Below are 441,617 nucleotides of genomic sequence, written 5' to 3' on the forward strand. Positions count from 1 at the left end.
AGCCGCCAAAGGTCGCGGTCGCCAGGCTGTAGGCCAGGGAGAAGCCGGTAGTGCGCACCTCCACCGGCATGATTTCGGTCAGGGCCACCACCATGGCGCCGTTGTACGAGCCATAGAGGAAGGACAGCCACAGTTCGACGATCAGCAGATGACTGAAGCTCGGGTTGGCCACCAGCCAGGACAGCGCAGGATAGGCCGTGAGAATCGCCAGCGTGGTTGCCGCCAGCAGCAGGGGCTTGCGCCCGATCTTGTCCGAGACCGCGCCCATCACCGGCAGCCAGAAGAAGTTCGACAGGCCGATGCACACGGTGACCAGCAGCGCGTCGAGGTCCGACAGCTGCAACTCGGCCTTGCCGAAGGTCGGGGTGTAGGCGGTGATCAGGTAGAAGGACACGGTGGTCATGACCACCAAAGCCATGCCTGCGAGGACGATGCCGAAATTCTGGCCGATGGAACGGATGATTTCCTGCAGGGTAGGGCGATGCTTGCGGGCCTGGAATTCCGGGGTTTCCTCCAGCGAGCGACGGATCATGAAGATCGCCGGCACTATCATGCAGCCCACCAGGAAAGGCACGCGCCAGCCCCAGTCGCTCATCTGTTCCGGGTTCAGCCAATGGTTCAGGCCCACGCCCAGCAGGCCGGCGAAGACCACGGCGGCCTGCTGGCTCGCCGATTGCCAGCTGACGAAAAAGCCCTTGCGTCCGGGCGTGGAGATTTCCGCCAGGTAGACCGAGACGCCGCCCAGTTCCACGCCGGCGGAGAAGCCTTGCAGCAGGCGGCCAAGCAATACCAGCAGCGGTGCGGCGACCCCGAGGGTGGCATAGCCCGGGACGCAGGCGATCAGCACGGTGCCGGCGGCCATGAGTGCCAGGGTGATGATCAGGCCCTGGCGACGGCCGTGGCGGTCGATGTAGGCACCCAGAAAGATCGCCCCCAGGGGGCGCATCAGGAAGCCGGCGCCAAAGGTCGCCAGTGACAGCATCAGGGATGCGAAAGCACTGTCGGCAGGAAAGAAGGTCTTGGCGATGGCCGTGGCGTAGAAGCCGTAGACCATGAAGTCGAACATTTCCAGAAAGTTGCCGCTGACAACGCGAAAGATCGCTTTGCCTTTGCCCGTGGTCGTGGACATTTTATTCACTCACTTTGGCTATGTTTTGTTAGCAATCCCTGGTCGTTACCCGTCCTGGCTGCGTAACCCGGGCGGCAAAGCCGCAGGCCAGGCAGTTTGTAACAATATGTGTATGGGGCTGTGTAGGCAACAAAAACTCTTAGCTTGCTTGCTAAATAGCCGTTTGGCCTGGGGGTTATCGCGATCAGGCTGGTGTGCGGCGGGCGCGGGCGGTTGGCGCATAATGGCGCCCCTGTTTGTTCGCGATCGAAGGGTGGTCGATGTTCTGGAGACGCTGTTGTGCTGGGTAATACCGTGATGCGCCTGTGCGCGTCCCTGGCCGTCGTGGCGGCCCTGGCCGGATGCGATCGGGGCGACCCGCTGGAAAGCTTCGGCGGCCCGACCATGGGCAGCACCTATTCGATCAAGTACGTGAGGCGCGCCGCGCTCGCCGCGCCGGATGAGGTGCAGGCAGAGGTCGAGGGCATGCTCGCGCAGATCGACCGGCAGATGTCGACCTACCGCAGCGATTCGGACATCGAGCGCTTCAACGATCTGCCGGCCGATCGCTGCCAGGCGATGCCGGCGGCGGTCCTGCAACTGGTTCGGGTAGGGCAGCAATTATCCCGTGCCAGCCAGGGTTCCTTCGACCTGACGGTCGAGCCATTGCTCGATCTGTGGGGCTTCGGTCCCCAGGGGCGGGGAGAGCGGGTGCCGAGCGACGAGGCGCTGACCCAGGCGCGGCAGCGGGTCGGCTACCACCACCTGCGTATCGAGGGCGACAGGCTGTGCAAGGACGCCGCAGTGGAGGTGGACTTCAACAGCATCGCCGCCGGTTACGCGGTGGATCGGATTGCCGCCAGGTTCGAGGCGATGGGCATCGACGATTACCTGGTCGAAGTCACCGGCGAACTCAAGGCCGCCGGCCGCAAGCCTGATGGCTCGGCGTGGCGCATCGCGCTGGAGGAGCCGCGGGACGATCGGCAGGTCGCCGAGCGGATCATCGAGATCGATGGTTACGGGGTCTCGACTTCCGGCGACTACCGCAATTATTTCCAGCACGACGGGCAGCGCTATTCCCACACCTTCGATGCGCGTACCGGCAAACCCGTCGAGCATGGCCTGGCGTCGGTCACGGTGGTTCATCCGGCGGCGCTGATGGCCGATGGGCTGTCGACCCTGTTGCTGATTCTCGGCCCCGAGCGCGGCTGGGACTACGCGGAAAAACACGATATCGCCGCATTTTTTGTGATTCGTGCCGATACAGGCTTCGTCACACGCAGCAATCGTGCGTTTGATCGCCTGCTGGCCGGACAAAAGCAGTAATCTTGCGCGGTGCCGCGGCGCCTTGTCGCAGGCAAAAGTAGCCGGCGACGCGACCAAGGGTTAATGTGCGCGGCGTTGACGCTTCTATAGACTGTGCCCGGGTTCGTAACCGAGCCAAATTGATCCTTCATGCCGCTGGCCGCGACATGATTTAGCCGTAGGCGCCACACCGGGTGCCACGGCCTGTTCTGAGGAGTACGCATGGCTGTCTACAACTACGACGTAGTGGTGCTGGGTTCCGGCCCCGCTGGAGAAGGTGCGGCAATGAACGCCGCGAAAGCAGGACGCAAGGTCGCGATGGTCGATAGCCGTCGCCAGGTCGGCGGCAACTGCACCCACCTGGGCACCATCCCGTCCAAGGCCTTGCGTCACTCGGTCCGGCAGATCATGCAGTTCAACACCAACCCGATGTTCCGGGCCATCGGCGAGCCACGCTGGTTTTCCTTCCCCGATGTGCTGAAAAGCGCCGAGAAGGTCATCTCCAAGCAAGTGGCCTCGCGCACCGGTTACTACGCCCGCAACCGGGTCGACGTATTCTTCGGCACCGGCAGCTTCGCCGACGAGCAGACCATCGAAGTGGTCTGCGCCAACGGCGTGGTCGAGAAACTGGTCGCCAAGCACATCATCATCGCCACCGGCTCGCGTCCTTATCGCCCGGCCGATATCGATTTCAACCACCCGCGGATCTACGATAGCGACACCATCCTCAGCCTCGGCCATACCCCGCGCAAGCTCATCGTCTACGGTGCCGGGGTGATCGGTTGCGAATACGCCTCGATCTTCAGTGGCCTGGGGGTGCTGGTCGAACTGGTCGACAACCGCGGCCAGCTGCTGAGCTTCCTGGATTCCGAAATCTCCCAGGCGTTGAGCTACCACTTCAGCAACAACAACATCACCGTGCGCCACAACGAGGAATACGACCGTGTCGAAGGCCTCGACAATGGCGTGATCCTGCACCTCAAGTCGGGCAAGAAGATCAAGGCCGATGCCTTGCTCTGGTGCAACGGCCGGACCGGCAACACCGATCGCCTGGGCATGGAAAACATCGGGGTCAAGGTCAACAGCCGTGGCCAGATCGAGGTGGACGAGAACTATCGCACCTGCGTGCCGAACATCTATGGCGCCGGCGACGTGATCGGCTGGCCGAGCCTGGCCAGTGCCGCCCATGACCAGGGCCGTTCGGCCGCCGGCAGCATCGTCGACAACGGCAGCTGGCGCTTCGTCAACGATGTCCCGACCGGGATCTACACCATTCCGGAGATCAGCTCGATCGGCAAGAACGAGCAGGAGCTGACCCAGGCCAAGGTGCCTTACGAAGTGGGCAAGGCCTTCTTCAAGAGCATGGCGCGCGCGCAGATCGCCGGTGAGCCGCAAGGCATGCTGAAGATCCTGTTCCACCGCGAGACCCTGGAGGTCCTCGGCGTGCACTGCTTCGGCTACCAGGCTTCGGAGATCGTGCACATCGGCCAGGCGATCATGAACCAGCCGGGCGAACTCAATACCCTGAAGTATTTCGTCAACACCACGTTCAACTACCCGACCATGGCCGAGGCCTATCGAGTAGCCGCTTACGACGGCCTCAACCGGCTTTTTTGAGCAACTCCGGCCGGTGGCCTGAGCCGGCCGGGGAGACCGATTTCAGTAATTCTCGAGCGTGGCGCTGGCCAAACCGGGAAAGTCTGTAATCAGGCTGTCTACGCCGAAGTCGGCGAGCCTGCGCATCAGCGCAGGTTCGTTGACTGTCCACACCGATACATGCAAACCCTGGCGCTGCGCCCGTTGCAGCCGTTCCGGGGTGCAGAGCGTCCAGTTCAACGCCAGAATCTCGCAGCCATAGCTTTGCGCGACCTTCAACGGGTCGAGCCAGGCGTATTCGGCGACCAGCCCACGCGACAGGTCCGGGGTCAGCTCGACCGCCGCCTTGAGTACTTCCCGGGAGCTGGAGGTGACGGTGACCTTGTCCAGCAAGCCAAAACGCTGCGCCATCTCGCGAATCGCCAATACCGTGGTGGCGGCGCGGGTGCGCGAGGCGCTCTTGACTTCCAGCTGCCAGTGCTCGAAATCGCATTTCTCGAACAGTTCTTCCAGGCGCGGGATCGGGCAGGGGGTGACCCACCCCGGGCCACCCTTGCGGGCGTCGTAGGTCACCAGTTCGGCGGCGCTGTGTTCGACCACCTTGCCGCGGCGGTCGGTGGTGCGCTTGAGCGTCGGGTCGTGGATCACCATCAGCTCGCCGTCCATGGACAGGTGCAGGTCCAGCTCGCAGCGGCGCACGCCATGCTTGAGGCACTGCTGGAAGCTGGTCAGGGTGTTTTCCGGGGCTTCGCCTTTAGCGCCGCGGTGGCCATAAATCAGGGTCACGATTGCTCCTTCACGGAAATTTTTCCATTAGATGATCGGTGCTGTGCGATGAGCCGCAGGTCAATCGGCCGCCGGGTCGTTCTGTTCTCGCGCCTGGCGACGTTCCTGGGCCTGTTTCTGCAGGATATAGCGGGCCAGCAACTGGCGTTGGGCATCGGTCAACGATTCGAACTCGGTACCGATTTCGAAGGTGCCGAAACTGCGGGGTTCGCAATGCGTGACCTTGGCTTGCAGCAACAGGCCAAGGGCCTGGGGCATCAGCAGCAGCTTGATGGCCAGGTGGCTGCCGGCAGGGTAGGACAGGTGGTGTTCGAACTCGATGCCGCCTTCGGAAAGAATGACCCGCTGCGGTTCGCCGAACTTGCCGAGCACGGTCTGCGCCACCACCTGGCTGAGCAGGTCGATGCGCTTGTTCATGGTCTTCAGGTAATTGGCCAAGGTCCGGTCGCGCTCGCTGACCTGGCGCAGCAGGTGCTGCGATTCGAATTCGCTCAGGTGCAGTTCGCTGAGCAGATTGAACAGCGGCGACGCATCCTGCAACACTTCCTTGGTCGCCGCGTCATGGGCGGACAAGGGGCTAATTTCCAGTGCGATCATGTCCTCGATACGGTAGTATTCGCGGCGATCTTCTTCATCTAATGTCGACATGGCGAACCCATGGTAGCGGCGGTGGTCTGAGTGTAAAGCTGCTTACCAGGACCCGCCACAAGGACGTCTTCTTTTCCTCCGAACAAGCCCCGACATGTTCAGACCTCTCTTCGTATTTATTGGCACGCGTTATACCCGTGCAAAGCGTCGCAATCATTTCGTGTCATTCATCTCCCTGACCTCGATGATCGGGCTCGCCCTTGGCGTGGTCGTGATGATCGTCGTGCTGTCGGTGATGAATGGCTTCGACCATGAAATGCGCACCCGCGTGCTGGGCATGGTGCCTCACGCGACCATCGAATCCGGCGAACCGATCGGCGACTGGCAAAGCCTGGCCGACAAGGTCAAGCAGAATCCCAAGGTGCTGGCGGTGGCGCCGTTCACCCAGATGCAGGGGCTGCTGACCAATAATGGACAGGTGCAGAAAGTCCTGCTCAACGCCATCGATCCGGCCAAAGAGCGTCAGGTCTCGATCATCGATAACTTCATGAAGCAGGGCAAACTGGACGACCTGGCGCCCGGCAGCTTCGGCATCGTCATCGGCGATAAGGCGGCGACCAAGCTGGGTGTGGGCCTGGGCGACAAGCTGACCTTCGTTGCACCCGAGGTCACGGTGACCCCCGCCGGGATGTTCCCGCGCATGAAGCGTTTCACCGTGGTCGGCATCTTCCATGTCGGCGCCGGCGAACTGGACGGCTACCTGGGGCTGACCAACCTTGACGACCTGGGCCGGCTGCACCGCTGGAAGCCGGATCAGGTGCAGGGCCTGCGCCTGAAGTTCGACGACCTGTTCCAGGCGCCGCGCACTGCCTGGGAAATCGCCCAGCAACTGGGTGAGAACCAGTACTTCGCCCGCGACTGGACCCGTACCCACGGCAACCTGTACCAGGCCATCCGCATGGAGAAAGCCATGATCGGCCTGCTGTTGCTGCTGATCGTCGCGGTGGCCGCGTTCAACATCATTTCCACCCTGGTCATGGTGGTGAACGACAAGAAGGGCGATATCGCCATCTTGCGTACCCTTGGCGCGACGCCGGCCACTATCATGCTGACCTTCATGGTCCAGGGCACGGTGATCGGCGTGATCGGTACGCTGATCGGTGCGGTGGTCGGGATATTTGCGGCGTTGAATGTGAGCGCCGCGATCTCCGCCCTCGAAGGCCTGATCGGGCACAAATTCCTCAATGCCGACGTGTATTTCATCGACTACCTGCCGTCGCAACTGATGGCCGAGGACGTGTTGATGGTCTGCGGTGCGGCACTGGTCCTGAGTTTCCTCGCCACCCTGTATCCAGCCTGGCGTGCGGCGCGCACCCAGCCTGCGGAGGCGCTACGTTATGAGTGAGTTGGGCATGAGTGAAAAAGCAATTCTGAGCTGCCGCGACCTGGGCAAGTCCTACGAGGAAGGTCCGGAGTCGGTGGTGGTGTTGTCCGGCCTGCAACTGGAACTGCACCCCGGTGAGCGCGTGGCGATCGTCGGCACCTCCGGCTCGGGCAAAAGTACCTTGCTCAACCTGCTGGGCGGCCTCGATACGCCGACCAAGGGCAGCGTCTGGCTCGATGGCGAAGAGCTGTCGGCGCTGAGCGAAAAAGGCCGTGGCCTGCTGCGCAACCGCTCCTTGGGCTTCGTTTACCAGTTCCACCACCTGCTGCCGGAATTCACCGCGTTGGAAAACGTCTGCATGCCGCTGCTGATCGGCAAGACGGCCATCCCGGAGGCGCGCCAGCGGGCCACCGCGTTGCTGGAGCGGGTAGGGCTGGCGCATCGCCTGGAGCACAAGCCGGCCGAGCTGTCCGGCGGTGAACGCCAGCGTGTGGCCATCGCCCGCGCACTGGTCAACAAGCCTGGGCTGGTGATGCTCGACGAGCCGACCGGCAACCTCGACTCCCACACCGCCCAAGGTATCCAGGACTTGATGCTGGAGCTCAGTACCTCGATGCGCACCGCGTTCCTGGTGGTGACCCACGACATGAACCTGGCTCGGCAGATGGACCGCGTCCTGCACTTGCAGGAAGGTTGCCTGACGCCTATCTGATCGGCTGTAGCCCGGCGCCTGGAGCAGGCGCCGGGCCTTTAATTTCCATACGGTGCCCCAGCGAATGTTCAGACCGTTATCGATCTTTATCGGCACGCGCTATACCCGCGCCAAGCGCCGCAATCGCTTCGTTTCCTTCATCTCCATGACCTCGATGATCGGCCTCGCCCTGGGCGTGCTGGCAATGATCGTGGTGTTGTCGGTGATGAACGGTTTCCAGCGCGAAATGAGTTCGCGCATCCTCGGCATGGTGCCCCACGCGACCCTCGTCGGCGTCAAGCCGATCGACGATTGGCAGCCCGTGGCCGCCGCGGCGATGAAGAACCCCGAGGTGACGGCGGCGGTGCCGTTCACCGAAATGGAAGGCATGCTCTCCTACAAGGGGGCGATGCAGCCGATCCAGATCAGCGGCATCGATCCGGCCCAGGAGGGCAAGGTGTCCATCGTTGCCCAGCATATCGTGCAGGGCCGCCTGGATGCCCTGAAGCCCGGTGAGTTCGGGGTGGTGATCGGCGAGATCACGGCGCGCCGTTTCCGCCTGAATGTCGGCGACAAGTTGACGCTGATCGTGCCGGAAGTCAGCTCCGCGCCGGGCGGTATTACCCCGCGCATGCAGCGCTTGAATGTGGTTGGGGTGTTCAAGGTCGGTGCCGAGCTGGACGGCTCCATGGGCCTGATCCACGTGGCCGATGCGGCCGAAATGCAGCATTGGCAGCCCAACCAGGTGCAGAGCGTGCGCCTGGCGGTCAAGGACCTGTATGCGGCGCCCAAGGTCGCCGGCGACATTGCGACCAGCCTGGGCGCGGACTTCAAGGCCGATGACTGGACCCACACCCAGGGCAGTCTGTTCAGTGCGATGAAAATGGAAAAGACCATGATCGGCCTGTTGTTGCTGATGATCGTCGCGGTGGCCGCGTTCAACATCATCGCCACGCTGATCATGGTGGTGAACGACAAGGGTGCGGACATCGCGATCCTGCGGACCATCGGCGCCACGCCGCGGCAGATCATGGCGATCTTCATGGTCCAGGGGACGGTGATCGGTATCGTCGGCACCCTGATCGGTGGCGTGCTGGGAGTGATCGCGGCGTTGAATGTCAGCGCGCTGGTGGGGTGGCTGGAGCGGGTCAGCGGCCAGCATATCTTCAGTTCCGATGTGTACTTCGTCAGCAACCTGCCTTCCGAACTGCAGGGCGGCGACGTGGCCCTGATCTGCACCGCGGGGTTTGTCCTGAGCTTCCTGGCCACCCTGTACCCGGCGTGGCGCGCGGCGAAGGTCGAGCCGGCGACGGCGCTGCGTTACTCGTAAGGCCAGCACCGCTACCGCGAGCAAGCTCGCCCCTGCAGGGGAGCTTGCTCGCTGATCCTTCCTTAGTCCTGTCTCGGCAACTCGATCACGAAACTCGTCCGCCCTTGCGCCGATTCGCAATGAATCCGCCCGCCATGGGCGCGGATGATCGATTGAGTGATGGCCAGGCCCAGCCCCGCATGTTCACTGCTGCCTTCACGGCGCGCCGGATCGGCACGGTAGAAGCGATCGAACAGGCGTGGCAGGCGTTCGGGCGGAATGCCTTCGCCGGTGTTTTCCACCCGCAGGCATGAGCCCTTGGTGGTTTCGTCGATGCGAACCCGCACTTCACCGCCGGCCGGGGTAAAGCGCAGGGCATTGTCCAGCAGGTTGGAGAGCGCACGCCGCAGCATGTTGCGGTCACCCTGGACTCGCGCTTTGCCTTCGCGGCCCAGAGCAATGCCAGCGTCTTCGGCCAGCAGCGTATAGAACTCCAGCAGTGCGTCGGTTTCGTCGCCCAGTTCCAGGATTTCACGTTGCGGCGTCAGCAGGCCGTGGTCGGCCTTGGCCAGGTAGAGCATGTCGTTGACCAGCTGGGCCATCCACTGCAGCTCTTCGAGGTTGCTGTGCAAGGCCTCGCGATAGTCTTCCAGTCCGCGCGGACGGGTAAGCGTGACCTGAGTGTGGGTCAACAGGTTCGATAGCGGTGTGCGCAGTTCATGGGCGATATCGGCCGAGAAGGCGGACAGGCGCTGGAAGGAGTCATCCAGGCGTCCGAGCATGGCGTTGAAGGCATGGGCCAGTTCGGCCAGTTCGCCGGGCATCTGCTGTTCGGGCAGGCGTTGGGTCAATGAGCTGGCCGAGACGTTGGCCGCCACTTCGCTCATGCGGCGTAGCGGCCGCAGCCCGCTGCGTGCGGCCCAGGCGCCGAGCAGGGCGGTAGCCAGCGCCGAGAGGCCGACGGTCAACCAGATCAGGTGCTGCATGCGTTGCAGGAAATGCTGGTGGTGGGTGATGTCGAGCATCAGGGTCAATTGCGGCGAGCCGGCCTGGTCGGGCAGCAGCGCGGCGCTATAGACGCGGTAGGCGGTGCCGTCATGTTGCAGGCTATGCAGCCCGGGCGGCTGGGGCGGCGCATCGGGCAGCGCCCTGGCGCTGTCGAACCAGACCGCGCCATCGGCCCCTGTGATGCGCAGTGCCAGGTCCGGCTGGTGGCTGAGTTCGTCCTGCAACTGCGCCTGGTGTTCGGCGAAATGCTGTGGGGTGTCGGCACCTTGCAAGGCGCTGCGCATGGCGATCAGCTTGCCTTCGAGCAATTGCTGGTCGAGCTCGATGAAGTGAGCCTCGCTGGCCCGGCTGAACAGCACGCCGGCCAGTAGCGAAACCACCGCGGTACAGGCGGCGAACAGCAGGGCCAGGCGTCCGCTCAGGGTCAAGCGGCGCATCAGGCTTGCCGCTCTTCGAGCACGTAGCCCATGCCGCGCACGGTGTGGATCAGCTTGTTCGGGTAGTCGTCGTCGATCTTCAGGCGCAAGCGGCGGATCGCTACTTCGATGACATTGGTGTCGCTGTCGAAATTCATGTCCCAGACCTGCGAGGCGATCAGCGTCTTGGGCAGCACTTCACCCTGGCGCCGCAGCAGCATCTCCAGCAGCGAGAACTCCTTGGCGGTGAGGTCGATGCGCTGGCCGTTGCGTTCGACCCGGCGGCGAATCAGGTCCAGGCGCAGATCCGCCAGCTGCAGGGTGGTTTCCTGCGGCGTGCTGCTGCCGCGACGCAACAGGCTGCGGACCCGGGCCAACAGTTCGGAGAAGGCGAAGGGCTTGACCAGATAGTCGTCGGCGCCCAATTCCAGGCCGTGTACCCGGTCTTCCACGGCATCGCGCGCAGTCAGGAACAGCACCGGTATCTCCAGCCCGGCGTTGCGCACCGCTTGCAGGATCTGCCAGCCATCGCGGCCGGGCAGCATCACGTCGAGAATCAGCAGGGCGTAGTCGCCGGTCAGGGCCAGGTGCTGGCCGGTGGTGCCATCGGCCACCAGTTCGGCGTTGAAGCCGGCTTCACTCAGGCCCTGGCGCAGGTAGTGGCCGGTTTTCGGTTGGTCTTCGACGATCAGCAGTTTCATGGGCGACTCATGGCAAATGGAACGCGGGCTTTATACCGTGGGTGGCGGCTGCACGGCACAAGCTGACAAAGTTGTAATCTAGCAGTCAGCTAGCTGGCAGCGGTACGGCGGTAGAGTTTCACCCAAGCTGAATTTCATCCTGTTGGAGTGCCACTATGTTTTTGCCCAAGCGTGTTCTATCTCGTTCGCTGACGCTGGCGGCGTGCCTGCTGGTATTGAACTCACCGACCTGGGCATCGCCGGCGCAGACTTATGATTTCGGCCAGGCGGCCCCGGCGGCCAAGGCCACGCGCACGGTCGAAGTGGTCATGGGCGATATGTCCTTCGATCCCAAGAGCCTGGACATCAAGGCCGGCGAGACCGTGCGTTTCGTCCTGATCAACAAGGGCCAGTTGTTGCACGAGTTCAGCCTCGGTAACGCGGCCATGCATGCCGAGCACCAGCAGGAAATGCTGAAAATGCAGCAGAGCGGAATGCTCACGCCCACGGCCATGAAGGCGATGCCTGCTGGCGCGATGGATCATGCGGCCATGGGGCATGGCGCGATGCCCGGCATGCAGCACGACGACCCGAACAGCGTGCTGGTGGAGCCGGGCAAGACCGCGGAATTGACCTGGACCTTCAACCAGGCCGGCAGCCTGGAGTTCGCCTGCAATATCCCGGGGCACTACCAGGCGGGCATGGTCGGCAAGCTGACCGTCAGCCAGTAAGCGCCTGGGGCTCAAAGGCGGAGGCAAAGGCTGGTAGAATCGCCTGATTCTTCAGTCAGGTTTCCGCCATGCATCCCGCAGCCGAACATTCGCCGCTGGGCAAGTCCAGTGAATACGTCTCTACTTACACCCCGTCCTTGCTGTTCCCGATTCCGCGGGCGGCGAAATGGGCCGAGCTGGGCCTGAGCGCCGAGACCCTGCCTTACAAGGGAGTGGATTTCTGGAACTGCTTCGAGCTGTCCTGGCTGTTGCCTTCCGGCAAGCCGGTGGTGGCCATCGCCGAGTTCAGCATCCCGGCGGATTCGCCGAACATCATCGAGTCGAAATCGTTCAAGCTGTACCTCAACTCGCTGAACCAGACTGCTTTCGCGGACCGCCAGAGCCTGGAAGAAACCTTGCGCGGCGACCTTTCGGCCGCTGCTGGCAAGCCGGTGGGTGTGCGGATCCGCAGCCTGGGCGAGGTGGAGGCGGAAGGTGTGGTGGCGTTGCCGGGTACCTGCATCGATGAGCTGGATATCAGCGTCAGCAGTTATGAGCATCCACGTCCGGAGCTGCTGCAATGCGACCGGTCGCGGGTCGTGGAGGAGAGCGTGCACAGCCATCTGCTCAAGTCCAATTGCCCGGTCACCAGCCAGCCGGACTGGGGCAGCGTGGTGGTGGAGTACCGTGGCCCGGCGCTGGATCACGCCAGCCTGCTGGCCTACCTGGTGAGCTTCCGCCAGCACTCGGATTTCCACGAGCAGTGCGTGGAGCGGATTTTCCTCGACCTGCAGCGTTTACTGCAGCCGGAAAAACTGACGGTATATGCGCGTTATGTGCGTCGTGGCGGCCTGGACATCAACCCGTACCGCAGCACCGAAACCGCGGACTTCGACAATGTTCGGCTGGTACGCCAGTAATGAAAAGCCCCGCTCTGGTAGCGGGGCTTTTTTTGTCTGTAGGGGTCAGATCCCCATGTTGCCGAGGGTTTGCACGATGTTGCGCAACGTGCCGGCAATGGCGGGATGTTCAAGCTCGAAGCGTTCCACGGCGAGGTTGACTCCGTCGGCCAGGCTAGTGTCCTGGCTAGCGTTTTCCAGTTGCAGTTCGAGTTCGATCTGTTGCATCAAGTCCTGCAGATTGGCGCGTTCTGCTTCCGAAAGCGGCGGGTTCTGCTCCAATTGCTCGCGCAGGGTGTTGAGCTGTTCTTGCAGGTCGCGGGCAGGCATGGCGTTCTCCCTTCATTGATAGGCACAGCCATGGACCGCGCCGATTCGCTAAAGGTCCATGTCCGAACCTTAGCGTAATCCACTCACGGGCAATGTGCATGATCTTGATCAAGTCAGGGTTTTTCGCCCTTCAGACGACGCTGTCCGATGTCCGCCAGGCAGGTCGGCAACTCGCCCAGGTGGTCGATCACCGAATGCACGCCAAGGCTGAACAGGTGCAGGGTAGCCTTGCCGCGCTTGCGTTCCCGCTCCTGTTGTTCCAGGGCCTGCCATTCCGTGGAACTCATGCCGCAGAGCGAGCCGCAGGAAGCCAGGCCGATGGTCCAGAGACCCGCATTGAGGCCCGACTGCAGCAGGCGCGGTTCGCCACTGACTAGTACACAGCCATCCAGCCGGCTGACATTCAGGGCCATCAGCGCCTGCCAGCAGGCATCGGGGGCCGGCCAACGGGCACCGGTGTTGGAGGAGGAGGTGATCCAGGCCGGCAATGACCCGGCCAGGCGCTGGCTGAGGCTGTCGGGGAGTTCGTCGAGCCAGGCGCAGGGTACGCCCTGATGTTGCAGGCTGTGCAGGATGTCCAGGGCGCCATGGGTGGCATGGGCCTGTTCGAGTACCGGGTGATCGGCGCTGTGCAGGCGCATGCGGGCGCCGAAGTCCACGAGGCAGCCGCTGAGGCCAAAGAGCACAGCTGTCAAAGTGGGGGCGTTGAGGGGCAAGGCTTCGGCGTGAGGCATCGGGACGTCCCTGAAATACCTCGCAAGAGTATCGACGGCAGATGACCGTTGGATGACGCGCTTTGGGCAAGGCGCAAGGCATGCAGGCCGGTGCTGCCTAAATCGAGTTCATCCGCCTATACTAGGCAGCTAACCGCCAGGGCATAGCGCCCGCGACAGTACAATCCAAGGAGTTTTGCTATGCGCTGGAGCAATCGTCTCGCTCAGCTTATGTGTGTCAGCATGCTGGTGCCTGTTTTGGCCCAGGCCGCGGAAGACGATCCGTGGGAAAGCATCAACCGTCCGATCTTCACCTTCAACGACACCATCGACACCTATGCGTTGAAGCCCCTGGCGCAGGGTTACCAGGCAGTAACGCCACAGTTTCTCGAAGACGGCATCCACAACTTCTTCCGCAATATCGGCGATGTCGGCAACCTCGCCAACGATATCCTACAGGCCAAGCCTCACGCGGCGGCTGTCGACACCGCGCGGCTGCTGATGAACACCACCATCGGCCTGGCCGGCTTCTTCGATGTGAGTACCAAGATGGGCTTGCAGCGTAACGACGAAGACTTCGGCCAGACGCTCGGTTACTGGGGCGTTGGCAGCGGTCCTTACGTGATGCTGCCGTTCTTCGGTCCCAGCACCCTGCGCGATGCGCCGTCCAAGTATGTGGACAGCTTCACCGAACCCTATCGCTATGTGAACGACGTGCCGGTACGCAACAGTGCTTTCGCGCTGGATGTCATCGATACCCGTGCCAGCCTGCTGTCGAGCGAGAAGCTGATCAGCGGCGACAAGTACACCTTCATTCGCAATGCCTATCTGCAGAACCGCGAATTCAAGGTCAAGGATGGCCAGGTCGAAGACGATTTTTAAGCCCTGATCTGTGCATGAAAAAGGCGGCCCCCAGGGCCGCCTTTTTTGCGGCTGTCCGGTTCAGTTCATCTTCAAGATTGTAAGGCCAAGTTTCTGGCCGTTGCCTTCCAGTTCGGTGACCCAGACCACTTCGGTATCCGCTTCCAATCCCCTCAGGGCGGCATGCTCGGAATCGATGCGCACGCTGAGCCGGTCGCCGACCTTGAACGAGCGTCTGGCCTGAACCTGCATGCCACTGCTGGACAGGTCGATGCAGATGGCTGGAATCACCTGGCCCTGATGGATCAGGGTGACCTCGGCATCCACCCGCATACGGATGTAATCGCGCTTTTCGCTGTAGTCACGATCGTTGGCGTTCATCGGGTCCATCCTGCGTTTAGGTTGCGGATTTGCCTGTTCTTATAACTCCCGGTGATTTGAGGTGTAAAGACGCCCGGCGACCATCGGCATGAGCTTGAAACGCCCCGCGGATGGGAGTACCGTCTGCGCCTTAGAAGGGCACCTCTGATGGTCGAGCGTGCAGGGCCGTGGGCCCTGGCTCCGTTTCCAGAGTGGCTAGAAAGCGAATCCAGTAGTGTGCGCCAGGCCTGTGCCCAGCCACCTACGCCAACCTAATTCTGGCGCCGTTTGCCCACATGCCAAAAACCAGTGCCACGCTGCTGATAATCGATGACGACGAAGTAGTGCGCGCGAGCCTCGCGGCCTATTTGGAAGACAGTGGCTTCAGCGTCCTGCAGGCCGGCAACGGTCAGCAGGGACTTCAGGTATTCGAGCAGGAAAAGCCCGACTTGGTGATCTGCGATCTGCGCATGCCGCAGATGGGCGGTCTCGAGCTTATCCGTCAGGTCACCGACATCGAGCCGCAGACCCCGGTCATCGTGGTGTCGGGCGCCGGTGTGATGAACGATGCCGTCGAGGCACTGCGTCTGGGCGCTGCCGACTACCTGATCAAGCCGCTGGAAGACCTGGCGGTACTGGAACACTCGGTACGCCGCGCCCTGGACCGCGCACGCCTGCTGCTGGAAAACCAGCGCTACCGGGAGAAGCTGGAAGCGGCCAATCGTGAGCTCGAAGCCAGCCTGAGCCTGTTGCAGGAAGACCAGAACGCCGGGCGCCAGGTGCAGATGAACATGCTGCCGGTGAGCCCCTGGACGATCGATGCGTTCAAGTTTGCCCACCAGATCATTCCGTCGCTGTACCTGTCCGGCGATTTCGTCGATTACTTTCGTGTCGACGAGCGTCGCGTAGCCTTCTACCTGGCGGACGTGTCCGGACATGGCGCCTCATCGGCCTTCGTCACGGTGCTGCTCAAGTTCATGACCACGCGCCTGCTGTTCGAATCCAAGCGCAACGGCACGTTGCCGGAGTTCAAGCCGTCGGAAGTCCTGGGCCATATCAACCGTGGCCTGATCAGCTGTAAGCTGGGCAAACACGTGACAATGGTCGGTGGCGTCATCGACGAGGAGACAGGCTTGTTGACCTATAGCATTGGCGGACACCTGCCATTGCCTGTGTTGTACACGCCAGACAGCGTGCGTTATCTGGAAGGGCGTGGCCTGCCGGTCGGCTTGTTCAATGAAGCGACCTACGAGGACCACATTCTGGAACTGCCGCCGAGCTTCAGCCTGACGCTGATGTCTGATGGCATTCTGGACCTTTTGCCGGAACCCACACTCAAAGAGAAAGAAGCCGCCTTGCCCGAACGGGTGAGAACGGCAGGCGGCAGCCTGGATGGTCTGCGGCAGGTTTTTGGATTGGCCACGCTAGGGGAGATGCCGGATGATATCGCCCTGTTGGTGTTGAGCAGGAATCTTTAATGAGTACCGGTAGAATCCAGTTCGCCGAGCAGGACGGCACCTTTGTCCTGAAGTTTGTCGGTGAAGTGCGTCTGACTCTGTGTTCGGCACTGGATGCGACTATTGAGCGGATCTTCACGGCGCTGAATTTCTCGGCGATCGTGATCGACCTGACCGAGACCCGCAGCATCGACAGCACCACCCTGGGCCTGCTGGCCAAGCTGTCGATCCTGTCGCGGCAGAAGGTCGGCCTGCTGCCGACCGTGGTCACCACCCATGAAGACATCACGCGCCTGTTGCAGTCCATGGGTTTCGACCAGGTGTTCAACATCGTCGATCGCCCGATCCCCTGCCCGGAGTGCCTGACCGACCTGCCTTCCCAGGATCAGTCGGAAGAAGTGGTGCGGCTCAAGGTGCTGGAAGCGCACAAGATCCTCATGGGCTTGAACGACTCCAATCGCGAGGCTTTCCACGATCTGGTGAATGCCCTGGAGCGTCACTGATCCACTAAAGTTTCAGCGCACAAAAAAAGGGCGACCCCGCGAGGGGCCGCCCTTTTTGCGTTGGCGTGCGTTCGATCAGAGCTTGGCAGCCAGCAGCGCCTCGAGTTTTTCCTGGTCGCGGGCGAACTGGCGGATACCTTCGGCCAGCTTCTCGGTGGCCATGGCGTCTTCGTTGGAGGCCCAGCGGAACTGCGCTTCGTTCAGGCTCTGGCGAGCTTCGCCCGCGTGGCCCGGCGTCAGTTTGCGTTCCAGCTTGCCGGTATCGGCGGCCAGTTTCTCGATCAGGTCCGGGCTGATGGTCAGGCGATCGCAGCCTGCCAGTTGCTCGATCTGGTTCAGGTTGCGGAAGCTGGCGCCCATGACCACGGTCTTGTAGTCGTTGACCTTGTAGTAGTTGTAGATGCGGGTTACCGACTGCACGCCCGGATCGTCGGCGCCGGTGTAGTCGTTGCCATTGGCCTTCTTGTACCAGTCATAGATACGGCCCACGAACGGCGAGATCAGGAACACGCCGGCTTCGGCGCAGGCGATCGCCTGGGCGAAGGAGAACAGCAGGGTCAGGTTGGTCTGGATGCCTTCACGCTCCAGTTGCTCGGCCGCGCGGATGCCTTCCCAGGTGGAGGCGATCTTGATCAGTACGCGCTCACGGCCAATGCCTGCCTTGTCGTACAGCTCGATCAGGCGATGGGCGCGCTTGAGCATGGCGTCGGTATCGAACGACAGGCGGGCATCCACCTCAGTGGAAATACGCCCTGGAATCACTTTCAGGATTTCTTTGCCCACCGCGACGCCAAAGCGGTCGCTGGCCAGGCCGATGTCGCCCTTGACGTCGCTGACAGCGGCATTCAGCAGGTCGGCATAACCGGGAATGGCCGCCGCCTTGAGCAGCAGGGAAGGGTTGGTGGTGGCGTCTACCGGCTTGACCCGGGCGATGGCGTCGAAGTCGCCGGTGTCGGCAACCACGGTAGTGAATTGCTTGAGTTGTTCCAGCTTGGAAGTCATGAGAGTGCTCTGTCCTGTGGGTCTGTTGACATTACCCGAGCGCTGACAGCCGCTCAAGGGCGCGAATACGCTGAACCCGCCCCAAGGGCTGCAACCTGAAAACGGCTGTTTGAATGCTGGGGCGCTATCCGTCTATTACGATGCCAAAAGACCCTTCAGGTTCAACCCGGGCGACCGTCAGCGGCCTTCGAGCAACTGTCCTGCCTGATCCAGCAGCGCCAGCGGATCCTGGGCCTTGTGGATGTCCACCGAGAGCAGTTGGCGGAATTTGCGCGCCCCGGGAAAGCCGGTGCCCAGCCCCAGGATATGGCGCGTGATGTGGTGCATGGCGCCGCCCGCGGCCAGATGGCGAGCGATGTAAGGCCGCAGCTGCGCCAGCGCTTCGGCCCGGGAAATCACGGGTGCCGTGCTGCCGAACAGCTGCTGATCCACCTCGGCGAGCAGATAGGGGTTGTGATAGGCCTCGCGTCCCAGCATCACGCCATCGAAGGTCTGCAGGTGCTCATGGCAGGCCTCCAGGGTCTTGATGCCGCCGTTGAGGATGATTTCCAGCTCGGGGAAATCTGCCTTCAACCGTGCCGCCACGTCATAGCGCAGCGGAGGAATGTCGCGGTTCTCCTTCGGCGACAACCCTTCGAGAATCGCGATCCGTGCATGCACGGTAAAACTGGTACAGCCAGCCTCGCGTACCTGGCCGACGAAATCGCTCAGCTCTTCATAACTGTCGCGGCCATTGATGCCGATCCGATGCTTGACGGTCACCGGAATGCTCACCGCATCGCGCATCGCCTTCACGCAATCGGCCACCAGCCCCGGGTGCCCCATCAGGCACGCGCCGATCATATTGTTCTGCACCCGATCGCTCGGACAGCCGACGTTAAGGTTCACCTCATCGTAACCATGCTCCTGCGCCATCCGCGCACACGCCGCCAGGTCCGCCGGCGTACTGCCGCCCAGCTGCAACGCCAAGGGATGCTCGGACTCGTCATGCCGCAGAAAGCGCTCATGATCGCCATTGAGCAACGCCCCGGTGGTGACCATTTCGGTGTAGAGCAGGGCGTGCCTGGACAGCAGGCGCAGGAAGAAGCGGCAGTGCCTGTCGGTCCAATCCATCATGGGGGCAACACTAAAGCGCCGAGACAGCGTGGGCCTTGCGTTTACGGGGCTAAAGGTCTGTTTATCTAGCATTTTACTCAACGTGTTCTTGGCGTGTTTTCGGGCGTTTTCCGGCGTTTTTAAAGGCTCGGTGGTACGATGTACCACTTCAAAACTGACGCGTACCACTTTCAATATGGCGACTATCAGGGCAAGAAAACTGGCGGATGGGACTGTGAGCTACACGGCACAGATCCGCATCAAGCGCGACGGAGTGCAAGTCTACCAAGAGAGCCAGACCTTCGCCCGAAAACAGGCTGCTCAGGCTTGGGCACGCAAGCGCGGGTCGGAGCTGGATGAACCGGGTGCAATCGAGCGCGCAAACCGCAAGGGCGTCACGCTGAAAGATATGACCGATCGCTACCTGGTCGAAGTTGAGAAAGCCAAGCCGCTCGGCAAGACCAAGCGCGCCACACTTAATGCAATTGGCGAGACTTACCTGGGCAAGTTGACCGATACGGATATCAACACCCAGTGCCTGGTCGATTATGCACTTTGGCGAATGAGCGGGGAGGGCGGTGGCGTTCAGCCACAAACCGCTGGCAATGACCTGGCGCACCTCGGTGCAGTGCTGGCGATAGCCAAAGATGCATGGGGCTACCAAGTCGACCCGCTCGCCATGGGCGGTGCGCGGCGTGTATTACGCAAGCTGGGCTACAACCTGAAAAGCCGTGAGCGTGACCGCCGACCGACATTGGATGAGCTGGGACGGGTGCTGACGCACTACCAGGCCATGCAGGTGAGGCGCCCGACCGTCATAAATATGCTGAAGGTCGTGGGCTTCGCCCTGTTCTCCACGCGCCGGCTCGATGAAATAACCCGAATTCGCTGGGCAGACGTCGACGAGGCCGGCCACCGGGTGCTGGTGCGCGACATGAAAAACCCCGGGCAGAAGATCGGCAACGATGTTTGGTGCTACCTGCCGGACGAGGCGTGGCACATTCTCCAGTCGATGCCGAAGGCCGGCGAAGACATCTTCCCCTACAGCCCTGAGTCGATCTCCACGTCCTGGACGAAAGCCTGCAAGTTTTTGACCATCGCGGACCTGCACTTCCACGACCTCCGGCATGAAGGTGTCAGCCGCCTGTTCGAAATGGACTGGGATATTCCGCGTGTGGCGAGCGTTTCCGGCCACAGGGATTGGAATTCAATGAGGCGTTACACCCACCTTCGCGGTCGGGGCGACCGCTACGTGGGCTGGGAGTGGCACGAAAAGATTCTGAGGGCGCCCGTCCAACTGGGCGCCGCATCGCAGAAGTGGCTCAAACGGCGTGTTTTATCCCGTTGAGCTGGTTGTGCTCTTTAACCGCGGCTGCGCGCTGTAGGTCCAGGTACGCGGCCAGGTCGGTGAGGTGGATGCCCTTCGCCGACTTCTGGCTCGGCTCCAGGCGAGTGATGGGCAACTTGATCTGGCCGGTCATCACCTTGCGCTGGAACATGTCCGGCGTCAGATGCGTGAAGTAGTCCCGGCAAACCAGTTCCAACGAGATGACCGCCTGCCCGTCGTATTGGGCCATAAGAATGAAGGCTGTATTCATGGTCTGTCCTCAATCGCCGCAGAAGCAGGCAATAGCCTCGTCGTAATCGGCAAACATGTCGAATTGGGTATCGGAGTAGTCGAGCATCTGCTGGTAGCTGGGCCTGTCACTGCGGAAGCGGTCGCCGTCGCCGGTGAACTTGCCGCCGGACACCACCGAGCTTTCCATGCGCGCCCACCACTCGGCCTTGGGCCGGTCGCTGGCGATGATCGAATAGACCTGCTTGGCACCCTTCAGGAAACAAAGGTCGCAGTTGCCTTCCAGCGTCCTACCGTTCATCGTCGGTAGCATCAGGTCGAATGTTTGACTGGCCCAGAAGTCAGTCACGTCCTGCACGCCGACACCAGCGTCAGCCAGCGGCATCACCATGGTTGCCCACTTGCTTTCGCTGGTGCTTTTGCGGTGCCGGATCTTCACGACACGCCGCGGCTCATCCGCACGGATGCCTGTCATCATGTCCAACGGTGCTTCCTCGGTCGAAAGGCCCAGGCTGCGCAGGTACTTGTGAATGATGCGGATTTTCAGGTCGATGGTGCAGAACCGGGTGACCGGGTTGGGCAGGTATTTGCGTTTGCGGATCAAGGCTTCGAACGGCTCGCCTAAGCGGCTTGCGGAGACGTAATCCACCACCACAAAACCTGCCTCATCGTCCCGAAACTCCAGCCAGACAATCGGCACTGCCCAGCGCTCGGCACATTCCCGGACGAACTCCAGGGTGGCCGGGTGTTCTTTCCCTGTATTGGCAAAGGTAACGATCAGATCGCTCAGGTCCTCGTTGTTGTCCAGCACCAGGCGCAGCATGTAGGCACTGGTACGACCGCCGGAAAAGCTCACCACTGTCGGCCCGGATAATTTGTAGGGAGAAATTGAGTGCATAGCGGTTCTCCTTTTCACATCCGATACGATTGATGAGTGAACACTGACCTAGCCTTATGCTCTGCGGGTTCCGCATCATCGCCTTGGATCTCGCAAACGAACCGATGCCGCTTTCGGTTGGGCGCAGTCAGGGCCTTGGTCAGGCGAGGAATGACTAAGGCGCATTGCTCGTAGGCGTGAGGCCCGCTCCAGCTATCAGTTCTCACTACCTGGCAGTCCGCCCGGGACGCATCCGCGCACAGGTAAAGCAGGAGAAATACGGTCATACCGCCTCCTGCAGCTCGAGGCGGGGATTAACCGGCGTTGGGCTGATGACGGACGCCATACCCATGACTCGCATATCGCGATCATTCAGAGCCGGAAGCTGGTGCTCGGCCGGAGTCGATGGGAACAAATGGTTGGCTTGTACGAACGCCGAGAAGGCATCGTCGAAGTGAGCGGCGAGTACTTTGCGCAACGTGTCGTAGTGAAGCTCAAATTCAATAGCTTCTGACGGCGAGACTTCCACGCCAATTTTCTTGACCCTTCCCTTGCTGATATAGAGGCCGGGGGAGTCGGAGTTGCAGACCTTTGACATGATTTGCGCGGCCAGCTTTCGGTCGTACTTGGTTGAAATGGGAAACCAACGAATCTCGCGGCGGTCGTCGACCAGGTCGTCAATGCTCATTCCGTGACGCGCTAGGAGCTTTTCAAGCATTCGTTGGGCGTTGTCCTTTTCGCCACCTTCGCCTCGCTGTGCGAGGGCAAGCAACTTGCGTAGCTTGGCCTCAACTTTCGCATTGTCGCCGTGGGTTTTTGGTGCTTGCATGGTGCTTCTCCTTTCAGGCAGTGGGGAGTTGCAGCTCCCAGTGTCCCGCCTGTGTTGGGTATCAGTGCGCGTATCGACGCGGTTTGTTTTGTTTGGCAGCCTCACGCTCGGCCATGAAAGCCGCCCACTCCGCCGTTTTGGTCTGCTGGCGGATACGGCTACAGAGCTGGTGTTTGCGTGTGGAGCGGGCATTGCCGCAGATATCGCAACGACTGGGCAGGTCAAGCCGATGGCTTGCCATGGTTGGGCGCTCGCGTTCAGGGCTGGCGTGCTCAGGCATTTGCCACCTCAATCGCCTTCAATTTTGCAAGGCGCGCGGTCTCGTATTCGCTGGCCAGGATCTCTACTGCACCGTCGATCCACCCGCTTGTTGGTTGGCCCGCCGCGACCAGGGCGTCGTGCTCGGCTTTGTTGATTTGAAAGCCCAGGTGGAAATAAGCGACGTCGTTGAGTTCAAACTTGATACCGCCACACAACCAGAGGTTACCGGTATTAATGCCAAGCCGATCCCAGTAGTCGCTTCCGCTCAGGCGTCCGGGGCAATGCTCATTCCACTGAGCGATAAGGCGCTCGTGTTCCGCTCGAATCGCCGCTCGAACCTCTTTTGAAATGCCTTTGCCAGGCTTCGCAGCCGCACGCAGTGAGCGATAGCCGTGGTCATCAGGACGACACCAGTGCACATCCAGATCCGTACCGCCGCTGAGTTTCACGCCGCCGGCGTAGTTGGAGTCAACGTCGCGCATTGGAGCGACCTTGCCGCCGAACATCGAACCGAGAACAGTCAATTGGGCGAGGAAAATCGCTTTCTTAGCATAGAAGTCGCGGACAATTGCAACGGTCGCGGACTCGTTGGACTTATAGAAGAAGTCGGACATGATCACCGACCTCCCAAAAGCATGCGGGTCAGCTCGTTGGGTTGGCCCTCCGGGGTGAGCTTCGTAAGCGGCAGGGTGATCCGGTGGCCGTTCCCAGCCCGGACTACAGCGAGCAGGCCGTTGATCTCGACTATTACTCCCTTGCGGGCACTGAGGCTGTAGCCGTTGCCCTGGGCTTTGATTGTTGTGTAGCTGACCTTGCCGCCGACAGCCAGCGATGTTGTGGTAGCCTCTGCGATGCCGCCTTGGGGTTGATTCACTTGCATGGTGCTTCTCCTTTGGGTGGTCGGTGTCGAGGGGTTGCAGCCCCTCGACACCACCTTCTTACTGGCTTTCGCCGGTTGGGTTTTGCTTCCGCACCAGGTGCAGCAGCAGGTTTTCATACTCGGTAAAATCATCCGTTTGCGACTGCCATTCCAGCACTGCCTGGATCTGCTCCCGGCTGCACTCCAGTACCAGTAACTCTCTTTCAGTCTCCGCACGGACCTCCAGAATGGCGATCAGGCCGGCTGGGTCGTAGGCTTCGGCATGAACGATTTTCGCGGGCCCGGTGAACCAGGCCTTCAGCTCTTTTATGTGCCGCAGGCGATTGTTTTCGCCATCTGGGCCGTCACCGGTGATGACTTGTACGTGCATGGTGCTTCTCCTTTGGGAGGTGTCAGACGTTGCAGCGCCTGGCGGGTATTGCCGTTGATGAATCAGGCCTGGAAGTGCCAGCACTTCACGATGGGTTGCTTCGTGACGACGGCGTTGGTCTTACTCGCCTGGTGTGCCCGAACCGCGCTGTCGGTCGCCTTGTTGACGTCGAGCAGCTTCCGCGAGCGGGAGTCCTTCAGGCGCTCGCGTAGCTCGCTGACGTCAGCGATTTTTTGCCGGTTTTCTGCGGCGCATTTCACGAAGTCGTTGAGGTTGATGGCGATGATGTGGTCTTTCTTGCTGTGGTTGACCACCGGGCCTTCGGCGTCCAGGCCTTCCAGGTATTCGTAAACCTCCCAGAATTCAGCAACCACCGGATGGTCGGAGCTGATCGAGGCCTGGCGCTCAATTGCCATGCGGATGATCTGCGAGCGGGTATGCTCGACCTGTGCGTCGGTGAGCGGTACCACCATGCACAGGCAGTCCAGCAGGGCGAGCATTTGGGCGTGGTTCTTGTTGATCCGCTCCACGCGGATGTAGCCGCGCAGCTTGTTGCCGCAATGGCTACATTCGCTGTGCTCGTCTTTGAATGGGGTGTCGCAGGCAAAGCAGTGGGAGTGCAAATTGCGCAACTTCGCTTCGTAGCCCGCTATCCGCTGGCCGAACAGCTCCATCACCTCCAGCTCTTTACGTACTGCCCGCAACACAAAGTTGCTGAGTCTCGAACCTTCGAGCGCATTGAGCCGATCTGCCGCCGCGCGGCTTTCAGCGGTGACGTTCGGTCGTACAAAGTGCAGTTTGACGATCCGGGTCATGATCGCCTCGGAAGCCACTACGGGGGCGTTTTGGCTGATAGCGATGGTGCCGCGAAACGGTGGTTCGTAGGTTTCGTTACCGGCGGTTTTCACACCCTTGGTCGCCAGGGTGCCGCCGCCGTAGTAATCCTTGAGTTCGTCCCATTCGAAGGTTTTGGCGTGGGCCTTATCGTCGCCGCTGCGGTCTGATTCCAGCAGCACAATGGGCATGCCGGATACTTGGCCCATCAAGCGGCTGCGGCCGGCCTTGGTGGATTTGGACGGGTCGAAACCTTCGTATCCGTCGCGGCCCGCGAGTTTCCACAGCAGCGTGAGCAACGTGGTCTTGCCGGCGCCGGCCTCGCCAGTGGCCTCAAGGAAAGGAAACGACTGATACCGGCCGCGGATCTGTTCGGCGAACAGCGAGCCAAACCAGAAGGTCAACGCCACGATGCCCTGGGCTCCAAAGCACTGCCACAGAAGCCCTAGCCACTGGTCATCGTATTTTTTGCCGTCCTTTTCCAAATCGATCTTCACACCCTTTTGCAGAGTTTTGAGCTTCAACTTGCCCATCTCAAAAAACTCTTCCTCGTTGATGTGGATCACCTGGCCTTCGCGGATGGCGACGTCGTTGAACACGTAGCAGTGGTATTCCTTGCTGTAGCCCACGTAGTCGATGGTCTGAACGGTCTTGATGCCAAAAAGCTGGTCTTTCATGAGCTTGTCCAATTGCTGACCACTGCCGGTGAACACGGCTCCGGCACCCATACCGAGAAGTCTTTTCTTGAATTCGCTGGCAGCGGCGACCTGACCACCCGTAAAGGTGTTTTTCACTGAGCCGCCGTCGTGCGGGAAGTCGACGCGGAAGAAGTACCAGGACTCGTCGGTAATCTCGTTGCGCTGGAAATAGAGGGCTTTGGGGTAGCAGTTGGCGATCTCGACGACGCAGCCGGCGACGTTCAGTGCCTTTTCCCGCAGCTGCTTTTCATTGAGTGTTTGGGCTTCGTGGCCATCGCTCTTTTCGAGGGCCTGCTTGGCGTTGTTGTATTTCGCCAGGTCCAACTTCCACCAGTACAGGCGGGAGTCGAAACAGAAGTGGAATTCCTCCCGTTCACGCCACTGGTACATGAGCAATGCCTTGTCGCTGGCACTTTCTGCGATCAGCAGGGCGCCCTGGTGGCGGGCTTCTTTCAAGTCATTTTCGATGCGATCAGCGCGGGCTTTTTCGTCGTCGATAAACGCCCAGCGTTGATGCAAATCGTTCCAGTCAACCTTGCGGGCGTCAGGCTGTGACAGCTGAGCAGCCTCGCAGGTAAAACCGAGTTCGCGGGCACGGTTGACCCACATACGGGTGTACTTGTGAGCGCCTGGCTCATTATCCAGAGCCCAAACCAGCTTCGGGGTTTTACCGCCGCGAGCGGTGATCAGGGCCTTGAGCGATTCCTCTGGAAAGGCGTTTGAGGACAGCGCCGCAACCGCAGAGATACCGTTTTGAATGAGCGCTATGGCGTCGAAGATGCCTTCAACGATCCACAGCTCATTTACTTCCAGCAGATCCACGCACGGTGGGCACCACCAGTGCCCCCTGTAGCTCTTGAGGGGTTGGAAGCGGGCCTTCTTCTTACCGAACCGTGACGGTTGGTCAATCAAGCGCTCCCAGTACCCGCCGTGTTCCAGGGGGAAGCGCACGGTGGCAGAACCAATATTCAGGTCGCGATCAAAGTAGCTTTCCTGGGTGTACCAGCCCTCGATCAGCTCAACGCGGAAACCTCGGGCAAACGTCAGGTAGGCCTTTGCGCTGGCAGCAGGCTCGTCTCGGGTGGCCGGTGCACGCTTGCTCCAATCGTCGAACAGGTCCGGGTAAAGCTCTTTGGTGGGAGCCATGTACCGGCAATTTTTCTCGCGGCCACAGCGGATGAACCAGGGTTCATCGTGGCGCGAAAACAACCGTTTCTGATTGCACTGCGGGCAGGTGCCCTTACGCATGTAATGCGTGCCTTTCATGTGCTGAAGGCCGTAATCAGATTCCAGGCGCTGAAGAACATCAGCGCGGATCTTGTCTTCCATGGGCTTGCGAATCACTGCACATGCTCCGCGACCTTGACGACGAGCTGTTTTTTCAGCTCGCTGCGCGTCTTGCAGATGCCTGCCAGGTAGGGCAAGTCCTCAAGCACCTTCGGCGCCCGCTGACCACTTGGCACATTCCGGTAGCGGTCGGAGTACCAAATATCAGCCATGGTGACTTCGTACTGACTGGTCAACCACAACAGGTAGTGCTGCGCCTGTTGTTCCTCCAGCTCCAGTTTTATGGTGATTTTGCTCATTTCGGCCACCAGTAAGTTGCAAATTTCCCCTACCCACGCGGTGCGGGCATCTAACAGGGAGGGTTTTGGATTAGTGCGGGAGGTTGCGAGTCAGCAGCAGGCGTGTGGGGAGCAAGCGTGCTGAGACGGGATGTCGCTGCTGGGTGCAGTTGTCGAGCAGCAAGATCACCGGGCGGAAGGGGCCGCTGGTGGGATGAATACCCAGCCAGGCCACACGCTTGCAGGTCATGCTTTCGAACTCGGCCACGGCTAGTTCAGCGATGCGCTGCACCAGGTGCGTGGGCACTTCAAGCGACTGGGTCAAGTACCGTGTGCAGTTCTCCAAAAGCTGGCTGTCGCCGGCAAGATGCTCGCAACGGTGACGGTACAGATAGGCCACGGCCGCTTGTTGCATCGCGGCACGGTAGTCACTGGTGGGGTTGGTAGTCAGGGTGATGGTGTTCATACAGGTGCGGCCTCCGTTTCCAGTTGATCAAGCAGATCAGGTTGATCATTGGCGGTTTTCATTGCCTGGCGACGAATGACCACATCTGCAACTGGCAGCTTTACAGCGGGGTTGGGCATGCCGCTGGGGCTCAGTTCGTGGGTCATTTGAAATTCAGCACGCACCGCCCAGCCGCAGGCTTCGTTGGTGCATTGCATGTAGGTGATGCGCAAAAAAATATGCTGGCCTTCGCTGGTGCGGATGCGCATGCGTCCGTGGCAGTGAGGGCAGACGAGCTTGTAGGTGCTCAATGTTTTGGCCCCCGGCTATGCAGCAGAATCGTTGCCAGGACTTCGGAGTGACGAGCCGCCATGTAGTGGCTGTGAGCGCGCAAAATCGCCTCAGCTTCGTCCCGCTCGATGACGCCGTCGTCCAGTGCCTTCGCAATGATCTGGTCGACCACACCGCGCTTGGCTGCAGCACGTACTGAGCGGTTGTAGAGGTCTACGTTGTCCAGTGTTTCAGGTTTGGCGAGGGGGACGAACATGCCGCCGTACATCGCCGCGATGTATTCCGGCAGGTAGGTGGTGCCCATGTCCTGCTCTAACAGATGGATCTGTTCATCGCTCAAGGGCCGACTGCCGGCGTTTTCGTAAATGTGGTTGTCGAACTTCTTGAGTTCGTATCCAAGGCGGGCTGCAGCGCATTCCCGGCCACCTTCGTAGTCGTTGATCACTGCGCTCATTACTTGGCGCTTGGTCGCTAGAACTGGGCGTTTCATCTTCTGGTTTCTCCCTGGAGTCATCGCCCCTACAGTCGTTTCATACAGCCGGTGCTGAGATTTGCTCAGTGCGTTCCGAAAGTATTCCTGGCAACACTTCTTTGCCGATCACCCGGGACAGGTCTCGCAGGATTTGGAACGTCAACCGTCCGCGTGGCAGCTTGTTGTGCCCCGCCCAGCGCTGAACCACCTGCGTCACTGTGCGCACCTCGTAGCCATGACTGAGGGCAAACTGGCGGAAATTGCTGCCACGCTCAATTAGCCGTGCTTGGATCTGGCGCTTTTCCATGGCTTGGCTCATGGTTGATGTGTTCCTAGTTGGTTAAGATGTACTCATTGCGCATAAGCCTATTTATTCTATCTAAATAAATCAAGCGGTATTTATTCAAAATGCAGAAAAAGTCTCTGGACGCCGTGCTTGAACGCTTGATGACGGTCTTTGCCGTTGAAAGTGATAGCGAACTCGCCCGCAAGCTGGACGTAAATCGGCAGACGCTGGGAAGCTGGCGCAGCCGGCGATCCATTCCTTATGCGTTATGCGTAAGCGTAAGCGAGGCTGAAGGCGTATCTCTTGATTGGTTGCTAACGGGAGAGGGGTCAATGTTGCGAGGTATGTCAGCTGGGAAAGCTGAATCACCAGCTACTAGCCCGCAGGAAGAGGCAATCCTGGCTCTATTCCGGTCGTTAGAAGAGAACGACAGGCGGGAGATACAGAGCGCTGCTGAAGAAAAGAAACGCATAAGGGACATCGAGCAGCGCCTAAAGGATTTAACGGAAGCCCTTGCGGCCAGCAAACGGCCAGCATAGTCTGTACCCATTAGGAATGGATTGGCGAGATATGGATGGCCGAGCCTGCTTCTCATATTGATGCTCAAGCTGTTGGCCAACTGCCCACGGCGCCCTCTACTACATAAGGACGTGTTTATGCTTAAAAAATTGAGATCTTCAAAAAATTCGCATTCACTCTTGATTGTTGAAGTGCGGAATAATCAAGTGTGCGGCGTAAAACCTTAGATTGAAAATATAAATAATTATTGGGCGATTAGCGTCCCAAATTTTACCGTAAGTAATGGGGAAGATTTATGGCGGGGCTTGAAGAGTTTTTAGCTGGGTTGGAAGGAAGACTTAATATTCATACAGTCCAGCAGATTCTACGAGTCAATAACTTATTGTCTGCTCGGAGTTGGTCTGAGCTTCACATGATAATTAAAGGAGCTGTCGCTAAAAATCCTCTTATCTTAGAGAAGCTAAAAGACGCGTTGCAAATGCAGCAGATTTGTGACTTGAAAGCGGTATCGTACTTTTTAGTGGCGCCGGCTCACGCGGACAATATTTTAAAAAGTGTTCGCTCCGTCGAGGTAGTACCATCGCCTATGAGTGCAGCTTTTCCGTTAGTTGTAAGTGCAGACATTCTTGAAAAGGATGATGGTGCCTTAAAAATAGTAAAAGTATTTAGTGATGATAATGGTGCTGGGTTAATACTTTCAAGGGTTCGCCGCTTTACACTTAGTAATGATATTTTGCGCGATAATTTCTCTCAAGAGCTACGAGATCAGTTTCCGCAAGCAGAAAAAATTATTGAAGTAAAAGCTTATGATAGACAAACTTTTGATGTTGTCTATTTTAATCGAGTTAAGTCGATAATTGAGTTGCGTGCAGACATGACGCGTGATACTGGAATGCCTCAAACTAGTGGTCAATTGAAAAAGTCGGTTGATGATTTGAAGTTTTTTTCACAAAAGCTGCTTGCGACTTTTTCAAATGGGTTTGTACTGGGTCCACCTATAAACTTGCTACCGGTTGCTAAAGGCTTATACACAGATATGTCAGGTGCTATAAAACGCATTGGGTTTGCTACCGAGACGGAGTCTGTCAAACGTGAGACAATGAAAGCAGGTGTTGACCTGAGGAGTGAGTTGTTTCACAAAACTGGGGCTCAGGCGATTGATCACAAAATGTCAATCTTTGAGGTGGCGATTCAATGGCATCGCATGGATATAGATAAAGTTGATAGTAAGCCAGAGCTGCATATTCCAGGAAGTTATAGAGATTATGTGCAGATTGGTGCACGAACCGACTATGCTATTGTCAAAGGAATGCGTACCTATGATGATTCTAACTTTGTACTAAATAAGATAATGTCATATAAGCCATGATTTCTAAAACTCTACTATTTCAAAAAATCGAGTCTGAGGTTGCGCACCTCAGAATAGATTATTGCTGTAAGGAAATAGTAGAGCATATTCTTTCCTCCCAGGAAAAGAGACCGGTATTCAGCTATTCAGATTTTATCAATGTTCTGGGTGGTGAGTGCTCAATTGAGCAGGTTCAACTGTGCTTGAATTTTCTAAAGTCGACGCCGATTAACCTTATCGAGCAGTGTTATCGGTACGTTGATGAGGACGTGATTTATGATGTTTCTGTGGAGGAACTTCAAGCAGCATTTATGAACGGATCCCTTAATATTGAGGATAGGGGGTATCCGGATCGAGATTATCAGTCAAAAGTTTATGTTGTTTTTGTAGCGGATAAAGCGGTGGTCGAGGGATGAATCCAACTATCGCCGATATTTTGAGTCTACCTGATGAGAACCCGGTTAAACAGGCTCTTCTGAGCGCAGGAATTGGCTGCTTATATGATGATTTTTGTAACAGAGTGGAATCAGCTATTTTAGAGGGGATTATTCATTTTGAAGATAACAAGCCTTATTTTAAAGGGCTGGGTGAGGATGCATTAACTGTTACCTTGGCATTTGGTCTAAAAATGAAAGGTTTTACCGCTGATCATGATAATTACAGAAATGGGCATTGTGACCTGGTTGTGAAGGAAGGTTTTTATGAGTGGCATGGAGAGGCTAAGTTGGATACCGGGCCAGGCTATGTAATGGAAGGATTTCGTCAGCTATGCGACAGATATTCGCCAGGTGGACCTAATAGTCATCGTGGTGGTTTGATAATTTATACAAAAAAACGTGATAAGCTAAAAATATTAAAGACGTGGGCTGCTCGGATTGTGAAAGATTATGAAGTTGCTGTGAGTTTTTCAGATATTTGTAAGCATACGCTAACAACTAAAAGTGTTCATAAGCATACTGCTAGTGGTCTCGATTATAAAATTAGGCATCTCCCTATTAGTTTTTATCATAAGCCTTCAGATAAGAGTGCAAGAAATAGGAAGTCCTGAAAATTAGAAATCAATTATCGTGTTAATGATAAATGCTTTTTAGTCTTTGCCATTCTCGGTCAACAGCTCGTTTCGCTGTTTTCTCACTGGCATAAAGCCACTTCAGCCGTCTCGGCTCTGCCTGATCCCCCGCAGTAACAGTCTTTTCTTTACCGGTTTTCTGGTCGCGGTAATACGCGATGATCCCCGTGTAATCGCCCTTGCTCTCTTCCGCCAGATCTTCAACGTTGTCCTCCGGCAATTTGCTCTCCAGCTCTAGGCTGACGGTATAGCCGCCGTCCGGGCTCAGGTTATGCTGCACGTTGCCGCCGTACCAGATGATCTCGTCGATTTCCGCTTTAACGCCCTGGAGCGTGTAGGTCAGTTCTGGGATTAGATCCGGCCGGCCCATCGCGAGCGTGTAGCTGAGCGTGGCACTGCCGCGTTGCAGGCGTCGAAACTCGGCCCTTGCAGCCCTCAGCGCTGACTGCTGGTCGCTGTAGGTATGACGCAGGTCTTTGAGGTTCTCGCCGCCGCCGGCAATCGCTTCCTGTTTCTTGGCGCTGTGCACGTCGTAGAAATACGCGCGCACGCCGTCGTAGCTGTCGCGATCCGCCTGCAGGTAGCGGTGTTGATCGCCGTCGGCGCGTGTGAGGGTAATGTGGGGCAGGGGAAGCCCACTGGCGGTCTTGCCGCCGCCTGCAGGGATGCACAGCAAACACCCTGCCTTCACGCTGGCCACCGCATCGAATTCTTCGCCCAGGCGCGTGATCAGGTTGGCGTCCGATTCGTTGGCCTGGTCGAGCTGCAGGATCGGCAACGCACCGAGCGCGCCGGCCACGGTCGAGGTGAGGTTGTTTCCCATGGCGATATCGCCCATGACTTTACCCAGTGTGGTGTTGCTCCAGCTGCGCTCGCGCTTGGTCTTCAGCCCTTTGCGCAGGTCTGCTGATCGAGCGCGGATGCTGAGTACATCTGGCGCGCCGCTGTGCTCTGTCTCGTCGACGGTGTAGGTGCCCTTGTCCACCAGGCCGGTGTCGCTCCAGCCCAACCACAAGCGAAGTATTGCGCCCTTTGGCGGTATCGACAGCATGCCGTCATGGTCGCTCAATGTGATCGTGAGCTGGTCTGCCTCGACGCCACGGTTGTCGGTTAGATCCAGGTTCATCAGCCGCGGGCTCACCTTCATGGCGATATCGTTGCCGTCCACCGTGAGACGGAAGGCCGGAACAGGATAGGCGGCATCCCGAACGAAGCGTTCCGCCGTATCCACGAGGTAACCGGTGACGTTGGACAGCGCGGCCTCTATCACAGCAGCCCCCGGAGAATATTGAGCCCGGTGCTGGTAGCCGCGCCGAGCAGGTCGATACGGTCGTCATCGGTACGCTTGAGCGTAAGGGTGAACTCAATGCGCCGTGGCGTGCCGTCTCTAAAGAACACAGTTTTGGTCTCGCTCAGGCTCTCGATCACCCACAGCCCGTATATCCGACCGGTGCCCTCGACCATCGGCCAGGCCTTGCCGGTGTTCGCCATAAGCCGCAATGCATCCAGGCTGAGCACGCTGCCGGCCAGCTCGGGCAGGATGATGCCGGGGAGGGTAATAGTATCGTCGCCACGGCCGACAAATTGCAGCGCGGGTGGTGCACCGACGCGGCTGTTGCTGGCATGGCGCCAATTGGTTTGGCGCTGCAGCTTTTGGTAAGCGAGGGTCGATAGGCTGAACACGAACATGCCGAGGCTGAGCATCATGGTGATTAATCCCGGTCCGATAACTTGCTGCGCTGACGGGCGCGTTTCTCGTTTTCAATCTTGTTGAGCATGGCGCGCAAGCTTTTCTCCATGGTTTGCATGTCCATGCCAGGCGCAGCAGCGATAGTGATTTGGTAGGTGTCGTGACTGTCGTAAACCGTCGATGTGCCCGCGCTGCTGATCGGTGGGCGATCATCGACAGCCAACGCCGGCATGGCTGTTGCGCTTAGCGCCAGAGTGCCGGCGGCGGTCAATTGTTTGCTCATGCTCGACAAGGCGTTGAGCGGCCCTTTCTGCCCGCCCTCCAGGCCCTTTGTCAGCCCTTCCATGGTAAAGCCGCCCAGTTCCGCAAACACGCGGGACGGGCTGTGGATGCCTAGTTTTTCCTTGAACCAACCGATGCTGGAGTCACCGATGGAGCTGATAGCACCCTTCACGGCGCCGAGCCCTGCGGTCAAACCGTTGACCAGGCCGTTAACGATCATGCCGCCGAACTCGGTGAATTTCCCAGGCAGCTCTACGCCGAAGTAATTCATCACTCCGGCGAACGCCTGGTAGAACAAGCCGAGCGGACTAAAGTTGGTGATCAATTGCAGGATGCCGGCCAGGCCCTGGTCGAAGCTGGCTTTGATGGTGGTCCACACGTTGACTGCGCCGGTTGCGATAGAGCTGATGCTCTGCAGCAGGGTCATGATCATGTTGCCGATGGCCGCGCCAAATCGCTGGCCCATCGACTGCGCTGCACCGCCGACGTCTTCCACCGGTTTCAGCAGGTCGGTGAACCAACCGATCAATCCACTGATGCCGGAGGAGATCATGCTGAACAACGGGCGGACAATGCTGCCAAGCAGGCGCAACGCGAAACCGATAACCGGAATGGAGTAGGCGGCTTTCGCCAGGCTGATCAGCAGCCCGCCGAACTTGCCAAACCCGGCAAGGACCGGCTGCAGGGCGTCAGTGAGCCCCTGCCAGAAGCCGAGGAAGAACCCTTTAATCGGCTTCCAGTATTTGTAAATCAGCGCTGCAATGGCGACCAGGCCAGCGACAGCGGCGATCAGCCACCCGACCGGTGTAGCAAGTATGGCTGCGCCTACCGCGCTAATTGCGCCGCCGAGCATTGGCAATACGCTGACCGCAGCAATCCGCGCGGAGCTGACTAGCGTCGGGATAACGCTCATCATGCCGCCAGCGGCACGACTGGCTGTGACCGTCTTCCAGATTCGGCCCATCCGGCCGACCTCGGTACCGGCGCCGGCGGCAGCAATACGGGTGCCGATCAACTGAGCTTTGATGCTGCCCAAGCGAATGCCAAACAGCGCCATTCCGTACCGCAGCACTGCGAAGGGGCCGAGCATGCTTGCCATGGTCAACGCCAACGTACCGAACACCAGAGCCGCCGCTGCTACGGCGGCGACAACTTTGACCAAGCCCGCGGCCAGCTTCGGATTTTCCCGTGCCCAGGTGCCTACCCTGTTTGCGATTTCACCGGCTGTATTGATCAGGTCTTTCAAGTCGGGGGCAACTGCTGCACCGAATTCAGCCATGGCGTTGGTGAAGCTACCCTCAGCGGCTTCCATGACGTTGGTGAGGGTGCCGAGCTGTTCGTTAACGCGGGTGCGCAGATCCGCCTGGACTCTCAGCTTTTCTTGAATTTCCTGATAGCCGGCCAGCCCCTTGTTCATCATGGTGTTCAAGGTGGTCATTGTTTCAGCGTCGTCGCCAAAGAGCTTACTGATGACGGCTGTACGGTCGGTATCGTTCAGAACCTTCAGCTTTTCGACTTGCGCGTACAGGTTCTCCAGGCCAGCAAAGTTGCCTTTGTCATCCGTGAATTTGAGAGAGACGCCCTTGTTCGCGCCTGCTGCGATGCTGTTGGCTTTATCGACTTTGTCTTGATTCAACCCTGCCTGGAAAATTTTACGAAAAGCGTTACCCGCTGAGCTGCCGTCCATGCTGGCCTGGTCCATCATGATGAGCAGTGGTGCGAGTTCTTTAGCTGCATCAATGCCCGACTTCTTGATGACATCCATGACAGGTGAGATTTTGCTGAAGCCCTGAATCATGTTGCTTGGATCCATACCTGCATAGAAGCCGCGCTGGATGGTGTCCATGAGCCCCATCATGTCTTTTTCAGTGGTCCGCGTGGCGTCCTGCATTTTGGCTGCAAACTCAGCCGCCTGAGTGGCTTCCATCTTCATTTGCACGCCGAGATATGCTGCTGCCTCCCCGGTGCCGCCCAGGATGCTTTGGGCACTGATGCCCTGCCGTCGAAGCATCGTCATCATGTTCTGGAAGTCGGCCGTGGTACCTGGCAGCCGGTCGCCGAGCTTGGTGGCCAGGTCCGTGATCTTCTGGAAGTCGACGGAAACCTTGCCGGTGTCGTCCATCATCGACACCTTGAGCTGCGTGGCAGAGTCCTCATTCGGTGCAAAGGCTTTGATTGCCGACACCACGGGCCGGCTGGCGGCGTACCCCACGCCAAGACCGGCAGCACCAGACACAGCAACACTACCGGCCAAACTCTGGGTTTTATCGTAGGTGGCACGCGCTTTCGCAAGGTTGTCCTGCTTGCGCTTCAACGCATCCAGGTGGTCCATCTGCAATTTCATGGCTTGGGTGGCGGTGTCGATATCGCGCTTGAGCTTCAGCTCGTGTGCACCCAGGGCATTGGTGCTGATGCCGGCGTTTTTGAGCTGCATGCCGAGGTTGCCGAGTTTTACTTGCTGCTGGCCGTACTGCTCGCCCAAGCGTTTCGACTCGGCGGTGTGCTGTTTCAGCAGCGCGAGCTGGTCCTTGAACGGAGTTTCCAGGCGGCGGATCTCATCGCGCAGACTGGCATGGCCCGCACGACTGGTGCGCAACTGCGCGTTGTTCAGGGTGAACCGTTCAGCCAGGGTCTTTTCCTTGGCTGCGAGCTGGTCCAGCTGGGTTTTGCGCTCCCGCTGGGCGGCTGTGAGGCGCGTGTATTCGTCATGCTGCGCTCGGGTCAGGGCATTGCCCTTCTGCATCACGGCATTGAGCGCGGCGATCTGGCTGGCGGATTGGCGGTGTTCGTCGCTCATCAACCCCAGGGCATTGCGCGTCCCGGTGAGTTCGCGCTTGAGGTCGGTCTGACTGGTTTTGAGCGCGTCAACCTTCTGCCGGGACTTGTCGAACAGCGCCTGGGTCGGTGCGAGCTGCTGCCGGACTTTGGCCGTCTCGCGGGCGAGTTCGCCTACCTTGGTGTTGTTGGCGGCGAGCGCCTCGGATGTTGCGCGAGTTGCGGCCTGCAGTTCACGCCAGGCGCTGACGTCGCGTTGCTGGGTGTTGAGTTCTTTCAGGCGGTCACGAGCGGCTTTGAGGGCGCGGGCTGTTTCCTTGCTGCCGCCCGTGATTTTGTTCAGGGGACCTGTGGCCTTATCAATGGCGCTGAGCAGCACCTGAAGTCTCAGATCATTCCCCATCGTTGGAACTCCGCACCCTGGCGCGCTCGCGCCAGTCCATCAGGTCTTGCAGGCCCAACCGATCCATATCAGCCGGTGCCCAGTGAAAAACCACAGCCAGATCGGCCATAGCGTCCTCTACGCGACGAGGGATGCATCCGTCATCGCCGACTTCTGCAACAAAAAACCAGAGATCTTGCTGCTCAGGGCCAGCAGGTCGGCCGGGTCCATGCCGGCGACTTCCACGGCGGTGATGCTCGGCGAGCTGATGCGGGGCAGAACCTTGATGAGACTGCCGACGTCCATTTGCAGCAGCTCCACCAGACTCACGCCGCGCAACTCGCCGGAGTTCGGCTTGCGCAGGGTGATGCTGTCAACGCTGGTGGTGCCGCGACGGATTGGCGTGTCGAGGTTGACGGTGTTGTTGTCAGCCAGCTGCTGCACGTCGGGCTGTTCGGTGGTTTCGTTCTTCATGGGAGTTGCTCCTGGTGATTAAAGGGTGAGGCTCGATTGAGGGGTAGCTCAGATGCCCATGGCAGTGCGGTGTTTCTCCAGCATGTCCACGCCGTTGACCTTCTCGACGAAGTTGAGCAGGTCGATTTCGATGATTTCTTCGCCGTCCACGGTCAGCTTGTAGTAGCTGCAGGTGGTGGTCATGGAGTGCTCGGTGTCCTCACCGGGCTGGGCGTCACCCATCTCGATGGTTTCGTGTCGGCCACGGACGACCACTTCCACGTTGCTGACTTCGTTGGTGTCGTCTTGCTGGTAAGGGCCAGAGAAGCGCAGGGCTACGCTGTTAGCACTGACGGCGCCGAACTGGCGCAGAGAGATCAGATCGAGGCCGCCTGTCTTCCATTCGAACTGGATGCCGTCGTCGGACATGCCCAGGTCAGCTTTGACCGGGCCATTCATGCCGCCGCCGCGATAGGCTTCCATCTTTCGACCGAGGGAGGGCAGGGTGAGGGACTTCACCAAGCCGAGGTAGCTGTTGCCGTCATTGAACAGGTTGAGGTTTTTGAGCTTGCGAGGCATTGCCATGGCGGTGATCTCCGGGATACGGGTTCAGGGTGAACTCCCCTCGCGGGGAGGCCCGGTTTAGCTGTTGATGCCCTTGGCGAAGTCGATCAGGTAACGGTCGGTGATTCGCTGGCGGAAGGTGAGGTCTTCAAGCGGTGGCACGGGGGTGTAGTCGTAATCCACCCAGAGCTTGCCGGCCTTGAGGGTGTCTTTGGTGTTGATGTCGTCCGGGTACCAGCAGCTGCCGCCGATCAGGTAGCCCTGTGACTTCATCTCGCGCATCTTGGCGCTTACGCCTTCGACCAGGTCGCGTACCAGGGAGGCGTGCATAGGGCGGTCAACTGCCCACATGTGCGCTTCGCCCATGGTGTCCGCGAGGATCTGCGCGGTGCGGGTGTAGTTTTCGAAGGCGAACAACGGGTCGTCGCTGCAGGTGCGGCTACCCCAGAAGCGGAAGCCGTTGGAGTTGATCAGGGTGGTGACGTCGTTACTGTTGAGGTAGTTGGCATCGGTGGCCGGGTTTTGCAGATCCCAGAACACGTCGGCGCTGATACCGGTGACGCCGCTGACGGCCACGTTGGACAGGGTCTTGTGCCAGCCTGTCTCCTGATCGATCTTGGCGCGCAGGCCCAGCGCACGGGCTACTGCCGAGGCGGTGGTGGTCTTGTTGGTGACGGTGTCCCAGTTCTGGAAGTCCGGCCAGATCACCATCATCTCGCGGGCGCCGAAGTTCTCGCGGTAGGCGACTACCTCTTCCTTGGTTTTGCAGCCCCAGGCGCTGACGTAGGCAAAGGCGCGAAGGTCTTTGGCAATGGCACCGAGGGCGGTGGCCACCGGCAAACTGTCCAGGCCAGGCACGCCGAGAATGCGCGGTGCCATGCCCACGCGGGACTTGGCGGCGAGCAGGGCTTTCATGCCGGTGTACTGGCCGGTCGGTGTGGTGCCGCCGATCAGGGCGCTGGTGGTGGCCGCTTCGTCGGCGCCTTCCTTGACCCGTACCACGATGACGTAGGGCTTGGTCTGGTCGGCGATGCCTTGCAGGCTTGCTGCCAGGGTGCCCTTTACGCCGGCCTTGCCGACGGCGGTTTGCACGTTGGTGAGCAGGACGGGCGTGTCCAGAGGGAAAACGAGTGGGTCCGCATCTTCAGCCGTGCAAACCATGCCGATAACTGCGGTGGGAATAGTGCGAATGGGGCGGGTGCCGTCGTTGAGTTCGATGACCCGCACGCCGTGGAGATAATCGGCCATGGGTTATGCCTGCGCTGTGATGGAATGACAGTGCAGAGGTTGCCGCGCGCGCGCCGCATCGGCGAGCGCATGAGGTTGTAGGGGAAGGAGCTACAGGGCACAGATAGAAAAAAGCGCCCCGAAGGACGCTATTGAGTTTGCTCAGCCAGCCACGGTGGTGCTGCCGGCCTGTGATCAATGAGGGGAAACTCCCCGGATTCGGGCCAGTTGCGGAGCGCGCGGCGGTACGCCTGAAGTTCGCTGTACTGCCTGGCAGCCAATGTGGCTTCTGAGCCTTCTTCCTGTTCGTCGCGATGGCGTGCCACGACACCATCCGTTTCAGATAGGCGCTGATCCCGCCAAGCGCGTTCAACAGCAGCCAATACCTCATCACTGGGCGGCGGTGGGTCAACCAGCACTGGGAGACCGTCATCACGCCAGGTAATAATCTTGCCTTCCGACTCCCCCGCGAGCAGCTCTGCGTGATACTCAGCAGAGATCTCTATCGCATCGTCAGGAATCAGGCTGACCCCGTGGATCTCGGCATCGTAAAAGCCGCGAGTAGATTTTGATGCAAACATAGATTTTCTCCTTAGCAGCCGAGGGCGAACCAACTGAACGGTTGCCCAGCGAAGGGCGAACCACTGCCCGCCCTGATAGTCATTGAGGACCGGGGCGTATCTGTCGCTTCAAGCGTGAAGGAAAGCCAGCTGGCTGCTGCGCCCGAACCAAATGACCCGCCCCTGGATAAGATCGCTGTGGGAAATACAATTGGGAAAGTTACGGCGTCGGCTGTGTAATTGGTTGATAGCGCGCTGGTAGTTCTGTAGCCCCATTGAAGAATCAGGCCGCTTGGGAGTTTCTGATAGCCGTTGCCCCCCAAAGAAGCGGCAAAAATTGATGCAGTTCGTAGCGTTTCGCTGCCGAAGTGACAACGCCATACGCCGGATTCACGTATAGCGATGAAGTCTCCGCCGGGAGAAAGCGTGTAAGGAACTGTCACCGCCAAGTTGCTCATTGCCAACTGGTCACCAGCGGCAACAGTTACGCGGGAAGTGGTGGACTGTGGCCCCGCAGATATCAACACCGCCGCGCCATTGGGAACGGATTCCGTCGCCGGCAGTGTCACGGTTACGCCGGTCGCTAACTCCAGGCGCTTACCGATATCGCTGACAGTCAGCACCCTACTGGCTGCAATGCTGATAGATCCGCCAAAGCTACCTGCCGAACGTGCAACAAACTCAGTCGTCGCGAGCGATTTAGAACTGTCGAACAGTGGTGGTGTGTTGGCTGAGGGATCAACGAGCGCTGGCGAGTTGATCGGTGCAAACCCTTGCGTCACGTTCTGGAAAGTCAGTAGGGTGGTGCCCAGAACAATGGCCCCGTCGGTGATCAACTGCCAGCGTGTGTCCGCCAATGTGGCGCCCTGCTCAACAGAGACCAGCATCGCCGACGTGACCTCTGCGTTCGAGTCCGCATCCGCGGTGCGCGCCCAAGCACCAGCGGAGACAATATACAAACCGTTGTCCTTTGCGCCCGCCTGGTTTTTCACGAGTACACGATCACCCGCTACCAGGGCGACGCCATCGACAGCCTGCAGGCCGGCGAGCGCAATGTTCGCTGTGGTCGCGGCGCGTACAGATTGCTTGCTGTCGAGCTTGTTGATTTCTTCAAGCACCTTGCCGTCAACATAGACCCGGGTCGCCAAGACGACACTGGGGTCGATTTTCAGCTCAATGTTTGCCGTGTTGCTGACAATCAGGTTCATCCTGATGACTTGCGTTCGGGCAGAACCCTGACTCATCAGAGGCTTGAAACTGGGGGCGCAATTCGCCACAGCGACCAAGTCGCCGGCAGCGTCATAAAGTCCTATTTCACGTATCCACCAGCCGCCTACATCTTCAGGAATAACCTGCTCGGCGATGATGATGTTGGCGTTGTTTGGGTCAACCTTCACTTGATTCAGCGGGGCGCGCCTGCGCTCACGGATCAACTGTATCTGGTGCTCGCTTGGGACCGGTAAGGTGTCGTTAGCATCGCCAACACCCATTTGCGAAAAGGTCCAGGGAATGCCCAAGGCGTCAGCATTGGCCTGCTTGGCCTTGCCTACAGCGGTGAGAATGGCGAAGAACTGGCTGTTTTGGTCTGTCATGGGTAGATATCCATGGTGTCGATGTGGTGTTCACGACCGCCCAGGCGAACGTATCCGCTGACCTCGATGTCGCGTTGCATTGGGGGGTACACGTCAATTTCGTCGCCATCGGTGATGCAGACGCCGATATGTACCGGGCCGGTGGTTTCCAGACTGATCGCCAAGCCTGTCAGATAGCGGGTGAGGGGTTTGGCGTCGTCGATCAGCCAAGTCAGTTCCTGGTACATCTCTTCGGTGATGCCGGTTTCCAACACGCCGACCTTCAAGGCGAAAGTGCCGGGTACGCCTTCGGGAGTGGTTTGCCACCACTCCAGGACTTCAATCAAGTAACCGAGCGGCTCCACTACGCGGCGCAGAGCGCCGATGGTGCCTTTGCGCGAATGGACGTAGTGCGATGAGCGAATGGCTGCGCGCTTCGCCGCTTCAGTCCACCTACTGTCCCAGCGATCAACCGAGAAAGCCCAAGCCAGATAGGGCAACAGGTCGACGGGGCAGGTGTTCGGGTTGCAGAGCTGTCGCAAGGGTATGGGCACGCGCTCGATCTGTGCGAGCGCCTGCGCAGCCTGGCGCTCAAGCGGCGTAGCGTTTCCTGGTAGCAGCTGCTGCACACCCATCACTCAACGCCTCGGCTCAATGTAATACCGGTGCAATACGGCGCCTGAGCTTTGGTTGCGACGATGTCCGCCCAGCCCTCAAGCTCGACCTTGCGCACACCTTCGACGTGGAGCGCGGCATGTAGGGCAGATTCCGAAACTTCCATCCCCAAGCGGCGCCGTTGATGAACGTAGGCCAGCAGGCGCTGGTGTGCGGCAGCCAGGATAGGTTCCGACTCCGGACCGCTCGACAGCAAATAGAGCTTGGCCTTGACCTGGTAATTCAGGATCTGCGCGCCCTGGACGGTGAGACGGTCAGCCACCGGCCGGCGATCATCGTCGCTCAGGTAAGCGTTGACGACGGCAAGCAGCTCGGGGGGCGCCGTGCCATCGCCCAGCAATGACTGAACCGTGACCACGGCGACGGCAGGCGAGGGGCTTTCGGCTGTGGCGTCGGCTACGCGACCGTCCGCTGCCCTGGCGTGGAAGATGTAGCTGTTGCGCGGGCCGGCAGTGCTCAACCCTTCCCAAGCCATCTGCGCCCGTTCGCGCAGGCTGTCGTCGCTTTCCATCAACGTAGGGATAGGCGGCACGGCATTGGCTTTGCCTTGCTGAATCACGAGGCGCTTGACGTTGAAGTTGCCGGCCAGTTGTTCCAGGTCAGTGCCACGCGCGGTGGCGAGCAGGTTGGCAAGCGATGCTTCGTTGACTCGCTGACGCCATACGGTCTCGCGGTAGGTGTTTTCCTGCAGCAGCTTGGTGAGCGGCTCCGACTCTATCTCCAGGCGTGCCGCGATCTGGGCCTGCTCGTCGGCCGGCCAGAGGCTGATCATGTACGTCTTTCGCTCGGCCAGGATCTGTTCGAAGTCGATCTGCTCGACGATCTGCGGCGGCGGCAGCTGGCTGAGGTCGATGGCGGCGAAACTATTCATACACTGCCTCCCAGCTGCAGGGGCACGCTGAGGCTCAGCGGCTCATTGGTGTCCACCACAGTGCCCTCCAGGTCAATCGAGGCCTGGCCCTGCATGTTCGCTCCCGCGAACTGCACACGGCTCAGGCTGATGCGGGTTTCCCAGCGCATTAGGGCCATGACCGTGGCGGCGTAAACGCGCAGACGGTTGACGTCGTTGAAGGGGTGATCCACCAGCTCGGGCACCAAGCTGCCGTATTCGCGGCGCATTACACGCGTGCCAATGCGGGTGGTGAGAATGTCGGTGATCGCCTGACTGATGTGCTCGCGCTCGCTGATGGCGCCGCCGGTATGTCGGTTCATGATGGGATGGGCACCCCGGATTGGTCGCCGCCAGCCCTGACGCCGGTGTGCGGGTGTTTGACCAAGCTGACGCCGGCTGCGATCACGTCAATAGAGGTCTGAATCTGGCCGGTGACGGTTTGATTCCCGGTTTGGATGTAGTCGCCCTGGTGAGTGATATCGCCGACCAGGTTGATACCGCCAGTGCTGATCAGGTTGGTGGTGCCGCCGTCGACCAGCGTGGCGTTGAGGTGGTGGGCAACGCTGTCGTACTCGATCACCGTGCCGTCGGAGTAGGTACGACGGTGGAGGCCTGGGCGGTTGCCGTTGGCCGTGACGAGGTCACTGAATACGCCAGTCACGGCGATCCCGTTGGCGAGCTGGCCCGATGGGCTGAGCAGGATCACCTGTTCGCCGATAGTGGGAGGGTCCCATTCGCGGTCAGCTCCGGCGCGCAATGCGAGCCAGGGAAGCCAGGCCGTGGTCAGCTTTCCGGTTGTTACTTGCACGCGCGGGGGCTCCATCTGCACGGCGACGATAACGCCGAAGCGGATGAGGTTTTCGAGCAGGCGGGCGAGGGCGGCTAAGTCGTTCATGGCGCCGATGGTGGCGCCACGCGTGCGTGAGCGCAGCCGCGCTGGGTTGTAGTGATGCTTCTTACAAGTCGGCTATTTTCTCAACGAAGATAACGTATAGACCTATACTCGAAACCAATTGTTTATCTCACCCAAAAGGAGCAGGTATGACTGACGAGAAGAAAGGGAAAATTGCAAGAGCGAAAGATGCAGTTAAAAATCTACCGCTGGCAGATTATGCGGAAACCTTATTGGACTCATGTGTTGAAAGTGAAGTATTAAAGCAAATTCCTGTGATATCGACAGGGGTGGCGACTATAAAAACCTATCTGCAATTCAAAGAGGGCAAATTTAAAAAGAAGGTAGAGGCTTTTGTTGAGTCAGCTGGTAGCTTTTCAAGTGAAGAGTGGGAGGCTTTTTCAGAGACTCTTGAAAAGGAAGGGAAGAAGAAGGAATTTATTAACGTTTTGCTTGATATTCTTGAGAAGGCCGATTCAGAAGAAAAATCTAAAATTCTAGGTGGGATATTTCGGCGTTTAGTTAAAGAGGAAATTGGCTATCCGCAGTTTGATGATCAGGTTAGGTTTACGAATGATATGCAAACTATAAATATTCATATTTTTATGCATGGTTATCATAATGAGCATGTCCTTGAAAACTCGTTGGGTGATATTTTAGTCAGTCAAAGACTTGCTAGGCGTAAGATCGAGTTTGCTACAAAAACTATAAATATCGCAGCTCAAAAACAAGAGCAATACATAAAGGTTAGCTATGAGATTACTCCGATAGGTTTCGCCTATCTGGTTTCGCTGCATCAAGTCTATAAAGATAAAATTGATGCCGGACACTTATATTTCGGGTGAGCTTTTAGGCGCGTATCAGCTATGAGCTTAAATGATTTATAAGCGTGTCTCGGATCAAGTCAAGGTCTTCGTCCGTAAAGCCCAATACTTCACGTTGTTCGTAGCGAACTTCGGGCGCGCCGCGTTCCGCGCGGTCTTTCAATCCGAACTGGTGAACCCTGGCGATACGGGAGATCCGCCCAGTGAAACCCACGGTCACGGCGTTGCTGTCGCCTCGGGCTTTCATGTAGGTCGCGGTACGCAGCTTTTTGAACATCTCAACCTTGCGCCGGATGCGGCCTTGCTTGCCGCGCAAGTCCCGCTTTTTCCGTGGCGCGAACTTGCTGCCATCCGGGTTTTGCTGTGTCAGTACCCGCTTTTGCTGGCTGCGCCGCAGTTCCTGGCCGATGGAGCGGGCGAGTTGATTACGGGCGCCTGGCTGGAGTTGCTCCAGCAGGCCGGACGCCCAGGTCTCCAGGGCTTCCAGCTTACTTGTCATCAGGCACTACCCATTCACTGGCGTTGCCCTGGGAACCTGGTACCCAATTCGGATCGAGGTAACCCGCCACGCGCTGTGGCTCGCCGGCATGCTTCACGGTCGTGTTGCCTTGAGCATCCGTGCCTACCACTACCCGCTCTGTCAGGCGCAATGTAAGGCCGAGATCTACCTTGTCTTTGTCGAGGATGTCGGCCTCGAACTGAATACCGTTCTGCATTTTTTCGTAGTTTTCGAGCAGCTCCGGTTGGTTGATGCTGATCCACCCCAGCACGGGCAGCATCACGCTGTCAGGGTGCCCCGCGAAGGCGGTAAAGATGATCTGCAGATCGTAGCTGTACTCAAAAGAAAGAGTCGCCGCAGCGGTGCAGCGGACCTTGCCGTTGTCGATGAAGATCAACAACAGGTCGGGGTTGTGCTGCAGCTCGGCAACGGTGGTCAACAGGTGAGCGCGCAGGCTCTCGGGCTTGTTCATGGGTGGGCCTGCTGGTGTTTGTAGACCATGTCGACCTGAGCGGCGCAATCGGCCCAGGCGGCTTCGGCGCGGTCTTCGTCGGTGAGTATGTCGCCGTTATTGGCTGGGCTTGTCGCCGGCAGCTGGCACGGCACCACGGCCGGACAGCCAGTCACGGTAAGCTGCGGCGCCGGTGAGGGCGGGGCGCTCGCGCAGCCGGCGAGCAGCGTCAGGCAGAGGCTGAGCAGCCCAGTTACGTAGTTCGTCATTTTCAAGTTTCAGCTCCTCTATGGTTCGTGCGCGCTTTGCCAGGTCGAGGCGCAGTTGATCCTGCTGGGCGCGCAGAGTTGACTGGTTTTCGCGCTCTTGCTTCAGGGTGGCGGTGAGCGTGGTGGCGGTCGCCAGATTGCGGTCGGCGTCGTCGCGGGCCGTCTTGGCTGCACTCTTTGCCAGGTCTGCTTGGCTTTGGGCGGTGTCAATGCGCTGTTGCTGGCCCCAGATCAGCAGCGCCAAGGCACCGAGCAGGGCAATGCCGTACAGGGCCTGGCGCAGGGTGCTCACGCGCGGTACCAGCCGAGTTTGTTCATGGCAGCGGCGTCGAGCTGCTTGATCGGGCCACGTACGATTACGGCCCTGGCGTTGTTCATCAACTGGATGCACTCGGCCAGCCGTAGCATGTCGTCTTGTTCGGTCGATTCCGGGACCACCAGCAGATCCCCGTCCCGCACGCGGAGCTTCTCCACTGCTTCGAAGTCAATCATGCCGCCACCCCTTGTCCGCACTCACAGCCAGCGTGCCGCTCGTAGGCGCGCTGCAGCTTGGTGTCGTAAAGATTCCGCAGGTAATCCGGCCCGTTGTAGAGCCGCGCAAACTCGGCCCATTTGCGGGCTTTCAGCGCCTTATGCAGCACCGGGTCGGTTTCAATGAAACGGGTGAAAGCGTCGAACTGCTGCGATTCGCCGGCACTCATCGCCGCCACGAAGGCCTGCACGCTCGCGTAGCCAAGGCGCTCCCAGTGATAACCCATGATCTGGAAAGCGCCCCAGGATGCGGATTCAAGTGCGGCCGTGTCGTCGATCTGACGGGCCATGGCTAGGCGTTGGTGCTCGGCGGTACCGCCGATATAACCACCGGCCTTCGGGTTGATCAGGGCGGGGTTGGTCGCGGCGAGTTCGTCGGCATGGCGCTTGATCTCTGCGGGGTCATCGCCCGTGTGTCGAACCTTGGCGAGCTGGCGGTACATAACGTGCCGTTCGAACAGGATGACCGGCTTGCCATTGTCGAGGAAGCCTTTGCCCTTGGACTCGACCTCGTTGACCGCGTAGATGCTTGCCAGCGGCACGTCCAGGCGTTCGGCTGCGACGACGAGGTCGTTGTTGCGAAGCAACTGGGCGCGGTCACCGCCGGCTAGGCTGGCCTGAGTCTTGGTGCCGGCGACGCCATCGGCTACCAGACCAACTTTCACCTGGTACGCACGGACGGCCGTCTCTGTAGCGTCACCATAGTGGCCGTCGGGCACCAGTTTGGCGCCGTGTCTGTTGAGGTTCTTTTGCAGGATAAGCACCGCCTGCGAGCGGTCGCCATGGCGAAGGGTGGTGGTCATGCGCTGGGCCTCAGCAGGGCGGCAACGTTGCCGCGTGAACGGAAAATCAGGGTGCAGAGCAATACGATGGAGACGGCTTGCCAGAGGCTGGTGGGCTGGCGGTACAGCAGAATTTCCAGACCGCAGATGCACAGCGCGGAGCCGAACAGGCTGGCGAGTAGTGAGATGCTGCGCCGGTAGCGGGATGCGCCCCGGGTGTAGCAGGCCAACCGGAAGGCGCTCAGCAAGTAGGCGATTGCCGTGATCAGTTGCACGGCCAGTTCGATGTTTGGCATGTCAGCTGCCCCCTCGGATGCGACGCCAGATGTCCCAGATGTCCGCTTTTTCCACCCACACCATCAGCTTGATGCTGATCGGGATGACCACCAGGGCGCAGAGGAACGCGCCGCCGCCACTGGTGATGAACGGGATAGCCTGCAAGGCCATCGGCGCGAACAGATAGCCAACGCCGGCCGACAGAAACAGCGAGCCCAACCGCTGCCATACCTTGAGGTCGTGCTTGGTACTGGTCACCAGCCACGCGCCGAGGATTGCGCCAAACAGCGCTTCGCCGTCGATAATCGGCGTCACGGTTGCCAGGCCCAGGCCCATAAGCAGGCCGGTCACAGCGCTGGAAGTCGGATCAGCCATGGTGTGGGTTTCCTTGGTTGCAGGGAGTCAGTCCCATAGGTTCACCATCTGCCGCTGGGGCGCGCTGGTTTGGGCTTCGGGCATGTTGACGGGGAGGCCGTGCGGCAAGACGGGGCCGTTGTCAGCCAAGCCGGGGTTCGCCTGTAGCACCGCTTCGGTGACGCCCGCGGTTCGGCCGTAATACCGCCAACACAGCGCGTCGACGGTTTCGTTTTGATTGGCGCGGATGTTGACGGGCATCAGATCAGCTCCACGGTGGTGCGGTTTTTTCCGAGAAAATCACGGACTGCCCAGCGCAGGTCGCGGCGGTAGTCGTCGATGGTGGGTGCAGTTTCTTCGGCCTTGGCATTGCCGGAGTTGGTGGCGCTGTAGTCGCGGTAACGCTCGCACACCTCGGCACCGGTACCGGCTTCGATGGCACGACGGTAGAGGTGGGCCTTTACCGATACGTCCTTGATCCGATCACTTGGGACGTCTGCCAGCGTGGCGTAGCCAGCCGCCTGTTGAGCATTGCGCCAGTCACTCAGTTCGCGGTTGAGGTTTATGGCAGCGGCAATCACGGCTGTTTCCAGGCGGGCCGGGGTGACACTGGAGTCGATGCGCAGGGTGGCCCGCAGGTTGTCCAAATCAATCGACGGCCAGAACGGGTCGGTGTTGATGTGACCGCTGGAAACGGTGCCGCTGGCAACAAATGCGCTCATTGGGAAATGCCCCGGCTGTCCGTGCGGGAGATCTCACGCCGGATCTGTTGCCTGATGAATTCAGGGTGTTGCGTGCAGAGGTAGTCAAACGCCCGCACCGCGTTGCGATTCGCAAGGCCCCGTTCGTGCGAATTGGCCGGCATGATGGCGCCGCGTATGACAGGGCCAGTGCAGACGGTGCGGTCGTATGCTTCTGTTTCGGCGACGTACTGTTCAGCCGCTGCAGACATGCGCCGTTCGGATTCCGTAGGAGTGAAAACACTCTGGTAGAGGTTGGCAAAGGCGGTGTTCATGGCTGCTCCGATAGATCGCCGGTGGTCGGGGCTTCACGTTCAGGAGGAGCGGCCTGGTCGATCCGCCCCGAGCCGGCGGGGTGCGTGGGGACGCTCGGTTAGCTGCCAGTGGCAGCGTGTTTTTTCAGGAGGCGTTCGGCGCCGTCCAAATCTTTCTTGCCGCCGCAGCCGTCGTGTAGCTCGATGGCGCGCTTGAGCAGGTCGATACCGGCCTGAATCTGTCCAGGCTGACCAGGCTCTTCGGCGCTGATGCCGTGCAAGGTGGCGCGGCCAGTTGCCAGGAACAGCTTGGCGCGGGCTTGGTCGGGCATGTCCTCGGCTTCGGTCAGTTCAACCGTGCGGTGCAGGATCGCTAAGTCAAAACTGCCGTTGGCCTTCTGCGCTTTCAGCGCGGCTGTAGCGATTTCTTCCGCGACCAGGCAACCGGGGGTGCGCTCGAAGCGGTCCGGCATGATCAGCTTGTGCTTGAGGACGTAGTCGGCGATGTCCAGCGCGCCGCTGTAGTCCTCAACATCGACGCGCCAGACCATGACAGTGGTCATAACGTCGTCCTGAGCGCCGTTGCCAGCTTGGAGCACGCCCTCGACATACGGGATGTACTCAGGCAGCAGCTGCAGCTTGAGCGCTGCCTTGCCTTCGTTGGACTGGATGGCCTTCAAGCGCAAGCGGTCTTGCAGCAGCTGATTCACCTGATGCTCGTAGGCTGTGGCACCGGCCATGGATTGCTGCGGTGCTGTTTTTGCCGCCTCCATGGCCGCGCGTGCGCGGCGTTGGTGGGCTTGGGCGATGCTGAGTGCCATGGGGTTAACCCTCGCTGCCGGCTTCTTCGACTGGGGTGATGTTTTCCAGCAGGCAACCCAAGCCGTATTCCTCAACCACGTAAGCCTCGTTCGACGATTCGAAGTTGCTGACACGGTTCCACTCCGGCTCTTCCTTGAGGTAGCGGCGGCGCCCACCGATCTGCCAGTACACCGACAGGTTGGCGAACGTGGTGATGAGGATGGTGCCTTCAGGGATGTAAGGAACCTCGTACAGCGGTAGGCCACCGACGCGGCGCTGCGAGATGATCAGGTCGCTCGCCAGGGTATTGGTCGCGTCTTGGTCCTTGTTGACCAAGGCCAGGAACTTGTCGTGCACCAACTCTCGGCCTGTCAGTACCACCAAACCGGGGTTACGGCGATACCAAGGGTCGAGCAACTGAATGGCGTCATAGACCAGGGCGTCGATGTTTTTGAAGTCGCCGGTTTTACCGATGGTGATCTTGCCTGCGACGGCGCCTTCTTTCAGCACGCGGTCAGGCGCGTGAGTGCGGTATTGCTGGAGCCAACCGATGTTGACGTCCTCCAGCAACGGGTGCGCGGTGCGGTCGGTTTGTTCAGCGGCCGAAGTACCGTAGAAACCGATTTGGATACGGTCGAGCGCCTGACGTTGGGCAATTGCGCTGGCCAGACGAGTCTGGAAGTCCGGGAACTTCGCCCAAGCGTCGAGCTGCTTGTAACTGACGTAGGTGTCAAAGTCGGTCTGCTCAGCTCGGTACTTGTCGCTGGACAGGGTGCCAATACTGCTTGGCTCACGCTTCTTGACCTTGGTGTTGGTGCGGCTGGCAACGGTGCCGCCGACGCCTAAGCCGACCTTTTCGCCTTCCTGTTCGTCGACGCCGATGACGTTGACTTTGGTCAGGAACTCGCTGGATTCCTGAATCTTGGTTTCCAGGCGCTGCTGGATAGTCGGGTCCACGCTGAACGTGGCGGTAGCCGATTCCACGCCGTTGATCTGTGCCACCTGGGCGAGGTAGCCAGTGAAGAGTTTTCGAGTGTCGTTACGCATGGGTGTCTCCGATAAAGGGCTGGGCGGTTGAGGCCGCAGGTCAGAATTCAGCCAGGGCTTGTTTGCCGCCGCCGGTTACCGGTGGGCGCTGGGTTTGGGAGTGGTCTTGTGTGTTGCCGAGGGTCGTTTTCAGCTCGACCAGGTCTTTGCTGAGCTGCTCGACCTTAGTGTTCAGTTCGGCGGAAAATTTCTTCTCGGCGGCGAGTTGATCTGGCAGGTCTTTGACGTGGTCGGCAATCGCTTCAACGGCCTGGCCGATCTGGGCGAACTCTGCATCGTCCTTTGCCTGTTTGCCGCCCAGCAACGCCTGGACCTTGCTGAAAAGCTGGGCGCCGAGGCCGGGCTTGTCTTCGACTTCTTCAAACTGCAGCTCGGTTTCCACTGCCTCGGTGAACATCGACGTCGCCGAGTAGTGGCGGTCTTTGAAGGGGCTGGATTCGGGCTTCTGCGCAGAGAAAGACAGTACGTCGGTGCCCAGGCTGGCAGGAGAGTCGGTCACCGCCAGGCCGACGATGTACGCCTCGCCGGTATCCGAGAAGCTGTCGTCAATTTCAATCGAGGTGTAGATCTTCTGCTTGGCCTTGTTCATGGCGATCAGGTCGGGTGTTGGCTCGACCTGGGCAAACAGGGCCAGCTTCTTCTGACCGTTGATTTCTACTTCTTCGGTCTTGACCGCGAGCACGTCGCCGTAGGCTTTGAACGGGCTGTCTGGCAGCAAGCTGCGGAAGTGCTCTAGCCAGATTCGGGCGCCGTATGTGGAAGGGTTGAAGTTTTTCGCCGCTTGTTCCAGCCAACTGCGTTTGATGGTGCGCTTGTCCGAGGTAGCGCCCTCGACGGCGACACGGAACCAATTACTGCGAAATTTCTTCATGCCGGGAATCCTCAATGCGTTGGGCGCTAAGTGCGTTGCAATGAGGGGCATGGTCGTGACGCGCGCGAGTTGCGGCAACGGGACGGGATTGTAGAGGGCGGGGCTACAAGTGGCGGCGCTACTGAGTCGCAGGCCAGAGCGGCAGCATCGCGGCCATGACTACGACCGAACTGCTTCCCATCGATCCCAGACGCCAATCCAAGTTCCTCTATTGGATGGGTTGGCGTATCTGCGAGATTGCCGAGGCTACGGGCGAAAAGGAAAAAACGCTACACAGCTGGAAGGCCCGTGACGAGTGGGACCGGGCTGACAACGTTGAGCGGATTGGAGGCGCACTGGAAGCACGCCTGGTGCAATTGATCCTCAAGGAAGGCAAGAGCGGCGGTGACCTCAAAGAAATTGACCTTTTGCACCGGCAGTTGGAACGCCAGGCGCGCATTCAGCGTTTCCAGGGCGGCGGTACCGAAACCGAACTCAACCCCAACCTTGCCAAGCGCAACGAAGGGCCGAAGAAAAAGACGCCGAAAAACGACATCAGCGAAGATCAGGTCGAGCTGCTGCGCGAAGCGTTTATCGATGGGTGTTTCGACTACCAGAAGGATTGGCACCGGGCGGGAAACCAGCGCACTCGCGTCATCCTCAAAAGCCGGCAGATCGGCGCTACTTACTACTTTGCCCGCGAGGCGTTCATTGATGCGCTGGAGACCGGGCGTAACCAGATTTTCCTGTCGGCTTCGAAAAACCAGGCGTACCTGTTTCGTGGGTACATCCAAGCATTTGCCCGCGAAGTCATCGGCGTTGAACTAACCGGTGACCCTATCGTCTTGCCGAATGGCGCCGAACTGTTTTTTCTCGGTACCAACGCACGCACGGCTCAGGGCTACCACGGTAATTTCTACTTCGATGAGTTCTTCTGGACGTTCAAATTTGAGGAGCTGAACAAGGTCGCCTCCGGCATGGCGATGCACAAGAAGTGGCGCAAAACCTACTTCTCGACGCCGTCGACCATGGCCCACGAAGCCTATACGTTCTGGACTGGCGAACGCTTCAACAAAGGCAAACCAGCGGCGCAACACACCAAGGTCGATGTTTCCCACGGCGCGCTCCAGCAAGGGCGATTCTGCGAGGACCGGTTGTGGCGCCAAATCGTCACCATTCTCGACGCGGAGCAAGGCGGTTGCGACCTGTTCGACATTGAGGAACTGCGCCGCGAGTACAGCCCCGAGGCGTTCGCCAACCTGCTGATGTGCGAGTTCGTTGACGACGGCGCAAGCATCTTTCCGCTGACGGTACTGCAGCCGTGCATGGTCGACAGTTGGGTTGAGTGGGCCGAGGACTACAAGCCGTTTGCCATGCGCCCGTTTGGTGATCGCCAGGTGTGGGTGGGCTACGACCCTGCTGAGACCGGTGACTGCTCGGGCCTGGTGGTGGTCGCGCCACCGCTGGTACCGGGCGGAAAGTTCCGGGTGCTGGAACGCCACCAGTTCCGTGGGATGGACTTCGCGGCGCAAGCCAGCGTGATTAAAGCCGTCTGCGACCGCTACTGGGTGACGTACATCGGGATCGACGTCACCGGCCTGGGCAGCGGCGTGGCACAGCTGGTGCGCCAATTCTTCCCCAATGTCACCACGTTCAGCTATTCGCCCGAGGTCAAGACGCGCCTGGTGCTGAAGGCTTACGACGTGATCCACCGGGGCCGGCTGGAGTTCGACGCCGGCTGGACCGACATGGCGCAGTCGCTGATGGCGATCCGCAAGACCATCACCGCAGGCGGTCGCCAATTCACCTACACCGCCGGCCGCAACGACAACACCGGCCACGCCGATCTGGCATGGGCGCTCTTTCACGCATTGCACAACGAACCGCTGGAGGGGCAGACCTCTGCCAACACCGGACGGATGGAGATTTTTTGATGTCGAACCGCCGCAGAAATAACAAGCAACTGGCTCAGGCACCCGGCGTGGTAACGCAAGAGTTTATTCCGCGCAGTGAGAGCAAGATGGAGGCGTTCAGCTTCGGCGATCCGTCACCCGTGCTGAGCGGGCGGGAGGTGTTCGATTATCTGGAGTGCTGGTTTAACGGGCGTTGGTACGAGCCCCCGCTGTCTTTGGATGGGCTGGCACGGTCGGTGGGCTCCAGCGTGCATCTGCATTCCGGGTTGATGTTCAAGCGCAACCTGTTGAGCAAGACCTTTATCCCGCACCGGCTGTTGTCGCGCGCGGCGTTCGAACAGTTTTCACTGGATTTCCTTTGCCTGGGCAACGGTTATCTGGAAGGGCGGCGCTCGATGCTCGGCCCGGTGCGCGAGCTGGTGCCGCCGCTGGCGAAGTACATGCGCTCGGGCAAGGATGGTCGGCAGTTCATGGTCCAGGGCTGGAAGGAAGAGCACGAATTTGAGTCGGGCACCGTTTTCCATCTGCGGGAGGCGGATCTGCACCAGGAAGTGTACGGCCTGCCCGAGTGGATCAGCGCCTTGCAGTCGGCGTTGCTGAATGAGTCGGCCACCCTATTTCGGCGCAAGTACTACGAGAACGGCAGTCATGCCGGCTTCATCCTCTACATGACCGACGCCGCGCAGAACGAAGCGGACGTCGACTCACTGCGCAAAGCGCTGAAGGACTCCAAGGGGCCGGGCAACTTCCGCAACCTGTTTGTGTACTCGCCGAACGGCAAAAAGGACGGATTGCAGATCATCCCGGTCAGCGAGGTGACGGCCAAGGACGAATTCAACTCGATCAAAAACCAGACCCGCGACGACGTGCTGGCCAGTTTGCGTATTCCGCCGCAACTGATGGGCATCGTGCCGCAGAACGCGGGTGGGTTTGGATCGATCAGGGAAGCGGCGCAGATCTACGCGGCCAACGAGCTGGAGCCGATCCAGGCGCGTATGGCGCAGGTGAATGACTGGCTCGGGGAGGATGTGATGCGATTTAAACCGTATGAATTGGCCTCAACTCAATGAGTGCAAGGCCAATTATATTTTTGATTCGCTGTCAGTCGTCGAAAGCTATTTCACGGTCTGTAAGATCAAAACCTGAAATAGCTATGGCGAAGCGTTTGAACAGTCCGAAAAACTCATTCAAGTGCATTTCGAGTCTGATTTTGCGCACATGAACAGGCTGACCCGAAATCACTTCCTCATGAATTGTGTCGTACCTCCCACCTGACGACACAAACACGCTCACATAAACGGGGGCATTCTGAACATTTTCGTGAACTTCTCCAGACCACATCTCGATGCCTATTACGAGTTCATCCTCTTTAAGAAGTCCTTTTTCTTCCAAATAGTGGGAGATGTTACGATTGTCATGACGATCAGCTGCCGCTGTTCCCTTGAAGTCATCGTACTGGACGTGCGCTCGAAATCTTTCCGTGTTCATAATGCTGCTCCCATTTATAATTTAAGTCGGGATGGTTTAAATCCTGAATAATAATTTAGCTATCTCTTTTTTCCTGGTGGGGCATGGTTTAGGACGAATTCGATTTTTGGTCTCTGAGCGTCAGGATTTGGTTTAGGTTTTTGGTCTTCTTTCTGCGGTTCTTTTTTGTCGCTCATGGTTTACGCTCCTTTGGTTGATAAAATTAGGAAGTAATTAACTAAGGATGCCGATAGCAGGAAACCAGAAAAGTTTATTTCTTTGTATGCGCTCAGTAGTAGATTGGTCTTCTTGTCTAACTGTCTACTTGAGATTTTTTGAGCTTCCTGACAAGCCATTGCCATTTGGTAGTAAGAGGTTAGCAGGTCTTCATTTTCAATAATTTTATTAGTGTGTTCGTCTATTGCGACGCGCGGGCTCTTAGAAAGTTTGATACTGGCGAATAGTCGAGCGCTTGCGGAAAATAGCGTTAAATAAGTCAATATAGAGAGAGCTATAAATGTATAGCTTGGTGTTCCGCATATTGGGAAAATTTTAGATGATGCGGCATTGTTTAATGCGGTATAGCCAACTATGCCAATGCTCAAAATGCTTAAAAATCTTCCGGCCTTTTCCTCTAGTTTTTTGAATCTCTCCAAGTCCTCATTCAGGGCTTGGCGTGATAATTCATATAAAAATTTATATCTTTCCATTGTTTGGCTCTAGTTAAAAACTCTTGGTTGTTTAATCCATGAGTCCATGGATGCGAGCACTTATGGCATTTTGATACTCATATTGCCCTTCTGTCGCCTGCCCGACAATCCCTTCAGATCGTCTTTCCTCACCACGTGCGGCCAATGTGCCGGCGAACCGCGACTGGGGGGGAATGCGGCGCGAGATGATGAGTCAGAGCTACACCATAAAGCTGGACCAGTTGTGCCGTATCGCCTGCCGATAGCAGAGTAGACCTTGAATGACCGCCTATCCCGCGGTTTTTTTATGCCCAAGACTCAAGGTTTTCGCTCATTGAGCATGCGAGAGGAAGCCAGATCTGCATAGCATTCAGATCATGTCACGACGACAGTGAGCGGGTGGCGGGCTAATAACCGCTGGCGTTTGGTGCACCTATGAGGATACGGATCGTCAGTATGTGCAGAGCCGCAGGGGAGCTGAAGCATGGCGCGGGAAGCAATGTGCTACAAAACGGGGGGTTGGCGTGCTACAGATGCCCGCTAGGACTGCCTTTACCTGGCGCGCGCCGTCGTCCCCCCACCTCGCCTGCGGGCTAAATGGGTCGTTTTTTCTGCACACCTGCGGACCCCTCTCGGCGGCTCAGGCTGGGCGCCTGCTTGGTGTTTTGGAGGGGGGAGAAACCTGCGGAACCCTGCGAGGGTGGATGTTTTACGCAACGCTTATAAGCACGCACGAGCGGCTGAAATCAGTAGGTGCCTCGGGAAAAAGGTTAGTTTTTTTTTGAAGGGGGGCGTTGGGCTTGGAAGGCCCGTGTTTGTTGGGCTTGAGACCTAACTTTGATGGGTTAGGTTGGGTTAGGTTAAAGGTTAGCAATTCGTAAGTGACTGTTTTTAAAGGAATTAACATATTGAATATTTAACACTAATAAAGGTTAGGAAATAACCAGACATAACCCAAAAGCTAACCTTGCCAACCCTTCGAAAAGCCATAGCAGACAAGGCTTTCAGGGCACCCGGCAAAAAACTAACCCTCCTAACCTATTTCCCGTGGGTCAACATGAAAACGCAAGATGTGCCTAGGGCGGGGCACTTTTGAAGCTGCATGCTGCAATGCGCAGTACTCAAGACCTTTACGTTCACGCGCCCGCTCTCTCACCCACACAGGGGAGCCGGCAGATTTCGGAAATGTCGTACGGAAAGCAATGCCGATGGTAGGGACTGCGGCTCTGGGCTTCTACCGAGCTTTTACTTGCGATAGATGCCTTTGATGTTGCACTCGGGGACGAACGGAGTGCAGCCGCTGATGTTGTACACATGGCTTGCAAATGACGGCTTGGGATCGCCTTTGACCCTTGCCTTGTCCACTGTGAATACGCTGCTATAGCGCCTGGACTGCGGATATTCAATGCCGCGACTGTTGTACGAGAAGATGTCCTTGACGCCCAGCAGGCTTACTTCCGTGCCTACCGACTTTGACCCCAAAAACTGACCAAGCTTGTCTCTGATGTTGCAGTAGTTGCTGCCCATATGCCCATTGCAGTTGTGGGTGCCCACGGTGATCTTGGACTCGTACAGCGTCGTAAGAAAGTACTTGCCCAGCGTGTCACGCATCTCTTCGAGCACGGACTCTGGGACATGCCATGTGTAGGTGACCTTGATATCGACAGTCTTCGATGTGCTCGACAGGATTTCGAGCACTGGATCATCGATCTGAAGGCTATCGCGGTACTTCACCAACACGTTGTCAGTGATGTCCTGGACGGCTTCTCGGTATAGCTGTTCGACCGTTTTGTGGGCCTTGACCTGGTCTTCGAGCGTCGCAGCACCTGCAGTTGAGGAAAGCGCTGAGATGAAGAGAATGAGGGGCTTCATAGGCATCCTAGCGTGAGTGGCTTCCATGCCACCATCGTACCAGCTTAGGTCTCACGGCCTGCAATCGAAATGGCCTCGACCTACAAACCGGCAGTGATTTTTCAGGAGGTGAGTGGTAAAAAAGTGGTACGGGGTTTTCTGCGGTGCGCTACAAGGCACGTATTACAAGGCCCGTGGAATCAGTCGCTCCAATCCATCATCGGCGCCACGGAGAAGCGGCGGGACAGGGCTGGCGAAGCGGTTGGAGCAGAGGATAGGAGCATGGGCAATCTGGATGGGTGAGGCGAAGGAGGGGCAGTTTATCAGGAATGGGGTTTGGGAGTGGTGGGGGCGTGTGGCGCTAGACAGTGCGACTGCCCCTGGAGGCAGTCGCTTGAGCGGCGATCAGAGGTCCAGGCCTTCCTGGATCACCGACAGCAGGGTGTCTTCATTGAGTTTGAGCGGGTCCGGCCGGGATTTGCCGGGGCCTGGAACCGTCTGGATCAACCAGTGCCCCTCGCCATGCTCGCTGCCGCTGCGCAGCATATAGCGCTCCGGGCCTTTGCCGTGGATTTCGACCCGCCCGGCGCCACCGACGGTGAAGCGGGCGATGGGGTCGAGCAGGATGCTCTTGTGGTTGCCCTCGATCAGCAGTTGGTCGATGGCGTAGTTGAAGGTGGCGCCGGAGGAATGGCTCTCGAACACCCGGGTGGGAACGCGCCGGATGTTCAGGCCGGCCTCCGACAGGGGCGTCAGCCAGCTCTCGATCTGGTGGTACATCTCATAGACCTGCGCGGGCCACAGCTCGATGGCCTTGTCTGCCGAGAGGTCTTCCTTGGCCCAGCGGTCCTGCTTTTGTTTCAGCCTTGCGGCGAGTTCATCGACCTTACTCATTCCGACGTCCTATCGTGATGTGAGGGGTAAGTGCAGTATCAGAAGGTACTTTACCTTGGCGGGCGGTGACCAGCGATTCATGACCGCTGGCAATGCTGATGGCGGTTGTATTGTGCAGGGGGATTTTTTATATATCACTGATGGGCATCAGAAAAATGCTCTACATTTTCAGAAGATCCCACTCTGATTTCCTCTTAGGATTGGCCACTAACCGCATTCGGCTGCATCGCATGCCTACCCCTGCCAGGATGATGCCTTGCCTATCCCGATCTACGATCCGCACCCGTCACTCGATCGTTCCTTGAAACGGCTTCCCCTGCTCAAGGCTGCAGTGGTGTTCATTTCCATGGTCTGCCTGTGCCTGTGTGGCCTGCTTTACCTGCAGTTGGAACAGTCCTATCACTACGATATGGAACGGGCGCGGATCGCTTCGTCGAACCTGACCCGGTCCATGGCCCAGCAGGCCGAAGACACCTTCGTCGAGGCCGACCTGGTGCTGGCCAGCCTGGGCGACTGGATTCAGAAAGATGGCTATGGCCCGGCGCAGAAGCCTTTCCTGGAGAAAATCTTCGCGCAGCGGGCCCTGGCGTTGAAACAGCTGCATGGCCTGTTTCTATTCGACCGGGAGGGGCACTGGGTGGTGACCTCGCTCGAGCGGTTGCCACATAACGAAGGCGTCGCCGATCGGGACTATTTCCGTTTCCACCAGCAGAACGCTTCCTTGCTGGCCCATGTTGGCCCCGCGATCCGTAGCCAGGACAGCGGCGAATGGATTATTCCGCTGTCGCGACGCTTGAACGACAAGCAGGGCAACTTCGTAGGCGTGCTGCTGGCCGGCATCAAGCTGGCCTATTTCGACCAGTTCTTCAAAAGTTTCGATATCGGCACCAACGGCACCATGTTCCTCGCGCTCTCCGATGGCACCTTATTGGCACGACGTCCCTGGGAGGAGCGGCAGATCGGCGCGTCGCTGGCGCGTGGGGAGATTTTCAGCAAGTACTTGCCCCAGGCCCCTTCCGGCACGGCGATGATCCGCTCGCTGATTGACAGGAAAATGCGCCTCTACGGCTACCGCCAACTGGAGGCCTATCCGCTGGTGGTGGGCGTGGCGAGTTCGAAGGATGCGATCCTCAAGGACTGGTACGCCAGCGCCTACCAGTCCAGCGCCATCGTTGCCCTGGTGGTGCTCGGCATCGGCCTGTTCGGCTGGGTCTTCGTGCATCAGGTGCGCAATGGCGAACGGATCGAGGCTGACCTGCGCACCGCGCAGGAGGCGCTGGAAGTGATCGCGACCCATGACAGCCTGACCGGCCTGGCCAATCGCCGGTTGTTCGAGCGGGCCCTGCAGACCGAATTCGGACGCGGAGGGCGGCAGGCGAGCCCGCTGAGCCTGATCATGCTCGATATCGATTTCTTCAAGCGCTACAACGACACCTATGGGCATGTCGCCGGGGATCAATGCCTGGCCCAGGTGGCCGAGGTGCTGAGGGATTGCTGCCAGCGCACCGCCGACCTGGCGGTGCGCTACGGCGGCGAGGAGTTCGTGGTCCTGCTGCCCGATACCGAGATGCAGGGCGCCCTGGTCATCGCCGAGCAGATCCGGCGCAGTGTCATGGAGAAAAACATTCCCCACACCGGTTCGCCCTTCGGCTGCGTGACGCTCAGCCTGGGCTGCTACAGTTTCGTTCCGAGTGGCCGCGACAGTGCGGCGGCCTTTCTCGAACACGCCGATGCTGCGCTGTATCAGGCCAAGAAATCAGGACGTAACCAGGTGGCGGTGGAATGCGCGAGCGAACCGCAGGTGCGCTCGGAACACTGATCGTCTGGCGGTAGACCAGGCCCGCGCGTTCAGTTTGGAGCGCAATAACCCAGCTTCTGTTCGAGGCGTTGCCTCACGTCCGGCCACTCATCGTCGATGATGCTGAAACGGACGGAGTTACGCTTGCGACCATCGGGCATGATCCGTTCGTGGCGCACGATGCCTTCCTGTTTTGCGCCCAGGCGCAGGATCGCCTGGCGCGACTTCTCGTTGATCTCGTCGGTGGTGAACTGCACCCGCACGCAGTCGAGCACCTCGAAGGCATGGCGCAGCATCAGGTACTTGGCTTCGGTGTTGACGAAGCTTTGCTGCCAGCGCGCGGCGATCCAGGTGCTGCCGATCTCGAGCTTGCGGTTCTGTCGATCGATCTTCCAGAAACGGGTACAACCTATCACTTCGTCGTGGCTCTTGAGCACGGTCACGAACGGCAGGACGGTGCCGGCGTCGCGGCCGCGCAGGGCGATCTGCAAATAGTCGCCGACCGTCGCGCTGGACGGCACCACGGTAAAGGGCAGGTTCCATAGTTCGCCGTCCCCGGCGGCCGCGACCAGGGCCTCGGCGTCGGAGAGTTGCAAGGGGCGCAGGCGGATGCGCGGGCCTTCCAGTGGGTCCATGGCGGGTTTCCGGCGTGAAGGGAGAGGGCGTTCATTACAAGAGCGCGCCGGCGGCTTGGCAAGGTCCATTAGCGCGTTGTTTCGAATCAGGATATTGGCCAAATCAATTGTCGGCAGCAGGCGTTTATGGCTTATACATAGCGCCGATAGGCGATACCCCACGCATAAGGACGTCCCCCATGAGCCAGCCCCACCTGATGAACTTCGCGCTTTACCTGCACCGGCTCGGTTATGACAGCCCGCCACCGCCGACCCTGGCGACCCTGCGCGAACTGCAGTTGCGCCACACCAGTACCTTTGCCTTCGAAAGCCTTTCGACCCTGATGCGGATGCCGGTGCCGATCGACCTGCCCTCGGTGGAGCACAAGGTCTTGCATGAGGGGCGCGGTGGCTACTGCTATGAACTCAACCAGATGTATCTGGTGCTGTTGCAGTACCTGGGTTACGAGGCGCGGGGGATCACCGGGCGGGTGGTGATGGGTGGCCCGGAAGATGCCTGGCCAGCACGAACCCATCGCCTGGTGCTGCTGAGCCTGGAGGGTGTGCCGTATGTCTCGGATGTCGGCTTCGGCGGCATGGTGCCCACGGCGCCGCTGCGGCTCGATACCGAGGAGGAGCAGGCCACGCCCCACGAGCCCTATCGCATCACCGCGCGTGACGGCAGCTACACCTTGCGCGCCAAGGTCGCGGGCGAGTGGCGGGCGATGTACGTATTCGACCTGCAGCGCCAGGAGGCGGCGGATTACGAAATGGGCAACTGGTTCGTCTCGACCCACCCGGGCTCGCCGTTTCTGGGCCAGCTGAAAGTCGCGCTGATGGGGCAGGGCCTGCGCCGAACCCTCAATAACGGCAGCTACGCCGTGCATCGCCTGGGCCAGGACAGCGAGCGGCGGCAGATCAGCGATCCCGACGAATTGATCGCGCTGCTGCAAAATGAGTTCGCCATCCGGGTGCCGCAGACTCCGCGGTTGCGAGAAGTCCTGGGCGAACTGCTCGCGGTGCCGCAATCGGCCTGAGCGGCCCGCGCTTCAGGGTTCCTCGGTATCGAGGTCGACCGTCAGGTAGAAATAATCGATCTCCATCCAGGCGTCGCGGCGATCGACGAAGGTTTCCCCCGAGCTCATGAACATCGTGTAGCCCTGCTGGTTATGCGGATCGCGATAGAAGCCCGGCGGCGCATCCCAGATGCAGCAGGAGCGCCGCAGGGGTTGCATGTGGAATTGCCGGGCGAGATAGCGTTCGGCCGCCTGGGCCTCGGCTCCTTTGAGTCGATAGGTGGCCCGCAGCGGCTTGGTCTGCAGCTCGGGTTCCGCGTGGCATTCGAGAAACTCGATAAAGGCGGGCTTGTCGCCGATCCGGGCCAGGAAGTCGCCGCAGGTCGGTGTGGCTTGCGCGCTGCCAGCCAGCATCGATAACGCCGCGCTGGCCAGGAGGGCGAAACCTCTGTTCCAGGACGGCTGCCGGATCGCTCGATCAGGATCGGTGCGTGACGGTAGGCCGATATTGGGAGGGCTCATGAGCGGGCGTCCTCCCACCCCATCTCATTCCGCTCCCTTGGCCCGCGGCGATAGGCCCAATGGGTCAGCAGCGCCACCAGCGCGCTGTCCAGCAGCCAGAGCGGCATCAGCCAGCGCAACCATGGATGAAGGCAGAGCAGGCCGGCGATCGCCAGCCCCAACAGCAGGCTGCTGAGCCAGTTGGCGTGACCTTTGCTGCACAGCCAGGCGTACAAGGGTGTGAAAACCAGCGCCATGGGCAGAAACCCCAGCACCGCACCGCCGGCGACGAACAGGGCGAATGTCCCCAGTCCGGCCCAGAGCCCTTGCCACAAGTTGTCGGCGAAGCAGGCGCTGAACAGGGCCAGGACAAAGGCTTGCACAACGACGACCGTGCGGAAACTGGCGTAGGCAAGGTGAAAGGTGTATCCAAAATGGTTCATTCGATCGCTTCCCTGCGCTGATCAAGGGCGTTGCCTGGGCGGCGATTCTAGCAGCGCCAGCTACCAAAGGGCGTTTTCGCAAAGGGCGGGAATGAACAACGGGCGGTGATAGCCGTGAAGGATGGCGAGACTGAAAGTGTATACAAACATATGGACATTTGTCTTGAGTGTTGAATACAGTGTGTCCATAACAAAAACCAGGGAATCCCCCAACCATGAAGACGCCCTCTGTTTCACCGCAACGGCCCGAAGATGAAAACCTGGGTCTTGGCGCGAATATGGCTTACGGCCTGCAACATGTTCTGACCATGTATGGCGGCATCGTCGCGGTGCCGCTGATCGTAGGCCAGGCGGCCGGCCTGGCGCCGGCGGACATCGGCCTGTTGATCGCGGCGTCGCTGTTTGCCGGCGGTCTGGCGACTCTTCTGCAAACCCTTGGCCTACCGTTTTTCGGCTGCCAGTTGCCGCTGGTCCAGGGCGTGTCCTTTTCGGGCGTGGCGACCATGGTGGCGATTGTCAGCAGTGGTGGCGAAGGGGGCTTCCAGTCGATTCTCGGCGCGGTGATCGCCGCCTCGTTGATAGGCCTGCTGATCACCCCGGTGTTTTCCCGCATCACCAAGTTCTTTCCGCCACTGGTCACGGGCATCGTGATTACCACCATCGGCCTGACCCTGATGCCGGTCGCCGCACGCTGGGCGATGGGCGGCAACAGCCATGCGGAAAACTTCGGCAGCATGGCCAATATCGGCCTGGCGGCGATCACTCTGGTCCTGGTGCTGCTGCTGAGCAAGATCGGCAGCGCGACCATATCTCGCCTGTCGATCCTGCTGGCCATGGTGGTGGGGACGATCATTGCGGTGTTCCTGGGCATGGCCGATTTCTCCATGGTCACCCAGGGGCCGATGTTCGGTTTCCCGACGCCGTTTCATTTCGGCATGCCGACCTTCCATTTCGCCGCCATCTTGTCGATGTGCATCGTGGTCATGGTGACCCTGGTGGAAACCTCGGCCGACATCCTGGCGGTGGGCGAGATCATCGACACCAAGGTCGATTCCAAGCGCCTGGGCAACGGGCTGCGCGCCGACATGCTGTCGAGCATGATCGCGCCGATCTTCGGCTCCTTCACCCAGAGCGCCTTTGCCCAGAACGTCGGCCTGGTGGCGGTGACCGGGATCAAGAGCCGCTACGTGGTGGCCACCGGCGGGGTATTCCTGGTGATCCTCGGCCTGCTGCCCTTCATGGGGCGGGTGATCGCCGCGGTGCCGACCTCGGTGCTCGGCGGCGCCGGTATCGTGCTGTTCGGCACCGTGGCGGCCAGCGGCATCCGTACCCTGTCCAAGGTCGACTACCGCAACAACGTCAACCTGATCATCGTCGCCACCTCGATCGGCTTCGGCATGATCCCCATCGCCGCGCCGAACTTCTACGACCATTTCCCGAGCTGGTTCGCCACTATCTTCCATTCCGGCATCAGTTCGTCGGCGATCATGGCCATCGTGCTGAACCTGACTTTCAACCACTTCACCCTGGGCAACTCGGACCAGCAGTCGGTGTTTGCCGTGGCGTCCGAGCGCACACTGCGCTTCCAGGACCTGGCGGCGCTGCGCGAAGGCGACTATTTCAGTGGCGGCAAGCTGCACGACGCCGAGGGGAATGAAGTCCCGGTACTGGACACCGCGCATGGCGAGCACTCTGTACCTGCCCCCCAGGCGGCGTCCCATGCCAGTGGCGCGGCCGAAACCAGCAAGGCCTAGCCCGGCCTCGCGCAATCGCCAGGGCGGGGCGTTCGCTCCGGGCCTGGCGACTAGGGCGTCGCCTTGGCTGGCAGCCCTTGCCGGACCAGCGACCAGGCGAACAGCACCACCACGGCGGCCGCGGCCGACAGCGTCAGCGGCAGGCCGTGGGCGCCGCCACTCATGGCCGCGCCGCTGAGCAGCGGTCCCAGCAGGCTGCCGACTCCCCATAACAACCCCGCGCTGGCATTGGCCGTGACCAGGTCGGGGCCGCTGAACTCCTGGCCGATCAGGATGATTGCCAGGGTGTACACCCCGCCGGCCGCCGCGCCGAGGATCACCAGGCTCGGCCAGAGCAGCGCCGGGTAGTCCATCAGCAACGGCAGTCCTGAACCGATCACCAGCGATACCACGCCGCAACCCAGGTAGATGGCGGCGCGCCCGGCCTTGTCCGAGAGCCAGCCCAGGGGGAACTGGAAGGCGGCGTCCCCCAGCAGAATGATGCTGACCATCAACGCCGCCAGTTTGATGGCGTAGCCATGGGTCGCGGCGTAGACCGGAAACAGCGAGAGAATCACCGTATCGAAGAAGGCGAAGAACAGGATGCCCACGCACAGGGCCGGCGCCACGCGGATGAAGCCCAGTACCGAAAAGTTCCTGCCCTGGGCATGCGCGGCCAGCGGGCGCTGGCGCGGCAGGGTCAGCCAGACCACGGCGATGGCCAGTAGGTAACCCAGGCTGACGGTGGCGATCACGGCCGGGCCTTCCGGACCGAGCAGTGCCACCAGGCCGGGGCCGATCAGCTGGAAGACGGTGAAACAGGTGGTGTAGACCGCGATGACCCGGCCGCGCATGGCATCGCTGGCCATTTCGTTGACCCAGGTTTCCCCCAGGATAATGATCAGCCCGGCGCCGAAGCCCATGACGATCCGCGCCAGCCCCAGGCCGGCCAGGCCGATGTCGGGAATCTCCAGGGCGCCGATGCTCAGCGCGCACAGGCTGAAGCACAGCAGGTAGATCTGTCGGCGGCTGAGTCTCTGGCACAGGCCATTCACCAGGAATGCCGAGAGCATCATGCCGGCGGCGGGAAGGGCCGACATGATGCCGATCTGGGTGTTCGAGGCCCCGGCCTGATACAGGCGCAAGGCAATGATCGGCACAGTGGAGCCGATGCCCAGGCCGACGATCGAAATGCCGAGGATCAGCGCGGCCAGCAGGGTTTTGTTCATGGAGGACACCTGCGCCCGATGGATCGGGCGCTCAAGACGATTTGCCAGGGCGCGGGGCTTGGGCTCAGGCAGGATCGCGGGCCGGCCCGCGCTGGCGCAGGTCGGGGATGCTTGCGATGAGAAGCCGTTGTCGGCCCGATGCCCGGCGGATCGAAGCCGGTGCTGCATCAGGCCCGCGCCGGGTTCGGGCGCAGCTAGGCGTGGCTGGCGTGGGGCGAGAAGGTAAAGGCGAACAGCACGCTGCGACGGCGACGGTTGATCGCGCAATCGGATTGCGACACCGCGAAGGCCTGCGATGGGCTCATCGAGAGTGAGAGGCGGGCGGGGCGTACGGGCAAAAACATGGGTCGTGACGGCTGGCGTGGGAAGGCGCACAGCCTACTTCAGGGAGGGGCGCCAGGCAATCGGAGGCAGACAGTCGCCGGGGGAGGGAGAGCGCTGGCTGCCATCCCTCCCGAAAGCGATCGGGTCAAGGCCGTTTCGAGGCAACGCGCGCCTCGGCGGCGTCCCGCTGCCAACCGCCGCCCAATGCCTTGAACGTGGCCACAGCCGCGCGCGCCGATTCGGTTTGCGCCTGGACCCTGCCATCGGCTGCCGCTAAAAGGTGCTCATCGGCATCCAGTACTTCGATCAGGCTGACCACGCCTTTTTCATAGGCGACCAACGACGTCGCCCGTGCTTTCGCATACGCCGCCTCGCCCTGGGCGAGCCGTGTCGATTGCTGCTCGCGGTTGATCAGCGCCGAAAAAGCGTTTTCAACGTCTTCGCAGGCCCGCAGCACGGACTGGCGGTAGGCCGCCAAGGCTTCGGCTTCCTGGCCCTTGGCCAAATCGATTTGCGCGTTGATGCGACCAAAATCGAACAGCCGCCAACGTAATCCCAGCCCCGCCGAAGCCTGGCTGGCGCCGTTACTGAACAGGTTGGCACCGGATACCGCGGTCGCGCTGCCGAGCAGCGCCGCCACAGACAGTTTGGGGTAGTACTCGGACATGGCTTCGCCGATGCGAGCGTTGGAGGCCGCAAGCCGGCGCTCGGCGACGATCAAGTCTGGACGCCGACGCAGCAGGTCTTTCGGCGTCCCCATGTCTGAGAGACCTGGCACCTCGGGGATGGGCGCCGGCTTCGTCAGCCGCGCGCTATCGGTGCCCGGCGCCTCGCCCAGCATGACATCCAGTGCATTCATCGCCGTGTCGAGGCCTGCCTGCAGCACCGGAACGGTGGCCTGCGCTTGATTCAGCGAGCCTTGGGTCTGGTTCAACTGCAGTTCGGCCGCCAGGCCTTTTGCGTAGAGGTGGCCGATGGTGGTGAGCAGTTGTTGCCGTGTGTCTACCTGGTGCCGGGCAATGTCCAGGCGTGCCTGAAGACCCCGGATGCTGAGGTAAAGATCGGCTGTCTGGGCGACCACCGCCAGGCGTGTGGCAATCGCCCCGGCTTGCGAGGCTTGATAATCGGCCAGGGCGGCTTCTTTGCCTCGGCGTAGCCCGCCGAAGACATCCAGCTCCCAGCCGGCATTCAGGTTCGCCTCATAGGCACTGCCGTTGCGGTTATAGGAAGGGGCTGAATTCAGCACCTGGCCCAGCGGCGTCTCCAGTGACTGACGGGCGCGGGCCGCTTGAGCGCTGACGGTGGCCGACGGCAGGAGGGCGGCGTTGGCTGCGCCCAGGGCGGCGCGAGCCTGCTCGATCCTTGCGCTTGCCTGGGCTAGATCGAGGTTCTGTCCAAGCGCCCGATTGATCAGCTGGCTGAGAATCGGGTCATTGAATGCGTTCCACCACGTGGCGAGATCGGCTTCTACGGCGGCCACTTGGGGTGCCTTGGACGTTTGCGCCGAGAAATGTTCGGGCAATGCCACGTTGGGTTCCGAGTAGTCGGGGCCCACCGTGCAACCCGCAACCACACCCAGGCACAGCAAGACGGCGAAACGAGGAGGAGGGTGCATGCGATACCTGCGAAAGGGTCGGTTTGTGACGATATTACAATTTGGTCACAAGTTGTCAACCACCCATGGGATGAGTAAGCTGCTCGCATGAATCAGCCCTCAGTTTCTTCGCCCAGCACCCGTGGCCCAGCCGATCACGACATTCGAGACCAGATCGTTGCGGCGGCCAACGCGCATTTCAGTCAGTACGGTTATGGCAAGACGACGGTTTCCGACCTGGCCAAGGCCATCGGCTTTTCCAAGGCCTACATCTACAAATTCTTCGAATCCAAGCAGGCGATTGGTGAAGCCATCTGCACCCATTGCCTGACTGAAATCGTGGTGGCCGTGGAACAGGCCATCAATGTGGACGGCATCTCGGCGACCGAACGTTTTCGACGCCTGGTCAAAACCCTGATCGCTACCGGTGTCAGCCTGTTCTTCAACGACCGCAAGCTCTACGACATTGCGGCGTTCTCCGCGTCGGAGCGCTGGCCCAGCTCGCAGGTCTATGACGCTCGGCTCAAGGGCTTCGTCCTGCAAATCGTGCGTGAAGGGCGAGAGCTCGGCGAGTTCGAGCGCAAGACGCCACTGGACGAGACGGTCGAGGCGATTCATCTCGCCCTGCGGCCTTTCACCAATCCTCTGCTGTTGCAGTACAACCTCGATTTTGTCGAAGACGCTCCCTCTCTCGTCACCAATCTCGTTCTGCGCAGCCTGATGCCTTGAACCTCTGCCGAGGGATGCGCAGCGCATCCCTCGGCAGCGTGTGTGCCCGGAAAAACTAGACATCAGGCCTCTTTGCGCTGCTCTGATCGAGTGGGCGGCATTCATGCGCCTTGCTTGTGACTATTGACAGAAATAGTCACTTGAATAAGCATGATGCATCCGCTACCGAGAGGTCTTTATGATCCAGTGCCACCGCCTGCCACTTCTTTTCATTGCCGTGTTGCCGCTTGCCCTGGCGGCCTGCAGCGAGGCCACGCCTGACGATCCTCGCCTTCAAGTGCCCTTGGTGCGCGTCGGCGTGGTCCAGCCTTCCGCGTCTGCGACGCGGGTATTCACCGGTATCGTCGCGGCCCGGGTGCAGAGCGATCTGGGGTTCCGGGTGCCGGGGAAAGTCCTGGAGCGCCTGGTGGACGTTGGGCAGAGCGTCAAGCGTGGGCAGCCACTTATGCGCATCGATGCCAACGACCTGATGCTGAACGCGAGGGCGCAGCAGGAAGCGGTGCTGGCCGCTATGGCCCGCGCCCGCCAGGCCTCCGAGGATGAGCTGCGCTACCGTGATCTGGTGGCCGTCGGTGCGGTCTCTGCCTCGGCTTACGCAGGGATCAAGGCGGCGGCCGATTCGGCGAAAGCCCAGCTGAACGCTGCCCGGGCCCAGGCCGATGTGGCGAAGAACGCGACCGGTTATTCGACGTTGCTGGCGGATGCGGACGGGGTAGTGGTGGACACCTTGGCGGAGCCGGGGCAGGTGGTCGGTGCCGGGCAGGTGGTGGTCAGCGTTGCCCATTCGGGGCAGCGCGAGGCGGTGATCCAGTTACCCGAGACCCTGCGTCCTGCGCTGGGCTCGGTGGCGACGGTCGAGCTCTACGGGCAGAACCAGCGCGCAGGCAGCGCACGGTTGCGTCAGCTGTCCGACTCCGCGGACCGGCAGACCCGCACGTTCGAAGCCCGTTATGTGCTGGAGGGGGCGCTCTCCGGCGCCACCCTGGGTTCGACGATATCCGTGGTTATCGCCGACCCGGAGGGGGCCGCTGCCCAGGAATTGCAGGTGCCCATGGGGGCCCTCTACGACGCGGGTAAAGGCCCGGGTGTCTGGGTGGTGGGGGGAGAGCCGGAGCAGGTGGCATGGCGCCCGATCACGGTTCGCGGCCTGAACGACGAGGCCAGCGTGCGCGTGACGGGCGATCTGCGGGTGGGCGAGCGTGTCGTCGCCTTGGGCGCGCATCTATTGAATGAAGGAGAGAGGGTCAGGACCGAAGGGGCCGATGCCACGCCAAAAACGGTGGTTGAGGTGAGTCGATGAGCGGCTTCAATCTGTCGGCGTTGGCCGTGCGCGAGCGTTCCATCACCCTGTTTTTGATCCTGCTGATTTCTGTGGGCGGTCTGTACGCCTTCTTCAAGCTGGGGCGGGCGGAGGATCCCGCCTTCACCATCAAGCAAATGACGGTGGTCACCGCGTGGCCTGGGGCGACGGCCCAGGAGATGCAGGACCAGGTGGTCGAAAAGCTGGAAAAGCGCATGCAGGAATTGCGCTGGTACGACAGGACCGAGACCTTTACCCGGCCCGGCCTGGCATTCACCACGGTTTATCTGCTCGATAGCACGCCACCCTCGGCCGTCCAGGAAGAGTTTTACCAGGCGCGCAAGAAAATCCTGGATGAGCAGAAGGGGCTGCCGTCCGGGGTGATCGGCCCGATGGTCAACGATGAGTATGCCGATGTCACCTTCGCGCTCTATGCGCTCAAGGCCAGGGGCGAGCCGCAGCGTCTGTTGGTGCGCGAAGCCGAGAGCTTGCGCCAGCGCCTGTTGCATGTGGCGGGTGTGAAGAAGGTCAACATCATCGGCGAACAGGCCGAGCGTATTTTTGTCGAGCTGTCCTACGAGCGCCTGGCGACGCTGGGCATCTCCGCGCGAGACATCTTCAGCGCGTTGAGCGCGCAGAACCTGATAACGCCGGCCGGCTCGGTCGAAGCCAGGGGGCCGCAGGTTTTCGTTCGCCTGGACGGCGCGTTCGACGACTTGCAGAAGATTCGTGACACCCCTCTGACGGTGCAGGGCAGGACCCTCAAGTTGTCCGATGTGGCCGAGGTCAAGCGAGGTCATGAGGACCCTGCGACGTTCCTGGTACGCAACAATGGCGAGCCGGCATTGTTGCTCGGCGTGGTCATGCGCGACGGCTGGAACGGCCTGGATCTGGGGAAGTCGCTGGAGGTCGAGGCGACAGCGATCAACGAACAGATGCCTTTGGGCATGAGCCTGACCAAGGTCACGGATCAGGCGGTGAATATCGGCGCATCCGTCAACGAGTTCATGGTGAAGTTCTTTGCCGCCCTGGGCGTGGTGCTGCTGGTGTGTTTTCTCAGCATGGGCTGGCGTGTCGGCGTTGTGGTCGCCGCGGCGGTACCGCTGACCCTGGCCGCCGTGTTCATTGTCATGGCGGCCACGGGCAAGGACTTCGATCGCATTACCCTGGGCTCGTTGATTCTGGCGCTGGGGCTGCTGGTGGACGACGCAATCATCGCCATTGAAATGATGGTGGTGAAGATGGAGGAGGGCTACGACCGGATCAAGGCCTCCGCTTACGCCTGGAGCCACACGGCCGCGCCGATGTTGTCGGGCACGCTGGTGACGGCGATTGGTTTCATGCCCAACGGTTTTGCCAAGTCGACCGCCGGTGAGTACACCGCCAACATGTTCTGGATCGTCGGCATTGCGCTGATCGCTTCCTGGGTGGTGGCCGTGGCGTTTACCCCTTACCTGGGCGTCAAGCTGCTGCCGCGGATCGAGGTGCCGGAAGGCGGCCATGCGGCGATTTATGGCACACCGAACTACCAGCGTTTCCGGCATCTGCTGGGCCATGTGATCCGCCGCAAAGGCCTGGTGGCGACCTCCGTCGTGGGCTTGTTCGTTGTGGCGATTCTGGGCATGGGCGTGGTCAACAAGCAGTTTTTCCCAACGTCCGACCGGCCTGAGGTGCTGGTCGAGGTGCAGATGCCTTACGGCACGTCTATCGAGCAGACTGACGCAGCGGCGGCCAAGGTCGAGGCGTGGCTGGCTCAGCAGCCGGAGGCCCAGATCGTCACCGCTTACATTGGCCAGGGGGCGCCGCGCTTCTACTTGGCGATGGCCCCTGAACTGCCCGATCCGTCTTTCGCCAAAATCGTCGTCCTGACCGCGAATCAGCAAGAGCGCGAGGCGCTCAAGCTCCGCCTCAGGCAAGTCGTGGCCGATGGCCTGGCGCCTGAAGCCCGGGTGCGAGTGGCGCAGTTGGTGTTTGGTCCTTACTCGCCCTATCCCGTGGCTTTTCGGGTGATGGGCGCCGACCTCGCGGTGCTGCGCAATATCGCCGCGCAGGTGCGCACGGTCATGGCTGCCAGCCCCATGATGAGGACCGTCAACACCGACCTGGGCGAGCGCACGCCGGCGCTTCATCTCACGCTGGACCAGGATCGCCTGCAAGCATTCGGCCTGACCTCGACGGATGTCGCGCAACAGTTGCAATTCCTGCTGACGGGGGTGCCGGTCACCGAAGTGCGGGAAGACATTCGTGCGGTTCAGGTGGTGGCGCGTTCCGCGGGGGAGACGCGTCTGGATCCATCGAAAATCGCCGCCTTCACCCTGACCGGTGCCCAGGGCCAGCGCGTGTCGCTGTCCCAGGTCGGGGCGGTGGATGTGCGCATGGAGGAGCCTATCCTGCGGCGTCGTGATCGGACGCCGACCATCACCGTGCGCGGTGACGTGGCCGAAGGTCTGCAACCCCCCGATGTCTCCAATGCCTTGACGGCGCAGTTGCAGCCCATCATCGAAACGCTGCCGAGGGGCTACCGCATCGAGGTCGCCGGCGCGATCGAGGAGTCGGGTAAGGCGAACAAGGCATTGCTGCCGTTGTTCCCGATCATGATCGCGCTGATGTTGCTGACCATCGTCATCCAGGTGCGCTCGATGTCGGCAATGATGATGGTGTTCGCCACCGCGCCCCTGGGCCTGATTGGCGTGGTGCCGATTCTTCTGCTGTTCCAGCAGCCGTTCGGGATCAATGCCTTGGTGGGGTTGATTGCCTTGTCCGGGATCCTGATGCGCAACACGCTGATCCTCATCGGCCAGATTCACGCCAACAAGCAAGCCGGCCTGTCGCCTTACAACGCCGTGGTCGAAGCCACTGTGCAGCGCGCGCGACCCGTGATCCTCACCGCGTTGGCGGCAATGCTGGCGTTCATTCCACTGACCCATTCGGTGTTCTGGGGGACGCTGGCCTACACCCTGATTGGCGGTACGTTTGCCGGCACCGTATTGACCCTGGTGTTCCTGCCCGCGATGTACGCCCTCTGGTTCAAGATCAGGCCCGAGCCCGCCCAGGCTGCGCCTTGAGGCGGTTCGAATCCGGCGCAACGCGAAAACGAAAAAACCCGCCAGAAGGCGGGTTTTTGGGGGGGTATCAGAGATTTTGCAAGCTTTCTCTGGAACCTTGTCTGGCTCCACGACCTGGACTCGAACCAGGGACCCAGTGATTAACAGTCACTTGCTCTACCAACTGAGCTATCGCGGAATGCGCCGTATCTTACTGATTAAAAAGGAGAAGTCAAGCATGGGCAGCAATTTTGCCTCAGCGCGGGCTCTTTGACCTGTTCGCCGCCCCCATCCCTGGGGCCTGTCGAGAAGGGTCAGCCGCCGAAGGTAAAGGTGCCCAGCATGAATTTCGCCGCCAGCGAGGTGGCGGCCAGTTGCACCAGCCACAGCGCCAGGCCGCCGAGAAATACCCCCAGGGCGATTTGCAGGACCAGGTTCTTTTCGCGTTTCTGCGGGCGGGGGAAATGATCGAGTTCGTCGCGGTCGGCTCGCAGGTCGTCGTGTCTCATGGGCGGTTCTCGTCAGGGAAGAAGGGCACGCCATTCAGTGTAGGAGCGAGCTCGCGATAAAGCCGGCCCGACATTGCACTCGAAGGCGCACAAAAAAGGGGAAGCCCGCAGGCTTCCCCTTTGCATTGACTGCGTGCGGCTTAGATCACCTGGATGATGGCCTTGGTCACGACGTCGATGTTGCTCTGGTTCAGCGCGGCCACGCAGATGCGGCCGGTGTCCAGGGCGTAGATCCCGAACTCGTTGCGCAGGCGCGTCACTTGTTCGACGCTCAGGCCGGAGTAGGAGAACATGCCGCGCTGACGGGCCACGAAGCTGAAGTCGCGCTGCGGCGCGCCCTTGGCCAGCAGGTCGACCATCTGCAGGCGCATGCCGCGGATGCGCAGGCGCATCTCGGCCAGTTCGGCTTCCCACTGGGCGCGCAGTTCCGGGCTGTTGAGCACGGCGGCGACGATGCTTGCACCGTGGGTCGGCGGGTTGGAGTAGTTGGTGCGGATCACGCGCTTGACCTGCGACAGCACGCGGGCGCTTTCTTCTTTCGATTCGCTGACGATCGACAGGGCGCCCACGCGCTCGCCGTACAGCGAGAACGATTTGGAGAACGAGCTGGAGACGAAGAAGGTCAGGCCCGATTCGGCGAACAGGCGCACCGCGGCGGCGTCTTCGGCGATACCGTCGCCAAACCCCTGGTAGGCCATGTCGAGGAACGGCACGAGGTTTTTCGCCTTGATCACCTGCAGCACGTTGTTCCAGTCTTCAGGGCTCAGGTCGACACCGGTCGGGTTGTGGCAGCACGCGTGCAGGACCACGATCGAGCGGGCTGGCAGCGCATTCAGGTCTTCCAGCAGGCCGGCGCGGTTCACGTCGTGGGTGGCGGCATCGTAGTAGCGGTAGTTCTGCACCGGGAAGCCCGCGGTTTCGAACAGCGCACGATGGTTTTCCCAGCTTGGATCGCTGATGGCCACGACAGCGTCGGGCAGCAGTTGCTTGAGGAAGTCGGCACCGATCTTCAGTGCGCCGGTACCGCCGACGGCCTGGGTGGTCACCACGCGACCGGCGGTCAGCAGCGGCGAGTCGTTGCCGAACAGCAGCTTTTGCACGGCCTGGTCGTAGGCGGCGATACCGTCGATCGGCAGGTAGCCACGGGAGGCGTGTTGAGCGGCGCGAATCGTCTCGGCTTCGACAACGGCGCGCAGGAGTGGAATGCGTCCCTCCTCGTTGCAGTACACGCCCACCCCAAGGTTGACCTTGTTGGTACGGGTGTCGGCGTTGAATGCTTCGTTGAGGCCCAGGATTGGATCGCGTGGTGCCATTTCGACAGCGGAGAACAGGCTCATTTTTACGGCGGCTCTGAATGGAGTGTGGGGGGACGTGTCACGCTCCAGCCGAATGCACTAGAGCGGTGCACAAACGGGGAGCTAGTATAGAGGCCATCACTGTGCGGAGCGACAGCTGAAAGGGCTTTTCCGGCAAGTTTTTCGGTTTATTTTTCGACCGTTAGTCTTATTGCAACGTCAAAGGCGTAGAGGGGCATAGGACCTTTACCTTGAAAGCGGCGGAATTTGCCTCCACATCTCGCACAATCCAGTATTTTTCCCGGCGGCATCCGTCGTCCGCGGTCTTTCCCGTTCCTGTTGCGACGGTGTCGCACGGCAGTGAACCCAGAGGTAGGTTATGTCTGAATTCCAGCTAGTCACCCGCTTCCAGCCTGCCGGCGACCAGCCGGAGGCCATTCGCCTGATGGTCGAAGGCATCGAGGCCGGCCTGGCGCACCAGACGCTGCTCGGTGTGACCGGTTCGGGCAAGACCTTCAGCATCGCCAACGTCATCCAGCAAGTGCAGCGACCGACCCTGGTGCTGGCGCCGAACAAGACCCTGGCCGCGCAGCTGTATGGCGAATTCAAGGCATTCTTCCCGAACAACGCGGTGGAGTACTTCGTTTCCTACTACGACTACTACCAGCCAGAGGCCTATGTGCCGTCCTCCGACACCTTTATCGAGAAGGACGCCTCGATCAACGACCATATCGAGCAGATGCGCCTGTCGGCGACCAAGGCGCTGCTGGAGCGCAAGGACGCGATCATCGTCACCACGGTGTCCTGCATCTACGGCCTGGGCAGCCCGGAAACCTATCTGAAGATGGTGTTGCACGTCGATCGCGGCGACAAGCTCGACCAGCGTGCCTTGCTGCGCCGTCTCGCCGACCTGCAATACACCCGCAACGACATGGATTTCGCCCGGGCCACCTTCCGTGTGCGCGGCGACGTGATCGATATCTATCCGGCGGAATCCGACCTGGAGGCGATCCGCATCGAGCTGTTCGACGACGAGGTGGAAAGCATTTCCGCCTTCGACCCGCTGACCGGCGAAGTCATTCGCAAGCTGCCGCGCTTCACCTTCTACCCCAAGAGCCACTACGTGACGCCGCGGGAAACCCTGCTGGACGCCATCGAGGGGATCAAGGTCGAGTTGCAGGAGCGCCTGGAATACTTGCGCAGCAACAATAAGCTGGTGGAAGCCCAGCGCCTAGAGCAGCGCACCCGTTTCGACCTGGAGATGATCCTCGAGCTGGGATACTGCAACGGCATCGAGAACTACTCGCGCTACCTGTCCGGGCGTCCCGCCGGGGCGGCGCCGCCAACCCTCTACGACTACCTGCCGGCGGATGCCTTGCTGGTGATCGACGAATCCCACGTCAGCGTGCCGCAGGTCGGCGCCATGTACAAAGGCGACCGTTCGCGCAAGGAGACCCTGGTGGAACACGGTTTCCGCCTGCCTTCGGCGCTGGACAACCGGCCGATGCGCTTCGACGAATGGGAAGGGGTCAGCCCGCAGACCATCTTCGTCTCGGCCACGCCCGGCAACTATGAGGCCGAACATGCCGGCCGTGTGGTCGAGCAGGTGGTGCGGCCTACCGGTCTGGTCGACCCGCAGGTGGAGGTGCGTCCGGCGCTGACCCAGGTCGACGACCTGCTGTCGGAAATCACCAAGCGCGTGGCCCAGGAAGAGCGGGTGCTGGTGACCACCCTGACCAAGCGCATGGCCGAGGACCTGACCGATTACCTGGGCGACCACGGCGTGCGGGTGCGTTACCTGCACTCGGACATCGACACCGTGGAGCGGGTCGAGATCATCCGCGACCTGCGCCTGGGCACCTTCGATGTGCTGGTGGGGATCAACCTGCTGCGCGAAGGCCTGGACATGCCGGAAGTGTCGCTGGTGGCGATTCTCGATGCGGACAAGGAAGGTTTCCTGCGCTCCGAGCGTTCGTTGATCCAGACCATCGGGCGTGCCGCGCGTAACCTCAACGGCCGGGCGATTCTGTACGCCGACCGCATCACCGGCTCCATGGAGCGGGCGATCGGCGAGACCGAGCGTCGGCGCGAAAAGCAGATTGCCTTCAACCTGGCCAACGGCATCACCCCCAAGGGTGTGGTCAAGGACATCACCGACATCATGGAAGGCGCCACCGTTCCGGGCTCGCGGAGCAAGAAGCGCAAAGGCATGGCCAAGGCCGCCGAGGAAAACGCCCGCTACGAAAACGAATTGCGCTCGCCCAGCGAGATCGCCAAGCGCATTCGCCAACTGGAAGAAAAAATGTACCAGTTGGCCCGCGACCTGGAGTTCGAAGCCGCGGCGCAGACCCGCGACGAGATCGCCAAGCTGCGCGAGCGTTTGCTGACGGTCTGAACCTGGCGGGGCGCTCCTACGTCCGAACCTCTGTCGCGTAGCCGCTGCCGAGCCGGGGCGAGGCTGCGATCGGGGCGTAGCCCCGTAAACCCTAACGACGCGGTGCACCTGACCTACACGGTCGCCTGGTTTGGCGCCCGCTACGCGGTCGATCGCAGCCTCGCCCAGGCTCGGCAGCGGCTACACGCGCTGTGTTAGCCGATGGCCGCTGTGCCATCTAGTGCGCTTCGCCCGCCTTGAGCCCGGCCGGCAGCGCCTTGGTCAGCAGAATCGCCAGCATGCTGATGCCCAGCGCGATGCCGACCCAATGAAAGGCATCGTTGTAGGCCATGATCAGCGCCTGCTGGTGGGTGATCTCGCTGAGCTTGCCGAGGGCGGCGGTGTCGCTGCCGAACTTCTCGGTCAGGGCCGCGATGCGTTCAGCCACTTGCGGGTTGCTGGGCACCACCGATTCGCGCAGGTAATCGAAGTAGACCTTGGTCCGGGCATCCAGCAGCGTCGCCAGCAGGGCGATGCCGATGGCGCCGCCGAGGTTGCGCAGGATGTTGAACAGGCTCGAGGCCGAGCCGGCGTCCTGGGGCAGGATATAGGCGGTGGCGATCAGCGAGATGGTGACCATGATCAGCGGTTGCCCCAGGGCGCGAATGATCTGGATCTGGTTGAACTGCGGCCCGGCGAAGTCCGGGTTGAGCACTCCCGAAGAAAAACTGGCCAGGCCGAACAGGCCGAAGCCCAGGGTGCATAGCCATTTGGGCGAGATGAACTGCATCAGCTTGGGCACCAGCGGAATCAGGAACAACTGCGGCACCCCCATCCACATGATCACTTCACCGATCTGCAGGGCGTTGTAATTCTGGATCTGCGCCAGGTACAGCGGCAGCAGATAGATGGAGCCATACAGCCCGACGCCCATGCCCAGGCTGGAAATGCTCGACAGGCCGAAATTGCGGTTGCGCAGGATGCCGAGGTTGATCAGTGGATTGGACCTGGACACCTGGATGATGACGAAGGTGATCAGGCTCAGCAGGGCGACGCTGCCGAGGCTGACGATCAGGCTCGACTCCAGCCAGTCCTTGCGATGGCCTTCTTCGAGAAACACCTGCAGGCAGCCCAGGCCGATGCCCAGGGTGAGGATGCCGGCGTAGTCGGTGCTTTTCAGCAGTTCCCAATGGGCTTGCTTCTTCTCCAGGCCGTAGAGCAGGCCGGCGATCATGATCAGGCCGGGCGGGATATTGATGTAGAAGATGTATTCCCAGCCCCAGTTCTCCGTGAGCCAGCCACCCAGGGTCGGGCCGATGGACGGGGCGAAGGTGGCGGTCATGGCGAACATGGCCATGCCTTTGGCGCGATGGTGCTCGGGCAGCTTGATCAGGGTCAGGGTGAACGCCAGCGGGATCAGCGCGCCGCCGGTAAAACCCTGCAGGGCACGGAACACGATCATGCTTTCCAGGCTCCAGGCCATGGAGCAGAGCAGCGAGGCGATCAGGAACCCGGCCGAGACCCAGACCGCCAGGCGCCGCGCCGACAGCAACTGCACCAGCCAGGCGGTGAGGGGGATCATGATGATCTCGGCCACCAGGTAGGAGGTGGAGATCCACGAGCCTTCCTCGAGGGTGGCCGAGAGGGCGCCCTGGATGTCCTTGAGCGAGGAGTTGGTGATCTGGATGTCCAGCACGGCCATGAAAGCGCCGAGCATCACGCTCATCACGGCGATCCAGTCGCGCCGGGTCGGTTCGCCGACCGGGCGCAACAACTGGTCACCGGCCATCGGCTGGTGGCTCTTGGTTCAAGGGCCGGATGTTCACTTTGACGGTCACGGACATGCCCGGACGAATCTTGCCCTGCAGCGGGTTGTCGGCGGCGAAGGTCAGCTTCACCGGGATACGCTGCACCACCTTGGTGAAGTTGCCGGTGGCGTTATCCGGCGGCAGCAGGCTGAACTGCGCGCCCGAGGCGGCGAACAGGCTGTCGACGCGGCCTTCGATGGGCGTATCGCCATAGGCGTCGAAGCGCAGCTCGGCGGTCTGGCCCGGCTGCATATGGCCGATCTGGGTTTCCTTGAAGTTGGCCTGCACCCAGATGTCCTGGTCCGGCACGATCGACAGCAGATAGGCGCCGGCCTGCACATACTGGCCGTTACGCGCGGCGCGCTGACCGATCAGGCCACTGATCGGCGCGTGGATTTCACTGCGGGTCAGGTTCAGCTCGGCCTGGGCCAGCTCGGTGCGGGCATTGGCGATCAGCGCGTCGAGGCGCTTGATCTCGGCGTTCAGGGCATTGACCTGCTGGCGCTGGCCTTGCAGGTCGGCCTGGGCCTTGGCCACCTGCGAGCGGGCGATATGGTTGTCGGCGGACAGGGTCGTGACCCGCTCCTCGGAGACATAACCCGGCTTGCGCAGGGTTTGCGCGCGGGACAGGTCGATCTGCGAACGCCCGAGGCTGGCCTGGCTGGAAGCCACCTGGGCCTCGCCGGCGGCGATCAGGCTGGCCTGCTGCGTGAGCTTGCTCTGGGCCTGCAGGCGCTCGGCTTCGCGGGTCGCGAGGGCAGCCTTGGCCCGTTCCACGGCGAGATGGAAATCATCGCCTTCGAGGCGGACCAGCAACTGGCCTTTTTCGACGTGCTGGTTGTCCTGCACCAGCACCTCGTCGATACGCGCGCCGAGCTGACTGGAGACCCGGGTGATCTCACCCTGGACATAGGCGTTATCGGTGCTTTCATAAAAACGTCCGTGGAAAAACCACTGCGCCAGGAAGCCCAGGACGATCAGCAGGACCAGGAACAGGAAGATAAACAGGCGACGCTTGAGTTGAGCTGGCATGAGGCGGGCAGGCTGTGGTCAGGTAAATGTAAGGAAATTTTTCGCCAGGAGAATCTGGCATACGCCCGACCGGTGGTAAATGCCACCCGTGGAGAATCGACGGCTCGGCGGCCCGAGAGGCTCCCATAGCCTCAACCTTGGCTTAAATGCCCTGCTTACTGGAGCGGGGCCGGCATCGCCTGTTACCATTCGCCTCTTGTTTGATCTTCGCTTTTCATATTCTTTCCGAGACATGCCATGACCACCGTCCGCACGCGCATCGCGCCATCGCCTACCGGGGATCCCCACGTAGGTACCGCTTACATCGCCCTGTTCAACTACTGCTTCGCCAAGCAGCATGGCGGTGAGTTCATCCTGCGCATCGAAGACACCGATCAACTGCGTTCGACCCGTGAGTCCGAGCAGCAGATTTTCGACGCCTTGCGCTGGCTGGGCATCAACTGGAGCGAAGGCCCGGACGTGGGTGGCCCGCACGGCCCTTACCGGCAGAGCGAGCGTAGCGAGATCTACAAGCAGTACACCCAGCAACTGGTCGACATGGGGCACGCCTTCCCGTGCTTCTGCACCGCCGAAGAACTGGACCAGATGCGCGCCGAGCAGATGGCCCGTGGCGAGACCCCGCGCTACGACGGCCGCGCGCTGCTGCTGTCCAAGGAAGAAGTGGCGCGCCGCCTGGCCGCAGGCGAGCCGCACGTGATCCGCATGAAGGTGCCGAGCGAAGGCGTCTGCGTGGTGCCGGACATGCTGCGTGGCGATGTCGAGATCCCGTGGGATCGCATGGACATGCAGGTGCTGATGAAGACCGACGGCCTGCCGACCTACTTCCTGGCCAACGTGGTCGACGACCACCTGATGGGCATCACCCACGTCCTGCGGGGCGAGGAGTGGCTGCCTTCGGCGCCGAAACTGATCCTGCTCTATGAGTATTTCGGTTGGGAACAGCCGCAGCTGTGCTACATGCCGCTGCTGCGCAACCCGGACAAGAGCAAGCTGTCCAAGCGCAAGAACCCGACGTCCGTGACCTTCTACGAGCGCATGGGCTTCATGCCGGAAGCCATGCTCAACTACCTGGGACGCATGGGCTGGTCGATGCCGGACGAGCGCGAGAAGTTCTCGCTGCAGGAAATGGTCGAAAATTTCGACCTGTCGCGCGTCTCCCTGGGTGGGCCGATCTTCGATATCGAGAAGCTGTCCTGGCTCAACGGCCAGTGGCTGCGCGATCTGCCGGTGGAGGAGTTCGCCCGGCGTGTGCAGACCTGGGCGCTGAACCCCGAATACCTGATGAAGATTGCGCCGCACGTGCAGGGCCGGGTGGAAACCTTCAGCCAGATCGCACCGCTGGCCGGTTTCTTCTTTGCCGGTGGCGTCACCCCGGATGCCAAGCTGTTCGAGTCGAAGAAGCTGTCGGGCGATCAGGTGCGGCAGTTGATGCAACTGATCCTGTGGAAGCTGGAAAGCCTGCGGCAGTGGGAGAAGGACAGCATCACCGCGACCATCCAGGCGGTAGTCGAATCGTTGCAATTGAAGCTGCGTGACGCCATGCCGCTGATGTTCGCCGCGATCACCGGCCAGGCCAGCTCGGTTTCGGTGCTCGACGCCATGGAGATTCTGGGGCCGGACCTGACCCGCTTCCGCCTGCGCCAGGCCATCGACCTGCTCGGCGGCGTGTCGAAGAAAGAAAACAAGGAGTGGGAAAAGCTGCTGGGCGCGATCGCCTGATTCCGCGCGCCGATTCGCGGGAGCCGCTTTGCCGGCTCCCGCGGACCTGGACAGCAGTGAGATTGCGGCCGTTGGCGCAGGGCCCGACGGTCCGCAAAAGCCCCGGATTTACGGGGGAGGGCGGTAAGTGATTGTTATGCCGACAAATTTTTTTAAAAAAAGCTGAAAAAAAATTTGACAGCTTTCCGATACGCCCTTAAGATTCGCCCCGTCCTCAGCGATGACATCAACGATGAGGGGCTATAGCTCAGCTGGGAGAGCGCTTGCATGGCATGCAAGAGGTCGACGGTTCGATCCCGTCTAGCTCCACCAATTTACAGTTCAAGGCCTGGCCACACCGGCCTTGAATCGATCAGGTCTCAGCTCTGATCAGTTGTATAGAAGGGTTTGCGTCCCCTTCGTCTAGTGGCCTAGGACACCGCCCTTTCACGGCGGTAACAGGGGTTCGAGTCCCCTAGGGGACGCCAGTTTCACAGAAGCGATGTTGCAAGATGTCGCTCCGCCGCGAGGCGAAAAATCCGGGGCTATAGCTCAGCTGGGAGAGCGCTTGCATGGCATGCAAGAGGTCGACGGTTCGATCCCGTCTAGCTCCACCAATTTACAGTTCAAGGCCTGGCCACACCGGCCTTGAATCGATCAGATCTCAGCACTGATCAGTTGTATAGAAGGGTTTGTGTCCCCTTCGTCTAGTGGCCTAGGACACCGCCCTTTCACGGCGGTAACAGGGGTTCGAGTCCCCTAGGGGACGCCACGATTACCCGCTCTGCGGGATTTATAAGGGTCATTCAATTATTGAATGGCCCTTTTGTTTTTCTGGCGTTTGGCCAATTCTCCCTTTCTCTCCTGACTGTTCTTCTGACCGGTGGTCACACTAACGACTTGCGAAAATTTATTATGAGAATAATATTTTGATCGTAATATTCGGAGGCAACGATGAACGATAAAAAAGCTCAAACCCGCGAACGTATTCTCCAGGCTGCCAGTTCCGCGCTGGTGCAACGTGGCCCGGCCGAGCCGAGTGTGGGCGAGGTGATGGGGGCTGCCGGCCTGACGGTCGGTGGTTTCTATGCTCACTTCGAAAGCAAGGATGCCTTGATGCTGGAAGCGTTCAGCCAGTTGCTGGCGCAGCGGCGCGGCCTGATCGCCGATATGGACGCTTCGCTGACCGGCGAAGAGCGGCGCGCCCTGGTGGCAGCCTTCTATCTGTCGCGCAAGCACCGCGATTCCACCGAGCAGGCCTGTCCGATCCCGGCCTCGGTCGGGGAGATGGGCCGGCTGCCGGAAGATTTTCGCAAGGTCCTGAATGAACACATCGAACTGATGCTGGCGCAGTTGGCCAGCACCCCTGAAGACACCGACAAGGCGCTGGCCGACCTGGCCCTGATGGTGGGCGGCCTGTCCCTTGCCCGGGCGTTGGGAGCGGGGGAGCTGTCGGATCGTTTACTGCGCGCCGCCAAGTCGGCGGTGCTATGACCTGAGGCGCTGGCCTGAGGAGAGAGCGATGAGCACGTTGAGTTGGATTCGTGGCGTTAATGGCACCTTGGGCTGGATTGCACCGAAGCTGGTCGCGAGCAAGATGCGCCTGCTTTTCATGACGCCGCGCGAGCGGCTGCCGCGGGACTGGGAGTTGCCGCTGCTGGCGCGTTCCGAGCGCATTACCCTGCGTTTCGGGCTCTCGGCATTGCGTTGGGGCCAGGGCCCCGCGGTATTGCTGATGCACGGTTGGGAAGGGCGGCCCACGCAGTTCGCCAGCCTGATCAACGCGCTGGTCGGCGCGGGTTACAGCGTCGTGGCGCTGGACGGCCCCGCTCACGGGCGCTCTCCGGGGCGCGAGGCGAATATAGTGCTGTTTGCCCGGGCTTTGCTCGAGGCCGCCGCGGAGTTGCCGCCGCTGCGCGCGGTCATCGGTCACTCCATGGGTGGCGCCAGTGCCATGCTGGCGGTGCAGTTGGGCCTGCGCACCGAGACCCTGGTGAGTATTGCCGCCCCGGCGCGAATACTCGGGGTATTGCGTGGTTTTGCCCGTTATATGCGCTTGCCGCCCCGGGCGCGCTCGGCCTTTATCCGCCAGGTGGAGCAGGATGTCGGCATGCGCGCCGCGGCCCTGGATGTTGCGCGCTACCAGCTGGATGTGCCCGGGTTGATCGTGCATGCCGAAGACGACAACTTTGTCCCGGTCAAGGAATCCGAGCTGATCCACGACGCCTGGTTCGACAGCCGTTTGTTGCGCCTTAAGGAAGGTGGCCATCAGCGGGTGCTGGCCGACCCGCGGGTGATCGACGGCGTCCTGGCGCTGTTGGCTGGCCGTCGAAGTCTGCTGGCGCGCCAATCCGCCTGAGCATCCGTTACACTGCGCCGGTCGAATAATCTGACCGGGAGTGGGGCATGGGCTGGGATCTGGCAACGCCGTTTATCATCGACCTGCAGGTGGGCGCCGAAGACATCGACGGCTTGGGGCACGCCAACAATGCGGTCTATGTCACCTGGCTCGAGCGCTGCGCCTGGCGGCATTCCCAGCGCCTGGGCCTGGACCTGAGCGAGTACCGCCGCCTGGACCGGGCCATGGCGGTGGTCCGGCACGAGATCGACTACCTGGCATCGGCCTATGAAGGCGACGAGTTGCAGCTGGCGACCTGGATCGTCGACTGGGACCAGCGCCTGAAGATGACGCGGCGTTTCCAGCTGATGCGTCCGAGCGACGGCGCGACCCTGCTGCGGGCCCAGACCACGTTCGTCTGCATCGAGCTGTCCAGCGGCAAGCCCAAGCGCATGCCGACGGAGTTTCTCGAGGGTTACGGGCCGGCACTGCAAGGCGCGAACTGATTCGCCTGGTGGTCTTCGCGGGCGGCAACTGTCTGCCCGTCGAAATACCTGCTCCCCTCGAAACCCAGTAAACTGCCGCACGTTTTTTTTGCGTTCTACGTTGAGTGTGATTCATGCAAATTGCTTTGGCGCCCATGGAGGGGTTGGTCGACGACATCCTGCGGGACGTGCTGACCCGGGTGGGTGGTATCGACTGGTGCGTGACCGAGTTCATCCGGGTCAACGATCAGTTGCTCACGCCGGCCTATTTCCACAAGTTCGGCCCCGAATTGTTGAACGGCGCCCGAACGGCGTCCGGCGTACCGCTGCGGGTGCAACTGCTGGGTTCCGATCCGGCGTGCCTGGCGGAAAACGCGGCGCTGGCCTGTGAACTGGGTTCCGAGGTCATCGACCTGAACTTCGGCTGCCCGGCCAAGACCGTCAACAAATCCCGTGGCGGCGCGGTGCTGCTCAAGGAGCCGGAACTGCTCAACCGGATCGTCGAGCATGTGCGGCGCGCGGTGCCGGCACATATTCCGGTGACGGCCAAGATGCGCCTGGGGTTCGACAGTCCGGACGGCTCGCTGGTGTGTGCCACGGCGCTGGCCGAAGGGGGCGCCGAGCATATCGTGGTGCATGCGCGGACCAAGGTGGATGGCTACAAGCCGCCGGCGCACTGGGAGTGGATTCCCCGGGTGCAGGACGTGGTCAAGGTGCCGGTGTTCGCCAACGGCGATATCTGGAGCGTCGAGGATTGGCGTCGCTGCCGTGAAATCAGTGGCGTGGAAGACATCATGCTCGGTCGCGGCCTGGTGTCGCGTCCGGACCTGGCCCGGCAGATCGCCGCCGCGCAGGCCGGGGAAGAGGTGGTCGAGATGACCTGGGCCGAGCTGATGCCGCTGATCCAGGACTTCTGGCTGCAAGCCAAGGCGCAGATGACGGCGCGCCAATCGCCCGGTCGGCTGAAGCAGTGGCTGGCGATGCTGACCCGCAATTATCCCGAGGCGGTGGCGCTGTTCACCGTCCTGCGTCGTGAAACCGAGCCGGACCAGGTGTCGCGCCTGCTGGGGTTGCCGGTGGCCGAGGCGGCCTGAAAAAAATCTGCGAAAAGTCTCTTGAAATGCAATCGGCGGTCCCTATCTAAGGGTTACGCGATGCCGAATTCGGGTCGCGGAGATAAAAAACTTGCTGATTGTTTTCAGGAGATTTGAACCATGAGTACTGCATTTTCCCTCGCGCCACTGTTCCGTTCCTCGGTGGGTTTCGACCGTTTCAACGACCTGTTCGAAACCGCCCTGCGCAACGAGCCAGGCAGCACCTACCCGCCCTACAACGTTGAAAAACACGGTGATGACCAATACCGCATCGTCGTGGCCGCCGCTGGCTTCCAGGAAGAAGACCTGGAGCTGCAGGTGGAGAAGGGCGTGCTGACCATCAGTGGCGGCAAGCGTGACGCCAACGAAGGCGTGACCTTCCTGCACCAGGGCATCGCCCAGCGTGCGTTCAAGCTGTCCTTCCGCCTGGCCGATCATATCGAGATCAAGGCCGCCGGCCTGAGCAACGGTCTGCTGAGCATCGACCTGTTGCGCGTGATCCCGGAAGAGGCCAAGGCCAAGCGCATCCCGATCAACGGGGCGCAGCCCGCTCTGCAACACTGATGCACCGGCCGCGCGTCTGAACGGACGATAAGCCGCTGGATGAAGGCCCCGACCCGTCGGGGCCTTTTTGTGTGCGCAAGAAAACCTGCGCGCGACTTTGCCGCGGGGTGACGTTTCTCTACAATCCGCCGCAGTTTTGCCGACCCCCATTTCTCTGCGGTCGGCCTGGAGCCTTTTCATGGATGAGATTCAACAGCGCTGGCTGTACGGCCTCTCTGCGCCGATGGTGGCGCTTAATCCTCCCGCCGAATACGCCGAGCCGGCGTTCTTTGCCAACCCGCAAGCCATCGACTTGCAAGGCAGTTGGGGTCTCAATGACCGGCCGCAATTGCTGGACATGCTCAAGCGCATGACCGATGGGGGGCATGCCAGGCACCTCGACGGGGCCTATCGCGCCTGGCAGCGCTGTTTGCCCAGTGAATGGCAGGCGCTGCTCGAAACCCTCGAGCCCCGGGAGCGCGTCCTCCATGAGTTCGCCAGCCGCACCTTTGGCAGTTGCGGGCCGGGCGGGATCCTGTCCTGGGACTACGGGCGCATGGGTTTTCTCTTGCGTTGTGGCGTGCGCAACCGCTGGATCGACCAGGCCGAGAGCCTTTGGCTGCACAGTCGGCTGGCCGTCAGGGCGCAATATCACTACGGCAGCTGGCTGGCCTATTTCAACGGGTTCCTGATCGGTCGATCGTTCTGGGGTTGCCTGGGTAACAGTGACGACGAGCTCGCTTTCGAACTGGACCGCCAGGGGCAATTCCCCACGACGCTGCTTGTCGGCCGGGAGCTTCATCGACACATGCCCACCTTCCTTGCGGACCTGCCCTGGCACCTGGATCTGGAATTGCCGCAATGCCCGGCATCGCTTGAGGAGTTCGACTGGTCATGAGTTGCTGGATACGCCTGGGCATCGAACCCACCACCGATGAAACATTGATTCGCGATGCCTATCGGGCACGTCTGCCGGAGCATCATCCGGAGACGGACCCCGAAGGTTTCCAGGCGCTGCGCCAGGCCTACGAAAGTGCTATCCGGCTGGCGCGCGACGACGAGGAAGAGGATGAGGCCGAAGACGAAGAGCATTCGCCAGAGCCTTACGAGTCGCCGGCGCAGCAGACCTTTATCGAGCTGGACGCGTTACTGAAAGACCCTGCGCGACGCTTCAACCTGGAGGCCTGGCAGGCCTTTGTCAAAAGCCTGGACCGGTTGCCGCTCGGCGAGCTGGATGACATGCGTTGGGGCCTGTTCAGGAAAATGCTCGAAGCCGGGCCGTTCTCCCACGACGGAGCGGGGCTGCTGGCCGCGCGCGTGGGCTGGGAGCGGCAACTGCTGGAGCTGGGCTTCGATCAGGCCCGGCACGTCGAGGCTTTCCTCAACCGGCTCAAGGAGCCGGAACCTTTCGACACCACAGGAATGAACAACTGGTCGGCCGCTGCACAGGTGGAAAGCCTGTGGTACGCGCGCAGTCTCGATTTCATTTTCACCCAGCGTCCGCTCCATGAGTTCGAGGACTTCGCCAGCCAGCCCACCTGCCTGCCGCTGCCGAACGATCCGCGGTTTATCAAGCGCCTGCTGGTGCGTTTCACTCAGGCCGGCATCGGCGGCCAGGGGTTGTTGCAGCTGTGTATCGAGCAGCAGCGCGAAGCGCCGGACGATCTGGACTGGCTGTATTTGCTGGCGAGCCAGAGCAGCCTGCTGGGGCTGGACGATCAGGCACTGCCCTGCTGGATCCGTCTTTGGCAGGAGCAGCGCCACCCCAAGGCCGAAAGCCAGTTGCTGGCCTTGTGCGCCAAGCGCCAACCGGACTGTCTGCCGCTGTTGATCCAGGCCTTCGATCGTCTGGCGGATGTCAGCGACTGGCCAGCCGATTTTGGCCTCGCCACTCAGAAATACGGCAGCCCGTCCCAACGTCCCGAGACCCTGGCGCGCTGGATGGGCATTGGGCAACTCGACCTGCACCTGCAAGGCCTGGCGCAAAGCTTTATCGACTGGCGGATGCGCGGCGATGAACTTCCACTGCTGGCGCTGTTGTTGGGCGAGCACGGCGACAGCCGATTGTTGCGCCTGTACCGGCATGCCTGGGCCTTGCACCGCGGCGATGCGCAGCTGTTGCAGCAGGTGCTGGATGAGCCGATGCCCGTGGATGCGCTCGAAGGGTTGGTGCTGAGCGGGTTCAAGTACCAGGCTGGGCAGCATCTGCGCTGGTTGCGCCAGGCGCCGATCCCGCTGGCGATGACGGCGTTCGTCGACGAAGGGGCGGCGTTCGAGCCGCTGGCCGGGGCGCTTGAGCAAGGTGAGCCGCACAAGATTTGCCGGTTGTGGCTGCGCCGATTGCGCCCCTACGGCCAGGCTGCGCTGGAGCGTATCGGCGAAGTCTTTGCGTTGAGCGATCAGGACGCCGACAGCGACCTGACGTTACTGAACCTGCTGTTGCAGTTGAGCCAGCGTGGCGTCGTCTTGCCGTCGCCAGGGCAGGCCGGGGCTGTGTGGCAGTGGCATGCCCAGACGATGTTCCTGCTGGCCTTGCTGGATCAGCCGGAACGCTGGCTGCAAGCGATCGACGGGCAATGCCTGGAACGCCTGGAGTTCAATCCCGCGCATCCGCTCAGTCGAGTACAACCGCTGTTGTGCCGATTGAGTCGCGAACAGGGCGACCTCAGCGGTCTGCTCGGCTGGCTGCAGGTGGAGGATCCGGTGCACGCCATGCTCGCCCGGCAGTTGCTCGGCGTTCAAGAGGCGCTCGACAGCGCGCGGCTGCTGAGCAACGACCGCTTGCTCGAGTGCATGCGCGGCGACCTGCATGCCTTCGGCGACGATCTGCTCGGGCGCATGCTCCTGAGCGGCGTGCTCTATCACGATCCGCTGGTCGATGCGCAGCAGCGTCGCTATCTGCTGGACAGGATCACCGAGATCACCAACCCCCAGGACTGGTTCGACGGCTTTCGCCACGGCTTGATCAAGGGCGAGCCGCCACACCCGCCCCGGCAGACGCTGATCGAAGACGAAGGGATCGACAGCGATGCCTTTTACCTGGCCCTCGATGTGCTCAAGGGGCTGGTGCGTTACGGCAGTGCCGGTGTGCCGCGACAGAAAGTGCTGCTGCGCATGCAGCGGGCCAAGGACAACCCCGCCCATGGGCTCGGCCTGCGGTTTGCCTTCAGTGCGCTGCTGTCCTGGAGCGAACGTCTGCTGCTGGCCAAGGCCGACAGCCGCCCTGTGCCGGCCGGGGCGTTCTGGCGCCTGGGCAGCCGGCTGGGGCGTGGGGCGTTTATCTGGCAGGTGCTGGGCACACTGCTGGCTGCCCCGGTGCTGGCGTTGTTCAGCGGTGAGTCGACATCCGGGATCGCCGTGCTGTTGCTGGGCATCGTGTTCTTGCTCGGCGCCACGCTGCGCCGACTGCATGACATCGGCCGTGGCATCCCGACCTTGCTGGTGCTGGGTTGCCTGTCGCCGTTCTTTCCGTTTCTGCCGCTGGTGTTGTTCGCCTTCCCCGGCGACAAGCTGCCCAACCGCTATGGCGTGGTGCCGGACAGTGCTGCAGAAGAGGCACTGCCCGGAGGCTTGCAGGCGGCGTTGCGACGGCTCGAGGGTTAGAGGTGCAGTTGATCCAGCGCCTGGTTCAACTGGGTACGGTGGCTGGCGATCTCTGACGGTCGCTGGCCGCCGAGCACGCTGGTGAAGGTGTCCAGCCAGTCGGCGATCCGTTCGCGTTCTTCCCCCAGGCTTTGCATCCACGCCCGTTCCAGGCGAGCCAGCAGGGTGCGGTTGGGCAGGGCGTCGCGGGGGTGGATTTTCAGCGCGGTCAGCCGTTCATGGCTGGCTTGCCGGGCTTGTTCGTCGAGCCCGGTGGGGCTGCGGTCGATGCTGTGGCTATGGCGTTCGCCGCTGGCGAGCAGCGTCACGTCGACCTCGAGCAGGCCGTTGATGTCATAGCTGAAGCGCACGTCGAGATCCTGGATCTGTTCGCTGGGCGTCAACGGCACGGTGAAGGCGTCGATGAAAATATTGTCCCGCACCCAGGGCCGCTCCCCCTGGTACACCTCGATGCTGATCAGATCCTGGTTCGGGTAGGTGGTGTGAAACTGCTTCACTCGTGACGTCGGGATTACCGTGTTGCGTTCGATGATCGGCGAAAAGACCCCGTTGACTTCGCCACGGCGGGTCAGGATTCCCAGGGTGTAGGGACAGACGTCGGTCAGGATCAGTTCTTCGATGGCCCCATCCCGGGCCTTGCAGGCCGCCTGGGTGGCGGCGCCCAGGGCGACGATGGTGTCCGGGTCGAGGTGGCGGTAAGGCAGGCGTCCGAACAGCGTGGCGACCATTTGCTGCACCGCCGGCATCCGGGTCGCGCCGCCCACCAGCACCAGGCTGTCGAGGTCGCGGGGCTTGAGGCGGGCGTCGCGCAGGGCCTGCTCGATGGGCGCCCGCAGCCGGCCCAGCAGCGGCTCCCAGATCTTCAGCGCCAGGCCTTCGTCCAGGGCCCATTCATGAGTCTGGTCGCCATGACGCCAGCTCAGCGCCTGCGGACCTTCGCCGAGCTTGCGCTTGAGCTGCTCCAGGGCGTCGCCCAGGCTGGCCATGCCGTGGGCGTCGAGCTGCTCCGGGGTCAATTGCCAGTCCTTGAGGCAGGCCTGCAACAAGGCATCGGTGAAGTCTTCGCCGCCCAGAAAGTTGTCGCCGGTGGAGGCGTGGACCTCGATCAACGGCAGCGCATATTCCAGCACCGTGACGTCGAAGGTGCCGCCGCCCAGGTCGAAGATCAGCGTGCGTTCGAACTTCTGTTCATGCAGGCCGTAGGCCATGGCGGCGGCGGTGGGCTCGTTGATCAGCCGAGACACCGTCAGGCCCGCCAGTTCGGCGGCGAACAGCGTGCGTTTGCGCTGCTCGTCGCTGAAGTAGGCGGGCACCGAAACCACCGCCTCCTGCACCGGATGGCCGAGAAAGGCTTCGGCGTCCTGCTTGAGCGAACCGATCACTAGCGCCGAGAGTTCCTCCGGGCTGAACGAGCGGTCGCCCAGTTCCAGACGCTTGTCGCTGCCCATGAAGCGCTTGAAGGCGGCGGCTGTGCGTTGCGGGTGGGTAGTCAGGCGGGCCCGCGCCGCCTGGCCGACCAGAATGCTGTCGTCGTCATCGACGCTGACCACCGATGGGGTGAGGACATCGCCGAGGGCATTGGGGATCAACTGGGCGCGGCCGTCCTGCCAGACGGCGATCAGGCTGTTGGTGGTGCCAAGGTCAATGCCCAGCAGGGCCGGGCGGGGGAGGGTTGCATCCTGCATGATCGATCTCGTGGGGCTGTCGCAAAGAAGGCGACCCTACAGGTTGCGCGAAACACTGGCAATTGCCCGGCCGCTGCCTGCCGGGCCGGCGCTTGGCGCGCTGGTGATTCACGCCAGCAGCGCCTTCAGCTCCTCCAGCGGCAGCGGCCGGCTGTGCAGATAACCCTGGTACAGGTGGCAGCCCAGGCCCTGGAGAAATTCCAGTTGTTTGACGGTTTCCACCCCTTCGGCGATCACCTCCAGGTTCAGGCTGCGCGCCATGGCGACGATGGCGCGCACGATCTCGGCGTCGTTGGGATCGTGCGTGGCGTCGCGGACGAAGGATTGATCGATTTTCAGCGTGTCCACCGGCAGGCGCTTGAGGTAGGTCAGCGACGAGTAGCCTGTGCCGAAGTCGTCCATGGCGAAACTGACGCCGAGTTTTTTCAGCCGGCGCATCTTGCTGATGGTGTCTTCCAGGTTCTGGATCACGATGCCTTCGGTGATTTCCAGCTTCAGCAGCGCAGGCGGGATCTGATAATGGCTCAGGCTGCGCTCGATACGTTCGACGAAGTCGTTCTGGCGAAATTGCCGCGGGCTGATGTTCACGCACAGGCGGAAGTCGAGCGGGTCCACCAGCCCCTCGGCGATCAGGCGGCTGAAGGCCTGGCAGGCCTCGTCGAGAATCCAGGTGCCGACTTCGAGGATCAGGCCGCTTTCTTCCAGGACCTTGATGAATTCGTTGGGTGGCTGGGCCCCCAGTTCGGGGTGATGCCACCGCACCAGGGTCTCGGCACCGACGATCCGGTTGCCACGGGCATCCACTTGCGGCTGGAAGTGCACGCTGAATTCGCCCCGGGACAAGGCCAGGCGCAGGTCGGTTTCCATGCGCAGGCGCTCGCTGGCGGCTTTCTGCATGGTGTTGTGGAACATCTGGGTGGTGTTGCGCCCGGAGTCCTTGGCCCGGTACAGCGCGATATCGGCGCGCTTGAGCAGGTCGGTGGGGGTCGAGCCATGATCGGGAATCAGGGCGACGCCGATGCTCGGCGTCACCTGCAGGCGCTGGCCGTCGAGGAACATCGGCTCGGAGAGCAGTTCGCGCAGGGTGTCGGCCAGCTCCCGGACCTGATCGTTGACCTCGTTGCGCGTGCCTTCCAGGCCGCTGAGCAGGACCACGAACTCGTCGCCGCCCAGGCGCGCGACCGTGTCTTCCATGCGCACGCTGGCCTCGAGCCGCGCGGTGACGATCTTCAGCACGGTGTCGCCCACCGGGTGACCGAGGGAGTCGTTGATGTGCTTGAAATGATCCAGGTCGAGGAACAGCAGGGCGCCGCGCAGATTGTGGCGCTTGAGCAGGGCGATCTGCTGGCTCAGGCGATCCATCAGCAGGGCGCGGTTGGGCAGGTTGGTCAGCGGGTCGTGGTAGGCCAGGTGGCGAATCTGCGCCTGGGCATTCTTCAGCAGGCTGACATCCCGCGCGGTGAGCAGCAGGCAGTCGGTTTCATTGAGGGTAATGGGCTCGACCGAGACTTCGACCGTCAGCAGGTCGCCGTGCTTGTTGCGCCCGAGCATTTCCAGGTGATGGACCCGGCCCTTGAGCTGCAGCTCGGCGAGCAGGAGCGCGCGCTGTTTTTCCTCGGCCCAGATGCCGACCTGATACACGGTGCGGCCGATCACTTCTTCGGCGCGGTAGCCGGTCAGGCGGCAGAAGCCGTCGTTGACTTCCAGGTAACGCCCGGTGTCGCGCTCGGTGATGGTGATGGCGTCGGGGCTGGAGTGGAAGGCCTTGGCGAACTTCTCTTCGCTGGCCTTCAGGGCGGCCTCGGCGCGTTGCTGCTGGGTGATGTCGCGCAGCGTGGTGACGATGCAGGGCTGTTTGTCGACGGTGATCTGCCGGCTGGAAATGATGCAGGTCAGGAGTTGCCCGTCCTTGTGCCGGACCACCACCGCGACGTTGTTCAGCGCCTGTTCGCGGATCACCTGCTCGACCCGTTGCAGGCGCTGGGCGGAGTCGTCCCACAGGCCGATCTGGTCGGCGCTGCGGTTGAGTACTTCGTCGACGGTCCAGCCGAACGTCTGGGTAAAGCTGGAGTTGATCTCGATGAACTGCCCGGTTTCCTGGAGCGTGACGCAGATCGGGTCCGGGCTGACCTGGAACAGGCTGGCGAATTTCTCTTCCGAGGTCGCCAGGCGTTGCTCGCGCTCGACCTGTTCGGTGATGTCCAGCAAGGTCCCGGCCATGCGCAGCGGGTTGCCCTGCTCGTCGCGATAGAGGCGGGCACGGCTTTCCAGGAAGCGTGACGAGCCGTCGGCCAGTTGTACGCGGTAGGTCAGTTGATAACTGCCGGCCGGCCCCTCGCGCAGGCTGCGATAGGCGTCGCGCATGGTGCTGCGCTCTTCGTCGGGCACGCCTTCGAAAAAGGCATCGAACGACTCGTGGAACGGCTGTGGTTCCAGGCCGTGCAATTGCGCGGCGCGGGCCGAGCCGTAGAGCATGCCGCTGGGAATGTGCCAGTCCCAGGTGCCGAGCTGGGCCGAGTCCAGGGCCAGGTCGAGGCGTTCCTGGCTGTCTTTGAGGGCTTGTTCGGCAAGCTTGCGTTCGCTGGTATCGAGGAAGGTGCTGAGCAGGTAGGCCTGGCCTTCCAGCTCGACCTTCTGGGCGCTGAGGATGCCGTCGTGAATCTGCCCGTTGCTGGCGCGCAACTGCACTTCGAGGCTGGCGGCCTGGCCCCTTTTCTGCACGGCCTTGATCAGTTGTGCGCGTTGTTCCACGTCGACCCACAGGCCCAGTTCGAGGGTGGTACGGCCGATGACGTGTTGGACCGGCCAGCCGAACAGGCTTTCGAAGTACTGGTTGGCTTCGCTGATCAGGCCATCCTCCAGGCGGGTCAGCAGCACCATGTTGGGGCACAGGTGAAATAGCGTGGCGAAGCGTTTTTCCGAACTGCTGAGCGCCTGTTCCCGTTGGCGCTGCTGGGTGATCTCGCGGATCACCCCGATCATTCGGGGCTTGCCGTTTTTGTCCGGCAGGACGCTGCCGTTGATTTCCAGCCAGTGCAGGCTGCCGTCCGGCCAGCGGATGCGGTGGTGCATCGCCTGTTCCAGCGGCGCGCCGGCCAGCACCGAATGAAAGGCGCGGATGGTCCTGGCCCGATCCTCTTCCGGCAGCAGGTCGAGGTATTCCAGGTCCTTGGGCAGCGGTTGGCGCGGATCGAAGCCGAACAGCGCCTGGGTCCCCCGCGACCAACTGATTTGCCCGCTCTCGATGTCCCAGTACCAGGCACCCAGGCGTGCGCCGTTGAGGGCCGCCAGCAGCTGCGGGGCGCTCTCCCAGCTTTGCTCGGACTCCTTGGGGTCGAGCGCGTGAATGCGTGGCATGGGCGGTGTGCGGTCAGCGGGTTTGGGCATGAGCAGCGGGCCTTGGGCTGAAAAGAGCGTTGGCGCGGGATTCGGGGGATCAATGGCTGGCACAAGTCATGCCCGGGCTCTTATGCCTTGATCCCTGGCCAGTCGACTTGTGCATCCAGTAAAGCCATGAAGGCCCGCGCGGCATTCGACAGCGTCCGTTCGGTATGCAGGATATAGCCTAGCTGGCGAGTGAGCTGTATGCCCGGCAATGGAATGCGGGCTACCTGCTCGTCGAGCATGGTGCGGGGCAGGACGCTCCAGGCCAGGCCGATGGAAACCATCATCTTGATGGTTTCCAGGTAGTTGGTGCTCATGGCGATGTTCGGGGTCAGCCCCTGGGCCTCGAACAGGCGCTGGACAATATGGTGGGTAAAGGTATTGCCGCCGGGAAATACCGCCGGATGCAGGGCGATATCGGCCAGGCTGACCGTGCCGTTGCTCACCAGCGGATGCTCGGGGGCGGCGACGAAGTCCAGCGGGTCGTCCCAGACCGGCGTGGCCTTGACCAGGGCATGCGGTTCGGGGGCCAGGGTGATCACCGCCAGTTCGGCGCGGCCGTGCAGGATCTCTTCGTAGGCCACTTCCGAGTCGAGGAACTGGATGTCCAGGGCCACTTCCGGATAACGGCGGGTGAAAGCGCGCAACAAGGGCGGCAAGCGGTGCAGGCCGATATGGTGGCTGGTGGCCAGGGTCAGGCGGCCACTGACTTCGCCGGTGAGGTTGGTCAGCGCCCGGCGGGTGTCGTCCAGCACGTTGAGAATCTGGTAGGCCCGCGGCAGCAGGGCCCGGCCGGCCTCGGTCAGGCCCACTTCGCGACCCAGGCGATCGAACAGGCGCACGTTGAGTTGCTGCTCAAGACCGGCGATGCGCTTGCTGATGGCGGGCTGGGTCAGGTGCAGGCGCTCACCGGCCCCGGAGAAGCTGCCGGTCTCGGCGATCGCGATAAAGGCATTGAGGTTGGCCAGGTCCATATTTGTATTCCAGTTGGTTATCCAAAGTATAAAAAATATGAATTTGAGTTATTTAATGTAACGCCATAGCATCAGCCTCACAAGCCAAGGGGTTATTGACCGGTGTCAGAGACCCGCGGCATAGAAAATGATGAGGAACCGTCTGATGGCCGGCAAAACGCTCTACGACAAGCTCTGGGATTCGCATTTGGTCAAGCAGCGCGACGATGGTTCGGCGCTGATCTACATCGATCGTCACATCATCCATGAAGTGACCTCGCCGCAAGCCTTCGAAGGCCTGCGCCTGGCCGGGCGCAAGCCTTGGCGGATCGACGCCAACATCGCGACCCCGGATCACAACGTGCCGACCACGCCGGAGCGCAAGGGCGGCATCGCTGCCATCGCCGATCAGGTTTCGCGCCTGCAGGTGCAGACCCTCGATGACAACTGCGACGAATACGGCATCGTCGAATTCAAGATGAACGACGTGCGCCAGGGCATCGTCCACGTCATCGGCCCGGAGCAGGGTGCCACCTTGCCTGGCATGACCGTGGTCTGCGGCGACTCGCACACCTCGACCCACGGTGCCTTCGGCGCCCTGGCCCACGGGATCGGCACCTCCGAGGTCGAGCACGTGCTCGCCACCCAGTGCCTGGTCGCCAAGAAAATGAAGAACATGCTGGTGCGGGTCGAGGGCAAATTGCCCTTTGGCGTGACCGCTAAGGACATCGTCCTGGCCGTGATCGGCAAGATCGGCACCGCCGGCGGTAACGGCCATGCCATCGAGTTCGCCGGCAGCGCGATTCGCGACCTGTCCATCGAAGGCCGCATGACCATCTGCAACATGTCCATCGAGGCCGGTGCCCGGGTGGGCCTGGTGGCGGCGGACGAAAAGACCGTGGAATACGTCAAGGGCCGTCCGTTCGCGCCGAAAGGCGCAGAGTGGGACCTCGCCGTCGCCGCCTGGAAAGACCTGGTGTCCGACGCCGATGCGGTTTTCGACACCGTGGTCGAGCTGGACGCCGCGCAGATCAAGCCGCAGGTCAGCTGGGGCACCTCCCCGGAAATGGTGCTGGCCGTCGACCAGAACGTGCCGGACCCGGCCAGGGAAACGGACCTGGTCAAGCGCGACTCGATCGTCCGTGCCTTGAAATACATGGGCTTGACCGCCAACCAGGCGATCACCGACATCCAGCTGGACCGGGTATTCATCGGTTCCTGCACCAACTCGCGGATCGAGGACCTGCGCGCCGCGGCCGTCATCGCCAAGGGCCGCAAGGTCGCCTCGACCATCAAGCAGGCCATCGTGGTGCCGGGCTCGGGCCTGGTGAAGGCCCAGGCGGAGGCGGAAGGCCTGGACAAGATCTTCCTCGAGGCCGGCTTCGAATGGCGCGAGCCGGGCTGCTCGATGTGCCTGGCGATGAACCCGGACCGCCTGGAATCCGGCGAGCATTGCGCGTCGACCTCGAACCGCAACTTCGAAGGTCGCCAGGGCGCCGGTGGCCGTACTCACCTGGTCAGCCCAGCCATGGCCGCCGCGGCAGCCGTCAGCGGGCGTTTCGTCGATGTCCGTGAATTGATCTAAGGAGCGCAGCATGAAAGCTTTCACCCAGCACACCGGTCTTGTCGCGCCTTTGGATCGTGCCAACGTCGACACCGACCAGATCATCCCCAAGCAATTCCTCAAGTCGATCAAGCGCACCGGCTTCGGCCCGAACCTGTTCGACGAATGGCGTTACCTGGATGTCGGCCAGCCGTACCAGGACAACTCCAAGCGCCCGCTGAACAAGGACTTCGTGCTCAATGCCGAGCGCTACCAGGGCGCCAGCGTGTTGCTGGCCCGGGAAAACTTCGGTTGCGGCTCCAGCCGCGAGCACGCACCCTGGGCGCTGGAGGAGTATGGTTTTCGCAGCATCATCGCCCCGAGCTACGCCGACATCTTCTTCAACAACAGCTTCAAGAACGGCTTGCTGCCGATCATCCTGAGCGACGCGGAAGTCGACGAACTGTTCCAGCAGGTCGAGACAACTCCCGGCTACCAGCTGCAGATCGATCTGCAGGCCCAGACCGTGACCCGTCCCGATGGCAAGGTGCTGAAGTTCGAGATCGACGCGTTCCGCAAGCATTGCCTGCTCAACGGCCTGGACGATATCGGCCTGACCTTGCAGGACAGCGACGCGATCGCGGCCTTCGAGACCAAGCATCGGGCCAGCCAGCCCTGGTTGTTCCGCGACGCTTGATTGGCATTTGTCGGCGCGGGCGTGCTCGCGCTAGGCTCCGAAGCCATTTTGCAAAAACACGACGGGCTTGAGATTCAGGCCCGTGCTTCGTTCTCTACAAGAGCAACGGACGCAGCAGGTAGCATTTTTCCGGGCGTGCCCAGCACACCGACAGAGCAAATGAGGAAAGCATGAGCAAGCAGATTCTGATTCTCCCGGGTGACGGTATCGGTCCGGAAATCATGGCCGAGGCGGTCAAGGTGCTGGAACTGGCCAACGCCAAGTACAGCCTGGGCTTCGAGTTGAATCACGATGTGATCGGTGGCGCCGCCATCGACAAGCACGGCGTGCCGCTGGCCGATGAAACCCTGGACCGCGCGCGCGCGGCCGATGCCGTGCTGCTGGGCGCGGTGGGCGGCCCGAAATGGGACAAGATCGAGCGCGATATCCGCCCTGAGCGCGGCCTGTTGAAGATTCGTGCGCAACTGGGCCTGTTCGGCAACCTGCGTCCGGCGATTCTCTACCCGCAACTGGCCGACGCTTCCAGCCTCAAGCCGGAGATCGTGTCTGGCCTGGATATCCTCATCGTTCGCGAGCTGACCGGCGGCATCTACTTCGGCGCCCCGCGCGGCACCCGCACGCTGGAAAACGGCGAGCGCCAGTCCTATGACACCCTGCCGTACAGCGAGAGCGAAATCCGCCGTATCGCCCGCGTCGGTTTCGACATGGCCCGCGTGCGCGGCAAGAAGCTGTGCTCGGTGGACAAGGCCAACGTCCTGGCGTCCAGCCAGCTGTGGCGCGAAGTGGTCGAGCAAGTGGCCAAGGATTACCCGGATGTCGAGCTGAGCCACATGTACGTCGACAACGCCGCCATGCAACTGGTGCGGGCGCCCAAGCAGTTCGACGTGATCGTCACCGACAACATGTTCGGCGACATCCTTTCCGACGAAGCGTCGATGCTTACCGGTTCCATCGGCATGCTGCCGTCGGCCTCGCTGGATGCCAACAACAAGGGCATGTACGAGCCCTGCCACGGTTCGGCCCCGGACATTGCCGGGCAGGGCATCGCCAACCCGCTGGCGACCATCCTGTCGGTGTCGATGATGCTGCGTTACAGCTTCAACCTGAACGACGCGGCGGATGCCATCGAGCAGGCCGTAAGCCGCGTGCTGGACCAGGGCCTGCGCACGGGCGACATCTGGTCGGCCGGTTGCACCCGGGTGGGGACGCAGGAAATGGGCGATGCAGTAGTCGCCGCGCTGCGGAATCTGTAATCTTTCGGGCCCACCGCTCAGACGGTGGCCCACTTTTGTATAGGTGTAGTTGCGATGAAACGTGTAGGTCTGATCGGTTGGCGCGGTATGGTCGGTTCCGTGCTCATGCAGCGGATGCTTGAAGAGCAGGACTTCGATCTTATCGAGCCGGTGTTTTTCACCACGTCCAATGTCGGTGGCCAAGGCCCGTCCGTGGGCAAGGACATTGCTCCGCTCAAGGACGCTTACAGCATTGAAGAGCTGAAGACCCTCGATGTGATTCTGACCTGCCAGGGCGGCGACTACACCAGCGAAGTCTTCCCCAAGCTGCGCGAAGCCGGCTGGCAGGGCTACTGGATCGATGCCGCGTCCAGTCTGCGCATGCAGGACGACGCGGTGATCATCCTCGATCCGGTGAACCGCAAGGTCATCGACCAGCAACTGGACTCCGGCACCAAGAACTACATCGGCGGCAATTGCACCGTCAGCCTGATGCTGATGGGCCTGGGTGGCCTGTTCGAGGCGGGCCTGGTGGAATGGATGAGCGCCATGACCTATCAGGCGGCCTCCGGCGCCGGCGCGCAGAACATGCGTGAACTGATCAAGCAGATGGGCGCGACCCACGCCGCCGTGGCGGATGACCTGGCCAACCCGGCCAGCGCCATTCTCGACATCGACCGCAAGGTCGCCGAAGCCATGCGCAGCGATGCCTATCCGACCGAGAACTTCGGCGTGCCGCTGGCCGGCAGCCTGATCCCGTGGATCGACAAGGAACTGCCGAACGGCCAGAGCCGCGAAGAGTGGAAGGCCCAGGCCGAAACCAACAAGATCCTCGGCCGGTTCAAGAGCCCGATCCCGGTCGATGGCATCTGCGTGCGCATCGGCGCCATGCGCTGCCACAGCCAGGCGTTGACCATCAAGCTGAACAAGGACGTGCCGATCGCCGATATCGAAGGGCTGATCAGCCAGCACAATCCCTGGGTCAAGCTGGTGCCGAACCAGCGCGACATCAGCATGCAGGAGCTGAGCCCGACCAAGGTCACCGGCACCCTGAACATCCCGGTGGGGCGTCTGCGCAAGCTCAACATGGGCTCGCAGTTCCTCGGCGCGTTCACCGTGGGCGACCAGCTGTTGTGGGGCGCTGCCGAGCCGCTGCGCCGCATGCTGCGGATCCTGCTCGAGCGTTGATCGCCTGAAGCATCGACGAAGCCCGTGCCTTGCAAGAGGTGCGGGCTTTTTCATATCCGGGCGGGGGGCTGATGGCCGGTCGCGACACTATTTACGAAAAGTCTGATGCCAAACAGCGAGTCGAGAAATTGCCTCGCTTCCAAGCGCCGGGTAAAGTGCCGCTCCCCCCGTTTCGCCAGAGGTAGCACCATGAACCAGTCCTTTGATATCGCCGTGATCGGTGCCACCGGAACGGTTGGCGAAACCCTCGTCCAGATTCTCGAAGAGCGCGACTTTCCGGTCGCCAGCCTGCACCTGCTGGCCAGCAGCGAGTCGGCGGGGCATTCGGTGCTGTTCCGCGGGAAGAACCTGCGGGTGCGCGAGGTCGACGAATTCGATTTCGCCAAGGTACGGCTGGCCTTTTTCGCCGCGGGCCCGGCGGTGACCCTGAGTTTTGCGCCCCGGGCCACGGCGGCCGGCTGTGCGGTGATCGACCTGTCGGGCGCGCTGCCTTCGGCGCAGGCGCCGAACCTGGTGCCAGAGGCCAATGGCGCGCTGTTGAGCGGCCTGAGCAAGCCTGTGCAACTGAGCAGCCCAAGCGCTGCGGCCACCTCGCTGGCCGTGGTCCTGGCCCCCTTGCAGGCCCTGTTCGATATTCAGCGGGTCAGCCTGGTCGCCAGCCTGGCAGTGTCGACCCAGGGGCGCGAGGCCGTGACCGAACTGGCGCGGCAGACCGCCGAACTGCTCAACGCCCGGCCGCTGGAGCCACGTTTCTTCGATCGGCAGATGGCGTTCAATCTGCTGGCGCAGGTCGGAACGCCGGACGCCCAGGGTCATACCTTGTTGGAAAAACGCCTGGTCCGCGAGTTGCGCGAAGTGCTGGCACAGCCTTTATTAAAGATTTCTGTCAGTTGCATTCAAGCCCCGGTGTTTTTTGGCGATAGCTATAGCGTGACTCTGCAGTCAGGCGGCGCCATCGATCTGGAGGCGGTGAATGCCGCGCTGGAAGCGGCACCAGGCGTGGAACTGGTGGAGGCGGGCGACTATCCGACCGCGGTCGGCGATGCGGTCGGGCAGGATGTGGTCTACGTTGGTCGAGTGCGTGCGGGGATCGACGACCCGGCGGAACTTAATCTGTGGCTGACGTCAGATAACGTACGCAAAGGGGCCGCGCTCAATGCCGTGCAACTGGCTGAGTTGTTGATAAAAGACCTTCTGTAAAAGATACTTGGCAACAATTTGCAGAATGATTCTAGCCGGGCGCTAAGCTTGGCTGGTGCTGGAGGCGAGCTGCCGTCAGGGGCTTCCAAGGCATGCAGACACAATCGAGCGAAGCGGTCTCCCAGGCCGCGCGCAATGCCTCAGGGCAGCAGCTACAACACCTTCTCGCTGGCCGAGGAATGTTCAAACAAAGGATGAGGCTATGGTTCAAGTTCGCAAACTGGTGTTAGCAATAGCGGCCGCGTCGGCGCTGTCCTCCGGTATGGCGCAGGCGCTTGGGCTCGGGGAGCTGACCCTGAAGTCGACGCTGAACCAGCCGCTGGTTGCAGAAATCGAGTTGCTGGACGTCAAGGATCTCACTGCCGCCGAAGTGGTGCCGAGCCTGGCCTCGCCCGAAGATTTCGCCAAGGCCGGGGTCGACCGCCAGGCGTTTCTCAATGACCTGAGCTTCACGCCGGTACTCAATGCCAGTGGCAAGAGTGTCCTGCGGGTTACCTCGAGCCAGCCGCTCTCCGAACCGATGGTCAAGTTCCTGGTGCAGGTGATGTGGCCCAATGGCCGCCTGCTGCGCGATTACAGTGTATTGCTCGACCCCTCCAAGTTTTCCCCGCAGACCGCCGAAGCTGCCGCGCAATCCACGGCAGCCCGGGCCCCGGCGGTTTCGGCACCGGTTACCGGCGCCAACCAGCCTACCCAATACACCACCTCGCCCCGCGACACGCTGTGGGAAATCGCCGCCAAGGCGCGCAATGGCGGCTCGGTGCAGCAAACCATGCTGGCCATCCAGGCGCTGAACCCGGACGCCTTCATCGATGGCAATATCAACCGCCTGAAAACCGGCCAAGTGTTGCGCCTGCCCGACGCGGTGCAGAGCACCAGCCTGCCTCAGCCGCAAGCGATTGCCGAGGTGGCGGCACAGAATGCGGCCTGGCGCCAGGGGCGTCGCCTGGCGCCGCGCGGTGCCCAGCAGCAACTGGACGGCACCCGGCGCGCGGGTGCGGACAAGGCGCCTGCGCAGGGCGCGGCCAAGGACAATCTGAGCCTGGTGTCTGCCGAGTCCGGCAAGGCGCGGGGCAAGGGGGCCGCCGGCGACAGCCAGGCCCTGAGCAACAAGCTGGCGGTGACCCAGGAAAGCCTCGACTCGACCCGGCGCGATAACGCCGAGCTGAAAAGCCGGATGGCTGACCTGCAGAGCCAGCTCGACAAGTTGCAGCGCCTGATCGAGTTGAAGAACGATCAATTGGCCAAGTTGCAGGCCGAAGGCGCGTCGGCGCCGGCGCAGCCATCGGCCGCGATGCCGGCGCAACTGGCCGAGCAGCCTGCTGCTCCAGCCGCGCCGGTGACTGATCCGGCGGCCACCGCGGCTCCAGCCGAAGAGCCGTCTACCCAGGCGCCCGCGCCGGCGTCCGATGAAGACAAGTACAACGAGCTGCTGACCAACCCGATCCTCCTGGGTCTGGCGGGCGGCGGTGCGGTGCTGGTGCTCTTGTTGCTGCTGTTGCTGGCGCGTCGTCGCAAGGCTCAGCAGGAAGCGGAAAAGCACCTGCGCATGGCGCGTGCCCTGTCTGAAGAGGCTGAGCTGTCCAAGGACCTGGATCTGCCGGAAAGCAGCTTCGAGGGCCTTGAAGTTCCTGCTCCGAGCGTCAAGCTCGCTCCAGCTCCAGCTCCAGCTCCAGCTCCAGCTCCAGCTCCAGCTCCAGCTCCAGCTCCAGCTCCAGCTCCAGTCGTGGCGCCCGTGGCCGTTGCGCCTGTGGTCGCCGCGAACGAGCATCCGGTCGATGTCCTGGACCAGGCTCAGTCCCATATCGATGCAGGGCGTCTGAACCAGGCTGCGGCCATCCTGGAGGAGGCCGTCAAGCTGGAGCCTCAGCGTAGCGAACTGCGTCTGAAGCTGATGGAGGTCTATGGTCATCAGGGTGATCGCAGCGCCTTTGTGGCCCAAGAGCGTCAGTTGGTGGCCAATGGCAAGAACCACGCTGAAGTCGAACAACTGAAAAGCCGCTTCCCGGCGATGGTGGCGGTCGCTGCCGCCGCCGGGCTTGGGGCGGCCGCCGCCGCGGCAGAGCTGGATGCTCAATACGTCAAGGAACTGTTGCTCGATGAGCCGCAGGAGCCTGCTGCGGCGCCAGTCGTCGATGACCTGGACACCGATTTCGATCTGAGCCTGGATGATCTGGAGGCGGCTTCGCCGGCGTCCTTGGCTCCAGCCGCGTCGGAACCCGAACTCGAGCTGGACGAATTCCCGCTGGATGATGACCTGAGTTTCGAGTCGGTACTGCAGCAGCAAACCGAAGCCAAGGAAAGTCTGGACGATCTGTCGGATTTCGATCTGGATCTGGGGGAGGATCTTCCTGCTGCGGCGCAAGCAGACGAAGATTTCCTGCTCGGCCTGGACGACGATCTGAAGGATCTGCCGGCGGCCGAGGTGCCAACGGTTACCGAAGCGCCACTCGACGATCTTGAACTGCCAGCGGACTTCGATCTGTCCCTGGCTGACGAGATGGATGCGCAGCCCGATGCCAAGGACGCATTCGCGTCCGAGCTCGATGATGTCAACGCCGAGCTGGACCGCTTTTCCCAGAGCCTCGAACAGCCAGCGCTGGACGAACCGACCTTTACCGCGGATGACGCGGCGGGCAGTGCCGGCGAAGAGGATTTCGATTTCCTTTCTGGCGCCGACGAGGTGGCGACCAAGCTCGATCTGGCCCAGGCCTATATCGACATGGGCGATAACGATGGTGCGCGGGATATTCTCGGGGAAGTCATCAGCGAAGGTAACGACGGTCAGAAAAGCGAAGCCAAGGAAATGCTCGCGCGTCTGGTCTGATCCCGCTGTAGGGCTCAGCAACGGCAGCCATCGAGGCTGCCGTTTTTATTTGCGCGGCCGTGGCCAGCGCTTGACGATCAGGCCAGCAGGTCTTCGTAAAATGCCCCGAACGGCCGGGTAGGGTGGGCGATCTGGATTTCCAGGATCCATAGTCCGACGTTGGGGCATTGCTCGAAGTTGCCCAGGTCGCCGGCTCGGTAGATGGCGTGGGGGAAGTCGCTGACCCTGTGTCCCTTGATCTCCAGGTTCAGCACCCAGCCCATGGCGCTGGCTTGCTCCTGGGCATAGCGATACAGCGCGGGGCCGGCCACTTTGTGTTCGCCCCAATAATCACGAACCTGTTCAAACAGCGTCTTGGCTGCTGCAGCGCAAGCATGCATCTCGGGGTCGTCGCCGGTGACGAAGGTTGCGCCGCAATCGCCTTCATGGCGGTCCCAGACGACTCCCAGGTCGATAAAGAAGATGTCGTTTTCGCCTAGCGCCGGATCGCCTTCGGAGCGCTGCTTGAAGGTCTTCAGGGTGTTTTCGCCAAAGCGGATCAGCGCCGGGTGCCAGATTCTGTCCATGCCCAGCTCGGCAAGAACTTCCAGCCCCAGTGCGCGAGCCTGGGATTCGAGCATGCCTGGTCGGATGCGACCGGCGATCGCGGTGATGGCTTCCCAGGTCTTGTGCTTGGCATGGAGCATGCCCTGCAGGCTGTAGGCGGCACCTACGGCTTCTTTATCGATGGCGGTCATGGATCAGGTTCCGGTCGGGGGATGGGTTTCGTTATATAGATCGATATATAGCGTTTGCTGGGGGCGTCATGCAATCCCGTTTGCTCAGTCGCTGATTCATCCGTCATCCCAACTAAAAACAGGCGGTGCATGGCGTCTGCTGGCGCGCGCTTTATAATGGCCGCCTTTGCGCATATCAGCAGGCTGTAAGTTCTTGGCAAATATAGATAACGCGGCCGCCGAAATGGCGGCCGCAGGCTTTTTCAGAATCGCGTTGGGTGTCGAATACAAGGGTTCGCGTTATCGCGGCTGGCAGCGTCAGGCTTCCGGCGTGCCGAGCGTCCAGGAAACTCTTGAGACGGCCCTGTCCAGAGTGGCGGATTCGCCGGTGCTGCTGTCCTGCGCCGGACGTACCGACGCGGGGGTGCATGCCTGTGGTCAGGTGGTGCATTTCGATACCCAGGCCGAGCGGTCGATGAAGGCGTGGGTAATGGGGGCCAATATCAACCTGCCCCATGACATCAGCGTGAGTTGGGCCAAGGTCATGCCGGCGCACTTTCACGCGCGGTTCAAGGCGATTGCCCGCCGTTATCGCTATGTGATCTACAACGACCAGATTCGTCCGGCGCACCTGAACGAAGAGGTCACCTGGAACCACCGTCCGCTGGATGTCGAACGCATGGCAGAAGCGGCCGGCTATCTGGTGGGCACCCATGATTTCAGTGCCTTTCGTGCCGGCCAATGCCAGGCCAAATCGCCGATCAAGGAGATCCATCATCTGCGGGTGACCCGGCACGGCAAGATGATCGTCCTGGATATCCGTGCCAGCGCGTTCCTGCACCACATGGTGCGCAACATCGCCGGGGTATTGATGACCATCGGCGCAGGGGAGCGTCCGGTCGAGTGGGCCAGGGAGGTGCTGGAAAGCCGGATCCGCCGTACGGGTGGGGTGACCGCGCATCCTTTTGGCCTGTATCTGGTGCAGGTCGAATACCGTGATGAGTTCGAATTGCCGGAGCGATACATCGGGCCACATTTCCTCACCGGCTTCACGGAACTTGACGGCTGACGCCCGGAAAAGCATTTGCTACCATCCGGGACTTTCCCGGATTTGCCTTGAGGTTCAAACGACATGCCAGCCGTTCGCAGCAAAATTTGTGGGATTACCCGCATTGAAGATGCGTTGGCGGCAGTCGAGGCCGGGGCCGATGCCATTGGGCTGGTGTTCTACGCCAGGAGCCCGCGGGCAGTGAACGTGCAGCAGGCGCGAGCGATCATTGCCGCGCTGCCGCCGTTCGTGACCACCGTGGGACTGTTCGTCAATGCCAGCCGTTGTGAGCTGGGTGAAATCCTCGACGCGGTGCCACTGGATCTATTGCAGTTCCATGGCGACGAGACGCCGGCGGACTGCGAGGGTTATCACCGCCCCTACATCAAGGCGCTGCGGGTCAAGGCCGGCGACGATATTGCCGGTGCCTGCGCGGCTTATGCACGAGCCAGCGGCATCCTGCTCGATACCTATGTCGAGGGCGTGCCGGGGGGAACCGGCGAGGCCTTCGACTGGTCATTGGTGCCGCAGGGCCTGAGCAAGCCGATCATTCTTGCGGGTGGCCTGTCGGCGGAAAACGTCGGTCAGGCGATTGCCCGGGTTCGCCCCTATGCCGTGGATGTAAGCGGTGGGGTAGAGCAGAGCAAGGGCATCAAGGACCACGCAAGGATTCGTGCTTTCATGCAGGCCGTTCGCGGTAGTTGTCAGCCGATGTGACGGCTGGCAGTCTGCCGCCGTCCATAACACCACTGTACAAAACAGGCCGGCACCGCCGCTGGGGCGGGCCGAAATCGAAGTGACAACCGCTCTATCCTGGGGTTGTCGGGATGGCTGAGGAGCTGTTCGGCACAGGCAGGTCAAGCTCGCGCTGACCGCGGTAGCGAACAGGTCATCGCCGCATACATGAATTTAGCTCAAGGGCATACGCGGGGCTGCGAACCAGAGTGTTCGGGCCACCGGTACTGGAGAAAGAAAGCATGAGCAACTGGTTAGTAGACAAACTGATCCCTTCGATCATGCGTTCCGAGGTGAAGAAAAGCTCGGTGCCTGAAGGTCTGTGGCACAAGTGCCCATCCTGCGAGGCGGTGCTGTATCGTCCGGAGCTGGAAAAGACCCTGGACGTTTGCCCCAAGTGCAACCATCACATGCGCATCGGCGCTCGCGCCCGCATCGATATTTTTCTCGACGCTGAAGGCCGTGCCGAGCTGGGCGCGGACCTGGAGCCGGTAGACCGCCTGAAGTTCCGTGACGGCAAGAAGTACAAGGACCGCCTGAGCGCGGCCCAGAAGCAGACCGGCGAGAAAGATGCGCTGATTTCCATGAGCGGTACCCTGTTGGGAATGCCGGTGGTGGTGTCGGCATTCGAGTTCTCCTTCATGGGCGGCTCCATGGGGGCCATCGTCGGCGAGCGTTTTGTTCGTGCTGCGAACTATGCCCTGGAAAACCGTTGCCCCATGGTCTGCTTCTCCGCCTCCGGCGGTGCGCGGATGCAAGAGGCGCTGATTTCCCTGATGCAGATGGCCAAGACCTCAGCGGTGCTGGCGCGCCTGCGTGAAGAAGGTCTGCCATTCATCTCCGTATTGACCGACCCGGTCTACGGTGGTGTGTCCGCCAGCCTGGCGATGCTGGGTGACGTGATCGTTGCCGAGCCGAAGGCGCTGGTCGGTTTCGCAGGGCCTCGCGTGATCGAGCAGACCGTGCGCGAGAAACTGCCGGAAGGTTTCCAGCGCAGTGAGTTCCTGCTGGAGCACGGCGCCATCGACATGATCATCCCGCGCCAGGAGCTGCGTCCGCGCCTGGGTAACCTGCTGGCGCAACTGATGGGCCTGCCGACGCCTGAGTTCGTGGTCGCGCCTGTCGAGCCGATCGTCGTGCCGCCGGTGCCAGCAAACATATGACCGAACGTACCCTTGGCGACTGGCTTGCCTACCTCGAGCAGTTGCATCCGTCAGCCATCGACATGGGGCTGGAGCGCTCGCAGGAAGTAGCGTCCCGCATGGGATTGGGCAGGCTGGCGCCTCGGGTCATCACGGTGACCGGTACCAACGGCAAGGGTTCTACCTGCGCATTCGTGGCGTCCTTGCTGCGGGCCCAGGGGCTGAAAGTCGGGGTCTACAACTCGCCCCACCTGCTGCGTTACAACGAGCGTGTGCAGATCGATGGCGTCGAAGCCACGGATGCCGAGCTGTGCGACGCCTTTGTCGCCGTCGAGGCCGGGCGCGGCGAAATTTCCCTGACCTACTTCGAGATGGGGACATTGGCTGCCTTCTGGCTGTTCCAGCGCTCCGGCCTGGATGCCGTGGTGCTGGAAGTGGGCCTGGGCGGGCGTCTGGATGCGGTCAATCTGGCGGATGCCGACCTGGCCCTGGTGACCAGTATCGGCGTCGACCATACCGAGTACCTGGGGGATAGCCGCGAATCCGTCGCATTCGAGAAGGCCGGCATCTTCCGCCAGGGTGCCCCGGCGCTCTGCGGTGACTTGAACCCGCCACAGCCCTTGCTGGATAAGGCTCGTGAGTTGAGCTGTCCGTTCTTCCTGCGGGGTCGGGATTTCGATCTGGGAATTACCGAGCACAATTGGCAGTGGCGTGGTCTCGATGCGCAGGGCAATGCCATCGAATTGCGTGATCTGCCGCTGCTCGACTTGCCCATGGAGAATGCGGCGCTGGCCTTGCAAGCCTATTCGTTGCTGGGGCTGCCCTGGGACGCTGAAACCCTCGCCGACGCCTTGCAGCGCACGCGAGTGGTCGGGCGCCTGGACCGCCGTCAGTTCGAGTGGCAGGGCAAGCGCCTGAATCTGTTGCTGGATGTCGGCCATAACCCTCATGCCGCCGAGTATCTGGCCGAGCGCCTGGCGCGTCGGCCGCTGTCGGGCAAGCGTCTGGCGGTGTTCGGCCTGTTGGCGGACAAGGACCTGGAGGGCGTGGTGGCTCGCCTGGATGCTTGTGTCGAGCATTGGGCGGTGGCGCCGCTGGATTCTTCGCGCGCGCGTCCTGTCGCGGATCTGCGGGCGGCACTGGAGAACCTTGGGGCTTCGGTAGCGTCCTATGAAAGCGTCGCCGCTGCGTTGGATGGGCAGTGTGCGCGGGCTACGGCCGACGACGAGATTCTGCTGTTCGGATCTTTTTATTGTGTTGCCGAGGCGCTCGAGTGGCTTGCCCGGCGCTCCACGGAGGAAGCTGCACATGGCTATGCTGGATAACGTCTACAAGCAGCGAATGGTGGGGGCCCTGGTCCTGGTGGCGTTGGCGGTGATTTTCCTGCCGATGCTGTTTTCCCGCGAAGATGAGCAGCGCCAAGTCGTTGTCGAAGCGCCGGCGGTGCCTCAGGCGCCGGCTGTCGCCCAGGTGCAGGTCGAGCCTGTAGTGGTGCCTGAACCGCAAGTGCTGCCGCAGGATCAGGTTTCTCCTGCAGAAGAGGTGGTCCAGCAGGCCGCGCCTTCGACGCCGATTGCCCCAAGCGCCCCGACGGCTCCGGTAGCGCCGCCTGTCGCTGCGAGCAAGCCAGTCGCCCCGACGCCAGTGCCGAAACCGACTCCTGCTCCCGCTCCGGCGCAGCCGATTGCGGCCGCGCCAGCCAAGCCCGACACCACTACCAGCCGTGTCGACGCGAATGGCCTTTCGATCAGTTGGTCGGTGCAGTTGGCCAGCCTGTCCAGTCGGGAAAGTGCTGAAAACCTGCAGAAAACCCTGCGCAGCCAGGGCTACAACGCCTATATCCGCTCCGCCGAGGGCAAGAATCGGGTGTTCGTCGGTCCATTGATCGAGCGGGCCGAGGCAGATCGCCTGCGTGACTTGCTGGGCCGTCAGCAGAACCTCAAGGGTTTTGTCGTGCGCTTCCAGCCTGAGCGCGGTTGAAGGCTATTTCCTTGATTTGCAAAGCACAGTGAATCGCAGCTTACCGACGGGCATGGGCTCTGTTAAAATGCGCCGCCTTATCCGTCTGTAGGCTGCACTGTGCCATTTACCTGGGTTGACTGGGCGATCGTTGCAATCATCGCCATCTCCGCTTTGATCAGTTTGAGTCGCGGCTTCGTCAAAGAAGCGCTATCGCTGCTTACCTGGATCGTCGCAGGAGTCGTCGCCTGGATGTTTGGCGGTTCCCTGTCCGAATACCTCAGCGGATACATCGAAACTCCCTCGGCTCGCGTGATCGCGGGCTGTGCCATCATGTTTGTCGCCACCTTGCTGGTAGGCGCGATGATCAACTTTCTCATCGGCGAATTGATTCGTGTGACCGGCCTTTCCGGAACCGATCGATTCCTGGGCATGGCCTTCGGCGCGGCGCGTGGCGCATTGCTGGTGGTCGTGGCAGTCGGGCTGTTGAGCCTGGGGCCGGTGCAACAGGATTCCTGGTGGCAGCAGTCGCGGCTGGTGCCACAATTTCTATTGGTTGCAGACTGGTCAAAAAACCTCATATTGGGGTGGAGCAGTCAGTGGCTGGCCAGCGGTATCAGCGTACCCGCTGAAATACCGTTCAAGGAACAACTCTTACCGGCCAAAACGCCTCAGTAAGATGTGTTCAGTTCAGTTTCATTAAGTAGGGGTTGCGTCGCATGTGTGGCATCGTCGGTATCGTCGGTAAGTCGAACGTCAATCAGGCGCTGTATGACGCGCTAACCGTGCTCCAGCACCGCGGCCAGGACGCTGCCGGTATCGTGACCAGCCATGATGGCCGGTTATTCCTGCGCAAGGACAACGGTCTGGTCCGTGATGTGTTCCAGCAGCGCCACATGCAGCGCCTGGTGGGCCACATGGGGATCGGCCATGTGCGTTATCCGACCGCGGGTAGCTCGACTTCGGCCGAAGCTCAGCCGTTCTACGTCAACTCGCCTTACGGCATCACCCTGGCGCATAACGGCAACCTGACCAATGTTGAACAGCTGGCCAAGGAGATCTACGAATCTGACTTGCGCCACGTCAACACCAGTTCCGATTCTGAGGTGCTGCTCAACGTCTTCGCTCACGAGCTGGCCCAGCGCGGCAAGCTGCAGCCGACCGAAGAGGATGTGTTTGCCGCCGTTACCGACGTGCACAACCGTTGTGTCGGTGGTTACGCGGTCGTGGCCATGATCACCGGTTATGGCATCGTCGGCTTCCGCGATCCCCATGGTATCCGCCCGATCGTGTTCGGCCAGCGTCACACCGATGAAGGCGTTGAATACATGATCGCCTCCGAAAGCGTTTCCCTGGATGTCCTGGGCTTCACCCTGATCCGCGACCTGGCGCCGGGCGAAGCGGTCTACATCACTGAAGACGGCAAGCTGCACACCCGTCAGTGCGCGACCAACCCGAAACTCACTCCTTGCATCTTCGAGCACGTCTACCTGGCGCGTCCGGATTCGATCATCGACGGCGTATCGGTCTACAAGGCACGCCTGCGCATGGGCGAGAAGCTGGCCGAGAAGATCCAGCGCGAGCGTCCGGACCACGATATCGATGTGGTCATCCCGATTCCGGATACCAGCCGTACTGCCGCGCTGGAGCTGGCGAACCACCTGGGCGTCAAGTTCCGCGAAGGCTTCGTCAAGAACCGCTATATCGGCCGCACCTTCATCATGCCGGGCCAGGCGGCGCGGAAAAAATCCGTACGCCAGAAGCTCAATGCGATCGAGCTGGAGTTCCGCGGCAAGAACGTGATGCTGGTGGACGACTCGATCGTTCGCGGCACCACCTGCAAGCAGATCATCCAGATGGCCCGCGAAGCCGGCGCGAAGAATGTCTACTTCTGCTCTGCGGCTCCGGCGGTGCGCTTCCCGAACGTGTACGGCATCGACATGCCGAGCGCTCACGAGCTGATCGCCCACAATCGCTCGACGCAGGACGTGGCCGACCTGATCGGCGCCGACTGGCTGATCTATCAGGACCTGCCGGACCTGATCGAGGCCGTGGGCGGCGGCAAGATCAAGATCGAGAGCTTCGACTGTGCGGTGTTCGATGGCAAATACGTCACCGGTGACGTCGACGAGGCGTACCTGGACAAGATCGAAAACGCCCGCAACGATGCCTCCAAGGCCAAGACTCAAGCGGTCAGCGCGATCATCGATCTGTACAACAACTGATTTGAAGACATAAGGAGTAGGCGGCATGAGTCAGGATTGGGATGCCGGTCGGCTGGACAGCGACCTTGATGGCGTAGCTTTCGATACCCTGGCCGTGCGCGCCGGCCAACACCGTACTCCGGAAGGGGAGCACGGTGATCCGATGTTCTTTACCTCCAGTTACGTATTCCGCACGGCCGCCGACGCGGCCGCGCGATTTGCCGGCGAAGTGCCGGGCAATGTCTATTCCCGCTACACCAACCCGACCGTGCGTGCGTTCGAAGAGCGTATCGCCGCTCTGGAAGGCGCCAAGCAGGCCGTGGCCACGGCCACCGGCATGGCGGCCATTCTCTCGGTGGTCATGAGTTTGTGCAGCGCGGGCGATCATGTGCTGGTTTCGCGCAGCGTGTTCGGCTCGACCATCAGTCTGTTCGAGAAGTATTTCAAGCGCTTCGGTATCGAGGTCGACTACGTGCCGCTGGCGGATCTGTCCGGCTGGGATGCGGCGATCAAGGCCAATACCAGGCTGCTGTTCGTCGAGTCGCCATCCAACCCGCTCGCCGAGTTGGTGGATATCGCGGCCTTGGCCGAAATCGCCCATGCCAAGGGCGCAATGCTGGTGGTCGACAACTGCTTCTGTACTCCGGCGCTGCAGCAGCCGCTGAAGCTCGGGGCGGACGTGGTGGTGCATTCGGCTACCAAGTTCATCGACGGCCAGGGCCGTTGCATGGGCGGTGTGGTGGCGGGTCGCAGCGAGCAAATGAAAGAAGTGGTGGGCTTCCTGCGTACCGCTGGCCCGACCTTGAGCCCGTTCAATGCCTGGATCTTCCTCAAGGGGCTCGAAACTCTCAACCTGCGCATGCGCGCCCATTGCGCCAATGCCCAGGCCCTGGCCGAATGGCTGGAGCAGCAGGACGGCGTCGAGAAGGTGCACTACGCCGGTCTGCCAAGCCATCCGCAATACGAGTTGGCCAAGCGTCAGCAGCGCGGCTTCGGTGCGGTGGTGAGTTTCGAGGTCAAGGGGGGCAAGGAAGGGGCCTGGCGCTTCATCGATGCCACTCGCCTGATTTCCATCACCGCGAACCTGGGTGACAGCAAGACCACCATCACGCATCCGAGCACCACTTCTCATGGCCGCCTGGCGCCGCAAGAGCGCGAAGCGGCGGGGATTCGTGACAGCCTGATTCGTATCGCTGTCGGTCTTGAGGATGTCGTGGATCTGCAGGCTGACCTGGCGCGCGGACTGGCCGCCTTGTGATCGAGTTGTCCGAGCAGCAGAGCATTGCCAATGGTCGTGTCGCGCTGGTAACCGGTGCGGCACGCGGTATTGGCCTCGGTATTGCCGCCTGGCTGATCAGCGAGGGATGGCAGGTGGTGCTGACTGATCTGGATCGTGCGCGTGGTTCGCAAGTGGCCAAGGTGCTGGGCGAGAGCGCCTGGTTCATTGGCATGGACGTGGCGGACGAAGCCCAGGTCGCCTTGGGGGTCGCCGAGGTGCTGGGGCAATTCGGGCGGCTCGACGCCCTGGTGTGCAATGCGGCGGTCGCCGATCCACGCAATATCACCCTGGAGAGTCTTGATCTAGCGCATTGGAATCGCGTGCTGGCAGTCAATCTCAGTGGTCCGATGCTGCTGGCCAAGCACTGTGCGCCGTATCTGCGTGCCCATGGTGGCGCTATCGTCAATCTGGCCTCTACGCGCGCCAGGCAATCGGAGCCTGATACCGAAGCTTATGCTGCGAGCAAGGGCGGGTTACTGGCCCTGACCCATGCCCTGGCCATGAGCCTGGGGCCGGAAATTCGGGTCAATGCCGTCAGTCCTGGCTGGATCGACGCTCGTGACCCGGCAGCCCGTCGGGCCGAGCCCCTGAGCGATGCCGATCATGCCCAGCACCCGGCAGGCAGGGTGGGGACGGTCGAGGATGTGGCGGCAATGGTGGCGTGGCTGTTGTCGAAAAATTCTGGTTTCGTCACCGGCCAGGAGTTCGTGGTCGACGGCGGCATGAGCAAGAAAATGATTTATTGCGATTGAAGATGTGTGGCGGACGCAACCAGGATGCTGAGGGTTGCCGTTCTCTGCCATCGACTTTGTCGCGATTTGGTCTTTTTCAGAAAAACTTCAAGCAGGGTATTGACTTAGCATCGGTATCTGCGTAAATTTCGCGGCCTCAACGAAGCAAAGGGTGATTAGCTCAGCCGGGAGAGCATCTGCCTTACAAGCAGAGGGTCGGCGGTTCGATCCCGTCATCACCCACCACTTCTTGAGTGTCTTTCGCGAGAAAGACGGAGGCCTCATAGAGGCATCCAACCGACGCGCAGCGGTAGTTCAGTCGGTTAGAATACCGGCCTGTCACGCCGGGGGTCGCGGGTTCGAGTCCCGTCCGCTGCGCCATATTTTCCAGATCAGGTTCGCCTGTTCTGAGATTGCAAAGCACCGAAGCTTTTCAATCAGACGATTTAACGGACGCAAGTCCAAGCGATACGCAGCGGTAGTTCAGTCGGTTAGAATACCGGCCTGTCACGCCGGGGGTCGCGGGTTCGAGTCCCGTCCGCTGCGCCATATCTACTTGAGGGAATACTGAACGCCTTCAAGTGACGAAGAAGCCACAGGCTCTTCGGATCGATAGCAAAGACCCCGGTCGAAAGACCGGGGTTTTTTGTTTTCGGAATCCGCCTTTTTCTCTGTCGCTCAGGCGGTCGATAATTTCCTCCGCACAATTTAAAAAAACCGCCTTATGGGCGGTTTTTTATGTGGAGAGGTGCAGGTTTATCAGAACCCCAGCTTGTCCCGCAGGCTGTAATACCAGGCGCCTATTGCCGTGAATGGGGTACGCAGGAGCTGGCCGCCGGGGAAGGGGTAGTGCGGCAGCTCGGCAAAGGCGTCAAAACGCTCTGCCTGGCCGCGCAGGGCTTCTGCCAGCACCTTGCCTGCCAGGTGGGTGTAGGTGACGCCATGGCCGCTGCAGCCCTGCGAGTAGTAGATGTTGTCGCCCAGGCGTCCGACCTGTGGCAGGCGCGACAGGGTCAGCAGGAAATTTCCGGTCCAGGCGTAGTCGATCTTTACGTCCTTGAGCTGCGGGAAAGCCTTGAGCATTTTCGGACGAATGATCGCCTCGATATTGGCCGGGTCGCGGGCGCCATACACCACGCCACCGCCGAAGATCAGGCGCTTGTCGGCGGAAAGGCGGTAGTAATCCAGCAGGTAATTGCAATCCTCGACGCAGTAATCCTGAGGGAGCAGGCTGTTTGCCAGTTCATCGCTCAGTGGTTCGGTGGTAATGACCTGGGTGCCGCAGGGCATCGATTTGGCGGCTAGTTCTGGCACCAGGTTGCCCAGATAGGCGTTGCCCGCAACGATGATGAACTTGGCCCTGACCTTACCTTGTGGGGTGTGCACCACCGGGTTGGCGCCGCGTTCGATGCGCAACGCCGGAGACTGTTCGTAGATGGTGCCACCCAGGGACTCCACGGCTGCCGCTTCACCCAGGGCCAGGTTGAGGGGGTGAATGTGTCCGCCGCTCATGTCGAGCATGCCGCCCTGATAGAGGTCACAGGCGACGACATCGCGAATGCGGCGTTGATCCAGCAATTCCAGTTGAGTGTGGCCGTAGCGCTCCCACAGGCGCTTCTGCGACTCCAGATGGCCCATCTGCTTCTTGGTGATGGCGGCGAATACTCCGCCGTTCTTCAGGTCGCACTGGATCTGGTACTTGGCGACCCGCTCACGAATGATCTTGCCGCCTTCGAAGGCCATCTGGCCGAGCAATTGGGCTTGCCTCGGGCCGACGCTGCGTTCAATCACATCGATGTCGCGGCTATAGCTGTTAACGATCTGTCCACCGTTGCGCCCGGAGGCTCCAAAGCCGACCTTGGCGGCTTCCAGGACAGTGACTCGAAAACCGTTTTCAAGCAGAAACAGGGCGCTGGAGAGACCGGTGTAGCCGGCACCGATGATGCAGACATCGGTTTCCACGTCATCTTGCAATGAGGGGCGATCCGGGGCGCTGTTGGCTGATGCAGCGTAATACGACTGTGGGTAGGGAGTGTTCGCCATCCTGCAACCTCTGTTTAATATTCTTGACGATTGCGCCGATCCTACCTGAGTTGAAAAACGCCTGCCAGCCATCGAAAAATCTTCTGGTCGAACTCGAAATTAAAAAATTCGCATATTCAGAGGGTTAGCTGCAAAAAAGGTGTTGACACCCCTCCGGAATTCCGTAGAATGCCGCCTCACAGCAGGCACGTAGCTCAGTTGGTTAGAGCACCACCTTGACATGGTGGGGGTCGTTGGTTCGAGTCCAATCGCGCCTACCAAACAAAATCCGCTCTGCTGGGCGGTGTGAAGGGGAATCCGAAAGGGTTCCCCTTTTTCTTTGCCTAAGAAAACGTTCACAAGCTATAGGCTTCGTTCACACAAGGCAATGTGAACGTAGATTCATGTCTTGCCTCTGTTCACATAAACCATTGTGAACGACTCTACCTAACCTATTGATACATATGGCCTGAGCACTTTCTTGTCTAGGTGGTGGTACGTTCGCAAGCTCACTCCCTAGCCCGTTGTTCGTGCCTCACAAGGACAGGCTTTCTAACCAACTGAGCTACGTGCCTGCTGTGAGGCGATGTACGCCTATCGGCCACGCTCCCGACTCCAACGCTATGTGTTGAATCGTGCACGCCTTGAGTGACGCCGTAGGGGGCTGTACGCGTTTCTTTAACGGGGGGGGGGGGGCGGGGGGGTATGGGTGGGCTTCCTTCCTATGCAATGTATCTTCTAAATTTCTGCTAGAAATTAACTGGTGTTCAGTGCGGTTGGGGTAGGAAGGATGCGGATGCTCAAGGGAATGTACTGGGTTTGGCAGGGTAAGAAATTTGGTAATCAGATTGCTGACTTTATCGGTATGCACCGAGACCTGTATCACGGGGCTATGGAGGAGGGTGGCTGCAAGGTACATATGCTCAAGCTATATCAATTAAAGGCGGAGGGGTATTCGGTTGAGCTAGCAGCATACGACTCGTGTAAGTTTTTAATTCCAGGTCTTAGGACCATTGAAGATAAGTTTGGGAGTCAAGAGCAGATCGAACATGCTAGGTCTTGTGTCATGAAGTTAGTTGCAAGTCAGTGTGCTTGACCTGTTTTCCTGTAATCGTATAAAATATATTTAGGCAAACGGGCCTGGCAGATGCTGAACTGTACGTCTTAGGGAGTGAGGCGCTTCAATGTTAGTAGCATCATAGCGAACCTTCGATGGTGTAGTGGTGGTGTGAGCGCTGAGAGGACCGCGCCGGTGGTTTGTAAACAGGCCCGCTATACACCAGCGAATAGGTGTAGGCTTATCCCCTCTGGCTTGGTTAGAAGGGCAGGTTACTGATAGCTGAACTATCAGGCGCAGTAGGCGTTAGCCCCTGTGAAGAACGGCCAATGTGGCGACGCATTGAGCACCCCAGAGGGGCATCTAGGAACCTCCTAGAAACTGAGCGTGACGCTAACTATGCCCTAATTATGTCTAATGCCCATAATTTTAAATGTGGTCAATGGCGCTAGAAGTCAATGCCTCGCCCTTCTATAAATAAATAATTCTATTTAACAGCATTCATTCTACGAATATCTGTGGCCCATTCTTCAGAAATCTTAGCTTCAACCGCAATGTGATGTTCTACATCTAGCTTGCGAGGCCTGCCTACTGGTCTGTTTACACCAGTTAGCTTCAGCATCTCCTTGACAGCTGACACGTTTCCATTGATTAACTCTTGTTTCAGTATCTCCACTGACTTGTCAAACCAATAGAGTCGATGTTCTTCTTTCCAGCCTAATAATTCAGCTTGTGAGTCTAGCGCCGTAAGGCTGACTCCTAGCTTATTTGCTAAGTCAGCATGGGAAAAGGTTTCTATATAGTCTTTCTTTTGTTTGTCTGTAATGTCCATTATGTTCTTTTGTATCAGGAAGGGGGAGTAGAGGGCTTTCAGCAGGAGTCACTGCGTGACAGCAGAAGCAAAAGCACGCCACGTAGTGGCATACGCAATAAAGAAAGATCAAGAGCAAATATACTGGTAGGTAGTCCGCTTTTGATTCTCTCTTTTAATGCGTGCTCTTTGTCGGCTGTGCCGACGTTGCTTTTGCTTTTAAACTCATGATTGGTGATCTAGAGTTTTAGGTGCTTGCTAGTTAAATCTTGGTGAGAATACCTAGTAAGCTATACAAATTGTGCAATTTCTCTTAAGGAGTCTTTAAGGAAAAGTGCACAAAATAATGACGACGTTGCACAATTTAAGCCGTACGTTGTAGCTTTGCGGTCCAGCGTCTAACCTGATGGTAGGGAACGTTTAGCTTTGCAGCTATTGTCTTTCTATCAGTACCTTCAGATTGAAACATACTCACTGCTTCTGCTTGAATGATGGCTTTAGCTTTCTTCTTTTCAGATTGCTGTTTCTCCCAAGGGGTCATTAGCAATTCGGTGCTGATTATTGCTAAACGGCCAAGCATTCCTTGGAGGTATTTAGCCATATCCATATTCTGAACGAATAAGGTGACAGGCTCTAGATTGTTTCTATCTCTCAAAGAGGTGCGAGCAATAGCCTGTAGTGTGCTTTCATAGAAGCGTTCAAACTCAATTGCTTTTCTAATTTCTGCTACAGGTACACCTAGCATATCGCTTAGCGTATGTAAGCTAAGCGCAATATCAGGACTCACATTGCCATGCTGAAGACAGATAGCAATTCGTCGATCTTGGTAGCCATTTATACCTCTGCTATCGATAGGAAGCGTGGTTATATTAGCGTCAAATTTGAACTTAACCCATTCGTGCATAAAGGCTAAGCTTTCCTCATCTCCAATCATTGCTATAACACCGCGTAGCCATGCTGCTAGCTGTACTCCATCATCCCAGGCTTCTGCACAATCGCCATTACGTTGCATCATGCTTTGGGTCTTGGAGTAGCGACCAGTTAGAAATGGATGTAACTCAACACGCTTTCCGTACCCATCAAACTCAGGAGTGAATTCAGATGGTTCAAACTCCCAGCCTTGATACTTGGCATGCACACCTAGCAGGGTGTTCTGTACGTTGTTAGCAAGGACATGAACGCTGTTGGCGTATGAGAAGGCTGGTAGGAAATCTCTATAGCTTACGATGCGTACCAAACGCTTACCCTTGGTGCTCTGGGGTTCTACCTCAATGCTACACTTAGGTGTGAGCATAGATTGAAGCACTTCAAGGGCGGGCTTGCTGAGAGCGCTGGTGTCCTTAGCCCTAATCATGGTTTCAGCCAAGGCAATGTGTTCAGGGTTCAGTGAGGCTTTCTTATCAGATCCAATGGTCAGGTAGTTAGCAAGACTCCCTAGATAGCTAGTGCTATCAAATGAATGTGTCTTACAGTCGCTGACCGTTGGCACCTCATCCACTACAAGCTCCCAACCTTCAAGGAGACGAGGGTCTACACGTCTTAGCGCCTCATGAGTAACCATAATCAATGGATGTGCATTTGCAGCTAAGACTTTCTCTAGGTGGGCCGTAACATTTCCCATCGTCTCAGATGTAATGACGATAGGCGAGATGCCAGCGTTGATTTTGATATTCACTTCAAGCTCTCTGATAAGAGCGTTCGTAGGCATCGCATACACAATCTTGCTGGTGTGTATAAGTGTAGGTAGTGCCTCAATGAACTTTGTAGATTTTCCACTGCCGGGAAGGGACTCTGCTATAAATATTGTCTTAGGGTTCATGATGTACTTATTTGTATTTGGTTGATCGTTCTATCTCTGCTAGCTTCAAGTTGGAGATGTAGCTAGCGGCTTGGAGAGGAACCCTGTGTTGTAGTGAGAGTTTATAGACAGCCTGGCTGTCGCCTTTTGCTGCTACCAGTTCTTTTGCTATCCCTCGTTTGATAGCTATAGGTCTAAAAAAGCGTGTATTGGGGATGAGGTTGGGCACTAGAATAAAGTCTTCATCTGAAGCCATAATTATTCCTTGTTAGAAGGTGTAAGAGATTGTGCTAATGGCTAGTTTGGCGAGTGTCAGTAAGCTTAGATATAGTACGTACACAATAAAGGCTGTAGTCAGCCAGCTAGTTAGTAGCTACACTTGCCGGATTTAGGAAGCTTCTTCAGTCTTTCCATGTCGTCGATGATCTTATGTAGAGCAAAGGCAGAAGTGAATGAGCCTTCTAGCCCGCTAAGGGGAGGAAGATTAAGGCAGACGTATGTGCCCCTTGGCTCCATTTGATAGTTAATTCCCTTGTAAGTCTTAATGTCTCCTACCAATTTACTGTTCTTGGCTTCAATAAGTAGAGTCAGAGCTGCTGATTCAGCTTTACGCTTCTCAAGATATTGACGCTCTCCGTCAGACATGTAGTGTGCAGTCATTCGTTCACTCCAAGTCGTTTGTAAATGTCCGCCTTGATTGCTTTCATGGCGTCGGTCTGATGCTTCCCTGTGGCGTGTATACCATCGATGACGCTTTTCTTAAGTCCTTTAAAATTCCCATGTTCGTCATAGATGAGGTTGGTGGGTTTGTTTGTTTCTTGACTAGAGTGTACTTTTTCAATTGCTGAGTGAGCATTGATGCTTTCACGAATCAACGGATCATTCTGATACAGGTTGGATATAGTTTGTTCCTTGACCTGTTTCATCATGATGTAAGCGTCAGCAGCGTTATCAAGGCCACGCAAACGCTTGGCAGGGTCTGTAGTTTCTGAATAGCTCCATCCTGATCTCCCAGCAATCTGCATTACTTCCTCAATGGAGCGGCCAGTCGCTTGTGATAGTTCTACAAGGTCATTGCGGTTTAGACTTTTCATTGCTTTTGTCCTCAGGGTTATAGATTGATTGCGCGGTATTGATATGGAGAGGAGTGCTGAGTGCCTGACTTACGACGCTCTACCATTGCTGTGTTTACCAAGTGCTTGATGATGTAATCAACAGAGCGTCTAGGTAGTGCTGTGGCTTTGGCGAAGTCGTTTCCTGAGATGGTGGACCAGCCGTATTCATTGGTGCTGTCCCGTATCATGAGATAAATCAGTTTCCTAGAGAGGGTGTTTAATTGGTCGTGTTGAAGTGTAACAATATCGTCTAGTGTAATTGTCATTGTATATGCCTGTGTTGTATATTGGGCGCGCCAAGGGTGCTGGCTTTCTATTCATAGATTTTGCGCGTATGGATTGGTCAAATAATTTTCACAGAGAAACGTTAGAGTTGGCCTATCGCATAACTCTAATGTGATTGTTATTTGTATGGAGGTGCTAAGTTAGTAGTGAGTGGGAGTGAAGCTTTGAAAATTATTAGTAGGTATACTTACAATACCTGCTGGCAGGAATATAGTCTACAAAGCTCGATGAATAATCTCAGGTAGGTATTATGCCTTGGTTGCTTCGGTGACTAGTTTCATATGCTGTAGTGTTCCGCATTGTGAACCTCGAATAGTAGTGCGCGCCAATGAGGATGAAGTAAAATTTCCCCATCAGCGAGCCTCTAAAGTTCACGCCTGTATGACTGTGGTCTCAATCTATTAGGTGGAGTACGTCCTTAGCATTTAGGTGTGAGTATCTGGCGACAGACCTAGTATCCCTATGTCCCGACACAATCATTATCTGAGCATTGTTAAACCCTTTCTTGGCTACGTTCGTAATGCGTGTATGTCTTAACTGATGAAGCCTAACGCTATTGTCCAAGCCTGCTTTGTTTCTTGCCAATCTGACAGCCTGTGAGACGCTATGAGGTGTCACAGTGAATAGCCTTCCCTTGTTTGCTCGGTCTGCTAGCGACAGTCGCTTAGCTTCTTTCAGTAGCTCTATGGCACGTAATGTCAGAGGTACAGACCTAGTGCCGTTCTTCCCATCAATCACATCCGCAATACGTTCATCCAGGTGAAGGCAGTGAGTAGTGAGCTTGAGTATTTCTGAGCGTCTCATAGCGGTTTCATAGGCAAGCTCTACGATGAGCGCCATGGTGGGGGAGAGCTTGTTGAGCAATTGTCTTAGCTCGCCAGCACTGATTACTTTGTCGCTCGATTTGTCTGGCTTGGGTAGGGCTATGTCACTTACGGGATTGGGTATGTCGATTAGCAGGCCACGTTTAGCGAACCTGAAGAAACGGGACATGAACGCTAGCTGTATTCGACAGGTAGCAGGCTTGACCGTCTGTAGACGCTTTAGCTTGAAGTCATTAACTAGCTGAGGGGTGATGTCATGGATTGACTGAGGGAACGCAGCAAAGAGCTGGTTAACGATCTTGATTGCATGGTCATAGCTGCCCTTACCCTTGAGCAAGGTTTCACAGTAGGTCATACCCAATGTGTAAATCGTATGGGCTTGGTGGTCCTTGGTGACGGCTTCAAGCTGGTTAGCCCATGCTTGAGCCAATGCTTGAGTCGGAAAGGTTTTAGATTGGGCAGGTTTTCCTTTCAAGCGTACCTGCGCGTTCCAGTTCCCTGATGGAAGTGAGCGGATGTTAGCCATTGTTGACGCCTCATAATGTGAATGGGCGTTCTCTTAGGGCCTTGAGTTACGTGGCTCAGTGCTCGGCATGGTGGCTCTTGACATGGTGGGGGTCGTTGGTTCGAGTCCAATCGCGCCTACCAAACAAAATCCGCTCTGCTGGGCGGTCTGAAAGGGTCCACCGAAAGGTGGGCCCTTTTTTGTTGTCTGCGGTTTTTAATACTTTTGCAAAACCCCGCTCCAAAACGCTGATTCGGCGCCTGCCTCAGCGTATCGATTGTCTGCCGCCGTGCCCCGCCTGGTGGTGCTTCGCCATCTTCACGCCCGTATCCGTAAATCAGCCCTCCTATCGTCCTGGCCAGTATCTCCCTCATCTGGGGCAGCAAATGCCTCTCAGGGGGCTCAGCGTCCGCTGGTTGTTATTTTCGAATGCCGGCTTCTGATGGGGCGGGGTAGTTGAAGTAGACTTCGATGAATTTGACCGAAGGGACACGATCATGAATTGGCAAATAAGGCAGGCTGCTCTGAGCGATCTCGAGGGGTTGTTGCATATCGATCCTCTCGCGGCGAAAGACAATGCTCGCCGAGTACAAATCGAAAGGTGGGTAAGGGCGGGCGAATGCTGGGCTGCCTATGAACCGGGCGATGCCCGTGTGCCGATCGGTTATGGCTGCCTGGATAAAAGCTTTTTCGGGGAGTGGTTCATCTCACTCGTGGTTGTTTCAAGTGCCTATAGGCGTTGCGGTGTGGGCAAGCAGATGGTTGTTCACTTGGAGCGGTGCTCTTCTGCAAAGAAGATCTTCACTTCGACCAATGCGTCCAATATGCCCATGCGGAAATTGCTGGCGCAGTTGGGATATCAAGACAGCGGCACAATAAAGAATCTGGACCCCGGCGATCCAGAGCTGATTCTTGTGAAGTTCCTGGGCGATTGAAGCTTCCTGCATTTCGGTTTTCCAGGATCTGGTACTGCTTGTTGGCCCTTTTTGCTTTCACCATCGCTTCTTGAGGGCGGGCTTCAGGTTTATTCAGAATTGTCTTCGGGACAGGTGGCGTGGCTCTGGATAGAGTGGCTCCGCTCGACCGGTCGGTGTGTTTACGATGGATTGCTGAACGGCCTACGCCGGCCGGGACGAGCGCCAATTCAGATTCCAGGTTCGGCCTCCATTCGTGCGAAAGGCCTGCACCCTTCGATTGTTATCCCGCATCCAGAATGACGGCTGTTTGTTGCCGTTCTTCTGTCTCTATTCTGAATAGAGAATGAGTGTTTTAGGAATCGTCCTACAGCCTCGGATCACTCTTGCTGATAGAACCCTTCTCCTGAAATTCACAAGGGGGAAGGACATGTTCAGATGGCTTGGCTGGGGTTTGCTGTGCTCGCAATTGTTTATCTATGTGCACGCTGCGCCTAGCAGTTACTTCGAGATTCCGGACTGGTCGGGCGACCAGGAGTCATGTCCTTTGCCGCGGGACATCAAGAGCGCTATGGGTGTCTTTACTGCGCCAGCTAAAAGTGAAGGTGCCGAGTGGGTGGGCGTTTTGCTTAACGGGGCCATGGATGCCGTTACCCGCTTTGAGAAAAGCTATTTTGTAGTGACTCGCCAAGGTGTCGACAAAGTGGGCTTTATCAATGACTGCATCTATATGACTTCTGGCGGCAGGTATCTGAACATGCGGCTCGATCTCGGGGGAAACTACAAACAGGTCATGTGGGTACGGAGCTCCTTGTCATGGAAGGAGTCCGGTGATTTTTCCTCATCGACGGTTTTGGAGTGCAGTGATACTTATCGAGACGCATGCAGTTTTTACTTGAGATAAGCACTGCTTCTTATCGTATGGGGTTGCTGTTCTTTGTATCGGCAACCTGGACAGGGATCGTTGACCTTCTTCGTATGCTTGCTGCCTATGTATTTCATGACGTTTTTATGACATTTTTAAGACATCTTCCGGTCGTACACCGCAGTCTGTGTGATGTGGCCGAAGATGCAGTCGAATAGGGTGTAATCATGAAAAGCAGGGCGACGGTCATTTGTGCACATGGAGGGCACATTCTTTTTGTTCGCAAGGATCGCTCCAAATGGGCTCTGCCAGGTGGCAAGATCGAACCCGGCGAATCTCCCGCTGCGGCCGCCATACGTGAATTGCATGAAGAGACGGGGTTAGAGGCCAGCGAACCGCTCTACATCCTGGAGTTCGAGGCCGGCAGTGTACGGCATCATGTCTTCGAGGTGTCTGTCATCAATATCGAGGACGCCCGGCCGCTGAATGAAATTGCCGCCATCGCCTGGCACGCTTACGACGCGGCCAGGGAGTTGGATACAACGATCGCCACCAAAAGTATCGTGAACTCGTTCTTGCGCCGCCTGTAATTGAAACCACGATCAGAGACTTCGACTCATGAGAAAGCCCGCCTTGTGCGGGCTTTTGATTTGCCGGGCAAACGCGAAGTGGATTGCATTGCATGCAGTTTCTCGAGAGCAAGTGCTATCGCAGGCGAGGCGAGTGCTACAGTCGCGTTTTTTCGGCGAGGTAGCATGATGCGGATGTTGATGGCGGTAATGGTTGCAGCGTTGCTGGCGGGGTGTGCCGGTTCGGTGATGAATGAGGCGCGCTTGAAAAGCCCCTACAAGGCGCTCTCATCGGCCAAGGCCGAGCAGGTTGTGGCGCAATGCGTGCAGTTCGCCTGGCAGGATGAGGCGGTATTCGGGGTGGACGCAGCAGCCTATCTGGAGTCGGCGGGTGGCGGGGGATACACGGTCTATACCCGCTCGGCAGAGTCCTTCGCCGACATTCGCGGGCAGGTCTCGGGCACTAGTGTCAATTACTATGCCGTGCGGGACGATTGGGTTGCCAAGCGCAGGTTGGCAGCGCTGGCCACCTGCCTATAGTTGTGTTTCGGGCGTTATCTTGCGCAATGATATTTATGAACCCGGCTTTGCCGGGTTTGTTTATTTCAGAATTTATTAAAATTTTTTAGTTGATGAGTGTTGGGTGGTGAGAGTTTTTTCTTGTGTAAGCTATTTGCTTTTATCTTTGTAGGTTTGCGCTGTAATTGTATGCGGATAAAGGTGTTTCATTGGTGGTGCGACAATTTGCTCGGTCTTTTCAAAGGTAAGGCGGTAGACAAAGAAATGATCTGAACTAGTTTGAAAGTTCTCCTGAGGGAGAATCTTGTTTTATCAAAGGAGTGAAGATCATGAATAAGCCACTGGTTCAACCGAAGCACGGTCGCGTTGTTTCCCCGTCCAGTCGTGGCGCGGTCGCCGTCGAGCTGGGGTTGCTCGGCACCTGGCAGGTCAATGAGATGGAAGGTGGAAAAAACTTCCCTGCCACGGTTGGCGGGCCTTTTCCGAAACCCTATGAAAGCGATGTCGCGAGTGTCGTGCCACCGGCCGATGGGCATATCCTCAGTGGCGGCAAGACCGACGAGCGCGACTGCCTCAATTTCACCAACGAGGAAATGTCGAAAAAGCTCGGGCGTTCGTTTTCCTGGCCGTTGCTCAATGTCGACCCGGGGCAGGTATTCCAGGTCAAGTGGGAATACACCGCGCCTCATGTGACCCGCGGTTACAGCTGGTTCATCACCCGGGATGGCTGGGACCCGAAACAGCGTATCAGTCGTGCGCAGCTGGAGCCGCAGGCCTTTTTCAACGACTTCTACACGCAAGTGCCCTATGACAAGTACGGCGATGAAATGAAGGCCAAGGTCGAACATCAGGTATCCCTGCCCAAGAACAAGAAAGGTCATCACGTTATTGTCCTGGCGTGGATTGTCGCCAATACCGGCAATGCGTTTTATCAAGCATTCGACGTCGACTTCAAATAACCACGGAAGTTGCCATTCTCTTTGAAAAGTTCTGAAGGATTAGAACGTGAACAAGATCAACTTTGCATCGGTTAAGACCCAGGCGAATGACTCGGCATCGTTGATGCCTTCGATCGCGGGCAAGAAAATCCTCATGGGCTTCTGGCACAACTGGCCGGCAGGCTCCAGCGATGGTTACCAGCAGGGGCAGTTCGCCAACCTCGATCTGGTGGATGTACCCAAGGAATACAACGTAGTGGCCGTGGCGTTCATGAAGGGGAATGGCATTCCGACCTTCAAGCCTTACAACCTGTCGGATGCAGAGTTTCGGCGCCAGGTCGGCGTGCTCAACAGCCAGGGTCGCGCGGTATTGATTTCCCTGGGGGGCGCAGACGCCCATATCGAATTGCACAAAGGCAACGAACAAGCGCTGGCCAATGAAATCATCCGTCTGGTGGAGGTGTATGGTTTCGACGGGCTGGACATCGACCTCGAACAGAGCGCCATCGACTTCGCCGATAACAGGACTGTGCTGCCGGCGGCGCTCAAGTTGGTGAAGGACCACTACGCAGGCGAGGGCAAGCATTTCATTATCAGCATGGCGCCGGAGTTTCCTTATCTCACCACTGGCGGCAAGTATGTCGGTTATATCCAGGCGCTGGAGGGTTACTACGATTTCATCGCGCCGCAATACTACAACCAGGGTGGAGATGGCTTGTGGGTTGAAGGAAGCAACGGCCAGGAAGGCGTCTGGCTTGCCCAGAACAACGATGAAAGGAAAGAAGACTTCCTGTTTTATCTGACGGAGAGCCTGGTCACCGGGACTCGTGGCTATATCGCCATCCCCGCCGACAAGTTCGTCATCGGCCTGCCGACCAACGTCGATGCGGCGGCGACCGGTTACGTCATCGATCCCGCGGCGGTGAGCAATGCCTTCAAGCGCCTGGATCGTGCGGGGCTGTCGATCAAGGGCCTGATGACTTGGTCGGTCAACTGGGACGACGGTCTGAACAAGTACGGCATGCGTTACAACTGGGAGTTCCGTGATCGCTATGCGCCGCTGATCCATGGTGGCAGCGGTGGGGAGCGGCCCTCGGCACCGGGCAACCTGATTTCTACAGCGCAGACGGAAAGCAGCGTGACCTTGAGCTGGAGTGCCGCCCACGGTGTTCGTCCGATCGAGTTCTATACCCTGTACCGCGATGGCAGGCCGGTGGCGCAGACGCATTTACTGACCTTGCAGGACGAGGGCCTGAAAGCCGATACGCTGTATGGCTACTTTGTCAGTGCTACTGATGCCCAGGGCAATCAATCGCTGCCAAGCACCAGCCTGAACGTCAAGACGGCTGGTGGTATGCCGGACCCGCAATATCCGGAATGGCAGTTGAACCATCACTACCGAAAAGACGACGGCGTGACGTACGAGGGGCACCTGTATCTGTGTTTTCAGGAGCACACCTCGAATGCCGGCTGGACGCCGGATGTCGCCTTTACGTTATGGGCCCGGGTGGCCATTCAGCGGCGTGCGTGAGCCGCGCTCGATGTAGAACGGCCCTTGATGGGCGCCTTTTTTCTGGGCTGACAAGGCGAAGCGGCGGGTTGTGAGCTAATACTGACAGGCTGTTTTCTGTCATCCATCAAGGGAGTGGAGCGATGCTCGCGCACTGGTTTCTCGCTGCCGTACACCTGTTGGCCTTTGCTGTTGCGTTCGCGGCGGTGCTCAATCGTGGTACGGCGCTACGTCGCGTGATTACCGAGGGGGCGGACGTCCGTAGGGTGCTGCTGGCCGATAATGGCTGGGGGCTGGCAGCGGCGGTGCTGCTGATCAGCGGCTTGTTGCGAGCCTTCGCGGGCTATGAGAAGGGCACGGATTACTATCTGCACCAGCCGCTGTTTCACCTGAAAATGACCCTGTTCGTCATCATCCTGCTGCTTGAGGCATGGCCAATGGTGACGCTGATCAAGTGGCGAGTTGCCCTGGGGCGTGGGGCGCCGGTCGATACCGGTCGCGCCACGTTGTTCGCGCGTATCAGTCACCTGCAGGCGTTGCTGATTGTGCTGATGGTGGTGGCGGCCAGTGGCATGGCGCGGGGCGTCATGCTCGATCGGCTCTGAGGGGCAGGAAAAAGGGGCGGGGCTGGTGGCTCGATGTGGCGTCGCTAGCAGAGCTGGCTGAACGCTTTGCTGATGGTGGCTCGACTGGTTTTGAACTCGGCCTGCTGCACAGGAATGATGCCGAATTCGTCGCTGACGATAGCCAGCGCTCGGTGAAGAAAGTCGACATTAGCCTGGGAGCGGAAGGTGAAGATGCCACGTTTGACTTCGTAGAGCCCTTCTGTCGAACAGGCGGCAACGGTCCGCATGGCATTCAGGTCGTTGGTGATCAGAAGGTAAGCGAACTCTTGCATAAGACCTCTCCTTGTTCATAGAGCGTCTGCCAGTGGCAAGGGGGAGCCTCGGCAGGTTCGCGGAGGCGGAGGTTTGAAATTACTCCTCCTGCTCGTTGCCACGCTACTGAGTATTTATACAAAGGCAGAAGCGGGCGTTCTCCCGGCCGTGTCAGGTTGACGAGCCGCCGGGATGGAGCGCTATGGGGAAAGGGAGGGAGTGTTGGCGGTGGCGGCCTGGGCTGGACCGCTGCCATTTGAGAAGGAAGTGCAAGGCGGGGGAATCAATCAGCGACAACGCTGTGCCAGCCAATGTGGTGAGACAAAGGGCTGGCCGCTCATGCTGCTTTCAAGGTGTTTCGCGTTTGTCCGGAGCGGTAAGGCCTGCCTGGATGCGTTGATAGATTTCTTCGCGATGGACTGCGACGTCTTTCGGAGCGTTGATGCCAATACGGACTTGCTGGCCGCTAACGCCCAGAATGGTGATCGTGATGTCGTCACCGATATTTATGCTTTCACCGACCTTGCGGGTGAGTATCAGCATGATCTTCTCCTTGATTGCTTTGTAGGGCACCTGATTCAGACAGTGCAGATGTCGGTAGTGCGTATAGATTACTGCGAAGTTCCACTGCGTGGGTGCCTCTTTCTGACGCGCAGACGATGTATTAATTCCCGAGGTGCAACTATACAGAGGCGATAAATATCATTCTCCTTGTTTTGCGCTGATTTTGTGGCGCTTGTGCAAGGCGATGGGGTGCTAAAATCGCCGCCTCAGACTTTCAGGGGGTAAGTTGTGCGCACAGTAGCGATGATGATGGCGGTTCTGGCTCTGGCCGGATGCGGCGAGGGCAAGCAGGTCGAGGCTGACAAGAAGGTGGCGCCAGTTGCCCAGGTACAGGCGCCTCAAGCTGCCGCGACGCCACAGTGGGATGTGCTGGTGGCCGGTACCCTGCCTCAGGCGACGAGCGACCTGGCGGGCTGGCTGATCGAGCACGGGATCATGTCCTATGTCGCCGTTGAAGATGGCAAGGATCGGGTGCTGGTTGGCCCATTCGATTCCCAGGCCGAAGCCGAAGCGAAAAAAGCCGAGCTGGTCGAGAAGTTGACCAAGGCCAAGAAGCGCAATATCGAGCCTCAGGTGATCGAGCATCGCGCCGCACAATAAATTTTTGTGGATCAATGCCGGGGGAGTATCGAGCGATCAGCCTGGCTGGCGCTCGAAACTGCTCCTGTTGGCGCCGGGCTGTCCATTCGGACGTCCACCGCCTGAGCGGCGCATTCAGCCGCAGGCGTTCAGGTTGACCGGGCCGACGAATTCATTGCCGCGCCCCATTACACAGGCCACGCTCTGGTTGCGTTGGCGCTCCCAGGGTTGCACGGGGTAGGTCTTGTTCCAGGCTTCGTAGAGCTGGCGATCCTGCTTCGACAGGCGCAACCCGTATTGCTTGCTCATATAAAAGTAGGTCCGGGCGATCATCCCGCGAATGGATGGGCGCGGCATGACTTTCTTGGCCTTGAAGTCGACCTGGGTCAGGCACGAGCCATATTGGCCGGATTGCGTCGGCAGCCAACCGAAGCTGAAGTTGTTACGGTCGCCGTTGACCTCGCCGATGCTCGGCACCAGGTTGTGCAGGTCGGCTTCGGCGCGTTGATAGACCGGGTCATGGCGTGTGCAGTTCTTGCGCCCGCCCTGTTGCCAGCACTGGCGTTGATGGCCGATCTGCCAGGCAGGAACGATATGTTCCCATTCGATGCGTGCGGCGCGATTGGCATTCTTGCGTGGCACATAACCGCAGGCGGCGAGATTGACCCGGTTGCCACTGTATTTGCAGCCACAGTAGAACTCGGTGGATTGCGGTGCATACAGCTTCCAGGCGATTTTTTTCGCTTCGTTGAAGGTGCGTGGGGCATCGGCTTGGGCGGTCAGGGCAACGAACAACAGCAGTGCAGCAAAACAGCGGGCAATCATCGACTCAGTCTTCCTTCGGCACGACCCAGAAAACCTGCACGCCGCCATCATCGCGATAGGCGAGGGTGACATTGTCGTTTTCGGCGATTTCTTCGAGCAGGCGTTCCCACTCGTCGGGCATCTCGTCAGGCTGGCGAAAGATCAGTGCCGCCTTGGCTTTCTGCGCGGCAGGCGAGTTGATGATTTTCTGAACGCGCAGGCCGAGGCGTTCATAAGAGCTTGGTGGTGCTGCGGCTGGCACGGGAAACTCCTTATTAAGCTGTATGCGCGTACAGTATTTTACTGTAGGAAATTTCGCAACCGCTTAAAATTCAAGAAGTTCTTCTGACACCGATATCAGCGGATTACTGCAAGCTGAGTGAATTTTTATCGGGGGGCACGAAAGGGACGATCGGAGGGGAGAGCACTCACCCCAGGGCGAGTGCAGGAGAGGAGTGCCCGGCCAGGCTGGCCGGGCGGGTCCATCAGTATTCCCAGAACATCCGCTGCAGTTCCTTGCTGTCCTGGGTCTTGGTCAGGGCGACCATGGCCAGGATGCGGGCTTTCTGCGGGTTCAGGTCATTGGCCACGACCCAGTCGTACTTGTCGTCAGGCTGTTCTGCGTTGCGCAGTACGAAGCCGCCGGCATTGACGTGGGACGAGCGGATGATCTGCACGCCATTCTTGCGCAGCTCTTGCAGGGCTGGCACGACGCGAGAGGACACCGAGCCATTGCCGGTACCGGCATGGATGATGGCTTTGGCGCCGGATTGGGCCAGGGCTTTGTAGGCGGTGTCGCTGACGTTGCCATAGCCGTAGGCGATTTCTACGTCAGGCAGGCTCTTGATGGTCTTGATGTCGAATTCCGAATCCAGGGTATGGCGCTTGGCTGGCAGGCGGAACCAGTAGGATTTGCCTTCCACGACCATGCCCAGCGGGCCCCACGGGCTCTTGAAGGCTTCGGTCTTGATGTTGATCATTTTGCTGACGTCGCGACCCGACTGGATCTCGTCGTTCATGGTGACCAGCACGCCCTTGCCATGGGCTTCCTTGCTACCCGCTACCGCCACGGCGTTGTACAGGTTGAGCATGCCGTCGGCGGACATGGCGGTGCCGGGACGCATGGAGCCGACCACGACGATTGGCTTGTCGGTTTTTTCCACCAGGTTCAGGAAGTAGGCGGTTTCTTCCAGGGTGTCGGTACCGTGGGTGATGACGATGCCATCGACATCCTTGCTGTCTGCCAGCTCGGCGACGCGCCGGCCCAGTTGCAACAGGTTTTCGTTGGTGATGCTTTCAGAGGCGATCTGCATGACCTGCTCGCCGCGCACATTGGCGACCTGGCTCAGCTCGGGGATTCCCGCGATCAATTGTTCGATGCCGACTTTGGCGGCCTGGTAAGTGGCGCTGTTGGCGGCGCTGGCACCGGCGCCGGCAATGGTGCCGCCGGTCGCGAGCACAACCACGTTGGCCAGTTTCTGTTTGGTTTCGACTTCTTTGGCCTGCAGTGCAGTCGGAAGAAGCAAGAGGAGGGCCAAGGCGCCCGGGACAAGGGTGTTGAAGGCAGATTTCATTATTTTCTCTCTAGTAGTGAGACGGTGCGGATGCAGGTTCATCTAGAAACACCCGAGACAGATCTGAATGCCGCGGGCGAACAAGCAACAGCAGGATTTGTACCACCCGGACTTTGGTCGCAAAGCTCCATTAACTTAATGATTTATATCAACTTATTTTTATTTCGCAGACGCTCTGGGTGTTTCGCTGTCCGGTTTTCCGAATGCTCGGCGCTTTAGTGTTCGGTTGTCCGACAGTTCCGATTTTTATCGGGAAAATACTGAATTAAAGAGCTGGCCCTCGCAGCCGATGCCCTTCAAGGATCTTTTTCTTTCTGGAGCTCACATGTCTATGTCTGTCGGTTTTCCTGCTGCCGGGGCTATTACCATCAACGGCAAATCGCTGGCCACCCTCGAGGCCCTGAGCAAAGGCGCCGCCGACAATGCCGAGCAGGCGTTGGGGATCGACGAAGACGGCAAGATGCGCACGGGAGGTGGTACCGAGCCCGAGAAGGCCGCTGCCAAGGCGGAGGACTCGGAAGGGGACACCCAGAGCCTGGTGGTGAAGATATTGCTCAAGCGCATGAAAGAATTGCAGGAGCAATTGAAGGAGCAGCAAGAACAGCTGGCGGCTGCTCAGGCAGCGAGTTACCCAACTCCCGAAGCCAAGGAAACCGTGCTGATGGCGTTGCAGGGCCAGATCGCCGATACCAGCGGTGCGTTGCAGGAGGTGGTGGCGAACCTGGTCAAGGAGCTGAACAAGGACTCCGCGTCGGGCGGGCTGGTCAATACCAGCGTGTGATCGGGTGGCCTCGACGGGCGAAAACGGAGCACTTGCGGTAGTGCTTCACAATACGGCCGGTCTCCCGGTGCCCGTTGACAAACTCCAGCGAGGTTCGCATAGTTCGGTCTACGCAAACGTTTGCGCAGGCCGTGAGCTATTAGTCCCGACTATTGCCCAGGTTTGCTTCAAGTCGCAATCCGTCGGGCTCTGAAGGTTGTCGAGCGTACTCCGGCGCAAGCGTTGCCCACAATAATCATAAGATCGGAGTGAACCCATGAAGCTGCCATTCGCTGGACGTCTTCTTGCTGTCGCTGTTCTGGCTGCCGCATCCGCTACGCTTCCCCTCTCTTCGGCATTCGCCGAGACCCCCGAAAAACCCAAGGTCGCCCTGGTCATGAAATCCCTGGCCAACGAATTCTTCCTCACCATGGAAGACGGCGCCAAGGCTTATCAGAAGGACCATGCCGCCGATTTCGACCTGGTCTCCAACGGCATCAAGGACGAAACCGACACCGCCAACCAGATCCGGATCGTCGAGCAGATGATCGTGTCGAAGGTCAATGCGCTGGTGATCGCCCCGGCGGACTCCAAGGCCATGGTGCCGGTGATCAAGAAGGCGGTGGACGCCGGTATCACGGTGATCAACATCGATAACCAGCTGGACCCTGCGGTACTCAAGAGCAAAAACATCAGCGTACCTTTTGTCGGTCCCGACAATCGCAAGGGCGCGCGGCTGGTGGGAGAGTACCTGGCCAAGCAACTGCAAGCCGGGGATGAGGTCGGCATCATCGAGGGCGTGTCCACCACCACCAATGCCCAGCAACGGACCGCGGGCTTCAAGGATGCAATGGAGGCCGCGCAGATCAAGGTGGTCTCGCTGCAATCCGGCGATTGGGAAATCGACGCGGGCAACCGTGTCGCCGCAGCCATGCTCAGCGAATACCCGAACCTCAAGGCGCTGCTGGCGGGTAACGACAGCATGGCCGTCGGCGCCGTGTCGGCGGTGCGTGCGGCGGGCAAGGCCGGCAAGGTTAAGGTCGTTGGCTACGACAACATCAATGCCATCAAGCCGATGCTCAAGGACGGTCGAGTGCTGGCCACGGCCGACCAGTACGCCGCCAAGCAGGCGGTGTTCGGTATCGAGACGGCGCTGAAGATTCTCAAGGGCGAAAAAGTGGACGGCGGCGCCAACGGCGTGATCGAAACTCCGGTCGAGCTGGTCACCCAGTAATCGTTCTGGCGGCACGACGGCGCCCGTCCGAGCGGGCGGGCGCATGGAGAGTTTTCTTATGTCAGTTTCCGTGGCGAACGCTGTCCTTTCGGTCAGCGGTATCGGCAAGACCTACGCGCAACCGGTATTGACCGGCATCGACCTGACGCTCAAGCGCGGGGAAGTGCTGGCGCTGACCGGGGAGAATGGCGCGGGCAAGAGCACCTTGTCGAAAATTATCGGCGGCCTGGTGGCGCCGACCACCGGCCAGATGCAATTCAATGGGCAGGCCTATGCTCCCGGCAGCCGTACCCAGGCCGAAGAGCTGGGCGTGCGCATGGTCATGCAGGAACTCAATCTGTTGCCGACCCTGTCGGTGGCCGAAAACCTGTTCCTCGATAATCTGCCCAGCCTCGGTGGTTGGATCAATCGCAAGCAGTTGCGCAAGGCGGCGGTCGAAGCCATGGCCCAGGTCGGCCTGGAGGCGATCGACCCCGATACCCTGGTGGGCGACCTGGGCATCGGTCACCAGCAGATGGTAGAAATCGCCCGCAACCTGATCGGCGACTGCCATGTGCTGATTCTCGACGAGCCGACGGCGATGCTCACGGCCCGCGAGGTCGAGCTGCTCTTCGAACAGATCACTCGCCTGCAGGCCCGTGGCGTGGCGATCATTTATATCTCCCATCGCCTGGAAGAGCTGGCCCGGGTCGCTCAACGCATTGCCGTACTGCGCGACGGCTGCCTAGTTTGCGTCGAGCCGATGGCCAATTACAACAGCGAGCAATTGGTCAACCTGATGGTGGGACGCGAGCTGGGCGAACATATCGATCTCGGTCCGCGCAAGATTGGCGCGCCGGCGTTGACGGTCAGCGGCCTGAGCCGTTCCGACAAGGTGCGCGACGTGTCTTTCGAGGTGCGCAGCGGCGAGATTTTCGGGATTTCCGGATTGATCGGGGCAGGGCGCACCGAGTTGTTGCGGTTGATTTTCGGGGCCGACAAGGCCGATAGCGGCACCATCGCCCTGGGCACTCCGGCGCAGGTGGCGACTATCCGCTCGCCGGTGGATGCCGTGAGTCACGGTATCGCCCTGATCACCGAGGATCGCAAGGGCGAAGGCCTGCTGCTGACGCAATCCATCGGCGCCAACATTGCCCTGGGCAACATGCCGGAGATTTCCAGTGGCGGCCTGGTCAATGCTCGGGACGAATCGGCGCTGGCGCAGCGGCAGATCGACGCCATGCGCATTCGCAGTTCGGGGCCGGCACAACTGGTGTCCGAGTTGTCCGGTGGCAACCAGCAGAAAGTGGTGATCGGCCGCTGGCTGGAGCGCGATTGCGCAGTGCTGCTGTTCGACGAGCCCACCCGGGGTATCGATGTCGGCGCCAAGTTCGACATCTACGGCCTGCTCGGCGAGCTGACCCGCCAGGGCAAGGCGCTGGTGGTGGTCTCCAGTGACTTGCGCGAACTGATGCTGATTTGCGACCGCATCGGCGTGCTATCGGCCGGGCGCCTGATCGACACCTTCGAGCGTGACAGCTGGACCCAGGATGAACTGCTGGCCGCGGCTTTTGCCGGCTATCAAAAACGTGATGCGTTGCTCAGCGAAGCGGCGCCTAGGGATCTCCCATGAAAACTGCATCTTCGGCCGGCAAGCGTGGCGGCAACTATTACGGCCTGGGCACTTACCTGGGGCTGGCCGGCGCCTTGCTGGCAATGATCGCGCTGTTCTCGGTGCTGAGCAGCCACTTTCTGTCCTACGACACTTTCAGCACGCTGGCCAACCAGATCCCCGACCTGATGGTGCTGGCGGTGGGCATGACCTTTGTCCTGATCATCGGTGGCATCGACCTGTCCGTCGGTTCGGTGCTGGCGCTGGCCGCCTCGACCGTGAGCGTGGCGATTCTCGGCTGGGGCTGGAGCGTGCTGCCGGCGGCGCTCCTGGGGATGGGCTGCGCGGCGTTGGCCGGGACCATTACCGGTTCGATTACCGTGGCCTGGCGTATTCCCTCGTTCATCGTCTCGTTGGGCGTGCTGGAGATGGCGCGCGGCGTGGCTTACCAGATGACGGGGTCGCGTACCGCCTATATCGGCGATGCCTTCGCCTGGCTGTCGAACCCGATCGCCTTTGGCATCTCGCCCTCGTTCATCATCGCCTTGCTGATCATCTTCATCGCCCAGGCGGTGTTGACGCGTACCGTGTTCGGTCGTTACCTGATTGGCATCGGTACCAACGAGGAAGCCGTGCGCCTGGCGGGTATCAATCCCAAGCCCTACAAGATCCTGGTGTTCAGCCTGATGGGGCTGCTGGCGGGCGTCGCCGCGTTGTTCCAGATCTCCCGCCTGGAGGCCGCGGACCCGAATGCCGGCTCCGGCCTGGAGCTGCAAGTCATCGCGGCGGTGGTGATCGGCGGTACCAGCCTGATGGGCGGGCGAGGGTCGGTGATCAGCACCTTTTTCGGCGTGCTGATCATTTCGGTGCTGGCCGCGGGGTTGGCCCAGATCGGCGCGACCGAGCCGACCAAGCGCATCATCACTGGCGCGGTCATCGTGATTGCGGTGGTGCTCGATACCTATCGCAGCCAGCGCGCAAGCCGACGGAGCTGAGTCATGGCGACGATCAAAGATGTGGCTGCCCTGGCAGGGATTTCCTACACCACGGTGTCTCATGTGCTGAACAAGACACGCCCGGTCAGCGAGGAAGTGCGAATCAAGGTCGAGGCGGCAATCCAGCAGCTCGACTATGTGCCCAGCGCAGTGGCTCGTTCGTTGAAAGCCAAGACCACGGCGACTATCGGCCTCCTGGTGCCCAACAGCCTCAACCCGTATTTCGCCGAGCTGGCCCGGGGGATCGAGGATTACTGCGAGCGCAACGGCTACTGCGTGATTCTCTGCAACTCCGACGACAATCCGGAAAAACAGCGCAGCTACCTGCGGGTGTTGCTGGAGAAACGCATCGACGGCCTGATCGTGACCTCGGCCGGTGGCGATGGCGGGCTGGCCGAGGGCCTGGCCGCGGTGCGCACGCCCATGGTGATAGTCGACCGCGGGCTGGAAGGCGTGGATGCGGACCTGGTGCGCATCGATCACGAATACGGTGCGTACCTGGCGACCCGGCATCTGCTTGAGCTGGGCCACCGTGATATCGCCTGCATCGGCGGCCCGGACTACACCAGCGTGGCGCAGTTGCGCCTGGCGGGGTTCCAGCGGGCGCTGCTGGAAGCCGGTGTGGCGGTGCCAGCCGAACGCATCCTGCAGAGCGACTTCACCAGTACCGGCGGCTATCAGGCGGCGGCCCGGTTGTTGGCGAGCAATCCGCCCAGTGCGATTTTCGCCGGCAACGACATGATGGGCATCGGCGTGCTGCGCGCTGCGGCGGAACGCAATATCCGCGTGCCCGGCGAGCTCTCGGTGATCGGCTTCGACGACATCCAGATGAGTCGTTATGTCTACCCGGCGCTGACCACGGTCGGCCAGTCGATCCTGCAGTTGGGCGAGCAGGCGGCGGAACTGTTGCTGCGCCGCATCGCCACCCCGGGGCTGGCGACCGACCAGCGGATCGTCACCCCCAACATTGTCTTGCGCGAGTCCACAGCGCCCGTAGCCGGCACTTTCGCCGAGCACCGTTGAATTGAAGAGTATTGATGTATGCCAGCAAAAGTAGTGGTAGTGGGCAGCCTGAACATGGACCTGGTCACCCGGGCCGAACGGCTGCCACGTGCCGGTGAAACCCTGGTCGGCCAGTCGTTCGCCACGGTTTCCGGTGGCAAGGGGGCGAACCAGGCGGTGGCGGCGGCCCGGCTGGGCGCCGAGGTATCGATGGTCGGCTGCGTCGGAGACGATGCGTACGGTGAGCAATTGCGTTCGGCGCTGCTTGCCGAGCAGATCGATTGCCAGGCCGTCACGGCTGTCGCGGGTTCCAGCGGCGTTGCCTTGATCGTGGTGGACGACAGCAGCCAGAACGCGATCGTGATCGTCGCGGGCGGTAACGGCCAGCTCACACCAGAGGTGGTCGGCGGTTTCGATCCAGTGCTGCAGGCGGCCGATGTGATCATTTGTCAGCTCGAGGTGCCGCTGGCGACGGTGGAGCACACCCTCAAGCGAGGGCGGGCGTTGGGCAAGACCGTGATTCTCAATCCTGCGCCTGCCAGCGGTCCGCTGCCGGCGGACTGGTACTCGTCCATCGACTACCTGATCCCCAATGAAAGCGAAGCCGCGGCCCTCAGCGGCCTGCCGGTGGACTCCCTGGCGAGCGCCGAGGCTGCCGCCAGCCAACTGCTGGCGGCCGGGGCCGGCAAGGTCATCATCACGCTCGGGGGCCAGGGTTCGCTGTTCGCCAGCGGAACAGGCTTCGAGCATTTCCCGGCGCCCAGGGTCAAGGCGGTCGATACCACGGCCGCCGGCGATACCTTCGTCGGTGGCTTTGCCGCGGCCCTGGCAGCCGGCAAGAGCGAGGCCGAGGCGATTCGTTTCGGCCAGGTCGCGGCGGCCCTGTCGGTGACCCGGTCGGGCGCCCAACCCTCCATTCCCACGCTGTCCGACGTACAGGCATTTTCCCCGGTATGAAAAAGACACCTTTGCTCAATGTCGCCCTGTCGCGACTGATCGCCTCCCTTGGGCATGGCGATATCGTGGTTATCGGCGATGCCGGCTTGCCCGTGCCGCCGGGCGTCGAACTGATCGACCTGGCCCTGACCCAGGGCATCCCGGATTTTCTCAGCACCCTGCAAGTGGTGCTTTGCGAGATGCAGGTGGAGAGCCATGTACTGGCGCAGGAGATTCTGGAGCGACAATCCTCGACCCTGCAGGCGCTCGAGGCATTGAGTGCCGAGGGGGCGCTGGGCAAGCGCGAGCTGCTGAGCCATGACGGGTTCAAGGTCCTCAGCCGGCAAGCCCGGGCGATTGTTCGCACCGGGGAGTGCCAGCCTTATTGCAACATCGCGCTGATCGCCGGGGTGACGTTCTGAACGCCTTTCCCTTCTAGTCAAACCATGCAAAGGAGTGCGCCATGCGCCGCTATGCTCAGCTACTGCAACATCTGATCCGGAGTGTTCTGCTCGTGTCTCTGTTTACCGCTGCAAGTGCCCATGCGGCAGAAAAGATCGACCTGATCATCGATACCGATCCGGGGGCCGACGATGTGGTGGCGTTGCTGTTCGCCCTGGCATCGCCCGAGGAACTGCATATTCGCGCGCTGACCACGGTCGCCGGCAACGTGCGCCTGGACAAGACCTCGCGCAATGCGCGCCTGGCCCGTGAGTGGGCGGGGCGCGAAGACGTGCCGGTATACGCCGGTGCGCCGAAGCCGCTGCTGCGCACGCCGATCTATGCCGAGAATATCCATGGCAAGGAGGGCATTTCCGGAGTCACCGTGCACGAGCCCAAAAAAGGCCTGGCCGAAGGGAGTGCGATCAACTACCTGATCGACACCTTGCGCGCCGCCAAGCCCCACAGCATCACCATCGCCATGCTGGGGCCGCAGACCAACCTGGCGCTGGCGTTGATCCAGGCGCCGGATATCACCCAGGGCATCAAGGAAGTGGTGGTCATGGGCGGTGCGCATTTCAACGGCGGCAATATCACTCCGGTGGCGGAGTTCAATCTCTTCGCCGATCCGCAGGCTGCCGAAGTGGTGCTCAAGAGCGGCGTCAAGCTGACCTACCTGCCGCTGGACGTCACTCACAAGGTGCTGACCAGCGAGGCGCGCCTGCAGAAGATCGCGGCCCTGAACAACAATGCCAGCAAGGTGGTGGGGGATATCCTCAACGAGTACGTCAAGGGTGACATGGAGCACTACGGTATTCCGGGTGGCCCGGTGCATGACGCGACCGTCATTGCTTACCTGCTCAAGCCTGAGCTGTTCAGCGGACGCCAGGCCAACATGGTCGTCGACAGCCGTGAGGGGCCGACATTCGGTCAGACCATCGTCGATTGGTACGACGGCCTGAAGCTCGAGAAGAACGTGTTCTGGGTGGAAAATGGCGATGCCCAGGGCTTCTTCGATTTGCTGACCGAGCGCCTTGCTCGCCTGAAATAAGTGCGGTTCCGGCAGGTGCCAGCCTGCCGGTCGTTACGCCTTCTCGATCTGCGGCGGGTCAGAGTGCTCGCCGGGATACTTTTCGAAGATCTGTTCGATGAACGCCTGGGCCGCCTCGGTGCCCAGTTCTCTGATCAATAGATCGATACCGATGATCGCCAGTTCTTCGGGGCTTCCAGGGCTATAGGAACAATGGCCTTCGGGCCATTTTGCTTTGATGTCGGCGTCGATCGTCACGGTGGCCATGGAAGTCTCGCAAGGTCGGAAAGAGTCATGCCGGACGGGCGCTTGTCGAGGGCTTCCGGTCTCGTAGAGTTAAACACCTTGGTGGGCTTTTCGCACTCCGACTTAGGCATGGGGGGAGGGCTGTGCGACACTTGGTCATTGTCTGTTTTCGATGGAGGCCAGTGTGCAGATCGATTTGAACAACCCCGATGCCTTGACCTTCGAGGCGGTGCGCCAGTTGCTGGCATCGGCCAGTGACGATGTGCATACCCAGCTGCGTGTGACCAGGGCGGGCATCGCCTATATCTCGTCGGGAGTGGTCGGTGGCGCGGACATCGATGGCCTGCTGTTCAGGTTGGAAACCTGGGCGGCCGGTTCCGGTTATGTCGGACGGGTGGCAGCCAGCGATGAGGTCTGGGTCACGCAGATTCTCAATGCCTTGAGGCAGAACTGGCCCAAGCCGTCGTTCGATTACATCGATATCTATTGAGGGTGTACATATCCGGTCATGATTGTTGCCTGAAAGCATGGCCGTGCTTGATGCAGACTTGTCTGCTGTCCGGCCAAGAGGCTTTTGGCCAGTTCGTTTGTGAAACCAATAGCCGGAGTGGTTGTCGCACTATCTCTGCTTATTTTTGAAAAGGAGGCTTCATGCCTTGGAAGCTCGCGTCGTTCGGTGCCTTGTTGGCTGCAGTGGTTTTGACCGGGTGCAGTACTTCTTCACCGGATAAGGAGCCGGTAGTGACCGAGGGCGGCCATAGCCGCTGTGAGGCGAAGGCGGCCGAATTCGCGATTGGCAAAAAAGCCTCGCCTGAGCTGCTGGAGCAAGCGCGCACCCGCGCCGGGGCGCAGAACGCTCGTATCCTCAAGCCGAATGACATGATTACGCTGGAGTACCGCTCCGATCGGTTGAACCTCAACACCGATAACAATCTGGTGATTACCCGGGTCAATTGCGGCTGATTGCATCGGCACTTTTGCAACCGGCATAAAAAACCCCGTCACATGGACGGGGTTTTTTTAGCTCGCTGAGAAATTACTCAGGGCGAACTTGTGCAGCTTGCATACCCTTTTGGCCTTTCTCAGCCACGAAGGAAACGGTCTGGCCTTCTTTCAGGCTTTTGAAACCGTCGCTTTCAATAGCTTTGAAGTGTACGAACAGGTCGTCACCGCCACCTTGAGGAGTGATGAAGCCGAAGCCTTTTTCATCGTTGAACCATTTTACGGTGCCGGTTTGGCGATTAGACATGGTGTATCTCCAAGAAACATATATTTTCAGTAGTACTGTGCTGCTCAGGCCAACTGGGCACACCGGGCTATCATAGTCGAAATGTTCGACTTGGGAGCCCCCCGGACATGCCGATTCCCAGGTGGTTGAGCCTGTTTTGTTGCTCTGGTTGGCTGAAGGCCCCGGTTTAAGGGGCTTTCGCTGAAAACAATCAGTGATAAAAAAAGCCGTAAAAGCTGCGTAAATTGTGAAAAACGCCCTGTTTTCCAGGCATGGCGAGCCTGGATAAGAGGTGCAGGGCGGGCCTTAAAGCCTTATTTCACCACCCGGCAGGCGGCAATGGCGTCCAGCGCCTTGGTTCTCAGCGCGGGATCCGGTTGCGTCTGCTTGCTCATGAGCTGCTTGATTTCATCGGTAGTGAATTTTTCGTTGAGCTTGTCCGCGCCACAGGCACAGTGCTTTTCTGCGCTCTTCGCGTCGATGCTCTGGCTGGCGGCAGCCGTGCAATCCTTCATGTACTCGGCACGTACCCCGGCTGGCCAGGCGGCGTGTGCACTCAATGGCAGCAGCAAAGCCAGAGGGGCGGCGAGGGCGAACAGTTGGGTGAGGCGCATGAGTCGAGCTCTCCTGGGATGGAAATACAAGAATGGTCATTCTCGGTGCATTTGAGACCTTGAGTACATATCAAGTTCACTTTCTTGCATAGAAAGCCCTGATACGCTTCTCCTGGCCGGAAGTACGGCGCGATGACCGTTCATCTGTGCTAGGATGCCCGGCTCGGGCATTTCAGGTGTTTGGATGAGTTCTCATCCTCGCGCGGTCCATGCCTCTATTTTTTCCGATTTGAACTCCAGTCACTCTGGTTCGTTTTGCCGGTTGGCCGCAAGGCTCCTGCCACTGTGAGGCAGGCGTTCATCAAGAACGGCCTGGATCGAACCGCGTACTGGCTCATCCCAACCCACGTGACCTTTGGTAGGGGTCACCACTAGGAGAGGAGGCGCCATGCCCACTATTACTCTTCCCGACGGCAGTCAGCGTTCATTCGATCATCCGGTTTCCGTAGCCGAGGTCGCCGCATCCATCGGTGCTGGTCTGGCCAAGGCCACCGTGGCCGGCAAGGTCAATGGCAAGCTGGTCGATGCCTGCGATCTGATCGACAGCGACGCGACCCTGCAAATCATCACGCCAAAGGATGAAGAAGGGCTGGAGATCATTCGCCACTCTTGCGCTCACCTGGTGGGTCATGCGGTCAAGCAGCTGTATCCGACCGCGAAGATGGTCATCGGTCCGGTGATCGATGAAGGCTTTTATTACGATATCGCCTACGAGCGTCCCTTCACGCCTGACGATCTGGCGGCCATCGAGCAGCGCATGCAGCAGCTGATCGAGAAGGATTACGACGTCATCAAGAAAGTCACTCCGCGTGCCGAAGTGATCGAAGTGTTCAAGGCTCGCGGCGAAGACTACAAGCTGCGTCTGGTCGAGGACATGCCGAACGAACAGGCGATGGGCCTGTATTACCACGAAGAATACGTCGACATGTGCCGCGGTCCGCACGTGCCGAACACGCGTTTTCTCAAGTCTTTCAAACTGACCAAGCTGTCCGGCGCCTACTGGCGTGGTGATGCCAAGAACGAGCAGTTGCAGCGCGTCTACGGCACCGCCTGGGCCGACAAGAAGCAGCTGGCGGCTTACATCCAGCGGATCGAAGAGGCCGAGAAGCGCGATCATCGCAAGATCGGCAAGCGCCTTGGCCTGTTCCATACCCAGGAAGAAGCGCCGGGCATGGTCTTCTGGCACCCGAACGGCTGGACCCTGTACCAGGTACTCGAGCAGTACATGCGCAAGGTCCAGCGTGAAAACGGCTACCTGGAGATCAAGACCCCGCAAGTGGTCGATCGCAGCCTGTGGGAGAAATCCGGGCACTGGGCCAACTACGCCGAGAATATGTTCACCACTGAGTCGGAAAGTCGCGACTACGCCATCAAGCCGATGAACTGCCCTTGCCACGTGCAGGTATTCAATCAAGGCCTGAAGAGCTACCGCGAACTGCCGATGCGCCTGGCAGAGTTCGGTGCTTGTCACCGTAACGAGCCGTCCGGTGCATTGCACGGCATCATGCGTGTGCGTGCTTTCACTCAGGACGATGCGCACATCTTCTGTACCGAAGAGCAGATGCAGGCTGAATCCGCCGCGTTCATCAAGCTGACCATGGATGTCTATGCCGACTTCGGCTTCAAGGACATCGAAATGAAGCTTTCCACTCGTCCTGAAAAGCGTGTGGGTTCCGACGAGCTGTGGGATCGCGCTGAAAACGCGCTGGCCGCTGCGCTGGACAGCGCTGGGTTGCCTTACGACCTGCAGCCGGGTGAAGGGGCGTTCTACGGTCCGAAAATCGAGTTCTCCCTGAAAGACTGCCTCGGTCGCGTCTGGCAGTGCGGTACCTTGCAGCTCGATTTCAACCTGCCGATTCGTCTGGGTGCCGAGTACGTTTCCGAAGATAACAGCCGTAAGCATCCAGTGATGCTGCACCGGGCGATCCTCGGCTCCTTTGAGCGTTTTGTCGGTATCCTGATCGAACATTACGAAGGGGCGTTCCCTGCGTGGCTGGCTCCGACCCAGGCCGTGGTGATGAATATCACTGATAAACAGGCAGATTTTGCCCTCGAAGTGGAAAAAACCCTCAACCAAAGCGGATTTCGTGCCAAGTCTGACTTGAGAAATGAAAAGATCGGCTTTAAAATCCGCGAGCATACTTTGCTCAAGGTTCCCTATCTCTTGGTTATTGGAGATCGGGAAGTCGAGACGCAGACTGTCGCTGTGCGTACCCGTGAAGGGGCTGACCTGGGCTCGATGCCTGTCGCTCAGTTCTCGGAGTTCCTCGCACAAGCGGTTTCCCGGCGTGGTCGCCCAGATTCGGAGTAATTATTATTAAGCGTGAAATGAGACAAGATAAACGAGCTGCACCGAAAGCCCCGATCAACGAGAATATCTCGGCACGCGAGGTTCGGTTAATTGGCGCTGACGGCGAGCAGATTGGCATCGTCTCGATTGATGAAGCGCTTCGTATTGCTGAAGAAGCCAAGCTTGATCTGGTGGAAATCTCCGCCGACGCAGTCCCACCGGTTTGCCGTGTGATGGACTACGGCAAATCGATCTTCGAGAAAAAGAAGCAGATTGCCGCGGCGAAGAAAAACCAGAAGCAGATTCAGGTAAAAGAAATCAAGTTTCGTCCAGGGACGGAGGAAGGGGATTACCAGGTAAAACTACGCAACCTGGTACGTTTCCTGAGTGACGGGGACAGGGCCAAGGTATCCTTGCGATTCCGCGGCCGTGAGATGGCCCACCAGGAGCTGGGGATGGAACTCCTCAAGCGGGTTGAAGCTGACCTGCAAGAGTACGGTTCGGTCGAACAGCATCCTAAGATGGAAGGACGCCAGCTGATCATGGTCATCGCCCCGAAAAAGAAGAAGTAATCAACAGGGCACGGCAGGCCTTCTGATTATGTTTATCAACTGAATGCGGAGTATCCGAACATGCCAAAGATGAAAACCAAAAGTGGTGCTGCTAAGCGGTTTCTGAAAACTGCTAACGGCATCAAGCACAAGCACGCTTTCAAGAGCCACATCCTGACCAAAATGTCGACCAAGCGTAAGCGTCAACTGCGCGGTAGCAGCTTGCTGCATCCGTCTGACGTGGCAAAAGTCGAGCGCATGCTGCGCCTTCGTTAATTTTTGGATCAAGAATAGAGGAAGTAACTCATGGCTCGTGTAAAGCGTGGCGTCATTGCCCGTAAGCGTCACAAAAAAATTCTGAAACTTGCTAAAGGCTACTACGGCGCGCGTTCCCGCGTATTCCGTGTTGCCAAGCAAGCGGTAATCAAGGCAGGCCAATACGCCTACCGTGACCGTCGTCAGAAAAAACGTCAGTTCCGCGCTCTGTGGATCGCTCGTATCAACGCTGGTGCTCGTATCAACGGTCTGTCCTACAGCCGTTTCATCGCCGGCCTGAAAAAAGCTTCCATCGAGATCGACCGTAAGGTTCTGGCTGATCTGGCAGTGAACGAAAAAGCGGCGTTTGCTGCGATTGTCGAGAAGGCTAAAGCCACTCTGGCTTAAGTACCCTCGACAGTCACCCAGGCTCACCTTTGTGGGTTCTGGTGTTAAACGTCATAAATAGGGGAAGAGCCTACAAGCTCTTCCCCTATTTCGTATCTGGAGTCTGTACATGGAAAACCTGGATGCGCTGGTCTCTCAAGCACTAGAGGCTGTGCAAAGCGCTGAAGATATCAATGCCCTGGAGCAAATCCGGGTTCAGTACCTTGGCAAGAAGGGTGAATTGACTCAGGTGATGAAGACCCTGGGGAATTTGCCAGCAGAGGAGCGCCCGCAAGTCGGCGCCCTGATCAACGTTGCCAAGGAGCGTGTCACAGAGGCTCTCAATACGCGCAAGGCTCTGTTTGAAGAAGCCGAACTGGCTGCCAAACTGTCCGCCGAGTCCATCGATGTGACCCTGCCTGGCCGCGGCCAGATTTCCGGTGGTCTGCATCCTGTGACCCGGACTCTGGAACGTATTGAACAGTTCTTCACCTACATCGGCTATGGCATCGCCGAAGGCCCTGAGGTCGAAGACGACTACCACAACTTCGAGGCGCTCAACATCCCAGGCCATCACCCGGCCCGTTCGATGCATGACACCTTCTATTTCAATGCGAACATGCTGTTGCGCACCCATACCTCGCCGGTACAGGTCCGCACCATGGAATCGCAGCAACCGCCGATCCGCATCGTCTGTCCTGGCCGTGTGTATCGAAGCGACTCCGATATCACTCACTCGCCAATGTTCCACCAGGTCGAAGGCCTGCTGGTCGATCGCGACATCAATTTCGCCGACCTCAAAGGCACCATCGAAGAGTTCCTGCGTGTGTTCTTCGAGAAAGAGTTGGCAGTGCGCTTCCGTCCCTCGTACTTCCCATTCACCGAGCCCTCCGCCGAAGTCGACATGGAGTGCGTGATGTGCAGCGGTAAAGGCTGTCGGGTTTGCAAGCAGACCGGGTGGCTGGAAGTCATGGGGTGCGGCATGGTTCACCCGAATGTGCTGCGTATGTCCGGGATCGATCCGGAAGAATTCCAGGGCTTTGCCTTTGGCATGGGCGCCGAGCGCCTGGCCATGCTGCGTTACGGCGTGAATGACTTACGCCTGTTCTTCGACAACGACTTGCGGTTCCTCGCGCAATTTCGCTAGGTCGCACGCCCGTAACGAATCTTTCAGGAGAGCAGGATGAAATTCAGTGAACAATGGCTGCGCGGCTGGGTAAGCCCGCAGGTAAGTCGCGACGAGCTGGTGGCTCGTCTGTCGATGGCCGGTCTTGAGGTCGATAGCGTAACGCCGGTTGCCGGTGTTTTCAGTGGTGTGGTGGTGGGCGAGGTGCTGAGCACCGAGCAACATCCTGATGCCGATAAGCTGCGTGTTTGCCAGGTCAGCAACGGTACGGAAACTTTCCAGGTCGTGTGCGGTGCGCCCAATGTGCGTCCGGGCCTGAAGATTCCTTTCGCCATGATCGGTGCGGAGTTGCCTGGTGACTTCAAAATCAAGAAGGCCAAGCTGCGTGGCGTCGAGTCGAACGGCATGCTGTGTTCCCAGGCAGAGCTGCAAGTGGGCGAGGGCAACGACGGCCTGATGGAGCTGCCGGTGGATGCGCCGGTGGGCCAGGATTTTCGCGAATATATGGAGCTGGATGATGCCAGCATCGAAGTCGACCTGACTCCGAACCGTGGCGATTGCCTCTCGCTGGCGGGTCTCGCTCGTGAAGTGGGCGCACTCTATGCCACGCCAGTCACTCGTCCGGCGGTGATATCTGTTGCGCCTGCGCACGACGAAGTACGGCCGGTGGAAGTGCTGGCCCCTGCGGCTTGCCCTCGTTATCTGGGCCGGGTTATTCGCAATGTCGATCTGTCCAAGCCGACTCCGTTGTGGATGGTCGAGCGTCTGCGACGTGCTGAAGTACGCAGTATCGACGCCGCGGTGGACATCACCAACTACGTAATGTTGGAGTTGGGGCAACCGCTGCATGCTTTCGATCTCGCTGAGATCAATGGTGGTATCCGTGTACGGATGGCCGAGGAGGGCGAGAAACTGGTCCTGCTCGACGGCCAGGAAGTCACTCTGCGCAGCGATACTCTGGTCATCGCCGACCATACTCGTGCCCTGGCGATTGCCGGTGTCATGGGGGGCGAACACAGCGGCGTCACTGCTGGTACCCGCGATGTGTTCCTGGAAAGCGCGTTCTTCGATCAGATCGCTGTAGCGGGTAAAGCTCGCTCATACGGCCTGCACACTGATGCTTCGCACCGCTATGAGCGCGGTGTGGACTGGCAACTGGCCCGTGAGGCCATGGAGCGCGCCACAGGCTTGCTGCTGGAAATCACCGGAGGCGAAGCCGGTCCGATCATCGAAGCGGTCAGCGAACAGCACTTGCCGTCGATTGCTCCGATCATTCTGCGCGCCGAGCGCATCAATCAGATGCTGGGCATGGAATTCGACGCAGCGGAAGTCGAGCGTCTGCTCGGTGCTCTGGGTCTGAAAATTTCTGCTGACGGTGTCGGCCAGTGGCGTGTCGAAGTGCCAAGCCACCGCTTCGATATCAGCCTGGAAGTGGATCTGATCGAAGAGCTGGCCCGCTTGTACGGTTACAACCGCCTGCCGGTTCGTTATCCGCAAGCCCGCCTGGCGCCTCAGGCCAAGGCTGAAGCTCGTAGCGACCTACCAGAGTTGCGCCGTCTGTTGGTAGCCCGTGGTTATCAGGAAGCTATTACTTACAGCTTCATCGATCCGAAACAATTCGAGCTGTTCAATCCAGGTGTAGAGCCGCTGTTGCTGGCCAATCCGATTTCCAACGATATGGCCGCCATGCGCTCGTCGCTGTGGCCTGGACTGGTCAAGGTACTGCAGCACAACCTGAACCGTCAGCAGGATCGTGTCCGGCTGTTCGAGAGCGGTTTGCGCTTCGTCGGCCAATTGGAAGGCCTGAAGCAGGAAGCGATGCTGGCGGGTGTGGTCTGCGGAAGCCGCATGCCGGAAGGTTGGGCGCAAGGCCGCGATGGCGTGGATTTCTTCGACGTCAAGGCGGATGTGGAAGCGGTATTGGGCTTTGCCGGTGCGCTGGATGCATTCACTTTCGTGCCAGGCAAGCATCCGGCGTTGCACCCGGGGCAAACCGCACGCATTGAGCGCGAAGGGCGTTTGGTCGGCTATATCGGCGCTATCCACCCTGAGTTGTCGAAAGCTCTCGGTCTCGACCGTCCGGTCTTCGTTTTCGAGTTGGTCCTGGCCGAAGTTGCGTCGGGTAAAATGCCGAAATTCCGTGAGTTGTCGCGCTTTCCTGAAGTGCGTCGTGACCTGGCCTTGCTGGCTGATCGCGAAGTTGCCGCCAGCGCGGTGCTGGATGTAATCCGTGAAAATGCAGGCGAATGGCTGACGGACCTCAGGTTGTTTGACGTGTACCAAGGTAAAGGCATTGATCCTCATAGAAAAAGCCTTGCGGTTGGCTTGACCTGGCAGCATCCATCGCGCACTCTTAACGACGATGAGGTGAACTCCACGACGCAAAATATCCTCACCTCGCTTGAACAAAGGTTGAACGCCACGTTAAGGAAGTGACGTATGGGGGCTCTGACGAAAGCTGAAATGGCCGAACGTCTCTACGAAGAGCTAGGCCTGAACAAACGCGAGGCCAAGGAATTGGTCGAGCTGTTTTTTGAGGAAATCAGGCACGCTCTCGAAGATAACGAACAGGTCAAATTGTCCGGTTTCGGTAACTTCGATCTTCGCGATAAACGCCAGCGTCCTGGCCGTAATCCGAAGACGGGTGAGGAAATCCCGATCACGGCACGCCGTGTGGTCACCTTTCGTCCAGGGCAGAAGTTGAAGGCCCGAGTTGAGGCTTATGCTGGAACCAAGTCATAACGACGAGCTCCCGGTCATCCCGGGCAAGCGCTACTTCACCATCGGCGAAGTCAGCGAGCTCTGTGCGGTCAAACCGCATGTGCTGCGTTATTGGGAGCAGGAGTTTCCTCAGCTCAACCCCGTCAAGCGCCGCGGAAATCGCCGGTATTATCAGCGCCAGGATGTGCTGATGATCCGGCAGATCCGCGCGCTGCTTTATGATCAGGGGTTCACCATTGGTGGCGCGCGCCTGCGTCTTTCCGGGGATGAGGCCAAAGACGACACCACCCAGTACAAGCAATTGATCCGTCAGATGATCTCCGAATTGGAGGATGTCCTGATGGTTCTCAAGAAATAATTTCGGCTTTTAAAATACTTCCAAATTTCAAAAGCTTGCGATATATTCTTGATCGCTTCGTTAAGAAGCGAACCCAGTAACACGCCTAGTCGGGGCGTAGCGCAGTCCGGTAGCGCACTAGCATGGGGTGCTAGGGGTCGAGTGTTCGAATCACTCCGTCCCGACCATATTCCTGAGTAAAATCAGACACTTAAGCCGATCAGCCTGATCGGCTTTTTTGTGCCCGCGCAAAACCTGCGCAAAGAATGCGCAAAACTACCCGGTGATTTCGCTGATATTCAGGTCGGGGATTGCCTCCGACCAGACGATTTCAGCGTGGTCTCGTTGGTAGTTTTTGGTCATTGCTTCGCTTGCGTGACCGGCAATTTTCTGCCCATCTTTTCCGGCCTTCTGATACAGGTGCAGCGACAGCGCCCTGACCTCGTGAAAGCCCGGCATCTCTTCTTCCTTCCACCCTGCGTAGCACCCGGCGGCCTCACGGGCCTCCTTGAACGCACGCGTCAAATACCGCTCTTCAACCTTTGTCCAGTGATCCTTGGTCTGCGCCTGCTTCTGCTTCAGGCGATCAGGCTTACGATGCACCAGGTAGGGGGAGGCGATGTTGTCCCGGCATCGAGCGATAACGGCCTGCAGCTCATCGGTGATCAGAAAGCGAATCCAAGCTGCGTCAGTGGCCTTGGCCGTCTTCTTTTGCACCAGGTACAGGTATCCATCGCGAGCCCCGTCGAACCGCATGTCCAGGATGTCAGTCCGCCTCTGTGCTGTGATCAGGGCCAGGTCGATCGCATTCTTCAGCCAGTTGGGCGCCTTCTCGCGGATGGCCTTCAGGCCCTCTACGGTGTGGCGCTTGCGCTGCTTCTTCTCGATCCGGTTGATCGTGTTGGCGGCCGGGTTGTCAGGGCAAAGCCCCTTGGATGCGGCATGATTGAAGATGTCCACCAGCAAGGCTCGGCATTGATTCGCCGTGCGTGGGGTCAACTCGTCCAGCTGAGTGGCGATCATGCGGGTGGTGACCTGGTCTACAGTCTTGCCTGCAAACCACTTCCTGAACCGGCGGAAGTGCACTGCGTACAGCCCGAGGGTGCCTTTCGCTAGCTCCCTCGGCGGCAGCACATCCGCTTCGTACTTGTCGAGGAAACCCTCGAAGCTATCGCCTGGGCTGCCAATTACAGCGCTAATCAGGTCTGCGCCCCGCATAAATTCGAGGTTCAACTGTTTCGCGGCGTCAATGGCCTTCAGGCGATCCGAGCCGAAGGGGAAAAACTTCCCGTCGGAGGGCCGCCGGTAGCGATATGTGCCGCGCCGCGCGTCGAAGTACAGGTTCTGCGGAAGGCTCTTATTCGCGGCTTTGCGCGGCCGTGGCGCCATTACGCAGCTCCTTTCAATACCATCGAGACGAGATCATTGCCGCCCGACTTTGTGAGCGCGGCCCAATCAACGTACCAAAGCTTGCCAATCTGCTCGCCTGGGATTTTGCCGTTGCGGATGTAGTTGCGGATTGCCTGGGGGCAGGGTGGTGTTCCATTCTCCCCCCAGCGCCGGCGCTGAAACTCGCTGATCTTGATCAGTTCTTTACTCATTGGATATTTCCTCGCGGCTCAGGGCCTGGCCCGCTGGATGATGTAAACGACGCAGCTGGCGACTGCGGCAAGCCACAGCATCGAACCAGCGAACGCGGCGATGAGGGCGGCATCGGTCCCGCTTTCCCACATTGCCGGGACTGCGTAGAAGAACCAGAGCAGGGTGATCAGCAAGTAAGCCAGCAGGCCGACCAGGATCTCGAATAGCTTTTTTGCAGACATGGGGATTCCTCGGCCGCCATCTCCGGCAGGCCTTCAGGTTTATTCAGAATTGTCTTCGGGACAGGCGGCTCGGCTCTGGATAGAGTTGGTATCGCTCGCCCGGCCAGGTGTGTTTACGATGGATTGCTGAACGGCCAACAGCTGGTCAGGGTGGGCGCCAGTTCAGATTTAGGGCTAGGGCGCTTCGGAAATGTCTCGCAGACATTAGCGCTACAGGCCTTTATTGTTTCTGTGTTCGCCCAGTCCGTTGTCCTGGCTATCCGTCGACTGCAACGCGGGCTGTGGCGAACTCCTCAGGCTCTAGCCTTCGCCCAGCGACGCACATACAGTTCGCAACCGCTCGTTAGGCATACGCCATTGGCCATGCCAAGATGCGTTTTCGGCGTACTGCAGCCGCAGTGACATTGCGGTTTGCGCCCTGGTCGACTTGGCCGCAACTCTATGTACCGGATGTGCTCTGGAAGGCCACCAACCTGGCCCCAGCCATCCATGCCGCCGCGCATTGCAGCGGACCGAGCAGCTGGAGACATCGAGTTGAGATCGCTCATCGCTTCGGCCCCCTGTAGATGAGCCAGGCCATGTAGGCGAGGGCGATCATGGCTGCACCCTGCCGATCTCGGCGGCGGCCCGAACAATTGCCCGTCGAACCCCGAATTCATCCAGGGCCTCAACGGTAACGGTTGAGTCGGGGTTTCCTTTGGGTTCGCACATGACACTGTCGGTGGCGGGGCATGGGCTGATTTCGATGGCCAGCTTCACTGCCAAGCGCAACGCATCGCCATCGTCTTCCAGCGGATTCCATTGCGTGTATTCGAATCCGCCATCAAAGGTTATGGACTCAGTCGGCAGATCGAAAACACCACAGATGGCCTTTGCGGCCAGAAAGAGCAGGTCGTTGTCGGTCAGTTTCACATCGAATACCTCTCGTCGTTCCAGGCCGGAGCGCCGGCCGCGGGTGTTGGTCCGTCTTCTTGTTCGTGGGGTGACAGCTGTCGGCGGGTGTCGGCGCTGAGTTGGCTGTCGGGGATGCAGAAGATCGATGCGCCCTGGTAGACCTTGTAGAGATAGCAAGTCACCCCGCGCATGTCGTCATGCACTACGCGGACGCTACTATCGATCAGTTCTTCGGCGCCGGCGCCGGTGGCCAGCAGCAGGAGGCAGAGGGCGAGGCGGGTCATAGTTGGCTCACCTTTTCGAAGTGGAAGACGACCTCGGCCCCCGTTTCGGCGATCAAGCCGTAGGCCTTGGCCAGGCGGTAGATGGGGTGGTACTGGTTGAGGCTGTTGACGTGGCCGGCCAGCCAGCGGCGCCAGTCTTCAAGCTGCATACGGTGCTTGCTCAGGTTGCACGGCACGCAGGCGGGCATCATGTTGGCCAGGTTGTGGTTCTGCAGCTGCTCAGCCACCCGCTCATCAGGCAGGCGAATCACCGGCTCGAAGTGGTCGGCGTGCCAGACTTGGCCCAGGTCGTTGCCGCAGTATGCGCAGCGGCCGCCGTATTTCAGGCGGACCAGCTCGCGCTCGGTTTTCTTCAGGCGCACAGGTGCTCCTTGGCCGCCATATCGCGGCAGCAGGCAAAAAAGTTAAGGTTCTGGTGACTTTAATTGGTGGCGGGGTGTCCACCGGTCACGAGGAGTGCTTCGCTCCTCATTAGTGGCGGTGGATCACATGAGCTCAATTAGCAGAGATCAACAGTTTCTGGCGTACGAACTGCTTCGAAACCTCGATACCTACACTTCTCAAACTATGAGTAAGGTTGTGTATGGTGTGACGTCCTCCTCCACCTGGCGCTCGGATTGCGACAAGCACCGACGCGTCTTTGAAGAATGGATGGATTTTGCTGCAACGATGCATCTGCCCAAGCCGTCGGACGCAGACTGATCGCCGCTTGCCCGATTCAGTACTCAACCTCTCCCGCATCCCGTTCGGCCAGCTTGGCGCGCAGGGTGTCGCGCTCTTGCTCCAGCTCGTCGATCCGGTCCATGGCCTGATCGACGACCTTCTGCGCTTCGTGCACGTCGATCCATCTGCCCAGGGCCTTGTCCTCGAACTTCTGGATAGAGTTGCCCGAGGGGGAAAGGAGGAAGGCGTACCGCGGAATTGCGTTCAGTTTGTCCCAGAATTCACGCCCTGGGCGCTGCGTGCTGCTGGTTTTATTTTCTGTGGGCATGGTGAGTCCTTGCCGGGCTGGCCCTGGCGGTTAGGTGCTACGATTGCGCCTTTCCTGGTGGGGTAGGCAGATGACGCGGCACGATATTTACGATGAAATCGATGGTTTTCAGGTCTGGAACTACATGGAGTGCGACAGGGACGAGGATGGCCGGGAGACGGCCTGGCGCATCAATGTCGAGATCAAGCGCAGCGGCGAGGTCGTGGTGCCGGTTGTTGCGGGTGATCGAACCTACGCTGACCGCGGCCTGGCTCAGGTTGCCGGGCGCGAGCTGGGAGCGAAGCTGATTGCTGAGCGGTTAGCGTGACATCTCCTTGGCTCGCTTCTTCGACCAAGCCAGCACGTCAAGCACAACGCTTTTGCTGAACATGCTGCGCTGGCGGTAGTAGTCGACAGCATCGCGACTCACGATGAAGCAGACCGATTCCTTGAATTTCAGCTTGCGCAGCTCGTCGTGGACATTCTTCACGATGAACTCATGAGGGGTCATAAGGCCACCCATTCGTTCTTGGCGTTGTAGTGGCCGTGCCAGTTGCCGAGCTTGAATGTCAGGGTTCCGGGCGTACACAACCAGGCCCTGCTGATGGGGCCGCTAGTAAGCTGGTAGCTCCTTTTCAGCGCTCGAAGAACGCGCCGGCGAATGCGAGGGCGAGACAGATCAATCCGCTTGATGCGGAGGGGGGGGGGGTAGACATGGCATTGCCTCCGGGGCAGATGGGTTACGACTTTTTGAAGGTTTTGGTCAGCGCTGCGTTGACACTGTTGCCGCGCTTCAGCACGACCCGGGCCAGTGCGGCCCGGTCCTTTTGGCTATGGCTGGCCTGGCCAAGCAGGCCGAAGTAGCTGTTTGCCGTTTCGCGCAGATCTTCGGCCGGCGCCGCCGCGGTTCGCTTCAGCGCCTGGGCGACTGATCGTTTCCGTGTTGTTCGTCGCCATGGCTTGATGACGTGCCCGACAAAGTCCACGCCGCGATCGATGGGCTGGAGAATGGTCTTGCTAGGGTTGAGCTTGGCGCCAAGGCTTGGCAGGAATGCTTCGACCCGGGCCAGCCACTCGTTCAACTTCTGCGGCGATTCGTGCAGGAAGACGAAGTCGTCGACGTAGCGGATGTAGTGTCGAGCCTTCAGCGTGTGTTTGGCGAACTGGTCCAGGGCGTCCAGGTACACGTTCGCGAAGAACTGCGACGATAGGTTGCCGATCGGTAGCCCCAGGTACGCTGGCTGCGCAGTGAGCCGCTTGTGCTGCGGCACCCGGTTGAACAAGTGGGCCGGGCTGCGCGTCTCGTAGTTATCCCTGGGATCGTGCATCAGCACCTGGAGGGCCAGTTGCAGCCACCAGGGCTCGCTGATCCGGTCGGTCAGCTGTCGAGCCAGAACGCGCTTGTCGATGGCGACGAAGAAGTTTGCGAGGTCGCACTTCAGGTAAAAGCCCGGTCGTAACCAGTTCTGCGTCTGGCTACGAATCTTCGATTCAAGACGCTTTGCGGCGTACAGCGTGCCGCGGCCTGGGATGCAAGCGCAGCTGTCCGCAATGAAAGTGCGCTCGATGGCCGGCCCGATGTGGTTGTACAGCAGGTGATGAACTATGCGGTCGCGGAAGTCGGCGGCCCATACTTCCCGGGCCTTTGGTCTTGTCACGACGAAGCAGATAGAGCGGCCTGGCCGGTAAGTGCCGGCGATCAGGTCGTCGTAAAGTTCCAGTAAGTTGATCTCCATGTCCTGCTCGTATCGCCGAGCGCTTGCGGTGTTCCGCTTGCGTCGTCGGCAATCGTAGTAGGCCTGGACGAGATCCTCGAACTGGAAGGGAGCAACACTCGAATCTGCGGACAGGACGCACGAGCCGCTCGTTGTTCTTGTCGTTGTTGTTGAGCCAGCCATTCTCAAAGTCCATGTTGTAGGCGTTGTTGGCTGAGTACTGCGACCTGCCGTGCTATCTACGTCGCTCTGCCGAAGGCGATGCCGATCAGCAGAGAAACTGCGCGAGACCAGCCCGAACGCTTTAGATCGGCGGTATCTCTGATGCGCATGGCGGTGTCCAACTGGACAGCGGCACGACCAGATTCAGCGCACAGGCAGGAGGGCCGTGACCCTCATGCAACGGGCGCGGTTGCGATTGCGGATTTCTTCCAGGCATTGGCCTGTCGGCCGACGGAGGCCGTGAGCTTCATTGCTTTGGCGTGCTGCCCTTTGCTGATCAAGCCCTTGTTCGTCAGGACGCGGAGCAGGTAGTTGAGCACCCAAACGCTTTCCAGAAGGAGGTTCAGGTGAGGCAGCTTCTCCCGCGCCATGTTGGCCCGGCCAATCAGCACCAGGACCTGTAGGCATTCGTCCCGGATTTTTGACCCGACAACCTGTTTCAGATCGCGAGGGATGTTCCTGACTAGGTCGAGCGCAAGTCCGAGCAGTTCTTCTGCCGTTCCGTGGATTTCCAGTTCCGTGTGCAGGGCCATCCTGGCCTCCTCGAAAAGCGAGGGCGCCAAGGCGCCCAGGAATGAATCATTGAATGATCAGAAGTACTTTCTGCGGACAGGACGCACGAGCCGCTCGAGGCCCTTGCCGCCGTGGCTGAGCCAGCCATGCTCAAAGTCCATGATGCAGGCGCCGTAGGCTGAGTACTGCGAACTGGTCCAGTGCCAGGGCTTGCTGAACAGGTGCGGCACCGTGATTTCGAGATGGGTCGCCTCACGCCTGGCCATTAGATAGAAGTCACTGTGTCCATCGCGTTCGAAGTTGGCGCAGAACTGGGCGGCAGGGTGGTCATGCTCTCGGTTGCTGCTTGCCAGGTAAGCGGTGTTGGCCTGCCCATCCCAGGGGGATTTTGCGCCATCGAGTTCTTGGCCGTAGCCGCCCCACTCAAGGTCTGCCTCGACATCTTCGCCCGTTGGCACGATCAGGTAATAGGGGCGGTCGCCGCCCTGGAACAGGCCGCCGTTGACGCCGCCTTCGCCGGGCCAGTATTCGCCGATTGCCGGGATGCCAGATGGCGCCGCTGCCGGCTTCGCGGAAACGCTCAGTTCGGTCAGCACTTGCAGCGCTAGTGCGGCATCCGGAGTGGTCAACATGGTTTCGCCTTTGCTTACGGTGATCAGTTGCATGGGATGCTCCTACGCGTGGAATAGGGTGCAGGCGGCCGGCGCTTCCCGGCGCGCTTCTGGTCTGATCGTCATCCTGACGAACCCGGAATCGCCTGCAAAAAAAGGATTGAAGAAGCGAATTACTGGATGGGAAGGCTGCGGACAGGACGCACGAGCCGCTCGGTGCTCTTGGCGTAGAGGCTGAGCCAGCCATGCTCAAAGTCCATGAGGTAGGCGCCGTGGGCTGAGGACTGCGTGCTGAGCCAGTGGAAGCGATCATCGCGCAGGGTGACCAGGCCGTCGGCCTTAGCCGCCATCAGCAGTTGGCCTTCCAGGCAGGAAGGGATATGCGCTCCCAGCCCCAGGGCCTTGATAGCGATCTCGCTGCCAGCTTCGGCCATGGCGCGGGTGTTCGCCTCGCCGTCGCTGTAGCTGTCCGCCCCGGCGATCTTCGCGCCGTACTTACCCCATTCTCCGTTCAACTCGTTGTCGAGCAGCACCAGGGCGCGCTCCTCGCCGTTGAGCCAGTAGCGCGTGACGAAGGTGCCGCCGGCCAGTGGCTGGCCTCGCTCGGGAAGATCCGCGGCGGCGATTACTTGCTGGGTCGTTTGAGTCATTGTGTTTCTCCAGGGTATGCGCCGCCCTCCGGTGACCGGATGCGCAGCGTTGGGTAGGGGTTATGCGTGGTTGATGGTGATGCTGTTTTCCTGGGCGATCATCTGCACCCGCTTCGGCCTCATCGACATCGCTGCGCCGATCTGCTTGGCGTTGAGGCCGTTCTCGGCATGCCTTCGAACTTCTGGGGCAAGTCGCGCCCGCTCGATCCGCAGGCGCTCCTGATGCCCTTTCGCGCCGTAGTCCATCGTTTCACCGCTGACGCCTTGGGTTATCTGCTGTGCCACGCCGCCGCGGCTGAAGAACTGGTCCAGCTTGCGGTTCAGGTCGTCGATGATGCTGTCCCGCGGATGCGGCATTGGTTCCCCAATCATTTCACCCGGCCCTCGATATCGACCTTTGCGCCGTCGGCGCGCGACTCCAGCTCCTGGGCCAGGTTGATCGCCGCCTTCCAGCTGAAGCGGAACCCCTTCACTTTTCCGGTTGACCGCTCGATCACGTGGTAGGCATTCGAGCCCTTGGTCACGACCTGGAAGCGGACTTTGCTGGCCGGCGCCTCCTTGCCGATCATGGCGTAGAACTCGGCAGTGGCCGCGGTGGCGCGAATGTGAAGTGCGATATTGCCGTCGATACGAGCTTGCATTGCAGGGTGCATGGCTTATCCCTCGGTAGTGGGGTTGCGTTCACTCGTCAGCACTCTGGCTGCCTGCCGGTTGCCGTTGGGCGCAGGGGAGAGTGCTGGCGAGTAAAGGCAGGCGTAAAAAAGCCCGATCGCTGACCGGGCTTTTCTGTTGCTCACGGGTACCACCCTACGCGAGCGTTGATGCCTTCATTGGGAAGGGCTTTCAGGCTGGGCTACTTCATCATGGTGACTTCCTCTTGGGTGCGCCGCTGGAAGTGGCGGGCGCTCGCCGATCGCAAGGTGATGCAGGGGGCCGGCTCTGCCGGTGTGTGCTCATCCGCATCCCAAAGCCCGCTCCACGAACGGGCAGAGGTGATGCTCAGGCGACTTCAAGCAGGGCGATGGCGGTGCGGTAGCGCGCGGCGTTTTTGCGGTTGTTTTCGGCGCCTTCCAGGTCGCCCTCGGCCTCTTGGATCGGCGCGTTGGTTTCGGCGGTGGTGGCGAACCGGTCCAGATCGGCAATTGCGGCTTCGTGTTCCATGGAGTGTTCCTCTGGGTTGTGAATCAAGAAAGAAGATCGGGCGCCTCGGCGCGCCGGACGATGCGCACTTGTGCTGTTCGGCGCTCCGGCACACGACGATCACGCCGCATTGAGTTGTCGTCGAACATCGAGTGCATGGCGATCAGCGCCGCCAGGAAGACGCACATCGGCGAAATGATCTGGCGGCGCATGGCCTCGGCCACCAGTGCGGTGCGCCGCGTCACGCCGAGCTTGAACATCGCATTGGAGATACGCTTGACCACCGTGCCCGGCGCGATGCCAGCCTCCTTGGCGATCTCCTTTGCGGTGAAGCCCTGGGCAACCCAGAGCAGGAACTGAAGTTCTCGCGGTGCAAGGCCGCGTCCGAGGTGACCCTTCCATGCGCCGCTGTTGAGTGTGGCTTCCATCGTTGTGACTCCCGGTTGTTTTCCCGCTGCCACCGATGCGGTGGCAGAAGTGAAAAGATCCGTGTTGCCGGCCGGCGATCAGCTACTGGCTACGTTCTCGACGGCCTATTTCGTGACAATCAGTGCACCACACCACCGGTATCCGGGTGACGTAGTTCGCTGATTGCGGTCCCACCAGGATCCGAGGTCGATACTGCAACGCTTAGGGAGGCTCCTGCCTATGAGCGTGCTAGCTACCTTTCCCACCAGGTGGTGTGTTGCGCTGGCTGTTAAAGAGCGGCGGTCCTGTTGAGGCCCTTCGCAGTGGATGCGTCTGGCTGCGATGGGCTGAATATGAACTACAGGTTCACATTGCGTCAAGTACCAAAAGTACATATTTTTTTTGAAGACTCACAGATCGGCAATTTGAGGGATCTCCGTAATGGGATTTACGAAGAACAAAAGGTTCGCTATGCTCGCCTCAAAATTACTGTATGAATGTACAGGTATTGGAGGGGGGTTTATGGCGCAGCAGAGCAAAAAGAACGACTCAGGAATCAAGCCGATGAATCCCATGGAGCGGCTTGTGCTGCGCGTGTCATCGATGATCAACCACCCGATTGCCCAAGAGCGGCGGGAGGTGAGGATTCATCGGCTTGATACGGACGGGGAGAGGGAGTGGTCGGAGATTCTTGGCGCGCTATCAGAGGCGGACGGCATCGACATGACATTTCACGATGAAGACGAGTCAATCACGCTGCGCTGGGAGCCCTCTGTAGATGAAGAGCGCGTGGTAGTCGTAGAGGACGAGCCGACTCTGGAGACGGCGCCTTTCTGACGCACATAAAAAAGCCCGCTTAGATGGCGGGCTTCTGAATCTACGGCCAGATCAAACCAGGTTCGCGTTCCACACCAGCAGAACGCGGGCCTGGATATAGGTTTCATCAACAAAAATATCCTCGGCCTTGTGCTTCCGATTGTCGGAGATCATCTTAAATTTGTCCTTTCCCTTCATCTGTAGGCGCTTGATGTACTGGAAGCCCTGGTACGAGAAGAAGTAAATCCCGTCACCGATGAATTCCTTGATACTGATGTCGACCAGAAGGGGGTCGCCATGCTTCATGGTCGGCGCCATCGACTGGCCCCAGCCCGTGATGATCTTCAGGTGATAGTGCTCTTTGAACTCGACGCCCATCGCCTTGAGCTGCGAAGGACTGACGCGCACATCCTGAAGCAGCTCAGGGTAGTCGTGATTGACTTCGCCGCCGCCCATGGCTCCGCGGATGTCGTAGTGAGCGATCCATACTTCGTCGCCTACCTTTCCGGGCCTGTAGGCGTCATTCACCAGAGCACCGCCGACTGACTCGAGTTCGTCGCCATTGGCAGCCGCCAGCAATTTCCTCCGCAGCTCGTCCGGCAGGCCTTTGCCCGCCAGCATCTCGCGAACTTTATCGGCCGCCGTGGTTGCAGATTCTTGCGCGCCAGGGCTCACCGAAAGATCAGGACCCTCGCCGGAAGCATGCTGCAACCACTCGATCCTCACTCCGAGAAATGAGGCAATTGCCTGCATCTTGGCGGGCCCCGGGATTGACTCACCGTTCAGCCATTTGCTCGCAGCCTTGGGCGTGACCTTGGCAATTTCAGCCAGGCGAGCGCCGGCCCCCCACTGATCAATGCCTTTTGCGGCAACTGACTTCTTGAGGCGGGAGGCAAACGCAGCGCGTATCTCTTCGATTTGAACCATAGGTTCAATATCGCATGCCCTTGCATGTACTTTCAGTTCCGACATAACATGTACTGCAAGTTCATATTTTCGCCTGGAGGCCACATGAGCCCGCTTAAGAAATCAATCAAAGACGCCGGCGGCGTTCCAGTGGTTGCCAGGGCATGCGGCAAGAGCCCGCGAGCCGTTTACAAGTGGCTGACTGCCGAATGCTTGCCGCGCACTGAGTACACCGGTGAGACCCGTTACGCCGAGCGTATCGCGGCACTGGCATCAGCCAATGGAAAGCCTTTCGAGCCTTCCTGGCTTCTGTCTGAAGCCCCCCCAAGAAATCGGTCCCCTGACGAGACGAATTATGCGTGACCTGGCTTTGCGCCAGTAGAGACGTGAATTAGCTGTGAATTTAACCAGTAGGAGAGCGAAGAGGTGGGAATAGAGATGGTTGCAGACAGCTTGTTGGTCGCCTGCGGAGCTTTTGGTTTTTCTGCCTTCTGTTTCGTGGCTGGTTATGTCGCTGGCGGATCGAAGCGCGAGGGATCCGTAACCTTTCCTCTGGCGCACGTCAGCTTTGATCATTCGGCCAGCGATATAGACCGCTTGAAGCTTTTGGATGAGGCGCGCGCCGCCGTTCTGGATGGACGCTTAAGCCAAGCCAAGAACCTTAAGAATTACCGCGCCACCAATCAAGCCAGCAAGCCAGGGGATCCCCTTGAAGAGTGATTTCTTGTGCTTTTCCCAGAATGCGCGCATCGGCGGCCGATCAACTTGTAGCCAAGGTAATGGCTCATCAACGACCCGCCATTCGTCATCCCAGTGCTTGACCTTCCAGCGCGCCAGCAGCGCCTTGATTTTTTTCATGTCCGGTCTCCGTGACCTTTTCGTGTGGAAGCAAAAAGCTACCACGGATGCGCCGGACACCCATAACGCCTGAGTCGCAGGCATAAAAAAACCGCCTGGCAGGGCGGTCTTCTGAAACAACAACGAGGTCGATTATGCATTCCTCAATCGATGCACGCAATACGTCACGGCCTGGCTTTCCTTTCGGAGCGCATCAATGAGCACCATCATCATGACTGCATGCTGGGCGCTCCAGGGCATGAGCCCCGCGCAGAAAGCGGTTCTTATCTCCCTTGCCGACAATGCCAACGACGACGGCGTTTGCTGGCCTTCCATCGCGACTATTGGGGCGCGCACCTGCCTTTCGGAGCGAGCTGTGCGCAACGCACTGCGCTGGCTTGAAGAAGTGCAATTACTGACAAGCCATCAGCGCTTCGGCCGTTCGACCTGGTACACCCTGACCCCGGCAGCATATGCCCCCGGCACGATATGCCCCCCGGCACCAGATGCCCCATCACCCCGGCAGGAAATGCCCCCCACCCCGGCACCAGGTGCCCCCAGAACCGTAAAGGAACCATCAATTGAACCGTCACCTGATGGCGATCGCGTTTCGCGTTCGCCGTCCTGCCCGGTTCAGGACATCGTCGAGTTGTTCAACCGATTGCTCACTCCAGCCCTCCCAGCCGTCGTGTTGGTGTCGGAGGTGCGCAAGAAACAACTCAAGGCCCGGTGGAACCAGAGCGATGTTCACCAGAGCCTGGAATTCTGGGCTGACTACTTCGCCTCGGTTGCCAAGTCGGATTTCCTGATGGGGCGCCTTGCCGGCAAGTTCGGTGGCGCGCCATTCCGCGCGACCTTCGACTGGCTGATTGCCCCGACCAACTTCGTGAAGGTGGTGGAGGGCAACTACCATGCGTGAGCCCTACAGCCTCGAAGCCGAACACGGCCTGCTGGGCGCGATGCTGCAGCGCCCCGAACTGATCGACACCTTGTCGGACGACCTGTCGCCGGAGTCGTTCTACTTCGCCGAGAACGCCGAGGTGTTCCGCGGAATCATGGCGCTGCGCGCTGCCGGCAAGGCGGTGGATATGCTGACCGTGGCCGATCACATCGGCATGCTCGACAACGGCGACCGCGCCCTGGGCCACTGCGCTGCGCTGGTGAACAATACGCCGAGTGTTGCCAGTGCAGGAACCTACGCCGGGATTGTGCGAGAGCGTGCAGTGGAGCGCGCCCTGTACGACCTGAGCGATCGCACGCTGGAGATTGTGCAGGGTGGTGGCGACATCCAGGAAAAAATCGCCGCGGTGCAGGCGGCGGCGATGGCGATCGACTCGGGCACCGATGGCGAGGAGATTGTGAAAGCCGGTGATCTCATGGCCGAACAGCTCGAGGTCTGGCAAGAGCGCCACGACCGTCTGATGCGCGGTGAAACCCTGATCGGCCTTTCGACGGGCCTGGCGGATCTCGATGAGAAAACCGGCGGCCTGCAGCCAGAGCAACTGATCATCGTGGCCGGTCGTCCAGCAATGGGCAAAACCACCCTGGCTATGGGCTTCGTTCTGGATGCCGTGGTGCGCCAGAAGAAGTCGGGGTTGGTCATCAGCCTGGAGATGAGCAAAGGCGCGCTGATGGATCGAGCCGTAGCAGCCACGGGCAAGGTCCCGCTCAGCTTGATCAAAGACGGCTCAGCCTGCCAATCGCATGGCGCCGAACTCTGCGCTGCGGCCGGGAAGATCCAGCACGCAAATCTCTTCATTGCTGATCGCGCCGCGGCCTCTGTTGGGCGCATACGTTCGCTGGCTCGCCGGCACAAGCTGCGTTACGGCCTCGACATCCTGATGATCGATTACCTGCAGCTCATGGATGGCGTCGGCGGCAATCGCACAGAAGAAGTGAGCAGCATCAGTCGTGGCTGCAAACTGCTTGCTCGCGAACTCGGCATTCCGGTCGTGCTGCTGAGCCAGCTGTCGCGGGAGTGCGAGAAGCGCCCCAACAAGCGCCCCGTGAACTCCGACCTGCGGGAGTCCGGCGCTATCGAGCAGGACGCCGACGTGATCATGTTCGTCTACCGCGACGAGGTCTATCACGAGAACAGCGAATTCAAGGGCGTGGCCGAGATCATCATCGGCAAGGGGCGGGACATTGAGACCGGCACCGTGCGCGCCGCTTTCCTGGGGCAGTACAACCGCTTCGAAAACCTATCTGCGAGCTGGCAGCCGCCGGTTAAAACGAGCTCCCCTCCGGAGAGGTCGCTCGCGTCTCGCTATGCCCACAAAGGGGTCCCCGCATGACTGACCCAATGCACCTACAGCCATGCCTGGCTGAATACCGTTACGCCCTCTACTGCCGCTCAGACCTGTTCGGACTGTGCGAATCACCCCAGCCGCCAGTGGCGATCTATCGCGAGGAAGGTCTTGCAGAGGCCCATGGCCGCCGCATGTGGCCGACCGCGTATCGCGTCGTCGATCTTCATGGAGAAGACAGCCCATGCGTCAAAGCAAGTTGACCAAAGCCGCCCGCGGCCGGGAATGTCAGGTGCGCATTCCAGGCGTCTGCAACGGCAACCCTGAAACCACTGTGTTGGCCCATTACCGAATGGCCGGCACCTGCGGCATTGGCACCAAGCCGCACGACCTGCAGGGCGCCTGGGCCTGTAGCGCATGCCATGACGCCTGCGATGGCCGTAGCCGCTTTGTCGACCGCGGCACGGTGCGGCAGTACCACGCAGAGGGCGTGATGCGCACCCAGGCCGCACTACTCAATGAAGGAGTGCTCATCGCATGACAAATACCGCTGCTGTGAAAATCAGCGATGCAGAAATTCGTCGGCAGGCCGCCGGCAAAGTTCGCGACCTACGGGCGCTGGGCAGCCGCGGCCTCTACTTTCGATTCCACCGGTCGCGCGACCGCGGATCCTGGTATTTGATCCACAAGGGCAAGTGGAACCTGATCGGCTCATATCCCGAGCTGAGCGCCGCCAATGTGGCTGCGGCCCTGCCGAATATCCGTCTGCGCCTGGAGGCCGGGGAGGGGGCCAGCTTGTCCGGCTGGGTGCTGGTCGGTGATTTGCTGTCGTGGTACGCCGAGCGCATGGCCCGTGACCGCAATCTGTCGAGCAAGCGCAAGAGCACCGCGGCCTCGGCCATGAAGTGCCACCTGATTCCGCGCCTGGGCGAGATGCCGCTGGCTGAGATCAACAAGGCCACCTTGGACAGCCAGCTGATGTGGTCGCTTCAGGAAACGCTGTCCATCGACTACGTGCGCCTGGTGTTCCAGCTGCTGGCCCTGGCCTTCCGGGCCGCGTTCAAGCTGGGACTGATTCCGGCCAATCCCATGGCCGGGGTCAAGTTCAACGACTTCTCCAAGGCCAAGGTCGGGGTCAAACCGTCGCGCCTTCGTGGTGTGCAGCTGGCGGACCTGATAGCGCGCCTGCATGGCGTTCTGCCAGCGGCGCCGCAGGACGCCCTGCTGGCTCTGCTGATGCTCTGCCACGGTACTCGGATCGGGGAGACCCGCCAGGCGCGCTGGTCGCATATCAGCCTGGCCGAGCGCGAGTGGTTCATTCCCGCAGAGCACACCAAGACCGGCGTCGAGCATCACCTGCCGCTAACCGATCAGGTGTGCCGCCTGCTGCTCAAGCACCGCGAGACCCAATTCGCCGCGGGCTATGACGGCCAGTTCCTGTTCCCGGCGCGCAATGGCAAGCCCCTGAGCGAGTCCCAGGCCAGTGCGGTGTTTACCCGGCTGGGGCAGGGCGAGTGGACCAGCCACGACCTGCGCAAGTTGGCCAGGACGGCCTGGGCGGACCTGGGCATTGACCACCTGATCGGTGAGCTGCTGATCAACCACGCCATGGGCCACAACGTGAAGGTGTACATCCAATCCGACGTGATGGCCCGCAAGCGCGAGGCCCTGGAGCAGTGGCACGCCCATCTAGATCAGAAGGGGTTTGCGCTGATTCACGGCTTGACCGGCGTTAGATCCGGAGATTCCGGTAAATCGCTGGAAGCCACGCAGAACAAGGGCCGCAAGGCCATTCAGGAAACAACCATAGGCGAGGATTCAAAATGACCAAAAAGAGCCATGGCCCCGCCTTTGTGCGCCGCCAGATCCCACTCACCGACTGCCCGTCCTGTGCCGGGAAGGGGTTGATCAAGGGCGTGTTTCACCAGCTCGACTGCATCGGCTGCCATGCATCTGGCCTGGTACGCGCCGAGACGCTGGAGCCGCTGCCGGTGGATGAACTGATCGTCCAGCTCGGCATGCTGGTTCGGCAGGGCGGACGCCCTGCGATCCTGCCGCCAGGCTCGCCGACCTCAATGGCAGAGCTGTACCAGCAAACCAATTCGCGCGGGCCTGGTGGCTCGTCGTTCAAGGGGGATTGAGCATGCGAATCGCAGAACTGACCGAACAAGAAGCGAAGGTAGCGCAGATGCTCGGCGATGCCTGGAATGCATACGTGAAACTGCCCGTCGAGCACCCGATGGAGCGCCAAGAGTTTTGCACAGCTATCCATGCATGCCAGGACAAGATCCTCGGGCGGGCAGGGCGCCGTGCTTTTCATTCGGTGGCACCTGCCGCCAAGGAGGATTGAGCCATGGCCTTCACACCAACATTTAAAGAGCGCGCAGCCGAGGATCTGCTTGAGCATTGGGGGCGCTGGGTCGTGCTGGGCTCTGGTGTGTCCTGCTGCGCTTCCCGCGAGAACACGATCCTGTCGCCGATGATCACCGACGACGATGCGCTGATGATCGATGGAATGATGGGTCGCCTGCTGAAGCGCTACCCCGAGTGCGGCCAGGTTCTGATGCGCTACTACACCAGTCGTGATACTTCGCTGATGGAGGTCGGCAGGAAGATGAAGTTCGGCGAGGAGAAGACCCGCCAGCTCTGGAAGGCCGGAGTGGCCTGGATTGATGGTGCGCTCGACATTCGACGTCAGGCCGCTTGACAGGCCCGGGGACTACCTATAGATTTCAGTTACTTTGCGGTTTTTCCGCGTGCAAAGCCCGTCGTCACGATGGGCTTTTTGCTTTCTATCACCCATGAGCCTCGGCATTTGCCGGGGCTTTCTTGTTTCTGGAGCACGGCAATGCAGAGTCACGACTTCGTTGAGGGTGTATCTGGTTGGCGATTGAGCAAGGACAAGCTGGAGCTGTTCGGCGGGCCATGGCCGATCATCATTGGCAACCTCGATGCACCAGAGCGTCGTTCAGGCGCTGATCAGCTCAAGCCGTTCATCGTGGTTGATGGTGCGACGTACATTCGCAAAGAGGAGGTCGACAGCGCGTCGACCTCAGGGCCGAAACTCAGTGACTCCTGGGCAGTGAACATGGAGCTGCTCAATGGCAAACCCGTCGTTGCTGGTATTGGCGCAGGTCTCGACTCCCAGCTCCAGGTAAACGCAGATAGCTATGCCATCCACTTCCGCCCCGAGAGCACCGTACAGCCCGGAAAGGCTGGCGGTGCGTCCTCGATGCTCGACGCCATGGCTAGCTTGATCGCTGAAACATCACTCGGCGAGGACGTGTTGAGCGAGCCCACGGCAATCGCCGACCAGGTCCGCGACGTTCTGCGCGCCGAGCTCAAGCCAGGCGGCATGCTGTGGCGCCGCTGATCGCCACAAACAATTAATGCACTCCCCGAAAGGGAGGAATCGAGATGCCAAACATGCCTGATAAACCAGATACCTGGCTGCTCGTCCTTGCGTGGCTGAGCCAGCACGCGCCGACGATCTATGCCGGCGCGCTGTCGTTTGTAGTGGGTGCGCTACGCATCATCTACGGCGGCGGGACTCGGCGCCAGGCACTGCTCGAGGCCTGTCTCTGCACCTTGATCACCATCGGGCTGATACCGCTGCTCGAGTACTTCGGGTTGCCGCAAAGCTTCGCCACTCCGGCAGGCGTGTTCATTGGCTTTCTTGGTGTGAAGAAGATCGCTGTTCTAGCTGATCGGTTCGCTGACTTTAAGATCCCGAGGCGTGCTGAGTGATGGCTTGCAGTGGATGCTCTGCCCGCCGAGCGCGAGCGGCGAAGTGGCTGATGATTGCAGCAGAGCGAGCGAGGTCGATCGTTCTGCCCGCATCATTAAAAGGAGATCGCCACGATGGCAAGGCTGAAGACGTTGAGAAGTCGAGTCCAAACCCAGGCTGACCGATTGCCGGCCGTCAACACAAACTCATGGCGTGCTACGAAGGAGACTTCTGCGCAGCGCGGCTACGGTTACAAGTGGCAGAAGGCCCGAGAGGTATGGCTACGCGATAATCCGCTATGCGTCTACTGCGAGCGAGCTGGGCGCGTGGCAGCTGGCGTCGTTGTAGACCACAAGGTTGCGCATCGGGGAGACATGGATCTGTTCTGGGATAGATCCAACTGGCAGACCCTCTGCAAGCACTGTCATGACTCGGTCAAACAGGCTGAGGAAGCGGCAGATTGGGGCTGAGGTGGGGGGGGCACTAAAATATAGGGCCTCTTCCGCTTCCAGACCGCGCCCGACCTCACGCACACATTTTTTCCCGTTTCAGGAAAAGTTAACCATGGCTTTAACCGACAAGAAGCGGCGGTTTGTTGACGCTTTGCTGTCGGGAGCCACAAATCGCGAGGCGGCAATCGCCGCCGGATATTCCGAGAGAACCGCATCACAAGCGGGCTCCAAGCTGGCCAAGGATGATGATGTGCTGACCGAAGTCGGGCGGCGCCTCAAGCAGAAGCAGGCTACCAGCTCTGAGGTTAAACCTGCTCGAAAAGTTAAAGGCGAGGATGCCTCTGAGGAAGAGCCGGATGAGGTTGCGCTCACCCATACCGATGACCCCCGGGTCTTCCTAACTGAGCTGATGAATGCAGGTTCGGCAGACCTCCGCATGCGACTGGACGCAGCCAAGACACTGATGCCCTATGTGCACGGAAAGGTCGCCGACCAGGGCAAGAAAGAACAGAAGGCTGACGCCGCCAAGGAGGCGGGGAAGGGCAAGTACTCCCAGGGCAAACCGCCAGCCGGAAAGCCATCACTCAGCATGGTCAAGGGGTAGGTTATGCAATGGACTACTGCCTGCCCGGAATGGTGGCGGCTTCTGGCTGCCGGCGAATCGATTATCCCGGCACCCCTGTTCCCGGATGAAGCAGAGGCCAGCCTCGAGGTATTCAAGGGGCTGAAGATTGTCGATGCCCCTGGTAGCCCGACAATTGAGGCATCTTGCGCACCGTGGGTGCTGGCCTTCGCCGGCGCAGTGTTCGGCAGCTACAACAGCGAAACCGGCGAGCGCCTGATTCGGGAAGTGATGCTCTGCATCCCGAAGAAGAACAGTAAATCGACCATCGCCGCCGGCATCATGCTGACCGCGCTGATTCGCAACTGGCGGCTCTCGGCGGAGTTCATCATCTTGGCCCCGACCAAGGAGATTGCCGACAACTCGTTTATCCCGGCCAAGGACATGGTCAACAACGATGATGAGCTGAAGGCGCTGCTGCATGTTCAACCGCATCTTCGACTGATCACCCATCGCGAGACGGGGGCCACCTTGAAGGTGGTGGCGGCAGACAGCGACGTGGTCGGCGGCAAGAAGGCAGTCGGCGTGTTGATCGATGAGGCCTGGCTGTTCGGCAAGAACCCCAAGGCGGCGGACATGATCCGCGAGGCCACCGGCGGTCTGCTGTCCAGGCCGGAAGGCTTCATCATCTGGCTGACAACTCAGTCGAACGAGCCGCCGGCCGGGGTGTTCAGGTCGAAGTTGAACTATGCCCGCGGCGTGCGAGATGGTCGCATCGACGACAACCGCTTCCTGCCAATCATCTACGAGTTCTCCCAGGAGATGATCAAGAGCGGCGATGCCCGCAAGCCTGAAAACTTCCACCTGGTCAACCCGAATATCAACTACTCGGTAGACCGAGCCACGCTGGAGCGCCTGCACATGCAGGCCGAGATCGACGGCGAGGCGGAGATGCGCGGCTTCCTGGCCAAGCACCTCAACATCGAGATCGGCCTGGCGCTCATGTCTGACAGCTGGGTCGGCGCTGCCTTCTGGGAGCCGCAGGCCAGGGAGGGCATGACGCTGGATGACCTGCTCGAGCAATGCGAGGTCATCGTGGTTGGAGGCGATGGCGGCGGACTTGATGACCTTCTCGGGTTGGCCGCGCTTGGCCGGGTCCGCGAGTCACGGGTCTGGTTGCACTGGGCGCATGCCTGGGCGCATCCGTCGGTGCTGGAGCGCCGCAAGTCAGAAGCTCCTCGCCTGCTGGACCTGCAGGCTACTGGCGACCTAACCATCGTGGACAAGATCGGTGACGACGTGGACCAGTTGGCCGCTATCGTCGCGAGGATCAACGAGGCGGGATTGCTGGACAAGGTCGGCCTTGATCCGGCTGGCATCGGCGCCGTGCTCGATGCATTGGCAGATGTCGGTATCGACGAGGAGCAGATCGTCGGCATCTCGCAAGGCTGGAAGCTCACCGGTGCAATCAAGACCACTGAGCGGCGCCTGGCCGATGGCTCGCTGTTTCATTGCGGTCAGCCGCTGATGGCTTGGGCCTGCGGCAACGCCAAGGGCGTGCCATCGGCCAACGCCTTTCTTATCACCAAGCAGGCCTCGGGCACGGCAAAGATCGACCCGCTGATGGCCACGTTCAATGCCGTGTCACTGATGGCCCTCAATCCAGAGGCCCGCGGAGGCCTGGACGATTACCTCAATAACGGATTCTTCGGACTAGTAGGCTGACCATGGCATTCAAATGGTACAACCCCATGACCTGGGGCTTCTTCGGCTACACCGACCCGACCACGGGCGACTATGTCGAGGTTGATCTTGAGGTCGGTGGCAAGCGCACCAAGGCCGGCGTGCGTGTCACCGTCAAGACGGCGCTGTCCATCAGCATGGTCTGGTCCTGCGTCAAGATCCTCTCCGAGTCCCTGAGCGGTCTGCCGCTCAAGCTGTACGAGGACAAGGAGGGCGGGCGGAAGTTGGTGGCCGGTGCTGACCGGATGCTTAAGCTGCTGCGCAAGCCAAACCCCTACATGACCATGCTGAACTTCCTAAAGTTCGTAGTCGTGAACATGGCGCTGCGCGGCAATGCGTTTGCCCTGATTGAGCGCAACATCCACGGCGAACCGATAGGTCTGGTGCCGCTGGATGGCAGGGCTGTGAAGATCGATACCGATGGCGACCTGCTCTATCTGGTCACCCCAAGCGAGGGCGACCCTTTCCCGGTTTCCCCGGAGAACATGTTGCATTTCAAGCTGTTCAGTCTGGACGGAGTCGTCGGGCTGTCCCCGATTGAGCACCAGGCCGAAACCATGGGCCTGGCCAAGGCCGGCCAACAGTGGTCGGCGCGCTTCATGCGCAAGGGAGGATTCACTGGCGGCTACGTCATCTATGAGCAGTTCCTGACCAAGGCCCAACAAGCCCAGGTCATGGAGAAGTTCCCGGATGTGCGCAAGGCCGATGCCGACGACATCGGCAAGATGGCGATTCTGCAGGGAAACCCCAAGATCGTTCCGGCCGGCATCAGCCAGAAAGATGCCCAGTTCATCGAATCCCAGCAGTTCCAGGAGGAGGCTCTCGCGGGCATCTACGGCGTCCCGCTGTGGCTGGCCAACCGCGCCGGCAAGACCTCAATCATGGGCTCCAACCTGGAGCAGCAACTGACCGGCTTTATCACGTTTGGCCTGAAGCCCTACATCGACACAGTCGAGGACGAGCTCAACGACAAGCTGTTCGGCTCCGGCGCCCGCTTTGTGGAGTTCGCGGTAGAGGGGTTGTTGCGCGCTGATAGCGCCGGCCGCGCCACGTATTACCAAGCGGCTCTTGGCGGCTCTAGTGGCTCCGGCTGGATGTTCATCAATGAAGTCCGCCAGAAAGAAAACCTGCCTCCCCTGGAAGGCGACGAATACAACCGGGTCACCCGGTGGGAGATGGAAAAAAATGGCGAGTCTTGAAGTTCCGTTCGAGCTTAAGGCCGTGGACGAAGCCGGCAATTTCGAGGGCTACGCCGCGGTTTTCAATAACGTTGACCTGGGCGACGACGTGATCCTGCCTGGCGCCTTCACCCGGGTGAAGGCTACACGCAATGGGAAGCTCAAGCTGGCGATCTATCACGACCTCTCCCGCCTGATCGGGAAGGCAGATTACACCCAGGACGATCACGGCCTGCATCTCAAGGGAAAGGTCAACCTCAATGTCAGCTACGCCCGAGATGCCTATGAGCTGATGAAGGATGACGTGCTCGACAGCATGTCGATCGGCTTCAACACCATCAATGAAGCTTTCGAGGAGCGTGCCGGTCGGCGCGTGCGCCTCATCAAGGAGGCCGAGCTGTGGGAGGCCTCCATCGTACCGTTCGGCATGAACCCCGAGGCCCAGGTCCTCAGCGTCAAGTCGGACATCAGGCTTTTCGAGAATGCCCTGCGCGAGCGCATGGGCCTCTCGCAGAAGGAGGCGGCGGCAGTCGCTTCGCTCGGCTACTCCGCGCTCCGCCGTGATGGCGGCAGCGAGGCCACGGTGATCGTGGAAGAGCTGAAAGAAATTTCCACCCTGTTCACCCACCATTTTGGAGTATCGCCATGAGCGAAGTTAAAGAACTGAAAGACTCTCTGGAGCTGCAACTGAAAAGCGGCTTCGACGGCCTGCAGAAGAAATACGACGCGGCCATCGCCGAAGTCGAGAAGGGCAACCAGGTCACCACTGACCTGAAGTCCCAAATCGAGAACCAGAAGGGCGAGCTGCAGCGAGTCATCGACCAGGTCCAGGATCTGGAGCAGAAGGGCGTTAAGCTCCGCACCCAGCCGGGCGAGGGCAAGAGCTTTATCGATCTCATCAAGGGTGATGAGAGTTACAAGGCGTTGAAGAAGGGCGGCGGTTGTCGCTGAGCTCGATGTGACCAAGTTCCGACATGGCCAGCATGAAGGACATGAACGGTCACCAGCGCCGGCATCGTCGCGGCCAAACTACGATCCGGTGATCCAGCCGGGCATTCGTCAGGAACTGCGCATCCGCGACCTGCTGACCGCGATCCCGGTCACCGGCCAGCAGTACACCTACTTCCGCGAGAAACTGCACACTCGCGGCGCCGCTCCGGTTGCCGAAGGCGGTCTCAAGCCAACCAGCAACGTCACGTTCGAAACTGTTACCGATCGGGTGAAAAAGCTTGCGGTCTGGATGCCGGTGACCGACGAGGCACTGGATGACGTTCCTCAGATGTTCGCCTACCTGCAGCAGCTGCTGCGCTACGACCTCAAGCTGGAGGAAGAGGCGCAGATTCTCAAGGGCGACGGCACCGGCGAGAACCTGAATGGCCTGATGACCCAGGCAACCGCCTACAACACTGCGCTGAGCAAAGCCGGTGACACCGCCATCGACATGGTGCGCCGCGCCGTCTACCAGGTGCGCAAGCAATCGCAGATGTCGGCCGATGGGGTGGTGATGACCGAACTCGACTGGATGAACATCGAGCTGCAGAAAGACGGCGAGAACCGCTACCTGTTCGCCAACCTGCAGGGACTGGTAACCCCGATCCTGTGGGGCCGTCCGGTGATCACCTCCGACAGCATGGACGAGGGCGATGCCGATACTGGCGGCGAGCTGCTGGTGGCGAACTTTGCGCGGTCCACCACGCTTTTCGACCGCATGTCGTTCGTGTTCAAGATGGGCCTGATCAACGACCAGTTCATCAAGAACGAACGCGCCTTGCTGGTCGAGGAGCGTCTGGGCCTGGGCGTACGCCGCAAGGAAGCGCTGGTCAAGGGCACCTTCCCGGTCGCTCCATAATTCAAACCCACTGAGGGCCGGCACAGCACCGGCCTTTTCGTTTCTGGAGGCAGCATGAAAATCAAGACTCTGTGGGGGTTCGTCGGCAATGGCGCGCTGTTGGGCGCCGACTCGAACAAGATCAAGGCCAATGTGGTATTCGACGAGGCCGAGGATGAGTATGCCCACGCCCTGATCGGCAAGGGCCTGGCCGTCGAGGTCGACGCCAATGGCAAGTCACGGGCAGCCAAGTCCAAGGAAAACAAGGCTGCTGCGGAAAAGGAATCCGCCGATAAGGCTGCCGCCGAGAAAGCGGATGCTGACAAAGCTGCTGGCGAGGACAAGTAAATGCTCGATCTGGCCCGCGTGAAGATCCACCTGAAGGTGGATGACGATGAGGAGGACCAGCTCATCGGGGGCTACCTCGAGTCGGCCAAGTCTCACGTGGCCATGCACTGCGACCGGGTGCTGGTCGAAGTCGACCCGATGGAGCCCGAACAGATGGGGCTTACCCCTGATGTCGAGCAGGCCATCTTGCTGCTGGTCGGGCACTGGTACGCCAACCGCGAAGCTGTGGTGATCGGCGCCGCGCCGTCGGCCGTTCCGCTCGCAGTCGAAAGGCTGCTCTGGTACAGGAAGCGTTTCTAATGCAAGCCGGCAAACTCAAGCATCGGGTTCAAATCCAGCACAAGGTTACGAGCCAGGACCCGCAAACTGGTGAACAATTGACTGATCAATGGGTCGAGTTCGCCAAGGTCTGGGCCTCGATCGAGGATTTAAGCGCGCGTGACTTTATCGCCGCTCAAGCTGGTCAGTCCGAGGCGAAAAGCAGGGTAGTCATTCGCTACCGCAAAGGTATCACTGCTGCAATGCGTGTTGTGCTGGATGACGGGGCTGTTTGCGGAATTGTCGGACCTCCACTGGCTGACGCGAGCTCCCGCAAGGAATATCTGACGCTTCTGGTCACCTCGGGGGTGAATGATGGCTGATTGGGTCACGTACAACCTCAAGGGAGCCGACGAGCTGTCAGCTCGCTTCAAGGGCCTGAGCGAGGAAATGCGCCGCAAGGTGGTGACGCCTGCGGCCCGGGATGCCATGGAGATCGTGCTGCTGGACGCGAAGGATCGCGCCGCACGAGTCGATGACCCGGAGACCGCGAACTTCATCCCGGCCAACCTGGCCATGATCGAGCGTAAGGCGCTCGGCCAAGAACTCGGCGCGGTGGTGATCTCCGTCGGCGTGCGGATGCGCAAGCGCGGCCAGAAGGGCGGCAACACGTTCTATTGGTGGTGGGTTGAGCTGGGCACTGAGAAGAACCGGGCAAAACCGTTTCTTCGGCCGGCCCTGGCCAACAACCGAGAGGCGCTGTTCAAAGAGTTCCTGAGTTCCGCCAAGTACCAACTGATCAAGCTGGGGGTGAATGGATGACCGCACCGATTTTCACCGTGTGCGCAGCCAGTCCGGCAGTCACCACGCTGCTCGGCACTGGCCCAACGCGCCTTTACCCGCATGGCGAGGCACCAGAAGGCACGGCCAAGCCCTACGTGGTCTGGCAGGTCGTCAGCGGCTCGCCGATCAACTATCTCAATTGCGTGCCCGACACGGACCGTTACGGCCTGCAGGTCGACGTGTACGCCGATACGGCCTCGTCCGCCGAGGCCGTTTGGATGGCGCTGCGCAAAGCGATCGCGCAACAGGCCTATATCACCGGTTTCGGCATCGACGCCCGGGACAAGGACACACACAACTATCGCAAAGGTTTCGACGTTGCCTGGCTGGTGAGTCTGTAGCCGGAAACCAGAAAAGAACGACCCGCTTCGGCGGGTTTTTTTATGCCCGCTCAAAAGTGATTTCGCAGGAAATCGGGGAGTACCAAATTGACCATCAAGACCCAAGGCACGGATCTCTATGCCATCGACCCTGCCAACAACTCGTTGTTGGTGGTTGGCTGCTTCACTTCCCTGGATGGGATCGATACCAGCATCGCGCAGATCGAAACGACCTGCATGAACTCCAGCGCCAGGGAATATGAGGCCGGCCTCGCAGAGCCTGGATCGGCCTCTTTCGGCCTAAACATCGACCCGCAATCGCCGGCACACGTCCGCCTTCACCAGCTGAAGACCGCCGGCACCAAGCTGCTGTGGGCGATCGGCTGGTCTGACGGCCGCGTGGTGAACAGCAGCGGCGAACTGGTTGGCATTCCGCCGACCATCAGTCAGCCAGGCACTGTGACGGCGCTGGCGGTCACCAATCCGGGCAGCGGCTATACCACGGCTCCTACCGTCGCGCTGACCGGTGGTGGCGGTACCGGCGCAACCGCAACCGCGACCGTCTCCGGCGGCGAAGTGACTGGGCTCACCATCACCAACCCTGGCAGCGGTTACACCTCGGCTCCGACAGTGGCATTCACTGGCGGAGCCGGAACCGGCGCCGCGGCAACGGCCGTAATCGACGCTGGTGTCGACTTCAACCTGCCAACCACTCGCACCTGGATCACCTTCGAGGGCTACATGAACAGCTTCCCGTTCAGCTTCGCGTTGAACGACGTTGTGAAGTCCACCGTCGGCATCCAGGTATCCGGCGATCCGGTATTCGTCCCGAAAGTCATCACCCCATAAGGAAGCCCCATGGATCTCAGCATTAAAGCACTGACCGCGGCCGGCGCATTCGTCGCGCCGCCGGTGAAGAAGGACATCACCTGGCACGCTGGCGGCAAGGTTCAAAAGGCCACGATCTACGTGCGACAGGAGTCGTTCGTCGAGCTCACCGACCGCTGGAAAAACGAAGATCAGGGCGCCGACATGCTGGCTGCCCGGATCGCGACCAACGTTCTGAAAAAGGACGGGACGCCGGTATTCACCATCGAGGACGTACTCGGTTCCGAAGCATCTGGTCATGGCCCGCTGTGCGCCGAACTGACCATCGTGCTGCTCAACGCCATTTCCGAAGCGAACGGCGCAAACCGGGCTGAACCGCCAAAAAAATAGGACCCGCCGAAGAGTTCTGGCACGAACTGGTGCTCAACGGCATCGGCGGGCGCACGGTCGCCGAAGCGCAAGCCAACCTCAGCTACAACGAGGCGCTTTCGTGGATGGCGTACGTCGAGCAAAACGAAACGCTGAACCTGGGCCTGAAGATCGAGCGGGGTTTTGCCCTGCTCGCCACCATTCTCAACAACCTGCACGGCGGCAAAGCCACGTTCGACGACTTCCTGCCGAAACGCGGTGAGGTGGCGGAAGAGGTGGAAGCTTCTGCGCAGGATCTGTTCAGGCTGCTGCAGTCGGTCAAGAGGTGATTTATGGCTGTTGATTCACTTGGCCAGCTGACGGTCGACCTGGTGGCCAACACCGGCGGCTTCGAAAAGGGCATGGACCGGGCGCAGCGGGCGCTGAAGTCGGCGACCAAGGAAGCGGCCTATCAGGCTGGCCAGCTCGACAAGCTGGTCGGCCAGATTGACCCGGTGATCGGGGCCTACGGCCGCCTCGACAAAATGGAAGAACAGCTGCGCAAGCACCGTGCGGCTGGCCGGCTGGATAATGCCGATTTCACCCTGTACCTAAACAAGCTAAAGGAACAGCGCGACGCGGTCGAGAAGGTCGACCGGGTCATGGCCAAGAACGGCCAGACCGCCAAGCAGTACGCGGCGAATCTGCGCGGTGTGCCGGCTCAGTTCACCGATATCGCCGTTTCGTTGCAGGCCGGTCAGAACCCGTTGACGGTGTTTCTCCAGCAGGGCGGCCAACTCAAGGATATGTTCGGCGGCGTGGTGCCGGCGGCCAAAGCCCTGGGCGGTTACGTGCTGGGGCTGGTGAACCCGTTCACGGTCGCGGCGGCAGCGGCGGCGGTGCTGGCCCTGGCTTACAAGCAGGGTTCCGACGAAGCCACCGCGTTCAATACCTCGCTGGCGATGACGGGCAACACGGCCGGCACCACCGCGAACGGTTTGGCGTCGATGGCGCGGCAGGTTTCGGGTGTGAGTGGCACCGTCGGCAAGGCGTCCGAGGTGCTGGCGCAGTTGGCGGCGACTACCCGGATCCCGGTAGCGGCTTTCGAGTCCATCGCTGAGGCCGCCATCAAGTACGAATCGGCGACCGGGATTGCGGCCAGCAAAACTGTCGAAAACTTCGAGAAAATCGCCAAGGACCCGGTCGCGGAGATTCTGAAGCTCAACGAGTCGATGAACTTCCTGACCGCGACCACGTACGAAAACATCAAGTCGTTACAGGAGCAGGGTAGAACTCAGGAAGCGGCCGCGTTGGCGACCGCCACCTATGAGGACGGCCTGAATCGGACGTCCACCTCCATCAAACAGAACCTCGGCTACCTCGAGGCGAGCTGGGGTGCGGTCAAGAGCGCCGCCAAGGGGGCGTGGGATGCGGCGTTGAACGTTGGCCGCGAGGAAACCCTCGACCAGCAGATCGCCAAACTCGACGAGCAACTGAACGCCATTGCCCAGAACGCTGCACTGCGCAACAAGCGTAATGCTCGGGGCAAGCCGGCGGACCCGTTCAGCAACCTGACGCCCGACGACAGCTTCCGCACGGAAGCGCTCGAGCGTGAGAAAACCGAAAAGCTGTTGCTCAAGGCCGAACAAGATCGTCGGGCGGCCGCCAAAGGATACGCCCAGCAGCAACAGCAGGCGGCACTGGATGACCAGCTCAAGCTGGACAAGCTACGCAAGGAAACCGAGAGCAATTCGGTAAAGCGCGAGCGTGAACTGGCTGATTATCGGTTGCTGGTGGAGCGTCGGGTTACCCAGGCCAAAGCCAGAGGTGACAGCTCGCTGCTGATCTCTGCGGATCAGCAGGCGAAAGACATCGCCGCGATCAATGAGAAATACAAGGATCCCAAAACCGCCAAAACGCCGCAGTACCGCGAGGATGCTGGCATCAAGGCACTCGATCAGGCGAAACAGCAGTACGCTGTGCTGCAGCAGCAAAGCGCCCTGATCGGCGATCAGACCGCCGCGAGCCAGGCCCTTGGTACGAACGCGAAGAAGCTGGTCGAGTGGGAGCAGCAGCTCGCCGACATCAAAGGCAAGAAAACCCTGACGGCCGATCAGCAGTCCCTGCTGGCCAACCAGGAACTGATCACTGCCCAGCTCAAGCGCAACGCCGCGCTGGAAACAGAAAACACGTTGCGCGAGAAAGGGCTGGAAACCCGCCGCAAGCTCGCCGCCTTCGACGAGAACCTGAAAAGCCAGCTGTCCAGTGCTCAGCAGGGGCTGGACAACAACCTGGCCGGCATTGGCCTGGGCGACCAGCAACGCAAGCGCTTGCAGGAACAGCGCGCTATTCAGCAGTCCTACCAGTCGCAGATGGACAAGCTGACCTCGGACTACAACAAGAGCAACAAGGACCAGTTCAGCACCGAACTGTACGACAAGGAAACCGCTGCGCTGAGGTCGGCCCTCGACAAGCGCCTGGCCATGCAGACCAAGTACTACGAGGACGAAGACGCCGCTCGCAGCGATTGGCAGGCCGGCGCATCGTCTGCGTTCCAGAACTACGTCGACCAAGCCAAGGATGTAGCCGGCCAGGCGAAATCGGCGTTCACGTCGCTGTATGACGGGCTGACCGATGCCGCCGTGGATTGGGCATTCGGTGCGGATAAGAGCTTTGGTGATGTTGCCAAGAGCTTTGCCCGCATGATCGCCAAGATGGCCTTGCAGTCGGCGGCTTCGAACGTGTTCTCAAGCATCGCCGGCAGCGCGCTGGGCAGCTACTTCGGCGGGACGACGGCAGCGTCTGCGGGCAGCACCGCCGCCGGTTACTCCGCTGACGTTTTGTCGAAGTGGCCGGGGCTATCCGATGGCGGCTACACCGGCGATGGCGGCAAGTTTGAGCCGAAAGGCGTTGTGCACGGTGGCGAGGTGGTCATTCGCAAGGAAGTGGTCCAGCAACCGGGCATGCGCGGCTATCTGGAGCGCCTGAACAAGCGCGGCTATGCCGACGGCGGGTATGTTGGGCTGACCGGTGGCTCTTCGCCGCCAGCTTCGACGCCGGGCGGCGTTTCCATCCATCAAACCATCATGGTGCCCGAGTCGGGTGGCGGCGGATCTGGCCAAGACATGCAGGCGCTCGGCCAAGAGTATGCCGCCGTATCCAAGCGCGGCGCCGAACAGGCCATTGCCCAGGAGATTCGCCCGGGCGGTTCAATTTGGAGGCTCGTAAATGGCCGTTGAGAAATTCGACTGGTGCCCGAAGATTGAGGCGGTCAGCGCTCCAGAGTATCGCGTCAGGTCCTCCAAGTTTGGCGATGGGTATGAGCAGGTCGTTGGGGAGGGGGTCAACAACCGCGTTGACTCTTGGCCCCTGACGTTTGTCGTCAAGGAGGCAGTGGCGTTGCAGATTCAGGCCTTTCTGAACAGGCATGGCGGCTTCAAGTCCTTCCTCTGGACGCCGCCGCTTGGCCAGGTCGGCTTTTATCGAGGAACGGCACCGACCGTCAGCCCGAACGGGGCAGGGATGTACACCCTAACCACCACATTCACCCAATCCTTTCATCCATAAGGGGCAACCATGCCACTGATCAGTGACATCCAGGTCCTGGAGCCGGGAAGCGAGGTGCTGCTATTCGAACTGGATGGTTCCGAGTACGGCGCGGATGTGCTGCGCTTCCACGGGCATGCGATCCCGCACTCGCCGGAGGAGATCATCGCCGCCGGCGCCGATGCTGACCAACTGCCGGCGAAGGCGATCTACTGGCAGGGCAATGAGTACAGCGCCTGGCCCATGCAGATCGACGGTATTGAAGCCAACGGCGACGGTACAGCGGTACGCCCTACGCTGTCGGTCGGTAACGTGAGCGGGCGGATTACTGCGCTCTGCTTGGCGTTCGACGATCTGCTCGAGTTCAAGCTGACCATGCGTCACACGCTGGGGAGCTACCTGGATGCGCAGAACTTCCCGGGCGGCAACCCGACGGCAGACCCAACCCAGGAGACGATCGAGGTCTGGTACATCGACCAGAAGACCAACGAGGACGGGGAAACGGTCAGTTGGGATCTGGCCAGCCCGGGAGACGTTGGCGGCGAGACGATCGGCCGCCAGGCCACAACTTTATGCCACTGGTGCCTCACCGGCGGCTACCGCGGCCCCAACTGCGGCTACACCGGCCCATACCGTGACAAGGACGGGAACCTCACGGATAACCCTGAACTTGATGCCTGTGACGCGACGCCGGGCCGCGGGTGCATCCCTCGCTTCGGCGAAGGAAACCCGCTGCCGTTTGGTGGTTTCCCGGCCGTTTCCCTGATCGCACGGAGCTGAGCATGCGCAAACACATCTTGAGCGCTATCCAGGCGCACGCGGCGGCTGAGTACCCAAAGGAGTGCTGCGGCCTGCTGCTGGCCGTGGGGCGCAAGCAGCAGTACTACCCGTGCCGCAACGTCTCCACTGAGCCGAACGAGGAGTTCCGGATCGATCCGGAGGAGTACGCCGCGGCCGAGGACGTGGGCGAGGTGATCGGGGTAGTTCACTCGCACCCTGACGCCACCAGCCGGCCGTCACCGCGCGACCTGGCCATGTGCGAGGCTACAGCGCTGCCCTGGCACATCCTGAGCTGGCCGGAGGGTGACCTGCGCACCATCACGCCGGCAGGCAGCACGCCGCTGCTCAAGCGCCCGTTTGTGCATGGTGCCTGGGATTGCTGGCAGGTCTGCGCAGACTGGTACAAGCGCGAGTGGGGGCTTGAGTTCGAAGCCTTCAAGCGTGCTGATGGCTGGTGGGAAGACCCGGCCGGGCCAAGCCTGTATGAGCAGGCCTATGAGGCCGCTGGGTTCTACCAGGTTGATCGACCCGAACGCGGCGACATGATCGTCATGGCGGTGGGGCGAACGGCACACCCGAACCATGCCGGGATCTACCTCGGCGCTGATCCGGCGCTGACCGATGAGGCCGCCGAAGTGTTCGGCCCGGGGCCATTCCTGCTGCACCACCTGTACGGGCGGCCCAGCGAGATCATCATATTCGGCGGCCCGTGGCTCGACAGGACGCGCCTGATCCTCAGGCACAAAGATGCACAATCAACCACATGATGCGGCAGGGCCGCAGGAGAGAGTTATGAATCAGCCATTCGAAGCAGCAGGCGATCATTTCATCAACAACTGGTCGATCATCGTCGATGGTGGTCGGTTCGCAGGGATTGGGCTTGGGTTGCCCGAAGAATTTGGCAAGGAAGCGCAGGAGAAAGCCGACCTACTTGAGCGTCGGCTTTCGAGATTGGAAAAGGCGCTCGGCCTTGATCCTATTTGTGATGGCTGAAGAAGCTGTTGATAGCTGTCACATCGGGCGCAACAGCGCCTGATGGATGAGTCTTGGCGAGTTCTACTGCATAAGCTTGAGCGGCCTCAACAGCCCCCGCGCCTTGCGTCTCTTTAAGCTGATTCGCCAGGCCTGAAAGTATGCAGTTCAGTGTAAGAAGAGATGAGCCGGTGTAGTTCAGAATCTCTTGGATGTTGGTGTCATTGCTCACATCGACCTCCTAGGTCATAAACGCGCCGAAATTGGCGCAATCCCAGTCCTTGGGCTTGCAGGCAAGGGACTGGGGAATCCGTTGCGTGAGGGCGGGAGGCTACTACGGAGGGCGCCGGGGCGTAACTGGGGATTCGTACAGGGGTCGACCGGTGATATCGTTGACTCCTTTCCACAGGAGTGACCCGCATGAGATTGATCGTAGGAGCGTTGGCTGTGGCGTTGTTGGCGGGGTGTGCATCACCGTCAGACCTCATGTCTGAAGCACCGGCAATTACTGTTTCTTCTGCAAAAACACCGAAAGCCTTAGCGCTCTGTATTTTCCCTGCGTGGCAAGAGCACAACTCTAATGCCAGTATGAGTGAAACGACTACCGGTTACCGTCTGGTCAGCGGCTTTGCCCAACAAACAGACGATGTTCTGGACATCAGCTATGCAAAAGCAGGGAGCGTGGCGAAACTCTATCAGCGGGTCGCATGGTCGCAAATCGGACGTGGGTCCTTGCGAGACTCAATTCAGAAGTGCAAATGAATACAAGACCGCCGATAGGCCGGTTTTTTTATGAAAGGAGAAACGTTTTGGCCGCTATTGCTGAATGACTACCATCAAGCTGTCGGGCTCTCTTGCTCGGAAGTTTGGTAGATCTCACGCTAAAAAAATCGATTCAGGCACATCACGCGAAGTCTTTAAAGCCATGAGCTGCACTCTCGAAGGTTTCGAGGCAGGAAATCAAAAGGCTTGCCGCTCTAGGAATGCGGTTCGCAGTTTTTCGAAATCGGGTGAATATTGGTGAAGCTGAATTGGATCTTGGTGGGACTCGAGAGATTCGAATTGTGCCCGTTGTCGAAGGGAGCAAACGCGCTGGAGTTCTGCAGACTGTCGTCGGTGTTGTGTTGTTGGCAATTTCCTACGCGCTTCCATTTACCGCGCCATATCTGACCCCGGCCGGGATTGGTCTCATTGCCGGCGGCGTCATCCAGATGCTCAGCCCCAGGTCTCAGGCCTGAAGCAAAGCGCATCCCCGGACAACGCCCCGTCCTACGCCTTCGGCAGCGCCAAGAACACCACGGCCAGCGGCAACCCGGTGCCGATCTGCATCGGCGAGCGCCGGTGGGGCGGGATGATCATCTCGGCCTCGATCTACGCGGAGGACAAGGCATGACCAAAGTCACCTACAGCATCACTATCCATGACCTGCAACGGCTTGAGGACGGATTGATTTGCGGCGACGAAGCGGTGGTGGCCGTTCTGGACAATGGGCGTGAGATCCATCACGAGCGCTTCATTGGCAAATGCACATCGCCAAGCGGCTACACGCGAAAATACCGCGACAAGGCAGGTCTTACCGCCGCACCGGTCTTTGGCAGCTGCCGCATGGGCTTCAGCCTAACTGGCCCGGCAAAAGGCTCTTCCAAGCCACCCACAAAATCGTCAGATCCCAGCCGGTGAGAGCCGTAATCGACTCGATATTCTGGACCGCGAGATGCCGCTTCAGTCTCGGCCGCATCCTTAGACGCGTAGATATCGACGAAATGCCAGGGTGAGGTTTGCACGACTCCCCAGCCCAGAACCCACCCCTCGTTGTCTGGGTCGGCAGGGAGATTTTTAGCAAGACTTTTAATTGACATGACCGCTCCTTGGTTGCGTGAAGGCTGAACGCTACTACCCTGGCGCGCTCTTGCGTTACTGGAATTTCATCCACCCTGTACAGCTACACAGGCCGCCCAAGAGGCGGTTTTTTTATGCCTGGAGGAAAGCATGGGCGCCGCAGAAAAGATCGAGATCCACGGCGAGAAGGGCGGCAGCAGCAAGCCGAAGACGCCGACCGAAGCCAGCGATAGCCTGCGCTCGACCAACGTGGCGAAGCTGCTGGTGGCGGTGGGCGAAGGAGAGTTCGACGAAACTCCGACCGACTACGACATCTACCTGGACAACACGCCGATCCGCGATGCCAGCGGCAACTACAACTTCCCGAACGTGAAGTGGGACTGGCGGCCGGGCTCCGTGGATCAGACCTACATCCCGGGCATTCCGTCGGTCGAGAACGAGACCTCGCTGAACATCGAGCTGCGCAGCGATACCCCGTGGGTGCGCTCGATCACCAACACCCAGCTATCGGCAGTGCGCCTGCGTTTCGCTTGGCCTGCCCTGCAGCGGCAGGACGACGAGGGAAATGTCGTCGGCTACCGCATCGAGTACGCCATTGATCTGGCTACTGACGGTGGTGCTTATCAGCAGGTGTACCCCGACGCCGTGGACGGCAAGACAACCACCCGCTATGAGCGCTCGCGCCGAATCGATCTCCCGGCCGCCACTACCGGCTGGCAGATCCGCGTGCGCCGCCTGACGCCGAACCAGAACAGCAACAGGATCGCCGACACCATGCTGATCGCCGGTATCACCGAGGTGATCGATGCCAAGCTGCGATATCCGAACACAGCGCTGCTCTACATCGAATTCGACGCCGAGCAGTTCACCAACATCCCGGCCGTAACTGTGAAGTGCAAGGCTCGGCGCTGGATGGTGCCGAGCAACTATGACCCTGTGGCCCGCACTTACACCGGCACCTGGGACGGCACTATGAAGTCGGCCTGGACCAATAACCCGGCGTGGATCACCTACGGGGTCTGCACCGAGGACCGCTTTGGCCTGGGCAAGCGCATCAAGTCGTGGATGGTCGACAAGTGGGAGCTGTACCGGATTTCGCAGTACTGCGACCAACTTGTGCCGGATGGCCTGGGCGGCCAGGAACCGCGCTTTCTGTGCGACATGAACCTACAGGGCAAGGCCGATGCCTGGTCGCTGCTGCGCGATATCGCCGGCATCTACCGGGGCATGACCTATTGGGCTCAGGGCCAGCTGGTGATGCAAGCGGACATGCCGCGGGCGCAGGACTTCGACTACGTCTTCACCCGGGCCAACGTCATCGATGGGAAGTTCTCCTACGGCAGCGCGTCGGCCAAGACCCGGTACACCCGGGCCCTGGTCAGCTACGACAACCCTTCGAACAACTACGACACCGACGTCATTCCGTTCGCGGACCTTGGCCTGCAGCGCCGCTACGGCGACCGGCCGACCGAACTGACCGCTATTGGCTGCACTCGTGCCTCTGAAGCCCAGCGCCGCGGTAAGTGGGCGATCCTCAGCAACAACCAGGACCGCACCGTGTCGTTCAAGACCGGCATGGAGGGCGTGATTCCGCTGCCTGGGCATATCATCCCGGTCGCGGATTCGCTGTTAGCCGGCCGTGAGGTGGGCGGGCGGATCTCGGCCGCGGCCGGCCGCGTGGTGACGCTTGACCGCAACACCCAGGCCAAGGCCGGGGACCGGTTGATCATCAACCTGCCGGGCGGCCGCGCCGAGGGGCGCACCGTGCAAAGCGTCAGCGGCCGCGCGGTGACGGTCACGGTCGCCTACAGCGAGCCGCCGATCGCGCAATTGCAGTGGGCCCTGGATGCTGATGATCTGGCGATCCCGCTGTACCGGGTGTTGCGCACCAAGCGTACTGCTGAAGGGGATTTCGAGATCAGCGCCCTGCAGTACGAGCCCGGCAAGTTTGCTTTCATCGATACTGGCGCGCGCCTCGAGGAAAGGCCGATCAGCGTGATCCCGATCACCGTCGTTCCGCCGCCGGCAAGCGTCACCGTCGCCTCGACCTCGGTCGTGTCGCAGGGCCTGGCCGTGGCCACCATGAATATCACCTGGCCAGCCGTGAACGGAGCAGTCGGCTATGACGTGGAATGGCGCAAGGACAGCGGGAACTGGATCAAGCTGCAGCGCACCGGGGCTACCTCGGTTGACGTGGTCGGCATCTACGCCGGCGCCTATGTTGCCCGGGTGCGGGCGGTGAGCGCCTTCGATATCACGTCGATCTGGAAGAACTCGAACCTGACCCAACTGAAGGGCAAGGAGGGGTTGCCGCCGGCGGTGTCATTCCTGACCCCGACGAGCCTGGTCTACGGCATTCGCCTTGACTGGGGCTTCCCCGCGGGCGCCGAGGACACGCAACGGACGGAGATCTGGTACAGCAAGACCACGTCGCAGGCTGACGCGATCAAGCTGGGTGACTTCGCCTACCCGCAGGCTCGGCACGAAATGCAAAACATCCTGGCCGGGGCGTCGTTCTTCTTCTGGGCGCGCCTTGTCGACCGCACCGGCAACGTCGGCCCCTGGTATCCGACGGGGATTGGCGTCAACGGCCAGGCCAGTTCAGACCCGACCGAATACGAGAAGCACTTCCTTGGCCAGATCACGGAGTCGGCCCTTGGGCAGCACCTGAGCAACCGTATTGATCTGGTCGACGGAGATGGCCCTGGTTCTGTCAACTCACGCATCAAGGCAACCAAGGAAGAGCTTGAAGGGCTCATTGAACAGATCGTGGATGCACTCGAGTACGACCCGTCAAAGACTTACGCGGTAAACGAGATCGTCCGCCAAGGGCAGCACCTGTATCAAGCCATTACGGCTGTGCCAGCAGGCGCGGCACCGCCCAACGCTGCCTACTGGATCGATATCGGTACTGTCGCTCAGACGGTGAACGCGCTCGCAACTCAGGTTCAGCAGAACAGCACAACCATCGCGCAGCACGGCAACGAGATCACTGCGCAGGCGTCCCAGCTAAATGCAGTGAAAGCCACGGTGAACGATCCTGTCACTGGCGTGAATGCTACGGCGACTGGCCTGAGCACTCTCAAGTCGACGGTCACAGCGCTGGACGGCAAGGTCACCACCACCGCGGAGCGAGTGGACGGAATCTATGTCCAGGTCAACCCGGCAATGGCCGGCGAGGAAACCAGCTACGCCGGCTCAGAGCAAGGGTATGTCGGCGTTTGGTCGGTGCAGTCCGCTTTGATCGAGGGCGACGTGGCCACCGGTAAGCGCGTTGACGAAGTCAATGTGCAGATGGGGCAGAACAGCGCCGCGATTCAGACGGTCAGCCAGGCCCAGGTGGCGCTCGACGGCAAGGCCTCGACGATGTGGTCGGTGAAGATGCAGGTTGATTCAAACGGTCGCTACATCGCCGCGGGCATCGGTCTGGGCATTGAAAACCAGGGTGGTGTGTTCCAGAGCCAGTTCCTTGTGAGTGCTGACCGCTTCGCAGTAGTGAACGGCTTGGGCGGCTCGCCCTCCGCGCCGTTTGTGGTGCAGAACGGCCAGACGTTCATCAACTCGCTGTTCGTCCTCGATGCATCGATCACCAACGGGAAGATCGGCGGGGCGCTGTACTCCCTCGACTACGTGCCGAACACGACAGGCTGGATGCTGCCACGAACCGGCGCCTGGGAAATGAACGGCAGCAACGGTGCCGGGCGTCTGCAGATCAACAACACATCCATCAAGTTCTATCACCCGAACGGCGTGGTAGGCATCGAGATGAGCCTATGACCGGCATGACCCTGAAAACCGCCGGCGATGTCGTGTTGGTGGATATGACGATGAAGATCAGCCAGATGGTTGGCAGCGTGGTGACCGGCGGGGCCAATGGCTCTGCCTCGATCCCGCTGCCGCCGGCGGGCAAGACCATGTTCTTCATCGTCGTGCCGCTGGTGGACCTGCAGCGGGAGAAGGGGAAGCGGCCGGGGGTGACACTGTCCGGCACGACCCTTTCCTGGAGCTACTCATACAACACAAACGGCTGGGGCTACTTCTCGGCCAACTGCCAGATTTACTATGGGTACTACTGATGGTCGCGAGACTGGTTGTTACCAAAGACACCGAGGAGCTTCTGTTCGATACCAGCAAGATCTGCTACGGGCTTGTGAAAAGCGGAAACCTTGCCTTTATCGAGAACTGGGCCAGGTACTACCTGAGGTCCGCGCAGCTTGACCCGAGCGACGGCGCGAGTTGGGCGCCTGAGTCTGACCCGCAGCGCGGAGATCCCGCCTACGGTTTCACGGTGACGAATGCGCTATCGCCAATCGTGTTTATCACTGGCCCTGGCTGCCTGAACGGGGTTTCCCGGTCGGGCAGCAGCATGACGTTCATCTACATCAACGCCGATGCCAATACGCGGTTCTACTGCTTTGATCTCATGGCCGACAACATCCCGGGCAGCCCCTACCTGAAGACGCGTCTCGAGGACGGCAGGATCTCGTTCAACTCGCTACAGCCACCCTTGAACGTGCTGGCAGCAGTCCAGGCGCCGCCGCCACCTGCACACCCGCCAGCATGGCCTGACTGGTGGGGGACAACCTACAGCGGCGGATACAACGTTCAGCGGCGAGGTCTTGTAGCGCCAAATTACTCCCCAGCGCTTGATAGTCGAGTAGACATCGGGCTGGCGGGCGAGGAGTACGCCGCCTATCTCCCGTGGGCCCGCTCTGCGGTTTGCTTGAATGGCAGCGCCGATACAGGGCTGACCGTAACCGTTTCTGAGGGTGCATACGGAAGGGTTGGCGGCATCAGTTTTATGTTCGGCGCAGCCGGAGCCACAACGAAAGGAAATACCCCGTCAGGCCCCGGAACGCCGTCGGGAAACAGCTTCCGGAACATCCCGACGGATAGGTATCCAACGGCACTTGTGATCAGAACTGCCGGCCTTCCGTTTCCCTACCAGTAATTGGAGCATTCAAATGTCAAAGCAAACGGTAACCCTGGGGACCGCCCCGACGGGCGTCGGCGGGGACACACCGCGCAGCGCCAACATCAAGATCAACGGCAACTTCGACGAGCTTTATGCGGCCCTCGGCGCAACAGGATCTCCGTCAGCGCTGCCGACGGTGCTGCCGATCGCGCGGGGCGGCACGGGCGCGGATACCGCGGCAGGAGCACCCTGGCCAACGAAGTCAGCGTCGGGTATTGGCATGGTCGCTGCACCCGACGCGACAGGCTATGACTCGCCTGGGAACGCGCAAGTGGGAAGCCCGCAGGGTGGCGGAATGTACAAAGTTGCCGCCGGTCCTTCGTCCTCCGGCATTTCTTATGCATCGCTGGTTCGAGTTCCATATAACAACAACTATGAAGCCCAGATCTTTTTCCCCATGGGCCTCTCCGTCAACAAGATGTATTTCCGGGTCTCGACAGGTGTCAATGGCGGCAATTTCGGGCTTGCGATGGAGGTCTACCACACGGGCAACACAACCCGCGGTTCCGGCGGCGCGCTGTCCGCTGCTTCGCCGATCGTGCGCATTGCGAACGTCGCAGACAGCGTGCGCCGCGACCTCGACGAGCAGACGTTCGAGCCGGCCGGCGAGTGGGGCGTGGCGAACGATGAGGCGCGCGGTGTGAATGTTGAACGTCTGGGCGTCGGCGAGTATCGGGTGACCGGCAGCCTGGGCCTGGCCCTGGAAGGCTGGCGCACGCAGGATCCTTGTTCGCCGGACGGCGGCGGCACGCTCGGCATCACCGAGAGTGAACAGGCGGAAGACGGCACTGTGATTATCCGTCTGTTCAAGCAGCGCTGGACGCTCTCTGAAGACGGCGAAATGATCCCCGGCCGCGGGGCTCCGCTGGACGTTCCGCTCAACAGCTGGATCGATGTCCGGCTTGAAATGCCGAAGCCGGAACCGTCGCCACCGCCCGCCGCCCTTGAAACCGAATAACAGCCCGCCACTGAGCGGGCTTTTTCTTGCCTGGAGAAAAGTGATGACTGCAACCGAGAAAAACCGCGACATCCTCGCGCGCACGCTGTGGGGCGAAGCCCGCGGGGAAGGGCTGGCAGGGCAGATCGCCGTGGCCTGGACGATCCGCAACCGCGTGAACGATGGCCGGCCCAAGTCCTGGTGGGGCGAGGGCTATGCCGGCGTGTGCCAGGCGCCTTACCAGTTCAGCTGCTGGAACAAGAACGACCCGAACTATCCGTTCCTGAGCGGCGCTAAGCCGATCCCCGCCGGGCAGCTCGCGCAGGCTCAGCGTGCAGCTGATCAGGTTATGGGCGGCGCGGTGCCTGACCCAACCGGTGGCGCTACGCATTACTACGCGACAACCATGGCCAGGGCCCCGGCCTGGGCGGCGAAGGCCAGGCAAACGGTGCGCATCGGGCAGCACGTCTTCTTCAAGGACGTGCCGTGATGGCGCCGGTGCAGAAACTGCTGGGCGTGCTGGTGCTGGCGGTCCTGTTGATTTCCGCCGGCGCGGCAGCGGCCTGGAAGGCTCAGGCCTGGCGCTACGGGAAGCAGCTCGCCGAGCAGGCGCAACGTCACCAGGATGATCTTGCTGCGATCGCCAGCGCCGCCACCGCCCAGCAGCAGGCCGAACAGGACAAGCGCCTGGCCCTGGAGCAACAGCTGCAGGCCAACGACCAAACCCATTACCGAGCACTGAGCGATGCACAACGTGATCAAGGTCGCCTGCGCGACCGTCTTGCCACTGCTGATCTGCGCCTGTCAGTCCTTCTCGACGCCGCGGATTCCGCCAGTGGCTGCAACGCGCCTGCCACCGCCACCACCGGCGGCGTGGTTCATGGAGCCCCGCGCGCCCGACTTGACCCGGCGCATGCTCAACGAATTGTCGGCATCACCGACGACGGCGACCGGGGACTGATCGCCCTGCAGGCATGCCAGGATTACGTCAGGGCGCTGGGCCGCTGATCCTCTCGATAAATTGGGGAGCTTCGCTCACGGTAGACCGATGGACATTCCATTCGTCAGTGCCCGATTGATGGTCGGCGCCTTGTGAGTAGCATGCTGTATTTTTATACAGTGTAGAGCTTGCCATGTACTTCCTGATTACCCCTCGCCGTCGCAATAGGGTCGCGCTGTCGAAAGAAGAGCTCAGGCGAACGCCGCCGGTTAAGGGCGATATTCACATCTACGAGTGTCGGAACGAGCAGCTTGGCCGGGCTACTTTCAGTGCATGGGTTTTCAATTCAGGGTCAGGGCCTGACATTCTCCCGCAGCTTCATGACGTGAAAATCACCGGCATGGCCCAGGGCGGGATGAACTTGAATGGCATCGAGCAGATTGGCGACGTGTTCTATGCGCAATCGTGGTGGTGTCGTGCTGAGTGAGGTGGGGGGGGGAGCTTTGTTCGGTCGGCAGGACGCCGGAGGAGGGATGCGCAAAACCTATGCTGCAGGCCGCGTATTATCGTTTGCATAAGCACAAATTTTATTGAATTTTGCGGGGTGAAATTTAGGTATTTTTTCTTTTAATTCAGTGGCTTAGACTTCTAACGGTATAAGCATGGGGTGCTAGGGGTCGAGTGTTCGAATCACTCCGTCCCGACCATATTTTTCAATGACTTAGCCCAATCTGAAAAGGTTGGGCTTTTTCATTTGTGGGGACATTTTTGGGAGTTCATCCTGTCCTCCTCTTCGAAAGCGTCAGCACAGGCCGCGTGAGTCCGTAGCTGAGACTCTATTGCAGGGTCAATCAGCTTCTCAAAACTTCGCGTCATGGCTGTGTTGCTTTCGCTCAGTCCGCGCTGTTGGTCGATAACCGACTTGGCTAAGGTATCGAACAGCACCAGGCGCTCGTTGCCATTCTTTACGCCGAATCGCTCGCTACGGCTGTCAAAGTCGAAAGGGGATCAGAAAAAACCTGGTCTCAGCTCCGGCACCTGCATTTCCCAATCTCACCTCAAGTACAGACCTACTATTCACGGCCCCGTGTTTACCTTGAAGGGACATCTTCTGCAGGTACGTTGGTAGTTCTCCCAAGGGGATCCGCAGTTGTGGCATTTGCCATGGGGATCCTTGCCCGCGGTAAGCATGCTTCAGGTTCGTTCGGAATTGTATTCGGGGCGGGAGGCGAGACGCTGGATAGAGTTGCGCCGCTCGACGGCTTAGCACGTTCGTAAAGGGGTGAGAGTGTTGGCCGGGACGAGTAGGGCACTTCGGAAACGTCTCGCAGACATGTCGGCGCTGCCGCTCTTGTTATTGCTACGTTGCTCAGTCTGTTTTCCTGGTTATCCGATGACTGCACTATGGGCTGTGGCGAATTGCTTCCGAATTGTGGGTTAGCGCATCCATTCGATGCAGAAACGCCTCATCCTTGCATTTGACCGACTTGCCATGAGTTGCCCCCTTACGCTCATGGCGGCGAGGTTTTCTTGCTGCTGAATAGCTTCTCCCAGGCCTCAGGGAGGATGTCTCATCTGCCTTGAATAGGCGGAAGCGTTTCCGGTGTCCGGCGGTGTGTGGTTCGCTGCCTGCCGATCATGGGGGTATTGTGAATGTTACAGGCAGCGAGCGCCTCGACCTCGACGAGCAAGTCTTCGAGGAGGCAGGCGCCTAGGATTAGCTGATTGGGATAGTACCTGGTTTAACCAGTCTGACTTTTTCATGCGATCCGCGATTCATGTAGCCTAATAATTTGTTTCTAATGAAATCACTCAATCGAACCTCTAGGTATTTATGCGAGAGGGTAGCAAAAAATATGGAAAGCCCGACTACAACCAAAGAAAAGCTGGGGTCTCTTATGTATTCCCTAAAACTTGTCTCCCACAGCACGTCGAAGACCGGCTTGACGAAGAACGGATGAATCAGATATAGCGAATAAGATATGTTGCCGACCCAGATTAGCCATGCCGGGAACTTTAGGTGCACGGTCTTGCTGGTAATAGTCAGGGCGAGGAACATAAGGGCCAGTGACCATCCCCACTCGTTAAGTCCCATGCCGAACGAAAGCTTTGAGAGATTTGCCCATACGGCGATTGCCGCAGTAAGTGCACAAAGAAAGATTGCGAAAGATTTATTTTCGATTTTGAATTTAGAGAAATATATCAAGCCGATCGCAACCCCGGCAGCAAACTCCCAAATCAGCGGAGAGGTGAGGAGTGCGAGGTAAGACTTAAACCCATAGTTGACACGAGCATCCAGAGAGGGTGTTAAGCCATAGGCCAATGGCAGAGCAATCAGGGTTGCGGAGATTAAGGAGAAGAAGATGAGCCATCTGAACGTCCTGAAAACCAAACAGAATGCAAATAAAGCGTAGAAATAGATTTCGTAATTCAAAGACCATCCAGGGTATAGGGCGCTCCCTCCGAGTAGTGGTGCCAGCTCAGAATCCATGTTTAACGGAATGAAAATGATGGAAACCAATACGTCCCATATGGAATAGGGGAAATGTGCTCCTAGAAAACTATCGACTACAGTAACGGTGGCCCAAAATATTATGGTTAAGATGGCGTAAGTAGGCCAGACTCTAGAAAGACGCTTTATTAGGAAGATAAGTGAGCTTTTTGCTGATGACTCGACGCCTCTTGTTGAGTACGCCATGATGAATCCACTGATTATGAAGAATAATGGTACCCCAGCACCACCGCCCGAAAAGAGCCAGTAATAAATTCCAGAGTCCTTTGGTATGTTCTGTTGCTGTATTGTGTGAAGCATTAAAACCATTAAGGCAGCTATTCCGCGTAAGGCTTGGATGAAGTCCAATTTACCATCGCGGTTATTTATGTTGACGCTAGAGTTGGCAGCAGTCATGAAGAGCCGTCCGAAAGCATTGATTTTTTAAGTGCTGAATGTGAGGACCCAGGCAGGCCCGGCAAGGTGGCCGGTATTTTCAGTCTTTTCTCTGAGAATTGATAGCTTATAGCTACCTCCCATGAGGCTAGTCGATGACGAAAACGGGACGCTCATGGCCGCAGTTGATGATCAATCCAGAGTAGTAGGCATAGATTGTGGCGTAGCGTTAAAGCTGAACTGAAATGAAACGGCCAGACGTCATGCCCTGTTTTGAGGCTGGGGATAATGAGAGACGATTGCCTCGCTGTGCTTACGTCTTCGCCTGACTATGCGCAGCTATATTGTCGGCTTCCGGATCTCATCTTCCAGCAAAGCGATATGTTGACTGCAGGTAATTAGGCGACGAGTTGTGGGATGGGATTGCATTATTTTTGGTCAGCCGAGTGCTGGAGAAGAGCGAGGAGTTTTTCGGGGATTAGTGAAGTGCGGTTTGGTCCGCACGGCGTCGTTTGCAGTAAGCATAGGTAAGGTCGAGTAAAATCAGCACGTTATGTGCATGTTCAGGTATAGGGTGCTAGGGGCGAGTGTTCGGATCATTCCATCCCGATCCTATTCTTAAAAGAGATCGAGCACTTGGTTGGCTGATCTCTTTTTTCGTTCAGGGCTGCGCAAAATCTGCGTAAACCCTTCAGTGCCCCAGCAAAAAAAAGCCCACCCAACGGTGGGCCCTTTTTATTTCCGGGCGGGTTCCGGCGGTTAGACGTAGCCGTCGAGCTTCAGACCAGGCTGATCATATCCGCGCTCAGTTGCGCGGGGTTGAAGCCGACCAAGGTGATGCTGCTGTCGCCGGCGACGATCAGGCTGTCGCTGCCTTGCTGGCTGGTGGCGCCGATGACGGCAGCCGCGGAGGCGAACAGGGACTTGGAGAACACCAACTGATCGAATCCGTTCTGGTGAACGTTGAAGTCGCTGATCCGGTCGTGGCCGAAGCCGCCCTGGTCGAAGACGAACAGGTCGCTGCCGACACCCCCGCTGAGGGTGTCGTTGCCCTGGCCGCCCACCAGTACGTCGTTCTGGGCTCCACCATAGAGGGCATCGTCGCCACTGCCACCGAGCAGGACGTCGTTGCCGTCGCCCCCGTGCAGCAGATCGTTGCCGGCGCCTCCTTCAAGCCGATCGTTGCCGCCCTGGCCGAAGATCAGGTCGCGGGCGGCGGTGCCTTTCAGGGTGTCTGCCAGTTGTGTGCCTTCGGTGGCCCTGGCGTAGCTCTTGTCCGCGCCGAACAGGCCTTCGTAGTCGAGCTTGCCGCTGGTTACGGTATAGGCCGGGGTCAGCACCTGGCCCACGCTGCCGAAGAGGCCGCCGACGATGGGCAGGTCGCCCAGGGCATTGGCCAGGCTGGTTTCGAACTCGACATGTTCGACACCGTGCAATTCCTTGAGGCCATAACGTCCGCTGGTGTCGTTGAGAAACAGGCTGCCATCGCTCAGGCGGACGGCTTCGTAGCTGGACGCGGCGCCCTTGAGGAAAACTTTGTCGTCGCCAGCGCCGGCCGCGACTATGTCGGTACCCGTGCTGACCCTGAAGCTGTCGTTGCCGGCAAACCCGTCGAGGAAGTCATCGTTGCTGCCGTCCTGCAGTTTGTCGTCGCTGCCCGTGCCGAGGAGGAAGGCCGGGGTGCCGAAGTGGTTGGAGGTCGCGGTCTGTTTGTCGCTGACCCAGGTGAAGGCTCGGCTGACCGGGTCGAGGTTGCTGATGACGATGGTGCTATCGCGCTCGATGTAGTCGTAGAACGTCGATTGGCCGATGCGCTGGATGGGGTTGATGAAAATACCTTCGATGTGCGCGACCCAGCCGCTGAGATTGGCCACGGAGAAGGGCCCGTTGGGCCAGGTGGGCAGGGAGTAGACCGTGTCGAACAGCACGATGTTGTCGGTGCTCGAGCTGTAGTTGGCGTCGCTGCCTTTCAGGGCGTCGATGATGGCGCCGCCCAGGTCGGTCTGCTCGCCGATGAGCCGGTGCACGATGTCGTTCTCGAAGCCGAAGTTGAAGATGCCGTCGTCGTTGCCGACTTTGGGCGAGGCCATGCCGAAGTAGTCCGAGTCCTTGAAGAAGCCGTCGGCCAGGGTGTCCTTGCCCAGGTACATGCTGTTGGTCACGGAGCCGCCCTGGCTGTAGCCGGTGACCAGTACATCCTTGCCTGTCAGGTTATGGCCGGTGGCGTAGTCCTTGATCGAGTCGAGCAGGTAGTCGTAGCCACGGATATAGGAGTTGTCGATCATTGCCGGGTATCCCAGCAGGTCCGTCAGCGAGTTGGTGCCGGCGATCGAGAAGCCCATTTTGATCAGTTGGCCGCTGTCGTTGTACTGGCCGAACACCCTGGCCTGGGAGCCGAATACGTTCTCGCCCTTGAAGCTGCCGGTAAGGTCGAGATGACTGCTGTCGACGTTCAGCTCGCTGGCGCTGATTTCGCGCCAGCCCTGGGGCAGGGCGAAGGTGTTGCCTTCGCCCAGGACCGCCCCGGGTATGTTGTAGAGCGCCCCTACCGTCGCTACACCGCTGGTGTAGGTGGCAAGGTTCCAGGCATCTGAAATTAGGACCCGACCGTCTTGGCCCTTGTAGTCGAATATCGCCATGGTTCGTTTTCCCTCACAAACTTGAGAAGTCATGAAAAAAAACAAGAGCTGAAGTCTTCTTGTTCTTCTTCGCTCGGATTTCGAAGCCGGGTGGGGCGCTCCGGAATCTGCGCTCAAGCTACCCATTCATGAGGAAGGTGTGGGGCCTGCGATTTTAAGTTGGCACGATCGTCCTTAAAAAAGCCGGATCCAGCCGCTAGAAAACCCGCTTTATTACCGTCCGGTTATCTTGACGCTGGCTCGCGGCTACCCATGCTCGATGGCCCAGGCCCTGCGGGGGGAAACCAGCGAAGGATGCAGCGAACCCGTGCTGCAACCTTCACCGGTCGAATCGTGAACGGCGATTACGCCCAGCGCCGGAACAGCACGCTGGCGTTCACCCCGCCAAAGCCGAAGCCGTTGGACAAGGCGTATTCCATTGCCATTGCCTGGGCCTGGCCGCGAATCAGGTTGAGGCCTTCGGCGCTGGGGTCCGGGGCTTCCAGGTTGAGGGTGGCGGGGGCGATCTGGTCGCGCAGCGCCAGGACGGTGAAGATCGCTTCGATGCCGCCCGCAGCGCCGAGCAGGTGGCCGGTGGCCGACTTGGTCGAGGCGATGGCCAATGGGCTGTCGTTGCCGAACACTCGCTTGATCGCCGCCAGCTCGCCCTTGTCGCCCACCGGGGTGGAGGTGGCGTGGGCATTCAGGTGCTGGACCTGGGACGGTTCGACGCCGGCCTGGCGCAGCGCCTGCTGCATGGCCCGGCGGGCACCGTCGCCATCTTCGGGGCCGGCGGTCATGTGGTAGGCATCGGCGCTGGTGCCGTAGCCCACCAGTTCGGCGATCGGCGTAGCACCTCGGGCCAGGGCATGTTCCAGCTCCTCGATCACCAGCAGGCCGGCGCCTTCGCCCATCACGAAACCGTCGCGCGCCTGGTCGAAGGGCCGCGAAGCGCGTTCCGGGGTGTCATTGAAGTCGCTCGACAGGGCGCGCGCGGCGGCGAAGCCGGCGAGGCTGACCCGGTGAATCGTGGCTTCCGCGCCGCCGCAGACGGCGACATCGATCTCCCCGGCCCGGATCATCCGCGCGGCGTCGCCGATCGCCTGCACGCCGGCGGCGCAGGCAGTGACCGGTGTCCCCAGCGGCCCCTTGAAACCGTACTGGATCGACACATGGCCGGCGGCCATGTTGCTCAGGAAGGACGGAATGGTGAACGGCGAAAGGCGCCGCGGCCCCTTGCTGTCGGTGGTGCGCACCGCGTCGGCGATGGCCGGGAAACCGCCCACGCCCGTGGCGATGATGGTGGCGGTCCGCTCCTGCGCCTCGGCAGTCTGCGGCGCCCAGCCGGCCTGGGCCAGCGCCTCTTGCGCGGCGGCCAGGGCGAAGAGGATGAAACGGTCCATCTTGCGTTGTTCCTTGGGCGCCAGGACGGCGTCCGGATCGAAGCCGGCCTGCGGGTCTTCGAGGCGATCGGGCACCTGGCCGCCGATGCTGATCGGCAGGTCGCCGACCAGTGCTTCCGGTAGCCGGCGGATGCCCGATTGGCCGGCCAGCAAGCGTTGCCAGATCTGTTCGACGCCGCAGCCCAGCGGGGTCACTGCGCCCATGCCGGTGACGACAATGCGTTTGTTCATGGCCTTGGTGCTCCTTTCATCTCGTGTGGGGTATGTCGCTCTATGGACGTCACTATCATCATGAAAGTAACATGGCCGCACGCCAAATAGGCAATTGCGATAGCCGAGGAACCGCCATGCAACGCAAGACCCTGCTCCACGACGAATGCCCGATCGCCCGCAGTTTGGAGCGAGTGGGCGAGTGGTGGAGCATCCTGATCATGCGCGACGCCCTGCATGGCCTGCGGCGTTTCGAGGAGTTTTCCCGCAGCCTGGATATCGCCCCGAACATGCTTACCCGGCGCTTGAACTCCCTGGTCGAGGCCGGGTTGCTGGAGCGCCAGGCCTACAGCCAGCGACCGTTGCGCTACCAATATGTGCCGACGGCCCGGGGCGAGGATTTCCGTGTGGTGCTGATGGCGTTTGTCGCCTGGGGCAATCGGCATTACGCGCCGGAGGGGGAAAGCGTGCAGATTGTCGAGCGTGCCACCGGGCGGCCGGTGCAGCCGATGATGGCGGATCGCGTCGATGGCCGCCCGGTGCCGTTGGAGCAGTGCACGGTCCAGGCCGGGCCGATGGCCAGCGAAGGCATCCGCCAGCGGCTGGCCGCCCTGCAGGTGCTGGAGGCCGGGCGGGAGGCCTGAGACGCGCGGTGCTATGTGGCGCCGGGGGATCGAGAATGGGCGCCCGTCACTGGTCCTTTTCGCAGTTGACCATCCATGAGGCGCCGAAGCGGTCCACCAACATGCCGAAGCGCGCCGCCCAGAAAGTGGCCTCCAGCGGCATGTGCACCGTGCCCTGGTCCGCCAGCGCGGCGAACACCCGTTCGGCCTCGGCGATGCTGTCGACATTCAGCGATATCGAGCAGCCCTGGATACCCGAATACGGCCGGTCGGGCGTGGTGTCCGAGCCCATGATGGCCTGATCGCCGACCACCAAGCGGGTGTGCATGACCCGGTCGTGGCAGTCCGCGGGCACATGCTCGCGGGCGGGGCTCTCGCCGAAGGTCATCATGACTTCGAGGGTGCCTTGCAGGCACTGGGCGTAGAATCTGAAGGCGGCGGCGCAATCGCCGTTGAAGATCAGGTAGGGATTGATTTTCATGTTGGACTCCCGGTGGGCAGTGGGGGCAGGCGTCGGGGGTAATTACCCCGGCGACCGCGATCCGATGGATGACGACCCCACTAGCAAAGCCTGAATCCGGGTGGCAATGGGCTCGTGCTTAGACGGTTTTCTCATGCTCGCGTCGCGGGTTATCGCGTTGGCCTGTCTGTGTCCGCGGCGACCTGGCCCGCCGCCGGACGGCGGCAGGCCTTGCCGGCTTACATCAGTTGGCTGCGGGGCATTCCCAGGAGGTTTGTCAGGCGGTCCATGATCGCCTGTTGCCGGGCGCGGTCGGCCAGGTAGTCGGCCTCGGCGCTGGCCACGTCGGCCGAACAGTGCGGGCAGGTGGTTTCGTGGGCATGGATATACTGCCGGCAGCTGCGACATAGCGCCAGCTGGGTGGGCAGGCGTCCTTCCTCGGGGGATTTCTGCCCCTGGTTGACCCAGGCCAGCTTGATCACCTGGCCGCTGTCATTGACGCTGCCGATGGCTTCGCCGGTCTCGATGCGTTCGGTGATCAGGTCGAAGCGACCGACGGCGAACGAGGCCTTGGCGGCGTCCTCGAGTTTGACGATGCGTTCGCGCAGGCCCTTTTTCTGCAGGTCCAGGGCGCGGTAATGGCAGTACGGATTATTGCCGGGCTTGCCCAGCAGCGAGTGCGAGGTCCAGGTGCAGCCGCCGCGGCACACGTCGTTGTAGTAGCAGGTGCGGCAATAGCCCCAGAGGTCGTCGACCGAGCGCAGGCGGCCGAAATGCATGCCTTCGCTGTAGTGCCAGATGTCGTGCAGGTTCATGTCGCGCACATTGCCGCCGGAAAACCCCACCGTCGCCAGCGACGGGCAGCCCTTCACCGTGCCGTCGGCTTCCAGGGCCAGCACCGTCTGCCCGGCGGCGCAACCGCTCCAGTGCACGCGCTCGTCGCCGAAACCGCGCCACATATGTTCGTAAGGGCCGTAGTAACCGATGTTGTTGCCGATGTTCATCAGCAGGCCGCGCTCCTGGCCCTCGCGGTAGAGGCGTGCCAGCAGCGGCATGACCTCCAGCAACTGGTAAGGCTGCAGCAGCAGTTCCGGGTGATCTACCGCGTTGCCCATGGCCACCGTCAGCTGGATCTGCCAATGGCTGGCGCCCAGTTCGATGATCCGCTCCATCAGCTCCGGCAAGTCGGGCAGGGTAGCGGCGCCGATCTGTGTGTTGACGCTGACCGCGAGCCCGGCCTGCTCGGCGCGGCGCAGGGTGTCCACGGCCTTGTCGAAGGAACCGGGGACGTTGCGCACCGCATCATGCAAAGGCGCCAGGCCGTCCAGGGATACCCCCACGCCGTTGAGCCCGGCCTCCACCGCGGCCTGCATTTTCGCCGGGGTCAGGTTGCGTCCGCCGGTCTGGATCGCGCAGTAGATACCGTGGTCGTGGATGGCCTGGATCAGGCGCGTCCAGTCCTTGCGCAAATAGGCTTCGCCGCCGATCAGGGTGATTTCCCGGGTGCCGAGGGCGGCCAGGGCGTCGATCACTTCCAGGCATTCCTGGGTGTTCAGTTCGTTGGGGCGGCGATGGCCGGCGCGCGAGCCGCAATGCAGGCACTTGAGGTCGCAGGCGAGGGTGATCTCCCAGACCACGTGCACCGGCACGTAACGCTTGAGGTCGGTTTCGCTGAGGTAGCGGGCGGGGCGGTTGGCTGACATGGGCGGTCCTTGCGCGCACAGGCGCGGCACAAGCCTGGGGGAAGTCCGCGCGAGCCGGGCGCTGCCGGCCCCGGCGGACACCGGGTTCGCCAGTGGCGAGCCGGGCCCGGCCCTGGGGAAGGAAGGCCAGGCCCGGACGCCGCCGCTCAGCGAGCTTCGAGGCGGGCGATCTCTGCGTTCAACTGCTGCAGGGCGCTGCGCAGGGCATCGCTGCTGGCCAGTTGCTGCTCGCCCTGGCGGACCACCGCCTTGAGCTGGGCCAGGTCACCGCTGCCCTGGGCCTGTTGCACCGCCACCGCATACAGCGGCACCGGATGATGCGGCACGGGTTCGGGGTGCGGGGTCGACGCCTGGCTGACCGTGGCGTGCTGCACATCCTGCCAGTTGCCCTGGGAGCAATACTTGTAGCTGGCGAAACCGCTGGCCCAGTCGAGGCCGAGGATGCCATGCAGGTGGAAGGTTTCGCCGATCTGGCTGGTGGGGCCGCTGGGATTGCCGGCCAGCGTCAGGACGATGTGGCCTTCGGTCGACGGGTGCAGTTGCAACCGGGAATAGTCGCCCCACACGTCGGCGAAGAAATGCACCGGCGGATAGGTGCTCTTGAACACGCGGGCCACGCCGCTGACTTTCTTCTGCACCGTGTTGACCAGCAGGTCGAGGGTCAGAACCGGGGCCCCCAGCAGCGCCGTGGTGACGTGGAGGCGAGTATGGAACAGTCCAGTTTGCATGGTGCAACTCCTTGTTGATGTTCGGGGAAGCCGGGTTGGCGAGGGCTGCGGGTCAGCGGCGCTCGAGCTTGCCGATTTCGTCCTTGGCCGCGTCCAGCGCGTTGCGCAGTTGGGGCAACTGCTCCAGTTGCTGCCGGGCCTGGCTGGCGAGGACCTTCATCTGGGCCAGGTCGCCGCTGGCGATGGCGCCGTGGATCGGCGCGGCGTACAGCGGGTGGATCGGCGGGTACGCCGGCAACGCCGCGGTGCTTTGCTGCGGGGCCTGGAGAGCGTAGGAGTGGGCTGGGTCGAGCAGCTGGGCCGGCACGTTTTCCACCGTTACCCAGCTGTGGTCGTTGTAGTACTGGTAGGTGGCGATGCCGTTCTTCCAGTCGTTGTCCACCACCAGCTTAATCTTGAAGGTGATGACCGAGTTCGAGCCCGGTCCGCCCTGGTTGCCCTGGGCGGAGATCAGGATCTTGCTCGAACTGGGGGGCATGACGGTGAGGTAGGTGTATTGCCCCCACACATCGGTCGGCAGCTCCAGCGGTGGGCTGACGGCCTGGGTGATGAGCGATGTGCCGCGCACGCTCTGTTCGGGGGTATAGACCAGCAGGTCGAGGGCCAGGCTCGGCGCGCCGGGAATCGGCTCGCCGATCCGGTAGCTGAGGGGAAACAGGCCAGCAGGGGACGAATTGAAACCGGACATGATTGCCTCCAGTGCATTGAAAAAAGGATGCAGCGTTCAGCGCTGCTCCAGACGGGCGACTTCCTGTGCCAACTGTTCGTAGGCGCTGCTCAGCTCCCGGGATTCCTTCTGGGACGTATCGCGTTGTTTGAGCAGGGACTTCATCTGCGGCAGGTTGCCGACGGAGATTGCTTTCTGGATCGCCACTCCGTAGGGCGGAATGACATGTTGCGAGGATGAGCTCATGGCGTTGCCTTCCGTGGGGTTGTAGAGACTGCGCTATCCGGCAGCTTTTGCAGTTAAGCAGGCCGGGCACGGGGCAAAGGCGGGGAGCAGCGAATAACTTCGAATAGCGGCTATCGGGAAAAAATATATTCAGGCGCGGCAAGCAGCTGGCGTGCTGGCATAGCGCGTTTGGCGATCAGCGGCGTGGCGCTTAAGAGGAATGAGTACAAGCGGGCGGTACGGGACGTTGTCGCGGTTCAAGGCGAGGGTGGGCCACAAATCCTGTAGCCGCTGCCGAGCACCAGCGAGGCTGCGATCGCCTGCATAGCAGGCGCTGGGGCAGGCGACACCATCGATCAGGCACACCGCGTCGTCAGGTTTTGCGGGGCTCTGCCCCGATCGCAGCCTCGCTGGTGCTCGGCAGCGGCTACAGGAGATCGGTTGTCACGGCCATCGACGACGCGCCGATCGTAGGAGCGAGGCTTGCCCGCGATGAACCTGGGAGCGCTGCCTTTACCGTTCCGTACACGGGGGTCGCCAACGCTCGTCACACGCCTTTCAGTCGACGATGACCCGCTCGTTCGGGTCGTCGCTCAGGCACACCGACAGTTGTTCTCCCGCTTCGTTGAAGGCGCAGTGGGGCAGTGTCTCCCGTTTGATGGCGTTCAGCGTCGGCAGGATGAAAACGGCGGCCAGGATCAGCGCGCCCATCGTCCTGGGCCACAGCACGTCCGCGCTGCTGGCGGCGGGCCGGGGCTTGAGGCGCCCACGGCGCAAGCAGTGCAGCGCGCTGGCAACCAGGGCGCCACCGATGGCTATCGCGTAGTCCAGTTCCCAGTCCTGTGGGCTGAACATCAGGTTGCCGTCGGCATCGTCGGGATAATTGATCCGCCACCAGAGGCCCAGCAGCAGCGGCACCAGGCCAGCGACGAGCCAGGCCGGGCGGGCGCCGGGCATGCGGGTGAACAGGGCCAGGACCAGGCCCAGGGCACAGATGAGCCACACGCCGAGGAACAGCTGGAAGCCCATGGCACCGCCGAACAGCGTGCCGCCGACGTCGCGGGGGATGATCAGTTGCAGGTCGGCGAACACCATCAACGACAGGGGCGCCGCCACGGCGATCCAGCTCAGTAGGTAGTAGATCCCTAACCACAGGGTGAACAGGCGACGCGAGAGGGGCTGTGCCAACACATTTCGTCCTTGGACAGTGTTCGGAGGGGCGCGAAGTATGCCGGGCCGCTGGCGGTTTTGCATCCGCTGTCGTGAGGGAATAACGGGCTGGTCGGGCGCCGGCGCCGAGGCTCAGGCCACGGCGCTGCGGGGAGCCGCGCCGGCCAGCAGGCGCTCGATGGCACCGCTCAACAGGTTTTCCAGCAGCCTGTCCCGTTCACGCTCGCCCAGGGACTGTTCGCTGAACCAGCTGGGGGCGCTGTTCAGCAGGCAGGCCACGGCGTGGGCCAGGGCGCGGCACGCTGCTTCGCCAAGGCCGGGGGCGCCGCCCAGGAGTTGCAGCAACTGGCGTTCGTAACCTTCGCGCAAGTGCCCGACCCGTGCTTGCTGGTCGGGGTTCAGGCAGCCGCTGTCGCGTTCCACCAGGCGAAAATGCCGGGGCAATTCCCGGTGCAGCTTCAGGTGGGCATGAATCAGCGCCGGCAGGCAGTCGCCCTGCAATTTGCGTTTTTGCAGGCGCTTGAGGGTGCAGCACAGCTCGTCGTAAAACTCTTCGATCAGGTCCAGCAGCAGGTGCTGTTTGCTCGGGTAATGGTGATACAGCGAACCCGGGGCCAGTCCCAGGTGGCTCGCCAGCTCACGCATGCCGACCTGGCCGAAGCCCTTGCTGGCGAACAGCTCCAGGGCCTTGTCGCGGCTCTCGGCGAAGTTCGAGCAGCGCTCAGCCATAGCGGTGGAACCCGCGGCCGCTCTTGCGCCCCAGGTAACCGGCGGCGACCATTTCCTTGAGCAGCGGCGCGGGGCGGTACTTGCTGTCGTTGAAGCCTTCGTAGAAGGCCGCCAGGATCGCCAGCAGGGTGTCCAGGCCGATCAGGTCGGCCAGCGCCAGCGGGCCGATCGGCTGGTTGCAGCCCAGGCGCATGCCGGCGTCGATGTCCTCGGCGCTGGCCAGGCCTTCCTGCAGCACCAGGATCGCCTCGTTGATCATCGGCACCAGGATGCGGTTGACCACGAAACCCGGGCGGTTGCCGGCGGTAATTGCGGTCTTGCCCAGGCGGGTGGCCAGGTCCAGGGCCAGGGCGTGGGTCGCATCGCTGGTCTGCAGGCCGCGGATCACTTCGATCAGGCCCATCACCGGCACCGGGTTGAAGAAGTGCAGGCCGATGAAGCGCTCGGGAGCGCCGACGCTGGCGGCCAGCTGGGTGATCGACAGCGACGAGGTGTTGGAGGCGATCACGCAGTCGGGGCCGACCTGGGCGGCGATCTGTTGTAGCACCCGCAGTTTCAGCTCGAGGTTTTCCGTGGCGGCCTCGATCACCAGGTGCGCGTCGGCGAGGCTGGCGTAGTCGGTGCTGGTGCGGATGCGCCCCAGGGCGGCGTGTTTCTGTTCCTGGGTCAGGCTGTCCTTGGCGATCTGCCGGTCGAGGTTCTTGCCCACGGTGGCCACGGCCTTTTGCAGGGCGCTGTCGCTGATGTCCAGCAAGGTCACGTCGAACCCGGCCAGGGCGCAGACCTGCGCGATACCGTTACCCATGGTGCCGGCGCCGATCACACCGATAGTCTGCAGCTTCATCTTGGCTTTCTTCCTTCGTCCGGGGCGTGTCGCAGAGCGGCGTGTGAGCGTCTTGCAATGCAACCTTCGAGGCGCGAGTCTAGTGCCCGCGCCACCCTCGGCCTATGCCGAAAGCGTTCAGTCGCGCTGGCGTTTTTTGCCATGTCCACAGCCACAGAGAGCAGCCATTGATGCGGGAAAAGGATTCGGTCGCGGTCTACTTCGTGCAGGTGATGGTCCATGCCCTGCGGGACCGGCCCGAGCGCCTGGCCGCGGTGCTGGCCGAGGCGGGCATCGACCCGGCGCTGCTCGCCCAGCCCGAGGCGCGGGTCCCGGCCACCGCCTTCGCGGCGCTGTGGCTGATCCAGATCCGCGAGCTGCGGGACGAGTTTTTCCAGCTCGACTCCCACGGCCTGCCGCCGGGGGCGTTCGCCCTGATCTGCCGCGGGCTGATCCAGGAGCCCACGCTGGAGAAGGCCCTGCGTCAATGCCTGGCCAACTTCGCCCTGTTCCTGCGCGACTTTCGCGGCAGCTTGAGCGTGCGCGGCAAGCGCGCGGTACTCAGCCTCGACAGCCAGCCCGGCGACGCCGCCACCGGGCGCTTTGGCGAAGAGACCTTCCTGGTGCTGATGATCAGCCTGCTGTGCTGGCTCGGCGGGCGGCGGATTGCCATCGACCGCGCCGACTTTCGTTATCCGCGCCTGTCCCTGAGCGACGATGCCTTGCTCTGGGGGCCGAACCTGACCTTCGGCGCCGAGCGCACCGAAATCGAATTCGCCAGCCGCTTCCTGCGCTTGCCGGTGGTCCAGGACCTGGCGGCGCTCAAGGTGTTCCTGCGCAGCGCGCCGCAGTGGCTGGTGATCCGTTTTCGCAACCAGCACGGCCTGGCGACCCAGGTCTACCAGCGCCTGCGCCGCAGCCACTACAGCCAGTGGCCGACCCTGGAAGCCTTCGCCGGCGAGGCCGGGATCAGCCCCAGCACCCTGCGCCGGCGCCTGGAGCGCGAGGGCATTTCCTACCAGGAAATCAAGGACGAAGTACGGCGCGCCATGGCCGTCGAACTGCTGCGCGAAAGCCGCGCCAGCATCGGCGAAATCGCCGAGCGCACCGGCTTCCAGGAGCCCAGCGCCTTCCACCGGGCGTTCAAGAAGTGGACCGGCGAAAGCCCGGGGCGCTACCGCGCGCGGCACCAGCCAGGCAACTGACAGGCTGGCGCCCCGCGCCTCGTTTCAGACCGCCAGCCCCAATGCCTGCAACTGCCGCCGGGTTTCAGCCGCCGACTGGTGATGGATCGCGTTCCAGCCCAGAGCCCGGGCGGCGACGATGTTCGGCGCGTGATCGTCGATGAACACCAGGTCCTCGGGCGCCACCTCCGGCAGATGCGCGCGAATGCGTTGCACGGTGGTGTGGTAGATCACCGCGTCAGGCTTGATCTGCCGTTCCTGCCCGGAGACCACGATGTCGCGGAAACGCCGCAGGAACGGGTAGTTGTCCCAGGCGTAGGGGAAGGTTTCCTGGGACCAGTTAGTCAGCCCGAACAACGGCACCTGCGAGTGGTGCAGCTCTTCCAGCAAGGCCACGCCTTCCTCCAGCGGCCCGCGGAGCATTTCCGGCCAGCGCCCGTAATAGGCTTCGATCAGGGGCGCGTGCTCCGGGTGTTCGGCCACCAGGCTGCGGGTCGCTTCGGCCAGGGGCCGGCCGGCGTCCTGTTGGGTGTTCCAGGCCTGGGTGCAAATGGTCTCGAGGAACCATTGGCGCTGGGTGTCGTCGGGAATCAGTTGGCGGTACAGGTGGTGCGGACTCCAGTCGAACAGCACGCCACCGAAGTCGAAAACCACAGCACGGATCGTCATGAGCATCTCCTTGAAGGGATGTGGACCAGGGCGCCATCCTGCGACCCTGAGCGGTGCAATGCAATTTGTTGGCGCATTGACATGCAGCGCTGTCGGGGCTTGTGGGGCAGCCAGCCTTTGTTCGGCCAGCGCGGGGCGGGCATCGACAACGGATTGCCGCGGCCACCGCACTTTTTGCGCTTTTGCGGTTCTATTCATGGCCAGGCCGCGCCGATCCCCCGCGCGGCCAGAGTCCAGAATGGTGCCGATGGTCTATCCGCTTTCTCGTTATTCCCTGTGTGGCCTGGGCCCGTCGTTGTGGCTGGCGGTTGCCTTGATGGCCTGCGCCACCGGTTGCAGCCAACAGCAGGGGCGGGACATGGTCCACCAGTTCAGCAACGGCAAACCCCAGGAGTTCTTCCAGACCAGCGTCGACCGCATGGCCACCCTGGGCATGCGCGACAACCTGCAAAGCCTCTACCTGTTGATGAACAAGCTCTACCTGCGCAACCCCAGCCAGTGGCGGCAGTGGGGTTACACCGACGCCACCAGCGCGGCGCGGGAGATTCGCCAGGCCATCGAGCAACAGCGGGCCCTGCCGGCGCTGGGGGATCGTCGCGACCTGGCGGCGTTGAGTTATGCGCTGAGCCCGGAGTTCCGTGGAGATCGGGTGGGCGCTTTCATCTATGCCATTGGCAGCATGCTGGTGACGGCCCATGGCGGGCGTACCGAGTTTTTCATGACCGACACCATCGACCCGCAGTTTGTCAGCAATGCGGCGCGCAACATCGAGAAGGCCACGTGGATGCTCAGCCAGCGGCAGGGCGCCGATGGTGAGTTGCTGCTGTTTTCCAATGAGATTTCGGAGGAGGGCAGCAACCTGAGTTTTGCCGTGGAATTCGGCAAGATCGTGGCGCGTCTCGACCTGTTGGCGCAGATGCTGGATGAGCGATATCGGCGCATCGGACTTAACTATGCGCAGAGTTTGTTGTTGATGAATTTTTTGCCGGTGCAGTAGGGGGCTGGGTACATATCCGTTGCTGCGATCACCGCTGCTGGCGGTTATGTGTGGACTCCTGTAGGGGCGAAGCTTGCTCGCGATGGCGCCCGTTCTGGCGCTGCATTTTTTGGATGGTGTACATATCCATTGCTGCGGTAATGGCGGCTTATGGTTCCGCCCTTACGGCGGGTCACTTTGGAAGAGCGCCAAAGTAACCAAAACGCTTTGCCCCTCCACTCGGCACCTCGCCTAGGCTCGGTGTGCCGGAACGAAGGCATTGATCCGTGGGCCGCCCCAGGCCATCCATGGCCTGGGGCGGCTAACCCGGCATCCCTGCCGGGTTACCCACGGCTCAATGCCTGCGTTCGGCCATCGTGGTTAACGGGGCGCTCAGATCAAAAGCAAGACGGCGGCCTGGCTGAGAACTCCACCCGACCTACCGGCCAGCGCAAAACCCTGTAGCCGCTGCCGAGCCCTGGCGAGGCTGCGAACGACTGCGCAGCAGGCGCAGGGATCTTGAAACCGCTGGAGGACCTTCGGCCCTATCGCAGCCTCGCCAGGGCTCGGCAGCGGCGACAGGAACTGTGGCGTTCGGGGTCGTGCGTAGGGCGCTTCTCGGTTCTTAACGCCCCAGCTTTTCCATCGCCGCATCCGCCAGGAACGACGACCGGCTCTTGATGTTGTGCTCCCGGACAAAGCGGTCGATCCGCTGGATCACGTAACCCGGCAGGGTCACGTTGACCTTCTCGGTCTTGCCCAGGTAAGGCGTGATGTCGATATCCAGCATGCCCCAGCCCATGCCCTCGAAATCGGGATTGGCGCGGTGCGTGCCGATGGAGGTGGGCAGGGGAATGGCATGCCCCTCGCGGGCCAGCTCTTCGAGCATGAGGTGCGCGATCTCGATGGCGGCGCTGTACGCAGCCTCGAAGCTGTCGCCGGCGGTGACAGCTCCGGGAATGTCGGGAATCTGGATGCCGGTGGCCGTGTGTTCGTTGCCCCACTCGATGCAGATGGGATATTGCACGGGGATCTCCTCAAAAGGTGCGAAGGCTGAAAAGGCTATATCAGCCCGGCCAGTTTCTGGATGGCCCTGACCGTCCCCCGTGGCAGATCCTTCTTCGGGTGAGGCACCGGAACGGTCTCGGGCCGGTAGGGATGCTTGAACAGATGATGGCTGCCGGTTACGCGCTCCAGCACCCAGCCTGCGGCTTCAAGCTCCTTGATCAACTGTCTGCTTTGCACCTCCATCTCCTTATCGGGGTGAGAGGTGCTTTATAACTCCAGGCGCATAGTAGCGCAGGTTGAATTGTGTGTCTGGAGTTATGTATCGGCGCATGTCATTCAGAGGGTGCGTCGCTCGGGGAATGACGCTCCCTACACCAGCCCAGATGCAATGGCGCTCAGGGTTCCTGCGCCGCACGCCACTGAATCACCTCCAACACCGCGCACCCTTCCCGGGTCAGCAGATGCACCCCACGGGTCACCCGCGTCAGGTCGCAGTCGGAAATGTCTTTCAGGTTCAGCGTGGACAGGCTGTCCATCAGGTCGCGCACCACGGTGAAACGATGGGCTGCGCTGGCCGCCAGATCGCTCAAGGGGGCGTCGGTATCGAGGTAGAAAACGGGAGCATTGGCGTCGTGGGTGTCGACGGGGGTGAAGCGGGAAGTGTGATGGTCAATCATCGGTGCAGCTCCTATGAATAGAGCAACCACCTTTCGCGGCCAAGCGAATAAGGGTGGCAGCTGTACGCGGGTTGGCCGACCGGGCATAGGACACCGGCACACCCGAAGGTGTCCCACGCACAGCCGCCATGACACAAAATCGCAGGCACAAAAAAAGCGCCTGCAATTGGTGTTTTGGACGCTGAAGCGTTCCTATGCTCGACCGGCCAAGGTCGTTCGCGGATTTTGCCGCGAGGGCGAACTATAGGGGCGCCGCCTGGACGGCGCAACCGTATATGGGAGCGGATGTTTGAGTGGTTGTGTCGGGACGTAGATCATCCCTTGTGCTGATACGGATCACCTGCTCACCGAGCGTTAGAGGTCTGTAACAGCTCAGATTTACGGGAAAAGTCTGACCTTCGATGATCCATAAAACGTTCGAGTCGAGATTATAAATAAGGCACCATTGGCCCCGGCCGGCATGACGGAGTGATTTCAGTCTGCCAAAGGGTTGAAACGGATGGACAATGGATGTGCTCAACATATGGGAAAGAAAAAATTTAAAGTTTCTGATTTTGTGGACTCTTTGTTTCTGTCAGAGGATTTGCGCCAAGCAAGGCCTCAAGATGCAGAAAGGTTAGCAACAGCACTCAGCATAAAACTGAGTCATCCAGGCTTTGCCGAAGAACCCAAAGAGACTGCCGAATATTTGCTCGGTTTGCTTGAAGAAAAAGTTGAGCAGAAACTGCATGAGGTTTTCGGCGGTCAGGTGTCTAATAAGGCCTTCTCAAAAAGGTGCAGTACTGACCCAGTTTTTTTAAGTTTTATAACGGCTACCAGCCGGGCTCGAAAAAGCCTCAGTGACTTGATTGACTATGTAGACGATGAAGAGCCAGACCTGTCGGCTCTAGGCCTTGTTGGCCAGGTCGTGGAGGCCATAGAGGACTTCAATAACGTCATAGTTGCAGACGACGTGTTACCACTGATTGAACGAGGTATTTACGCATCCGATGTGGCTCGGGCACTCGAGGTGTGGGCAACCAATCGAGAGTCGAAAAAGGGCGACGAGGGGTTTTGGCAAGAGGAGTTTGAAAGCCGCAAGGGAGTTTTGGAGCGCCTTCTTGGAGGGCATGCTGTTTTACTGCAAAGCGAGTTCCATGTTGCGGGTACAGATACTTCTGGAGCTGGAGGGCTAAGGGCTGATTTCGCGTTTCTTAATAAAACCAGCAACATTAGCCTGGTAGAGATCAAGGCTCCGGATACTAAGTTGCTGGGCTCAAAGTATCGAGGAACCTATCCCCTATCCAGGGATGTCTCTGGGGCGATTTCGCAAGTGTTGATTCAGCGCGGTGAGTTGATGAAACACTACTTCCAAAAACAGCATTATGCCCCGGTATCCTTTGAAGTGTTCGCTCCACGTTGTTTCTTGATTGCCGGAAATCTCGATAGCCTGGAAGCCGACCCGGTCAAGTTGAAGGCGTTTGAAGTTCAGCGGCAAGCTGTCGCATCGCATGTAAATATAGTGACCTTCGATGAGCTTTATCAGCAGTTTGCAACATTCAACCAAATGTAGTTTTGAGTCCCATTGCAAGCCATCGGGCATGAGCCTGTTGCACGGGTAGGTCGCTGATTGGTGTCAAATGGGGACTGGGAGGGAGAGGGTGGTCACCGTCCATTTGGAGGTGGGGCCGACTAACTATTCGGCCTGCCACCACCAGCCTTAGAGAATGTGCAACATCCACAGCACACCCAGATAAACCACGGCTATCCCCACCGGCAGCACACACAGCAGCCGAACCTGCGAAAACAACGAAGGCACGTCCCCCACCGGCGTCGAATCCTCCAGTTGCTGCTGCGTCATAACCGCAGCACCTTCCTCCACCGGCGCATTGAGCCGGGCCTGGATCAGGGGTTCGACTTCCTCGACTTTGCGCATCAATGTCCGGCCCCAGGTGAACAGGGCCGCGCCGATGAAGATCAGCAGGTAGATCACCAGGAATTTCCAGTGGGGTGGGTTGCTCAGGTGGATGAAGTCGGGGGTTGGGCTGTTGTCCCAGAACCAGTCCAGAGGCCGGGTGTTGTTGTAGACCATGAACACAAAGTCCTTGATCTGGCGGTTGAGGAGCGCCGCGGCGTCGCTGTAGCTGTTCATGCGCCAGCGGAGCATTTTCAGGGTGGAAAACAGGGTGGAGATCAAGGCACCGGTGAACAGCACTGCGCCTGTGGCGATGGCCAGCCGGTATTTCAGTTGGGCCTGGGTGTAATTCATCTGTGCGTCCTGCGATGAAGAAAAGGGCGCAATTCTATAGTTCGTCGTTGCTGGCTAACAGTCGCGAACTCATTACCTCAAGGCTTTCCGTCGACCTGTCTGCCACACGCGCTATCCTTGCCTTCCCTCTTCGGTTCGACGAGCCCGCTCATGTTGCACGTGCAAGGCGTCTGTAAAACCTACCCCACCCCCCAAGGCCCGCTGCCGGTGTTGCAGGGTGTCGACCTGCGCCTGGAGCAGGGCGCCAGCCTGGCCTTGATGGGGGAGTCGGGCAGTGGCAAGAGCACGTTGCTGCATCTGGTCGCCGGGCTGGACAAGGTCGATCGCGGCAGCATTCGTATCGGTGGGCAGGCGCTGGAGAGGATGAGCGAGCAGCAGTTGGCCAACTGGCGGCGCACGGAGGTGGGGCTGGTGTTCCAGCAGTTCAACCTGATCGGCAGCCTGCGGGTGGAGGACAACCTGGGGTTCCAGGCGCGGCTGGCGGGGCGTTTCGATGGGGCTTGGCAGGCGCGGTTGGTGCAGCGTTTGGGGCTGGGGGATTTGTTGCGGCGTTATCCGGAGCAGTTGTCCGGCGGCCAGCAGCAGCGGGTGGCGTTGGGCCGGGCGCTGGCGGCGAAACCGCGGTTGCTGTTGGCCGATGAGCCCACGGGCAGCCTCGATGAGGCCACCAGCGACGAGGTGTTGCAGCTGTTGCTGGAGTTGCTGGCGGAAACCCCCACCAGCCTGTTGATGGTCACCCACAGCCAGCGGGTGGCCAGCCGCCTGGGGCGGATTGCCGTGTTGCACGGCGGGCGCCTGGCGGGCGAGGCCTGAGGTGCGGGTTTTTCTGCTTGGCCTGCGGGCGTTGCTCAGCCATTGGCGGCGGCACCCGGTGCAGTTTTTCAGTGTGCTGACCGGGTTGTGGCTGGCCACCAGCCTGTTGACCGGGGTGCAGGCGCTCAATACGCAGGCGCGGGACAGTTACGCCAAGGCCAGCCAACTGATCGGCGGTGCGCCCCAGGCCAGCCTGGCGACGGCCAATGGCGCGGCATTTTCCCAGGAGGTTTTTGTCGGCCTGCGCCGGGCGGGCTGGCCGGTGTCGCCGGTGGTGCAGGGGCGGTTGACGCTCAAGGGCCATGAACAGCAGCGCCTGCAATTGCTCGGGATCGAACCGCTGTCGTTGCCGGCCGGCGCCGCGGTGGCGGGGCAGGTGCTGAACAGCCAGCGCATGGTCGAATTCGTCAGCCCGCCGGGCGTTACCTGGATTGCGCCGCAAACCCTGCAGGCCCTCGGTTACCGCGAAGGCGAGCGCCCGACGACGGCAGGCGGCCAGCCCCTGCCGCCGCTGCATGCCCAGGCGGATATGGCCCCGGGGCTGCTGCTGGTGGATATCGGTTTTGCCCAGCCGCTGCTGGGCTTGCCGCAGCAACTGTCGCGTTTGCTGTTGCCGGCGGATTTTGCCGCCCAGGCCCCGGCCTTGCCCGATGCGTTCAAGGACCTGCTGGTGCTCAAGCGCGGCGGCGAGGAAAACGATCTGGCGCGCCTGACCGAGAGCTTTCACCTGAACCTCGACGCCCTGGGTTTCCTGTCGTTCGTGGTCGGCCTGTTTATCGTGCATGCCGCCATCGGCCTGGCCCTGGAGCAGCGCCGTGGCCTGCTGCGCACCCTGCGTGCCTGTGGGGTCAGCGCGCGGATGTTGATCGCCTGCCTGTGTGTCGAGCTGGGCGGCCTGGCGTTGCTTGGCGGGGTGGCCGGGGTGCTCAGCGGTTACCTGCTGGCCAGTGTGCTGTTGCCGGATGTCGCCGCCAGCCTGCGCGGCCTGTACGGCGCCGAGGTGGCGGGGCAGTTGAGCCTGAGCCCTTGGTGGTGGTTGAGCGGCATCGGCCTGAGCCTGCTCGGCGCCTTGCTGGCGGGGGCCAACAGCCTGCTGCGGGCGGCGCGCTTGCCGCTGCTGGCGCTGGCCGATCCCCAGGCCTGGCACCAGGCCCATGCGCGCTGGCTGCGGCGCCAGGCCGGGATCGCGATAGCCCTGTTGGTGCTGGCGGGCGCGGCCTGGAACTGGGGCGACAGCCTGGGCAGCGGCTTCGTGTTGCTGGCCGGGGTGCTGCTGGGCGCGGCGCTGGGGCTGCCGGTGTTGCTCAATGGGCTGCTGAACCTGTTGCTCGGGCGCAGCCGCTCGGTGCTCGGCCAATGGTTCGTCGCCGATTGCCGGCAGCAGTTGCCGGCCTTGAGCCTGGCGTTGATGGCGCTGCTGTTGGCCCTGGCGGCGAACATCGGCGCCGGCAGCATGACCGCCGGCTTTCGCCAGACCTTCAGCGACTGGCTGGAGCAACGCCTGAGCGCCGAGCTCTACCTCAATCCCCAGACCCCGGCGCAAGCCCGCGAACTGCAAGACTGGTTGCCGCAGCAGCCGAGCATTGCCGCGGTGTTGCCCGGCTGGCAGGTGGCGCTGCAACTGCAAGGCTGGCCGGCGGACCTGTACGGCGTGATCGACCATGCCCACTACCGCCAGCACTGGCCGTTGCTAGAGGCCCTGGGCGAGCAGCCCTGGCGCCAGCTGGCCAGTGCCGACACCCTGATGCTCAGCGAGCAGACGGCGCGGCGGCTCAAGGTGCGGCTCGGCGATCATCTGAGCATCCCCGTTCCCCAGGGCCAGTGGGCGCCGCAAGTGGTGGCGATCTACGCCGACTACGGCAACCCCCGGGGCCACCTGCTGGTGAATGCCGGGCACCTGTTGCAGCACTGGCCGCAGCTGACGCCCAACCGTTTCAACCTGCGGATCGAGCCGGCCGCCGTGGCGCCACTGGTGACACGCGTGCAGCAACGCTTCGGCCTCGACGACAGCCGCATCGTCGAACAGGCGCAGCTCAAGGGCTGGTCCAGCCAGGTGTTCGAGCGCACCTTCGCCGCCACCGCCGCGCTCAATAGCCTGACCCTGGGGGTGGCCGGAGTGGCGCTGTTCATCAGCCTGCTGACCCAGAGCCAGAGCCGCCTCGGCCAGCTGGCGCCGCTGTGGGCGCTGGGGGTGAGCAGGCGCCAGTTGATGCTGCTCAACCTCGGCCAGACCTGGTTGCTGGCGCTGCTCACGCTGCTGTTGGCGGTGCCGCTGGGCATTGCCCTGGCCTGGTGCCTGGACACGGTGATCAATGTCCAGGCGTTCGGCTGGCGCCTGCCGCTGCGGGTGTTCCCGTTGCAACTGCTGCAATTGCTGGCCCTGGCGGTGCTGGCCACCTTGCTGGCCTCGGTCTGGCCGTTGCTGCGGCTGTACCGCAGCCAGCCGGCGGATCTGCTCAGGACGTTCGCCCATGAAGATTGAATGGCTGCCTGGCGTGTTGCTGCTGGCGGCACTGTGCGGCTGTGATCAGCCCGAGGCGCCGGCGCAGGGTTTTGCCGGCCTGGGCGAAGAGGCCGCGGCATTCACACAGGTGGTGCCGGGGCGGGTGTTCAGCTTTCCCGCCGACCATGGCGCCCATGACGGTTTCCGCATCGAATGGTGGTACCTCACCGCCGACCTCAAGAGCAGCGACGGCCAGCGTTTTGGCGTGCAGTGGACGCTGTTTCGCAGCGCCTTGCGCGCCGAGCGCGACCAGCCCGGCTGGCAGGCGCCGAATGTCTGGCTGGGCCATGCCGCGGCCACCTCGGCCAGCGTGCATCACGCCGCCGAGCGTTACGCCCGGGGCGGGGTGGGGCAGGCGGGTGTGACGGTGCAGCCGTTCACCGCCTGGATCGACGACTGGCGCCTGAGCAGCCTCTCGCCCACGGCCGACCCTTTGGCCCACATGCAGTTGCAGGCCGGCGGGCCGGGTTTCGCCTATCGCCTGCAACTGCGCAGCGACCGCCCGCTGGTGCTGCAGGGCGAGGCGGGTTACAGCCGCAAGTCCGAGCAGGGCCAGGCGTCCTATTACTACAGCCAGCCGTTTTTCCAGGCCGAGGGCAGCCTGCAGATCGATGGCCAGACTTATGAAGTCAGCGGCCCGGCCTGGCTCGACCGCGAATGGAGCAGCCAGCCCCTGGCGGCCGGGCAGAGCGGTTGGGACTGGTTTTCCCTGCACCTGGACGGCGGCGCGCGGCTGATGCTGTTCCGCGTGCGGGAAAGCGACCGGCCGCCCTACATCACCGGCACCTGGATCGAGCCCGACGGCCGTACCCAGACCCTGCACAAGGACGAGATCCAGCTCATCCCGCTGGCGGATTCCAAGGTGGCGGAGCGCACGCTGCCCACCCGCTGGCGCTTGCGCATTCCCGGCCGCGGCCTGGATATCACCGCCGCGGCGCTCAATCCCCAGGCCTGGATGAACCTGCGCATTCCGTATTGGGAAGGGCCGGTACAACTGAGCGGCAGCCATGCCGGCAGCGGTTATCTGGAAATGACCGGTTATTGATGGCTTATTCGTGCGTATTGTTCATGAGTTACTTTCCCGATAGTCACTTATATCGAGCGCTGGAATATAAGTGACTTTTCTTGAACTAAGAAAGTCTCGATTCGTGACTTCGGCTCAATAATCTTTTCCCCCGGTCGGCATTTATCTTTTTCGGCAAAAACGGAGAATTCGCTCAACTTAACGAATCACTGGAGCGACCCCCGATGTTTAGCCTGAAAAACACCGCTGCCCTGTTTCTCACCCTGCTGGCCTTGTCTTCCGCGCTCAGCACCCAGGCCGAGGAGTCCGGCGCCTTTGTCGAAAGAAACCGCAGCCTGAGCCAAGGCTCGGCACAAAACTGAAATAGAAAGTTCAACCGACCGCTGCCTGAAAGTAAGCGGTCGGTACTTTCGTGTGGCCGGAAATCGACTGGGAAAGTTGTTTTTTTGCGCGGGAGAAAGTTATGAGAGCAGGATTATTCACCATGCAATCCACCCCCCTGAAGTTCGCCGCGTTGTCCGCTGTCAGCCTGGCGCTGCTGGCGACACTGTCCGGCTGCGGCCCGGACCCGGTAGCGGCGCCGCCTGCGCCGCCGACAGTTTCGGTGAGCCAGCCGCTGAGCCGGCAGATCGTCGACTGGGACAGTTTCACCGGGCGTTTCGAAGCCACCGATTCGGTGGAAGTGCGCTCGCGGGTCAGCGGCTACCTGGAGAAGGTCGCCTTCACCGACGGCGCCATCGTCAAGAAGGGCGACCTGCTGTTCGTCATCGACTCGCGGGCCTTCCAGGCCGCGGTGGTCCAGGCCCAGGGCAAGCTGGCCCAGGTGCGTTCGCAACTGGCCCTGGCCGAGCAGGAATATGCCCGGGCCAAGGTGCTGATCGAGTCGAAGACCATCGCCCGCAGCCTGTATGACCAGCGTCTGCAGGCGCGGCAGGCGGCCCAGGCCGAAGTCCTGAGCGCCGAAGGGGCGTTGAGCAATGCCCGGCTCGACCTGGAGTTCACCCGCATCACCGCGCCCATGAGCGGGCGCATCAGCCGCAAGCTGATCAGCGAAGGCAACCTGGTCAACGGCGGCAACAGTAACGCGACCCTGCTGACCACCATCGTGTCCCTGGACCCCATCGACATCTACTTCGATATCGACGAGCAGAGCTACCTCAAGTATCGCCAGCAGGGGCAGGGCGCCACGGCGCAGAATCAGGTGCGCATCGCCTTGCCGGGGCAGAGCGAGCCGACCCTGAGCGGGCGCATGGACTTCATCGATAACCGTCTAGACCCGTCCACCGGCACCCTGCGCCAGCGCGCCCGGGTGGCCAACCCGGACCTGAGCCTGAGCCCCGGGCAGTTCGGCCGGGTGCAGTTCTCCGGGCGCCCGAGCTATCAGGCGCTGTTGCTGCCGGACACGGCGATCAGCGTCGATGCCACGCGCAAGGTGGTCTATGTGCTTAACGCGCAGAACCAGGTGGAACTGCGCCCGGTGCAACTGGGCAAGCTGCATGACGGTTTGCGCGAAGTCGCCAGCGGCCTCGGGCCCAAGGACCGGGTCATCGTCGACGGCATCCAGCGGGTGCGGGTCGGCGCGACCGTGACCGCCAGCGAGCAGGCCCTGGCGCTGGCGCCCAAGGCGGCCAGCGAAGGAGCGCCGCTATGAACCTGGGGAAAATCTCCATCGAACAGCCGGTGCTGGCGATCGTGCTGTCCATCGTGCTGCTGATCGTCGGTGGCCTGGCCTACCTGATCCTGCCGACCTCCGAGTACCCGGACATCGCGCCGCCGACCGTGGTGGTGCAGGCGACCTACCCGGGGGCCTCGGCGCAGACCGTGGCCGAGACCCTGGCGATCCCCCTCGAACAGGAGGTCAATGGCGTCGAGGACATGCTCTACATGTACAGCCAGGCCACCTCCGACGGCAGCCTCAACCTGACCGTGACCTTCAAGAGCGGCACCGATGTCGACAAGGCCCAGGTACTGGTGCAGAACCGCGTGGCCCTGGCCACGCCGCGCCTGCCGGAACCGGTGCAGCGCAGCGGGGTATCGGTGCGCAAATCGTCGCCGACCCAGCTGTCGACCATCTTCATCTCTTCGCCCACGGGCGCCTACGACCAGCTCTACGTGTCCAACTTCGCCATCCGCACCGTCGCCGATACCCTCAAGCGCATCGACGGCGTGGGCGACATCAACCCGTTGGGGGCCCGTGAATATTCCATGCGTATCTGGCTCGATCCGGAGCGGGTGGCGGCCTTCAACCTGACCCCGGCGGACATCATCGCTGCGGTGCGCGCGCAGAACACCCAGGTGGCGGGCGGGGTGATCGCGCAACCGCCGGTGGCCTCCCAGGCGTTCCAGCCGAACCTGATTTTCGAGGGCCGCCTGAAAGAGCCGGCGGACTTCGACAACATCGTCATCAAGTCCGGCAGCGCCGGGCGCCTGGTGCGCCTGAAGGATGTGGCCCGCACTGAAATCGCCGGCCTGGCCTACGTCAACAACACCTATTACCTGCGCCACCCGGCCATCGGCCTGCAAGTGCTGCAACGTCCCGGCGCCAATGCCCTGGCCACCATGAAAGTGGTGGAGGAAACCATGCACAGCCTGAGCAAGGAGTTCCCCGAAGGCATCGAATACAGCATCGGCTACAACCCCACCGCGTTCATCGCCGACAGCATCGGCGAGCTGGGCAAGACCATCTATGAAGCCGTGATCCTGGTGGTGCTGGTGATCCTGGTGTTCCTCCAGGGCTGGCGGCCGTCGATCATCCCGATCCTGGCGATCCCGGTGTCGCTGGTGGGCACCTTCGCGGTCATGGCCCTGCTCGGTTATTCGATCAACAACCTGACCCTGTTCGGCCTGGTGCTGGCGGTGGGCATCGTGGTCGACAACGCCATCGTGGTGGTGGAAAACGTCGAGCGTCACCTGGCCGAGGGCAAGAGCCCGTTGCAGGCGACGCTGATCACCATGCAGGAAATCGGCGGCGCGCTGGTGGCGATCACCCTGGTGCTCTGTGCGGTGTTCATTCCCACGGCCTTCATCCCGGGGATCTCCGGCGAGTTCTTCCGCCAGTTCGGCGTCACCATCGCGGTGGCCACGGCGATCTCGCTGTTCAACTCGGTGACCCTGTCGCCGGCGCTGGCGGCGATGATCCTGCGTCGGCATCAGCATGAGCCACGGCAGGCGCCACGGCGCGGCCCGGCGCTACTGCTCCAGCGCGGGGCGGAAGCGTTCAACCGTGGCTTCCTCAAGCTGTCGGCGGGTTATGCCGCCAGCGTGCGCGGCCTGGTGGCGCGCACGCCCTTGATGCTGGCGATCTACGCGGTGCTGATCGCGGCCACCGCCTACCTGCTGGTGTCCACGCCCAAGGGCTTCATCCCGGCCCAGGACCGCGGCTACCTGGTGGTGATCGTGCAACTGCCGGAAGGCGCCTCGCTGGAACGCACCAATCAAATCTCCCAGCAGATCGAGGCCATCGCCCTGCAAGTGCCGGGTGTCGACCGGGTGCCGACCTTCTCCGGGTTCTCCATGGTCACCGGCACCAGTTCTTCCAACGCCTCCGGCCTGGCGCCGGTGTTCGAGCCCTGGTCGCAGCGCAAGCTGCGCGGCCTGACTTCGGACAAGATCGCCGCCGACCTGCGCGAGCGCCTGAAAGTGGTCAGCGGCGCCTCGGTGATAGTCGCCACGCCGCCTCCGGTCCAGGGCCTGGGCAGCACCGGCGGTTTCGCCATGCGCCTGCAGGACCGCGCCGGTCTGGGCAGCCAGGCTTTGGCCAAGGCCACCGAGCAGCTGATCGCCGCGGCCAATGCGACCCCGGGCCTGACCGGCGTCTACTCGCCGTTCTCGGCCCGCACGCCGCAGGTGTTCGTCGAGCTGGACCGTGAGCGCGCCGAGATGCTCGGGGTGCCCAGCAGCCAGATCAACCAGGCCATCGAGACCTATTTCGGCTCGACCTACATCAACGACTTCAACCTGGTGGGGCGCACCTACCGGGTGACCGCCCAGGCCGACTTGCCGTTCCGGGTCACGCCCGAGGACCTGGCGCGGGTCAAGGTGCGCAACGAGGCAGGCGACATGGTGCCGCTCGCCAGCGTCACGCGCTTGCACGAGTCGCTGGGGGTGGAGCGCTTCCCGCGCTACAACCTGTTCCCCACCGCGGAAATCAACGGTGACACCTTGCCCGGGCTGGGCTCCGAGTTCGCCCTGCGCACCATGGAGCGCCTGGCCAAGGAGACCCTGCCGCCGGGCATCAGCTACCAATGGACCGACCTGAGCTACCAGCAGACCACCGCCGGCAACATGGGCCTGCTGGTGTTCCCGCTCTGTGTGATCTTCGTCTACCTGGTGCTGGCCGCGCAGTACGGCAGCTGGAGCCTGCCGCTGGCGATCCTGCTGATCGTGCCCATGTGCCTGCTGGCCGCCGCCAGCGGCGTGCGCCTGATGGGCCTGGACATCAACATCCTGACCCAGATCGGCTTCATCGTGCTGGTGGGACTGGCGGCGAAAAACGCCATCCTGATCGTCGAGGTGGCGCGCCAGCAGGAGCGCGACGGGCAAGGCATCGTCGACGCGGTGGTGGAGGCTTGCCGCCTGCGCCTGCGGCCGATCCTGATGACCTCCCTGGCCTTTATTCTCGGGGTGCTACCGCTGGTGCTGTCCGAAGGCGCTGGCTCGGAAATGCGCCAGGCGGTGGGTTCGGCGGTGTTCTTCGGGATGATCGGCGTGACCCTGTTCGGCCTGCTGTTCACCCCGATCTTCTATGTCCTGATCCGCCGTCTCGCCGGGGGCGAGCGGCTCCAGGCCCCATCCAGCGTCGCTGCCGCGGGAGTGATCCATGAATAATCTGCTGCGTTTTCCCGCCCTGGCCTTTACTGCGGCGCTGCTTGTGGCCTGTGCCGCGCCGACCTTGCCGCCGAGCGTCGAGGCGCCCGCCGCGAACTTCGTCAATGCACCGCAAACGCCGGCGCCGGGCATTGCCGAGCAGTGGTGGACGCTGTACCACGACCCCTTGCTCGACCGTCTGGTGGCGCGGGCGCTGGCGGACAACCTCGACCTGCAGATCGCCCTGGCGCGGATCGATGCCAGCCGCGCCTTGCGCAGCGTCGCGGCTGCCGGGGCCAGCCCCGAGCTGAACCTGGGGGCGGGCGCCGCCCGGCAACGGATCTCGGCGGACCAGGCCGGCTTCAGCGAGCCGCTGATCACCGAACCCCTGAGCCTGGGCCTGGATGCGTCCTGGGAGATCGACCTGTTCGGGCGGATTCGCGAAGGCGTGCGGGCGGCGGATGCCGACCTGCAGGCCAGCGCGGAAGAGGCGCGCGGGGTCAGGGTGGCGCTGGTCAGCGAAGTGGTGCAGGCCTATGCCCAGGCCCGCGGGCTGGAGGAGCGATTGCGGATCGTGCGGCAGAACGCCGACAGCCAGGGCCGCACCCTGCAATTGACCGAACAGTTGTACGCCGCAGGCAGCAGCCCCGAGGCCGACCTGTCGCGGGCCCGTTCCCAGGCGGAGTCCACCGCGGCCCAGGTGCCGGCGCTGCAACTGGAGTGGCAGCGTTCGCTGCATCGCCTGGCGGTGTTGCTGGCGCAGCCGAGCGAGGCGTTGTACCAGCAATTCGCCGCCAGCCCGGTGCAACTGAGCGAGGTGGCCCTGGTGGATGCCGGCACCCCGGCCGACCTGTTGCGGCGGCGCCCGGACATCCGCGCCGCCGAGGCCCGGCTGATCGCCGCTTACGCCCGGGTCGGGGTGGCCAAGGCCGATGTGCTGCCGCGCTTGAGCCTGTCGGCGGCGCTGGGTTCGTTGGTCGATGGGGCCGGCGCGGCGAACCTGGCCAACTCGACCTTCTGGCTGGCCGGCCTCAATGCCAGCGTGCCGCTGCTGGACGGCGGGCGTCGGCGCGCGGTGGTGGAGCTGCGCGATGCCGAGGGCCGGCAGGCCTTGCTCGCTTATCGACGGACCGTGCTCAACGCCGTGGCCGAGGTGGAGTCGGCCCTGGCCGCCGCCCGGCGCAATGCCGAAAGCCAGCGGCATCTGGCCCGTGCGGCCGAGCAGGCCAGTGCCGCGGCGCAGCAGATCCAGCGCTCCTGGGCCGCCGGCGAGGCGCCGTTTCTCGATGTGCTGCAGGCGCAGCGGGTCGAGCTGACGGCGCAGAACGCGCTGTCGCGGATCAAGACTGTGCAGTTGCAGAACCAGGCCGTGCTGGTGCAGGCGCTGGGGGGCTGAACAACGGGGCGACGAATCTGCTGCTTGGGGCGGCGCTGGCATTGATAGCGTCTATGCTCAAGCGGCACCGCGCCAATGCAAGGCGCGGTCTTGTCTTCAATCACAGGGATGAACTTCTATGAAGCCGCTTCATTCGCTGGCCAGGGCCGTTGCCTTGGCCGCTCTGTTGTCCACCGCCAGCCTGCAGGCCTACGCCGGCGACATTCCATTGGCCGGCACCGTGCAGGCCGATGAACTGGTGACCAAGGTGCTCTCGGTGGACGCTGCCAAGCACCGGGTGGTGCTGGAAAATGCCCAGGGCCAGCCGGTGCATGTGCAGCTCAGCGACCAGGCCAAGAACTTGAAAAACCTGAAGGTGGGCGACCAGGTCAATGTGCGGGTCACTCGCGCGGTGGTGGCGGTACTGGATACCGATGTGGACAAAGGCCTGCCGGGCTCGGCCGAGAGTACCGGGGTGGCTCGCGCCGCCGAGGGCAGCCCCAACCCGGGCGGCGAGGCTTATCGCCAGGTGCAGGTGCAGTTGAAGATCACCGATATCGACCTGAAGAAAAACCAGCTGACCTTCATGGGGCCGGCCGGTAACAAGAAGGTCGTGGACGTGGAAAAACCGGAAGTCCAGGCCCGCCTGAAGGACCTCAAGGTTGGCCAGAGCGTGGTGGTGACCTATACCGACGTGTTGCAAGTGACTACGCAGCATGAAGGTTGAGTGAGAGCGGGCGTCGGTCGTTGTGGCGACCGGGGCCTGATCTTGGGAGGGGAGGTCCGTGCGGGAATTGAACGAAAGTGAGCGAAATGAAAAAATTTCCGCCTGCTTTGTGTTCAGAATTATTCAGAATATGTGCACGGACTTTCCTTTGTTGTTCGATTAAAATAGTTCTCGTTCGCCCGGTGCAAGGGCTCTTTACCGGTGCAAGGATTGCCAGGCCAGAGCACTGGGCGAACACCCTCTTCGGGGGCTCCCCCCACGATTTCCCTTCATTCGCTTCTCCCGCCTTGTGCCTGTACTTCGCGACCCGCAAGGCGCGTCGGCGTTGCCTGCGTTTTGCCCACTGCGCCCGAGCTGTTCGCGCCTGCCGCGGGCCTGGCATTCAGCCGCGCGGCACGGTCGTGCACAACTGCAGGCCAAGGGCGCGCATGACCTTGACCACCGTATCGAAGCGCGGCTTGGCGCCGGGGGCAAACGCCTTGTAGAGGCTGGCCCGGCCCTGGCCGGTGTGCTTGGCGATCTGCGTCATGCCGCGGGCCCGGGCGACATGGCCCAGGGCGCGGATCAGCTCGTCGGTATCGCCGTCGGCGAGGACCTGGGACAGGTACTCGCTGATCGCCTGGTCGCTGTCGAGCAGGGCGGCAATGTCGAAGGGAACCAGTGTGTCGGACATCTTCAATACTCCTTGGCCAGGGCACGGGCCTGGTCGATATCGGCTGGCTGGGTGGACTTGTCGCCGCCCAGCAACAGGACGATGAGGGTGCACCCGCGAAGCGTGAAATAGAGGCGGTAGCCGGCGCCGGTATTCACGCGCATTTCCATGAGACCGCCGCCCAGGTTCTTCACATCGCCCAGGTTGCCCGCCGCGGCCCGCTCGAGGCGCCGAGCGATGGCGATCCTGGCGCGCAGGTCCCGTAGCGTGGTGTGCCACCGGGCAAAGGCGGTGGTTTGCAGGATCTCGTAATCCATGAGCGACTGTATCCATATAGAGACAAAATTGAAAGCAGGCACGAGCCGTCAGGCGACTGACGGCTCGTGCGGGCGTCATGGAAAGGTAAGCAGCGCGGTGGTGGCGAGGCGGGGCTTTTCGTATCGCGATGTTGTCGAACGGGGCTACTGAAACACCCCGTAGTCATTGGGTCGACGGCTCGGAAAAATCGCCGGCACCGACCTGTCTTGGCCGATGCCGGGGGAGGAAAAATCAGAGCGCGGGCAGGCCCAGGGCCTCGGCACACGCTTGCAGCGAGCGTTGTTGGGTGTCGGCGTACAACTGCAATTCGTCGATGGTCCGGCGGCCCAGGGCCTGCTCGAAGGCCTGCCGGTTGGAATGGCCGGCGTAATGGCTTTGCGCATCGTCGCCCAGGTTGGACTGGAAGATCCCCGCGGCGCTGACCGGCAGGAAGTCCTCATACACCAGCGGCTCGGCCCGCACATGCCCGGCGCGGATCAGCGCCTCCAGGCCCGTCGGCCGATCACCCTGCTGGCGCGCGGCCAGGCCCTCGTCGCTGACGAAGTAGCGGAAGTACGCCAGGCCCTGGGCGCGCATGTCGTCATGGTTGTCGGGGAAAGCCTGGAAGTGCTCGGCCATCAAGGCGTCGTAGCGCTGGGCGTTGGCTTCGTTGGGGAAATCCCCCAGGGCGTCGCGCGCGGCGTTCAACAGCTGGTCGTACAGCGCCCGGCCCTTGGGGGTGAGGGCGGCGCCGCGCTGTTCGATCTCGCCGAAGCGTGCGCTGTGGCTGCCGCGGCCGTGGGGCTGGTCGGTGAAGGCCACGGGTTCCTCCAGGGCCTTGAAGCTGGTCTGGCGCAGCAGGATCGGGCAGGCGCGGCGCGGCGGGCCTTCGATCACCGCCTTGGGCGTGATGCCGTGGCCGGGCATCCGTTGCTGCACCTGGTCGATATCCAGGGTGCGCGGCGTCAGGTGGTTGATGTGCGGCCCCTTGAAGGCCACCACGTCGGCGATCAGCCGGTGCTGGGCGCTCAGTTGCTGGTACTGCTCGGCCGTGACCGTCGCGCTGTGGTGCCAGCGGAAGGTTTCCAGGGCCTGCTCGACGAACTCCCGGGCCTCGGGCTCGCTGAGGCCACCGCGGGCTTCGGCCTGTTCGATCAGCGCCAGGGCCCGCGGGGTGAAGATGTTGCGGCGGGCCAGCACCGACTCGGCGAAGTCGCGCAGTGCCGGGTTGTCGATCAGTTCCAGGCGCAGCAGCGAGGTGAAGACCCGGAACGGGCTGACCTGCAGGGCGCTTTCGTGCACCGCGCGAAAGGCCGTGGAATGCACCGGCACCCCGGCTGGGGTGAGGTCGTAGTAGCCCACCGGCTGCATGCCCATGACCGCGAACAGGCGGCCCAGGGTCGCCAGCTCGCTGGCGGTGCCGACCCGGATCGCGCCGTGGCGCTCCAGGTCCAGGCGCTGGATCTCGCCGGTATGGCGCAGCTGCCGGGCAATGGCCGGATCCTGCTCCAGGACGCCGGCGTTGACCTGCGCCACCAGGTCCATCAGGGCGCCGTACAACGGCACTTCCTCGCGGTACATGTCCGACATCGCCCGTGAAAAACGTTGGCGGATCAGGTCTGGGCTGACGAAGCTCTGCAGGCTCATAAACAAGGATTCCCGGCGTAGTGAGACAAAGAGGTGAGGCATTGGCTGGGGCTGATTCTGGTCGGCATGGGGTGGGCTGACAAACGAAGTTTCTTCCGGACTTCATTCTGCAAACGAATGCAGGCGCGCGGGCGTCGGCGGCTGGCCCCGGGGGCGAAAGGAGGGGCGTGGGCCAGGAGCCGAGCGGTGATGGCGATTTGACTATGCGCTGATAGACTTCGAAGGCACACCCGATAGCATTCGATGGCTGGCGTACGGTTTAGCGGAGGCGCCTTGGCCTTGACGCAGCGCAATGCAGGAAAGGGACTTTCACTGGCCAGGAGGCTGTACAAATCGCGGATCCTGGGCCTGGCCCTCGGGTTCATCTGCGTGGCGGCGGGCATGTATCCGCTGCATCCCGCGCCCTGGGTCTGGGGCTTCATGCTGTTCAATGCCTTCGTCTGGCCGCACCTGGCGTTCCAATGGGCCCGCCACGCAGCGGTGCCGTTTCGTGGCGAGCACCGCAACCTGCTGGTGGATGCCTTCCTGGGCGGTTTCTGGGTGGCGGCCATGCATTTCAATCCGCTGCCGACCACCACCACGCTGTCGATGATGGCGATGAACAACATTGCCCTGGGCGGCGTGCGTTTCTTTCTCGCCGGCTGTGTGGCGCAAGGGCTGGGGACCGCGCTGGGGTTATCGCTGTTCGGGGCCGGCTTCGTGGCCCGGACCAGCCCGTCGCAACTTTATGCCTGCCTGCCGATGCTGATCCTGTACCCGCTGGTGCTGGGGTTGATCTGTTATCGGCAGGCGATTGCCCTGGCCCGGCACAAGCGCGAGCTGCTGGCCCTGAGCCGCACCGACAGCCTCACGGGCCTGCTCAACCATGGGGCCTGGAAGGACCAGCTGGAAATCGAGTTCCAGCGCTGCCGGCGCCAGGGCGAGGGCGCGCCCCAGGGCGGTGCCATCGCGCTGATCGACATCGACCATTTCAAGGCCATCAACGACACCTACGGCCACGTGGCCGGCGATATCGTGTTGCGCCAGTTGAGCAAACTGCTGCGGCAGAACCTGCGGATCAGCGACCAGGCCGGGCGTTATGGCGGCGACGAGTTCTGCGTGATCCTGCCGGATGTACCGCTGGAGCACGCCGCCGAACTGATGGAGGCTCTGCGCAGGCGTTTCGGCGGGCTGGGCTACGAGCAGAACCCGGCGTTGCAGGTCAGCCTGAGCATCGGCCTGGCCGCCTATGCCGCGGAGCACAGCGATGCCCTGGACTGGCTGAACGATGCCGACCAGGCCTTGTACGAAGCCAAGACCACCGGCCGCAACAAGATCAGTTGCCGCCCCGGCGGGCGTTCTCCGAAGGCCCTCTTGAACTCGTTGTGACGCGCCCGCGCAGCATTGCGCCAGCATGGAGGGCGCGGGATTAGTCAGGTAGGGTGGGCGAGCCCCTTCCGACACGAAACAAGGATCGATTCATGACGCAGACTTCCCCTCGCTCGTTGCTCGCCGCCCGTATCGGCCTGGCTCTCGCCCTGGGCCTGCTGGCCCCCCAAGTGATCGCTGCCCCCCACGCCCAAATACACGAGGCCGCCCGGCATTCTCAGGACGATGCCCTGAAACTGCTGGAGCGCCTGGTGAACATCGACTCCGGTTCCGGCTATGGGGCCGGGCTCGACCAGGTGAGCGATATCGCCGTCGCCGAGTTGCAGAAGCTCGGCGCCACGATCGAGAAGGTCCCCAATGGCAGCGCCGGCGGCAGCCATGTGCTGGCCACCCTCAAGGGCACCGGCAAGGCCAGGATCCTGCTGATGGCGCACATGGACACGGTGTTCAAGGAAGGCACCGCGGCCGAGCGGCCGTTCCGCATCCACGACGGGCGCGCCTACGGCCCGGGGGTGATGGACGACAAGGGTGGCATCGTCGCCGGGATCTATGCGCTGAAGGTCCTGGATAACCTCAAGTTCAAGGACTATGCGCAGATCACGTTCCTGCTCGATGCCAGCGAGGAAACCGGCTCCGAGATCGCCACTGAACTGATCAAGAAAACCGCCAAGGCCCATGACGTGACCTTGAACCTGGAGCCGGGGCGCCCGGCCGATGGCCTGGTGGTATGGCGCAAGGGCAGCGCCACGGCGCTGGTGGAGGTCAAGGGCAAGGCGGCCCACGCCGGGGTCGCCCCGGAGCTGGGGCGCAATGCGGCGATGGAGGCGGCGCACCAGATCCTGCAACTGGGCAAGCTGGGGGACGAGGAAAAGAAAACCACCATCAACTTCACCGTGCTCAAGGCCGGCGACCGCACCAACGTGATCCCCGACCTGGCCCTGGCCAAGGCCGACGTGCGGGCGGCGGTGCCGGAGGAGTTCGACCGTATCGAGCGGGACCTGGCGCGGGTCTCGGCCAACAAGCTGATCGCCGACACCGAGGTCAAGACCAGCCTGCAACGTGGCCTGCCGCCGATGCCGCAGACCGAGCAATCCGCTGCGCTGGTGGCCATGGCCCAGGGCATCTACGGCGAACTGGGGCGCAAGCTGACCATCGAGGGCAGCGGCGGCGCGGCGGATTCCAGCCTGTCGGCGGGTGTCGGCACGCCGACCCTGGATGGCTTCGGCATCGTCGGCGGCAACATCCATACGCCGGAGGAATACGCCGAGGTCGACAGCGTGGCGCCGCGGATCTACCTGCTGGCGCGAATGATCATGGAACTGTCGGCCAAGCCCTGATCGCCGAGGAGCGCGCGGTGCGTCCCCGGCACCGCGTCGCCGCGAATCCTTTCGCGGGCAAGCCTCGCTCCTACAAAAATCTGGCGTGCCCACCCGAACCTGTAGCCGCTGCCGAGCCCTGGCGAGGCTGCGATCGAGGCCGAAGGACTCGCCAGGCGGACACCGCGTTTTTCCAGGTCCTACAAGGGGTCAGGTTTGGCGGCCCTACGGGCCGATCGCAGCCTCGCCAGGGCTCGGCAGCGGCTACACAGGGCGTGTCAGGCGCAAGAGCCATCATGTGGCGAAAGGTTGTGCCTGGGCTTCGACCTTGCTCTTAAGCTATCGGTCCCGCCCATAAAACAACACAAAACGCCCCACCTGAAACACACTCCCCGTAGCCGCTGCCGAGCCCCGGCGAGGCTGCGATCGCCCCCGCAGGGGGCGCAGGATCGGCAAAGCGCCGCCGGACTATCAGGCCGCCGCAGCCTTGGCCTGGGCCGCGCGCAGCGGCACGGCGCGCACCGAGTCGCCGGGTTGCAGTTGCAGGCGCTTGGCGCAGAGGCGATCCACCAGCAGGCAGCCCGAGACCAGGCGGGCGCGGGCGCTGGTGACGCGGCAGCTTTCCATCCGGCGGTTGTGGATCAGCCAGATCGGCGCGTCGTCGTCCGGGGTGCCGACCAGCAGCGGCAGCACCTCGCTTTCGCGCACCGCACGGACTTTGCCCACCTCGGCCTCGAGCAGCGGCCCGCCATCGAAGATATCGATATGCCCCTGATGGGCGAAGCCTTCCTGGCGCAGGATGCCCAGCGCCGCCTCGGTGTTCTCGTGGGCCTGGCCGATCGCGGCCTGGGCCGGCGCGCTGAGCAGGCAGGTGTACAGCGGCTGGCGCGGCAGCAGCTCGGCGATGAAGGGTTTGTGGCCGAGGCTGGACAGGTGGTCGGCCTGGACGAAGTCCATCTGCAGGAAGTGCCGGCCCAGGCTGTTCCAGAACGGCGAGCAGCCGTTCTCGTCGCCCTTGCCGCGCAGTTCGGCGATCAGCTTGTCGCCGAACAGGTGCGGGAACTCGGCGACGAACAGCAGGCGCGCCAGGGACAGCAGCCGGCCGTTGTGGCCGCGGCGCTGCTCGGGGCGCAGGAACAGCGAGCAGAGCTCCGACTGGCCGGTCATGTCGTTGTTCAGGAACAGCGTCGGAATCTGCTGCTGGATGCCCAGTTTCGGCGATGAATTGACGGTCATGCCGACCCGGTAGCTGTACCAGGGCTCGCGCAGGCCCACGGCGCCGGTCAGGGCGCTGATGCCGATCACCTGCTGGTCGTCGTCTTCGAGCACGAACAGGTAGTCGGCGTCGGCCCGTTCCACCTGTTCGGCGAAGGTCCGCTGGGCCCAGCGGATCCGGTGGGTCAGGCGGTCGTGGTTGGCCGGCAGGCTGGTCAGCCCCAGGCCGGCGCGCTGGGCCAGGGCCATCAGCGCGGGCAGGTCGGTCACGCGTACCGGGCGAACGATCATGATGCAGCTCCTTCTGCGCGGCTGTGCTGGCCGCCAATCCAACGATGTCCGGGGTTCATAGGGCGACCAGCCGTACCGGGTCGCCGGGGTGCAGTTGCAGGGCCTGGAGCATCTCGTCGTCGAGGCCGACCACGTCCCCGGGCGCTTCGTCCAGGTGCACCAGGATGCTCCGGTAGCCGGCCAGCCGCTCGTTGCTCGCCAGCCAGGCCCGGCCGTGGCCGCTGTGCCGGCTGGGGCAGGCCTTGGCGACCCGGCTCTCGCGGATCGAGCGGATGCCGCTGTGGCGGGCGTAGAGCGTTGGGCCGCCGTCGAACAGGTCGACGTAATGGTTGGCCTCGAACCCCTCGCGCAGGAGGATCTCGTAGGCCTCGCGGCCCTGGGGGTGGACCTGGCCGATGCAGTCCTGGGCCGCCTTGGGCAGCATCGGGATATAGATCGGGTATTGCGGCATCAGCTCGGCGAGGAAGCTGCGGTTTTGCAGGCCGCACAGGCGCTCGGCCTCGGCGTAGGGCAGGTCGAAGAAGTGTTTGCCCAGTGCGTCCCAGAACGGCGACTGGCCGTCGTCGCTGCTGTAGCCGACGATCTCGGTGATGCTGGTGTCGGCGAAGCGTGGCGCATGTGCAGCGATGAACAGCAGGCGCGCCCGGGAGAGCATCTGCGCCTGGGGCGTGCCGACCAGGTCCGGGTCGATATGGAAGCCGCGCAGCAGGCTGTGGTTGCTCAGGTCCTGGCACAGCGACAGGGTGGGCACGCCATGCTGCACGTTGAGCTCGCGCGAACTGCTGACGAAGGGCCGGTTGCGCAGGCTGTAGAAGGGCGCGGAAAACCCGGCCATGGCGAGGATTTCCGAGCAGCCGCGCAGGCGCCCGGTGGCCGGGTCGTGCAGGACGAAAAAGTAGTTCTCCGGCCCCGGCGCCCGCACGTCGGCGGCGAAGGACGCGCAGGAGTCGAGAATCTTGTCCAGCAGGTGCTGGCGGTCGTCCGGCAGGGACGTCACTCCCACCAGGCTTTCACGGGCCAGCCGCTGCAACTCCGGCAGGTCGTCTGGGGCAACTGGGCGTAAGACCAGCATGGATGTACTCCTGTATCAAAATGATCGCCGCCCGGGCGCAAGGCCGGGACGTCGAACCTGACAATCACTGTCGCTTTCCACGCATTGCTGCCGCTGCCGGTGAAGCCGGGCAGCGGCACAGGGTCGCCGCGGCGCCTGCCTGGCGCCGCGACGGCCGGGGTACTGATTAAAGTGGCTCGGCCAGCGCCGCGCCGGCGCCGAACCGGTTGAGAAAAAACAGGTAGACCAGGCCGATGGCGATCCAGATGCCACCGAGTTTCTGCGCATCGACCCCCATGTTGTACATGATCGCGCAGACGATCAGGAAGCCGATCACCGGGCAGACCAGGTGGCGCAGCAGCTGGCCCGAGCGCTGGCGGCGCCAGTAGTGGTTGATCACGGTCAGGTGCAGCAGCATGAAACCGCTCAGGGCGCCGAAGTTCACCAGAGAGGTGAGGGTGTCCACCGAATTGATGAACAGGTAGCAGATCAGCAGCGACAGCACCGCCACCAGGTAGATGCTGACATGCGGCGTGTTGTGCCGGGGGTGGACCCTGGCCAGGAGCTTCGGCAGCTTGCCGTCGCGGGCCATGCCGAACAGTAGGCGCGACACCGCCGCCTGCGAGGTGATGGCCACCGCCACGCCCCAGGCCAGCGCCGTGGCGACCGCGGTCAGGGTGGCCAGCCAGCTGCCGCCGGCGATCTCGGCGATTTCGTAGAAGGCGGTGTCCGCCGACTTGAAGCCCATGCCGGCGGCCAGGTCGGTGGCGATCCAGGTCTGCGCCACGAAGATCGCGCCCATCACCAGCAGGGTGAGCAGGGCGGCGCGGCCGACGTTCTTGCCCGGCTCGCTCTTGATCTCCTCGGCCAGGGTGGAGATCGCATCGAACCCGAGGAACGACAGCACGGCGATCGACACGCCCTGCATCAGCAGGCCGAAGTGGAAGTGTTCCGGGCTGTACAGCGGTGCCAGGGTCAGCTGGCCGTTACCGGCGCCGCCGTGCAGGGCGTTCCAGGCGTAGAACAGGAAAATCCCCAGCACCACCAGCTGTGCCAGCAGGAACAGGATGTTCATCCGCGCGGTGAAGGTGATGCCGCGCAGGTTGACGAAGGTGGCGCTGACCAGGAACGCGAGGATGAAGCCGACCTTGGGGATGTCCGGGTACAGATGGTTCAGGGCCATGGCCGCGTAGACGTACAGCAGCGGCGGGATCAGCAGGTAGTCGAGCAGCATCAGCCAGCCGGCGATGAAGCCGACATGCGGGTTGAGCCCGCGCTGGGCGTAGGAATAGACCGAGCCGGCGATGGGAAAGGCGCGGGCCATGCTGCCGTAGCTCAGGGCAGTGAAGAGCATCGCCAGCATGCCGATGACATAGGCCAGCGGCACCATCCCCGGGGCTTCCTGGTTCACGTAGCCATAGACCCCGAACGGGGCGATGGGGATCATGAAAATCATCCCGTAGACCACCAGGTCGCGCAGCGTCAGGCCGCGCTTGAGTTCCTGTTTGTAGCCGAATTCTTCAATCTCCATGAAGAGGTTCTCCTTGTAGCCAAAGGGTGGGCGATTGCCTGTCGCTGGGGCCGATGGGCCTTCAGGGCAGGCGTTGCATTCGAACCTGGCAGGTTTAAAGACACGCCACGGCGGTTTTTATAATTGTTCTACCGGTACAGCAAACAGCTTTTGCAGCGACCGCTTCATGCGGCTTCAGGGTTTTTCCCGTTACAGCATCCGTTACAGCAAGGGAGCCAGATAATCCGTCCAGCACTGGATGGCCTGCGGGGTGCGCAGCAGGTCGTTGCGCACCTCGATCAGCACCGAATCCAGCCCGCGGGCATCGCCGTGCACCGGCACCGTCATGTCGCCCAGGGCATTGATCTGGTATGGCTCGTTGCCGGCGATCTTCACGTCGTGCACCGACATGCCTTGCAGCAGGCGCCGGGCGTAACCCTCGGCGCGATCGAACAGCACACCCATCTCCAGCGTGCGGCGCTGGCCGTAGTACAGCGGGGTGAAGCTGTGGATGCCCACCACCCGCACGGAACGGCCGGCGGCGAGGCGCGCGTCGATCAGCGCGCTCAGGCGTGCGTGAAAGGGCCTGAACAGCTGCTTGCGCCGGTACTCGCGGGTGGCCTCGTCGAGGCGCTGGTTGCCGGGGACCTGATAGATCTCGCTCTGCAACGGGATGCTGTCGTGGGCCTGGCACGGGCGGTTGAGGTCGATCAGCAGGCGCGAATAGTTGGCGGCGATCAGCGTCGCGCCCAGGGTCTGCGAGAGGTTCTGCGCCAGTTCCAGGGCGCCCGGGTCCCAGGCGATATGCTCGCGCGCGGCTTCCGGGCTCAGGCCCAGGTCGTCGAGCGCCGCCGGAATGTAATGGCTGGCGTGCTCGCAGACCAGAATCAGCGGGTGTTCGGAGTCTTCGCGCAGCAGCTGGTAGGGCGGCCGCGTGTACAACCCCAGTTCGGCGGATTCAGTACAGGTGTGCATAGTGTTCACAGAGTTGGGCGGGGGTCAGGTGCTCGGTCAGTTTCACTTCCAGGTGTTTGACGGCGAAATAGGTCTCCAGCAACGGGGCTGGCAGTTCTTGCAGCAATTCCGGGCAGTTGCGCAGGCAGTCCAGTGCCTGGGGCAGGGAAGCCGGAAGGGCGACGATGCCACGTGCCTCGCGCAGGTCCGCGCTCAGGTCGTGGGGTACTTCGTCGGTGATGGCATTGAGCGTCAGGCCCTGCTGGATGCCCAGGCGCCCGGCGATCAGCACCGCGGCCATGGCCAGGTGCGGCGAGGCGGTGGCGTCCAGCGCGCGAAATTCCAGGTTGTACTGCGGCGCCGCCGGCTTGCCGCCGATGCTCACGATGGGGCAGATGCGCAGCGAGGCTTCGCGGTTGCGCTGGCCCAGGCAGGCGTAGGACGCGCTCCAGTGATGGGGCTGCAGGCGGGCATAGGACAGCGGCGTCGGCGCGGTAAAGGCACAGAGCGCCGGCAGGTACTTGAGCACCCCGGCGGCCCACTGCCTGCCCAGGCGCGACAGGCCGTCCGGGCGCTGTGGGTCGTACAGCACCGGGGCGCCGTCCAGGTCCTGCAGGCTCAGGTGCAGGTGCACGCCGTTGCACACCGCGTCCTCGGCGGTCTTCGGCGCGAAGCTGACGCTGTCGCCCAGTTGCCGGGCGATTTCCCGGGTGATCTCGCGCACGTTCACCGCGCGGTCGGCGGCGGCCACGCCCAGGGTCGGGCGGCAGGTGATTTCGTACTGGTGCTTGCCGTATTCGGGCAGGAACATTTCCGGCTCGACGCCCGCCGCGCGCAGGGCCGCGAGCAGCCAGCCGCCGAAGTCCGCCCCCTGGCGCTGGGCCTGCAGGGAGAACGCCAGCCGCTCGGGCTGGGCGACGGCGCGGCGCAGGTTGAACTCGTGCTCGAAGGCGGCGTTGACCTGCAGCTCCAGCTGATCGGCATAGCGCTGCACTTCGTCGCGCAGCAGGGTGCGCGGGCAGGCGGCCCAGGGCTGGCCGTCGGTCTCGCGGATATCGGCATGGATGAAGTCCAGCGGCGCGGCGCTGGCGTCCGGACCCTGGCCGACCCGCACCCGGCTGGCCAGGTCGGGGATCAGCCGCAGGTCGCCGTGGGCGCCCCAGGGGTTGGGTTCGGCGATGAGGTCCTGCGGGGTCAGCGCGCTGTTGGCCGGCACCCAGCCACAGCCGGCGCTGGTGTAGTGGTCCAGCTCGTCGCTGGGGAACGAACGGCCACGGCTGACCCCGATCAGGTCGGTGGTGAGCAGGGTGGTCATGGCCACCGGCTGCAACGGCTCGCTGGCGCGGCTCATGCCTGCATCTCCCTCAGGCGGCGCAGCACGGTCTGGGTGTCGGTGATCCAGCAGTAGCCCTTGATCGCGTTCAGGCAGGCCTGGTGGCGGGCGTCGGTGTAGGTGGCGCAGGCGTCCTCCACCAGGGTCACCAGGTAGCCGCGGTCGGCGGCGTCGCGCACGGCCATGTCGACGCACTGGTCGGTGACGATGCCGGCGACGATCAGGTGGCGGGTCTGCAGGTTGCGCAGCACGTAGTCGATGTTGGTCGAATTGAAGACCCCGGAGGAGGTCTTGGGCAGGACGATTTCATTCACCTGCGCCGCCAACTCCTCGATGATCGCCGCCTGCGGGCTGCCCTTGGGCAGGTGCATGTCCGACAGCTTGTGGTCCAGCGAGCGGTCGCGGCCGTCGGCGGTCAGGCTTTCAATGATGGTGTGCAGCACGTTCTGCCGCGCGCCGCGCATCGCCGCCAGGAGCTTCTGCTGGTTGGGAATCACCTGCTCGCGGGTGCGCTTGAGAAAGTATTCGGCGTCCGGCACCTGCAAATGCGGGTCGAGTTCCGGCTCGAGCCAGGCCCGTTGCATGTCCACCAGCAACAGCGCGGTGTGGTCGACGGTGAACGGCAGGTCGCGGGGCGAGTGGTGGGGCAGGCAAACCATCCTTATTTGTCCTCCAGCAGGTGAGTGGCGAATTCGTTGCGCAGGGCATCGATGCCCTCCAGGCGCCGGTCCAGGTCGCTGCCGCGCAAGGTCAGGCTGGCGATCAGCGCTTCGACCTGGGCCAGCGCCGGCACCAGGCTGTCGAAGGCCGAGGTCGACTCCACCGGGGCGCTGATGATCAGGTCCGCCTGTTCCCGCAGCGGCGAGCTGTAGATATCGGTGAACAGCACCACCCGCGCATGCCGTGCCTTGGCGGCGCTGGCCACGCGCTGGGCCTGGGCCTGGTAGCGCCGGTAGTCGAACAGCAGGACCAGGTCCTGGCGCTGCAGGTCGTAGAGGCGGTCCGGCAACTGGGTGTTGTCTTCCAGGGCGAAGCAGCCGGGACGCAGCAGGCGCAGGTGATTGAGCAGGTAGCTGGCGAGAAAGCTGCTGAAGCGCCCGCCGTAGCAATACACCGAGTGGCGGCTGTCCAGCAGCCAGTCGACCAGGATGCGCACGTCTTCGGGCTGTGTCAGGGCGCGGGTCTGTTCCAGGCTGCGCAGGCTGCCTTGCAGGTAATGGTTCCAGGCGTCGTCCTGGCGCAGGTGGGCACGGGGTTGCAACAGGGTGCTGGGCGAGCGCAGGCGATCGTCCATCTCGCTGAGCAGCGCTTCCTGGAACTGGCCATAACCGCCGAAACCGAGTTTCTTCACCAGCCGCACGATGGTCGGGTCGCTGACGCCGGCGTGCTCGGCCAGCCGCGACATCGGCCCCAGGCCGTTGCGCGGGTAGTGGTCGAGCAGCGCGCGGACCACCTTGCGCTCCGCAGGCGTGAGGTCAAGGGCCGGGTCGGTGATCTGGTCTCTGAGGGACGGCATGGAGCGCCTTCGCTAGCGAATGTCGTTTTTGTTTCAGTGAAAGTAAAAACAGTATTTATGTAATTTACGCTACATGTCCAGCGGAAAAGCGCGGGCCGCCGCGAATGCCCCGAAAGGGCGCACGAAAGCCTGGCTTAGCCGAGTGTTCGCGGTTTTTCGGGGCAGGCTTTCAGCGTGGCAGGGTGCCGCGAAAGACGGCGCTGAGGGCGCGCAGGGTGTCTTCGGAACGGGCGTCGGTGGGCCGCGCATGCAGGACGATTTCGCTGACCGGCAGCCGCGGCAGCCCGAGGCGTTCGCCGACTTCGAGCGCATCGGCCGGCGCCACCCGGTGTGCCAGCGCCGCCACCCCGAGACCGGCGCTGACGGCGGCGCAGACCGCCATGACCCCACCGCCGATAAACACTTCGGTCCAGGCGATGCCGGCATCGTCCAGGGCGCGCACGGCAATCTGCCGCACGCCGCAGGGCGGGGCCAGGGTCGCCAGGCGCAGCGGCGCGCCCGGTGGCGGCTGCCAGGCCGGCGCGGCAAACCAGCCGAAGCGTTCCACCACCAGCACCTCGCCGTCCTGCCGCTGGCCTTCGTTGCGCACGATGACCGCGTCCAGTTCCTCGCGGTCGAAAGCGGCGGTCAGTTCCCGGGAGGAGGCGATACGCACCTCGATCAGCAGCAGCGGGTCGTAGGCGCTGATCCGGCTCAGCAACTGCGGCAGCTCGGCGCCGGCCACATGGTCGCTGATGCCGATGACCAGCCGCCGCGCCGGCGCCGCTTGCATGTCGCCCAGGGCCCGTTCGTGGGCGCGCAGCAGTTCGCGGGCGGCGAGCATGAACTGCCCGCCGACCGGGGTCAGGCGCACATGCCGGGGCGTGCGTTCCAGCAGGCGATAACCGAGGCGTTCTTCCAGGCGCTTGAGCTTGAGGCTGATGGCCGCCTGGGAGGTGTCCAGGGCCTGGGCGGCACGGGTGAAACTGCCGAAGTCGGCAATTAGCACGAAGGCCTGCACGGTGTCGATGTCCAGCGGCTTGATGGGTTCGTTCATATCGAGTGCTTATCGCAGATATATGTGGCGATATCTTGTGGTAATGCCTGGGGCTGCGCAAGCTGGCAACACCTTCGAGCACTGGAGTTTTGCCATGTTTGCCAAACAGTATTCACACCGCCTGCCCGCCGACTACGACATGCGCCTGATCCGCCAGCGCGCCGCGGATCGCGGACCCTTGTGGGACGATGTCGATGGCTTGCTGTTCAAGGTGTTCGCCGGGCAGGAGCGCGGCGTGCAGGGCGCGCGACACAACCTGTATGCCTCGATCTACCTCTGGGCCGACCCGGCGGGCGCGGCGCGGTTTCTCATGGGCAGCGGCTTCGACAGTGTGATCGACTCCTTCGGCCGCCCGCAGATCGAATCCTGGCTGCCCCTGGACTGGCGGCGCGGCCCCAGCGAGCAGGCGCGGACGCTCTACCGCGAACGCCTGGCCCTTGATCCGCAGGCGGATCGCGCGGCGCTGCTGGCCGAACAGGTGGCGTACAACCAGCGGCTGGCCGAGGACCCGCAGACCTTCGCCGTCTTCGTCGCCCTCGACCTGCAAGCCTGGGAGCTGGTGCGTTTCACCCTGTCGGCCGGCGTAGCCGACAGCAGCCGCGGCACCGAGCGCTACGAGGTGCTGTACCTGGCCCGGCCGGGTATCGCCAGGCGTTAGGCCGGCGGGCGTCCGGGCCAAGGAGCGGGTATTCGGCTGGGCGTGCCGCGGCGACAAATGGTACAAACGCAGCCTCATTCCGGACTGCGTCCATCCCTGTCGAGAGCCTTACCGTGCAGGCCACCCGCTTGACCCTGATCTGCCACGCCCGCACCGCCGCCTGGAAGCTGGCGCGTTTCCCCCTGGACGAGCCGCTGGAGCTGGACTGGCAGGCGCTCGCCGGTTCGCGCGCGGCGACCTTCAAGCGTGCGCCGCGCCTGCTGTGCGGGCCGGAGCTACGGACCCGGCAAACCGCGGCCCTGTATGGCTCGACGGTGGAAACCGTGGCGGCGCTGCGCGATTGCGACCTGGGCCACTGGCGCGGCCTGGCCCTCGACGATCTGCAACGCGAGCAGCCCGAGGCGTTGCGCGCCTGGCTGGCCGACAGCGACTGCGCGCCCCATGGCGGCGAGTCGGTGGCCCGGCTGTGCGAGCGGGTCGGGTTGTGGCTGGGGTCGCTGGTCGACCAGCCGGGACACGTGCTGGCAGTGACCCACCCCATGGTCATCCGCGCGGCGCTGGTGCAGGTGATGCAATGCCCGCTGGCCAGCTTCAATGCCATCGATGTCGAGCCGCTGGCGCAGGTCGAGCTGCGTTTCAACGGGCGCTGGCGGTTGCGCCTGGAGCAGCGGGATGAGCGGGGGTAACGATTCCCTGACCCTGTAGGAGCGAGCTTGCTCGCGACAGGCCGCAGAGCGGCCGCCCTGTGACGTCACTCACCAACCCGGCCATACTCGAGCGCAGTATCGACACCGAGACCCGCTCCCATGAAGACCCTCCTGATCATCGGCATCGGCGCCGGCGACCCCGACTACATCACGATGCAGGCGGTCAAGGCGCTCAATCGCACGGACCTGTTCTTCCTGATGGACAAGGGCCCGGCCAAGGACGCGCTGATCGACCTGCGCCGGGAGCTCTGCGAGCGCTATATCGAACGCCCCGGCTACCGTTTCGTCGAGGCGCCGAGCCCGGAGCGCGCGCGCGGCGCCGGGGTCGACTACCAGGCCAGCGTCGCCGAGCTGAACCGCGACAAGCAGCGCACCTTCGAGCGGCTGATCGACGAGGAACTGGCGGACGGCGAGACCGGGGCCTTCCTGGTCTGGGGCGACCCGGCGCTGTACGACAGCACCATCCGCATCCTGCGGGCGATCCTGGCCAGCGGCCGCTGCGTGTTCGAGTTCGAGGTGATTCCCGGCATCACCAGCGTCCAGGCCCTCGCGGCGCAGCACAAGGTGCCGCTGAACCGCATCGGTCGCCCGGTGGAAATCACCACCGGCCGGCGGCTGGCGGCAGGGCAGGTGAGCGCTGCCGACAGCCTGGTGGTGATGCTCGACGCCGAGGATGCCTATCGCCAGGTGGCGGACCAGGACCTGGAGATCTACTGGGGAGCCTACCTCGGCACGCCGCAGCAGCTCCTGATCGCCGGCCGGCTGGGCGATGTCGCCGCCGAGATCGAGCGGGTGCGCAAGGCGGCGCGGCAGGCCAATGGCTGGATCATGGATACCTATCTGTTGCGCAAGCCTCTGCTGCGCAAGTCCGAGGATTAGCAGCCGTCGCCCCCAGGCACCCCAGCGTTTTTCTGCTCCCGCCCGAACCGCTCGCGATACGCCGACGGCGGCAGGCCCACCACGCTGCGAAAGGCCACGCGAAAGCTTTCCACCGAGCGGTAGCCGCAGCGCAGGGCGATGGTCTCGGTATGCTCGCTGCCGCTCTCCAGCAGTTCCCGGGCCCGGGCCAGGCGTTCGTGCTGCAGCCAGGCCTTGGGCGAGACGCCGGTGGCCTGGTTGAAGCGGCGCAGGAAGGTCCGTTCGCTCATCAGCGCCTGGCTGGCCAGGTCGCGCACTTCCAGTGGCTCGTGCAGGCGCTCGCGCGCCCATTGCATGACCCGCGACAGGTCGTTGCGCGGCGTGCGGCTGACCGGCGCCGGGATGAACTGCGCCTGGCCGCCCGTGCGCTGCGGCGACATCACCAGGCGCCGCGCCACCGAATTGGTGACCTGGGTGCCGAAGTCGCGGCTCACCAGGTGCAGGCAGGCATCGATCCCGGCGGCGCTGCCGGCCGAGGTGATGATCTGCCCCGAATCCACATAGAGCACGTCGGGGTCGACCAGGATCGCCGGAAAGCGCTCGGCCAGTTCATCGGTGTATTGCCAGTGGGTAGTGGCGCCGCGGCCGTCGAGCAGGCCGGTGGCCGCCAGGGCGAACACCCCGGAGCAGATCGACAGCAGCCGCACGCCGCGGTCATGGGCGCGCACCAGGGCTTCCTTCAGGCCGGGCGGCAGCGGCTCGCTGCGGCTGCGCCAGCCGGGGATGACGATGGTCCGCGCCTGTTCCAGCAGTTCCATGCCACCGTCGGCCAGCACCTGGATGCCGCCCATGGCCCGCAGCGGCCCGGGCTCGACGGCGACGATACGGTGCTCGTACCAGGGGAAATCGAACTCGGGACGGGCCAGGCCGAAGATCTCCACGGCGATGCCGAACTCGAAGGTGCAGAGGCCGTTGTAGGCCAGGATCGCGACTAAACCGGGGGCATTGTGCATTTGGCGGAAAGTTACCAGTCGGTGTCTTGTGCGCCACTGTAGCGAAGGCGAGCGGGCCGATAAAGTCCTGGCCACACCCACTGTCGTCCTGGAGACGCTGCAATGACCAGCCTGGTTCGCGAGATTCCCGCCGCCCCCTCGGCCATCGCCCTGATGCATTTTTCCAACCGCCTGACCTTCGAGACCGACTGTTCCGATGTCTTCGGCAGCCAGGAAGCCGGGGAGGTCGACTTCGTCCTGCTCGACGTGCGCGGCCCGCTGGCTTTCGAGCGCGGCCATGTGCCGGGGGCGAGCAACCTGCCCGGGCGGCTGATCAGCGCCGAGCGCCTGGCGGCTTACCCCCGCGACACGCTGTTCGTGGTCTATTGCGCCGGCCCGCATTGCAACGGCGCCAACAAGGCCGCGGTGCGCCTGGCGGCGCTGGGTTATGCGGTCAAGGAAATGATCGGCGGCGTGACCGGCTGGCTGGACGAAGGCTTCGCGCTCAGCGCGCCGATCGAGCGACCGGCCAACCCGGTGGTGGAATGTGCCTGCTAACGCCCGCGTGCCGCATGCCTTGCGGGCGGTTGCTGCGACCCGGGCGTGCCGAGGATGAATGCACAGGGGCGAGGCGTTGCTGGCGCGACTGCCAAGTCGCGATGGCGCGGCGAAAAGCCGGATACCGGCAGGGATCGGGTCGCTTTTACCGCGATCCCTGCACCGCCATGGGGCAGGCGCGAAGCGTCCTGTCGAGGACTTGGGTTTTCTATAAGTATTTGTCGCATAAACACAATTTACCGCCCGGACGGCGCTCTAGACTGCTGGCCACTTCGATTCCTGCCAATCGAATCTTTCTGCCAATAAGAGCCTCCGTCTACGGGAGTTATAAATGAAGAAGCTTGTACTGTTCGGTGCCCTGGCACTGTCCATGCTGTCCCTGAGCGCCGTGGCCGACGATGCCAAGCCGCTCCGCATCGGTATCGAAGCCGGTTACCCGCCTTTCTCGATGAAGACCCCCGACGGCAAGCTGGCCGGTTTCGACGTGGACATCGGCGACGCGCTGTGCGAGCAGATGAAAGTGAAATGCACCTGGGTCGAGCAGGAGTTCGACGGCCTGATCCCAGCGCTGAAAGTGCGCAAGATCGACGCCATCCTGTCGTCGATGACCATCACCGACGATCGCAAGAAGAACGTCGATTTCACCATCAAGTACTACCACACCCCAGCGCGCTTCGTGATGAAGGAAGGCACCCAGGTCAAGGACCCGCTGACCGACCTCAAGGGCAAGAAAGTCGGCGTGCTGCGTGCCAGTACCCATGACCGTTTCGCCACCGAAGTGCTGGTCCCGGCCGGGATCGACCTGGTGCGCTACGGCTCCCAGCAGGAAGCCAACCTGGACATGGTCTCCGGTCGCATCGACGCGCTGCTGGCCGACTCGGTCAACCTCGACGACGGTTTCCTGAAAACCGACGCCGGCAAGGGCTTCGCCTTCGTCGGACCCGAGTACAACGATCCGAAATACTTCGGTGGCGGCGCCGGCATCGCCGTGCGCAAGGGCGATACCGCCCTGGCCGAGAAATTCAACACCGCCATCACCGAGATCCGCGCCAACGGCAAGTACAAGGCCGTGCAGGACAAGTACTTCAAGTTCGACGTATACGGCGAGTAATCCGCCGAGCTGAACAAGGCGGCCCCGTGCACACGGCGCCGCCTTTTTTGCGCGCGCGATCCTCCTGTAGCCGCTGCCGAGCCTTGGCGAGGCTGCGATCGGGGCACCGCCCCGCAAACCCTGACGACGCGGTACATCTGATAGACCGCGTCGCCCATCCCAGCGCCTGCTTCGCAGGCGATCGCAGCCTCGCCAAGGCTCGGCAGCGGCTACAGGGTTACAGGGTTACAGGGTTACAGGGTTACAGGGCTACAGGGCTACAGGGCTACAGGGCTCCAGCGGAGGGCGCGATACCGGTTGCCGATCTTTTCATGCCGGCGCAAATGCCTCAGTCTACGACCCCCGCCGAATTGCCTTTTGCCGGAGCCCTTCATGCAACGCATCGACCATTCCCTGCCCTGGAGCCACCTGGGCACCCAGCGCCAGCTCAGCGTGTTCCGCTTTGGCAGCGGCAGCCGCAAGGTCTATATCCAGGCCAGCCTGCACGCCGACGAACTGCCGGGCATGCGCACCGCCTGGGAACTGAAAAAACGCCTGATCGAACTGGAAGCTCGCGGCCAGCTCAAGGGCGTGATCGAACTGGTGCCGGTGGCCAACCCCATCGGCCTCGACCAGCACCTGCAAAGCAGCCACCTGGGGCGCTTCGAAAGTGGCAGCGGGAAAAACTTCAACCGCGCCTTCGTCGAGCTCAGCGGCCCGGTGGGCGACCTGATCGACGACCGCCTGGGCGACGACGCGGCGGCCAACGTCACCTTGATCCGCCAGACCATGGCGCAGGTCCTCGACGGCCTGCCGGCTCCGGCCTCGCAGCTCGAAGCCCTGCAGCGCCTGCTGTTGCGCCACGCCTGCGAGGCCGATATCACCCTCGACCTGCACTGCGACTTCGAAGCGGCGATCCACCTCTACGCATTGCCCCAGCACTGGCCGCAATGGCGTTCCCTGGCCGCACGTCTGCAGGCCGGTGTGGCGCTGCTCTGCGAAGACTCCGGCGGCAGCTCGTTCGACGAGTCCTGTTCCACGCCGTGGTTGCGCCTGGCCCGCGATTTCCCGAAGGCGGCGATCCCGCCGGCCAACCTCGCCACCACCCTGGAACTGGGCAGCATGGGCGATACCCGGGTCGAGCAGGCGCAAGCCAACTGCGAAGCCATCCTGGGCTTTCTCGCCGAGCAGGGCTTTATCGACGGCCCCTGGCCCGCCGCCCCGGATACCTGTTGCGAGGGCATGCCGTTCGAGGGCACCCAGTACCTGTTCGCCCCGCACCATGGGGTGGTCAGTTTCCTGCGCGAGGCCGGTGAGTGGGTGGAGCGGGGCGACGCGATCTTCGAGGTGGTCGACCCCTTGCAGGACCTCGTCACCGTGGTGCGTGCCGCCACCAGCGGCGTGCTGTTCGCCCTGGACCGCAGCCGCTATACCGAGCCCGGCATCTGGCAGGCCAAGGTCGCCGGCCGCGAGCCAATCCGCAGCGGCAAACTGACCAACGATTGAGCCCGCTGTTCCTGCGCTCTGCGCAGGAACGCGCCGAGCACCCCTGAGGAGATCGCATGTTCAAGTTTTTCGCCCTGCTGATGCTGTGCCTGTCGACCACGGTCCAGGCACAGACAGTGCTGCACGACGACCTGCCGCTGCGCTATCTGGAGCAGGCCCCGGCCGATTCCCGCGACCGGCCGCTGGTGATCTTCCTCCACGGCTACGGCAGCAACGAAGAGGACCTGTTCGGCCTCAAGGACGCGTTGCCGGCGAATTACATCTATCTCTCGGTGCGGGCGCCGCAGACCCTGGAAGAGGGCAGTTACCAGTGGTTTCACAAGCAGGGCGAGGGCGCCTATGACGGCGTGACCGCGGAGCTGGCGGACAGCGCGCAGTTGATCGGCGAGTTCGTCCGCCAGGCGCTTGCCAAGTACCACACCCGTGCCGACCGGGTGTTCCTGGTGGGCTTCAGCCAGGGCGCGATCATGTCCTACGAGGTGGGCCTGCGTCATCCGCGGGCGGTGCGCGGGATCGCGGCGCTGAGCGGGAAGATCCTGCCGGTGCTGCGTTCGCAGCTCAAGAGTGGCAAGGGCCTGGAGCCGCTGGCGATGTTCATCGCCCATGGCACTGCCGACAGGCGCCTGCCCTATAGCGACGGCTCCGAGGCCGACAGCCTGTTGCGCGGACTGGGCCTGAACCCGCAGTTCCATGCCTACCCGGGCCTCGGCCATGGCATCAGCGACGCCGAGGTCGAGGACCTGAAAAACTGGCTGCTCAGCCTCGCGCCCTGAGCCGGCGGCTTATTTCTGGCCGACGATCTGGCCCACCAGCTTGTCGTGATTGGCCTTGTCGTTGATCCGCGAGATCACCTGCACCACCGCCATGCGGTTGCCCGAGCCGGCCAGCAGGGTCGAGCTCTGGGTCATGCCGCCGCCCTGGGTCGCGGTGCTGTCGATCTGGCGCAGGCCGAGGCCGCCGCGGGTCATGCTTTTTTCGCTCTGCTTGCTGAAGTCCGGCAGGGCTGCCGCCTGCTGCGAGAGGAAACCCGATACCGCGCTATCGAGGAACGAGGCGTCGTTGTCCTTGGCCTGCACCGCATCGGGGATCAGGTTTTCCGCAGCGATCACCACCGTCTTGGTGCTGGCGTTGGTGTACATCGTGCCGGTGGCGCCGGCGGTGCCGCTGGCTTCGTCGCCGGCCGGCAGCGGGTTGGCGATAAACCCCTTGGGCAGGCTGAACGTGAATTTGCCGCCGAGCATCGAGACGGTCTCGGCCTTGGCCTTCTTGCTCGCCGGCTGGGCCGCGGCGGCGTCCAGGGCGCCGAAACCGGCCAGCGCCGCCAGGACCAGGACCAGGACCGCGGCGTGTTTACCGAACAGGGACATGCAGATTCTCCAGTGAGCGTGGGGGCGCGCATCTTCCCACGGCGATCGGGCGGGACTCCAGCGGGATCTGGGGCTTTGGATAAACGGAGTGGGGCGGGGCCGCAAGCGTGGCGGTGGTCATGAGATTTATCGCGAGCAAGCTTCGCTCCTACAGCAAAGCGCGCGATCGTCGGCTATCCCCTGTAGGAGCGAAGCTTGCTCGCGAAAAAATCTCCGCCTCGCACCGCTGTCACTGACCCCACGCCCACCGCCAGCCTTGGTGAAGGGCCGCTTCCCGCTTGGGCCGCCACGCTGAAACGTCTAAGCTGGGCCATCGTTCCAGCCTTCCGGATGCCCGCGTGAAATTCACCCTCCCGAAAATCGGTACCGCTCCCTTCTGCCCGCCGGAAGTCGCCGGCACCATAGTCGTCGACCCCAAGGCCCCGCTGCTCAAGCGCATCCTGCGTTTCGCCGGCCCCGGGCTGCTGATCTCCATCGGCTACATGGACCCGGGCAACTGGGCCACCGCCATCGAGGCGGGCTCCCGCTACGGCTACAACCTGCTGTTCGTGGTGCTGCTGGCGAGCCTGGCGGGCATGGCCGTGCAGTGCCTGTGCTCGCGCCTGGGCATCGCCACCGGGCGCGACCTGGCGCAACTCTGCCGGCAGCGCTACAGCCCCGGCGCGGCGCGCACCCAGTGGCTACTGGCGGAGGTGTCGATCATCGCCACCGACCTTGCCGAGGTCCTCGGCTGTGCCCTGGCTTTTCACCTGTTGCTCGGGGTCTCGCTGACCACCGGGATCGTCATCACCGCCTTCGACACCCTGCTGATTCTCGCCCTGCAGAACCGCGGCTTCCGCCGGCTGGAGGCGATCATGCTGGTGCTGGTGGGCACCATCGGCCTGTGCTTTTTCGTCGAGCTGCTATTGATCAAGCCCTATTGGCCGGACGTGGCGAGGGGCTTCACCCCGTCGCTGACAGCGATCAGCGAAGCGGCGCCGCTGTACCTGGCGATCGGCATCCTCGGCGCCACCGTGATGCCGCACAACCTCTATCTGCACACCTCCATCGTGCAGACCCGCCTGGTGGGCCGCGACGAAGCCAGCCGGCGCGACGCGATCAAGCTGGCGCGCATCGACACCATCGGCTCGCTGGCCCTGGCGCTGCTGGTCAACGCGGCGATCCTGATCCTCGCCGCGGCGGCCTTCCACGGCACCGGGCACACCGAAGTGGTGGAGCTGCAAGACGCCTACCACCTGCTCGACCCGCTGGTGGGCGGGGCGCTGGCCAGCGTGCTGTTCGGCGTGGCCCTGCTGGCTTCGGGGCAGAGCTCGACCTTCACCGGCACCATCGCCGGCCAGGTGATCATGGAGGGCTACCTGAACCTGCGCCTGCCGTGCTGGCAGCGCCGCCTGATCACCCGTGGCCTGGCCCTGGTGCCGGCCTTCGTCGGCGTGTGGCTGATGGGCGACGGCGCGGTGGGCAAGCTCTTGGTGATGAGCCAGGTGGTGCTCAGCCTGCAACTGCCGTTCGCCCTCTACCCGCTGATCCGCATGACCAGCGACCCGCAGCTGATGGGCGTGTTCGTCAACCGCTGGCCGACCCGCCTGCTGGCCTGGAGCCTGTTCGCCATCATCAGCGGCGCCAATGCCTGGTTGATTGCGCAGCTGGTGATCTAATCCCGGCCGCTTCTGTAGCAGCGAAGCGGCTGGTGTAGGAGCGAAGCTTGCTCGCGATGGACCGCGCAGCGGTCCCGGTCGTCAATCCAGCACCTGGGCGGCGAACCGCGCCACCTGCGCATCCTCCCCGGACTTGACCCCGGACACACCGACGGCACCGATCACCTGGCCGTCGAACAGCACCGGCACGCCGCCTTCGAGGGAGGTCAGCAGCGGCGCCGAGAGAAACGCGGTGCGGCCGCCGTTGACCATCTCTTCGTACCCTTTGGATTCGCGGCGGCCGAGGGCGGCGGTGCGGGCTTTTTCCACGGCGATATAGGCACTGACCGGCGAGGCGCCGTCCAGGCGTTCGAGGGCCAGCGGATGGCCGCCGTCGTCGACGATGGCGATGCTCACCGGCCACTGGTTGCGTTCGGCCTCGTCCCGCGCGGCGAGCAGGATGCGCTGGACTTCGCGCTGGCCCAGGATGGCTTTGCTGTGCATGGCGTGCTCCTTTCAGGGGGTAGCGGGTTGCTGGGAAGAATGCAGCGGCGGCAGGGCGGCCTCGACCAGTTCGATCCAATGGCGCACGGGGGTACGTCCGGCGCCGTCGAGGTGGGTCTGGCAGCCGATGTTGGCGGTGACTATGACCTCGGGCCGGCCGCTTTCCAGGGCATTGAGCTTGTTATCCCGCAGTTGCCGCGCCAGGGCGGGCTGGGTCAGCGCGTAGGTGCCCGCCGAGCCGCAGCACAGGTGGCCGTCGGGCACGTCGGTGAGTTCGAAGCCCAGGCGCTGGAGCAGTGCTTCCACGGCGCCGCCGAGCTGTTGCGCGTGTTGCAGGCTGCAGGGGCAGTGGAAGGCCAGGCGCTGATCGCAGTGGGCCGCGAGCTGCTCCAGCGGCTCGTCGCGCAGCACTTGCACCAGGTCCCGGGCCAGGGCGCTGACCCGCTCGGCGCGGGCCGCATAACGCCGGTCGCCGGCCAGCAGGTGGCCGTAGTCCTTGATGAAGGCGCCGCATCCGCTGGCCGTCTGGACGATGGCTTCGGCGCCGTTCTCCAGGTGCGGCCACCAGGCGTCGATATTGCGCCGGGCGCGTTCGAGGCCGGCCTGCTGGGCGTCCAGGTGGTAATCCACGGCGCCGCAGCAGCCGGCCTCGGCCACCGCGGTCACGGCGATGCCCAGGCGGTCGAGGACCCGCGCCGCGGCGGCGTTGGTGTTGGGCGACAGGCTCGGCTGCACGCAGCCTTCGAGCAATAATACCTGCCGCGCATGGGCGGTGGTCGGACGCGGTTTGGCCGGGTGCACCTGGCGTGGCAGCTTGCCTTGCACCGCCTCGGGCAGCCACGGACGCAAGGTAGCGCCGCTGCCGAGCAGCGCCCTGAACAGCGTCGGGTTCGGCGCCAGGGCTCGCAACCCCTGGCGCAGCAGGCGCTGGCCGAGGGGCCGCGGCACGGCGGCATCGACCACCGCGCGGCCGATGTCCAGCAGGTTGTGGTAGTCGACCCCGGACGGGCAGGTGGTCTCGCAGTTGCGGCACGACAGGCAGCGGTCCAGGTGCAGTTGGGTGCTGGCCGTGGCGGCGTGGCCTTCCAGCACCTGCTTGATCAGGTAGATGCGCCCGCGCGGACCGTCCAGCTCATCGCCCAGCAGCTGGTAGGTGGGGCAGGTGGCGTTGCAGAAGCCGCAGTGCACGCAACTGCGCAGGATGCTTTCGGCTTCGGCGGCGCGGGGGAGCTGGCGCGCCTGTTGGCTCAGGGTGGTTTGCATGGGAATGCCCTGGGTTCAGATTTCGGCGTACATCCGGCCGGGGTTGAAGATCCCTTGCGGGTCCAGTTGCGCCTTGAGCTGGCGCTGGTAGCGCAGCAGCACCGCCGGCAGCGGTTGGAACGGGCTGTCGACCAGCCCGTGGCTGTAGCAGGTGGCGTGGCCGCCGGCGCGGGAGACGAGCTCGCGGATGCGCTCGGCCGGCGCCGCGGACTTCAGCCAGCGCTGGGCGCCGGCCCAATCGATCAATTGCCCGCCAGGCAGTTCCAGGGGCCCGGTGTTAGCGGGCAACGACAGGCGCCACAGCGGCAGGCCTTCGTCGAAGAACGGCAAACGCTGTTCGTTCAGATCGCTCCAGTAGCTGGCGGCCAGCGGCTCGCCGCCGAGGCGGTCGCGGGCCGCGGCGACCGAGCCTTCGCCGCCTTCCAGGCGCAGGTGCAGGCGCTCGCCGTCATGGCTGGCGGCGCTGATGGGCAGCGGCTGCCGGCCCCAGTCGGCGAGCCGGGCGAGGGCCCGGGCGCTGTCCATTTCCAGGCTCAGGCCGAGGCACTGGCGCGGCTTGGGCAGGACTTTCAGCGACACCTCGGTGAGCACCCCGAGGCAGCCGTAGCTGCCCGCCAGCAGGCGCGAAAGGTCATAGCCGGCGACGTTTTTCATTACCTCGCCGCCAAAACGCAGGTGCTGGCCGGTGCCGCTGATGACCCGGCTGCCCAGGACGAAATCGCGCACCGAGCCGGCCCAGGGGCGCCGCGGGCCGGACAGGCCGCTGGCGACCATGCCGCCCACCGTGGCGCCGTCGCCGAAGGCCGGCGGTTCGCAGGCCAGCATCTGCCCGGCGGCGTCCAGGGTGGCCAGCAGTTCCTGCAAGGGCGTGCCGGCGCGGGCCGTCACCACCAGTTCGGTCGGGTCGTAGTGGACGATGCCGCGATGGGCGCGGGTATCGAGGACCTCGCCGGCGCCGACGCGGCCGAGAAAGGCCTTGCTGTTGCCGCCCTGGATCAGCAGCGGGGTGTTGCCGGCCAGCGCCCGCTCGACCTGTTCCAGCAGCGCGCCGCTGGCGTCGTTATCCGCATGCGCCGTCATCAGAAACGCTCCAGGTCGGGGAAGGGCAATTGCCCGGCGTGCACATGCATCGCGCCGAACTCGGCGCAACGGTGCAGGGTCGGGATGTTCTTGCCAGGGTTGAGCAGGCCGTTGGGGTCGAAGGCGGTCTTGATGGCATGGAACAGGCTCAGCTCGGCGGCGTTGAACTGGGCGCACATCTGGTTGATTTTCTCCCGGCCGACCCCGTGTTCGCCGGTGATGCTGCCGCCCACCGCGACGCACAGTTCGAGGATCCTGCCGCCCAGGGCTTCGGCGCGGGCCAGTTCGCCGGGCTGGTTGGCGTCGAACAGGATCAGCGGGTGCATGTTGCCGTCGCCGGCATGGAACACGTTGGCCACCCGCAACTGGTATTCGGCGGACAGCGCGGCGATGGCCTTGAGCACCCCCGGCAGTTCGCGGCGCGGGATGGTGCCGTCCATGCAGTAGTAGTCCGGCGACAGCCGGCCCACCGCCGGAAAGGCGTTCTTGCGCCCGGCCCAGAAACGCACCCGCTCGTCCTCGTCCCGGGCCTGGCGCACTTCGGTGGCGCCGGCCCGTTCGAGCACCGCGCGGACCCGGTCGCAGTCGGCGTGGACATCGGCTTCCACACCATCGAGCTCGCACAGCAGGATGGCGGCGGCGTCCACCGGGTAGCCGGCGTGGATAAAGTCTTCGGCGGCGCGGATCGCCAGGTTGTCCATCATCTCCAGGCCGCCGGGAATGATCCCGGCGGCGATGATATCGGCCACCGCGCGCCCGGCTTTTTCCACCGAGTCGAAGGCCGCCAGCAGCACCTTGGCCAACGGCGGCCGGGGCAGCAGCTTGACCGTGACTTCGGTGATGATCCCCAGCAGGCCCTCGGAGCCGGTGAACAGCGCCAGCAGGTCGAAACCCGGGGCGTCCAGGGCGTCGCTGCCCAGGACCAGGCGTTCGCCCTCGACGCTGAGGATCTCCACCTTGAGCAGGTTGTGCACGGTCAGGCCGTATTTCAGGCAATGCACGCCGCCGGCGTTTTCCGCGACGTTGCCGCCGATGGAACAGGCGATCTGCGACGACGGGTCGGGCGCGTAGTACAGGCCGAAGGGCGCGGCGGCCTGGGAGATCGCCAGGTTGCGTACCCCCGGCTGGACCCGCGCGGTGCGGGCGGCGGGGTCGATATGCAGGATGCGGTTGAAGCGCGCCATGACCAGCAGCACGCCCTGTTCCAGGGGCAGGGCACCGCCGGACAAGCCGGTGCCGGCGCCGCGGGCGACCACCGGGACGCGGTGTTCGTGGCAGAGCCGCAGCAGCGCCTGGACCTGCTCGATATGCCGCGGCAGGGCGACCAGCATCGGCGTGGTGCGATAGGCCGAGAGGCCGTCGCATTCATAGGGCTTGAGGTCTTCGGCCCGGTGCAGGAGATCGAGGTCGGGCAGGCGTTCGTTCAGCGCCTTGAGCAGCGCCGTTTTGTCGACCCGCGGCAGGGCGCCGTCGACGCGTTCGTCGTAGAGGATATTCATCGGTGGCTAGCGACCCCAGGGTTGTTTTTATTGGCGGTCGGCGGGCGTGCCGCGCTGTTGCATCATTGGCCCGGCCGGCCTTACTGTCCACGGGGCCGGGCGCTGGTCGAACCAGTTTGTGCGGGGGCCGGGGCCGGGTTTTTTGCAAAAAGCCCGGTTTTTCAGCGAGATGGGCTGGCTATCCGGTCGAGGGTTTTTGGGCTTCGCAGCTGGTCATACCAGTGGGGGACGCATGGGCAACAAGCAATCGGGCCGGCAGCAGGTGGCGGATGTGGTCAGCGAGCGCATCGAGCGGCTGATCGTCGACGGCGTGTTGAAGAGCGGCCAGAAGCTGCCCTCGGAGCGCCGGCTCACCGAAAAGCTCGGGGTGTCGCGCACGGCCCTGCGCGAGGGCCTGAAGCTGCTGCGGGCGCGCGGCATCATCGCCACCGAACAGGGCAGGGGGTCTTTTGTCGCCCCGTTGACGGGGCAGGGCGCCAGCTCGGCGTTGATGCACCTGTTCAGCTCCCAGCCGCGCACCCTCTACGACCTGTTCGAGGTACGCAGCCTGCTGGAGGGCGAGTCGGCGCGGCTGGCGGCGCTGCGCGGCACCGACGCCGATTTCGTGCTGATCGGCCGCGCCTACCAGGCCCTGCTCGATGCCCGCGACCAGCCCCTGGAGGCCTCGGCCCACGCTCGCCTGGACCATGCCTTCCACCTGGCGATCTGCGAGGCCTCGCACAACCCGGTGCTGGTCCAGACCCTGCGCTCGCTGACCGACCTGCTGCTCAATTCGGTGTTCGCCTCGGTCAACAACCTCTATCACCGCCAGGCGCAGAAACGCCAGATCGATCGGCAGCACGCGCGGCTGTACAACGCGGTCACCGGGCGCCTGCCGGAGCAGGCGCGCAGGGCGGCCATCGCGCATATCCAGGGGATCTGCGACAACCTGCGGGACATCGAGAACGAAGAGCAGCGCCTGGTGCGCGCGACCTTGCGCCTGGAAGGCTGGCACTAGGCATCGACCCGCGGGAACCCTGGGGCGGCACGGCGAGTCACTGCTTTAGACGCGGCACCCCGCGCGTCGTCGACGACCACCACCAGAGGAGTCACCCCATGTCCAACGAGACTTGTGCCTGCCCGGGCTGCACCTGCAAGGTCGGCGCCCATGCCATCGTGCGTCACGGCAAGCATTACTGTTGCCAGGCCTGCGCCAGCCACCACGCCAACGGCGAACCCTGCGCCTCGACCGAAGGCTGCGGTTGCGCCAAGGGCGCGCCGCACTGACCGCCCACGCGGGCGCCGGGTGAAAAAACAGTGGAGCCTTGCGGCTCCACTTTCAATGGCGTTACCCGATGCCGGGCCATGGCGGCTGCCGGCCCTGTGCCCACAAGCACGAGGGCCGGCGCGCGGTGCCACGCCGGGCAAGCTCAGGTCGAGGGGCGCCAGGTGACGTTCTCGATGCCGAATTTTTCCGCCAGGGGCTTGCTGGTCTTTTTCACTCGTTCGAGGCCGAAACGGCCGATGCGCCCGACCCCCGCGTCGCAGCTTGCCCAGTGCCAGGCTTCGGCGTTGTCCATCTTTTCCGAGCGGATGATGAAAGACTTGGGGGCGCCGTGCAGGGTGTATTCGATGACGAAAAGTTTTGCGTTGTTCATAAAGCTCTCAATCCTCCCTGTGATGGATTAGTGACTCGCGCGGGCCGGGAAAAATTCACTCGGATTGTCGAACGACGCTCTCAGCGGTCGGGCGGGCGCCCGAGCCGCCCGATGCCGGGCGCTGCGCCGCCTGTGCGGATGTCGTGGCGCGGTTTGCCGGGCGGGGCGGCGGGGTTACCATGGGCGCTTTCCGCTTGCCGACGATGCCTGGCCATGGCCCTTGCCGCTCCCCCCGATCTCAGTGATACCGATGTGCCGGTACAACCCCTGGCGCGCACCTACCCGCGTGGCTTGTTCATCGAGCCCCACGAACATGCCTGGGGGCAGTTGCTGTATGCCATGAGCGGGGTGATGTGGGTCGAGACGCCGAACGAGGCGCTGGTGGTGCCGCCGCAACGGGCGGTCTGGTTGCCGCCGGGGGTGCCCCACGGGATTCGCGTGGTCACCGACCTGCAGATGCGCAATATCTATCTGCGCCCGTCGCTGGCCGCGACCCTCGACAGCCAGGTGCAGGTGTTGCAGGTGGACAACCTGCTGCGCGAACTGATCGTGCGCCTGGTGGAGCATGACGGCGCGCCGCAGCCGGCGTATTACGACGCGCTGGTGAACCTGGCCCTTTTGGAACTCAAGCGCGCCCGGCGTTCGCAACTGAAGATCGTGCTGCCGGACAGTTCCGACCGGCGCCTGGTCAGCCTGTGCCAGGCGGTGATGGCCGCGCCTTCCCTGGACATTCCCTTCGAGCGCCACGCCGAGGCGGCGGGGGCCAGCGTGCGCACCCTGGCGCGGCTGTTCAAGGACAGCCTGGGCGTGGGGTTCGCCGAGTGGCGCCGCCAGGTGCAACTGGCCACGGCGGCCGCCGAGCTGATCCAGGGCGTGCCGGTGGGCACCATCGCCCGCGAGCTGGGTTATTCCCCCGGCAGCTTCAGCGACATGTTCCGCCGGGAGCTGGGGCTGGCCCCGTCGCAATATGCGGCTGGCGAAGCCCGGGCCTGAGCCCCGCGTCTGTCCGGATTCACCGCGGCGCGTCCATCGCGGGCAAGCCTCGCTCCTACAGGTACGAAATAAGGACGGTGTGCCTATCTTCTGCTGTAGGAGCGCAGCTTGCGCGCGATGAACGATAACGCGGTATTCCAGGCACACCGCAGCGGCGCCAGATTGGCCGAAATCCTGAAGTGCTTGGCCGGTTGCCCGGGGCCGCGCTCCCTACACTCCTCGCATGTCCAACCGCCGTTGCCCGGCACGCGGCACTGCCCGGAGTTCGTCATGCCTTACCTCATCTCCCTTGCGATCGGCCTCGGTGTCGGCCTGCTCTATGGCGCCCTGAATGTACGTTCGCCGGCGCCACCGGCCATTGCCCTGGTGGGGCTGCTCGGCATGCTCGCCGGTGAACAGCTGTGGCCCATGGGCCGCCAGCTGATAAGCAACTGGCTGTCCTGAAACCTTTCGATTCCTTATCCCTGTCAATGGAGGCGCTCATGCACGCCCTGCAATTTTCCAATACCGGCGATCTCTCGTCGCTGCGCTATGTCGAAGTCCCCACCCCGGCCCCGGCGGCCGACCAGGTACTGGTGCAGATCAAGGCGGCGGGCCTCAACCCCAGCGACGTGAAAAACGTGCTCGGACGTTTTCCCTACACCACCGTGCCACGGATTCCCGGGCGGGATTTCGCCGGGATCGTGGTGGACGGCCCACGCGAACTGGTGGGCCAGGAGGTCTGGGGCACCGGCAAGGAACTGGGCTTCTACGCGGACGGTTCCCACGCCCAGTACGTGGTGCTGTCGGCCAAGGGCGTGGCGCCCAAGCCGACGCACCTGAGTTTCGCCCAGGCCGCCAGCCTGGGCGTGCCTTACACCACCGCCTGGGATGCCCTGGAGCGCAGCGGAGTGAAAGCCGAGACCACGCTGCTGGTGATCGGTGGCGGGGCGGTGGGCAATGCCGCCCTGGCCCTGGCCAAGGTCCGCGGCGCCCGGGTGCTGGCCGCCGCGCGCCGCCCGGAGCAGGTCAGGGCCTTGCAGGCGCAGGGTTTCCAGGCCGTGCAACTGGAGCGACCGGAGGACCTTGCGGCCCAGGTCAATGAAGTGTTCGCCGGCGGCGCCGAGGTGATCTTCGACACCACCGGATTCTGGCTGCCGGCCGCGGTCGCGGCCCTGGCGCCGTTCGGCCGTATCGCGATCATTGCCGCGCCGGTGGACGGCCACGTGCAATTGCCGGCCCTGGGCCTGTATCGCAAGGGCGGTTCGGTGGTCGGGATCAATTCGCTGCTGTACGGCGTGCAAGCCTGCGCGGCGATGCTCGAGCAGTTCGGGCGGTTTTTCGATCAGGGCTTGTTGCCGCTGCCGCAAGGGCTGTTCGAGTCGCCGCTGGAGCAGGGCGTCGAACGCTACCGCGAGGTGGACCAGGGGCGTGGCGAGAAGGTGATTCTGGTGCCGTAAGCCTGGCGTCGATCTTTGGTTTGGATCGCGAGCAAGCTCGCTCCTACAGGGACGGTGCTGTCGTTGTAGGAGCGAGCTTGCTCGCGATGACGTCAGCCCAGACAACCTCACAAGGAAAGTTGCAGAGCGTTTTCGATCACGCCTGCGGCACGCCTTTCTCCCACGCCGACCAGTTCTTCAGGATGTCCTGCACCAGCGGGTTGCCGGCGCGGAACAGGTTTTCCAGGGCCGGGACGAAACCGCCCTGGTCGGCGTACTTGAGCAGGTTGTCGACCTCGCTGCCGCCCGGCTCGGGGCGGTCGAAGTCGGAGCCGGCACGCACCACCGCCAGGCGCTGGATGTCCACCCGGCCTTCGCGGCTGGCGCGCAGCAGGGCTTCATAGGTCGAGTTGTCTTCCTGCTGGGTGGTGCAGTACTCGCCTTTGTTGTCGGTCAGCAGGCGGGCCCAGGTCTCGGCCCGTTCGCTCAGGCGCGTGCCGGAAAACCAGGTGTTGCCCGCCAGGGTGTCGCACTGGGTGACCACCGGCGGCTGGTTGGCCGGGGCGGCCGGGTACTTGAGGCGCCAGGCCGCCGATTCCTTGCTCTCGCTCAGCGCCACATGGCGCGACAGGGCGAAGGCCTTGGCCTGCAGTTTCGGGTTGAGCTCGAAGACTTCGGTCTTGTAGTCCAGCGGCGGCTTCTCGTCCGGCCCCTTGGTATTGATCCCCAGGTAGCCGGTCGGCCAGTCCTTGGGCGCATCGCGCGAATCCAGTTCCCACTGGGTGCCGAACTCCACCAGGTAATGGGCCCAGGCGGCGGTGCCGATGGTCCCGTGTTTCGGGCTGATGCCGGCGATCCCGGCGATCAGGAAATAGCTCTTGCGCAGGTCGAACTGCGGCGCCAGGGCCAAGGCCAGGGTCGAGGCCGCGGCATTGGTCTGGCCCATGCCGGTGACGAGCAGGCAAACGTCCTTGTCGTTGCAACGAATGACCGGGTACTGCGCCGACAGGCCCGGTACGCGCACTTCTTTTTTCAGTTCCAGGCGCTCGACCCAGTGCTGGGCCTCGGGCGCGAACATGGTGATCAGCACCACCTTGGGCCTGATCGGGTGCGCGGCGGTGTCGCCGGCCCAGGCCGGTGAAGCGAGCAGGGTGCCGCAAGCCAGGCCCAGGGCCAGGGAAAGACGGGTAATCGTGTGCATGAAAGCCTCCATTGCTTGAGTGATCAGAACTGGTAACCGATGCCGGCGTAGTAACCCCAGCCGTTGGAGCGGGCGCGGAAGTCGCCGTCGCCGAAATTCAGTTCGCTGCCGTCCTGCCAGTTGCCGCCGTTGTGGAAGTAACGGCCGACCAGGGTGAAGCGCAGGTGAGTGAAGGAGTAAAGCAGCACATTGGTGGCCACCGTGGCATTGGCGGTGCGGGCCGGGTTGTCCTTGTGCAGGTCCGAGCCGAAGTCGAAGTTGGTGAAGCCGATATAGGTCAGCGACGCGCCGTTGCTGAATGTATCGATGGGCACGATGTACTTGAGCTGGGCACGGTAGCCGTCCCACGAATATTCATTGCTGGCGCCGTAGTTTTCCCACTGGTAGCGCCCGTAGAAGTTGGCCGACAGGTTGACCCGCGAGTGGGTGTCGATATCGGTGCCCAGGCCGCTGTACAGGGTGTTGGCGCGGTTGGCGCTGTTGCTGCCGTGGTCGTAGATCCAGTCGAAGGCCACGTACCACTCCTTGAACGGGCCGATGGCCAGGCTGCGTCCGGCCAGGTAGTCGATGGAGATGCGCGGCTCGTGTTCCATGAACAGCGGCGAGCCGTGGTCCCAGGCGCCCTTGTCGTGGCTGTTGCCGATGCCGAGGATTTTCGGCACATCGATGTAGCCGTACAGCTCGAACGGCCCCTTGCGCCCGAAGTATTCGTATTCCAGGTAGACGTCGTCGGCCGGCTGTGGGCCGAAGCTGATGTCCTTGCTGCCGATCAGGGTCAGGTCCTGGTTGTACCAGTCCGACAGGTAGGCCCCTTTTTGGGGCGCCCTGGCGTCTGCGCTGAGGGTTTCGCCCTGGGCCGAGTCATCGAGGGAGGAGGTGGGGGCGCCAGCGGTTTTTTCCTGGCCCTGGGCGGTGCCACTGAGTACTCCCGTAACGGCGGCCAGTAGCAGGGAAACAGCCAGAGTGCGGTGGGACGCCGGGGAGGTGAAGGGTCGATGCATTGAAAATCCCTGTTCGTGCAAAGGAAGGCCGAGGCTGGCCGGGGGTGAGGCGAACAGGTGGGGATTGTCCGGCCCACGCGTTCGCGCAAACGTTTGCATATGCTGTACCAACTTCGTGGGACGGGTGCGACGGGAGCAAGGGAGGGGCTGGAGATAGTGGCTTAAAGCTATCGATGGCCGAGGGCTGTCGCCCAGCGGACAGGGGGCGGAGCGGAGCAGGGCCTTTGTCAGGAAAAGTGTCTGTTCTGATAAAGGGTTAAATCTATAACTTATTGATAATTAAAATGTTTATCTGTTTTTTAGGCGGCTTTTTCGGTCAATTCTTACCATAGTATTAATGCTATTTAATTCCCCGGTTTCGCCGCTGCCCGTCCAAAGCTCGTCTAGGTTTCTGGCACGAAAGCCATTTTTCGCCACGGTCGGGTATTCGAAGTCGGTGCGTGTTGATTCAGGACGTTGTCGGGGTGAGCGGTACACGCATTCAGGGATGAACGGCTTGGCCCCTTAACAAGGAGTTGAGCGTGGACAAGGTACTGGTCAGAGATGCCGTCAATCGTCTTTCCCCCCTTTCTCTGGCGGTTCGCCTGAGTCTTGCCGGCCTGCTGCTGAGCCTGGCCAGCCCTTCGGCCATGGCCACCTGTTCCACGGTGGGCAGCGTGGTGACCTGTTCCGGGGTCCCGGGCGTGCCGCTGTTCCTCAACGACTTCTCCAGTGCCGCCAACGGCCTGACGGTCAACGTCGTCGGCGGCGCGCAGATGAACGCGACCCTGGGCGGCAAGGTACTGAACCTGACGGGCAATACCCTGACCCTGAACAACGCCGGAATCATCGACCCGGCCGTGCTGGGCCTGGTCTCGGTACTGAGCGGCGGGGCTTTCCTGGGCAGCGGCGCGACGGGCGTGATCAATGTCACCAATACCGTTACCGGGATCATGCGCGGCACCGGGCAAGTGCTCGGCCTGAACCTCAGCAGCCTGGCTGGCGCGGCGCTGAACATCAACAACGGTCCCGGCGGCGCTACCACCATCGTCAACGACGGCACCATCACCTCCACGGGGCTGTCGCTGTTGACCGTGACCCTAGCGGACACGCCGGTGGTGGCGGTGTATGGCGGTTCCCAGGTGAACATGACCAACAACGGCACGCTGGAGGGCCGGGTCGCCTTCGAGAGCTCCGCGGGTGGCAACACCTTCGTCAACAGCGGCTCGATCCAGGGCGGGGTGTCGATGGGGGTGAACAGCACCAACACCTTCACCGCCATCACCGGCTCCAGCGTCAGCGTGGGCGATGGCATCAACGTCAACCTCGGCCTGGGTGGCCTGCCGGGGATCAACCTGACCTTCGCCCCCACCGGCAAGGTCGACGGCGGCGCGGGCGGGATCAATACCCTGATCCTGCAGAACACCCTGGGGCCGGGGGGCGGCACCACCGGCACCGGCACGCTGTCTAGCGACAACTACATCAACTTCAACAACCTCACCCTCAACAGCGGCAACTGGACCCTGCAGGGGCCCGTGGTCAGCGGCAGCACCACTCTCAACGGCGGCATCGCCCAATTCAACAACAGCGGCACCTTCGGCAGCGGGGTGCTGACCAGCAATGGCGGGATCCTGCAAGCCAGCACCGGCGGCCTGACCCTGAGCAACCTGGTGACCCTGGGCGCCGGTGGCCTCAGCGTGCAGGGCGGCAACGACCTGAGCCTGGCCGGCGTGCTCTCCGGCAGTGGCGGCCTGACCAAGAGCGGCGCCGGGCAGTTGAGCCTCAATGGGGCCAACACCTACAGCGGCAACACCAGCATTAGCGCCGGCACGGTGCAACTGGGCAACAACCTGGCGTTCGGCAGCGGCACGGTGAGCATCAATGGCGCGGCCACGCTGTCGACGCCTGGCACCATCAGCCTGAACAACCTGGTCACCCTCAACAACAGCATGATCGCCACCGGCGCCGGCAGCCTGACCCTGGCGGGGCTGATCAGCGGCAGCGGCGGGATCACCAAGAGCGGCACTGGTAGCCTGGCCCTCAACGGCGTCAACAGCGGTTATTCCGGCACCACCACCCTGAGCGCCGGGACCCTGAGCGTGGGCAACGCCAATGCCCTGGGCAGCGGCGGGCTGACCGTGAGCGGCGCCGCCAGCCTGGACAGCAGCGCCGGGGTGAGCCTGGCCAACAACGTGACCCTGAACGCCAACCTGACCACCCTCGGCAGCAATGCCCTGACCCTCGGCGGCGTGCTGAGCGGCACAGGCGGGTTGATCAAGAACGGCAGCGCCGACCTGACCCTGAGCGGCGCCAACAACTATGCGGGGGGCACTTCGCTCACTGGCGGCAAGCTGCTGGTGGGCTCCGCCACCGCCCTGGGCACCGGTGCCCTCACGGCCGGTGCGGGCACCACCCTGGACGCCACCACCGCGCTGAGCCTGGGCAACGCCATCAACCTCAATGGCAACCTGACCCTGGGCGGCAGCCAGGCCCTGACCCTGGGCGGGGTGGTCAGCGGCGCCGGCGGGCTGATCAAGGACGGGGCCGCGGCCCTGACCCTCAATGGCGTCAATGGCTACCTGGGCAATACGGCGCTCAACAGCGGCTCGCTGATCCTCGGCTCGAACACCGCGCTGGGCCTGGGCGCCCTGAACACGGCCGCCGGCACCACCCTGGACGCGAACACTGCCGTGAGCCTGGGCAACGCCCTGAACCTCACCGGCAACCTGAACCTCGGCGGCAGCGCCAACCTGACCCTGGGTGGCCTGGTCGGTGGCAGTGGCGGCCTGACCAAGAACGGTGCGGCCAACCTGATCCTCAACGGCGCCAACACTTTCCTCGCCGGCACTACCCTCAATAGCGGCACCCTGACCCTGGGCAACGCCGGTGCGCTGGGCAGCGGCGCCCTGACCGTGGGCGGCGCGGCGACCCTGGACAACTCCGCCGGCATCAGCCTGGCCAACGACGTCGCGCTCAACGCCGACCTGACCCTGGCCGGCAGCAACGCGCTGACCCTGAACGGCGTGGTCGGCGGCAGCAGCGGGCTGATCAAGAACGGCAGCGCCGACCTGACCCTCAATGGCGCCAACAACTTCCTGGGCGGCACCACCCTCAATGCCGGCTCCCTGACCCTGGGCAGCGGCACGGCGCTGGGCAGTGGCGCCCTGACCGTGGCTGGCGCCAGTACCTTGAGCAGCACGGGCGCGCAGACCGCGAACAATGCGCTGCACCTCAATGCCAACCTGACGGTGAACGCCGCCAGTCCCCTGACGCTGGGCGGGGTCATCGACGGTGCCAGCGGCCTGGTCAAGAGTGGCGCCTCGAGCCTGACCCTGAGCGGCAACAACGCCTACCAGGGCAACACTGTGCTGAATGCCGGCTCGCTGGTCGTCGGCTCCAATACCGCCCTGGGCACCGGCACGCTGAATGCCGCCGCCGGCACCACCCTCGATGCCAGCGCCGCAGTGAGCCTGGGCAATAACCTGAACCTGGGCGGCAACCTGACCCTCGGTGGCAGCCAGGCGCTGACCCTGGGCGGAGCGATCACTGGCGTCGGCGGGCTGATCAAGAACGGCGCGGCCAACCTGACGCTGAACGGCACCAACGCTTACCTGGGCAATACCGCGCTCAACGCCGGCACGCTGATCGTCGGGGCCAACGGCGCCCTGGGCGGCGGCGCGCTGAATACCGCCGCCGGCACCACGCTGGATGCCAACGCCGCGGTCACCCTGGGCAACCAGGTGAACCTGGCCGGCGCCCTGAACATCGGCGGCAGCGCCGACCTGACACTCGCCGGCGCCGTCAACGGCGCGGGCAGCCTGGTCAAGAACGGCGCGGCCAACCTGGTGCTCAACGGTGCCAATGGCTTCCTTGGCGGCACCACGCTGAATGCCGGCACCCTGACGGTCGGCGCCAACACGGCGCTGGGCCTCGGTGCCCTGACGGTCGCTGGCGCGGCGACCCTGGACAGCAATGCGCCGGTGACCCTGAACAACGCCGTGGGGCTCAATGCCAACCTGACCCTGGGCGGCAGCAACCCCCTGACCCTCGGCGGGCTGGTCACCGGCACCGGCGGCCTGGTGAAGAACGGTTCCGGCACGCTGCTGCTCAACGGGGCCAATCTCTATGCTGGCGGCACCACCCTCAATGCCGGCACCCTGACCCTGGGCAATGCCTCGGCGCTGGGCAGCGGCGGCCTGACCGTAGGCGGCGCGGCCACCCTGGACACCGGCGGGCCTTTGACCCTGGGCAACGACATCACGCTCAACGCCGGCCTGAGCATCGCCGGCAACAACAACCTGACCCTGGGCGGGGTCGTCAGTGGCAGCGGGGCGCTGATCAAGAACGGCCTGAGCGATCTCAGCCTGACGGGCAACAACACCTTCAGCGGTGCCCTGGACATCAACGCCGGTAGCGTCACGACCCTGAGCGCCGGCGCCCTGGGCAATACCTCGGGAGTCAACGTCGGCACCGGCGCCAGTCTCAACCTGGGGGCCAACAGTAGCCTGGCGAGCCTGACCGGCAGCGGCGGGGTACAGATCGGCGCAGGCACTACCCTCAGCGTCGGCGGTGTCAGTTCCAGCAGCACCTTCGACGGCAGCCTGAGCGGCAGCGGCGGCCTGACCAAGGTCGGCAGCGGCACCCTCAACCTCACTGGCATCAATGGCCTCACTGGCGCTACCCAGGTCAATGGCGGCACCCTGAACCTCAGCGGCTCCCTGGCCAGCGCCAACGTCGGTGTCGCCAGTGGCGCGACCCTGACCGGCAGCGGCTCCTTGCTGGGCGCGCTGAATGTCGCCGATGGCGCTCACCTGGCCCTGAGCTCGGGCAGCCAGCTCTCGGCGGGCTCGCTGGTCCTGGGCGGCAACGCCAACATCGACGCCAGCCTCGGCGCGCCGTCCACCACGGCGTTGCTCGATGTCGGCGGCAACCTGACCTTGGACGGCAAGCTGAACGTCAGCGATGCCGGCGGCTTCGGCACGGGCGTGTATCGCCTGATCAACTACACCGGCAGCCTGGTCGACCTCGGGCTGGACATCAACAGCGTGCCCCTGGGCTACAGCCTGGGCGACCTGCAGGTGCAGACCTCGGTGGGCAACCAGGTCAACGTGCTGGTGGCCGCGCCGAGCACGAATGTGCGCTTCTGGGACGGCAGCCAGACGGTCGCCAACGGCAGCGTCGACGGCGGCAGCGGGACCTGGAACGCCGTCGGCAGCAACTGGACCTCGGCCGCCGGTTCGCTGAACCAGACCTGGGCCGGCGATTTCGCGATCTTCCAGGGCACGCCGGGCACGGTCACCGTGGACGGCCCTCAAGCCTTCACCGGCCTGCAGTTCACCGTCAGCGGCTACAACCTGGTCAACGGCACGGCAGGGCAACTGGTCGCGGTCAATGGCACGGGGGGCAACACCGCGCTGCGGGTCGACCCGGGCATCACCGCGACCGTCGGAGTGGGCATCGGCGGCAGCGGCACCCTGGCCAAGCTCGACGCCGGCACCCTGGTGCTCAATGGCGCCAATACCTACAGCGGCGGCACCTTGCTCAATGGCGGCACCCTGGTGGTCGGCAACGATTCGGCGCTGGGCAGCGGCCAACTGACCGCCGTCGCCGGCACCACCCTGGACAGCAACGCGGCAGTCAGCTTGGGCAATGCGGTCACCCTCAACGGCAACCTGACGGTGGGCGGCAGCAACGACCTGGCGCTCAATGGCGCGATCGGCGGTAGCGGCGGCCTGATCAAGGCGGGCACGGCCGACCTGACCCTGGGCGGCAACAACAGCTACCTGGGCCCGACCGCGCTGAACGCCGGCGGCCTGATCCTGGCGGCCAACACGGCGCTGGGCAGCGGTGCGCTGAACGCCGCTGCCGGCACCACGCTGGATGCCAGCACGGCGGTCAGCGTCGGCAACGCGGTGAACCTGGCCGGCGCCCTGAACATCGGCGGCAGCGCCGACCTGACACTTTCCGGGCCCGTCAACGGCGCGGGCAGCCTGGTCAAGGACGGCGCGGCCAACCTGGTACTCAACGGCGCCAATGGCTTCCTCGGCGGCACCACCCTCAACGCTGGCACCCTGACCCTGGGCAATGCCGCGGCATTGGGCCTGGGCAACCTGACGGTGGCCGGCGCCGCCACCCTGGACAGCAATACCGGCCTGACCCTGGGCAACAACCTGACCCTTAACGCCAACCTCGCCATCGGCGGCACCCAGGCCCTGACCCTGGGCGGGGTGGTCGACGGCACCGGGCAACTGAGCAAGGACGGCACAGCCAACCTGACCCTCAATGGCGTCAACACCTACCAGGGCGGCACCACCCTGAACGCTGGCGGCCTGACCCTGGGCAACGCCGCGGCCCTGGGCAGCGGCGGCCTGACCGTGGCGGGCAGCGCAACGCTGGACAACAGCGCACCCCTGGTACTGGCCAACGACCTCAACCTGAATGCCGGGTTGACGCTGGCCGGCAGCAACGACCTGACCCTGGCCGGCACCCTCGCGGGCGGCGGCACCCTGACCAAGAACGGCGCGGCCGACCTGACCCTCAGCGGCAACAACACCTTCAGCGGCCAGTTCAATGTGGCGGCGGGCAACCTGAATACCCTGGGCGGTGCGGCGCTGGGCAGCAACGCCGGGGTCAACCTGGCCAGCGGCACCCAGCTCAACCTCGGTGGTTCGGCGAGCCTGGGCAGCCTGACCGGCAGCGGCACGGCGCAGGTGGGCGCGGGCAGCACCCTGAGCATCGGCGGCAATAACCTCAGCAGCACCTTCGGCGGCGACCTGAGCGGCAGCGGGCAACTGAGCAAAGTGGGCAGCGGCACCCTGACCCTGGGCGGCGTCAATGCCCTGACCGGCGACACCAGCATCAACGCCGGCACCCTGAACGTCAGCGGTGCCCTGGCCAGCGCCAACGTGCTGGTCAACAACACCGGGACCCTGACCGGCACCGGCAGCCTGGGCGGCGCGGTAACGGTCGCCGACGGCGGGCACCTGAGCCTGACCGGCGGCAACACCCTGACGGTGGGTTCGCTGGTGCTGGCGCCGAACGCCAGCCTCGATGTCGGCCTGGGCACGCCAAGCGCGGGCGGCGGCACCTCGCTGCTCAATGTCGGCGGCAACCTGACCCTCGACGGCACGCTCAACGTCAGCGACATCGGCGGCTTCGGCAGCGGCGTGTACCGCCTGATCAACTACACCGGTAGCCTGACCGACAACGGCCTGGTGGTCGGCAGCGTGCCGGGCAGCGTAGTGCCCGGCGACCTGCAAGTGCAGACCGCGGTGGGCAGCCAGGTCAACCTGCTGGTGACCGCGCCCAACACCACGGTGCAATTCTGGGACGGCAGCCAGTTGACCGGCAACGGCGCCATCGAGGGCGGCAGCGGCACCTGGGCCAGCGGCACCAGCAACTGGACCAACGTCGACGGCACCCTCAACCAGAGCTGGGGCAACAGCTTCGCGGTGTTCCAGGGCGCGGCCGGCAACGTCACGCTCGACGGCACGCAAAGCATCACCGGCATGCAGTTCGTCACCGACGGCTACACCCTGCTCAACGGCACCGCCGGCACGCTGAACGCGGTCAATGGCGCCACCGGCACTACGGCGGTCCGGGTCGATCCGAACGTCACCGCCACCATCGGGGTGGACATCAACGGCGCCGGCACCCTGGCCAAGCTCGACAGCGGCACCCTGGTGCTCAACGGCAACAATGGCTACACCGGCGGCACCGCGCTCAACGGCGGCAGCCTGGTGGTGGGCAGCAACAGCGCCCTGGGCAGCGGTGTGCTGACCGCGGCCAACGGCACCACCCTGGGCAGCAACGGCGCGGTCAGCCTGGGCAATGCCGTGGTGCTCAATGGCGGCCTGAACCTGAGCGGCGCCAACGACCTGGCCCTGACCGGCGTGGTCAGCGGCAGTGGCAGCCTGATCAAGAACGGCCCGGCGAACCTGACCCTCGCCGGCAGCAACACCTACCAGGGCGGCACCCAGCTCAACGGCGGCACGCTGACCCTGGGCAACAACGCGGCTATCGGCAGCGGTGCCTTGAACGTCGGCGGCAACGCCCAGCTCGACAGCAGCGCGGCGTTGCAACTGGCCAACGCCATCAACCTGGGCGCCCAGCTGACCCTGGCCGGCACCCAGGACACCGCCCTCAGCGGAGCCATCGGCGGCAGCGGCAGCCTGGTCAAGAACGGCAGCGGGGCCTTGCTGCTCAGTGGTGCCAACAGCTACACCGGCGGCACCACACTCAATGGCGGCAGCACCACCGGCGATACCTCCAGCCTGACCGGTGCGATCCTCAACAACGCGGCGCTGACCTTCGCCCAGAACGGCAATGGCACCTACAGCGGCAACCTCACCGGCAGCGGCACGCTGACCAAGAGCGGCACCGGCCAGCTGGTGCTGACCGGTAGCAACAGCCTCACCGGCGCCACCAGCGTGCAGGCCGGCTCGCTGCGGGTCGACGGCAGCCTGGGCAGCACCACGGTGGACGTCGCGTCCGGCGCCAGCATCGGCGGCAGCGGGCAGATCGGCGGCACGCTGCAACTGGCCAGCGGCGCCAGCCTGAGCGCCGGCGGCGCGGCCACGCCACTGTCGGTCGGCGCCCTGAACCTGGCGTCGGGGACCAGCCTGGACTTCACCCTGGGGCAAGCCAGCAGTTCGACCACGGTGGTCGACGTGGCCGGCAACCTGACCCTGGACGGCACCCTCAACGTCACCAATGGCGGCGGGTTCGGCGTCGGCGTCTACCAGCTGTTCCGCTACGGCGGCAGCCTGACCGACAACGGTCTGGTCTACGGTTCGTTGCCGGCGGGCGTACTGCCGGCGAGCCTGACCCTGCAGACCGCCCTGGCCAACCAAGTCAACCTGCTGGTGCAGGGCACCCCGGGCGAAGTGCAGTTCTGGAACGGTGGCAAGACCACCGCCGACGGCACCATCACCGGCGGCAGCGGCGTGTGGGGGCCGGGCACCAACTGGACCGATCCGAACGGCACCCAGAGCCTGGGTTCCAACAACCAGTTCGCGGTGTTCGGCGGGCAGGGCGGCACGGTCACCGTGGTCGGCAACCAAGGCTTCACCGGCCTGCAGTTCCTCGACCCCGGCTACAACCTGGTCGCAGGGGAAGGCGGTAGCCTGAGCCCGACCAACGCCGCCGACGGCACCCTGGCCGCCGTGCGGGTCAATGCCGGCGTGACCGCGCAGATCGATGCGCCGCTGGTGGGCAGCGGCGGGATCAACAAGCTCGATGCCGGCACCTTGCTGCTGACCGGGGCCAACACCTACACCGGTGGCACCACCGTCAGCGGCGGTACCCTGGCCGGCAACACCACCAGTCTGCAAGGCCGCATCCTCAACAACGCCCGCCTGCTGTTCGTGCAGAACCGGGCAGGGCGCTTCAATGGCGTGCTCAGCGGCACCGGCAGCCTGGTCAAGCAGGGCAGCGGCCTGTTGTTGCTGACCGGCAACCAGCCGTTCAGCGGCACTGTCGCGGTGGAGCAGGGCGAATTGCAGGTCGGCGATCGCAGCACCCCGAGCGTTTTCGCCGGACAGGTCACCGTGGCCAACGGCGCGGCCCTGAGCGGCAATGGCAGCGTCGGTTCCCTGGACAACCACGGCGTGACCCGCTCGGGCGGCGCTGCCGGGACCCTGAGCGTGGCGGGCAACCTCAGCAACGCCGCGGATGGCCTGCTGGACCTGAGCGTCGCCGCGCCGACCAGCACACCGCTGGCCGTGGGTGGCACCGCGACCCTCGGCGGGGCGCTGCAAGTCAACGCTCTGGCGCCGTTTACCGGTAACACCCGCTACTCGCTGATCACCGCCGGCGGTGGCGTCAACGGCACCTTCAGCAGCGCCAGCCTGCCGTCCCTGGCGTTCCTCGATACTGCCCTGGTGTACAGCCCCAACCGCGTCGACCTGGCGGTCAGCCGTAACCAGACCGCCTTCGCCGACGTCGCGGCCACCTCCAACCAGCGCGGTGTGGCGGCGGCCCTGGAGCGTTACAGCGGCGAAGAGGGTTCGGGCGGCGACCTGCTCAACGACCAGATCCTCAACCTGAGCCGCGCCTCGGCCCGCAGTGCGTTCGACAGCCTGTCCGGCGAGATCCACGCCAGCACCGCGAGCTCGCTGCTCGAGGATTCGCGGCACATCCGCGATGCCCTCAACGACCGCATGCGCCAGCCGGGTTGCGGCACCGAGGAGGATGAACTGCGGCGTACCCTGGCCCCCGGGGAAAACCGCCTCAGCCGCGAAGGCTGCCAGGGCCAGGACGAACTGGTCGGCTGGCTGCGGGTGCTCGGTTCCTGGGGCGACATGGAAGGCAACAGCAGCACCGCCGGCCTGGACCGCAACCTGTCCGGCCTGATGCTCGGCACCGATCGCCAGTTCGGCGAGCAGTGGCGCGGCGGGGTCGCGGCCGGCTACACCCACAGCAGCATCGACGCCCAACGGCGCCAGTCCGACGCCACCATCAACAGCACTCACCTGGCGGCCTACCTCAACTCCCAGCACGACGCTCTGGCGGTGCGCCTCGGCGCTGCTTACAGCTGGCACCGGATCAGCACCAAGCGCAACGTCAGCGTCGGCAGCTACAACGACCGCCTGAAAGCCAACTACAACGCGCGCAGTGCCCAGGTCTTCGGTGAGGTCGGCTATGCGCTGGAGGCGGCGGGCCTGGCGCTGGAGCCTTTCGCCGGCCTGGCCTACGTCAACTACGACAGCGATACCGGTCGTGAAAAAGGCGGGGCCGGGCGCCTGAGCGCCGAGTCGAGCCAGGACATCACCTTCTCCACCGTGGGCCTGCGGGCCGGCAAGCGCATCACCCTGGGCAACGGTTCGCAGATCACCCCGCGCGCCGCCCTGGGCTGGCGCCATGCCTATGGCGATACCAAGCCCGATGCCGACCTGACGTTCATCGAAGGTGGCGGTTCGTTCAGCACCCAGGGCGTGCCGATCGCCCGGGACAGCGCGTTGGTCGAGGCCGGGCTGGATTACCAGATCAGCCCTGCGGGCAAGCTGGGCATCGGTTACTCCGGCCAACTGTCCCACAGCAACCGCGACCACGCGATGACCCTCACTTTCTCCCTCGGTTTCTGATCACCGCCGAGGTTTTCCTACGCCGCCCGAAAGGGCGGTTTTTTTTGCCGCTATGCTGCTGGCCAGGATCGAGAGGAGGATCGACATGCCCCTGCATGCCCACCTGCTGGCGCTGGAAACCGAATTGCATGGCCCGTCGGCCCGCGGCAACCGCCAACGCCTGATGCAACTGCTGGACGAGACGTTCTGCGAATTCGGCGCCAGCGGGCGGGTCTGGAGCCGGGCACAGGTTATCGCCGCGCTGCCGGACGAGCCGCCGGCGCAGCGCAGTGTCAGCGATTTTCGCCTGCGGCTGCTGGCCGACGGCGTGGCGCTGGTGACCTATCGCTGTCGCACGGTGGTTGACGGGCAGGCCCCGCGGGAGTCGTTGCGCAGTTCTTCGTGGCGGCACGACGGCAGCGCCTGGCGCCTGGTTTTTCACCAGGGCACGCCCGTGGCCGGGCAGGTCGGCGGCTGAGGAGGTTATCGCCGCTGGGGCTCTGCTAGAATCGCCGGTCCACGAATTTCCAGAGGTGTTCCATGAGCGAGCCGATTCGCCTGACCCAGTACAGCCACGGCGCGGGTTGCGGTTGCAAGATTTCTCCCCAGGTGCTGGAGGTGATTCTGGCCGGCAGCGGCGCGCAGAACCTCGACCCGAAACTCTGGGTCGGCAACGCCTCGCGCGACGACGCCGCGGTGTACGCCATCGACGCGGAGCGCGGCGTGGTCTCGACCACCGACTTCTTCATGCCGATCGTCGACGACCCGTTCGACTTCGGGCGCATCGCCGCCACCAACGCCATCAGCGACATCTACGCCATGGGCGGCGATCCGTTGATGGCCATCGCCATCCTCGGCTGGCCGGTGAACGTGCTGGCGCCGGAAATCGCCCGCGAGGTGATCCGCGGCGGCCGTGCGGTATGCGATGCGGCCGGTATTCCCCTGGCCGGCGGCCATTCGATCGACGCCCCGGAGCCGATCTTCGGCCTGGCCGTGACCGGGCTGGTGGAGAAGCGCCACATGAAGCGCAACGACACCGCCACCGCCGGCAGCCTGCTGTACCTGACCAAGCCCCTGGGCATCGGTGTGCTCACCACCGCGGAGAAGAAGGGCAAGCTGCGCAGCGCCGACATCGGCCTGGCCCGGGACTGGATGTGCACCCTGAACCAGCCCGGCAGCCGTTTCGGCAAGCTCGACGGCGTGAGCGCGATGACCGACGTCACCGGTTTCGGCCTGCTCGGCCACCTGGTGGAAATGGCCGATGGCAGCCGCCTGACCGCACGCATTCACTACGATCGGGTGCCGCGCCTGCCGGGCGTCGAGTACTACCTCGACCAGGGCTGCATCCCGGGCGGCACCCAGCGCAATTTCGACAGCTACGCCAACCGCCTCGGACGCATCCAGGCGCTGCACAAGCTGGTGCTGTGCGATCCGCAGACCAGTGGCGGGCTGCTGATCGCGGTCACCCCCGAGGGTAACGCGCAGTTCCTCGCGGTCGCCGCCGAGCTGGGCCTGGAACTGGCGCCGATCGGCGAGCTGGTGGAGCGACAGAGCAACGCGGTCGAGGTGATCTGATGCCCATCGATATCACCGATTACCGCGACATCTTCCTCAACGACCGGCCGATGATGGATACCCGCGCGCCGGTCGAGTTCGACAAGGGCGCCTTTCCCGGCGTGGTCAACCTGCCGCTGATGACCGACCACGAGCGCCAGCGGGTCGGCACCTGCTACAAGCAGCAGGGCCAGCAGGCGGCGATCGTCCTCGGCCATCAACTGGTGTCCGGGGCGATCAAGGCCGAGCGCATCCAGGCCTGGGCCGACTTCGCCCGGGCCCATCCCGAGGGCTACCTGTACTGCTTCCGCGGCGGCCTGCGTTCGCAGATCGTCCAACAATGGCTCAAGGACGAGGCGGGCATCGACTACCCGCGGGTCGGTGGCGGCTACAAGGCCATGCGCACCTTTCTGCTCGAGACCCTCGAGCGCGCCGTGGCCGAGTGCGATTTCGTCCTGCTGGGCGGCATGACCGGCATCGGCAAGACCGAAGTGCTCCAGCAACTGGCCAACGGCCTGGACCTGGAAGGCCACGCCAACCATCGCGGCTCCAGCTTCGGCAAGCGCGCCAGCGGCCAGCCGTCGAACATCGATTTCGAGAACCGCCTGGCGGTGGACCTGCTGAAAAAGCGCGACCGCGGCATTGCCGGTTTCGTGCTGGAAGACGAGAACCGCATGATCGGCAGCTGTGCCTTGCCGTTGCCGCTGTACCAGGGCATGCAGCGTTTTCCCATGGTCTGGCTGGAGGATGGCCTGGAAGGGCGGATCGAGCGGATCCTGCGCGACTACGTGACCGATCTCTGCGCGGAGTTTGTCGCGGCGTATGCCGAGGACGGCTTCGCGCGGTTTTCCGAGCGCCTGCTGGAAAGCCTGAACAACATCCGCAAACGCCTGGGCGGCGAGCGGCACCAGCGTCTGTACCGGTTGCTCGAAGCCGCCCTGGCCGAGCAGGCCCGCAGTGGCAGCGTGGAGCTGCATCGGGCCTGGATCGAAGGCTTGCTCAAGGAATATTACGATCCGATGTACGCCTTCCAGCGCGAAAGCAAGGGCGCGCGCATCGAGTTCGTCGGCGAGCAGGCGGCGGTGCTGGAGTATTTGCGCGAGCGGGCCAGATCCAGGGCCTGAGCAGGCCGTGGAGCAGGGCCTTTGGCCCTATCGCGAGCAAGCTTCGCTCCTACAGAAGCTCACGATTTTCTTCTGTAGGAGCGAGGCTTGCCCGCGATGGCGTCCGGGCGGACGCCATCGAACCTCTGGTTTACAACAACGCCGCGCCAATCAAGCCGCTGACCACGCCGATCAGCATGGTCAGGCCGGCCACGGTCAGCAGCACCCGCGCGTCGAAATCCTTGCGCAGCATCAGCAGCGACGGCAGGCTGATGCTCGGCAGAGTCATCAGCAGCGCCACCGCCGGGCCGGTGCCCATGCCCAGGGTCATCATGGTCTGCACGATGGGGATTTCCGCCGCGGTGGGAATCACGAACAGGGTGCCGACAATCGCCAGCGGCACCAGCCAGAGCAAGCTGTCGCCGATCGCGCCCTCGACATGGGGGAACAGCCACACCCGCGCCGCGCCCAGCACCAGGACCGCCAGCACATAGATCGGGATGGTGCTCCAGAACAGCAGCCACAGGGCGCGCGCCCAGCGGCTGAAGAAGCCCGCATCGTTGCCGGTGCTGGCCTCGACCACGGCTTCCACCGCCGCCTCCGGCAGTTGTTCGGGACGCGAGATGCGCTGGGCCACCAGCGATACCCCCAGCACCAGCACGATGCCCGCCACCAACCGCAGCGCGGTAAAGCCCCAGCCCAGGACAAAGCCCATGAACACCAGGGTGGCCGGGTTGAGCACTGGGTTGGCGATCCAGAACGCCAGCGCCGCGCCCACCGAGACGTTCTGCCGGCGCAGGCTGGCCGCCACCGGCGCGGCGCAGCAGGAACACATCATGCCCGGCAGGGCGAACAGGCCGCCGCGCAGGGTCGAGCCGAAGCCGGCGCGACCGAACAGGCGCAGCAGCCAGTCCCGCGGGATCAGCACCTGCAGCAGCGAGCCGAGGATCACCGCCAGCACCGCGGCTTTCCAGATCGCCAGGAAATACACCTGGGCGTAGGCCAGGGCGGCGTTCAAGGGCGAGGAGGGCTGATCGTTGATGATCGAGGCGCCGATGCTGTGGCTGTCGGCGGCGACAAAGGCCTTGGCGTAGTAGGGCGACCATTTGACGAAGTAGAGGCCGATGCAGGCCACCAGGACGAACAGGGCGGGTTTCCACCAGAATGACCAGCCCCGGGCGGGGCTGGCAGGGGCAAGGCTGGACATGAACAGGGATTCCGGGCAGTGACGTTAATCGGCGATTTTAGCGCAGCGGCCCGGTCGTTGCTGGACTGTAGCGATCGGAGAGCGGCGATCGGGGCGCAGTCCGCGAGGCGGTATGCCTGATCCATGGGGGCGTCTGGCTTGGCGCCGCGCCTGCTGCGCAGTCGATCGCAGCCTCGCTGGTGCTCGACAGCGGCTACAGGAGCGCTTGCGATTTCGGGAGGGGCCGGGTGTTTGTAGCCGCTGCCGAGCCAGAGGCGAGGCTGCGATCGGGGCGCAGCCCCGCAAGACGGTATGCCTAAGCGAGGGTGGTTGCCTGGCTCGGCGCTGGCGCCCGCTACGCGGTCGATCGCAGCCTCGCTGGTGCTCGACAACGGCTACAGGGGCGCTTGCGATTTTGGGAGGGGACGGGTGTTTGTAGCCGCTGCCGAGCCACAGGCGAGGCTGCGATCGGGGCGCAGCCCCGTAAGGGGGTATGCCTGAGCGATGGTGGTTGCCTGGCTTGGCGCTGGCGCCCGCTACGCGGTCGATCGCAGCCTCGCTGGTGCTCGACAGCGGCTACAGGAGCGCTTGCGATTTCGGGAGGGGCCGGGTGCTTTGTGTAGCCGCTGCCGAGCCAAAGGCGAGGCTGCGATCGGGGCGCAGCCCTGTAAGGCGGTATGCCTGACCGATGGTGGTGTCTGGCTTGGCGTTGGCGCCTGCTGCGCAGGCGATCGCAGCCTCGCTGGTGCTCGACAGCGGCTACAGGGGCGCTTGTGATTTTGGGAGGGGGCGGGGTGCTTGTAGCCGCTGCCGAGCCAAAGGCGAGGCTGCGATCGGGGCGTAGCCCCGTAAGGGGGTATGCCTGATCCATGGTGGTACCTGGCTTGGCGCTGGCGCCTGCTGCGCAGTCGATCGCAGCCTCGCTGGTGCTCGACAGCGGCTACAGGTGGAGGGTGTGCGTGGTCATTCGTGCTTTGCCCGGTCAGGTCGGGCAGCTTTCCTCGCCGTTATCCAGGCCCTGCTTGTAGCTGCGGCTGTCGAGGGTGGCCTTGCCGTTGTGCCAGGTCAGGGTCAGCACGTAGAGCGAGTCGAAATCGTTGGACGCCCAGTCGTCGGTGATGGGGCGTTTTTCGCCGACGGCCTTGCGCGCCACCTTGTTGATCAGGTCCGGCAGGTAGCCGTGGGACCAGGCGGTATAGATGGTCGAGTTGTGATAGCGGTCGTGCAGCAGTTCCTCGGCCAGCTGGCTGGTGTCGTTGGCCGAGAACTCGATGTTCACCGGCAGGCCGAGCTTGATGGCGCTGGGGCTGATGGTCATCAGCGGGCGGATGTAGCTGTAGGAATTGTCGAACTCGCCTTCCTCGACGTTGCGGGTCGGGTTGGCGGCGAATACATAGTTGGCCTTGCCGAATCTTTCCGGCAGCAAGGAGGCCAGGTCGATGGCGCGGTTCAGGCCCTGGCAATTGAGCTGGCCCAGGCCGCCGGCGGGTTTTTCCGCGTGGCGCAGGAAGACCAGGGTCTGGGTGCCGTCTACCGGCTGGGCGCGGCTTTCGCTGGACTCCAGCGACAGCAGCAACGCACCGGTCAGCAGCAAGGCCGGAAAGAACACATAGGAACGGCGGTGCAGGCGTTGGGTGAAATTCGGCAGCTTCTTCATTGATCGTGGGTACTTCGGCGCAATCGGTTGAGGCTGACAAACCTGGCCACGGCGGGCTCCGGCCGCGCGTGGTTTTCCCTGTCATTGAACGGATGTTCTCCCCGAGGGGTAGTGCTCAGAGTCCCGGAAGCGTTTTTGGTTCGCTGTTGGCGAGACGCCGTGCGGGAGCCCGTCACTTTATCCGCGTCGCTCTCTGGCTGCCGGCGAGGTTAATGACCGGATGTTGCGAATTTAAGAATGCGCGCCACGCACCGATGCCTATAATCAAGCGCCGTTGCCGCCCGGTCCCGGGCCACGGTCTTTCATCTGACTGTCACTGGAAGCCTGTCATGACCGATCTCTCCGCCTTTCCCATCACTCAGAAATGGCCCGCGCAATACGCCGACTGGATTCAACTGTATTCCTTGCCGACCCCCAACGGCGTCAAGGTCTCGATCATGCTCGAAGAGATCGGGCTGCCCTACGAGCCGCACCGCGTCGGTTTCGACACCAATGACCAGTTGTCCCCCGAGTTCCTGTCGCTGAACCCGAACAACAAGATCCCGGCGATCCTCGACCCCCACGGTCCGGGCGACCGGCCGCTGGCGCTGTTCGAGTCGGGCGCGATCCTGATCTACCTGGCGGACAAGAGCGGGCAACTGCTGGCCCAGGAATCGGCGGCCCGCTACGAGACCCTCCAGTGGCTGATGTTCCAGATGGGCGGCATCGGCCCGATGTTCGGCCAGCTCGGTTTCTTCAACAAATTCGCCGGCAAGGACTACGAGGACAAGCGCCCGCGCGACCGCTACGTGGCCGAATCCCGGCGCCTGCTGAGCGTGCTCGAAGGCCGCCTGCAAGGTCGCGACTGGATCATGGGCGAGCGCTACACCATCGCCGATATCGCCACCTTCCCCTGGGTGCGCAACCTGGTCGGCTTCTATGAGGCCGGCGACCTGGTGGGCTTCAAGGACTTCCCCAACGTGCAGCGCGTGCTGGAGCGTTTCCTCGCCCGTCCGGCGGTGATCCGCGGCCTGGAAATCCCCAAGCCGGTCTGACCCGCCGTGATCCCCTGGCCGCTGCCCGTGGTGGCGGCTACTACCGTTTTTTACCTGTTTTTTCCTGGTCAGGCCGTCCCCGGCCCGACGGCGTTCATTCAGCACAAGGACCCGCGATGAGCCGATTCGATTTCAAGCAGATAGATGTCTTCAGCAGCGAGCCGCTCAAGGGCAACCCGCTGGCGGTGGTGTTCGACGCCGACCCGCTGAGCGAGGCGCAGATGGCGGCGTTCGCCAACTGGACCAACCTCAGCGAAACCACCTTTATCCTCGAACCCCGCGACCCGCGGGCCGACTATCGCTTGCGGATCTTCACCACCCTGAGCGAGCTGCCGTTCGCCGGTCATCCGACCCTCGGCAGCTGCCATGCATGGCTGGAGGCCGGCGGCGTGCCCAAGGGTGAGGATATCGTCCAGGAATGTGCGGTGGGCCTGGTGCGCATCCGCCGCCGTGGCGCCGACCTGGCGTTTCTCGCGCCACCGCTGCTCAAGTCCGGCCCGGTCGAAGCCGGGTTGCTGGAGCAGGTACGCCTGGGCCTGGGGCTCGCGCCAGAGGCGATCGTCGAGGCGCAATGGGTGGACAACGGCGCGGGTTGGCTGGCGGTGCTGTTGGACGAGCGCGACCAGGTGCTCGATTTGCAACCCGACTACGCCCGACTGAAGGGGCTGGCGGTGGGGGTGATCGCGCCCTGGAACCCCGAGCGCGATGGCGACGCGGCGCAGTTCGAGGTGCGGGCCTTCATTTCCGGCGACGGCATGCCGGAAGACCCGGCCACCGGCAGCCTCAACGCCGGCATCGCCCAATGGCTGCTGGGCGCCGGCCGGGCGCCGGAGCGCTACGTGGTCAGCCAGGGCCTGAGCATGGGGCGCGCCGGGCGTATCCAGGTCGAGCGGATCGGCGACGAGATCTGGATCGGCGGGGCGGCGGTGACCTGCATCGAGGGCAGCCTGCGGCTATAAGCGCAGCGCCCGCTGGATCTCCAGGCGAAAAAAAAGCCGCCCAGGAGTGGCAGCTTTAAAGGAGAGCACGCGTTGTAGATGCACCGAGTGTCGCCGGCCTTGATGACAGAATGATGACGGCCGCGTTGCCGCTGCGCCCGCGGCATGCTCTGCGCTGGAAGTGCCACGGGGTGCTCGGGGGCTGTCATCTTGGCGTCATCGACCTCATGGCAAGATCGCCGCCAACCCGTTCGAGGGGGCGGCAGGTCGCGGCCTGCCGGTGGATCAATCTGCCAGGAATCTCCCATGAAAGGCGACGCCTCCCTGTTCGCGGCCATTGACCTTGGGTCCAACGCCTTTCGCCTGATGATCGGCCAGCCGCTCCGGCACAGCGAGGGGTTCCTGATCCAGCCCGTGAAGACCCTGCGCGAGCCGGTGCGCCTGGCGGAGGGTTTCCAGGGCGGCGCGCTCGACGAGCTGGCGCTGGACCGCGGCTGGCAGGCGCTGGCGCGGTTCGGCAAGAAACTGCGCGGCTTCGAGGCCGGCCGGGTGCGCGCCGTGGCCACCAGCGCGGTGCGCGAGGCGCAGAACGCGCCGCTGTTCCTGGCCAGCGCGGAGCGTCACCTGGGGTTTCGGATCGACGTCATTTCCGGGCACGAAGAGGCGCGGCTGGTCTATGCCGGCGTGGCCCATGCCGTACCGGGCGGCGCAAACCTGCGCCTGGTGGTGGATATCGGCGGCGGCTCCACCGAGCTGATCCTGGGGCAGGGCGCCCAGCCCTTGCTGACCGAAAGCATCGCCGTCGGCAGCAGTACCTTCACCAGCCGGTATTTTCCCGGTGGTGCGGTTTCGGCCCTCGGCCTGCAGGAAGCCGAGCGCGTGGCCAGTCTGCAGTTCGAGAAAGTCGCCCGGCGCTATCGCCAGCTGGGTTGGCAGCAAGCCATAGGTTCCTCCGGCTCCGCGCGGTTCCTGGCCAAGGTGCTCAAGGCCAATGGCCTGAATGACTACGGCCAGGACGGCATCACCTATGGCGGCCTGCTGCGCCTGTCGTTGCGCCTGCTGGAGGCGGGGCACGTCAAGCGCCTGCGGCTCGCGGGCCTGCAATCCCAGCGCCTGGGCGTCCTGCCCGGCGGCCTGGCGCTGATGCTCGCGGCGTTCAAGGTCTTCGGCCTGGCCCAGATGACGCCGTCGGAACCGGGCCTGCGGCTCGGGGTGCTGCACGGGCTGATCTGTAACAACTGATTACCATCACCTTCGTGCCAGGGCGATCGGGGCAACCTGGTCGCCGCGCGCTATCGCCACTTCTCGCGGATCTGTCCGGTTTGCACCGTCCGGGCGGCCATGCCCCTCATCACCCCGCGCCCGGCCCCTGGGAAAAACCGGTGTAATAAAAAGTGCGTTTATCGCGGGCACTATCCCAGCAGTCTGAAACAGGGGGAAACCCAACCATGAGCGACATCCACCGCGTGCTGTTCGTCTGCGCCAGAAACGACGCTCGCTCGCTGATGGCCGAGGCGCTGCTGCGCCATGCCGACGCCGAGCACTTCGAAGCCTTCAGCGCCGGCCTGGTGGCCAGCGAGATCGACCCGCGCGCCCTCGATTCCCTGGAGCACATCGGCATCGTCACCGAGGGGCTGCGCAGCAAGTCCCTCGACGAGTTCGCCGGGCAGCCGTTCCACTACGTCATCGCCTTGTGCGACAAATCGTCGGAACAGATCGGGCGCATACCGGCTGCCGGCGAGCGGATGGTGTGGAATTTCGAAGACCCGGCCAGCAGTGACAGGCACGAACCCTTTCGCCACGCCCTGCAGGAAATCCACGATCGGATCCACATGTTCATCACGGTGAAAACCCGATCGTGACGCCCAGGGGCCCGACGTCCGGTCTGGCTGCCTTCCAGCGCAACGCAGGAACTTCAGTGCGCCACGGCAGGCGCTCTGGCTGGCGGCTCGGGTGTCGGCGAGCGGGACCGCTCCAGGTGCGCCGCGCGACCCCGACCGAGCGATCGGTGTTTTCTGCCCTTTCGATACGCATCAAGTGAAGGCACAATGCGCATCCTTTTTTTGGCTGGCCTGGCCGGAGGCCTCGAAATGATCAAAACGCCGTACTACCTCATCGACAAACAGAAGCTGCTCGGCAACATGCAGAAGATCGCCTACGTGCGCGAGCAGTCCGGGGCCAAGGCCTTGCTGGCGCTCAAGTGCTTCGCCACCTGGTCGGTGTTCGACCTGATGCAGCAGTACATGGACGGCACCACGTCGTCGTCGCTCTACGAGCTCAAGCTCGGCCGGCAGAAGTTCGCCGGCGAGACCCACGCCTACAGCGTGGCCTGGGCCGACGACGAGATCGAAGAGATGCTCGACAACTGCGACAAGATCATCTTCAACTCCATCGGCCAGTTGCAACGCTTCGCCGTGGCATCCGAAGGCAAGGTCCGCGGCCTGCGGGTCAACCCGCAAGTGAGCAGCTCCGACTATCTGCTGGCCGACCCGGCGCGTCCGTTCAGCCGCCTGGGCGAATGGGACCCGGTGAAGGTCGAGGCGGTGATCGAGCAGATCTCCGGTTTCATGTTCCACAACAACTGCGAGAACGGCGACTTCGGCCTGTTCGACCAGATGCTGGGCACTATCGAGGAACGTTTCGGTCACCTGTTGCACAAGGTCGAATGGGTCAGCCTCGGCGGCGGCATCCATTTCACCGGCGAAGGCTATGCCCTGGACGAGTTCTGCGCGCGCCTCAAGGCGTTCTCCGAGAAGTACGGCGTGCAGGTCTACCTGGAGCCGGGCGAAGCGGCGATCACCCAGAGCGCCTCGCTGGAAGTCACCGTGCTCGACACCCTCTACAACGGCAAGCACCTGGCGGTGGTCGACAGCTCCATCGAAGCGCACATGCTCGACCTGCTGATCTATCGCCTGAACGCCAAGCTGGCGCCCAGCGCCGGTGACCACACCTACATGGTGTGCGGCAAGTCCTGCCTGGCCGGAGACATCTTCGGCGAGTACCAATTCGATCGTCCGCTGACTATCGGCGATCGGCTGTCGTTCGTGGACGCGGCGGGTTACACCATGGTCAAGAAAAACTGGTTCAACGGCCTGAAAATGCCGTCCATCGTAGTGAAGCAGCTCGACGGCAGCGTCGAGGTGGTTCGTGAGTTTGGGTTCGAAGACTACCTGTCCAGCCTCTCGTAAGCTGGCGGAAAGGAGAGATAAAGAAATTGAAGAAGAACGTTCTTATCATTGGTGCAGGAGGTGTCGCCAAGGTGGTGGCCCACAAGTGCGCGCAGCACAACGACGAACTCGGTCGTATTGCCATCGCGTCGCGCAACATCTCCAAATGCCAGGCCATCATCGACAGCGTCAAGGCCAAGGGCAGCCTCAAACAGCCCGCTGAAATCAAGGCCTACGCGCTGAACGCGCTGGACATCGAAGCGACCAAGGCGCTGATCCGCGAGACCGAATCGCAGATCGTCATCAACGTCGGTTCCGCCTTCCTCAACATGTCGGTGCTGCGTGCCTGCATCGATACCGGCGTGGCCTACCTGGACACCGCCATTCACGAAGAGCCGGGCAAGATCTGCGAGACGCCGCCCTGGTATGGCAACTACGAGTGGAAGCACCTCGAGGAATGCCAGCAGAAGAACGTCACCGCCATTCTCGGCGTCGGCTTCGACCCGGGTGTGGTCAATGCCTACGCGGCGCTGGCCAAGCAACAGTATTTCGACCGCATCGACTCGATCGACATCCTCGACGTCAATGCCGGTTCCCATGGCAAATATTTCGCCACCAATTTCGACCCGGAAATCAATTTCCGCGAATTCACCGGACAGGTGTGGAGCTGGCAGGACAGCCAGTGGACCAGCAACACCATGTTCGAAGTCAAGCGCACCGACGACCTGCCGGTCGTGGGCTCGCAGAACCTGTACCTGACCGGCCACGATGAAGTGCACTCGCTGTCGAAGAACCTCGACGTGCCCAACGTGCGCTTCTGGATGAGCTTCGGCGAGCACTACATCAATGTGTTCACCGTGCTGAAGAACCTCGGCCTGCTCTCCGAGCAACCGGTCAAGACCGCCGAAGGCCTGGAAGTGGTGCCGCTCAAAGTGGTCAAGGCCGTGCTGCCGGACCCAGCCTCGCTGGCGCCGGGCTACACCGGCAAGACCTGCATCGGCGACCTGGTCAAGGGCACCAAGGATGGCCAGCCGCGCGAAGTCTTTATCTACAACGTGGCCTGCCACGAAGAGGCCTTTGCCGAAACCGACAGCCAGGGCATTTCCTACACCGCGGGCGTACCGCCGGTGGCCGCGGCCCTGCTGGTGGCCCGTGGCGAATGGGATGTGCAGCGCATGGTCAACGTCGAGGAGCTGCCGGCCGAGCCGTTCCTCAAGGCGCTGGACGTGATGGGCCTGCCGACCCGCGTCAAGGACGAGCACGGCGACCGTCCATGGAACTGATGCAACCCTCGCTGTAAAAAAACCAGGTGCGCCCGGATGGCGCGCCTGGCTCTCGCTTCCCCCCGCATTCCGCTCGTTGATCCCGCTGACTCACCGCCACCCTGCGTTCTGCGCAACGGGTGCGATCGCGCCTGGCCGGCGCCTGACGCTCGTCGACTTTCGCCAAGGGCGCTGCGCTGGCTGATCCGCCGGGCGATCGACCCGCAGGAGGGCGAGCGCATCGATGAGGCGGCATTGCAGGCGCTGAACCTGTCGCGCTGAACGGGGCGCGCGGGCAGGGCGGCCATTGGTCGCACCCTGGCGCGCCGGGGCCTGTGCGGTGCGCTCTTGACGGCATTGTTACCAAAGTCGAAACGCAGTCTTGGCCGGGCGGGGTTTGTGCCGGTCGTGGCTTCGGGCATAAGCTTCCCTCCTTTTTCGCCCCGGGCCCCTTCGCTCGGCCTGCCTTGAGGAAATCCCATGTCCAGTCAGTTCCCCCAAGCCCGTCCCCGTCGCCTGCGCCGTTCCGAGCAGATGCGCAGCCTGTTCCAGGAAACCGAGTTCAGCCTCAACGACCTGGTGCTGCCGATTTTCGTCGAGGAAGAGATCGATGACTTCGTGCCGATCAAGAGCATGCCGGGGGTGATGCGCATTCCGGAATCGAAGCTGGCCGGGGAGATCGAGCGCTACGCCCGCGCGGGGATCAAGTCGGTGATGACCTTCGGCGTTTCGCACCATCTGGACAGCACCGGCAGCGATACCTGGAACGATAACGGCCTGGTGTCGCGCATGTCGCGTATCGCCAAGGACGCGGTGCCGGAGATGATCGTGATGTCCGACACCTGTTTCTGCGAGTACACCGACCACGGCCACTGCGGCGTGCTGCACGGCCACGAAGTGGACAACGACCAGACCCTGGTCAACCTCGGCAAGCAGGCGGTGGCCGCGGCCCGCGCCGGCGCCGATGTGATCGCGCCGTCGGCGGCCATGGACGGGCAGGTCCAGGCCATCCGCCGGGCCCTGGACGAGGCCGGCTTCACCCAGACCGCGATCATGGCCTATTCCACCAAGTTCGCCTCGGCGCTCTACGGCCCGTTCCGCGAAGCCGGCGGCAGCGCCTTGAAGGGCGACCGCAAGAGCTACCAGATGAACCCGATGAACCGCCGCGAGGCGGTGCGCGAATCGCTGCTGGACGAACAGGAAGGCGCGGACTCGCTGATGGTCAAGCCGGCCGGGGCCTACCTCGATATCATCCGCGACATCCGCGAAGCCTCGCGCCTGCCGGTGACGGCGTATCAGGTCAGCGGCGAGTACGCGATGATCAAGTTCGGCGCCCAGGCCGGCGCCATCGACGAAGCGCGGGTGGTGCGCGAAAGCCTGGGGTCGATCAAGCGCGCCGGCGCCGACCTGATCTTCACCTACTTCGCGATGGACCTGGCGCTCGCCGGGATCTGAGGCTTTTCGGCAGCGTCCTTAAGGGCCTCATCGCGGGCAAGTCGGATCGCCGCCCGCTCGCTCCTACAGACGAAGATGGATTCTGTAGGAGCGAGGCTTGCCCGCGATGGCGTCAGTCCCCGCAACGCAAAAATCGCGACGGGCACTCTTCTCACAGCACAATCTTGTGCTCATCGAAATACCGCTCCAGCACCTTCGGGTCCGCCGAACGCTCGGCCAGCGCCACGTAGGTGTCCGGCCGCAGCAGGTAGAAGCCGTTGCGCGCAAGGCCCGCGGCCTGGTGCGCCGGTTCCCAGTCGAACACTGTCAGCGGCAGCTGGCGCTCGGCGCACCAGGCGCGCAGGGCGTCGCTGGTGACCCCGTACACATGCACCTGCCACCCCGGGTAGTCGAGGCTGGCGAAGTTGTCGGTCAGTGCGCCGTGGGCCCAGGGCAGGCGGTCGCCGCCGTGGACGTGGCCGGCGCTGCCGACGCTCAGGGGCATGTCGCGGTAGTTGAGGGTGATCTGCGACACGGTGCGGAACAGGAATTCGCGCGCCGTTTCCAGCGCCGTCACCTTGGGGATCAGCAACGGCGCCAGGCGTGTGCGCAGCAGGTTGGCGATCGGCCCGTCGGCGGTGACGAAACTGAACACCCGGTCGGTGGTGGCCACCAGGCGCCGGGCGAATTCGATGCGTTCCAGCTCATAGGTCGCCAGCAGGTGTTCCGAAGACTTGCCGCCGAGCACCGCGGCGAGTTTCCAGGCCAGGTTGATGGCGTCGCCGATCCCGGTGTTCATGCCCTGGCCGCCGGCCGGGCTGTGTACATGGGCGGCATCGCCGAGGAGGAAGGCGCGACCGATGGCGAAGCGCTCGGCCACCCGGTGATGCACCCGGTACGTGGAGAACCAGTTGACCCGTTCGACCTGCACCTTGAGGTTATCCATGGCGCGCCGGCTGACGTCCTCGAACTTCAGGGTCTCGGCCTGTTCCGCGCGTTCGTCGCGCACCGTGCCGATCAATCGCGCCCGGCCAGTGCCGGCCAGCGGGAACACCGCGAGAAAGTCCGCTTCGTCGAGGTCCGCGTGCAGCTCGCCATTGAGCGCGGGGCCCTGGGCGTCGACATCCGCCACATAAAACACTTGCTGATAGGTGCCGCCGGGGAAGTCGATGCCCAGGGCCTTGCGCACCGTCGAGCGGGCGCCGTCGCAGCCGGCCACATAGAAGGCCTGGCAGGTTTCCTCCTGGCCGTCGGCGCCACGCAGCTGGGCGCTGACCAGATGGCCGTGGTCGATGAAACTCAGCAGCTCGGTGCGGCGCTCGACCGTCACGCCGAAGCGCTCCAGGCGTTCGATCAGCAGTCGTTCGTGCTGGTCTTGCGGGTAGATCTCCAGGAAGGGGTAGGGCGTGAGGTCGGCGCCGATGCTGCTCAGCGGCAGGTGGGCGGCCTGTTCGCCCTTGACCCACAGGTTGGCGGCGGGCACCCGGTGGCCCTGGTCGAGGATGGCCTGGGTCAAGTCCAGCTGGCGGTACAGCTCCAGGGTCCGGGCCTGCACCGCCAGGGCCCGGGAGGTGGTGCCGGGGCCCGGGGTCTGGTCGATGATGCGCACCTTGATGCCCAGGCGGCTCAGCCACAGCGCCAGGACCAGGCCAGTGGGGCCGGCGCCAATGATCAGTACGTCGCTGCGGTTCATGTCGTTGCCCTCATGCAGAGATCAATGTCATGCCGGTCTTGCCCGCCACCCGAAGCGCTTGCCGGAACGCGCTTCAGCGCTGGCTGAACGCCAGGTTCAGGCCCAGGGCGGCGAAGCTGGCGGCAAAGCCGCGGCGCAGCCAGTCCTGCACCCGGGGCGACTCGATCACCGCCCGGCGGAACAGGTTGGCCAGCAGGCCGTAGAGCACGAACACGGCGAAGGTCATGGCCATGAACACGCCGCTCAGGCCGAGCATCTGCACCGCCGGCGACGGGCCGTCGTGCTGGATGAATTGCGGCAGGAAGGCCAGGAAGAAAATCGTCAGCTTGGGGTTGAGGATGTTCAGCAGGCAGGCCTTGAGCATCAGGCCGCCGGCGCTGGCGGCGGGGGCGCTGGCGTCCACGGCGAAGGCCGAGCGGTCGCGCCAGGTGGCGTAGGCCAGGTACAGCAGGTAGGCGACCCCGGCGAACTTCAAACCCTGGAAAGCCAGCGCGCTGGTGTGCAGCAGCGCCGACAGGCCCAGCACCGAGGCCAGCAGGTGCGGGACTATCCCGGCGGTGCAGCCGATCGCGGTGAACAGGCTGGCGCGCTTGCCGGCCACCAGGGCGGTGGAAATGGTCAGGATCACGCCGCTGCCGGGAATCAGCACGACGATCAGCGAGGTGACGAGAAAATCCAGTGAAAGCATGGTGCAGGGCACTCCCAGGGCAGGTGACGGTTTTCCGCTCCGGCTGAACATGTCCGGCAGGTGGCCGTCGGGCTCATCAAAATACACCCGGCACCGGCTTTCAGGGTGGTTGCTTTCAGGCGGTGGTCGTTTGCATCTTTGCGCGGGCGATGAGGGTTCAGATTAGGTGAAATTCGCCGTGCTTCACGGGGAATGCTCAAATGGTGGTTGTCCGCTGCGGAACAGCGGGGTGCCGCGGGGGTCGATATCGGCGGCGCTACGCTGCATATTCGGTTTTTTTCGGGAGCCAGGCTTATCAAACTTCTGCATTCATTTCGTTGGGCCGCTGTGGTGGCCCTGCTGGCCCTGGTCGGTTGCGCCAGCCAGCACAGCGGCCAGGCACCCATGCCGAGCCCGACGCAGATCCAGGCGCAGGCGCTGCGCCTGTTGCCGGCCAGGGTCGCCGATCGCCAGGGCTGGGCGCGGGATCTCCAGGTGGCCTTTACCGCCCAGGGCATCGAGCCGAGCCAGAGCAACCTGTGCGCGGTGCTGGCGGTGGCCGAGCAGGAGTCGACCTATCAGGTCGATCCGCCGGTGCCGGGGCTGGGCAAGATCGCCCGCGAAGAGATCGACCGCCGCGCGGCCAAGGTGCATGTGCCGTCGATGCTGGTGAGCGCGGCGTTGCAGGTGCGTTCGCCGAACGGCAAGTCCTACAGCGAACGCCTGGCCGGGGCGCGCACTGAGAAGGAACTGAGCGCGATCTTCGACGACTTCATCGGCATGGTGCCCATGGGCAAGACCCTGTTCGGTGGCTTCAACCCGGTGCACACCGGCGGGCCGATGCAGGTCAGCATCGCCTTTGCCGAACAGCGGGCGCGGGATTATCCCTACCCGGTGGACGGCTCGATCCGCCACGAAGTGTTCAGCCGCCGCGGTGGCCTGTATTTCGGCGTGGCCCACCTGCTCGGTTACCCGGTGAACTACCCGCAGCCGCTGTACCGCTTCGCCGACTTCAACGCCGGCTGGTACGCCAGCCGCAACGCGGCGTTCCAGAACGCCGTGAGCGTGGCCTCGGGGATTGCCCTGGCGCTGGACGGCGACCTGATCCGCTACGACTCGATCATGCCCGGCAGCACCGAGCTGGCGGTGCGCGCCCTGGGCAAGTCCCTGGACATGCGCAACCCGACCATTCGCGACCAGCTGGAGAAGGGCAACAGCCTCGAGTTCGAGGACAGCAAGCTCTACAAGCGGGTATTCGCCCTGGCCGAGCAGGCGCAGGGCAGGGCGCTGCCGCGCCAGATCCTGCCGGGCATCGAGCTGAAGAGCCCGAAGATCACCCGCAAGTTGACCACGGCCTGGTTCGCCAAGCGGGTGGACGAGCGGTATCAGCGGTGCATGGCGCGATAGGCGGCAGCGAGGTGGGGAGTGGATGGCTGATCGACAGGGGAACGTCAGTGTCCTGAAATGCAAAAAGCCCGGCTGACAAGGCCGGGCTTTTTTTCGAGTACCGCGCATGGCGCGATCATGCGGTGCGGCGTTCGTTCAGACGATCGGAACCACCTTCGGCTACCCGGCGTTCGTTCAGACGATCGGAACCACCTTCGGCTACCCGGCGTTCGATCAGGCGATCGGAACCACCTTCGGCTACACGGCGTTCGATCAGGCGATCGGAACCACCTTCGGCTACACGGCGTTCGATCAGGCGATCGGAACCACCTTCGGCTACACGGCGTTCGATCAGGCGATCGGAACCACCTTCGGCTACACGGCGTTCGATCAGGCGATTGGAGCCACCTTCGGCTACACGACGTTCGATCAGGCGATCGGAACCACCTTCGGCTACACGGCGTTCGATCAGGCGATCGGCGCCACCTTCGGCGACACGTTTTTCAATCAGGCGATCCGAACCGCCTTCGGCGACGACCGGGTAGGCCGAGGAGGCGGCGAAAGCGTTGGCGGCAAGGACCGAGAAAGCGATGCTGAGAAGAATTTGGCGTTTCATGATGTGCTCCGGGGGTGCTGTTTGGTTGGTATGGAGCAGATGTTACGTGGCGGATTTTTTTTGAGAATTTCATTGAGTCGATGGTGACCATCGATGCCAATGATAGCGGCGGGGAGCCTTGGAATAGAGCCGTTGGGCGAGGGATTCCACGGTGCCGACCGCTCGCGATCAATAAAAAAGCCCGGCGCATCGGCCGGGCTTTTCGGGTCTTTTCATTGCGCGGCATGGCTGCGCCGCATCACCTCAACGACGGCGCACGAACCGGCGCCACAGCCAGACCCAGATCATCACCAGCGGGAAGGCGAGGATCAGGAATGGCAGCACGTAGCTGCCTTTTTCCAGGGCTTCGGCAGTGCCGTAGGCGAGGTTGTCCAGCAGGTTGTCGAAGGCCCGTTGCAGTTTCGAACCGCGCTGGCTGCTGTCGGTGGGGACGAAGTTCAGGGTCAGGCGGTTGGTGTCGATCCGGCGCTGCTGGCCGGCGGCGGCCTGGGCCAGGGCCTGCAGGTCGTTTTCGATGCTTGCCTGTTCCTTGCTGAGCACGATCAGGTCGCTGACGGTGATGTCCTTGCGCGCGGCCAGCTGGTCCAGGCGTTGTTGCTGGGCCTTGAGCCGTTCCTGCTGGCGCTGCACATCGGCCACGGCGTCGGCCAGGTCTTCGGCGCTGGTGATGCGCTGGCCGATTTCGGCGCCCTGGGCGGCCAGCCCGACTATCGGTTCGACGCCATCGGGCACGATGCGCAGGATCGCCTGGGCACGGCGTTCGCCCTGTTCCAGGCGCAGGATGTTGCAGGCGCCGAACCGGGCGCTTTCGCAGGCTTCGCGGGTGGCATTCAGGCGGTCGGCGATCTGCGCCGAGGGCAGCGACAGGGTCAGCTCATGTTCGTAGGCCAGCTGCGCCCCGGCCTTGCCCTGGGCACCGCCGATCGCCACCGAGGACGAGCGCTCGCTGGGCGAACAGGCGGCCAGCAGGCTGCTGAGCAGGAGGCAGGCAAGGATGCCTGGGCGATGGGTGCCTGTGTAATGGGTCGTGCGGTCCTGATGCATGGTTTCTCCTTGATGTGGGTAAGCGGTTGCTGGCCGCGCTGTCAGAGCAGCTCAAGCAGGCCTTGCGGATAGACGTTCAGGCGTTGCTCGCGGATCCGTTGCAGGCTGATCCAGCGCACCTTGAACCGGTGGCCGCTGGTTTCGACCCCTTCGAGTTCGGGCGCGGCATACAGGCGCGGATCGACCAGGCGCGCTTCATGGATAAAGACGATTTCATGGCCGGGGGTACCATCGAACACGAACAGGTTTTCCAGCACGCCCAGCAGCTCGAGGTCCTGGATCTCGGCGCCGATCTCTTCGAGCACTTCGCGTCGGGCGGCGTTGGCCGCCGTCTCGCCAAAGTCGATGCCGCCACCGACCGGCATCAGGTAGTGCTCGTTCTTGCCGGGGTCGAAACCTTCGGCCAGCAGCAACTGCTCGCCCTGGCGAAAGACGCACACGGATTTGGCTCGGATGGTTGGCATGGCCCTAGGTCCTTCTGGGTTGCGGGGGGATGTCGCGGCTTATCGCGGCAGATTTGCCGCACTGATCTCGATAGTCGCGCCGCGGATTGTGGATTAAACCTGGGTCCACCGCGCTGCGCGGCCGCCATCATACAAGCAAGGTGCCCTCATGACTGATTTTCCATTGCCCGAAGGCTACGTCCCGCTATCGCGCAGCAGCCCGCTGCTGGAACTGATCGGCCCGGTCTATTGCCGGGGCCACGGCTTGCAGCTGGAGATCGGCCTGCGCGCCGACGGCCGCCACGCCAACGGTCGCGGCACCGTGCACGGCGGCATTCTCGCGACCCTGGCCGATATCGGCATGGGCTACGCCATGGCGTTCGCCAGCGACCCGCCGCTGGCGCTGATCACCGCCAGCATGCACCTGGACTACCTGGGTGCGGTGCAGGTCGGCGAGTGGATCGACGTGCGCCTGGAGCACGCCAAGCGCGGCCGGCAGATGGCCTTCGCCACCGTGACCCTGCAGGTCGGCGAGCGGGTGGTGGCCCGGGCCAACGCGGTGTTCGCGGTGCCGGCGGGTTGAGGGGCGTCGCCGCTCACTGCGCCTGCGCCACCAACTGCTTCCACTCCAGCCCGAAGCGCGCCAGGTATTTGCGCAGGCGGTCGGCGTCGTTGGCCTGGGCCTTGGTCTGGCGCGAGACGCCGAACAGTTTGCGTCCGGCATCGGACAGGCTGTCCGCCTGGCGACAGACCTCGATCACCGCCTGCAACTGCAGGCGGTCGAACAGGTCGAGTTCGACGCTGTCGCCCAGCAGCGCGCCCAGCGAGTCCTGTTCCCGGCTCAAGCCCCAGGCATAACGCAGGCGCTGGATTTCTTCCTCGACCTGGGCTTCGTCGATGCGCCCGCTGTCGGCCAGGGTGCCCATTCGGGTGATGGACGCCGACAGTTCGCGGAAGTTGCCCAGCCAGGCGGCCTCGCTGGAGCTGGCGAAGGCCAGGTAACGGCGCCGTGCCTCCAGGTTGAAGCGCACCAGTTGCCCTTGCTCCCGGGCGTGGCGCTCCAGCTCGAAGTCGATGTTCGGCTCGATGTCTTCGCGGCGTCCCGCCAGCCCCGGGAGGTTGAAGGTCCAGAGGTTGATCCGCGCATACAAGTCTTCGCGGAACAGCCCCTCGGCGACCCGGCCCCGCAGGTCGCGGTGGGTGCCGGCGATGATCAGGAAGTCGCTGGCGACCTCCTGGTCCGAACCCATGGGGAAGAAGCGCTTCTCCTCGATGGCCTTGAGCAGCATCGCCTGTTCGTCGAGGCCCAGTTCGCCGATCTCGTCGAGAAACAGCATGCCGCCGTCCGCCGCCCGCAGCAGGCCGTCGCGGGCGTTCTGGGCGCCGGTGAAGGCGCCCTTGATATGGCCGAACAGCGCCGACATGGCGCCGTCGCCGCGCAGGGTGGCGCAGTTGACTTCGACAAAGCGCCCCTGGACCTGATGCCGGCCGCGCTTGAGCTCATAGATACGCCGGGCCAGGAACGACTTGCCGGCGCCGGTGGGGCCGATCAGCAGCATCGGCGCCCTGGAGCGCTCGGCCACCCGCTCGATCTGTTCGATGGAGCGGTTGAACGCGGCGTTGCGGGTGGCGATCCCGGACTTGAGGAAGGCCAGGCCCTCCAGGCGCTTGTGGGCGAAACGCGAGGCGATGCGGTCGTAGCGCGACAGGTCGAGATCGATCAGCGCGTGGGTGCCGGTGGCGTGTTGTTCCGGGTCGTGGCGCCGGGCCGGCGAGGTCTGGATCAGCCGGGCCGGCAGGTAGCGCGCCTCGGTCAGCAGGAACCAGCAGATCTGCGCCACATGGGTGCCGGTGGTGATGTGCACCAGGTAATCCTCGCGCTCGGTGTCGAACGGGTAGGCGCTGGTGAAGTCGTGCAGGGCCGCGTACACCTCTTCGAAATCCCAGGGGTTCTTCAGGCCCATGGGGTGCAGGCGCACCTCGGTCTCGGGCGACACCTGGCGGATATCGTCGGCTACCCGCTGGGCCAGGCCGACGTCCCGGGCGTCCAGGCCGTGGATCAGCTCCAGGCGCTGGATCAGCACATCCTGCTGCTGGCACAGGCCGACGCTGGGGCGCCAGTGGTTCCAGCGGTTGGCGCCCTTGCCCACGCGGTCGAGGGTGGAGCCGACAAAGCCTATGGCGACCGTAGGTTTGTTTGTCATCTTTATACCTTGAGATAAAAGGCGATAAGCAAGGATATAAAATTATCGCGGGTTTTGTCTTGAAAGGCCGTTCATGAAAATCTGATAAAAAATAAATTCATTTAAAATCAATAAGTTAAAAAATAATTTTGCCAGAAAAACAAAACTGGCACAGCGGCTGCAATATCTCTGGCAACGAACGAGACAACAGAGCGAGACGCCAAGATGGCCAACTTCCAGCTGTTCAACACCCGCCAGGCAGCAGCGCCAGCCAGCGACACCCTGAACGCTTCCCGGGCACCGGCTTACGCCTACAACGCCAAGCACCGCCTGGCCCAGCTGGTGGTGACCGGTTGCCTGAACTCGACCTTCTACACCTCGCCCGAAGGCCAGCTGGAAGCGGTGCTGCAACTGGTGAGCGAACTGGACAGCCGCTTCGTCGCCCAGGCCGCTCGGTACGCTCGGCAACAGGGCCACATGAAAGACATGCCGGCCTTGCTGTTGGCCGCGCTGACCGCGCAGCGCTCGGCCCTGGTGCCGGAGCTGTTCGCCCAGGTGGTGGACAACGGCAAGATGCTGCGCAACTACGTGCAGATCCTGCGCAGCGGCGTGACCGGGCGTAAATCCCTGGGTTCGCAGCCCAAGCGCCTGGTGCAGAACTGGTTGAACAGCGCCACCGAGCGTCAGCTATTGCAGGCCGCGGTGGGTAACCAGCCGTCGCTGGCGGACCTGGTGAAGATGGTCCACCCCAAGCCGAGCGAGGCCTGGCGCGAAGCCTTCTTCGCCTGGTTGATCGGCAAGCCGGTGGATGCGCAGGCATTGCCCGAACTGACCCGCGCCTTGCTGGCCTTTCGCAGCGGTGCGACCACGCAAGTGCCGCCGGTGCCGTTCCAGCTGCTGGGTAACGAAACCCTGAGCGGCGAGCAATGGGCGGAGCAGGCGCGCAACATGGGCTGGCAGGGGCTGCGCATGAACCTCAACACCCTGGCCCGCCACGGCGCGTTCCAGGTGCCGGGCTGCGCCGAGTATGTGGCGGCGCGGCTGGCGGATGCCGCCGAGGTGGCCAAGGCCCGGGTCTACCCGTACCAGTTGCTGGCGGCCTACCGCATGGCCGGCGACGAGGTGCCGCAGGTGGTGCGCGAGGCGTTGCAGGATGCCCTGGAACTGTCCCTGGCCAATGTGCCGGCGCTGCCGGGGAACGTGGTGGTGTGCCCGGATGTCTCGGGGTCGATGCACAGCCCGGTCACCGGCTATCGCCAGGGCGCGACCACGGCGGTACGTTGCATCGATGTGGCGGCGCTGGTGGCGGCAGCCGTGTTGCGCAAGCAGCCGGCGGCGCGCGTCATGCCCTTCGAGGTCGGGGTGGTGGATATCCGCCTCAACCCTCGGGACAGCGTGATGAGCAACGCGCAGAAACTGGCGGCCATCGGCGGTGGCGGGACCAACTGCTCGGCGCCCCTGGCACAGCTGGCCAATGCCAAGTGCAAGGTGGATACCCTGATCCTGGTCTCGGACAACGAGTCGTGGATCGATGCGCGGCGCCACGGGGCGACCGAGACCCTGCGCCAGTGGGAGCGGATCAAGGCCATCAACCCGCAGGCGCGGCTGGTGTGCATCGATATGCAGCCCGGGGCGACCACCCAGGCGCCGGACCGCGCGGACATCCTCAACGTCGGCGGCTTCAGCGACGCGGTGTTCGACGTGATCCAGCAGTTCACCGCGGGCAACTACGGTGCGCAGCATTGGGTCAAGGCCATCGAGGCGCTGGCGCCCTGAGCGGCAAAAGATGAGATAAACCGTGCGCCGGCGAGCCGGCGCACGTCGATGATGTTTGATCATTGGCCCCGAATGCCGCCGTGACTACCTCCAAAGACGTCTCGGCAGATCTTGTCTGGGCCTGTGAAGGCACGAATGCCAGTGGCTGTACCTCCTGGTTGGGCCGGTTCGAATCCGGCAATCAGTCACTACTGTTGTCGTGCCACCTTTTTTGCTTTTGCGACGAATGCGGGTGGAACTACATCCAAGGTTCGAGGTGCGGGTTCGAGTCCCGCCGGTGCCCGGAAAAGGCACCGTGGTTCAATGGTCAGAGCACGAGTGCACTGTTCCACCAACCCTTGTCGTCGCCTCTTTTTTCCCGCCTTGGCGGGGTGGCAGCGAATGCCACGGGTACTACATGGTGTCGCGGGTTCGAGCCCCGCCAGCCGCAAGGCTGTAGCTCAGTCGGTAGAGCGAATGTGCCCGTTCCCTTGTCGCTGCCCGCAGGCCAGGCCTGCACCGATTGACCCGGCGAATGCCGGTGGAACTACAGGACAGCGTGGTCGCGGGTTCGATTCCCGCCAACCGCAAGGGGCTAGCTCAGTGGTAGAGCGCGCTGCATGTTCCGCCTTCACTGGTCGCCGTTTACGCCGCGCTGTCGGTCACCGAACAAGGTCGAATTGTCGACCACAGAAGAAAGAGCCAAGAACATGGAACACAAGACCTGGCAACTGCTGGAAGTCGCCAACGGCAAGCCGATCAAGATGTGGACCCAGGGCGTGCCCGTGGAAAACGAAGCCCGCCAGCAGCTGATGAATACCGCGAAGATGCCGTTCATCTTCAAGCACCTGGCGGTGATGCCCGACGTGCACCTGGGCAAGGGTTCGACCATCGGCAGCGTGATCCCGACCCTGGGCGCGATCATTCCCGCGGCCGTCGGCGTGGATATCGGCTGCGGCATGATCGCCGCCCGCACCTCGCTGACGGCGGCGGACCTGCCGGACAACCTGCACGGCCTGCGCTGCGCCATTGAAAGTGCCGTGCCCCATGGGCGTACCGCGCCGCGCAGCGGCCGCGACAAGGGCGCCTGGGGCGAGGTGCCGCAGCAGGCCGACCGGGTCTGGGCGACCTTGCATCCGCGCTTCAAGGCGATCACCGACAAGTACCCGGCGCTGGCCAAGAGCAACAACCGCCAGCACCTGGGAACGCTCGGTGGCGGCAACCACTTCATCGAAGTCTGCCTGGATGAAGCCAACCGGGTCTGGTTCATGCTGCACAGCGGTTCCCGTGGCGTGGGTAACGCGATCGGCAACCTGTTCATCCAGCTGGCCCAGGCGGATATGCGCCAGCACATCGCCGATCTGCCACACCGGGATCTGGCGTATTTCAAGGAAGGTAGCCGGCACTTCGACGATTACGTCGAAGCCGTGGGCTGGGCCCAGGACTTCGCCCGGCAGAACCGCGAGTTGATGATGCAGGCGGTGATCCAGGCCACCCGCCAGGTGATCCGCAAACCCTTCGAGGTGGCGCTGGAGGCGGTGAACTGCCACCACAACTACGTGCAGAAGGAGCGTCATTTCGGTGAGGAGGTGCTGGTGACCCGCAAGGGCGCGGTGTCGGCGCAAAAGGGCGAGCTGGGGATCATCCCGGGGTCGATGGGGGCCAAGAGCTTCATCGTCCGCGGCCTGGGCAACGAGGAGGCGTTCTGCTCCTGCAGCCATGGGGCCGGGCGCACCATGAGCCGCACCAAGGCCAAGGACACCTTCACCCTGGCCGACCAGATCCGCGCCACCGCCCATGTGGAATGCCGCAAGGACACGGCGGTGATCGATGAAATCCCGATGGCCTACAAGGACATCGACCAAGTCATGCACGCCCAGCGCGAGCTGGTGGAAGTGCTGCACACCCTGCGTCAGGTAGTGTGCGTAAAGGGGTAGAGCGATGTACGACAGGGAAGCACTGATAGCGGTCCCGCCCAGCTGGCATGACCAGTTGAGCGATTACGAAGCCCGCCGCGTGCGGGAGGTGATGGACTCACTGGACAGGCACAGTGCCTGGCTGGAACTGAGCCGCTTCGGCAACGGTTTTGTGCGGCAGGCGGCGGTACGCGGGTTGGCCGTGCAGCCTTCGGCAGAGGCCCTGGCCGCTTTGCTGGAGCGCCTCAACGATTGGGTGCCCCAGGTCCGCCAGGAGGCCGCTGCGGCCGTCGAGGGTTATCTGGTGCCGGAGCATGCGGGCCTGCTGTTGCAGAACCTGGTGCCGCTGCTGACCCTGGCCGGCAAGCAGCGTGCGGACCATGGCGCCACCCTGGCCAGGGCCCGCTCGGTGTTGCAACTGCCCCAGGTCCGGGCTGAGGTCGAACGTGCCTTTGGCGCGTCTTTGGGCAAGGCGGCGCGTTTTGTCTTCGAGCTGTTGCTGGAAGGCGCGCCAGACCGTGCCGGGTTGCTGGCGATGGCGTTGCGGCACCGGGATGTCAGTGTCCAGCAGATGGCGGTGGATGCCTGTGCCGGGTTGCCCGGCGGGCAGGCGGTGCCGTTGCTGGAGGAGGTGCTGCAGCGCTGCAGCGCCAGCGTTCGGGTCAAGGCTCTGCGGCTGTTGTTGCCGTTGCTGGCCGACCCCGGCGCGCCTCTGCGCCAGGGGTTGCTCGACCCTTCGGCAGCCATGCGTTGCCTGGCACTCTGGGCGGCCCCGCGGTATGGGCTGGACCCGCACGCAGTGCTGCAGGCCCGGTTGCTCGAGCCGGCGCCGCGGAACAAGCGTGGATGGCTGGGCCTGCTGGGGCTGGTCAAGGAACTGCAGGAGCTCCGGGCCGACGCCATGGTGCAACAGGCCCTGGCCTCGCCGGCGCCGAGCGTGCGTCTGCTGGCACTGCAGGTCCTCGACGAGCGGGGCCCGTCCGAGCAGCTCGCGGCCCTGGACGACCCGGCGGACAAGGTCTTCAACGCTGCCCTGAGCCTGTTGCACAGGCAGCCGTGGGCGGTGTTCGAGCCGGCCCTGGAGCAGCGTCTGGACCAGCATTGGCATGCGCTGCCAGCAGCGCGTCGCCAGGCCATGCTGGGGCTCAAGCCCGGTTGGCGCCAGGTGCAATACCTGCTGCATCGCCTGGATCGGGCGGACAGTGACGCCGGCTACTGGCGCGAGACCCTGGCCCGTTGGTGCGATGCCCGCTATGTGATGTTCGACCCGGTGACTCCCAAGCCTGTGCGCGAGCAGCTGGCGCAGCGGTTACGGGTCATGGAAGAGGCCGGCGAACTGCCGCCGGGGTCGGTCAAGCGCCTGCTGTGAACAAGATTGCAGGTGGACGATCAGGCAAGCGTTGCCGGTGCCGGCGACCACCGATTGAAAAGGACAAGGAACAATGCAACACCATGAACCCCACCCGCTGGACAGCGCGATGCGCGAGCGGGTACTGAGCGAGCTGGCGCGGATCGAGCGCGAGCGCAATGTGCGGGTGCTGTATGCCTGCGAATCCGGTAGCCGGGCCTGGGGCTTCGCCTCCACCGACAGCGATTACGACGTGCGTTTCGTCTATGTGGAAAAGCCCGAGTGGTTCATCCAGGTGGACCCCGGTCGGGATGTGATTGAGCGTCCCCTGGACGACGAGCTGGACGTCAGCGGCTGGGAGCTGCGCAAGACCCTCGGGCTGTTGCGCAAGTCCAACCCGACCCTGCTGGAGTGGCTGGATTCGCCCCTGGTGTATCGCAGTGAGCCGGCGGCCACCGCGCGCCTGCGCGAGCTGGCCGAGGCGTTCTACAGCCCGCCGGCGGCGCGCAATCATTATCTGTCGATGGCCAGGAAGAATTTTCGCGGTTATCTGCAAGGCGACAGCGTGCGCTTCAAGAAGTACTTCTACGTGCTCCGGCCGTTGCTGGCGGTGCGCTGGATCGATCAGGGCCGCGGCCGGCCGCCGATGACCTTCGCCGAGCTGCTGGACACTGTCGACCATCGGCCGCTGCTGGACGAAGTGGATGAGTTGCTGGCCTTGAAGCGCAATGCCGACGAGTCCGCCTACGGGCCACGGCGAACGGCGCTGCATGCCTTTATCGCCGCCGAACTGGAACGCCCGGTGCCGAAGCTGCCGCGCACCCATCAAGACAATGCGTGGCTGGACGCCTACTTGCGAGAAACCGTCCGGCACTACGCCTGAGGAGCCTCATGAAACAGGACGTCATCGAACTGGACGGCGCCATCGGCGGCGGCCAGGTACTGCGCAGTGCCCTGAGCTTGTCGATGCTCACCGGCAAAACCCTGCGGATTCACAACATACGGGCCCGGCGCGCCCGCCCGGGGCTGCTGCGCCAGCACCTGACCGCGGTACAGGCGGCCGCGCAGATCAGCGGGGCCAGGGTCCTGGGCGCCGAGCTGGGTTCCCGGGCGCTGACCTTCGAGCCGGGGCCGATTCGCGGCGGCGACTACCGCTTCGCCATCGGCACCGCCGGCAGCTGCACCCTGGTGTTGCAGACGCTGCTGCCGGCCTTGCTCCAGGCGCCGCAGCCGAGCCGCGTGAGCATCAGCGGCGGCACCCACAACCCCCTGGCGCCGCCGGTGGATTTCCTCCAGCAGGCTTGGCTGCCGCTACTGCGGCGCATGGGTGCACGGGTGGAATTGCAACTGCTGCGCCACGGTTTCGTTCCCGCTGGCGGCGGTGAGCTGGAGGCGTTCATCCAGCCGTCGACGCTGCACCCTTTGCACCTGGAACAGCGTGGCGCCGTGCTCGGACGCCGGGCCTGGGCCTTGAGTGCCGGCTTGCCCGCGCATGTGGCGGAACGCGAGTTGCAGCGGGTTGGCCAGCGCCTGGATCTGCCGGCGGAACACCTGAGCCCGGTGCATCTGGAGGAACAATGTGGCCCGGGCAACGTGTTATTGCTGGCGTTCGCCTGCGAGCACCTGACCGAAGTGTTCAGCGGTTTCGGCCAGAGCAGCCAGCGCGCGGAAAGCGTGGCCGACGGTGCCATCGACCAGGCCCGGGACTGGCTGGACTCCGGCGTCGCAGTAGCGGAGCACCTGGCCGATCAACTGCTGCTACCCATGGCCCTGGCCGGTGGTGGAAGCTTCACCACCCCACGCATGAGCGAGCACCTGCAAAGCAATATCCGGGTGATCGAGGCGTTTTTGCCGGTGCGTATCGACTGTTCGGCGCACTCCCGGGAAGTCCTGCGGGTCGAGGTTCTGCCAATCGCCCCCTGGCGTCTAAGCTAGCGCCTTGCGGATTTCCAGCAGGGAAGTGAACGAGCGGCGCAGTTCGCCGGTCGCAAGATGCAGTCAACCGAGGAAATGCTCATGTATCAGCTTTATGGGTCCCAGGGCTCCGGCTCGGCGATTGTCGAGATCGCCCTCGAACAGTGCCAGGTGCCGTATCGCATCGTCGAAGCCGCGTCCTGGAAGCCATCGCCCGGGGCCGACGAGCTGGCGCGGCTCAACCCCTTGCAGCAGATTCCAACCCTGCAACTGCCCGATGGCAGCGTATTGACCGAGAGCGCGGCGATCCTGATCGAGCTGGGCTTGCGGCACCCGCGGTCGGCGCTGCTGCCCGAGGATGAGGCGGCCCGCGCGCAGGCCATTCGCGGGCTGGTGTATATCGCCGCCAACTGTTACTCGGCGATCGGCATCATCGATTACCCGGAGCGCTGGCTGCAGGACGCCGACGAGTCGGCGAGGGCGCGCTTGCGCGACTCGGTCCGTGAGCGCCTGCATTATCACTGGAAGCTGTTCGCCGATCAGTTTTCGGCCTGCTTGTATGCCAGCGGATCCCCCTTGGCGGCCCTGGATTTCCAGGCGGCGGTGGTGTCGCGCTGGTCCGGCGCGCGCGACTGTCTGCGGCGCGAGCGGCCCGGCTTCTGCGACGTGCTGGAGCGGATCGACCGCCATCCGCAGGTCGCGCCGGTGCTGGCGCGGCACTGGCCGGACTGAACGCGGCAGGCCCCGGGCGAGAAAAGCCTTCTAGGCTCGGGCCCCGGGCTCTATATACTCGCCGGCTTTACGTTCATTTCCGGGAGGGCCCGCCGTGGCCGACGAAGCAGATCAGGATTTCTACAACCGTGCCGACGCCATCATCGAACTGGCCAATGCCCATATCGGCGACAGCAGCCGCGGCAAGGCCAGCGCTTCGCTGATGTACGCCAACTCGCGTTTCGCCGCCTGGGTCAGCGCCTGCGGTTGTCGCGATGCGGCGGAACTGGCGGCCAACAAGCAACAGGCCGTGGACTATTTCGTCAACGAGTTCCGCCTGATGCTGGAAGAGAACCTGACCGACTACATCGAGAATTTCGGCGTCTACATGACGCGTCAGGACAGCTGAAAAGCATCGCGGGCAAGCTCCGCTCCTACAGAAGTTCACTGTCTTCTTCTGTAGGAGCGGAGCTTGCCCGCGATAGCGTCAGTGGCATCGCCGCCCAACAAGCCGGCTTACAACCCCATCTCCAACTCCAGCAGATCCGCCAGCGGCTGGCGGCGGCGGATCAGTTTCGCCTGCCCATCCTCGAACAGCACCTCCGGCAGCAGCGGCCGGCTGTTGTAGTTGGAGGACATGCTGGCGCCATAGGCGCCGGTGTCGTGGATCACCAGCAGGTCGCCGACCCGGGCCTGGGGCAGCAGTTGTGGGGTCAGGCTGTCGTCGTCCTGGGTGAAGATATCGCCGGATTCGCACAGCGGGCCGCCGACCACCGTGGGTCGCCGTTCCCGCTGTACCGCCTGGCCGTCGGCGTCGATCAGGCTCATGGCGTGGTAGGCACCGTACATGGCCGGGCGCATCAGGTCGTTGAAGCCGGTGTCGGCCAGGACGAAGTGATGGTTGCCCGCGTCCTTCACCACCCGCACTTCGCTGACCAGGCAGCCGGCCTCGGCCACCAGGAAGCGCCCGGGTTCGATTTCCATGCGCACGCCATGGCCGAGCCAGGCTTCGATTTCCTCGCGGGCCTGGCGCCAGGCATTGGCGTAGCGGCGCACATCCACCGGCTCGTCGCCGGCGCGGTAGGGGGTGGACAGGCCGCCGCCGATGGAGAAGGCCTCGATGTCGTGGTCCAGGGACTTGACCGCCGCCACCATGGCCGCGCCGACCTGCTCCAGGTGGCCGTAGTCCACCCCGGAGCCGATGTGCATGTGCAGGCCCACCAGTTTCAGGCCGTACTGGCGGATCACCGCCAGGGCTTCACCGACCTGCTCGTGCCAGATGCCGTGCTTGCTGTTTTCCCCGCCGGTGTTGGTCTTGCGGCTGTGGCCGTGGCCGAAGCCCGGGTTGATCCGCAGCCACACCCGGTGCCCCGGGGATTTCTCGCCGAGCTGGCGCAGCATGTCGATGGAGCCGGCATTGACCTCGATATTCAGCTCGACCACCCGTTGCAGGGTGGCGCTGTCGAACAGGTCGCAGGTGAAGACGATGCCCGCAGGCGACCCCTCGGGGCTGAAGCCGGCCAGCAGCGCGCGTTCGATTTCCCCCAGGGACACCGCGTCCACCCGCACCCCGGCCTCGCGGATCAGGCGCAGCACGTGCAGGTTGGAGCAGGCTTTCTGTGCGTAGCGCACCACGTCGAAGGCTTTCAGTTGCTGGATGCGCACCTTGATGGTCCGCGCGTCGTAGCACCACAGCGGGGTGCCGTACTGGCGAGCGGCGGCGGTCAGTTGTTCGGGAGAAAAGGGAATGGCCATGGCAATCGTCTGTGGGCGGGAAAGAGGCCTGCATGATGCCGAGGGGCGGATATTCAATAAAATATCTATTCTTTAGCTATCGATTCAGTTTTGATATGGGGCGTTTTAAGCAGAAGGAGCCGGGCAGTGGACATTTCCCTGCGGCACATCGAGGTATTCCGCGCCATCATGCAGGCCGGCAGCGTCACCGGCGCGGCGCGCCTGCTGTTCACCTCGCAGCCCACGGTCAGCCGCGAGCTGGCGCGCCTGGAGAGCCTCTCTGGGTTGAGTCTGTTCGACCGCGAGGGCGGCCGCCTGCTGCCCACGGCCCAGGCGATGCTGTTGCTCGAAGAGGTGGAGCGCGCCTATGTCGGCCTGGAGCGGATCAACAGCGTGGCGCAGTCGATCCGCCGTTTCGAGCACGGCCAGTTGAGCCTGACCTGCCTGCCGCTGTTTTCCCAGACCCTGCTGCCGCGGGTGTGCAAGCACTTCCAGCAACGGCATGCCGGTATCGGCCTGAGCATCACCGCCCAGGAATCGCCCTTGCTGGAGGAGTCCCTGAGCGCCCAGCGCCATGACCTGGGCCTGACCGAAAGCGAGCACCTGCCCCGGGGCACCCAGGGCGAACTGCTGTTCAGCGCCGACATGGTGTGCATCCTGCCGGAAGGGCATCCGCTGCTGGCCCGGCCGCGGTTGCGCAGCGAGGACTTTCGCGGGGTGGACTTCATCAACCTGTCCGGCCTGGACATCTATCGCCAGACCCTCGACGAGCACTTTCGCCAGGCGGGCGTCGACCGCCGGGTGGTGATCGAAACCACCAACGCCGCCTCGGTCTGTGCCATGGTGCGCCAGCAGCTGGGGGTGGCGATCATCAACCCGCTGAGCGCCATGGAGGAGGCGGGCAGGGGCCTGGCGATCCGCCCGTTGCAACTGTCGGTGCCGTATCGGGTGATGCTGATCCGCCCGGATTACCGGCCTTCGTCGATTTTCGTCGAGGCCTTCTGCGCCTCCCTGAAGCAGGAAGCCGCGTTGCTGGCCGCCGCCCTCGAGCAGCGGCTGCGGGAATGAGGGCGGCGCGGCCGCCGTTGCGTGCCCGGGCCTGAAACGCCCGGGATCGGTTGTTCACCTTGAGGGATATCTGTCATGTCGGAGCCTGTCATTCGCGATACCGCCCAGCCCGCGAGCCGCGGCATTCCGCGCACCGTCTGGGCGCTGGGCTTCGTCAGCCTGTTCATGGACCTGTCTTCGGAACTGGTGCACAGCCTGTTGCCGGTGTACATGGTCGGCACGCTGGGGGTCAGCATGCTGATGGTCGGCATCATCGAGGGCGTGGCGGAGGCCACGGCGCTGATCGTGAAAGTCTTTTCCGGCGCGCTCAGCGACTTCATCGGCCGGCGCAAGGGCCTGTTGCTGCTGGGCTACGGCCTGGCGGCGCTGACCAAGCCGCTGTTCCCGCTGGCGTCCTCGGCGGACCTGGTGTTCGGCGCGCGCCTGCTGGACCGCATCGGCAAGGGCATCCGCGGCGCGCCCCGGGATGCCCTGGTGGCGGATGTGGCGCCCCCGGAGATCCGCGGCGCCTGCTTCGGCCTGCGCCAGTCGATGGACACGGTCGGGGCGTTTCTCGGGCCGATCCTGGCCATCGGCCTGATGCTGGTGCTGGCCAACGATATCTCCCAGGTGCTGTGGCTGGCGGTGATCCCCGCGGCGATCGCCGTGGCCCTGCTGGTCTTCGGCATTCGCGAGCCCGGGCATGAGGCCCGGCCCAGGGGGTTCCGCTCGCCGCTGAGCTGGGCCTCGCTGGGGCGTTTCTCCTCGGCCTACTGGTGGGTGGTGGGCATCGGCGCGGCCTTCACCCTGGCGCGCTTCAGCGAGGCGTTCCTGATCCTGCGGGCCCAGCAACTGGGCTTTTCGGCCACCTGGGTGCCGCTGGTGATGGTGGTCATGGCCGGCTTCTACATGGTCTCGGCCTATCCGGTCGGCAAATGGTCGGATCGTGTCAGCCGCACGGCCTTGCTCAGTGTCGGCTTGCTGTTGCTGATCGGCGCCGACCTGGTGCTGGCCCAGGCGCAGTCGGTGCCCATGGTGCTGCTCGGCGTCGCCCTGTGGGGCCTGCACATGGGCTTCAGCCAGGGCATCCTCGCCACGCTGGTGGCCGACACCACGCCCGCCGATCTCAAGGGCACCGCCTTCGGCGTGTTCAACCTGCTGAGCGGGCTGGCCCTGCTGCTGGCCAGCGTGATCGCCGGCTGGCTGTGGCAGGCCCATGGCGCGGCGCTGGCGTTCTACACGGGGGCGGGGTTTGCGGCGTTGTCGCTGTTGTTGCTGATGGCCAAGCCGAAGTCGCAGTGACAGGCCGCCGGTGCTTACTGCTCGGCCCCTGTCTTGGCGGGGGTGTCGGGCTGGTCGGCCGACAGGCTCCAGACGATGGAGGTCAGGATCCCCAGGTCCAGCAGCAGGGCCTGTGAGCGCAGGACCTTGCGCAAGGCCGGGTAGTCGGCCCGGGTCGCCTTGAAACTGGATTTTTCCAGGACATAGAGATGGCGGGTCACTGCCTTGACCGCCAGCTCGGCCAGTTCCTTTTCGGTGGTGGGCCTGGCGATGTCCATCTCCTTCAAGCGCTCCTGGAATGCGGCAAGGGCGTCTTGGTCCCGGTCGTCTCCGGGCGGGTAGGCGATCTTTCGGTCGGGCGCGATCTCGCTGACGTTCTTGAACAGGGCGATGGACTCGTTGAAGTGTTGCAGGGCCGCGGCCTTGGCTTCGGTGGCATGGGGGGCGTCCTTGAGTTCGAGATACATCAGCATTTCGTGGGATTTCTGAAACCCGCGGTGCAGCTCGGCGCCGGCATTGGCCGAGAGTTTCTCGAGTTCTTTGCGGTTCGCGTCGAAGGACGGGCCGGCCATGGCCTGGAGGCTGACCAGCCCGGCCAGGCATAGCGCCACGCCTGCGCGGAACAGGGGGTGGATCAGGCGCATGTTCTGCTCCTCGTTATCGGGTTACAGGCACCGCGATCGACAGCCTGCGCACGGCGTGGGGCTGTTTCAGTCGTGAGTCAGTGGATGGTCAGGGTGGGAAATACAGGGGCTGGCCAGCCGCATGAGTTGAATGTAGCTGACGGCGAGGGGGCTGCCAGTGGTGGCCGTTCGGCGGTTGCCGGGCCAGGAAGGAGCCCGGCGCACGAGACCGTGCGCCGGGGGTGTTGCCGGCCGGCCGGCGGATGTCGTGGGTCCGAAGGCCGGTCGGGGAACGCGGTGGGTTAGCGCTCGATGGCCAGCGCCACGCCCTGGCCGCCGCCGATGCACAGGGTGGCGAGGCCTTTCTTGGCGTCGCGCTTGAGCATTTCGTGCAGCAGGGTCACCAGCACCCGGCAGCCCGAGGCGCCGATCGGGTGGCCGAGGGCGATGGCGCCGCCGTTGACGTTGACCTTGCTCGCGTCCCAGCCCAGCTCCTGGCCCACCGACAGCGCCTGGGCGGCGAAGGCTTCGTTGGCTTCGATCAGGTCCAGTTGGTCCAGGGACCAGCCGGCCTTGTCCAGGCAGCGGCGGGTGGCGGAAACCGGACCGATGCCCATGATCGCCGGGTCGACCCCGGCGTTGGCGTAGGCGGCGATTGTCGCCAGCACCGGCAGGCCCAGGGCCTTGGCCTTGGCGGCGCTCATCAGGATCACCGCGGCGGCGCCGTCGTTCAGCGACGAGGCGTTGCCGGCGGTGACCGTGCCGTCTTTCTTGAATGCCGGCTTGAGCTTGCCCAGGGCTTCGGCGGTGGTGCCGGCGCGCGGCTGCTCGTCGGTGGCGAAGGCCACGGGGTCGCCCTTGCGCTGGGGAATCAGGATCGGGGTGATCTCGTCGACGAAGCGCCCGCCCTCGATGGCGGCCACAGCTTTCTGCTGCGAAGCGGCGGCGAAGGCGTCCTGGGCTTCGCGGCTGATGCCGTACTTGTCCACCAGGTTCTCGGCGGTGATGCCCATGTGGTAGTCGTTGAAGGCGTCCCACAGGCCGTCGCTGATCATGGTGTCGATGAGCTGGCTGTGGCCCATGCGCAGGCCGGTGCGGGCGCCGGGCAGCACGTAGTTGGCGAGGCTCATGTTCTCCTGGCCGCCGGCGATGATCACCTCGGCGTCGCCGCAACGGATGGCCTGGGCGCCCAGGTGCAGGGCCTTGAGGCCGGAGCCGCAGACCTTGTTCAGGGTCAGCGCGGGCACGGCGTGGGGCAGGCCGGCCTTGATCGCGGCCTGGCGCGCGGGGTTCTGCCCGGCGCCGGCGGTGAGCACCTGGCCCATGATCACTTCATCGACCTGGGCGCCGTCGAGGCCGGTCTGGGCCAATAGTTGGCGGATCACCGCGGCACCCAGATCGACCGCGGGAATGTTCGCCAGCGAACCCTGGAAACTGCCGACCGCGGTGCGGGTGGCGGCAACGATTACGACGTCTTGCATGGTCTGGTTGCTCCTCAGGCGAACTGCATTTCAGGGACGTGGGCCGGCACGATCAGCTTGCCGGCGGTCTTGCTGACGATTTCCTCGACGCTCACTCCCGGTGCGCGCTCCTTGAGGATGAACGCGCCGTTCTCGATCTCCAGGTAAGCCAGGTCGGTCAGCACGCGCTTGATGCAGTTGGCGCCGGTCAGCGGCAGGCTGCAGCGTGGCAGCAGTTTCGACTCGCCGTCTTTCGAGGCGTGGGTCATGGTGACGATGATGTTTTCCGCGCCGGCCACCAGGTCCATGGCGCCGCCCATGCCCTTGACCAGCTTGCCGGGGATCATCCAGGAGGCGATGTTGCCCTGCACGTCGACCTCGAAGGCGCCGAGCACGGTGAGGTCGATATGGCCGCCGCGGATCATCGCGAAGGATTCGGCGGACGAGAAGATCGAGGCGCCGATGCGCGCGGTGACGGTCTGCTTGCCGGCATTGATCATGTCGGCGTCGACTTCGTCTTCGGTGGGGAAGGCGCCCATGCCGAGCAGGCCGTTTTCCGATTGCAGCATCACTTCCATGCCGTCGGGGATGTAGTTGGCCACCAGGGTCGGAATGCCGATGCCGAGGTTCACGTAGAAGCCGTCCTGCAGTTCGCGGGCGACGCGTTGAGCCATTTGTTCGCGGGTAAGAGCCATTTTTTATTCTCCGTCAGTCGTTGGGCGGGCGATTACTTGCGCACGGTGCGCTGTTCGATACGTTTTTCGAACGTGCCGCAAATGATCCGGTCGACGTAGATGCCGGGGGTGTGGATCTGCGTCGGGTCCAGTTCGCCCGGCTCGACGATCTCCTCGACCTCGACCACGGTGATCTTGCCGGCGGTGGCCGCCAGCGGGTTGAAGTTCTGCGCGGTGTGGCGGTAGACCACGTTGCCGAAGTGGTCGGCCTTCCAGCCCTTGACGATGGCGAAGTCGCCAGTGATGGACTCTTCCATCAGGTAGGCGCGGCCGTTGAATTCACGGGTTTCCTTGCCGTCGGCGACCGGGGTGCCGACGCCGGTGGCGGTGAAGAAGGCCGGGATGCCGGCGCCGCCGGCGCGCATTTTTTCCGCCAGGGTGCCTTGCGGGGTCAGCACCACTTCGATTTCGCCGCTCAGCAGCTGCTTCTCGAACAGGGCGTTTTCACCGACGTAAGAGGCGACCACCTTGCTGATCTGCCGGTCTTCCAGCAGCACGCCCAGGCCGAAACCGTCGACGCCGCAGTTGTTGGAAACCACGGTCAGGTCGCGGGTGCCGCGACGCTTGATCTCGGCGATCAGGTTCTCCGGGATGCCGCACAGGCCGAAGCCGCCGGAAATCACGGTCATGCCGTCCTTGAGGCCTTCGAGGGCTTCCTCGTAGGACGCTACGCGCTTGTCGAAACCTGCCATCTGCACATCCTCTTGTTCTTGGTATTTGCCTGGCCAGCCGGCTGACGGGCCGTTTGAGCAGCAGTGTTGCGCCGGCACATTCATTTGTTAAGTTGATTTTTAAGGTTGATTGATAGATAAAACTCAACAGTCTATGTCGAGGGCAGCCCATGACCGTCAAACAGATCCGTGCCTTCCTGGCCGTGGCCCAGAGCCTGAGTTTCGCCGTGGCCTGCGAGCGCCTGCACCTGTCGCAGTCGGCCCTGAGCCTGACCATCAAGGCCCTGGAGGATGGCCTGGGCGGGCGGCTGTTCAGCCGCAACACGCGCAACGTCGCCCTGACCCCGGAAGGCGAGGCCCTGGTGCCCCTGGCGCGGCGCCTGATCGCCGACTGGGACAACGCCGAGGACGAACTGCGCCAGCGCTTCACCCTGCAACGCGGGCGGGTGACCCTGGCGGCCATGCCGTCGTTCGCCGGCAACCTGCTGCCGCCGATCCTCAGGACTTTTCGCGCGCGCTACCCGCAGGTCAATGTCACGGTCAACGACGTGATCAACGAGCAGGTGCTGGAGATGGTCCGCGACCGCCAGGTGGAATTGGGCGTGGCCTTCGAGCCGCAGCAAAGCGCCTCGCTGCACTTCACCCCGCTGTACATCGACCGCTTCGTGGCCGTGGTGCCCAGCGACTCGCCCCTGGCGGCGCTGGCGGACATCGGCTGGCAGTCGCTGCTGGAGCAGCCCTTCATCACCCTGCAACGGCCGTCCACGGTGCGGGTGATGCTCGAAGAGCATCTGCGCAAACGGCAGATGAACCTGCCGGTGGCGTTCGAAAGCCATCAGTTGGCGACTGTGGGACGGATGGTCGCCAGCGGCCTGGGCGTGAGCGCGGTGCCGGCCCTGTGCGCCGGGCAGATGCGCGAGCTGGGCGCGCACTGCATCACCTTGCGCGACCCGGTGGTGGAACGTGCCATCGGCGTGCTGACCAAGCCCGGGCACGAACTGTCGAGCGCGGCCCAGGCGTTGTTCGATATTTTGCGCGGGGCCGGACTGGCCGAGCGCCTGGCGGTCGCTCCCTAGGCCCCCAGGCGTTCGGCCAGCAGCGGCAACAGCTGCTCGCAGGAGGCGGCGATCTTCAGGTCCAGCAGATCGTCGGCGCGGGTCTTGCCGACGTTGATGGCGATCAGCGGCTTGCCTTGCTCGACCACGGCCTTGCATAGGCGGAAGGCCGAATAGGCCATCAGCGACGATCCCACCACCAGCAGGCCGGCGGCCTGCTCCACGCTGCGCAGGGCCTTGGCGGCAGTGGCCGGGGCCACGTTCTCGCCGAAGAACACCACGTCCGGCTTCAGCCGCTCGCCGTCGCAATGGGGGCAGCGCGGCACCTGGAAACGCTCCTCGAACGCCGGGTCTAGCAGGGTATCGCCGTCGGGGGCCTGCACCGCGTCGACGCCGGTCATATAAGGGTTGTGCAGCTCCAGCAGGCGCTGGATCGCCTGGCGCTCGCTGGACTGCGCGCAATCCAGGCAGGTCACCCGGTGCAGGCTGCCATGCAGTTCGATCACGTCCTGGCTGCCGGCCTGGTCGTGCAGGGTGTCGACGTTCTGGGTGATCAGCCCGGCGATCTGCTGCCGCGCCTGCAAATGCGCCAGGGCCGCATGGGCCGCGTTGGGCCGGGCCTCGCGGATCCGCGGCCAGCCGAGCATCGCCCGGGCCCAGTAGCGGCGCCGGGCGCTGGGGTCGGCGAGGAACTCCTGGTACATCATCGGTTGCTTGCCGCGCCGTACGCCGTCGTTGTCGCGGTAGTCGGGAATGCCCGAAGGGGTGCTGATGCCGGCGCCGGTGAGGACCATGAAAGGGCGCTCGGCCAGCAGTCGGTGCAGTTGTTCCAGAGGGGTGTCCAGGGTGTCGGTCATCTCAATCCTCATGCTCGGGCCATGGTGCGACGAGGGCCTGACTTGTGCCTGGCGAGGATTCTAGACAAGAGCGCCGGGCGGCGGTATGGCCGCCCGGCGTCATGCTGGCTCAGGAGGACTGGGGGTTGTCGTCCTGGGGTTCTTCGCTGGTTTCTTCCTGCCCCGGCAATTCGGTGATCACGCTGAAGTCGCTGACTTCCACCGCGCCCAGGCCGTAGCCCAGCAGGTGGAAGGAGAAGGCCTTGCGCGGTTCCGGGTTGGCGAAGCTGAAGTCCATCTCCAGCGGCTGATCGGGTGTGACCAGCATTTCGTCCGGCAGGCCCAGGGCCACATCCTGCTCGCGTTCCTTGCCCTTGAGCAGGATATAGGCGTTCTGTTGCGGGTCGGCGGAGCGCACGGTGAAGCGCACGCGGGTCAGCGAGCCCTTGGGCATTTCCAGGTATTGCGCGCCGATCAGGTTGTCGGCCCAGTCATCCTTGATCTGCGCTTGCAGCGGGATGATCGCCGGGCTGCCGAACTGGTAGTGCAGGTTCAGCGGCGATTGCAGCAGGGTGCGGTCCAGGCCCTCGGCCCGGGCGCTGATCTGGCGCGCGCGCAGGCCGCCGTACTGGCCCTTGAAGGTGGCGCTGTCGGCGATGAAGCCGGGGCTCGAGTAGTAGCGGCAGCGCTGTTGGAAATCGCACTCGGTCAGGGTGCCCTGGCCATCGTGATAACGCAGCTTGCCGTTGGTGTAGGACATGATTTCCCGGCCCAGCGCGTAGTCGCGCAGCAGCGAACGGCCGCTGAGGCTGGCCGCGGGCTCGAAGCCGAAGTAGTCGAGCACCGAGGCGCTCAGGTCGACATGGCCGTAGGTGCCGGATTTGATTTTCGGCAGTTGCGCCTGCTCCGGGGCGAGCATCAGGTTGAAGCCCCAGGACGAGGCCAGGCGCACGCCGTCGATGCCGTGGGATTCGTCGGAGGTGATGATCACCAGGGTGTCTTTCAGCACGCCCTGGCGTTCCAGCGCGTCCAGGAACGGGCCGATGGCGTCGTCCAGGTAGGCCACGGCGGCCTGCTTGGGCGTGTCGAAGCGTTCCAGGTAGGCCTCGGGCGCGGAGTAGGGCTGGTGGGTGCCGACGGTCAGCAGGGTGAGCATCCAGGGCTTCTTCTGCTTTTTCAGCTGGCCGACATAGTCCAGCGCGCCTTCGAAGAAGGCCTTGTCGTCCTTGCCCCAGGGGAATTCCAGGTAGTTGGCGTTGCTGAACCACTCCAGGCCGTGGGTCGCGTCGAAGCCGATGTGCGGCATGATCTTGTCTTTGGCCATGAAGCGCAGGCCGGCGCCTTGCAGGTAATGGGTGGCGAAGCCGTGCTGGCGCAATTGCGCGGGCAGGCAGGCCTGGTTGCGCTGGTTCTGGGTCAGCAGCTCGATGCCCTTGGGCGTGCCGTTGTCGAGTTTGTCGTAGTCACCGCAGAGCATGGCGTACAGGCCGCGAATGGTCTGGTGGCTGTGCAGCACGTAGTCCGGGGTGTTCATGCCGCGTTCGGCCCAGGCGCTGAGCCGGGGCATGAGGTTTTCCCGGTAGTGGCTGTGCAGGGCCTCGCGGTTGGGCTGGATATAGGCGCCGGGAATGCCTTCCAGGGCAATCAGCAGTACGTTGCGCGCCTGGCCCGGGCCGGCCAGCAGCGGCTCGCCGTCGAGGTCGAGCTGGGTCAGCCCGGCCATCTGCACCGGCAACTCGGGCACATCGCCTTCCAGCCAGTCTTCCACCTGGATCTGCGCCTGGCCCGTGGCGGTCGCCAGGGCCTGGTGGGGCAGGTTGAACAGCTGCCATTGATCGGCGTCGCTGGGTTTCAGGTACTGCACGGTGCCGTGCACCAGCAACAGCACCACCGGCGCCGCCCAGCTGTGGCGCGGCAAGGCCGGCAGTTGTGCCCTGCGGCCGCGACGCTGCACGCCCAGCCACAACGCCAGCCCCAGCAGCAGCGCCAGGCCCAGCCAGGGGTGCGCCAGGCCGCCCCCGGTGGAGTTGCCGACGAATTGCGGGTCCACCAGGTAATGCAGGTCGGCGATGTTCGGCATGCGCCCCACGGCGCTCACTAGTTCGGCGCTGACCAGGGTCAACAGGCTCCAGACCAGCAGCACCGGCAGGGCCAGCCACCAGGGGCGGCGGTACAGCAGCACGGTGAGCAGGCTGGCGCTGGCCAGGTCGGACAGGTAGCCCAGCGGGTTGGACCAGCCCAAGGCGAGGCGGGCGCCCATGGGCACCAGCAACAACAGGCCGAACAGGGCGCAGAGAGGGGCGAGAGGGTGTTGTAGGCAACGACGGATCAACTTCACGGATAACCTGCCTGTCATCAAGGCTTCACACAAATGTGCGCAATGGTAACAAGGGCAGGCGGCAAGACGTTTCTTATTCTTCGGGAGCGCAGCCGTCCGGGCCGCCGCAGAGCCCCCTCGAGGCCTCTATCCGGTGCCGGGACGCGGGCTGGAGGCTGCCGGATTTACTATTTCAGCGTGTTAACAGGCGCGGCTGCGGCGCTCAGCTCGACCATTTGATGATCAGCCGGGCGAAAAAGGCGCCGCTGACGATCACCGCGAACAGCCGCAGGGTCTGCATGGCCAGGACCAGGCCGACGTCGGCGTGGGTGTCCACCGCGATGATGGTCATGGAATCCAGGCCGCCGGGGCTGGTGGCCAGGTAGACCGAGAGGAAGTCCTTGTCCATCCAGTGGGCCAGCAGCCAGGCCGACAGCGCGCACAGGGCGATCAGCAGCACCGCGCCGAAAATCATCGCCGGCAGCCGGCTCCATACGTAGCGCAGGGTCGGCCGGTCGAAGCGCAGGCCGACGTAGCAGCCGATGGCGCCGTAGGCCAGGGCCAGCAGCCAGCCGGGCAGGGTGATGTGCAGCAGCCCGGAGATCTGCAGGGCGCCGCCGATCAGCAGTGGCACCAGCAGCGCGCCGGCCGGCACCCGCGAGCCGAGCAGCACGCCGAGCACCAGGGTGCCCAGGGTCAGGCCGAGGTTGAGCAGGGTGAAGCCCTGCAGGGTGATCGGGGTGCTGTGCGCCGCGCTGCCGCCGGCCGGGACGCCGATCCAGTGGCTGGCCAGGGCGCCGATCATCACCACGCACACCACCCGCACGTACTGCATGGTGGCCACGACCCGCGCATCGGCACCGAAATCGTCGGCCATCGCCACCATGGCCGAGGCCGCCCCTGGCGCGGTGCCCCAGGCCGCGGTGCTCGGTGGCAGGCCGCCGAGGCGCACCAGCGCCAGCCCGACCAGGGCGCTGATGCAGACGGTGAGCAGGGTGGCGAACAGCATCACCTGCCAGGACTGCGCCATCGACGCCAGTACCGCGAAGGTCATGGAGTGGGCGGCGAGCATGCCTACCGAACCCTGGCCCAGGCGGAAGGCCAGGCGCGGCACGCGCAGGCAGGCGCCGCTGACGCCGAAACCGATGGCCACCAGCATCGGCCCGAGAAACTGCCCGGCGGGTACTTCGAAATGTTTCAGCGACTGCCCGGCGGCGCCGGCGAGAATCAGCAGGGCCAGCCATTGCAGGGGTACGGGCCAGGTAGACAGGGACAAACGCGAGGGACGGGGCAAGGGGCATTCTCCGACGACGCTGGCCGTTCCTGTTGCGGGACCGTTGTCACCAGCGCTTCGGGGCAAATTATTGATAGCGCGATTGATCAAGTCCAGTTTCTAATTGTGATCAACCAATAACTGCGGTTTATCGATTATGGACCTGCGCGACCTGACCTATTTCGAAACCATCGCCGAGCTGGGCCATCTCGGGCGCGCCGCGCAGAAGCTCAATCGCAGCCAGCCGGCGCTGACCAAAAGCATCCAGCGCCTGGAGGAATCCTTCGGCACCAAGCTGTTCGAGCGCGAGGGGCGGCGGATCAAGCTGACGGCGGTGGGCGAGCTGCTGCAACAGCGCGCCCGGCAGTTGCAGCAGAACATCGCCGAGACCCACCGCGAGGTGCGCGACTTCGCCAGCGGCGTGCTCGGCAATATCCGCCTGGGCTGTGCGGCGAGCATGGCCGAGCACCTGCTGCCGCAGATGACCGCGACCCTGCTCGAACATGCGCCCGACATCACCCTGAACCTGGTGATCGGCCAGGACGACCTGCTGCGCGAATCGCTGCGTTCCGGGCGCCTGGACATGGTGATCTGCCCGTTGTCCGAGGGCGATCCGCAACTGCTGCACCATGTCTTGTTCGAGGACGAGGCGGTGGTGGTGGCGAGCCGCGAGCACCCGCTGTTCGACGCGCCGATCCGCCTGCGCGACCTGTGCGACTACCGCTGGGTGTTGCCGGGTACCGGGGTTTCGGCCCGGCGCTGGATCGACAACGTGTTCCAGAGCCACAAGCTGCCCCTGCCTTCGGTGCAGATCGAGACCAACACCATTTCCCTGTTGCCACGGCTGATCGCCAGGACCGGACTGCTGAGTTTCCTGGCCCGGGAAACCCTGGACGACTTCAAGGGCAGCGCGCACCTGCGGGAAGTGCCGCTGGCGCAAACCCGCATGCATCGCAGCATCGTGGTCCTGGTCCGGGCCGAAGGCTACCTGTCGCCGGCGGCACAGTTCCTGCTGGATTTGCTCAAGCGTGATGGCCGGGGGTTCTTTACCGCCGGGTGAATCTCGCGGGACTGGCTGGGCACCGCCGGCCCTTGTAGGAGCGAAGCTTGCTCGCGATCAAGCCAGACGGTATTCCTACGCAGTGGTCGTAAAAACTGCGCACGCGGTTTGCCTGGCATTACGCGTTGGACGCCACGGCGCCGGCTTTGCCGGCTATCGCGAGCAAGCTTCGCTCCTACAGGGATATGTGCCGATGAGGGGATGTAGCCGCCAGAAGGCGGCTACCAGGGAGAGGGCTCACTCGCCGCGGATGTACTGTTCCAGCTGGCGGATCAGGTCGGCCTGGGCGGCGATGGCTTCCTTGACCAGGTCGCCGATCGACAGCAGGCCCAGCAATTCGCCGTTCTCCACCACCGGCAGGTGGCGCAGGTGGCTGTCGGTCATGATGCCCATGCAGGTTTCCACGCTCTGGTGCGAGTCCACGGTAATCACCGGCGAGCTCATGATCGCGCTGACCGGCGTGCCCACCGAGGAGCGACCGTGCAGCACCAGTTTGCGCGCGTAGTCGCGCTCGCTGATGACCCCGACCACCTTGCCGTTTTCCAGCACCGGCAGGGCGCCGACGTTCTTCTCGGCCATCAGCATCAGCGCCTCGAGCACCATCTGGTGCGGTGCGATGGTGTGCACTTGCTGGTTGTGCTTGGCCTTCAATTTCAGTAATTCAGCGACGCTCTTCATGGGGCGCTCCTTGTTGTGCCTGGGACGGTCTGGCGCCGCTCCAAAGGGGTTCCTACAGAATCGTAGAGAGTGAACGAAGGGGCAAGGTTGAAAGCGGCACCCAGTGCAGGAAAAACGTCACTGAATCGATTCTGTCGGGCAGATGCCCCGGCAAGGTGCGCCCTCGGCGAGGTTCAGGGCGCGAAGCGCGCCAGGGAAAATGCGCTCAGGTCGATCTCGCTGCGCCCGTCCACCAGTTGCTGGGCCAGGGCTTCGCCGATTGCGGCGGAGTGCTTGAAGCCGTGACCCGAGCACGCGCTGACCACGGTGACATTGGCCAGGCGCGGGTGCTGGTCGATGATGAAATGCGCGTCCGGGGTCACGGTGTAGGCGCACACGGCGGACTTCACCAGCTCCGGGGTGACGCCAGCGATATGGGTGCGCACCAGGTCGTGGTACATCGCTGCGCTCTGCGCCGCGCTGACCTGGCGGTCGAGGTCGTCCGGCGTCGAGGCCTGGCTGTATTGCTCGGTGGCGATCTTCATGCTGCCTTCGCCGGGGATCGGCGGAAAGCCGTAGCAGTGCTGTTCGTCGCTGGCGCCATGGACGATAAAGCTCGGCGAGTGCTCGGGGAAGATCGCCGGTTCCGCCAACCGATACCAATACAAGGTCTGCCGGCACACCCGCAGCAGTTCGTCGAACGGCGCGCCCAGCAGCTGGCTGGACCACATGCCGGCGCAGACCACGGCCTTGGCGGCGGTGATGCAGCGGCCCTGGCTGGTGACCCGCACCTGGCCCCGATCGCTGGCGATAGCCTGCACCGTCTCGCCGGTGAACAGGGTCGCGCCCAGCTGGCGGGCCAGGGTCAATTGCGCGTCGATGCAGCGCTCGGGCCGCACATAACCGCCACCGGGTTCGAAACACCCCAGGGCGCTGTCGTGGATCGGCGCGAACTGCGGGAAGCGCCGGCGGATCTGCGCGGCGTCCAGCGCCTCGTGCTCGATACCGAACTGGCGGGCCAGGGCCAGGGTGTTCGCGGTGAAGTCCGGGGTGCCGTCCTGGCCGCTGGGGGTGGCGCTGGAGGTCATCACCAGCACGCCGCATTGTTCGAACAGCGGTTCGTCGACCTGGGCTTCCAGTTCACGCCAGATCTGCTGGGCGCGAATCGCCAGCGGCACATAGGCGGCACCTTCGCCCACCGCCTGGCGAGTGATGCGGGTGTCGCCATGGCTCGAACCCTGGTCGTGGGGCGGGGCAAAGCGGTCGATGCCGGCCACGTTCAGGCCACGCTTGGCCAGTTGGTAGAGGGTGGCGGCGCCCATGGCGCCAAGGCCTACTACAACGACGTCGAATTCGGCTGTCTGCACGGCGGTGTCCTTGGAAAGTGGCGGTTCAGGGGCGATTGATGTTGGCCAGGGTCATGGGCGCGATGAGCCGGTGGAACGGTGCCACCGGCAGCATGTACAGGCGCCCCAGGCGATTGTGCGGATGCACCACGGTGGACAGCACCAGCGGGCGCAGGCCCTCGGCGGTCAGAGGCAGGCGGTTGAGCGAAACATGCACGTCCAGGTGCCGGTCGCGGTCCACCACCAGCACCTCGTCCGGGGTCTGGGCCACCAGGGTAAAGATGCCGACTCGGTCGCCGGGCTGGTAATCCTCATCGGCCCGGGCCAGGTCGATCCGGGTCAGGCGGCCCAGATCCTTGAGGCCGAACAGCTGCACCACGCGGTTGCGCAGGCCCATCATCCGGTCGATCCAGGCCGGGGTCTGGCTCATGAGGCTCAGCAGATGGCGCATGGCGGTGCGCTCGGGATCATGGGCCAGGACCTGGCGACAGTCGATAAAACTCGCTCCCGCGGCCAGGCTGGCAATGCTCGACGGCTGGGGTAATGGACAAGGCTGGACGGCGGTCCGCATCGATACGTTCCCTGTAGAAGTGGCGGCGCACGGCTGCGCCACGAGCGGCGAAAAATAGCATGGATCGCCGGGGGGTAGCGGTGGCGCGGTATATCTGATGGACGGCGTTGTGTGGCTTGGCGCCTGCTGTGTCGGAGTGCCGCCCAAGCCGATCGCAGCCTCGCTGGCGCTCGACAGCGGCTACACGGCCTACATCGATCCTGTAGCCGCTGCCGAGCCTTGGCGAGGCTGCGATAAGGCCCGTAGGGCCTTCGGCGATCTGGAGAATGCCGCGCCCCTTCGGATCGAGCGCAGCCTGCGTCAGCGGCTACAGGGTTGTGGGGGCCAGAAACAAAAAAGGCGCCCGAAGGCGCCAAGGATTCACCCCAACCGAGGGAGCCGGGTGAAGCCGTTCGCAGGAGTGTCGCGGTGGTAAGGCGCGACGTGAACGGAAGAGGGGAGCGGCGCCCGACGCAATGGCCGGGCGCATGCCGCGGGTCATTTGCCGAGCTTGATCCGGGTCCAGCCGCGGTTCATCACGCGCTGGATGGCGATCGGCTGGTCGGGCACCGCGTACAGGGTGGCGAGCACCGCTTGCGGCGGGTACGAGGCCGGGTCGTTGCGGATGGCTTCGTCCACCAGCGGCGTGGCGGCCGCGTTGGCGTTGCTGTAGCCGAGGCTGTTGGTGACCTCGGCGATGATGTCCGGGCGCATCAGGAAGTTCATGAACAGGTAGGCGTTGTCGACGTTGGTGGCGTCCTTGGGCATGGCCATCATGTCGTAGAAACTGCCGGCGCCTTCCTTGGGAATGCTGAACGCGACCTTTTCCTTGTTGCCCGCTTCCTCGGCGCGGGAGCGCGCCTGCAGCACATCGCCCGAGTAACCCACGGCCACGCAGATATTGCCGTTGGCCAGGTCCGAGATGTACTTGGAGGAGTGGAAGTAGGTCACCGAAGGGCGAATCTTCATGAACAGTTCCTGGGCTTCGAGGATCTGCGCCTTGTCCTTGCTGGTCACCGGGTAGCCCAGGTAGTGCAGGGCGGCGGGGAGCATCTCGGTCGGCGAGTCGAGGAAGCTGATGCCGCAGGCCTTGAGCTTCTCGGCGTTCTCCGGCTTGAACAGCAGGTCCCAGGAATTGGTCGGCGCGTCCGCACCCAGCACCGCCTTGACCTTGTCCGGGTTGTAGCCGATGCCGATCGAACCCCACATGTACGGGAAGGCGTGGGCGTTGCCCGGGTCGCTGGCGGCGGCGTTCTGCAACAGCACCGGGTTGAGGTTCTTCCAGTTCGGCAGCCGCGACTTGTCCAGTTCCTGGTAGACCCCGGCCTTGATCTGCTTGGCCAGGAAGCTGTTGGACGGCACCACGATGTCGTAGCCCGACTTGCCGGTGAGCAGGCGCGCTTCCAGGGTTTCGTTGCTGTCGAAGACGTCGTAGGTGACGTGGATACCAGTCTCGGCCTCGAACTTTTTCAGGGTGTCCGGGGCGATATAGTCCGACCAGTTGTAGACCCGCAACTCCTTGTCGTTGGCTTGAGCGCCGGTCACCATCGCGCCCATCAAGGACAGTGTTAGCAGAGTCCTGCCAAACATTTTCATCGGTACAACTCCATTTCTTATTGTGCAGATTGCTGCATGGGGAACGCGGGGTGTCAGGTTGGACGCCTTCGCGAGCAAGCTCGCTCCTACAGGGTGGTACGGGTCCGTAGGAGCGAGCCTGCTTGCGATCCAGGCGCCGCGGTGTATCGCGAGCGCGACGGTTTAGGCCGTCGCTGGCACGCGCTGTTGCGTGGCGGGTTGGAACGCTTCGTTGGCGGTGAATTCCATGGCTTCCTGGATCGCCCGCTTGCGGCGTTCCTCGGCGCGCCGGCCGAAGTACCAGACCAGGAAAGTCACCAGCGACACCGCTAGCAGGATCAGGCTGGCCACGGCGTTGATTTCCGGCTTCACCCCCAGGCGCACCGCCGAGAACACTTCCATCGGCAGGGTGGTGGAACCCGGGCCGGAAACGAAGCTCGCCAGCACCAGGTCGTCCAGCGACAGGGCGAACGACATCATGCCGCCCGCCGCCAGCGACGGCGCGATCATCGGGATGGTAATCAGGAAGAACACCTTGAACGGCCGCGCGCCCAGGTCCATGGCCGCTTCTTCGATGGACAGGTCCAGCTCGCGCAAGCGCGCGGAGACTACCACGGCCACGTAGGCGGCGCAGAATGTCGTGTGGGCGATCCAGATGGTGACGATGCCACGTTCCATCGGCCAGCCGATCAGTTGCGCCATGGCCACGAACAACAGCAGCAGCGACAGGCCGGTGATCACCTCGGGCATCACCAGCGGCGCGGTGACCAGGCCGCCGAACAGGGTGCGGCCCTTGAAGCGGGTGACCCGGGTCAGCACGAAGGCCGCCAGGGTGCCCAGGGCCACTGCCGCCACGGCGGTGTAGCAGGCGATCTCTAGGGAACGCACCACCGAGCCCATCAACTGTGCGTTGTCCAGCAGGCCTGCGTACCACTTCACCGACCAGCCGCCCCAGACCGTCACCAGCTTGGAGGCGTTGAACGAGTAGATCACCAGGATCAGCATCGGCAGGTAAATGAACGCCAGGCCGAGCACCAGCATCAGGCTGGAAAATCCGTAACGTTTCATGCCCGTCCCTCCATCTCTTTGGCCTGGCTGCGGTTGAACAGCAGGATCGGAATAATCAGGATCGCCAGCATCACCACCGCCAGCGCGGAGGCCACCGGCCAGTCACGGTTGTTGAAGAACTCTTGCCACAGCACGCGGCCGATCATCAGGGTCTCGGGGCCGCCCAGCAGTTCCGGAATCACGAACTCGCCGACCACCGGGATAAACACCAGCATGCAGCCGGCGATGATGCCGTTCTTGGCCAGGGGCACGGTGATCTTCCAGAAGCTGTTGAGGGTGCTCGAACCCAGGTCCGCCGCCGCTTCCAGCAGGCTCGGGTCGTGCTTGACCAGGTTGGCGTACAGCGGCAGCACCATGAACGGCAAGTACGCGTACACCACCCCGATGTAGACCGCGGTGTTGGTGTTGAGGATTTCGATCGGCGCCGAGGTCAGGCCGGTCCACATCAGGAAGGCATTGAGCAGGCCGTTGTTGCTGAGGATGCCCATCCAGGCGTAGACGCGGATCAGGATTGCGGTCCAGGTCGGCATCATGATCAACAGCAGCAAGACGTTCTGCGCTTCCTTGCTGGCCTTGGTGATCGCATAGGCCATGGGGAAGCCGATCAGCAGGCACATCAGGGTGCTGAGCAGGGCGACTTTCAGCGAGCCGAGGTAGGCCGAGAGGTACAGCTCGTCCCCCACCAGCAGCGCGTAGTTGCCGACGTTGAGCAGCAGCTGGAATTTCTGTTCGGCGAAGCTGTAGATCTCCGAGTAGGGCGGAATGGCCAGGGCCGCTTCCGAGAAGCTGATCTTCATCACCAGGAAAAACGGCAGCATGAAGAACAGGAACAGCCAGAGGAAGGGAATGCCGATCACCAGCTTGCGACCGCTGGGCAGCACACGGAGCAGTTTCCGGTCGAGGGTCATGGTCGAGGTACTCATGCGCGCAGTACCACGCCGCTGTCGTCTTCCCACCACACGTAGACCTGGTCGTCCCAGGTCGGCCGGGCGCCGCGGCGTTCGGCGTTGGCCATGAACGACTGGACGATCTTGCCGCCGGGCAGCTCGACGTAGAACACCGAATGCCCGCCCAGGTAGGCGATGTCATGCACCTTGCCCCGGGACCAGTTGTAGCGCAGCTCGGGTTGCGTGGTGCTGACCAGCATCTTTTCCGGGCGGATGGCGTAGGTCACCGACTTGTCCTGCACCGAGGTGCTGACGCCGTGGCCGACGTAGATCTTCTGTTCCAGCTCGGGGCAGTGGATCACCGCGTGGCCTTCCAGGTCCTCGATCACCGTGCCGTCGAAGGCGTTCACGTTGCCGATGAACTCGCAGACCATGCGGCTCACCGGCGCCTCGTAGATGTCCACCGGGCTGCCGGTCTGGGCGATCCAGCCCAGGTGCATGATGGCGATGCGCTGGGCCATGGTCATGGCCTCTTCCTGGTCGTGGGTCACCATCACGCAGGTCACGCCCACGCGCTCGATGATCTCCACCAGTTCCAGTTGCATCTGCGAGCGCAGCTTCTTGTCCAGGGCGCCCATGGGTTCGTCGAGCAGCAGCAGTTTCGGCCGCTTGGCCAGGGAGCGGGCCAGGGCCACGCGTTGGCGCTGGCCGCCGGAGAGTTGAGGGGGCTTGCGCTTGGCGTACTGGGTCATGTGCACCAGCTTGAGCATCTCGCCGACCCGAGCGTCGATCTCGTCGGCCGGCAGGCGGTCCTGCTTGAGGCCGAAGGCGATGTTCTGCGCCACGGTCATGTGCGGGAACAAGGCATAGGACTGGAACATCATGTTGATCGGCCGCTCGTAGGGCGGCATGTCGGTGATGTCCACGCCATCCAGCAGGATGCGCCCCTCGGTGGGCCGCTCGAAGCCGGCGAGCATGCGCAGCAGGGTGGATTTGCCGGAACCCGAACCGCCGAGCAGGGCGAAGATCTCGCCCTGGTGGATCTCCAGGGACACGTCGTCCACGGCCACGGTTTCATCGAACTTCTTGGTCACGCGATCGATCTTCACCAGAACCTTCTGCGGGCTCGGGTTGCCCTCGAGGGCTTTCCGGTAAGTGCTGGAGGCGTTTGCCATGTGAAACTCCCAACAGGTTTCAGTCGCCCGGCCAATACGGCCGGGCCAAAGGTTGATTGCCAACCCGCGCGGGGCGGGTTGATTCGGCGCTGCCGTCCTGGCGGCCTGACGCTATTTGTTGTTGTGGTCTTGCCGGGTGTCGCTCACGCCGAAGGTCGGGCGGGCGCGGGCGCGCTCGCCGTGGGGCAGGGCGTGTTGAAGCGTGTCGAATGCCGGGGCGCGGCGGCGGCCCTGGCGCAGGGTGTGGCGCGAGCGTTCAGCGGCGCTGTGCGGCCCGTTGTCGGCAGGCCTCGCCGAAGGCCTGGAAGATCCGCAGGTAGACCGGGTTCGACAGCACCTGCCATTCCGGATGCCACTGCACGCCCAGGGCAAAGGCGGCGCTGTGCTCGACCGATACCGCCTCGATCAGGCCGTCCGGCGCCAGGGCCTCGGCGCGCAGGCCGGGGGCCAGGCGGTCGATGCCCTGGCTGTGGATCGAGTTGACCTGGAACTCGTGGGGCAGCTCCAGGGCCTGGAACACGCCGCCCGGCTGCACCGTGACGGCATGGGCGGGGGCGTATTGCACGGCCAGGTCCGGGTGGTCGGCTTCGCGGTGGTCGAGGTAGCCCGGCAGTTCATGCACCTTCTGGTGCAGGCTGCCGCCGAAGGCCACGTTCATCTCCTGGAAGCCGCGGCAGATGCCCAGCACCGGCACGCCAGCGGCAATCGCCGCGCGCAGCAGGGGCAGGGTGGTGGCGTCGCGCTGGGGATCGTGGGCGGTGCCCGGTTCGCTGGCCGGGCCCTGGTAGTGGAAGGGCTCCACATTCGACGGCGAGCCGGTGAACAGCAGGCCGTCCAGGTTCTGCAGCAGGTCCTCGGTATCGATGAGGTCCGCCAGGGAAGGAATGATCAGGGGCAGGCCCTTGGCCGCGACGCTGACAGCACGCAAGTACTTGTCGCCGCTGACGTGGTAGGGATGCAGACCGATCTCTTTGACGCACGCAGTAACGCCGATCAATGGCTTGGATGCCATTTTTATCACCTCGAAATTCACGCTGGAACGAGTTTTTCCAGAGCTTAGCCTCGTTGATTTTAATTAACAACTTCCATGTAAAAAATTCTAAACGCTTTTCGTCTGAAACCCGCGAGCCGCCTAGTTTGCAGGGGGTCAAAGGATCTCTGGAGGCAAAATAATTGACGCTGGCCGGCCGTTTTCGGCCCTTGACTTCACTTTTTCTTTCGGATTGACTGCTGCCACGCAACAGCCTTGAACATAATAATTAACACATAGGTGCATCATGTCGGTCCCACTGCGTGCCGTTCAGCTCAACGAAGCCAACGCCTTCCTGAAACAACATCCCGAGGTCCTGTACGTCGATCTGCTGATTGCGGATATGAACGGCGTGGTGCGCGGCAAGCGCATCGAACGTACGGCCTTGCACAAGGTGTACGAGAAAGGCATCAACCTGCCGGCCTCGCTGTTCGCCCTGGATATCAACGGTTCCACCGTGGAAAGCACCGGTCTGGGCCTGGACATCGGCGACGCCGACCGCATCTGCTACCCGATTCCCGGCACCCTGAGCGTCGAGCCCTGGCAGAAGCGCCCGACCGCGCAACTGCTGATGACCATGCACGAGATCGAAGGCGAGCCGTTCTTCGCCGACCCGCGGGAAGTGCTGCGCAAGGTGGTGAGCAAGTTCGACGAACTGGGCCTGACCATCTGCGCCGCCTTCGAGCTGGAGTTCTACCTGATCGACCAGGACAACGTGAACGGCCGGCCGCAGTCGCCGCGCTCGCCGATTTCCGGCAAGCGCCCGCAGTCGACCCAGGTCTACCTGATCGACGACCTGGACGAATACGTCGACTGCCTGCAGGACATCCTCGAAGGCGCGAAAGAGCAGGGCATCCCTGCCGACGCCATCGTCAAGGAAAGCGCCCCGGCGCAGTTCGAGGTCAACCTGCACCACGTTTCCGACCCGATCAAAGCCTGCGACTACGCGGTGCTGCTCAAGCGCCTGGTGAAGAACATCGCCTACGACCATGAGATGGACACCACCTTCATGGCCAAGCCTTACCCGGGCCAGGCCGGCAACGGCCTGCACGTGCACATCTCGATCCTCGACAAGCAGGGCAACAACATCTTCGCCAGTGAAGACCCGGAGACCAACGCCGCCCTGCGCCACGCCATCGGTGGCGTGCTGGAAACCCTGCCGGAGCAGATGGCCTTCCTCTGCCCGAACGTCAACTCCTACCGCCGCTTCGGCGCGCAGTTCTACGTGCCCAACTCGCCGACCTGGGGCATCGACAACCGCACCGTGGCCGTGCGCGTGCCCACCGGCTCGCCGGACGCGGTGCGCATCGAGCACCGGGTGGCCGGCGCCGACGCCAACCCCTACCTGTTGATGGCCTCGGTGCTGTCGGGCATTCACCACGGCCTGACCAATAAGATCGAGCCCGGCCCGGCGATGGAAGGCAACGCCTACGAGCAGAGCGAACCGAGCCTGCCGAGCAACCTGCGCGACGCCCTGCGCGTGCTGGACGACAGCGAGGTGATGGCCAAATACATCGACCCGACCTACATCGACGTGTTCGTCGCCTGCAAGGAAAGCGAGCTGGCCGAGTTCGAGAACTCCATCTCCGACCTGGAATACAACTGGTACCTGCACACGGTCTGACGGCCGTGCCTCTTCCTGCGTTGAGTATTTGCCATGACTAAATCCCGCAGCGACTGGGAGCAGCGCTTCCAGTCCTTGACCCTCGAAGGCCGTGCCTTTATCGACGGCCAGTATTGCCACGCCGCCAGCGGCGCCACCTTCGAGTGCCTCAGCCCGGTGGACGGGCGCTTTCTGGTCAACGTCGCCAGCACCGACGAGGCCGACGCCGACCGCGCGGTGCAGGTGGCGCGCCGGGCCTTCGAGTCCGGCGTCTGGTCGCGCCAGGCGCCGGCCGAGCGCAAGCGGGTGCTGATCCGTTTTGCCGAGTTGATCCTCGCGCACCAGGAAGAACTGGCGCTCCTGGAAACCCTGGACATGGGCAAGCCCATTAGCGACTCGATGAGCATCGATGTGCCGGCCACCGCCAATGCAATCCGCTGGAACGCCGAGGCCATCGACAAGATCTACGACGAAGTCGCGGCTACTCCCCACGACCAACTGGGCCTGGTGACCCGCGAGGCTTCCGGCGTGGTGGCGGCCATCGTGCCGTGGAACTTCCCGCTGATCATGGCCAGCTGGAAATTCGCCCCGGCCCTGGCGGCGGGCAACTCGTTCATCCTCAAGCCGTCGGAAAAATCGCCGCTGACCGCAATCCGCATCGCCCAGCTGGCCCTGGACGCTGGCATCCCCAAAGGCGTGTTCAACGTCTTGCCGGGCTATGGCCACACTGTCGGCAAGGCCCTGGCCCTGCATATGGACGTGGACGTGCTGGCCTTCACCGGCTCCACCGCGGTGGGCAAGCAACTGCTGGTGTACTCCGGGCAGAGCAACATGAAGCGCGTGTGGCTGGAGGCGGGCGGCAAGAGCCCCAACGTGGTGTTCGCCGACGCCCCGGACCTGCGCGCGGCGGCGGAAGCGGCGGCCAGCGCCATTGCTTTCAACCAGGGCGAAGTCTGCACCGCCGGCTCGCGGCTGTTGGTGGAGCGTTCGATCCGCGAGCGGTTCATTCCGCTGCTGGTGGAAGCGCTCCAGGCCTGGAAACCGGGCCACGCCCTGGACCCGGAGACCCGTGTTGGCGCCGTGGTGGATGAGCGCCAGCTGGACAACGTGCTGCGTTATATCGGCATCGGCAAGGAGCAGGGCGGGCAACTGCTGGCCGGCGGCGCGCGGACCCTGGAAAGCACGGGTGGCCTGTATGTCGAGCCGACGATTTTCGACGGCGTGACCAACGCCATGACCATCGCCCGGGAAGAGATCTTCGGCCCGGTGCTGTCGCTGATCAGCTTCGACACCGAGGAAGAAGCGCTGGCGATCGCCAACGACAGCATCTTCGGCCTGGCGGCCGGGGTCTGGACCAGCAACCTCAGCCGTGCCCACCGCTTCGCCCGGGGCCTGCGCGCCGGCAGCGTGTGGGTCAACCAGTACGACGGCGGCGACATGACCGCGCCGTTCGGCGGCTTCAAGCAGTCGGGCAACGGCCGCGACAAGTCGCTGCACGCCTTCGACAAGTACACCGAGCTGAAAGCGACCTGGATCAAGCTCTGACTCTATAAGAACGGCGGGGCCGGCCACGGCCGGCACTCGCTGGAGAATTCGATAATGCAAACCTATGTAAACAGCTACTACGCCGCGACCCGCAACCAGACCGCCGACTTTCCGGTCCTGGAAGAATTGGTGGAATGCGATGTCTGCGTGATCGGCGCCGGCTACACCGGCCTGTCCTCGGCGCTGTTCCTCGCCGAGGCGGGCTATAGCGTCACCGTGCTCGAAGCGGCCAAGGTCGGCTTCGGCGCCAGCGGGCGCAATGGCGGGCAACTGGTCAACTCCTACAGCCGCGATGTCGATGTGATCGAGTCGCGCTATGGCGAAAAAAGCGCCGAAGTGCTGGGCAGCATGATCTTCGAAGGCGCCGAGATCATTCGCCAGCGCATCCAGCATTACGACATCCAGTGCGACTACCGCCCGGGCGGGATCTTCGCCGCGATGAACAACAAGCAGTTCAAGGGCCTGGCCGAGCAGAAGGCCAGCTGGGAGCGCTACGGCAACAACAACCTGAAGCTGCTGGACCGGGCGCAGATCGCCCAGGAAGTCGGTTCCAGCGCCTACGTCGGCGGCCTGCTGGACATGCAGGGCGGGCATATCCACCCGCTGAACCTGGCCCTCGGCGAAGCCAGCGCCATCATCGGCTTGGGCGGCAAGATCTTCGAACAGTCGGCGGCGGTGGAAATCACCTACGGCGAACCGAACGTGGTGCGCACCGCCAAGGGCGTGGTCCGCGCCAAGTACCTGCTGATCGCCGGCAACGCCTACCTGCAGCAGGACCTTGACCCCCGGGTGACGCGCAAGAGCATGCCTTGCGGTTCGCAGATCGTGGTCACCGAACCGCTGTCGGAGCCGATGGCCCGCAGCCTGATCCGCAACAACTACTGCGTCGAAGACTGCAACTACCTGCTGGACTACTACCGCCTCACCGCCGACAACCGCCTGCTCTACGGCGGTGGCGTGGTCTACGGCGCCCGCGAGCCGGACGACATCGAACAGCTGATCCGGCCGAAGATCCTCAAGACCTTCCCCCAGCTCAAGGACGTGAAGATCGACTACCGCTGGACCGGCAATTTCCTGCTGACCATGTCGCGCATGCCGCAGTTCGGCCGCATCGAAAAGAACGCCTACTACATGCAGGGCTACAGCGGCCACGGCGTCACCTGCTCGCACCTGGCCGGCAAGCTGATCGCCGAAATGATCCGCGGCGACGCCGAACGCTTCGACGCCTTCGCCTCGCTACCGCATATGCCGATGTTCGGCGGCCGCACCTTCCAGGCCCCGCTGACCGCCATGGGCGCGGCGTACTACGCCCTGCGCGACCGCCTCGGCATCTGAACCAATGGCGCCCTCCCAATGCCGCAAAGGAGAGGGCGCCCACCCCGCGTCTTCTGTAGGAGCGCAGCTTGCGCGCGATAAACGATAACGCGGTCCACCTGACACCCCGCGTGGCCAGGCCTGGCGCCCGCTTCGCGGTCGATCGCAGCCTCGCCAAAGGCTCGACAGCGGCTACAGGGATCGGTGCCGCCTTTGTAGCCGCTGCCAAGCCCCAGCGAGGCTGCGATGAGGTCCGCAGGACCTCCAAGAGGCCCCGCCCACCCACCGCCAAATCCCCCATCAACCCCTTATCGCCAGTCTTTACAGCACAACCGTCAAACATGTTTAAATAGCCGCCTTTCAGGCTCCAGAGGCACCCAAATCGCGACAATCGCGACCCAAGCGCCGAAATACCCTCAAGTACACCTCACACAAGGCTGCTATGGACACGGGCACACGACTCAAACTCGTTCGCGAAAGCTACAAACTGTCCCAGCGCGAGCTGGCCCGACGCAGCGGCGTGACCAACGCCACCATCTCCCTGATCGAACAGAACCGCGTCAGCCCCTCCGTCAGCTCCCTGAAAAAGCTGCTCGAAGGCATCCCCATGTCCCTGGCCGACTTCTTCACCTTCGACCAGCCCCCCCGCGAACACCAATACGTGTTCCGCGCCAACGAACAACCCGACCTCGGCCGCGACGGCGCCCGCCTGCTACTGATCGGCGCCGCCCTGCCCAGCCGCCAGATGCGCTTTCTACGCGAGCAATACGCCCCCGGCGCCAGCTCCGGCGACGAGCCGATCGTGCACAGCGAAGGGGAGGAGTGTGGGCTTGTGACCCGTGGCACCGTGGAACTCACGGTGGACGGGCAGGTAAGCGTGCTGAACCCGGGGGATGGGTATTATTTTCCGACTACGTTGCCGCATAAGTTTCGGAATATTGGGGCGGATGAGGCGGAGATTATTAGTGCCAACACGCCGGCGAACTTCTGAGGCGGGTTGTTCCCGGCTCGCTGTAGTCGCTCATTAGCTTTTTAAGAAACGCCTTAAAGTCTTCATCCCTGCTCCTGCGCTAGCGTCCCCTGTCTCCCGGGCGGGAGGCGCCTTCATTCATAGCGCAGGGACCCTACATGACGCCTTCAGCTCGCCTCGGCGACAGCCATGTCTGCCCGATACCGGGACACGGCACCACCTCCATCGTTTCCGCCGCCATGGACGTCAGCATCAACGGCATGGGCTCGGCCCGGGTCGGTGACACCTGTGGCTGCGGCGCAGTCATCACCACCGGCTTCCCCTCGATTCTGATCAATGGTCGGCCCATGGCCCACCTCGGCAGTCCCACCAGCCATGGCGGCACCATTACTACGGGCTCCAGCGACACCTTTGGCGGTTTTACCTTCGCTCCTGCGACCGGAGCGGCCATCGTCAATTTCGCCACCCTGGGCGCTATCCGCACCGATGGCACGGTGGACGAACAGCGCATGGCTTCCCTGCTGGCCGATCCCGACCTCACTGAAAAAGCCCAGGTCGCCAACGCGCTGGTCAGCCCGCTGGCCGCGCCCGAGGCACCCATGGCTAGTCTGCAACAGGGTATTGAGCCGGGATTTCATATCGTCGAACAGCCCATGTCCCGCGTGGCATTGGAATCCATCCTCTTCGCCAGACCCGATAGCGCTGTGCTGGAAAAATTCCGTACCCTCAATCCGCAGCTCACCGATTACGCCAAGCCAGGCCAACTGATTGTCCTCAGCGACCCGGCCAACCTCCAATGCAGCCGCGAGGAAGCCTGGCTGATGGAAGCGGCGGCAAAGGTCAATGCGGCACTGGCACCGATGAGCGACGAAGAAGCCAGCTTTCTGGCGCGCAATCGTCATTTGCTGGAATCCTTTGCCTCTCAGGGATCGACCGCATTGGGTGTGGGCACCGCGATCTTCGCCAAGAACCTGGAGGATGTGAAAGCCTCGCTGCGGGATATCGAGGGCCTGCATAAACGCAGTTTCCAGCAATATGGCCACCTGCGTTCCGCCGACTTCCTTGCCGAACGCAAGCGATTGTTGGCCCAACTGGATACCCGGCTGACGGCATTTACTCGGGTAGGGATCGGTTTTCCCGAGCACCCGAAGTTGAAAACGGCCTTGGGCATTTCCAGCCGCAGCCTGGTGCATCACTGGACGCTGGCCGGGGCGCCAGGGCAGATACCGGGGTATGCGACGCATATGCAGGGCGTGGCAAGGGCGGCGCAGTATGTGAAGTACGCGGGATGGTTGGGGATCGGGTTGGGCGGGGGAGCTTCGTATATGAAGGTTCAGGATGTGTGTACGGCGGGGGATCGTGAGGCGTGTGAGCGAGTGAAGTTAACAGAAGGAGGGAGCTTCATCGGTACGTTGTCAGGAGGTGCGGCGGCAGGTGCATTGCTGACTCCTGTTGCTGGGCCTATCTGCTTAGCCTTGGGAATGCCAACCGCTGGAACCGGGGCCTTAGTATGCGGGCTTGTGGTAGTCGGAGTTAGCTCTTGGGGGGCTGGTAGCTTGGGAGGAGCGTTAGGTGAGAGTTTTGGGGAGATGATTTATGAGAACAGTAAATGAGTAATGAGACATTCAGTACGATCTTTCTCTACTTGGGATTGGCAGACTTTGGCGCTCTGATTGTCTGGCTCGGAACAGGTTTGTATATGGCCTACACCGAAACGGATGAAATGCTTGAGCGGCTTAAAAATTGCCCTGCGATCATGAATAAAGCTTCGTTCAGGAAGGCCGGGCCGGCAGGGCGGTTGTATCTGATGGGGAGTGTTATTGGGGTTATAGCCTGGCCTGGAATTTATATCCGTGACGGTGGTGCCAGTGTTGAGGATATTAATAAATTTCCTCCAGGTCTTAAACGTAAGCTGATGATCTGGTATCGAGTAGGTGCAGGTTTGTTTGTGCTGTTCCTGTTGCTTTGGTGTGTGGGTAAGTATATGGGCTTGGTTAGATAGTGCGGTGGAAGGAAAGTTATAGTAGTAGCGAGGTTGGCCCTTAGGGAAAGAAGACCGGTTTTTTGGGGGAATGAATTTTCCGAGAAAGGAGTCGATAAATTTGATTATTTCCATGCACGACTTTCTGGCTCTTTTTGGTGGAGTCCTGATCATTGGTTTGTTTATCTGGATCGGTGCGTGTCTGTACTTGGCATATACCCGCCTCAACGAAATCCTCGAGCTTTTAAAGCATTGTTCGGCGGTTATGAATCGCGCACCACTTAGGCATGGTGGGCCTTTTGGAAAGATCTTACTGGTAGGCGGGATATCGGGGATTGTTACCTTTCCAGGTATCTATCTTAAGCATGGGGGTGTCAGTGTCGATGATTTGACTGGGCTTCCTGTCGAGCTTAAGAAAAAGCTGGTGCGATTGCAGTGGTGCGCTATCGGTTTGTTAACTGCGGGCGTGGTATGTGCACTGGGTTTAAAAATTATAAAGCTGTATGCGCTTTAGGGTTGATCAGTGACTTTTGTGGGATTTCTATATGAATTTTTTTCTATCTCGTGCATTGCCGTCATTCTAGGCATGTTCGTTTGGATCTGTGTGTGCCTGCGTTTGGCGTATACATCCGTGGATGAATACTTGGAACTACTGAGAAATTGCCAGGCTGTAGTAAGGCTTGCTCCTCTTCGGCAGGTTGGGCCTTGGGGCAAGCTATTGTTGATGGGCGGAATAACATCGATTGTCAGTTTTCCAGATATCTACCTTAAGCATGGAGGCGTAAGTGTTGAAGATTTGGAAAGCTTTCCGAAACCGCTTAAGAAAAAATTCCTTGTGTTGCAATGGAGCTTGCGAGGATTGCTCGGAATCATGTTTGTGTCTGTGATAGGTGTTAAAGCCATTGAGTATGTGCTCTGAGAGAGGATGGAACGTGGGGGCAAGTTCGATAGTTTTTGATGAGGCACATGCTTTATGTTTCAAACTAGCCGTGCTGGGGAAATTAGATTGACGACCACAAATGCAAGTAAGGGGCGATCTGGGTGCGCTTGGCTGCTGTTGATTCCATTACTACCGGTATTGATTTTTATAGGGCAGAGCATTCTTGAACCGACAGTAACCGTTCATTACGCCGAAAACGGCAAGGAAGAGCTGAAGTACATCTGGAACGTGCAGCACCGGATATATAAAGGACGGATGCAACCCGGAGGCGGAACATCAGATAACGGCTTTATATTTCCAGGCGAAGACTTTTTCATGCGGTTGGATTGGTGGAGCGAAAAGGGCCGCCATCATTGCGTCAGCATCACGCCCAAATGGCCGAACACCCATATCTATCTCGACCTGAATGGGAACATCGACACCGAGAAAGGCGTTGGGACTGATGAGGACCGATTGGATCAATGCAAAGGAGACTGGGCAAAGCCATAAGAGAAGCCCTGCGTATCACTGGCTGACCCACACTTTCATATCCGATTCAGGCGCGAAAAGGTTAGAGCCCTGTTTGAAATGTCGCGCTTCTGTTGATGACAATGTTTTTTCGGGTTGGCGTTTTCCCCCGACCATCCTCTGGCCGACCCAAACAAAAAGCCCCGACAAATCGGGGCTTTTCGCTTTACCCACTACAACCCACTCAATTCGTACAAGTCAGCCGCGAATACTTCGGCGGGTCGAGCAGGATTCCCGGGGTCATGAAGGTCGAGCAGTTGAAGACGCGGCCTTTGGCGGTGGTGGCCTTGAAGGTCAGTTCCGAGCCGCCGAGGAAGTCTTCCTTGCCTTTGGTCACTGGGCCCATGGTGAGTTCGTCGGTGGAGGCCAGGCCAATGGTTTCGGCGGTGACTTTGTGGATTTGCAGGACGTTGGGGGTGGTCGAGCAACCGGCCAGGGTGCCCGCCAGCAGCAGGAGCAGAGGGCCCAGGAGAGTTTTCTTATTCATGGCGTATTTTCCTTAATAGCGTTTCGCCCTGGTTTTTTCGCGCGCCTTGAAGGGGGGAATATCAGCAACGTGAAAATCAGGGGGCAGAACCGCCACCCCCTGCCAAGTCCGACTCAATAGAGGGATTTATTTCAGCATGGCGCCATGGGGCCGCCTATAGGTCACATGTGCTAGTGGGCAGTGGTGCGCGAAGAGCTGTTCCGGAGGCGGGCCGTTCTCCAAGGCTGTACAAGTTCCCCGCGCAAACAATAAAATGAGAAGCATTATCATTAGTGCGAATCTCCCATGCCCAGCCACAGCACCGTCTCGCCCGTCGCCCAGTTGTATGCCAACCATCACGGCTGGTTGCGGGGCTGGCTGCACCGGCGTCTGGGGCACAGCGCCGATGCCGAGGACCTGGCGCACGACACCTTTATCCGCGTGCTGCGCTCCCAGGAGGATGTGCGCGAGTTGCGCCAGCCCATGGCGTTCCTGGCGACCATCGCCAATGGCTTGCTGATCAACCGCTGGCGGCGTCAGGCGATCGAGCGGGCGTACCTGGAAGCGCTGGCGGCGCGGCCGGTGGGTGAGGAGCCGTCGCCGGAAGAACGGCATCTGATGATCGAAACCCTGCTGGAGCTGGATTCGCTGCTGGTGGGCTTGTCCTCGCGGGTGCGGCAGATTTTCTTCTTGTCCCAGCTCGACGGCCTGACCTACCCGCAGATCGCCGCGCAGTTGAGCCTGAGCGTGGCCCAGGTGCAGCGGGCGATGGGCAAGGCGTTCGCGGTCTGTTACGCGAGCCGTTTCGAATGAGCGGTGCCGCGGTCAATCCGCGGGTGCGGGACTGTGCCATCGATTGGCTGGTCAAGGCCCAGTCCGGGCTGATGAGTGTCGCCGAGCAGGCGGCCTTGCAGCAATGGCGGCAGGCCAGTGCCGAGCACGAGTACGCCTGGCAGCGGGTCAGCAGTTTGCCGCTGTTGTTGCAGCCGGGGGCCAACCTATTGGCCGATGCCACGGCGCGCCGGGCCCTGGAGACGGCCGGGGCTGATCCACGGCAGCGCCGGCAGGTGCTCAAGTGTTTGCTGGCGCTCGGCTTGCTCGGCGGGATTTCCTGGCAGGGCGCGGACTCGACCCTGCTGCGTTCGGCCCTGGCGACTTACCGCACCGGCGTCGGTGAGCGGCGGCGCTGGGCCCTGGCCGACGGCGGTTCGCTGTGGCTGAACACCGCCAGCGCGGTGAACCTGGATTTGAGCCCGCAGCAATCCAGCGGGCAGTTGATCGAGGGCGAACTGGCCCTGGACAGGCCCGCGCAATCGCCGTCGCTGCAACTGCTGACCGCAGACGCGGTGCTCTATAGCCGCGGCACCCACCTGCTGGTGCGGCAGGATCGCCACGGCACCGAGGTGGCGGTGTTGCGCGGGCTGGCGCAGGTCGGCGCGCGGCAGCATCCGGCAGTGGTGCCGCTGCGGGCCGGTTGGCGCACCCGCATCGACAACCGTGGCGTCGCCGAGCCGAGCCCCGTCGACAGCTTCCTGGCCCTGGCCTGGTTGCGCGGCATCCTGCCGGCCGAGCGCATGCGCCTGGATCGATTGCTCGCCGAACTCTCCCGCTACCGCCCGGGCTTGCTGCGTTGCAGCGAGGCGGTGGCGGGCTTGCGCGTGACCGGCAGTTTCCAGCTGGACGACACCGATGCCGCCCTGGCGCTGCTGGCTACCACCTTGCCGGTGCGCATCGAACGGCGCACTCGTTATTGGGTGACCGTGGTGCCCGCCTGAAACTTTTTTTTCACTTGCGCGATAGTTTTTTCGATCTGGCTTGGCCTCTGGGTATGACCCATCGGAACAGGTGGGTGCCAACCCCTAGGAGCCTTGCATGACTTTCCCTGCCCGTGCCTTGCGCACCCGCACTTTTGCCCTGCTGTTACTGAGCCTGCCGCCCTTGGGCGGTGAGGTGGTTTTCGCCGCCGGCGAGCGCCAGCACTACAACATCGAGGCCGGTCCGCTGGACCAGGTGCTGTCGCGGTTCGGCGCCCAGGCCGGGATCAGCATGGCCGGCAGCGCGTTGCTCACCGCCGGCAGGAGCAGCCAGGGTTTGCAGGGCGATTTCAATACCGAGGCCGGGCTGATCCAGCTGTTGGCGGGCACCGGCCTGAGCTATCAGCGCCAGGCGGACGGCAGCTATGCCTTGCGCATGCAGCAGGAGGCGGTGTCGCTGCCGACCCAGCAGGTCAAGGGCGAAAACCCCGAGCTGGAAGAGGTCTACTCGGCGCCGCGCTCCTCGGTGTACATCTCCGGGGAAGAGATGCAGCGCTTCGGCGTGGTTTCGGTGGGCGATGTGCTCAAGGGCCAGCCCGGGGTGCAGGTCGGTGACAGCCGCAACGGCGGCGGCCTGGATGTGAACATCCGCGGTATCCAGGGCCAGAGCCGGGTGGCGGTGACGGTGGACGGTTCGCAGCAGGCGCTGGATGTCTATCGCGGCTACGCCGGCACCCAGCAACGCAGCTACATCGACCCGGACCTGATCAGCGACATCGCCATTGACAAGGGCCCGAGCCTGACCTCCAGTGCCATCGGCGGCACGGTGAAGATGCGCACCCTGGGCGTCGACGACATCCTCAAGGACGGCCAGGACGTCGGCCTGCGCCTCAAGGGCGACCTGTGGAACAACGGCGTCGCGCCGGCCTCGCGCGACGGGCACTCGAAAACCCAGGAGCTGTACGCCGAACCGCACCAGAGTCGCGGCGGCCTGTTCGGTTCGGACGCGGAGGCGGGCAGCGCCGCGTTCGCCTATCGCCATGAGCTGTTCGACGTGGTGGCGGCCTATGCCCACCGCAACCAGGGCAACTACTTCGCCGGCAAGAAGGGCCAGGACCGCTATCGCACCTACGACCGCTACGGCGAGGAGGAGTCGACCGTGGCCAGCACCTACAACGCTGGCGAGGAGGTGCTGAACTCGTCGGCCAGGACCGAATCGGTGCTGCTCAAGACCACGATCCGCCCGGCGGACGACCATAGCTTCGAACTCGGCTACCGGCGTTACGACGGGCGCATCGGCGAGATCATGCCGTCGGATATTTTCCGTTTTGGCACCGGCGGCATCTATCAGTACCCGCTGGGCCATACCAGGATCGACAGCTACACCGCGCACTACCACTACCTGCCGGCGGACAACCCGCTGCTCGACCTGACCGCCAGCCTGTGGCTGACCGATGCCCAGACCAGCCAGCTGACCTCGGTGGCGGCGCCGGCTTCCCAGGCCTATCGCTCGGACCGCAACTGGAGCCGCCAGGCGGACCGGCGGATCGGCGGCGACCTGGCCAACACCTCGCACCTGCACAGCGCCTATGGCGATTTCAAGCTGGACCTGGGGAGCTCGTTCCAGGTCGAGGACCTGCGCCCGCAGAAAAATGTGGTCACCACCCAGCACGACATCAATGCCAACCGCATGCTGCGCGAAGGCTCGCGGCAGGAGTTCAGCCTCAACGGCAAGCTGGAGTACAAGCCCGTGCAGAGCCTGGCCCTGTGGGGCGGCGGGCGTTACACCTACTATCGCAGCCAGGACCACGTCGCCTCCGCCACCGCCCGCCGGGAGGAGCGCGACCTGCGCTATGTGAGCGTCTCGGGCCCGGGCCGCTACGGCAACATGCTGTGGTTCCCCAATCGGGACGGGCAGTACACCGACGCCACCGATCCACGCCTGAACAACGGCATTGTCTTCAACAACACCAACTATCCGTTCGAGGGCACTCGCTACAACGACTTCGGCGCGAGCGAGTCGACGGTCTATCCGTCCGAGGTCGGCGAGGTGGTCACCGGCTATGACTATGGCGGCAAGCAGCGCAACAGTGGTGGCGCCTTCGCCCCGGCCTTCGGCATCAACCTTGAGGTGGCGCCGGACACCTTCGTCTATGCCTCCTACACCGAGGGCCTGCGCATGCCTTCGCTGTTCGAAACCAGCCAGGGCGTGTTGCAGACCCTGCCCGGCAAAGGCCTGAAACCCGAGCGCTCGCACAGCTGGGAGATCGGCGCCAGCACCCTGCAAAAAGGCCTGTTGCTGGACAACGACACGGCGGCGATCAAGCTGGCCTACTTCAACAACACCATCAAAAACTACATCACCCGCTACTACGACCCGAGCCCGGGCCTGATGGGCCTGATGCGCTTCAGCAACACCGACAGCTACCAGACCCGCGGCCTGGAGTTGCAGGCGCACTACGACGCCGGGCGGGCGTTCGCCGACCTGTCGTCCACCTACTACCTGAAGACCGAAACCTGCGACTCGGCCTTCGCCGCGACCCTGCGCGCCAGCAGCAACCGCTACCGTGACCTGAGCAACACCCCAGACTGCACCCCGGGCAGTTTCATGGGCTCCTACACCAACACCCAGAACCCGCCGAAGCTGGCGGCGAACCTGACCACGGGCCTGCGTTTCTTCGACCAGAGCCTGACCCTCGGCACGCGCGTGACCTACACCTCCGGGCCCACCGTGACCGCCGATGAGAACTGGCAGACCGGCGCCACCACGCCGCAGTTGAATTACCGCGAAGTGGCGCTGTTCGACCTGTTCCTCAACTACAAATGGCAGGACCACACCCAGCTCAACGTGTCGCTGCAGAACCTGACCGACCGCTATTACCTGGACCCGCTGGCGCAGAGCTTCATGCCGGCCCCGGGGCGTACGCTGCGGGTGGGGATGATGACGAAGTTCTGAAGGGAAAGGGGCGGTCAGTGAGCGGTTGTGCCCGTGCTCGCCCGTTACCTGGGACCGCTCACAGTAGAGAAAAAGGTTTACGGACGATCAGATCAAACCGGTGCCAGTTGAGTGGGCCGGCATGTGTTGTCACCGACGACTCCGTCTCGCGCAGCAGCACGATTTCCATGCCGCCACACAGGCTGCGTATTGCCGGCTCGGTGTGAAAGGTCAAGTGCGCCAACGTCGACCAACCGTGGCGTACACCGAAGAAATGCCCGGCGAACACACCTCCCGGGGTCAATGCATTCAGCACCTGACTCCAGAGGTGCTGGAAGCGATCAGGGTGGCAAAAGGGCAGGGCCAACCCGGCATGAATCAGGCTTGCGCCAGGCAGGTCGCGCATCGATTCAAAATCCGCCAACCAGGTTGTCAGCCCGCCGGCATGTTCGCCTGAACAATTCTCCGTGGTGCGCGCGATGGCTTCAGGCTCACGGTCGATTGCCAAGACTTGCCAGCCTGCCTGCACAAGCTGACGGGTCTCGTTTCCTGCTCCGCAACCCAGGTCCACGGCCTGGCGCACGCCTGCCTGGTTGTCGACTAGCTCAAGGGCCCGGGAGAGCAGGGCGGATGCACCTCGTTTCTCGGTTTTCCGGTAAAAAGCGTTCCAGCTGGCCACGGCAGGCCCCCTTCATTCATCCATGTCATGTGTCGCGATGCAGTAGGGCCCGCGAAGAAGGGCGGATGATAGCCCAATGAACTCGCGCGAAGTGGTTCAGCAAAAGCTGAGCGACCGCTTTGACCCCGGCTTACCGGCGCTGCGCTTCAGGCTCATACCGGGAACGCTCAGCGGTCCTGCTCATCGAACCGCATCAGGCCGCTGACCAGCGCCTCCAGCAGGACCCTGATCTTGGGCAGCGCTTCCCGGCTTTTAACCCAGGCCAGATGGATCGGCATGCCCGCGGTGGCCCGCTGCGGCAGCACCTCCAGCAATGTCCCTTCGTCCAGCTGGCGCTGGATCAGCCACGACGGCAACTGGGCGATGCCGCATCCGGCGACAGCCGCGGTCACAATGCCTTCGCCACTGCCCACCACGAGCTGTGCGGCGATTTGCCGGCGCGTCGTTGTGCCCAGGTCGTCGGCAAGGCTCCAGGGGTGGATCCTGCCGTCCACCCAGCCATAGGCGATGCAATGGTGTTGCTCCAGGTCCTGCTCGTCCAGGGGAATGCCTTGCCGAGCCAGATAGTCAGGGGAGGCGCAAAAGACATGGCGCTCTCGGGCCAGGCAGCGATGCCCCAGGGTATCGGGCCAGGCATCCGCGTCGCCGATGCGGATGGCCACGTCCACGCCGGCCTTGAATGGGTCGACGTAGCCCTCGGAGAAGGAAAGGTGCGGGGTCAGCGACGGATGCTCCTGCACCAGCCGCAGGATGATCGGCAGCACCTGGATCCGACCAAAAGCCCCGGGCAGGTCGATGCGCACGCTGCCCCGCGGCTCGCTGGCTTCTGCCTTGAGGGCAAGCTCGGCTTGTTCCAGGTCGGCCAGCACGCCGGTACAGGTGCGGTAGAACGCCGTCCCCGCGTCCGTCAGCGATACACGCCGGGTTGTCCGCAGGAACAGTCGAGTACCCAGCCGGCCTTCCAGGCGAGCGATGCTTTTGCTGATGGCCGAGCCGGTCAGGTGCAGTTTCTCTGCGGCAGCCTTGAAGCTGCCGGACTCCGCGACGCAGACAAACACATCGATGCCTTTCAGGCGTTCGGAAGAAAACATAGGCGTCCTTTATTAATGAATCTGGCTCCCTGCATCGGGTAAAAAACGTCATCAATGAGAACCGGATTCAGCAGTATGCTTGATCCGCCCGCGCTGGCGAGCGCTTTGCACAGCGCGCGACTCACAAAAAAATAATCTGGCATAACGATGAGGCAAGGATGCTGGCCACCCTAAGAAGCTACCCGACGACGGTAAACCTGCTGCTCTCAGCGTCCCTGATCCTGACCCTCGCCCGGGCGATCACCTTGCCGTACCTGGTCATTTATCTGTCCGGCAACTTCCACTTGAGCATCGCCGATATCGGCCTGGTCATTGGCAGCACGCTGATAATCGGCTCGCTATTGAGCCTGTATGGCGGCTTCCTGGTGGACCGAATGTCCAACTATCGGTTGATCCTGGTCTGCACGGGGGTGTTTGTCGTGGCTTTTCTCGGCACCTTCGCTACCCGCGATCTCTGGCTGTTCTACCTGTGCCTGGTGGCGATCAACCTGGCCTACGCGGTGATCGATATCGCCGTGAAGTCGGGCTTTGGCAGCCTGCTGCCCGTGGCCGGGCGGAGCGAAGTGTTTTCCATCAAGTACACCCTGACCAATATCGGCTATGCCGTCGGCCCTTTTCTCGGCGCGGGCGTGGCCAGGCTGGATATCAGCCTGCCGTTCCTGTTGTCCGCCGGGCTGGGGGCAGGGTTCTTCCTGATCTACTTCATGTGGGGTGACCGAGGCTTGACTGGCGTCGGGGCCAACCGGCAGCCGGCCCCCTTCATGGCGGTGGGCAGGCTGTTGCTGCGGGATCGCCGGCTGGTGTGCTTTACCCTGGGTGGGTTGCTCAGTGCCGTGGTCTTCGGTCAATTCAGCGCCTATCTTTCGCAGTACCTGGTGGTGACCACGACTCCGGAAACCACCTACCGGGTTATCAGCGCCATAGTGGCGACCAACGCCCTGACGGTGATCAGCCTGCAATACCTCATCGGCCGCAGGATTACCCAGGCGCACTTGAAGCTGTGGCTCGCGGCCGGGCTGGCGATGTTTGTCCTCGGCCTGACCGGTTTTGCCCTGGCGACCAGCCTGGTGTTCTGGGTCATCGCCATGGTGGTTTTTACCGTTGGCGAGATTATCGTATTTCCCGCCGAATACATGTTCATCGACCATATCGCCCCCAGCCACCTGCGGGGCATGTACTACGGCGCGCAAAATCTCAACAACCTCGGGGCGGCCCTGGGGCCGGTACTCTGCGGGGCGGTCTTGGCGACGCAGCCTGCCGATTACATCTTCTACATGCTGATGCTGTTCATCGTCGCGGGCGGGGGGCTGTACTTCCTGGGGGCTTCCCTCCCAGGGAATATTCAGGTGGAGGAGGGGGATTGAGCTTATCGCTGGCGCTCAGTGGGCTCGGGCCAGCAGCTCGCTGCTCCACTGACCTTGCCGGGCGCTATCCCGTAGTCGCTTCTCGAGCGGGCCCGGGGCGGGCGACGTGGTGCAGGAATAGGGCCGCGCTCGCGGTCGGAGCGCGGCCCGCCCGTGAGGCTCAAGGCGAGATGGGATCGCTGGCGGGGAAGGTTTCCTCGACCGCCGCGTCCAGCCTGGAATCGCTGATGGTGCGCTCTTGCAGTTTCACGCCTTGCCCGCACCGGCAATCGTTGGCGGGGCAGGGCTGGCCCTGTGGGTGCAGGTCCGCGCACGCCTGGCTGCAATAGGTCTTGCCATCGCGTTGGTAAGCCGGGTCGGGCGGGCAGGGGCAGGAGCAATCGGGACAGGCGCAGTGTGGCTCAGAGAGGGGGGTGGACATGGTGCCTCCAGGGATTCGGTAGCAACGGTGGAGAACAGGGGGTTATTGGTTTTGAGGCAGCAGTCGCGACGGAGGTCTTTTTTACTGCGATTGCACTGACCAATGGTCGGGCTCGTGATCCGCCGCCAGGGGCGGTTATCTGCGCGCCGCGAATGATTGAATCCGGGGCAGAAAGAGCAAGTTCATTGAACGAGAACTGGCCAGGAAAGTTGGGTTGTTTGGATGGCGTTATAATGCTCGTTGATTAGCGGTGTTTACGCCTGGGGGGCCAGCGTCGGTAAAGATTGAGATAAGGGTTGTTCAATCTATTCGATGGGGGCATGGCGTTATATCGCGAATTAGCTGTTTCAGCTTTTGTATCGACAGTGGATGTTCGTTAGTTGCCGGCCGGCGGTCATGATCCCGCTTGAGTGGCGCTTGCGGTGCCAGGCTCGAAAAGGGGCAGCGGTGCTGCCCCCGATAGCCATCATTTACGATTGGCGACCGCCGCCATGGCTGTGCTGGCCGCCTTTGCGGCCGGCTTCCGAGGCTTTCTCACGGTCATTGGCGAAGTTGCCGCCCGATGCCTGGCCCCCTTTTTTTCCTGCTTCCGAGGCCTTTTCACGGTCGTTGGCAAAGTTTCCAGGGTTTTTATTGCCTGTAGTCATGATGATTCTCCGGTATGTGGATTAACGCTTCGCTAGTTGCCCCTTTACGTTGCGGGCATTTACTCCGATAACGTCGAAACGGCGAATGTTTGGTCGATTTTATAAATAGCCGATGAGCGGTCGATATTGCCTGGGGGTGGGTTGAAAGACCGCCGGATATAATATTTTTTCGCGCGGTGGAACAGCTTGATATCCCAGAGATAATTAATATCCGGCGCTTCGCTTAGTTGCCTTCTGTCGGTTGGCTTATTTGTGTGTTGAACGGGCGAGTCGACCTTTTCGGGCGGTTATCGCTGACTGGGAATACCGATTCCCGTGGCGCCGAACGACCCTGCCGATGGCGTGGACGGCCACTGGCCGGTCGACCCGGCGCCGCGTAGCTCCTCAGGGTTTTTTCTGCCGTTCGCGATCGGCCGGTCCCGGCTGCACGCGTGGCCCCTGTTGTTCCGGCGAGGTTTCGCGACTCACCCGTTGATCGTCCGTCAGGCCGTCCCCGCGGTCCTCGGTGTGCACGGGAGGCGTGGGCCGGCTTGCGGTGTCCTGGCTGTTGCGTGTGGGGTTCATGGGTTCACCTGTGAGGGGTCGAGGGCCTTCATCCAGCGCCGTGGATGAGTGCCAGGTCGTGTATCAGGCACACCGATCCGTCGGTGGCCGCGGTGGTGGCGCTGTAGTCGATCTGGTTGTATACGCCGCCGTGGAAGTTGAGCAGTTGACTGGCCCAGCTGCTGTCCAGTTGCGCCGCCGCCGTGACGAGGTTCATTCCATTGCCGACGACGCTCAACACCACCTGGCCGGCCGAGCTCAGGCTGATTTCCACAGTGAATGGCTGGTCGAGGCCGATGTTGCTGGCAATGGTGCTGGTGAGCGGTTCCGCTTGATTGAAGGTGGCGCGAACCCCCCAGGTGATCCGGGCCTTGTTCCAGAAGACCTTGATGGCCGGGCTGTCGTCGTTCTTCACATGCAGTTGGGCGATGACGACTTTCTGCGCCGAATTGACCTGGGTCAGCGTCATGCGCTGGCGATTGACATGCTGTGCGGCGCTATCCAGGCGCCAGTACAGCGCTTCCTTCCATTCGCAACGGGTGCGGTGCGTGCTTTTGCTCGAGGCCCCCAAAGTCGGCGCGCTGAAGCGGACCGAGCCGTCCGGCTGGCGACTGATGACTTGCGGGAGCCGCGCCAGTGCTTCGTTGCCCGGCAGTTCGAGGGCGACCGGGTTATCGGGGGAGGTGGCGACGGGCGTGGTGATGATCAACGGGCTGAGATCGACAGGCATGAGCGTTCTCCTTGCAGTTGGCGACGAGGTACACCCGCACCTCATCTGTATGGCGGGTGACGCCCAGGGAGACCGGGGGTTCCAGCGACATGCCCAATGGTGCGCCAGGCGTCATGACGCCGGGTGAGGCGGCTCCGGCGCGATCTCCAGTTGCAGCTCGCCGCAGGCCAGGCGCCGGGTCCGTTGCACCCGGCCGCGGTGCGAGCGGCCTCGCCAGTCGAAGGCCACGGCGTGGGCCTGTTGCAGAGTCGCCGGCCACGGCGGCAACACCTGCAGGCACAGGAGCGCTGTGTCGGCGTGAAGGGGCAGGCAGGACTGCCGGACCGTGCATTCGGCGCTTAACGCGTTGACACCGAACAGGGTGTCCTGGAGATAGTCCAGGGTTATCCGCTGGGTCGCTTCTGGCGGGGGCATGGCGGGGCTCCTGACAGCGGCTGCACGCGAGCGGGATCTTTCCTGACGACGCTCCGGGCAGGGCGCATAGGGCTGGGTGCATAGGGCAGCGCGTTGCCAGCGGCGGGCGCTGGACAACGGGCGAGGGTAATCAGGCACATGCCCGGATGACCCTCGGGAGGGGCGTGTCGTTCAAGTATTTCGCCAGGCCAGGACCGTGGAGCGCTTGCGGTCCCGGGTCCTGGCTTCTTGGCGGCTCAGCGCGAGAGAGCCGCTGCCCTGGCGCGTGCCGCGTGCAGTTTCTTGTAGCTGTCGATCAGGCGCAGGTGGCGATCGAGCCCTTCGAGCTGCTGAGACCTACAGCTCGCCGATCCAGGCTTTGATCTTCTGGATAGTCTCTGCCATGAGGGTTTGTTGCCCGTAGTAGTAATGGTTGGCGCCCTGCGAGACATACAGTTCTCTTTTTTTCACGTTACTCAGCCCGTCATAAATCATTTGCGTATGGTTGGGAGTGCAACCGTCATCGGCGGAGTGCTTGATGACCAGCGTCGGAATGCTGATCCGTTGGGCGCATGCAGGCCCATGGGCCCGACTATGGACAAAGGACCATTGGCTCAGCCAGCTCCTGAGGCTTGAATAGCGTGCCAGCCCAGCCGGGATCATGTTCACCGCCGCCGGGCTTCCCATGTAGCAATGATTGGCCTGCCGGTCGCTCGGATAAATGTTGGGATCAAGCCAGTAAGGCGCGGCCATCGTGCCGTGAACGACAAAGGCACGCTCCTTGTCGGGGCCCGGGTTGGCGCGAAGCTGTTCGAGCTTCTCCAGTACCCAGGCATCGATTCGTGCCAGGCGCGTTTGCTGTGCTAGACGGTAGCGCTCCAGGTAATGGGACGGATAAGGGGGCTGGTAGGGGTTTTGGGGGGCGTACAGATTGAGTTCCGGATCACGTTGTGTAGGGTCGTTTTCGTCCAGGATCGAGGGGTCGATCCACTCGAGCAGGAGTTGTGCGCGACTTGCGTGAGCGGCTATCTGGATCATTGCGTCAGCTGGAATGAGCCCGGCATTGACGATATCCACGGGGTCACCCGCCGGCGTGGTGGTGATACTGGGGTGCTCCGCTTGAGACTGGTAGAGCAATGACAAGGAGCCCCCGCCGGACCAGCCACACAATACAACCCGTTCAAAACCGAGCACATGCTTTGCGTAGCGGACATATTGTCCGAGGTCCAGCAGCACCTTTTCCATGATCAGCCCGCTGTCGTTGCGTTCATACCGACTGGCGCAACAGAGCACGGGGATGCCCGCTGTCGCCAGGGCAATGGGGAAGGGCAAATGATGCAAGACGCTGGACGGGTGCATGAACAGGGCGATAGTACGAGTGTCGCCACCGATGGGTCTCAGGAAGCGCCCTTCACACGTGATCTCATTGGCTTTGCCGCCATAGGTTTCCTTGAATGGCGAGACTTCGGTATATATCAGGTCAATTGGCAGTTGTTCTATCTGATAAGTCTTTTGCACAACTGTATCTCCAGGCCCGCGTTAATACGGGCTATTGAAGTTAAAGGACGGAATACAGGTTCAATGCGACCTGTTTTTGATGTTGTTAAGTGGCGGCTCGCATTCACTCATGGTGCGGCTCAGCTCTTCGTCGTCCATGCCCATAATTTCACGGTATTGGTCTTCTGGAAGTTTAAGCCTAGGGTGCGCCATGTCATCGACTGGGGGTTGTTTGACGCGGCCATGTGCGCCGGCGTAATGGGCCGGTGATATGTAGCGGGCCAGTTGTTCCGAACTGATGCCGGCCAACTCGGAAACTTCCAGGTCAATCCATGTGTGTGGGTCCAGGGGCATGGTGGTGGTTGAAATCTCGAGGTTGAGCCCCTCGGGCCCGGCAAAGTAGATCGAGGAACAGAATCCGTGATGGAGGGGGCCGTAGACATGCACGCCGTGGGTCCGGATCCGGTCGCGCATGGCGAGCAGTTCGTCCAGGGTATCCACGTTCAAGGCCAGGTGGTGCATGGTGCCTACGGCAGAGGGGTGCATGCTGCTATTGGCATGGGTAACGCCGTCTATGGGGTCGATGGTGAGCCCGACATACTCGACGAAGGACACCCACGCGGTTTCATTAAGCCGCAGAAAACTGTGGAATACCCGAGTGTCGCCGTGGTTGTGCATCCAGTACAGCGCCTCCAGTTCGCAACCAAGCACTTCAACGAAAAACTTGATTTGAGCATGGGTCGAGCTGGTAGTGATTGCCAGATGATGGAGCCCGTTGGGTTTTACATTTTTTATATTCATGGAGCCTCCGTTATCTCATGACAGGTGGCCAACAAGGCCTCTTTGCTTCGAGTCGTCGATGTTTCGTATCGACTTTCATCGATAGTAATGAGTTCTGATCATTCGATAAGGCTGAATATCACGACAGTCTGTCTTGTTTGAGAGGCTGAGCGAAGTTAGTCGAAGTGTTATTTATAGGCTTGTTGTGACGGGCTATGCACAGGTATCCCGACTCGATGGAGCGGCAATAGAAAGAGGCGCGCTTAATGTCTGGACCCAAGACGTTGTTTGACAAGCTCTGGCAATCACACACCATTGCCACTACCGAGAACGGCAGCACACTTCTATATGTGGATGCGCACTTGCTCAATGAAGTGACCAGCCCTCAGGCTTTTTCCAGTCTGCGCGCTGCCGGACGCAAACCATGGCGCTCGGGGTCGGTGCTGGCGACGGCCGACCACAACATTCCGACCCGGGACCGCGAACTGGGAATGCATGACGCGCTGGCGCAGAGGCAACTGCAGGCGCTCTATCAAAACTGCGACGATTACTCCATCGCCCTCTATCGCCTGGATGACTGGCGCCAGGGCATCTTGCATGTGGTTGCGCCAGAGCAGGGGGAAACCTTGCCCGGGACCACTATTGTCTGTGGTGATTCTCACACCTCCACGCATGGCGCCTTTGCGGCCATCGCGTTTGGTATTGGCACATCGGACATCGAACACGCGCTGGCGACGCAGACGCTGGTGGTCAACCGACCCAGGACAATGCAGGTCGAGATTACCGGGACACTGCCCCCGGGCGTGGTCGCCAAGGATGTGGCCTTGGCCTTTATCAGCACCTTCGGCGCCGACTGTGCGACCGGTCATGCCGTCGAATTCATCGGCGATACAGTGAGCGCAATGAGCATGGAGAGCCGCATGACCTTGTGCAATATGTCGATCGAGGCCGGTGCGCGTTGTGGGTTGATCGCGGTCGACCAGACGACCCTGGACTATCTGGAGGGGCGTGCGAAAAGTCCCAAAGGCAGGCAGTGGGAAGCAGCGGTGACACACTGGCGCACGTTACGCACTGACCCCGGGGCAGCCTTTGACCGGGTGCTTCGACTGGACGTTTCCAACCTGCATTCCTATGTAACCTGGGGGACATCCCCACACATGGCGGTGACTGTTAACGAGCGTGTGCCCGACCCCCGGGATGAGCCGGATGCCGTCCGGCGGGCCGCAGCCCAACAAGCCCTCGAATACATGGGGCTGGTTCCTGGTATGCCCATGGACGAAATTGTCCTGGACAAGATCTTTATCGGCTCCTGCACCAATGCGCGTATTGAGGACCTGCGTATTGCGGCCAGTATCCTTCAGGGTCGGAAAATCGCCGGCACTATCCGTCAGGCGCTGGTGGTGCCAGGTTCCGGGCTGGTCAAGCGGCAGGCCGAGGCGGAAGGGTTACGGCAGATTTTTTGCGAGGCGGGGTTCGAGTGGCGTGAACCGGGTTGTTCGATGTGCCTGGGGATGAACAACGATAGCCTGGGGGAGGGGGAGCGCTGTGCTTCGACCTCCAACCGCAATTTCGAGGGGCGCCAGGGGCGAGGCGGTCGAAGCCATCTGGTCAGCCCGGCGATGGCGGCGGCCGCTGCCGTCGCAGGACATTTCATCGATCCTGAGGCACTTTAGACATGCAGCCGTTCATCTCAGTGTTTTCCCATGTGGTGGCGCTCGATCGACGGGATGTCGACACCGATGCCATCTTGCCCAAGCAGTACATGGCCATGGTCAGTCGCCAAGGATTTGGCCGATATCTTTTCGATAACTGGCGCTACTTGAAAGAAGGCAAGCCCGGTGACGATCCTGCGGACCGCGAACCGAACCCGGCATTTGTACTCAATACGCCTGCCGCACAGGGAGCCAGGATCTTGTTGTGCCGCGCTAACTTCGGTTGTGGTTCGAGCCGTGAACACGCCGTCTGGGCGCTTGCGGACTGGGGAATCCGAGCCCTGGTGGCGCCGAGTTTTGCCGAGATTTTCTACAACAACTGCTGCAAGAACGGTGTCTTGCCTATTGTGCTGGGGGGCGAGGTGATCGACGCGTTGTTTGCGAAGACGCAAATGGCTCCTGTCAGCCTGTCGATCGACCTGCCGTCCCAGACGCTCACCGAAGCAGACGGTTCGGAACATTGCTTCACAATCAGTCCGACACAAAAACAGTTGTTGCTTTGCGGCCTTGACGAGGTGGCGCATACGCTGGCGAATTATCGTGAGCAGATCATGGGGTTCGAGCGGGAGCGGTTTGCCCGCGAACCCTGGCTGGTACGCCGCTGAGGTATCGAGCCTGACGCTGCGCTGGAGCAGCGCCAGGTTCTGCCGGTGCCTAGCTGTTCGATGCAATGCCCATTTGCTGTATGTTTTCGCAGAGATAGTCGATCAGGGCCCTGACCGACGGCAGCATGCCCCGACGCGTCGGAAATACCAGGTGGAGCACCAGTTCCGGGGGGGACCAACCGGGCAGTACCACGTTCAGATGGCCCTGCGTCAGTGCGGGCAGGAGTAACACGTCCGGCAACATGGCTACACCCAGACCTTGCACCGCCGCCTGGAGAAGGGTCTGGTGATCGCTGCACATCAGGATTGGCTGATGCCGGACAATCACATGCTCCTGCTCAGTGTTGATCAACTCCCATTCCTGTATTTCGTCCCTGGACTCGGCGCCCAGGGTCGCAGCCAGGTGCAGGTCATCCGGATGCGACAGTGGTGGCAGGTGCTTTAAGTAATCCGGGCTGGCGACGAGGAAACGCCGGCTGATGCCCAGCGGCTTGGTGACCAGTTCACTGTCCATCTGGTCGGGCTGGCGCAACCGTATGGCGATGTCGATGGATTCGTTCAGCAGATCCACTGGGCGATCCGTTGCCATCATCTGCACCCGCACCTGAGGATAGGCCTGCATGAATTGTGGCAAGCAAGGAGCGATATAGGTCTGTGTGGCCAGGATAGGACAGCTGATACGCACCAGGCCGCTGGGGCTGGCACTGGCCAGGTCGATGACGTTCTGTGCCGCCAGCGCTTCGGTAATCGACGCTTGGCAATGGACCAGAAAGCGTGTGCCGACTTCCGTCAGCGAGACGTGGCGTGTCGTTCGCTGGAACAGGCGTACGCCCAGGCGTTGTTCCAGGATCGCCACGCGGGCACTAAGCCGCGACTTGGGGATACCCAGGGCACGTTCCGCCGCCGAGAACCCTCCGTGTTCGGCCACCACGGAAAAAAGATAGAGGTCGTTGAGGTCTTGCAGTACCGCTTGTCCTGACATTCCGGGATCCGGTCATGGGGGGATAGAGATGTTCCTGGCTGTGCCGTTCAATCCTTTGGCACAGGCATGCGTGGGGGGGCTCCGAGTCCGAGTATGGTCATGGCGATCTTTTCGGCCATGGCGATGATGGTCGGATTGGGATTGATGAGGGGAACGCTTGGCAGAATCGAGGCATCCACCACGCGCAAGCCATCGACGCCATAGACTCGTCCTTGTGGGTCGGTGACCGCCCGGGGATCGTCTTCTAGGCCCATCATGGCGGTCGATGTCGGATGTTGGTAGGTGCTGATGTTGCGCAAGAGATCATCTCGCAATTGGGCGTCGGTCTTGATCGCGGCACCAGGTGCCAGCTCGGTCGCCAGGTATTGGGCGAATGGCTGGGTGGCTGCCAGTTCGCGGGCCAGATGGACCCCTTCGAGCATGCGCCGCATGTCTTGCTTGTGCTGCAGCAAGCCCAGCCTGATGCTCGGCGCAGCGCTCGGGTCTGTGCTGGAAAGACGTAGCTGGCCACGTGAGCGGACGCTTAACAGGGCCACCGAAAGCGTCATTCCTGCCCCTGTAGGGCTTTTCGGGATCAGGAATTGTTCCGGGAGAATAGCCAGGTCCAGCTCGCCGGGTTCGGACTGTGAGCTTCGTGTCCACAGTTGCGCGCCCGCAAAAGGCCTCTCGCGGTCATCGAGTGCTCCAGCTGGTGCGGCGTAACCCATGAAATAGAACGGATGTTCCTGAAGATTCTTGCCGGTTGGCGTGTCCACCAGAGGGGTGATCCCCACCCGCGACAGATCCTGGACGGGGCCGATACCGGAGCGCATCAGGATTGCTGGAGAACCGTAGGCGCCAGCGCACAGAATGATTTCATGGCCCTGAAAACGCTTGCCATCTGCGGAGACGACAGCCTTGGCGCGCCGGTTGGAGAACTCGATGCGGTCGATGACAACGCCTGTGCGAATTGTCAGATTCTCCCGCTGGCGCACCTGTTGATTCAGGTAGGTCATGCCGGTGTTTACCCGGACCCCATTGATGATATTCATCGATAGCGTGCCGACGCCTTCATTGCGATCACTATTGAAGTCTGCGACCTCCTTGTGGCCTTTGCTGATCGCTGTCTCAATAAAGGCGTCTTGTTGTCGCAGAATGTAGTCGCGAGACATCCGATGAATCGGAAATTCCCCGGTACGGCCGTGCCAGTAGTCCGCACCATAGGAGCTGCGCTCCATCAGCTTGAAGAAGGGCAGCATCTCGTCAAATGACCAGCCTTCCAGTCCTTCCTTTGCCCATTGATCGAACGTCCATCTGGGCGCCCGGATAGCCACTGCGGCATTCACTGCGGAACACCCCCCCAGGACCTTTCCGCGGGGCAGGGCTATCGCCGGCGTGCTGCCCTCGGGATCGCTGTAATAACCCCAGTCGTACTGTGGAGCACCCGGGGCGGCGATTCTGTTGGCGTCTGCCAACACTGGCGGATAGGCCTCGGCGTCTGGCGCGCTGCCGGCTTCGAGCAGTAATACACGCTTGTCACCACTTTCGCTCAGTCGTCTAGCCAGTACCGCACCTGCCGAGCCACCACCAACGATGAGGTAGTCATGAATATCTTGGGCTGCAGAGGTTCTGGACGCTGCTTGCATGATGGATGTTCCGAGTAGAAAGGGTAAACGGGTGCTCACCAGACGACCGCATCTGCCGGGTCGGTGGATTTCTGTGACGGAATGCCATAGGCATAGACCGTGATTTTCCACTGCCCGGCGGCGTTCTTCTTGAGCACCCACAGCTCACGAAAATGCGGGTGGTGCAGGTTGCCGTTGGCAATCTCCAGTACCGAGCCCCGGGTTTCATGGGATCTGACGAACCCCATGCCTTCACTCACCTGGGCGTCCACGACATGAATGACGTTGTCATCGTTGAAACGAATCATTTCGAACAGCGCGGCATAAACCTTGCGGATCGCCTCGAGGCCGGTCACCGGTTGCTGTTGTTCCGGCACCAGCACGGCATCGTCGGCAAAGAACGCCATGACGTTGCCCAGATTGCCGCTCTTGAGCGCGCGGTTGTATTGCCCAACGGTTTGAATGATTTCCTCGGCAGCCGGTGAGCATGGGTGCTGCTGAAATTCACTGGATTTGATGAAGTCCATCCGGTTTTCCTTTTAGGTTTTTGAAGTTGTCGTTCCATTCTTGAGCACGTACTTTATCTCGCGACTTCGGTTGTGAAGCGCCAGGCCAATGATGGTGTGGCGTTTGGATCTAGGGTAGGTAGCAAGCATGAGAAACATTGTTGCGTCTTCGATGCAGCTGAGCCGCGAAGTGGGCGATCTGGAGGATCTGTTTTACTTCACGTGCGTGGCGGAATTCGGCAGTTTCTCGGCCGCCAGTCGTGAGTTGGGCGTATCCAAGTCCCTGCTTTCCAGACACGTGGATGCGCTGGAGAAAAAGCTGGATGTGCGCTTGCTGGAGCGCTCCACCCGCAAGTTGTCGCTGACAAACTCCGGGCAACTGCTCTTGCCCCATTGTCAGGCGATCCTGCAGGAACTGGACGCGGCACGAGATACGATGGCCCAGGTCCGCTCCAGCCCTCATGGGCTGATTCGCGTCGGCTGCCCGGTCAGCGTTTCCCTGCATTTGTTGAGGTCCCGGCTGGCGCTTTTCCTGCAGCGCTTTCCAGAGGTCAGGGTCGAGATGATCGTGACCAATCGAGCGATCGATTTGTATGAGGAAGGGGTGGATCTAGCGCTGCGTGTGCGTTCGGACATGGACGAGCCGGGCGGCGTGATAGTCAAGCCGTTGGCTAACATGACGCGTATGTTGGTGGCTTCCCGGGCTTTTCTGGAAAAATTCCCTATCGAGGCTCCTGAGGACCTGTCGAATATGGCTACCCTGGATATCAGCTCGAAGATAGGGCGGTACAACTGGCTATTGCAGGCGGCGGATGGCACCGAGAAAACCATTGAGCATCAGCCACGCCTGGTCAGCGATGACCTGGATATGCTGCATGAAACTGCACTGCGGGGAGTGGGAGTTACCCTGCTACCGACGTTCATGTGCAGAGACGACCTGAAGGAGGGACGGCTGGTGTCAGTGCTGCCTGACTGGCAACCCAAAGCGGGGACTTATTACGCGGTCGTCCTGTCCCGCAAAGGAATGCGCCCGGCGATCCGGGCGTTTCTGGACTTCCTGGACGAGACTCAGCGCCAGATCGTCGAGGCGTAGCGCCCCCCATGGGCAGATGCCCGCCCGAGCGAGGGGCGGACAACGTTCAGAAGGCGCTGTATTGAAAGGGCTCAGGCTGCGGATGGGCCGGCTTGCTTGATCCGGTCGGCGATGTATTCGGCGGCCATGATTACCGTTGGATTGGTGGCGACCGAGGGCACGTCAGGGAAAATCGACGCATCAGCGACTCGTAGCCCCGACAGGCCATACACTCGACCTTGTTCATCAAGCACTGCCAGCGGATCGCCCAACGGCCCCATGGGAGCGCTGGATGTAACGTGCAACGTGGAGTCGACCTGTTTGACGATGGCTTCCCTCAGGCTCTTGAGGTCTGTTGGAACTTCGCTGCCATCGGAGAAATGGATGGAGACGGCCTGGCTTCTCAATGGTTCATGCGCAGCGATCCGCCGCATCATGGCCACTGCCTCGATCAGGATCTGAATATCGGACTCCACCGACAGCAGATTCAGGCTGACACGTGGCAATGCGCGCGGATCGGCAGACTCCAGTTCCAGTTTGCCTCGGGAGCGTGGCCGGCAGGCGCAGGCGATGATGCCAAAGGCCTTGCCGGTGGGGGATTGCGCAAGATTGGCGAAGTGATTGAACCCCAAATAGATATCGAGCTGGTCCGCAGCTGCCAGGGAGGATTGTTCCCAAAGCTTTCCTCCCAGCGCTGGCAGGATCGCCCCGTCTCCCTCAATGAACACCTGCAGATAAACGTTTGGCTGATCCATCAAGGCTTGGCCGACCGGCAGATCGGCCACAAGGTGGATGGAGTGGGCAGCCAGATGCTCCTTGGGGCCTACGCCCGAGCGAAGCAATATTGCGCCGCTGCCGATGGCGCCGGCGCTCAGCACCACCTGTCGCGCGGTCAACTCACGACCGTCGGCCAACTGCACGCCGCGCACGTGGTGGCCGTTGAACAGCACCTTATCGACTTCGGTGTCGGCCAGAATGTCCAGGTTTTCCCGTTGACGTACATCGTCTGTCAGATAGGCAATCGCCGTATTGACTCGGATTTCCCGATCGTTTCTATCCAATGCCGGATTGCCGGGATCGTCCTGCACATTCAATGGATAGATGCCGATGCCCTTGGGGAACGGCTTGTTAAGATCATCGTTAGAGAGAAAACCTGCCTGCAATGCGGCATCGATAAATGCCTGCGCGGTCTTGCTCAATTCGTCTTTTCTACGCAGGTGAACGGGTATGGGGCCGCGACGCCCGTGCCACTCGTCGTTACCGTAATCAGCTTTTTCCGACTTCTTGAAATAGGGCAGCACCTGCTCATACGCCCAGTCCCGCAAGCCAGCCGCGGCCCACCTATCGAAGTCCGAACGTGGTGCGCGAACAAAAGCCGCAGCATTGATGGCCGAGCCTCCTCCCAGAATCTTTGCCCTCAGACCACCGCTGGCCTTTGAAGAACCGATTTCCTGCGTGTGCGCCCAGGTCGTGCTCGCATCACCGCCTACACGGCGGCCCAGAGCGATCTGCGGAGGAAAGGTCGATTTAGTGTAGGAAGCACCCGCTTCGATCAGCAGCACGCATTGATTGCGGTTTTCACTGAGCCGGCTGGCCATTACTGCACCGGCCGAACCACCTCCCACGATAATGATGTCGTAGTCGCGAGTAGCGATTTTGCTGTTTTTTGCAAAGGTCATAGAAGCAAGGCTCTTCTCAGGCAAATTTAATGGGGCCGATGGGCTGGCAACCGGAATGACGTGTTCGGTCCAAGCCGCGATGGCATGCGAGTAAGTTCATCTGGTGATGGAAGTTAGAGCGGCATTGATGGCGAGAGAAGGGCGATGAGTGGGAAGCACTGTTGCAGAAAAGCACTAATTTGAATCGTGGTATGGGCTTGTAATTGCTTTGACTGATTTTGTTATGATGTAACGAAATGGGGCGGTATCAGGGTTTATTGAAGATGACTGATGACTTTGCACTGGGTGGAATTTCCTATAACCCGGAAGCGGTGTTGAAGTCCTCGTCCAAGGGATGGGGATATGGTCGGATTGATCATGTGCATGCAGAAAGCGAGCACACCGTCGAGGTGAAAAGAGAGCAGCCCACCTTGATTCTGTTTGACGCCGGGGCGGCTACCGATGGCATGTCCTGGCTGGATGGCAAGAGGTCGACAGGCCCACGGTGTCTGGACAGGAAAATTGATCTGATTCCTGCTCACAGCGAGTTTTCAGGAAACTTTCATGGCCGGGGCAAAATCGCCTATACCGCGATCACAATAGATGAACGACTGGCTGCTTTTTTACCGAGTGGGGATAAGGGCCTGGTGCTATCTCCTTTGTTTACCCTTAATGAACCCAGGATTAGATGGCTGAGCGAACGGTTTGTGAGTGTGGATGACCCGCTCCATCGTGAGTCAATTGCCATTTTGTTGTTGGTCGAGATGTCTAAGGTCGAAGTAAGGGAGTATCGCTCGGCCCTGCCTGCACTCAAGCTCAGGTATTTGAAAGAATATGTACTGGAGAACTTACATCGTCCGATGGATTTGGAAGAGTTGGCGGGGTGTGTTGGCTTGAGCCCTTTTTATTTTTCCAGAGAGTTCAAGAAGGCGATTGGCGTTTCTCCGTATCAGTATGTAATAGAATGCAGGCTGCAGCTTGCAAATGGACTTATTGTCGATACGGATCGCTCTATTCTGGATATTGCCCTGGCCTGTGGCTTTAGCTCGGGAAGTCAATTCAGCAAGGTATTCTCGGATAAGTTTGGCATGACCCCGTCAATGGCCAGGAAACAATCAAGGTGAGTGCGGGAGCCCGTGGATTGAACAGGCAGGGAAGGGCAGGTACCCACCTGCAATCATCCGTCCAACGGGATAAAAGCAGGTGGTTCGCTGGCGCTTGCAGTCAGGCAATCGTCACACCGTAGCTGGACAAACTATCCAGGCCCACTCCGACAAGCGTCACCGAGTTCTCACCGAAGTGAAACACGGTGTTGTTGTCTACTTCAGAAGCAAAATCTCGATAGTCCGGGTTGTCGGCTGCTGCGCCAACCCCGATGAACTTCAAATTGTCCGAAGCATGAAAACCGAACACCTGGTCCTGGCCAAAATTGCCATGAAACAAGAAGGTGTTATTGCCGCCGCCTTGTGAGTTCAGGGTGTCGTTGCCGTTGCCGCCGACAAAGGTGACATTGGCCTTGTCACTGCTGAGTACGTCATTGCCGTTCTTGCCGAATAGCCAGTCGCCGTCGATCGTTGCGGCCAGCTGATTTTCCTGGGCGTTGCCATTGACCGAGTGTTGGTAGGCAGTCATCTCGTTACCGGTACGTAACCCGTCGACCGTCACGTCGTGACTCACGGTCTTGTTGAAAAAAATCCACGTGGTCTCTTGACTGGTCAGGGTGTCGATATCGCTGAGCACGCTGATGCCTCCAAGACCGTCACGTACATAAAGGGTATTGGGCCCGTCGTTCAAATCATCCTTGGCGCTGTCGTAGGCGAGCTGGAACTGGCTGAGGGAGCCTCGCAGGTCCAGCGTGTTGCTGCCCTGCCCACCGAGGACCATGTTGTAGCCGCCTCCGGTCTGGAACACATCGTTCCCCCCGCCACCTTCAAGGTAGTCGTTGCCTGCGCCGCCCCGCAGCAGGTCATTGTTTTCCGTACCGAGGACGAATGTCGGTCCGCTATGGGTTGAACCGTAGCGCCCAAGGTTTTCGACCCAGGTTGTACTTCCTGCCTCGGGTGATAGGTTTGAAACGACAATGGTCGAGTCCTCATGCGTCAGCTCATAGAATTCAGAGTCTGCGATCCGTTTCAAATAGGCGGCAATTTCCGCAGGCTCATGGACCAGCCAGGAAAGCGGATTGAATACCGAGTGGGGAAGGAGATTTTGCCAGAAACTGGCGTAGTGGCTGTTGAAGCTGATGATGTTGTCGGTTGTTAGCTCAACCGGGGAATCATGAGCGCCCAAACTCCCCCAGGTCAGCTGACCGTTTTCCATTAGGCGGAAGACCGGATCGTTTTCAGCTCCAAGGTTCAGGACTTTCTGGCTCGTACTCAGGCTTGGGGAAACCACGGCCACATAACTGGAGTCCTTGTAGAAACCGTCCCAGCGGTCTTCGCTTAGATCGGCCATGCTATTGACGGCCATTCCCCCAAGGCTTGCCCCGCCGATAACAATGTCTTGCCCTGCCAAACCGTGCTGCGAGGCATAGCTGGCAACGGAAGAAAGCAGGTTGCCGAATGCCAGGTAAGGATACTCGGTACCAAATCCTTGGGGATCGAATGCCGCCTGGAAGTTGTTTTTGAAGTCATGCAGGTAGTCCTGGATACCTGCCTCTGGAGGCCCCCCTGTGCCACGGAATCCAATGGCGATCTTGACCAGATTGCCGGCCTGGTCATATTGCCCCAGAACTTCTGCCTGGGCTGTTGCAACCGATGACTGTTCGCCGTAATAAGTACCGCGCTTATCTGTTATACCTTTGTAATCCAGGGTTTCTGCCGAAAGCTGTTTCCAGCCGGCAGTCGGTGTATCTATCAGATATTGCGTATAAGTTATGATGTCGTAAACATCATTGAACAGTTTCCGGTTTGCTTCGGCGCTCAAGCCTTTGTAATCAAATATAGCCATGGTTTACCTCGTTTTTGTTTTTGTGAGTATCCATCTGCAGCGTTCATGCATGGGCTGGCGGCTTGAAACAAGGGTGCTTATAAACGCGATGTATTTCCAAGTGGCGCGCCCAGTGCATTTTTGCGTGGTCCAGGCCAGACGCCTGCATCAGCTATCGGAGTGTGTTGCCAGCAGTGCGCTAGCCAACGCCATATCGCTGATTTTTAGATCCGGTTGAGAGGCTCGGATCTTCTGTATGGCGGCCTCAAGGTAAGGACCACGTATGGCGCCGTCGCTGGCGACAAAGCTGCTGGCATCATCTTGAATGGCCATGATTATTTTTTTGTCTGTCGAAGAAGTCAGATAGGTTGAACCGGTTGTCGCTCCGGACGAGAGGGCCTTGCTCCATAAGTCATTGATGGCCATCGCCGGGGTGGCGGACAGGGTAAGTAATGCAAGTAATGCAGTAGTCGTTGCAATGCGCACTATAAGGCTCCAGTCTGAATATTTTTTATAACAGGTACTCCTCTTGCAAAATGACGGATTTCTGGTGGCCAGAAGTCTTGCAGGAAAGAGTTGTTAGCTATATTTGGCGGAGTTGGTAGTTGCCTGTCTATATTTAAGTTGCCTGGTTTTGTTGTTTCTTGCTATTCGTTGTTAGTAGCTTTTTGGGAGTATTTACATTGCCGGTGACATTGAGTAGGTTTGATTCTCACTTTAAAGGCAGGGCTCTTTGCATGAGTAATAAGGCAGTGTTTGTTTTTGCATTTTCTGTGCTCGGTTTGACGGGCTGCAAGACACTTGAAAATGCTAGCACCTTGACGGCGTTTTCATCCAATCCAGTTGTGACTGCTTCATCTAAAGCGGGTGCGACAAAACAGTCGGTTCTCGCAGCAGGTGTAAAACCCACACGAGAACAGCCAACTAAGAATATTAAAGGTACTTGCCTCGATTTTTCTTTAGATAAAAACGGGCGCAGTGCCGATTATTATGTGGCTGTGAACAGTGAGGAGCGAGTCGTTGCGTTCGGCTTCGCCACCTGCGCCGAGGCGGAAAGCAGGAACATAATCGACAACAGTAAGCCGCCCGAGATGAAAAGCAAAAGCAACAAGGAGCTGCTGAGGACGATCCTGGAGTCGGATTGAGGCTGCCTTGCCCAGCCGGATGATCTGAAAAAGCGCTGGCAAGGATGCCGTTTATCAACGCGTTTTTGCTCGATAGGCCGAGGCCTGCCACTCCTCGAGCCTGAAGGCCTGCCGGACCTTATCTGTCCGTGCGATCGCAGGCCCCAGGCTTGTCGACGGCTCAGTGCGAGAGGGCTGCTGCCCTGGCGCGCGCCGCGTGCAGTTTCTTGTAGCTGTCGATCAGGCGCAGGTGGCGATCGAGCCCTTCCAACTGCATGTTGGTCGGGGTCAGGCCGTAAAAACGCACGCTGCCTTGCACCGAGCCGATCACCGCGTCCATCCGCTCGTTGCCGAACATGCGACGGAAGTTGGCTTCGTAGTCCGCCAGGTCGAGGTCTTCGTCGAGCTCCATCTCCAGCACCGCATTCATCGCCTGGTAGAACAGGCCACGCTCGACGGTGTTGTCGTTGTACTGCAGGAACATCTCCACGCATTCCTTGGCTTCTTCATATTGCTGCAAGGCCAGGAAGATCAGCAGTTTCAACTCCAGGATGGTCAGTTGGCCCCAGGCGGTGTTGTCGTCGAACTCGATACCGATCAGGGTGGTGATATCGGTGTAGTCGTCGAGCTCGCTGTCTATCAGGCGCTCGAGCAGCGCCTGCAACTCATCCTCGTCGAGGCGGTGCAGGTTGAGGATGTCTTCGCGGAAGAACAGCGCCTTGTTGGTGTTGTCCCAGATCAGGTCGTCCACCGGGTAGATTTCCGAATAGTCCGGCACCAGGATGCGGCAGGCGGTGGCGCCCAGGTGTTCGTACACCGCCATGTAGGCTTCCTTGCTCATGCCTTCGAGAATGCCGAACAAGGTCGCGGCTTCCTGGGCATTAGAGTCTGAGCCCTGGCCGGAGAAGTCCCACTCGACGAATTCGTAATCCGACTGGGCGCTGAAGAAGCGCCACGACACCACGCCGCTGGAGTCGATGAAGTGTTCGACGAAGTTGTTCGGCTCGGTGACCGCCTGGCCTTCGAACGTCGGCTGCGGCAAGTCGTTCAAGCCCTCGAAACTGCGGCCCTGCAGCAGTTCGGTAAGGCTGCGCTCCAGCGCCACTTCGAAGCTCGGGTGGGCGCCGAACGAGGCGAACACGCCGCCGGTGCGCGGGTTCATCAGGGTCACGCACATCACCGGGAATTCGCCGCCCAGGGATGCGTCCTTGACCAGCACCGGGAAGCCTTGCTCCTCCAGGCCCTGGATGCCGGCCAGGATGCCAGGGTATTTGGCCAGCACTTCCTGGGGCACGTCCGGCAGGGCGAATTCGCCTTCGATGATTTCGCGTTTGACGGCGCGCTCGAAGATCTCCGACAGGCACTGCACCTGGGCTTCGGCCAGGGTGTTGCCGGCGCTCATGCCGTTGCTGAGGTAGAGGTTCTCGATCAGGTTGGAAGGGAAGTACACCACCTCGCCATCCGACTGGCGCACGAACGGCAGCGAAACAATGCCGCGCTCCGCGTTGCCGGAATTGGTGTCGATCAGGTGCGAGCCGCGCAGTTCGCCATCGCGGTTGTAGATCTTCAGGCAGTAGGGGTCGAGGATTTCGCTGGGCAGTTCATCCTTGGGGCCCGGCTTGAACCAGCGCTCGTCCGGGTAGTGGACGAACTCGGCGTTGGCGATCTCTTCGCCCCAGAACTGATCGTTGTAGAAGAAGTTGCAGTTCAGGCGCTCGATGAACTCGCCCAGGGCCGACGCCAGCGCGCCTTCCTTGGTCGCGCCCTTGCCGTTGGTGAAGCACATCGGCGACTGCGCATCGCGAATGTGCAGCGACCAGACGTTGGGCACGATATTGCGCCAGGAAGCGATCTCGATCTTCATCCCCAGGTCCGCGAGGATCGCCGACATGTTGGCGATGGTCTGCTCCAGCGGCAGGTCCTTGCCGGCGATGCAGGTGCGGGTGCCCGACTCCAGGCCCGGCATCAGCAGGGCCTGGGCATCGGCGTCGAGGTTTTCCACTTCCTCGATCACGAACTCGGGACCGGTCTGCACCACCTTTTTCACCGTGCAGCGGTCGATGGAGCGCAGGATGCCCAGGCGGTCCTTCTCGGAGATGTCCGCCGGCAGCTCGACCTGGATCTTGAAGATCTGGTTGTAGCGGTTTTCCGGGTCGACGATGTTGTTCTGCGACAGGCGAATGTTGTCGGTGGGGATGTCGCGGGTCTGGCAGTACAGCTTGACGAAGTACGCCGCGCACAAGGCCGACGACGCCAGGAAATAGTCGAACGGACCCGGCGCCGAACCATCGCCCTTGTAGCGGATGGGCTGGTCTGCCACCACCGTGAAGTCGTCGAACTTGGCTTCGAGCCGGAGGTTGTCGAGAAAGTTGACCTTGATTTCCATGGGGGATTACCAGCAGTACGAGCAAAAAATTGGCCGGTATTATCCGGCTTTTCAGCGCGAAGTCTTGTGCTTTTCGGCGCGGGCTGCCGGCCGGTCCGGGGCCGGTTCAGTGACAAGCGCAACGCGGGGGTGCTGCCCAGGGCAGTGGTCGGCCAGTAAAGTATCCAGCGTTGTGGAAATTCATTACCTTGCCCGTTATGAGCGGTGCATTTGCCAGGAGAAGGTCGTGAATATCAGAGACAACCCGCAAGACTACAAGGACCTGAAGCACGCCGTGGGTTTGCTGGAGTCGCCCTCCCTGACGGCGAGGCTGTCCGGTTTGCTCGGTTCGCCCATCGAAAGCGCGGTAAAGGCCTTGCCTGATCCGGTCGCGAAGAAGATCAACGGTGCCGTGACCGCGGCGCTGCATTCGTCCGCCGATGCGGCGCTGTGGAGCCTGGAAAACAGTCCGAAAAAACCTGCGTCGACACTGTTGCACAAGATGTATGCCGCGACTTCGGGGGCTGTTGGCGGTGCCTTCGGTTTCGCCGCGCTGTTTGTCGAGCTGCCGGTGTCTACTACCATCATGATGCGCTCCGTGGCCGACGTGGCACGCAGCGAAGGTTTCGACCTGGACGACTTTTCCACCAAGCAGGCCTGTATCGAGGTGTTCGCCATGGGCGGCAACAGCCAGGCCGATGATGCGACGGAGACGGGCTACTACATCACCCGCAGCTTTACCACCCAGACCATGCAGCAGTTGGCCAAGGAGCTGGCCGCCATTGCCGCACGGCAGGGGACCGATGCGGTGAGCAGGTTGACCCCGGGGCAGGCCGGAAAATGGCTGGCTGTGCTGATCGAGAAAGTCGCCACCCGTTTTGGCGTGACCATTTCCAGCAAGTTCGCGGCGCAGGCGGTCCCGGTGATCGGCGCCTTTACCGGCGCGACCATCAATGCGCTGTTCACCGATTTTTATCAGGACATGGCCCGGGGGCATTTCACCGTCAAGCGGCTGGAGGAAAGGTACGGCTACGAACAGATCAAGAGCGAGTATGGGGAGATTGTGAGCAAGAGGTTGGCGGGGTAGGAAGTGGGGCCTCATCCACATGGCCGATCTTCGTCAAATCACAATCGCTGCTGCATACCTTTTCATTCGACAGGACATCAAGCGTTGAGCAAGCGGATTTATATCAGCGGAGCTTCCGGGGCAGGAGTAAGCACCTTGGGAGCGGCATTGGCGGACAGCCTTCAAGTGCCTCACTTTGATGTTGATGATTACTATTGGTGTCCGACGGATCCCCCCTTTGAACAATCACGTCCGCCTGAAGAAAGACTCCTTTTGCTAAAACGGGCACTGGCTGATCTGCCCTGGGTACTGTCCGGCTCATTGGATGATTGGGGAGCCGAGTTGATTCAACGCGCCGATCTGGTGGTGTTCATTGATACTCCGACCTTACTGCGTCTGGAACGCTTGAGATCACGCGAGCTGCAACGGTATGGCCAACGTATTCTGCTCGGGGGCGATATGCATGCGAACCACCAAAAGTTTCTCGCGTGGGCCGAGAGCTATGAAACGGGCAGTCGGGCAGGCCGAAGCAGACCCAGGCATGAGCTGTGGCTCAAGCATCTGACTAAACCTACCTTAAGGTTGAATGGAGAGATGACGGTCGCAGAGTTGTTGATGAATGTCCTCACGGCGATCCCAGACTTGCATCACCAGAAGTCGACACGCGCCTGAGTCAGCGTTTATCCCGGCCTGCAGGTTCCTCTTGCTCATCGCTGACTGACAGCAGGCTGGCAGTCCACTCTTGCGTGGCACTGTATCGGGCGTAATAAGCAAGCTTCTCTGTCTCGCTCAAGCCTGTAAAAAACGGCAAAAAGTACTGGTCGTTGTAGTAGCCCTGGGCGCCTTGTAACGACTCGCCCCACCAGGCGGGCGGGTAGCCCTCGAAGGCGATCCAGGGGGGCGGAACGGCGAAACGCTGGCAATGGATCGCCTCGAGAAAATCGGGGCAGTTGGTCACCAGGCGCAGGGTGATGGCGTTGAATTCCCGGGGCGATACCAGGCTAATCAGCTGCCGGTCATGTGGCGCATTTGCATACTGCCTGACGGGGAGGTCGTTGAAACGGCGTTCGTGGATCAGGGCGAAACTGCACGCGACGAGGGCCTGGAACGAGTCCAGGTCCTGGGCATCGATCAGCAGGGCGCAGTAGTAGGCCTGCACGGCGCCGTGTGCCAGGGGGACGAGGTGAGGCAAGGCGGGCAGGATGGGCGCGGGGGATGGCAGCGGCGCGGTAAAGATCGCCTGGAGTTCAGGCCGGGAGTACCCCAGGATCTGTTCCCGGGGGGCTCGCGCCATCAGGTTTTTCAGCCGCTGGAAAAGGCTCATGATCGTCCCTGTTGCTGCTCGCTTCGGCGCCTGTCAGGCCGACTCGACCTCGCGCCCATGGGCCGCCGCGGCCAGTTGCCCGGTATCGACCCGCACGAAGACCGAGTCGCCCACCGCCGTCAGCACATCGCCGGCATACACCTCGCAGATCACCCGGCTCTTGCGGCCGACTTTGCCTTCGACCCTGGCGCGCAGGGTCAGGGGCACGCCCATCGGCGTCGGCTTGATGAATTTGATGCCCAGGTTGCCGGTCACGCAGTCGATGCGCGGCAGGCTGCCGGGCGTGCGTTGTTCGGCGCGGTAGTGGTAGGCCATCGCGGTCCAGTTCGAATGGCAGTCCACCAGCATGGCGATCAGGCCGCCGTAGACCAGCTCGGGCCAGCCGCAGTACTTGGCGTCCGGCAGGTGCTCGGCCAGCACATGCACCCCATCCTCGTGCCAGTGGCTCTTGAGGTGCAGGCCATGGGGGTTGTTGCCGCCACAGCCATAACAAACGCCGTCCGGCGCGGTGCGGTCTTGCAGGGAGAGTGGGTGCATGGGGCTTGCCTTTCTTATTGTTGGAGAAGGCCCTGGCGCGGTCGTCGACGAGGCGGCCGGCCAGGACCGATTCAGGCGGCCTGTGCCTGGATCTGCAACTGGCCTTCGACGTCCTTGACCAGCCCGCTGGCCAGCAGCAGGGGCAGCAGGCGCTTGTGCAGTTGCGGCTCGACGAACTCCTTGACGGTGTCCAGCGCGAGGTTGCCGCTGACTTCCAGCTCGGTCTTGGTGTAGGACAACCAGGCCTTTTTCAGCGCCAGCAGGACATCGCTGCCGGCGGTGTTGGCGAAGCGCCGGTGGGTCACCTGGCCGTCGAATTCGAAGCTGTGCCGGTAGGCATAACCGCTCTCGTCGCCCGCACTGGCGACACAACGACCGCAGGTGCATTGGCCGTCGCCGAAGGCCGTGCGCAGATAGGTGTTGAAGTCCACCACGGGCTTGAGCCCCAGGCGCTTGTCGACTTCGAACAGATCCCCGGTCAGTTTTTCTTCCGTACTCAACGTCAATTCCTCACAGTCATGCGGCTTTTTACAGGGCCGCACGATACCAGCCGGACGCGTGCGAGGGGAATTTTCTGCCCGCGAGGTGGACCACCGACGCTTGTAGCGACTGCCCAAGGCTGGCCATTGGGCGCTGGGTAACCGGGTGGCCATTAAAAGAGAGGCACATTGCCTTCTTCCGGCCCGTGGCGTGCTGGCCCCGCACGCGCCGAAGTCTCGCCAAAATCACTTTAATTTCAGATGCTTAGGTGGATCGAAAAATGCGCAATGTATGGATGACGCTGAGCTCGTTCGCCCTGGTCGGCGCGGCATTCGCGGCCGAGGGCAGGGAGTTGCCGGCCAATGACCGCTATATGTGCAGTTGGGGCGCGGGGACGGCGGCGCGAGCGCAGGAGCTGAAGCTGTCGGGCGTTTCGCTGTACGCCGCGCGGCAGAAGCTGCAGACCTACAAGTTCAGCAAGGGCTGGATGCGCATGATGGCCATGGGCATCACCGAACAGACCTACGACAGCCCGTCGCGGGCCAAGCCGGCCACGGTGCGCCAGAGCTTTTATGAGGATTGCGTGCGTTTCAAGCTGGCGCGCAAATGACCGCGGGAGTCGCCGGCAACAGGCTGCCATGCTGGCCCGGAGGGCGCTGGCCGTGGGCGCGCGAATTTCGGTTGCGGCTCATGTACCCGGCCTTTGGGGTGATGAATCGCAAACTCGACGGTGCATCTGATCCGTATTTTTCTTTTGCACCTGCGTCTGTATCGGGATCAGTTCCGGCCGGACAATAAACGCACCCTCAGGCACCACGGCCTACCGGCTGGAACCTGAAGGGGCGTTCTGTTTTTCGCACCGGCGAAAACCTATTGTTCAGGAGGCCTTTATGGCGAAGATGGCGATTTTCTTGTTTGGATTCTTGACGCTGACCATCGCGATCGGGGTGCTGGCCACCATTTCCCCGACCTGAGCGGAACCCATCGGGCCGGTCCACTCTTCCAGGGGCGGGAGGGGACCGTCATGTGGAAAACCGCTTCGCCCCCGCCACGCATGAAATCACCGCCACGGTCACCCCCAGCATGCCCAGGCTCACGGGCTCATGCAGCAGGGTGGCCGCCAGCGCCAGGCCAAAGAAGGGTTGCAGCAACTGCAACTGGCCAACGGCAGCGATACCGCCCTGGGCCAGGCCGCGATACCAGAACACAAACCCCAGCAACATGCTGAACAGCGCCACATACGCCAGGCTCAGCCAGGCGGGCGGGGTGATGCCGGCCAATGTGGGCGGGGCGCTGAACAGGGTCAGCGGCAGCATGATCGGAAACGACAAGACCAGCGCCCAGCAAATCACCTGCCAGCCGCCCAGGGTCCTGGACAGTTTCGCCCCCTCCGCATAACCCAGGCCGCACGCCAGGATGGCCAGCAGCATCAGCAGGTCGCCGGCCGGCGCGACGCTCAGCCCCTGGGACACCGCGAACCCCACCACCAGCAGGCTGCCCAGCCCCGAGAACAGCCAGAACACCGGCCGCGGTCGCTCGCCGCCGCGCAGCACGCCGAACGCCGCGGTGGCCAGTGGCAGCAGGCCGACAAAGACGATGGAGTGGGCCGAGGTGACGTATTGCAAGGCCAGCGCGGTCAGCAGCGGGAAGCCCACGACCACGCCCAGGGCCACGATTGCCAGGGGCCACAGCTGGTGTCGGCTCGGGCGTTTTTCCTTGAACAGCAGCAACAGGCACAAGGCGAGAACCCCGGCGATGCTGGCGCGGGCCACGGTCAGGAACAGCGGGGCGAACTCCAGCACGGCCACCCGGGTGGCCGGCAGCGAGCCGCTGAAAATCAGCACGCCGATAAAGCCGTTGAGCCAGCCGCTGGCGGTCGTTGGTGTGCTTGGGTGTCGCAAGTTCGATATGCGTTCCATGGCAGGACTCTGGGCTGTCGGGAAATGAGCGCAGCGGGAGGCGATTGCGCCTGTGCTGTTCCGGGCTCATCCTAGGCAGGCTGATCAATACAATCAAAATATTGTCATGGATACATTCGCCTATGGCCCGTGCCCGCTACAAACAACTGGTCGACGCTCTGGCCGCCGATATCCGTGGCGGAACCTTGCCGCCCGGCACCCGCTTGCCCACTCACCGCGATCTGGCCGCCCGGGAAGGGCTGGCGCTGGTCACGGCCTCGCGGGTGTACGCCGAGCTGGAGGCGATGGGGCTGGTCAGCGGCGAAGCCGGGCGCGGCACCTTCGTTCGCGAGACCGCGCTGCCCCCCGGCCAGGGCATCGATCAGCAGCCGCTGGCGGCGGGCACCCTGGACCTCAACTTCAACTATCCCGCGCTTCCGGGGCAGGCCGAATTGTTGCGCGGGGGCCTGCGCCAGCTGGCCGCCGCCGGCGACCTGGAGGCGCTGCTGCGCTACCAGCCCCACAGCGGCCGGCCCCATGAGCGGGCGGTGCTGGCACGTCATCTGGCCTCTTGCGGGCTGAAGGTGACGGCGGAGCAATTGTCGATCGTCAGCGGCGCCCAGCACGGCCTGGCGGCGACGGTGATGGCGCTGCTCAAGCCCGGCGACGTGGTCGCCACCGACGCCCTGACGTACCCGGGTTTCAAGGTGGTGGCCGATGCCCATGGCGTGGAGCGGGTGTCGATCGCCCTCACTGCGCAGGGCCCCGACCTGGATAGCCTCGAACAGTTGTGCCGCAGCCGGCGGGTGCGGGCGGTGTACGCCATGCCGACCCTGCACAACCCCATGGGCTGGGTGCTGGACCTGGCCTGGCGCGAGCGCCTGGTGCGGATCGCCCGGCAGCACCGCCTGCTGATCATCGAGGATGGCGCCTATGCCTTTCTCGCCAAGGATCCGCCCCCGCCGCTGGCGGCCCTGGCGCCGGAGCTGACGGTCTATGTGTCGGGATTTTCGAAGAACGTCGCCACCGGCCTGCGGGTCGGTTTCGTGGTCGCGCCGCTGGCCTGGGTGCCGCAGATCGAACGGGTGATCCGCGCGACCACCTGGAACACCCCCGGGGTGATGACGGCGCTGGTCTGCAACTGGCTCGACGACGGTACGGTGCAGCGCCTGGAGGAAGAAAAGCGCCAGGACGCAAGCGCCCGGCAGGCCCTGGCCAGGGAGGTGCTGGCCGGCCTCGACTGCATCACCCATCCGGCCTCGTATTTCCTCTGGCTGCCGCTGCCCGAGGAAGCGCGCGCCGATCAGGTGGCGATGGCGCTGCTGCGGGAAAACGTCTCGGTGTCCCTCGCCGAGCCCTTCGTCAGCGCCGCGCCCGTGCCCCATGCCATTCGCCTGGCCCTGGGGTCGGTCGATCCGGACACGTTGCGGGTGGCGCTGGAAAGGGTGCGGCGGGTGATTGGCCAATACGTTTATTGAGGGCCTCCCGCGCCCGGGGCGCGGGAGGCGGTGCCATCAGACCTTGAACTGCGTCACCAGGCCATTGAGCTCCACCGCCAGGCGCGACAGGTCCTGGCTGGCGGCGTTGCTCTGGTTGGCCCCGGCCGAGGTCTGGGTCGCCAGGTCGCGGATGTTCACCAGGTTGCGGTCCACTTCGCGGGCGACCTGGGCCTGTTCTTCGCTGGCGCTGGCGATCACCAGGTTGCGTTCGTTGATCGAGGTGATGGCCTGGGTGATCTGGTCCAGCGCCAGGCCCGAGGCCCGCGCGGCTTCCAGGGTCAGATGGGCGCGTTCGTTGCTGTGGCGCATGGCGCTGACCGCGCCTTCGGTGCCTTCTTCGATGGTGTTGATCATGCTTTCGATTTCCTGGGTCGACTGCTGGGTGCGGTGGGCGAGGGCCCGCACCTCGTCGGCGACCACGGCGAAACCGCGCCCGGCATCGCCGGCCCGCGCGGCCTCGATGGCGGCGTTGAGGGCCAGCAGGTTGGTCTGCTCGGCGATGGAGCGGATCACCTCCAGGACCTGGCCGATATTGCGCACATCCACCGCCAGGTGCTCGACCTGCTCGCAGGTGCGGGTGACCTCGTCGGCCAGGTCGCCGATGGAGTCGACGGTGTGCTGCACCTGCTCGCGCCCGTGGTGCGCGGTGGTGTCGGTTTCCCGCGAGGCTTCCGAGGTGCTGACGGCGTTGCGCGCCACTTCTTCCACGGCCGCGGTCATCTCGTTGACCGCGGTGGCAGCCTGTTCCAGCTCGTTGCTCTGCTGGTGCAGGGTCTTGCTGGAATCTTCGGTCACCGCATGCAGCTCCTCAGCGGCCGAGGCCAGCTGGTTGGAGGAATCGGCGATCTTCTGCAGGGTGCTGCGCAGGCTGTTCTGCATGCGTTGCAGGGCGTGCAGCAGGCGGGCGGGCTCGTCGCTGCCGGTGACGCTGATGGTGTGGCACAGGTCGCCGCTGGCGATGGTCTCGGCGACCTCCACGGCCTGGCCCAGGGGCCGCACGATGCTGCGGGTGAGGACGATGGCCAGGCCGACGGTCAGCACCAGCACCACGCCGAGGATCGTCAGCACCAGCCCGATCGCGCTGTGGAACACTTCGTTGCTGCGCGCGGCCGCCGCTTCGCCGCCGTGGGTGTTGACCTCGACCACCGTCAGCAACTCCTTGAGCATGGCGTCGGCATTGGTCAGGAACGGCCCGCCGTCGACGATCGCGATAGCCTCGTCCCGGCGACCCTGGCGCGCCAGCTCCAGGACGCGCTGCTGGTCCTTGAGGTACAGCGCCTTGACGCCCAGGAAGCGCGCATATGCGGCCTGTTCCTCGGGGTCGACACTGAGTTTTTCGTAGACCAGCTGCTGGGCCGACAATTGCTCGTCGAGTTGATTGATCAGGTCCAGCAGGACATCGACCTCGTTCTTGTCGCGAACCACCAGCTGGCGCAGGGTCAGGGTGCGGATCTGGGTGCTGGTCAGGGCCATGGCGTTGGCGGCGACGATTGAGGGCAGCCAGTTCCTGTCGACCTCGAGCGACTGCTCGTTCATGCGGCGCATCTCCAGCAGGGAGAAGGTCCCCAGCGCAACCGCCAGCAGCGCGATCAGGGCAAAACTGAGGCCGGCGCGGCGGGAAATGTTCATCGATCGTAAAAGCATGACTGTGTTCCTTGTGGCGGCAAAAGGCACAACCTGCGTGGCATCCGGCAGGTTCGCAGCAAAGCGGCGCGCGACCGGAAAGGCTCCGGGGCGTCGTCGGTTCTCACAGGCAAGGCAGGCGGGAGGCGCATCGGGGCGCCTTCTTTATGGGCGTTTCCGGGGGGACGAGGTGGCACGGGCCCTGCCGGAAAGGCGGCGATGATATCACAATGATGTCGCTGTTTTGGCCGAAATGGCCTGGGAGCGAGCAATGAAAAAGGCGAGCCATGGCTCGCCTTGAGTTCTCCGGATGAGCTATCGGGGCCTCGTCAGTTCAGGAGCGAGAGGTAGCTCTTGATGTCGAACCGGCTGTCTCGGTTGAACGACAACCAATTGGAGAGGCTGCACAGGAACGCGAAAATGGCGTTGTCGCCGGTGGCTTCATAGTTTCCCGTGGGCTCGAAACTGAAAAAGTAAGCAGGATCGAGGCACAGGATGCCAGTGGGATAAAGCTGTTTCTTTTTCCTGCATTCCTTGTACAACAGATCGGACAGTTTTTTTTCTGCTGGCCCTTTGAACGCGATGATGTAGGAGGGAACGATATATTGGTTGTTGAGCCTGAAGTCCTTCTTCGACTTTTTTCGTTGTAGCCGTTGGACCGCATCGCTTTGTGCAAATGCCTCGGCCTTCTGCTTGCCTAGGTCGGACTTCACTTCGATGGCCGCCGCCACGGTGTCGGCGAAATAGAGCCGTTGCTTGCCGGAGGTGATGGGCAGGCTGAAGCTCTGCTCGCACTCTAGGACGATATCCACCTGGCCCGAGGTTTTCCCGTAGCAGTCCATGATGACCCCGGACCCGTAGCGCACATTCTGCGGCAGCACGCGCGCCAGCAGGCTTTCGATGATCAGCTCCCGTTCGTTGCCGATGACCGTCGTCGGATACTTCTGCGATTGCTTGTGGCCGAGCATCAGGTTTTCCCTGAGCGTCTCGATGCTGTTGAGTAACAGGTCTGTCCCTGACATGGCGGATTCCTTGTGATGTTCGATGGAAGGGCGGCCCCGCTGGAGCCGAGGCCGCCCGACAGTAAGAAAGCGGGGCGGTGGTGTAAAGACCTTTATCGAACGCCGCGTGGGGCGCTCCCCAGAGTCTGGCTCAACCGTGCTGCATGCCCGCCCGCTTGAGCAGCTGCTTGCAGCGTTCCGACAGGTGCGTCACCCGCAGCTGCTTGCCGGCCTTGGCGTAGCGCTCGCGCAGGGTCTTCAGGGCGGCGATGGCCGAGTAGTCGACGAAGCTCAGGTGACGGCAGTCGAGGGTGACGTGCTGCGGATCGCCCGCCGGGTCGAAGTGGTTGAGGAAGGGTGTGGTCGAGGCGAAGAACAGCGTGCCGTGGACCCGGTACAGCTTGCTGCCGTCGGCTTCCTCGTGGCTGTCGGCGTACAGCTCGCGCGAGTGCTGCCAGGCGAAGTTGAGGGCGGCGATGACGATGCCGCACAACACCGCGGTGGCCAGGTCGGTGAACACGGTGATGAGGGTCACGGCGACGATCACCAGCATGTCGTTGAGCGGCACCTTGTGCAGCACCCGCAGCGAGCCCCAGGCGAAGGTCTGCTGGGACACCACGAACATCACCCCGGCGACCACCCCGGACAGCCGGCCGCGGCCGCCGGAACCGAGGTTGATCACGGTCTGGCCGATCATCGCGCAGCCGCCCATGCCGCCGAACAGGCCGGAGGCGATATTGGCCGCGCCCAGGGCCACGCACTCGCGGTCCGGTTCGCCGCGGCTCTCGGTGATTTCGTCGGTCAGGTTGAGGGTCAGCAGGGTTTCCAGCAGGCCGACCATGGCCATCAGGAATGCGTAGGGGGCGATGATGCCGAGGGTTTCCAGGTTCCAGGCGATGTCCGGCAGGGCGAACCGCGGCAGGCCGCCGGCGATATGCGCCATGTCGCCCAGGGTGCGGGTCGGCAGGTCGAGCAGGTACACCAGCAGGCCGACCCCGAGGATCGCCACCAGCGCCGGCGGCACCGCGCGGCTCAGGCGCGGCAGCAGATAGACGATGGCCATGGTCAGCGCGACCAGGCCCGCCATCAGCCACAGGGACGGGCCGCCGAGCCAGCGTTCGCCGGCCTTGAAGTGCTCCAGCTGGGCCAGGGCGATGATGATCGCCAGGCCGTTGACGAAGCCGAGCATCACCGGATACGGCACGATCCGCACCAGCTTGCCCAGGCGCAGCAGGCCGAAGGCGATCATGATCAGGCCGCCGAGCAGCACCGTGGCCAGCAGGTACTGCACGCCGTGCTGTACCACCAGCGCGACGATCACCACTGCCATCGACCCGGCGGCCCCGGAAATCATGCCCGGGCGACCGCCGAACAGGGCGGTCAGGGTACAGAGGATAAAGGCCCCGTACAGGCCCATCAGCGGGTTGAGGTGGGCCACCAGGGCGAAGGCGATGCACTCGGGCACCAGCGCGAACGAAGTAGTGAGGCCGGCCAGGACATCGGCGCGAAGACGAGCGGGTTTCATGAAGTACCTGAGAGGGCGGCCAGCGATGGCCGCAAGGGCGGGAATTGCAAGGACGGCGAATGTTACGGAATAACCGTTGCGCCGGCCACCCGGGGCTTGTATTGCCGGGCGTCGGCAGCAAGACTGCGCGACCGCAGCCCCGGCAGCCGAGGAGTCCCCATGCCATCCAGTAAACGCGAGCAGGCACGCATCGAGCGCCGCCTGGTCGCCAGCCTCACCGACGCCTGCGAAACCGCCAAGGCACAGATCGACGGTTTTGCCTGGCTGACCCACGTCGTCGACAACGCGGCGTTTCCCGCCAGCCTGCACGTGGTGTGGGTGTTCGCCACCCAGGCCGACAAGAGCCGGGCCCTGGCCAGCGGGCAGGGCGCACGCATGCTCGAACTGACCGCCCGGGCGCTGGCCGAGGCCGGCATCGAGTTGCCGGCGCTGGCGGCCCATGTGCAGTACGACAGCGAAGAACAATGCCGGCGCGTCAACGGTGGCGACTGGCAGCGACGGCTGGCGCGACTGAACCCGCGGCGCGGCTGAAAGCTGCAGGCCAGAGCGCGGCGAATCGTCGCACTGGCGCGAATTGCACACAACCTGTCATCCATTTGGCAGGAACCGGCCCCCCTCGTTTGTTACCATGCGGCGTTTTTTACGGATGGCCCGCCCGGTGGGTCGTCTGGACTTCCGGCTCCTGAAAGGGCGGTAACGAATGAGTGTTTTGTTGAGTCGTCGCGAGGTGCTCGCGGGTATGGGGGTGTTGGGGCTCGGCCTGCTGGCCGGCTGCGATACCCGCGGGCAGCTGTCGTTCAAGTACGGCAAGGACCTGAGCGACAAGATCATGGGGCGTACCTTCAAGCTGAAGGACACCGAGGGCAATGTCAGGACCCTGTCGAGCTTCAGCGGCCTGATGCCAATGGTGTTCTTCGGTTTCACCCAATGCCCGGCCATCTGCCCGACGACGCTGGCGCGCGCGGCCCAGGCCAAGAAACTGATGGGCCGCGACGGCGAGCGCCTGCAGGTGATCTTCATCACCCTGGACCCCGAGCGCGATACCCCGGCGGTACTGGACGCCTACGTCAAGGCCTTCGACCCGACCTTCGTCGCGCTGTACGGCACCCTGGAAGAAACCGCGGCCACGGCCAAGGAATTCGACGTGTTCTACGAGAAGATCCCCAGCGGCTCGACCTACACGCTGTCCCACACCGCCACCAGTTTTGTCTACGACTCCCGGGGCACGCTGCGCCTGGGATTGTCCCAATCGCTTACCGCGCAAGAGTGTGCGGAAGATTTACTGACCGTCATGGAGGTCTGCTGATGTATCCGGCCCTGAATCAAACTACTGTCGCCCAACGCGCCAAGCGCATCCTGCTCGGTCTGTCGCTGCTGGGCCTGGCCGGCCATGCCGCGGCCCAGACCCAGGTCACCGACGCCTGGGTGCGCGCCACCGTCGCCGGGCAACAGGCCACCGGGGCATTCATGACCCTGACCGCCAGCGACGACAGCAGGCTGCTTGGTGTGGCTTCGCCGGTGGCCAAGACTGTGCAGATCCACCAGTCGACCATGCATAACGACGTGATGAGCATGCGCCCGGCGGACTTCGTCGAGCTGCCGGCCGGCAAGGCCGTGGCCCTGGATCCGCATGGCTACCACGTGATGCTGATCGACCTGGTGGCCCAGGTGAAGGAAGGCGACAAGGTGCCGCTGACCCTGACCGTGGAAAACGCCAAGGGCGAGAAGGAGTCGATCAAGGTCGAGGCCCAGGCGCGCGCGCTGAACATGGCCGACCACGGCGCGATGCAGCACTGATGCCGCGCGGCTGAAGCATGGCCAAGGACATCGCCAACCCCTGTATCGCCGTGTGCCAGTTGAGCGGCGACCTGTGCCTGGGTTGCGGGCGCAGCAAGGACGATATCCGCCAATGGAAACGCATGAAGCGCCCGGAGAAAATGGCCGCGGCGCAGCGGGCGAGCCAGCGCTTGAAAGCGTTGCGCAAGAAGGCCGACCGCTGATTCTCCCTCCGGCCGGCCATTGCGCGCCGGCCTTCAGATAGCCGGCGTTTGCGCGGCGCACTCGCGCAACCAGGCGATACAGGCCGCGACTCGACGTGGCAGGGCTTCCAGGGCTGGGTGGACCACGTAGTAGTCGTATTCGCCGCTGCGGGTAAAACCGCTGAACGGCAGCACCAGGCGGCCTTGCCCGATCGCCTCGCTGACCAGGTGCTCGCGGCCGATCGCCACGCCGGCATGGTGGAGGGCGGCGGTGACGCACAGGTCCGAGCGATCGAAGGTCACCCCGCGTTCGGGCATCGGCATGTCGCCCTGCTGGCGCAGCCACAGCGCCCATTCGGAGTCGAAGGTGGCGTGGTCCCAGGCCAGCGAATCATGCAGCAGGGTGCAGTGCTCAAGTCGCTCGAGCGCCCCGGTCAGCCCGTGGCGCTCGGCGTATTGCGGGCTGCACACCGGCGCGACCCGTTCCTGCATCAGCTTGTGCGCCACCAGCCCATGGAACTCGCCATTGCCGTAGTACAGCGCCAGGTCGATCTGCCGGGTGCGGAAGTCGATGCGGTCGTTGCCCACGCGCAGGTCCAGCCGAACCCCGGGAAAGCGCAGGCCGAACTCGGCCAGGCGCGGCACCAGCCAGGAATGGGCGATGGACGGATGGGCGTACAGGGTCAGCGGCCCGGCCAGGTCGGCGTCGACCGGCTGGGCCAGGACTTCGGACAGATCGCCCAGGGCCTGCTGCAGGATGGCGAAGATGCGCTCACCGGCCTCGGTCAGTTGCACCCGCCGGGTCAGCCGCCGGAACAGCGGGATCGACAGCTCCGCCTCCAGCCGCGCAATGCGATGGCTGACCGCGCTGGCGGTCAGGCACAACTCGTCGGCGGCCTTGCTGAAGCTCAGGTGGCGGGCCGCGACCTGGAAGGTGAACAGGTTCGAGAACTGGCTGCTGTTGAGCTTGGCTTCCAGTCGGGGCGGTAGGTTGTACAAGCCGGCGCTTCTCCTGTCGGTCGGTTATGAGCCTTGCAGCACCCGGGCGCCTTGCGCCAGGTAGGCCTGCATCTCGGTTGGCGGAACCATGCTGCCGCCCGTGGCCCAGACCAGGTGGGTGGCCCGGGCGTATGCCTCGGCGGGCATGCCGCTGCGCCGCAGGTACTGCTCGCGCTGGGCCTGCACGCGGGCGACGCCGGGGACGCCGGCCACCGCCGAGGGCTCCAGGTGCAACCCCTGGTGCTTGGCCATCAGCCACACCAGGGCATGCAGTTCGTCGTCGCTGACGGTGTAGTAGCCCTCGATCAAGCGCTGCATGGCACGGCCGACGAACCCCGAGGCGCGGCCGACGGCCAGGCCGTCGGCCGCGGTGAGGTTGTCGATGCCGAAGTCCTGTACCGATACCGCGTCATGCAGCCCGGTGTGCACCCCCAGCAGCATGCACGGCGAATGGGTGGGCTCGGCAAATATACAGTGAACGGCATCGCCGAACGCCAGCTTCAAGCCGAACGCCACGCCGCCCGGGCCGCCGCCGACGCCGCAGGGCAGGTAGACGAACAGCGGGTGCTGCGCATCGACCTTGATCCCGGCCTGTTCCAGTTGCCGGCTCAGGCGCTCGGCGGCCACCGCGTAGCCGAGGAACAGGTCGGTGGAGTTCTCGTCGTCGACGAAATGGCAGGCCGGATCGGCGCTGGCCTGCTGGCGCCCCTGGGCCACGGCGAGGCTGTAGTCGCTCTGGTATTCCATGACCTGCACGCCATGGGCGCGCAGCTTGTCCTTCTTCCATTGGCGGGCGTCGGCCGACATGTGCACCGTGACCTGGAACCCCAGCCGGGCGCCCATCAGGCCGATGGACAGGCCCAGGTTGCCGGTGGAGCCCACGGCGATCCGGTAGCGGCCGAAGAACGCCCGGGCCGCGGCGGAGTCGAGCACGCTGTAGTCCTGGTCCAGGCGCAGCAGACCGGCCTCCAGGGCCAGGCGCTCGGCATGCTTGAGCACCTCGTAGATGCCGCCGCGGGCCTTTATCGACCCGGAAATCGGCAAGTGGCTGTCCTGCTTGATCCACAGCGCACCGGGCAGCGGCTGTCCGTAGCGGCTCGCCAGCACGGCCTGCAAGGCCGGCAACGGCTGGATCGGCGATTCGAGAATGCCCTGGTTGGCCCGGGTTTCCGGGAAGGCCACGGAAAAATACGCGGCGAAACGCTCGAGGCGCGCACTGGCCTCGGCCACGTCCGCGGCGCTCAGGGGCACGTCGCCCAGGCCCGCGGCCAGGGGCGCGCGGGTGGGGGTGAACCAGGTGGTTTCGCGCAACGCGATCAACTCGTCAAGCAGCGGGTAACGGTGGGTCCAGGTAGCGAGTGGCTGGCCTGCGATCATGGGGAACTCCGGTAGCTCAGGTTTAAAAGGGGCAGGTTCAAAGGATCAGGTTCAAAGGAAATGCGAGAGGCCGAGGGTCAGCAGCAGGGCGACCACCGAGGCCAGGACCGTGGCGCTGGTGAAGGTCTTGAGCGCCTCGGCCAGCGATACCCCGAGGTATTCCTTGACCACCCAGAAGGCCGAATCGGTAACGTGGGTCCAGCCGATGGCCCCGGCGCCGATGGCGACCACGACGATCTCCCGGCTGTAGCCGGTGCCGGCGCCCAGGGTCGGCAGCACGATGGCGGCGGCGCTCATCATGGCCACGGTCGCCGAGCCCACCGCGAAGTGCATCAGCCCCGCCACCAGCCAGGCCAGTACCAGTGGGTTGATGTCCAGCCGGGTCAGGGCCTCGGCCAGCACCTGGCCCACGCCGCTGTCGATCAGGATGCCGTTGAAGGCGCCGCCGGCACCGATGATCAGCAGGATACTGGCCAGCGGCGGCAGGCTTTTCTGGGTGTGCCCCAGCAAGGCCTGCATCGACAGGCCGCGGCGCAGGCCCAGGGACCAGGAGGCGAAGACCACGGCGATCACCAGCGCTACCAGCGGGTTGCCGAAGAATGACAACAGCACGGACAGCGTCGAGCCGGCGGGCAGGAGGCCGGCGAAGGTCTTGCCGATCATCAGCAGCAGCGGCAGGAGGATGGTCAGCAGGGTCAGCCAGAAGCCCGGCAAAGCCCGTTCGCCACCGGCCTCGCAGCGCTCGTCGAGGAACGCCGCCTGACCGGGGCCGGCCTGGCGGCGCGCCACCAGGCGGATCCACAGCGGCCCGGCGATCACGGCGGTGGGCAACCCGACGATCAGGCCATAGAGAATCACCTGGCCGACGTCGGCCCCCAGCAAGTGGGTAATGGCCATGGCCGCGGGGTGGGGCGGCAGCATGCAGTGCACGCACATCAGCGACACCGCCAGCGGCACGCCGAGGTACAGCAGGTTGAGCCGGGTTTGCCTGGCCACCACGTACACCAGGGGAATCAGCAGGATATAGCCGACCTCGAAGAACACCGGGATGCCGGCGATGAAGCCCACCAGCATCATCACCCAGGACGCGCGCCGCTCGCCCAGGGTGTCGAGCAGGGTCCGGGCGATGCGCTCGGCGCCCCCCGATTCCTCGAGCAGCTTGCCCAGGATGCTGCCCGATGATCGCGGCGAGAAACCCCAAGGTATCGCCCAGGCCCTTCTGGAACGAGGCGAGCATGGTATCGAGCGGCATCCCCGAGCCCATCCCGACCAGGCCGCACGCGGCGATCAGCGCCAGAAAGGCATGCACCCTGAACCTGACAATCAACACCACGATCATCACGATCGCGGCGAACAACACCCACAGCAACGCGCCACTGCTTTGCATCGGCCAACCCTCTTATTGATTTTGTGACGGGGTCCGTCAAAGGACTTCGCGGGGCGAGAGTTAACTATCTGGCGCGCGGCGCTGACAAAAGATCATTGCTCAGCAGACGGGTGATGCGGGGTCAGGCGTGGGGCGGGGCAAGGCCGGTTTGCCGCGCCCCGGGATGCCGGGCCACGCGCGTGGCCCGCTGGAGGGGGAAATCAGCCGGCGGTGCCTTCCGGCAGCTTGGCGATCACCTTGATCTCGAAGTCGAAACCATACAGCCAGGTCACGCCCACGGCGGTCAGCGTCGGATACGGCGCCGTTCCCCAGAACTCCGGCACCACCTTCCAGATGGCCTCGAACTTCGTAGCGGGGTCGACGATAAAGACCGTGACATCGATCACGTCGTCGAAGCTGCCGCCGGCCGCGGCGAGGATTGCGTTCAGGTTATTGAAGGCGAGCCGCACCTGGGCCTCGAGGTCGGCTTCGGGGGAGCCGTCGGCGGTGCTGCCGACCTGGCCCGAGACGAACAGGAAACCATTGGAACGGATGGCCGGCGAGTAGCGGTTGCGCTCGTAGAGTGCCTGGCGTCCGGGCGGGAAAACCACTGTGCGTTGTGTCATGTGTTGCCTCCATCGGGAGAGGGTCGGAATCGACCGGGAGTGAACGATGGAGGTGACTCTAGGCACTTGCGCACGGCCGATAAACGAGCAACCGTAGCCAACACTGTTTGTAGAACCCAAACAATCCGAGGCCCAAATGGACCGTTTTGACGCGATGCAGGCCTTTGCCCGTGTGGTGGAGGCGGGCAGCTTTACCCGGGCGGCCGACACGCTGCACATGAGCAAGACCACGGTGACCCAGTTGGTGCAGCAACTGGAGGCACGGCTGCGGGTCAAGTTGCTCAACCGCACGACGCGGCGGGTCAACCTGACCGCCGACGGCGCCGTCTACTACGAGCGCGTGGTGCGCTTGCTGGCCGAGCTGGACGATGCCGAAACCAGCCTCTCCAGCGCCGCGGCGCTGCCCAGGGGGCGCTTGCGGATCGACGTGCCGAGCCCGCTGGCGAGCCTGATCCTGGTCCCGGCGCTGCCCGAGTTCCATGCGCGTTATCCCGATATCCAGATCGACCTGGGCGTGAGCGACCGGATCGTCGATGTGATCGGTGAAAATGTCGACGGCGTGCTGCGCGGCGGCGAGCTGACGGACCAATCGCTGATGGCCCGGCGCATCGGGGACTTGCAACTGGGCGTGTATGCGGCGCCGGGCTACCTGGAACGTCTGGGCACCCCGGCGCATCCGCGCGAGCTGGAAGACTCCTTGCATCGCATCGTCGGCTTTCTCTGGGCCCGCACCGGCAAGGCCTTGCCGTATGCCATGCGCAGGAACGATGAACGGCTTGAGATCAAGGGACGCTACGTGCTGGCGGTCGACGATGGCAACGCCTACCTGGCGGCTGGCCTCGCCGGGCTGGGCGTGCTCTGGCTGCCGGACTACATGGCCACGGCACCCCTGGCCCGGGGTGAACTGGTGCGCCTGTTCGAGGACTGGCGCCTCGATCCGATGCCGATCTACATGGCGTTCCCGCCCAACCGGCATATCAGTGGCAAGCTGCGGGTGTTCATCGACTGGGTCGCCGAACTCATGGCCCGGCATGCGCCGGTCGGGCCGCCGCAGATGTCATGAGGGATGGCTGGCAGGGCCCGGCCCGGGCTTTCCGGCGCCGGGCGTTGGCCTTGCGTCGCCTGCCTAGGCAATTTTCCCGGTCGCCCACCAAAACCCCCGGAAGCAGCTTTACTTGTTCAGGCAAGTCGCGCCTGTAGATGGCCACTCGGCCGCCGCATTCTGCCTGGGACCGGCATTGCGAGAAGGACACGGAATGTCGTTCAGCCCTGTGTGAGTCCTGATCGCCTCCTGACATGAACGCCCGCTGGAACTGTCGTTTGCAGGTTTTTACCTCACCGCAGTCCGGACGCGTCCGCGCCAATCACGGCCGGGCGTGCCGTCTTTGAAGGAGTAAGGAAATGACTCAATTCGATAGCCGCAACACCCGCCCCGGACGCCCCTCGCGCGAGGCGCGCCTGGAGAGCACCGGCGCCGAACGGCTGAACCTGGACAACGCCGGGCCGATCCAGATGGGGTTCTGGGTGCCCAACCGGGTATGGGCCACGGCCAAGTTCCTGGTGCCGCTGCGCAACCTGATCGCCGAGAAGAAAAAGGCCGGCACCCTGGCGCCGATGCGGGCGCAGATCATCGACTTCAAGAACTGGGTGACCCACAACAGCGTGTACCGCATGTGGGTCAACTCGATGATCGAACAGTCGAACGCCTACGTCGCCACGCTCGACGACGCGACCCGGGAACAGATCAAGGACTCGGACGGCGACACCCTGTGGATCGCCGGCTACGACAGCTTCTTCGAGATCCTCAACGAGATCATCAGCACCTCTTCGTCGTTCAACACCACGGCCCAGGTCGGCACGCCGATGAACGCGTTCCTGGCGGTCTCGATGGGCACCGAGGCGGGCGTCGCGCTGTTCCACGACACGACCTTCAACCAGCAGTTCAAGAAGGTGCTCGACGCCTGGAACGCCTTCCTCAAGAGCAGCGACTCGCTGGACAAGCTGGACATCAACGACCCGGAAAAACCGGGTTCGTGGATCTCGGCGGCGGCCCATGAGGCCGGAGTCTGGACGCAGATGGAGTACGACCCGAGCCTGCCCGGCTACGGCTTCGACTCGTGGAACTCGTTTTTCATCCGCAAGTTCGTGCCCGGTGCGCGGCCGTTCCAGGGCAACCCGGCGACCCAGGTCGATATCGGCTGCGAGACCACGCCCTGGCAGTACGAAAACAACCTGGCGTTCGAGACCGAGTTCTGGATCAAGGACGTCAATTACTCGCTGCTCGACCTGTTCGGCGGCGAAGACCGCTGGGCCGGGCTGTTCCAGGGCGGGCAGGCGTACCAGGGGTTCCTGTCCGCCACCCACTACCACCGCTGGAGCGCACCGCTGGACGGCAAACTGGTGCGTTCGTGGGTGCAGCCGGGCACTTACTTCGCCCAGCGGCCGGGGCAGGGCGAAGGCGAGGGCACCTGGGAGGGCACCGAGTCGCAGCCATACCTGGGGCATGTCGCGGCCCGCGCGGTCTTCGTCTTCGAGCATCCGGCTTGCGGGTACGTGGCGCTGATCTGCATCGGCATGGTCGAGGTCTCGACCTGCGTGATCGAGCCGCCGTTCATCGTCAACGAGGGCGCCGCGCCGGTGACCATCGTCCGGGGCACCGATATCGGGCATTTCGAGTTCGGCGGTTCGACCCACATGATGATCTTCCAGAAGGGCCGGGTGCAGTTGGAAGACTGGGCAGTGAACGCGGTGGCGCACCAGAACGACCCGCAACCGACCCCCATGGGCAGCGTGATCGCCACGGCGCTGCTCAGCGGTTGAGCCTTTGAGTCTTTGAGTCTTTGAGCCCAGGCGACAGCGCGCTCGCGCCGTCGCCTTCACTCGCTTTATCCCGCCTTGGGCCTGTCGCCGGTCGTTGTGCCGCCGCGTTGTGCTCCGGTTGTGTTCGCCGGACAGCTTGGCTAATCTCGCACAAACACGCAAAAACAGGCATGACCATGCAAAGCCAGCATTCAATCGCTGAACTGCCCCATGTGCGCCGGCAGAAGATCCTGTTGCTGCTCGAGCGCGACGGCAAGGTCATGGCTTCCGAGCTGGGTCAGCATTTTTCGGTCTCGGAAGACACCATTCGCCGCGACCTGGCGGAGCTGGCCGACGCCGGGCTGTTGCAGCGGGTCCACGGCGGTGCGCTGCCGCGCCCCAAGGACACCGGCAAGGATGTGTTCACCCGCCTGGGTGAAAGTAGCGAGGTCAAGCGCCACCTGGCCCGGTTGGGTGCGCAACGGGTGCAGGACGGGCAGATCGTGATGTTCGACTCGGGCTCGACCACGCTGCTGATCGCCCAGTCGCTGCCTGCCGATATCGGCATCACCGCGGTCACCGCTTCGCCGCTGATTGCCGTCGCGCTGGCCGACTACCCACGCAGCCAGGTGATCCTCGCCGGCGGCCGGCTCAACCCGGCGACCCTGGCCGCCGGTGGGCATGAGGCCGTGCGGCTGATCCAGGGCATCCGCGCCGACCTGCTGTTCACCGGGGTCTGCGCGATTCACCCGGAGGTCGGCATTACCTCGTTGCATTTCGACGAGGTGCCAATGAAACAAGCCTTGCTCGACAGCGCCTCGCAGGTGATCGCGGTGACCACCGCCGACAAGCTCGGCGCGGTCGAACCCTTCGCCGTGGCGCCATGCGAGCGCCTGCATACGCTGATCACCGAGCAGCACCTGGCCTCGGGCAGCATCGAGGACTACCGGCGCCTGGGCATCGAAGTGGTGCAGGCGGCGGTATGACGCGCGCCGTTGGCGCCGGGCTTTGGCATCGGGCGGGCCAACCGCAGGGAGTGTCGCGATGAAACCGAGCTTCGAACAGATCCCCACCACGGCCACGGCCTCCTGGTCGATGCTGGACCGGCGCCTGCCCGAGGAGATCCCTTTCGAGTGGCACCACCACCCGGAATACGAGCTGACCCTGACCCTCAACAGCCGCGGGCAGCGTTATGTCAGCAGCGATGTGGGCGCCTATGACGACGGCGACCTGGTACTGGTGGGGCCGAACGTGCCCCACAGCTGGAGTTCGCAGCAGCGGCTCGACCCGGGCCAGCCCCACGTAGCCCTGGTGATCTGGTTTTCCGAAGCCTGGGCCACGGCCCTGATCGGCCTGTTTCCGGAGATGGCCGGGCTGCGGCCCCTGCTGGAGGCGGCCCGTGGCGCGGTGCAGTTCAGTGCCGAGGCCGCACGGGAGGTGCGCCCGCTGATCGAGGCCATGGCGGGCCAGGACGAACCCACGCGGCTGGTTTCGCTGCTGGGGCTGCTGACCCGCCTGAGCCGCGACCGTGGCGCGCGCAAGCTCCTGCCGGCCGCCGCCGGGCAAGGGGGCGGCGAGGACGCGCGCCTGCAGCGGGTGCTGGAGCATATTCACCAGCATTACTGCCAGGCGCTGACGGTCGAGGCCCTGGCGCACATGGCTTGCGTCAGTGTCTCGGCCTTTCATCGGATGTTCCGGCGCCATACCCGGGCCACGCCGCTCGAGTACATCGCCCGGCTGCGCATCGGTCGCGCCTGCGCGCTGCTGGTGCAGGGCCCGCAGACCCCGGTGACCCAGGTCGCCGAGGCGGTGGGCTATGGCTCGCTGGCGTTGTTCAACCGCCAGTTCAAGGCCCGCCAGGGCATGACCCCATCGGCGTTTCGCCAGCACCACCGCGCGCATTTCCAGTGACCTTATCCTGCTGGCTGTTGCTGTAGAAACGCCAGGATCGTATCGGTAGACGCTGCAAATCCCACTGCCGGCGACCCTGGCCCCGGGGTTTCATGGTGGCGGCGGGGCGCGGTGCCCCGCGTTGCGTTTCCGCCACCTCCAGCCTCAGGTCACCAACATGAAGCCTTTCTTGCACACCCCTGCGTTCGACAGCTCCACCTTTCACAGCGCCAGCCTGCCAGCCAACCACCGCGAACAGATCGTCCGCATGAAGCGCGCCCTGCGTGCGCGGATCGGCGATGTGTCGTCGCTGTTCGCCGAGGTCTGCGCCTTTATCGAGCAGGCCATCGCCGCCATGGATGCCCCGGGCGGCCAGGCCTGGCCGGAGCTGGATTACCAGCAGATCGCCGCCGGCCGCATCAGCGCCGCGCAGCGGGCGGCGATCCACCGGCGCGGCTGTGTGGTGGTGCGCGGGCACTTCCCCCGGGAGACCGTCCAGGCCTGGGATCGCGACTTGCTGGCGTACCTGGCGCGCAACGATTTCGAACGGCTCTACCGCGGCCCGGTAGACCGCTTCTTCGGCAACCTGGACGCCTCGCGGCCGCAGATCTTCCCGATCTACTGGTCGCCCGCGCAGATGCAGTTGCGCCAGCACGAGCGCATGGCGCGGGTGCAGGGGTTCCTCAATGGTTTCTGGAAGAGCGAGTCCCAGGGCCGGCAATGGTTCGACCCGGAGGTGAATGTGTTGTACCCCGACCGAGTCCGCCGCCGGCCGCCGGGCACCCGTTCCCGCGGGCTGGGCGCGCACACCGATTCCGGCGCCCTGGAGCGCTGGCTGCACCCGGCCTATGTAAAGGTCTTCGACAGCCTGTACCGCGGCGACTTCGCCGCCTACGACCCCTGGGACGCGGCGCATCGCACCGAGGTCGACGAATACGCCTACCGCGACACGGTCACCTGTTCGGTGTTCCGCACCTTCCAGGGCTGGACCGCGCTGTCGGACATGCAGGCCGACCAGGGCGTGCTGCATGCCGTGCCGATTCCCCAGGCCATGGCTTATCTGCTGTTGCGGCCGCTGCTCGACGACGTACCGGAGGACGAATTGTGCGGCGTGGCGCCGGGCCAGGTGCTGCCGGTATCGGAACAGTGGCATCCGCTGTTGATGAAGGCCCTGAGGCCGATCCCCGACGTGCGGGCGGGGGATTCGGTGTGGTGGCATTGCGACCTGATCCACAGCGTGGCGGCCGTGGACAATCAGCAGGGCTGGGGCAATGTGATGTACGTGCCGGCGGCGCCGCTGTGCGCGAAGAACCGGCGCTACGCCGAGGCGGTGTATCCGGCCTTCGAGCAGGGCATTTCGCCGCCCGACTTTCCCCGGGAAGACTACGAAAGCACCTGGCAGGGCCGGTTCGGCCCGCAGGACCTGAACGCGATCGGGCGGCGCGGCCTGGGGCAGGGGTGAGCCGCCCGCCGGGCCGCGGATGAGAGGTTGAGAGCTGCGGCGCTTACTCGACCCGGCGGAACACCAGGGCCTTCAGGCCGCTCTCGATATCGGTGTCGGGAAACTCCGGAGGGTTGTCCAGGCGCTGCTCGAAGCGCAGGCCCGGGGCTTCCCGGGTGACGCCGTCGATGAGGAAGTCCGCGGCGAAGGCCGGGTCGTTCATGCAGGCCAGCACGCAGCCGTCGGTCGTGAGCAGTTCCGGCAGGCGCCGCAGCACCCGCGCATAGTCCTTGGTCAGCAGGAAGCTGCCTTTCTGGAAGGATGGCGGATCGATGATCACCAGGTCGTAGGGGCCGCCGCTCTTGACCTTGCTCCAGGACTTGAACAAGTCGTGGCCGAGGAAGCTCACCTGGCCCAGGTCATGGCCGTTGAGCCGGTGATTGTCACGCCCGCGGCTCAGGGCCGGGCGGGACATGTCGAGGTTGACCACATGGCTCGCGCCGCCCTCGATGGCCGCCACCGAGAAGCCGCAGGTATAGGCGAACAGGTTGAGCACGCGCTTGCCACGGGCATTGGCGCGCACCCAGTTGCGACCGTAGCGCATGTCCAGGAACAGGCCGTTGTTCTGCTTCTTGCCCAGGTCCACCCGGTAACGCAGGCCTTCCTCGACCAGGGTCCATTCGTCGATGGCCTCGCCCACCAGCCAGTCCACCGGGCTCTGCAGCTGATAGCGGTGTTGCAGCAGCAGGCTATGGGCACCGCTGGCCTGCCACTCGGGGCGGGTGGCGAGGGTCAGCAGCATGTGCTTGAGCGCCTCCAGCTCCGCCGCTTGCGGCTCCTTGAACAGCGCCACCAGCACCACGCCCTGCAGCCAGTCGACGGTCAACTGCTCCAGGCCCGGCCAGCAACGTCCGCGGCCATGGAACAGGCGCCGGGTTTCGGCGGGCGCGGCTGCCAGGGCTGTCAGCAGGTGATGGTGCAGGGTGAGGAGGGCGTCGGGGTTCATCGAGGGGGCCGGCAGCGGAAAAGGGCCGGCATTTTAAACACAAATGCCGCGTCGGGAACGCGGCAAGTCAGTGGCCGCTCGCTGTACCGATGGCCGGGCGGCCTGGCGAGCGGGGTTGCCGATCAGCTGTGGAGCAGGGCGATGGCAAAGGAAACCACGATCATGCAGGCGATCGCAAAATTGATATTCATGACGTACTTGTCCAGGGAGGCGCGGTTGAAGGTGGCGCCATTCTGCCGGGATCGGCGGCAAATAAAAAATCCGCTTTGATGATTTGTATGATCGACGCCAATGATGATGGCGCCTGGGCCCGCGGGGCGCCGGGTGGATATCTGCGCGAAGCTGATTATGCTTTCAACAAACCTTGCAGCGATGCGAGGTCGTCAGCCTGATTCATGCTTTGCACGATCCGCAGTCCGATGACATGCCCCAGGGCCAGGGTACGACGACGATACAGGGGGGCTCCGGCCTATAACAAAAAGCACGACGGAGAAACTCATGGCGACAATCGACGGCACTTCCACGGGCAACCCACCCAACCATGGCGTTACCAGGGAGGAGCGCAAAGTCATTTTCGCCTCGTCCCTGGGCACCGTTTTCGAGTGGTACGACTTCTACCTCTACGGTTCTCTCGCCGCGATCATCGCCAAGCACTTCTTCGCCGGCGTCAACGAGACCACGGCCTTCATCTTTGCCCTGCTGGCGTTCGCCGCCGGCTTCGCGGTGCGGCCGTTCGGCGCCATCGTGTTCGGCCGCCTGGGCGACATGATCGGGCGCAAGCACACCTTCCTCATCACCATCGTGATCATGGGCGTCTCCACCGCGGTGGTCGGCATGCTGCCCAGCTATGCGTCCATCGGCGTGGCGGCGCCGATCATCCTGATCAGCCTGCGCCTGTTGCAGGGCCTGGCGCTGGGCGGGGAATACGGCGGCGCGGCGACCTACGTCGCCGAACACGCGCCGCGCGGCAAGCGTGGCTACTTCACCTCCTGGATCCAGACCACCGCGACCCTCGGCCTGTTCCTGTCGCTGCTGGTGATCCTCGCCTGCCGCACGGTCCTCGGCACCGAGGCCTTCGAGGCCTGGGGCTGGCGGATTCCGTTCCTGCTGTCGATCCTGCTGCTGATCATCTCGGTGTACATCCGCCTGCAACTGAGCGAGTCGCCGGTGTTCCAGAGGATGAAGGCCGAAGGCAAGGCGTCCAAGGCGCCGCTGACCGAATCCTTCGCCCGCTGGGACAACCTCAAGATCGTGATCATGGCGCTGCTCGGCGGCACCGCCGGCCAGGCCGTGGTCTGGTACACCGGGCAGTTCTACGCGCTGTTCTTCCTGCTGCAGATGCTCAAGATCGATCCGCAGACCGCCAACCTGCTGATCGCCGGTTCGCTGCTGATCGGCACGCCGTTCTTCATCCTGTTCGGCAGCCTGTCCGATCGCATCGGCCGCAAGGGCATCATCATGGCCGGCTGCATCCTGGCGGCGCTGACCTACTTCCCGATCTTCCACGCGCTGACCCAGTACGGTAACCCCGACGTGTTCAGTGCCCAGGAGAAGAACCCGGTCACGGTGGTCGCCGACCCCGCCCAGTGCTCGTTCCAGTTCGACCCGGTGGGCAAGGCGCGCTTCACCAGCTCCTGCGACCTGGCCAAGAGCGTGCTGGCGAAAAAGGCCATTCCCTACCAGAACGAGAAGGCCGCGCCCGGCACGGTGGCGCAGGTGCGGATCGGCGACAAAGTGATGCCGAGCTTCGAAGGCGGCAGCCTGCCGGCCGCCGACTTCAAGGCGCAGAACGATGCCTTCGTCGCGGCCCTGGGCACCGCCCTCAAGGACGCCGGCTACCCCGAGAAGGCCGACCCGGCCAAGACCAACTACCCGGTGGTGCTGGCGCTGCTGACGCTATTGGTGATCTACGTGACCATGGTCTACGGCCCGATCGCCGCCTGGCTGGTGGAGCTGTTCCCGGCGCGCATCCGCTACACCTCGATGTCGCTGCCGTATCACATCGGCAACGGCTGGTTCGGCGGCTTCCTGCCGACCGTGGCGTTCGCCATGGTCGCGGCCACCGGGGACATCTACTACGGGCTCTGGTACCCGATCGTCATCGCGGTAATGACGGCGATCCTCGGCACCTTCTTCCTGCCGGAAACCAAGGACCGGGAGATCCACCACACCTGACGGCGCTGGCTGCTCTCTCTCGCAAGGGAGAGGGCGGTTCGCTATGATTCGCGCGCTTGAACACCGGGTAGGGACCTATGAACCGTCGTAAAAAAATCCAGCAGCTCTTGAAGGCCCATGCGAAAAAGGCCAGCGCCAAGCTGGCGCCGAAAAGCAAACCCAAGTACATCAGCAAGGCCGACCGCTTGAAGCTGGCGGCCGAGAATCCTCAGTCGATCGATACCGCCGAGAGCTGATCGGCGTCACCGAGCCGCAGCCCAATGGCTCAAGCGGAGGGTTTCCACTCTCCGGCGCCGGGCCTGTAGACTGGCGCGCGCAAGCCGGTGCCGCCAGGGCCCCGGCCATTTTCCTGATCACCCCGAACAAGAGCGCCCCCATGGCCCAGCACGATATCGATTTCATTCCCGACCCGGACGCCGATTCCATTTCCTCCGACGTCGCCGGTTTCGCCGGCATCCTGGTCTCCACCCAGATCCCCACCCGTGCCGACGGCAGCCTGGAGCTGGGCGACATCACGCAGCAGAGCGAGTGCACCCTGCAGGCGCTCAAGGTCGCGCTGGAAAAGGCCGGCAGCTCCATGGACCGGGTCCTGCACCTGACCATCTACCTCACCGACATGGCTGACCGCGCGGCGTTCAACGAGGTCTATAAGCGCTTTTTCGCCAAGCCCTGGCCGGTGCGTGCCGCCGTGGGCGTGGCGTCCCTGGCGGTCGACGGGATGAAGGTCGAAGTCACCGCGATGGCCGCCAAGGCCTGAGTTTTTGCGGTCTCCGGTGGCGCTGCCCGGCGAGCGGGCGCCACCGGGCAGGCTACGGGTGCCGGCCGGGCGTTTCGCCGCTACAATGCGCGCCTCGACCGTGACAAGCCTGACTAAAAAAATATGTCCTTGCCCAAGCATCACCTGGAATTGCTCAGCCCTGCCCGCGATGTGGCCATCGCCCGCGAGGCCATCCTGCATGGCGCCGACGCCGTGTACATCGGTGGCCCGAGCTTCGGCGCGCGCCACAACGCCTGCAACGAGGTGAGTGAAATCGCCGAGCTGGTAGAGTTCGCCCGGCGCTACCACGCGCGGATCTTCACTACCCTCAACACCATCCTCCACGACAACGAACTGGAGCCGGCGCGCAAGCTGATCCACCAGTTGTACGACGCCGGCGTCGATGCGCTGATCGTCCAGGACCTGGGTGTGATGGAGCTGGACATTCCGCCGATCGAACTGCACGCCAGCACCCAGACCGACATCCGCACCCTGGCGCGGGCCAAGTTCCTCGACCAGGCCGGTTTCTCGCAACTGGTGCTGGCCCGCGAGCTGAACCTCCAGGAAATCCGCGCCATCGCCAGCGAGACCGACGCGGCGATCGAGTTCTTCATCCACGGCGCCTTGTGCGTGGCCTTCTCCGGGCAGTGCAACATCTCCCACGCGCAGACCGGCCGCAGCGCCAACCGTGGCGACTGCTCCCAGGCCTGCCGCCTGCCGTACACCCTGAAAGACGAAAAGGGCGGGGTGATCGCCTACGAGAAACACCTGCTGTCGATGAAGGACAACAACCAGAGCGCCAACATCCGCGCCCTGGTGGAAGCCGGCGTGCGCTCGTTCAAGATCGAAGGGCGCTACAAGGACGTGGGTTATGTGAAGAACATCACCGCCTACTACCGCCAGCGCCTGGACGCGGTGCTCGAAGACCGCCCGGACCTGGCCCGCGCCTCCAGCGGCCACACCGCGCACTTCTTCGTGCCGGACCCGGAAAAGACCTTCCACCGCGGCAGCACCGACTACTTCGTCAGCGAGCGCAAGATCGACATCGGCGCCTTCGACTCGCCGACCTTCACCGGCCTGCCGGTGGGCGTGGTGGAGAAGGTCGGCAAGCGCGACCTGCAAGTGGTGACCCATGAGCCGCTGTCCAACGGCGACGGCCTCAACGTGCTGGTCAAGCGCGAAGTGGTGGGTTTCCGCGCCAACATCGCCGAGCCCCGGGGCGAGTTCGACGAAGACGGCGAGAAGCGCTACCGCTACCGCGTCGAGCCCAACGAGATGCCCAAGGGCCTGCACCAGTTGCGGCCGAACCATCCGCTGAGCCGCAACCTGGACCACAACTGGCAACAGGCCCTGCAAAAGACCTCGGCCGAGCGCCGGGTGGGCCTGGGCTGGGTCGCGCGCCTGCGGGAAGAGCGCCTGGAACTGACCGCCACCAGCGAGGAGGGCATCAGCGTCAGCGTCGCCCTGGACGGTCCGTTCGGCGTGGCCAACAAGCCGGAGCAGGCCCTGGAGCAACTGCAGGACCTGCTGGGCCAACTGGGCACCACCCAGTACCACGCCACCGGGGTCAAGCTGGATGCGCCGCAGGCGTACTTCATCCCCAACTCGCAGCTCAAGGCCCTGCGCCGCGACGCCATCGAGGCGCTGACCCAGGCCCGGGTCGCCGCGCACCCTCGGGGCGGGCGCAAGGCCGAGACCACGCCGCCGCCGGTGTACCCGGAATCGCACCTGTCGTTCCTGGCCAACGTCTACAACCAGAAGGCCCGCGACTTCTACCATCGCCACGGGGTCAAGCTGATCGACGCCGCCTACGAGGCCCATGAGGAGGCGGGCGAGGTGCCGGTGATGATCACCAAGCACTGCCTGCGGTTCTCCTTCAACCTGTGCCCGAAACAGGCCAAGGGCGTCACCGGCGTGCGCACCAAGGTCGCGCCGATGCAACTGATCCACGGCGACGAAGTGCTGACCCTGAAGTTCGACTGCAAGCCGTGCGAGATGCATGTGATCGGCAAGATGAAAGGCCATATCCTCGACCTGCCGCAACCGGGCAGCGTGGTCGGCCACATCAGCCCCGAAGACCTGCTCAAGACCATCCCCCGCGCGCCGCACTGAGTGCCGGGCGGGTGCGTCGCCTTGGCGGCGCGCCGGCTCATCCGGTCAGGCGCGGGCTGTCGTGCAACGACGCCATTGTCGACCCGGTCGGCGATGGCGTTGTCGTTTCGGCGACCTGCCTCAACGCGCCGGGTTTTCCTCGGCGCGCAACTGAACGCTCATGTCGTCGCAGCTTTGCGACCAGTCTTTGAGCCACTGCGGCAACTCGGGCGACTGCTCGATGCCCAGCTCGTGGACGAACTCGCCGGGGGCGATGGTGCCTTTGGCCGAGCGGAACAGCCCGCGCATCACCACCACCCCGGTCACCCGGCCCTGGCTCACGAAGCGGTGTTCCATGAAGCTCCATTTTTCGTCCCAGCCGAGGATCCGGCTATGGATCTCGAAGGCTTCGAACAGCTTCAGTTCCCGGCGGAACTTGCCCCACACATCACCGACGATCGGCACCGCCCGGTGGCGCAGGGCCACGCGATAGGCGCCGCTGCGCAGGACGAAGTCCATGCGCCCGAGGTCCGCCAGGGTGAAGTAGCGGCCGTTGGTCACGTGCCGGTTGAGGTCCAGGTCGAGCGGCCAGACGCGCATGCGCACCACGGTGGTGGCCAGGCCTGCGACCGGCTTGCGCCACGGACGACGAAACAGCATGAGCAGCATGCGGAACCAGAGATTCATGAGTGCACCGATGATGAAAAGGACGGCCGCACTTTAGGCAAGGGGAATCGGCTAAGCTAGGTGCGCAAATGACTTTTTCCATGCGAAAAGCGCAAAAAGGGAGGCTCCATGCACATCACCTTGCTCCTGGCCGAGCACTGCTCCGCCGCCAGCGCCACCCTGGCCCTGGAAGTGCTGAGCGCGGCCAACCAGTTCGCCGACAGCGCCAGCGCGCCGTTCGAGGTGGTCGTCGCTTCGCTGGATGGCGCGGATGTCGACGCCTGGGGCGGGCAGGTGCTGCGGGTGCAGTGCGGCGTGGCCGAGATCGTCCGTACCGATCTGGTGCTGATCCCCGGTTTTCTCTTCACCTTGAAGGAGGCCTTGCCGGCGTTCGCCGGCTACGGACCCTGGCTGCGGCAACAGCATGACCGGGGCGCGGTGCTGGCCTCGATGTGCACGGCCACTTTCCTGCTGGCCGAGGCAGGCCTGCTGCAGGGCGTGCGCGCTACTACCCACTGGGCGTTCGCCGAGCTGTTCCGGCGGCGTTATGCCGGGGTCGAGCTGGACGAGGGCCAGCTGCTCTGCGAGGACCAGCGCCTGGTCACCAGCGGTGGCGCGAGCGCGGCGATGGACCTGCTGCTGCACCTGGTGCGGCGCTTCGTTTCCCTGGAGCTGGCGCAGAAATGCAGCAAGTACCTGCTGATCGACAAGGTGCGCAGCCAGCAGTCGGTGTATGTCATGTGGGCGTTGCCGAAAAACCACGGGGATGGCGAGATCCTGCGGGTGCAGGACTGGCTGGAGGAACATTTCGACCAGCCGCTGCTGATCGACGACACCGCCCGGCGCTTCGGCTTCGGCGTGCGCAATTTCAAGCGGCGCTTCAAGGACGCAACCGGCTACACGCCGCTGGCTTATCTGCAAACCCTGCGCCTGGAGAAAGCCAAGCAACTGCTGGAGTCCACGCGCATGACCCTGGACCGCATCACCTACACCGTGGGTTACGAAGACAGCAACTCGTTTCGCCGGCTGTTCCAGCAGCGGGTCGGGCTGCTGCCGGCGGCCTATCGCAAGAAATTCCAGGCCAGCGCCGGCTGACTGCCAGGAAATCCGCGGCCGGGCTTGGCCAATCCTTTCCCGGCCAGCAGAATCCCGGGGCGCGGTTGTTCATCCACGGGCTTGCGCCCACTTGCCACAGGCGTCGCCATGCCGGTACTGCACGACCAACATCAGCCCCAGGACCCGGACCGGATCGACCGGCCGCTGTATGTGCTGCGCATATCCACCCGGGCCACGCGCTGGGAGCGGCCCTGGCACAGCCACCGCAAGGCGCAGTTGCTGTTTCCGCTGGCCGGGGTGATTACCTGCGAAACCGATGTCGGCCTGTGGATGGCGCCGCCGCAATGCGCGGTGTGGATTCCCGGGGACATGCGGCACAGCGTGTGGGGCCTGGAGCACACCGTCGGCTATTGCCTGTTCGTCGAGCCGGAGCAGGTCCGCGGGCTGCCCACGGCCTGCTGCACCCTGGCGGTTTCGCCGCTGTTGCAGGTGTTGCTCGAGCGCTGCGTGGAACTGCCCGAACTCTATGAACTCAATGGCCCCCAGGGACGCTTGATGGCCGTGGTCCTGGACGAGCTGGCCGCCGCGCCCCAGGAACAGATCCACCTGCCCATGCCCCGGCACCCGCAGTTGCGCGACATGGCCGCGGCGATCATCGAACAGCCGGCCATGCGGCGTAGCCTGGGGCGCTGGGGCGAGCGGATCGGCATGAGCGAACGCAACCTGAGCCGGCTGATCCTGGCCGAAACCGGCTTGAGTTTCGGCCAGTGGCAGCGTCAGTTGCACATCCTGCTGGGGCTCAAGCGCCTGGTGCGTGGCGAGTCGGTGGAGCAGGTCGCGCTGGGCCTGGGCTATGAAAGCGCCAGTGCCTTTATCCGCATGTTCAAGAAAGCCGTGGGCCAGCCGCCGGCGCGTTTCATCGCCGAGCGCGGGATGCTGTTGGGCGTCCCGGCAACGGTTCAGGGGGCGGAATCGGTATTTGGCTGAATCGGTCAATAGGTTGTCCGGGTTGACTGATGCAGACAGTTTTTCCTTTGCAGATGATAGGCATTCTTGTTTATCACTTGCCGAGGAAGCCCTCATGAACATCGATCCCCATCAATTTCCCCTGGTCTGGATGCACTACCGCGAGGCGGCCGGGCAGACCGATCCGTTCAGCCAGCTCGACCAACTGCTGCAACGCCAGCAACCCTTCGTGCTGGTGACCGCCGATGCCCCCGGCGAGCAAGCGCAGCCGGACGCCAATGCCAAGGCCAGCCTCAAGCAGGCGGCGTTGTGGATGAAGCAGAACAAGGCGGCGATCCGTCGCTGGATCAAGGCCGGTATCGTCATCGCCCCCGACAGCGCGGCCCAGGCCCGGGTGGAAGCCTTCGCCGATACCTACCGCAAGTTCTGGGGCTACCCCTTGCTGCACTGCGCCTCGAAGGAAGCCGCCATGGCCATGGTCGGTCGGTTGCTGGGCCATGGCCGGATCAACAGCCAAAACTGGTGAGCCTTGGCCAGGCCATCGCTACGGGATGTACGCGATCTGCTTCTGTAGGAGCGCAGCTTGCGCGCGATGAACGATGATGCGGTGGGCCAGGCATTGCGCCGCGCGGCTACAAGGCCTTGCTCATGAAGATCCGGCTGCTGCCTTCGGGATCGCAGGGAATTTCGCCGAAGCGTTGCCAGCCGTGCTTCTCGTAGAACCCGGGGGCCTGGAAGTTCAGGGTATAGAGCACCGCACTGCGACAGCCCCGGCGCCGGCCTTCGTCTTCGCAGGCTTGCAGCAGCCGGGCGCCGAGGCCCGAGCCGCGCAGGCTGTCGGGCAGGTAGAACAGGTCGATGAACAGCAGGCCCAGGGAGGTGCGCGCGCTGACCCCGCCCAGCACCTGGCCGGTGGCCGGGTCCCGCAGTTCGACGGCCAGCGGCTGGCGGTCGTGGTAACCGGCCATTTGCTGGTTGAAGGTGGCGAGGCCATCGCTCAGCAGGGCTTCGAAGGTACTGTCGAGCACGTCGCTGACGACGATCGAGGGGTTGTCCATCAAGGCGGGTTCCATCACAGGAGGTTTCAGTTCAGGCATCGCGCAACAGGTCGTGGGCGTCGAGCAGGCGGTAGGCGATTTCCGGGTTTTTCTCCAGGCCGCGGCGGATGGCGCTCGGGATCGACTGCCGGGTCTTGCGGCACAACCCCGGCAGTGCGTCGAGCTGGATGGCGATGCCGCGCATGCTGCGCACTTCGTTGTCGCTGGGAGCGATCCGCACGCGGATGCCCAGCAGTTCGTACATGCGCCGTTGCATGTGTTCGAGGTCGTTCAGGCTCTGCAGGTTTTCCAGTCGGTCGAGCAGGCGTTTTTCTTCCTGGCGGGTCAGGCCGAGGATGCGCAGGTCGGTGCCGGGCGTCTCCAGCAGGCGCTCGCGGTCGCAGTCGCAGGCACCGGGCGGGCAGGGCTGGCGGATCTGGAAATCGGGCATCTGGGGACTCCACTCGAAGCGATCGCGGATCGCCGTGGCGCAGGGGTTGCCTGGAAATATACACAGCCGGAGCAGGGCGTGGCGCGGCAATCGGCCGCCGCGCCGCGGATTTTTTCACCCCAGCCGACGGCGGCGCCACAGGCGTCCATAGACCAGGAGGTTGATCAGCAGCACCAGTGCGCCCAGGACCAGCTGGATCTGCGGCGTCAGCCCGGCGGGGTAGATCAGCGGGATCAGGTAGTGCTCGATGAACCCGTCGTCGTAACCCTGCTGGCCGGCACGCTGGCGCAGGAGGTTTTCCCAACGGGTCAGCGGGCAGGCCAGGTGGAACACTTCGACCGTGACTCCCCAGGCCGCGGCGGGCAGGTGCAACCAGGCCAGGCGCGGCCATTTGAGCACCAGCAGGCCGCCGAAGAGCACGAACAGGATGAAGGTCAGGTGCAGCGATACCAGGGTGTCGGCGGCGAGGCGGTAGAGCATCTGGGGTCTCTTATGTGGGGTTCAGGTCCGGGGACGGTCGAACCACTCCAGCGCGGTGCGCCAGATGCAGATGCCCAGGAAGTACGCGGACATCGCCAGCCACAGGCCCATCACCCAGGGGCCATTGTAGGGATGGTTGATCACCAGCGACAGGCTGCACAGCAGCCAGATGGCGGTCACCGCGATATTCACCGGCATGAACCGGCGCACGCGGAACGGGTGGAGGAACTTCATCCGGGTCAGGGTCAGCAGCGCCAGGACCACGATGCTCGCAAGGGTCAGCCAGGGTGTCGGGGCAATGATGTACAGGGCCAGCGCCACCACGTTCCAGGCCGCGGGAAAACCGACGAAATAGTTGTCCTTGCTCTTCATGTTGACGTTGCAGAAGCAGAACAGCGACGACACCAGGATCACCGAGGTCGCCAGCAGCGCGCTGTACTCCGGCAGCGGGATATAGCGATAGATGAACAACGCCGGGATGAACACATAGGTCAGGTAGTCGATCACCAGGTCCAGCACCGAACCGTCGAAATGCGGCAGCACCGACTGCACATTGACCTTGCGCGCCAGCGAGCCGTCCACCCCGTCGACGATCAGCGCCACGCCCAGCCACAGCAGGCAGGCCTTGGGCTGGTTGTCGAACAGCGCCAGGGTGGCGAGAAAGGCCGTGACCACGCCGGTGGCGGTGAAACCATGGGCGCCCCAGGCTTTGAGGCTGGCGATGTGTCGGGTCGTTATCACGGGCGTTCTCCAGGCAATGGAACCGGCCGCGCGACGCCCCGGCGAGAAGCGCGGGGCTGGTCGAAAACCTGGCCGGATTGCATCTATCGACCGGGCCGGCGGCGAGAAGGTTCACCGTTGCCGGCGTCTTTGTCGGGGCGCTGGCGGGCGTGTCCACAGGCAGTGCGCCGCCAGCGCCAGCGACGGTTTCCTAAGACTGTAGCCAGTGTTTGGCGAGGGCGGGGCTGGTGCCCGGGAATTTCTTCGCCGCGTTGCCCGGGCGGCTTACTGCGCGGGTTCCTGCCGGCGCTGTGTCCGGGCCGCGGGCTTGGGCGCACGCACCAGCGGCCAGAACAGTTCCTGCTGCCAGCTGATGGGGCGCAGGTCCTCGATGCCATAGGCCGCCGGTCGGCGGCGGGTGATTTTCGCGGTGCCGAACAGCACGTCCCAGAAGAACAGCAGGTTGCCGAAATTGCCTTTGTAGTGGGTCACTCCGTCGCCGGCGTTCAAGCCGTGATGCGCGGCATGGGTGGACGGCGTCGAGATGATCCGCTCCAGCAGCCACATCAACGGGCGCAGGGCGCGAACGCGGTAGAGCCTGTCGTCCCAGGCGACGCTGCTGTGGGCGGCGAAGATCACCGTCATCTTGACGATCAGGTAGCCGTAGTAGACCGGCGCCAGGCCCAGGTAGACGAGGACGCCGGAGAGCCAGATGCCCGGCATCAGCAGGTAGTAGAAGCTGTTGTTGCGGTAGACGATGCGGATGCTCATGTATGGCGCCGAATGGTGCGCGCGGTGCAGGGCGTAGAGGAACGGCACGCGGTGGGTCAGGCGATGCCACCAGTACTGGGTCATGTCGTCGAGTAGCAGGAACAGCGCCGCGCCGGCCATCCAGTGCAGCCCCGCCAGGCTGTTTTTCAACGAGGGCGCCACCGCGTCGAGCAGCAGGGTGCAGAGGAACATCACCAGGGGAAAGGTCACCCCCAGCAACAGCGACGAACCGATGATTTCGATCAGCGCGTCGCGGCGCTGGCCCCGGGGTTGGCGAAAGCAGGCACAGGCGGTTTCCAGCAGCACGAAGCCGAGGAAGATCCCGGCCACGATCAGCAGCGGATGGTTGGCGAGCAGGGTGGTATTCATGGCAATCTCGAGTCGGGCCCGACCTGGGCATGGCCCGAACAATAAGAAACCATGAGCCGTCCCGACCCTATGCGCGAACTGGACAAAAACACTGGAGAAGCGGCCAATCCGCCGCTGCGCCGTTTTCATCGCGGCCACCTCGGCCGCGTGCTCGAGCGGCTGCTGCAGCGCCAGACCCGTGGCGATCGCCAGGACTACAACCTGCTGGAACTGGAACAGCTGTGGCGGCTGGCGGCGCAGCACGACCCGGCCATCGGCCTGCACCTGTTCGCCGAATTCACCCCGCAGGACCTGCACGTGCTGGCCTACCTCTGCCTGTATTGCCCCGATGTGCGCGGCGCCATGCAGTGCTGGGCGGACTACGCGGTGCTGGCCTCGGACATGGACAGCCTCAAGCTGGTCCGCGACGGCGATCTGCTCGGCGCGCAATTGTGCATCGACGCCCCGCCGGGCTGACCCGCTACGTGACCGAGCATTACTGCGTGATGGCCCTGACCCAGATGCGCCGCGGCACCGGCCGGGCGGTCGTGCCGGTGCGTGCCTGCTTCAGCCATCCGCGGCCGGCCTACCACGACCAATACCGCCCATGGTTCGGCGATAACCTGGCATTCGATTGTGCGCACAGCTGCCTGTACTACGACCAGGCCACCCTGGACTTGCCGCTGTCGAGCCGCCACGCCGGCATGGAGGAGTTGCTGCGCAGCGAGCTGGACCGCCGGCTGGCCCAGCGCCTGCAACTGAGCGGCTGGAGCGGCAAGGTCGCGGCCACCATGCGCGAGAGCCTGGCCCGCGGCGTGGTGCCCAGCCTGGAAAACCAGGCCGAGGCGCTGTACCAGAGCCCGCGCACCCTGCGGCGGCGCCTGGAAGAGCAGGGCCTGACGTTTCGCCAGTTGCTCGACCAGGTCCGCGCCGAGCTGGAGCAGCAACTGGAGTTTCTCGGCGAGAGCCGTGCGCGGATGGCCAGCCAGCTGGGGTATGGCGACCTGGCCGCGTACCTGCATGCCCGCAAGCGTTGGCAGCGGCGTTGACCCGTCATTGGGATTCCATGGAGGAATCCACTGCATAAAAAACATGAATTTTATTTATCGGAATCCAACCTGTAGCGTGGCCCCGTCCCTGATCGATGGAGCGCCCCGATGTCCACCCCGCCGACCCCGTCTGCCGTCGAACGCTACTGGCAACGCAACCTCGCGGTGTGCGCCCTGGGGGCGTTCACCACCATTGTCGCCATGACCCTGCTGCTGCCGTTCCTGCCGCTGTATGTCGAGCAACTGGGCGTCAGCGACCCGGCGGCGATTGTCCAGTGGTCGGGCGTGGCCTTTGGCGCGACCTTTCTGTCGGCAGCGCTTACCGCGCCCTTGTGGGGCCGCCTGGGCGACCGCTACGGGCGCAAGCTGATGCTGATCCGCGCCAGCCTCGGCATGGCCGTGGCCATGTCACTGATCGGCCTGGCGGAGAATGTCTGGCAACTGGTGCTGTTGCGCCTGCTGGCGGGGTTGCTCGGCGGCTATGCCTCGGGGGCGACCATCCTGGTCGCCACGCAGACTCCCAAGGCCCGTTCCGGCTGGGCGCTGGGCGTGTTGTCCTCGGGGATCATGGCCGGCAGCCTGGCCGGGCCGCTGATCGGTGGCCTGCTGCCGCCGCTGATCGGCATCCGCAATACCTTCTTCATGGCCGGGGCGGTGATCTTCGTGACGTTCCTGGCGACCACCTTTCTGTTGCGCGAGGCCCCGCGCGAGCCGCGCCAGGCCTTGCTAAAAGGCCTGGCGCCAGCGCCGGGCTGGGCGGCGGTGAAGGACAAGAAAGCGCTGCTGAGCATGTTCGCGGTGGCCTGCCTGCTGATGTTCGCGACCCTGTCCATCGAGCCGATCATCACCGTCTACCTGCAGGAACTGCGGGCCCAGAACGTCACCCTGATGGCAGGCCTGGTGCTGTCCGCGGCAGCCCTGGGCAGCATCATTTCCGCGTCGCAACTGGGCAAGCTGGCCGACCGTGTCGGTCACTGGCGGGTGCTTACCGTCTGCCTGGCCGTGGCGGCGCTGCTGCTGATTCCCCAGGCGCTGGTCAGCGCGCCGTGGCAACTGGTGCTGCTGCGCTTTCTCATGGGCCTGGCCCTGGGCGGCCTGCTGCCTTGCATCTCCAGCATCATTCGCCACTCGGTGCCGGACAACATCGCCGGGCGGATGCTCGGCTACTCGACATCGAGCCAGTACGTCGGCCAGGTGCTCGGCCCCCTGGCCGGGGGCTTTGTCGGCGGGCACCTGGGCATGCGCACGGTGTTTGTCGGCACCTGCGGTGTCATGGCGGTGTGCGCCTTCGTCAGCTGGTGGTTCGGCTCCGAGCGAGCTGCCGCGGCGCTGGACGGCGAGGCGGGCTAGCGGCCACGCCGCGCGCTGCGCTCGACCATGGCGACAATGCTCTCGAACAATTCGTCGCGGGCCTGCTCGCGGCTGATTTCTCCGGTGGCCGCCGCGTGGGACAGGGCTTCGGCCGCCCCCAGCATGGCCCGCAGGCCCGCTGTCGCGATGTGCCCGGGCACCGCGAAGGGGGCGAGGGCGCTGCGGCATTTTTCCAGGAAGATCCGCTCGTACTCCTCCTTGATGCGCGCCAGTTCCGGTGAACTGGCCAGTGCGGCGATCACCCCGGGGATCTCCCGGCCCTGGGTCAGCACGCAGTCGACATAAGCGCTGGCGATGACGCTCGCGCGGCTGGCCAGGGTCGCTTCGGCGTTGACCAGGGCAGCATCCAGCAGCAGGGTCTGGCGGGCGTCGAAATCCTGGTACAGCGCCGCCAGGAGCCCGGCGCGGGTGACGAAATGGTCATAGACCACCGGCTTGGTCACCCCGGCCAGCTCGGCGAGCCGTCCCAGGGTCAGGGCTTCGGTGCCTTCGGCACCGATCAGTTGCCAGGCCGTTTCCAGCAACTGCTGCAGGCGTTCTTCCCGCGACAGGCGGCGGCGGGGGGATGGAACCTCGGGTGGGGTGCTTGACATGCTTATATACCAAAAGTAACTTACTGTTCGTAACTTACCGAAAGTATATAGGGCTCGGTTGCGGCCCTCAATCCATTGGCTGGAGGTATTCGCCATGCACGCCTTGATCGTCGTTGCCCACCACGACTCCCGTTCCCTCACCCATAGCCTCGCGGCCCAGGTGGCCGAGGGCCTGGGGCCGTCACATTCGTTCGAGATCGCCGACCTGTTCGCCGAAGCCTTCGACCCCCGCTTCAACCTGGCGGACCATGCGGTGCATCGCCGCCAGGCACCGCCGCCGGCCGACGTGCTGGCCGAGCAGGCGCGCATCGACCGCGCCGATGCGCTGGTGCTGGTCTATCCGGTGTACTGGTGGTCGATGCCGGCGCTGCTCAAGGGCTGGATCGACCGGGTGTTTGCCAATGGCTGGGCGTTCGATTTCAACCTGCAGGCCAATACCTTCGAGAAGCAACTCGGGCACCTGCGGGTGCACTTGCTCGGGGTCGCCGGGGCCGATGCCGGCACTTACGGGCGCCATGGTTACGCCGCGGCGATGAAGGCCCAGATCGACCATGGGATCTTCGACTACTGCGGCGCGCAGGTGCTGACCTCGGAACTGTTGCTGGAGTCGGAAAGCCGGGACCCGCAACAGCACCTGCGCACGGCCCGGGCCATCGGTCGCGGGCTGTTCGCCGGCCAGGCGGCCGTGGCGGGGCTGCTGGGGTAAAAGGCCTGTGCCCGCGCGACATCCCGGTCGCGCGGCGCACTATGCTTCGGGCTGCTATTGCCCGGCAGGCAGGGTTTGCTGGGTAAGGATCGCCCTGGCCAGGTCTTCATCGCTGGCGTTGAGCCCCGGGTTTTCCTGGCGGATTTTCTGCAACACCGACTCCAGGTAGACACCGCGGATGGTGCCGCCGCTGGCAACGAAACTGCTGGCATCGTCACGGGCGGGGATCACCCGCTTATCGTCCTTGAAGGTCGAGTACAGCGAGGCGGAAACCCCGGCCGAGGTAGCGACATCGCCCGCGTCGACACGGGCCATGGCCGAACCTGCGGGCAGACAGAGCAACAACGAGGAAACGAGCAATAGGCGGCGCATGAGGGCGTCCTCCAACAGCGTGGGCGGAAAGGAAGTACCACATAACCTAGGATGCGCGGCGCCACGGTGGAGTTCCCTGGACGCCCGGCGCGCCGCCGGCCGGGCGTTCATGCCGCCTCTGCAACCCCCGGCATTGCGCCAGGGGTGGCGGTCAGCGGTGGCTCAGCTCACCACGCGATAGCACGGCACGTAGGCCGCGCCGCCCGGCAGCTTCATCCGGTGCTGCTGGACGAACGCGTGCAGCAACTGGTCCAGCGGCTGCATGATCGCCGGGTCGCCGTGGATTTCGTACGGGCCTTTTTCCTCGATCAGGCGGATGCCTTTGTCCTTGACGTTGCCGGCGACGATGCCGGAGAACGCGCGGCGCAGGTTGGCCGCCAGTTCGTGGGACGGCAGCCCGTGGTTCAACGCCAGGCTGGCCATGTTGGCGTGGGTCGGGTCGAACGGGCGCTGGAAGCCTTCGTCGATCTTCAGCAGCCAGTTGAAGTGGAAGGCGTCGTTGCGTTCGCGGCGGAACTGCTTGACCTCTTTCAGGCCCTCGGTCATCTGCCGGGCGACTTCGGCCGGGTCGTCGATGATGATCCGGTACAGGCCGTGGGCCGCCTCGCCCAGGGTCGCGCCGACGAAGGCATGCAGCTGCTCCAGGTAGGGCGCGGCGCTTTTCGGCCCGGTGAGGATCACCGGGAACGGCAGGTCGCGGTTGTCCGGGTGCATGAGGATGCCCAGCAGGTAGAGGAACTCTTCGGCGGTGCCGGCGCCGCCCGGGAAGATGATGATGCCGTGGCCGACGCGGACGAAGGCTTCCAGGCGTTTCTCGATGTCCGGCAGGATCACCAGTTCGTTGACGATCGGGTTCGGCGCCTCGGCGGCGATGATCCCCGGCTCGGTCAGGCCCAGGTAGCGGCTGCCGCTCATGCGCTGCTTGGCGTGGGCGATGGTCGCGCCCTTCATCGGGCCCTTCATCACGCCCGGGCCGCAACCGGTGCAGATGTCCAGTTTGCGCAGGCCCAGCTCGTGGCCGACCTTCTTGGTGTACTGGTATTCCTCGGTGCTGATCGAGTGGCCGCCCCAGCACACCACCATTTTCGGCTCCACGCCCGGACGCAGGGTGCGGGCATTGCGCAGCAGGTGGAAGACGTAGTCGGTGATGCCCTGGGAGCTGTCCAGGTCGATGCGCTGGCTGGCCAGCTCGCTTTCGGTGTAGACGATGTCGCGCAGGGCGCTGAACAGCATTTCCCGGGTGCTGGCGATCATCTCGCCGTCGACGAAGGCGTCGGCCGGGGCGTTCAGCAGTTCCAGGCGCACGCCGCGGTCCTGCTGGTGGATACGGACTTCGAAATCCTTGTAGGCGTCGAGAATGGTCTTGGCGTTGTCGACGTGGGCGCCGGTGTTGAGGATGGCCAGGGCGCACTGGCGGAACAGGGTGTAGATACTGCCGGAGCCGGCTTCGCTGAGTTGCTGTACTTCACGTTGGGACAAAGTCTCCAGGCTGCCCTTGGGGCTGACCGAAGCGTTGATGACTTGTCTTGGTTGCATTCTGGATTCCTTGAAAGCGGGACCACCGGCCCTTGCGGGCCCATGGCTTGAGAATAGTGGGCGGCGCTGTGCCTGCCGGGAAATCATTGTCCTAGGCTTCGTGGCGCGAAGGCAAATGACATTGCCAGGCGCAGGCGGCGTTCGGGCGTTGACCGCTTGGCGACGGGCGGTCCGACGCCAAGGCGATCGGCATGGCCCTTGACTATGCTCAGCTCAGTCACCCACATGGCTGGTGAGCGCCACCTGGCGCCAGCGGTGCCAGTCCCGTCACAACAGCAGGGAGTGCGTGAACATGGCATCTGCATCCAAACGGCCCGCGCCGAAACCGGCGACAAGCCAGACCGTCAAGAAGACCGCCAGCGCCGCCAGGGCCAGCACGCCGGCCAGCAAGAAAACCACCCACGGCCAGCTCAGCGCGGCGTCTGCGCGGGTCTTGAACGTACGCCCGGACGGCCTGGATTTTCGCGACAGCATGTATGTTCCGACCCTGGTGGAAGTGCCGGTACGCCGGGAGCTGAGCGACTACCGCAAGGCCCAGGTGCCGGTGCTCGACCAGCGTCACGAAAACGCCTGCACCGGTTATGGACTGGCGACGGTGGCCCATTACTTGCTGCGCACCCGTCGCTATCAGTTCGATAACACCGATGTCAGCCCGCACATGCTGTATGAGCTGGCCCGCCGTTATGACGAATGGGCCGGCGAGGTGGACGAGGGCTCCAGTTGTCGCGGGGCGATGAAGGGCTGGTACAAGCACGGGGTGTGCCCGGCGCTGAAGTGGCCGGCCGGTAATCAGGTCACGACCCTTACCGAAGCGCTGGCCGAGGAGGCGGCGCAGCGTCCGCTGGGGGCGTACTTCAGGGTCAATCACACCGATATCGTTGCCATGCATTCGGCGATCGCCGAGGTGGGCGTGCTATATGCCAGTGCCACGGTGCACGACGGCTGGTATGCGGTCGCCGCGGATGGCCGCATCCAGCCCTCGGCGAACGTGCTCGGCGGACACGCCTTCGCGATAGTCGCCTACGACCAGGATGGCTTCTGGTTGCAGAACTCCTGGGGCGAGACGTGGGGACACGGCGGTTTCGCCCACCTGCGCTATGACGACTGGCTGGTCAACGGCGCGGACGCCTGGGTCGCGCGGCTCGGTGCGCCGATCAGCCTGCGTGCGCCGCTGCAGACGTCGGCGCCGGCCAAGGTGCTGACGGCGTCGTCGTCCAGCGAGACCCTGCGGGAAATTCGCCCGCATGTCATCAGCCTGGGTAACGACGGCGCTTTCAACCCACGCGGCGACCTTGCGACCACCGCGGCCAGCGTGCAGGAAATATTCGAGGTGGACTTCCCGCGTATTACCGCCGGCTGGGGGAAAAAGCGCATCGTGGTCTATGCCCACGGCGGCCTGGTGACCCAGGCAGGGGCCATCGAGACCGTGGCCGGCTATCGTGCGGCGATGTTACCGGCCGAGTGTTATCCGCTGGCGTTCGTCTGGAAGACCGACTATTGGAGCACCCTGGGCAACATGCTGGCCGATGCCGCCCGGCGTCGGCGCTCCGAAGGCGTGCTGGACGCGACGAAGGACTTCATGCTCGACCGCCTGGACGATGCGCTGGAGCCTATTGCCCGCTTGCTCACCGGTAAGGCCGAGTGGGACGAAATGAAGGAAAACGGCTTGCGTGCCACCGTCAGTGCCGCGGGCGGCGCGCGGGTGGTGGCCAAGGCCCTGGCGCGCCTGGCTGCGCAGGATCCGAGCGTAGAGATCCATCTGGTCGGGCACAGTGCGGGCAGTATTCTGCTGGCGCCGCTGGTGCAGTATCTGGTGGGCAAGGGGGCGATCGACAGCGGGCCGCTGGCGGGCAGCCAGTTGAAGGGGCTGGAGACGAAGATCGCCAGCTGCCATCTGTGGGCGCCGGCCTGCACCGTCAAGCTGTTCCGCGAGAGCTACCTGGCGCCGATCCGCGACAAGCGGATCGAGAAATTCGGCTTGTTCACCCTGACCGATCAGGCCGAGCGGGATGATCATTGCGCGCACATCTACAACAAGTCCCTGCTGTATCTGGTCGGCGACGCCTTCGAGGATAGGGTGCGCATACCGCTGATCCGGCCCGAGGGTGAGCCGATCCTCGGGATGGCGCGGTTCGTCGCCAGTGAAGTCGATCTGGCGCAGTTGTTCGGTAGTGGCTCGAACGCCGACTGGGTGCGGGCCCCCAACGATTTGCCGATGGGCCATCGGAATGCTTCCGCGGCCCGCCACCATGGCGATTTCGACAACGACGAAGCCACGATCCGCGCGACGCTGGAGCGCATTCGTGGGCAGGGCGCGGCCCGGCATGCTCTGGCGTTGCCGCAACCTGTCGCCGAGCGGGCGCTGCGCCGCCGCCAGGTGGACCTGGCCAGCAGCATCGAACGGAGGCAGCCATGACCATTCCCTTGCAGAACCGTCCCATCGAGGTGCTGGCGGACAAGTCTTGTGTCCCCAGCGAATTCGAGATCGAGGCCGGGCATCGTTACCGTTTCCTGGTGGAAGGCTTGTGGTGCGATGCCAGCGACCCACCGACCGGGCCGGAGGGCGTGGCACACCCGGGCGGGGTCCGTGAGGGGTTGGGCTGGGCTCGGCGCCTGCCCGAGGCCACCTGGATGGCATTGCTGGTGCGCACTGAGGGGCCGACGGGCAAGTCGCCCTGGCGCCTGCTGGGCGGCAGCGATCAGGTCTGGTCCGACCTACCGCCGGGGCGCTTGCAGTTCTGCGCCAACGACGTGCCCGGCTTCTACTGGAACAACTCGGGAAAGATGGAGGTGCGGGTGATCGATGTTTCCCAGGGTGGCTAGGCGCGGGTCCGACGGGTGTGGAAGCGGTTCGGACAATAGGGGAGCAAGGTGATGCCAATTGTCGCGTTGCTTGTCGTGCTGCTGCTCGGCGGCTGCGTCGGTGATCCGCAAGACAGGATGCCGGGTCTCTACCGGGAGCAGGGCGTGGTCGGTGAGCCGAAGATCCAGTTTCTCGGGGTGGGCGGCTGGTTGCTGCACTGGGGTGGGGAAGGGGTAATGCTGGCGCCGTCGTTCAGCAATCCCGATTCCCTGAACTAAGGCCTCCTGCCGCCACTGCGGGTGGTGGCCGACCACAAGCGCATCGACCGCTATATGCCACGCGCCGATGACGTGACCATGCTGCTGATCGGGCACGGGCACTATGACCATCTGCTGGATGTCCCCTGGGTGATGGAAAAACACAGCCCCAGGGCCCTGGCCTATGGTTCCTCCTCGGTGGCGCATATGTTGCGGGCCATGGTCGATCCGCTGCGGGTGGTCAACGCACAGTGGGCCATGGCCCGTCCCCGGCAGGCCGATGGCGCCTGGTTGCCGCCGACGGGGGGGAGTTGGCTGTACTCCACCGGTCGGCGCGTGCGGGCCATGCCGATCCAGAGCCTGCACGCCGGGCATGTCGCCGGCATCAACCTGATTCCCGGCGGGTATGTGGTCGATCTCGAATACACGCCGGTCTACGTCTGGCAGTGGAAGCCGGGGCAACCGATGGCCTGGTTGATCGACCTGCTCGACGAGCGCGGTGAGCCGGTGTATCGCTTGCACTATCAGGACTCCGGCGCGCCGCCGCCCTTTGGCTTTCCGCCTGCGCTGGCCGATGGCAAGGCAATCGACGTGGAGATCCTCAGCGCCGCTTCCTGGACCCAGGTACGCGATTACCCCGGGGGCTTGCTGACAGTGTCGCGGCCACGGATGGTGCTGATTGGCCACTGGGAAAATTTCTTCGGCAGCGATCCGTACCGGCCGCGGCCGCTTCCCGGGCTAAAGCTCCAGCCTTTTCTGGACACTGTGGCCTGCCATGTCGCCCGTGGCGTTCCGGTAATCCTGCCGGCGCCCCTGGCAGTGATCCCCCTACCGTCGGCGTACCCGACGGCACGCGCGGTGTCTTGTCCGGTAGCTCGGCAGGTCGAGTGAATTTATCCGTCCGGCGTCGCTCATAACTGCAAATGGCGCCTTGGGCGCCGGTCGTTCATGTTGTCAGGGAGCGTCATTGTCATGAGTCCCACGTTACCCGGGAATACCGGCCTGCCATGCCGCCTGATTCTGGTGGTCGAGGACGAGCCGACGATCCGGGAATTCCTCTGCGAAATCCTCGAGGACGAGGGGTTCGCCACCCAGGGTGTGCCCACGGCGGATGAAGCGCTGGTATTCATCGATCGCCATCCGGAACAGGTTCGCCTGCTGCTCACCGATATCACCATGCCGGGCACCTTGAATGGCGCGGGCTTGGCCAACCGGGTGCGCGAACGCTGGCCGGCGATGCCGGTGCTGGTGATGTCGGGGTATGAGACGCCGCAGAGTTCCGGCATCCGTTATCCGGTGTCGTTCATCCGCAAGCCCTGGACCATCGGGCAGATCCTCGACAGCGTGGGCGATGCGTTGAAGCCGGAAGGGGGAAGGTTGCAGTGAAACCGCTGGGCTTTCGACCACCTTGGACCCGTGGGTCCAGGTGATCGCAAGTGGGGAGGCCGGGCTAGCAGCTCATTCCTTGACGCTCATGAACTCCTTGGCCCAGACGATGTAATCCTCGGGCTGGGTGTAGGTATGCGCCAGTTCGGTGGCGCTCAGGTCCGAGGCCTGGGTGAAGATCTGCCGCTGTTCGCGCAGGCAATCGTAGGTGGCCTTGATCGCCGCGAAATAGGCCGCGTGGCCGTCGACGATGATCTTCGCGCCCAGTTGCGCCAGGCGGGCGTCGTCGCGCAGCGCCGGGTTGCCGTAGGTCACCAGCATCAGCGGCACCGTCAGGTGCTCGGCAATCTGCTCCAGCTGCTCGAAATCCTTGACCCCGACCATGCAGATGCCGTCGGCGCCGGCGCGTTCGTACTGCTGGGTGCGGCTGATGATTTCCTGGATCGGCAGGATCGCCGCGTTGGTCCGGGCAATGATCGACAGCTCCGGGTCGACCCGCGCTTCCAGGGCCGCGCGGATCTTGCCCACGCCTTCGGCGACCGAGATCAGGTCGGTGGATTTGCGGCCGAACTGGGCCGGCAGCAGGGTGTCCTCGATGGTCAGGGCGGCGACGCCGGCGCGCTCCAGCTCGACCACGGTGCGCATCACGTTGAGGGCGTTGCCGTAGCCGTGGTCGGCGTCGGCGATCACCGGCAGCTGGGCGACGCGGCCGATGCGGGTGGCCTGCTCGGCGAATTCGCTCAGGGTGATCAGGGCGAAGTCAGGCGCGGCCAGCACCTGCAGCGAGGCGACGGAGCCGCCGAGGATGCCCACTTCGAACCCCAGGTCGGCGGCGATCCGCGCCGACATCGGGTCGAAGACGGAGGCGGTGTGAAAGCAGGAGTCTGAAGCGATCAACTCGCGGAAACTACGGCGTAAATCTTGATGAGACAGCCTGGACATACGAACTCCCGGAAGGAGGTAAAAGAGATGCCGACGATAGCGTCGAGTCAAAAATGCAATCGGTCGTCCAGCGAACCCGTGGTTGAAGTTCGCTGCGAAAACCTGGGCAGATGAAGACGAAACAAGCAGGTATGAAGCGGCGGGTGACGCCGCGCCGGGGCGCAAGGCCAGGCGGGCGGTCTTGTTATGGCCGGGATGAAGGCTATCACGGCGCCGCGATGGAAATGATGACGAATTCGTATGGCCTCATGCCAGAACGGCATGGGCCATGCCGGTTGGCGTGGGCGCCGACGCCGGTCGATCATGCCGGACGGCGCGGTCCGGGCCGATCCGGCAATGGCACCCGGGGTGGATGGCGGCACGCTGGCGGAGCGGTGGTGGCGCTGCTGGCGCGGGGGAGAACGGCCAGGAAAATGTCAGAATTTGAGTCCGGGTCTGGACCTTTTTCCCTGATGCGCAATCATTAGGACGTGGATACCCAAAGGAGAGACGCATGTTCATTCGGTCATTGACCCTCGCAACGTTGCTCGCTGTCACCGGCCCCGTACTGGCGGCCGACAACGAAGGCCCTCTGGCTCAGGATCAGGGCAAGTCGCGCCCGCTGATCGTCATCGCCCCCAGCACCGTGGACCCGACGCTGGTGGCACTGAAGAAGTCCCTCGACGAGCCGGCCAACCGCCAGGCCTTTGGCGAACGCAACATGGTGCTCTACACGGTGATCAACACCATCGGCCAGCGCGACGGCAAGGACCTGGACCCGCAATCGACCATGGCGCTGATCCGCAGCCTGAAGCTGGGGGCCGGGGCGCAGACCAAGGTGATCCTGGTGGGCAAGGACGGCGAGAAGAAACTCGAGCATTCCGGGGCCATCGAACTCAAGGAAGTCTTCAATACCGTCGACCAACTGCCGGCCGCGGAGAAGGAAGCCGCCGCGCCCGCGCCCGCGCCGGTCGCGGAGACCAAGGCGGCCCATGCCGGCAAGGCTGGCAAAGCGGGCAAGCCCGCCGAGCCGCCAAAGCCGCTGGACGATTGAATCCGGCCATTGCCGTTTTCCTGATCCAGCGCACCGCGAGCACGCTCGCGCCTACAGGGGCACCGCTGTTTCTGTAGGCGCGAGCTTGCTCGCGATAGCGTTCGCCTGATCCCCGGCCGCCCTTCACGACACCGCCAGCATGCCTGGAGCTTTCGCCTCAGTGGCCGCGGCGTCCTGCAGCGTCCGGCACACCCCCCGCACGATCATCTCGACCTCGCGCTCGTCGACGATCAACGGTGGCAGCAGGCGGATGGTGGTGCCCCGGGCGACGTTGATCAGCAGCCCGTGATCCCGCGCCGCCACCAGGGCCAGGTCGCGCAGCGGCGCCTTCAGCTCGATGCCGATCATCAGCCCCAGGCCACGCACCTGCAGCACCAGCGGATGCTCCGCCAGCTCCACCCGTAAACGCTCCAGCAGGTGTTCGCCCTGGCGCCTGGCGTTGGCCAGCAGGCCCTGTTCCTCGATGATCTCCAGCACGGTGCAGGCCACCCGGCAGGCCAGCGGATTGCCGCCGAAGGTGCTGCCGTGGCTGCCCGGGGTAAACAGGTGCGCGGCTTTGCCCCAGGCCAGGCAGGCACCGATGGGGATGCCGTTACCCAGGCCCTTGGCCAGAGTCATCACGTCCGGGACCACGCCTTCGTGCTGGCAGGCGAACCACTGGCCGGTACGGCCGATGCCGGTCTGGATCTCGTCGAGCATCAGCAGCCAGTTGCGCCGGCTGCACAGCGCGCGCACGGCCTTGAGGTAGCCGGGCGGCGGCAGGCGGATGCCGCTTTCGCCCTGGATCGGCTCCATCAGCACTGCGGCGATGCGCGGACCATGGGCCTGCGCGGCCTGCTCCAGGGCGGCGAGGTCGCCGAAGGGCACCTTGAGACAGTCCCCTGGCAACGTGTTGAGCCCCAGGCGCACCGCCGGCCCGTCGCTGGCCGCCAGGGTGCCCAGGGTACGGCCATGAAAGGCGTTCTCCATGACCACCACCAGCGGCCGTTCGATGCCTTTATGCCAGCCATGCAGGCGCGCCAGCTTCAGCGCGGTCTCGTTGGCTTCGGCGCCGGAGTTGTTGAAGAAGGCCCGGTCCATGCCGGCCAGGCGGGTCAGCCGCTGCGCCAGGCGCTGCTGCCAGTCGATGCCGTAGAGGTTGGAGGTGTGCAGCAACAGGCCGGCCTGTTCGCTGATGGCGCTGACCAGCCTGGGGTGGGAATGCCCGACGCCGGTTACCGCCACGCCGGCCACCGCGTCCAGGTACTCGCGACCGGCCTGGTCCCAGAGGCGGGTGCCCAGGCCGCGGGTGAAGCTCAGGGGCAGCGGTTGATAGGTGTTCATCAGGCAGGTGGCGGTCATGGCGGCAGCTCCATCCAGGGGGTGTGCTGGCAGTATCGTTAGCCACCTGAGCTAGATAAACTCGTCAATTCTTTAATCATCTTCAAGTCAGGGTTGATAATGGATCTGTTCCAGGCGATGTCGGTGTACGTCAAGGTGGTGGAGGCGGGGAACATGACGGCGGCCGCTCGTGAATGCGGCTTGTCCACCACCATGGTCGGCAACCATTTGCGAGCCCTGGAGCAGCGCCTGGGGGTCAGCCTGCTCAATCGCACCACGCGTCGCCAGCGCCTGACCGAGTTCGGCGCCGAGTACTACCAGCGTTGCCTGGCGGTGCTGGGGCTGGTGGCGGACTCCGAGCGCATGGCCGAACAGGTCCAGGGCGAGCCGTCCGGCACCCTGCGCATCACCGCGCCGCTGACCTTCGGCACCGAACGCCTGGCGCCGGCCCTGAGCGAGTTCCGCCAGCGTTGCCCGCAGGTCAAGGTGGAACTGACGCTGGCCAACCAGCGCTTCGACCTGATCGACGGTGCCTTCGATGTGGCCTTTCGCCTGGGCAACCTGGACAACCCGTCGCTGATCGCCCGGCCGCTGGAGGACTACACCCTGACCATCTGCGCCGCGCCGGAGTACCTGGAGCGCCACGGCACGCCGCAGGTCCCGGAGGATTTGCAGCAGCACAATTGCCTGGCGTTCGCCTATCCGGCCGGCGACGAATGGAGTTCCACCGCGACCCAGTGGCCGTTGCGCGGGCCCGAGGGCGACGTGCTGGTGCCGGTGTCGGGCTCGCTGCTGACCAACACTTCGTCCGGCCTGCACCGGGCGGCGCGGGGCGGGCTGGGGGTGGTGATGATGCCCGATGCCCTGGTGGAGGAGGACTTGCAGCAAGGCCGCCTGGTGCCGTTGCTGCAGGATTACGAACTGCCCTGGCGGGCCATGCACCTGCTCTATGCCCAGGACCGCTACCGCCTGCCCAAGCTGCGCAGCTTCGTCGAGTTCGCCCTGGAAAAATGGGGGCGGCCGGCCTAGGCCGACTCGCTGGCCAGCAGCATCATCGCCGCTGAAAGGGTGTGGCCATCGGTGATCTTTCCGCTGGCGATCATGGCCAGCAATTCCTGACGGCTGACCCACAGCAGGTTGTCCACTTCACCGTCGGTGGCCGCGGCCTGCTGCTCGGCGATCTGTACCTGGCACACCGCCACCGCGCTGGCGAGCAGCGAGGTGTTGCTGTGCAGCATCCCCAGTTCGCGCACATGCGAGGCCTGCCAGCCGGTTTCCTCCAGCAGCTCGCGGGCGGCGGCGTCGGCGGCGCTTTCCCCGGTATCGATGGCGCCCCGGGGAAACTCGATGGAGTGGCCGCCGATGGCCCGGCGCTTGAGGTTGACCAGCATCAGCCGGCCATCGGCCAGGGTCGGCACGGCTACCACGCCGTTCACCGCCTGGGCTTCCTTGATGATGAAATAACCCTGCTCGCGGACCACCTTGAAGTAGGGGGTCTCCAGCAGGCACTGGCTGAGGGGGGCAGTACTCATGACGGGCATCACTCCAGGAAACAACGATCGAACAGGTACAGCGCGGCGGGCTTGAGGTTCTCCAGGGTGGCCTGGGGCCGGCCGCCGTCGCCGCTTTTCTTGCGTCCGGTTTCCTGCAGGTAGCCGGCTTCGCTCATCTTCAGCAGGCGCTGGCGGATGCTGGTCTTGAGCACGGGTCGGCGCAGCACCAGGGAGAAAATGCTCACCGCCTCGGGGGCGCTGAACTCGTTGCCGAGGAACATCAGCGGCAGGCTGCTGTAGAGGGATTTGGAAAACAGCCGTTCGTGCGCCTGGGCCACCAGGTCGTTGTGGTCGAAGGGCAGCTTGAAAGCACCGCTGGCCACCTCCGAGAGGGCGAAGAAACCCTGCTTCGGGCCAGGCTGCAGCAGTTCGCTGGCGATTCCCAGGTAAAAGGTCGAGGACGACCAGCAGCGCGGATCGCGAAAGGCGTCGCCCACCGTGCCCACCTGTTCCAGCCAGGCCAGGGGCATGTCCACCTTGCTCGAGCGCCGTAGGCGTTCCACGGCATCGTTCAGGCTGCGGTCCTCGACGTCGCCGTTGACCACGATGCCCGGCAGTGCCCAGTGCCCGGCGAAGGGATCGCTGTCGCGTTGGTGGAGGAGGATTTCCAGCTCGAGGCGTTCGCGGTTATAGCGCAGCAGGCACAGGTCGATGGTGTGCAGATAGGCGCTGGGGAGGGGGGGGCGGTCGTGCATATCAACTTCCGTGGACGGCGTAGAGGCCGTAGTTTAGCGGATTCATCCCCGGGGCCAGCCAGTGGCTGGGTGGTGTTTCGCCGCGGGCCAGGTATTGGCGCAGCACCGTACTGCGCACCCCGGGCTGCTCCTCGATGCGCAGGATGGAAAAACGCCGCAGCAGTTCCGCGCCGCGATGGAATCCGGGCAGCTGGCGCGCCACGTCTTCCCCCACCACCAGGGCGATGCGCTTGCCGTCAAGGGCCAGGTCGTCCGCCAGCCGTTGCAGCAGGGTGTAGCTGTAGACCGGGGCGGGATCGGCCAGGGCCAGCGCCTGCTCCACCCGGCTCACCGCCAGTTCGGCGGGGCTCTGCGCTTGCAGGTGCCGGGTGATGGCCTGCAACCAGCTCACGCGCTGCTCGAAGTCGGCCATGCACTTGCCATCCGGGTGGCGGAAGCTGGGGACCACCAGCACCCGCCGGGCGTGGCGGGCGGCTTCGAGCATCACCCGGGCATGTCCGGCGTGGGGCGGGTTGAAGGCGCCGCCGTAAAGGGCCAGTTCAAACATCGGCTTCTCCTTTTTTGGTACATGACGTGTACTTTATCATCGCTTGCTTTAACCGGGAAATCTCTCGGATGCATTGAATTATTTTGCTAGTGGAAGATGATCGACCAAGAACTTCTTGCAATGAAAGTACATGACATGTACTTTATGGTTCATGCAGAGGAGAGACCCAGCATGAACAGCCAGACAATGAAAACCGCTTCCTTCGATGTCGATGCGCAAAAGAGCTTCACCCCGCTGTGCCCGAACGAGTTGCCAGTGGCCGAGGGCGACCGTATCGGTGGCGAGCTGAATTTCATGGCGACCCTGGCCAGCCTGCGGGTGGGCAGCAAGGACGCCCACAGTCCCCAGGCTCCCTGGGTGGTGGCCGGGCACGAGCAAATGCTGCAGCCCACCGGCCTGGAACACGCCGACCTGACCTGGGTCAGCCACTGCGTGCCGGGCACCGAGGGCTTCACCCTGCTCGACGAGCTGCCCGCTCCCTACGACTACGACTACTTCGTGTGGAAGGGCGTGGAGCCGGACCTGCACCCCTACGGCGCCTGCTACCACGACCTGCACGGCAAGCTGTCCACCGGGGTCATCGAGTTCCTGAAGAGCCAGGGTGTGCAACGGGTGATAGTCGGCGGCCTGGCCCTGGACTTCTGCGTCAAGACCACCGCCCTGCAACTGGCCGCCGCGGGTTTCGAGGTGATCGTCCACCTGCCGGCCTGCCGCGCCATCAGTGCCGAGGGCGCTACCCGGGCGATCGCGGACATGCAACAAGCGGGCATCGCGATAGCCGCGACCCGCGAAGCGACCACCAGACTGATCGGTATGTGAGGAGGCACCATGGACAGTGCATTCGATCGCAGTAACGGCGTGATCCAGAGCCTGCTGGACACCGACTACTACACCTTCACCATGATGCAGGCGGTGCTGCACCAGCACCCGAATGTCGAGGTGGAGTACCAGTTCATCGTGCGCTCCAGGGAGTCCCTGGTGCACCTGATCCCGGAAATCCGCCAGGAGCTGGAGAAGCTCGCGGGCCTGCAGATGCGTGAAGGCGAGCAGCGCTTTTTGTTCAACAAGCGCTTTCGCGAATACCTGACCCCGGACTTCGAGCAGTTCCTCGGCCTGTTCCGCTTCAACCTGCGCTACATCCACGTGGCCGCCCTCGATGGCCAGCTGAGCATCCGCGTGCGTGGGCCGATGCTGCACTGCATCATGTTCGAGCAGCCGGTGCTGGCCATGGTCAGCGAACTGCGCAACCGCCAGCGGTATCCGGAGGTGGAGCTCGAGGATGTCAGCCGCCGGCTGTACCAGAAGTTCGAATGGCTGGAGAAAAACGCCAGCCGCGAAGAACTCGCCGAATTCCGCGTCTCGGATTTCTCCACCCGCCGGCGCCTGTCGTTCAAGGCCCAGCGCGAAGTGGTGAAGATCATGAGCAGCGATTTCCCCGGGGTCTTCGTCGGCACCAGCAATGCGCACCTGGCCTATGAGTTCGACCTGCCGTTGATCGGCACCATGGCCCACCAGTGGCTGATGGTGCACCAGCAACTGGGGCGCTTGCGCGAGAGCCAGAACGCCGCGCTGGAAAACTGGGTGCGCGAATACCGCGGCCGCCTGGGCATCGCCCTGACCGACTGCATCAGCACCGACTTTTTCCTCAAGGATTTCGACCTGTACTTCGCCAAGCTCTACGACGGCCTGCGCCAGGACTCCGGCGACCCGTTGCTCTGGGCCGACAAGGTCCTGGCCCGCTACCGCGAACTGGGCATCGACCCGCGGAGCAAGGACCTGATGTTCTCCGACGGCCTGAACTTCGAGAAATGCCTGCCGATCCTGCGCCATGTGCGGGGCCAGGCGCGGTTCGGTTTCGGCATGGGCACCAGCCTGGCCTGCGACGTCGACGGCGTCGAGCCGCTGAGCATCGTGATGAAGCTGGTGCGGGTGCATGGCGAACCGGTGGTGAAGTTCTCCGACGACCCGATCAAGAACGTCTGCGAAGACCCATCCTTCCTCAGATACGCGGCGCAGGTCTTCAGCGTCGACCTTGCCCACTCGCCCCTGGAGGCCTGACATGACTCGCCAGACCCAAGAACGTATCGCCCGGGAACTGGGCATCGACCGGCAACTGCTGCGCGGCGGCGAGGCGGGCGAAATAGCCCGGCGCGTGGCCTTTATCCAGCAGGTGCTGCGCGAATCCGGCTGCCGGACCCTGGTGCTGGGCATCAGTGGCGGCGTCGACTCCCTGACCGCCGGCCGCCTGTGCCAACTGGCGGTGGAGCAACTGCGCGAGACCGGGCACGAGGCGCGCTTTATCGCCATGCGCCTGCCTTACCGCAGCCAGGCCGACGAAAGCGACGCCCAGGCGGCCCTGGACTTCATTCGCCCGGACAGCATCAGCACCTGCAACATTGCGGACTGTGTCGACGGCCTGATGAGTCAGGTGCAGGTCGATGGGCTGCGACCCTCGGCGGCCCTTACGGATTTTGCCAAGGGCAACGTCAAGGCGCGGGCGCGGATGCTGGCCCAGTACGCGGTGGCCAATTTCAGCAATGGCCTGGTGGTGGGGACCGACCATGGCGCCGAGGCGCTGATGGGGTTTTTCACCAAGTTCGGCGATGGCGCCTGCGACCTGGCGCCGTTGTCCGGGCTGACCAAGACCCAGGTGCGCCTGCTGGCCGAGGCGCTGGATGCGCCCCAGCGCCTGGTGCACAAGGCACCCACCGCGGACCTCGAAGAACTGGCGCCGGGCAAGCTGGACGAAACCGCCTATGGCTGCAGCTACGAGGAGATCGATGCCTACCTGATGGGCGAGCCGGTGAGCGACAGCGTGCGCGAGCTGATCGAAAGCGCTTATCGGCGCACCGCCCATAAACGCGCCTTGCCGCGCACTCCCGCCTGATCCTTTTGCCGCAGCAGGAACCGGCTCGCCAGCCAATGGAGGGCCGTCAGTCCGGCCATTTCTTCAGGGCTGCGCGACACTCTTCGGTCAGTTCGGCCATATGTTCCCGCACTTCTGGCCAACCCAGCAGCTCCAGCGCCTCACGGGCGCCCAGGTGCAGCGGCGCCCACTGTGGATGCTCGAAGCCATTGTCCTCGAGGGTCATTCCATAGGCCTGCGGGCTCAGGGCTTCACAGGCGCTCAACAGGCTTTGCAGGCGCGAGTGCAAGTTCGGCGCCAGATGGGCAGGGAAACGCTGCACGAAGTGCGCGAGGTAATCGAGATGGTCGGACCACAGATTGCATTCGGCGCAGCAGCCGATTTCCTCTCGCTGCGGGCCCGCATCCAGGGCCAGGAATTCCAGGGCCGGGCCGAGTTCGCCGACCAGGATGATTTTTCGGTATTCGTCCTGGCCATACCAGGTCCAGATTCTCGATCCGATGGTGGGTGTCTCGTCGATGCCCGCTTGCACCATTTGCCTTCTTCTCCATACCGTCAGCGCGCTCGTTCGCCCAGGGGGGGCGAACAGTCGATGCCCTAGGCTACAGCATCGTTCCGGGCGCGTCCGGTGGGGGAGACCACGAAGTAAAACCCCCGCCGTGCAAGCAGCGGCGGGGGCCGGGTTCACGGCAGTTCGGTCAACCCAGTTCTATCGGCTTGAGGCTTTCCCAGGACTCGACCGGGCCCGGGTTGCCCGGCAGGCTGCCACCGCCGAAACAGACCGCCAGCTTGTTCACCGCGTTCAGCGCGGTGGTGACCGCGCCCTCGGCCCAGCCGGCGGTCCATGACACATCGTCGCCGGCCAGGATGAAGCGATCGGGCTTGCCGGTGTCGATGCCGCTCATGAACTGGGAGAAGATCCGGCGCTGGTACTCATACTGGCCCGGCAGGTTCATCTTGAACGCGCCCAGGTAGAGCGGCTGGTCCTCCCAGTTGTGTTCCACGAACGGATTGACCGTGCTGTATTGCTCGTTGAGGTCGATGGCCGGGTAGATGTTGTCCAGCAGGTTGGTACACAGGTCGACATGCTGCGGCAGCGGGTCGGGGCGATCGCCGAGGAATTTCAGGGCATCGTCGTTCCAGGTGTAGGAGAGGAAGATCCCGCTACCCTTGTAGGTCCCGGTGCTCTTCGAGTAGTCGACCAGATAGGTGCCGCGCGTGAGCCGGTCGGAGAGGGTGATGCTCATTTTGCGCTGCTGGTTGGCCGCCACCGGGTCGTTCCAGAACGGCCGCTGGGTGGCGGCGAAGATCTTCGCCGACTGCATGTAGTGGGTATACATGATGGCTTCCCAGGTCGGCTGCGGCAGCAGGCTGTCCATGGCGGGTAGGTTCTGCGGGGTGCCGGAGTAGCGCAGCTTGTCGAGGATCCGCACGTGAGGGGTGTAGACCACGCTGGCGAATTCCTGGCGGTGCTGGGTGTTGGTGCGCGTGTCGGTGATCAGGACCCGGAACGAGCCGTCCGGCTGGCGCTCGATGTGCCGGACTTCCTTGTGGAACGGGTCGGCGAAGACTTCCCGCGACAGCGCTTCGACCGTGGTGCCTTCAGGCCAGTACACCTGGGTATCGCCCAGTTCTCCCGGGGTTTTCGACCAGAGCCGTTGCGGCAGGCTGGAGGAGCCGTCGAACATCAGTTGATGGTCGGCATCCAGGCCGGTGTACAGCACACGCAGCAGTTCGAGGATGCTGTTGGGGTAGTCGGTGTTCCAGCCGCCGGTGCCGAAGCCGATCTGCCCGAACAGGTCGATCTCGGCCTTGGTCCAGCCGGAGTTCTGCAGCAGCGCGGCGTAGAAACTGACATCGTCGCCGCTGGTGCCCGTGGCGGGCTTCAACACCGACTCCCACAGCTCCTTGATCTTCTGCTGGTTGATGCTGCCTTCGCTCATGGCCGCTTCCATGGCGGCGAAGTGGTAGTGCTCCAGGAACTCGTCGAAGAACTGGTTTTCCAGGTCGACGTATTCCTGGGGCTTGGGAAAGGCCGGGTTGCCGTCCACTTCGTAATAGACCTTCTCGCCCTGGTAGTCGACCACGGTGCTGATGGCCGCGGCGGTGCCGGGGTTGGGAAAGTCCGTGGAGTTCGCGGTCATGCCGACTTTGCGGAAGTAGTGGAACAGCGCCTTGCCGGAGACCGGGAAACGCATCGCGCCCAGCTCGCAGAGCACTTCGCTGCCGGGGTCGCCCTGGACCTTGGCGTAGAGTCGGCCGCCGAGGCGGTCCGAAGCCTCGACCACCACCGGATGCAGGCCCATGCGCAGCGCTTCATAGGCCGCCACCAGGCCGGCCGCGCCGGCGCCGACAATCAGCACCTTTTGCCCGTGGTTCGCCGCTGCCACACTGCCCAGTGGACGGCCCTCGGCCTCTTGCAGGTAGTTGGCGTAGTGGAAGGGGAAGTCCGGAATCAGCGCGGTGACGTCCTTGTTCATGCGCAGGGGAGAGCGGTTGGTTCTTGAAGGAATCGCAGACATGGGGTTTCTCCTTGAAAGTCATTTCCATGTGTTTCCACGTGCTCGATGGCTCTATTTCGATAGTCGCCAGCGGTTCCAGCCTAGAACAGATTCCCGAGTCGTGTCGGGTTGGAGGCGTGTGGGTTGCTGCTTCCGTAGGCGCCAGGCTTGCCGGCGATAGCGATGGTGAGGACGCCATCGCGAGCAAGCTTCGCTCCTACGGTTGAGTGGCGTGTGGCTGCTTTTGTAGGAGCCAGGCTTGCCGGCGATAGCGGTGGTGAGGACGCCATCGCGAGCAAGCTTCGCTCCTACGGTTGGTGTGTGTGGAGGCTAGGCCTGTACCGCTGTGCACAGCTCTACGAGCATGCCGTCGGGGCAGCGCACATAGGACACCACCTGGCCCCAGGGTTTTTCGCTTGGCGCGCTGAGTTCGCTGGCGCCGGCATCCAGCGCCCGTTGGTGGGCGGTGTGCACGTCTTCACAGACCAGGCCGATTTCCATACCCAGCGGTTTTACCGAACGGTGAGCCTCGACGTGACCACCGTCGAAATTCATCCCGGCCAGCTCATGGGCGGCGAAGGCCAGCGCAGTGGCGCCGGTTTCCAGTTCGCCGTAGGTGCCGGACTCATGGAGGAAGCGGGTCGGCAGGCCGAAGGCCCGGTTGAAGAATGCCAGCGAGGCGCTGACATCGGGGACGTAGAGAATGGTGTAGGCGAATTTCATGGTTGAGCGTTCCTTGTTCGTGACGACGGCGGATTCTGCCACGCCTGCTGTTTTATTCGCTGCCCTGGCACCAGCCCGGGCGTGCGTCCTGGTAGGAATGGTGGGTCGGCTTCAGCAGTTCCTGGTCGTTGTCGTCGAAGCTGCCCAGCAGCAGGGCGACGGTGGGTTCATCGTCGATCGCTCCCAGGGAGCTGCCGCACCGGGGGCAGAACGCACGGCTGGAATAGTCGGACGAGCGAAAGGTCGCTGGCACGCTGCTCCAGGTCACCCGCTCCCGGGGGAACTCGACCCAGGCCGCGCTGAGCGCGCCGGTGTGTCGCTGGCACAGCTTGCACGAACAGTAGTGCGGATTGTGCGCCGGCCCCAGGGCCTGGAAGCGGATCTGCCCGCACAGGCAGCCGCCGCTGTAAACCAATGGATTCATTGCCTGCTCCTTTAGCGTTCAGGGTGCCGGGCAAGGGTATTACCTAATCTCATGGCCCCATGATTTTTATTGGTTACAGGCCGCTACAAGGGCGGTGCTACAAAAGCGCAAACACAGCTCAGCCATAACAACAAAGAGTGTTTGCCCATGATCCCGTCTCGTTTTTGCCACGTCCGTGGCACCCGCGCCTCGCTATCCCGTTCCGGCCTCGCTTGCCACGCACCGTGTGTGCGGCCGATGACCGCCACCTGTTTCCCCACGCTCCAGGAGTAACTGTCCATGAAAGCACTCGACCTCTATATCGGTGAAGGTTTCGAAGGTCCGGGCGTGAACGCCGCGCACATCAATATCCTCATCGGCCCGCGCAACGGCCCGGCGGGCCAGGCCTTCGCCAACAGCCTGGCGTCGCCCAGCCAGGGCCATTGCCCGTTCATGGTGATCGCCCAGCCGAACATCCCGGTCAAGCCGATGACCCTGTACGTCAACAAGGCGGCCATTGGCAGTGACTTGCATGGCAACGCCACCTGGGGCGCGTCGCAGGCCGGTATCGCCAAGGCGGTGCTCGAAGCGCTGCTCGACGGCACCCTGCCCAAGGAAGCCGAGGACGAATGGGCCATCGTCACCGCCAACTGGGTCAACCCGGCCTGCGACGACCTGGATGCGGTCTACCGGAACAACTACAACGCCTGCCGCACGGCGATTCGCGCGGCCCTGACCGGCAAGCCGGAAACCGCGCAACTGAAGGACGTTGTCGCGCATATCAGCAACCCGTTCTACACCCCCAAAGCCTGAGGTTCGCACCATGCAATACATCCGTTTGGGCAACTCCGGCCTGCAAGTTTCCCGCCTGTGCCTGGGCACCATGAACATGGGCACCCCGGATTGGAAACCCTGGATCTTCAATGAAAAACAAAGCGAGCCGATCGTCGCCCACGCCCTGGACAACGGGGTGAATTTCATCGACCTGGCGGACTTCTATTCCGCCGGCGTCGGCGAGGAGGTGGTGGGGCGCATCGTCAAGCGCCTGGCCCGGCGCGAAGACCTGGTGATCACCACCAAGGTCGGCTACGGCACCCGCAGCGGGATCAACGCCAGCGGCCATTCGCGCAAGCACGTCATGGACAGCATCGATGCTTCGCTCAAGCGCCTGGACATGGATTACGTCGATGTGTTCATGCTGCATTACTTCGACGTGAACACGCCGGTGGAAGAGACCATGAGCGCCCTGAACGACATCGTGCGTTCCGGCAAGGCGCGCTACATCGGGGTCTCGACCATGCTGGTCGGGCAACTGGCGAAGATCATCATGGCCTGCGAGCGCAATGGCTGGGTCAAGCCGATCAACATGCAGCTGCAACTGAACTGCGCCTACCGCGAAGAAGAGCGCGAGATGCTGCCGTTCTGCCACGACCAGGGCCTGGGCATCTCGGTGTTCAGCCCGCTGGCCCGTGGCCTGTTGACTGGCGACGTCCAGTCGACCCGCAACCAGACCGACTTCTTCACCCAGCAGATGTACAGCGACGAGGCCTCGTTCGAGATCGCCCATTCGGTCCAGCGCGTGGCCCGGGCCCGTGGCGTGTCCAATGCGCAGGTCGCCCAGGCCTGGGTGCTCAACCATCCCGGCGTGGACTGCATGCTGGTGGGCGCCGACACCACCGAGCAGTTCGACAGCGCCCTGGCGGCCCTGGAGACCCGCCTGGATGCCGAGGAGTTGCACGAGCTGGAACGCAACTACACGCCGTGCGACGTGATCAACGACTACACCGCCGGCAAGCGGATCCTGCGTACCGCCCGCCCGGGCCTGGAACGCTTCACCTTGAGCGAGGCCGTGGCATGAGTGCGCTGATTCGTAATGGCAACTACATCGACGGCCAATGGTCCAGCGGCGGCCCCCTGTACCCGGTATTCAACCCGGCCAACGGCGAGCTGATCGCCCAGGTGCAAAAGGCCGGCGCCGAGGCGACCGGGCTGGCCATCGATGCCGCCAACCGGGCCTTGCCGGCCTGGCGCGGCCTCACCGCCAAGGAGCGCAGCCAGCGCCTGAAACGCTGGAGCGAGCTGATGCTGGGCAACCAGCGCGAGCTGGCGACCCTGCTCAGTCGCGAGCAGGGCAAGCCGCTGGCCGAGGCCATGGGCGAAGTGGTGTACGCGGCGAGCTTCCTCGAGTGGTTCGGCGAAGAGGCCAAGCGCGCCTATGGCGATGTGATCCCCAGCCACAAGGCCGACGCGCGGATCATCGTGACCAAGGAGGCCATCGGCGTGGTCGCGGCGATCACTCCGTGGAACTTCCCCCTGGCGATGGTCACGCGCAAGGTCGGGCCGGCCCTGGCGGCCGGCTGCACCATGGTCCTCAAGCCTTCGGAAGAGACGCCGCTGTCGGCCTTCGCCCTGGCGGTGCTGGCCGAGCAGGCGGGGATCCCGGCCGGGGTGTTCAACATCGTTTCCGGCGACGCCGCGGCCATCGGCGCTGCGCTGCAAGCCTCGAGCATCGTGCGCAAGCTGTCGTTCACCGGCTCGACCCGCACCGGCAAGCTGCTGATGCGCCAGGCCGCCGACACCTTGAAAAAGGTCTCGCTGGAGCTGGGCGGCAACGCACCTTTCATCGTCTTCGACGACGCCGACCTGGACGCGGCGGTGAAGGGCGCCATGGCCTCGAAGTTCCGTAACACCGGGCAGACCTGCGTCTGTGTGAACCGTTTCTTTATCCAGGACGGCGTCTATGAGGCCTTCACCGGCAAGCTGGCCGCGGCCGTGGCGGCGATGCGGGTCGGCAGCGCCCTGGAGGGCGAGACCGAGCAGGGCCCGCTGATCAATGCCGCGGCCCTGGCCAAGGTCGAGCTGCACGTCGGCGATGCCCTGGAGAAGGGCGCCAGGCTGCTGTGCGGGGGGCGTCGCCACGCCCTCGGCGGGACGTTCTACGAGCCGACCATTCTCACCGAGGCCAGCAGCGACATGCTGATCGCCCAGGACGAAACCTTCGGCCCGGTGGCCGCGTGTTTCCGCTTCAAGGACGAGGCCGAGGTGCTGCAGCGGGCCAACGACACGCCGTTCGGCCTGTCCGCCTACTTCTACAGCCGTGACATCGGCCGCGTCTGGCGCATGGCCGAGGGACTGGAGGCGGGCATGGTCGGGATCAACGAAGGGATCATCTCCACCGAGGTCGCACCGTTCGGCGGTATCAAGGAATCGGGCCTCGGCCGGGAGGGCTCCAGGTACGGCCTGGAGGACTACCTGGAGATCAAGTACCTGCTCATGGGCGGGCTCTGACACCGCACGTTTCCCGTAGGAGCGAAGCTTGCTCGCGATGAACGCACGACACCTCAGGTGGCGAGTGTTTTCATGGACGATTTATCGCAAGCGAGTTTCGCCCCCCACCAGGGAGGCCGTCCGCCGCACTTCTCCGTCAATAACAACAATTTTGGAGACGCACATGTCCATTCAATCCGTGAAGATCGACGACCTGCCCATCGGCCGCTTCCACCTGAAGATCGCCGGCCTGACCTTCGGTGCGCATTTCACCGACGGCTATATCCTGGGCCTGATCGGCATCGCCTTTACCCTGCTCAGCCCGCAGATGCAGCTCGATGCCTTCTGGCAGGGGCTGATCGGCGCGTCGGCGCTGATCGGGCTGTTTCTCGGCAGCCTGTTCTTCGGCTGGATTTCCGACCGTCTGGGGCGGCAGAAAATCTTCCTCATCAGCTTCGTGCTGATCACCCTGGCCTCGGTCATGCAGTTCTATGTGCAGAGCGCCATGGCGCTGCTGTTGTGCCGGATTCTCATCGGCATCGGCCTGGGCGGCGATTTCAGCGTCGGCCACGCGATGCTCGCCGAGTTCGCGCCGAAGAAACACCGCGGCGTGCTGCTCGGATCGTTCAGCGTGATCTGGACCTTCGGTTACGTGGCGGCGACCTTTGTCGGCACCGCCATGCTCGGCCTGGGCGACGACGCCTGGCGCTGGATGCTGGCCTCTTCGGCGATTCCCGCCGGGCTGATCCTGATCGCCCGTATCGGCACCCCCGAATCGCCGCGCTGGCTGGTCAACCAGGGGCGGGTCGCCGAGGCCCGGGCGGTGGTCAAGAAGCACCTGGGCGCCCATGTGGTGCTGGACGAAGAGCCTGCGGTGGCCAGCCGTTCCGGTTACGCGGTGCTGTTCAGCCGCGAGTACCGCAAGCGCACGGCGTTCAACTGCCTGTTCTTCGTCTGCATCGTCATGCCGTACTTCGCCATCTACACTTTCCTGCCCTCGATCCTGCAGAAGATGGGCCTGGCCGAGGGCTTCGGCACCGAGCTGATGCTCAACCTGCTGTTGATCCTCGGCGCGCTGATCGGCATCGGGTGCACGGTGAAGTTTTCCCGCCGCGGTTTCCTGATCAACTCGTTCATCATCCTGGCGGTGGCTCTGTTCCTGCTGGCGGTGCTGCCGGGCAGCGCGGCCTGGCTGATGGTGCTGGTGTTCGGCGTGTTCACCCTGGTGTTGTCGGCGGTGAGCAACCTGGTGGGGGTATTTCCGGCCGAGAGCTTTCCCACCGAGGTCCGTGCCAGCGGCATCGGCCTGGCCACGGCGGTCAGCCGCCTGGGGTCGGCGGTCAGCACCTTCCTGCTGCCGGTCAGCGTGGCCGGGATCGGCCTCAGTCCGACCATGGGCATTCTCGCCGCGATCCTCGCCCTGGGCGCGCTGATTTCCTGGGCCTGGGCCCCGGAAACCAAGACCCTGACCCTGAGCCAGGCGTGCAAGGCGCAGGGCCCCGAGGAAGGTGGCGCGGTGCCGGTGAGGCGCAAGGTCGCAGCGTCGATCTGAAACCTGCACCTGCCTTGTAGCCGCCGCGGAACGCTCGCAACGTTCTCGCGGCGGCTAGGGAGGCCGCTGTAGCCGCTGTCGAGCGCCAGCGAGGCTGCGATCGGCAACGCAGTTGCCGCAACACCTGAGTCCGCAACCCACCTGGAAAAATGGGACCTCTGGCCGGCGAGCGCTGCACGCTCGATCGCCGCCTCGCCAGGGCTCGGCAGCGGGGAACGGTGCGGGTCAGGGGTTGCTGACCAGGCGCAGCCATTCGGTAAACAGTCGCACCTTCGACAGGCCCTGCTTGTCGTTGGCGACGTCCAGCCAGTAGCCGTAAGGGCCGAGCACCTCCACCGCGGCGATCGGCAACAGGCTGCCGTTGGCCAGTTCGCGCTCGATCATCTGCCGGTCGATCACCGCCAGTCCGCCACCCGCCAGGGTGGTATGGATCACCTGGTCCAGGGTGCTGAATTCCAGGCCCTGGCCGGCATCCACATCGTCGCGGCCGGTGGCCGCCAGCCAGTTTTCCCAGACTTTCAGGCGCTTGCCGTCGTGCAGGATGTGCAGCAACGGAAACTGCCGCAGGTCCGGCGGCTGGCCGTCGACGAACAGCTCCGGGCTGGCCACCGCGATATGCCGCTCCATCACCAGCAACTGGCTCGAACAATGGCTGGCCGGCTCCAGGCCGAAGCGGATCCGGCAGTCGACCTCGGCCAGGCTGTCGTGGTTGTTCTGGTTGGTCACGCTGAGGCCGATGTCCGGGTAGCGCTGGCAGAAGTGGCGCAGTTGCGCCGACAGCCAGCGGGTGCCCCAGGTCGGCGGGGCGAGGATGCGCAGGCGCTGGCGCAGGTTGGGCACGCGTACCGCCTCCAGGGCGCGCTCGATATGGTCGAAGGCGGCGCCCAGTTGCGCCGACAGCGCCGATCCGGCTTCGGTCAGCGCCAGGCCCCTTGGGGTACGCACGAACAGGGCGACGCCCAGGTAGTCTTCCAGTTGCTTGATCTGGCGGCTGACGGCGCCCTGGGTCACGTTCAGGCCCAGGGCGGCCTGGCTGAAACTGCGATGCCGGGCGACTTCCTCGAAGACGCGCAGCATGTTCAAAGCAGGCAGTTGACGCATGAAAGGATGCACTCCACGCCCGGCGCCGAAACCTCACGGCCAGGCTGCGGGCAGCGACGGCGTCGAGGTGGCGGGCAGGCTTATTGTTGTTGTGTTCAAGCAGTTGGCCGAGGGCCTATCTGACCTGCTGTGACCGGGCGCTGCAAGTGTTGTCTGGCGGATTTGTCGAAGGCGCCGCGGTGGGGGCACGGCTTGCCGGCGATGGCGGTGGTGAGGGCGCTATCGCGAGCAAGCTTCGCTCCTACGGTTGGGCGGGGGCTGCTTTTTTAGGAGTCAGGCTTGCCGGCGATGGCGCGCCATCGTAAGCAGCTTGGGCACCGATGCTTCAGCGCAGTTTTTCGAGCACCTGGTAGTACCACATGCCCGCCGCCAGCAGCGGGTTGCCCAGCTGGTCGCCGAAGGGTACGCGGATGTGTTGGCAGGCGGCGAAGGTGTCGTAGTCACCGAGGTGCCCGGTGATGGCCTGGGCCATGATCTCGCCCATGATGTGGCTGGTGGCGATGCCGTGCCCGGAGTAGCCCTGGCAGTACCAGACGTTGTCCGAGAGCTTGCCCAGCTGCGGGATGCGGTTGATCACGATGCCCATGGCGCAGCTCCACTGGAAGTCGATGGCCACGCCCTTGAGCGCCGGGAAGGTGCGCTCGATGCATGGGCGCAGTTCGCCGGCGATGTCCCGCGAGTCCTTGCCGCTGTAGTTGGCGCCGCCGCCGAACAGCAGGCGGCCGTCGGCGGTCATGCGGTAGTAGTCGAGCACGAAGCGGCAGTCGTAGACCGCCAGGTCCTGGGGGTTCAAGCGCCGGGCCAGCTCGCCCAGGGGCGCGGTGGTGACGATGCCGCCCATGGCCGGGAAGATCTTGCCCTTGAGCTGCCGCGGCTCCAGCTTGTGGTACACGTCGCCGGCCAGCAGCACCTGCCTGGCATCGATGCGGCCCTGGGCGGTGATCACCGCCGGTCGTTCGCCGTGGACGATCTGCAGCACTTCGCTGTGCTCGAAGATCAGCGCGCCCAGGCTCTCGGCGGCGCGGGCCTCGCCGATGCACAGGTTCAGTGGGTGCAGGTGCATGTTGCGGGTGTTCTTGATCGCCCCGTGGTACAGCTCGCTGTCCAGCACTTCGCGCAGCTGTTGCCGGTCCAGCAGGCTGACCTCGTCGCCCATGCCGCGGCGCACGGCTTCGTCGTAGTCGGCGCGCAGCCCGGCGAGGTGCCCGGGCTTGTAGGCGGCATGCAGGTGGCCGTGCTTGAGGTCGCAGGCGATGGCGTATTTCGCCACCCGCTGCTGGATGATCCGGTGCCCGCGCCAGCGCAGCTGCCAGATGAAATCGTCGACCTCGTCGCCCAGGCTGCGGCGCATCTGCTTGCGCATGGCCTCGTCGCCGGACAGGCTGCCGGTGACCTGGCCACCGTTACGCCCGGTGGCGCCCCAGCCGATCTTGTGGCTCTCGACTATGGCTACTTTCAGGCCGCGCTCGGCCAGTTCCACGGCGCTGGCGACGCCGGTGAAACCGCCGCCGATGATCACCACGTCCACGCTCACCTGGCCTTGCAGGGGCGGGTAAGCGGTTTCGTGGTTGAGGGTGGCGCTGTAATAGGAGGGGCAGCGTTCGGCTGCCGGTGCTACCGGGTTGAATGCGGCTGTCATGGGCTGTTCTCGAATGTTCATGAAGGGGGCCGGCACCCTGGTGCCGGCCAGCGCGTCACGCCTGGGTCAGGTACCAGCGCCAGTCCTGTTCGCCGACTTCGGCCATGAACTGGCGGTACTCGGCGCGCTTGACCGCCAGGTAGACCCCGAGGAATTCGCTGCCCAGCGCCTCGCGGGCCCAGGCCGAATGCTCCAGCGCCGTCAGCGAGGTCAGCCAGTCGGTGGGCAGCAGTGTGCTGGCCTGGGCATAGCCGTTGCCCTGCACCGGGTCGCCCGGGTCGAGCTGTTCGCGCACACCGCGCAGGATCCCGGCGAGAATCGCCGCGGCGGCCAGATAGGGGTTAGCGTCGGCGCCGCAGATGCGGTGTTCGATATGCCGGCTGTTGGCCGGACCGCCGGGGACGCGCAGGCTCACGGTGCGGTTGTCGACGCCCCAGGTCGGCGCCAGCGGCGCGTAGCTGTTGGCCTGGAAGCGCCGGTAGGAGTTGGCGTTGGGGCAGAACAGCAGCAGCGAGTCGAGCAGCGAGGCGAGCATGCCGCCCACCGCCTGGCGCAGCAGCGGGGTGCCGGCCGGGTCTTCGGCGGCGAACAGGTTGCGGCCCGCGGCGTCGGCGAGGCTCACATGCATGTGCATGCCGGTGCCCGCCAGGTCATCGAAGGGCTTGGCCATGAAGGTCGCCTGCATCCCGTGCTGGTGGGCCACCGCCTTGACCAGGCGCTTGTAGCGCACCGCCTGGTCCATGGCCTCCAGGGCATCGCCGTGTTCCAGGGTGATTTCCACCTGGCCCGGGGCGTATTCGGAAATCGCCGTGCGCGCCGGAATGCCTTGCAGCTTGCAGGCGGCGTAGAGGTCGGCGAGGAACGGCTCGATCTGCTCCAACTCGCGCAGGCCGTAGACCTGGGTCTGGCGCGGTCGGCCGCCGTCGGCGTCCAGCGCCGGTTGCGGGCGGCCGTTGCCGTCGCGCTGGGCATCGAGCAGGTAGAACTCCAGTTCGCAGGCCATCACCGGGTGGTAACCCTCGGCCTTGAGCTGCTCGATGACCCTGATCAACAGGTGGCGCGGGTCGGCGATGCTGGCGGGCAGGCCTTGCTGCGGGTGCATGCTGACCTGCACCGCGGCGGTGGGGATTTTCCGCCACGGCAGGCGCACCAGGCTGCCGGCCAGGGGGTAGGCGCGGCAGTCGATATCGCCGACGTCCCAGACCAGCCCTGAATTCTCCACGTCGTCGCCGCCGAGGGTCAGGCCGAGGATGGTGCTGGGCAGCGGCCGGCCGCTTTCGTACACCGCCAGCAGTTCCTCGCGGTGCAACAGCTTGCCGCGGGGTACGCCGTTGGCGTCGAGGATGAACAGCTCGATCATGTCGATATCGGGGTTGGCGGCCAGGAAACCACGGGCCTCGTCAAGGGTTGCAAAATTCACGGTGCTCTCTCGCTTGCGCCCATTGGGCGCGCAGGTTCGGTTCACGCAACGGCGCCGCGGGGGCCCGGTTGCAATGGCAGGAATCGAGTGGGGGAAGCATGCCGCGCAGGAGTGCGCGGTCAGGCAAGCGAGAGATCCGGAGGGCGCGAGGAATGACGCAAACGGGAGCGGCACAGGGCCATGGGCAGGTTGACCAGCAGTTTCATCGCTGGCCCTCGCGATGCCCGTGGAGATCGCCGCGGGCCGGGTGTCTTTCCATGCCGTCGCGCAGGCGGCCGCACGGGGCGAGGGCGCATGTCTGGCGGGATGGGCAAGCACACAGGGCGTTCATTGGCCGGTGGGTCTCGTCAAGAATTCACGGACATATCGTGCAAGTGAGGTTCACCGTTTTACCGGGACTGGCCGGCGCTGCCAAGGGGCGTGTCAAAAAATAATTGACGCGGCGCCCTCGGCGCACCCCGGGTAAAACCCTCAATAGATCCACGGCACCAGGCGCCAGGTATAGGCCCGGTAGGTGTCGTATTGCTTGCCGAACTCCTTGTGCAGCAACGCCTCTTCGGCGTGGATGCGGGCGATCAGCGGGACCAGCATCAGCGCGGTCAGCAGCAGGCCGACCCCGGAGCGGAAGGCCAGTGACCAGCCGACGCAGTTGATCAGCAGCCCCAGGTAACTCGGGTTGCGCAGGGTGCCGTAGATGCCGGTGGTCACCAGCCGATGGCCGGGCTGGATCGCCACCAGGCCACTGAAACGCTGGCCCAGCACGAACACCGGCCACAGCCGCAGGATGCCGCCGCCGATGAACAACACCACGCCCAGCCAGCGCACGTCGGCGCCGCCGAAGGTCCAGATATGCAGGCGGTCGGTGTAGGCGGGAAGAAACGCCAGCAACAGCCCGAGAATGCCGAAGGCCGCCAGCACCCAGCGGTTGTCGCGGTCTTCGCGTTTGCCGGGGCTCAGGTTGCCTTCGCTGAACAGCGCCACGCCGGTCATCACCAGTAGGGAAAGGGCGATGATCCACAACGCCGGATGGGAGAAGAAGGCTCGCGGTCCGCCGCTGCCGAGGATAGCCAGGCCCAGATAGACGAGGGTGCCGACCAGGCCGAAGGCCGCCAGTTTGGGAGAAGTGCGCATGAGGAACCCTCACGAATGCCAGGGGGTATGCCTTCAGTGTAGGACCATCGCCGGGGACATCCCCTGTCACCCGCGGCACTTCGTCGTCCGCCCTGTAGCCGCTGCCGAGCGCAGCGAGGCTGCGATCGGCCCGCAGGGCCGCTAAACCTGACGCCTCGTCGGGTCTGGGGAAACGCGGTGTCTGCCTGGCGAGTCCTTCGGCCTCGATCGCAGCCTCGCTGCGCTCGGCAGCGGCTACAGGGCGGCGACAAGGGTTGTGCCTTATGGCTGCACTGGTGGTTTTTCCGCCAGGTGGGCGATCAGGAAGTCGATGAACGCGCGGGTCTTCTGTGGCACGCGGCGGGCGGACGGGTACACCGCGTGGATGCTGATCGGCGGCGCCTGCCATTCGCACAGCACCGGCACTAGGCGCCCCGCGCCCAGGGCCTCGGCGACGATGAAGTCCGGCAGCAGGGCGATGCCCATCCCGGCCTCGGCGGCCTGGGCCAGCAGGTCGCCGTTGTTGGCGTGCAGCGGGCCGGTGACATGCACGCGCTGGGTGTCCTTGCCGTTGCTCAGTTGCAGGCTGACGCCGCTTTGCAGGTAGCCGTAGTTGAGGCACTGGTGGGCGGCCAGGTCGCGGGGCGTCTGCGGGGTGCCGGCGCGCTCCAGGTACGCCGGCGCGGCCACCATGATCCGCGGGGCCGGGGCCAGCAGCCTGGCGACCATCGAGGAGTCGGCCAGGCTGGCGATGCGGATGGTCACGTCGAAGCCGCCGCGCACCGGGTCCACCTGCTGGTCGCTGAGCACCAGCTGCAACTCGATGTTCGGCTGCTGCTCATGGAACAGCGGCACCAACGGCCCCAGGCAGCGCAGGCCGAAGGACATCGGCGCGTTGACCCGCAGCACCCCGCGCAATTCGCCGATGCCGTCCCGCGCCCGCTGTTCGGCCTCGTCCACCGAGGCCAGGACTTCCCGGGCCGATTCGTAGTATTCCGCGCCGGCTTCGGTCAGGTGCAGGCTGCGGGTGGTGCGTTGCAGCAGTTGCACGCCGATGGCGTCTTCCAGGGCCTGGATCTGCTTGCTGACTTTCGAGCGCGGTACGTCCATGGCCCGGGCCGCGGCGGCGAAGCCGTTGGCATCGACCGTGACCACAAAGGCGCGCATGCATTCGAGGCGATCCATAATTGTCCCTTTTTTAGAATCAATGATTCTCGATTTTAGGTAATTGTCCCTTTTCTATCCAGTCCTTAAATTAGCCACCAAGCCGGCAGCAAAGCCCTCCGAAACGGAACCCGCGCCGAGCCCCGAATCAGCTTTCAACTCATTCAGCTCTCGACTACGAAAGGAACGCGCCATGTCTATCCGTGAACTGCTCAACCCGACCAACTCCGCCCTGATCCTGATCGACCACCAGCCACAGATGTCCTTCGGCGTGCAGTCGATCGATCGCCAGACACTGAAGAACAACACCGTGGGCCTGGCCAAGTCGGCGAAGATCTTCAACGTGCCGACCATCTTCACTTCGGTGGAAACCGAAAGCTTCAGCGGTTACATCTGGCCGGAACTGCTCGGCGTATTCCCCGACCATCAGCCGATCGAGCGCACCTCGATGAACTCCTGGGAAGACAAGAAACTGGTGGACGCGGTGAAGGCCACCGGACGCAAGAAGCTGATCATGGCCGCGCTGTGGACCGAGGTCTGCCTGACCTTCCCGGCCCTGGAAGCCCTGGCCGAAGGCTACGAGGTGTACATCGTCACCGACGCTTCCGGCGGCACCACCCAGGAAGCCCATGACATGTCGGTGCAGCGCATGATCCAGGCCGGCGCGGTGCCGGTGACCTGGCAGCAGGTCCTGCTCGAGTTCCAGCGCGACTGGGCGCACAAGGACACCTACGACGCGGTGATGGACCTGGTGCGCGAGCACAGCGGCGCCTACGGCATGGGCGTGGACTACGCCTACACCATGGTGCACAAGGCGCCGCAGCGTCAGGTCAAGTAAGCGGCGGTCGGCGGGCGCTCCGGGGAGCGCCCGCTAGACTTTTCCTCTCTGTACGACATGGAGCCGGCTCATGAATCTCGAACTTTCCGACGGCGTGGTCACCCTGCTGGTGCGGCACCGGGTCAAGGCGGGCCAGGACCAGGCCTATGAAGCCTGGCTGCGGCGGATCGTCGGTGTCGCCCGCACGTACCCGGGGCACCTGGGGATCGATGTGGTGCGCGGGCACAGCGGCGGCCTGGCGCTGTTCACCAGCGTGCTGCGCTTTGCCAGCACCGAGCAGTTGCAGCAGTGGCTCGATTCCGCCGACCGCCGCGACCTGGTGGCGCAGGCCCAGCCGATGCTGGCCGATGGCGACCAGACTGAAATCAACGCCGATCGCGAATTCTGGTTCACCCCCAATGAAGCCGGCGCCCCGGCCCAGCCCCCGCGCTGGAAGCAGGCCTGCGTGACCTTCCTGGTGATCCTGCCGCTGAGCCTGCTGGTGCCGGCCCTGTGGCAACCGCTGTTCGCCCGCTGGCCATGGTTCGGGGGGTATCTGCAAGCCAACGTGTTGATCACCCTGAGCATCGTGCTGCTGGTGGTCTATGTCTTCATGCCGCGGGCGACCCGCCTGTTCAGCCGCTGGCTGCAACCGCGCAACCCGGCCTGAGCGGCCCTTGCGGGCCGTACTTTTTTGACGATAAGGAGCACTGTCATGAGCAACGCCTTTGCCGATCTGATCCTGCACAACGGCCGCCTGCACACGGTCGACCGGGCCCGGCCGACGGCCAGCGCGGTGGCCATCAAGGACGGTCGCTTCATCGCCGTAGGCACCGACGCCGAGGCCATGGCCCTGCGCGGCAGCGCCACCCAGGTCATCGACCTCAAGGGGCGCACGGTGATTCCCGGCCTCAACGACTCGCACCTGCACCTGATCCGCGGCGGCCTGAACTACAACCTGGAGCTGCGCTGGGAGGGCGTGCCGTCCCTGGCCGATGCGCTGCGCATGCTCAAGGAGCAGGCCGACCGCACGCCGACTCCGCAGTGGGTGCGGGTGGTCGGCGGCTGGAACGAATTCCAGTTCGCCGAAAAACGCATGCCGACCCTGGAGGAGTTGAACCAGGCGGCGCCGGACACCCCGGTGTTCGTCCTGCACCTCTATGACCGCGCCTTGCTCAACCGCGCCGCGCTGCGGGTCGCCGGTTACACCCGCAACACGCCGAATCCGCCGGGCGGCGAGATCGTCCGCGACAGCAACGGCGAGCCCACCGGCATGCTGGTAGCGCGGCCCAACGCGATGATCCTGTACTCGACCCTGGCCAAGGGGCCGAAGCTGCCGCTGGAATACCAGGTCAACTCGACCCGCCAGTTCATGCGCGAGCTCAATCGCCTGGGGCTGACCAGCGCCATCGACGCCGGCGGCGGTTTCCAGAACTACCCGGACGACTACGCGGTGATCGAGCAACTGGCGCGCGAGCAGCAGTTGACGGTGCGCATCGCCTACAACCTGTTCACCCAGAAGCCCAAGGAAGAACTCACCGACTTCAAGAACTGGACCGGCAGCGTCAAGCTGCACCAGGGCGACGATTTCCTGCGTCACAACGGCGCCGGGGAAATGCTGGTGTTCTCCGCCGCCGACTTCGAGGACTTCCTCGAACCGCGTCCGGACCTGCCGCAGACCATGGAGCAGGAACTGGAGCCGGTGGTGCGGCACTTGGTGGAACAGCGCTGGCCGTTCCGCCTGCACGCCACGTACGACGAGTCGATCTCGCGCATGCTCGACGTGTTCGAGAAGGTCAACCGCGACATTCCATTCAACGGCCTGCCGTGGTTCTTCGACCATGCCGAAACCATCAGCCCGAAAAACATCGAGCGGGTGCGGGCGCTGGGCGGCGGCATCGCGATCCAGGATCGCATGGCGTTCCAGGGCGAATACTTCGTCGACCGCTACGGCGCCAAGGCCGCCGAACAGACCCCGCCGATCCAGCGCATGCTCGCCGAAGGCGTGCCGGTGGGGGCGGGCACCGACGCCACCCGGGTCTCCAGCTACAACCCCTGGACCTCGCTGTACTGGATGGTCAGCGGCAAGACCGTGGGCGGCCTGGCGCTGCATGCCGAAGGCCTGCCGCGGCTGACCGCGCTGGAACTGTTCACCCATGGCAGCGCCTGGTTCTCCTCGGAGCAGGGCAAGAAGGGCCAGATCAAGGTCGGCCAGCTGGCGGACCTGGCGGCGCTGTCGGCGGACTTCTTCAGTGTCGAGGAAGAAGCCATCAAGTGGATCGAGTCGGTGCTGACCGTGGTCGACGGCAAGGTGGTGTACGCCGCCGACGATTTCTCCAAGCTCGCGCCGCCTTCGGTGCCGGTGCTGCCGGACTGGTCGCCGGTGGTCAAGGTCCCCGGGCATTGGCGCCCGAGCTCGCCGCTGGTGGCCCAGGTGCACCAGTGCAGCGGCCCGTGCGCGGTGCACTCCCACAGCCACGAGCGCGCGCGCCTGTCGAATGTGCCGGTCAGCGACTTCCAGGGGTTCTGGGGGGCGTTTGGTTGTTCGTGCTTCGCCTTTTGATTCGGAGGTGGCTGCATCGCGGGCAAGTCGGATCGCCGCCCGCTCGCTCCTACAAAATCAACACCGTTCCTGTAGGAGCGCAGCTTGCGCGCGATGAACGATAATGCGGTCTTTCAGAAATACTCCATTGTTCGAAGAGTCGGAAAGTTGCAATTAAAAAAGGGGCGCTCTTATCAAGAGCGCCCCTTTTATTCAACGGCTCGAAACTTCGTTAACGACACGTTGTACTTAGCAGAACCGATCGATCACCCGAACTTCCGACTTGTTCTGCAACGACTGCCATTCATCTTTCAGGGTCGCGAGCACCCGTCCGATGAAGTCCTTGTCGGCGGCGGCCTTCTTGCCGACGTAGCCCTGGCCGCGACGGTACATTTTCAGGCGGGCCAGCAGGTCCCGGTTGTTCTGGTCGAACGCTTCTTCATGGGCGTGGGGCGACAGGCAATCGATATGGACCTGGCCAGACTTGGCAATCCACAGGATATGGCTGTCATGGCTGTCTTTCTGTTTGGCGAACAGATGAGCCAGTTCATCGATAGTGGGATGATTATTCAGATTCATTGTTAAGCCCCTTGACCATTTCGATCTATCTGGTTGAGTCGCTAATTGATATCGCTACATCGGTAAGTTGAACCCTGATACCGGAAACAGGGCGACAGAGGGTGTCTGTCGGATACAGATAAGGCCCAGAGCCTGATGCGTTGTAGTTGTCTTGATTAACTGCTACGCAATAGCGTCACAACGAAGAGAAGCAGCGTAAACCTGGATCAAGCCGCCGAAGTTTTCAGTTTCGGCCACAAGCATCTTGAGGAGTTTTCGCCAGCTTCCCGCCCTTTGTACTGGACGTTCATGCCAGGTCAGTTTCATCAATCTGCCTTGTGGGCAGTACACATCCGGGTTAACAGCTCGGCGGTCAGACGAGCTTGCTCATAACACCTTTGCCATGTCTCCCGATCGGGGAGACGTCTGCATCATGCAAGGGCGAAATCGCCTCGTCAACGGTTTTGTAGTGAAAATTTTCACTCACTACATTTTGTCCGACAAAACTTTTCGACGTATCCCCGCAGGCGCGTCTGGACGCGCGGTCGGCTGCGAGGGCAGGTAGAATCAAGGCCTTGAAACGGCTTCTTGAGGTTGCAGTGGTGGATTTACAGCAGGGGTTCGTCCTGACCCGGCATTGGCGCGATACGCCGGCAGGCACGGAAGTCGAGTTCTGGTTGGCGACCGATGCCGGGCCACGGCAGATCCGCTTGCCGTTGCAGACCTCCGTGGCCTTCGTGCCGGCCGCGCAGCAGGAGCACGCGCGGCGCCTGCTGGCCGACGACCCCGATGCCGAGCTGCGCCCGCTGGGCCTGTGCGATTTCCAGCACCGCCCGGTGCTCGGCCTGTACTGCCCGCAGCACAACCAGCTGATCCGCCTCGACAAGACCCTGCGCCGCGCCGGTGTCGAGGTGTTCGAGGCCGATGTGCGGCCGCCCGAACGCTACCTGATGGAGCGCTTCATCACCGCGCCGGTGTGGTTCGGCGGCACGCCGGGCGAGGGCGGGATCCTGCTGGGCGCGCAGATGAAACCGGCGCCGGACTACCGGCCGGCGCTGAAGCTGGTGTCGCTGGATATCGAGACCAGCGAGACCGGCGAGCTGTATTCCATCGCCCTGGAGGGCTGCGGCCAGCGCCAGGTGTACATGCTTGGCCGGGCGCGCGAAGACGACAGCCCGGTGGACTTCGACCTGGAGTTCTGCGCCAGCCGCGAGCAGTTGCTGGAGCGGCTCAACCAGTGGCTGGCGCAGCACGATCCGGACGCGATCATCGGCTGGAACCTGGTGCAGTTCGACCTGCGCGTGCTGCACGAACACGCTCGCCGCCTGGCAGTGCCGTTGCGCCTGGGACGCGGCGGCGAGGAAATGCACTGGCGCGAGCACGGCAGCCGCACCCACTATTTCGCCTCGGCCGCCGGCCGCCTGATCATCGACGGCATCGAGGCCCTGCGCTCGGCGACCTGGAGCTTCCCTTCGTTCAGCCTGGAAAACGTCGCCCAGACCCTGCTCGGCGAAGGCAAGTCGATCGACAACCCCTACCAGCGCATGGACGAGATCAACCGCATGTTCGCCGAGGACAAGCCCGCCCTGGCGCGCTACAACCTCAAGGACTGCGAACTGGTGACGCGGATTTTCGCCAGGACCGAGCTGCTCACCTTCCTCCTGGAGCGGGCCACGGTCACCGGCCTGCCGGCCGATCGTAGCGGCGGTTCGGTGGCGGCCTTCACCCACCTGTACATGCCGCTGATGCACCGCCAGGGCTTCGTTGCGCCGAACCTCGGCGAGAAGCCGCCCGAGGCCAGCCCCGGCGGTTTTGTCATGGACTCGCGGCCCGGCCTCTACGAGTCGGTGCTGGTGCTGGACTACAAGAGCCTGTATCCCTCCATCATCCGCAGTTTCCTGATCGATCCGGTGGGGTTGGTGGAAGGCTTGCGCCACCCCGCGGACGACGAGTCGGTGCCGGGGTTTCGCGGCGCGCGGTTTTCCCGCAGCCGGCATTGCCTGCCGTCGATCGTCGCGCGGGTCGCCGAGGGCCGCGAGGTGGCCAAGCGCGAACACAACGCGCCGCTGTCCCAGGCCCTGAAAATCATCATGAACGCCTTCTACGGCGTGCTCGGTTCCAGCGGCTGTCGTTTCTTCGATCCGCGCCTGGCGTCGTCGATCACCCTGCGCGGCCACGAGATCATGCGCCGTACCCGCCAGCTCATCGAAGCGCAGGGCCATACGGTGATCTACGGCGACACCGACTCGACCTTCGTCTGGCTCGGCCGCCCGCACACCGAGGCGGACGCCGCGCGTATCGGCCGCGCGCTGGTACAACAGGTCAACCAGTGGTGGCGCGAGCACCTGCGTGACGAATACGGGCTGGAAAGCGCCCTGGAGCTGCAGTTCGAAACCCACTTCAGCCGCTTCCTGATGCCGACCATCCGGGGCGCGGAGGAGGGCAGCAAGAAGCGCTACGCCGGCCTGGTGACCCGCCCCGACGGTAGCCAGGAAATGGTCTACAAGGGCCTGGAAGCGGTGCGTACCGACTGGTCGCCGCTGGCCCAGCAGTTCCAGCAGGAGCTGTACCGGCGGATCTTCCACCGCCAGCCGTACCAGGACTATGTGCGCGACTACGTGCGGCGCACCCTGGACGGGGAACTGGACGAACTGCTGGTGTACCGCAAGCGCCTGCGCCGGCAACTGGACGACTACGAACGCAACGTGCCACCCCATGTGCGCGCCGCACGCCTGGCCGACGAATACAACCAGCGCCAGGGCCGCTCGCTGCGTTATCAGAATGGCGGCTGGATCAGCTACGTGATCACCCTGGCCGGCCCCGAGCCCCTGGAAAACCGCACCGCGGCCATCGATTACGACCACTACGTGACCCGCCAGTTGCAGCCGGTGGCGGATGCGATCCTGCCGTTCATGCAGGACGATTTCAGCACCCTGGTCGGTGGGCAGATGGGGCTGTTCTAGAAGGTCGTAGCCGCTGCCGAGCGCAGCGAGGCTGCGATCGGCCCGCAGGGCCGCTAAACCTGGCACCTCGTTGGATCTGGGGAAACGCGGGGCTGTTGGCGAGTCCTTCGGCCTCGATCGCAGCCTCGCTGCGCTCGGCAGCGGCTACAGGCGGCTACAGATGGCTATGGGCTCAGTCGTCCACTGAGGTGCAGAGGCCGCTGGCGCCTTGCTTGCCGGTGTAGGTCACGACCACCGAATCGTCATCCTCCACGCTGATGGATACCGTGATCCCCGCGCCCTTGGCTTCGAAATAGCGTTCGTTGACGGTCTTGGTCTGCGCGGGCTTGCCGTTGATGAACACCGGGCCGCCCTGGTCGGCGCTGACCGGGATATTGCCCGGGCAATCGACATTGAACAGCGGGATGCCTTCGGCGTGGGCGGCGCTGCCGAGGATGGCCAGGACACAGCCGAGGAGGATTTTTTTCATTACAAACTCCTTCAAAAAAACAGCGAGAGGCGGGGGGCGACAACGTGCCCCGATTGCGCTGAAGCTTAGCGTATAGCGCACCCGAGCAGGATTGCGAAGACCGATGCTGGTGCTTCGCGATGGCCCTTTGGACGTATTGTCGGACAATAAAAAACGTGGACGCCGCGCCAACGCCTGTGTCAGTTTTTCTGCGCCTTGAATAGGGCGAGTGATAGGACGATCTCGCTAACAGGTCGCCGTGGTCTATCGGAAATTTTCAGCGTTGAACAAGGATGTAAGTCATGTCAAAAGCCAAAGAAAATGCCGGTTTTTCGGCAGCTCCAGGCAGCAATGCCTATCAACTGATCACCGCCTTCAGCCATGCCTATGACCGTGGCGGCGTGGAGCTGGTCAACGGCAAGCCGTCGTACACCGCCGAGCAGGCCGCCGAGCAGATCCTGCGCAAGGGCCTGTCCTGGCACGACCAGGACGGCAGCGGCAAAGTCGAACTCAGCTACAGCTTCATGACCAGCAAGCCGGCCAACTACAACCCGAACCTGGGCACCTTCAGCGAGTTCAGCGCGCTGCAGAAAGCCCAGGCGTTCCTGGCCCTGCAATCCTGGTCGGACGTGGCCAACCTGAGCTTCACCGAAGCGGCGAGCGGCGGCGACGGCCACCTCAGTTTCGGCAACTACAACGTCAGCACCGGTGGGGCGGCCTTTGCCTACCTGCCTTCGGGCAGCAGCTACGACGGCCAGTCCTGGTACCTGATCAACGACCAGTACCGGGTCAATGAAACCCCGGGCAACGGCAACTACGGCCGCCAGACCCTGACCCACGAAATCGGCCACAGCCTGGGCCTGTCCCATCCGGGCGCCTACAACGCCGGGAACGGCAACCCGACCTACAAGGATGCGTCCTACGCCCAGGACACCCGCGGCTACAGCCTGATGAGCTACTGGAGCGAGAGCAACACCGGGCAGAACTTCAGCAAGGACGGCGGTGGCGCCTACGCGTCGGCGCCGTTGATGGACGACATCGTCGCGGTGCAGAAACTCTACGGCGCCAACCATGAGACCCGTGCCGACGACACTGTGTACGGCTTCAACTCCAACACCGGGCGCGACTTCTACAGCGCCAGCTCGGCGGCTTCCAAGCTGGTGTTCTCGGTGTGGGACGGTGGCGGCAACGACACCCTGGACTTCTCCGGCTTTACCCAGAACCAGAAGATCAACCTCAACGAAGGCTCGTTCTCCGACGTCGGCGGCCTGGTGGGCAACGTCTCGGTCGCCTTGGGCGTGACCCTGGAAAACGCCATCGGCGGTTCGGGCAACGACCTGCTGATCGGCAACGCTGCAGCCAACATCCTCGAGGGCGGTGCCGGCAACGATATCCTCTACGGCGGTGGCGGTGGCGACAGCCTGTGGGGCGGTGCCGGGGCGGACACATTCGTGTTCGGCGCGGCTTCCGACTCGACCTTCGACGCCCCCGACTGGATCATGGATTTCACCAGCGGCCAGGACAAGATCGACCTCAGCGGCCTCGCGCCGTTCGCCTCGGGGCAGGCGACCCTGAACTTCGTCAGCGGCTTCACCGGCCATGCCGGCGACGCGATCCTGACCTACTACGCCGAGACCGACCAGACCAGCCTGCTGGTCGACCTCACAGGCCTTGGTGCGGTGGACTTCGCGGTAGGCACCGTCGGCCAGGCGGTGGCCACCGATATCGTCGCCTGATTGCCAGCTACGGAAGCGGCGCGTCCTGCGCCGCTTTTTTTTGCCCAGCCTGCGGCGGTTCCCCCCCTGAGCGCGAACGCTCTCCCGAGCGGCATTTTTTCAGCCTTGGTCTAGGCTCCTCGTCAGATAAATCCTGGCAGCGACAAGGAGGTCGCCCATGCTCGCCGTTCGTGCGTCTTTTTTTCTGGCCCTGACCCTGACCTTGCCCCTGGCGTGCAGCGTGCAGGCCGCCCAACCCCTCGATCCGCTGGACACCCTCAACCGTATCAACCGCAACTACAACACCCTCAAGGATGCCTGCCGGGAGCCCGACACCGGGGCCGCGCGCGGCCATTACTACTGCAGCGGGGTTACCCTGCGCATGGTCAACGATGGGCCCTTCAACCCCTGGGACTACAGCCCCTACGCGATCAAGATCGGCGCGACGTCCTACTCCTGGATCCGCAAGGACCTGAGCACCAAGATCCTCATCCACCCGGCCGGTTTCATCCTGCGCACGCCCACCGACGCGGCGGCCCTCGGCCTGCCGGTCAAGGAGCAGGGCTGGACCTGCATCTACGCCTTCGATGGCGGCACCGGGCCGGAGCGCAAGTGGTACGGCTGCGGCTTCTTCGACAGCCGCGAACCGCCGCGCGCGGCCCAGGCGGTGATGACCAACCGCAACGCCGCACTGGCCTATGGCACCTGCGCGGAGGCGGGGGTGAGTACCGCCGAGCAGTGGACGCAGAAATACACCGGCCTGTTGAAGGGCCCGATCCAGTACAGCCAGTGCTCCTGGAACGCCGAGAAACCCAGCGACTGGAACGCCATGATCCGCGTCCACGAATCGCGGACGAACACCACCAACAAGGACCCCTTCGCCTACAGCGCCCAGGTCAACGAGTTCATGTTGAAGAACGCCTCGGCGAGCAACGATGGCAGCGAGAACATGAAGTACATCGATGCCTTCATCTACAACGTCAACAGCACGCACAATTTCGCCACCCGCGGCGACCAGGCGCCGCCGAAACCGGAAGACGGCCTGACCAGCGCGCGCAATTTCCAGAAGAAACTCCAGGCCCGCGGCTACAGCGTGCCGATCCTGCGGCTGGACTTCACCAAGCCGCCGGAGCAGCGCTTCAGCTATGTCGCCGCCGACCAGGCGATCGACCTGGCGAGCGCCGGCGGCGCGCAGCCCGTGCCGGTACAACCGGCGCCGCGCTACATCGCCTCGGCCACCTGGATCGAGCGCCATGACCCCGGCACCGGGAAGAACGAGTGGACCCTCAACGTCACGCCCACCGCCCAGGGCAAGGCGATCCAGGCCAGCGACCAGGACGCCCTGTACCAGGAGCTGTTCGCCCTGCGCGGCGCCGACCGCCAATGGCGCGACCATGAAAAATCCTCCGGCAGCATGCGCCAGCAGCTGAGCTGCCTGGTGCAGAACTACCCGGGCAAGACCGAATGGAACCTGGAACCGTTCCGGCCCACCGTCACGCCGCAGGAAGCGGCCAAGGCCGGCTGCAACCCGGTGCCGGCGCGGGCGCCGCAGTACATCGCGTCCGCCGACTGGGTCAAGCGCTACGACCCCGGCACCCGCCAGGAGGAGTGGACCTTGAGCGTGGTGCCTACCGCCGCCGGGCGGGCCTTGCCCAACGAGCAGGCGGGGGCGCTGTACGAGCAGTTGTTCGCCCTCCGGGGCGCCGACGGCAACTGGCGCGACAACGAGAAATCCGCCGGCAGCATGCGCCAGCAGTTGAACTGCGTGCTGGCCAACTATCGCGGCAAGACGCCGTGGAACCTCGAGCCGTTCAGGCCCGTGCTGTCGGACAGCGAAACCCGTGCCGCGGGCTGCAATCCGGTTCCGCGTTGAGCGGCGGATAGCGGGCAAAGGCAAGTTGTGTATTGGCTAATCAGGGAGATGTACGCCATGAAAAAACGTTTGCACAGGATCGCTCTGTTACTCCTACTGCCGGTGCTTGCGCACACGGCGCTGGCCAGGGCCGAGTCCTGCGAGGAGACGCTGAGGCAGGTGGAAAAGCTCTACAACAATACCGTCGCCAGTTGCGGCAAGGACCCGGCGTCGGACTGCTCCGGCCTGCTGATCAGGGGCACGCACCGCGCCGATCCGGCAAAGGGGCAGCAATGGGATGTGTGGAACCCGAGCCCGAAAGCCAGGGAACTGGGAACGTTCGCCGCGTCCTGGATGCGCGCCGACGGCATCAGTTATGAAGACCCGGGCATGAGCACGCAGAACGGCTACATCATCAAGCCCATCGACCTGGTGCGCGATCCCGAGACGCCGGTGCATGTCTACTGCGCTTTTCCCAACGACGCCTGGACCGACTTTCGCGACGATCGCGGCTGCGGCAACAACAAGAACACCAGCCAGACCGAGGCGGTCTGCCAGGCCATGGTCCCGCCGATCACCAACCCCACGGCCTGGGTCGCGCATTTCACCAAGTTCAACAACAACCGCCAGCAGGACCAGTTGCAATGCGGCTTCAACATGCGCAACCCGATGAGCAGCCAGGATCGGGTCACGGCGTTTCAGAACTTCATGGGGTCGCGGCGCGTCATCAATACCCGCGAGTTCCAGACCCAGACCGAGTTGCGCCTGGGCAATCCGAAAGACGACGAATTGCCGATCCTGGCGTTTTTCTACAGCGACCAGCGCGGCTTGAACGATGCCCTGGCCAACCAGCGCGACTACAAGAACAAGACCGGCAAGGATCGCAACATCGTCAAGATCGACTTCCCGCGGACGCCGAACGGCAAGGCCAGTTTCTCCTGCACCAGCGCGGCGCCGCTGCCTACGCCGCAGTTCTGCGACAAGTACATCGAGTCCAGCAGTTGGGTAAAACGCCCCGATCCGAAGCTCGGGCCCGACACCTGGTCGCTGCAGGTGGTGCCGACCGCCTGTGGCCGGGCGATCAAGGATGACCAGACCGACCGGATGTTCGCCGAGATTTACAACAAGCACAAAAACGACGACCAATGGCGGCAGTACAGCGTCAACGGCGGCTCGTTGCGTCGGCAGATGGTTTGCCATCTGGCGGCCACCTTCGATGGCAAGCCGGTCCGCGACAAGCCCGAGTGGAACCTCGAGCCGGCGCGGCCCTATGTCGACCAGGCCACGGCGGTAGCGCAGCGCTGCAATCCGTACTGACGGCGCTTTTCCGTAGGAGCGCAGCTTGCGCGCGAAGAACGACGACGCGCTGCACCAGGCATTTCGCGGCGCGCCTTTCGCGGGCAAGCCTCGCTCCTACGGATCGTGTGAGCCCTGCTAGTTGTGGTCGATGTCCACGTCGCGGGTTTCGCGCAGGCACAGCAGGCCCACGAGCAGGCTGATGCCGGTGATCGCCACCGGGTACCACAGGCCGTAGAAGATATCGCCGGTGTAGACCACCAGGGCGAACGACACCGTGGGCAGGAAGCCGCCGAACCAGCCGTTGCCGATGTGATAGGGCAGGGACATGGAGGTGTAGCGGATGCGGGTCGGGAACAGCTCGACCATCAGCGCCGCCAGCGGGCCGTAGCACATGGCGGCGATCAGGATCAGGGCGACGATCAGCGCCACCACCATGGTTTTATTGACGTTCTGGGTATCGGCCGCCTGCGGGTAGCCGGCCAGGGTCACCGCGCCGCGCAGGGCCGCTTCGTCGAAGCCGCTGATCTTCACATCGCCGACGCTGACTTCCACCGGGCTGCCGGCCGGCGCGGCGACGCTGGTGTAGGGCAGGCCCTGCTTGACCAGGAAGGTCTTGACCTTGTCGCACGGGCTGTCGAAGCGCGCCTTGCCCACCGGGTCGAACTGGAAGGTGCAGGTGGCGGGGTCGGCCAGCACGCTGATCGGTGCCTGGCGGCTGGCCTGGTCGATGGCCGGGTTGGCGTAGTGGGCCAGGGCCTTGAAGATCGGGAAGTACAGCGCGGTGGCCAGCAGCAGGCCGAGCATCAGCACCGGCTTGCGGCCGATCCGGTCCGACAGCCAGCCGAAGAAGATGAAGAACGGCGCGCCGATCACCACGCTGACGATCAGCAGGCTGTTGGCCAGGGCCGGGTCCATCTTGAGGAACTGGGTCAGGAAGAACAGCACGTAGAACTGCGCGGCGTAGAAGGTCACCGCCTGCCCGGCGTTGATGCTGAACAGGGCGATCAGCACCACCTTGAGGTTTTCCCATTTGCCGAAGGACTCGCGGATCGGTGCCTTGCTCGCCTTGCCTTCTTCTTTCATCTTCAGGAAGGCCGGCGACTCGTGCAGGCTCAGGCGGATCCAGGTGGAAATGCCCAGCAGCACGATCGACAGCAGGAACGGCAGGCGCCAGCCCCAGACCTCGAACTGATCGCCGGTGAAGTAACGGCAGGCCAGCACCACCAGCAGCGACAGCAGCAGGCCGAGAGTGGCGGTGGACTGGATCCAGCTGGTGTGGAAGCCACGCTTGCCCTGGGGCGCGTGCTCGGCGACGTAAGTCGCGGCGCCGCCGTACTCGCCGCCCAGGGCCAGCCCCTGGAGCATGCGCAGGGCGACCAGGATGATCGGCGCGGCGATACCGATGCTCGAATAGGTCGGCAGCAGGCCGACGGCAAAGGTCGCCAGGCCCATGAGGACGATGGTGGCGAGGAAGGTGTACTTGCGCCCGATCATGTCTCCCAGGCGGCCGAACACCAGGGCGCCGAAGGGCCGCACCACGAACCCGGCGGCAAAGGCCATCAGGGCGAAGATGAAGGCCGTGGTGTCGTTGACCCCGGCGAAGAACTGCTTGCTGATCACCGCCGCGAGCGCGCCGTAGAGGAAGAAGTCATACCACTCGAACACCGTCCCCAGGGACGAGGCGAAGATGACTTTCTGGCTTTCCTTGCTGGTGGGCGCCACGGCCGTGGCGTCCAGCGCTTGAGCATGTTCCGACATATCGATATCCCTCACAGTGATTGTTCTTGTTGTTCCACTGTCGGCGCCAGCGTGGCGTCGCTATCTGCATCTTGTCGCTAGTTTCTGCATCGGCCCCTGTAGGAGCGAAGCTTGCTCGCGATGACGTCGGTGCGAACGACCCGATTTCTCTGGTATGTCCGCTGGCCCTATCGCGGGCAAGCCTCGCTCCTACGGTCAGGCGGGGGAGGCGGTCTGTTTTTCGGCGGCGGGACTCCTTGTGGTCGTGGCAAGAATCAGTTCGGCGGCCTTCTCGGCGATCATCAGGGTCGGCGAGCAGGTATTGCCGGAGGTGATGTACGGCATGATCGAGGCGTCGGCGATGCGCAGGCCGGGGATGCCATGCACCCGCAGCTCGGCGTCGACCACCGCGTCCCGGCCCTGGCCCATGCGGCAGGTGCCCACCGGGTGAAAGATGGTGGTGCCGATGCGCGCGGCGGCCTCGTGCAATTGTTCCTCGCTCTGCAGCGCGGCCCCCGGCAGGTACTCGGTGGGCTTGAAGGCTTGCAGGGCGGGCGCGGCGACGATGCGCCGGGTCAGGCGGATGGCGTCGGCGGCGACCCGCAGGTCCTGCGGGTGGCTCAGGTAGTTGGGCTGGATCAGCGGCGCGGCCTGCGGGTCGGCGGAGCGGATCTCCACCCGGCCGCGGCTTTGCGGGCGCAGGTCGCAGACCGACGCGGTAAAGGCCGGGAACGCATGCAGCGGTTCGCCGAAGCGTTCCAGCGACAGCGGCTGGACGTGGTATTCGAGGTTGGCCGAGGTCTGTTCCGGCCCCGAGCGGGCGAATGCCCCCAACTGGCTCGGCGCCATCGACAGCGGGCCGCTGCGGTCGTACAGGTAGCGCAGGCCCATGCCCATCTTGCCCCACAGGCTGCCGGCGATCTGGTTCAGGGTGCGGGCGTTTTCCAGCTGGTAGATCAGCCGCAGTTGCAGGTGGTCCTGCAGGTTGCCGCCGACCCCGGGCAACTCGTGGCGGACGCCGATCCCCAGGCGTTGCAGCAGGCTGGCGGGGCCGATGCCCGAGCGTTGCAGGATGCTCGGCGAACCGATGGAACCGGCGCTGAGGATGATTTCGCGGCGGGCCTTGAAGGTCTGCGCCTGCCCCTGGTGGCGGGCGCTGACGGCACTGGCGCGGCCGTTTTCCAGGAGCACGCGGTCGACCTCGACCCCGGTCAGCACGGTCAGGTTGGGGCGCTGGCGGATCGGCTTGAGGAACGCCTTGGCGGCGTTCCAGCGCACCCCGGCTTTCTGGTTGACCTGGAAGTAGCCGCAGCCTTCGTTGTCGCCACCGTTGAAGTCGTCGACCTGGGCGATGCCGCTCTGTTCGGCGGCGTTGCGGAAGGCGTCGAGGATCGGCCACGACAGGCGCTGGCGCTCCACTCGCCACTCGCCGGCGGCGCCGTGGAATGGGGAGTCGCCGGCAAAGTGGTTTTCGCTCTTCTTGAACAGCGGCAGCACGTCCTGCCAACCCCAGCCGGGGTTGCCGTCGGCGGCCCAGCGCTGGTAGTCGCCGGCCTGGCCGCGCATGTAGATCATGCCGTTGATCGACGAGCAGCCGCCCAGCACCTTGCCTCGCGGGTAGCTCAGGCTGCGGCCCTGCAGGCCGGGCTCGGCCTCGGTCTTGAAGCACCAGTCGGTGCGCGGGTTGCCGATGCAGAACAGGTAGCCGACGGGAATGTGGATCCAGGGATAGTTGTCGCGGCCCCCGGCTTCCAGCAGCAGGACGCGCTGGCTCGGGTTGGCGGAGAGTCGATTGGCCAGCAGACAACCGGCGGGGCCGGCGCCGACCACGATGTAGTCGTATGGATCGAAGGCAGGGAGCATCCATGACCTCTTCTTTATCGTTCTTGTTGCGGCCCATCCTAGTTGTTAGCTTTCGTTAGAAGAATGTTAGTTTTTGCTCAGCCGCTGTGCGTTTTCAAACAGTGGCCCTTTCTCCCGCCTGCCAAGGAAACCTCATGTTCGACTGGAACGACCTGCGGTTCTTTCTCGAATTGCAACGCAGTGGCCGCCTGCTGACCGCGGCCCAGCGGTTGAAGACCACCCACACCACGGTGGCCCGGCATATCGAGGCGATCGAGAAAAGCCTGGGCACCGCGCTGTTCGTCCAGCACGCCCAGGGCTATGAGTTGACGCCGGCCGGGGAAGCCTTGCTCAAGCATGCCGAGGCCATGGAGAACGTGGCACTGCTGGCCCAGGAGGAAATCACCCAGTCCACCGCGCCCCTGGGCAAGATCCGCGTCGGCGTGACCGAAGGCCTGGGCATCATGTTTCTTGCCAGCCGCTTGCGCGGGCTGTTCGAGCGTTACCCGGGGCTGGAGGTGGAGCTGGTGGCGGTGCCGCGGTTTGTCAGCATCCTCAACCGCGAGGCGGAGATCAGCATCCACCTGGAGCGGCCCAACGCCGACATGCTGGTGACCCGCAAACTCACCGATTACCGCCTGGCCCTCTACGCCAGCCAGGACTACCTGGACCGCGCGCCGCCGCTGCGCAGTCGCGAGGACCTGGGGCGGCATGCCTGGATCGATTACGTCGACGACCTGCTGTTCAGCCAGGAGCTGAAGTTTCTCAGCAGCTTCTGCCGCAACCCCCGCGTAGTGTTCCACAGCACCAGCGTGCTGGCCCAGCAGCAAGCCGCGCGCTCCGGCCTGGGGGTCGCCGTGCTGCCGTGCTACATGGCCGCCGGCG

At 62.9% G+C, this 441,617-nt stretch carries 441 protein-coding genes, 12 tRNA genes and 9 pseudogenes (2 of these 462 cut by a window edge); 242 read left to right on the plus strand and 220 right to left on the minus strand.

The features are described from left to right. Positions 1–1,129 carry the 5' portion of an MFS transporter gene (locus tag TO66_RS10020; RefSeq protein WP_044462189.1) on the minus strand. 173 nt of this gene lie to the left of the window's left edge, so only the first 1,129 of its 1,302 coding nucleotides appear in the window; the start codon lies at positions 1,127–1,129; the stop codon falls past the left edge of the window. A 297-nt stretch (positions 1,130–1,426) separates the two neighbouring features. Here TO66_RS10020 and TO66_RS10025 point away from each other — a divergent pair, with 297 nt between their 5' ends. Together TO66_RS10025 and sthA are read left to right on the plus strand one after the other, a co-directional pair. Beyond that, positions 1,427–2,434, plus strand: a complete 1,008-nt coding sequence (locus TO66_RS10025; protein ID WP_044465991.1) for an FAD:protein FMN transferase — start codon at positions 1,427–1,429, stop codon at positions 2,432–2,434. Between the two features lie 201 nt (positions 2,435–2,635). Next, positions 2,636–4,030 carry a Si-specific NAD(P)(+) transhydrogenase gene (gene sthA, locus TO66_RS10030; RefSeq protein ID WP_044462190.1) on the plus strand — a complete coding sequence of 465 codons (1,395 nt, stop codon included), beginning with the start codon at positions 2,636–2,638 and terminating at the stop codon, positions 4,028–4,030. 42 nt (positions 4,031–4,072) lie between these two features. Here the strand turns inward: sthA and TO66_RS10035 are convergent, their stop codons facing one another. Then, positions 4,073–4,795, minus strand: coding sequence for a glycerophosphodiester phosphodiesterase family protein (locus tag TO66_RS10035; RefSeq protein WP_044462191.1), 723 nt, complete (start codon positions 4,793–4,795; stop codon positions 4,073–4,075). 60 nt (positions 4,796–4,855) lie between these two features. Further along, complete coding sequence (locus TO66_RS10040; RefSeq protein ID WP_044462192.1) at positions 4,856–5,443, minus strand: PilZ domain-containing protein; 588 nt, start codon at positions 5,441–5,443, stop codon at positions 4,856–4,858. Positions 5,444–5,537: 94 nt separating this feature from the next. Here TO66_RS10040 and TO66_RS10045 point away from each other — a divergent pair, with 94 nt between their 5' ends. The 3 genes from TO66_RS10045 to TO66_RS10055 all read left to right on the plus strand — a co-directional run bounded on the left by TO66_RS10045 (position 5,538) and on the right by TO66_RS10055 (position 8,788). After that, the gene (locus TO66_RS10045; RefSeq protein WP_044462193.1) at positions 5,538–6,788 is read left to right on the plus strand and encodes a lipoprotein-releasing ABC transporter permease subunit; all 1,251 of its coding nucleotides are present in this window, start codon (positions 5,538–5,540) and stop codon (positions 6,786–6,788) included. Between the two features lie 7 nt (positions 6,789–6,795). Beyond that, on the plus strand, positions 6,796–7,479 hold the full coding sequence (gene lolD, locus TO66_RS10050) for a lipoprotein-releasing ABC transporter ATP-binding protein LolD (protein ID WP_164485193.1): 684 nt from the start codon (positions 6,796–6,798) through the stop codon (positions 7,477–7,479). 64 nt (positions 7,480–7,543) lie between these two features. Further along, on the plus strand, positions 7,544–8,788 hold the full coding sequence (locus TO66_RS10055; protein ID WP_044462194.1) for a lipoprotein-releasing ABC transporter permease subunit: 1,245 nt from the start codon (positions 7,544–7,546) through the stop codon (positions 8,786–8,788). Positions 8,789–8,850: 62 nt separating this feature from the next. Here TO66_RS10055 and TO66_RS10060 read toward each other — a convergent pair whose 3' ends face one another. Continuing rightward, complete coding sequence (locus TO66_RS10060; protein WP_044462195.1) at positions 8,851–10,212, minus strand: heavy metal sensor histidine kinase; 1,362 nt, start codon at positions 10,210–10,212, stop codon at positions 8,851–8,853. After that, a complete protein-coding gene (locus tag TO66_RS10065; protein ID WP_044462196.1) occupies positions 10,212–10,892 on the minus strand; it encodes a heavy metal response regulator transcription factor in 681 nt (226 codons plus the stop codon). The genes TO66_RS10060 and TO66_RS10065 overlap by 1 nt, the downstream gene beginning before the upstream one ends. A 155-nt stretch (positions 10,893–11,047) precedes the next feature. Between TO66_RS10065 and TO66_RS10070 the strand changes: the two genes are divergently transcribed. Together TO66_RS10070 and queF are read left to right on the plus strand one after the other, a co-directional pair. Then, positions 11,048–11,602 (plus strand): plastocyanin/azurin family copper-binding protein, encoded by a 555-nt coding sequence (locus tag TO66_RS10070; RefSeq protein ID WP_044462197.1) that lies wholly within the window; start codon positions 11,048–11,050, stop codon positions 11,600–11,602. Between the two features lie 68 nt (positions 11,603–11,670). Further along, a complete protein-coding gene (gene queF / locus TO66_RS10075; protein WP_044462198.1) occupies positions 11,671–12,501 on the plus strand; it encodes an NADPH-dependent 7-cyano-7-deazaguanine reductase QueF in 831 nt (276 codons plus the stop codon). 45 nt (positions 12,502–12,546) lie between these two features. Here the strand turns inward: queF and TO66_RS10080 are convergent, their stop codons facing one another. Together TO66_RS10080 and TO66_RS10085 are read right to left on the minus strand one after the other, a co-directional pair. Continuing rightward, entirely contained in the window at positions 12,547–12,810 is a 264-nt protein-coding gene (locus tag TO66_RS10080; RefSeq protein WP_044462199.1) for a DUF4404 family protein, read from the minus strand. A 113-nt stretch (positions 12,811–12,923) separates the two neighbouring features. Beyond that, entirely contained in the window at positions 12,924–13,544 is a 621-nt protein-coding gene (locus TO66_RS10085; protein ID WP_044462200.1) for a phosphatase, read from the minus strand. A 180-nt stretch (positions 13,545–13,724) separates the two neighbouring features. On the opposite strand from TO66_RS10085, the gene TO66_RS10090 reads away from it, so the two are divergent. Further along, entirely contained in the window at positions 13,725–14,405 is a 681-nt protein-coding gene (locus TO66_RS10090; protein ID WP_044462201.1) for a VacJ family lipoprotein, read from the plus strand. A gap of 60 nt (positions 14,406–14,465) precedes the next feature. Here the strand turns inward: TO66_RS10090 and TO66_RS10095 are convergent, their stop codons facing one another. Continuing rightward, positions 14,466–14,765, minus strand: coding sequence for a PilZ domain-containing protein (locus tag TO66_RS10095; protein ID WP_044462202.1), 300 nt, complete (start codon positions 14,763–14,765; stop codon positions 14,466–14,468). 275 nt (positions 14,766–15,040) lie between these two features. On the opposite strand from TO66_RS10095, the gene rssB reads away from it, so the two are divergent. Next, the gene (rssB, locus tag TO66_RS10100; RefSeq protein WP_044462203.1) at positions 15,041–16,222 is read left to right on the plus strand and encodes a two-component system response regulator RssB; all 1,182 of its coding nucleotides are present in this window, start codon (positions 15,041–15,043) and stop codon (positions 16,220–16,222) included. Beyond that, positions 16,222–16,704, plus strand: a complete 483-nt coding sequence (gene rssC, locus TO66_RS10105) for an anti-sigma factor antagonist RssC (RefSeq protein WP_025804200.1) — start codon at positions 16,222–16,224, stop codon at positions 16,702–16,704. The genes rssB and rssC overlap by 1 nt, the downstream gene beginning before the upstream one ends. Before the next feature lie 75 nt (positions 16,705–16,779). On the opposite strand, the gene tal is transcribed toward rssC, so the two are convergent. Together tal and dusA are read right to left on the minus strand one after the other, a co-directional pair. Further along, on the minus strand, positions 16,780–17,706 hold the full coding sequence (gene tal / locus TO66_RS10110; protein WP_044462204.1) for a transaldolase: 927 nt from the start codon (positions 17,704–17,706) through the stop codon (positions 16,780–16,782). 177 nt (positions 17,707–17,883) lie between these two features. Then, the gene (gene dusA, locus TO66_RS10115; protein WP_044462205.1) at positions 17,884–18,894 is read right to left on the minus strand and encodes a tRNA dihydrouridine(20/20a) synthase DusA; all 1,011 of its coding nucleotides are present in this window, start codon (positions 18,892–18,894) and stop codon (positions 17,884–17,886) included. Positions 18,895–18,997: 103 nt separating this feature from the next. Here dusA and TO66_RS10120 point away from each other — a divergent pair, with 103 nt between their 5' ends. Further along, positions 18,998–20,149, plus strand: a complete 1,152-nt coding sequence (locus TO66_RS10120; protein WP_044462206.1) for a site-specific integrase — start codon at positions 18,998–19,000, stop codon at positions 20,147–20,149. On the opposite strand, the gene TO66_RS10125 is transcribed toward TO66_RS10120, so the two are convergent. The 12 genes from TO66_RS10125 to TO66_RS10190 all read right to left on the minus strand — a co-directional run bounded on the left by TO66_RS10125 (position 20,124) and on the right by TO66_RS10190 (position 28,206). Beyond that, the gene (locus TO66_RS10125; protein WP_044462207.1) at positions 20,124–20,399 is read right to left on the minus strand and encodes a pyocin activator PrtN family protein; all 276 of its coding nucleotides are present in this window, start codon (positions 20,397–20,399) and stop codon (positions 20,124–20,126) included. The two genes, TO66_RS10120 and TO66_RS10125, sit on opposite strands and share 26 nt — an antisense overlap. A gap of 9 nt (positions 20,400–20,408) precedes the next feature. After that, positions 20,409–21,275: a phosphoadenosine phosphosulfate reductase family protein gene (locus tag TO66_RS10130; protein WP_044462208.1), complete on the minus strand. Its 867-nt coding sequence runs from the start codon at positions 21,273–21,275 to the stop codon at positions 20,409–20,411. Between the two features lie 262 nt (positions 21,276–21,537). Continuing rightward, entirely contained in the window at positions 21,538–22,083 is a 546-nt protein-coding gene (locus TO66_RS10140; protein ID WP_044462210.1) for a DUF2786 domain-containing protein, read from the minus strand. A 272-nt stretch (positions 22,084–22,355) separates the two neighbouring features. After that, positions 22,356–22,958 (minus strand): hypothetical protein, encoded by a 603-nt coding sequence (locus TO66_RS10150; protein WP_044462212.1) that lies wholly within the window; start codon positions 22,956–22,958, stop codon positions 22,356–22,358. A gap of 2 nt (positions 22,959–22,960) precedes the next feature. After that, positions 22,961–23,224 carry a hypothetical protein gene (locus TO66_RS10155; RefSeq protein WP_044462213.1) on the minus strand — a complete coding sequence of 88 codons (264 nt, stop codon included), beginning with the start codon at positions 23,222–23,224 and terminating at the stop codon, positions 22,961–22,963. A 58-nt stretch (positions 23,225–23,282) separates the two neighbouring features. Next, complete coding sequence (locus tag TO66_RS10160; RefSeq protein ID WP_044462214.1) at positions 23,283–23,594, minus strand: hypothetical protein; 312 nt, start codon at positions 23,592–23,594, stop codon at positions 23,283–23,285. Between the two features lie 62 nt (positions 23,595–23,656). Further along, positions 23,657–26,455 (minus strand): toprim domain-containing protein, encoded by a 2,799-nt coding sequence (locus tag TO66_RS10165; RefSeq protein ID WP_177330394.1) that lies wholly within the window; start codon positions 26,453–26,455, stop codon positions 23,657–23,659. Between the two features lie 11 nt (positions 26,456–26,466). After that, the gene (locus TO66_RS10170; protein WP_044462216.1) at positions 26,467–26,712 is read right to left on the minus strand and encodes a hypothetical protein; all 246 of its coding nucleotides are present in this window, start codon (positions 26,710–26,712) and stop codon (positions 26,467–26,469) included. Positions 26,713–26,782: 70 nt separating this feature from the next. Next, positions 26,783–27,157 (minus strand): hypothetical protein, encoded by a 375-nt coding sequence (locus TO66_RS10175; protein WP_044462217.1) that lies wholly within the window; start codon positions 27,155–27,157, stop codon positions 26,783–26,785. Beyond that, positions 27,154–27,447: an ogr/Delta-like zinc finger family protein gene (locus TO66_RS10180; protein WP_044462218.1), complete on the minus strand. Its 294-nt coding sequence runs from the start codon at positions 27,445–27,447 to the stop codon at positions 27,154–27,156. Before TO66_RS10180 ends, TO66_RS10175 begins: the two co-directional genes overlap by 4 nt. Next, positions 27,444–27,917, minus strand: a complete 474-nt coding sequence (locus tag TO66_RS10185) for a YmfL family putative regulatory protein (RefSeq protein ID WP_014717543.1) — start codon at positions 27,915–27,917, stop codon at positions 27,444–27,446. Before TO66_RS10185 ends, TO66_RS10180 begins: the two co-directional genes overlap by 4 nt. Positions 27,918–27,957: 40 nt before the next feature. Beyond that, positions 27,958–28,206 (minus strand): phage-associated protein, BcepMu gp16 family, encoded by a 249-nt coding sequence (locus TO66_RS10190; RefSeq protein WP_044465992.1) that lies wholly within the window; start codon positions 28,204–28,206, stop codon positions 27,958–27,960. 101 nt (positions 28,207–28,307) lie between these two features. Here TO66_RS10190 and TO66_RS32425 point away from each other — a divergent pair, with 101 nt between their 5' ends. From TO66_RS32425 to TO66_RS33260, 4 genes are all read left to right on the plus strand, one after another. Then, the gene (locus TO66_RS32425) at positions 28,308–28,724 is read left to right on the plus strand and encodes a helix-turn-helix domain-containing protein (RefSeq protein WP_082061056.1); all 417 of its coding nucleotides are present in this window, start codon (positions 28,308–28,310) and stop codon (positions 28,722–28,724) included. Positions 28,725–28,999: 275 nt separating this feature from the next. Further along, on the plus strand, positions 29,000–30,073 hold the full coding sequence (locus TO66_RS33250) for a hypothetical protein (RefSeq protein WP_156162052.1): 1,074 nt from the start codon (positions 29,000–29,002) through the stop codon (positions 30,071–30,073). Next, positions 30,070–30,468, plus strand: a complete 399-nt coding sequence (locus TO66_RS33255) for a hypothetical protein (RefSeq protein ID WP_156162053.1) — start codon at positions 30,070–30,072, stop codon at positions 30,466–30,468. Before TO66_RS33250 ends, TO66_RS33255 begins: the two co-directional genes overlap by 4 nt. Further along, on the plus strand, positions 30,465–31,100 hold the full coding sequence (locus tag TO66_RS33260; RefSeq protein ID WP_156162054.1) for a hypothetical protein: 636 nt from the start codon (positions 30,465–30,467) through the stop codon (positions 31,098–31,100). The genes TO66_RS33255 and TO66_RS33260 overlap by 4 nt, the downstream gene beginning before the upstream one ends. Before the next feature lie 22 nt (positions 31,101–31,122). Here TO66_RS33260 and TO66_RS10195 read toward each other — a convergent pair whose 3' ends face one another. From TO66_RS10195 to TO66_RS10250, 13 genes are all read right to left on the minus strand, one after another. After that, positions 31,123–32,391, minus strand: coding sequence for a phage late control D family protein (locus tag TO66_RS10195; protein ID WP_044462219.1), 1,269 nt, complete (start codon positions 32,389–32,391; stop codon positions 31,123–31,125). Then, positions 32,388–32,828 carry a phage tail protein gene (locus tag TO66_RS10200; protein ID WP_044462220.1) on the minus strand — a complete coding sequence of 147 codons (441 nt, stop codon included), beginning with the start codon at positions 32,826–32,828 and terminating at the stop codon, positions 32,388–32,390. Before TO66_RS10200 ends, TO66_RS10195 begins: the two co-directional genes overlap by 4 nt. A gap of 5 nt (positions 32,829–32,833) precedes the next feature. After that, a complete protein-coding gene (locus tag TO66_RS10205; RefSeq protein ID WP_044462221.1) occupies positions 32,834–36,271 on the minus strand; it encodes a phage tail tape measure protein in 3,438 nt (1,145 codons plus the stop codon). Next, positions 36,261–36,380 carry a GpE family phage tail protein gene (locus TO66_RS32430; RefSeq protein ID WP_019818212.1) on the minus strand — a complete coding sequence of 40 codons (120 nt, stop codon included), beginning with the start codon at positions 36,378–36,380 and terminating at the stop codon, positions 36,261–36,263. The genes TO66_RS10205 and TO66_RS32430 overlap by 11 nt, the downstream gene beginning before the upstream one ends. An 8-nt stretch (positions 36,381–36,388) precedes the next feature. Continuing rightward, positions 36,389–36,724, minus strand: coding sequence for a phage tail assembly protein (locus TO66_RS10210; RefSeq protein WP_044462222.1), 336 nt, complete (start codon positions 36,722–36,724; stop codon positions 36,389–36,391). A gap of 48 nt (positions 36,725–36,772) precedes the next feature. Continuing rightward, positions 36,773–37,288 carry a phage major tail tube protein gene (locus TO66_RS10215; RefSeq protein WP_014717552.1) on the minus strand — a complete coding sequence of 172 codons (516 nt, stop codon included), beginning with the start codon at positions 37,286–37,288 and terminating at the stop codon, positions 36,773–36,775. A gap of 57 nt (positions 37,289–37,345) precedes the next feature. After that, complete coding sequence (locus TO66_RS10220; protein ID WP_044462223.1) at positions 37,346–38,515, minus strand: phage tail sheath protein; 1,170 nt, start codon at positions 38,513–38,515, stop codon at positions 37,346–37,348. A gap of 128 nt (positions 38,516–38,643) precedes the next feature. Further along, positions 38,644–39,075, minus strand: a complete 432-nt coding sequence (locus tag TO66_RS10225) for a phage tail assembly chaperone (protein ID WP_044462224.1) — start codon at positions 39,073–39,075, stop codon at positions 38,644–38,646. A gap of 11 nt (positions 39,076–39,086) precedes the next feature. Then, complete coding sequence (locus TO66_RS10230; protein ID WP_044462225.1) at positions 39,087–40,646, minus strand: phage tail protein; 1,560 nt, start codon at positions 40,644–40,646, stop codon at positions 39,087–39,089. Next, entirely contained in the window at positions 40,643–41,260 is a 618-nt protein-coding gene (locus TO66_RS10235) for a phage tail protein I (protein ID WP_044462226.1), read from the minus strand. Before TO66_RS10235 ends, TO66_RS10230 begins: the two co-directional genes overlap by 4 nt. Then, a complete protein-coding gene (locus tag TO66_RS10240) occupies positions 41,260–42,171 on the minus strand; it encodes a baseplate assembly protein (protein ID WP_044462227.1) in 912 nt (303 codons plus the stop codon). The genes TO66_RS10235 and TO66_RS10240 overlap by 1 nt, the downstream gene beginning before the upstream one ends. Continuing rightward, entirely contained in the window at positions 42,168–42,512 is a 345-nt protein-coding gene (locus TO66_RS10245; RefSeq protein WP_014717558.1) for a GPW/gp25 family protein, read from the minus strand. Before TO66_RS10245 ends, TO66_RS10240 begins: the two co-directional genes overlap by 4 nt. Beyond that, positions 42,509–43,087, minus strand: coding sequence for a phage baseplate assembly protein V (locus TO66_RS10250; RefSeq protein WP_044462228.1), 579 nt, complete (start codon positions 43,085–43,087; stop codon positions 42,509–42,511). The genes TO66_RS10245 and TO66_RS10250 overlap by 4 nt, the downstream gene beginning before the upstream one ends. Before the next feature lie 146 nt (positions 43,088–43,233). On the opposite strand from TO66_RS10250, the gene TO66_RS10255 reads away from it, so the two are divergent. Beyond that, positions 43,234–43,929 carry a hypothetical protein gene (locus TO66_RS10255; RefSeq protein WP_044462229.1) on the plus strand — a complete coding sequence of 232 codons (696 nt, stop codon included), beginning with the start codon at positions 43,234–43,236 and terminating at the stop codon, positions 43,927–43,929. Positions 43,930–43,948: 19 nt separating this feature from the next. Here the strand turns inward: TO66_RS10255 and TO66_RS10260 are convergent, their stop codons facing one another. The 14 genes and pseudogenes from TO66_RS10260 to TO66_RS10320 all read right to left on the minus strand — a co-directional run bounded on the left by TO66_RS10260 (position 43,949) and on the right by TO66_RS10320 (position 50,783). After that, a complete protein-coding gene (locus TO66_RS10260; RefSeq protein ID WP_044462230.1) occupies positions 43,949–44,407 on the minus strand; it encodes a phage virion morphogenesis protein in 459 nt (152 codons plus the stop codon). Further along, on the minus strand, positions 44,397–44,879 hold the full coding sequence (locus TO66_RS10265) for a phage tail protein (protein WP_044462231.1): 483 nt from the start codon (positions 44,877–44,879) through the stop codon (positions 44,397–44,399). Before TO66_RS10265 ends, TO66_RS10260 begins: the two co-directional genes overlap by 11 nt. Next, positions 44,876–45,061: pseudogene (gene lysC / locus TO66_RS33765) on the minus strand (Rz1-like lysis system protein LysC); the annotation flags it as partial. The pseudogene lysC and the gene TO66_RS10265, both read right to left, overlap by 4 nt. Beyond that, positions 44,976–45,419: an Rz-like lysis system protein LysB gene (gene lysB, locus TO66_RS33900; protein WP_044462232.1), complete on the minus strand. Its 444-nt coding sequence runs from the start codon at positions 45,417–45,419 to the stop codon at positions 44,976–44,978. The pseudogene lysC and the gene lysB, both read right to left, overlap by 86 nt. Then, on the minus strand, positions 45,416–45,619 hold the full coding sequence (locus TO66_RS10275; RefSeq protein ID WP_044462233.1) for a hypothetical protein: 204 nt from the start codon (positions 45,617–45,619) through the stop codon (positions 45,416–45,418). The genes lysB and TO66_RS10275 overlap by 4 nt, the downstream gene beginning before the upstream one ends. Continuing rightward, positions 45,616–46,461: an N-acetylmuramidase family protein gene (locus tag TO66_RS10280; protein WP_044462234.1), complete on the minus strand. Its 846-nt coding sequence runs from the start codon at positions 46,459–46,461 to the stop codon at positions 45,616–45,618. Before TO66_RS10280 ends, TO66_RS10275 begins: the two co-directional genes overlap by 4 nt. Beyond that, on the minus strand, positions 46,458–46,736 hold the full coding sequence (locus TO66_RS10285; protein WP_014717567.1) for a phage holin family protein: 279 nt from the start codon (positions 46,734–46,736) through the stop codon (positions 46,458–46,460). The genes TO66_RS10280 and TO66_RS10285 overlap by 4 nt, the downstream gene beginning before the upstream one ends. Position 46,737: 1 nt before the next feature. Beyond that, positions 46,738–47,091 carry a putative holin gene (locus TO66_RS10290; RefSeq protein ID WP_014717568.1) on the minus strand — a complete coding sequence of 118 codons (354 nt, stop codon included), beginning with the start codon at positions 47,089–47,091 and terminating at the stop codon, positions 46,738–46,740. A gap of 27 nt (positions 47,092–47,118) precedes the next feature. Next, positions 47,119–47,331, minus strand: coding sequence for a tail protein X (locus tag TO66_RS10295; protein ID WP_044462235.1), 213 nt, complete (start codon positions 47,329–47,331; stop codon positions 47,119–47,121). Further along, entirely contained in the window at positions 47,331–47,792 is a 462-nt protein-coding gene (locus tag TO66_RS10300) for a head completion/stabilization protein (protein ID WP_044462236.1), read from the minus strand. Before TO66_RS10300 ends, TO66_RS10295 begins: the two co-directional genes overlap by 1 nt. Then, positions 47,789–48,085: a hypothetical protein gene (locus TO66_RS10305; protein ID WP_044462237.1), complete on the minus strand. Its 297-nt coding sequence runs from the start codon at positions 48,083–48,085 to the stop codon at positions 47,789–47,791. Before TO66_RS10305 ends, TO66_RS10300 begins: the two co-directional genes overlap by 4 nt. Positions 48,086–48,183: 98 nt before the next feature. Beyond that, entirely contained in the window at positions 48,184–48,885 is a 702-nt protein-coding gene (locus TO66_RS10310) for a terminase endonuclease subunit (RefSeq protein ID WP_044462238.1), read from the minus strand. Between the two features lie 4 nt (positions 48,886–48,889). Continuing rightward, positions 48,890–49,912, minus strand: a complete 1,023-nt coding sequence (locus tag TO66_RS10315; protein ID WP_014717571.1) for a phage major capsid protein, P2 family — start codon at positions 49,910–49,912, stop codon at positions 48,890–48,892. A 40-nt stretch (positions 49,913–49,952) separates the two neighbouring features. Continuing rightward, positions 49,953–50,783 (minus strand): GPO family capsid scaffolding protein, encoded by an 831-nt coding sequence (locus tag TO66_RS10320; protein ID WP_014717572.1) that lies wholly within the window; start codon positions 50,781–50,783, stop codon positions 49,953–49,955. A 155-nt stretch (positions 50,784–50,938) separates the two neighbouring features. Between TO66_RS10320 and TO66_RS10325 the strand changes: the two genes are divergently transcribed. Both TO66_RS10325 and TO66_RS10330 read left to right on the plus strand, forming a co-directional pair. Continuing rightward, positions 50,939–52,696, plus strand: a complete 1,758-nt coding sequence (locus TO66_RS10325) for a terminase ATPase subunit family protein (protein WP_044462239.1) — start codon at positions 50,939–50,941, stop codon at positions 52,694–52,696. Then, positions 52,696–53,745, plus strand: a complete 1,050-nt coding sequence (locus TO66_RS10330) for a phage portal protein (protein WP_082061057.1) — start codon at positions 52,696–52,698, stop codon at positions 53,743–53,745. Before TO66_RS10325 ends, TO66_RS10330 begins: the two co-directional genes overlap by 1 nt. A 31-nt stretch (positions 53,746–53,776) precedes the next feature. Here TO66_RS10330 and TO66_RS10335 read toward each other — a convergent pair whose 3' ends face one another. Both TO66_RS10335 and TO66_RS33265 read right to left on the minus strand, forming a co-directional pair. Continuing rightward, a complete protein-coding gene (locus TO66_RS10335; protein WP_044462240.1) occupies positions 53,777–54,163 on the minus strand; it encodes a hypothetical protein in 387 nt (128 codons plus the stop codon). Positions 54,164–54,342: 179 nt separating this feature from the next. Continuing rightward, positions 54,343–54,852, minus strand: coding sequence for a hypothetical protein (locus tag TO66_RS33265; RefSeq protein WP_156162055.1), 510 nt, complete (start codon positions 54,850–54,852; stop codon positions 54,343–54,345). A gap of 134 nt (positions 54,853–54,986) precedes the next feature. Between TO66_RS33265 and TO66_RS34270 the strand changes: the two are divergent. Next, positions 54,987–55,097, plus strand: a pseudogene (locus TO66_RS34270) (DUF4113 domain-containing protein); the annotation flags it as partial. A gap of 979 nt (positions 55,098–56,076) precedes the next feature. On the opposite strand, the gene TO66_RS10340 reads toward TO66_RS34270, so the two are convergent. Continuing rightward, entirely contained in the window at positions 56,077–56,703 is a 627-nt protein-coding gene (locus TO66_RS10340; protein ID WP_156162056.1) for a hypothetical protein, read from the minus strand. A gap of 384 nt (positions 56,704–57,087) precedes the next feature. After that, complete coding sequence (locus TO66_RS10345; RefSeq protein ID WP_044462242.1) at positions 57,088–57,576, minus strand: hypothetical protein; 489 nt, start codon at positions 57,574–57,576, stop codon at positions 57,088–57,090. 256 nt (positions 57,577–57,832) lie between these two features. Here TO66_RS10345 and TO66_RS10350 point away from each other — a divergent pair, with 256 nt between their 5' ends. Further along, complete coding sequence (locus TO66_RS10350) at positions 57,833–59,395, plus strand: sensor domain-containing diguanylate cyclase (RefSeq protein ID WP_044462243.1); 1,563 nt, start codon at positions 57,833–57,835, stop codon at positions 59,393–59,395. 29 nt (positions 59,396–59,424) lie between these two features. Here TO66_RS10350 and TO66_RS10355 read toward each other — a convergent pair whose 3' ends face one another. Further along, on the minus strand, positions 59,425–60,009 hold the full coding sequence (locus tag TO66_RS10355) for a GNAT family N-acetyltransferase (RefSeq protein ID WP_044462244.1): 585 nt from the start codon (positions 60,007–60,009) through the stop codon (positions 59,425–59,427). Between the two features lie 179 nt (positions 60,010–60,188). Here TO66_RS10355 and TO66_RS10360 point away from each other — a divergent pair, with 179 nt between their 5' ends. Beyond that, positions 60,189–61,025 carry an arylamine N-acetyltransferase gene (locus TO66_RS10360; RefSeq protein WP_044462245.1) on the plus strand — a complete coding sequence of 279 codons (837 nt, stop codon included), beginning with the start codon at positions 60,189–60,191 and terminating at the stop codon, positions 61,023–61,025. A gap of 12 nt (positions 61,026–61,037) precedes the next feature. Here the strand turns inward: TO66_RS10360 and TO66_RS10365 are convergent, their stop codons facing one another. After that, entirely contained in the window at positions 61,038–61,526 is a 489-nt protein-coding gene (locus tag TO66_RS10365; RefSeq protein WP_082061058.1) for a DUF4952 domain-containing protein, read from the minus strand. Further along, positions 61,523–61,948, minus strand: coding sequence for a hypothetical protein (locus TO66_RS10370; RefSeq protein WP_044462247.1), 426 nt, complete (start codon positions 61,946–61,948; stop codon positions 61,523–61,525). The genes TO66_RS10365 and TO66_RS10370 overlap by 4 nt, the downstream gene beginning before the upstream one ends. Positions 61,949–62,163: 215 nt before the next feature. Between TO66_RS10370 and TO66_RS10375 the strand changes: the two genes are divergently transcribed. Further along, a complete protein-coding gene (locus TO66_RS10375; RefSeq protein WP_044462248.1) occupies positions 62,164–63,702 on the plus strand; it encodes a nucleobase:cation symporter-2 family protein in 1,539 nt (512 codons plus the stop codon). A gap of 50 nt (positions 63,703–63,752) precedes the next feature. On the opposite strand, the gene TO66_RS10380 is transcribed toward TO66_RS10375, so the two are convergent. Then, the gene (locus TO66_RS10380) at positions 63,753–64,910 is read right to left on the minus strand and encodes an MFS transporter (RefSeq protein ID WP_044462249.1); all 1,158 of its coding nucleotides are present in this window, start codon (positions 64,908–64,910) and stop codon (positions 63,753–63,755) included. 469 nt (positions 64,911–65,379) lie between these two features. Continuing rightward, the gene (locus tag TO66_RS10385) at positions 65,380–66,849 is read right to left on the minus strand and encodes an efflux transporter outer membrane subunit (protein WP_044462250.1); all 1,470 of its coding nucleotides are present in this window, start codon (positions 66,847–66,849) and stop codon (positions 65,380–65,382) included. An 87-nt stretch (positions 66,850–66,936) separates the two neighbouring features. Between TO66_RS10385 and TO66_RS10390 the strand changes: the two genes are divergently transcribed. The 3 genes from TO66_RS10390 (at position 66,937) to TO66_RS10400 (ending at position 71,922) form a co-directional block, all read left to right on the plus strand. Further along, positions 66,937–67,557 (plus strand): TetR/AcrR family transcriptional regulator, encoded by a 621-nt coding sequence (locus tag TO66_RS10390; protein WP_044462251.1) that lies wholly within the window; start codon positions 66,937–66,939, stop codon positions 67,555–67,557. A gap of 178 nt (positions 67,558–67,735) precedes the next feature. Next, positions 67,736–68,857, plus strand: coding sequence for an efflux RND transporter periplasmic adaptor subunit (locus TO66_RS10395; protein WP_044462252.1), 1,122 nt, complete (start codon positions 67,736–67,738; stop codon positions 68,855–68,857). Further along, complete coding sequence (locus TO66_RS10400) at positions 68,854–71,922, plus strand: efflux RND transporter permease subunit (RefSeq protein ID WP_044462253.1); 3,069 nt, start codon at positions 68,854–68,856, stop codon at positions 71,920–71,922. Before TO66_RS10395 ends, TO66_RS10400 begins: the two co-directional genes overlap by 4 nt. A 102-nt stretch (positions 71,923–72,024) precedes the next feature. Here the strand turns inward: TO66_RS10400 and TO66_RS10405 are convergent. The 3 genes from TO66_RS10405 to TO66_RS10415 all read right to left on the minus strand — a co-directional run bounded on the left by TO66_RS10405 (position 72,025) and on the right by TO66_RS10415 (position 73,747). Beyond that, positions 72,025–72,100: transfer RNA gene (locus tag TO66_RS10405), tRNA-Asn, on the minus strand. 115 nt (positions 72,101–72,215) lie between these two features. After that, the gene (locus TO66_RS10410; RefSeq protein WP_009048087.1) at positions 72,216–72,410 is read right to left on the minus strand and encodes a hypothetical protein; all 195 of its coding nucleotides are present in this window, start codon (positions 72,408–72,410) and stop codon (positions 72,216–72,218) included. Between the two features lie 140 nt (positions 72,411–72,550). Then, positions 72,551–73,747, minus strand: a complete 1,197-nt coding sequence (locus TO66_RS10415; protein ID WP_044462254.1) for an amino acid aminotransferase — start codon at positions 73,745–73,747, stop codon at positions 72,551–72,553. 337 nt (positions 73,748–74,084) lie between these two features. Here TO66_RS10415 and uvrB point away from each other — a divergent pair, with 337 nt between their 5' ends. Next, positions 74,085–76,100: an excinuclease ABC subunit UvrB gene (gene uvrB / locus TO66_RS10420; protein WP_044462255.1), complete on the plus strand. Its 2,016-nt coding sequence runs from the start codon at positions 74,085–74,087 to the stop codon at positions 76,098–76,100. A gap of 217 nt (positions 76,101–76,317) precedes the next feature. Here uvrB and TO66_RS10425 read toward each other — a convergent pair whose 3' ends face one another. Together TO66_RS10425 and TO66_RS10430 are read right to left on the minus strand one after the other, a co-directional pair. After that, positions 76,318–77,808: an MDR family MFS transporter gene (locus tag TO66_RS10425; RefSeq protein ID WP_177330431.1), complete on the minus strand. Its 1,491-nt coding sequence runs from the start codon at positions 77,806–77,808 to the stop codon at positions 76,318–76,320. Between the two features lie 49 nt (positions 77,809–77,857). Next, on the minus strand, positions 77,858–78,919 hold the full coding sequence (locus tag TO66_RS10430) for an HlyD family secretion protein (protein ID WP_044462257.1): 1,062 nt from the start codon (positions 78,917–78,919) through the stop codon (positions 77,858–77,860). Positions 78,920–79,156: 237 nt separating this feature from the next. Between TO66_RS10430 and gltX the strand changes: the two genes are divergently transcribed. From gltX to TO66_RS10490, 12 genes are all read left to right on the plus strand, one after another. Further along, the gene (gene gltX, locus TO66_RS10435; RefSeq protein ID WP_044462258.1) at positions 79,157–80,638 is read left to right on the plus strand and encodes a glutamate--tRNA ligase; all 1,482 of its coding nucleotides are present in this window, start codon (positions 79,157–79,159) and stop codon (positions 80,636–80,638) included. Positions 80,639–80,874: 236 nt separating this feature from the next. Next, positions 80,875–80,950, plus strand: a tRNA-Ala gene (locus TO66_RS10440). A gap of 79 nt (positions 80,951–81,029) precedes the next feature. Beyond that, positions 81,030–81,105, plus strand: a tRNA-Glu gene (locus tag TO66_RS10445). A 53-nt stretch (positions 81,106–81,158) separates the two neighbouring features. Then, a tRNA-Ala gene (locus TO66_RS10450) sits at positions 81,159–81,234 on the plus strand. A gap of 79 nt (positions 81,235–81,313) precedes the next feature. Continuing rightward, positions 81,314–81,389: transfer RNA gene (locus TO66_RS10455), tRNA-Glu, on the plus strand. Between the two features lie 182 nt (positions 81,390–81,571). Then, positions 81,572–82,111 carry a TetR/AcrR family transcriptional regulator gene (locus TO66_RS10460; protein WP_044462259.1) on the plus strand — a complete coding sequence of 180 codons (540 nt, stop codon included), beginning with the start codon at positions 81,572–81,574 and terminating at the stop codon, positions 82,109–82,111. 28 nt (positions 82,112–82,139) lie between these two features. After that, a complete protein-coding gene (locus tag TO66_RS10465; protein WP_044462260.1) occupies positions 82,140–82,976 on the plus strand; it encodes an alpha/beta fold hydrolase in 837 nt (278 codons plus the stop codon). Between the two features lie 47 nt (positions 82,977–83,023). Continuing rightward, entirely contained in the window at positions 83,024–83,461 is a 438-nt protein-coding gene (locus TO66_RS10470; protein WP_044462261.1) for a thioesterase family protein, read from the plus strand. Positions 83,462–83,574: 113 nt separating this feature from the next. Then, positions 83,575–84,534 (plus strand): tRNA-dihydrouridine synthase, encoded by a 960-nt coding sequence (locus TO66_RS10475; RefSeq protein WP_044462262.1) that lies wholly within the window; start codon positions 83,575–83,577, stop codon positions 84,532–84,534. 120 nt (positions 84,535–84,654) lie between these two features. Further along, entirely contained in the window at positions 84,655–85,098 is a 444-nt protein-coding gene (locus tag TO66_RS10480) for an Hsp20 family protein (protein WP_011333344.1), read from the plus strand. Between the two features lie 178 nt (positions 85,099–85,276). Next, complete coding sequence (locus TO66_RS10485) at positions 85,277–85,975, plus strand: DUF1266 domain-containing protein (protein WP_044462263.1); 699 nt, start codon at positions 85,277–85,279, stop codon at positions 85,973–85,975. Next, positions 85,972–88,680 (plus strand): DUF805 domain-containing protein, encoded by a 2,709-nt coding sequence (locus tag TO66_RS10490; protein WP_044462264.1) that lies wholly within the window; start codon positions 85,972–85,974, stop codon positions 88,678–88,680. Before TO66_RS10485 ends, TO66_RS10490 begins: the two co-directional genes overlap by 4 nt. Here TO66_RS10490 and TO66_RS10495 read toward each other — a convergent pair. From TO66_RS10495 to TO66_RS10505, 3 genes are all read right to left on the minus strand, one after another. Next, a complete protein-coding gene (locus TO66_RS10495) occupies positions 88,677–90,365 on the minus strand; it encodes a molecular chaperone HscC (RefSeq protein ID WP_044462265.1) in 1,689 nt (562 codons plus the stop codon). The genes TO66_RS10490 and TO66_RS10495 overlap by 4 nt on opposite strands. A gap of 108 nt (positions 90,366–90,473) precedes the next feature. Next, positions 90,474–93,752 (minus strand): EAL domain-containing protein, encoded by a 3,279-nt coding sequence (locus TO66_RS10500; RefSeq protein WP_044462266.1) that lies wholly within the window; start codon positions 93,750–93,752, stop codon positions 90,474–90,476. Positions 93,753–93,832: 80 nt separating this feature from the next. After that, the gene (locus TO66_RS10505) at positions 93,833–94,723 is read right to left on the minus strand and encodes a LysR family transcriptional regulator (protein ID WP_044462267.1); all 891 of its coding nucleotides are present in this window, start codon (positions 94,721–94,723) and stop codon (positions 93,833–93,835) included. 145 nt (positions 94,724–94,868) lie between these two features. On the opposite strand from TO66_RS10505, the gene leuC (TO66_RS10510) reads away from it, so the two are divergent. From leuC (TO66_RS10510) to TO66_RS10535, 6 genes are all read left to right on the plus strand, one after another. Next, the gene (gene leuC, locus TO66_RS10510; RefSeq protein ID WP_044462268.1) at positions 94,869–96,287 is read left to right on the plus strand and encodes a 3-isopropylmalate dehydratase large subunit; all 1,419 of its coding nucleotides are present in this window, start codon (positions 94,869–94,871) and stop codon (positions 96,285–96,287) included. 10 nt (positions 96,288–96,297) lie between these two features. Then, positions 96,298–96,942, plus strand: coding sequence for a 3-isopropylmalate dehydratase small subunit (leuD, locus tag TO66_RS10515; protein ID WP_044462269.1), 645 nt, complete (start codon positions 96,298–96,300; stop codon positions 96,940–96,942). 170 nt (positions 96,943–97,112) lie between these two features. Next, positions 97,113–98,195: a 3-isopropylmalate dehydrogenase gene (leuB, locus tag TO66_RS10520; RefSeq protein WP_044462270.1), complete on the plus strand. Its 1,083-nt coding sequence runs from the start codon at positions 97,113–97,115 to the stop codon at positions 98,193–98,195. A gap of 54 nt (positions 98,196–98,249) precedes the next feature. Beyond that, positions 98,250–99,362: an aspartate-semialdehyde dehydrogenase gene (gene asd / locus TO66_RS10525; protein WP_007921989.1), complete on the plus strand. Its 1,113-nt coding sequence runs from the start codon at positions 98,250–98,252 to the stop codon at positions 99,360–99,362. Between the two features lie 189 nt (positions 99,363–99,551). Beyond that, the gene (locus tag TO66_RS10530; RefSeq protein WP_044462271.1) at positions 99,552–100,562 is read left to right on the plus strand and encodes an aspartate-semialdehyde dehydrogenase; all 1,011 of its coding nucleotides are present in this window, start codon (positions 99,552–99,554) and stop codon (positions 100,560–100,562) included. A 202-nt stretch (positions 100,563–100,764) separates the two neighbouring features. Continuing rightward, positions 100,765–103,389, plus strand: coding sequence for a FimV/HubP family polar landmark protein (locus tag TO66_RS10535; RefSeq protein WP_044462272.1), 2,625 nt, complete (start codon positions 100,765–100,767; stop codon positions 103,387–103,389). 77 nt (positions 103,390–103,466) lie between these two features. Here the strand turns inward: TO66_RS10535 and TO66_RS10540 are convergent, their stop codons facing one another. Beyond that, on the minus strand, positions 103,467–104,126 hold the full coding sequence (locus tag TO66_RS10540; RefSeq protein ID WP_044462273.1) for a M24 family metallopeptidase: 660 nt from the start codon (positions 104,124–104,126) through the stop codon (positions 103,467–103,469). Positions 104,127–104,349: 223 nt separating this feature from the next. On the opposite strand from TO66_RS10540, the gene truA reads away from it, so the two are divergent. The 12 genes from truA (at position 104,350) to TO66_RS10600 (ending at position 113,752) form a co-directional block, all read left to right on the plus strand. After that, positions 104,350–105,174, plus strand: coding sequence for a tRNA pseudouridine(38-40) synthase TruA (gene truA / locus TO66_RS10545; protein WP_044462274.1), 825 nt, complete (start codon positions 104,350–104,352; stop codon positions 105,172–105,174). Positions 105,175–105,237: 63 nt separating this feature from the next. Further along, on the plus strand, positions 105,238–105,870 hold the full coding sequence (locus tag TO66_RS10550) for a phosphoribosylanthranilate isomerase (protein ID WP_044462275.1): 633 nt from the start codon (positions 105,238–105,240) through the stop codon (positions 105,868–105,870). 260 nt (positions 105,871–106,130) lie between these two features. Continuing rightward, complete coding sequence (gene accD / locus TO66_RS10555; RefSeq protein WP_044462276.1) at positions 106,131–107,051, plus strand: acetyl-CoA carboxylase, carboxyltransferase subunit beta; 921 nt, start codon at positions 106,131–106,133, stop codon at positions 107,049–107,051. Further along, on the plus strand, positions 107,048–108,355 hold the full coding sequence (gene folC / locus TO66_RS10560; protein ID WP_044462277.1) for a bifunctional tetrahydrofolate synthase/dihydrofolate synthase: 1,308 nt from the start codon (positions 107,048–107,050) through the stop codon (positions 108,353–108,355). Before accD ends, folC begins: the two co-directional genes overlap by 4 nt. Beyond that, the gene (locus tag TO66_RS10565; RefSeq protein ID WP_044462278.1) at positions 108,339–109,010 is read left to right on the plus strand and encodes an SPOR domain-containing protein; all 672 of its coding nucleotides are present in this window, start codon (positions 108,339–108,341) and stop codon (positions 109,008–109,010) included. The genes folC and TO66_RS10565 overlap by 17 nt, the downstream gene beginning before the upstream one ends. A gap of 99 nt (positions 109,011–109,109) precedes the next feature. Next, entirely contained in the window at positions 109,110–109,667 is a 558-nt protein-coding gene (locus TO66_RS10570) for a CvpA family protein (protein WP_044462279.1), read from the plus strand. Between the two features lie 41 nt (positions 109,668–109,708). Beyond that, positions 109,709–111,214, plus strand: coding sequence for an amidophosphoribosyltransferase (gene purF / locus TO66_RS10575; RefSeq protein ID WP_044462280.1), 1,506 nt, complete (start codon positions 109,709–109,711; stop codon positions 111,212–111,214). A 25-nt stretch (positions 111,215–111,239) separates the two neighbouring features. Further along, positions 111,240–112,451, plus strand: a complete 1,212-nt coding sequence (locus tag TO66_RS10580) for an O-succinylhomoserine sulfhydrylase (protein ID WP_044462281.1) — start codon at positions 111,240–111,242, stop codon at positions 112,449–112,451. A 5-nt stretch (positions 112,452–112,456) separates the two neighbouring features. Then, complete coding sequence (locus TO66_RS10585) at positions 112,457–113,224, plus strand: SDR family oxidoreductase (protein ID WP_409077190.1); 768 nt, start codon at positions 112,457–112,459, stop codon at positions 113,222–113,224. A gap of 149 nt (positions 113,225–113,373) precedes the next feature. Continuing rightward, positions 113,374–113,449: transfer RNA gene (locus tag TO66_RS10590), tRNA-Val, on the plus strand. 58 nt (positions 113,450–113,507) lie between these two features. Next, positions 113,508–113,584, plus strand: a tRNA-Asp gene (locus TO66_RS10595). Positions 113,585–113,675: 91 nt separating this feature from the next. Further along, positions 113,676–113,752 (plus strand) — tRNA-Asp (locus TO66_RS10600). Positions 113,753–113,962: 210 nt separating this feature from the next. On the opposite strand, the gene TO66_RS10605 is transcribed toward TO66_RS10600, so the two are convergent. After that, positions 113,963–115,246, minus strand: coding sequence for an FAD-binding oxidoreductase (locus TO66_RS10605; protein ID WP_044462283.1), 1,284 nt, complete (start codon positions 115,244–115,246; stop codon positions 113,963–113,965). A gap of 183 nt (positions 115,247–115,429) precedes the next feature. Between TO66_RS10605 and TO66_RS10610 the strand changes: the two genes are divergently transcribed. Further along, a tRNA-Val gene (locus TO66_RS10610) sits at positions 115,430–115,506 on the plus strand. Positions 115,507–116,769: 1,263 nt separating this feature from the next. Here TO66_RS10610 and TO66_RS32440 read toward each other — a convergent pair. The 6 genes from TO66_RS32440 to TO66_RS10625 all read right to left on the minus strand — a co-directional run bounded on the left by TO66_RS32440 (position 116,770) and on the right by TO66_RS10625 (position 121,641). After that, positions 116,770–117,114, minus strand: coding sequence for a hypothetical protein (locus TO66_RS32440; protein WP_082061059.1), 345 nt, complete (start codon positions 117,112–117,114; stop codon positions 116,770–116,772). A 343-nt stretch (positions 117,115–117,457) separates the two neighbouring features. Further along, the gene (locus tag TO66_RS32445; RefSeq protein WP_082061060.1) at positions 117,458–118,912 is read right to left on the minus strand and encodes a DEAD/DEAH box helicase family protein; all 1,455 of its coding nucleotides are present in this window, start codon (positions 118,910–118,912) and stop codon (positions 117,458–117,460) included. A gap of 7 nt (positions 118,913–118,919) precedes the next feature. Next, entirely contained in the window at positions 118,920–119,147 is a 228-nt protein-coding gene (locus tag TO66_RS32450) for a hypothetical protein (RefSeq protein ID WP_082061061.1), read from the minus strand. Between the two features lie 110 nt (positions 119,148–119,257). Next, positions 119,258–119,551 (minus strand): hypothetical protein, encoded by a 294-nt coding sequence (locus TO66_RS32455; RefSeq protein WP_082061062.1) that lies wholly within the window; start codon positions 119,549–119,551, stop codon positions 119,258–119,260. Then, positions 119,548–119,985, minus strand: a complete 438-nt coding sequence (locus TO66_RS10620; protein WP_044462285.1) for a hypothetical protein — start codon at positions 119,983–119,985, stop codon at positions 119,548–119,550. The genes TO66_RS32455 and TO66_RS10620 overlap by 4 nt, the downstream gene beginning before the upstream one ends. Positions 119,986–120,684: 699 nt before the next feature. Then, the gene (locus TO66_RS10625; protein ID WP_044462286.1) at positions 120,685–121,641 is read right to left on the minus strand and encodes a site-specific integrase; all 957 of its coding nucleotides are present in this window, start codon (positions 121,639–121,641) and stop codon (positions 120,685–120,687) included. Positions 121,642–122,117: 476 nt separating this feature from the next. Here TO66_RS10625 and TO66_RS10630 point away from each other — a divergent pair, with 476 nt between their 5' ends. The 7 genes from TO66_RS10630 to TO66_RS10660 all read left to right on the plus strand — a co-directional run bounded on the left by TO66_RS10630 (position 122,118) and on the right by TO66_RS10660 (position 127,540). Beyond that, positions 122,118–122,555: a GNAT family N-acetyltransferase gene (locus tag TO66_RS10630; protein WP_044462287.1), complete on the plus strand. Its 438-nt coding sequence runs from the start codon at positions 122,118–122,120 to the stop codon at positions 122,553–122,555. A 409-nt stretch (positions 122,556–122,964) separates the two neighbouring features. After that, a complete protein-coding gene (locus TO66_RS10635) occupies positions 122,965–123,438 on the plus strand; it encodes a DUF3757 domain-containing protein (RefSeq protein WP_044465994.1) in 474 nt (157 codons plus the stop codon). Positions 123,439–123,626: 188 nt separating this feature from the next. Further along, on the plus strand, positions 123,627–123,989 hold the full coding sequence (locus TO66_RS10640; RefSeq protein ID WP_044462288.1) for an NUDIX hydrolase: 363 nt from the start codon (positions 123,627–123,629) through the stop codon (positions 123,987–123,989). A 168-nt stretch (positions 123,990–124,157) separates the two neighbouring features. Continuing rightward, positions 124,158–124,508: a hypothetical protein gene (locus tag TO66_RS10645; protein WP_044465995.1), complete on the plus strand. Its 351-nt coding sequence runs from the start codon at positions 124,158–124,160 to the stop codon at positions 124,506–124,508. A gap of 308 nt (positions 124,509–124,816) precedes the next feature. Further along, on the plus strand, positions 124,817–125,446 hold the full coding sequence (locus TO66_RS10650) for a lytic polysaccharide monooxygenase auxiliary activity family 9 protein (RefSeq protein ID WP_044462289.1): 630 nt from the start codon (positions 124,817–124,819) through the stop codon (positions 125,444–125,446). A gap of 46 nt (positions 125,447–125,492) precedes the next feature. After that, positions 125,493–126,956 carry a carbohydrate-binding protein gene (locus TO66_RS10655; RefSeq protein ID WP_044462290.1) on the plus strand — a complete coding sequence of 488 codons (1,464 nt, stop codon included), beginning with the start codon at positions 125,493–125,495 and terminating at the stop codon, positions 126,954–126,956. A 122-nt stretch (positions 126,957–127,078) separates the two neighbouring features. Then, positions 127,079–127,540: a DUF2214 family protein gene (locus TO66_RS10660; protein ID WP_044462291.1), complete on the plus strand. Its 462-nt coding sequence runs from the start codon at positions 127,079–127,081 to the stop codon at positions 127,538–127,540. Positions 127,541–127,584: 44 nt separating this feature from the next. Here the strand turns inward: TO66_RS10660 and TO66_RS10665 are convergent, their stop codons facing one another. Both TO66_RS10665 and csrA read right to left on the minus strand, forming a co-directional pair. Next, on the minus strand, positions 127,585–127,833 hold the full coding sequence (locus TO66_RS10665; protein ID WP_044462292.1) for a hypothetical protein: 249 nt from the start codon (positions 127,831–127,833) through the stop codon (positions 127,585–127,587). A gap of 328 nt (positions 127,834–128,161) precedes the next feature. Then, a complete protein-coding gene (csrA, locus tag TO66_RS10670) occupies positions 128,162–128,356 on the minus strand; it encodes a carbon storage regulator CsrA (protein ID WP_007920550.1) in 195 nt (64 codons plus the stop codon). Positions 128,357–128,620: 264 nt separating this feature from the next. On the opposite strand from csrA, the gene TO66_RS10675 reads away from it, so the two are divergent. Then, positions 128,621–128,977, plus strand: a complete 357-nt coding sequence (locus TO66_RS10675; RefSeq protein ID WP_044462293.1) for an SPOR domain-containing protein — start codon at positions 128,621–128,623, stop codon at positions 128,975–128,977. A gap of 114 nt (positions 128,978–129,091) precedes the next feature. Here TO66_RS10675 and TO66_RS10680 read toward each other — a convergent pair whose 3' ends face one another. The 3 genes from TO66_RS10680 to TO66_RS10690 form a co-directional block, all read right to left on the minus strand. After that, a complete protein-coding gene (locus TO66_RS10680; protein ID WP_044462294.1) occupies positions 129,092–129,781 on the minus strand; it encodes an endonuclease in 690 nt (229 codons plus the stop codon). A gap of 4 nt (positions 129,782–129,785) precedes the next feature. Beyond that, positions 129,786–130,022, minus strand: coding sequence for a DUF1654 domain-containing protein (locus TO66_RS10685; protein WP_044462295.1), 237 nt, complete (start codon positions 130,020–130,022; stop codon positions 129,786–129,788). A 223-nt stretch (positions 130,023–130,245) separates the two neighbouring features. Continuing rightward, on the minus strand, positions 130,246–131,334 hold the full coding sequence (locus TO66_RS10690; RefSeq protein WP_007920539.1) for an asparaginase: 1,089 nt from the start codon (positions 131,332–131,334) through the stop codon (positions 130,246–130,248). A gap of 325 nt (positions 131,335–131,659) precedes the next feature. Here TO66_RS10690 and TO66_RS10695 point away from each other — a divergent pair, with 325 nt between their 5' ends. The 8 genes from TO66_RS10695 (at position 131,660) to TO66_RS10730 (ending at position 139,344) form a co-directional block, all read left to right on the plus strand. Then, positions 131,660–132,115, plus strand: a complete 456-nt coding sequence (locus tag TO66_RS10695; protein ID WP_044462296.1) for a hypothetical protein — start codon at positions 131,660–131,662, stop codon at positions 132,113–132,115. Positions 132,116–132,371: 256 nt separating this feature from the next. Continuing rightward, positions 132,372–133,328: a sugar ABC transporter substrate-binding protein gene (locus tag TO66_RS10700; RefSeq protein ID WP_044462297.1), complete on the plus strand. Its 957-nt coding sequence runs from the start codon at positions 132,372–132,374 to the stop codon at positions 133,326–133,328. A gap of 58 nt (positions 133,329–133,386) precedes the next feature. Then, positions 133,387–134,940 (plus strand): sugar ABC transporter ATP-binding protein, encoded by a 1,554-nt coding sequence (locus TO66_RS10705; RefSeq protein ID WP_044462298.1) that lies wholly within the window; start codon positions 133,387–133,389, stop codon positions 134,938–134,940. Continuing rightward, the gene (locus TO66_RS10710; protein ID WP_044462299.1) at positions 134,937–135,914 is read left to right on the plus strand and encodes an ABC transporter permease; all 978 of its coding nucleotides are present in this window, start codon (positions 134,937–134,939) and stop codon (positions 135,912–135,914) included. The genes TO66_RS10705 and TO66_RS10710 overlap by 4 nt, the downstream gene beginning before the upstream one ends. A gap of 3 nt (positions 135,915–135,917) precedes the next feature. After that, entirely contained in the window at positions 135,918–136,937 is a 1,020-nt protein-coding gene (locus TO66_RS10715) for a LacI family DNA-binding transcriptional regulator (protein ID WP_044462300.1), read from the plus strand. An 18-nt stretch (positions 136,938–136,955) separates the two neighbouring features. Beyond that, entirely contained in the window at positions 136,956–137,873 is a 918-nt protein-coding gene (gene rbsK / locus TO66_RS10720; protein WP_044462301.1) for a ribokinase, read from the plus strand. After that, on the plus strand, positions 137,870–138,274 hold the full coding sequence (gene rbsD, locus TO66_RS10725; protein ID WP_044462302.1) for a D-ribose pyranase: 405 nt from the start codon (positions 137,870–137,872) through the stop codon (positions 138,272–138,274). The genes rbsK and rbsD overlap by 4 nt, the downstream gene beginning before the upstream one ends. Before the next feature lie 41 nt (positions 138,275–138,315). Continuing rightward, positions 138,316–139,344, plus strand: a complete 1,029-nt coding sequence (locus tag TO66_RS10730; protein WP_044462303.1) for a nucleoside hydrolase — start codon at positions 138,316–138,318, stop codon at positions 139,342–139,344. Positions 139,345–139,377: 33 nt separating this feature from the next. Here the strand turns inward: TO66_RS10730 and TO66_RS10735 are convergent, their stop codons facing one another. Further along, positions 139,378–139,590 carry a hypothetical protein gene (locus tag TO66_RS10735; RefSeq protein ID WP_044462304.1) on the minus strand — a complete coding sequence of 71 codons (213 nt, stop codon included), beginning with the start codon at positions 139,588–139,590 and terminating at the stop codon, positions 139,378–139,380. A gap of 163 nt (positions 139,591–139,753) precedes the next feature. On the opposite strand from TO66_RS10735, the gene TO66_RS10740 reads away from it, so the two are divergent. After that, complete coding sequence (locus tag TO66_RS10740) at positions 139,754–140,059, plus strand: hypothetical protein (RefSeq protein ID WP_044462305.1); 306 nt, start codon at positions 139,754–139,756, stop codon at positions 140,057–140,059. 161 nt (positions 140,060–140,220) lie between these two features. After that, a complete protein-coding gene (locus tag TO66_RS10745) occupies positions 140,221–140,532 on the plus strand; it encodes an I78 family peptidase inhibitor (RefSeq protein ID WP_044462306.1) in 312 nt (103 codons plus the stop codon). A gap of 73 nt (positions 140,533–140,605) precedes the next feature. On the opposite strand, the gene TO66_RS10750 is transcribed toward TO66_RS10745, so the two are convergent. Together TO66_RS10750 and TO66_RS10755 are read right to left on the minus strand one after the other, a co-directional pair. After that, a complete protein-coding gene (locus TO66_RS10750) occupies positions 140,606–140,818 on the minus strand; it encodes a cold-shock protein (RefSeq protein ID WP_003179963.1) in 213 nt (70 codons plus the stop codon). Positions 140,819–141,111: 293 nt separating this feature from the next. Further along, positions 141,112–141,411 carry a hypothetical protein gene (locus TO66_RS10755; protein WP_044462307.1) on the minus strand — a complete coding sequence of 100 codons (300 nt, stop codon included), beginning with the start codon at positions 141,409–141,411 and terminating at the stop codon, positions 141,112–141,114. A gap of 388 nt (positions 141,412–141,799) precedes the next feature. Between TO66_RS10755 and thrS the strand changes: the two genes are divergently transcribed. The 9 genes from thrS (at position 141,800) to TO66_RS10795 (ending at position 149,266) form a co-directional block, all read left to right on the plus strand. Then, on the plus strand, positions 141,800–143,722 hold the full coding sequence (gene thrS, locus TO66_RS10760; RefSeq protein ID WP_044462308.1) for a threonine--tRNA ligase: 1,923 nt from the start codon (positions 141,800–141,802) through the stop codon (positions 143,720–143,722). Next, positions 143,722–144,273, plus strand: coding sequence for a translation initiation factor IF-3 (gene infC / locus TO66_RS10765; protein WP_169914426.1), 552 nt, complete (start codon positions 143,722–143,724; stop codon positions 144,271–144,273). Before thrS ends, infC begins: the two co-directional genes overlap by 1 nt. A gap of 60 nt (positions 144,274–144,333) precedes the next feature. Further along, positions 144,334–144,528, plus strand: a complete 195-nt coding sequence (rpmI, locus tag TO66_RS32460) for a 50S ribosomal protein L35 (protein ID WP_002553160.1) — start codon at positions 144,334–144,336, stop codon at positions 144,526–144,528. Positions 144,529–144,558: 30 nt separating this feature from the next. After that, the gene (gene rplT / locus TO66_RS32465) at positions 144,559–144,915 is read left to right on the plus strand and encodes a 50S ribosomal protein L20 (protein ID WP_007905879.1); all 357 of its coding nucleotides are present in this window, start codon (positions 144,559–144,561) and stop codon (positions 144,913–144,915) included. A gap of 109 nt (positions 144,916–145,024) precedes the next feature. Further along, positions 145,025–146,041 carry a phenylalanine--tRNA ligase subunit alpha gene (pheS, locus tag TO66_RS10775; protein ID WP_044462309.1) on the plus strand — a complete coding sequence of 339 codons (1,017 nt, stop codon included), beginning with the start codon at positions 145,025–145,027 and terminating at the stop codon, positions 146,039–146,041. A 36-nt stretch (positions 146,042–146,077) separates the two neighbouring features. After that, positions 146,078–148,456: a phenylalanine--tRNA ligase subunit beta gene (gene pheT / locus TO66_RS10780; RefSeq protein ID WP_044462310.1), complete on the plus strand. Its 2,379-nt coding sequence runs from the start codon at positions 146,078–146,080 to the stop codon at positions 148,454–148,456. A gap of 3 nt (positions 148,457–148,459) precedes the next feature. Beyond that, entirely contained in the window at positions 148,460–148,762 is a 303-nt protein-coding gene (ihfA, locus tag TO66_RS10785; RefSeq protein WP_002553164.1) for an integration host factor subunit alpha, read from the plus strand. Then, the gene (locus TO66_RS10790; RefSeq protein WP_044462311.1) at positions 148,743–149,099 is read left to right on the plus strand and encodes a MerR family transcriptional regulator; all 357 of its coding nucleotides are present in this window, start codon (positions 148,743–148,745) and stop codon (positions 149,097–149,099) included. Before ihfA ends, TO66_RS10790 begins: the two co-directional genes overlap by 20 nt. A gap of 90 nt (positions 149,100–149,189) precedes the next feature. After that, a tRNA-Pro gene (locus tag TO66_RS10795) sits at positions 149,190–149,266 on the plus strand. 88 nt (positions 149,267–149,354) lie between these two features. On the opposite strand, the gene TO66_RS10800 is transcribed toward TO66_RS10795, so the two are convergent. The 7 genes from TO66_RS10800 to TO66_RS10830 form a co-directional block, all read right to left on the minus strand. After that, positions 149,355–150,467: a phage integrase Arm DNA-binding domain-containing protein gene (locus tag TO66_RS10800; protein ID WP_044462312.1), complete on the minus strand. Its 1,113-nt coding sequence runs from the start codon at positions 150,465–150,467 to the stop codon at positions 149,355–149,357. Continuing rightward, a complete protein-coding gene (locus tag TO66_RS10805) occupies positions 150,467–150,679 on the minus strand; it encodes a hypothetical protein (protein WP_044462313.1) in 213 nt (70 codons plus the stop codon). The genes TO66_RS10800 and TO66_RS10805 overlap by 1 nt, the downstream gene beginning before the upstream one ends. 18 nt (positions 150,680–150,697) lie before the next feature. After that, a complete protein-coding gene (locus TO66_RS10810) occupies positions 150,698–150,901 on the minus strand; it encodes a hypothetical protein (protein WP_044462314.1) in 204 nt (67 codons plus the stop codon). Between the two features lie 594 nt (positions 150,902–151,495). Continuing rightward, the gene (locus TO66_RS32015; protein WP_052506106.1) at positions 151,496–151,813 is read right to left on the minus strand and encodes a hypothetical protein; all 318 of its coding nucleotides are present in this window, start codon (positions 151,811–151,813) and stop codon (positions 151,496–151,498) included. Beyond that, positions 151,810–152,079, minus strand: coding sequence for a hypothetical protein (locus TO66_RS10820; RefSeq protein WP_044462315.1), 270 nt, complete (start codon positions 152,077–152,079; stop codon positions 151,810–151,812). Before TO66_RS10820 ends, TO66_RS32015 begins: the two co-directional genes overlap by 4 nt. After that, entirely contained in the window at positions 152,076–152,441 is a 366-nt protein-coding gene (locus TO66_RS10825) for an HNH endonuclease (RefSeq protein WP_044462316.1), read from the minus strand. The genes TO66_RS10820 and TO66_RS10825 overlap by 4 nt, the downstream gene beginning before the upstream one ends. Positions 152,442–152,797: 356 nt before the next feature. Then, the gene (locus TO66_RS10830) at positions 152,798–153,070 is read right to left on the minus strand and encodes a hypothetical protein (RefSeq protein ID WP_044462317.1); all 273 of its coding nucleotides are present in this window, start codon (positions 153,068–153,070) and stop codon (positions 152,798–152,800) included. Between the two features lie 70 nt (positions 153,071–153,140). Between TO66_RS10830 and TO66_RS10835 the strand changes: the two genes are divergently transcribed. Next, positions 153,141–153,377, plus strand: a complete 237-nt coding sequence (locus tag TO66_RS10835; RefSeq protein WP_044462318.1) for a hypothetical protein — start codon at positions 153,141–153,143, stop codon at positions 153,375–153,377. Here TO66_RS10835 and TO66_RS10840 read toward each other — a convergent pair. The 9 genes from TO66_RS10840 to TO66_RS10875 form a co-directional block, all read right to left on the minus strand. Then, entirely contained in the window at positions 153,369–153,560 is a 192-nt protein-coding gene (locus TO66_RS10840) for a hypothetical protein (RefSeq protein ID WP_044462319.1), read from the minus strand. The genes TO66_RS10835 and TO66_RS10840 overlap by 9 nt on opposite strands. Before the next feature lie 229 nt (positions 153,561–153,789). Next, positions 153,790–154,785, minus strand: a complete 996-nt coding sequence (locus TO66_RS10845; protein ID WP_256243226.1) for an RNA-directed DNA polymerase — start codon at positions 154,783–154,785, stop codon at positions 153,790–153,792. Between the two features lie 374 nt (positions 154,786–155,159). Then, positions 155,160–155,519 (minus strand): four helix bundle protein, encoded by a 360-nt coding sequence (locus TO66_RS10850; RefSeq protein ID WP_044462320.1) that lies wholly within the window; start codon positions 155,517–155,519, stop codon positions 155,160–155,162. A gap of 57 nt (positions 155,520–155,576) precedes the next feature. Further along, on the minus strand, positions 155,577–156,164 hold the full coding sequence (locus TO66_RS10855; protein ID WP_044462321.1) for a hypothetical protein: 588 nt from the start codon (positions 156,162–156,164) through the stop codon (positions 155,577–155,579). Between the two features lie 119 nt (positions 156,165–156,283). Beyond that, the gene (locus tag TO66_RS10860; RefSeq protein ID WP_044462322.1) at positions 156,284–156,760 is read right to left on the minus strand and encodes a hypothetical protein; all 477 of its coding nucleotides are present in this window, start codon (positions 156,758–156,760) and stop codon (positions 156,284–156,286) included. Between the two features lie 60 nt (positions 156,761–156,820). Beyond that, a complete protein-coding gene (locus TO66_RS10865; RefSeq protein WP_052506107.1) occupies positions 156,821–157,117 on the minus strand; it encodes a hypothetical protein in 297 nt (98 codons plus the stop codon). A gap of 11 nt (positions 157,118–157,128) precedes the next feature. Then, positions 157,129–157,413, minus strand: coding sequence for a hypothetical protein (locus tag TO66_RS10870; RefSeq protein WP_044462324.1), 285 nt, complete (start codon positions 157,411–157,413; stop codon positions 157,129–157,131). 346 nt (positions 157,414–157,759) lie between these two features. After that, positions 157,760–157,921, minus strand: a complete 162-nt coding sequence (locus tag TO66_RS33635; RefSeq protein WP_177330395.1) for a hypothetical protein — start codon at positions 157,919–157,921, stop codon at positions 157,760–157,762. A 23-nt stretch (positions 157,922–157,944) separates the two neighbouring features. Further along, entirely contained in the window at positions 157,945–158,328 is a 384-nt protein-coding gene (locus tag TO66_RS10875; RefSeq protein ID WP_044462325.1) for a response regulator transcription factor, read from the minus strand. Between the two features lie 502 nt (positions 158,329–158,830). Here TO66_RS10875 and TO66_RS10880 point away from each other — a divergent pair. After that, positions 158,831–159,145: a DUF1654 domain-containing protein gene (locus tag TO66_RS10880; RefSeq protein WP_044465999.1), complete on the plus strand. Its 315-nt coding sequence runs from the start codon at positions 158,831–158,833 to the stop codon at positions 159,143–159,145. Between the two features lie 51 nt (positions 159,146–159,196). Here TO66_RS10880 and TO66_RS10885 read toward each other — a convergent pair whose 3' ends face one another. Together TO66_RS10885 and TO66_RS33640 are read right to left on the minus strand one after the other, a co-directional pair. Then, positions 159,197–160,051: a LexA family transcriptional regulator gene (locus TO66_RS10885; RefSeq protein WP_044462326.1), complete on the minus strand. Its 855-nt coding sequence runs from the start codon at positions 160,049–160,051 to the stop codon at positions 159,197–159,199. Positions 160,052–160,672: 621 nt separating this feature from the next. Next, positions 160,673–160,888, minus strand: coding sequence for a hypothetical protein (locus TO66_RS33640; protein ID WP_052506108.1), 216 nt, complete (start codon positions 160,886–160,888; stop codon positions 160,673–160,675). Between the two features lie 196 nt (positions 160,889–161,084). Between TO66_RS33640 and TO66_RS10905 the strand changes: the two genes are divergently transcribed. The 28 genes and pseudogenes from TO66_RS10905 (at position 161,085) to TO66_RS11040 (ending at position 180,867) form a co-directional block, all read left to right on the plus strand. Further along, positions 161,085–161,786 carry a helix-turn-helix domain-containing protein gene (locus TO66_RS10905; RefSeq protein WP_256243230.1) on the plus strand — a complete coding sequence of 234 codons (702 nt, stop codon included), beginning with the start codon at positions 161,085–161,087 and terminating at the stop codon, positions 161,784–161,786. Further along, complete coding sequence (gene dnaB / locus TO66_RS10910) at positions 161,779–163,161, plus strand: replicative DNA helicase (protein ID WP_044462330.1); 1,383 nt, start codon at positions 161,779–161,781, stop codon at positions 163,159–163,161. The genes TO66_RS10905 and dnaB overlap by 8 nt, the downstream gene beginning before the upstream one ends. A gap of 196 nt (positions 163,162–163,357) precedes the next feature. Next, a complete protein-coding gene (locus tag TO66_RS10915; RefSeq protein WP_044462331.1) occupies positions 163,358–163,654 on the plus strand; it encodes a DUF1364 domain-containing protein in 297 nt (98 codons plus the stop codon). Continuing rightward, entirely contained in the window at positions 163,651–164,940 is a 1,290-nt protein-coding gene (locus tag TO66_RS10920) for a site-specific integrase (protein WP_044462332.1), read from the plus strand. The genes TO66_RS10915 and TO66_RS10920 overlap by 4 nt, the downstream gene beginning before the upstream one ends. Continuing rightward, entirely contained in the window at positions 164,937–165,254 is a 318-nt protein-coding gene (locus tag TO66_RS10925) for a hypothetical protein (RefSeq protein WP_044462333.1), read from the plus strand. Before TO66_RS10920 ends, TO66_RS10925 begins: the two co-directional genes overlap by 4 nt. A 2-nt stretch (positions 165,255–165,256) precedes the next feature. Next, positions 165,257–165,463, plus strand: a complete 207-nt coding sequence (locus TO66_RS10930) for a hypothetical protein (protein ID WP_044462334.1) — start codon at positions 165,257–165,259, stop codon at positions 165,461–165,463. Between the two features lie 3 nt (positions 165,464–165,466). Beyond that, positions 165,467–165,820, plus strand: coding sequence for an antiterminator Q family protein (locus tag TO66_RS10935; RefSeq protein ID WP_044462335.1), 354 nt, complete (start codon positions 165,467–165,469; stop codon positions 165,818–165,820). Positions 165,821–165,961: 141 nt separating this feature from the next. Beyond that, positions 165,962–166,486: a hypothetical protein gene (locus TO66_RS10940; protein ID WP_044462336.1), complete on the plus strand. Its 525-nt coding sequence runs from the start codon at positions 165,962–165,964 to the stop codon at positions 166,484–166,486. Between the two features lie 44 nt (positions 166,487–166,530). After that, positions 166,531–166,860: a phage holin, lambda family gene (locus tag TO66_RS10945; RefSeq protein WP_044462337.1), complete on the plus strand. Its 330-nt coding sequence runs from the start codon at positions 166,531–166,533 to the stop codon at positions 166,858–166,860. A gap of 114 nt (positions 166,861–166,974) precedes the next feature. Then, complete coding sequence (locus TO66_RS10950; protein ID WP_044461104.1) at positions 166,975–167,310, plus strand: HNH endonuclease; 336 nt, start codon at positions 166,975–166,977, stop codon at positions 167,308–167,310. A 94-nt stretch (positions 167,311–167,404) separates the two neighbouring features. Next, on the plus strand, positions 167,405–167,896 hold the full coding sequence (locus tag TO66_RS10955; protein WP_044461105.1) for a terminase small subunit: 492 nt from the start codon (positions 167,405–167,407) through the stop codon (positions 167,894–167,896). Positions 167,897–167,899: 3 nt separating this feature from the next. Continuing rightward, positions 167,900–169,579, plus strand: coding sequence for a terminase large subunit (locus tag TO66_RS10960; protein ID WP_044461106.1), 1,680 nt, complete (start codon positions 167,900–167,902; stop codon positions 169,577–169,579). Between the two features lie 2 nt (positions 169,580–169,581). Further along, on the plus strand, positions 169,582–170,796 hold the full coding sequence (locus TO66_RS10965) for a phage portal protein (RefSeq protein ID WP_044461107.1): 1,215 nt from the start codon (positions 169,582–169,584) through the stop codon (positions 170,794–170,796). Next, a complete protein-coding gene (locus tag TO66_RS10970; protein ID WP_044461108.1) occupies positions 170,783–171,424 on the plus strand; it encodes an HK97 family phage prohead protease in 642 nt (213 codons plus the stop codon). Before TO66_RS10965 ends, TO66_RS10970 begins: the two co-directional genes overlap by 14 nt. Then, positions 171,421–172,624 (plus strand): annotated as a pseudogene (locus tag TO66_RS10975) (phage major capsid protein). Before TO66_RS10970 ends, TO66_RS10975 begins: the two are co-directional and overlap by 4 nt. Positions 172,625–172,678: 54 nt before the next feature. Continuing rightward, complete coding sequence (locus TO66_RS10980) at positions 172,679–172,951, plus strand: hypothetical protein (protein WP_044461110.1); 273 nt, start codon at positions 172,679–172,681, stop codon at positions 172,949–172,951. Beyond that, complete coding sequence (locus TO66_RS10985; protein ID WP_044461111.1) at positions 172,952–173,251, plus strand: head-tail connector protein; 300 nt, start codon at positions 172,952–172,954, stop codon at positions 173,249–173,251. Continuing rightward, positions 173,251–173,592 (plus strand): phage head closure protein, encoded by a 342-nt coding sequence (locus TO66_RS10990; RefSeq protein ID WP_044461112.1) that lies wholly within the window; start codon positions 173,251–173,253, stop codon positions 173,590–173,592. Before TO66_RS10985 ends, TO66_RS10990 begins: the two co-directional genes overlap by 1 nt. Then, positions 173,585–174,031, plus strand: a complete 447-nt coding sequence (locus TO66_RS10995) for an HK97-gp10 family putative phage morphogenesis protein (RefSeq protein WP_177330389.1) — start codon at positions 173,585–173,587, stop codon at positions 174,029–174,031. The genes TO66_RS10990 and TO66_RS10995 overlap by 8 nt, the downstream gene beginning before the upstream one ends. After that, complete coding sequence (locus TO66_RS11000) at positions 174,028–174,393, plus strand: DUF3168 domain-containing protein (protein ID WP_044461114.1); 366 nt, start codon at positions 174,028–174,030, stop codon at positions 174,391–174,393. Before TO66_RS10995 ends, TO66_RS11000 begins: the two co-directional genes overlap by 4 nt. Positions 174,394–174,480: 87 nt before the next feature. Next, positions 174,481–175,221, plus strand: coding sequence for a phage tail tube protein (locus tag TO66_RS32490; RefSeq protein ID WP_044461115.1), 741 nt, complete (start codon positions 174,481–174,483; stop codon positions 175,219–175,221). A gap of 9 nt (positions 175,222–175,230) precedes the next feature. Next, the gene (locus tag TO66_RS11010; RefSeq protein WP_044461116.1) at positions 175,231–175,590 is read left to right on the plus strand and encodes a phage tail assembly chaperone family protein, TAC; all 360 of its coding nucleotides are present in this window, start codon (positions 175,231–175,233) and stop codon (positions 175,588–175,590) included. A gap of 29 nt (positions 175,591–175,619) precedes the next feature. Continuing rightward, the gene (locus TO66_RS11015) at positions 175,620–175,898 is read left to right on the plus strand and encodes a hypothetical protein (RefSeq protein ID WP_256242509.1); all 279 of its coding nucleotides are present in this window, start codon (positions 175,620–175,622) and stop codon (positions 175,896–175,898) included. A gap of 3 nt (positions 175,899–175,901) precedes the next feature. Beyond that, positions 175,902–178,787 carry a phage tail tape measure protein gene (locus TO66_RS11020; RefSeq protein WP_052506096.1) on the plus strand — a complete coding sequence of 962 codons (2,886 nt, stop codon included), beginning with the start codon at positions 175,902–175,904 and terminating at the stop codon, positions 178,785–178,787. Further along, positions 178,777–179,115 carry a phage tail protein gene (locus TO66_RS11025; protein ID WP_044461117.1) on the plus strand — a complete coding sequence of 113 codons (339 nt, stop codon included), beginning with the start codon at positions 178,777–178,779 and terminating at the stop codon, positions 179,113–179,115. Before TO66_RS11020 ends, TO66_RS11025 begins: the two co-directional genes overlap by 11 nt. Before the next feature lie 9 nt (positions 179,116–179,124). Further along, positions 179,125–179,874 (plus strand): phage minor tail protein L, encoded by a 750-nt coding sequence (locus TO66_RS11030; RefSeq protein ID WP_044461118.1) that lies wholly within the window; start codon positions 179,125–179,127, stop codon positions 179,872–179,874. A gap of 2 nt (positions 179,875–179,876) precedes the next feature. Then, entirely contained in the window at positions 179,877–180,641 is a 765-nt protein-coding gene (locus tag TO66_RS11035; RefSeq protein ID WP_044461119.1) for a C40 family peptidase, read from the plus strand. Between the two features lie 25 nt (positions 180,642–180,666). After that, positions 180,667–180,867 carry a hypothetical protein gene (locus TO66_RS11040; protein ID WP_044461120.1) on the plus strand — a complete coding sequence of 67 codons (201 nt, stop codon included), beginning with the start codon at positions 180,667–180,669 and terminating at the stop codon, positions 180,865–180,867. Here the strand turns inward: TO66_RS11040 and TO66_RS33275 are convergent. Beyond that, the gene (locus tag TO66_RS33275) at positions 180,851–181,078 is read right to left on the minus strand and encodes a hypothetical protein (RefSeq protein ID WP_146021770.1); all 228 of its coding nucleotides are present in this window, start codon (positions 181,076–181,078) and stop codon (positions 180,851–180,853) included. The genes TO66_RS11040 and TO66_RS33275 overlap by 17 nt on opposite strands. A gap of 188 nt (positions 181,079–181,266) precedes the next feature. Between TO66_RS33275 and TO66_RS32495 the strand changes: the two genes are divergently transcribed. The 3 genes and pseudogenes from TO66_RS32495 to TO66_RS32500 all read left to right on the plus strand — a co-directional run bounded on the left by TO66_RS32495 (position 181,267) and on the right by TO66_RS32500 (position 182,526). After that, positions 181,267–181,608 carry a hypothetical protein gene (locus tag TO66_RS32495; protein ID WP_082061037.1) on the plus strand — a complete coding sequence of 114 codons (342 nt, stop codon included), beginning with the start codon at positions 181,267–181,269 and terminating at the stop codon, positions 181,606–181,608. A gap of 64 nt (positions 181,609–181,672) precedes the next feature. Continuing rightward, positions 181,673–182,239 (plus strand): annotated as a pseudogene (locus TO66_RS33915) (tail assembly protein). Further along, positions 182,236–182,526, plus strand: a complete 291-nt coding sequence (locus TO66_RS32500; RefSeq protein ID WP_082061067.1) for a hypothetical protein — start codon at positions 182,236–182,238, stop codon at positions 182,524–182,526. The pseudogene TO66_RS33915 and the gene TO66_RS32500 overlap by 4 nt, the downstream one beginning before the upstream one ends. Here TO66_RS32500 and TO66_RS33920 read toward each other — a convergent pair. Beyond that, positions 182,481–182,705: pseudogene (locus TO66_RS33920) on the minus strand (hypothetical protein); the annotation flags it as partial. The gene TO66_RS32500 and the pseudogene TO66_RS33920 overlap by 46 nt on opposite strands. Positions 182,706–182,835: 130 nt before the next feature. On the opposite strand from TO66_RS33920, the gene TO66_RS11050 reads away from it, so the two are divergent. The 8 genes from TO66_RS11050 (at position 182,836) to TO66_RS33280 (ending at position 190,244) form a co-directional block, all read left to right on the plus strand. Beyond that, positions 182,836–186,462 (plus strand): phage tail protein, encoded by a 3,627-nt coding sequence (locus TO66_RS11050; protein WP_044461122.1) that lies wholly within the window; start codon positions 182,836–182,838, stop codon positions 186,460–186,462. Beyond that, positions 186,459–186,761 (plus strand): hypothetical protein, encoded by a 303-nt coding sequence (locus tag TO66_RS11055; RefSeq protein ID WP_044461123.1) that lies wholly within the window; start codon positions 186,459–186,461, stop codon positions 186,759–186,761. The genes TO66_RS11050 and TO66_RS11055 overlap by 4 nt, the downstream gene beginning before the upstream one ends. Beyond that, a complete protein-coding gene (locus tag TO66_RS11060) occupies positions 186,761–187,636 on the plus strand; it encodes a hypothetical protein (RefSeq protein WP_044461124.1) in 876 nt (291 codons plus the stop codon). Before TO66_RS11055 ends, TO66_RS11060 begins: the two co-directional genes overlap by 1 nt. 13 nt (positions 187,637–187,649) lie before the next feature. Next, complete coding sequence (locus TO66_RS11065; protein WP_052506109.1) at positions 187,650–188,618, plus strand: hypothetical protein; 969 nt, start codon at positions 187,650–187,652, stop codon at positions 188,616–188,618. Positions 188,619–188,661: 43 nt separating this feature from the next. Then, positions 188,662–189,087 (plus strand): cell wall hydrolase, encoded by a 426-nt coding sequence (locus TO66_RS11070; RefSeq protein WP_044462338.1) that lies wholly within the window; start codon positions 188,662–188,664, stop codon positions 189,085–189,087. Beyond that, entirely contained in the window at positions 189,087–189,605 is a 519-nt protein-coding gene (locus tag TO66_RS11075; RefSeq protein WP_044462339.1) for a lysis system i-spanin subunit Rz, read from the plus strand. Before TO66_RS11070 ends, TO66_RS11075 begins: the two co-directional genes overlap by 1 nt. 125 nt (positions 189,606–189,730) lie before the next feature. Further along, positions 189,731–190,024, plus strand: a complete 294-nt coding sequence (locus TO66_RS11080; protein ID WP_044462340.1) for a hypothetical protein — start codon at positions 189,731–189,733, stop codon at positions 190,022–190,024. A gap of 113 nt (positions 190,025–190,137) precedes the next feature. After that, a tRNA-OTHER gene (locus TO66_RS33280) sits at positions 190,138–190,244 on the plus strand. 1,010 nt (positions 190,245–191,254) lie between these two features. Here TO66_RS33280 and TO66_RS32510 read toward each other — a convergent pair. The 3 genes from TO66_RS32510 to fabF all read right to left on the minus strand — a co-directional run bounded on the left by TO66_RS32510 (position 191,255) and on the right by fabF (position 196,676). Continuing rightward, positions 191,255–192,445, minus strand: a complete 1,191-nt coding sequence (locus tag TO66_RS32510) for an acyltransferase (RefSeq protein WP_082061068.1) — start codon at positions 192,443–192,445, stop codon at positions 191,255–191,257. 758 nt (positions 192,446–193,203) lie between these two features. Further along, positions 193,204–195,063: a type I secretion target gene (locus tag TO66_RS11095; protein WP_044462343.1), complete on the minus strand. Its 1,860-nt coding sequence runs from the start codon at positions 195,061–195,063 to the stop codon at positions 193,204–193,206. Positions 195,064–195,407: 344 nt separating this feature from the next. After that, positions 195,408–196,676 (minus strand): beta-ketoacyl-ACP synthase II, encoded by a 1,269-nt coding sequence (fabF, locus tag TO66_RS11100; RefSeq protein ID WP_044462344.1) that lies wholly within the window; start codon positions 196,674–196,676, stop codon positions 195,408–195,410. Between the two features lie 116 nt (positions 196,677–196,792). On the opposite strand from fabF, the gene TO66_RS11105 reads away from it, so the two are divergent. Further along, a complete protein-coding gene (locus TO66_RS11105; protein ID WP_044462345.1) occupies positions 196,793–197,299 on the plus strand; it encodes a helix-turn-helix domain-containing protein in 507 nt (168 codons plus the stop codon). Between the two features lie 46 nt (positions 197,300–197,345). Here TO66_RS11105 and TO66_RS11110 read toward each other — a convergent pair whose 3' ends face one another. The 8 genes from TO66_RS11110 to TO66_RS11145 form a co-directional block, all read right to left on the minus strand. Beyond that, entirely contained in the window at positions 197,346–197,759 is a 414-nt protein-coding gene (locus tag TO66_RS11110) for a VOC family protein (RefSeq protein ID WP_044462346.1), read from the minus strand. Positions 197,760–197,977: 218 nt separating this feature from the next. Further along, entirely contained in the window at positions 197,978–199,441 is a 1,464-nt protein-coding gene (locus TO66_RS11115; RefSeq protein WP_044462347.1) for a GDL motif peptide-associated radical SAM/SPASM maturase, read from the minus strand. 146 nt (positions 199,442–199,587) lie between these two features. Then, positions 199,588–200,169, minus strand: coding sequence for a DUF1842 domain-containing protein (locus tag TO66_RS11120; protein WP_044462348.1), 582 nt, complete (start codon positions 200,167–200,169; stop codon positions 199,588–199,590). A 52-nt stretch (positions 200,170–200,221) separates the two neighbouring features. Next, positions 200,222–200,857, minus strand: coding sequence for a DUF1842 domain-containing protein (locus TO66_RS11125; RefSeq protein WP_044462349.1), 636 nt, complete (start codon positions 200,855–200,857; stop codon positions 200,222–200,224). Positions 200,858–200,893: 36 nt separating this feature from the next. Then, entirely contained in the window at positions 200,894–201,082 is a 189-nt protein-coding gene (locus TO66_RS11130; RefSeq protein WP_044462350.1) for a DUF1843 domain-containing protein, read from the minus strand. Positions 201,083–201,619: 537 nt separating this feature from the next. Then, on the minus strand, positions 201,620–202,252 hold the full coding sequence (locus TO66_RS11135) for a hypothetical protein (protein ID WP_256243247.1): 633 nt from the start codon (positions 202,250–202,252) through the stop codon (positions 201,620–201,622). A 111-nt stretch (positions 202,253–202,363) separates the two neighbouring features. Continuing rightward, on the minus strand, positions 202,364–202,960 hold the full coding sequence (locus tag TO66_RS11140; protein WP_044462352.1) for a TetR/AcrR family transcriptional regulator: 597 nt from the start codon (positions 202,958–202,960) through the stop codon (positions 202,364–202,366). Further along, positions 202,953–203,804: a 3-hydroxybutyryl-CoA dehydrogenase gene (locus TO66_RS11145; RefSeq protein ID WP_044462353.1), complete on the minus strand. Its 852-nt coding sequence runs from the start codon at positions 203,802–203,804 to the stop codon at positions 202,953–202,955. The genes TO66_RS11140 and TO66_RS11145 overlap by 8 nt, the downstream gene beginning before the upstream one ends. 170 nt (positions 203,805–203,974) lie before the next feature. Between TO66_RS11145 and TO66_RS11150 the strand changes: the two genes are divergently transcribed. Then, complete coding sequence (locus TO66_RS11150) at positions 203,975–204,988, plus strand: AraC family transcriptional regulator (protein WP_044462354.1); 1,014 nt, start codon at positions 203,975–203,977, stop codon at positions 204,986–204,988. 24 nt (positions 204,989–205,012) lie between these two features. Here the strand turns inward: TO66_RS11150 and TO66_RS11155 are convergent, their stop codons facing one another. Further along, a complete protein-coding gene (locus TO66_RS11155) occupies positions 205,013–205,636 on the minus strand; it encodes an HAD family phosphatase (RefSeq protein WP_044462355.1) in 624 nt (207 codons plus the stop codon). A 238-nt stretch (positions 205,637–205,874) separates the two neighbouring features. On the opposite strand from TO66_RS11155, the gene TO66_RS11160 reads away from it, so the two are divergent. Continuing rightward, on the plus strand, positions 205,875–206,633 hold the full coding sequence (locus TO66_RS11160; RefSeq protein WP_044462356.1) for a hypothetical protein: 759 nt from the start codon (positions 205,875–205,877) through the stop codon (positions 206,631–206,633). Positions 206,634–207,237: 604 nt separating this feature from the next. On the opposite strand, the gene TO66_RS11165 is transcribed toward TO66_RS11160, so the two are convergent. From TO66_RS11165 to TO66_RS11175, 3 genes are all read right to left on the minus strand, one after another. Beyond that, the gene (locus TO66_RS11165) at positions 207,238–207,639 is read right to left on the minus strand and encodes a type II toxin-antitoxin system HicB family antitoxin (RefSeq protein WP_044462357.1); all 402 of its coding nucleotides are present in this window, start codon (positions 207,637–207,639) and stop codon (positions 207,238–207,240) included. A 35-nt stretch (positions 207,640–207,674) separates the two neighbouring features. Beyond that, positions 207,675–207,857, minus strand: a complete 183-nt coding sequence (locus TO66_RS11170) for a type II toxin-antitoxin system HicA family toxin (RefSeq protein ID WP_009048155.1) — start codon at positions 207,855–207,857, stop codon at positions 207,675–207,677. A gap of 158 nt (positions 207,858–208,015) precedes the next feature. Beyond that, positions 208,016–208,297: a hypothetical protein gene (locus TO66_RS11175; RefSeq protein WP_044462358.1), complete on the minus strand. Its 282-nt coding sequence runs from the start codon at positions 208,295–208,297 to the stop codon at positions 208,016–208,018. Positions 208,298–208,820: 523 nt separating this feature from the next. Here TO66_RS11175 and TO66_RS11180 point away from each other — a divergent pair. Further along, a complete protein-coding gene (locus TO66_RS11180) occupies positions 208,821–209,849 on the plus strand; it encodes a Shedu immune nuclease family protein (RefSeq protein WP_177330396.1) in 1,029 nt (342 codons plus the stop codon). Positions 209,850–209,996: 147 nt separating this feature from the next. Here the strand turns inward: TO66_RS11180 and TO66_RS11185 are convergent, their stop codons facing one another. After that, on the minus strand, positions 209,997–210,545 hold the full coding sequence (locus TO66_RS11185) for a YniB family protein (RefSeq protein ID WP_044462360.1): 549 nt from the start codon (positions 210,543–210,545) through the stop codon (positions 209,997–209,999). 150 nt (positions 210,546–210,695) lie between these two features. Between TO66_RS11185 and TO66_RS11190 the strand changes: the two genes are divergently transcribed. The 8 genes from TO66_RS11190 (at position 210,696) to TO66_RS11220 (ending at position 221,793) form a co-directional block, all read left to right on the plus strand. Beyond that, complete coding sequence (locus TO66_RS11190) at positions 210,696–211,358, plus strand: ABC transporter ATP-binding protein (protein ID WP_044462361.1); 663 nt, start codon at positions 210,696–210,698, stop codon at positions 211,356–211,358. Between the two features lies 1 nt (position 211,359). Next, positions 211,360–213,840 (plus strand): FtsX-like permease family protein, encoded by a 2,481-nt coding sequence (locus TO66_RS11195; protein WP_044462362.1) that lies wholly within the window; start codon positions 211,360–211,362, stop codon positions 213,838–213,840. Continuing rightward, positions 213,830–214,906, plus strand: a complete 1,077-nt coding sequence (locus TO66_RS11200) for a lipocalin-like domain-containing protein (RefSeq protein WP_044462363.1) — start codon at positions 213,830–213,832, stop codon at positions 214,904–214,906. Before TO66_RS11195 ends, TO66_RS11200 begins: the two co-directional genes overlap by 11 nt. 203 nt (positions 214,907–215,109) lie before the next feature. Further along, positions 215,110–215,247, plus strand: a complete 138-nt coding sequence (locus TO66_RS33645) for a hypothetical protein (protein WP_177330397.1) — start codon at positions 215,110–215,112, stop codon at positions 215,245–215,247. A gap of 101 nt (positions 215,248–215,348) precedes the next feature. Beyond that, entirely contained in the window at positions 215,349–216,536 is a 1,188-nt protein-coding gene (locus tag TO66_RS11205; RefSeq protein ID WP_044462364.1) for an efflux RND transporter periplasmic adaptor subunit, read from the plus strand. After that, positions 216,533–219,712, plus strand: a complete 3,180-nt coding sequence (locus TO66_RS11210) for an efflux RND transporter permease subunit (RefSeq protein ID WP_044462365.1) — start codon at positions 216,533–216,535, stop codon at positions 219,710–219,712. Before TO66_RS11205 ends, TO66_RS11210 begins: the two co-directional genes overlap by 4 nt. Then, a complete protein-coding gene (locus TO66_RS11215; RefSeq protein WP_044462366.1) occupies positions 219,705–221,087 on the plus strand; it encodes an efflux transporter outer membrane subunit in 1,383 nt (460 codons plus the stop codon). Before TO66_RS11210 ends, TO66_RS11215 begins: the two co-directional genes overlap by 8 nt. 118 nt (positions 221,088–221,205) lie before the next feature. Further along, a complete protein-coding gene (locus TO66_RS11220) occupies positions 221,206–221,793 on the plus strand; it encodes a hypothetical protein (RefSeq protein ID WP_044462367.1) in 588 nt (195 codons plus the stop codon). A 382-nt stretch (positions 221,794–222,175) separates the two neighbouring features. Here TO66_RS11220 and TO66_RS11225 read toward each other — a convergent pair whose 3' ends face one another. The 3 genes from TO66_RS11225 to TO66_RS11235 all read right to left on the minus strand — a co-directional run bounded on the left by TO66_RS11225 (position 222,176) and on the right by TO66_RS11235 (position 224,389). Further along, a complete protein-coding gene (locus TO66_RS11225; RefSeq protein WP_044462368.1) occupies positions 222,176–222,466 on the minus strand; it encodes an addiction module antidote protein in 291 nt (96 codons plus the stop codon). 2 nt (positions 222,467–222,468) lie between these two features. Continuing rightward, positions 222,469–222,762: a type II toxin-antitoxin system RelE/ParE family toxin gene (locus TO66_RS11230; RefSeq protein ID WP_044462369.1), complete on the minus strand. Its 294-nt coding sequence runs from the start codon at positions 222,760–222,762 to the stop codon at positions 222,469–222,471. Positions 222,763–222,994: 232 nt separating this feature from the next. Beyond that, positions 222,995–224,389, minus strand: coding sequence for a VOC family protein (locus TO66_RS11235; protein ID WP_044462370.1), 1,395 nt, complete (start codon positions 224,387–224,389; stop codon positions 222,995–222,997). 243 nt (positions 224,390–224,632) lie between these two features. Between TO66_RS11235 and TO66_RS11240 the strand changes: the two genes are divergently transcribed. After that, a complete protein-coding gene (locus tag TO66_RS11240) occupies positions 224,633–225,757 on the plus strand; it encodes a diguanylate cyclase (protein ID WP_044462371.1) in 1,125 nt (374 codons plus the stop codon). Positions 225,758–225,849: 92 nt separating this feature from the next. Continuing rightward, positions 225,850–227,094, plus strand: a complete 1,245-nt coding sequence (locus tag TO66_RS11245) for a M20/M25/M40 family metallo-hydrolase (RefSeq protein ID WP_044462372.1) — start codon at positions 225,850–225,852, stop codon at positions 227,092–227,094. A 450-nt stretch (positions 227,095–227,544) separates the two neighbouring features. On the opposite strand, the gene astA is transcribed toward TO66_RS11245, so the two are convergent. The 8 genes from astA to TO66_RS11285 form a co-directional block, all read right to left on the minus strand. Then, positions 227,545–228,579 carry an arginine N-succinyltransferase gene (gene astA / locus TO66_RS11250; protein ID WP_044462373.1) on the minus strand — a complete coding sequence of 345 codons (1,035 nt, stop codon included), beginning with the start codon at positions 228,577–228,579 and terminating at the stop codon, positions 227,545–227,547. A gap of 55 nt (positions 228,580–228,634) precedes the next feature. Continuing rightward, positions 228,635–229,651 carry an arginine N-succinyltransferase gene (locus tag TO66_RS11255; RefSeq protein ID WP_044462374.1) on the minus strand — a complete coding sequence of 339 codons (1,017 nt, stop codon included), beginning with the start codon at positions 229,649–229,651 and terminating at the stop codon, positions 228,635–228,637. 166 nt (positions 229,652–229,817) lie between these two features. After that, positions 229,818–231,161, minus strand: coding sequence for an APC family permease (locus tag TO66_RS11260; protein WP_044462375.1), 1,344 nt, complete (start codon positions 231,159–231,161; stop codon positions 229,818–229,820). A 201-nt stretch (positions 231,162–231,362) separates the two neighbouring features. Then, the gene (locus TO66_RS11265) at positions 231,363–232,115 is read right to left on the minus strand and encodes an N-formylglutamate amidohydrolase (protein ID WP_044462376.1); all 753 of its coding nucleotides are present in this window, start codon (positions 232,113–232,115) and stop codon (positions 231,363–231,365) included. Beyond that, the gene (locus TO66_RS11270; RefSeq protein ID WP_044462377.1) at positions 232,099–233,445 is read right to left on the minus strand and encodes a glutamine synthetase family protein; all 1,347 of its coding nucleotides are present in this window, start codon (positions 233,443–233,445) and stop codon (positions 232,099–232,101) included. The genes TO66_RS11265 and TO66_RS11270 overlap by 17 nt, the downstream gene beginning before the upstream one ends. Next, entirely contained in the window at positions 233,442–234,086 is a 645-nt protein-coding gene (locus TO66_RS11275) for an isochorismatase family cysteine hydrolase (protein WP_044462378.1), read from the minus strand. Before TO66_RS11275 ends, TO66_RS11270 begins: the two co-directional genes overlap by 4 nt. Positions 234,087–234,088: 2 nt before the next feature. Then, positions 234,089–234,943, minus strand: coding sequence for a MurR/RpiR family transcriptional regulator (locus TO66_RS11280; protein ID WP_044462379.1), 855 nt, complete (start codon positions 234,941–234,943; stop codon positions 234,089–234,091). Positions 234,944–235,112: 169 nt separating this feature from the next. Continuing rightward, entirely contained in the window at positions 235,113–235,979 is an 867-nt protein-coding gene (locus TO66_RS11285; RefSeq protein WP_044462380.1) for a LysR family transcriptional regulator, read from the minus strand. Between the two features lie 94 nt (positions 235,980–236,073). Here TO66_RS11285 and TO66_RS11290 point away from each other — a divergent pair, with 94 nt between their 5' ends. The 3 genes from TO66_RS11290 (at position 236,074) to cobF (ending at position 238,223) form a co-directional block, all read left to right on the plus strand. After that, positions 236,074–236,637, plus strand: coding sequence for a DUF4865 family protein (locus TO66_RS11290; protein WP_044462381.1), 564 nt, complete (start codon positions 236,074–236,076; stop codon positions 236,635–236,637). 113 nt (positions 236,638–236,750) lie between these two features. After that, positions 236,751–237,323 carry a histidine phosphatase family protein gene (locus TO66_RS11295; protein ID WP_044462382.1) on the plus strand — a complete coding sequence of 191 codons (573 nt, stop codon included), beginning with the start codon at positions 236,751–236,753 and terminating at the stop codon, positions 237,321–237,323. A 120-nt stretch (positions 237,324–237,443) separates the two neighbouring features. Beyond that, entirely contained in the window at positions 237,444–238,223 is a 780-nt protein-coding gene (cobF, locus tag TO66_RS11300) for a precorrin-6A synthase (deacetylating) (RefSeq protein ID WP_044462383.1), read from the plus strand. On the opposite strand, the gene ftrA is transcribed toward cobF, so the two are convergent. Next, entirely contained in the window at positions 238,220–239,215 is a 996-nt protein-coding gene (gene ftrA, locus TO66_RS11305) for a transcriptional regulator FtrA (protein ID WP_044462384.1), read from the minus strand. The two genes, cobF and ftrA, sit on opposite strands and share 4 nt — an antisense overlap. Before the next feature lie 102 nt (positions 239,216–239,317). Here ftrA and TO66_RS11310 point away from each other — a divergent pair, with 102 nt between their 5' ends. The 4 genes from TO66_RS11310 (at position 239,318) to TO66_RS11325 (ending at position 243,121) form a co-directional block, all read left to right on the plus strand. Continuing rightward, positions 239,318–239,752: a rhodanese-like domain-containing protein gene (locus TO66_RS11310; RefSeq protein WP_044462385.1), complete on the plus strand. Its 435-nt coding sequence runs from the start codon at positions 239,318–239,320 to the stop codon at positions 239,750–239,752. 331 nt (positions 239,753–240,083) lie between these two features. Next, positions 240,084–240,863 carry an ABC transporter substrate-binding protein gene (locus TO66_RS11315; RefSeq protein WP_044462386.1) on the plus strand — a complete coding sequence of 260 codons (780 nt, stop codon included), beginning with the start codon at positions 240,084–240,086 and terminating at the stop codon, positions 240,861–240,863. A gap of 372 nt (positions 240,864–241,235) precedes the next feature. Beyond that, positions 241,236–242,348, plus strand: a complete 1,113-nt coding sequence (locus TO66_RS11320; protein ID WP_044462387.1) for a succinylglutamate desuccinylase/aspartoacylase family protein — start codon at positions 241,236–241,238, stop codon at positions 242,346–242,348. A gap of 56 nt (positions 242,349–242,404) precedes the next feature. Next, the gene (locus TO66_RS11325) at positions 242,405–243,121 is read left to right on the plus strand and encodes an alpha/beta hydrolase (RefSeq protein ID WP_044462388.1); all 717 of its coding nucleotides are present in this window, start codon (positions 242,405–242,407) and stop codon (positions 243,119–243,121) included. A 9-nt stretch (positions 243,122–243,130) separates the two neighbouring features. Here TO66_RS11325 and TO66_RS11330 read toward each other — a convergent pair whose 3' ends face one another. After that, positions 243,131–243,715 carry a hypothetical protein gene (locus tag TO66_RS11330; RefSeq protein WP_044462389.1) on the minus strand — a complete coding sequence of 195 codons (585 nt, stop codon included), beginning with the start codon at positions 243,713–243,715 and terminating at the stop codon, positions 243,131–243,133. Between the two features lie 338 nt (positions 243,716–244,053). On the opposite strand from TO66_RS11330, the gene TO66_RS11335 reads away from it, so the two are divergent. Beyond that, the gene (locus TO66_RS11335) at positions 244,054–245,373 is read left to right on the plus strand and encodes an Nramp family divalent metal transporter (RefSeq protein ID WP_044462390.1); all 1,320 of its coding nucleotides are present in this window, start codon (positions 244,054–244,056) and stop codon (positions 245,371–245,373) included. Between the two features lie 81 nt (positions 245,374–245,454). Here the strand turns inward: TO66_RS11335 and TO66_RS11340 are convergent, their stop codons facing one another. Genes TO66_RS11340 through glcD form a run of 4 tightly spaced genes read right to left on the minus strand, consistent with a single transcriptional unit; the run spans position 245,455 to position 249,698 of the window. After that, positions 245,455–245,856 (minus strand): heme-binding protein, encoded by a 402-nt coding sequence (locus TO66_RS11340; protein ID WP_044462391.1) that lies wholly within the window; start codon positions 245,854–245,856, stop codon positions 245,455–245,457. A 12-nt stretch (positions 245,857–245,868) separates the two neighbouring features. After that, positions 245,869–247,119, minus strand: a complete 1,251-nt coding sequence (gene glcF / locus TO66_RS11345) for a glycolate oxidase subunit GlcF (protein WP_044462392.1) — start codon at positions 247,117–247,119, stop codon at positions 245,869–245,871. A gap of 15 nt (positions 247,120–247,134) precedes the next feature. Next, complete coding sequence (gene glcE, locus TO66_RS11350; RefSeq protein WP_044462393.1) at positions 247,135–248,199, minus strand: glycolate oxidase subunit GlcE; 1,065 nt, start codon at positions 248,197–248,199, stop codon at positions 247,135–247,137. Beyond that, on the minus strand, positions 248,199–249,698 hold the full coding sequence (gene glcD, locus TO66_RS11355; protein ID WP_044462394.1) for a glycolate oxidase subunit GlcD: 1,500 nt from the start codon (positions 249,696–249,698) through the stop codon (positions 248,199–248,201). Before glcD ends, glcE begins: the two co-directional genes overlap by 1 nt. A gap of 232 nt (positions 249,699–249,930) precedes the next feature. Here glcD and glcC point away from each other — a divergent pair, with 232 nt between their 5' ends. Together glcC and TO66_RS11365 are read left to right on the plus strand one after the other, a co-directional pair. Next, positions 249,931–250,695 carry a transcriptional regulator GlcC gene (gene glcC / locus TO66_RS11360; protein ID WP_044462395.1) on the plus strand — a complete coding sequence of 255 codons (765 nt, stop codon included), beginning with the start codon at positions 249,931–249,933 and terminating at the stop codon, positions 250,693–250,695. Positions 250,696–250,793: 98 nt separating this feature from the next. Then, on the plus strand, positions 250,794–250,964 hold the full coding sequence (locus TO66_RS11365) for a metallothionein (protein WP_044462396.1): 171 nt from the start codon (positions 250,794–250,796) through the stop codon (positions 250,962–250,964). A 143-nt stretch (positions 250,965–251,107) separates the two neighbouring features. Here TO66_RS11365 and TO66_RS11370 read toward each other — a convergent pair whose 3' ends face one another. Continuing rightward, positions 251,108–251,335 carry a DUF6555 family protein gene (locus tag TO66_RS11370; RefSeq protein WP_009048208.1) on the minus strand — a complete coding sequence of 76 codons (228 nt, stop codon included), beginning with the start codon at positions 251,333–251,335 and terminating at the stop codon, positions 251,108–251,110. Positions 251,336–251,548: 213 nt separating this feature from the next. Between TO66_RS11370 and TO66_RS11375 the strand changes: the two genes are divergently transcribed. From TO66_RS11375 to TO66_RS11380, 3 genes are all read left to right on the plus strand, one after another. Then, positions 251,549–252,328: a helix-turn-helix transcriptional regulator gene (locus tag TO66_RS11375; protein ID WP_044462397.1), complete on the plus strand. Its 780-nt coding sequence runs from the start codon at positions 251,549–251,551 to the stop codon at positions 252,326–252,328. A 270-nt stretch (positions 252,329–252,598) separates the two neighbouring features. Continuing rightward, a complete protein-coding gene (locus TO66_RS32520; RefSeq protein ID WP_082061070.1) occupies positions 252,599–252,772 on the plus strand; it encodes a DUF1427 family protein in 174 nt (57 codons plus the stop codon). Positions 252,773–252,810: 38 nt separating this feature from the next. After that, positions 252,811–253,767, plus strand: coding sequence for a zinc-binding alcohol dehydrogenase family protein (locus tag TO66_RS11380; RefSeq protein WP_044462398.1), 957 nt, complete (start codon positions 252,811–252,813; stop codon positions 253,765–253,767). A gap of 136 nt (positions 253,768–253,903) precedes the next feature. Here the strand turns inward: TO66_RS11380 and TO66_RS11385 are convergent, their stop codons facing one another. Beyond that, positions 253,904–254,947 (minus strand): purine nucleoside permease, encoded by a 1,044-nt coding sequence (locus tag TO66_RS11385; protein WP_044462399.1) that lies wholly within the window; start codon positions 254,945–254,947, stop codon positions 253,904–253,906. Between the two features lie 23 nt (positions 254,948–254,970). Further along, positions 254,971–255,948, minus strand: a complete 978-nt coding sequence (locus TO66_RS11390) for a nucleoside-specific channel-forming protein Tsx (protein ID WP_044462400.1) — start codon at positions 255,946–255,948, stop codon at positions 254,971–254,973. Between the two features lie 521 nt (positions 255,949–256,469). Between TO66_RS11390 and TO66_RS11395 the strand changes: the two genes are divergently transcribed. The 4 genes from TO66_RS11395 to mnmH all read left to right on the plus strand — a co-directional run bounded on the left by TO66_RS11395 (position 256,470) and on the right by mnmH (position 269,668). Next, positions 256,470–267,011: an autotransporter-associated beta strand repeat-containing protein gene (locus TO66_RS11395; RefSeq protein ID WP_044462401.1), complete on the plus strand. Its 10,542-nt coding sequence runs from the start codon at positions 256,470–256,472 to the stop codon at positions 267,009–267,011. Between the two features lie 85 nt (positions 267,012–267,096). Beyond that, on the plus strand, positions 267,097–267,468 hold the full coding sequence (locus TO66_RS11400; RefSeq protein WP_044462402.1) for a DUF4440 domain-containing protein: 372 nt from the start codon (positions 267,097–267,099) through the stop codon (positions 267,466–267,468). A 62-nt stretch (positions 267,469–267,530) separates the two neighbouring features. Continuing rightward, positions 267,531–268,565, plus strand: coding sequence for a selenide, water dikinase SelD (selD, locus tag TO66_RS11405; RefSeq protein ID WP_044462403.1), 1,035 nt, complete (start codon positions 267,531–267,533; stop codon positions 268,563–268,565). Continuing rightward, the gene (gene mnmH / locus TO66_RS11410) at positions 268,565–269,668 is read left to right on the plus strand and encodes a tRNA 2-selenouridine(34) synthase MnmH (protein WP_044462404.1); all 1,104 of its coding nucleotides are present in this window, start codon (positions 268,565–268,567) and stop codon (positions 269,666–269,668) included. Before selD ends, mnmH begins: the two co-directional genes overlap by 1 nt. Positions 269,669–269,798: 130 nt before the next feature. On the opposite strand, the gene TO66_RS11415 is transcribed toward mnmH, so the two are convergent. Beyond that, a complete protein-coding gene (locus TO66_RS11415; protein WP_044462405.1) occupies positions 269,799–270,854 on the minus strand; it encodes a permease in 1,056 nt (351 codons plus the stop codon). 961 nt (positions 270,855–271,815) lie between these two features. Continuing rightward, positions 271,816–272,490, minus strand: a complete 675-nt coding sequence (locus TO66_RS11420; RefSeq protein WP_044462406.1) for a hypothetical protein — start codon at positions 272,488–272,490, stop codon at positions 271,816–271,818. Between the two features lie 329 nt (positions 272,491–272,819). Between TO66_RS11420 and TO66_RS11425 the strand changes: the two genes are divergently transcribed. The 8 genes from TO66_RS11425 (at position 272,820) to hemB (ending at position 280,346) form a co-directional block, all read left to right on the plus strand. Further along, a complete protein-coding gene (locus TO66_RS11425; RefSeq protein WP_044462407.1) occupies positions 272,820–273,524 on the plus strand; it encodes a glutathione S-transferase family protein in 705 nt (234 codons plus the stop codon). A 116-nt stretch (positions 273,525–273,640) separates the two neighbouring features. After that, a complete protein-coding gene (locus TO66_RS11430) occupies positions 273,641–274,483 on the plus strand; it encodes a PhzF family phenazine biosynthesis protein (protein WP_044462408.1) in 843 nt (280 codons plus the stop codon). Between the two features lie 285 nt (positions 274,484–274,768). Next, positions 274,769–275,704 (plus strand): Ppx/GppA family phosphatase, encoded by a 936-nt coding sequence (locus TO66_RS11435; RefSeq protein WP_044462409.1) that lies wholly within the window; start codon positions 274,769–274,771, stop codon positions 275,702–275,704. A 206-nt stretch (positions 275,705–275,910) separates the two neighbouring features. Beyond that, a complete protein-coding gene (locus tag TO66_RS11440; RefSeq protein WP_044462410.1) occupies positions 275,911–276,324 on the plus strand; it encodes an arsenate reductase ArsC in 414 nt (137 codons plus the stop codon). Between the two features lie 228 nt (positions 276,325–276,552). Continuing rightward, positions 276,553–277,650 carry a carboxynorspermidine decarboxylase gene (locus TO66_RS11445; protein ID WP_044466002.1) on the plus strand — a complete coding sequence of 366 codons (1,098 nt, stop codon included), beginning with the start codon at positions 276,553–276,555 and terminating at the stop codon, positions 277,648–277,650. 26 nt (positions 277,651–277,676) lie between these two features. Then, positions 277,677–278,912, plus strand: a complete 1,236-nt coding sequence (locus tag TO66_RS11450) for a saccharopine dehydrogenase family protein (RefSeq protein WP_044462411.1) — start codon at positions 277,677–277,679, stop codon at positions 278,910–278,912. 36 nt (positions 278,913–278,948) lie between these two features. After that, complete coding sequence (locus TO66_RS33285; protein WP_156162058.1) at positions 278,949–279,173, plus strand: hypothetical protein; 225 nt, start codon at positions 278,949–278,951, stop codon at positions 279,171–279,173. Positions 279,174–279,371: 198 nt separating this feature from the next. Then, entirely contained in the window at positions 279,372–280,346 is a 975-nt protein-coding gene (gene hemB / locus TO66_RS11455; protein ID WP_044462412.1) for a porphobilinogen synthase, read from the plus strand. Positions 280,347–280,497: 151 nt separating this feature from the next. Here hemB and TO66_RS11460 read toward each other — a convergent pair whose 3' ends face one another. Both TO66_RS11460 and TO66_RS11465 read right to left on the minus strand, forming a co-directional pair. Further along, a complete protein-coding gene (locus TO66_RS11460) occupies positions 280,498–282,018 on the minus strand; it encodes an FAD-dependent oxidoreductase (RefSeq protein ID WP_044462413.1) in 1,521 nt (506 codons plus the stop codon). Positions 282,019–282,091: 73 nt separating this feature from the next. Beyond that, the gene (locus TO66_RS11465) at positions 282,092–282,706 is read right to left on the minus strand and encodes a LysE family translocator (protein WP_044462414.1); all 615 of its coding nucleotides are present in this window, start codon (positions 282,704–282,706) and stop codon (positions 282,092–282,094) included. A gap of 303 nt (positions 282,707–283,009) precedes the next feature. On the opposite strand from TO66_RS11465, the gene TO66_RS11470 reads away from it, so the two are divergent. Then, positions 283,010–284,092 carry a DUF1615 domain-containing protein gene (locus TO66_RS11470; protein WP_044466003.1) on the plus strand — a complete coding sequence of 361 codons (1,083 nt, stop codon included), beginning with the start codon at positions 283,010–283,012 and terminating at the stop codon, positions 284,090–284,092. 115 nt (positions 284,093–284,207) lie between these two features. On the opposite strand, the gene TO66_RS33925 is transcribed toward TO66_RS11470, so the two are convergent. From TO66_RS33925 to TO66_RS11485, 3 genes are all read right to left on the minus strand, one after another. Next, positions 284,208–284,687, minus strand: a complete 480-nt coding sequence (locus TO66_RS33925; RefSeq protein WP_044462415.1) for a hypothetical protein — start codon at positions 284,685–284,687, stop codon at positions 284,208–284,210. Between the two features lie 243 nt (positions 284,688–284,930). Next, complete coding sequence (locus tag TO66_RS11480) at positions 284,931–285,731, minus strand: DUF4349 domain-containing protein (RefSeq protein ID WP_044462416.1); 801 nt, start codon at positions 285,729–285,731, stop codon at positions 284,931–284,933. A gap of 41 nt (positions 285,732–285,772) precedes the next feature. Beyond that, positions 285,773–286,195, minus strand: a complete 423-nt coding sequence (locus tag TO66_RS11485; protein ID WP_044462417.1) for an NUDIX hydrolase — start codon at positions 286,193–286,195, stop codon at positions 285,773–285,775. Positions 286,196–286,343: 148 nt separating this feature from the next. On the opposite strand from TO66_RS11485, the gene TO66_RS11490 reads away from it, so the two are divergent. Continuing rightward, on the plus strand, positions 286,344–286,757 hold the full coding sequence (locus TO66_RS11490; protein WP_044462418.1) for a PaaI family thioesterase: 414 nt from the start codon (positions 286,344–286,346) through the stop codon (positions 286,755–286,757). 13 nt (positions 286,758–286,770) lie between these two features. Here TO66_RS11490 and rtcR read toward each other — a convergent pair whose 3' ends face one another. Then, entirely contained in the window at positions 286,771–288,378 is a 1,608-nt protein-coding gene (rtcR, locus tag TO66_RS11495) for an RNA repair transcriptional activator RtcR (RefSeq protein ID WP_044462419.1), read from the minus strand. A 204-nt stretch (positions 288,379–288,582) separates the two neighbouring features. Here rtcR and TO66_RS11500 point away from each other — a divergent pair, with 204 nt between their 5' ends. The 8 genes from TO66_RS11500 (at position 288,583) to TO66_RS11530 (ending at position 296,410) form a co-directional block, all read left to right on the plus strand. After that, positions 288,583–290,133: a TROVE domain-containing protein gene (locus TO66_RS11500; protein ID WP_044462420.1), complete on the plus strand. Its 1,551-nt coding sequence runs from the start codon at positions 288,583–288,585 to the stop codon at positions 290,131–290,133. Positions 290,134–290,562: 429 nt separating this feature from the next. After that, a tRNA-OTHER gene (locus TO66_RS33290) sits at positions 290,563–290,699 on the plus strand. A gap of 123 nt (positions 290,700–290,822) precedes the next feature. Continuing rightward, on the plus strand, positions 290,823–292,049 hold the full coding sequence (locus TO66_RS11505) for an RtcB family protein (protein WP_044462421.1): 1,227 nt from the start codon (positions 290,823–290,825) through the stop codon (positions 292,047–292,049). A 4-nt stretch (positions 292,050–292,053) separates the two neighbouring features. Continuing rightward, on the plus strand, positions 292,054–293,397 hold the full coding sequence (locus TO66_RS11510) for a hypothetical protein (RefSeq protein ID WP_044462422.1): 1,344 nt from the start codon (positions 292,054–292,056) through the stop codon (positions 293,395–293,397). 73 nt (positions 293,398–293,470) lie between these two features. Beyond that, positions 293,471–294,259 carry a nucleotidyltransferase domain-containing protein gene (locus TO66_RS11515; RefSeq protein ID WP_044462423.1) on the plus strand — a complete coding sequence of 263 codons (789 nt, stop codon included), beginning with the start codon at positions 293,471–293,473 and terminating at the stop codon, positions 294,257–294,259. A gap of 8 nt (positions 294,260–294,267) precedes the next feature. Then, positions 294,268–295,311 carry an RNA 3'-terminal phosphate cyclase gene (rtcA, locus tag TO66_RS11520; RefSeq protein WP_044462424.1) on the plus strand — a complete coding sequence of 348 codons (1,044 nt, stop codon included), beginning with the start codon at positions 294,268–294,270 and terminating at the stop codon, positions 295,309–295,311. Positions 295,312–295,392: 81 nt separating this feature from the next. Continuing rightward, positions 295,393–296,022: a glutathione S-transferase family protein gene (locus tag TO66_RS11525; RefSeq protein ID WP_044462425.1), complete on the plus strand. Its 630-nt coding sequence runs from the start codon at positions 295,393–295,395 to the stop codon at positions 296,020–296,022. Positions 296,023–296,116: 94 nt separating this feature from the next. Further along, positions 296,117–296,410: a DUF3144 domain-containing protein gene (locus TO66_RS11530; protein WP_044462426.1), complete on the plus strand. Its 294-nt coding sequence runs from the start codon at positions 296,117–296,119 to the stop codon at positions 296,408–296,410. A gap of 107 nt (positions 296,411–296,517) precedes the next feature. Here the strand turns inward: TO66_RS11530 and lysA are convergent, their stop codons facing one another. After that, complete coding sequence (gene lysA / locus TO66_RS11535; RefSeq protein WP_044462427.1) at positions 296,518–297,756, minus strand: diaminopimelate decarboxylase; 1,239 nt, start codon at positions 297,754–297,756, stop codon at positions 296,518–296,520. A gap of 126 nt (positions 297,757–297,882) precedes the next feature. Here lysA and TO66_RS11540 point away from each other — a divergent pair, with 126 nt between their 5' ends. Together TO66_RS11540 and TO66_RS11545 are read left to right on the plus strand one after the other, a co-directional pair. After that, complete coding sequence (locus tag TO66_RS11540; RefSeq protein WP_044462428.1) at positions 297,883–298,803, plus strand: LysR family transcriptional regulator; 921 nt, start codon at positions 297,883–297,885, stop codon at positions 298,801–298,803. 75 nt (positions 298,804–298,878) lie between these two features. After that, positions 298,879–300,084 (plus strand): MFS transporter, encoded by a 1,206-nt coding sequence (locus TO66_RS11545; protein ID WP_044462429.1) that lies wholly within the window; start codon positions 298,879–298,881, stop codon positions 300,082–300,084. Positions 300,085–300,098: 14 nt separating this feature from the next. On the opposite strand, the gene TO66_RS11550 is transcribed toward TO66_RS11545, so the two are convergent. The 4 genes from TO66_RS11550 to TO66_RS11565 all read right to left on the minus strand — a co-directional run bounded on the left by TO66_RS11550 (position 300,099) and on the right by TO66_RS11565 (position 303,572). Beyond that, positions 300,099–300,707 carry a hypothetical protein gene (locus tag TO66_RS11550; RefSeq protein WP_044462430.1) on the minus strand — a complete coding sequence of 203 codons (609 nt, stop codon included), beginning with the start codon at positions 300,705–300,707 and terminating at the stop codon, positions 300,099–300,101. Positions 300,708–300,988: 281 nt separating this feature from the next. Further along, positions 300,989–302,167: an acetyl-CoA C-acetyltransferase gene (locus tag TO66_RS11555; RefSeq protein ID WP_044462431.1), complete on the minus strand. Its 1,179-nt coding sequence runs from the start codon at positions 302,165–302,167 to the stop codon at positions 300,989–300,991. Between the two features lie 14 nt (positions 302,168–302,181). Further along, positions 302,182–302,841, minus strand: a complete 660-nt coding sequence (locus TO66_RS11560) for a CoA transferase subunit B (protein WP_044462432.1) — start codon at positions 302,839–302,841, stop codon at positions 302,182–302,184. 32 nt (positions 302,842–302,873) lie between these two features. After that, positions 302,874–303,572: a CoA transferase subunit A gene (locus tag TO66_RS11565; RefSeq protein ID WP_007920583.1), complete on the minus strand. Its 699-nt coding sequence runs from the start codon at positions 303,570–303,572 to the stop codon at positions 302,874–302,876. 149 nt (positions 303,573–303,721) lie between these two features. Here TO66_RS11565 and TO66_RS11570 point away from each other — a divergent pair, with 149 nt between their 5' ends. Next, a complete protein-coding gene (locus TO66_RS11570; protein ID WP_044462433.1) occupies positions 303,722–304,627 on the plus strand; it encodes a LysR family transcriptional regulator in 906 nt (301 codons plus the stop codon). Here TO66_RS11570 and TO66_RS11575 read toward each other — a convergent pair. The 3 genes from TO66_RS11575 to TO66_RS11585 form a co-directional block, all read right to left on the minus strand. Next, positions 304,624–305,463 (minus strand): NAD-dependent protein deacetylase, encoded by an 840-nt coding sequence (locus TO66_RS11575; RefSeq protein WP_044462434.1) that lies wholly within the window; start codon positions 305,461–305,463, stop codon positions 304,624–304,626. The two genes, TO66_RS11570 and TO66_RS11575, sit on opposite strands and share 4 nt — an antisense overlap. Positions 305,464–305,572: 109 nt before the next feature. Next, a complete protein-coding gene (locus TO66_RS11580) occupies positions 305,573–307,798 on the minus strand; it encodes an LTA synthase family protein (protein ID WP_044462435.1) in 2,226 nt (741 codons plus the stop codon). 184 nt (positions 307,799–307,982) lie between these two features. After that, positions 307,983–309,053, minus strand: a complete 1,071-nt coding sequence (locus TO66_RS11585) for an AbrB family transcriptional regulator (RefSeq protein WP_044462436.1) — start codon at positions 309,051–309,053, stop codon at positions 307,983–307,985. Positions 309,054–309,189: 136 nt separating this feature from the next. Here TO66_RS11585 and TO66_RS11590 point away from each other — a divergent pair, with 136 nt between their 5' ends. After that, positions 309,190–310,092: a LysR family transcriptional regulator gene (locus tag TO66_RS11590; protein ID WP_044462437.1), complete on the plus strand. Its 903-nt coding sequence runs from the start codon at positions 309,190–309,192 to the stop codon at positions 310,090–310,092. Positions 310,093–310,329: 237 nt separating this feature from the next. Here the strand turns inward: TO66_RS11590 and TO66_RS11595 are convergent, their stop codons facing one another. From TO66_RS11595 to TO66_RS11630, 8 genes are all read right to left on the minus strand, one after another. After that, positions 310,330–310,770 (minus strand): CBS domain-containing protein, encoded by a 441-nt coding sequence (locus TO66_RS11595; protein WP_044462438.1) that lies wholly within the window; start codon positions 310,768–310,770, stop codon positions 310,330–310,332. 173 nt (positions 310,771–310,943) lie between these two features. Then, positions 310,944–312,116, minus strand: a complete 1,173-nt coding sequence (gene solA / locus TO66_RS11600; protein ID WP_044462439.1) for an N-methyl-L-tryptophan oxidase — start codon at positions 312,114–312,116, stop codon at positions 310,944–310,946. A 25-nt stretch (positions 312,117–312,141) separates the two neighbouring features. After that, positions 312,142–312,666: a DUF2867 domain-containing protein gene (locus TO66_RS11605; RefSeq protein ID WP_044462440.1), complete on the minus strand. Its 525-nt coding sequence runs from the start codon at positions 312,664–312,666 to the stop codon at positions 312,142–312,144. A 477-nt stretch (positions 312,667–313,143) separates the two neighbouring features. After that, entirely contained in the window at positions 313,144–314,241 is a 1,098-nt protein-coding gene (locus tag TO66_RS11610; protein WP_044462441.1) for a polyamine ABC transporter substrate-binding protein, read from the minus strand. 162 nt (positions 314,242–314,403) lie between these two features. Beyond that, positions 314,404–315,288, minus strand: coding sequence for an ABC transporter permease subunit (locus tag TO66_RS11615; protein ID WP_044462442.1), 885 nt, complete (start codon positions 315,286–315,288; stop codon positions 314,404–314,406). Continuing rightward, positions 315,285–316,166, minus strand: coding sequence for an ABC transporter permease subunit (locus TO66_RS11620; RefSeq protein WP_177330433.1), 882 nt, complete (start codon positions 316,164–316,166; stop codon positions 315,285–315,287). The genes TO66_RS11615 and TO66_RS11620 overlap by 4 nt, the downstream gene beginning before the upstream one ends. Before the next feature lie 41 nt (positions 316,167–316,207). Next, positions 316,208–317,350: an ABC transporter ATP-binding protein gene (locus TO66_RS11625; RefSeq protein ID WP_044462444.1), complete on the minus strand. Its 1,143-nt coding sequence runs from the start codon at positions 317,348–317,350 to the stop codon at positions 316,208–316,210. Positions 317,351–317,606: 256 nt separating this feature from the next. Further along, on the minus strand, positions 317,607–318,362 hold the full coding sequence (locus TO66_RS11630) for a gamma-glutamyl-gamma-aminobutyrate hydrolase family protein (protein WP_044462445.1): 756 nt from the start codon (positions 318,360–318,362) through the stop codon (positions 317,607–317,609). Between the two features lie 265 nt (positions 318,363–318,627). Between TO66_RS11630 and TO66_RS11635 the strand changes: the two genes are divergently transcribed. From TO66_RS11635 to TO66_RS32530, 9 genes are all read left to right on the plus strand, one after another. Continuing rightward, positions 318,628–320,004, plus strand: a complete 1,377-nt coding sequence (locus tag TO66_RS11635) for a glutamine synthetase family protein (RefSeq protein WP_044462446.1) — start codon at positions 318,628–318,630, stop codon at positions 320,002–320,004. 33 nt (positions 320,005–320,037) lie between these two features. After that, a complete protein-coding gene (locus TO66_RS11640; protein ID WP_044462447.1) occupies positions 320,038–321,528 on the plus strand; it encodes an aldehyde dehydrogenase in 1,491 nt (496 codons plus the stop codon). A 54-nt stretch (positions 321,529–321,582) separates the two neighbouring features. Next, positions 321,583–322,863, plus strand: coding sequence for an FAD-binding oxidoreductase (locus tag TO66_RS11645; protein WP_044462448.1), 1,281 nt, complete (start codon positions 321,583–321,585; stop codon positions 322,861–322,863). 421 nt (positions 322,864–323,284) lie between these two features. Beyond that, positions 323,285–323,833: a cupin domain-containing protein gene (locus TO66_RS11650; protein WP_044462449.1), complete on the plus strand. Its 549-nt coding sequence runs from the start codon at positions 323,285–323,287 to the stop codon at positions 323,831–323,833. Between the two features lie 137 nt (positions 323,834–323,970). Then, positions 323,971–325,425 (plus strand): PAAR domain-containing protein, encoded by a 1,455-nt coding sequence (locus TO66_RS11655; RefSeq protein WP_044462450.1) that lies wholly within the window; start codon positions 323,971–323,973, stop codon positions 325,423–325,425. Then, entirely contained in the window at positions 325,422–325,814 is a 393-nt protein-coding gene (locus tag TO66_RS11660) for a hypothetical protein (RefSeq protein ID WP_044462451.1), read from the plus strand. The genes TO66_RS11655 and TO66_RS11660 overlap by 4 nt, the downstream gene beginning before the upstream one ends. A gap of 100 nt (positions 325,815–325,914) precedes the next feature. Continuing rightward, complete coding sequence (locus TO66_RS11665; protein WP_310732175.1) at positions 325,915–326,307, plus strand: hypothetical protein; 393 nt, start codon at positions 325,915–325,917, stop codon at positions 326,305–326,307. A 129-nt stretch (positions 326,308–326,436) separates the two neighbouring features. Then, complete coding sequence (locus TO66_RS32525; protein ID WP_310732176.1) at positions 326,437–326,712, plus strand: hypothetical protein; 276 nt, start codon at positions 326,437–326,439, stop codon at positions 326,710–326,712. Positions 326,713–326,799: 87 nt separating this feature from the next. Then, positions 326,800–327,222: a hypothetical protein gene (locus TO66_RS32530; RefSeq protein ID WP_256243303.1), complete on the plus strand. Its 423-nt coding sequence runs from the start codon at positions 326,800–326,802 to the stop codon at positions 327,220–327,222. 202 nt (positions 327,223–327,424) lie between these two features. On the opposite strand, the gene TO66_RS11670 is transcribed toward TO66_RS32530, so the two are convergent. Next, positions 327,425–327,727 (minus strand): hypothetical protein, encoded by a 303-nt coding sequence (locus TO66_RS11670; protein ID WP_044462453.1) that lies wholly within the window; start codon positions 327,725–327,727, stop codon positions 327,425–327,427. 285 nt (positions 327,728–328,012) lie between these two features. Here TO66_RS11670 and TO66_RS11675 point away from each other — a divergent pair, with 285 nt between their 5' ends. The 3 genes from TO66_RS11675 to TO66_RS11685 all read left to right on the plus strand — a co-directional run bounded on the left by TO66_RS11675 (position 328,013) and on the right by TO66_RS11685 (position 332,416). Continuing rightward, positions 328,013–328,519: a sigma-70 family RNA polymerase sigma factor gene (locus TO66_RS11675; RefSeq protein WP_044462454.1), complete on the plus strand. Its 507-nt coding sequence runs from the start codon at positions 328,013–328,015 to the stop codon at positions 328,517–328,519. Then, positions 328,516–329,481 carry a FecR domain-containing protein gene (locus TO66_RS11680; RefSeq protein WP_044462455.1) on the plus strand — a complete coding sequence of 322 codons (966 nt, stop codon included), beginning with the start codon at positions 328,516–328,518 and terminating at the stop codon, positions 329,479–329,481. The genes TO66_RS11675 and TO66_RS11680 overlap by 4 nt, the downstream gene beginning before the upstream one ends. A gap of 97 nt (positions 329,482–329,578) precedes the next feature. Continuing rightward, positions 329,579–332,416: a TonB-dependent receptor gene (locus TO66_RS11685; RefSeq protein ID WP_044462456.1), complete on the plus strand. Its 2,838-nt coding sequence runs from the start codon at positions 329,579–329,581 to the stop codon at positions 332,414–332,416. Between the two features lie 58 nt (positions 332,417–332,474). Here TO66_RS11685 and TO66_RS11690 read toward each other — a convergent pair whose 3' ends face one another. Then, positions 332,475–333,074, minus strand: coding sequence for a trans-aconitate 2-methyltransferase (locus TO66_RS11690; protein WP_052506110.1), 600 nt, complete (start codon positions 333,072–333,074; stop codon positions 332,475–332,477). A 167-nt stretch (positions 333,075–333,241) separates the two neighbouring features. Next, positions 333,242–334,165, minus strand: coding sequence for a LysR family transcriptional regulator (locus tag TO66_RS11695; RefSeq protein ID WP_044462457.1), 924 nt, complete (start codon positions 334,163–334,165; stop codon positions 333,242–333,244). Between the two features lie 158 nt (positions 334,166–334,323). Here TO66_RS11695 and TO66_RS11700 point away from each other — a divergent pair, with 158 nt between their 5' ends. Beyond that, a complete protein-coding gene (locus TO66_RS11700) occupies positions 334,324–335,529 on the plus strand; it encodes an MFS transporter (RefSeq protein WP_044462458.1) in 1,206 nt (401 codons plus the stop codon). Positions 335,530–335,689: 160 nt separating this feature from the next. Here TO66_RS11700 and TO66_RS32535 read toward each other — a convergent pair whose 3' ends face one another. The 8 genes and pseudogenes from TO66_RS32535 to TO66_RS11725 all read right to left on the minus strand — a co-directional run bounded on the left by TO66_RS32535 (position 335,690) and on the right by TO66_RS11725 (position 340,561). Beyond that, on the minus strand, positions 335,690–335,950 hold the full coding sequence (locus TO66_RS32535) for a metallothionein family protein (protein WP_082061073.1): 261 nt from the start codon (positions 335,948–335,950) through the stop codon (positions 335,690–335,692). A 470-nt stretch (positions 335,951–336,420) separates the two neighbouring features. Continuing rightward, positions 336,421–336,597, minus strand: coding sequence for a general stress protein (locus tag TO66_RS11705; RefSeq protein WP_044462459.1), 177 nt, complete (start codon positions 336,595–336,597; stop codon positions 336,421–336,423). 384 nt (positions 336,598–336,981) lie between these two features. Then, positions 336,982–337,161 (minus strand): hypothetical protein, encoded by a 180-nt coding sequence (locus TO66_RS33295; protein WP_148558668.1) that lies wholly within the window; start codon positions 337,159–337,161, stop codon positions 336,982–336,984. 28 nt (positions 337,162–337,189) lie between these two features. Next, entirely contained in the window at positions 337,190–337,870 is a 681-nt protein-coding gene (locus TO66_RS11710; protein WP_044462460.1) for a polysaccharide lyase family 7 protein, read from the minus strand. 111 nt (positions 337,871–337,981) lie between these two features. After that, complete coding sequence (locus TO66_RS11715; protein WP_044462461.1) at positions 337,982–338,284, minus strand: hypothetical protein; 303 nt, start codon at positions 338,282–338,284, stop codon at positions 337,982–337,984. 236 nt (positions 338,285–338,520) lie between these two features. Beyond that, positions 338,521–338,619, minus strand: a pseudogene (locus tag TO66_RS34275) (hypothetical protein); the annotation flags it as partial. Position 338,620: 1 nt separating this feature from the next. Continuing rightward, positions 338,621–339,781 carry a S9 family peptidase gene (locus TO66_RS11720; RefSeq protein ID WP_044462462.1) on the minus strand — a complete coding sequence of 387 codons (1,161 nt, stop codon included), beginning with the start codon at positions 339,779–339,781 and terminating at the stop codon, positions 338,621–338,623. A gap of 60 nt (positions 339,782–339,841) precedes the next feature. Next, positions 339,842–340,561, minus strand: a complete 720-nt coding sequence (locus TO66_RS11725; protein WP_044462463.1) for a VOC family protein — start codon at positions 340,559–340,561, stop codon at positions 339,842–339,844. A 245-nt stretch (positions 340,562–340,806) separates the two neighbouring features. Between TO66_RS11725 and leuC (TO66_RS11730) the strand changes: the two genes are divergently transcribed. Both leuC (TO66_RS11730) and leuD (TO66_RS11735) read left to right on the plus strand, forming a co-directional pair. Next, a complete protein-coding gene (gene leuC / locus TO66_RS11730) occupies positions 340,807–342,213 on the plus strand; it encodes a 3-isopropylmalate dehydratase large subunit (RefSeq protein ID WP_044462464.1) in 1,407 nt (468 codons plus the stop codon). A 2-nt stretch (positions 342,214–342,215) separates the two neighbouring features. Further along, the gene (leuD, locus tag TO66_RS11735; RefSeq protein ID WP_044462465.1) at positions 342,216–342,857 is read left to right on the plus strand and encodes a 3-isopropylmalate dehydratase small subunit; all 642 of its coding nucleotides are present in this window, start codon (positions 342,216–342,218) and stop codon (positions 342,855–342,857) included. Between the two features lie 49 nt (positions 342,858–342,906). Here the strand turns inward: leuD (TO66_RS11735) and TO66_RS11740 are convergent, their stop codons facing one another. The 3 genes from TO66_RS11740 to TO66_RS11750 are packed head-to-tail and all read right to left on the minus strand — an operon-like array spanning position 342,907 to position 345,970. Further along, positions 342,907–343,839 carry a LysR substrate-binding domain-containing protein gene (locus tag TO66_RS11740; RefSeq protein ID WP_044462466.1) on the minus strand — a complete coding sequence of 311 codons (933 nt, stop codon included), beginning with the start codon at positions 343,837–343,839 and terminating at the stop codon, positions 342,907–342,909. Positions 343,840–343,886: 47 nt separating this feature from the next. Continuing rightward, positions 343,887–345,464, minus strand: coding sequence for a GMC family oxidoreductase (locus TO66_RS11745; RefSeq protein WP_044462467.1), 1,578 nt, complete (start codon positions 345,462–345,464; stop codon positions 343,887–343,889). Positions 345,465–345,499: 35 nt separating this feature from the next. After that, positions 345,500–345,970, minus strand: a complete 471-nt coding sequence (locus TO66_RS11750; protein WP_044462468.1) for a nuclear transport factor 2 family protein — start codon at positions 345,968–345,970, stop codon at positions 345,500–345,502. Between the two features lie 127 nt (positions 345,971–346,097). Here TO66_RS11750 and TO66_RS11755 point away from each other — a divergent pair, with 127 nt between their 5' ends. Further along, positions 346,098–347,042, plus strand: coding sequence for a LysR family transcriptional regulator (locus TO66_RS11755; RefSeq protein WP_082061074.1), 945 nt, complete (start codon positions 346,098–346,100; stop codon positions 347,040–347,042). Between the two features lie 71 nt (positions 347,043–347,113). On the opposite strand, the gene TO66_RS11760 is transcribed toward TO66_RS11755, so the two are convergent. Further along, entirely contained in the window at positions 347,114–348,700 is a 1,587-nt protein-coding gene (locus tag TO66_RS11760; RefSeq protein WP_044462470.1) for a GMC family oxidoreductase, read from the minus strand. Between the two features lie 263 nt (positions 348,701–348,963). Between TO66_RS11760 and TO66_RS11765 the strand changes: the two genes are divergently transcribed. Next, entirely contained in the window at positions 348,964–349,803 is an 840-nt protein-coding gene (locus TO66_RS11765) for an AraC family transcriptional regulator (RefSeq protein WP_171820060.1), read from the plus strand. Between the two features lie 100 nt (positions 349,804–349,903). Here the strand turns inward: TO66_RS11765 and TO66_RS11770 are convergent, their stop codons facing one another. Next, the gene (locus tag TO66_RS11770) at positions 349,904–351,628 is read right to left on the minus strand and encodes a calcium-binding protein (RefSeq protein ID WP_044462472.1); all 1,725 of its coding nucleotides are present in this window, start codon (positions 351,626–351,628) and stop codon (positions 349,904–349,906) included. 147 nt (positions 351,629–351,775) lie between these two features. Beyond that, a complete protein-coding gene (locus TO66_RS11775; protein WP_044462473.1) occupies positions 351,776–352,093 on the minus strand; it encodes a DUF2388 domain-containing protein in 318 nt (105 codons plus the stop codon). Between the two features lie 251 nt (positions 352,094–352,344). Here TO66_RS11775 and TO66_RS33300 point away from each other — a divergent pair, with 251 nt between their 5' ends. Further along, positions 352,345–352,752 (plus strand): hypothetical protein, encoded by a 408-nt coding sequence (locus tag TO66_RS33300; RefSeq protein WP_148558666.1) that lies wholly within the window; start codon positions 352,345–352,347, stop codon positions 352,750–352,752. A 160-nt stretch (positions 352,753–352,912) separates the two neighbouring features. Here the strand turns inward: TO66_RS33300 and TO66_RS11780 are convergent, their stop codons facing one another. Beyond that, entirely contained in the window at positions 352,913–355,117 is a 2,205-nt protein-coding gene (locus TO66_RS11780; protein WP_044462474.1) for an OsmC domain/YcaO domain-containing protein, read from the minus strand. Between TO66_RS11780 and TO66_RS11785 the strand changes: the two genes are divergently transcribed. Together TO66_RS11785 and TO66_RS11790 are read left to right on the plus strand one after the other, a co-directional pair. Next, on the plus strand, positions 355,101–356,183 hold the full coding sequence (locus TO66_RS11785; protein WP_256243350.1) for an EcsC family protein: 1,083 nt from the start codon (positions 355,101–355,103) through the stop codon (positions 356,181–356,183). The two genes, TO66_RS11780 and TO66_RS11785, sit on opposite strands and share 17 nt — an antisense overlap. An 84-nt stretch (positions 356,184–356,267) precedes the next feature. Continuing rightward, on the plus strand, positions 356,268–356,834 hold the full coding sequence (locus TO66_RS11790) for an adenylate kinase (protein WP_044462476.1): 567 nt from the start codon (positions 356,268–356,270) through the stop codon (positions 356,832–356,834). Between the two features lies 1 nt (position 356,835). Here the strand turns inward: TO66_RS11790 and TO66_RS11795 are convergent, their stop codons facing one another. The 3 genes from TO66_RS11795 to TO66_RS11805 form a co-directional block, all read right to left on the minus strand. After that, a complete protein-coding gene (locus TO66_RS11795; protein WP_044462477.1) occupies positions 356,836–357,486 on the minus strand; it encodes a hypothetical protein in 651 nt (216 codons plus the stop codon). Between the two features lie 33 nt (positions 357,487–357,519). Continuing rightward, entirely contained in the window at positions 357,520–358,023 is a 504-nt protein-coding gene (locus TO66_RS11800; RefSeq protein ID WP_044462478.1) for a PaaI family thioesterase, read from the minus strand. Positions 358,024–358,094: 71 nt separating this feature from the next. Further along, the gene (locus TO66_RS11805; RefSeq protein WP_044462479.1) at positions 358,095–358,523 is read right to left on the minus strand and encodes a hypothetical protein; all 429 of its coding nucleotides are present in this window, start codon (positions 358,521–358,523) and stop codon (positions 358,095–358,097) included. Positions 358,524–358,783: 260 nt separating this feature from the next. Between TO66_RS11805 and TO66_RS11810 the strand changes: the two genes are divergently transcribed. Continuing rightward, positions 358,784–359,113, plus strand: coding sequence for a hypothetical protein (locus TO66_RS11810; protein WP_044462480.1), 330 nt, complete (start codon positions 358,784–358,786; stop codon positions 359,111–359,113). A gap of 412 nt (positions 359,114–359,525) precedes the next feature. On the opposite strand, the gene TO66_RS11820 is transcribed toward TO66_RS11810, so the two are convergent. Beyond that, positions 359,526–360,422: a DMT family transporter gene (locus TO66_RS11820; RefSeq protein ID WP_044462481.1), complete on the minus strand. Its 897-nt coding sequence runs from the start codon at positions 360,420–360,422 to the stop codon at positions 359,526–359,528. Positions 360,423–360,544: 122 nt separating this feature from the next. On the opposite strand from TO66_RS11820, the gene TO66_RS11825 reads away from it, so the two are divergent. Next, complete coding sequence (locus TO66_RS11825; RefSeq protein ID WP_044462482.1) at positions 360,545–361,879, plus strand: PLP-dependent aminotransferase family protein; 1,335 nt, start codon at positions 360,545–360,547, stop codon at positions 361,877–361,879. Positions 361,880–361,915: 36 nt separating this feature from the next. On the opposite strand, the gene TO66_RS34280 is transcribed toward TO66_RS11825, so the two are convergent. The 4 genes and pseudogenes from TO66_RS34280 to TO66_RS11840 all read right to left on the minus strand — a co-directional run bounded on the left by TO66_RS34280 (position 361,916) and on the right by TO66_RS11840 (position 366,049). Next, the gene (locus TO66_RS34280; protein ID WP_409077191.1) at positions 361,916–362,779 is read right to left on the minus strand and encodes a methyl-accepting chemotaxis protein; all 864 of its coding nucleotides are present in this window, start codon (positions 362,777–362,779) and stop codon (positions 361,916–361,918) included. Further along, positions 362,774–363,544: pseudogene (locus TO66_RS34285) on the minus strand (MCP four helix bundle domain-containing protein); the annotation flags it as partial. The pseudogene TO66_RS34285 and the gene TO66_RS34280, both read right to left, overlap by 6 nt. 308 nt (positions 363,545–363,852) lie before the next feature. Then, complete coding sequence (locus TO66_RS11835) at positions 363,853–364,545, minus strand: DUF6602 domain-containing protein (protein WP_044462484.1); 693 nt, start codon at positions 364,543–364,545, stop codon at positions 363,853–363,855. Between the two features lie 130 nt (positions 364,546–364,675). Further along, on the minus strand, positions 364,676–366,049 hold the full coding sequence (locus TO66_RS11840; protein WP_044462485.1) for a SulP family inorganic anion transporter: 1,374 nt from the start codon (positions 366,047–366,049) through the stop codon (positions 364,676–364,678). Between the two features lie 159 nt (positions 366,050–366,208). Between TO66_RS11840 and TO66_RS11845 the strand changes: the two genes are divergently transcribed. The 4 genes from TO66_RS11845 (at position 366,209) to TO66_RS11860 (ending at position 368,049) form a co-directional block, all read left to right on the plus strand. After that, positions 366,209–366,580 carry a hypothetical protein gene (locus TO66_RS11845; RefSeq protein WP_044462486.1) on the plus strand — a complete coding sequence of 124 codons (372 nt, stop codon included), beginning with the start codon at positions 366,209–366,211 and terminating at the stop codon, positions 366,578–366,580. Positions 366,581–366,749: 169 nt separating this feature from the next. Continuing rightward, entirely contained in the window at positions 366,750–367,355 is a 606-nt protein-coding gene (locus tag TO66_RS11850) for an SCO family protein (protein ID WP_044462487.1), read from the plus strand. Then, entirely contained in the window at positions 367,355–367,846 is a 492-nt protein-coding gene (locus TO66_RS11855) for a copper chaperone PCu(A)C (protein WP_044462488.1), read from the plus strand. The genes TO66_RS11850 and TO66_RS11855 overlap by 1 nt, the downstream gene beginning before the upstream one ends. Before the next feature lie 17 nt (positions 367,847–367,863). Continuing rightward, positions 367,864–368,049, plus strand: coding sequence for a DUF1289 domain-containing protein (locus TO66_RS11860; protein WP_044462489.1), 186 nt, complete (start codon positions 367,864–367,866; stop codon positions 368,047–368,049). 33 nt (positions 368,050–368,082) lie between these two features. Here the strand turns inward: TO66_RS11860 and dsdC are convergent, their stop codons facing one another. The 4 genes and pseudogenes from dsdC to TO66_RS11880 all read right to left on the minus strand — a co-directional run bounded on the left by dsdC (position 368,083) and on the right by TO66_RS11880 (position 372,396). Continuing rightward, positions 368,083–369,027, minus strand: a complete 945-nt coding sequence (gene dsdC / locus TO66_RS11865) for a DNA-binding transcriptional regulator DsdC (RefSeq protein ID WP_044462490.1) — start codon at positions 369,025–369,027, stop codon at positions 368,083–368,085. A 24-nt stretch (positions 369,028–369,051) separates the two neighbouring features. Next, the gene (gene dsdA / locus TO66_RS11870) at positions 369,052–370,404 is read right to left on the minus strand and encodes a D-serine ammonia-lyase (protein ID WP_044462491.1); all 1,353 of its coding nucleotides are present in this window, start codon (positions 370,402–370,404) and stop codon (positions 369,052–369,054) included. A gap of 51 nt (positions 370,405–370,455) precedes the next feature. After that, a pseudogene (locus TO66_RS11875) lies at positions 370,456–371,791 on the minus strand (gluconate:H+ symporter). Positions 371,792–371,991: 200 nt separating this feature from the next. Continuing rightward, a complete protein-coding gene (locus TO66_RS11880) occupies positions 371,992–372,396 on the minus strand; it encodes a RidA family protein (RefSeq protein WP_044462492.1) in 405 nt (134 codons plus the stop codon). A 136-nt stretch (positions 372,397–372,532) separates the two neighbouring features. Here TO66_RS11880 and TO66_RS11885 point away from each other — a divergent pair, with 136 nt between their 5' ends. The 5 genes from TO66_RS11885 (at position 372,533) to TO66_RS11905 (ending at position 378,547) form a co-directional block, all read left to right on the plus strand. Further along, on the plus strand, positions 372,533–373,459 hold the full coding sequence (locus TO66_RS11885; protein ID WP_044462493.1) for a LysR family transcriptional regulator: 927 nt from the start codon (positions 372,533–372,535) through the stop codon (positions 373,457–373,459). A gap of 338 nt (positions 373,460–373,797) precedes the next feature. Next, positions 373,798–375,216, plus strand: coding sequence for a phosphatidylserine decarboxylase family protein (locus TO66_RS11890; protein WP_044462494.1), 1,419 nt, complete (start codon positions 373,798–373,800; stop codon positions 375,214–375,216). 176 nt (positions 375,217–375,392) lie between these two features. After that, positions 375,393–376,181, plus strand: a complete 789-nt coding sequence (locus TO66_RS11895) for a DeoR/GlpR family DNA-binding transcription regulator (protein ID WP_044466005.1) — start codon at positions 375,393–375,395, stop codon at positions 376,179–376,181. 58 nt (positions 376,182–376,239) lie between these two features. Beyond that, positions 376,240–377,106, plus strand: coding sequence for an AraC family transcriptional regulator (locus tag TO66_RS11900; protein WP_044462495.1), 867 nt, complete (start codon positions 376,240–376,242; stop codon positions 377,104–377,106). A gap of 157 nt (positions 377,107–377,263) precedes the next feature. Beyond that, positions 377,264–378,547: a DUF1479 domain-containing protein gene (locus tag TO66_RS11905; RefSeq protein ID WP_044466006.1), complete on the plus strand. Its 1,284-nt coding sequence runs from the start codon at positions 377,264–377,266 to the stop codon at positions 378,545–378,547. 43 nt (positions 378,548–378,590) lie between these two features. On the opposite strand, the gene TO66_RS11910 is transcribed toward TO66_RS11905, so the two are convergent. After that, the gene (locus tag TO66_RS11910; RefSeq protein WP_044462496.1) at positions 378,591–379,532 is read right to left on the minus strand and encodes a class I SAM-dependent methyltransferase; all 942 of its coding nucleotides are present in this window, start codon (positions 379,530–379,532) and stop codon (positions 378,591–378,593) included. Between the two features lie 128 nt (positions 379,533–379,660). Between TO66_RS11910 and TO66_RS33305 the strand changes: the two genes are divergently transcribed. The 5 genes from TO66_RS33305 (at position 379,661) to TO66_RS11925 (ending at position 384,576) form a co-directional block, all read left to right on the plus strand. Next, positions 379,661–379,924 carry a hypothetical protein gene (locus TO66_RS33305; protein ID WP_156162059.1) on the plus strand — a complete coding sequence of 88 codons (264 nt, stop codon included), beginning with the start codon at positions 379,661–379,663 and terminating at the stop codon, positions 379,922–379,924. Positions 379,925–380,030: 106 nt separating this feature from the next. Continuing rightward, the gene (locus TO66_RS11915) at positions 380,031–381,707 is read left to right on the plus strand and encodes an MFS transporter (protein WP_044462497.1); all 1,677 of its coding nucleotides are present in this window, start codon (positions 380,031–380,033) and stop codon (positions 381,705–381,707) included. Between the two features lie 77 nt (positions 381,708–381,784). Further along, positions 381,785–381,943: a DUF2986 domain-containing protein gene (locus tag TO66_RS32540; RefSeq protein ID WP_082061075.1), complete on the plus strand. Its 159-nt coding sequence runs from the start codon at positions 381,785–381,787 to the stop codon at positions 381,941–381,943. A 140-nt stretch (positions 381,944–382,083) separates the two neighbouring features. Further along, complete coding sequence (locus TO66_RS11920) at positions 382,084–382,464, plus strand: RidA family protein (protein ID WP_044462498.1); 381 nt, start codon at positions 382,084–382,086, stop codon at positions 382,462–382,464. Between the two features lie 123 nt (positions 382,465–382,587). Then, positions 382,588–384,576, plus strand: coding sequence for a U32 family peptidase (locus TO66_RS11925; protein WP_044462499.1), 1,989 nt, complete (start codon positions 382,588–382,590; stop codon positions 384,574–384,576). Between the two features lie 120 nt (positions 384,577–384,696). Here the strand turns inward: TO66_RS11925 and TO66_RS11930 are convergent, their stop codons facing one another. Next, positions 384,697–385,242 (minus strand): thioesterase family protein, encoded by a 546-nt coding sequence (locus tag TO66_RS11930; protein WP_044462500.1) that lies wholly within the window; start codon positions 385,240–385,242, stop codon positions 384,697–384,699. 108 nt (positions 385,243–385,350) lie between these two features. Between TO66_RS11930 and TO66_RS11935 the strand changes: the two genes are divergently transcribed. The 3 genes from TO66_RS11935 (at position 385,351) to TO66_RS11945 (ending at position 387,769) form a co-directional block, all read left to right on the plus strand. Continuing rightward, positions 385,351–386,316 (plus strand): GlxA family transcriptional regulator, encoded by a 966-nt coding sequence (locus tag TO66_RS11935; protein ID WP_044462501.1) that lies wholly within the window; start codon positions 385,351–385,353, stop codon positions 386,314–386,316. Positions 386,317–386,424: 108 nt separating this feature from the next. Then, positions 386,425–387,264, plus strand: coding sequence for a helix-turn-helix domain-containing protein (locus TO66_RS11940; RefSeq protein ID WP_044462502.1), 840 nt, complete (start codon positions 386,425–386,427; stop codon positions 387,262–387,264). A 94-nt stretch (positions 387,265–387,358) separates the two neighbouring features. Beyond that, positions 387,359–387,769: a hypothetical protein gene (locus TO66_RS11945; RefSeq protein WP_044462503.1), complete on the plus strand. Its 411-nt coding sequence runs from the start codon at positions 387,359–387,361 to the stop codon at positions 387,767–387,769. A gap of 106 nt (positions 387,770–387,875) precedes the next feature. On the opposite strand, the gene TO66_RS11950 is transcribed toward TO66_RS11945, so the two are convergent. From TO66_RS11950 to TO66_RS11970, 5 genes are all read right to left on the minus strand, one after another. After that, positions 387,876–388,301, minus strand: a complete 426-nt coding sequence (locus tag TO66_RS11950) for a GNAT family N-acetyltransferase (protein WP_044462504.1) — start codon at positions 388,299–388,301, stop codon at positions 387,876–387,878. A 31-nt stretch (positions 388,302–388,332) separates the two neighbouring features. Next, complete coding sequence (locus tag TO66_RS11955; RefSeq protein WP_044462505.1) at positions 388,333–388,731, minus strand: hypothetical protein; 399 nt, start codon at positions 388,729–388,731, stop codon at positions 388,333–388,335. 114 nt (positions 388,732–388,845) lie between these two features. Then, positions 388,846–389,211 (minus strand): DUF2784 domain-containing protein, encoded by a 366-nt coding sequence (locus TO66_RS11960; protein WP_044462506.1) that lies wholly within the window; start codon positions 389,209–389,211, stop codon positions 388,846–388,848. 21 nt (positions 389,212–389,232) lie between these two features. Next, positions 389,233–389,952: a phosphatidylcholine synthase gene (gene pcsA, locus TO66_RS11965; RefSeq protein ID WP_044462507.1), complete on the minus strand. Its 720-nt coding sequence runs from the start codon at positions 389,950–389,952 to the stop codon at positions 389,233–389,235. A 264-nt stretch (positions 389,953–390,216) separates the two neighbouring features. Beyond that, positions 390,217–391,071 (minus strand): sterol desaturase family protein, encoded by an 855-nt coding sequence (locus TO66_RS11970; RefSeq protein WP_044462508.1) that lies wholly within the window; start codon positions 391,069–391,071, stop codon positions 390,217–390,219. A gap of 69 nt (positions 391,072–391,140) precedes the next feature. Here TO66_RS11970 and TO66_RS34125 point away from each other — a divergent pair. Next, a pseudogene (locus TO66_RS34125) lies at positions 391,141–392,099 on the plus strand (AraC family transcriptional regulator ligand-binding domain-containing protein). Between the two features lie 108 nt (positions 392,100–392,207). After that, positions 392,208–393,449, plus strand: coding sequence for an MFS transporter (locus tag TO66_RS11980; RefSeq protein ID WP_044462509.1), 1,242 nt, complete (start codon positions 392,208–392,210; stop codon positions 393,447–393,449). Here TO66_RS11980 and TO66_RS11985 read toward each other — a convergent pair. Next, the gene (locus tag TO66_RS11985; RefSeq protein WP_044462510.1) at positions 393,446–394,063 is read right to left on the minus strand and encodes a TetR/AcrR family transcriptional regulator; all 618 of its coding nucleotides are present in this window, start codon (positions 394,061–394,063) and stop codon (positions 393,446–393,448) included. The two genes, TO66_RS11980 and TO66_RS11985, sit on opposite strands and share 4 nt — an antisense overlap. A gap of 94 nt (positions 394,064–394,157) precedes the next feature. On the opposite strand from TO66_RS11985, the gene TO66_RS11990 reads away from it, so the two are divergent. Further along, entirely contained in the window at positions 394,158–394,769 is a 612-nt protein-coding gene (locus TO66_RS11990; protein WP_044462511.1) for an NAD(P)H-dependent oxidoreductase, read from the plus strand. Positions 394,770–394,823: 54 nt separating this feature from the next. On the opposite strand, the gene TO66_RS11995 is transcribed toward TO66_RS11990, so the two are convergent. Both TO66_RS11995 and ppnN read right to left on the minus strand, forming a co-directional pair. Further along, positions 394,824–395,141, minus strand: a complete 318-nt coding sequence (locus tag TO66_RS11995) for a DUF2388 domain-containing protein (RefSeq protein WP_044462512.1) — start codon at positions 395,139–395,141, stop codon at positions 394,824–394,826. 162 nt (positions 395,142–395,303) lie between these two features. Continuing rightward, positions 395,304–396,677 carry a nucleotide 5'-monophosphate nucleosidase PpnN gene (gene ppnN, locus TO66_RS12000; protein WP_044462513.1) on the minus strand — a complete coding sequence of 458 codons (1,374 nt, stop codon included), beginning with the start codon at positions 396,675–396,677 and terminating at the stop codon, positions 395,304–395,306. A 292-nt stretch (positions 396,678–396,969) separates the two neighbouring features. On the opposite strand from ppnN, the gene TO66_RS12005 reads away from it, so the two are divergent. From TO66_RS12005 to TO66_RS12020, 5 genes are all read left to right on the plus strand, one after another. Then, positions 396,970–399,093, plus strand: coding sequence for a C1 family peptidase (locus TO66_RS12005; RefSeq protein ID WP_156162060.1), 2,124 nt, complete (start codon positions 396,970–396,972; stop codon positions 399,091–399,093). Beyond that, entirely contained in the window at positions 399,090–399,500 is a 411-nt protein-coding gene (locus TO66_RS12010; protein ID WP_044462515.1) for a hypothetical protein, read from the plus strand. Before TO66_RS12005 ends, TO66_RS12010 begins: the two co-directional genes overlap by 4 nt. Before the next feature lie 51 nt (positions 399,501–399,551). Next, entirely contained in the window at positions 399,552–399,758 is a 207-nt protein-coding gene (locus TO66_RS33310) for a hypothetical protein (protein ID WP_052506111.1), read from the plus strand. A gap of 54 nt (positions 399,759–399,812) precedes the next feature. Beyond that, the gene (locus tag TO66_RS12015) at positions 399,813–400,628 is read left to right on the plus strand and encodes a hypothetical protein (RefSeq protein WP_156162061.1); all 816 of its coding nucleotides are present in this window, start codon (positions 399,813–399,815) and stop codon (positions 400,626–400,628) included. Positions 400,629–400,709: 81 nt separating this feature from the next. After that, a complete protein-coding gene (locus TO66_RS12020) occupies positions 400,710–401,123 on the plus strand; it encodes a response regulator (protein ID WP_044462516.1) in 414 nt (137 codons plus the stop codon). A 72-nt stretch (positions 401,124–401,195) separates the two neighbouring features. Here TO66_RS12020 and TO66_RS12025 read toward each other — a convergent pair whose 3' ends face one another. Next, entirely contained in the window at positions 401,196–402,065 is an 870-nt protein-coding gene (locus tag TO66_RS12025) for an oxaloacetate decarboxylase (RefSeq protein WP_044462517.1), read from the minus strand. Positions 402,066–402,558: 493 nt separating this feature from the next. Here TO66_RS12025 and TO66_RS12030 point away from each other — a divergent pair, with 493 nt between their 5' ends. After that, positions 402,559–403,098 (plus strand): DUF4174 domain-containing protein, encoded by a 540-nt coding sequence (locus TO66_RS12030; protein ID WP_044462518.1) that lies wholly within the window; start codon positions 402,559–402,561, stop codon positions 403,096–403,098. A gap of 123 nt (positions 403,099–403,221) precedes the next feature. Here the strand turns inward: TO66_RS12030 and TO66_RS12035 are convergent, their stop codons facing one another. Next, complete coding sequence (locus tag TO66_RS12035; protein WP_044462519.1) at positions 403,222–404,439, minus strand: acetylornithine transaminase; 1,218 nt, start codon at positions 404,437–404,439, stop codon at positions 403,222–403,224. 99 nt (positions 404,440–404,538) lie between these two features. On the opposite strand from TO66_RS12035, the gene TO66_RS12040 reads away from it, so the two are divergent. Then, positions 404,539–405,447 (plus strand): LysR family transcriptional regulator, encoded by a 909-nt coding sequence (locus TO66_RS12040; protein WP_044462520.1) that lies wholly within the window; start codon positions 404,539–404,541, stop codon positions 405,445–405,447. Here TO66_RS12040 and TO66_RS12045 read toward each other — a convergent pair. From TO66_RS12045 to TO66_RS12055, 3 genes are read right to left on the minus strand one after another with little or no spacing between them, the layout of a single operon-like run. Next, positions 405,444–405,950, minus strand: coding sequence for an NUDIX hydrolase (locus TO66_RS12045; protein ID WP_044462521.1), 507 nt, complete (start codon positions 405,948–405,950; stop codon positions 405,444–405,446). The genes TO66_RS12040 and TO66_RS12045 overlap by 4 nt on opposite strands. A gap of 8 nt (positions 405,951–405,958) precedes the next feature. Next, positions 405,959–406,666, minus strand: a complete 708-nt coding sequence (locus TO66_RS12050; protein WP_044462522.1) for an NUDIX hydrolase — start codon at positions 406,664–406,666, stop codon at positions 405,959–405,961. Between the two features lies 1 nt (position 406,667). Beyond that, entirely contained in the window at positions 406,668–407,213 is a 546-nt protein-coding gene (locus TO66_RS12055) for an adenylyltransferase/cytidyltransferase family protein (RefSeq protein ID WP_044462523.1), read from the minus strand. Positions 407,214–407,384: 171 nt separating this feature from the next. On the opposite strand from TO66_RS12055, the gene TO66_RS12060 reads away from it, so the two are divergent. Genes TO66_RS12060 through nadE form a run of 3 tightly spaced genes read left to right on the plus strand, consistent with a single transcriptional unit; the run spans position 407,385 to position 410,100 of the window. After that, complete coding sequence (locus TO66_RS12060; protein WP_044462524.1) at positions 407,385–408,032, plus strand: nicotinamidase; 648 nt, start codon at positions 407,385–407,387, stop codon at positions 408,030–408,032. 9 nt (positions 408,033–408,041) lie between these two features. After that, positions 408,042–409,271 (plus strand): nicotinate phosphoribosyltransferase, encoded by a 1,230-nt coding sequence (pncB, locus tag TO66_RS12065; protein ID WP_044462525.1) that lies wholly within the window; start codon positions 408,042–408,044, stop codon positions 409,269–409,271. 1 nt (position 409,272) lies between these two features. Further along, complete coding sequence (nadE, locus tag TO66_RS12070) at positions 409,273–410,100, plus strand: ammonia-dependent NAD(+) synthetase (RefSeq protein ID WP_044462526.1); 828 nt, start codon at positions 409,273–409,275, stop codon at positions 410,098–410,100. A gap of 46 nt (positions 410,101–410,146) precedes the next feature. On the opposite strand, the gene TO66_RS12075 is transcribed toward nadE, so the two are convergent. The 4 genes from TO66_RS12075 to TO66_RS12090 all read right to left on the minus strand — a co-directional run bounded on the left by TO66_RS12075 (position 410,147) and on the right by TO66_RS12090 (position 413,727). Continuing rightward, entirely contained in the window at positions 410,147–410,614 is a 468-nt protein-coding gene (locus tag TO66_RS12075; protein ID WP_044462527.1) for a hypothetical protein, read from the minus strand. A gap of 163 nt (positions 410,615–410,777) precedes the next feature. Next, positions 410,778–412,601: an NAD(P)/FAD-dependent oxidoreductase gene (locus TO66_RS12080; RefSeq protein WP_044462528.1), complete on the minus strand. Its 1,824-nt coding sequence runs from the start codon at positions 412,599–412,601 to the stop codon at positions 410,778–410,780. A gap of 309 nt (positions 412,602–412,910) precedes the next feature. Further along, positions 412,911–413,303: a VOC family protein gene (locus TO66_RS12085; protein WP_044462529.1), complete on the minus strand. Its 393-nt coding sequence runs from the start codon at positions 413,301–413,303 to the stop codon at positions 412,911–412,913. A gap of 52 nt (positions 413,304–413,355) precedes the next feature. Continuing rightward, on the minus strand, positions 413,356–413,727 hold the full coding sequence (locus TO66_RS12090) for a GFA family protein (protein WP_044462530.1): 372 nt from the start codon (positions 413,725–413,727) through the stop codon (positions 413,356–413,358). A 279-nt stretch (positions 413,728–414,006) separates the two neighbouring features. Here TO66_RS12090 and fae point away from each other — a divergent pair, with 279 nt between their 5' ends. From fae to TO66_RS12110, 4 genes are all read left to right on the plus strand, one after another. Continuing rightward, positions 414,007–414,519, plus strand: coding sequence for a formaldehyde-activating enzyme (gene fae / locus TO66_RS12095; RefSeq protein ID WP_044462531.1), 513 nt, complete (start codon positions 414,007–414,009; stop codon positions 414,517–414,519). Between the two features lie 10 nt (positions 414,520–414,529). Then, entirely contained in the window at positions 414,530–415,564 is a 1,035-nt protein-coding gene (locus TO66_RS12100; protein ID WP_044462532.1) for an aldo/keto reductase, read from the plus strand. Then, positions 415,561–416,994, plus strand: coding sequence for an NAD-dependent succinate-semialdehyde dehydrogenase (locus TO66_RS12105; RefSeq protein ID WP_044462533.1), 1,434 nt, complete (start codon positions 415,561–415,563; stop codon positions 416,992–416,994). Before TO66_RS12100 ends, TO66_RS12105 begins: the two co-directional genes overlap by 4 nt. Before the next feature lie 163 nt (positions 416,995–417,157). Then, positions 417,158–418,525: an MFS transporter gene (locus TO66_RS12110; RefSeq protein ID WP_044462534.1), complete on the plus strand. Its 1,368-nt coding sequence runs from the start codon at positions 417,158–417,160 to the stop codon at positions 418,523–418,525. A gap of 225 nt (positions 418,526–418,750) precedes the next feature. Here TO66_RS12110 and TO66_RS12115 read toward each other — a convergent pair whose 3' ends face one another. The 5 genes from TO66_RS12115 to TO66_RS12135 all read right to left on the minus strand — a co-directional run bounded on the left by TO66_RS12115 (position 418,751) and on the right by TO66_RS12135 (position 424,980). Continuing rightward, positions 418,751–419,626, minus strand: a complete 876-nt coding sequence (locus TO66_RS12115; protein ID WP_044462535.1) for a LysR substrate-binding domain-containing protein — start codon at positions 419,624–419,626, stop codon at positions 418,751–418,753. 325 nt (positions 419,627–419,951) lie between these two features. Continuing rightward, on the minus strand, positions 419,952–421,265 hold the full coding sequence (locus TO66_RS12120) for an FAD-binding oxidoreductase (protein ID WP_044462536.1): 1,314 nt from the start codon (positions 421,263–421,265) through the stop codon (positions 419,952–419,954). A gap of 55 nt (positions 421,266–421,320) precedes the next feature. After that, entirely contained in the window at positions 421,321–422,685 is a 1,365-nt protein-coding gene (locus TO66_RS12125) for a glutamine synthetase family protein (protein ID WP_044462537.1), read from the minus strand. A gap of 471 nt (positions 422,686–423,156) precedes the next feature. After that, positions 423,157–423,816: an isoprenylcysteine carboxylmethyltransferase family protein gene (locus TO66_RS12130; RefSeq protein WP_044462538.1), complete on the minus strand. Its 660-nt coding sequence runs from the start codon at positions 423,814–423,816 to the stop codon at positions 423,157–423,159. Between the two features lie 261 nt (positions 423,817–424,077). Beyond that, positions 424,078–424,980, minus strand: coding sequence for a LysR family transcriptional regulator (locus tag TO66_RS12135; protein WP_044462539.1), 903 nt, complete (start codon positions 424,978–424,980; stop codon positions 424,078–424,080). 172 nt (positions 424,981–425,152) lie between these two features. On the opposite strand from TO66_RS12135, the gene TO66_RS12140 reads away from it, so the two are divergent. The 3 genes from TO66_RS12140 (at position 425,153) to TO66_RS12150 (ending at position 428,339) form a co-directional block, all read left to right on the plus strand. Then, entirely contained in the window at positions 425,153–425,797 is a 645-nt protein-coding gene (locus TO66_RS12140; protein WP_044462540.1) for a hydrolase, read from the plus strand. A gap of 70 nt (positions 425,798–425,867) precedes the next feature. Continuing rightward, positions 425,868–426,446 (plus strand): antibiotic biosynthesis monooxygenase, encoded by a 579-nt coding sequence (locus tag TO66_RS12145; RefSeq protein WP_044462541.1) that lies wholly within the window; start codon positions 425,868–425,870, stop codon positions 426,444–426,446. Positions 426,447–426,491: 45 nt separating this feature from the next. Next, entirely contained in the window at positions 426,492–428,339 is a 1,848-nt protein-coding gene (locus TO66_RS12150) for an amidohydrolase (RefSeq protein WP_044462542.1), read from the plus strand. A gap of 228 nt (positions 428,340–428,567) precedes the next feature. On the opposite strand, the gene TO66_RS12155 is transcribed toward TO66_RS12150, so the two are convergent. Beyond that, positions 428,568–428,897, minus strand: coding sequence for a hypothetical protein (locus TO66_RS12155; protein WP_044462543.1), 330 nt, complete (start codon positions 428,895–428,897; stop codon positions 428,568–428,570). A 581-nt stretch (positions 428,898–429,478) separates the two neighbouring features. Here TO66_RS12155 and TO66_RS12160 point away from each other — a divergent pair. Continuing rightward, positions 429,479–431,839 carry a DNA polymerase II gene (locus tag TO66_RS12160; protein WP_177330435.1) on the plus strand — a complete coding sequence of 787 codons (2,361 nt, stop codon included), beginning with the start codon at positions 429,479–429,481 and terminating at the stop codon, positions 431,837–431,839. A gap of 172 nt (positions 431,840–432,011) precedes the next feature. Here TO66_RS12160 and TO66_RS12165 read toward each other — a convergent pair whose 3' ends face one another. After that, a complete protein-coding gene (locus tag TO66_RS12165) occupies positions 432,012–432,308 on the minus strand; it encodes a hypothetical protein (protein WP_044462545.1) in 297 nt (98 codons plus the stop codon). Between the two features lie 281 nt (positions 432,309–432,589). Between TO66_RS12165 and TO66_RS12170 the strand changes: the two genes are divergently transcribed. From TO66_RS12170 to TO66_RS12180, 3 genes are all read left to right on the plus strand, one after another. After that, on the plus strand, positions 432,590–434,023 hold the full coding sequence (locus tag TO66_RS12170) for a serralysin family metalloprotease (protein WP_044462546.1): 1,434 nt from the start codon (positions 432,590–432,592) through the stop codon (positions 434,021–434,023). Between the two features lie 157 nt (positions 434,024–434,180). After that, a complete protein-coding gene (locus tag TO66_RS12175; RefSeq protein ID WP_044462547.1) occupies positions 434,181–435,875 on the plus strand; it encodes a DUF2599 domain-containing protein in 1,695 nt (564 codons plus the stop codon). 57 nt (positions 435,876–435,932) lie between these two features. Beyond that, on the plus strand, positions 435,933–437,171 hold the full coding sequence (locus tag TO66_RS12180; protein WP_044462548.1) for a DUF2599 domain-containing protein: 1,239 nt from the start codon (positions 435,933–435,935) through the stop codon (positions 437,169–437,171). 117 nt (positions 437,172–437,288) lie between these two features. Here TO66_RS12180 and TO66_RS12185 read toward each other — a convergent pair whose 3' ends face one another. Both TO66_RS12185 and TO66_RS12190 read right to left on the minus strand, forming a co-directional pair. After that, the gene (locus tag TO66_RS12185; RefSeq protein ID WP_044462549.1) at positions 437,289–438,911 is read right to left on the minus strand and encodes an MFS transporter; all 1,623 of its coding nucleotides are present in this window, start codon (positions 438,909–438,911) and stop codon (positions 437,289–437,291) included. Between the two features lie 195 nt (positions 438,912–439,106). Further along, positions 439,107–440,753 carry a GMC family oxidoreductase gene (locus TO66_RS12190; protein ID WP_044462550.1) on the minus strand — a complete coding sequence of 549 codons (1,647 nt, stop codon included), beginning with the start codon at positions 440,751–440,753 and terminating at the stop codon, positions 439,107–439,109. A 134-nt stretch (positions 440,754–440,887) separates the two neighbouring features. On the opposite strand from TO66_RS12190, the gene TO66_RS12195 reads away from it, so the two are divergent. Further along, a protein-coding gene (locus TO66_RS12195) for a LysR family transcriptional regulator (RefSeq protein ID WP_044462551.1) crosses the window boundary here: on the plus strand, positions 440,888–441,617 show its 5' portion. Its footprint extends 164 nt past the window's final position; 730 of the gene's 894 nt are visible here — the first part of the coding sequence; it begins with the start codon at positions 440,888–440,890; the stop codon falls past the right edge of the window.

Origin of the sequence: Pseudomonas sp. MRSN 12121 (genome assembly GCF_000931465.1) — a bacterium.
Lineage (GTDB): Bacteria > Pseudomonadota > Gammaproteobacteria > Pseudomonadales > Pseudomonadaceae > Aquipseudomonas.

Excerpts from the sequence above, each read along its gene's own strand:
- TO66_RS10025 (WP_044465991.1), top strand. The coding sequence starts at position 1,427 with ATGCGCCTGTGCGCGTCCCTGGCCGTCGTGGCGGCCCTGGCCGGATGC.
- sthA (WP_044462190.1), top strand. The coding sequence starts at position 2,636 with ATGGCTGTCTACAACTACGACGTAGTGGTGCTGGGTTCCGGCCCCGCT.
- TO66_RS10040 (WP_044462192.1), bottom strand. The coding sequence starts at position 5,443 with ATGTCGACATTAGATGAAGAAGATCGCCGCGAATACTACCGTATCGAG.
- TO66_RS10045 (WP_044462193.1), top strand. The coding sequence starts at position 5,538 with ATGTTCAGACCTCTCTTCGTATTTATTGGCACGCGTTATACCCGTGCA.
- lolD (WP_164485193.1), top strand. The coding sequence starts at position 6,796 with ATGAGTGAAAAAGCAATTCTGAGCTGCCGCGACCTGGGCAAGTCCTAC.
- TO66_RS10055 (WP_044462194.1), top strand. The coding sequence starts at position 7,544 with ATGTTCAGACCGTTATCGATCTTTATCGGCACGCGCTATACCCGCGCC.
- TO66_RS10060 (WP_044462195.1), bottom strand. The coding sequence starts at position 10,212 with ATGCGCCGCTTGACCCTGAGCGGACGCCTGGCCCTGCTGTTCGCCGCC.
- TO66_RS10065 (WP_044462196.1), bottom strand. The coding sequence starts at position 10,892 with ATGAAACTGCTGATCGTCGAAGACCAACCGAAAACCGGCCACTACCTG.
- TO66_RS10070 (WP_044462197.1), top strand. The coding sequence starts at position 11,048 with ATGTTTTTGCCCAAGCGTGTTCTATCTCGTTCGCTGACGCTGGCGGCG.
- queF (WP_044462198.1), top strand. The coding sequence starts at position 11,671 with ATGCATCCCGCAGCCGAACATTCGCCGCTGGGCAAGTCCAGTGAATAC.
- TO66_RS10080 (WP_044462199.1), bottom strand. The coding sequence starts at position 12,810 with ATGCCTGCCCGCGACCTGCAAGAACAGCTCAACACCCTGCGCGAGCAA.
- TO66_RS10085 (WP_044462200.1), bottom strand. The coding sequence starts at position 13,544 with ATGCCTCACGCCGAAGCCTTGCCCCTCAACGCCCCCACTTTGACAGCT.
- TO66_RS10090 (WP_044462201.1), top strand. The coding sequence starts at position 13,725 with ATGCGCTGGAGCAATCGTCTCGCTCAGCTTATGTGTGTCAGCATGCTG.
- TO66_RS10095 (WP_044462202.1), bottom strand. The coding sequence starts at position 14,765 with ATGAACGCCAACGATCGTGACTACAGCGAAAAGCGCGATTACATCCGT.
- rssB (WP_044462203.1), top strand. The coding sequence starts at position 15,041 with ATGCCAAAAACCAGTGCCACGCTGCTGATAATCGATGACGACGAAGTA.
- rssC (WP_025804200.1), top strand. The coding sequence starts at position 16,222 with ATGAGTACCGGTAGAATCCAGTTCGCCGAGCAGGACGGCACCTTTGTC.
- tal (WP_044462204.1), bottom strand. The coding sequence starts at position 17,706 with ATGACTTCCAAGCTGGAACAACTCAAGCAATTCACTACCGTGGTTGCC.
- dusA (WP_044462205.1), bottom strand. The coding sequence starts at position 18,894 with ATGCTAGATAAACAGACCTTTAGCCCCGTAAACGCAAGGCCCACGCTG.
- TO66_RS10120 (WP_044462206.1), top strand. The coding sequence starts at position 18,998 with ATGGCGACTATCAGGGCAAGAAAACTGGCGGATGGGACTGTGAGCTAC.
- TO66_RS10125 (WP_044462207.1), bottom strand. The coding sequence starts at position 20,399 with ATGAATACAGCCTTCATTCTTATGGCCCAATACGACGGGCAGGCGGTC.
- TO66_RS10130 (WP_044462208.1), bottom strand. The coding sequence starts at position 21,275 with ATGCACTCAATTTCTCCCTACAAATTATCCGGGCCGACAGTGGTGAGC.
- TO66_RS10140 (WP_044462210.1), bottom strand. The coding sequence starts at position 22,083 with ATGCAAGCACCAAAAACCCACGGCGACAATGCGAAAGTTGAGGCCAAG.
- TO66_RS10150 (WP_044462212.1), bottom strand. The coding sequence starts at position 22,958 with ATGTCCGACTTCTTCTATAAGTCCAACGAGTCCGCGACCGTTGCAATT.
- TO66_RS10155 (WP_044462213.1), bottom strand. The coding sequence starts at position 23,224 with ATGCAAGTGAATCAACCCCAAGGCGGCATCGCAGAGGCTACCACAACA.
- TO66_RS10160 (WP_044462214.1), bottom strand. The coding sequence starts at position 23,594 with ATGCACGTACAAGTCATCACCGGTGACGGCCCAGATGGCGAAAACAAT.
- TO66_RS10165 (WP_177330394.1), bottom strand. The coding sequence starts at position 26,455 with ATGGAAGACAAGATCCGCGCTGATGTTCTTCAGCGCCTGGAATCTGAT.
- TO66_RS10170 (WP_044462216.1), bottom strand. The coding sequence starts at position 26,712 with ATGAGCAAAATCACCATAAAACTGGAGCTGGAGGAACAACAGGCGCAG.
- TO66_RS10175 (WP_044462217.1), bottom strand. The coding sequence starts at position 27,157 with ATGAACACCATCACCCTGACTACCAACCCCACCAGTGACTACCGTGCC.
- TO66_RS10185 (WP_014717543.1), bottom strand. The coding sequence starts at position 27,917 with ATGAAACGCCCAGTTCTAGCGACCAAGCGCCAAGTAATGAGCGCAGTG.
- TO66_RS10190 (WP_044465992.1), bottom strand. The coding sequence starts at position 28,206 with ATGGAAAAGCGCCAGATCCAAGCACGGCTAATTGAGCGTGGCAGCAAT.
- TO66_RS32425 (WP_082061056.1), top strand. The coding sequence starts at position 28,308 with ATGCAGAAAAAGTCTCTGGACGCCGTGCTTGAACGCTTGATGACGGTC.
- TO66_RS33250 (WP_156162052.1), top strand. The coding sequence starts at position 29,000 with ATGGCGGGGCTTGAAGAGTTTTTAGCTGGGTTGGAAGGAAGACTTAAT.
- TO66_RS33255 (WP_156162053.1), top strand. The coding sequence starts at position 30,070 with ATGATTTCTAAAACTCTACTATTTCAAAAAATCGAGTCTGAGGTTGCG.
- TO66_RS33260 (WP_156162054.1), top strand. The coding sequence starts at position 30,465 with ATGAATCCAACTATCGCCGATATTTTGAGTCTACCTGATGAGAACCCG.
- TO66_RS10200 (WP_044462220.1), bottom strand. The coding sequence starts at position 32,828 with ATGATGCTCAGCCTCGGCATGTTCGTGTTCAGCCTATCGACCCTCGCT.
- TO66_RS10205 (WP_044462221.1), bottom strand. The coding sequence starts at position 36,271 with ATGGGGAATGATCTGAGACTTCAGGTGCTGCTCAGCGCCATTGATAAG.
- TO66_RS32430 (WP_019818212.1), bottom strand. The coding sequence starts at position 36,380 with ATGGCCGATCTGGCTGTGGTTTTTCACTGGGCACCGGCTGATATGGAT.
- TO66_RS10210 (WP_044462222.1), bottom strand. The coding sequence starts at position 36,724 with ATGAAGAACGAAACCACCGAACAGCCCGACGTGCAGCAGCTGGCTGAC.
- TO66_RS10215 (WP_014717552.1), bottom strand. The coding sequence starts at position 37,288 with ATGGCAATGCCTCGCAAGCTCAAAAACCTCAACCTGTTCAATGACGGC.
- TO66_RS10220 (WP_044462223.1), bottom strand. The coding sequence starts at position 38,515 with ATGGCCGATTATCTCCACGGCGTGCGGGTCATCGAACTCAACGACGGC.
- TO66_RS10225 (WP_044462224.1), bottom strand. The coding sequence starts at position 39,075 with ATGTTTGCATCAAAATCTACTCGCGGCTTTTACGATGCCGAGATCCAC.
- TO66_RS10230 (WP_044462225.1), bottom strand. The coding sequence starts at position 40,646 with ATGACAGACCAAAACAGCCAGTTCTTCGCCATTCTCACCGCTGTAGGC.
- TO66_RS10235 (WP_044462226.1), bottom strand. The coding sequence starts at position 41,260 with ATGGGTGTGCAGCAGCTGCTACCAGGAAACGCTACGCCGCTTGAGCGC.
- TO66_RS10240 (WP_044462227.1), bottom strand. The coding sequence starts at position 42,171 with ATGAATAGTTTCGCCGCCATCGACCTCAGCCAGCTGCCGCCGCCGCAG.
- TO66_RS10245 (WP_014717558.1), bottom strand. The coding sequence starts at position 42,512 with ATGAACCGACATACCGGCGGCGCCATCAGCGAGCGCGAGCACATCAGT.
- TO66_RS10250 (WP_044462228.1), bottom strand. The coding sequence starts at position 43,087 with ATGAACGACTTAGCCGCCCTCGCCCGCCTGCTCGAAAACCTCATCCGC.
- TO66_RS10255 (WP_044462229.1), top strand. The coding sequence starts at position 43,234 with ATGACTGACGAGAAGAAAGGGAAAATTGCAAGAGCGAAAGATGCAGTT.
- TO66_RS10260 (WP_044462230.1), bottom strand. The coding sequence starts at position 44,407 with ATGACAAGTAAGCTGGAAGCCCTGGAGACCTGGGCGTCCGGCCTGCTG.
- TO66_RS10265 (WP_044462231.1), bottom strand. The coding sequence starts at position 44,879 with ATGAACAAGCCCGAGAGCCTGCGCGCTCACCTGTTGACCACCGTTGCC.
- TO66_RS10275 (WP_044462233.1), bottom strand. The coding sequence starts at position 45,619 with ATGATTGACTTCGAAGCAGTGGAGAAGCTCCGCGTGCGGGACGGGGAT.
- TO66_RS10280 (WP_044462234.1), bottom strand. The coding sequence starts at position 46,461 with ATGACCACCACCCTTCGCCATGGCGACCGCTCGCAGGCGGTGCTTATC.
- TO66_RS10285 (WP_014717567.1), bottom strand. The coding sequence starts at position 46,736 with ATGCCAAACATCGAACTGGCCGTGCAACTGATCACGGCAATCGCCTAC.
- TO66_RS10290 (WP_014717568.1), bottom strand. The coding sequence starts at position 47,091 with ATGGCTGATCCGACTTCCAGCGCTGTGACCGGCCTGCTTATGGGCCTG.
- TO66_RS10295 (WP_044462235.1), bottom strand. The coding sequence starts at position 47,331 with ATGCCCGTCAACATCCGCGCCAATCAAAACGAAACCGTCGACGCGCTG.
- TO66_RS10300 (WP_044462236.1), bottom strand. The coding sequence starts at position 47,792 with ATGAGCGCATTTGTTGCCAGCGGCACCGTTTCCAGCGGTCACATCAAC.
- TO66_RS10305 (WP_044462237.1), bottom strand. The coding sequence starts at position 48,085 with ATGAACACCGCCTTTGCCAACCTCTACCAGAGTGTTTTCACTCCTACG.
- TO66_RS10310 (WP_044462238.1), bottom strand. The coding sequence starts at position 48,885 with ATGGCACTCAGCATCGCCCAAGCCCACCAACGCCGCGCACGCGCGGCC.
- TO66_RS10315 (WP_014717571.1), bottom strand. The coding sequence starts at position 49,912 with ATGCGTAACGACACTCGAAAACTCTTCACTGGCTACCTCGCCCAGGTG.
- TO66_RS10320 (WP_014717572.1), bottom strand. The coding sequence starts at position 50,783 with ATGAAGAAATTTCGCAGTAATTGGTTCCGTGTCGCCGTCGAGGGCGCT.
- TO66_RS10325 (WP_044462239.1), top strand. The coding sequence starts at position 50,939 with ATGACTACGACCGAACTGCTTCCCATCGATCCCAGACGCCAATCCAAG.
- TO66_RS10330 (WP_082061057.1), top strand. The coding sequence starts at position 52,696 with ATGTCGAACCGCCGCAGAAATAACAAGCAACTGGCTCAGGCACCCGGC.
- TO66_RS10335 (WP_044462240.1), bottom strand. The coding sequence starts at position 54,163 with ATGAACACGGAAAGATTTCGAGCGCACGTCCAGTACGATGACTTCAAG.
- TO66_RS33265 (WP_156162055.1), bottom strand. The coding sequence starts at position 54,852 with ATGGAAAGATATAAATTTTTATATGAATTATCACGCCAAGCCCTGAAT.
- TO66_RS10340 (WP_156162056.1), bottom strand. The coding sequence starts at position 56,703 with ATGAAGCCCCTCATTCTCTTCATCTCAGCGCTTTCCTCAACTGCAGGT.
- TO66_RS10345 (WP_044462242.1), bottom strand. The coding sequence starts at position 57,576 with ATGAGTAAGGTCGATGAACTCGCCGCAAGGCTGAAACAAAAGCAGGAC.
- TO66_RS10355 (WP_044462244.1), bottom strand. The coding sequence starts at position 60,009 with ATGGACCCACTGGAAGGCCCGCGCATCCGCCTGCGCCCCTTGCAACTC.
- TO66_RS10360 (WP_044462245.1), top strand. The coding sequence starts at position 60,189 with ATGAGCCAGCCCCACCTGATGAACTTCGCGCTTTACCTGCACCGGCTC.
- TO66_RS10365 (WP_082061058.1), bottom strand. The coding sequence starts at position 61,526 with ATGAGCCCTCCCAATATCGGCCTACCGTCACGCACCGATCCTGATCGA.
- TO66_RS10370 (WP_044462247.1), bottom strand. The coding sequence starts at position 61,948 with ATGAACCATTTTGGATACACCTTTCACCTTGCCTACGCCAGTTTCCGC.
- TO66_RS10375 (WP_044462248.1), top strand. The coding sequence starts at position 62,164 with ATGAAGACGCCCTCTGTTTCACCGCAACGGCCCGAAGATGAAAACCTG.
- TO66_RS10380 (WP_044462249.1), bottom strand. The coding sequence starts at position 64,910 with ATGAACAAAACCCTGCTGGCCGCGCTGATCCTCGGCATTTCGATCGTC.
- TO66_RS10385 (WP_044462250.1), bottom strand. The coding sequence starts at position 66,849 with ATGCACCCTCCTCCTCGTTTCGCCGTCTTGCTGTGCCTGGGTGTGGTT.
- TO66_RS10390 (WP_044462251.1), top strand. The coding sequence starts at position 66,937 with ATGAATCAGCCCTCAGTTTCTTCGCCCAGCACCCGTGGCCCAGCCGAT.
- TO66_RS10395 (WP_044462252.1), top strand. The coding sequence starts at position 67,736 with ATGATCCAGTGCCACCGCCTGCCACTTCTTTTCATTGCCGTGTTGCCG.
- TO66_RS10400 (WP_044462253.1), top strand. The coding sequence starts at position 68,854 with ATGAGCGGCTTCAATCTGTCGGCGTTGGCCGTGCGCGAGCGTTCCATC.
- TO66_RS10410 (WP_009048087.1), bottom strand. The coding sequence starts at position 72,410 with ATGAGACACGACGACCTGCGAGCCGACCGCGACGAACTCGATCATTTC.
- TO66_RS10415 (WP_044462254.1), bottom strand. The coding sequence starts at position 73,747 with ATGAGCCTGTTCTCCGCTGTCGAAATGGCACCACGCGATCCAATCCTG.
- uvrB (WP_044462255.1), top strand. The coding sequence starts at position 74,085 with ATGTCTGAATTCCAGCTAGTCACCCGCTTCCAGCCTGCCGGCGACCAG.
- TO66_RS10430 (WP_044462257.1), bottom strand. The coding sequence starts at position 78,919 with ATGCCAGCTCAACTCAAGCGTCGCCTGTTTATCTTCCTGTTCCTGGTC.
- gltX (WP_044462258.1), top strand. The coding sequence starts at position 79,157 with ATGACCACCGTCCGCACGCGCATCGCGCCATCGCCTACCGGGGATCCC.
- TO66_RS10460 (WP_044462259.1), top strand. The coding sequence starts at position 81,572 with ATGAACGATAAAAAAGCTCAAACCCGCGAACGTATTCTCCAGGCTGCC.
- TO66_RS10465 (WP_044462260.1), top strand. The coding sequence starts at position 82,140 with ATGAGCACGTTGAGTTGGATTCGTGGCGTTAATGGCACCTTGGGCTGG.
- TO66_RS10470 (WP_044462261.1), top strand. The coding sequence starts at position 83,024 with ATGGGCTGGGATCTGGCAACGCCGTTTATCATCGACCTGCAGGTGGGC.
- TO66_RS10475 (WP_044462262.1), top strand. The coding sequence starts at position 83,575 with ATGCAAATTGCTTTGGCGCCCATGGAGGGGTTGGTCGACGACATCCTG.
- TO66_RS10480 (WP_011333344.1), top strand. The coding sequence starts at position 84,655 with ATGAGTACTGCATTTTCCCTCGCGCCACTGTTCCGTTCCTCGGTGGGT.
- TO66_RS10485 (WP_044462263.1), top strand. The coding sequence starts at position 85,277 with ATGGATGAGATTCAACAGCGCTGGCTGTACGGCCTCTCTGCGCCGATG.
- TO66_RS10490 (WP_044462264.1), top strand. The coding sequence starts at position 85,972 with ATGAGTTGCTGGATACGCCTGGGCATCGAACCCACCACCGATGAAACA.
- TO66_RS10495 (WP_044462265.1), bottom strand. The coding sequence starts at position 90,365 with ATGCAGGATGCAACCCTCCCCCGCCCGGCCCTGCTGGGCATTGACCTT.
- TO66_RS10500 (WP_044462266.1), bottom strand. The coding sequence starts at position 93,752 with ATGCCCAAACCCGCTGACCGCACACCGCCCATGCCACGCATTCACGCG.
- TO66_RS10505 (WP_044462267.1), bottom strand. The coding sequence starts at position 94,723 with ATGGACCTGGCCAACCTCAATGCCTTTATCGCGATCGCCGAGACCGGC.
- leuC (WP_044462268.1), top strand. The coding sequence starts at position 94,869 with ATGGCCGGCAAAACGCTCTACGACAAGCTCTGGGATTCGCATTTGGTC.
- leuD (WP_044462269.1), top strand. The coding sequence starts at position 96,298 with ATGAAAGCTTTCACCCAGCACACCGGTCTTGTCGCGCCTTTGGATCGT.
- leuB (WP_044462270.1), top strand. The coding sequence starts at position 97,113 with ATGAGCAAGCAGATTCTGATTCTCCCGGGTGACGGTATCGGTCCGGAA.
- asd (WP_007921989.1), top strand. The coding sequence starts at position 98,250 with ATGAAACGTGTAGGTCTGATCGGTTGGCGCGGTATGGTCGGTTCCGTG.
- TO66_RS10530 (WP_044462271.1), top strand. The coding sequence starts at position 99,552 with ATGAACCAGTCCTTTGATATCGCCGTGATCGGTGCCACCGGAACGGTT.
- TO66_RS10535 (WP_044462272.1), top strand. The coding sequence starts at position 100,765 with ATGGTTCAAGTTCGCAAACTGGTGTTAGCAATAGCGGCCGCGTCGGCG.
- TO66_RS10540 (WP_044462273.1), bottom strand. The coding sequence starts at position 104,126 with ATGACCGCCATCGATAAAGAAGCCGTAGGTGCCGCCTACAGCCTGCAG.
- truA (WP_044462274.1), top strand. The coding sequence starts at position 104,350 with ATGGCGGCCGCAGGCTTTTTCAGAATCGCGTTGGGTGTCGAATACAAG.
- TO66_RS10550 (WP_044462275.1), top strand. The coding sequence starts at position 105,238 with ATGCCAGCCGTTCGCAGCAAAATTTGTGGGATTACCCGCATTGAAGAT.
- accD (WP_044462276.1), top strand. The coding sequence starts at position 106,131 with ATGAGCAACTGGTTAGTAGACAAACTGATCCCTTCGATCATGCGTTCC.
- folC (WP_044462277.1), top strand. The coding sequence starts at position 107,048 with ATGACCGAACGTACCCTTGGCGACTGGCTTGCCTACCTCGAGCAGTTG.
- TO66_RS10565 (WP_044462278.1), top strand. The coding sequence starts at position 108,339 with ATGGCTATGCTGGATAACGTCTACAAGCAGCGAATGGTGGGGGCCCTG.
- purF (WP_044462280.1), top strand. The coding sequence starts at position 109,709 with ATGTGTGGCATCGTCGGTATCGTCGGTAAGTCGAACGTCAATCAGGCG.
- TO66_RS10580 (WP_044462281.1), top strand. The coding sequence starts at position 111,240 with ATGAGTCAGGATTGGGATGCCGGTCGGCTGGACAGCGACCTTGATGGC.
- TO66_RS10605 (WP_044462283.1), bottom strand. The coding sequence starts at position 115,246 with ATGGCGAACACTCCCTACCCACAGTCGTATTACGCTGCATCAGCCAAC.
- TO66_RS32440 (WP_082061059.1), bottom strand. The coding sequence starts at position 117,114 with ATGGACATTACAGACAAACAAAAGAAAGACTATATAGAAACCTTTTCC.
- TO66_RS32445 (WP_082061060.1), bottom strand. The coding sequence starts at position 118,912 with ATGAACCCTAAGACAATATTTATAGCAGAGTCCCTTCCCGGCAGTGGA.
- TO66_RS32450 (WP_082061061.1), bottom strand. The coding sequence starts at position 119,147 with ATGGCTTCAGATGAAGACTTTATTCTAGTGCCCAACCTCATCCCCAAT.
- TO66_RS32455 (WP_082061062.1), bottom strand. The coding sequence starts at position 119,551 with ATGACTGCACACTACATGTCTGACGGAGAGCGTCAATATCTTGAGAAG.
- TO66_RS10620 (WP_044462285.1), bottom strand. The coding sequence starts at position 119,985 with ATGAAAAGTCTAAACCGCAATGACCTTGTAGAACTATCACAAGCGACT.
- TO66_RS10625 (WP_044462286.1), bottom strand. The coding sequence starts at position 121,641 with ATGGCTAACATCCGCTCACTTCCATCAGGGAACTGGAACGCGCAGGTA.
- TO66_RS10630 (WP_044462287.1), top strand. The coding sequence starts at position 122,118 with ATGAATTGGCAAATAAGGCAGGCTGCTCTGAGCGATCTCGAGGGGTTG.
- TO66_RS10635 (WP_044465994.1), top strand. The coding sequence starts at position 122,965 with ATGTTCAGATGGCTTGGCTGGGGTTTGCTGTGCTCGCAATTGTTTATC.
- TO66_RS10640 (WP_044462288.1), top strand. The coding sequence starts at position 123,627 with ATGAAAAGCAGGGCGACGGTCATTTGTGCACATGGAGGGCACATTCTT.
- TO66_RS10645 (WP_044465995.1), top strand. The coding sequence starts at position 124,158 with ATGCGGATGTTGATGGCGGTAATGGTTGCAGCGTTGCTGGCGGGGTGT.
- TO66_RS10650 (WP_044462289.1), top strand. The coding sequence starts at position 124,817 with ATGAATAAGCCACTGGTTCAACCGAAGCACGGTCGCGTTGTTTCCCCG.
- TO66_RS10660 (WP_044462291.1), top strand. The coding sequence starts at position 127,079 with ATGCTCGCGCACTGGTTTCTCGCTGCCGTACACCTGTTGGCCTTTGCT.
- TO66_RS10665 (WP_044462292.1), bottom strand. The coding sequence starts at position 127,833 with ATGCAAGAGTTCGCTTACCTTCTGATCACCAACGACCTGAATGCCATG.
- csrA (WP_007920550.1), bottom strand. The coding sequence starts at position 128,356 with ATGCTGATACTCACCCGCAAGGTCGGTGAAAGCATAAATATCGGTGAC.
- TO66_RS10675 (WP_044462293.1), top strand. The coding sequence starts at position 128,621 with ATGATGATGGCGGTTCTGGCTCTGGCCGGATGCGGCGAGGGCAAGCAG.
- TO66_RS10680 (WP_044462294.1), bottom strand. The coding sequence starts at position 129,781 with ATGATTGCCCGCTGTTTTGCTGCACTGCTGTTGTTCGTTGCCCTGACC.
- TO66_RS10690 (WP_007920539.1), bottom strand. The coding sequence starts at position 131,334 with ATGAAATCTGCCTTCAACACCCTTGTCCCGGGCGCCTTGGCCCTCCTC.
- TO66_RS10695 (WP_044462296.1), top strand. The coding sequence starts at position 131,660 with ATGTCTATGTCTGTCGGTTTTCCTGCTGCCGGGGCTATTACCATCAAC.
- TO66_RS10700 (WP_044462297.1), top strand. The coding sequence starts at position 132,372 with ATGAAGCTGCCATTCGCTGGACGTCTTCTTGCTGTCGCTGTTCTGGCT.
- TO66_RS10705 (WP_044462298.1), top strand. The coding sequence starts at position 133,387 with ATGTCAGTTTCCGTGGCGAACGCTGTCCTTTCGGTCAGCGGTATCGGC.
- TO66_RS10710 (WP_044462299.1), top strand. The coding sequence starts at position 134,937 with ATGAAAACTGCATCTTCGGCCGGCAAGCGTGGCGGCAACTATTACGGC.
- TO66_RS10715 (WP_044462300.1), top strand. The coding sequence starts at position 135,918 with ATGGCGACGATCAAAGATGTGGCTGCCCTGGCAGGGATTTCCTACACC.
- rbsK (WP_044462301.1), top strand. The coding sequence starts at position 136,956 with ATGCCAGCAAAAGTAGTGGTAGTGGGCAGCCTGAACATGGACCTGGTC.
- rbsD (WP_044462302.1), top strand. The coding sequence starts at position 137,870 with ATGAAAAAGACACCTTTGCTCAATGTCGCCCTGTCGCGACTGATCGCC.
- TO66_RS10730 (WP_044462303.1), top strand. The coding sequence starts at position 138,316 with ATGCGCCGCTATGCTCAGCTACTGCAACATCTGATCCGGAGTGTTCTG.
- TO66_RS10735 (WP_044462304.1), bottom strand. The coding sequence starts at position 139,590 with ATGGCCACCGTGACGATCGACGCCGACATCAAAGCAAAATGGCCCGAA.
- TO66_RS10745 (WP_044462306.1), top strand. The coding sequence starts at position 140,221 with ATGCCTTGGAAGCTCGCGTCGTTCGGTGCCTTGTTGGCTGCAGTGGTT.
- TO66_RS10750 (WP_003179963.1), bottom strand. The coding sequence starts at position 140,818 with ATGTCTAATCGCCAAACCGGCACCGTAAAATGGTTCAACGATGAAAAA.
- TO66_RS10755 (WP_044462307.1), bottom strand. The coding sequence starts at position 141,411 with ATGCGCCTCACCCAACTGTTCGCCCTCGCCGCCCCTCTGGCTTTGCTG.
- thrS (WP_044462308.1), top strand. The coding sequence starts at position 141,800 with ATGCCCACTATTACTCTTCCCGACGGCAGTCAGCGTTCATTCGATCAT.
- rpmI (WP_002553160.1), top strand. The coding sequence starts at position 144,334 with ATGCCAAAGATGAAAACCAAAAGTGGTGCTGCTAAGCGGTTTCTGAAA.
- rplT (WP_007905879.1), top strand. The coding sequence starts at position 144,559 with ATGGCTCGTGTAAAGCGTGGCGTCATTGCCCGTAAGCGTCACAAAAAA.
- pheS (WP_044462309.1), top strand. The coding sequence starts at position 145,025 with ATGGAAAACCTGGATGCGCTGGTCTCTCAAGCACTAGAGGCTGTGCAA.
- pheT (WP_044462310.1), top strand. The coding sequence starts at position 146,078 with ATGAAATTCAGTGAACAATGGCTGCGCGGCTGGGTAAGCCCGCAGGTA.
- ihfA (WP_002553164.1), top strand. The coding sequence starts at position 148,460 with ATGGGGGCTCTGACGAAAGCTGAAATGGCCGAACGTCTCTACGAAGAG.
- TO66_RS10790 (WP_044462311.1), top strand. The coding sequence starts at position 148,743 with ATGCTGGAACCAAGTCATAACGACGAGCTCCCGGTCATCCCGGGCAAG.
- TO66_RS10800 (WP_044462312.1), bottom strand. The coding sequence starts at position 150,467 with ATGGCGCCACGGCCGCGCAAAGCCGCGAATAAGAGCCTTCCGCAGAAC.
- TO66_RS10805 (WP_044462313.1), bottom strand. The coding sequence starts at position 150,679 with ATGAGTAAAGAACTGATCAAGATCAGCGAGTTTCAGCGCCGGCGCTGG.
- TO66_RS10810 (WP_044462314.1), bottom strand. The coding sequence starts at position 150,901 with ATGTCTGCAAAAAAGCTATTCGAGATCCTGGTCGGCCTGCTGGCTTAC.
- TO66_RS10820 (WP_044462315.1), bottom strand. The coding sequence starts at position 152,079 with ATGACCCGCCTCGCCCTCTGCCTCCTGCTGCTGGCCACCGGCGCCGGC.
- TO66_RS10830 (WP_044462317.1), bottom strand. The coding sequence starts at position 153,070 with ATGCCCACAGAAAATAAAACCAGCAGCACGCAGCGCCCAGGGCGTGAA.
- TO66_RS10835 (WP_044462318.1), top strand. The coding sequence starts at position 153,141 with ATGACGCGGCACGATATTTACGATGAAATCGATGGTTTTCAGGTCTGG.
- TO66_RS10840 (WP_044462319.1), bottom strand. The coding sequence starts at position 153,560 with ATGACCCCTCATGAGTTCATCGTGAAGAATGTCCACGACGAGCTGCGC.
- TO66_RS10845 (WP_256243226.1), bottom strand. The coding sequence starts at position 154,785 with ATGGAGATCAACTTACTGGAACTTTACGACGACCTGATCGCCGGCACT.
- TO66_RS10850 (WP_044462320.1), bottom strand. The coding sequence starts at position 155,519 with ATGGCCCTGCACACGGAACTGGAAATCCACGGAACGGCAGAAGAACTG.
- TO66_RS10855 (WP_044462321.1), bottom strand. The coding sequence starts at position 156,164 with ATGCAACTGATCACCGTAAGCAAAGGCGAAACCATGTTGACCACTCCG.
- TO66_RS10860 (WP_044462322.1), bottom strand. The coding sequence starts at position 156,760 with ATGACTCAAACGACCCAGCAAGTAATCGCCGCCGCGGATCTTCCCGAG.
- TO66_RS10865 (WP_052506107.1), bottom strand. The coding sequence starts at position 157,117 with ATGCCGCATCCGCGGGACAGCATCATCGACGACCTGAACCGCAAGCTG.
- TO66_RS10870 (WP_044462324.1), bottom strand. The coding sequence starts at position 157,413 with ATGCACCCTGCAATGCAAGCTCGTATCGACGGCAATATCGCACTTCAC.
- TO66_RS33635 (WP_177330395.1), bottom strand. The coding sequence starts at position 157,921 with ATGGAACACGAAGCCGCAATTGCCGATCTGGACCGGTTCGCCACCACC.
- TO66_RS10875 (WP_044462325.1), bottom strand. The coding sequence starts at position 158,328 with ATGGAAGCCACACTCAACAGCGGCGCATGGAAGGGTCACCTCGGACGC.
- TO66_RS10880 (WP_044465999.1), top strand. The coding sequence starts at position 158,831 with ATGGCGCAGCAGAGCAAAAAGAACGACTCAGGAATCAAGCCGATGAAT.
- TO66_RS10885 (WP_044462326.1), bottom strand. The coding sequence starts at position 160,051 with ATGGTTCAAATCGAAGAGATACGCGCTGCGTTTGCCTCCCGCCTCAAG.
- TO66_RS33640 (WP_052506108.1), bottom strand. The coding sequence starts at position 160,888 with ATGAAAAAAATCAAGGCGCTGCTGGCGCGCTGGAAGGTCAAGCACTGG.
- TO66_RS10905 (WP_256243230.1), top strand. The coding sequence starts at position 161,085 with ATGAGCACCATCATCATGACTGCATGCTGGGCGCTCCAGGGCATGAGC.
- dnaB (WP_044462330.1), top strand. The coding sequence starts at position 161,779 with ATGCGTGAGCCCTACAGCCTCGAAGCCGAACACGGCCTGCTGGGCGCG.
- TO66_RS10915 (WP_044462331.1), top strand. The coding sequence starts at position 163,358 with ATGCGTCAAAGCAAGTTGACCAAAGCCGCCCGCGGCCGGGAATGTCAG.
- TO66_RS10920 (WP_044462332.1), top strand. The coding sequence starts at position 163,651 with ATGACAAATACCGCTGCTGTGAAAATCAGCGATGCAGAAATTCGTCGG.
- TO66_RS10925 (WP_044462333.1), top strand. The coding sequence starts at position 164,937 with ATGACCAAAAAGAGCCATGGCCCCGCCTTTGTGCGCCGCCAGATCCCA.
- TO66_RS10930 (WP_044462334.1), top strand. The coding sequence starts at position 165,257 with ATGCGAATCGCAGAACTGACCGAACAAGAAGCGAAGGTAGCGCAGATG.
- TO66_RS10935 (WP_044462335.1), top strand. The coding sequence starts at position 165,467 with ATGGCCTTCACACCAACATTTAAAGAGCGCGCAGCCGAGGATCTGCTT.
- TO66_RS10940 (WP_044462336.1), top strand. The coding sequence starts at position 165,962 with ATGCAGAGTCACGACTTCGTTGAGGGTGTATCTGGTTGGCGATTGAGC.
- TO66_RS10945 (WP_044462337.1), top strand. The coding sequence starts at position 166,531 with ATGCCAAACATGCCTGATAAACCAGATACCTGGCTGCTCGTCCTTGCG.
- TO66_RS10950 (WP_044461104.1), top strand. The coding sequence starts at position 166,975 with ATGGCAAGGCTGAAGACGTTGAGAAGTCGAGTCCAAACCCAGGCTGAC.
- TO66_RS10955 (WP_044461105.1), top strand. The coding sequence starts at position 167,405 with ATGGCTTTAACCGACAAGAAGCGGCGGTTTGTTGACGCTTTGCTGTCG.
- TO66_RS10960 (WP_044461106.1), top strand. The coding sequence starts at position 167,900 with ATGCAATGGACTACTGCCTGCCCGGAATGGTGGCGGCTTCTGGCTGCC.
- TO66_RS10965 (WP_044461107.1), top strand. The coding sequence starts at position 169,582 with ATGGCATTCAAATGGTACAACCCCATGACCTGGGGCTTCTTCGGCTAC.
- TO66_RS10970 (WP_044461108.1), top strand. The coding sequence starts at position 170,783 with ATGGCGAGTCTTGAAGTTCCGTTCGAGCTTAAGGCCGTGGACGAAGCC.
- TO66_RS10980 (WP_044461110.1), top strand. The coding sequence starts at position 172,679 with ATGAAAATCAAGACTCTGTGGGGGTTCGTCGGCAATGGCGCGCTGTTG.
- TO66_RS10985 (WP_044461111.1), top strand. The coding sequence starts at position 172,952 with ATGCTCGATCTGGCCCGCGTGAAGATCCACCTGAAGGTGGATGACGAT.
- TO66_RS10990 (WP_044461112.1), top strand. The coding sequence starts at position 173,251 with ATGCAAGCCGGCAAACTCAAGCATCGGGTTCAAATCCAGCACAAGGTT.
- TO66_RS10995 (WP_177330389.1), top strand. The coding sequence starts at position 173,585 with ATGGCTGATTGGGTCACGTACAACCTCAAGGGAGCCGACGAGCTGTCA.
- TO66_RS11000 (WP_044461114.1), top strand. The coding sequence starts at position 174,028 with ATGACCGCACCGATTTTCACCGTGTGCGCAGCCAGTCCGGCAGTCACC.
- TO66_RS11010 (WP_044461116.1), top strand. The coding sequence starts at position 175,231 with ATGGATCTCAGCATTAAAGCACTGACCGCGGCCGGCGCATTCGTCGCG.
- TO66_RS11020 (WP_052506096.1), top strand. The coding sequence starts at position 175,902 with ATGGCTGTTGATTCACTTGGCCAGCTGACGGTCGACCTGGTGGCCAAC.
- TO66_RS11025 (WP_044461117.1), top strand. The coding sequence starts at position 178,777 with ATGGCCGTTGAGAAATTCGACTGGTGCCCGAAGATTGAGGCGGTCAGC.
- TO66_RS11030 (WP_044461118.1), top strand. The coding sequence starts at position 179,125 with ATGCCACTGATCAGTGACATCCAGGTCCTGGAGCCGGGAAGCGAGGTG.
- TO66_RS11035 (WP_044461119.1), top strand. The coding sequence starts at position 179,877 with ATGCGCAAACACATCTTGAGCGCTATCCAGGCGCACGCGGCGGCTGAG.
- TO66_RS11040 (WP_044461120.1), top strand. The coding sequence starts at position 180,667 with ATGAATCAGCCATTCGAAGCAGCAGGCGATCATTTCATCAACAACTGG.
- TO66_RS32495 (WP_082061037.1), top strand. The coding sequence starts at position 181,267 with ATGAGATTGATCGTAGGAGCGTTGGCTGTGGCGTTGTTGGCGGGGTGT.
- TO66_RS32500 (WP_082061067.1), top strand. The coding sequence starts at position 182,236 with ATGACCAAAGTCACCTACAGCATCACTATCCATGACCTGCAACGGCTT.
- TO66_RS11050 (WP_044461122.1), top strand. The coding sequence starts at position 182,836 with ATGGGCGCCGCAGAAAAGATCGAGATCCACGGCGAGAAGGGCGGCAGC.
- TO66_RS11055 (WP_044461123.1), top strand. The coding sequence starts at position 186,459 with ATGACCGGCATGACCCTGAAAACCGCCGGCGATGTCGTGTTGGTGGAT.
- TO66_RS11060 (WP_044461124.1), top strand. The coding sequence starts at position 186,761 with ATGGTCGCGAGACTGGTTGTTACCAAAGACACCGAGGAGCTTCTGTTC.
- TO66_RS11065 (WP_052506109.1), top strand. The coding sequence starts at position 187,650 with ATGTCAAAGCAAACGGTAACCCTGGGGACCGCCCCGACGGGCGTCGGC.
- TO66_RS11070 (WP_044462338.1), top strand. The coding sequence starts at position 188,662 with ATGACTGCAACCGAGAAAAACCGCGACATCCTCGCGCGCACGCTGTGG.
- TO66_RS11075 (WP_044462339.1), top strand. The coding sequence starts at position 189,087 with ATGGCGCCGGTGCAGAAACTGCTGGGCGTGCTGGTGCTGGCGGTCCTG.
- TO66_RS11080 (WP_044462340.1), top strand. The coding sequence starts at position 189,731 with ATGTACTTCCTGATTACCCCTCGCCGTCGCAATAGGGTCGCGCTGTCG.
- TO66_RS32510 (WP_082061068.1), bottom strand. The coding sequence starts at position 192,445 with ATGACTGCTGCCAACTCTAGCGTCAACATAAATAACCGCGATGGTAAA.
- TO66_RS11095 (WP_044462343.1), bottom strand. The coding sequence starts at position 195,063 with ATGGCGATATTCGACTACAAGGGCCAAGACGGTCGGGTCCTAATTTCA.
- fabF (WP_044462344.1), bottom strand. The coding sequence starts at position 196,676 with ATGAACAAACGCATTGTCGTCACCGGCATGGGCGCAGTGACCCCGCTG.
- TO66_RS11105 (WP_044462345.1), top strand. The coding sequence starts at position 196,793 with ATGCAACGCAAGACCCTGCTCCACGACGAATGCCCGATCGCCCGCAGT.
- TO66_RS11110 (WP_044462346.1), bottom strand. The coding sequence starts at position 197,759 with ATGAAAATCAATCCCTACCTGATCTTCAACGGCGATTGCGCCGCCGCC.
- TO66_RS11115 (WP_044462347.1), bottom strand. The coding sequence starts at position 199,441 with ATGTCAGCCAACCGCCCCGCCCGCTACCTCAGCGAAACCGACCTCAAG.
- TO66_RS11120 (WP_044462348.1), bottom strand. The coding sequence starts at position 200,169 with ATGCAAACTGGACTGTTCCATACTCGCCTCCACGTCACCACGGCGCTG.
- TO66_RS11125 (WP_044462349.1), bottom strand. The coding sequence starts at position 200,857 with ATGTCCGGTTTCAATTCGTCCCCTGCTGGCCTGTTTCCCCTCAGCTAC.
- TO66_RS11130 (WP_044462350.1), bottom strand. The coding sequence starts at position 201,082 with ATGAGCTCATCCTCGCAACATGTCATTCCGCCCTACGGAGTGGCGATC.
- TO66_RS11140 (WP_044462352.1), bottom strand. The coding sequence starts at position 202,960 with ATGGCTGAGCGCTGCTCGAACTTCGCCGAGAGCCGCGACAAGGCCCTG.
- TO66_RS11145 (WP_044462353.1), bottom strand. The coding sequence starts at position 203,804 with ATGAAGCTGCAGACTATCGGTGTGATCGGCGCCGGCACCATGGGTAAC.
- TO66_RS11150 (WP_044462354.1), top strand. The coding sequence starts at position 203,975 with ATGCGGGAAAAGGATTCGGTCGCGGTCTACTTCGTGCAGGTGATGGTC.
- TO66_RS11155 (WP_044462355.1), bottom strand. The coding sequence starts at position 205,636 with ATGACGATCCGTGCTGTGGTTTTCGACTTCGGTGGCGTGCTGTTCGAC.
- TO66_RS11160 (WP_044462356.1), top strand. The coding sequence starts at position 205,875 with ATGGTGCCGATGGTCTATCCGCTTTCTCGTTATTCCCTGTGTGGCCTG.
- TO66_RS11175 (WP_044462358.1), bottom strand. The coding sequence starts at position 208,297 with ATGATTGACCATCACACTTCCCGCTTCACCCCCGTCGACACCCACGAC.
- TO66_RS11180 (WP_177330396.1), top strand. The coding sequence starts at position 208,821 with ATGGGAAAGAAAAAATTTAAAGTTTCTGATTTTGTGGACTCTTTGTTT.
- TO66_RS11185 (WP_044462360.1), bottom strand. The coding sequence starts at position 210,545 with ATGAATTACACCCAGGCCCAACTGAAATACCGGCTGGCCATCGCCACA.
- TO66_RS11190 (WP_044462361.1), top strand. The coding sequence starts at position 210,696 with ATGTTGCACGTGCAAGGCGTCTGTAAAACCTACCCCACCCCCCAAGGC.
- TO66_RS11200 (WP_044462363.1), top strand. The coding sequence starts at position 213,830 with ATGAAGATTGAATGGCTGCCTGGCGTGTTGCTGCTGGCGGCACTGTGC.
- TO66_RS33645 (WP_177330397.1), top strand. The coding sequence starts at position 215,110 with ATGTTTAGCCTGAAAAACACCGCTGCCCTGTTTCTCACCCTGCTGGCC.
- TO66_RS11205 (WP_044462364.1), top strand. The coding sequence starts at position 215,349 with ATGAGAGCAGGATTATTCACCATGCAATCCACCCCCCTGAAGTTCGCC.
- TO66_RS11210 (WP_044462365.1), top strand. The coding sequence starts at position 216,533 with ATGAACCTGGGGAAAATCTCCATCGAACAGCCGGTGCTGGCGATCGTG.
- TO66_RS11215 (WP_044462366.1), top strand. The coding sequence starts at position 219,705 with ATGAATAATCTGCTGCGTTTTCCCGCCCTGGCCTTTACTGCGGCGCTG.
- TO66_RS11220 (WP_044462367.1), top strand. The coding sequence starts at position 221,206 with ATGAAGCCGCTTCATTCGCTGGCCAGGGCCGTTGCCTTGGCCGCTCTG.
- TO66_RS11225 (WP_044462368.1), bottom strand. The coding sequence starts at position 222,466 with ATGTCCGACACACTGGTTCCCTTCGACATTGCCGCCCTGCTCGACAGC.
- TO66_RS11230 (WP_044462369.1), bottom strand. The coding sequence starts at position 222,762 with ATGGATTACGAGATCCTGCAAACCACCGCCTTTGCCCGGTGGCACACC.
- TO66_RS11235 (WP_044462370.1), bottom strand. The coding sequence starts at position 224,389 with ATGAGCCTGCAGAGCTTCGTCAGCCCAGACCTGATCCGCCAACGTTTT.
- TO66_RS11240 (WP_044462371.1), top strand. The coding sequence starts at position 224,633 with ATGGCTGGCGTACGGTTTAGCGGAGGCGCCTTGGCCTTGACGCAGCGC.
- TO66_RS11245 (WP_044462372.1), top strand. The coding sequence starts at position 225,850 with ATGACGCAGACTTCCCCTCGCTCGTTGCTCGCCGCCCGTATCGGCCTG.
- astA (WP_044462373.1), bottom strand. The coding sequence starts at position 228,579 with ATGATCGTTCGCCCGGTACGCGTGACCGACCTGCCCGCGCTGATGGCC.
- TO66_RS11255 (WP_044462374.1), bottom strand. The coding sequence starts at position 229,651 with ATGCTGGTCTTACGCCCAGTTGCCCCAGACGACCTGCCGGAGTTGCAG.
- TO66_RS11260 (WP_044462375.1), bottom strand. The coding sequence starts at position 231,161 with ATGGAGATTGAAGAATTCGGCTACAAACAGGAACTCAAGCGCGGCCTG.
- TO66_RS11265 (WP_044462376.1), bottom strand. The coding sequence starts at position 232,115 with ATGCACACCTGTACTGAATCCGCCGAACTGGGGTTGTACACGCGGCCG.
- TO66_RS11270 (WP_044462377.1), bottom strand. The coding sequence starts at position 233,445 with ATGAGCCGCGCCAGCGAGCCGTTGCAGCCGGTGGCCATGACCACCCTG.
- TO66_RS11275 (WP_044462378.1), bottom strand. The coding sequence starts at position 234,086 with ATGGTTTGCCTGCCCCACCACTCGCCCCGCGACCTGCCGTTCACCGTC.
- TO66_RS11280 (WP_044462379.1), bottom strand. The coding sequence starts at position 234,943 with ATGCCGTCCCTCAGAGACCAGATCACCGACCCGGCCCTTGACCTCACG.
- TO66_RS11285 (WP_044462380.1), bottom strand. The coding sequence starts at position 235,979 with ATGAACGAACCCATCAAGCCGCTGGACATCGACACCGTGCAGGCCTTC.
- TO66_RS11290 (WP_044462381.1), top strand. The coding sequence starts at position 236,074 with ATGTTTGCCAAACAGTATTCACACCGCCTGCCCGCCGACTACGACATG.
- cobF (WP_044462383.1), top strand. The coding sequence starts at position 237,444 with ATGAAGACCCTCCTGATCATCGGCATCGGCGCCGGCGACCCCGACTAC.
- ftrA (WP_044462384.1), bottom strand. The coding sequence starts at position 239,215 with ATGCACAATGCCCCCGGTTTAGTCGCGATCCTGGCCTACAACGGCCTC.
- TO66_RS11310 (WP_044462385.1), top strand. The coding sequence starts at position 239,318 with ATGACCAGCCTGGTTCGCGAGATTCCCGCCGCCCCCTCGGCCATCGCC.
- TO66_RS11315 (WP_044462386.1), top strand. The coding sequence starts at position 240,084 with ATGAAGAAGCTTGTACTGTTCGGTGCCCTGGCACTGTCCATGCTGTCC.
- TO66_RS11320 (WP_044462387.1), top strand. The coding sequence starts at position 241,236 with ATGCAACGCATCGACCATTCCCTGCCCTGGAGCCACCTGGGCACCCAG.
- TO66_RS11325 (WP_044462388.1), top strand. The coding sequence starts at position 242,405 with ATGTTCAAGTTTTTCGCCCTGCTGATGCTGTGCCTGTCGACCACGGTC.
- TO66_RS11330 (WP_044462389.1), bottom strand. The coding sequence starts at position 243,715 with ATGTCCCTGTTCGGTAAACACGCCGCGGTCCTGGTCCTGGTCCTGGCG.
- TO66_RS11340 (WP_044462391.1), bottom strand. The coding sequence starts at position 245,856 with ATGCACAGCAAAGCCATCCTGGGCCAGCGCGAAGTCCAGCGCATCCTG.
- glcF (WP_044462392.1), bottom strand. The coding sequence starts at position 247,119 with ATGCAAACCACCCTGAGCCAACAGGCGCGCCAGCTCCCCCGCGCCGCC.
- glcE (WP_044462393.1), bottom strand. The coding sequence starts at position 248,199 with ATGACGGCGCATGCGGATAACGACGCCAGCGGCGCGCTGCTGGAACAG.
- glcD (WP_044462394.1), bottom strand. The coding sequence starts at position 249,698 with ATGAATATCCTCTACGACGAACGCGTCGACGGCGCCCTGCCGCGGGTC.
- glcC (WP_044462395.1), top strand. The coding sequence starts at position 249,931 with ATGGGCAACAAGCAATCGGGCCGGCAGCAGGTGGCGGATGTGGTCAGC.
- TO66_RS11365 (WP_044462396.1), top strand. The coding sequence starts at position 250,794 with ATGTCCAACGAGACTTGTGCCTGCCCGGGCTGCACCTGCAAGGTCGGC.
- TO66_RS11370 (WP_009048208.1), bottom strand. The coding sequence starts at position 251,335 with ATGAACAACGCAAAACTTTTCGTCATCGAATACACCCTGCACGGCGCC.
- TO66_RS11375 (WP_044462397.1), top strand. The coding sequence starts at position 251,549 with ATGGCCCTTGCCGCTCCCCCCGATCTCAGTGATACCGATGTGCCGGTA.
- TO66_RS32520 (WP_082061070.1), top strand. The coding sequence starts at position 252,599 with ATGCCTTACCTCATCTCCCTTGCGATCGGCCTCGGTGTCGGCCTGCTC.
- TO66_RS11380 (WP_044462398.1), top strand. The coding sequence starts at position 252,811 with ATGCACGCCCTGCAATTTTCCAATACCGGCGATCTCTCGTCGCTGCGC.
- TO66_RS11385 (WP_044462399.1), bottom strand. The coding sequence starts at position 254,947 with ATGCACACGATTACCCGTCTTTCCCTGGCCCTGGGCCTGGCTTGCGGC.
- TO66_RS11390 (WP_044462400.1), bottom strand. The coding sequence starts at position 255,948 with ATGCATCGACCCTTCACCTCCCCGGCGTCCCACCGCACTCTGGCTGTT.
- TO66_RS11400 (WP_044462402.1), top strand. The coding sequence starts at position 267,097 with ATGCCCCTGCATGCCCACCTGCTGGCGCTGGAAACCGAATTGCATGGC.
- selD (WP_044462403.1), top strand. The coding sequence starts at position 267,531 with ATGAGCGAGCCGATTCGCCTGACCCAGTACAGCCACGGCGCGGGTTGC.
- mnmH (WP_044462404.1), top strand. The coding sequence starts at position 268,565 with ATGCCCATCGATATCACCGATTACCGCGACATCTTCCTCAACGACCGG.
- TO66_RS11415 (WP_044462405.1), bottom strand. The coding sequence starts at position 270,854 with ATGTCCAGCCTTGCCCCTGCCAGCCCCGCCCGGGGCTGGTCATTCTGG.
- TO66_RS11420 (WP_044462406.1), bottom strand. The coding sequence starts at position 272,490 with ATGAAGAAGCTGCCGAATTTCACCCAACGCCTGCACCGCCGTTCCTAT.
- TO66_RS11425 (WP_044462407.1), top strand. The coding sequence starts at position 272,820 with ATGACCGATCTCTCCGCCTTTCCCATCACTCAGAAATGGCCCGCGCAA.
- TO66_RS11430 (WP_044462408.1), top strand. The coding sequence starts at position 273,641 with ATGAGCCGATTCGATTTCAAGCAGATAGATGTCTTCAGCAGCGAGCCG.
- TO66_RS11435 (WP_044462409.1), top strand. The coding sequence starts at position 274,769 with ATGAAAGGCGACGCCTCCCTGTTCGCGGCCATTGACCTTGGGTCCAAC.
- TO66_RS11440 (WP_044462410.1), top strand. The coding sequence starts at position 275,911 with ATGAGCGACATCCACCGCGTGCTGTTCGTCTGCGCCAGAAACGACGCT.
- TO66_RS11445 (WP_044466002.1), top strand. The coding sequence starts at position 276,553 with ATGATCAAAACGCCGTACTACCTCATCGACAAACAGAAGCTGCTCGGC.
- TO66_RS33285 (WP_156162058.1), top strand. The coding sequence starts at position 278,949 with ATGGCGCGCCTGGCTCTCGCTTCCCCCCGCATTCCGCTCGTTGATCCC.
- hemB (WP_044462412.1), top strand. The coding sequence starts at position 279,372 with ATGTCCAGTCAGTTCCCCCAAGCCCGTCCCCGTCGCCTGCGCCGTTCC.
- TO66_RS11460 (WP_044462413.1), bottom strand. The coding sequence starts at position 282,018 with ATGAACCGCAGCGACGTACTGATCATTGGCGCCGGCCCCACTGGCCTG.
- TO66_RS11465 (WP_044462414.1), bottom strand. The coding sequence starts at position 282,706 with ATGCTTTCACTGGATTTTCTCGTCACCTCGCTGATCGTCGTGCTGATT.
- TO66_RS33925 (WP_044462415.1), bottom strand. The coding sequence starts at position 284,687 with ATGAAACGCCAAATTCTTCTCAGCATCGCTTTCTCGGTCCTTGCCGCC.
- TO66_RS11480 (WP_044462416.1), bottom strand. The coding sequence starts at position 285,731 with ATGCATCAGGACCGCACGACCCATTACACAGGCACCCATCGCCCAGGC.
- TO66_RS11485 (WP_044462417.1), bottom strand. The coding sequence starts at position 286,195 with ATGCCAACCATCCGAGCCAAATCCGTGTGCGTCTTTCGCCAGGGCGAG.
- TO66_RS11490 (WP_044462418.1), top strand. The coding sequence starts at position 286,344 with ATGACTGATTTTCCATTGCCCGAAGGCTACGTCCCGCTATCGCGCAGC.
- rtcR (WP_044462419.1), bottom strand. The coding sequence starts at position 288,378 with ATGACAAACAAACCTACGGTCGCCATAGGCTTTGTCGGCTCCACCCTC.
- TO66_RS11500 (WP_044462420.1), top strand. The coding sequence starts at position 288,583 with ATGGCCAACTTCCAGCTGTTCAACACCCGCCAGGCAGCAGCGCCAGCC.
- TO66_RS11505 (WP_044462421.1), top strand. The coding sequence starts at position 290,823 with ATGGAACACAAGACCTGGCAACTGCTGGAAGTCGCCAACGGCAAGCCG.
- TO66_RS11510 (WP_044462422.1), top strand. The coding sequence starts at position 292,054 with ATGTACGACAGGGAAGCACTGATAGCGGTCCCGCCCAGCTGGCATGAC.
- TO66_RS11515 (WP_044462423.1), top strand. The coding sequence starts at position 293,471 with ATGCAACACCATGAACCCCACCCGCTGGACAGCGCGATGCGCGAGCGG.
- rtcA (WP_044462424.1), top strand. The coding sequence starts at position 294,268 with ATGAAACAGGACGTCATCGAACTGGACGGCGCCATCGGCGGCGGCCAG.
- TO66_RS11525 (WP_044462425.1), top strand. The coding sequence starts at position 295,393 with ATGTATCAGCTTTATGGGTCCCAGGGCTCCGGCTCGGCGATTGTCGAG.
- lysA (WP_044462427.1), bottom strand. The coding sequence starts at position 297,756 with ATGGCCATTCCCTTTTCTCCCGAACAACTGACCGCCGCCGCTCGCCAG.
- TO66_RS11545 (WP_044462429.1), top strand. The coding sequence starts at position 298,879 with ATGTCGGAGCCTGTCATTCGCGATACCGCCCAGCCCGCGAGCCGCGGC.
- TO66_RS11550 (WP_044462430.1), bottom strand. The coding sequence starts at position 300,707 with ATGCGCCTGATCCACCCCCTGTTCCGCGCAGGCGTGGCGCTATGCCTG.
- TO66_RS11555 (WP_044462431.1), bottom strand. The coding sequence starts at position 302,167 with ATGCAAGACGTCGTAATCGTTGCCGCCACCCGCACCGCGGTCGGCAGT.
- TO66_RS11560 (WP_044462432.1), bottom strand. The coding sequence starts at position 302,841 with ATGGCTCTTACCCGCGAACAAATGGCTCAACGCGTCGCCCGCGAACTG.
- TO66_RS11565 (WP_007920583.1), bottom strand. The coding sequence starts at position 303,572 with ATGGCAGGTTTCGACAAGCGCGTAGCGTCCTACGAGGAAGCCCTCGAA.
- TO66_RS11570 (WP_044462433.1), top strand. The coding sequence starts at position 303,722 with ATGACCGTCAAACAGATCCGTGCCTTCCTGGCCGTGGCCCAGAGCCTG.
- TO66_RS11575 (WP_044462434.1), bottom strand. The coding sequence starts at position 305,463 with ATGACCGACACCCTGGACACCCCTCTGGAACAACTGCACCGACTGCTG.
- TO66_RS11580 (WP_044462435.1), bottom strand. The coding sequence starts at position 307,798 with ATGACAGGCAGGTTATCCGTGAAGTTGATCCGTCGTTGCCTACAACAC.
- TO66_RS11590 (WP_044462437.1), top strand. The coding sequence starts at position 309,190 with ATGGACCTGCGCGACCTGACCTATTTCGAAACCATCGCCGAGCTGGGC.
- TO66_RS11595 (WP_044462438.1), bottom strand. The coding sequence starts at position 310,770 with ATGAAGAGCGTCGCTGAATTACTGAAATTGAAGGCCAAGCACAACCAG.
- TO66_RS11605 (WP_044462440.1), bottom strand. The coding sequence starts at position 312,666 with ATGCGGACCGCCGTCCAGCCTTGTCCATTACCCCAGCCGTCGAGCATT.
- TO66_RS11610 (WP_044462441.1), bottom strand. The coding sequence starts at position 314,241 with ATGAAAATGTTTGGCAGGACTCTGCTAACACTGTCCTTGATGGGCGCG.
- TO66_RS11615 (WP_044462442.1), bottom strand. The coding sequence starts at position 315,288 with ATGAAACGTTACGGATTTTCCAGCCTGATGCTGGTGCTCGGCCTGGCG.
- TO66_RS11625 (WP_044462444.1), bottom strand. The coding sequence starts at position 317,350 with ATGGCAAACGCCTCCAGCACTTACCGGAAAGCCCTCGAGGGCAACCCG.
- TO66_RS11630 (WP_044462445.1), bottom strand. The coding sequence starts at position 318,362 with ATGGCATCCAAGCCATTGATCGGCGTTACTGCGTGCGTCAAAGAGATC.
- TO66_RS11635 (WP_044462446.1), top strand. The coding sequence starts at position 318,628 with ATGTCGGTCCCACTGCGTGCCGTTCAGCTCAACGAAGCCAACGCCTTC.
- TO66_RS11640 (WP_044462447.1), top strand. The coding sequence starts at position 320,038 with ATGACTAAATCCCGCAGCGACTGGGAGCAGCGCTTCCAGTCCTTGACC.
- TO66_RS11645 (WP_044462448.1), top strand. The coding sequence starts at position 321,583 with ATGCAAACCTATGTAAACAGCTACTACGCCGCGACCCGCAACCAGACC.
- TO66_RS11650 (WP_044462449.1), top strand. The coding sequence starts at position 323,285 with ATGGACACGGGCACACGACTCAAACTCGTTCGCGAAAGCTACAAACTG.
- TO66_RS11655 (WP_044462450.1), top strand. The coding sequence starts at position 323,971 with ATGACGCCTTCAGCTCGCCTCGGCGACAGCCATGTCTGCCCGATACCG.
- TO66_RS11660 (WP_044462451.1), top strand. The coding sequence starts at position 325,422 with ATGAGTAATGAGACATTCAGTACGATCTTTCTCTACTTGGGATTGGCA.
- TO66_RS11670 (WP_044462453.1), bottom strand. The coding sequence starts at position 327,727 with ATGAATAAGAAAACTCTCCTGGGCCCTCTGCTCCTGCTGCTGGCGGGC.
- TO66_RS11675 (WP_044462454.1), top strand. The coding sequence starts at position 328,013 with ATGCCCAGCCACAGCACCGTCTCGCCCGTCGCCCAGTTGTATGCCAAC.
- TO66_RS11680 (WP_044462455.1), top strand. The coding sequence starts at position 328,516 with ATGAGCGGTGCCGCGGTCAATCCGCGGGTGCGGGACTGTGCCATCGAT.
- TO66_RS11685 (WP_044462456.1), top strand. The coding sequence starts at position 329,579 with ATGACTTTCCCTGCCCGTGCCTTGCGCACCCGCACTTTTGCCCTGCTG.
- TO66_RS11695 (WP_044462457.1), bottom strand. The coding sequence starts at position 334,165 with ATGTTTTCTTCCGAACGCCTGAAAGGCATCGATGTGTTTGTCTGCGTC.
- TO66_RS11700 (WP_044462458.1), top strand. The coding sequence starts at position 334,324 with ATGCTGGCCACCCTAAGAAGCTACCCGACGACGGTAAACCTGCTGCTC.
- TO66_RS32535 (WP_082061073.1), bottom strand. The coding sequence starts at position 335,950 with ATGTCCACCCCCCTCTCTGAGCCACACTGCGCCTGTCCCGATTGCTCC.
- TO66_RS11705 (WP_044462459.1), bottom strand. The coding sequence starts at position 336,597 with ATGACTACAGGCAATAAAAACCCTGGAAACTTTGCCAACGACCGTGAA.
- TO66_RS33295 (WP_148558668.1), bottom strand. The coding sequence starts at position 337,161 with ATGAACCCCACACGCAACAGCCAGGACACCGCAAGCCGGCCCACGCCT.
- TO66_RS11710 (WP_044462460.1), bottom strand. The coding sequence starts at position 337,870 with ATGCCTGTCGATCTCAGCCCGTTGATCATCACCACGCCCGTCGCCACC.
- TO66_RS11715 (WP_044462461.1), bottom strand. The coding sequence starts at position 338,284 with ATGCCCCCGCCAGAAGCGACCCAGCGGATAACCCTGGACTATCTCCAG.
- TO66_RS11725 (WP_044462463.1), bottom strand. The coding sequence starts at position 340,561 with ATGAATATAAAAAATGTAAAACCCAACGGGCTCCATCATCTGGCAATC.
- leuC (WP_044462464.1), top strand. The coding sequence starts at position 340,807 with ATGTCTGGACCCAAGACGTTGTTTGACAAGCTCTGGCAATCACACACC.
- leuD (WP_044462465.1), top strand. The coding sequence starts at position 342,216 with ATGCAGCCGTTCATCTCAGTGTTTTCCCATGTGGTGGCGCTCGATCGA.
- TO66_RS11740 (WP_044462466.1), bottom strand. The coding sequence starts at position 343,839 with ATGTCAGGACAAGCGGTACTGCAAGACCTCAACGACCTCTATCTTTTT.
- TO66_RS11745 (WP_044462467.1), bottom strand. The coding sequence starts at position 345,464 with ATGCAAGCAGCGTCCAGAACCTCTGCAGCCCAAGATATTCATGACTAC.
- TO66_RS11750 (WP_044462468.1), bottom strand. The coding sequence starts at position 345,970 with ATGGACTTCATCAAATCCAGTGAATTTCAGCAGCACCCATGCTCACCG.
- TO66_RS11755 (WP_082061074.1), top strand. The coding sequence starts at position 346,098 with ATGAGAAACATTGTTGCGTCTTCGATGCAGCTGAGCCGCGAAGTGGGC.
- TO66_RS11760 (WP_044462470.1), bottom strand. The coding sequence starts at position 348,700 with ATGACCTTTGCAAAAAACAGCAAAATCGCTACTCGCGACTACGACATC.
- TO66_RS11765 (WP_171820060.1), top strand. The coding sequence starts at position 348,964 with ATGACTGATGACTTTGCACTGGGTGGAATTTCCTATAACCCGGAAGCG.
- TO66_RS11770 (WP_044462472.1), bottom strand. The coding sequence starts at position 351,628 with ATGGCTATATTTGATTACAAAGGCTTGAGCGCCGAAGCAAACCGGAAA.
- TO66_RS33300 (WP_148558666.1), top strand. The coding sequence starts at position 352,345 with ATGAGTAATAAGGCAGTGTTTGTTTTTGCATTTTCTGTGCTCGGTTTG.
- TO66_RS11780 (WP_044462474.1), bottom strand. The coding sequence starts at position 355,117 with ATGGAAATCAAGGTCAACTTTCTCGACAACCTCCGGCTCGAAGCCAAG.
- TO66_RS11795 (WP_044462477.1), bottom strand. The coding sequence starts at position 357,486 with ATGAGCCTTTTCCAGCGGCTGAAAAACCTGATGGCGCGAGCCCCCCGG.
- TO66_RS11800 (WP_044462478.1), bottom strand. The coding sequence starts at position 358,023 with ATGCACCCACTCTCCCTGCAAGACCGCACCGCGCCGGACGGCGTTTGT.
- TO66_RS11810 (WP_044462480.1), top strand. The coding sequence starts at position 358,784 with ATGCGCAATGTATGGATGACGCTGAGCTCGTTCGCCCTGGTCGGCGCG.
- TO66_RS11820 (WP_044462481.1), bottom strand. The coding sequence starts at position 360,422 with ATGGAACGCATATCGAACTTGCGACACCCAAGCACACCAACGACCGCC.
- TO66_RS11825 (WP_044462482.1), top strand. The coding sequence starts at position 360,545 with ATGGCCCGTGCCCGCTACAAACAACTGGTCGACGCTCTGGCCGCCGAT.
- TO66_RS34280 (WP_409077191.1), bottom strand. The coding sequence starts at position 362,779 with ATGCAGAACAGCCTGCGCAGCACCCTGCAGAAGATCGCCGATTCCTCC.
- TO66_RS11835 (WP_044462484.1), bottom strand. The coding sequence starts at position 364,545 with ATGTCAGGGACAGACCTGTTACTCAACAGCATCGAGACGCTCAGGGAA.
- TO66_RS11840 (WP_044462485.1), bottom strand. The coding sequence starts at position 366,049 with ATGAAACCCGCTCGTCTTCGCGCCGATGTCCTGGCCGGCCTCACTACT.
- TO66_RS11845 (WP_044462486.1), top strand. The coding sequence starts at position 366,209 with ATGCCATCCAGTAAACGCGAGCAGGCACGCATCGAGCGCCGCCTGGTC.
- TO66_RS11850 (WP_044462487.1), top strand. The coding sequence starts at position 366,750 with ATGAGTGTTTTGTTGAGTCGTCGCGAGGTGCTCGCGGGTATGGGGGTG.
- TO66_RS11855 (WP_044462488.1), top strand. The coding sequence starts at position 367,355 with ATGTATCCGGCCCTGAATCAAACTACTGTCGCCCAACGCGCCAAGCGC.
- TO66_RS11860 (WP_044462489.1), top strand. The coding sequence starts at position 367,864 with ATGGCCAAGGACATCGCCAACCCCTGTATCGCCGTGTGCCAGTTGAGC.
- dsdA (WP_044462491.1), bottom strand. The coding sequence starts at position 370,404 with ATGATCGCAGGCCAGCCACTCGCTACCTGGACCCACCGTTACCCGCTG.
- TO66_RS11880 (WP_044462492.1), bottom strand. The coding sequence starts at position 372,396 with ATGACACAACGCACAGTGGTTTTCCCGCCCGGACGCCAGGCACTCTAC.
- TO66_RS11885 (WP_044462493.1), top strand. The coding sequence starts at position 372,533 with ATGGACCGTTTTGACGCGATGCAGGCCTTTGCCCGTGTGGTGGAGGCG.
- TO66_RS11890 (WP_044462494.1), top strand. The coding sequence starts at position 373,798 with ATGACTCAATTCGATAGCCGCAACACCCGCCCCGGACGCCCCTCGCGC.
- TO66_RS11895 (WP_044466005.1), top strand. The coding sequence starts at position 375,393 with ATGCAAAGCCAGCATTCAATCGCTGAACTGCCCCATGTGCGCCGGCAG.
- TO66_RS11900 (WP_044462495.1), top strand. The coding sequence starts at position 376,240 with ATGAAACCGAGCTTCGAACAGATCCCCACCACGGCCACGGCCTCCTGG.
- TO66_RS11905 (WP_044466006.1), top strand. The coding sequence starts at position 377,264 with ATGAAGCCTTTCTTGCACACCCCTGCGTTCGACAGCTCCACCTTTCAC.
- TO66_RS11910 (WP_044462496.1), bottom strand. The coding sequence starts at position 379,532 with ATGAACCCCGACGCCCTCCTCACCCTGCACCATCACCTGCTGACAGCC.
- TO66_RS11915 (WP_044462497.1), top strand. The coding sequence starts at position 380,031 with ATGGCGACAATCGACGGCACTTCCACGGGCAACCCACCCAACCATGGC.
- TO66_RS32540 (WP_082061075.1), top strand. The coding sequence starts at position 381,785 with ATGAACCGTCGTAAAAAAATCCAGCAGCTCTTGAAGGCCCATGCGAAA.
- TO66_RS11920 (WP_044462498.1), top strand. The coding sequence starts at position 382,084 with ATGGCCCAGCACGATATCGATTTCATTCCCGACCCGGACGCCGATTCC.
- TO66_RS11925 (WP_044462499.1), top strand. The coding sequence starts at position 382,588 with ATGTCCTTGCCCAAGCATCACCTGGAATTGCTCAGCCCTGCCCGCGAT.
- TO66_RS11930 (WP_044462500.1), bottom strand. The coding sequence starts at position 385,242 with ATGAATCTCTGGTTCCGCATGCTGCTCATGCTGTTTCGTCGTCCGTGG.
- TO66_RS11935 (WP_044462501.1), top strand. The coding sequence starts at position 385,351 with ATGCACATCACCTTGCTCCTGGCCGAGCACTGCTCCGCCGCCAGCGCC.
- TO66_RS11940 (WP_044462502.1), top strand. The coding sequence starts at position 386,425 with ATGCCGGTACTGCACGACCAACATCAGCCCCAGGACCCGGACCGGATC.
- TO66_RS11945 (WP_044462503.1), top strand. The coding sequence starts at position 387,359 with ATGAACATCGATCCCCATCAATTTCCCCTGGTCTGGATGCACTACCGC.
- TO66_RS11950 (WP_044462504.1), bottom strand. The coding sequence starts at position 388,301 with ATGGACAACCCCTCGATCGTCGTCAGCGACGTGCTCGACAGTACCTTC.
- TO66_RS11955 (WP_044462505.1), bottom strand. The coding sequence starts at position 388,731 with ATGCCCGATTTCCAGATCCGCCAGCCCTGCCCGCCCGGTGCCTGCGAC.
- TO66_RS11960 (WP_044462506.1), bottom strand. The coding sequence starts at position 389,211 with ATGCTCTACCGCCTCGCCGCCGACACCCTGGTATCGCTGCACCTGACC.
- TO66_RS11970 (WP_044462508.1), bottom strand. The coding sequence starts at position 391,071 with ATGAATACCACCCTGCTCGCCAACCATCCGCTGCTGATCGTGGCCGGG.
- TO66_RS11980 (WP_044462509.1), top strand. The coding sequence starts at position 392,208 with ATGTCCACCCCGCCGACCCCGTCTGCCGTCGAACGCTACTGGCAACGC.
- TO66_RS11985 (WP_044462510.1), bottom strand. The coding sequence starts at position 394,063 with ATGTCAAGCACCCCACCCGAGGTTCCATCCCCCCGCCGCCGCCTGTCG.
- TO66_RS11990 (WP_044462511.1), top strand. The coding sequence starts at position 394,158 with ATGCACGCCTTGATCGTCGTTGCCCACCACGACTCCCGTTCCCTCACC.
- TO66_RS11995 (WP_044462512.1), bottom strand. The coding sequence starts at position 395,141 with ATGCGCCGCCTATTGCTCGTTTCCTCGTTGTTGCTCTGTCTGCCCGCA.
- ppnN (WP_044462513.1), bottom strand. The coding sequence starts at position 396,677 with ATGCAACCAAGACAAGTCATCAACGCTTCGGTCAGCCCCAAGGGCAGC.
- TO66_RS12005 (WP_156162060.1), top strand. The coding sequence starts at position 396,970 with ATGGCATCTGCATCCAAACGGCCCGCGCCGAAACCGGCGACAAGCCAG.
- TO66_RS12010 (WP_044462515.1), top strand. The coding sequence starts at position 399,090 with ATGACCATTCCCTTGCAGAACCGTCCCATCGAGGTGCTGGCGGACAAG.
- TO66_RS33310 (WP_052506111.1), top strand. The coding sequence starts at position 399,552 with ATGCCAATTGTCGCGTTGCTTGTCGTGCTGCTGCTCGGCGGCTGCGTC.
- TO66_RS12015 (WP_156162061.1), top strand. The coding sequence starts at position 399,813 with ATGCCACGCGCCGATGACGTGACCATGCTGCTGATCGGGCACGGGCAC.
- TO66_RS12020 (WP_044462516.1), top strand. The coding sequence starts at position 400,710 with ATGAGTCCCACGTTACCCGGGAATACCGGCCTGCCATGCCGCCTGATT.
- TO66_RS12025 (WP_044462517.1), bottom strand. The coding sequence starts at position 402,065 with ATGTCCAGGCTGTCTCATCAAGATTTACGCCGTAGTTTCCGCGAGTTG.
- TO66_RS12030 (WP_044462518.1), top strand. The coding sequence starts at position 402,559 with ATGTTCATTCGGTCATTGACCCTCGCAACGTTGCTCGCTGTCACCGGC.
- TO66_RS12035 (WP_044462519.1), bottom strand. The coding sequence starts at position 404,439 with ATGACCGCCACCTGCCTGATGAACACCTATCAACCGCTGCCCCTGAGC.
- TO66_RS12040 (WP_044462520.1), top strand. The coding sequence starts at position 404,539 with ATGGATCTGTTCCAGGCGATGTCGGTGTACGTCAAGGTGGTGGAGGCG.
- TO66_RS12045 (WP_044462521.1), bottom strand. The coding sequence starts at position 405,950 with ATGAGTACTGCCCCCCTCAGCCAGTGCCTGCTGGAGACCCCCTACTTC.
- TO66_RS12050 (WP_044462522.1), bottom strand. The coding sequence starts at position 406,666 with ATGCACGACCGCCCCCCCCTCCCCAGCGCCTATCTGCACACCATCGAC.
- TO66_RS12055 (WP_044462523.1), bottom strand. The coding sequence starts at position 407,213 with ATGTTTGAACTGGCCCTTTACGGCGGCGCCTTCAACCCGCCCCACGCC.
- TO66_RS12060 (WP_044462524.1), top strand. The coding sequence starts at position 407,385 with ATGAACAGCCAGACAATGAAAACCGCTTCCTTCGATGTCGATGCGCAA.
- pncB (WP_044462525.1), top strand. The coding sequence starts at position 408,042 with ATGGACAGTGCATTCGATCGCAGTAACGGCGTGATCCAGAGCCTGCTG.
- nadE (WP_044462526.1), top strand. The coding sequence starts at position 409,273 with ATGACTCGCCAGACCCAAGAACGTATCGCCCGGGAACTGGGCATCGAC.
- TO66_RS12075 (WP_044462527.1), bottom strand. The coding sequence starts at position 410,614 with ATGGTGCAAGCGGGCATCGACGAGACACCCACCATCGGATCGAGAATC.
- TO66_RS12080 (WP_044462528.1), bottom strand. The coding sequence starts at position 412,601 with ATGTCTGCGATTCCTTCAAGAACCAACCGCTCTCCCCTGCGCATGAAC.
- TO66_RS12085 (WP_044462529.1), bottom strand. The coding sequence starts at position 413,303 with ATGAAATTCGCCTACACCATTCTCTACGTCCCCGATGTCAGCGCCTCG.
- TO66_RS12090 (WP_044462530.1), bottom strand. The coding sequence starts at position 413,727 with ATGAATCCATTGGTTTACAGCGGCGGCTGCCTGTGCGGGCAGATCCGC.
- fae (WP_044462531.1), top strand. The coding sequence starts at position 414,007 with ATGAAAGCACTCGACCTCTATATCGGTGAAGGTTTCGAAGGTCCGGGC.
- TO66_RS12100 (WP_044462532.1), top strand. The coding sequence starts at position 414,530 with ATGCAATACATCCGTTTGGGCAACTCCGGCCTGCAAGTTTCCCGCCTG.
- TO66_RS12105 (WP_044462533.1), top strand. The coding sequence starts at position 415,561 with ATGAGTGCGCTGATTCGTAATGGCAACTACATCGACGGCCAATGGTCC.
- TO66_RS12110 (WP_044462534.1), top strand. The coding sequence starts at position 417,158 with ATGTCCATTCAATCCGTGAAGATCGACGACCTGCCCATCGGCCGCTTC.
- TO66_RS12115 (WP_044462535.1), bottom strand. The coding sequence starts at position 419,626 with ATGCGTCAACTGCCTGCTTTGAACATGCTGCGCGTCTTCGAGGAAGTC.
- TO66_RS12120 (WP_044462536.1), bottom strand. The coding sequence starts at position 421,265 with ATGACAGCCGCATTCAACCCGGTAGCACCGGCAGCCGAACGCTGCCCC.
- TO66_RS12130 (WP_044462538.1), bottom strand. The coding sequence starts at position 423,816 with ATGCGCACTTCTCCCAAACTGGCGGCCTTCGGCCTGGTCGGCACCCTC.
- TO66_RS12135 (WP_044462539.1), bottom strand. The coding sequence starts at position 424,980 with ATGGATCGCCTCGAATGCATGCGCGCCTTTGTGGTCACGGTCGATGCC.
- TO66_RS12140 (WP_044462540.1), top strand. The coding sequence starts at position 425,153 with ATGTCTATCCGTGAACTGCTCAACCCGACCAACTCCGCCCTGATCCTG.
- TO66_RS12145 (WP_044462541.1), top strand. The coding sequence starts at position 425,868 with ATGAATCTCGAACTTTCCGACGGCGTGGTCACCCTGCTGGTGCGGCAC.
- TO66_RS12150 (WP_044462542.1), top strand. The coding sequence starts at position 426,492 with ATGAGCAACGCCTTTGCCGATCTGATCCTGCACAACGGCCGCCTGCAC.
- TO66_RS12155 (WP_044462543.1), bottom strand. The coding sequence starts at position 428,897 with ATGAATCTGAATAATCATCCCACTATCGATGAACTGGCTCATCTGTTC.
- TO66_RS12165 (WP_044462545.1), bottom strand. The coding sequence starts at position 432,308 with ATGAAAAAAATCCTCCTCGGCTGTGTCCTGGCCATCCTCGGCAGCGCC.
- TO66_RS12170 (WP_044462546.1), top strand. The coding sequence starts at position 432,590 with ATGTCAAAAGCCAAAGAAAATGCCGGTTTTTCGGCAGCTCCAGGCAGC.
- TO66_RS12175 (WP_044462547.1), top strand. The coding sequence starts at position 434,181 with ATGCTCGCCGTTCGTGCGTCTTTTTTTCTGGCCCTGACCCTGACCTTG.
- TO66_RS12180 (WP_044462548.1), top strand. The coding sequence starts at position 435,933 with ATGAAAAAACGTTTGCACAGGATCGCTCTGTTACTCCTACTGCCGGTG.
- TO66_RS12185 (WP_044462549.1), bottom strand. The coding sequence starts at position 438,911 with ATGTCGGAACATGCTCAAGCGCTGGACGCCACGGCCGTGGCGCCCACC.
- TO66_RS12190 (WP_044462550.1), bottom strand. The coding sequence starts at position 440,753 with ATGCTCCCTGCCTTCGATCCATACGACTACATCGTGGTCGGCGCCGGC.